Raw genomic sequence first — 451,688 nt, 5'->3', positions numbered from 1 at the left:
CCGCCATCGACAACCGCCCCCGCTTCCTCTCCGAGATCGGCATGAAGCTGGCCCCGGTGGTCACGGAGAACACCAAGTCGAACACGGAATTCTTCATCCCGTGGTCCGCTGAGAAGGCCAACGAACTCGCCTCCGATGTCTTCGTTACCTGGGTTCCGGAAGCTGCAACGGCCGACGCCATCAAGGCCGACCCGCTGCTGGGCCAGATCCCGGCCATCAAGAAGGGCGCCCTGGTTGCCGATTCGGACCAGACCCTGACGCTCTCCATCTCCGCTTCTTCGCCGCTGAGCCTGCCGTGGGCGCTGGACAAGTTCCTGCCGCAGCTGGGCCAGGCCGCTGACGTGGCGGGCAAGTAACCGCAATGAAACTGAGTACGACGACGGCGGCTACCGTGGGGCGGGTTGGTGGCACTTCGGTGCCGGGTAACCAGCGAGGCATCGCGCCCGGTAGCAGCGACGTGGCCGGACGGGGAACCCGGCCGCGCAGCGCAGCCAAGCGGACCGCCTGGCTGCTGGTCGCCGTCGTCGTACTCGCCGCGGTGAGTGCCGCCTCCTTGGCGATCGGCGCCCGCGGCCTTCCCCTGAATACCGTGTGGGAAGCCATCACGCACTTCAATCCCGCAGATGGCAACCACGCCGTGGTGGTGGCCCGCATTCCCCGGACTGTCCTGGGCCTGCTGGCCGGAGCCGCACTGGGCCTGGCCGGCGCCGCCATGCAGGGCGTGGCCCGCAACCCCCTTGCCGATCCCGGCATCCTGGGCCTGAACGCCGGGGCCGCGCTGGCCGTGGTCGTTGGAATTTACGTGTTCGGCATTGGTTCGCTGACCGGTTACATCTGGTTCGCTTTCATCGGCGCCGCAGCAGCCGCCGTCGTGGTTTATGCCATTGCCTCCCGAGGACGTGACGGTGCGACGCCGGTCAAGCTCGCCTTGGCGGGTGCGGCGCTCAGCGCGGGTTTGTTTTCGCTTATGAACGTCATCCTTGTTTCCAGCCAGGACACCCTGGACCGCTTCCGTTTCTGGCAGGTGGGAAGCATCGGCGGGCGCGACTGGTCCGTGCTGCTGCCCGCGCTGCCGTTCCTGGCCATTGGTGCGCTCATTGTGTTGGGCGCGGGACGTGTCCTGAACAGCCTGGCCCTGGGTGACGATATTGCCCGCGGCCTGGGCCAGAACGTCGGTTTGGCCCGTGGAATCACGGCCTTGGGCATCGTGCTCTTGTGTGGCTCCGCGACTGCGCTGGCCGGGCCCATCGGCTTCCTAGGCCTGGTGATCCCGCACGCCGTTCGCTTGCTGACAGGGCCGGATTACCGCTGGATCCTCCCGTTCTCCCTGGTCTCGGCCCCTATCCTGCTCATCACCGCCGACATCATTGGCAGGGTAGTCCTCCTCCCGGGCGAAGTCCCCGCCGGCATCATGACCGCGATCGTCGGCGCACCCGTGTTCGTCTGGCTCATCCGTCGCGGAAAGGGGGCTGGACTGTGAGTGCCCTCAAATCCGCGGGCGTGCTTGCAATTAATGACAATCGCAGGCCCGAACATCATCATCAAATGCCATCCCGGCGAGCAGTAAGCCCCACGTTCTTCCTGGGCCTCGCGCTGCTGGTGATGTTCGCCGTGTATGTGCTCCTCGGCAGCTACACCGTGACCATCCCGGACTTTTTCACGATCGTCATCAACCACCTGACCGGCGGGGAGAAGATTCCGGGCGCGAGCTTCATCGTCATGGAGCACAAACTTCCGCGCGCCGTGGTGGGAACCATGATCGGCATTGCCTTCGGGCTGGCCGGCGCGCTCTTCCAGACCATGCTGCGCAACCCGTTGGCCAGCCCGGACATCATCGGCATCAGCTATGGTGCCAGCGCGGCCGCCGTGACGGCCATTGTGGTTTTCGGTGCTTCCGGAGCCGTGGTGTCCGGGGCAGCCCTGGGCGGTGCGCTCGGGGTTGCCGCCATCATCTACGCGATTTCCCGCAGCACGGGTTCCGGCGCGGGGGGAGGCAGCCGCGGCAACGCTGCCGGCAACCGGCTCATCCTGGCGGGGGTCGGCATCGCCGCAGCACTGCACGCAGTGGTCAACTTCCTCATGACCCGGGCCGATATCCGGACCGCGGCCGACGCCCTCATCTGGCTCAACGGCTCATTGAACTCCGCGACGTGGGACCGGGCGGGCGTCCTGACGGTTTCCTTGCTCATCCTGATCCCCGCAGTGATTGCCCTCGCCGGCCCGTTGCGCATCCTCGAACTCGGCGACGACGCCGCTGCCGGACTGGGCATCAGGGTTAACGCGACCCGGCTGGGACTGGTGCTGACCGCCGTCGGACTTGCCGCCGTCGCAACCGCCGCTGCCGGTCCGGTCGCCTTCGTTGCCTTCCTCGCCGGCCCGATCGCCCGCCGCATCGTGCGCAAACCGAGCCTTCCGGCGTCGGCCCTGACGGGTGCGCTGATCGTGTTGGCCGCCGACTTCTTTGCCTCCAACATCGCGCCGCTCGTCCTGGACGGAACCGTCCTCCCGGTCGGCGTCATCACCGGCGCCCTCGGTGCCCCGTTCCTGCTCTGGCTCCTCCTCACGTCGAACCGAAAGGAAGCCTGACATGGCCCTCCTTCATGCCAAGGACCTGACGCTGCAATACGAGCAGCGCAAGGTTGTTGAGGGACTCTCCACGGAGATCCCCGAAGGTAAAGTCACCATGATCGTCGGTGCCAACGCCTGCGGAAAGTCCACGTTGCTGCGCGGCTTGTCCCGACTTTTGAAGCCAAGCGGCGGTGCAGTCACCCTGGATGGCAAGGACATCCACACCCGTCCGGCCCGCGAACTCGCCCGTACGCTGGGCCTGCTGCCGCAGCACCCCACCGCTCCGGACGGCATCACCGTACGCGACCTCGTTGGCCGTGGGCGGTACCCGCACCAGGGCTTCTTCCGGAGTTGGAGCGCCAACGACGACGCCGCGGTGCAGCGCGCGCTCGAGGCCACCGACACGCTGGGGCTCGCTGAGCGGAGCATCGATGAACTGTCCGGCGGGCAACGCCAGCGGGTGTGGATTGCCATGGCCTTGGCCCAGGAAACCGACGTCCTGCTGCTCGATGAGCCCACCACGTACCTGGACCTTGCCCACCAAGTGGAGGTCCTGGACCTTGTCACGGACCTCAACCGCAGCCGTGGCACCACCGTGGCCATCGTGCTCCACGACCTCAACCTGGCAGCACGCTACGCCGATCACGTCATCGCCATGAAGGGCGGCTGCATCGTCGCGGAGGGCCCCGCAACCGAGGTGGTCACCGAGGAACTGGTATTCAACGTTTTCGGCCTGGAATCCCGCGTGGTTCCGGACCCCATTTCAGGAACACCGCTGATCGTCCCGATTGGCCGGCACCACGCACAGCCCGCACGAACCAACGAACTGGAGATCGCATCATGAGTGCACAACCGACACAGGCCACCGCGAGTGCCGCCGTGGAGCCCATGACCCTGGCCTTCGATGTCACTGTGACGGCCGTGCAGGAGTTGAGCCCCAACTTCCGCCGCATCACGTTCGGTGGCTATTCGCTGCGCGGCTTCGGGGTTGCCGGCGACACTTTGGACCTTCGCGTGAAGCTGATGATCCCGTCCTTCGACGCCGACGGCAACGCCCTTCCATTGCCGCCCTTCAAAATGGAGGACGCCGGCTGGTACAAGGAATGGCTTGCCATGGATCCGTCTGTTCGCGGCGACATGCGCACCTACACGGTCCGGTCGGAACGCCTTGATGCCGTGTACCCGGAGATCGACATCGACTTCGTGATGCACTTCGATGAGCACGGCAACGGTGGTCCTGCCGCGAACTGGGCCGTTGCCGCGAAGCCCGGAGATGCCCTGACCATCATCGGTCCCAACAACCGCGCCGCGCAGTGCACCACCGCGGGTGCTTACGGCGGCATCGAGTGGCGTCCGGGGTTGGCCCAGCGTGTGTTGCTCGCGGGCGATGAAACTGCGGTCCCGGCCATCAGCGCCATCCTGGAGAGCCTGCCCGCGGACATGACCGGCCATGCTTTCCTTGAGGTGCCGTCGGCAGCTGATTTCCAGGACATCACCACCGCAGCCGATATCGAGATCACCTGGCTTGCCCGCGGCGCAGCCATCGGACGCTCCCGTCCGCATGGTGAACTCCTCAAGGAAGCTGTTGCCAAGGCTGTTCCCGTTCCGGGCTGGGTGGGCCTCAAGGGATCGGACAGTGCTGCCGGCCCGGAGCCCGAAGACGTCAACGTGGACCAGGACATCCTCTGGGAAACCCCGCAGCGCATGGACGCTGCAGCCATCGAGGCCACGAAGAACCCCACCCTTCCCGCCGGTGCGCTGCCGTTCTACGCCTGGATCGCAGGCGAAGCCTTCGTGATCAAGGAGATGCGGCGGTACCTGGTGCGCGACGTCGGCATCGACCGTAAGCAGGTCGCGTTCATGGGGTATTGGCGGCGCGGCAAGGCAGAGGGCTAACCCTCTCCCACATCCCTACCGCTTGAGCCCATCCCTCTCTCACATCCCAACTGTTTGCGGCCAACCCTCGCTCACGTGTTCACTCCGGGTTGGCTCGGGCTTAACCGAGGGCGGGTAGCTTCGGTTTGGTGCGGGGAGATTTCGGGGACGGGGAAAACGTTCGACGGCGGTACGTCGCCATCGGGGATTCCTTCACCGAGGGCGTGGGGGACCCGAGCAACGTCCTGCCCAACGGGGTCCGCGGCTGGGCCGACCGTGTGGCCGAGAAGTTGGCGAAGGCACAGTCCGGCTGGGAGTACGCCAACCTGGCCGTTCGCAGCAAGAGGCTACGGCACATCATCGATGAGCAACTGCAGCCGGCCCTCGACATGGAGCCGACGCTGATCACGCTGTATGCCGGCGGGAACGACATCCTGGATTTCGGTACCGACATGGAGGCGCTCCTGAATGACTACGAACTCCTCGTGGCGCGGCTGAGTGAAACGGGCGCAACCGTAGTCCTCTTCACTGGATTCGACGTCAAGGTCTCGGCTGTCCTTGAGCCTTTCAGGCGGCGCAACACCCTGTATAACGAACGAGTCCGCGGGATCGCCTCCAAGTATGGTGCCGTGCTGGTGGATTACTGGTGCTTCGATGCCTACAAGGATTCGCGGATGTGGGCCCCGGACCGGCTCCACATGTCCAAAGCCGGGCACAAATACCTGGCTGCCCAGGTCCTGGACCACCTCAACGTCTCCCATAAGATTTCGCCCAAGGAATGGGAACCGCCCTCGCGCTTGACCCTCCGTGAATGGGAACGCCGGCAACGCCGTTGGGTCAACGACTGGGTGGTGCCGTTGTTCGGCCGCAAACTGCGCGGAGTGACGCTGGGGGATTCGCTGCAGCCGCGCTGGCCCCAACCGGTCGCAGTCCCCCGCAAGGGTGGCCTGAAGAAGCTCGTGGAGGACAGGGAAGCAGCCCAATGACCACCGCACTGAGATTCGTCGCTCCAGCCATGCGTCTATAGGCCACTAGACAGGTATGTCTATAGGCCTATAGACTGAATTAATGATGATGAAGCGCCGGGATCTTCTGAGCAGGCTGAAACGCACTGCGAAAGATCTCGGCGTCGACTACAGCACTGAAGAAGGCGGGAGGCATACCCGCGTCACCATCGGCGGAAATACGACTTTCGTGCCTCGCCATAATGAAATTGGTGAGAAGTTGGCCAAGTAAATTATGAAGCAAGCCAAGGGAGAGGACACCAAGTGAAGCTCGAAGTAACAGCCAGCCGCGACGGCCGGCTTTGGTTCCTGGAATCAAAGCAGATCGAAGGTCTGACCACGCAGGCCCGAACCGTGTCCGAAATCCCGGAGATGGTGCGTGACTTGGCATCCCTGCTTACAGGCCGTCCCGAAACGGATTTCGACGTCCACATCACCTTTGACGCACCCGAAGTCACCGAGCACCTCAGGGCTGCTGCGGAGTTGGCTGCCAAGGCTGACGAGCTGAAGGCAGCGTCAGCGCGGGAACGTCACGAGGCCGCGATGGTGCTCAAGCGCCAAGGGGTTACTGTCCGCGATATCGGGGCCGTCCTGGGGGTCTCCCACCAGCGAGCCCAGCAACTCGTCAGCCACTAACACGCACCTTCAGGCTTATAACCGGCAACAGGCCGGAAAGCTCAGCTGTCCAGCAGGTTCTCGTAACCCTCGGCCACGCTGGTAGCGGTGAACTCGATGATCTCGAAGTCGGCAACTCCGTTGCTGTAGAACGGGTCCTGCCCCAAGGAAGCGTCCAGTGCTTCCCTGTCCACCTTCGACAGCAGCACGCCTCCCGTGGCTGGTACGCGACGTCCGGACGCAAGGAAGATGCCGTCGTCGAACGCTGCTTTAAGCCAGGCCATATGGCCCGGCCGGTGGAAGTCGACGATTTCGTCCGGAACTTTGTAGGTCAAGGAGACTACGAACATGCCGTCAGCCTATCGCCAGCGAAGTGTGCTGGAGCTACCAAGCCAGCGGATTCTCATAAGATGGACCCATGAATCAACCCCGCTGGCTGAACGCCGACGAACGCCGCGCCTGGCTGGCCCTCCTGAGCATCAATACGTTGCTCCCGTCGGCGTTGGATACCCAGCTTCAGTCCGCCGGCAAACTATCCTTGTTCGATTACAACGTGCTCGCGATGCTCTCCGAAACCGAGGGCCGCTACCTGCCCATGAGCGAGCTCGCTGCCCGGACAAGTGCCTCGTTGTCGCGGCTCTCGCACGTGGTCACCAAACTGCAGAAGCGCGGCTGGGTTGAACGTCAAGCGCACCCCGGAGATGCCCGGGTGACAGTGGCGCACCTGACTGACGCCGGCATGTCCACCATCGTTTCCCTGGCTCCTGCCCATGTGGAATCGGTGCGGACCCTGATGCTTGATTCGCTGACTCCCGATGACGTCGCCGACCTCGCGCGCATCGGCGAGAAAATAGTTGCCAGGCTCGATAACAACCACTGGATTCTCCGCGATTCCTAGCGGTTCCACCGGGCTTTGGGGCTGTGGGCGCTGAAGTGGCAAACTGGCGGCATGGATTTTTCTGCCCGCTACGTGGCCTTGGGAGACTCGTTCACAGAGGGCGTCGGCGACGACGATCCCACGCGCCCCAACGGGGTTCGAGGCTGGGCTGACGTCGTGGCCACGCAACTCGCCCTGGGTAATCCTGGGTTCGGCTACGCCAACCTTGCCATCCGCGGGCGCAAACTCCGCCAGATCATGGCAGAGCAAGTGGATGCCGCCGTCGCCATGAAGCCCACCTTGGTGAGCCTTTATGCAGGGGCGAACGACATCCTGCGCCCCAGGATCGATATCGACTCGCTTTTGGAGGAGTACGACGCCGGCATCGCCAGGTTGAGTGCCACCGGCGCCACCGTGCTGCTCTTCACGGGCTTTGACGCAAAAGGCTCGAAAGTCTTCAGCACCATGCGCGGCCGCACCGCGATCTACAACGAACTGGTGCGCGAGATCGCGGAGAACCATGGTGCTTTGCTGGTGGATTACTGGCGGTTCGATGAATACGACGACTGGCGTATGTGGGGCGAGGACAGGATGCACATGTCCACCGCAGGCCACCTCAACATGGCCAAGCGGGTGCTGGATGTCCTGGAACACGAACACGTGATGGACGTGCCCGAGCTTGCGCCTGTCCGGCTTTTGAACCGGGTGGAGACCCTGAAGGCCAACGCGCGCTGGATCCGGGAATCGGCTGCACCGTGGGTGTCCCGCCGTCTGCGCGGCGTATCTTCCGGCGATGGCCTCAGCCCGAAGTACGCCGAGTTGATCACGCCGCTTCCCTGAAACCGGGCGTAGCGAGCAACGATCCGTCGCGAAATACCGCGATCACCTCCACGCCCCACTTTTCAACAGCGTGGTCCATCGTTCCCGGTCCGCCGGCAACGATGGCCGTCGCGAGGACGTCGGCGGTGACGATGTCGGCCGCAGCCACGGAAACTTGCAGGAACTCAGGCGCCGCGCCGCCAACCGCCCAGATGTGGTGGCCCCTTTCGGCGGACCCTGACGTCGCCAGGGCACGTCGCGTGCCCAGCGGGTACGTGAGCAGCAAGGCCTGTCGATCAAGGGGATCCACCACGCCGGCGAGCCACGGCTCGTGCGTCTCCGGCGTTGGCGAGCCACTCACCAGCACGTCCCCGCCGGCGTTCAAGCACCAGTCCCGTAAACCGAGGGCCTCCAGCGACAACGCGGCTTCACGCGCCGCGTGCGCCTTCACGATCCCGGAGAGGTCCAACACCCCGTCGGGACGTTCGGCCGTGAAGGCGCCATCGGTAGACAACCGCCACTCAGCGGCTTCTGCATAGAGGTCCCGCATCACTTCCGACGCATAGGGCAGCGTTAGTTCCCCACGGGCCAGCCGGCTCGCTTCGGAGCCAGCCCGGTACAGGCTGAAGGTCAGGTCCAGTTGGGTGAACTTGTCCTCGACGACGGCGGCAGCTGACTCGAGCTCGTCGGCGGCGGTCTGCGCGGAGCGGATGCTGGCAAGGGTCAGGCTTACCACGGTGCCCATGCTGTGGAACGTCCGGGCCCGTAGTTGCGGGTTACTGGAAGTGGGCTGCATCGAGGGCCGCCTGCAGGGAGGTGAGGTAGGCGTCGCTGGTCACCGTGGCGCCGCTGACGGTTTGCACCTTGGCTGACTGTGCCTGCAGCACCTCGGAACGCAGGATCGGGGCAGCACGGCTGCTGATCTGGGCCGACTTACGTTCGGCATCAGTCAGCTTCAGCGCAGCGACTTCCGTGATCTTGCCGCCCTGGATTGTCACCCGGACCTGCACAGTACCGAAGCGGGTCTGGACCGACGCGCCGTCGAACGTTGCCGCCGTCGCCGTTCCAGTGCTGCCGCTGCTGCCGCGGGCGGCGCCACCGTTCGTGGTGCTGCTGCTCAGGCTGGTGGTGGTTGTTGAGCCGGTATCGGCGACGTGAGCGCCCGACTGCCAGCCGGCCAACAGGATGCCCGCCGATGCCAGCGCGGTTGCCATGGCTGCCCTAATTCTCACCAGTCGAACCTTTCGTAGTGGAGTTGTTCCGCGGGGACACCCGCGGCCCGGGCGTCCTGGATGACTGAGGCAGCCCATTGCGATGGGCCGCAAATGTACACGTCGGCGTCAGCGATGCCGGGAGCGTAGGAGTCGATGCTGAACCCGGCCGCCACCGCAGACTGGGGGAGCCATGGGTGGGCGCCGATCGAGCGTTGTCCCGTGAGATGGAAAAGGGTAGCGCCGCGTGCTTGGCACAGGTCCATGATTTCCTTGCCCAGGAAAAGCTCGGATTCGTCATGTCCCCTCAGCAGGACCGTGGCATGCCCGGGTTGGAACGGCGTGGACTCCAGGAGCGACCGCAACGGCGTGATGCCGATTCCGGCGCCGATCATCACCACGTTGTTCCGCGTGCGGGCCGCCGTGCTGAACATGCCGTAGGGTCCCTCGATGGCAACCTTGGTTCCGGGCCTGATCCCCGCGAGCCTGGCCGAGCCATCTCCGAGGTTCCGGACGGTGATGCGTATTTTGCCCGTCGAGCCCCCGACGCCGACCACCGGCTCGGCGGACAGGCTGAAAGGATGTGGCTGCCACCAATGCCCCGGAGCGAGGAACCTCCAGAAGAAAAAGCGCCCGCCGGCACCCGAGAGGCGCTCAAGCTGCAGGCCCGTCATCTCGATGCTGAAGACCTCCGGTGAAACCCGCAGCACCCGGCTCACTGTGAGCTGATGCCGGAACGTGGCCACCAGCGGTTGGCAGACCCTGTAGAGGAGAAGTGCTGCCCCGGTCGCGATGCAGAGTGCCAGCCAGTACCAGCGCTGCCAGGTTCCTTCGGCGAACAGCCCGCCCACACTGAACTGATGCGGAATGGCGGTGCCGACGGCAGCATAGGTCAGCAGATGGATCGCGTACCAGAATTCGTAGGGGAATCTCCTGCGTACGACCACCAGCGACGTCACTACCACGGCGATGAACAGGGCCAGGGAGACGAACGCGAGCCACATGTCAGGGACGTTGACCCACAACGACACCGATTCGCTGATCGGGTCCAGGCCCTCCGCAGCGCCGTAACCAATGGCGATCAGCAGTCCGTGGGCCAGCAGCAGGAAAAGCGCCGGTTTGCCGAGCTTCTTGTGGACCTCCAGGGCGCGGTCATGGCCGATCGCGTTGTCGACAAAGGGAATCCGGGCTGCGAGCAACAGCATCAGCAGCACCAGGTCCATGCCGATCAGTCCGGCGACAATACCCAAGGACGTCATGGTCGCCGCGAACGACGAGAAGCCGCTGGCACCGCCGTCGGCAAGCCACAGCGATACCGCCGCAACCGGCGACAACCACCCGACGAAACCCAGGACATCGGCGCGGGCCAGCCGCCGTCGTGCTTGCGGACGGAAGCATTCGACGGCGGCAGGTGCTGTCCGCGGGACCGTCGGGGCGGGGCTGTCCACGCTGTAATCTGTGGCTGGGAACGAGGTCATGTTCCAAGACTCGCCCGGCTTCCTTTCATTCTGCTGTGAAAGAGCTTTTGAGGGCGTATGATGCCGGATTGGTCTTAATTTGGCCTGGCCCGTAGAATAGTTAGGCGCTAGGTAGTGCGGATCGTGTGCAATTGCTCCGGTTGGTGGTGAAGTCAGTCTGACTGACATCCCGGTGGCCGGTAGTTAGGGGCTCAAGTTGCGTGCATTCCTGTATTCGCCCGGTATCCCAGGACCTGAGTTATAGCGGTCCTGTGGCCAGCCTTCTTCGCCGCACTTGATGCGGAAACTACCGAAATGGTGTGGACCGGATGCGGACACTGCCTGTCGCACGGCAACGCAGGAACATCTGCACGCCGTTACATTCAATCTTTGGAGGAGAGTCATGGCAGCACACTGCCAAGTGACCGGAGCCGAGCCGGGCTTTGGACACAGCATTTCGCACTCGCACCGTCGCAACAAGCGTCGGTTCGACCCGAACATTCAGAAGAAGCGCTACTGGGTTCCGTCCCTGCGCCGTAATGTCACGCTGACCCTGTCGGCCCGTGGCATCAAGACCATCGACGTACGTGGCATCGACGCAGTCGTAGCCGACATCCTGGCACGAGGAGTGAAGCTCTAATGGCAAAGGACAAGGACGTACGTCCGATCATCAAGCTGAAGTCCACCGCGGGCACCGGTTACACCTACGTAACCCGCAAGAACCGTCGTAACGACCCGGACCGTCTGGTCCTGAAGAAGTACGACCCCAAGATCCGCCAGCACGTCGAATTCCGAGAGGAGCGCTAAACACATGGCAAAGAAGTCCAAGATTGCTCGCAACGAGCAGCGCAAGGTCATTGTTGAGCGTTACGCTGCCAAGCGTCTCGAACTGAAGAAGACCCTGGTAGACCCCAACGCGACTGACGAAGCACGCGAAGCTGCACGCCTCGGCCTGCAGAAGCTGCCCCGCAACGCCTCCCCGATCCGTCTGCGTAACCGCGACCAGATCGACGGCCGTCCCCGCGGCACGCTCCAGAAGTTCGGTATCTCCCGTGTTCGCTTCCGCGACATGGCTCACCGTGGTGAGCTCCCGGGCATCACCAAGTCTTCCTGGTAATCACGAAGCTCTGAAAGGGCCGGCAACCGTTATGGTTGCCGGCCCTTTTTGTGTTTAACGCTCGCTCACGTTCCCGGGGGTTTGGTGGGGTCGCTCGCTCACGTTCCCGGGGTTTGGTGGGTTCGCTCGCTCACGTTCCCGGGGGTTTGGTGGGTTCGCTCGCTCGGTTGGGTGTTCGACGGCGGGTGGTTGGGGTGTGTGATGGGCTTCACTTGGGTGGTTTGTGGGTGTTTTGGGGGGTTTGGTTGGTTGTTTTGGCGGGTTTTCCTTGTGTTTGCGGGGTTTTTGGGTGGGGTTGGGGTGGATTTGGTGTGGGGGTGGGGCGCGTGTAAAGTTATTCGAGTCGCCGCCGCTGATGCGGGATGATGGCGACCGACTCCCTTCAAATTACCGGTTCCGGTGGTGCTTTTGTGTGCTTCTGGTTGGTGGGGGAGGCCCGGGGTTTGGTTTGCTTTGAGCGGCCGGTTCGGGTAAGTTTGAAAAGTTGCTTCGGAGCGATCCAGTGGCCCTGTGGGGTTGGTGGTGGTGCCGGTAGTGTCTGTTGTTTGAGAACTCAATAGTGTGCCAAGTTTGTTGATACCGATTGTTTTTTGATTGGTTGAAATTTATGCCAGTACTGTCGCGCACCCCCGTGTGTGGTGGTCTGGTTTTCAGCTGGTTTCGAATTTTGTGCAGCCGCGTTCTTGCCGTTATTTCCGGTGGGTGTGGTTGTGTCTGTTTGATTTGTTTTACTTCAACGGAGAGTTTGATCCTGGCTCAGGATGAACGCTGGCGGCGTGCTTAACACATGCAGTCGAACGATGATCCCAGCTTGCTGGGGGATTAGTGGCGAACGGGTGAGTAACACGTGAGTAACCTGCCCTTGACTCTGGGATAAGCCTGGGAAACTGGGTCTAATACCGGATATGACTCCTCATCGCATGGTGGGGGTGGAAAGCTTTTGTGGTTTTGGATGGACTCGCGGCCTATCAGCTTGTTGGTGGGGTAATGGCCTACCAAGGCGACGACGGGTAGCCGGCCTGAGAGGGTGACCGGCCACACTGGGACTGAGACACGGCCCAGACTCCTACGGGAGGCAGCAGTGGGGAATATTGCACAATGGGCGAAAGCCTGATGCAGCGACGCCGCGTGAGGGATGACGGCCTTCGGGTTGTAAACCTCTTTCAGTAGGGAAGAAGCGTAAGTGACGGTACCTGCAGAAGAAGCGCCGGCTAACTACGTGCCAGCAGCCGCGGTAATACGTAGGGCGCAAGCGTTATCCGGAATTATTGGGCGTAAAGAGCTCGTAGGCGGTTTGTCGCGTCTGCTGTGAAAGACCGGGGCTCAACTCCGGTTCTGCAGTGGGTACGGGCAGACTAGAGTGCAGTAGGGGAGACTGGAATTCCTGGTGTAGCGGTGAAATGCGCAGATATCAGGAGGAACACCGATGGCGAAGGCAGGTCTCTGGGCTGTAACTGACGCTGAGGAGCGAAAGCATGGGGAGCGAACAGGATTAGATACCCTGGTAGTCCATGCCGTAAACGTTGGGCACTAGGTGTGGGGGACATTCCACGTTTTCCGCGCCGTAGCTAACGCATTAAGTGCCCCGCCTGGGGAGTACGGCCGCAAGGCTAAAACTCAAAGGAATTGACGGGGGCCCGCACAAGCGGCGGAGCATGCGGATTAATTCGATGCAACGCGAAGAACCTTACCAAGGCTTGACATGAACCGGTAATACCTGGAAACAGGTGCCCCGCTTGCGGTCGGTTTACAGGTGGTGCATGGTTGTCGTCAGCTCGTGTCGTGAGATGTTGGGTTAAGTCCCGCAACGAGCGCAACCCTCGTTCTATGTTGCCAGCGGTTCGGCCGGGGACTCATAGGAGACTGCCGGGGTCAACTCGGAGGAAGGTGGGGACGACGTCAAATCATCATGCCCCTTATGTCTTGGGCTTCACGCATGCTACAATGGCCGGTACAAAGGGTTGCGATACTGTGAGGTGGAGCTAATCCCAAAAAGCCGGTCTCAGTTCGGATTGGGGTCTGCAACTCGACCCCATGAAGTCGGAGTCGCTAGTAATCGCAGATCAGCAACGCTGCGGTGAATACGTTCCCGGGCCTTGTACACACCGCCCGTCAAGTCACGAAAGTTGGTAACACCCGAAGCCGGTGGCCTAACCCTTGTGGGGGGAGCCGTCGAAGGTGGGACCGGCGATTGGGACTAAGTCGTAACAAGGTAGCCGTACCGGAAGGTGCGGCTGGATCACCTCCTTTCTAAGGAGCTGCTTACAATCTGTTGTCCCTGCCTGCATGGGTGGGGGTGTGGTTGTCAGTGTTGCCCATTGCGCAGGCGTTTGTTCTGCGGTGGGTGCTCATGGGTGGAATATCAACGAATCATTTTTTTGGCATGGCCTTTGCGGTGGTGTCCTGGTGCTAGTACGGCGGTCCTTCGGGGTTGTTGGGAACGTGTCCGGGGTGTTGGTTGTGGGGGTTGTGTTTGGCGCACTGTTGGGTCCTGAGGCAACAGGACCTTTTTGCAGCAATGCATTGGAGACTGGTGTTTCTTTTGTTCCTGCTTCCGGTACTGCCGTGTTCCCTTGTTGGGGGTGTGGTGGTCTGGTTGATGGGGTTGTTGTTTGAGAACTACATAGTGGACGCGAGCATCTGAGACACACGCACTTGTGTGTGTGTTTCTACAGCAATTTCTTTTTGATGAACCTGGCCTTTTGTGGTCGTGGTTCTCTCGAGTAGTTGATGCATCATGATCGGGCGTTTTGTTCGATGTGTGTGGTCAAGTTTTTAAGGGCACACGGTGGATGCCTTGGCATTAGGAGCCGAAGAAGGACGTAGGAATCTGCGATAAGCCTGGGGGAGTTGATAACCGAGCGTTGATCCCAGGATGTCCGAATGGGGAAACCCCGCACAACGCTGCAAGGTGATTGTGTGACCCGCATCTGAACACATAGGGTGCGTGGGGGGAACGCGGGGAAGTGAAACATCTCAGTACCCGCAGGAAGAGAAAACAAGAGTGATTCCGTTAGTAGTGGCGAGCGAACGCGGATCAGGCTAAACCGTTTCCATGTGTGATAGCCGGCGGGCGTTGCATGGGCGGGGTTGTGGGACTTTCCGTTCTGGTTCTGCCGGGCCAGTGAGGTGAGAGTGCGTGCATAGGTGAACGGTCTTGAAAGGCCGGCCAGAGAGGGTGTGAGCCCCGTAACCGTAATGTTGTGTGCCGCCTGGAGAGTATCCCAAGTAGCACGGGGCCCGAGAAATCCCGTGCGAATCTGTCAGGACCACCTGATAAGCCTAAATACTTCCTAATGACCGATAGCGGACCAGTACCGTGAGGGAAAGGTGAAAAGTACCCCGGGAGGGGAGTGAAACAGTACCTGAAACCGTGTGCTTACAATCCGTCGGAGCAGCCTTTGTAGTTGTGACGGCGTGCCTTTTGAAGAATGAGCCTGCGAGTTAGTGTTACGTCGCGAGGTTAACCCGTGTGGGGTAGCCGTAGCGAAAGCGAGTCTGAACAGGGCGAGTGTAGTGGCGTGATCTAGACCCGAAGCGGAGTGATCTACCCATGGCCAGGTTGAAGCGACGGTAAGACGTCGTGGAGGACCGAACCCACTTCAGTTGAAAATGGAGGGGATGAGCTGTGGGTAGGGGTGAAAGGCCAATCAAACTCCGTGATAGCTGGTTCTCCCCGAAATGCATTTAGGTGCAGCGTTGCGTGTTTCTTGCCGGAGGTAGAGCTACTGGATGGCCGATGGGCCCTACAAGGTTACTGACGTCAGCCAAACTCCGAATGCCGGTAAGTCAGAGCGCAGCAGTGAGACTGTGGGGGATAAGCTTCATAGTCGAGAGGGAAACAGCCCAGACCACCAACTAAGGCCCCTAAGCGTGTGCTAAGTGGGAAAGGATGTGGAGTTGCGAAGACAACCAGGAGGTTGGCTTAGAAGCAGCCATCCTTGAAAGAGTGCGTAATAGCTCACTGGTCAAGTGATTCCGCGCCGACAATGTAGCGGGGCTCAAGTACACCGCCGAAGTTGTGGATTTCACACAGTACCCTAGCCTTCGTGGTTCAGGGGTGTGGAGTGGTAGGGGAGCGTCGTGTGGGCAGTGAAGTCGCGGTGGAAACCAGCGGTGGAGCCTACACGAGTGAGAATGCAGGCATGAGTAGCGAAAGACGGGTGAGAAACCCGTCCGCCGAATGATCAAGGGTTCCAGGGTCAAGCTAATCTGCCCTGGGTAAGTCGGGACCTAAGGCGAGGCCGACAGGCGTAGTCGATGGACAACGGGTTGATATTCCCGTACCGGCGAAAAACCGCCCATGCCAAGCGGGGGATACTAACCGCCCGGAGCCTGCCCGCTCACCCTTGTGGTGTTGTGGGTTTTGGCCGAGCGCGGGACCTGATCCCGGGAGGTAAGCGTATTAACAGGTGTGACGCAGGAAGGTAGCCGGGCCGGGCGATGGTTGCCCCGGTCTAAGGATGTAGGGTCAGGGATAGGCAAATCCGTTCCTGTGTGTTTCGAGCACGATCCTGAGATCTGATGGGACCCCCGTTCGGGGGATCCGGTGATCCTATGCTGCCTAGAAAAGCATCGACGCGAGGTTTTAGCCGCCCGTACCCCAAACCGACACAGGTGATCAGGTAGAGAATACCAAGGCGATCGAGAGAATTATGGTTAAGGAACTCGGCAAAATGCCCCCGTAACTTCGGGAGAAGGGGGGCCTGCCCCGTGATGGAGACTTGCTCTCCGTGAGCGGGTGTGGGCCGCAGAGACCAGGGGGAAGCGACTGTTTACTAAAAACACAGGTCCGTGCGAAGTCGCAAGACGATGTATACGGACTGACTCCTGCCCGGTGCTGGAAGGTTAAGAGGACCGGTTAGCTCTTCGGAGCGAAGCTGAGAATTTAAGCCCCAGTAAACGGCGGTGGTAACTATAACCATCCTAAGGTAGCGAAATTCCTTGTCGGGTAAGTTCCGACCTGCACGAATGGAGTAACGACTTCCCCGCTGTCTCAACCATAAACTCGGCGAAATTGCAGTACGAGTAAAGATGCTCGTTACGCGCAGCAGGACGGAAAGACCCCGAGACCTTTACTATAGTTTGGTATTGGTGTTCGGAGTGGCTTGTGTAGGATAGGTGGGAGACGTTGAAGCCCGGACGCCAGTTCGGGTGGAGTCATCGTTGAAATACCACTCTGGTCACTTTGGACATCTAACTTCGGCCCGTGATCCGGGTCAGGGACAGTGCCTGATGGGTAGTTTAACTGGGGCGGTTGCCTCCTAAAAAGTAACGGAGGCGCCCAAAGGTTCCCTCAGCCTGGTTGGCAATCAGGTGTCGAGTGTAAGTGCACAAGGGAGCTTGACTGTGAGAGAGACATCTCGAGCAGGGACGAAAGTCGGGACTAGTGATCCGGCGGTACATTGTGGAATGGCCGTCGCTCAACGGATAAAAGGTACCTCGGGGATAACAGGCTGATCTTGCCCAAGAGTCCATATCGACGGCATGGTTTGGCACCTCGATGTCGGCTCGTCGCATCCTGGGGCTGGAGTAGGTCCCAAGGGTTGGGCTGTTCGCCCATTAAAGCGGTACGCGAGCTGGGTTTAGAACGTCGTGAGACAGTTCGGTCCCTATCCGCTGCGCGCGCAGGAAATTTGAGAAGGGCTGTCCTTAGTACGAGAGGACCGGGACGGACGAACCTCTGGTGTGTCAGTTGTACTGCCAAGTGCACCGCTGATTAGCTACGTTCGGATGGGATAACCGCTGAAAGCATCTAAGCGGGAAGCTCGCTTCAAGATGAGATTTCCATACACAATTTGTGTGAGAGGCCCCCAGCCAGACCACTGGGTTGATAGGCCGGATGTGGAAGCGAGGACTAACGACTCGTGAAGCTGACCGGTACTAATAGGCCAACAACTTACACCACACACAACACACTGCACGCGTCCACTATGTGGTTCCCAACCAACAACCCACCAGTTGAAACAGGAACCAACAACTAAATAACAACACCACAGTTGTAACCAACAGTCTTCCCACCCCCACCACACAAGAGCGGGGGAACGGGTAACAAGGTTACGGCGGTCATAGCGTGGGGGAAACGCCCGGTCCCATTCCGAACCCGGAAGCTAAGACCCACAGCGCCGATGGTACTGCACCCGGGAGGGTGTGGGAGAGTAGGACACCGCCGGACAACCATTAGGTCGAGACCCCCCAACCCACGGTTGGGGGGTCTCCCACATAAAAGACCACAAACACGCACAAGGCCCCCACCACACCGGTCAGGGGCCACGCGCATTTAACGACCAACCGCGGCTGTCGCACACAGGCGGGCAGGCCGCCGTCGAGCGTTAAACGTCTACCTGCAAGCGGCGTACAGTCGAATTCAGCGGTCCAGCTGCAGCCGCGACCAGCTCCAAAGCGTCAGCGCGCCGAAGAGAGTCGGAATCGCGAAGGTGAGGGCCAGAGCTGCCGGCGGCACCGTGCCAGGTGCTACCGCCCAGAGTGCCGGCGCGGCGACGGGAAACCATGGTCCGGCGCCCGCAAGAACCGCCACCTGCGTCCCGGCCATGACACCGACCGTAAGGCCGATTCCGCTAAGCAGGCCACGGCCGAGGGTTGCCGACCAGGCCGCGGGCGTGGCGATCAGCGCCGAAAGCACTGTGAGTGGGAGGAGCCGGGACAGCCCTTCGAATTCAGCAGCTTGGGCCATCCAAAGCCCAGGACAAGGCCGAGGCCAAGCAAGGTCATAGTCAACACGACTGCCATGACGATTGCCCAGCCTGCGTAAACCATGAGCTTGGCCAGGGCAATCGTGGTCCGCCGGACCGGCAGTGCGAATAGCCCGGAAATGGTGCCGTCCGTGAATTCCCTGCCGTGCCGGCGGCAGTAATTTGGTGGGCCGAGGAGGGGTAGCCGGCCCAGCATGACCGCCCGGGAAGATAGCGTCTTGCGTCCCCTGACGTCGAGTGCAGCGCTGAGTCCTTCGAATGGCTTTTTCATGCTGATATCTCCGGCTTCCGGGCTTCGTTGCGGGTGTCGTCGCTGTGGACGAGGGCAAAGAATTCCCGCACTATGTCTGTGGCCTTCGGACCGATGCTCCCGATGACGTTTGTCGGTCCACCCAGCACGATGAGCTGAGGGGCGAGTTGAAGGGCGCAAGCGAGTCCCAGCCGTTGGCGATTCCCCGGAGAGAGCGACACCGGATGGGGTCGTCGCAGATCCAGCTCGTCGAGCACCGTGTCCACGCTCGCCTTGATGTCAAAGGGTGGGACACCGCGTAGGCGTGCTCCGATCTCGAGATTGGTCCACCCTGCCAGCTCCCCATATGCAAGCGGGTACTCAATCAGCTGCCCCAGACGGCTCCATGTGTTCGATCCGGTGGCTTTCACTTTCTGCCCAGAGATGGCCACGTCGCCGGAGTCGGGGACCAGCAATCCCAGCACCAGCCTCATCAGCGTGGACTAGCCTGCGCCATTCAAACCGACGAGGCATGGATCTCACCCGCGGCTACGTCCCGGTAGAGCTTGTGTACCCCGTCTCCGGAGCCGAAAGAACGCGAAACGCAATGCGCCGCGAGCAGGGTTTCGGCCATGGTGTTCCTCCAGAACGTCCAGGGCATCAGCCATGACCGACTCCCTGCTGGCATCGCTCCTGGCAACTGCGCCCGCAATGGTGGTGTTCGACGGCAGTGTTGGGGTGGTGTTCGACGGCGGTGTGGTGGGGTTTTGGGGGTGGGTGTGTGGGTGTTGGGTGGTGGATTTGCGTTGGGGTTGTGGGGCGTGTATTGTTTTCTGAGTCGCCGGGTGCGAAACGGAAAGCCGGAAGGTGTGTACGGTTCGGTAGGCGGCCAAAAATAACTCTTCTTTTCCAATGGCCCTGTTGTGGTGCGCTGCTTTGTGTGGTGTTCCGGTCGGGGTGATGTTTTGGGGGGTCTGTTGTTTGAGAACTCAATAGTGTGCCAAGTTTGTTGATACCGATTGTTTTTTGATTGGTTGAAATTTATGCCAGTACTGTCGCGCACCCCCGTGTGTGGTGGTCTGGTTTTCAGCTGGTTTCGAATTTTGTGCAGCCATGTTCTTGCCGTTATTTCCGGTGGGTGTGGTTGTGTCTGTTTGATTTGTTTTACTTCAACGGAGAGTTTGATCCTGGCTCAGGATGAACGCTGGCGGCGTGCTTAACACATGCAAGTCGAACGATGATCCCAGCTTGCTGGGGGATTAGTGGCGAACGGGTGAGTAACACGTGAGTAACCTGCCCTTGACTCTGGGATAAGCCTGGGAAACTGGGTCTAATACCGGATATGACTCCTCATCGCATGGTGGGGGGTGGAAAGCTTTTGTGGTTTTGGATGGACTCGCGGCCTATCAGCTTGTTGGTGGGGTAATGGCCTACCAAGGCGACGACGGGTAGCCGGCCTGAGAGGGTGACCGGCCACACTGGGACTGAGACACGGCCCAGACTCCTACGGGAGGCAGCAGTGGGGAATATTGCACAATGGGCGAAAGCCTGATGCAGCGACGCCGCGTGAGGGATGACGGCCTTCGGGTTGTAAACCTCTTTCAGTAGGGAAGAAGCGTAAGTGACGGTACCTGCAGAAGAAGCGCCGGCTAACTACGTGCCAGCAGCCGCGGTAATACGTAGGGCGCAAGCGTTATCCGGAATTATTGGGCGTAAAGAGCTCGTAGGCGGTTTGTCGCGTCTGCTGTGAAAGACCGGGGCTCAACTCCGGTTCTGCAGTGGGTACGGGCAGACTAGAGTGCAGTAGGGGAGACTGGAATTCCTGGTGTAGCGGTGAAATGCGCAGATATCAGGAGGAACACCGATGGCGAAGGCAGGTCTCTGGGCTGTAACTGACGCTGAGGAGCGAAAGCATGGGGAGCGAACAGGATTAGATACCCTGGTAGTCCATGCCGTAAACGTTGGGCACTAGGTGTGGGGGACATTCCACGTTTTCCGCGCCGTAGCTAACGCATTAAGTGCCCCGCCTGGGGAGTACGGCCGCAAGGCTAAAACTCAAAGGAATTGACGGGGGCCCGCACAAGCGGCGGAGCATGCGGATTAATTCGATGCAACGCGAAGAACCTTACCAAGGCTTGACATGAACCGGTAATACCTGGAAACAGGTGCCCCGCTTGCGGTCGGTTTACAGGTGGTGCATGGTTGTCGTCAGCTCGTGTCGTGAGATGTTGGGTTAAGTCCCGCAACGAGCGCAACCCTCGTTCTATGTTGCCAGCGGTTCGGCCGGGGACTCATAGGAGACTGCCGGGGTCAACTCGGAGGAAGGTGGGGACGACGTCAAATCATCATGCCCCTTATGTCTTGGGCTTCACGCATGCTACAATGGCCGGTACAAAGGGTTGCGATACTGTGAGGTGGAGCTAATCCCAAAAAGCCGGTCTCAGTTCGGATTGGGGTCTGCAACTCGACCCCATGAAGTCGGAGTCGCTAGTAATCGCAGATCAGCAACGCTGCGGTGAATACGTTCCCGGGCCTTGTACACACCGCCCGTCAAGTCACGAAAGTTGGTAACACCCGAAGCCGGTGGCCTAACCCTTGTGGGGGGAGCCGTCGAAGGTGGGACCGGCGATTGGGACTAAGTCGTAACAAGGTAGCCGTACCGGAAGGTGCGGCTGGATCACCTCCTTTCTAAGGAGCTGCTTACAATCTGTTGTCCCTGCCTGCATGGGTGGGGGTGTGGTTGTCAGTGTTGCCCATTGCGCAGGCGTTTGTTCTGCGGTGGGTGCTCATGGGTGGAATATCAACGAATCATTTTTTTGGCATGGCCTTTGCGGTGGTGTCCTGGTGCTAGTACGGCGGTCCTTCGGGGTTGTTGGGAACGTGTCCGGGGTGTTGGTTGTGGGGGTTGTGTTTGGCGCACTGTTGGGTCCTGAGGCAACAGGACCTTTTTGCAGCAATGCATTGGAGACTGGTGTTTCTTTTGTTCCTGCTTCCGGTACTGCCGTGTTCCCTTGTTGGGGGTGTGGTGGTCTGGTTGATGGGGTTGTTGTTTGAGAACTACATAGTGGACGCGAGCATCTGAGACACACGCACTTGTGTGTGTGTTTCTACAGCAATTTCTTTTTGATGAACCTGGCCTTTTGTGGTCGTGGTTCTCTCGAGTAGTTGATGCATCATGATCGGGCGTTTTGTTCGATGTGTGTGGTCAAGTTTTTAAGGGCACACGGTGGATGCCTTGGCATTAGGAGCCGAAGAAGGACGTAGGAATCTGCGATAAGCCTGGGGGAGTTGATAACCGAGCGTTGATCCCAGGATGTCCGAATGGGGAAACCCCGCACAACGCTGCAAGGTGATTGTGTGACCCGCATCTGAACACATAGGGTGCGTGGGGGGAACGCGGGGAAGTGAAACATCTCAGTACCCGCAGGAAGAGAAAACAAGAGTGATTCCGTTAGTAGTGGCGAGCGAACGCGGATCAGGCTAAACCGTTTCCATGTGTGATAGCCGGCGGGCGTTGCATGGGCGGGGTTGTGGGACTTTCCGTTCTGGTTCTGCCGGGCCAGTGAGGTGAGAGTGCGTGCATAGGTGAACGGTCTTGAAAGGCCGGCCAGAGAGGGTGTGAGCCCCGTAACCGTAATGTTGTGTGCCGCCTGGAGAGTATCCCAAGTAGCACGGGGCCCGAGAAATCCCGTGCGAATCTGTCAGGACCACCTGATAAGCCTAAATACTTCCTAATGACCGATAGCGGACCAGTACCGTGAGGGAAAGGTGAAAAGTACCCCGGGAGGGGAGTGAAACAGTACCTGAAACCGTGTGCTTACAATCCGTCGGAGCAGCCTTTGTAGTTGTGACGGCGTGCCTTTTGAAGAATGAGCCTGCGAGTTAGTGTTACGTCGCGAGGTTAACCCGTGTGGGGTAGCCGTAGCGAAAGCGAGTCTGAACAGGGCGAGTGTAGTGGCGTGATCTAGACCCGAAGCGGAGTGATCTACCCATGGCCAGGTTGAAGCGACGGTAAGACGTCGTGGAGGACCGAACCCACTTCAGTTGAAAATGGAGGGGATGAGCTGTGGGTAGGGGTGAAAGGCCAATCAAACTCCGTGATAGCTGGTTCTCCCCGAAATGCATTTAGGTGCAGCGTTGCGTGTTTCTTGCCGGAGGTAGAGCTACTGGATGGCCGATGGGCCCTACAAGGTTACTGACGTCAGCCAAACTCCGAATGCCGGTAAGTCAGAGCGCAGCAGTGAGACTGTGGGGGATAAGCTTCATAGTCGAGAGGGAAACAGCCCAGACCACCAACTAAGGCCCCTAAGCGTGTGCTAAGTGGGAAAGGATGTGGAGTTGCGAAGACAACCAGGAGGTTGGCTTAGAAGCAGCCATCCTTGAAAGAGTGCGTAATAGCTCACTGGTCAAGTGATTCCGCGCCGACAATGTAGCGGGGCTCAAGTACACCGCCGAAGTTGTGGATTTCACACAGTACCCTAGCCTTCGTGGTTCAGGGGTGTGGAGTGGTAGGGGAGCGTCGTGTGGGCAGTGAAGTCGCGGTGGAAACCAGCGGTGGAGCCTACACGAGTGAGAATGCAGGCATGAGTAGCGAAAGACGGGTGAGAAACCCGTCCGCCGAATGATCAAGGGTTCCAGGGTCAAGCTAATCTGCCCTGGGTAAGTCGGGACCTAAGGCGAGGCCGACAGGCGTAGTCGATGGACAACGGGTTGATATTCCCGTACCGGCGAAAAACCGCCCATGCCAAGCGGGGGATACTAACCGCCCGGAGCCTGCCCGCTCACCCTTGTGGTGTTGTGGGTTTTGGCCGAGCGCGGGACCTGATCCCGGGAGGTAAGCGTATTAACAGGTGTGACGCAGGAAGGTAGCCGGGCCGGGCGATGGTTGCCCCGGTCTAAGGATGTAGGGTCAGGGATAGGCAAATCCGTTCCTGTGTGTTTCGAGCACGATCCTGAGATCTGATGGGACCCCCGTTCGGGGGGATCCGGTGATCCTATGCTGCCTAGAAAAGCATCGACGCGAGGTTTTAGCCGCCCGTACCCCAAACCGACACAGGTGATCAGGTAGAGAATACCAAGGCGATCGAGAGAATTATGGTTAAGGAACTCGGCAAAATGCCCCCGTAACTTCGGGAGAAGGGGGGCCTGCCCCGTGATGGAGACTTGCTCTCCGTGAGCGGGTGTGGGCCGCAGAGACCAGGGGGAAGCGACTGTTTACTAAAAACACAGGTCCGTGCGAAGTCGCAAGACGATGTATACGGACTGACTCCTGCCCGGTGCTGGAAGGTTAAGAGGACCGGTTAGCTCTTCGGAGCGAAGCTGAGAATTTAAGCCCCAGTAAACGGCGGCGGTGGTAACTATAACCATCCTAAGGTAGCGAAATTCCTTGTCGGGTAAGTTCCGACCTGCACGAATGGAGTAACGACTTCCCCGCTGTCTCAACCATAAACTCGGCGAAATTGCAGTACGAGTAAAGATGCTCGTTACGCGCAGCAGGACGGAAAGACCCCGAGACCTTTACTATAGTTTGGTATTGGTGTTCGGAGTGGCTTGTGTAGGATAGGTGGGAGACGTTGAAGCCCGGACGCCAGTTCGGGTGGAGTCATCGTTGAAATACCACTCTGGTCACTTTGGACATCTAACTTCGGCCCGTGATCCGGGTCAGGGACAGTGCCTGATGGGTAGTTTAACTGGGGCGGTTGCCTCCTAAAAAGTAACGGAGGCGCCCAAAGGTTCCCTCAGCCTGGTTGGCAATCAGGTGTCGAGTGTAAGTGCACAAGGGAGCTTGACTGTGAGAGAGACATCTCGAGCAGGGACGAAAGTCGGGACTAGTGATCCGGCGGTACATTGTGGAATGGCCGTCGCTCAACGGATAAAAGGTACCTCGGGGATAACAGGCTGATCTTGCCCAAGAGTCCATATCGACGGCATGGTTTGGCACCTCGATGTCGGCTCGTCGCATCCTGGGGCTGGAGTAGGTCCCAAGGGTTGGGCTGTTCGCCCATTAAAGCGGTACGCGAGCTGGGTTTAGAACGTCGTGAGACAGTTCGGTCCCTATCCGCTGCGCGCGCAGGAAATTTGAGAAGGGCTGTCCTTAGTACGAGAGGACCGGGACGGACGAACCTCTGGTGTGTCAGTTGTACTGCCAAGTGCACCGCTGATTAGCTACGTTCGGATGGGATAACCGCTGAAAGCATCTAAGCGGGAAGCTCGCTTCAAGATGAGATTTCCATACACAATTTGTGTGAGAGGCCCCCAGCCAGACCACTGGGTTGATAGGCCGGATGTGGAAGCGAGGACTAACGACTCGTGAAGCTGACCGGTACTAATAGGCCAACAACTTACACCACACACAACACACTGCACGCGTCCACTATGTGGTTCCCAACCAACAACCCACCAGTTGAAACAGGAACCAACAACTAAATAACAACACCACAGTTGTAACCAACAGTCTTCCCACCCCCACCACACAAGAGCGGGGGAACGGGTAACAAGGTTACGGCGGTCATAGCGTGGGGGAAACGCCCGGTCCCATTCCGAACCCGGAAGCTAAGACCCACAGCGCCGATGGTACTGCACCCGGGAGGGTGTGGGAGAGTAGGACACCGCCGGACAACCATTAGGTCGAGACCCCCCAACCCACGGTTGGGGGGTCTCCCACATAAAAGACCACAAACACGCACAAGGCCCCCCACCACACCGGTCAGGGGCCTTCAGCCGTTAAGGACTAACCCCAGAACCCACCCAGCTCATCGGCCAAGGACAGCCCTTGTTCGTAGCCGGTCCGCGCCGCAGCTGGGCGGAGCGACAGATCCATGGCGTTGACCCCGAACATGTGCTCGGAGTCGCTCTCCGGGACGATGGTGCGAACCCGGCTCCCGTTGCCCTGCAACGCGGACACCTGGGTCCGCAGATCCATTCCCCATTCGCCAGGCGTCCGTGTCCGGCCGCCGAACGGCGAGAGCACCAAAACCCTGGGATATCCGGCTGCGAGGTCCGCGTTCTCCGCATTGGTCCGGTATCCGCCGTCGATGTAATGCTTGGTGCCGATGCTGTAGGCGAAGCCGCTGGCGCAGCTGGCGGCCACGGCGTCCACCAGGTCGACTCCGCTGTGACGGTCGAAGACCACAGGCTCCCCGGTTTCAGCATCTACTGCTGTGAGAAGCACAGCCCGCTCGGGCCACTGTTGCTGGGGCAGTCGGCCCGATACGGTAGCCCTCCACCTTTTGCTGGCTCCATCCATGGCCGCTGCCAGGTCGAGGGCCGCGGCACCCATTCGGCGGCGCATGTCGGCCATGTCCCTTGAAGCGTCCAGGATCCTGCCTGTCCGCTCCATATGGTCAGTTACGGATCCGGCCCCTTTCTGGGCCGGCGCCCCCGAACCTGCCGGTCCCGCGCCAGATGACTGACGCGGAGGGAGAGGCACAGGACCAAGAGTGGCCTTCAACAGGTCGGCGGGCGCAGCGCCGGCCAGCTGGGCCGCTGCCGTGGACCCGGCCGAGGTCCCAACCGTGAGGTCTGCGCGGGTGACGTCCACACCGCCGTCGTAAAGTCCTGCGACGACGCCGATGAGCCACGCGTTGCCTGTGGATCCGCCGCCTCCAAGGACCAATGCGCGCTCACCCTGCGGGATGCGCGCAGAAGCGTCAAGGGTTGGCAGTACTTGCGCTGCCGCCGATGCTTCCGGGGCGGGAGGGGCAGGTAAGGGAGATGTATTCATGGGAGTTGCCTTTCGCGAAATGCGTACCAGGCGCTCCCGGGGGGGGGCGGCTTGCTCAGCCGCGGGATCGTGGACTGCTGGGAGCGCCCACTGTGGATACTGCCTTCATGGGTCTCACCTCCAGTCCCGAAGTTCATGATTGTTCAAAGATCACGATCACCGGAAAAGCTATCACCCGGCAGGGTGGGTGTGCAACGGAAATTCAGGATCAGGACCGCAGGCGCGCCGCAGGGACTGGTTCTCTGTCCATGTCCGATCGGCGTAGGGTACGCCAAGGGCTTAAAGGGGCCCTAAAAACCGCTGAAATCCGGTGATTTTGGTCAAAAAAGCGCGGAAACACGCGGAATTTGCTGGCCAAGGCAGCCCAAGCTGGTAAGTTTTCGAAGAGTGGCTTGCTCGCATTCCGCTTGAAAGCTCAAAAACGTATGAGTCCAGGAGGACGTAAATGGCTAAGAACCGTAGTGAACTCGTTGCAGAGGTAGCAGGCAAGGCTGGCACCAGCCAGGCAGCAGTCAACTCCGTGCTCGATGCACTGTTCGAAGTTTTCGAGACTTCTGTCGCTGCCGGCGAGAAGATCACCATCCCGGGCTGGCTCGCCGTTGAGCGCACCGACCGTGCAGCCCGCACCGGCCGCAACCCGCAGACCGGCGAAACCATCCAGATCGCAGCAGGCCACAGCGTCAAGCTGACCGCTGGCTCCAAGCTGAAGGCAGCTGTCGCCAAGAAGAAGTAACTTCTTCGGCACACGCCTTGAAAGGGCGGCAACCTGATGGTTGCCGCCCTTTCTGCTTGGAGTTAATGCACATAGCGCACCTTTCGATTCGCAGCCCGGCGACAGGTAGCGGACAATGGATAGGTGCCATCAGCAAGAAGTTCCGCAACTGCCCCTTCGTCTCCTCCCAAGCCGGGAGCGCGGGGAGGCTCTGCCGTCGCGGGGATTTCGCTCCCTTGGCAGTTGGCGGGATTGGCCGTTCTGTTCCTCGCTCTTGCCGCCGCGTTGATCTTCTCCGGCGCCTCGGCTGCCCGCCAGGTTTCGGACCCCGGTGCCTTGGTGAGGTGGGGCCTTCCGTTTGCCAAGGCCATCCACAACGTCTCGGTAGCCACCGTGATCGGCGGCCTGATCTTCGCGGTAGGCATCCTGCCCAAGAACCTCGGAGGATCCCGTTCGCGGGAGAAGGACGCCGACGCGCCTGAGCATCCGGCCTTTGCCAGGGCCCTCGCGGTGGCCGCCGCAGCAGGCGCGGCGTGGACGTTGTCCGCAGTGGCAGTCCTCGTCCTGACGTACGCGGACGTCGCAGGCCAGTCACTGTCCGGTGATGCCGAGTTCACCCGTTCGCTGGTCTACTTCATGACCGACATCGAAACGGGCAAAGCCTGGCTTGCCGTAACGATTATCGCTGCCGTGGTCACCACGGCCCTGTTCGGGGTCCGCTCCCTGACCGGTCTGGCGTTCACGCTCGTGCTCGCGTTGATCGGGCTGATCCCCACAGCACTCATCGGCCATTCCTCGAGTTCAAGCGACCACGAGGGCGCCATCAATTCCCTGGGCCTGCACTTGGTGGGCGTCTCCACTTGGGTTGGCGGCATCATCATGCTGGCGGTCCTGTCGGGCCTCCTTACCGGCTCACGCCAGGCGGGAACTGCGGACATTACAGAGCAGACCCTCCGTCGTTTCTCCTCCTTGGCAGGCTTCGCTTTTGTCCTGGTGTTCGCTTCGGGCGTCATCAATGCTGCCATCCGGGTCACCAACCCCGCAGACCTGTTCGGCTCGTCGTACGGCCAACTCATTGTTGCCAAGGCTCTGGCCACGCTGGTGCTGGGTGGCATCGGTTTCATGCACCGGCAATGGGTTATTCCGCAGCTCGGGAAGAACGGATCCATGTCTGCCCGCCGGGTGCTGTGGCAACTGGTTTTGGTTGAGCTGCTGGTGATGGGCGCGACGTCGGGACTTGCCGTTGCGCTCGGTCGCTCGGCTCCGCCGCAGCCCACCACCTACGCGCCCGATGCCTCGCCGTCGTTCATCCTGTCCGGGTACGAGCTGCCACCGGAGCTGACCCCTGCGCGTTGGCTGACCGAGTGGCGCTTTGACTGGCTGTGGGTGGGCGTTGCCTTGTTCGGCGCCGTCTCCTACATCATGGGCATCGTCAAGATCCGCCGGCGCGGAGACCGGTGGTCTGCCTTCCGCACCGTGAACTGGATGATCGGCCTGGTGGTCCTGACCTACATCACGTCCGGCCCGCCCGCCGTCTACGGCCGGGTTCTGTTCTCCGCGCATATGGTGGACCACATGGCCCTCACCATGGTGGCGCCCATCTTCCTGGTTCTCGGCACCCCCGTGACGCTGGCCCTGCGCGCGCTGCCAACCCGCGGCGAGGGTGCCCACGGCTCCCGCGGCCTGCGCGAGTGGCTGCTGCTCTTCGTGCACTCCCGGTTCTCGCAGGTGGTGACGCACCCCTTGTTCGCGGCTGCCAACTTCGCGGGCTCCATTGTCTTGTTCTACTACTCGGACCTCTTCGGCCTGGCCATGCGGGAGCACGTTGGCCACGAGCTCATGAACCTGCACTTCCTGCTGACCGGATACATCTTTGTCCTGAGTATGATCGGCAGCGACCCCCTGCCTCGCCGTGCGCCCTACCCAATGCGCCTGCTGCTCCTTCTGGCGACCATGGGATTCCACGCCTTCTTCGGGGTGTCCATCATGGGCGGCACCGGCCTGCTCGCGGCAGACTACTTCGGCGACCTGGGCCGTGCCTGGGGTCCCACGGCCTTGGGAGACCAGCAACTGGGCGGCGCAGTGGCCTGGGGCATTGGTGAAATTCCCACGCTGCTGGTGGCCATCGGCGTGGCGGTCATGTGGTCACGGTCCGATGAACGGGAGAAGCGCCGGGTGGACCGCGCGGCCGACAGGAATAACGACGCCGATCTCAGTGCTTACAACGATATGTTTGCCCGGCTGGCTGAGCGTGATGCCAAGCTGTCGGGCCGCACAGCCAGGGCCACAACCGCAGCCCCGGCTGTGCGCCCCACGAACGACAATTCCGGGCAGAGTGACCCGAACACCAAGCTGGAAGGACGCTGATGAGCGAATCCGTACGTACCCAACACCGGGTCCGGGCCTCCGAACTCGAGGGCCGCGGCTGGCTCAATACGGGTGGCAAGTCCCTGGGCCTCGAGTCCCTGCGCGGCAAGATTGTGCTGCTCGATTTCTGGACCTTCTGCTGCATCAACTGCCTGCACGTGCTCGATGAGTTGCGCCCCCTGGAAGAGAAGTACTCGGACGTCTTGGTGACCGTCGGCGTGCACTCGCCCAAGTTCGAGCATGAGGCAGACCCCGTCGCATTGGCATCGGCTGTTGAGCGCTACGAGATCCACCACCCGGTCCTGGACGACCCCGAGCTCGCCACCTGGAAGGCCTACACGGCCCGCGCATGGCCCACGCTGGTGGTCGTGGATCCAGAGGGTTACATCGTGGCCCATCTTTCCGGTGAGGGCCACGCAGACGGCCTCGCTGTCCTTCTCGAAGAACTCGTCGCCGAACACGAAGCGAAGGGGACCCTCCACCGCGGCAACGGCCCATACGTGGCCCCGGAGCCAACGTCGGGCACCCTGCGGTTCCCCGGCAAGGCAACCCAGCTCGCCAACGGCAACTACCTCGTAGTGGACTCCGGCCATCACCGTTTGGTGGAATTGCGTCCCGACCTGGAAACCGTCGAGCGCGTGATCGGCTCCGGTACCAAGGGCTACCTGGACGGGCAATCCGAAATTGCACAGTTCAACGAACCGCAGGGTGTCACTTTGCTGCCGTCCGAACTTGCCTGGAAGCTCGGCTACGACGCGGTTGTGGCGGACACCGTCAACCACCGCCTCCGTGGCGTGACACTAAGTTCGGGCTACGTGCAGACGATCGCCGGCAACGGCGTGCAAAGGCTGCTGGACACCGGCCCCGCCCGTGTCACCGATTCCGGTGCCGGTACCTGGTCCGAACATCACGACGACGGTCCGGCTGACTTTGCCGGGGACGCCGTGGATGTGGGAGCGCTGGGTCTTGGTACCGAGGTTTCGCTGTCCTCCCCTTGGGATGTCGTGTGGAGCGAAAAGCTTCAGAAGGTCGTCATCGCGATGGCCGGCACCCACCAGATCTTCGCTTACGACCCGCTGGCCAACGAGGTCTCAATCCTTGCCGGCTCAGGTCTGGAAGGCTTGCTTGACGGCAAGGCGGAGGAAGCCTGGTTCGCCCAGTCCTCGGGCTTGGCGATCGACGGCGAAGACAACATCTGGGTAGCCGACTCGGAGACCTCATCCCTGCGCCGTCTTGTCATCAACGATTCCGGTGTCACGGTGGAAACCGCTGTGGGCAAGGGTCTGTTCGATTTCGGCTTCCGTGATGGCGAGGCTTCCGAAGCCCGCCTGCAGCACCCCCTCGGAGTGACGGTGCTGCCGGATAACTCCGTGGCGATTGCCGACACGTACAACGGAGCTGTGCGCCGCTACGACCCCGCTACCAAGTCCGTCTCTACACTGGCGCGGGGCCTTGCCGAGCCGAGTGACGTCGTCGTGGTCCAAGTCGAAGGCAGCGACCCGCTGCTGGTGGTGGTTGAGTCGAACAAGCACCAGCTTGTCCTGGTGCCGATTCCCAAGGAAGCCCTCCAGGTGGACGAAGGTGCATCGCAAACGCAGCGTCCCAAGAGTCCGGTGACCCCCGGAACACTCGAGCTTGCGGTGCGCTTCAAGGCTCCCACCGGGCAGAAACTCGATGACCGCTGGGGCGATCCCACCCAAATGAAGATTTCCTCCACCCCGCCTGAGCTGTTGGTTTCCGGCGGGGGGACATCGGTGGGCCTTCTGCGGACGCTGGAACTCTCGGCGGATGTTCCCGAGGGCATCCTGCACATCACCGCCCGCGCTGCCGCATGCGATGGGCCCGAAACCGAAGACGGCGAGATCCCGGACCACGCCGCGTGCCACCTGTACCAGCAGGATTGGGGCATTCCCGTGGTCCTGCAGGCCGACGGCGAGTCCGAGCTGGTCCTCGACCTCCGCGGGATGGACTAAATCGGCGACCCATGCCAAAGATGAATGGCCCGGTTCCTCCCCTGTGCGGGGCAGGAGCCGGGCCATTGCGTGTATACGGTGTGTGAATGGAGCTTTGGCAGCGAGCGGGCTAGAAAGTCAGTAAGGGCGTCACCGTCACGGTGTCACCGTTGATGTCCAGCTGCGTGGTGAAACTGAAGTCGTGCTCCACGTTGAGGTCGTTCACGAGCCCTGTGAAGAGGTTGACTTCCCTGGCGGTCAAGGTGGCCTTGCCATTCAAGGGGGCGACCACCCATTTGCCGCTGAACGGCTCGATGGAGATCTTGGGATACTCCGTAATGGCCCACTTGATGGTTCCGTCCACTACCCGCGCGTTGCTGACGTGGTAGAACGGGCAGTCGGGCTGCAGGCGTTGTTGTTCTGTAGCCTGGGCGGCGCAAGTGTCCAGGAACTCGCGGACCTTGCCGGCTACGGCGTCATTCATGGCCTTGGTGGAACGGGTCTGCAGGTTCAGGGGAGCCTGCCCGCCGTCGCGTGTTGCCACCAGCGCCGATGTTGCGGGGGCTTCGAAGTAGGTCCCGTTCAAGCTGGCCTCGTATTTGCCCGGGAAGAACACCGCAAACGTGTTGCGGCCGTTGGGCATGTTGACCGGCACACCGTTGAGGGTGGCTTCGCTGGAGTTGACCACGGTGACGTCAATGGTGGGCAGGGTAGTAGGGACGAACGCCCACTTGGCAAAGAAAAGCCACTGTGTTCCGGTGCGTTCCATCAGGAACTCGGTGTGCAGGCGGCTGCCGTCCAGGGTGTAGTCCACCGGCACCGAGACCCGGTTGCTGCCACGGGGCTCAGGGTTTCCCACTTTGACGTCGGACAGCTTGGAGGCTGCGGTCTGAAGGGCGGTTCCGTCCAGCATGGCAGCGTTGGCGGTGGGCACTTTGGCGCGCAGCAGCCCAAGCGCTTCTTCGCCGTTGCCGTCCTGGAGCGCCTGCAAATACTCCTTGACCGGCTGCTGCGGACTGGCTACGGAGGAGCTCACCAGGTTGATGGAGACGATCGCTCCGGCGACAGCGAGCATCAGACCGAGCAGCCATCCGGCTGCGGTCTTGACGAACGCTTGACTCAACTGCACGCCCTTTACGTTACCTGCCGCAGCAGCTCCCGCCGTGCAGGAGGTACCGGTTGTGACGGCCGGAACTAGCGTCGACGGCGTGAAGATGTGCCGAAAACACCGCGCATGAGGTCACGGCCGAGCTGGGTACCCATGGACCGGACCATGCTCTTCAAACCGCCTCCCAATGCTCCGCCCAGAGCTCCTGCAATGTCACCGAACACGTTGTCCTGGGGGGCCTGCGGGGCCTGCTGCGGGACCGGTACGGGAGCGGGTGGCGCCGGGAAGGAATCGGGCGTTGACGATGCGGGGCGCGAACTCGGCCGGCCTAGGATTTCTTCCTCGATCCGGCGAGCCTCTGCATCGATGTCGGCTTGGGAAGTGCCGCCAGGCGAAGCCGGTGAGCCGGAGGACGGAACCGGCGGCTGGCCCGGCGCGGCATCCCCTGTGGGCGCTGCTGTCTTGCCGTTGAGTTTCTCGTAGGCCGAAAGGTTGTCCACCGCTGTCCCGTACTTGGCCAGGAGGGACGAGGCAGCAATGGTGCTCTTGATGAGCTCATCTTCGCTGGGACCCATAACGGATTCCGGCGCACGCAGCCGGGTCAGGGCCACGGGTGTTGGTGCGCCCTTCTCGTTCATGACGGTGATGACGGCTTCACCGATTCCGGCCGAGGTGAGGGTCTCTTCGAGGTCATAGTCGCTCACCGGGAAAGTGGACACGGTGGCCTTGAGGGCCTTGGCGTCTTCGGGCGTGAAGGCGCGGAGGGCGTGCTGCACGCGGTTGGCCAACTGCCCCAGGACGTCGGCCGGAACATCCTTGGGGGTCTGGGTGACGAAGAAGATGCCCACGCCCTTGGAACGGATCAGCCGGACGGTGGTGGTGATGGCTTCAAGGAAGGCCTTGGATGCGTCGTTGAAGAGCAAGTGGGCTTCGTCCAGGAAGAACACCAGCTTGGGTTTGTCGAGGTCTCCTGCTTCGGGGAGGTCCTCAAACAGATCGGCCAGGAGCCACATGAGGAAGGTGGAGAAGAGGAGAGGCTTGGTCTGCAGCGTAGGCAGTTCCAGACAGCTGACCACACCGCGGCCGTCCGGTGCCGTGCGGAGCAACTCGGCGGTATCGAATTCGGGTTCGCCGAAGAACTTCTCCATGCCCTGCGCTTCCAGGGCGATCAACTCGCGCAGGATCACACCCGCGGTGGCCTTGGAAAGGCCGCCGAGTTCAGCGAGTTCGGCTTTGCCTTCATCCGAGGTGAGGAACTGGATGACAGCACGAAGGTCCTTGAGGTCGATCAGTTCAAGGTTCTTCTGGTCCGCGAAGTGGAAGATCAGCTGGAGGCTGGACTCCTGGGTGTCGTTGAGGTCCATGATGCGCGAGAGCAGGATGGGCCCGAACGACGTAATGGTGGCGCGGACGGGGATGCCGTTGCCGTCTCCGCCCAAGGAAAGGAATTCCACTGGGAAATTCCTGGCCTGCCAGTCCTGTCCGAGCGCGGACGTACGCGCCGTCAGCTTCTCACTGCCAGTGGCCGGCGTCGCCAAACCGGAAAGATCACCCTTGATGTCCGCGAGGAAAACCGGGACGCCCGCCGTCGAAAGCTGTTCGGCGATCATGTGCAGCGTGACGGTCTTGCCGGTGCCCGTGGCGCCCGCCACCAGGCCGTGCCTGTTCATCATGGCCAGTGGCAGTCTGACCTGGGCCTCCTTATGGACTTCACCGTCCACAATTGCGGCGCCGAGTTCTATGGTGGCCCCTTCCAAGGTGTAACCCTCTTGGATGGTGGCGAGTTTTTCCGCAGTGGTTTTCTTGGCCATGCGCATAGCTTAGCTGGGCTTGGCAAGATCCTTGCTGAAGGCCAAATGCTTGATGTCCTCGGGGTCGGCGGCGAGGTCGAACAGGGCTTTGTACCCCGTGGCGAGGTAGAGGTTCTTGGCCTCGGGTTGCCTCGGTCCGGTGGTCAGGTAGAGCTTCCGGTAGCCGCGCCGGCGTGCCTCGTTTTCAAGCTCCGCCAGGACCAAACGGGCCAGCCCGCGCCTGCGGTGCGCCGAGTGCGTCCAGATCCGCTTGAGCTCAGCGGTGTGCTCATCGTAGCGACGGAAGGCGCCGCCGGCGACGGATTCGCCGTTCTCCTGGATGATGATCAGCGCGCCGTGGGGTGCGGCAAATTCTTCGGCGGGGTAGCGGTTCAGTTCCTCCGATGCGCCTTCGCTGCTGAACAGGTCCCCGTAGCGGGTGTTGTATTCAACGGCGAGCTCGTCCAGGAGCGGCTTCACGCGAGGGTCCCGCATGGGCAGGCTGAGGACGGTAAGGCCCGACGGCGGCCGGGTTGGGGTTGAGGTCATGGCTTGCCTTTCGTTCGTGGCACCCAAGTAGGGGACAGGTAACGCTCTACTGAGCGGCCAGAGCGACAGTATCTGTCCCCTAGTTGGGTTGGAGGGCTGGGACGGCGGTGGTCAGGGATTCCAGGATCCTGCGGGCCAGGGCGTCGTTCTCCCGGAAGGGGGCTGCGTTGGTGTTTGGACGTGCGAACGCTCCCGCGCCCCAGCCCGAGGTCCAGGGACCCACCGCGAACAAACCCTGCTGTGGGCTTCCAACCGGTGAGAGGACCTCGAAATTCCCGGAAACCAGGAGCTTGCCCGTCGAGTGTGTGCCCTCGGAGGTGAGCAGCCGCTGTTCGGTGCCCCAACCGGCGTCGTGCAGGTCCGCCAAGGCGGGGTTCGCCGAACGTTCCACGGAAGCTGAAGGCAACCGGGCCTCAATGTACGCGGACGCGTCCACCACCACCGGCGACTGGAACGAACCCGCCACGAAGCGGCCCAGGGACTCGTCCGCCCGAACCCACATGCCAGGCCCAAGGAATTTGAGGAGTCCGGCCCGGTGGAGGGCGAGCATTTCGCGAAGTCGGTGCGATGGCGGCCCCGAGTCCACGAAACTGAAGAAACCGTGCCACCAGCCATGGATGGACTGCTGGGACCGGGCATTCAACCGTTCCTGCGGGACCAGCCGGCCAAGGTCCATGTACACATACAGCAAGGCAGTGAACAGGGCCAGGGTTTCGGAATGGTCAGGTCCGGTGCGCAGGTCGAGGTCCCGCTGGATGTAGGCGGTAACTGCCCGCTGGACGGCGTCGTGGTCGGCGAAGGCGCAGCCAATGAGCGGGTGGTCAAGCTTTTCCAGGTCAAGGCGCAGGGCAGCATCCGGCACGGACACCGCCACGAGTTCCTCCCGGAGCTGGCTGTACCAGTCAAGGGCATCAAAGCGGGCTTCAAAGTCGGCCCAGGAGCCCAGGACCCGCTCCGGGTAGCCGGTGAAGAGCTCACGGTAGTAGGCGTAGCCCGCGTCCTTGGCGATCAGCGGCCACAAGTGCACCCGGAAATCCAGTTCCTGATGCTCGGCAAGCAAGGCGTCGATGGCTGCTGCGGTGAAATACCGCGGACGTTCCACCGGCGTGCGCAGTGTGGAGGAAATCTTGGAGTGGTACGGCACCCCGCGTCGTGACCCTGCCCAGAGCCGCGGCTCGGCGCCGGAGGGCAGGTAGTCGAGTCCGCCGTCGGGCCTTTCCTCGAAGCGGCCGCCCCGGCCCTCGAACAGCAGCACGAGAAGGTCAACGAACGCCAGGCCCATGCCGGAGACGATGACGTCCTGGCCAGCCTCAATCCCCGAATAGTCAACATCGGTGGTGTACGACGGCGGCGCATGGAACCCGCCGTGACGGGCGGCGAACTCGCTGTGCCGGCCAGACTCGGGGTCAACAACGGAGTCCGTGTGGCCCAGGGCGTACACCACGACGTCGGCGACCACCTCGGAGCCGGCGGCCAACCGCACGCGGTGGGAACCGTCGTCGTGCCCGCCTTCAGTGGCGGCCGAAACGGCGGAGGCGGTGTCCTGGTGGACCGTTACCGTCACCTCGGGGCCGAGGGCGCTGACTGCCCGGCCAAAGAACCATTCAAGGTACTTGCTCTGGAGCTGGCGTGTGGGAAACGACGCCGGGGTCAGTTCGCGCAGCTGGGCCAGCAGGTGCGGCTCCAACTTGGGAACGTCGCGGATGGTGCCGTCCAGGACGCCGGCGGCCCACGCGGAAAGGCCGGGACCCTGCACGGAGGGGCCATCGCAGGTGACGGAGTCATCGGTAAACATGGTGACGTCCGCGGCGGTGGAGTTCAGAAGCAGTCCCGGGCTCTGGTCAAAGCGCCAGATCCTCCCGGAACCGGGCTGGTGGGGTTCTATGACGTGGATGTCCAGGGGGCCGTTGAACAGGTCCGGCCGGTTGGCTGCGAGTCGTTCCAGGACACCGGCCGTGCGGGGACCGCCGCCAATGAAGGCGATGGCGGGAACTCGTGGCGGCATGGGATCTCCTGGAATGCAGTGGTTGGTGATGCCCAATCTAAGGACTCCCGGAGGTGCTGGTCGAGGAGCGGGTAACCGCCGTTCACCACGCGTCACGGGCCGTTAACCAACGCAAAACGGCGACTCATACGACGTTTCTTGACGAGGATTGTGACGCCCCAAGAACTCCGGCGAAGCCCCGAGAAGTCCAGTGAAGAAGTGCAAATACCCGCCTTGCTGGAGGCTTTGGCACGCCCATAGATTGGCAGCCATCCGATAGAGAACAACCAACGAAATGAGGTGGCGCATGAGTGCAATCGCACCGCCTGCCACGGCGGACACTGCACCGCCCACCCCGGATTACTCCGAGTACAAGCTGGTGCCCGCCCGGCATCCCTGGCGTTGGGTGGGGACGGTGGTGGTCGCCGCCGGTGTAGCCGCGATCGCCTGGTCCCTTGTCACCAATCCCCGCTGGGAGTGGGGCGTGGTGGCCCAGTGGTTCACGGCGCAGTCAGTGGTCACCGGCCTTGTCGAGACGCTCAAGCTCACCGCAATCTCCGGCGTCCTTGGCTTCGTGCTCGGCTTCATCCTGGCGCTCATGCGTCTGTCGGCTTCGCCATTGCTGGTCTCGGTGTCCTGGACGTTCTCCTGGATTTTCCGCTCGACCCCGCTGCTGGTCCAGCTCCTGCTCTGGTACAACCTCGGCTACCTGTACGAGAAGATCAGCCTGGGCATCCCCTTCACCGATGTCCGCTTCTTCGAGGCGCAGACCACCACGCTGATCAGCCAGTTTGCTGCAGCCGTCCTGGGCCTGACGTTGAACCAGGCTGCCTATTCCGCGGAGATCATCCGTGGCGGCATCCTCTCCGTGGACCAGGGCCAGCTCGAGGCAGCCTCGGCTTTGGGCATCCCGGCATGGAAGCGCAATACCAGGATCATCCTGCCCCAAGCCATGCGCGCCATCCTTCCCAATGCCTTCAACGAGATCATCGGCTTGGTCAAGGGCACCTCGATTGTGTATGTCTTGGCCTACTCAGAGCTGTTCTACACGGTCCAGGTCATCTACAACCGCACCCAGCAGGTGCTGCCGCTGCTCCTGGTGGCGACGCTCTGGTACGTGGTCATCACCTCGGTGCTGAGCATTTTCCAGTACTACATCGAACGCCACTTCTCCAAGGGCGCCGTCCGGAACCTGCCGCTCACCCCGCTGCAGAAAGCGCGGAAATTCTTTGCAAGCCATGCTCCCGCCTCGACCACGAAGGACGCCCGATGAGCATCATCGCCGCACGCAAGCAAGCAACGACGACGGCGGCACAGGCTGTTGCTGAAACCTCGGCCGCCGCATCGGCCGGGACAGCTTCAGCCGGGAAAGCTCCGGCCGCAACGGCTGTGCAGCCGGTACCCACGCGCGGGCAGGTCGACATCACCAACGTCCGCAAGTCCTTCGGCGCCACGGAGGTCCTCAAGGGAGTGTCCCTCTCGGTTCCCCCGGGTGGTGTTGCAGTGATCGTGGGCCCGTCCGGCTCCGGCAAGTCCACCCTGTTGCGGACCATCAACCACCTGGAAAAGGTCGACGGCGGCTACATCACCATCGACGGCGAACTGGTGGGCTACGAGGTCCGCGGCAACAAGCTCCACGAACTGCGCGAGAAGGACATCCTCAAGCAGCGCACGAACATCGGCATGGTGTTCCAGAACTTCAACCTGTTCCCGCACCTGACTGCGCTGGAGAACGTGGCTGAGGCGCCGGTAGTGGCGCAAGGCCGTTCCAAGGCCGAAGCACGTAAGCGCGGACTGGAACTCCTGGACCGCGTGGGCCTGAAGGACCGTGCAGACGCCTACCCCCGCCAGCTTTCCGGTGGGCAGCAGCAGCGCGTTGCCATTGCCCGGGCACTGGCCCTTGATCCGAAGATCCTGCTCTTCGACGAGCCCACGTCCGCCCTGGACCCGGAGCTGGTCAACGAGGTCCTCGATGTCATCCGGGAACTCGCCACGTCAGGAACCACCCTCATTGTGGTGACCCACGAGATGGGCTTTGCCCGGGACGTCGCAGACACTGTGGTGTTCATGGACGACGGTGTGATCGTCGAGTCCGGCTCGCCCCAGGACATATTTGCCAACCCCCGCGAAGAACGTACCCGCACATTCTTCTCCCGAGTCATCGAACCGGCTTTCAACATCTAGGACCCCTTCATGCTTCGCACCACCCGCTCCACCACCATCCGTTCCACACGCAAAACCAAGCTCCTGTCGCTCGCGGTGCTGCCCGCCGTCGTCCTTCCTGTACTGGCCGGTTGCGCCGATCCCGGGGCGTCGGCAGCCAAGCCGGAATCCGAAGCCGCCAAGAACGGCATCGTCTACAACACCTCTGTGGACCAGAACCGCATCCGCAGCGAAAAGGACACTGCCGCCGCGGCTGCCGTTCCCGCAGCCATCGCCAAGGACGGCAAGCTGACCGTGGCCACCACCGCGGGTTCGATCCCTCTGTCCTTCCACGCCACGGACGACAAGACCGCGATCGGCGTCGAGGTGGACATCGCCCAGCTGGTGGCCGACAAGCTCGGTCTTGACCTGGACCTGCAGGTGACATCCTGGGAGAACTGGCCGCTGAAGACACAGTCCGGTGACTTCGAGGCCGTGTTCTCCAACGTGGGCATCAACGCCGCACGCGTGAAGCTGTTCGACTTCTCCACCTACCGCGCGGCCTTCATGGGCTTCGAGGCGAAGAAGAACTCCAGCTACGACATCAAGGGCTCGGACGACATTTCGGGCCTCAAGATTTCCGTCGGTTCCGGCACCAACCAGGAAAAGATCCTGCTGGCCTGGAACAAGGAACTCGAGGCAAAGGGCAAGGCCCCGGCCACGCTGCAGTACTACTCCTCCGACGCCGACACCATCCTGGCGCTCTCCTCGGGCCGAACCGACCTGAACCTCGCTCCGTACCCGTCCGTGACCTACCGCGAGAACACCCGTGACGACCTCAAGGTGGTTGGCAAGGTCAACGCCGGCTGGCCGTCCGAGACCCTGGTGGCAGCCACTACGCTCAAGGGCAACGGCCTGGCCCCGGCCATCACCGACGCCTTGAACTCCACCATCAAGGACGGCACCTACGCCAAGGTCCTGGAACGCTGGGGCCTTTCCGAAGAAGCCGTCCCCGAATCCAAGACCGTCACCGAAGCAAACTTTGGAACGGGCAAATGAAATTCCAGGTCCTGGACATCATTCCCCACCTGAAGAATCCGGTGACCGGGGAGATCGTCTCCACCGCTGACCGGCTCAACCAGGTGGTGGAGACGGCCCGCCGCGCGGAGGAACTCGGTTTCGACAGCTTCTCCGTGGGGGAACGCCACGCCGGCGAGTTCGTCTCATCGTCCCCGACGACGGTCCTCGCCGCGATCGCTGCCGTTACCAGCCGCATCCGCCTCCAGACCGGGGTCACAGTGCTCTCCGTGCTGGATCCCGTGCGGGTCGCCGAGGACTACGCCACCATCGACCAGCTGAGCCGTGGCCGCCTTGAACTGGTGATCGGCAAGGGCAACGAGGTACTGCAGTACCCGTTGTTTGGATTGTCCTTGGACGATCAATGGGAGCTCCTGGCCGAGAAGTACGCCCTGTTGCGGACTCTGTGGCGCAAGGAAAGCGTCACCTGGACCGGCCGCTTCCGGCCCGCCCTCACCGAACCAACGACGACGACGCCGCGCCCTTTCGCGGGGTCGCCGCGGATTTGGCACGGCTCGGCTACAACCCTGACGTCCGCTGCGCTCGCGGCCAAGTGGGGCGACCCGCTGTTCACGGCCAACGCCATCCAGCCGCGGGAGAACTACAAGGTCCTGATCGACCACTACCGTGAAGAGTACGAACGCCACGGCCACGATCCGCGGCACCAGTACCTTGGCTCTGGCAGCGGGGCCGGCGGGGTATTCATCGCGGACACCACGCAGGAGGCCATCCGCCAGTACGGTCCCGTCTATGAGGGCCTGACCGCCGGGCGCAACGTCCCCGGCAACAACTCGCCCTTCCGGGACATCGAACACGCGGTTGCCGAGGGGCCCGCCCTGGTGGGAAGCCCGGAGCAGGTCATCGACAAGATCCTCAGCTACCACTCGCTGTACAACCACGATCTCCAGTCGATCTCCCTGCCCACCACCCTTCCCTTCGAGAAGCAGCTGGAAATCCTGGAGCGGTTTGCCCTGGAAGTCATCCCGGCCGTTCGTTCGGCCGCCCCCACCACTCTCTGGGAGTCCGGGGATCCGTTCGGTGGCCGTCCGGAGTTTGCCGGGGCCACCGAACCGGACGCAGCAGCAGCCGTCACCGCCGACCACGCCTTGAACAGGAGCGACACCGCACATGTCTACGCACACTGAAACCGCGCTCGAAGCCTTCGACGAGGAATGGCAGGAGTGGCACGCAGCCCACGAACGCCACCGCGCCCACCCGCACGGCTTCCTGGCCGTCACCCACCTTCACTGGCTGACCGCTGAGCCGACCCGGCTGGAAGGTGCGCCGGGAACCTGGAGCGCGGCAGACGACGTCGTACGTGTTGAACTTGAGGCGGGCGAAAGCCTGCTGCAGGACGGAGTTGGGCTCAGCGGCAGCGTTGGGCTCGGGCCGATCGCGGAACGCGGCGGCATCAACCTCGTATCCGGAGACACCGTGATCGAGGTGGCCAAGCGCGGCGGCGAGTACATCGTGCGCCCGAGGAACCCGGAGAACGCGTTGCTCCAGGAGTACCAGGGCACACCCGCGTACACCCCTAATGCGGCGTTTGCCGTGGCTGGGACCTTTGTCCCGTTCGAGGCGCCGCGTGAGACCACCGTGGGTGCGGCCGTCGAGGGCATCCAGCATGTCTATGAAGCCCCGGGGGAAATCCGTTTCAAACTTGCCGGGCAGGAGCTCGCACTGACCGCGTTCAACGGGTATGCACCGGGGTCCTTGTCCGTGCTGTTCACGGACCAGACTTCCGGAAAGACCACGTACGCCGCGAACCGGTCGCTGTCCGTGACACCCGCCGCTGATGGCACCGTGACGCTGGACTTCAACCGCGCGGTCAACCTGCCGTGCGCCTACACGGACCTCGCCACCTGCCCGCTGCCGCCTGCCGAAAACCGGCTGCCCGTGGCCATCGAAGCCGGCGAAAAGATTCCCTACGAACGTCAGGACCAGAAGTGAGCATCTCCCATACCCCAGGATTCCTGGCCATCGAACTGGATGGGGCCGGATACCAGGACCTCGCCGGGGCTGTCCTCGCCGCGGAATCCGCCGGCTTCCATGTAGCCACGTTCCAGGACGCACCCCGCGCCGGACGCGCCAATGCCCTCCAGCGCGCTGCGTTCGCCGGCCCGATCACCCGGACCATCGCCGTGGTGCCGGAAGTGGACACTGTCTATACGGAGCCCTTTCACATCTCCACGCAGCTCGCCAGCCTGGATTACGTCTCCGGAGGCCGTGCCGGGTGGATCGCGACCGCGGACGAGTCACCTGAGGCCGCTGCCGCCGTCGGACGCTCTTTTGTCTCAGGTGAGGCACTCGCGCAGGAAGCCGCGGCGTCCATCGAAGTGGGGCGGCGTCTGTGGGACTCCTGGGAGGACGATGCTGTGATCCGCGATGTCGCCACGGGCCGCTACCTGGACGTCGACAAGCTTCACTACGCGGACTTCGAAACCCCTGCCGATTTCGCCGCCGCGCCCTATTCGGTGAAGGGACCGTCCATCATTCCAAGGCCCCTGCAGGGACAGCTGCCCGTGCTGGCCGCCGCGTCCCTGGTGGGCGAAGGGCTGGTGCCGGTCGAGGCTGTTGACGCTGTTCTGGTGTCCGCGCCCACGCCCGGGCTGCTGACCGCCGAGATCCGCGATGTCCGTGCTCGGCTGGGCGGTTCGCTGGCCGTTGTTGCCGAGCTCGACGTCGTCCTGGACGCGCGCGGGCAGGCTGCGGAAGCGCGCGTGGCCTCTTTGCCGGAAAGCGGACGGGCACGTTATGCCGGACCGGCTGCGGGACTCGTCGAGCTGCTGGACGTTTTGCTGGGCGAAGCCGATGGCATCCGTCTGCACCCTGCTGCCGTGGACGTGGATCTTGAGGAACTTTCCCGTCTTGTCCTTCCCGGGCTGCGTCGCAGCGGTTCGTTGCTCGGACCCCTCCAGGATGGAACGTTCCGCGATCTGCTGGGCCTTGGACCGGCGCAGAACCGCTACGCAACCACCGCCTCCGGAACAGGAAACTAAGGACCACCATGACACGCGATATTTTCCAGCCGAGCGGCCAGATCCAGTTCGGCATCTTCTTCCAGGGCGTCAACTCAGGCACTGTCTGGAAGGCAGCGGAATCCGGTTCGCAGACAGACTTCGAATCCTTCCGCCGCATCGTTCAAACCGCTGAGCGCGGCAAGTTTGCTGCCTTCTTCCTGGGTGAAGGGCTGCGGCTTCGCGAACACCTGGGGCGTCCCCACGCACTGGATGTGGCCGGTCGGCCCGATGCCCAAACCATGCTCGCCGCCCTGGCGTCGGTGACGAAGAACATCGGCCTGGTGGCCACCCAGAACACCACCTACAACGATCCGGCGGACCTGGCACACCGTTTGTCCTCGCTGGACCTGATCTCCGGTGGCCGGGCGGCATGGAATGTGGTGACCACGGACAACGCCTGGACCGGAGCCAACTTCCGCCGCGGCGGCTATCTGGACCATGCCGACCGCTACAAGCATGCAGAAGCTTTTGTTGAGACAGCCAAGCGGATCTGGGACTCGTGGGAAACTGCCGAGGGTCCTGCCCGGCCTGTGCTCCACGAAGGCCAGCACTACACCGTTGACGTGACTCCCCGCCTGCCGCGCAGCGCCCAGTACCGTCCCGTGCTCTTCCAGGCCGGCGACTCACCCGAGGGCCGGGACTTCGCTGCCCGGCAGGCAGACGTCATCTTCTCGGCGCATCCCAAGTTCGATGACGCCGTCGAGTTCCGCCGCGACATTGTTGCCCGTTCGGTGGCAGCAGGCCGCGGTGCCAACGCCGTGCAGATCATGCCTGCCAGTGAATTCATCCTGGCGGCCACCCCGGAGGAGGCAGAGGAGAAGAAGGCCTGGGTCCGGAGCCTGCAGATCGGGCCCCAGCAGGCCATCGCGTACCTGGAGCAATTCTGGGGCCGTGAACTGTCCTCCTATGACCCCGATGGTCCGCTTCCGGAGATCGACCCCGTGGTGGAAGAAACATCAGAGACGCGCGGCAGTGGATTCCACGGTGCCAAGGCGCGCCAGCTGGCCGACCAATGGCGTGCCGAGGCCAAGGACAAGGGGCTCTCCATCCGCCAGTTCGTCACGTCCAAGACTGCGCGCATCGACTCCACGTTCACCGGCTCCTACTCGGCGGTGGCCGATCACCTCGCTGAGTACGCCCGCGTCGGTGCTGTGGACGGCTTCAACATCTCGCCGTGGCTCATCCCTACGGGCCTGGACGACATCGTGAACCACCTGGTCCCCGAGCTCCAGGAACGCGGTGTCTACCCCACGGAGTACCGAGGCACTACGCTGCGCGAAAACCTTGGCCTTGAAACCCCGGTGCGCTCCGAACACTCAGTGCAGGTCTGATGAAGAGGCTGGAAAATTCTGCTGGATCATTCCCCACGGACGGGAACGAAGCCCCGGAATCACGGGGGCTGTTTCCGCTGCTCCTGGCGATGATCCGGCAGAATTTCTCGGCTGGTCCGGTGGATGAGGACCACGGAACAGTCGCGTTGCAGCTCACGGTGTTGGGGCAGCCACTCTAGGGTGTCCTTCCGGTGAGGGCTACAGCAGTTCCCGGAACACGTTCCAGCCGTTGCCGACAGGCCCGTATGGCCCATACAACGCTGTGGTGGCCGCACCCGTGGAGTAGAGCACAAGATCGCCGTTCTGGTTAATGGCCACCAGGTTGTTGTACTTCTGATGGGCGAAGCTGCCCATGCCCGACACGTCCTGGAAAGTGTTCCAACCGCCGCCCATGAACGCCGGGACTCCCCATCCTCCTTGGCCGTCGGTGGGGTACAGATGAAGGCCGCCGTTGTGGTCCCGTCCGAAGATCTCAACCGTGCCGTCGCCGTTCATATCGCCGCTGGTGATGATCTTGTCCATGACCTGCCATCCCCAGCCCACCTTGGACGGTGCGAGCCAGCCTCCATTGCCATCGCCGGGGTAGAGGTAGAGATCGCCGCCGGGAGTCCTGGCCAGGACATCATTGCTGCCATCGCCGTTGAAGTCGCCCGGGCCCACAATCGAATCAAAAATGTTCCATCCCGAGCCGACCTGCCGGGTAGGGAGCCAGCCACCCTCGCCGTCGCCGGGGTAGAGGAACAACTGGCCCGCACCGTTTCTGGCGAGAAGATCATTGAACCCGTCGCCGTCGAAATCACCGGGCGAGAAAACGATGTTGAACATGTTCCAGCCCGCGCCTACTTGCCGGGGCTCGTCCCATGAACCCCAGTATGCGGGGCAAGGACCTTCGCAGGAGCCCTTGTAGTAGGTGTAGGTCCGCGGGTACAGGATGAGCCGGCCGTCATGTGTCCGTGCCAAGGGTTCGAAATTGCCCCGCCCCGTCCAGCCCATGGCGCGGGAAGAAGCCTTCATGGCAGTCGTCCCAGGGCTGAGCTGGGTGCCGGTGGGACAGCCGGGTTCACCGGGAGTCAAGGGATGGACCCGCACAGAGATGCGGCTGCCCAGGTCCTCGGGCAAGATCCGCAAGGTTTCGCCCTGCCGCTCCTGGGGAAGTGTTTCGCCGTCCCGCAGCCACTCCAAGGAGATGCCGTCGCCGGAGCCGTCAGGATTTTTGCAACCCCAGTAGTCGTAGTTGTACTGGCGGCGCATTTCGGAACCGACATACGGAACCCCGTCGATATAAGGCGTGGGCTGGTAGTCGGCCGTGGCTGGTCCGGCAGCCAGGAGGCCGGAGGCAAAGAGACCAACTGACAATGCGATGGTGCTTGCGTGCCTTGGAGTGCGCGCTCGAAAGATCCCCATTTTTCCCCCCGGAAAGTGTCGCGTCGAAGCCGCGTGGTGTGCTGAGGTTACCGCATTCCGGTGCAGCTGTGGTCAGCTGTTGCCCGGAGCCACCATGAAGACATCGATCGCGTCCTCGGATTCCAGCGTGAAGCCGTGCCGTTCGTACAAGCGACGGGCAGGGCTACCTTGCAGCACATCCAGCCGGAAGGGCCGCTCGTCCACCGATGCAGCCATGACGTGGCGCAATACGGCCCCGCCAAGTCCCTTGCCCTGATGGGCGGGTGCGATGAAGAAATGTTCTATCCACCGCGCGTCCGGTTCAGGCCGGACAGCGATCACCCCGGCGTCGACACCGTCTGAATGGATGATGTACGTGTGCTCCGGCTGGAAGGAGTTCAGGAAGCGCTCGCGGACACGGACGGGGTCGAAGCGCTCAAGCCGTTCCAGATCAGGACGCATCACCACGGCACGGAGTTCGGCAATCCAGGCGGCGTCGGTGTCTGCGGCCGGGCGCAGGACAAAGTCAGGCATGGTTCAAGCGTAGGTGCTCCGGCTCAGCTCTTTTCCTCGACGGGAGCCTGCGCGGCGTCACGTTGTGTAGCCACCCAACTGGCGAGCACCTTCAAAGCGTCTTCGGAGGGCGTTCCCGGTTCTGCCGTGTACACGTTGATACGCAGCCCAGGATCGGCCGCGAGCTCGAGCGCCTCGAAACTCAAGTCCAGGTCCCCAACGACCGGGTGATAAAGGTGCTTCCTGCCGGTCCGGTGGTACTTCACGTCGTGACGGGCCCATCGGATGCGGAATTCTTCGCTGCGGGTGGAGAGCTCCCCAATAAGGTCCGTAAGGTCCCGGTCATAGGGATTCTTCCCGGCAGTGGACCGGAGCACGGCAACGATGTCGTCCGCGCTGCGCTCCCAGTCAGCGAAGAACTGCCGGGCTTTCGGATTCAGGAAGGTGAACCGGGCGCTGTTCGGCGGCTTGGTCTCCTCGGCCATCAAGTCCATATACAGCGCTGCGCCCAGTTCATTGGAGGCCAAGACATCGCCGCGGTCGTTGCGGACCCAGGCCGGCGCCGTCGTGATTGCATCGACGACGCGCTGAACGCTTGGGCGGACCGTGCGGGGGCTTCGCTTGCGACGCACGCGTGGAGCGGCGCCTGCCGCGCGGGCGAGGTCGAAAAGGTGGGCTGTTTCGGCGTCGTCAAGCTGTAAAGCGCGGCCGAGCGCCTCCAGGACGCTGTCCGACGCGCCGGAAAGATTCCCCCGCTCCAGCCTGATGTAGTAATCGATGCTCATCCCGGCAAGCATCGCCACCTCCTCGCGGCGGAGCCCGGCAACGCGGCGGTTCCCGCCGTAGGCAGGCAGGCCGGCGGCCTCGGGCGTGATCCGCGCCCGGCGCGAGGTCAGGAACTTTCGCACGTCGTCACTGTGGGTCATGCCTGCAACGCTACGCTGCCCGGGTTCCGCGAGGGAGGGACTGCCGTTACTTGGGAACGCAGGGAGGTAATAGTGTGCACTCCCAGGCGTGCGTTGCCGTGAATAGCGTGGAGAGCATGAACAGTGAACTGACTCTCAACAATGGCGTGACCATGCCGGCGCTCGGCTTGGGCGTTTTCCAAAGCGCCCCGGAAGAAACGACGGCGGCAGTTCAGGCGGCGCTCGCGTCCGGCTACCGGCATATCGACACTGCGGCGGCCTACGGGAATGAACGGGAGGTCGGCGAAGGTATCCGCGCATCGGGACTGGACCGCCGGGATGTCTTCATCGAGACAAAGGTCTGGGTCAGCGACTACGGCTACGATCAGACGCTCCATGCCTGGGACAAAGCCGTGGGAAAGCTCGGTGTGGACTACCTGGACCTTTTCATCCTGCACCAGCCCGCTCCGGACCGTTTCGACCAGACAACCGCGGCCTACAAGGCATTGGAGAAGCTGCTGTCCGACGGCCGTGTCCGGGCGATCGGGGTCAGCAATTTCATGCCGCACCATCTCAAGGAATTGCTCGCTTCCACGGACGTTGTGCCGGCGGTGAACCAGATCGAGCTTCACCCCTACTTCACGCAGCCGGAGGTCCAGGCCGCCGACGCTGACAACGGAATCCTCACCCAGGCGTGGTCGCCGATCGGCGGGATCACCTTCTACCCGGGCTGGGGCGAAGAGCGGCAGAACGTAATGGCGGAGCCCGCGATCGCTGCCATCGCACAGGCCCACGGGAAGACGCCGGCGCAGGTCATGATCCGCTGGCACCTTCAGCAGGGCCGCTCGGCCATCCCAAAGTCCACCAACCCTGCAAGGATCGCGGAGAACTTCGACGTCTTTGATTTCGAACTCAGCAGCGGCGAACTGGAGGCCATCGACGGATTGGACCGGGGTATACGGAACGGGCCGGATCCGGACGTCGCCCGGCCTGAGCGCTTCGCCATGGTGATACCGGAAGCGTGACCGTAACTTACAGATGCAGGCCATGGGCCGGCAATGAAGGATTGGGCGTGCCCGGAAATCCCCGCCAACCATAGGATGAACCTGACGAAAGGTGCAGCCACGATGGTCACACGCGAAGAAGTAGAAGCCGCCTACACCCGGACGGCTGGCTGGGTTCGGCACACTCCCATGGCGGAGAGTGGAAACGGCGAGCCATACCATCTGTGGTTCAAATGCGAATACATGCAGCACACGGGATCCTTCAAGGCCCGCGGCGCCTTCAACCGGCTGCTCACTGCCAGGGAGAGCGGCGAGCTCGACCCTGCCGTGGGGATTGTGGTGGCCTCGGGAGGCAACGCTGGACTGGCCAACGCCTATGCTGCGGCCAAGCTCGGCGTCCCGGCAACTGTTTTCGTTCCGGAATCCGCTCCGGCGAACAAGGTCCACAAGCTCTATGCCATAGGGGCCACCGTGGTCCAAGGCGGTGCAGAGTACGCCGAGGCCTACGCGGCTGCCGTCACCTTCGCCCAGGAGAAGGGCGCCGTCTACTGCCACGCCTACGGCCAGCCTGAAATCGTGGCCGGCGCCGGTGGCGTTGGGCTTGAGCTTTTGGACGAACTGCCCGACGTCGATACCATCCTCGTCGCTGTCGGCGGCGGTGGGTTGATGGGCGGCATTGCGGCGGCAGCTGAAGGCCGGGCGCACGTTGTCGCTGTTGAGCCGGAAACGGTTCCCACCCTGCACACTGCTTTGGCGCAGGGGGAACCGGTGGATGTCGCGGTCTCCGGAATTGCCGCTGATTCCCTGGGTGCCCGCCGGGTGGGAGAGATCGGCTTTGGGGTGGCCCGCCGGACCGGGGTGGAGAGTGTGCTCGTGACGGACCAGGACATCGTGGATGCCCGGCGTGCCCTATGGGAGAAGCACCGGATCCTGGTGGAACACGGTGCTGCGGCAGCGTATGCCGCGCTGCTCTCGGGTGCGTACGCCCCGCGCGATGGTGAGACGGTCGCCGTCGTACTGTGTGGCGCGAACACGGACCCATCACAGCTCTGATTAACCCAACTGGGGGACAGCAAACGCTCCAATGAACGAGTGTCATGTCTCAGGACCTTGTAGACAGTTCATGTCTCAGGACTTCGTAGACAGTTGATGTCTCATGACTGTGTAGACAGTTCGTCCTGGTGTGTGGGGTTCCGGGGTTTGAGTTGTGGGTAGGTGGTTCTTTTCTTGCGGGCGCCTCGGGGGTCGGCGGCGACTCCCGAGGGTTTACCGTTGCCGACGTACCGGGTTCCTCGCGGTGGCCGGGGGTGAGTGATGATCTCGGTGCCTTGTGCTCCGAAGAACATGATGTCGGCGTCGTCGTAGAGGACGTGCACGATGGTGCCGATGTGTTCTTTGCCTAGCTTGAAATGGGTTCCGAGGATCGTCACGGATCCGCTTCGGTTCACTGTTCGTTGCGCGCTCTGCCGTTCCCGGCAGGGTGAAACGGGTGCAGGGGTGAGCGGTGGGGGTGTTTTGGGTGTGGCGTTCCATGCTTCGATTGGTGTCATTCCTGCTGGCAGGCCCTGATGTTCGCGTTCGTTGTTGTAATACAGGTCGAAGGCGTCCACTTGGGCCTGAAGTGCGGTCATGGTGGACGCCGGTGGCTGCCGGTGCAGGTATCGGTGCAAGGTCTGATGGAAGCGTTCGTTCTTGCCTTGGGTGGTGGGTTTGTAGGGTTTGCCCGTGATCGGTTCGACACCCAGGGCTTTGAGGAACTCCACCAGAGCCCCGGAGCGCCCGCGACGGGTGGGATTCAGTGCCGTGCCGTTGTCAGAGAGGAATCTCTGTGGCGTTCCGTGGCGGTCGATCGCCTGCGTGACGACGGCGATAGCGGCAGCACTGGTTTCCCCGGTCGCGACCAAGGACGCCAGGGCCAGACGCGAATGGTCATCTATGAGTTGGAAGATCGCCACTTTCTTACCGCCGGCGAGCTGCCACTCGGTCGAGTCGATCTGCCAGCACGCGTTCGGTTGCGGATAGACGAAGCGTTTGTACGCGCTCCGTGGCTTCTTCCGAGGCTCGGGCACGACCATTCCGGCCCGGACAAAGATCCTGGCCACGGTGGCTCGCGACGGCGGCTTCAGACCCATCCTGGAGAGCTTGGCGATGACGGAGAGCGGGCCGTGATCGAGGCCCCTGTCCTGGAGGTCTGCTCGAGTATCGAGCAGCAGCTCGATCATGGCCGGCTCCGTGACAGTGGGCATGGTCTTCGGGACCGTGGGTTTCTTCTCCAGCGCTTTCACTGGCCCGACCTCCGAAGCGGCCGCCCGGACCCGGTAAAACCAGGCCCGGGAGACATTGTGCTTCCTGCAGAACGCTGTAACCGCGCCCCTGGGCGAATCCTCGGACCACGTTGCCACAGCATGCCGGATCTTGATGTCGGGCTGGGATTTACTCATGGACAGCAGCAAACCCGCCCGACAAATGTCCACGATGTCCTGAGACAGAGTGTCTACGAAGTCATGAGACAGAACTGTCCATTAAGTCATGAGACTCCACAGCTCCAATGAACGAGTCATTAGGACGTTTGCTGTCCCCCAGTTGGGTGAGCTCCTTGGGTAGGGGCGCTACTTCTTGGGCAGGCCCGGCGGGTTCAGCTCTGATGCGGGGATGGCCTCGGACGACAGTCCCCAGCGGTCCAGGATCTTGCCGTAGTTGCCGTCCTTGATGAGGGTGTTGAGGGCGGCCTGGGCTGCGACAGCCAAGCCGTTGCCCTTCTGGGTAGTGAACGCGATTTCCGCCTTCAGCGGCCAGCCACCCTCAAGGGTGCCTACCTGCTTGGTCTTGCCGTCCTTCGCGGCCTTGTAGGCGGCGGAAGCGTTGGGCCCGAACGTCAGGTCCGCGCGTCCGGACTGCAGGGCGAGCTGGGAGGCGGAGTCGTCGTCGTAATACTGGAACTCGACCGGCTTCAAGCCGTTTTTCTTGTTCTCCTCGTCCCAGCGCACCAGGATGGCTTCCTGGTTGGTGCCCGAACCGACGATGATGCGCTTGCCGGCCACGTCCTTGGGTTCCTTCACCGTGGAGATGTCCGAATCGGCCCTGGCGTAGAAGCCCAGGAGGTCGTTGCGGTAGGTGGCGAAGTCGAACTTCTCCTTGCGTGCCTCAGTCACGGTGACGTTGGAGAGGACGGCTTCGTACTTGCCGGACTCTACGCCCAGCGGCCAGTCGGCCCAAGCAACCGGCAGTACTTCCACCTGCAGCCCCAGGCTCTCGCCGACGGCGTAGGCAATGTCCACTTCGCTGCCGATCAGGGTCTTGTTATCAGTGGCGAAAGTGCTCAGCGGGGGAGTTCCTCCCGTGGTCACCACGGTCAGTTTGCCGTCGGCCTTGATGGCGGCGGGAACCAGGGCGGCTGCCGCCGGGTCCACCGAGACCTTGATGCGGTCCTGCTGCGGGGTGAGGTTGAACTGCTTGGTTGCGCTGGTTGAAGCGTTCGACGCCGGGGCTGACGCGGCTGCCGTTGCTCCCGGATCCGAGCATGCCGCCAGCCCCAGCAGGGCGGCGGCGGCGAGCGCCGCAGTGACGCCGGAAGCGGCTGTAATTCGTGCCATTGGTTCTCCTTTGAAGGCTCTGATGCGAGGTCTTGGCTGCAACTATCCGGGTCGGCCGGGAGGGCGGTCAAAGCAGCCCGAAACGCTGGGATACAAGGGTTCACGGCACTTAACAAGGCGTCCAACAGGGTCACAAAGCGGCTCGGAACCACCACGCGACGCAACTCACAGAAATAAGCCGGGGGCCGCCGTCGTTGTCGCTTAAGTGCCCGGCAAGCAGAAGAGGGCACCGCGAAACGTACCGAAAGGCTTCCCCGTGACTGTTCCTCTTTCCATCCTCGACCTGGCAACCATCGGGAAGGGCCAGACGGTGGCGGAAAGCCTCGCGGGCAGTGTGGCTATGGCGCAGAAGGCTGAAGAACTGGGCTACCGCCGGGTTTGGTACGCCGAGCACCACAACATGTCCGCCATCGCGTCCTCGGCCACGAGCGTGCTGATCGCCCACGTGGCCGCGCATACCAAGACCATCCGCCTCGGTGCCGGCGGCGTCATGCTGCCCAACCATTCGCCGCTTACCATCGCGGAGCAGTTCGGCACCCTGGAAACGCTGCACCCGGGCCGGATCGACCTCGGTCTGGGACGTGCCCCGGGCAGTGACCAAAACACCATGCGTGCCCTGCGCCGCGACCACACGTCTTCGGACAGGTTCCCGCAGGACGTCCTGGAACTGCAGGGCTACCTCACGGGCCCCACCCGCATCCAGGGTGTTGAAGCGACGCCGGGCAAGGGCACCAACGTACCGCTCTACATTCTTGGGTCTTCGCTGTTCGGTGCGCAGTTGGCCGCCCAGTTGGGCCTGCCATATGCGTTCGCTTCACACTTTGCCCCTGCTGCGCTCCAGGACGCCGTGGCCATTTACCGCCGCGAGTTCAAGCCCTCGGAACAGCTGTCCGAACCGCACGTGATCGCAGGCGTAAACGTCACCGCGGCTGACAGCAACGCCGAGGCCCAGGCCATCCACTTGGCGGTCAAGCGCGCACGTGTCTCGCTGTTCTTCGGCGGCGGCCGCGAGTTCACCGACGACGAAGCAGACATGGTGCTCGATTCCCCGCAGGGCCAGCACATCGCCCAGATGATGAAGTTCTCCGCCGTCGGCACCAAGGACGTGGTCCGCGACTACCTTGATGAATTCGCCGCGTTCTCCGACGCCGACGAATTGATCGTGGCACACCAGAGCGTCGGCACGGAGGAGCGGTTGCGGTCCGTTGAGCTGCTGGCCGACGTCGCCGGACTCGTGCCGGCATAGGCCCGGATAAATCCAAGGAAAGACTTTACTCGTTTGCAATAAACGAGGTAGGCAAGCGAAACCCATCGGGCGGAAACTTTAGCTATCCGCTTCGGAAGGATTCGCTATGCCTGCGCCTTTAAACCAGACAGTCGCCGATTCAGCACTGCTGATGAAGTCACTCCCTCTTGGCCTGCTGAGAACGGTTCTTCAGTCCGACGCGGAGAATGGGATCACGCCGGAGTTGTTTGCGGAGCTCCGGATCCTGTCCCGGGTCCCCGGCCTTCTGGTCGCCTGCAATTACGGCGGAACGCTCTGCTCGGCCGAAGGAGTCTCCACCGAAACCCTGCCTCTGGACAGCGCGGCCGTTGCCCTCCGTGCACTTGCGGCCCTCCCCAACACGCACGCCGCCATCATTTCCGGCAGGTCCTTGCGCGACTTGGCGGCGGTATCCCGTCTGCCGGCCGAGGTTCATTTGGTGGGCTCACATGGTGTCGAGTTCGACATGGGCTACGCCTATACGCTCTCCCTCGCCACGGAGCAGCTGCTGCAGCAGGTGACTACTGCCCTCACGGAAGCTGTGGGTTTCGAAAAGGGCATCAGCGTTGTGCGGAAACCGGTAGGGGTGGGTGTCCACACGCGTCCCGCGACGCCGGAAGTCGTGGAAAGAGCAACGTTCGCCGCGCAGAAAATCGCCATCGAGTTCGGCCTCTACTTCATCGTGGACGGGTCCGTTCTGGATCTTACGGTGGAGGAGCCCGCCAAGGGCCAGGCACTGGAACAGTTGCGCGCGCGGTTGGGCGTCAGCGCCGCCCTCTACGCGGGCGATGCCGAAAGCGATGAGAAGGCACTCGCCACCCTGCGCGGCCCCGACCTTGGACTGCACGTGGGGCCAGGGAGCACGACGGCGGGACACACCATTCCGGACCCGGAAGCCTTTGCGCGCGTGCTGGCTTTGTTGTTCGAACTCCGGCGCGCATGGCTGTTCGGCGAGGACGCCGTGGGCCTGGAACGGCACTCGATGATCGGCAATGGATCATCCACCGCACTCCTCACCCCGGATGCCAAGGTCTGCTGGATGAGCCACCCCTTGCCTGATTCGGGTTCATTGTTCGCCCATATCCTGGGCGGTGACCCCGCCGGGCACTTCAGCGTCGAACCGGTGAAGCCGTCCCCGGTGCTGGCGCAGCGTTACGTGGACAACACCATGATCGTGGAGACCCGTTGGGCTGACGTCACCGTGACCGATTACCTTGAACCCGCTCCCGAGGGCATCACCAGCCTGGTCCGCGTCTTGTCCGGAACCGGTTCGGCCCGCGTGGTTTTTGCGCCCCGGCCCGACTACGCCAACGCCCCGTTCAGCATGGAGATCCGCGGCGAAGAAGTGCACATCCTCGGCACCTCGGACCCCATCATCCTGGCGGCCCCCGGGGTAGCCTTCACGATCACCAGCGATGGCCGCTACGCAACGGCCACCGCGGAAGTCGCCCTCGGCGACGGGCCCGTGGTCCTGAACATGCGCTGCGGTGATACCGAGCCGCCGCCCGCGGACCCGGGCGGCGAACCCCTCCGACGTGCCGCCGTCGGGCGTGAAATGCGCGAGTGGGTCAAGACGCTGCAGCTGCCCACCATGAAACCGTCGCTGGTCCGCCGGTCTGCCCTGGTGCTGAAGTCGCTGGTTCACGAGCCGACCGGCGCTGTCCTGGCCGCCCCAACGACGTCGTTGCCGGAGGGAATTGGCGGGACGCGCAACTGGGATTACCGCTACTGCTGGCTGCGCGACGGATCCATGACGGTCAACGCGTTGGTGTCGCTGGGATCCACCAACGAGGCCCACGGTTTCCTCGATTGGCTGGGCCGGATCCTGGAAAATGCGCCCGGGCCTGAATGGTTGCACCCGCTGTATTCGGTCACCGGTGCGCCGCTGTCCACGGAAGCAATCGTGGAGAGCCTGCCCGGTTATGCCGGCTCCCGTCCGGTGCGTATTGGAAACGCCGCTGATCATCAGGTCCAGCTGGATGTGTTCGGGCCTATCGCCGAGCTGATCGGCGACCTTGCCGAACGGCAGGACTTCCTGCCGGACGAGCACTGGTACCTGATGGAGCAGATGGCGCATGCCGTCATGGCGCGTTGGCATGAGCCTGACCACGGCATCTGGGAGGCCCGGCGCGCGCCGCGGCACCACGTCTACACCAAGACGATGTGTTGGGTGACGCTGGACCGGGCCTTGAAAACCGCGGCGAGGCACGGACGCGTCGCCCACGCTGACTGGGCGCCTGAGGCAGAGATCATCCGCGCCGAGGTTCTTCGCGATGGCTGGGACGACTCGGCGCGGTCCTACACCGTGGCGTACGACAGCCCTGACCTCGACGCCGCCGTCCTGCACATCGGGTTGTCCGGGCTTCTGGACGTCCAGGACCAGAGGTTCCTGGATACGGTCACCGCTGTGGAGCGGGAGTTGCGCGTGGGGCCCACCGTTTTCCGGTACAGGTACGACGACGGCCTGCCGGGTTTGGAGGGCGGCTTCCACATATGCACTACCTGGCTGATCGAGGCGTACCTTGCTGTGGGGCGGTTGGACGATGCGCTTGAATTGTTCAACCAGCTGGTGGCCTTGTTCGGTCCAACCGGTTTGCTGCCCGAAGAGTACGATCCCGCCACGGAAACCCACCTGGGCAACCACCCGCAGGCGTACTCACACCTTGGCTTCATCCGCTGCGCCCAACTCCTGGACCACTACCTGGCCTCCGCCGACGTCGAATAACCCGCCTTGGTTACCCAACTAGGGGACAGATAACGTTCTACCCAGGCCTGAGTGGAGCATTATCTGTCCCCTAGTTGGGTAATAGGGGGCGTCAGGTGAGCAGCAACGCCACGGCGATCATTGCCGGGACGGCCACGATCGTCGTGATCAGCACGGTGTCCTTGGCCACGGTGATTCCCGCTTGGTAGCGGTTGGCCGCGACGAACACGTTCTGGGCCGTGGGCAGGGCTGCGGTGACTACCGCGGCGAACAGTGCGTGCCCGTCCATTCCCAAGGCAAACCTGGCGAAAAGGTACGCGACCAACGGATGCACCACGAGTTTGAAGCCGCTGGCCAGCAGGGTGTCGAGCCGGCGTCCGGAGGACTTTTGCAAGGGCCGTGAACCGTTCAGGCTCATGCCGAACGCCATCAGCATCGCAGGAATCGCGGCCCCGCCAATGAGGTGGATCGGCTCCAGGATGAGCGTTGGCAACTGGAAACCGGTACCTGCGACCAAGAGCCCCAGGGCTGAGCCCACAATCATCGGGTTCTTGACGATCATCAGTACGAAGCGCAGGGGAGTGGTGCGGTGCGAACTGGTGCTGGCATCCAGGGCCATGAGGTACATCGGGGTAAAGAACGCCAACTGGAAGATCAGCAGCGGAGCAACGTAGCTGGCATCGCCGAGGACAAACACGGCAATCGGAATGCCGAGGTTGGCAGAGTTTGCCAGGGACGCACTCATGGAGGACATGAGGGCTTCGGGCATGGAGCGTTTGAGCCAGAACTTCACCAGCAGGAAGAAGAGGAGCCCTGTCATCACGGCGCCCACGGCTGTGACCAGGAGGGGTGCAGCGAAGACGTCGTGAAGCTTCGCTTTGCTCAGGGTCTCGAACAGCAACGCCGGGCTGGCCACGAAGAAGGTCAGGGAGCTCAGCACCGACCTGGCGTTGTCGCCCAGGATGCCGCGCCGGCCCACGAACATGCCCACAAGGATGATGGCCCACACCACGAAGAACCCGGACAGGACGCCGATCATGACAGCGTGCGGGCGGGTTTTCGTTGGTTCACGAACTACAGCCTAGCCAGAATCGCTGCCTGAGTAAGCGTTTTCAGGTCCACGTTCCGCCATGTGGACCCGGAGTTTTCGTACACCTGATGAGCCTAAGGGGCCCTTTTAGGGGCGTTAGCTGTACAAAAACTACGACGTCGGCACTCGGGTGAGTGCCGGCGTCGAGCGTTGTTGCTGAAAACTTAGCTGAGGTGCGCCGCATTGCTCAGCGCGTGCGGCGGGCGCATGAGCCCGGGGGTGTGGGCTTCGGCGGGGTCGTTGCCGAGCTGCACGATCTTGTTGTCCTTGCCAACGTGGACCACCTTGGGCTCGTAGGCCCGGGCCTCTTCCGTAGTCATCTCCGCGTACGTAATGAGAATGACCGTGTCGCCGACATGAACCATGTGGGCGGCCGCGCCGTTGATTCCGATCACGCCGGATCCGCGCTCGCCGGCGATGGTGTACGTCTCCAGCCGGGCACCGTTGGTGACATCCACGATGGAGACAAGCTCGCCGGGAAGGATGTCGGCCGCATCCAGGAGGTCCAGGTCGACAGTGACTGAGCCGACGTAGTGAAGATCGGCGTGGGTCACCGTTGCGCGGTGAATCTTGGACTTGAACATTGTGCGGATCATAGTGGCACCAGTTTAGCGCGGGAGCCTCATCGGGCGCTGTGACGTACCAGACGTTCCGGCCTTTGCGGTGGTGAAAACGGTTACTATCGCTAGGGTCGGGAACGGCCCTAACTGAAGGATAAGAAGCTTGGACGGAGTGCTGAAGGGCTTCTTTGTAGTCGGCGTGGTCCTGCTGGTGGGCTACATTCTGGGCAAGACAAATGCCCTGGGGCCGCAGGGGAGCAAAGTGCTTTCGACCCTGACCTTCATGGTGGGCCTGCCAAGCCTGATGTTCTCCACCATTGCGTCCCGTCACATCTCCGACATCCTGAGTCCAACCGGCCTGATCTCTGTGGTTACTGCTTCTGCCATGATGTTGGTCTTCGCCGTTTGCGGTGCCGTTTTTCGTTGGGGAGTCAGGCGGACCACCATCGGCGCTCTGGCCACCGGGATTGTGAATTCCACCAACTTGGGCGTTCCCTTGTCCCTCTACATCCTGGGCAGCACCACCTACGTTGTTCCCATCATGCTCTTCCAGCTGGCCTTGGTGACACCGATCGCGCTCACCATCCTGGACCTGACCAACCCCACCGCCACGAAAGTATCCGTGTGGCGGATCCTTGCCACGCCCTTCCGTAATCCTGTGACGGTTGCCGCCATCCTCGGCGTGCTGGTGAGCGCCCTCGGACTGGAATTGCCGGACTGGACCCTCGACCCCTTGAAGCTTGTGGCGCAACTCGCGGTGCCGCTCATGCTGATCATCTTCGGCATGTCACTGCATGGGCTGTCTGCCGGTCAGGGGACAGGGGACCGCGCCCCCACTACCCTGGCCGTCGTTCTGAAGTCCGTGATCCAACCAGCCCTGGCCTGGGTGCTGGCGGTGTTTGTGTTCCGGCTGGATTCCTTCAGTACGTTCGTGGTTACAGCCTGCGCGATCCTGCCTACCGGCCAGAATGTGGTGCTCTATGCGCTCAGGTACGGGGTGGGACAGAAAATCGCGCAGTCCACCGCCGTGGTCACGTCCATGTTGGCGGTGCCGCTGCTGCTTGGTGCGGCGTGGGTGATGGGGTGACGGTTTTGGGCGCGCCTTCACGACCCACTTTTGACGCCGGAAGGCCCTGAAACAACCTGAATCGGTTGGTTCTTGACCTTTTGGGAATCAAACTGGGTCGCGAAGGCTCGCCGGTTCGTACCGCACCAATTCCGTCCCTGCGCTGACGAGAGCCCGAAGCTCAGCCAAGCCGCCGCTCACCACGCCCGCCGCCCGCGCCTGCACCAGGACGTTGCCCTGCGCGGTCGCCTCAACGGGTCCCGCGATCACGGGCTTGCCGGTGGCATCCGCAGTGAGCTGGCACAGGAGCCGGTTCTGCGAGCCGCCGCCCACAATGTGCACCACCGACGTCGTGCGGCCGGTGAGTCGTTCGGCGTCGGCCACGGTCCGCGCGTAACCTGCCGCGAGGCTGTCCGTGATGCACCGAACGACGGCGGCAGGCCGGTCTGCGAGCACGTCACCGTTGCGCCGCGCGGCTGCGCGGATGCGTTCGGGCATGTTGTCCGGGGCTGTGAAAACAGGATCGTCGACGTTGATCTGCGGACCGCCTGGCGGGAGTGCTGCGGCGGCCTCAAGCAGGGCGGGCAGTGATTGGCTGAAACCTTGCCCGGTCCACGAACGTTGGCATTCGCTCAGGAGCCAGAGGCCGCCGACGTTTCGCAGGTACCGGGTTGTCCCGTCTACGCCGCGTTCGTTGGTGAAGTTGGCTGTGCGGCTGGCTTCGGTAAGTACAGGGCCATTCAATTCCACGCCCACCAGCGACCAGGTTCCCGAGGAGATGTAGGCAAAGTCCTGTGCAGACGCAGGAACAGCAGCGACGGCAGATGCTGTGTCGTGCGAACCGACGGCAACCACTTCGGTGTCCGCGGGAAGCCCTGTACGCTCCACGATCACAGACAGGAGCGCACCTACGGATTCCCCGGGCTGGATCAGTGGCGGGAAGACATCCCGTGGCAGGGCAAGTGCAGCCATGAATTCCGTGGCCCACTCACCGGTAACGGCGTCCAACAGTCCGGTAGTTGACGCGTTGGTGGCCTCGGTCCGGCGCTCGCCGGTCAGCAGGAAGGCGATCAAATCCGGAATGAGCAGAGCCTGTAGGCCTTCGAGAGAGCCCTCGGCAGCCAACTGGTAGATCGTGTTGAACTGCAGGAACTGCAATCCCGTGGTCGCGTAGAGTTTCTCCGGCGGGATGAGCGAATGCACGCGAGCCAAAGCCGAATGGCTGCGCTCGTCCCGGTAGCTGTACGGCACGGAGACGAGCTTGCCTGCGGAATCCACCAGCCCGTAGTCCACTGCCCACGTATCGATGCCAATGCTTGCGATCCGCTCCCCGCGGGCAGCGGCAACGGCACTTGCGGCCGCCAGGCCCTCGAGCACCTCAGCGAAGAGGGCGTCGAAGTCCCAGTGGAGTCCGCCGTCGAGCTCGATGACTCCGTTGGGAAAGCGGTGGATTGTCTCAAGGAAAACGCCGGTGGAGGGCGAGACGCGACCAAGCATGACCCGGCCGGAGGAAGCGCCGATGTCGACGGCGACAAAAACGCCGCCGTCGACATCACCCTTAGCCGTACTCACCGCAGGAACGCTGCCGCGACGCCGGCGTCCACGGGGATGTGCAGGCCGGTGGTGTGGGAGAGTTCGTTGCTGGTGAGCACGGCTGCGGCGTTGGCTACGTGTTCGGGGAGGACTTCGCGTTTGAGGAGCGTGCGCTGGGCGTAGTACTTGCCCAGTTCCTGCTCGTCCACGCCGTACACGGCTGCTCGCTTTGCGCCCCAGCCGCCGGCGAAGATGCCGGAGCCGCGGACGACGCCGTCGGGGTTGATGCCGTTCACGCGGATGCCATGATCGCCCAGTTCCGCCGCGAGCAGCCGGACCTGGTGGGCCTGGTCGGCTTTCGTGGCGGAGTAGGCGATGTTGTTCGGACCGGCGAACACGGAATTCTTGGAGGAGATGTAGATGATGTCTCCGCCCAGGCCCTGATCAATCATCACCTTCGCAGCTGCCTTGGACACCAGGAACGAGCCCTTGGCCATGACGTTGTGCTGCAGATCCCAGTCTTTCCCGGAGGTTTCCAGCAGCGGCTTGGAGATGGACAGACCGGCGTTGTTGACCACCAGGTCCAGGCCACCGAACGCGAGCACGGCCTCCTGGATCGCGGCGGCGATCTGGGCTTCGTCGGTCACGTCGGCCTGGACGCCGATGGCGACGTCGGAGCCGCCCAGTTCCGCGGCGACGGCTTGGGCGTTCTCAAGGTTCAGGTCGGCAATCACCACGCACGCGCCGTCGGACGCCAGCCGGGTGGCGATTGCCTTGCCGATGCCCGACGCCGCCCCGGTCACCAGCGCGATGCGGGTCGCGTGGGACTTGGGCTTGGGCATGCGGGCGAGCTTGGCCTCTTCCAGGGCCCAGTACTCGATGCGGAACTTCTCGGATTCCTCGATCGGGGCGTAGCTGGAGATCGCCTCGGCGCCGCGCATCACGTTGATCGCGTTGATGTAGAACTCCCCGGCCACCCGTGCGGTCTGCTTGTCCTTGCCGAAGGAGAACATGCCCACGCCGGGGACCAGCACGATGGCCGGGTCCGCGCCGCGCAGGGAAGGTGAATCTGCGTCCGCGTGGCGGTCGTAGTAGGCCTGGTATTCCTGCCGGTACTCGGCGTGGAGTTCCTTCAACCGGGCCACGGAGTCTTCAATCGACGCGTCCGCGGGCAGGTCGAGGATGAGGGGTTTGACCTTGGTACGCAGGAAGTGGTCCGGGCAGGACGTGCCCAGCGCACCGAGCCGCGGGTGCTCGGTCGCGGCCAGGAATTCAAGCACGACGGCGTCATCGCTGAAGTGCCCCAGCTGCGGTTTGTCCGTGGAGGCCAGGCCGCGGATCACCGGAGCGAGGGCGGCGGCTTTGGCGCGGCGCTCCGCCTCGGGGAGTGCGCCGTAGCCCGACAGGGCAGGGCCGAAGGGCTGTTCCTTCCCGTTCGCGGCGATGTACTTCTCGGCGGTGTCGATGATCCAGAGGGAGTTGGCCTCGGCCTCCTCGCTCGTGGCACCCCACGCCGTGATGCCGTGCCCGCCCAGGATGGTGCCGATGGCCTGCGGGTTGGCTTCCTTGATCGCGGCGATGTCCAAGCCGAGCTGGAAACCGGGACGACGCCACGGAACCCACACCACCTTGTCACCGAAAATCTTGGACGTGAGCGCTTCGCCGTCCACCGCCGTCGCGATCGCGATGCCCGAGTCCGGGTGCAGGTGGTCCACGTGCGCGGCGTCCACGAGTCCGTGCATGGCGGTGTCGATTGACGGCGCTGCGCCGCCCTTGCCGTGCAGGCAGTAATCGAACGCGGCCACCATTTCGTCTTCACGTTCGACGCCGGGGTAAACGGACTTGAGCGCCTGGAGCCGGTCGAGCCGGAGTACTGCGAGGTTTTCGGCCTTCAGGGTGCCGAGGTCGCCGCCGGATCCCTTGACCCAGAGGAGCTCGACGTCCTGGCCGGTGACCGGGTCTTTTTCGGTGCCCTTCGCGGAAGTGTTGCCGCCGGCGAAGTTGGTGTTCCGCTTGTCCGCGCCGAGGCGGTTGGAACGGGTAATCAGGTCTTCAACAGTCTTGTTGCTCATAGGATTAAGCGCCCCATCCGGCTTGCTGGCCGCCTGCGCGGTCCTCGTTGATCTTCTTCTGGTAGCCGCTGGCCTTATAGGCAGCGATCGGGTCGGCGGGCAGGCCGCGGGATTCACGCCATTGGGCCAGTACCGGGCGGACGTCGGTGTAGAAGGCATCGTTGAAAATGCCGTTCGCGGCCAGGACATCCCCGGCACGCTGGGCCTCGTTCAAGGCGGCGGTGTCCACCAGCAGGGCACGCGCGGTCATTTCCTGGACGTTGAGCACCGAACGGATCTGTCCCGGGATCTTCTCCTCCAGGTTGTGGCACTGGTCCAACATCAACGCGACACCGGAGTCCGTCCCGAAGCCGCCGCCGCGGATCACCTCGTGCATGATGCGGAAGAGTTGGAACGGGTCAGCCGCACCCACGATCAGGTCGTCATCGGCGTAGAAGCGGGAGTTGAAGTCGAACGACCCCAGCTTGCCCAGCCGCAGGAGTTGCATCACGATGAACTCGATGTTGGTGCCCGGGGCGTGGTGGCCGGTGTCCAGGCACACGAAGGCCTTCTCCCCCAAGGCAAGTGTCTGGGCGTAGGAGGTACCCCAGTCCGGAACATCGGTGTGGTAGAAAGCGGGCTCGAAGAACTTGTACTCCAACACCAGGCGCTGCTCGTCACCCAGGGCCGCGTATATTTCCTGCAGGCTTTCCGCGAGCCGGTCCTGCCGGCCGCGCATGTCGTCCTGGCCCGGGTAGTTGGTGCCGTCGGCCAACCAGATCTTCAGATCCCGGGACCCTGTGGCGTGCATGATCCTGATGCAGTCCAGGTGGTGCTCGATCGCGCGGCGGCGGACGGACTCGTTGGACGAAGTCAGGGAACCGAACTTGTACTCGTCATCCTGGAAGGTGTTGGAGTTGATGGTGCCCAAACCAACGCCGAGCCCCTCGGCATACGAACGCAGGGCGGAGTAGTCATCCACCTTGTCCCACGGGATATGCAGCGCAACGGTGGGCGCCAAACCGGTGAGTTCGTGGACTTTCGCGGCGTCGGCGATCTTTTCCTGGACGGTGCGCGGCGTACCCGGGGTGCCGAAGACCTTGAACCGGGTCCCCGAATTCCCGTAGGCCCAGGACGGCACTTCGATGGCCAATTCTCCCAAGCGGCCCAGGGCCGATTCTGTGGTGTTCATGCTTGTTCCTTCTGATGGGTGGAGTTGCTGGCCGAAGCCAGTTGGTCTTCCAGGTTGAAAACTTCCTCGACGATTTCGAAGCCCTCGTCCGGAGGGACATTGCTGTCGGCGAAGAGGCTGGCCATCTCGGCCTGCCAGCGTGCGTTGACGTCGGTGAGAGCCATGCGGGCACGTGCGGCCTCGTAGTCTTCGCACTCCAGGTAGCCGATGAGTTGGCCGTCCGGCGCCAGGAAAAGGGAGTAGTTGTTCCACCCCGAATCTTTCAGGGCGCGGAGCATCTCGGGCCATACGGCCGCGTGGCGTCGCTTGTACTCGTCCATCAACTCCGGCTGGACGGAGGAGCGGAAACATACCCTCATGCGGATCTCCGGGTCACTCGTCTTTGAATCGTTTCATTTGTTACGATTCAAATTACCCCCGGGCAAACGAGGGTGTCAAGACGTTACTGACCCTTTGACTTGAGTCGGTGACGAGCCAGGGAGAACGGAACGCATGTCCCAAACAGCCAGCATCAAGGACGTTGCCACACACGCCAACGTTGCCGTGGGCACAGTCTCGAACGTGCTGAATTATCCGGACAGGGTTTCCGCCAAGACCAAAGAGCGCGTCCTCAAATCGATCGCAGAGCTGGGCTTTGTCCGCAATGACGCAGCCCGCCAACTCCGCGCTGGCCACAGCCGCACCATCGGCCTGGTGGTCCTGGACATCGGGAACCCCTTCTTCTCCTCCGTGGCACGCGCAGCCGAGGACGCCGCCACCGCGCTGGGAAGCGTTGTATTGGTAGGGGACAGTGGACAGGACGCCTCCCGGGAGGCGCACTACATGGACCTCTTCCAGGAGCAGCGCGTGCAAGGGCTGCTCCTGTCGCCTGTGGGCGACGTCGCGGACCGCATCGACCACCTCCGCGAACGCGGTGTGCCCACCGTCCTGGTGGACCAGCTCGCCGACACGGAACGCTGCAGTTCAGTTTCAGTCGATGATGAGGAAGGCGGCTATCTGGCGGCCAAACACCTGCTGGACATCGGCCGCCGTCGTCTGGTTTTCGTCGGAAGTCCCGCAATCCGCCAGGTGGCGCATCGCCTCAAAGGCGCGCAGCGGGCGGCCACCGAGGTGGAGGGAGCGTCGATCGAGGTACTCGACTCTGACGGGCAGACGGTCCTGGCCGGACGTCAGGTCGGCAACGAGCTTGTGGAGCGGAAACCGGAGGAACGTCCGGATGCCGTCTTCTGCTCCAATGACCTGCTTGCGCTGGGAGTCATGCCGTCCCTGACCATGCTGCGCACCGTCCGCATTCCTGAGGATATTGCCCTGATCGGGTACGACGACATCGATTTCGCAACCTCCGCCGTCGTTCCGTTGTCCTCCATCCGCCAGCCGACCGAGGCGTTGGGCCGGACCGCCGTCGAGCTTCTTGCCGAAGAGCAGGAGAACCGCGGCACGAAGCACCGCGCCGTCGTATTCACCCCCGAACTCGTGGTGCGCCAAAGCACCGCCCCCGAACCCCAACTAGGGGACAGATAGCGTTCCACTGACGGCTCAGAGCGACGTTATCTGTCCCCTGGTTGGGCGGGATTACGACGCGCGGAGCCCGGCCAGGTACTCCACCGGTACCATCGCGTCGGGCTGCTTCGTCTGACGGAACAGGCCCGGAGTGGAGGCGGCCAGTCGGTCCGCCGAGCGACCAAGGCACTGGATGATGCTGGTTATGGAGATCCCCGCCTCCGTTTTCTGCCGCAATGCCGAGATGTGCCTGCGGGCCGTGCAACCGCGGATGCCGGTGGTCACGATCCCCTCCGTGAGAACGTGGTCCAGCGCGGGAACCAGGGCGACGCCGAGACCGGACTTGACCATGCTGCGGATGGCGTCGTAATTGTTGCTGCGAACGCTGATGCGGGGAGTGAAGCCGCCGCCGGCGCATAGGTGGCGCAGGCAGGCATCGCCGGAGGAATCCTCCTTGGTGGATACCCAGTTCTCTTCAGCCAGGTCCTGCACGACGATGGCTTCCGCCCCGGCCAAACGGTGGCCCTCCGGGAGCAGCAGGACCAGCTCCTCGGCCAGCAGCGGAACGGCCACCACATTGGCGGGCCACTTTTGCGGGACGAGATCGTAGTGGAACACCACGGCCACGTCCAGTGTCGAATCCCGGACCATGGCTGCAAGTTCCGCAGGTCCGCTCTCCTCCAGTTCCACTGAGGAGTTCGGGTGCCTGCGGAGGTAGGAGGCCAATCCTCCCGGCAGGAGCCTTTGGCTGGCCGTGCTGAAGCTGCCCAGCCGCATGAGGCCGTAGTCGCCCTTGCTGAAGCCCTTCATGTCGTCTTCGAGTGCACCCAGGGCATTGATGATGTCGTGGGCGCGTGCGGCCAGGAACTTGGCAGCCTCCGTGGGGCGGATGCTCTGGGCGTCGCGCTCAACCAGCGGCGCCTGCACGGCCCGCTCCAGCGCCGCCACCTGCTGCGAGACGGCCGAGCCGGTGTAGCCGATTTCGCGCGCGGCGTCGGCGAAAGAGCCCGTACGGAGGACCACGGAGAGTGTGCGCAAATGAACTGGATTTAGCATGGCCTTGCTACTTCTGCGTGGGTGGCGTGAGCAGTTGTTCGACATCAACGGCGCCGCCGGCGGCTTCAAAATCCAACTGCACCTGTTCCCGGAGCCGGGCGTCCGCGAGGTAGTCGGCAATCGTCAGGGCCAAACCGACGGCGCCGTCCACCACTGCGGCGTCGCCCACGGGACTGATGGAGTGCTGGCCGAACTCCTCCGTGTGCATCACGGCAGTTTCGCGGGAAATGCTCACTGTGGGATGGATCGACGGGATGCGCAGGCTGACGTTGCCCAGATCCGTGGACCAGCCACCGCCCACCAGCTCAGTCTCCAATGTGATCCTCCGGCCCCGCGCGGACATATGCACGTGGTACCGGGCTGCCAATGCGTGGTTGCTGCGGACGGGAAGATAGGCGGGGAATGGGTCCCAGGTGGTCTCGAGTCGGGTGCCTGTCATGAGCGCCGCCCCCTCCAGGATGTCCTGCACTTTCTGCGAGATGTCCACCAGTCCGGTGGGGTCCAGGGAGCGGATTTCGACGACGGCGCGCGCCACATGAGGGACGACGTTCACTGCCGTGCCGCCTTCCGTGATGAGGCAGTGCAGGCGGTCCGTCGCAGGGATGTGTTGGCGCAGGGCGGCGATCCCCTGGTACGCGGCCACCACGGCGTCGAGGGCGTTGCGCCCCATATGCGGTGCCGACGACGCGTGGGCGGCCACCCCGTGGAAGGTTACCTCCACGTCGCGGACGGCCAGTGATGCGAAGGACGCGACCTCATACTCCCCGGTGAAGGGGTGCAGCATCACGACGGCGTCGATGTCGGCAAAGGCGCCTGCCCTGGCCAGGAGTTCCTTGCCGTTTCCGTTCTCTTCTGCAGGCGTGCCGATCAGCACAACAGAGCCGCCAAGCTCTTCAACATGCGCGGCGACGCCGAGGAAGGCTCCTACGGCCGCGGCGCAGATGACGTTGTGCCCGCATCCGTGGCCCACCCCCGGAAGGGCATCGTATTCGGCAAGAACGGCCACCTTGGGTGAGCCCGAGCCTGCTTCGGCACGCAGCGAAGTGCGCAGGCCATACCTTCCCACCTGGACCGGATAGCCCCTGTAGCGAAGGAATTCGGCGGCGAAGGCTACGGAGAGCCGTTCCTCGAAGCCGACTTCCGCGATGCCGTGGATTCCGTGGCTGAGTTCCTGGAGGTCCGGGGTGAGGTCATCGATGGTGGCAGTGATGTTCCTGGCAAGTGAGTCCGGGGCACCGAGGATGCCGGTCAGGGCCAAGGGGGACGGGGGCGTATCCACGGGGTTCACGTGGCGTCCTTTCGGGGGAGGTAGGCCGGCCAAGCGGCGACGTCGTTGTCGCCAGGCTTGGCTCGTTGTTTTACTTAAGATACATCTACAAGTGCCTTAAGAACAGCTTATTGTGCAAGAATGATTCATGACCGAAAAGCCCCTCCCGGACGTCACCAGGCTGCGCCTCCTCAATGAGGTAGCGAAGCAAGGATCCCTGGCGGGCGCGGCCCGGGTTCTGGGCATCACGTCCTCAGCTGTTTCGCAGCAAATCAGCATCCTGGAACGGGAAACCGGCGTCCAGCTCCTGGACCGCTCATCGAGGGGCGTCGGGCTGACGGGTGCGGGGGAGATTCTCGTAGAGCACGCACGCGCGGTGGTCCGGCTCCTGGAGGCGACCCGCGCCGAGATGGACCAGCTCAGCGGCGAGCTTGCCGGCCGGGTCCGGATCGGATCCATTCCCTCCCTTGCCCGGAACGTACTGCTGCCGGTCGCCGAAAAGCTCGAGGTGAGTGTTCCCGACGTCGAACTGACAGTCAACGTTGTTGAGCCGGTGGACAGCATCGAGCAATTGCTGAACGGTGCTTTGGACATCGCGATTGTGGACCTTTACGACAATGTGCCCGTCGCCTTTCCCGACTACCTGGTGACCAGGGAAGTCATGAGCGAGCCATTGGCCTTGATCACTCCACCCGACTTCGTTGTGCCGCCGCGGCTGAAGTTGACCGACCTCAAGAACGCGGACTGGGTGTTGACCCCCGAGGTGGGTGCCTGCGGACAGGCGGTCCGTTTCGCCTGCCGGAACGAGGGATTCGAACCCAACAGCCGGTGGGTTGTGGACGATCTTCTGCTCTTGGTCGAAGCCATTTCGCGGGGAAGGGGCATCTCTTTGCTCCCGCCATTTTCCGTGGACAGTGCGGTGGCGCCGGTGGGAATCCATACTTTCGACAAGCCCCGGATCCAACGCCGGGTGCTCACGGTAACGCGCAGCAGCGACGCCCGGCGGCCAATCGTGAAAGCCGTCCTGGACGAAGTCCATGGGCTCCTGGGTGCCGCTGCCGCCTAAGCCGCCAGGGCCAGGCCCAAGAATCTCTTGCGGCAGCCCCAGCAGACCTCGCACTGTTGCCGGGTTAAAAGCCCTCTTTTCGTTCCATGCTTGAAGTGATCAGTGACGATCACCACAAAGGAGAACGAAAAATGACCACCCTCGAACGACGCTTCGCAGAGGTTCCCGGACACTGGCAGGTGCCAGGCCACTTCAAGATCAACCACAGCCACGGCATCCGCGTTGGGGACATGATTTATGTGGGTGGCCAGGAGGACCTCGACGCTGACGGCAACGTCAACAACCCAGGCGACATCGTGGCGCAGTGCAAGAACGTCATGGAATCCCTGAAACGGGTCATCGAAAGCCTCGGCGGAACCATGGGCGATGTCGTCCAGTTCAACACCTTCTACGCCGGCGAGCTCAGCTACGAAGAATGGCAGCGTACCTACGACATCCGCTTCAGCTACTTCCCGGCGCCCGGCCCCACGGCGACCGGCATCCTGATCGGTGAGGAGCTGAACCTGCCGGGCATCCGGGTGGAGGTCAACGCCGTCGCGATTGTCGGCAGTGCCGCCACCCGCGTAGAAGCGTTCGACGGCGGCAGCCAGGCAACGCTCGACATTCCCGTGGAGGTGGCCGGCAATGACTGAAGTCAAGCCCCAGCTTGGCGTCATTCTCTGCGACCTCGACTCGTATCCGGTGGACTACGTGGAATGCCTCACCCCGGATGCGCCCGGCATCAGTGACAATCCCGTGGGCTTCTTCGAGAATCCCGCCAGCTGGCAAGGCCTTCCCGTGGCCTACGCGGTGGCGCGGGGTGCCCGGGTGGAGCCTCTTGTGAACGGTGAGCCCGAAGCTGTGGAGGCCTTTTGGAAGGCGAGCAAGAAGCTGGCGCACTGCCCCTTGGTTATCACCGACTGCGGCTTCTTCTTTTACGCCCGCAAAGACAAGCGCCAGACGAGCAACGTCATCACCAGTGGGCTGGATCTGCTCCCCATCGCCTCGGTGCTGTCCAGCGGCTACATCGGTGTGTTGACCGTCTCGGAGTCACTCGCCACCAAGCTGTTGGCCGATCACCCCTTGTCGGCACAGATCGTCATCGCCGGCATGGAAGGCGAGCCCGGCTGGGCAACCATGCTGACCAACGATCACGCGCTGGGCAACGGCTGGGACCAGGCCTTGCTGAAGGAAGGCGTCGCCAGGGTGGTCAAGCGTGAGTTCGGGCCCGGTGGCCGCTTCGCCGACGTCGGTGTCCTGGTCCTTGAATGCACATTGTTGCCCGAATTCCGCCAAGAGATCCGCAAATACACCAACGTGCCGATCCTCGATATCGCCTCTTTTGCGTTGAACGCCCTGGGCAAGGGGTTCGACGCCGGTGCGGCACCGGCGCCTGTCAGCGCCGCCTTGAGCCAATGACACAGGTCAGGAACGAGTCAGTCATGCATGAAGACACCGAGCAGGGCAGGACCGCCATCTCGCTGGAATCAGTCGTCAAGCGGTACGGGGACCACACGGTCATCAATGACGTGTCCTTGTCGGTCCGGGAAGGCGAAGTCATCGCCATCATCGGACCCAGTGGCGCTGGAAAGAGCACGCTGCTCAGGTGCATCAACCTGCTGGAAGTCCCTGACAGCGGACGGATCACGGTTGAGGGAAACCAGGTAGTGGCAGGGACGGAGATCAGCCATAAGGACCTGGTCCGGCTGCGCCGCAACGTCGGCATGGTGTTCCAGTCCTTCAACCTCTTCCCGCACATGACAGTGCTGCGGAACATCTCCCTTCCCCAGGAACGCGTCCTTGGCAGGAGCCGGGCAGAAGCTGACGCACGGTCCATGAAGCTCCTGGAGCGTGTAGGGCTGGCAGACAAGGCCAGGCAATATCCGGGCCGCTGTTCCGGTGGCCAGCAGCAACGCATTGCAATCGCCCGGGCTCTTGCTCTGGACCCGCAGGTGATGCTGTTCGATGAGCCGACGTCGGCCCTGGACCCCGAAGTGGGCCTGGAGGTCCTGGCGGTCATGCGTGAGCTGGCCGCTGAAGGGATGACCATGGTGGTGGTCACCCACGAGATGCAGTTCGCCAGGGATGTCTCGGACCGCGTAGTGGTGATGGCCGAAGGTGCCATTCTCGAAGAAGGCGACCCCGCCGACGTCTTCACCGCTCCCGCCATGGACCGCACCCGCCGGTTCCTGCGTGCCGTATTGGAGCGCTGACATGGATCACCTCAGCGTGGTGGCGCAGGGCGTTTCCATGACGCTCGCGCTGACACTTTCCTCGCTTCTGGTTGGCGCCATCGGTGGCATCCCGTTGGCCCTGGGCCGCCGGTCCCGGCTGGCGGCAGTGCGCTTCATCGCGCGTTCCTTCATTGAACTGCTGCGCGGGATCCCGCCATTGGCGTGGTTGTTCATCATCTATTTCGGCGTAGGAACGGGTGTGATTGAGCTCAGTTCCTTCGCGGCTGCGGTGATAGGCTTCGGCCTCGTGTCCTCCGCCTACATGGCCGAAATCTACCGCGGCGGGCTGACAGCCATTCACGACGGCCAATGGGAAGCCAGCGACGCTCTGGGCCTTTCACGTGCGGCGACGTTGCTCAGCATCATTGGTCCCCAGGTTCTCCGCGTATCCATTCCGGCGGCAGCGACCTTCGCGATCGGTTTGCTGAAGGATTCCTCCGTGGCCTCGGTCATCGGTGTCCAGGACACCATCTATTGGGCCAGCCATGAATCCACGGTGACAGGGGATGCGATCGTGCCCTTCCTGTGGGCGGCCGGGCTGTATGTGGCCATGACCATTCCTTGTGCGTGGGCAACACGGTTGCTGGATGCCAAGCTCCGAAAGAGGGTTGCGCGATGACGTTCTTCAACGACTGGGTGGACTACTTCCCGGACCTGTTGGGCGGGCTCGGAGTGAGCCTGCAGCTGACGCTGGTGACGCTGCTGATGGGCCTGCCGGCCGGACTTGTCCTGGCCCTCGGGGCTGGTTCCGGCAACCGGCCGGTGCGGGTCCTGTCGATCGGTGTGATCGAGGTAGGTCGTGGAACCCCGGCACTGGTGGTCCTGCAATTGTTCTACTTTGGCCTTCCCTCGGCCGGAATGACGCTGACCTCCTTCGTCGCAGCATCGCTGGCGCTCGCCTTCACTACCGCGGCCTACACCAGCGAGATCATCCGGGGCGGCCTGCAGGCAGTCCCCGGCGGAGAAGTGGAAGCCGGCCATGCCCTCGGCATGAGCCGTGGAGACATCCTCCGATTTGTTGTGATTCCGCAAGGGATCAGAATCGCCATCCCGCCGCTCATGGGATTCGCGATCATGGTGTTCCAGGCGACCTCCCTGGCCTACACCATTGCCATGCCGGAACTGATGAGCCAGGCCTACTCCATCGGCTCCATCACGTTCCGCTACTTGAGCATCCTTACCCTCGCAGGCTTGATGTACGCCCTGATCACCATTCCTGCGAGTTCCCTGAGCAACTTCGTTGAGCATCGTTTGGCGCGTCACCGTTGACACGCCAATTAGGCAAAGGAACCACCATGAAATTACGAATGATCGCCTCGGCAGTGGCTGCCCTGACGCTGGCGGCGGCGCTCAGCGGCTGCGGCGGCAGTACGGAAGCAGCCGGGTCCAAAGTCTCCGCCGACTGTAAACCGGCATCCGACGTCGGAACCATCAAGAAGGGCAACCTGACGGTGGCTGTCTATGAGGCACCTCCCTACGTCACGTTCAAGGGCAATGAACTCGGAGGCGTTGACGGCGACATCCTCACGGGCTTCGCCCAGAAGCAATGCCTGTCCATCACCACTGTTTCCGCTGCTGCCGCGGCCGTCATCCCTACGGTTCAAGGTGGACGCGCCGACATTGCAACCGGTGGCTGGTGGCGGTCCAAGGCCAGGGCCGAAATCCTGGACCTGACCGACCCCATCTACACCGACCAGATGGTGTTGATCTCCAAGGACGGGCTCAACAAAGTCGCCGACCTCAAGGGCAAAAAGGTGGGGACGGTCAACGGCAATGTATGGGTTGACGACGCCAAGAGCTACCTCGGCGGGGACCTCCAGCTCTACAAAGCACCGGTAGACCTATTCCAGGACCTCAAGTCCGGGCGGCTGGACGTGGGTATCGATGGTTTTGGCGAGGCCCACAACAACAGCAACGGCCTCAAGGTAGAGGTTCTCGAGCCTGACGACGCCATCAAGGCCTCCCTCGAACCGCCGCAGACCTGCCTGCCGGTGACCAAGGGAAACACTGCTTTGCTCAAGGCTTTGAACGACTACGTGGACAGCCTCCGCAAGGATGGCAGCCTGGAGAAGATCGTGGTGAAGAACGGCTTCCCGGCATCCTCGATCAACACCGGCGACGCGCGGCTGATCGGCTAACCCAAGTAGGGGACAGCACCTGCTCCACTGAGTGCTCAGTAGGACGGGTGCTGTCCCCTAGTTGGGTCGCTACAGGGTGTAGATGCTCCAGGAGGCGGTGTGGGTTTCGCCGGGTTCGAGGCGGATCAGGTCCGTGCCGCTGTTGAACGCATCCGGGGGACACGTCATCGGTTCCACGGCCAGCCCAATACGACTCGGAATGGGTGCCGGCTTGTCTGCCGTATGGATCTGAAGCCACGGGCAGCTTCCGTCCCACGACATTCCGACGCCGGTGCCCGCCGGGTCGCCCAGCGAAAGCCGCGCCAGCCCGGCGTCGAACGTGATGTCCGTGAAGGCGTGGTCGATTTCGGTGCTACCGATCGGGCGGGCCGCACGGAAGTCGAACTCATGGCCTGCCACCGGCTTCAGCGAAACAGGCAGCAACCGGTCCGGGGTGACTTCCAGGAACGTCGAGGCGGGCGCTTCAAGGATCCACTCATCCAAAGGCGAAGAACCGGCCACCAAGTACGGGTGCGGGCACACGCCGTAGGGCGCGGCAACGTCCGCTGCGTTGTGGGCGGTCACGGACGTGTGGAGCCCGGTTTCGTCCAGGACATACTGCGTCGAGAGTTCCACCACGAAGGGATAGCCCGTCGTCGGCCCCACCGTGCACGTCAAGGTGACCGAACCGGCGTCGTGTTCCTTCACGGTCCAGTCGAGCGGGTAAGCGAGCCCGTGCAGCGCCGTGCCCCGCTCCGGTTCGCTGACCGCCAGCTGGTGGCTGACGCCGTCGAAGGTGTATTTCCCGTCCGCGACCCTGTTCGGCCACGGCGCGGCGATGATGCCGCGGTAATCCGGGATCGGGCCGCCTTCGGGGAACGGAACCACAAGGTCCCGGCCTTGGAACTGCAAGACGCGAAGCGCTGCGGCACGTTCCGTGACAACCGCCTCGTAGCCGCCGGCTTTCAGGCTGTATTCAGTGCTCACAGGCCGCCGGCCAGCTTGTAGTACGCCGCGTTCCAGGCGAGTTCCTTCTTGAATTGTTTGATGGTGGTGCCTTCGTCGATGGTGAGCAGTTCCGTGCGGGCTATCTCGGCGAAGTCCTCGAACACCTCAAGGCCCACTTGCGTGGAGAGTACCGTGTGGTGCGCGGCTCCGGCTGTGAGCCACGCGGCAGCTGAGGTGGCGAAGTCCGGCTTCGGTTCCCAGAGCGCGCGGGCGACGGGCAGGTTGGGAAGCGGCTGGTCGAGGTTGACGACGTCCACGGCGTTGGCGACCAGGCGGAAGCGGTCGCGCATATCGGACAGCGCGACAACGACGCCGGGGCCCGCGTCGGTGTCGAAGACCATGCGCACGGGATCTTCCTTGCCGCCGATGCCCAGCGGGTGGATCTCAACGCGCGGCTTCTTCGCAGTCAGCGACGGGCAAACTTCGAGCATGTGCGCGCCGAGGATCTTCTCCGAACCGGGTTCGAGGTGGTAGGTGTAGTCCTCCATGAGCGAAGCGCCGCCGGGAAGCCCGGAACCCATGACTTTGGCCGCGCGGACCAGGATGGCAGTCTTCCAGTCACCTTCGGCTCCGAAGCCGTAACCGTCGGCCATGAGCCGCTGCACAGCCATGCCGGGGAGTTGCCGGAGTTCGCCGAGGTCCTCGAAAGAGGTAGTGAAGGCCGCGGAACCGTTGGCTTCCAGGAAACTGCGCAGGCCCAGCTCGATCCGGGCGCTGTACCGCAGCGATTCGTGCCGGGCACCGCCGGCCTGCAACTCGTTAACCACGTCGTAAAGCCGCTCATATTCCGCAACCAGGGCGTCGACGTCGGACTCTGCGGCGCCGTGGACAGCGTCGGCGAGCTCGTTGACGGACCAGGTGTTGACCGAGACGCCGAAGCGCAGCTCGGCTTCTGTCTTGTCGCCTTCGGTGACCGCTACGTTGCGCATGTTGTCGCCAAAGCGGGTCAGCTTCAGGTTCCGGACCGCTGCCCAGCCGGCGGAGGCGCGCTGCCAGGCACCCACTTGACGGACGACCTCAGGGTTGGAGACGTGCCCGACGACGGTCTTCCGCGGCACGCCGAGACGGGCCTGGATGTACCCGAATTCGCGGTCTCCATGGGCTGCCTGGTTGAGGTTCATGAAGTCGAAGTCGATGTCTGCCCAGGGGAGGTCCCGGTTGGCCTGGGTGTGCAGGTGCAGCAGGGGCTTGCGCAGTGCGTCCAGTCCCTGGATCCACATCTTGGCCGGGCTGAACGTGTGCATCCACGCGGTCACGCCGATCACGGAATCATCGGCGTTGGCTTCAAGCGCGGTGCGGCGGATGGCATCGGAATCGGTGAGGACGGGTTTCCAGACGAGCTTCACCGGCACATCACCGGCAGTGTTCAGGACGTTGGCAATCTCCTGCGACTGCGCAGCGACCTGCTTGAGGACATCCTCACCGTAGAGGTGCTGGCTGCCGGTGAGGAACCAGACCTCGTACTGGTCGAGCGAGGTGTTGTTGGCGTTGGGCATTTGAAGGCTCCTGGGTATTTGCTGAAAAGCGGCGGGCTGGTTGGTTGGTCCGCCTCAGCGGCCGTAAACGTTCTGGTAGCGGTCGTAGAGCGACTCGATCTGGGCTTGGTCAATGGGAAGCGGCTCGCCGAGCTGGCGCGAGACGTGCACAGTCTTTGCCACTTCCTCGCACATCACGGCGGCTTTAACGGCCTCGCGGGCGGATTTGCCGATGGTGAACGGGCCGTGGTTCTGCATCAGGACAGCCGGAGAGTTGGAGTCCTTCAACGTCTCCACGATGCCTTGGCCGATGGAGTCATCTCCGATCAAGGCAAACGGACCGATGGGGATGGGCCCGCCGAATTCGTCGCCCATCATGGTCAGCACGCAGGGAATTTCCTCGCCCCGGGCCGCCCATGCGGTGGCGTAGGTGGAGTGGGTGTGCACCACCCCGCCGACCTCGGGCATGTGCCGGTACACGTAGGCGTGCGCAGCGGTATCCGAGGACGGCGAGAGGTCGGGGTTGCCCCAGTCGATGGTGCCGTTGCTGCCGGTATTCATGCCCCGGACCGGGGTGCCGTACAGGTCGGTGACCACCATGAGTTCGGGCGTGAGGTCGTCGTAGGAGACACCCGAGGGCTTGATGACCATGAGGTCATGACCTGGAATGCGGCCGGAAACGTTGCCTGCCGTCCAGACCACCAGCCCGTAGCGCGTCAGTTCCGAATGGAGTTCGCAGACGTCCTTGCGGACCTTGGCGATGGTGTCCAGGAGGTTGCTCATGCGGACACCCGCTCAGCCTGGTCGGTGGAGGAGTTCGACGCCGGTTCGGCCACCCCGCCGGCGCCCTGCGCCTGGCGCTGGATGGACTTGAGGCGGTGCATCACATTGTTGCTTCCACGGCCGAAGTAGTCATGAAGGGTGCGGTATTCCTGGAAAAGGGCCTCGTATGCGGCCACGTTCTCCGGGACCGGGGTATAAACCGCACCCGGCGCGGCCGCCATGGCAGCGGCGGCCTCGCGGATGTCTGCGTACTTCCCGGCAGCAACGGCGGCGTGGATGGCCGAACCCAGTGCGGGACCCTGTTCCGAGCCGATGGTGGAGAGCTGCAGGCCGGTGATGTCCGCGTAGACCTGCATCAGGAACTTGTTCTTCAGCAGGCCCCCGGCCACGATAAACTCCTTGACCGGTACGCCGGAATCGCGGAAGGCATCGACAATGGTCCGGGTTCCAAACGCCGTGGCCTCCAGCAGCGCCCGGTAGATGTCCTCGGGCTTGGTTGCCAGGGTCTGGCCCACCACAACGCCGGACAGTTCGTGATCCACTAGCACCGAGCGGTTGCCCGAGTGCCAGTCAAGGGCGATCAGCCCGTGCTCTCCGATGGCCTGCTTCTCCGCTAGTTCCGTGAGGTACTCGTGGATGCTTTGGTCCTGGGCTGCGGCGGCTTGGTGGTATTCGGGTGGCACGCCGTTTTTGGTGAACCAGCCAAAGATGTCGCCCACTCCGGACTGGCCTGCTTCGTAGCCCCACAGGCCGGCCACGATGCCGCCGTCGACCACGCCGCACATGCCGGGGACTTCGCGCAGGACGTCACCGTTCATGACATGGCACGTGGAGGTGCCCATGATTGCGACGAGTTGTCCGGGTTCCACGGCGTTCGCGGCAGGTGCGCTGACGTGGGCGTCAACGTTGCCTACCGCCACGGCGATGCCGGCCGGGAGTCCGGTCCAAGCGGCGGCTTCTTCGGTGAGGTAGCCTGCAGCATCTCCCAGGCGCCCGATGGTGTGTTCCAGTTTGCTGCTGACAAAGTCCTTGAAGTCAGGGTTCAGGGCTGCCAGGAAATCCTCCGAGGGGTATTTTCCGTCCTGGTAGATGCCCTTATAGCCGGCGGTGCAGGCGTTGCGGACGTAGCTTCCGCAGAGCTGCCAGACGATCCAGTCGGCCGCCTCCACCCAGTGTTCCATCGCCGCGTAGACCTCGGGGTCTTCCTCGAGAAGCTGCAGGCCCTTGGCGAATTCCCATTCGGAGGAGATCAGGCCGCCGTATCGGGGCAGCCAGGACTCGCCACGCTCTTCTGCCAGCTGGTTGATGCGGTCAGCCTGCGGCTGCGCAGCGTGGTGGCGCCACAGCTTCACGAACGCGTGCGGCCGGTCGGCGAAGCGTTCCAGTTCGTTCAGCGGTGTGCCGTCCGCCGTCGTCGGAACCATGGTGCAGGCGGTGAAGTCGGTAGCGATACCCACCACGTTCTCCGGGTTGATGCCGGCATCAGCGACGGCGGCCGGTACAGCATTGCGCAGGACGTCGCGGTAGTCGTTCGGGACCTGAAGGGCCCAGTCGGCGGGGAGGCGTTGCCCGCTCGTGGGGAGGCGGTCCGAAACAACTGCGTGGGGGTACTCGAACACGCCGCTGCCGATCTCGGCGCCATCCGAGACGCGCACCACGACGGCGCGCCCGGACAATGTGCCGTAGTCCACGCCGATGACGAACTGCTCGTCGAGCGGGAGGTTTTCTGAGGTATTCATGGGTGTCTCCATCCGGCTGGCCAAGGCCTCATTGCCGGGGGTCGGGGTGGAAAGTGAAGAACGTCTGATGCAATTGTTAGCGCTCACAACATTGATGTCAAGAGCCGCTCAGGGCGAAGCGGTGCTCAAGACGGAGGGTGGCCCCCAACACCCCCATGTAGGTCGCAGTTCATGTCGTATTGGGAACTCAATACGACATCTGCTGCTACTTAGTTGGGGGCGGGGCGGTGGTGGAACGGACCACGAGCCGCGGATTCACGGTAGCCGCCGTGCCGGTGCTGCCGCTTTCGATGCGGTCCAGCAACAATCCGATGCACCGTTGGCCGAGTTCTTCGAAGTCCTGGGCCACCGTGGTCAACGGCGGGATGAAGTACGCCGACTCGGGCTGGTCATCGAAACCCACCAGGCTGATGTCACCGGGAACCTGCACCCCGGCTTCATGGAAAGCGCGTAATACGCCCAGTGCCATCTGGTCGTTGGCCACGAACAGTGCGGTGACGGCCCGCTCAGCGGCAATTTTCAGGCCCTCCCGGTAGCCGCATTCGGCGCTCCAGTCCCCTTCGATCAAGGTTCCCGGCTCAATACCGGCCGCATCCAGGGCGTCACGCCAGCCGTCGATGCGGGCCGCGGCGTCGATCCAGTTGGAGGGGCCCGAAAGATGTCCGATCCGCCGGTGCCCAAGATCCAGCAAGTGCTCGACGGCGAGCCGGGCCCCCTGCCGCTGGTCAACGGTGGCACCGGCGAGTTCCTCATCGCCCACGGAGCCCACAGCGACCAGCGGAACCTGGGAAGTGACATCCTTGAGGACCTCGAATGTGCCCGGATGTGGAACCGTCACCACAATGCCGTCCACGCCCTGGTCCATGAAGTGTGCCAGCGCATCCTTGATGGTCTCGGGAGTGACCTCCCGAAGGCCGGCCACGCTGACGAAGTAGCCCGCATCCCGGGCTGCCTGCTGCACCCCGAGGAGGGTGTGTGATGGCCCGTATTGGGCAAGTTCGCTGCCCAGCACCCCGATGGTCTGGGACCGCCGGGTCACCAGGCTGCGGGCAGCTGTGTTGCGGCGGTAGCCCAACTCGGTGATGGCCTGCTCTACCCGTTCGCGGGTTTTGGAACTCACGTTGGGGTGGTTGTTCAGGACCCGGGAGACAGTCTGGTGGGAAACACCTGCCACACGGGCGACGTCCTCCATGACGGGAGGCCGGGCTGATGCAGATTGTTCTGAGCTCACCCTGTCACGATAGAGCACCGGGAGCCGCGATCAGCCGATGGCTGCCTTGGCGGCGTAATGGCGGTACCTCTCCAGGAAGGGCGACACCCCTTTCGGATCAGCGTGGTCCACGGTAAGGCCGTCCACAGGCCATTCGGGCAACTGGCCCGTGAGGACGCCGGCCGCTTGCCGTGCTGCGCCGTCAGCCACGTATTCTCCGGGCTTCGGAACAAAGACCGGCAGTCCGAACGCGGAGGCAGCCACTTGTTGAACAGCCTCGGATTGAGCGCCCCCACCAACCAGGATGATGCGCCGGGCGTCTACACCTTGGGCCTGGAGGGCTGCCAAGCCGTCAGCGAGTGAACACACAACTCCCTCTATCGCCGCCCGCGCCAGGTTGGCGGGAGTGTAGTTGGAGAGGGTCAGCCCATGAAGGGAGCCGGTGGCCCCGGGCAGATTGGGGGTCCGCTCGCCTTCAAAATAGGGGACCAGCGTCAAGCCCCCGGCGCCTTCCGGCGCAGACAGCGCCAAAGTACCCAGCTCGTTCAGGCTCACGTCGAGCAATGCAGCTGTGGCATCGAAGATCCGCGTGGCGTTGAGCGTGCAGGCCAGTGGGAGGTAGTTGCCTGTGGCGTCGGCAAAGCCCGCCACCAGTCCGCTTGGATCCTTGGCGGGAGTGTCGGAGACCGCGAATACAGTTCCGGACGTTCCTATGGAGATTACGACATCCCCGACGCCGGCACTCACGCCCAGACCTGCGGCTGCGTTGTCGCCCGCGCCGGGTCCGATCAATGCACCGGCAGGGGTTTTGCCTGCGGTCTCCAGCGGCCCAACGACTCCGGGCAGGAGTGGGACGTGCCTGAGGGTGCTCTCCAGTACATCCGGAAGATACTCGCCGGCGGTTGCCGAAAAGTAGCCAGTGCCCGAAGCATCCGAGCGATCCGTACGCAGGAGCTCCAAGGACGCCGGGCCTGTTCCCGGGCCATGACCGGCCAGCCGCCAGGACAGCCAATCATGGGGGAGACACACTGCGGCCGTCCTTTGCGCATTTTCGGGCTCGTTCCGGGCGAGCCAGCGCAGTTTGGTGGCCGTCAGGGACGCCACTGGAACTGTGCCCGTGCTGCCCGCCCAATACCCGGCTCCCGCTACGGGATCACCATGTCCGGCGTCGAGAATCAGCTCCTCAGCGTCCTGCGCGGAGCGGGTATCGTTCCACAGCAGGGCAGGGCGGACCACGTTGCCGGTTTCGTCGAGGCACACCATTCCGTGCTGCTGCCCGCCGACGGAGACGGCATCGACGTCGTCGAGCCCGCCCGCTGCTTCGATTGCTTCCTGCAAGGCGGTCCACCAGTGATCCGGGTGGATTTCGGTACCCTCCGGATGGGAGGCCCGGCCCTGGCGCACCAAGGCACCGGTGGCTGAATCCCGGATGACCACTTTGCAGGACTGGGTGGAGCTGTCGATCCCGGCTACGAGAGGCATGCGTTGTTCCTTTGGAGAACCGCGCCGGGCCTGCCTGGGATATCCAAGGGCAGGCCCGGCGGCGGGTTTGCGGTGTTGGGAGTGGGTCAGCGGGCGCCGAGGAGGTGCTCGATGGCCAGCTGGTTGAGGCGGATGAAGGCGAATGAGCGCTCAGCTGCCTTGTCGGCGTCGAACGTGTCGAAGGCGCTGGCGTCAGCCAGCAGGTCAGCGGTGGTTTCGCCGGCAGCCAGGGTGCTTTCGCCGAGTTCGAACACGCCCGAGGTTGCCAGGGCTTCCTGTACTTCGGGATCCGCGCGGAAGGCCAGGGCACGTTCCTTGAGCAGCAGGTACATGGACATGTTGGACTTGGCCGATTCCCAGACGCCGTCGTAGCCATCGGTGCGGGAGGGCTTGTAGTCGAAGTGGCGCGGGCCGGTGTACTTGGGACCACCGTTGGGGAAGCCGTTTTCCAGGAGGTCCACGGTGAAGAAGGCGCTGGTAAGGTCGCCGTGGCCGAAGACGAGGTCTTGGTCGTACTTGATGCCACGCTGGCCGTTGAGGTCGATGTGGAAGAGCTTGCCGGCCCACAGTGCCTGGGCGATGCCGTGGGTGAAGTTCAGTCCGGCCATCTGCTCGTGGCCCGTTTCCGGGTTGAGGCCAACGATGTCGCCGTGCTCCAGCTGGGCGATGAAGGCCAGGCCGTGTCCCACGGTGGGGAGGAAGATGTCGCCGCGCGGCTCGTTTGGCTTGGGTTCCAGGGCGATCCGCAGGCCGTAGCCCTTCTCCTTGATGTACCCCGCGGCGGTGTCAACGCCTTCCTTCATGCGGTCCAGTGCCGCTGCCAGGTCCTTGGATCCGTCGTACTCGCTGCCTTCACGGCCGCCCCACATGACGAAGGTCTCGGCACCAAGTTCAGCCGCGAGGTCGATGTTGCGCAGGATCTTGCTCAGTGCGAAGCGCCGGATGGAGCGGTCGTTGGAGGTGAACCCGCCGTCCTTGAAGACCGGGTGGCTGAAGAGGTTGGTGGTGACCATGGGCGTCTTCAGGCCGGTCTCAGCCAACGCCGCCTTGAAGTTCTTCAGGATGAGTTCGCGCTCGGAGGCGCTCGCATCGAAAGGAATGAGGTCGTTGTCGTGGAAGGTGATGCCGTATGCGCCGAGTTCGCTCAGTTTGTGGACTGCTTCAACAGGGTCCAAAGCCTGGCGGGTTGCCACGCCGAAGGGGTCGGCGCCGGTCCAACCGACCGTCCAGAGACCGAAAGTGAACTTGTCTGCAGGGGTGGGCTGCGGGGTCATGATTGCTCCTTTGCAAGGCAACGGGAAAGAGGTGAAAAACATCACTCCAATTAGTTTTCAATCTGAACTATATGGGCCATGATGGATCATGGTCAATGAAAGTCCGCAAGAAATTTTGAATCCGCGAGGAGGTCCCTGCTGATGAATGAGCCAACTGCGCCCGGACGCGTGGGTGACGTCCGCCGTCGAAATCTCTCGCTGGTGCTGGACTCGATCGCCAAAACAGTGGATGCCAAGCCCAGCCGCGCCCAGCTCGCCGCCGGCACCGGCCTGACCAAGGCTGCGGTTTCCAGTCTTGTGGCGGACCTGGTCGAATCGGGCCTGGTGTCCGAAGTTGGCCTGTATCGCGACGGAGAGCGCGGGCGGCCCGGCCAGGGCCTGGAGCTGAACTCCCGCCGGGGCGTAGTGGGCATGGAAATTAACGTGGACTATCTGGCCGTGGGCCTGGTGGACCTCGCGGGAAACCTTCGATTCCATTCTGCCGTTGAGTCGCGGAACCGTGGAGTGCCTCCCGCACAGGTCATGGACCAGCTGGCTGTTTTGGCCGCAGAAGCGAAGGCTGCGGCAGCCGCCGAGGACATTGCCATCCTGGGCGGGGGGCTGGCCGTTCCTGGGCTGGTGGACGAAAGGAATGACGTCGTGCTGTCCGCCCCCAACCTTTATTGGGAAAACGAGAAGTTGCATCCCCGGTCCCTGCTCGAGGGGGCACCGCTTGGCGTCAAGCTCTCCAACGAGGCCAACAGCGCAGCCCTCGGCGAGCTCTGGTATGGCGGAGGGCCAACTGACTTCCTGTACGTCTCGGGCGAGGTCGGTGTCGGTGGTGGCGTCATCATTGGCTCCGAGCTGTACACCGGACCAGGGGGATCGGCGGGCGAGCTGGGGCATATTGTGGTGCACCCCGAGGGCCCTGCATGCTCGTGCGGCGGAGCGGGTTGCCTTGAGACTTTTGCCGGCCAGGAAGCCATTTTCGAAGCGGCAGGGATTGCCGCGGGCGCACTGGGTGAGCGGACCGACATGTTGCTGGCGGCCTTGGCCGCCCATGAGCCCAGGGCCACCGCGGCAGTTCACGACGCCGGTCGCTACCTGGGCGTTGCGCTCACCTCGGCCGCGCGGTTGATGGATATTGAAGCCGTGGTCCTCGGCGGGCATTTCGCTGTTCTTGGCGAGTGGCTCAGGCCCTCCCTCCTGGCCAGCCTGGAACGGCATGCGCCCGGGCTCCTGGCTCCGGAAAACCTCACGGTGTCCGGGCTGGAGCATTCCGGCACGCTCCTGGGTGCCGCCGGCCAGGTGATCCGCTCTGTTATCGAGTCGCCTTTCGAGTTTCTGTTGGCGAGCAAATTGGCCTGAAGTACAGGGAATTTAGGCGGGCTTCTTCCGGAGTTTTCATCAGTATGCTTAGTATTGAGGAGTCAGCTGTTCGCGCAAACTACCCACGGACGAGTGCCTCATGACTACACAAGACTCAGCCCACAAAAGTACAACCAAAGCGCAGACCGCGCCTTCGCCGGAAGATTCCAGTAAGCCGGATAGTCCCAACGACCTCGTCAAGCCTACGTGGACCTACATCGCCAAGCGCACGCTCAGCGAGTTCAGCAAGGACCAGTGCCCCGATGCCGCCGCAGGTCTGACGTACTACGCTGTTTTGTCGCTCTTCCCGGCGCTCTTGGCCCTGGTGTCGGTCCTGGGACTCTTTGGCGATGCGGGCAAGACCACCTCAGCCATCCTCGATATCGTCCAGCAATTCGCGCCAGGACCTGGTGTGGAGGCCATGCGCCAACCAATCGAGGAGCTCACCCGATCCAACGCTGCGGGCTTCGCCTTGGTTTTCGGTGTCCTGGCGGCTCTCTGGTCCGCCTCGGGCTATGTCACCGCCTTCAGCCGGGCGATGAACCGGGTCTACGAAGTGGACGAAGGCCGCGGACTCGTGAAGCTGCGCGGAACGATGCTCGCCGTAACGGTCGTGGCCGTGGTGGGTGCTGCCCTGGTGGCGGCCATGCTGGTCCTCAGCGGGCCCGTAGCCGAGGCGATCGGCGGGGCCATCGGCCTCTCCGAAGCTTTCGTCACCGTGTGGAACATCGCCAAGTGGCCGGTCCTCATCGTGATCGTGGTGGCCATCATCGCCGTCCTTTACTACTTCACTCCCAACGTCAAGCAGCCCAAGTTCCGTTGGATGAGCATGGGCTCGCTGATCGCGCTCGTGATTTTCGCCCTGGCTTCCCTGGGCTTCGGCTTCTATGTGGCCAACTTCAGCAACTACAACAAGACCTATGGTGCGCTGGCCGGCGTCATCATCATGTTGCTGTGGCTGTGGATCCTGAACATGTCCCTGCTGTTCGGTGCCGAATTCGACGCCGAGATGGAACGCGGCCGGCAGCTCCAAGGCGGCATCAAGGCTGAGGAAAGCCTTCAGCTGCCTCCCCGGGACACCAAGCGCAGCGAGAAGCAGCAGAAGAAGGAAGAAGAGTTGGTCAGCCGTGGCGAGGAACTCCGCGAAACCCACGGCGAAGACTCCAAGAAAGACAAATAGATGCCGGCAAGCAAAGATACAAAGCTCAAGACGGTCAGGAACGGCGACCGGCTGCGGATCGGCGGTGAAGTCTTCCGGGTCAGCGCGGTCGAGCCGCAGTTGGATTCGCACAACATCCGGCTCGAACTGCAAGGGCACGACGGCGGACTGGTCACCTTGATCGGACTGCCGAAGACCCGGGTGGAGCTGGCAGCGAAAACTTGACAGGGTGTGCGGGGTTTGCGTTTTGCCCTTCACGCCGCGAGTCGACCATGTCATGGTGTTCAGCATGCAGACGTTGTACGAGGCGGCCGGGGGTACCAACTTTTTCCTGAGGCTGGCCGCGGCGTGGCATGCCAGGGTTGTGGCGGACGAAGTAGTGGGCCACGCGTTCCGCCACGGAGTACATCCTGAACATGTCCAGCGATTGGCCGCCTACTGGTGCGAGGCCCTGGGTGTCCCCGGCTCTATTCCGGGGTTTATGGAGATGAGTCGTCCGTAGTAAGGATGCACAGCGGGAACGGGCCCCACTCGGAGATGGATCGCCGGGCCATCGAGTGTTTTGATCAAGCGCTGGCGGACGTCGGACCTGTGGATGCCCGTCTCCGTAGCGTCCTACACGACTACTTTGCCTGGACTACCACCAACACCATGGCCCGCTACGAACACTCAGCCCAGGATGTTCCGGCCGGACTGCCAATTCCCACGTGGTCCTGGGACGGGCAGGTGATGCGCTGAGACTTGCATCGAAAGCAATGTCGAGCGTGCGGTCACCACCCCTTATGAAACTCAAAACCACGGGACACGCCCACAAGCCGGCGCGTCCGGTCAGCTCCGAAATCAAAGTAGGTGGTGGCCGCACGCCCTTCGGACGCAAAGCGGGCCCCTGCCGTGACCGTGGCAGGGGCCCGCTGGATTTTGGAGCGGTCCTCCCGCGGAGCTTAGGGCATCGGCGGGAGGACCACGCTTTTACGCGAACGGGAGGACGAGCTCCGCGTAGCGCTGCTTCATGGTTTCCAGGACGGAGTCGCCGTCCGCGTCCCAGATGTCCTGGTTGAAGATTTCAACCTCGATGTCGCCCGTGTATCCGGCGTCCCTGACCCAGGTGCCGATGGTCGCGAAGTCGATGACGCCGTCGCCCATCATGCCGCGCGAGAGCAACGCGTCGGCGGCGATCGGCAGGTTGAAATCGCACACCTGATAGGAGGCGATGCGGTCTTCGCGTCCGGCACGTTCGATCTGAGCCTTCAGCTCCGGATCCCACCAGACATGGAAAGTGTCGACGGCGACGCCGACGGCCTTCGCGTCGTACGGCGCGGCGAGATCCAAGGCCTGGCCAAGGGTGGAGATGAGCGCGCGGTCAGCGGCGTACATCGGGTGCAGCGGCTCAAGGACCAGGCGGACGCCGTTTTTCGTCGCAAACGGGACCAGTTCTTCCAACCGATCGGCCACGCGCTGGCGGGCGGCGACGACGTCCTTCTCTCCGGGAGCCAGCCCGCCGACCACCAGGAACAGTTCCTGCGTGTCCAGGGCCACCGCTTCACGGACGGCCTCGAAGTTGTCGGCCAGCGCGGCGGCCTGTCCCTCGGCGTCGGCCGCGGTCAGGAACCCGCCACGACACAAGGACGAGACACGGAGATCGGCGTCCTTGATGAGCTTGGCGGCCTTTTCCAAACCCGCTTCTGCCACGCGGTCCCGCCACGGTCCAATCGCCGGAATGCCTGCCTGTGCGCAACCATCCACGGCCTCGGCGAGGGTCCACTTCTTGGTGGTGGCGCTGTTGAGGGAGAGTCGCGAGAAGTCGCTCATGCGCCCACCCCGTTGATGCGCAGGTAGTCGGACATCCGGAAGGCTGCCAGGGAGGGGTCCTTCAGCAGGCCGGCTTGGTCCGCCAGCTCGAAGGTCTTCGCCAGGTGCAGCACTGAACGGCCCGAATGCAGGCCGCCCACCATCTGGAAGCCGGGCTGTTTGCCGTTAAGCCAGGACAGGAAAGCGATCCCGGTCTTGTAGTAGAAGGTCGGGGCGCTGAAGATGTGCTTTCCGAGCTCACGGGTGGAGTCCAGGATGGCGCGCGCCTCGGCGCCATGACCGGCGTCGTACTTTTGCAAGGCGACCGAAGCGGCAGGGTAGATGGCCGCGAAGATGCCCAACAATGCGTCCGAGTGGTGGGTTTGGTCGCCGTCGATCAGTTCCGGGTAGTTGAAGTCGTCGCCGGTGTACAGGCGGACGCCTTCCGGGAGGTTCGCGCGGAGGGCGACTTCGTGCGAGGCGTCCAGCAACGAAACCTTGACCCCGTCGACCTTGTCCGCGTGCTCGCGGATCAAGCTGAGGAAGGTCTCGGTAGCGACGGAAACGTCGTCCGAGCCCCAGTAGCCGGCCAGCGCGGGGTCGAACATGGTGCCGAGCCAGTGCAGGATGACGGGCTGGTCCACTTCCTGCAGGAGCGTGGAGTAGACGTGCAGGTAGTCGTCGGCGCCATGGGCCACCTTGGCCAGCGCACGGGACGCCATCAGGATCACCTTGGGGCCGGCTTCGCTGACGACGGCGATCTGCTCGCGGTAGGCATCAATCACCGCCTGGACGCCGGCTGCGCCGTCGGGAAGGGAAGTGATGTCCAGCTGGTCGGTGCCCGCGCCGCAGGACACAAGGTCGCGGACGGACTTGCCGGCAATTGCTGCGTTTCCTGCTGAAACAACCGAAGCGGCCTCCGCGCCGGTGCGCTTGATGAGCTGCTGGGTTGCTGCCCAGTCCAGGCCCATGCCGCGCTGGGCAGTGTCCATGGCGTCGGCGACGCCCAAGCCGTAGGACCAGAGCTCGTGGCGGTAGGCAAGCGTCGCGTCCCAGTCGAGCTGTGCCGGCGCGCCGGGGGTGTTGTCGGCAGCGACTTCGGGGATGACGTGGGCCGCGGCGTAGGCCCGGCGGGCGCTCAGTGGAGCGGTTGGTTTGGCCCACGTGGTGGCGGCCTGGAGGCGGTACTCGCGGGTGCCGCCGTCGTCGGTGGGAAGGATCAGTGACGTCATTAGAGGGTGATCTCCGGGATGTCGAGGGTGCGGCGCTCTGCCGAGGACTGCAGGCCCAGCTCGGCCAGCTGCACGCCGCGGGCGGCGGAGAGCAGGCCGAAGCGGTGCTCGCGGCCGGCGACGACGTCGCGCAGGAACTCTTCCCACTGCAGCTTGAAGCCGTTGTCCAGTTCAGCGTTGGCGGGGACTTCCTGCCACTGGCTGCGGAAGGACTCGGTGACGGGAAGGTCCGGGTTCCAGACCGGCTTGGGGGTGTGGGCGCGCTGCTGCGCAACGCACTTGTTCAGACCGGCGACGGCGGAACCGTGCGTGCCGTCGATCTGGAACTCCACCAGTTCGTCGCGGTAGACGCGGACGGCCCAGGAGGAGTTGATCTGGCCGATGACCTCGTCGCCGCCCGGGGTCTCGAGTTCAAAGATGCCGTAGGAGGCGTCGTCGGCAGTGGCCTTGTATTCCTTACCGGCTTCGTCCCAGCGGGTGGGGATGTGGGTTGCTGTCTTCGCGTTGACGCTCTTGACCTTTCCGATGATGCCCTCGAGGACGTAGTTCCAGTGGCAGAACATGTCCGTGGTCATTCCGCCGCCGTCTTCCTTGCGGTAGTTCCAGGACGGGCGCTGGGCGGCCTGAACGTCGCCTTCGAAGACCCAGTAGCCGAATTCGCCGCGGATGGAGAGGATGCGGCCGAAGAATCCTTCGTCCACCAGGCGGCGAAGCTTCACCAGTCCGGGCAGGTAGAGCTTGTCGTGGACGACGCCTGCGGTCACTCCGGCTTCCTTGCCGATCTGTGCCAGCTCGATGGCTTCTTCGAGGGTCTCTGCGGTGGGCTTCTCGGTGAAGATGTGCTTGCCGGCACGCATTGCCTTCTTGAGGGTGGCTGCGCGGAGGCTGGTCATGGAGGCGTCAAAGATGATGTCAACGGTGGGATCGGCGATGACTGAGTCCAGGTCCGTGGTCCATTCGGAAACCTTGTGGAGTTCGGCCAGCTCGCGGATCTTGGCCTCGTTGCGGCCTACCAGGATGGGCTCGACCTGGACTTTGGTGCCGTCCTCCAGGGTGAAGCCGCCTGCGTCACGGATGGGGAGGATGGAGCGCAGCAGGTGCTGGCGGTAGCCCATGCGTCCAGTGATGCCGTTCATGGCGATGCGGATCGTCTTTGTTTCGAAACCCATGTATTTCTCCAGTGCCTTGTGTGCCGGTCGCTGTGTGGAGGCCGGTGCTTGGTGTTCAGTGTGTTGGAAAGCGCATTCCCATTGGAATCGATGATGCACCATTCCCGGCTGGCTTGGCAAGCGCTTTCCCGAAATTGCCGAGTAGCTGCCATAATTTCCTTAGCGCCAGCCCCGGCGCGTGAAGAAGAGGAGTCTCCCGTGGCCGCCAGCACGCTGAGTGAAGTTGCCCGCCTGGCCGGGGTTTCCCTGGCCACGGCCTCCCGGGTCCTGAACGGCTCGTCCCGGAAGCCAGCCGAAGACATTGCGGAGCGCGTCCGGGAGGCCGCCGACAAGCTCGGCTACGTTCCCAACGCCCAAGCCCAGGCCCTCGCGAAATCCAGCTCGGGGCTCATTGGACTGGTGGTCCACGACATCGCCGACCCCTACTTCTCAGCCATCGCGCGCGGCGTCCAGGAGGCTGCCCGCCAGCAGAACCGCATGGTGCTGCTGGCCAGCACCTCCGGAGCTCCCGCAGATGAGAAGGAAGCCGTCGCTGCCTTCGCCGCACGCCGCGCCGACTCCATCGTGATCGCAGGCTCACGCTCGGCACGCGATGAAGACAAGCAGGGCAACGCCGAGCTGGCTGCCGAGTTGGACCGTTATTGCCGCAACGGGGGACAGGTGGGCGTTGTAGGCCACCCCGTGGTGGGAGCCACCGCGACGGAGGGCTATCACGTGGTGAAGGTGCCCAATGAGGAGCTGGCTGTGGGGCTGGCTGAACAACTCGCAGCCGCCCACGACGGCGGATTCGTGATTATTGCCGGTCCGGAGGGCCTGTTAACCTCCGATGACCGCGTTCGCGGCTTCCAGCGCGGCCTGTCCGACGCCGGTCGGCCGGCTGCCGAAGTCATCCGCACCGGCTTCAATCGTGCCGGAGGTTTCGAGGCCGGCCAGGCGCTGGCGGAACGCATCAAGGCCTCGAAAGAACGACTCTGCATCTTCGCTGTCAATGACGTCATGGCCATTGGGGTCACGGCAGCCCTGCGCCCGGAGGGTGTGTGGATTCCCCGCGACGCCACCGTGGCCGGTTTCGACGACATCGAAACCCTGCGTGACTTCCGCCCCGCCTTGTCCACGGTTCACCTGCCGCTGGAAGATATCGGGCGCCTGGCGGCGGGCGATCAGGATACGCCTCCGGTCAGCGGAGCTGTGCAGCTGCGCCGCAGTACGGAGTTTTAAGGCCTGCTTGTGCCGAAATCGCTGGAAACCTGCCATTTGGCCCGAAGCTTCCATACGAAACCGCAGCGTTGCAGCGAACTCGCTGCCCTGCCCCCGCCCTAGTCCTCGCCCAGGGTGAGCGCGTGCAGGAACGCGGCGTCGCTGAGCACGTTCTCCGGCAGGTTGTCCTGGACGAACTCCAACATGATGTCCAGGTCTTCCCCATGATTCCGCAGGACCTCAGCGACCCCCTGCCAGAGCCGGGCCCTGAGTTGCAATGGAAATCGCTCGCCCGCCGGTCCCCAGGAGAAGCAGTGGACGCCCACGACGTGCGGGAGAACCTCGTGCAGCGAGTCCAGTGCCTGCTGGTCTGAAAGCCCGACGGCGGGTTGCCAGTAGGTGCCGACGTTCGGGTGATCGATCCGGTCCAGCAGTTCGAGCGTCGTAGCGGGGGAGTCGGTGAGGGTGTTGCCGTGGTACTCGAAGGCGAGGGCGATTCTGCGGTCTGAGGCGAGGTCCGCGATCCGTTGGCCGTCCTTCACCACTGACTCCCAATGGTCCGGACTTGCCTCCGAGGAACCCAGTTCGCCGGCCCACACGCGGATCCTGGGTGCTCCCAATGCTGCGGCCAGCTCCAGGGCGCGTTCGAAATCCCCGAAAGCCCCACTCCTGTAATAGGAACCCAGTGAGAGGACCGCGAGCCCGGCGGCTTCCGTAGCCTCCCTGGCTTGGGCTGCGGACGCGGCGTCGCTGACGTGGACATCCGTGCCCCACTCAATTCCTGCCAGGCCTGCGTCAGCCGCAATCCGGACGACATCCTGAATTCCATGGGAGCGGAGGGTGACGGAGCAGATGCCAGGGGTCAACTCAGCAATCGGGGGGTGATCGGTCATGTGCCCCACCATATCGGGAATGCGCTTTCCTGCCTAGTCAAGGTGTCCGTTCGAACGCCTTCGAAGGCTAATTCGACTTGCTTAGCGTCCTACCCATGATGGCCTGGGTCAAGGCATCAATGACCTCCGCGTTGGCCAGCGGATTGCGGATCAGGGTGAAGTCGACGTCGCCCACCGGCGGCAGCCCGAACCGCTGGGTGATCACCTTCAGATCCTCCGGGACCAGTGAAGCGGGCATGACCGCAACTCCGATGCCGGCCCGGACCGCTGCCAGGACGCCGCTGATTTGCTTGGTGCTGCAGGTAATCCGCCAGGTGCGGCCCTCGGCTTCCAAAGCATCGATGGCGAGTTTCCGGCTAAGGCTCGGGGCGGGGTAGGCGATGAGCGGGACGGGTGCGCCGGGCTCCAGAACGGTCTGTTCCACACCCACCCACGCGAAGTTGTCGTGCCGGACCACTGTTCCCTCCTTGGCCCCGGCCACCCACTTCACGAACACCAGGTCCAGTTGCCCGGCGTTGAGCCGCTTGTACAGTTGGTCGCTTTGGCTGACGGTGAGTTCGAGGTTGATCTGCGGGTACAACTGCCGGAATTCGCGAAGGATCCGGGGCAGGCCCGTGATGGCGAGGTCGTCGGCAGTGCCGAAACGGAGGCGCCCGCGCATGGCCGATCCCGAAAAGTAGCGTGCAGCCGAATCGTGGGCTGCCAGGATGCTGCGGGCAAAACCGGCCATGGCGTCGCCGTTGTCGGTGAGCCTGACCTCGCGCGTATCGCGGGCAACGAGGACCCGCTTGGCGGCTGCTTCCAACTTCCGGACGTGCTGGCTCACTGTCGGCTGGGCAAGCCCAAGTCGCTCTGCGGCCTTGGTGAAACTCAGTGTTTCCGCAACGGCGAGGAAGGAGCGGAGCTGGACAGGTTCGAACACGGAACTCCTCAAAGCGCAGGTCAGCGCAGGGCACGGGTGCTGCGCAGGGGACGGGAGCCCATTGCATTCCGCAATGCTAGTTATAGGCGCAATACGCTTCCACAATTGCTGCTGGCAACCCTAGCGTTAAACGCATCCCACCGAAACTCCCATCCGAGGACTACTTTTGGCACCCCCACCGCCTTCAGCGGCACACGTCAGCCAGCCCGTCATCGATTCCCTGTCCGATGGTCCCCTGCCGGAGACAAAGCAGCCGGACACCGTCACCCAGCCACTCGCCGTCGTGAGTGAAAAGCTGCCCTGGCGGCACACCTTCATTTCCCTGAAGGTGCCCAACTTCAGGATCTTCGCGATCGGCCACTTCATCGCGGTAATCGCCATTTGGATGCAGCGCATCGCCCAGGACTGGATGGTGCTCCAACTCTCCGGTTCCGTCACCGCCGTCGGAATTACCGTAGCGCTGCAGTTCATGCCGTCCCTGTTCCTTGGCCCCTGGGGAGGCATGATTGCCGACCGCTTCGCCAAACGGAAGATCCTCATCATCTGCCAGTCGGCGGCAGCGGTGCTGGCGGCCGTCCTTGCGGTGCTGTCCCTCACCCACACCGTGCAGGTCTGGCATGTCTACGTCATCGCGTTGGTTCTGGGCTTCGTCACGGTCCTTGACCAGCCCGCCCGGCAGGTGTTCGTCAACGAACTCGTCGGACCCACGTACCTGCGCAACGCCATCAGCGTCAACTCCACCACGTTCCAGCTCGGCGGGCTCATCGGCCCCGCCCTCGCCGGCTGGTTGCTGACCGCCGTCGGTGCGGGCTGGGCTTTCGCCGGAAACGCCGTGGCCTGCTGCTCCACCGTGACCATGCTGATGCTGTTGCGCAAGGACCAGCTCCACCTCAGCCAGCCGACGCCGCGGAAGAAGGGCATGCTGCGTGAAGGCCTCAACTACGCGCTCAGCAAGCCCACCATCTACTGGCCGTGGCTTATGGCCGGATTCGTCGCCGTTTTCGCCATGAGCCTGCCGGTGCTGCTGGCCGCTTTCGCGGACCACGTGTACGACGCCGGCGCCGGAGGCTACGGACTGCTGAACGCCATGGTTGCGCTCGGTGCACTGGCAGGCGCCATCGCCTCCACCCGCCGCAGGCAGCTGCGGCTGCGCTCGGTGGTGCTCTCCGCCGGTCTGTACGGACTGATGCTCTGCCTGGCGTCGGTGATGCCGTCCATGGTGTTGTTCAGCGCGACCATGGTCCTCTCCGGTTTCTGGTGCCTGATGTTCCTCACCGCCGCCAACCAGATGGTCCAAACCAGTTCCAACATGAGCATCCGCGGCCGGGTCATGAGCCTTTACCTGGTGGTGCTCATTGGCGGGCAGGCCATCGGCGGCCCGATGATGGGCTGGCTTGCCGAGCACCTTGGTCCGCACGTTGCCATCCTTGTGGCAGGCGGGGTGCCGGCCATCGCTGCGGCGGTAGTCGCCGTCGTCCTTGCCCGGAAGTCCTCGCTGCATATCAAGGTGGACCTGCGGGACCGGCGCCGGGTCCTTCGGATCGTGCAAGAACCGCAGACGGCCTGACTACGGTGGCGGCGGGAGCCGCCCTCGGGTTCCAGTCATGCAAACAAAAGAACCCCGGATCCAATGGATCCGGGGTTCGCTGTGAGCGGGCGACGGGAATCGAACCCGCGTATCGAGCTTGGGAAGCTAGCGCTCTACCATTGAGCTACGCCCGCGCTGCCCGGCCGTAAATCAACCGGGCGAGTCCTAGCTTAGCGCAGTTGCGCGCGTGCCCATGACAAGCACTCCGGCTGGCTCACCGCACGTCGGAAGTGCCCTACTTGAACAGTTTCATGCCGTTCCAGCCGTTGCCTACCTGGCGTTGGGCGCCCCACACGCCATTGCCCAATCCGTAGTCCACCAGGTACCCGTCGACTGTTTGAGCGGTGATGCTGCGCGTTCCCGGGCCCGACAAACCGAAGCCTGGGACGAGGGCTTTCATGGTTCCCCACCCGGATCCGATGCTGCTGGGCAGTCCCCTGAAACCGCCGAGGCCGTTGCCCGGGTAGCTGAGCAAGACTCCGGAGGTGGTGGTGGCGAGGATGTCGTTGGCGCCGTCTGCGTCCCAATCGGCCATGGTGAGGCCCATGCCGGCCCAACCGGTTCCGATGTCGACCCGGTACGTCAGCGCCCTGCCGGAGGTGTTGGGGTAGTAGCGCAGACCGCCGTCAGGGAAGTAGCCCACCACGCCCGGATAACCCTGGTTGCTGGACCATTTGCCCACCGTGATGGTCATGGCGTCCCAGTCGCCGGTGCCCACAACGATTTGGGTGGAGAAAGCGCCGCCGGGCCAGCCCTTAAACAGACCCAGGGTCCCGTTGTCCCACTGGGCCAGGAGGTCGTAGACCCCGTCCGAATCCCAATCCACCACGAAAGCCTGCTTCAATCCGGTCCAGTTGGAACCTATCTGGACCGGAGCTCCGTAGCCTCCGCTGGCCAGCGCCGGGTAGCGGAGCAGACGTCCCGATGCGTCCGCCGCCACCAGGTCCGCGCCGGAAGTGATGCTCGAATACACGGCAGGGTTGCCGGCGAAGTACTGCTCCAAAGTGGAAAAGCCCCGGCGCTTCATATCGGTTGCCAGGTCGGCGCCGACGTAGCGAAGGTGCCAGGGCTCGTAGCTGTACCCCGTGATGTTCGTGTAGCCGTTGGGGTAGCGGATGATGAACCCGTATTTGTATGCGTTCGCCGCCACCCACATGCCCGCGGCTGTGTCGCCAAAGCAGGTGCTTAGCCCGCAGGAACCGTTGGCGTTGCCGACGTCCACCGCCAACCCTGTTTGGTGCTCGCTGTAGCCGGGCCGGGCCGAGATCAGGTCCGCCTGGGCTTGGCCATAGAGGTTCACATAGGACGCATAAACCTGCTGCTGTTGGGCGTAGGAACGGTAGCCGCTCACCACAGCCAGCCCACCCGTTCCGGCATCGGCGGCGCCTTGGAACAGCCCGTTCAGCCAGGCCGCCGCCTGGGCCCGCAGATATTGGCCCGAACCACGAACGTTCACCAGGTCACCCGGTGCGTAGGTCGCCGGGTTCAGTGGTCTGGACTTGTTCACGAGTACGGACAGATTGGCAGGATCGCCCACGGGGTCGAGCCCTGGCAAAGGATTCGCCGCTGACGGCACCAGCGCATTCACGACGGCGGTGGGTACTTCGGCTGTGGTGGCTGCGCCCGGGTGCCGGGTCGCCGCCGTCATGGGGGTGGCTGATGCGGGAGCCGCGGCAGCGAGGGTGCCGGCCAGAACGGTGGCGAGGAGGGCAGCGTGAGCCGCCAAACGGCGTCGGGCATTCTTCGGTGTCCCTGCTCGATCCTGAACCCGCATGTCGTCCCCCACTCGGTTTTTGGCCAGCGGCAGGACTCTACCCGGCAGGACGGCGCGTGTCAGTAGTGTGCAGCAAAAAAGTCATCAGGTAACCATTCGGTCAAGGCTCGGTGCCCGTGCGTCGCGCCCGGCGCTGCGCTGACTATTCTGAAGGTGTTAGCTGCAGCGTATGGGGAACCCGGCTACGACATTTGAACCGTAGGCCGAAAGTGGGTTTTCCGTGGCATTCGCAGCCAATGAAGTGGTGATCAGCCGCGACGCCATGACCGTTTACGGTTTCCTCATGGACGGGATGAACAACTCCCTCTGGCGCTCGGACGTGCGCAGCATCGCGTTGCGGTCCGGCATTCGCGGCCAGAAAGGCGCGTTGTACCAGCAGACGGTTGCCGGACCCGGCGGCCGTCCCATCGCAGCCGATTTCACCATCACCGAGGCCCGCCCCGGAGCGGAAGTCCGTTACGCCGTCGTCGCCGGACCCGCCCGGCCCACAGGGGGCTACTACCTCAGCACCGAGGGCGCCACCACCCGGCTCCGCTTCGCGCTGGAGTACCATCCCAAAGGGCTGCGGAAGCTCATGAACGGAATGATCCAGAAGGCCTTGGAAGACGAGGTCGGGCAGTTGGAACGGCTCAAGACCGCGATCGAAGCCAGCTCCTAACTGGCAAACCTCAGGCCACCCCAGCCATTGCCGATGGTCACGGGGGTGGTGAGTCGTCCCGTGCTCAGGTCCCAGTACTCCACCATGCCATTGCGGTCCAGGCCGGCCACGCCCACCGAGTCAGGCCCAGTGAGCCCGTTCAATGCCCTCAATCCGATGTAATCGGTCCAGGCGCTGCCCACCACGGGCCGGGATTCCTGCTTGGGCGTGCCCAAGCCGCTGCCGCGGTAGAGCCGAAGGGTCCCGTTCGGCTCCGTAGTAAGCAGGTCCTCGAAACCATTGGCGTTGTAGTCCACCATGGTCACCCGGACAGAGGGGTTGCCGGTCCCAATCGCTGCCTGACTGCGGATATAGCTCAACCCGGTGTTCTTATACAGATACAGGTTGCCGCCCTGGTCCATGGCGACGATCTGGGGCAGCCTGTTGTTGGCGCACCAGGTCCCCACGGAAATGTTCAGCGTTCCCCAGCCCTGGCCCAACAGCACCGGGTCCTTGAAGCCGCCGGTCTGCAGGCCTGGATAGACCATCAAGGCGCCGTCAAGGCGTTGATACAGAAGGTCGAAGACCCCATCGCGGTCCCAGTCCGTCACAAAGAGATCCTTGAGGCCCACGAATCCGGCCCCGATCCGCTTGCCCGGACCAAACCTGCCGTTGCCCCACGACGGATACGCGACCACGGAACCGTCACCTGCGATTGACACAAGATCGGCGGCGCTGCTGATCGAGGCCGCACCCAAGTCGACCGTTGGTGGCTGGTGCTTCGAGCCGGGTTCACAGACAGCCACGGGATCAGTCGGCGGTGTGACCGTTCCGCCGGGACTGTTGGTCGTCCCCGCCGGCAGCGTCGTATAGCCGAAGAAGTTGACCACGCCCCAGAGCGTGTAGCGGTTGGGGGTCGTCTGCCAATTGCCATCCGTGTACGTGATGCCAATGCCCATCACATTGAACCGGGGATCGCGCAACAAAGCATCGTGCCCCGGTGAGCCCTTCCACCACTCCACAAGCTGCGCGGCGTCGCGGTCCCAGCGCACAGCAATGACTTCGCCCGCCCCATTGTTCGGGTTCATCGCGCGGGGGTCGGTCCAGAAATTGGGGCGGTGCTGGATCACTTCGCGCGTTGCAATGTTGTTGGACCACTCCTGCGCCAGGCTTGCCACCGTCGCGTGGTACTTCACCGGGGCGAGGCCGAGCGATGCCCGGTAGCTGTTGATCGCGTTGAACACCGTCAGGATGGCCGCACTGTTGTTATCCGGAAGGAGCGCCATTGCCCCGTTTTCGAGCTGCGGATCGTGGTTCGGGGCCTTGCCGGGGAATGGTGTGGGGGCGTCGGTATTGGGAACGGGGGCCGGGGCCGTGGGGGCTGCCGGGCTTTCCGGCGCGGTGGCGCTTGGGGAAGTTATTGGCGACGGCGTTTGGCTGGGTGTCGGTGTTGCTGTGGGCGTCGGCTCGGCTGTTGGCGTCGGCTCGGCTGTTGGTGACGCGGTTTGCGTCTCTTCCGTGGGGGCCGGTCCGGCGGCCTCGGCTGTCGGCGTTGAGGTGGAGGGAACAGTGCCGGCGCCCGGTTGCCGGGTCGGTTGTGCCTGCGTGGGCTGGGTAGTGATGGGCGTTGTGGCAGGAGTGGGCTGCGAGGGATTGTCCGGCCCCCACGATGGCCCGATGTTCGGCACGGGAGGAGGCGTCTCGAACACCGGATCCACTGCCACCGGACCGCTTTCGCGCACCGCGGGTGTCTGCGCGGGCGACTCCGTTGTGGGCTCGATACTGGGAGACCCGCCCTCGGCAGGACCCGCCGCTGAAGGTGACGGAGCCGCCGTCGGGCTTTCTTCAGGGACCGACAGTCCGGAAGGGACGCTGGACGATGGGGTGGCGCTCGCGCCAGGTGCCGCCTCGGTCGCCGGCAGTATCTGGCTGGATGCGGCCATGCAAAGTGCCAGTGCGCCAGCCAGCACAAGAGCGGCAGGCGCTGCCAGTTTGTTCACAATTACCCCGCGGTTGCTCGTTGCCCCCAAGTACGGGCGCGGCTTTACATGTCCGGGAACTATAGTCCCATGGGGCAGCCGGAACAATGCATGGGGTATTTGGCCTATGGGGTATTTTTGATGACGTGCTGATCTCTGACCGCGACATACGTGCCGAAATCGACTCCCAACGGATTGTTCTTGAGCCGTACGATCCCGCGATGGTGCAGCCGTCTTCCGTGGATGTGCGTATCGACCGGTTCTTCCGGCTCTTCGACAACCACAAATACGCCCACATCGATCCGGCAGAGGAGCAGCCTGAGCTGACCCGCCTGGTGGAAGTGGAAGGCGACGAGCCTTTCATCCTGCACCCCGGGGAGTTCGTGCTCGGCTCCACCTACGAAACCGTGAGCCTGCCCGATGACATCGCCGCGCGGCTGGAAGGCAAGTCCTCCCTGGGCCGCTTGGGGCTGCTGACGCACTCGACCGCCGGCTTCATCGATCCCGGTTTCTCCGGACACGTCACGCTGGAGCTCTCCAATGTGGCTACGTTGCCCATCAAGCTGTGGCCGGGCATGAAGATTGGCCAGCTGTGCTTCTTCCGCCTGACCTCCGCTGCTGAGCACCCCTACGGTTCCGGCGAATACGGCAACCGCTACCAGGGCCAGCGCGGACCCACCGCAAGCCGCAGCCACCTGAACTTCCACCGGACGTCCATCTAGCTTTTCTCGACTTCGCGTGGGCTCTCGCCTTTTTGGTGGACTCTTTCGCTTGGGAGTTCGCCGATCGCCGGGCACGTGCGGAAGTATTACGCCGGAGCGCGGTCCGGGGTGCGTGGCGGGGCCTTGGGAGTCCTGCGGAGGGCCTTGACCACGGGCTCCACGAAACGCGCGGCCAACGGGCCAAGGATGGCCATGATGAGAACGTAGGCAGTGGCCAACGCCGCGAGCTCGTGGGGAACAGTTCCGGAAGCGACTGCCAAACCGGCGATGACGATGGAGAACTCCCCGCGGGCAATCAACGCGGCCCCGGCGCGGAACCGGCCGGGCTTGGCGATGCCCGCCCGCTTGGCGGCCCAGATTCCGGTAAGCATCTTGGTGGCTGCCGTGAGCAGGGCCAGCAGAAGGGCCCAGCCCAGGACAGGCGGGATCGAGGTGGGGTCGGTGTTGAGTCCGAAAGCCACGAAGAAGATAGCCGCGAACAAATCCCGCAGCGGTTCAAGGATCCGGGTGGCGGTGTGGGCGGTTGCGCCGGAAATGGCGATGCCCAACATGAACGCTCCCACAGCGGCGGAAACCTGCAGGGCCGAGGCAATTCCTGCCACCAGCAGTGCAAGGCCCAACACGTTGAGCAGGAAGACTTCGGAGTTCTCGCTGTGGATGGCTTGCGAGACCCGCTGCCCGTATTTGAGGGCAATGACCAGCACCACCGTGACCACGGCCAAGGCGATTCCCACCGTCTGCAGCCCGCCCAGGAACCCTACCCCCGCCAGGATGGCGGTGAGGATGGGCAGGTAGATGGCCATCGCCAGGTCTTCGAACACCAGGATGGACAGCACCACCGGTGTCTCACGGTTGCCGATCCGGCCAAGGTCTGTGATGACCTTGGCAGCGATGCCCGATGACGAGATGTAGGTAACGCCACCCATGACGATCGCGCCGACCAGCCCCCAACCCAGCAGGACGGCCAGCCCCGCGCCTGGCAGGAAGTTCAGGACAAAGTCCACGACGCCGGCCTGCCACGAGCGCCGAAGCCCCGTGACCAGTTCCGACGCCGTATATTCCAATCCGAGCATAAGCAGCAGCAGGATGACGCCGATTTCACCGGAAAGGTGCGAGAACTCGTGCATCCCGTCCAGCTTGACGAACCCGCCTGCACCGAAGGCCAAGCCACCCACAAGATAGAGGGGAATGGGTGACATGCCGATTCGGCCCGCTAACCGAGCCAGGAGGCCGAGGCAGAAGACGACGGCCCCCAGTTCAACGAGGGCTAATGCGAGCGGATCCATTCCGGTCAGCCGTTGCGGAGGATGTCGGCTGCCGAGTCAAGTCCTTCCTGGGTGCCGACCGCTACGAGCAGATCGCCAGTGTGAAGAACGACGTCGGGTGCCGGCGAGGGGACGACCTCACCTTCACGCATGATCGCCACGATGGAGACACCGCTGCGTGTTCGGATTTGGGCCTTCCCCATCGCCTGGTTCACGAACGGGGAATCTGCGGTAATGGAGAACTGGCGCGTGACGATGCCCGGGACCTCGCGGTGTGCTTCGGCCAGGCGCATGGCAATGTGCTGGCCGCCGAGAAGATTCCCGAGGGTCGATGCTTCGTCCGCTGTCAACGGAATGGAGGCCTGGCAGGTATCGGGGTCATCCCACGTTGAGACGAAAAGCTCCGTTTCGCCCTCACGCAGTTCCACTACGCCGATACGGCGGCCCGAGGCCGTCACGAAGTCCTTCCGGATGCCAAGGCCCGGAAGTTCGGTCTCATCCACGTTCATAGCTCCACCCTAAACTCTGTTGAACCGGTCCGGTACGTTGTCGACGTCCAACAGGTCCTATGTAGTTAACGCTCTGGTACTACGGCTATTTCCACTTTGGTCGGCGGCTTCACGGGAAGGATCACCAGCAGGCCCGCCAGGAGCACCACCATGATCCCCAGGATGCCCCAGCGCTGTGCTTCCCCGGCAGCGACGAGGGGAGAGGCGATGGTGATGCACAGCGTGAACAGGGTGGGTGCCAGGAAGCTGACCGCCCGCCCGGTGGTGGCGTAGAGACCGAACAACTCCCCGGATTCACCTGCCGGTGCGAGCCTGGCGAGGTAGGCCCTGGAGGAGGACTGTGCCGGTCCGACGAACAAGCACAGAAGAAGCCCGAAGACCCAGAAGGTTGAACTTCCCGGCCAGGCATTGCCGAAGAAGACGTAGTCTCCGTTGCCCAGGACCAGAATGAAGGTTCCCGCGGTCAGCAGACCGATCAAAGACAAGACAATGACGGCCTTGGGTCCGATCCTGTCGTCCAGGAAGCCGCCGATGATTGCGCCAACGGCGGCGACTACGTTGCCGAAGATGGCGAAGAAGATGACTTCCTTGAGCTCGAAGCCGAAGGTCCCTGCGGCAATCACGCCACCAAAGGTGAAGACCGCGGCGAGGCCATCCCGGAAGATGGCGCTGGACAGCAGGAAGTAGATGGTGTGCGGGCTGGTCCTGAAGATGGCCCCGATACGGCGGATCAGCAGCCTGTAGGAGTCGACAAATCCCAGGGCCGCAGTGTCCTTCTTCACGGAGACCTCAGGGACGGCAAACATCACCGGGAGGGCAAAGATAAAGAACCACAGGGCCGAGAAGACGGCGACCAGCCGTATATTGAGCGAATCCCGGGTGGAGGCACCGAACCAGTCGAAGGATGGCTGGACAAAAAGCTGCAGAACCAGCAGGAGTGCCACGATCCCGCCCAAGTAGCCCATTCCCCACCCGAAGCCGCTGATTTTGCCGATGTTCCGGGGGGTGGAGATCTGGGCCAGCATGGCGTTGTAGTTCACTCCGGCGAACTCGAAAAACACATTGCCGAGTGCGATCAGGCAGACTCCGAGGAGCAGGAACTCGGGCCGGGGAAAGACGAAGAAGCACAGACCGGTGAGCAGTGCCGTAGCGGCTGTGTTTACGCCGAGCCAAAGCTTCCGCCGGCCGCCGGCATCGGAGCGTTGGCCCGTGACCGGCGCCAGGAGGGCGATGGCCAGGCCCGCGATGGCAAGGGCGGCGCCCAAGGCGGCCGAGGCGGCGTCCTCTCCGCCGAAAGCATTGGACGTGAGGTACACAGTAAAGACGAACGTCGTCATGACGGCGTTGAAGGCTGCCGATCCCCAATCCCAGGATGCCCACGCAAGGATCTGTCCTTTTTTTGAGGTGACTGGACCGGAGGCAAGCTCGGAGGTCGGGTGTGAGGCTTCGGGAACTGCGGCCGCGTTCATAGTGTGAATGCTATCGGGGCGGCAAGGACTGCGTGTGGATGACAGACCGCTATGTGGACAACAGGAGTCGTCGGTCGGCCGCAACAGGGAAGTGGCCTAAAAGGGTCGTGCCCCCTTGATAAACTGTACGAACTGAACCCAACGTATGACCGCCTGCTCCAACTTTTGACAATTCTTTCCTGACTTTGCGGAGAAAACAGTGATCACAGTTCTCGCCATCACCTTTGCAGCGGCAACTGTGGCGCCCTTGATCTTCCGCTCGCTGCGGAGGAATGCTTTCTACGCGCTGGCCGCTGTTCCTGCGGCTGCCTTCATTTGGCTGGTCCTTCAGTACAACGCCGTATATTCCGGTGGGGGCATACAAGAAGTACTGCCCTGGATTCCCAGTTTGCATCTGGAACTCGCGTTCCGCATGGACCCCCTTGCTTGGGTCATGTCGCTGCTCATCCTGGGAGTGGGCTCCCTGGTACTCGTCTACTGCGCCAGGTACTTCAAGAACAAAGACTCCGGCCTGGGAGGCTTCGGCGCCCAGCTGCTGGCGTTCGCAGGTGCCATGTTCGGTTTGGTCACCTCCGATGACCTCCTGATGCTCTTCATCTTCTGGGAGCTCACCACGATCCTGTCGTACCTCCTGATCGGTTATGCCCGCACGCGTTTGGCAGCGCGACGGTCTGCGCTGCAAGCACTGATGGTCACCACGGCGGGTGGCTTGGCGATGCTCGTGGGCTTGATCATCCTGGGCCAGGCCGCTGGGACGTACCGCGTTTCTGCCATCCTCGACCAAGCCGGGGCCCTCATGACCGGACCCATGCAGGGTGCGGTGGATGCCGCCGTCGTGCTGGTCCTGGTAGGTGCGATCACCAAATCCGCGCTGGTCCCCTTCCACTTCTGGCTGCCGGGCGCCATGGCGGCGCCGACTCCAGTGAGCGCCTACCTGCACGCGGCCGCGATGGTGAAGGCGGGCATCTACATCGTGGCCCGCCTGGCGCCGGGCTTCGCGTCCTCGGAGTTCTGGCTGCCGTTGGTCCTCGGGCTTGGCCTGGCCACCATGATCATCGGTGGCTACCGTGCGCTGCGGCAGACGGATATCAAACTCATCCTCGCTTACGGCACCGTGAGCCAGCTCGGCTTCCTCACCATGGTGGTGGGACTGGGCCGGCCCGATGCCGCCTTGGCGGGCCTCGGTTTGCTGCTGGCCCACGGCTTGTTCAAGGCCACGCTGTTCCTGGTGGTGGGCATCATCGACCACCAGTCCGGTACGCGCGATATCCGTAAGCTCTCGGGCGTCTTCCGGTCGTCGCGGGCGCTGGGCGTGGTTGCGGCGATCGCTGCCGCTTCAATGGCCGGTGTGCCGCCCCTTGCGGGATTTGTTGCCAAGGAGTCGGTCTTTGAGGCCTTCGTCCACTACGGAACAGGCGACGAAGCCGCGCTGGGGATCTGGATCCTGATGGGCCTGGTCATTGGCTCCATCCTGACCTTCGCGTACAGTGCCCGCTTCATGTGGGGAGCGTTCGCCGTCAAGCCGGGCGTGGAGCCTACCCCGTTCAAACCCATCAAGCCCTCGTTCCTTGCTGCCCCTGCGATCCTCAGCCTGCTCAGCATCGTGTACGGAATCTGGCCCACGCCGGTGGACACCTGGATCCAGCCTTACGCTGCGCTGTTCGCCACCGGACCGGACGCCGTCGACGCCGGACACTTGGCTCTGTGGCACGGCCTGACGCCCGCTCTGGGCCTGACGGCGGTCACGTTCGTGCTGGGAGCGGCGATGTTCTTCGGCCGCAACGTCGTTGCCCGGGTCCAGGGCGTGGTTCCCGATTGGGTCGACGGGGACCGTGCGTACCAAAACACCATTGGTGCCTTGGACGATGTGGCCGTCTGGGTCACCGGCCGCACCCAGAGGGGTTCGCTGTACTTCTACCTGGCTGTGATCCTCACTGTCGCCTTCGCCGTTCCCCTGGCCGCACTGATCATGGCCAACAAGCCGCTGCCCGACGGGATCTACTTCATCGATCCGAACTCGCCGCTGCAGATGGTGCTGGGCGTGGGGATCGTGGTGGGAGCGCTGGCTGCCGTCCGGGCCAACAGGCGGTTCCTTGCCGTGCTGATGGTGTCTGTCACCGGGTACGGCATCGCCCTCATGTTCGCGCTCCAGGGTGCGCCGGACCTGGCCCTGACGCAGATGCTGGTGGAAACCATTGTGCTGGTGGCCTTTGTCCTGGCCATGCGCAGCCTGCCCGCCGAGCTTCGGGACAGGACCGGCGGCCGGCTCAGGGTCATCCGCGTCATTATCGGCGCCGCGTTCGGCATCACCATGATCTTCGTGGCGATCTACGCCATGGGCGCACGTGTGGCCACCCCGGTGTCGCTCGACTTCCCCCGTCTCGCCTACGAAGGCGGCGGAGGCCTGAACGTGGTTAACGTGACCCTGGTGGATATCCGCGCCTGGGATACTTTTGGCGAGATTTCCGTGCTGGCCATCGCCGCCACTGGCGTGGCGAGCCTGATCTTCGTTCGAAGCCGCGGCGACCGCATCAAAACCTCCGAAGCTGTGCCGGAAGGCAGCGTGGGCCGCCGCACCGGCGTCGAGCCTGACTCCCGGACGAGCGCGACGCTGGCCGTCGCCCGGAAGTTCACGGCAGTCACCCGTGACGCCTGGCTGGTGGCTGGCCGCACCTTGGCACCGGAGCGGCGTTCGATCATTTTCGAAGTCGTCACCCGGCTCATCTTCCACTCATTGATCGTCTTCTCCATCTATCTCCTCCTTGCGGGCCACAACCTGCCCGGTGGAGGCTTCGCGGGCGGCCTGACGGCCGGACTCGCCCTGACCATCCGGTACCTTGCCGGCGGGCGGTTTGAGTTGAGCGAGGCCGCGACGGTCAGCGCCGGAACACTGCTGGGAACAGGACTTGCGACGGCGGCAGCGTCCGGTTTCGTTCCGTTGTTCCTTGGCGGACAGGTGTTCCAGAGCGCCATAATCGAGTTCTGGCTGCCTGTCTTCGGAGACGTCAAATTCGTCACGTCCACTATTTTCGATATCGGCGTCTACATCGTGGTGGTGGGGCTGGCGCTGGACGTCCTCCGCAGTCTCGGTGCGGAAATCGATGAGCATTTTGAAGGTCAAAGCGCACCGCTTGTATCCGAAGAGGACGCCGAACAGGCCGAACGGGACGCGCAAGCTGAACCTGCCGGAGTGGCGGAAGCCGCTGCTGACTCTGCCGCCTCCGGGAAGGGCACCGCATGAGCATCAACCTGACCCTGCTGATCGTCATGGGCGTCCTGTACGCGTGCGGCATCTACCTCATCCTCGAACGCAGCCTCACACGCGTGCTGCTGGGGCTGATGTTGCTGGCCAACGCCACGAACATCCTTATTCTGAGCACAGGTGGGTACGCCGGGCTGGCTCCCTTCTTCGCCAAGGAAACCGATCCGCATTCCTACAATGACCCCCTGCCGCAGGCGCTGATCCTGACGTCAATCGTCATCTCCTTCGCGGTGACAGCTTTCATGCTCGGCATCATCTACCGCACCTGGGTCCTTGCCCGCCAGGATGAGATCCAGGACGACCTCGAAGACGTCCGCGTCGCAAAGACCCCCAGCTTCGACGCCGAGGACGACGCGATCGTGCCATTGGAAACCTCGGAGTTCGCGGTCACCCCGTCCAGTACCTCCGACCGATTCCACCCGGAAGCCACAGAAACCCCCAGCACGTCCACGACGCAGGAAGGAGGCAGCGCGTGAATCTCGCAAACCTGTCACCGCTGGCTGTCCTTCTTCCCATCCTGGGCGCCGCGCTGGCGTTCCTGCTGATCAGGCACCAGACCGCCCAGCGGGCAGTCAGCATCGGCATCCTCAGCAGCACCTTGCTGTTGGAATGCCTGCTGCTGTTCTCCGTCTGGAGCGGCGGTACCACCTCCGTCACCCTGGGTGGCTGGCTGCCGCCATGGGGCGTGGTGCTGGTCGTGGACCAGTTCTCCTCACTCATGCTGGTGGTTTCGTCCGTGGTGAGCCTGGCGGTTTTGATCTACGCGACGGGCCAGGGCATGGCCGACGGCGACCAGGAAGCGCCCGTTTCGATCTTCCACCCCACGTACCTCATCCTGGTGGCGGGCGTGTCCAATGCCTTCCTCACCGGTGACCTCTTCAACCTTTACGTCGGCTTCGAGATCCTGCTGACCGCGAGCTACGTGCTCATGACCCTGGGCGGCACCGGTCCGCGCATCCGGGCCGGCGTCACGTACGTGGTGGTCTCAGTGGTGTCGTCCGTCCTGTTCCTGATTGCCATTGCCATGATTTACGGGGCTACCGGAACCATCACCATGGCGGACCTGGCGGTCAAGCTGGCTGAACTGGACCCGGGCACGCAGAACCTTTTGCACGTGATGCTGTTGGTGGCGTTCGGCATCAAAGCGGCTGTCTTCCCCTTGTCGTTCTGGCTTCCTGACTCCTACCCCACGGCACCGGCGCCCGTTACCGCCGTGTTCGCCGGCCTGCTGACCAAAGTGGGCGTCTACGCAATGGTCCGGACTGAGACCCTGCTGTTCCCTGGAGACACCCTCAACGTCCCCTTGATGGTGGTGGCGCTGCTGACGATGGTGGTTGGCATATTGGGTGCCCTGGCCCAGAGTGACATCAAACGTCTCCTGTCCTTCACCCTGGTCAGCCATATCGGATACATGGTGTTCGGGCTGGCCATCAGCTCCGTGTCCGGCCTGGGGGCGGCTGTGTTCTACGTGGCCCACCACATCACCGTACAGACCAGCCTGTTCCTGGTGACGGGCCTGATCGAACGTCGTGGTGGCAGCTCCTCCATAGACCGGCTGGGTGGCCTGTCCAAGCTCTCGCCCTTGCTGGCGTTGCTGTTCTTCGTACCGGCGATGAACCTGGCAGGTATTCCACCGTTCTCCGGCTTCCTTGGAAAGCTCGGCCTCCTGCAGGCGGGCGTGGAGCTCGGAACCCCCTTGGCGATCGTGCTGGTGGTGGGCGGCGTGGTCACAAGCCTGCTGACACTGCTGGCCATCGCAAGGGTCTGGAACAGGGCCTTCTGGCGCAAACCCGAAGATGCCGAGTACCCGGACCCAGTGCTGCTGACCCCCGGTAACGTGGGAGTCCTGCCGCGGACCATGGTGGGTTCCACGGCGGCGCTGGTGGTGTTCGGTGTGGCATTGACGGTCTTCGCCGGCCCTCTCTTCCAGATTGCGGACGGTTCAGCGGAAATCATGCTGGATCGCTCGGCCTACATCCATTCGGTGCTGGGCGACGCCGTCGAGGTACCGCCCCTGCCTCAGAACGGTGGTGCGAAATGAGCCGCAAACCTACCTCGTTCCGCACAGAGCTGCCGCTGCTCATCTGGTTGGTCATCGTCTGGGGTGCGTTGTGGCGCGACTTCAGTCCCGGAAACCTGCTCTTCGGCGCCCTCATCGCCGTACTTGTCGCCAAGTTCTTCTACCTTCCGCCTGTTGAACTCAGCGGCAGGTTCAACATCCTGCGTGCCATTCCGTTCGCCGTGGTCTTCCTTGTGAAAGTGGTGGCAGCGAGCTTCCTGGTCCTGTACCTGGCGGTGGTCAAGGGCCCCAAGGTCCGCAGCGCCGTCGTCGCTGTTCCCCTGCGGAGCCATTCGGATCTCATGGTGACTGCCACGGGCCATGTCATATCGTTGATCCCCGGGTCCCTTGTGGTGGAGGTGGACCGTTCCACGTCCACCCTGTACCTGCACGCAATGAACATTTACGGGGAAGCGGACATCGCCAAGATACGCCAGGAAACACAGAACATTGAGGCCGGGCTGATCCGCATCATGGGCACGCGGGAAGAGGTCGAGGCACTCAAAGCGGAACCTCGTGCCGGCCTGGAAGGGGCAGCGCTGTGAAGGAATTTGTCTTGGTGGCGACGGCGGTGATCCTCAGCCTCGCAGCTGCGGGCGCGATCATCCGCATCGCGATCGGCCCGTCCTTGCTGGACCGCGTCCTTGCCTCCGACGTCCTGCTGGCCATCGTGGGCGCAGCCCTTGCCGTGGACATGGCAGTTAACCGGCACCTCAACAACCTGATGTTGCTGGTGGCCCTTGCGATCATCGGATTCATCGGTTCGGTGACGGTTGCCCGCTTTGTGGCCGAGAGGAGGGAACAGAGCAATGAATCCTGATGCCTCCGGAGTGGACCTCGTCATCGATGCCGTCACCGTGGTGTTCCTGATTGTCGGCACGTTGATGTCCCTTGGCGCGGCGATCGGCTTGCTGCGGTTTCCGGACCTGATGAGCCGCATGCACGCAGCCACCAAACCGCAGGTGCTTGGCCTGTTCCTGATGCTCTCAGCCATCGGCCTGCAAATGCGCACGTGGTGGGTGTGGCCGATCCTGGTGGTGGCGTGGATCTTCCAGCTGCTCACGGCACCGGTCTCGGCACACATGGTGGGCCGCTCCGCCTACCGGACCAAGCACGGACACCGCGAGAAGCTCACCAAGGACGAACTCGAAGCCGTGGTCCAGAGGGCTGCCGCCGGCCGGGAGCCCCTGGAACCTTAAAGCAACGCGGGGTCACTTATGGCCCATCCCAAGGGGGTTTAAGGGCCATAAGTGACCCCGCGTTGCTTCTGTAGGCGGGCTTAGACGATGTCGGCGCTCTTGGCGAAGCGGGCGATGGCCTGTTGCGTGCCCCGGCTGGCAAGGACCTGGATGACCGTGCTCACGAAGGCGGAAATAAGGGCGAAGGTCAGGGCCGAGCGGAGGCTCGTCTCCATGTCGTCGTTGCCTGTGGGTGGCTTGCTTCCCGTGGCCTTTTCCCAGCCTTTGTTGACGAGTTTGGTACCGACAAAGCCTGCGCCGAGGCTGATCCCGGCGCCCAACAGCTTGAAAAAGAGGTTCATGCCCCCAGCCTAGCTGTACGGCAGGCTACCTGCGGTTCTCCCGTTCCTTGAGAAACGCAGTCAAGGATCCCACCGGGGCCAGCACAGGCACCACCGGGTGTTCGGCCGACCAAACGGCGTCCACGGAGTCGAAGGCCGTGATTTCCTTGAGCAGGTAATACGTGGGCGGCATCAACTTGAGCCTGCCTTCGGCTTCGGCAGCCAGGATCCCGCTGACAGGCATCCACAATGATTGCCAAGCCTCCGTGGTTTGGTGCCGGGGCTGTGCCTCCGGTGCTGGCTTGGCGATGTAGAAGTAGGTATCAAAACGCTTGGGCATGTCGACGGGGGTGATCCAGTTGGCCCACGGGCGCAGGGCTGCGGCCTCGATGGCAAGACCCGCCTCTTCCTGGACTTCGCGGATGGCTGCCGCCAGGACAGCTCCCGCGGCCTTCTGTGCCTGGGCTGGATCCGAGGAAATCGAACTCTGCCCCCAAGCGGCAGCGTGGCTGTGGAGAAGTTCCGCCGGGTAATCCCATCCGGCTTGATCCGCGGCATCCACCCGGCCGCCCGGGAACACCACCATCCCCGCTGCGAAATCCATGGTGTTCACCCGGTGCTGGACGAACGCCTCAAGCCCGGAGGGGGCATCGCGGAGCAGGATCACGCTGGCTGCGAGGCGTGGCTCGGACACTGGCGTGGTGTCGGGAAGGCTGGAACCGGGAACATCCGTCATGAAGTCATTCTTGCAGGTGCGTTGCTGGGCCTGCTCTGCGTGCTACGAGCGAGGAATGGGGCGCAGAGCGGGCCTCGCAACGGCAAGGGCGGAATATGACCTGCCTACCCCGCCTGGCCCGGCCTCCCAAGCACGCCAAGGTGTAAACTGAACCAGCCCATCAGGGCAGATTTGATAACGACAGGGGAGCGCCGCCGTCGAATCCTGCACCACGCAGGAGACGCGAGGGCGCTGAGAGTGCGGACAGCCGCAGACCCTCGAACCTGATCCGGTTAGTACCGGCGCAAGGGAGTCGAGCTTCTCAGAGTGTCCGGGTCCGGACGGCGCACGCCGGCCGGAAGCCGGGGAGCACTTTCCCCTCCTGTAACCTCAGGAGGCAGAAAAATGACCACGGTAAACGTGAAGAAGACCAGTTATAACTGGCGTGTTGTAGATATCGTGGTGGCAGCCCTTATCGCCATCGCCGGCGGCGTGATCTTCTGGGCCTGGTCCCAGGGCGCCGCACTGGTATCCATCCCCATGAACGCGGCCTACCCACCGCTGACCGGCCTGATCGCCGGCGGCTGGATGATCCCCGCGGTCCTGGGCATGCTCATCATCCGCAAGCCCGGCGCAGCCCTGTTCTGCGAGGCTGTGGCCGCCACCGGCGAACTCATCATGGGTTCGCAGTACGGCACCACGGTGCTCATCTCCGGCATCCTGCAGGGCTTGGGAGCCGAACTCATCTTCGCTGCGTTCCGCTACAAGAAGTTCAACCTGCCCACCTCGCTCCTCGCAGGCGCAGGCGCGGGTCTCTTCTGCGGCCTCAACGACTCCTTCCTCCCGTGGGGCTGGAACATCGCCTATGAGGCCATCGACAAGCTCACCTACATCGCATTCTGCACGCTTTCCGGCGCCATCATCGCAGGGGCCCTTTCCTGGGTGGCCACCCGCGGTTTGGCCAAGACGGGCGTCCTGAGCTCCTTCGCCTCGCGCAAGGCCGCTTCGGAGCCAGTCTTCAGCTGATGCCCGCCACACACAGCGGTTCGATGATGCCTGCCGCCATTTCCGCCGCGGGGTGGGGATGGCGGCATGCCGGCCGTTCCACCCCCGCCATCCAGGGCCTGGACCTCCGGATTGAACCGGGGGAGCGGGTCCTGCTGCTGGGTCCTTCGGGGGCCGGCAAGTCCACGCTCCTGCACGCCCTGGCCGGGGTGCTGGGTGATGAGGAAGACGACTCGGACGAGACCGGCTCGCTGCTGATCGACGGCGTCGCGCCCCGCGAGTCCCGTGGCCGGGCGGGACTGATGCAGCAGGACCCCGAAACCCAGGTGATCCTCTCGCGCGTGGGCGACGACGTCGCCTTCGGTGCGGAGAACCTGGCCGTGCCCCGGGACGAGATTTGGTCCCGCGTGCATGAAGCGCTCGACGACGTCGGCTTGCGTACCGCTGCGGGCGGCGGTTTGGCGCTGGACCACCCGACGGCGGCACTTTCCGGAGGCCAGAAGCAGCGGCTTGCGCTGGCGGGCATTTTGGCGATGCGGCCCGGGCTGATCCTGCTTGACGAACCCACGGCCAACCTCGATCCCGCAGGTGTCCTGGAGGTCCGGGACGCAGTGCGGCGCTGCCTGGACAAGACGGGCGCCACGCTGGTGGTCGTGGAACACAGGGTGTCCGTATGGAAGGACCTGGTGGACCGGATCGTGGTCCTGCAGCCCGGTTCTGCCGGTGGTGGAACGCTGCTGGACGGACCACCGGACCAGGTTCTCGCCGAGGCACGGTCGATGCTGATGGCAGCCGGCGTGTGGGTCCCGGGTTACGTCCCTTCGACGCGGGCGCGGAGCCAGGCGGACGGCCCCAACCAGCTGCTCCTCGCAGCCCAGGACCTGGCCGTTTCACGGGAAAAGCCCAAGCGGAAGGGCTTCAGGACCATACCGCCCGTTCCCGCGCAGAAAGACATCACCGCCCAGGTCAGGGCAGGCCAGGCGTTGACCATTACTGGGCCGAACGGTGCCGGCAAATCGACCTTTGCGCTCACGTTGGCCGGCCTTCTGGTGCCGGTGGGCGGCACCGTGAGTGCCGCCGTCGAGCTTTCAGAGGGAGCGGGCATTGACCCGTACAAGTGGAAAGCCGATCAGCTGATCTCGCGAATCGGGACAGTTTTCCAGGAGCCGGAGCACCAATTCGTCACCGGCAAAGTCCTGGACGAGCTCATGTTCGGCCCCAAGCACCTCGGCCACGGGGAAGAGCGCGTTGACGAACTCGTGGAGCGGTTGAGGCTGGGCCATTTGGTGGACGCGAATCCCTACACCTTGTCCGGCGGGGAGAAGCGGAGGCTTTCGGTAGCTACCGTGCTGGCGGCCCACCCCAAGGTGCTGGTCCTGGATGAGCCCACGTTTGGCCAGGACGCCAATACCTGGGCTGAGCTGGCGTCGTTCCTTTCGGAGCTGCTCGATGCCGGGACGGCCGTCGTGTCGGTGACCCACGACCAGGAGTTCAGTGCGGTCCTGGGCGGCACGGAACTGCGGCTGGGGCCGGTAGCGCAGGGCGAAACCGCGCATCAGGAAGCGGGCGCCGCATGAGGGACGCATTGAACCTGCGCGGTAACCACGCACTCCTGACCCGCGCGAACCCCTTGGCCAAGTTCGTGGCGGTCTTCCTCATCTCGCTGGTCCTGGCGCTGTCCATCGACTGGGTTTCGGCATCCACAGCGCTGGTTGCGGAACTGGCGCTCTTCCCGTTGGCGGGTCTCACGCTGCGGCTGTTGTGGCTTCGCGCGTGGCCGTTGATCATCGCGGCGGTCATCGGCGGCTGGAGTACCCCCATTGTGGCCGCTGACAGCGGCGCTGTACTGCTCGACGTCGGACTCTGGTCCATCAGCGAAGGTTCCCTTCAGCTGGGGCTGGGTTTCATGCTGCGCGGTTTGGCGATCGCCCTCCCGGCGATCCTGTTGATGTCGTGCACAGACCCGACCGACCTTGCCGACGCCTTGGCCCAGAAAGCGAAGCTGCCGCACCGCTTTGTCCTTGGTTCCCTTGCTGCCATGCGGCTGGTGGGGCTCATGGCGGAGGAATGGCAGACCATCGGAATGGCCCGTCGCGCCCGCGGCGTCGGCTCGCAGGGCAGTCCGTTGCAGAGGCTCAAGGCGACGCTGGGGCAGAGTTTCGGTTTGCTGGTCCAGGCTGTCCGCCGTGCTTCGAGGTTGGCCGTGACCATGGAAGCGCGTGGCTTCGGCGGCGGCCAACGGACCTGGGCGCGCGAATCCACGTATTCACTCCTGGACGTGTGGGTGGTCCTTGGTGGCGTGCTGGTTGCCGCAGCCGCGGTGCTCACCGCCGTGGGCGCAGGGACGTGGAGTTTTGTCTGGCGCTAGCGGGCCGGCAGCTCCTGGATATCCTCAAAATCGGCCCGCGTGAGGAACCCCAGCTGGGCTTCCTTTTCCTCCAGCTGGATGATGGGGCCCAGCTCGAAACATGTCGCTTCCAGCCGGCGCAGGGCTTTTGCGTTGCGTGAGTCCGGCTCCACGATGATCCGGTCCTTGCCGGGGAGCGAGAACATGTACCTGATGAGGGCGGTTGCAAGGCGGGGTGTGAAGTGCGGAATGGGCCGGGTTGCCGGTGCCAGCAGCAGGTGCATTCCGATGTCCTCGGCCCGGGCCGGATAGGCCTCTCCCACAGGGTCGTGCAACGGCTCATAGGTCTGGAACAGTGCCAGAGGTTCGCCATCGAGGATCACCAGGAACGCGTGGTGGGTGTCCAAGGAGTCCAGGAATTCGTAGATCTCCAGTACTTCCTCGCGGGATTTCTCTGTCATTCCCCAGAACCTGGCCCTGGGCTGCGAGACCCATTCGTGGATGAGGCCGATGTCCTCGGCCGGTACGAGGGGAATGATCCTGAGCGAGCCCCAGCCGTCCAGGCGCTCGGAGTAGACAGTGGTGCGGGCAGCAAAATCCTGGGCAGTGGTGGTCATGGCTTCCTTCGGTTGGTGCGGCTGGTGCCGGTGTCAGTGGGTGTCTTTGGCCAGAACGGACCAGTCGGTGGTCACACGGACCACCCGGCCGTCGGTCCACAGCGGGAGCTGGTCTGCGAAGTGCCTGTCGCCGGGTGCTCCCGAGGCACCGAAGGGCACGATCCATCGGCTGCCGGCCCGATCGCCCAGGTCCCAGACATAGCGGGCCACAGGACCCCTGAAACTTCGGTCCTCCACTCCGGGGAGGCTTTCGGTGCTCAGCACGCAACCGGTATCTCCACCCAGGGCCACCGTGGGCACCGTTGCTGCAAGAGCCTCGGGCAGGACGTGGACGGGCAACAGCCTGTGTCGATCGCCCCACGAAGCTCCATCCCGCAAGGCCTCTTCCAGTGCTGTGTCCTCCAACGCCGTCACGGCTTCCGTCATCACGTCGATGCCCAGTTCCTGGGCCCGGGCCAGCAGCGTTTCCAGTGCAAAGCCGATGCGCGATGCCACAGACAACCAGGGCCCGAACAACGGGGAGTATCCGCTGGGCGTGTTCAACGGAGCCAGGGCCGCATGCCCGTGGAAGCGACGGACCAAAGAACCACGCCAGGCTGCGAAGAGCGCCGCTTCGTGGCTGTCCGCGTCCATCCGGCCATCCCAGGCCATCAGCTGTGATCTCGCGTCTTTTGCCTTCGGGGAGAGCGCGCCGGGGTGCAGCCCGCTGAGAATCTTCCGGAATACTGGCCAAGGGCCCAGCAGCGTGTCAGTGTGGATGGCCTGCATATCGTCCACTGTCAACGTCCCCGCGGGCGCGGACTCCAACAAGTGCCGGATGCGCCTGGCACGGTGGGCAGGCGCGAACTCCATCGCGGTGGCTTCCCCGCCGCCGGCTGCCCGGTCGTTCGCGCTCACGGCAAACCGCTGGACCTCGGTCCGGGGCAACGCTGCATAGTGCCCCTCCCACGCGTGGCGGCCCGATGGGGCGGGTGCAGGCAAGCGGCGGTTTGCAGGGTTGCGCTGAGGAACAAGCCCGGCCACGAAATGCCGTACCGCACCGGACGAATCGGCGGCAACCACGCTGTTGACGGGCTCCACCCAGGCATCGAAGGCAGCCTCGACATCGGCGACGCTCCGGCTCCGCAGCAGCGGCAGGAGCGCCTCGAAACCCAGCCGCCCCTCAACCCGCGCCGGGAAGCGCAAACTCAGGGCGCCGCCGTCGGGCGTTTCAGAGATGACTGGACCGCGGGCAGTCTCGATGATTTCGACCGTAACGGCGTCGCCGCCGCGTACCCTGACGGTTTCGGAACTGACGACGGCGGTTTCCCAGCCTTCCGGGCCGCGGGCCTCGACGTGTTCGCCGTCGGCGTCCCGGATCCTGCGGAGTTCCTCCACGTAGAGGTCCTGGTAATCGGCCATGGCGTTGGTGACGGCCCAAGCAGTGTGGCCGGTGTGGGCGAAGTGCGGCAAGCCCGGGACGCCGGGGAACGCGAAGCCCACGACGTCGAATTCCGGGCACGCTAGCCGCACCTGCTGGTACACGCCGGGCAGTTCCATGAGGCGGTGGGGATCTCCGGCGATCAACGGCTGCCCGCTCGCCGTCGTGGAACCGTGGGCGGCCCAGGCGTTGCTGCCGGACCAGACCGGGGCTTCGATGCTGAACAGGTCGACGACATTTTCACCGAGGGTCCGGGCGACGTGGGACCGAAACATCTTGTTGGGGAACGTCGAGAAGAGGATGTGGTGCACCAGGAAGACACCCAACGGGGTCCACGGTAGCCACGGCTCGGGGGCGCAGCGGGCTTCGTCGAACTCCCGGCCGCGGCGAAGCCCGTCGTCGAGGGCCTGGTTGATGCCGGCTACGTACTGGGCACACCAGCGCTGGGTCTGGTGGGGGAGGTTGTCGAAGCAGCGGCGTGCTGTGTCATTGAGCCGGGCCTGCCGGGCAAAGCGGTCCCAGACCACGGCGTCGGGGCCCAGCACTTCGGCGGTGCGGCCTTCTGATCGCCAGCGTTCCAGCTCGATCTGCCACGAGCGGTCCGTCGCCGCGTTCCGCCCCTGAAGGAAGGCGAGTTCATCCGCCGATTCAGCCCACAGATGCGGAATGCCCCAGTTGTCCCGGTAGCTTCCGGGACCACCTGCCGGGGCGGAGGGTGGCGTCATGTTCTCTGGCTGCTTTCGGGCTTAGGTTAGGCTTACTTAAGTTCAAGATAGGTGGCATCGGCCGCGCACACAAATTGTGGCCGTTCGTGAAGGGATGCTTTTTGAAGCGCAATTGGGAAGGCGTCGTCCTCAAGGTTATGGGTGCCAAGGACTTCACCTTGAAGGTGACCGGCCGGGAAGAGATCACGCCGGATTTCCTCCGCGTGCACGTTCGCGACGGCGGACTCTTGAAGGCCAGCGGCCTGCACCCCACCATGTGGATCCGGCTGTGGTTCGACGATTGCGGCAAGGCCCACCAACGCGCCTACACCTTGGTGGACGCGGATCCGGTGGCCGGAACGTTCAGCATGGACTTCGCGATGCATAGCGGGGTGGCGGCTGACTGGGCGCGCACTGCCCAAGCCGGCGACACCATCGATGCCACCGTCCAAGGCAGCTCGTTCAGCTTTCCGCAGCCCGCGCCGCGCCGCATCTGGGTAGTGGGTGACCCTGCGTCCATTCCCGCCATCAACTCACTGCTGGACGTGCGGGGAGAGGTCCCGGTCACCGCCTGGCTTGAATACCAGCACGACGCCGACCCCTCCCTTGAGGTGCGGGCGTCGGATTCCGATGTGGTCACCTGGATTCCGCGCAAACGCGACGGGGCGGCCCTGGTTGAGGAGGTGTGTGGTTCGCTGACGTCCGGTTCCGTGGCCGTGGCGGAAGACTTCTTCTGGATCGCGTGCGAAGCGTCAAGTACCCGGGCAATCGTCAAGCATCTGCGGAAGGTCTTGGGCGTGGACAAGCACCGGATTGATGCGTTGGGCTACTGGCGGGCCCAGGTCCTTACTCGCGCCAGTTCAGGAAGCCCTTTTTGCCTTCAGGAGGGGTGAGCACCACATCCCGGCCATACTTCTTCTTCGCGTCGGCTCCGAAAAACGCATCCGGGACTATGCGGACTGCCTTGGCCACTTTACCGCCCTTCAGGAACACGAACAGCGCCGGTGATGCGGTGTAGCGGTTCTCCTTGGTGAGGGGTTCGCCGAAGGCGTCCTCGATGTCCTTCGCCGGCGTTCCCGACAGGACAAACCCGGCCTGGTCCCACTCGAAGTCCGTGGCATCGGCCAACTTCAAGGACGTGCCACTGGTGGCGGAATCGAGCACTTTGCTGTTGAGTGACTCGTTCGATTCGGGCATAACGGTTCCTCCCAGGGAACAAGCGGCAAGAGTGAAGGCCAGGGCAAAGGTGAGCAGGCAGGCGAGAGTGGCGCGGCCTGCGGTAGTCCGCGTCCGCCGTCGGGCTTGTTGTTGGTGCGGGACGCTCACGAGGTTGTCCTCGACTCGTCGTTGAAGTCCGGGTCCTTGCCCGGGGCCGGTTCGGCGTTGTTCGCGTCGCCCGTTTGGTCCATGGGAACTTCGTTGGACGGGTGCGGCAAGAGGTCCGGCCCCACCACCACGGTATCGCCGTTGTTCACGGCTTTCTCAATCAAATCGGCAAGCTCCTCAGCGCTGGCGTCCGGGTGGGCAATAGCCACGTTGCGGCCTACTTCATTGTTGTACAGATCCATGGCTTCGCGGGGAGCCGGGTTTCCGGGCAGCTGTTCGTGTGCCGTGGCGTAGTCCTCAGCCCATTCAGCGCCGAACTCCTTGACCATCAGGGCGTTCCAGTACGCATGCCGGAAGGCGTCATTCTGGTCATCGTTCTGGTCGGCGCTGGGGAAGCGCTCATCCGCAACACTGAACGCGTCGTCGTGGATGCCCTTGAAAGCGTTCATCTCGAATGGCCCGAGGCCGTTCAGCAGTTCTGCTTACTTCTCGGTGACCACCCTTTGGTCAACCACAAAGCGCAGCGGGTCCCAGTCGCCGGGCCAATTGGTGGTCTTGGCGTCACTGACCTGGTACTGCTCCAGTATTTCCTGGGGCGACGGACGATGGTCATCCGTTGCAGCTACGGTTCCCGCCTTGACGGTCGGTAAAGTCCCAGGACCTTTGCCAGTGGAGCCGGGTGCGCCCTCCGTGGATGCGGCAGATTGCTCCTCTGCATTGGCCAGCACTGACCGGGAGGCCTCGTCCATCTGCCGCGAGGTCCTCTCCAGCAGTGGTCGAAGGCTCCCCTGCCATTCAGCCGCGAAGCGCTCTGAGTCGTTGCCGCGCCAATGACCATTTCGGGTGATGAGAGAGTCAAGCTCGCGGGCCCGCCCGGACAGCGCCAGGGCGCCGCTGGCCAGGGACTTTGAGAGTGCTTTGAGTTGGTCGACGTCGGCGCCGTAGAAAGGCATGTTTCCCCCTGTGGTTTCCAGTTCATGGTCAGCCATCTCTTCCCACGGAACAATGGGCAGCGGTGCCCATGTGGAAATCTCCATCTGGCGCTGCGCGCCGCCGTTTGCTGCGCGCCGCCGTCGTTCGTTATCGCATAAAACGGGTAGGGTGTGACTTTTGCCGCGCAAACCGCATTTCGGTAGCCAGTTCTAACTCATTTGTGATATTTCTTGGGTATGACTCAACCTACCGCAGAACACGTCGGCCTCCTGCTCCGCAATGCACGTGGAGAAAAAGGCTGGACGCAGGGGCAGTTGGCTACTGAGCTGGGAACCAGCCAAAGCGCAATCGCCCGGATGGAGCAAGGTAAACAGAACCTGAGCCTCCGGATGATCGAACGCCTCGAGGCGATCTTCGGCCGTTCCATCGTTAAAGTAGGCAAGCCGCAGATGACCCACCTGCGGGTGGAAGGCGGCCGGACGCTTTCGGGCGAAGTGGATGTCAACAGCAGCAAGAACGCCGGTGTGGCCCTGCTGTGCGCCAGCCTCATCAACCGCGGCACCACCACCCTGCGGCGTTTGGCACGGATCGAAGAGGTAAACCGGATTGTTGAAGTCCTGACATCCATCGGCGTGGAGTGCACCTGGCTCAATGGCAGCGATCTGCGCATTCGCCGGCCTGAGGTCCTGGATCTTGAATCGATGGATGTCGACGCCGCCCGCCGTACCCGCAGCGTCATCATGCTGCTGGGACCGCTCCTGGATGAGACCAGTGAATACCTGCTGCCGTACGCCGGTGGATGCGACCTCGGCACCCGAACCGTTGAACCCCACATGCAGGCGCTGCGCGAGTTCGGCCTGACCGTTGAAGCAAAATCCGGATTCTATTCGGTGGCAGCTCCTCCGGCCGACGGACACCACCGCTCCTTCGTCCTGACCGAACGCGGCGACACAGTCACGGAAAACGCCATCATGGCCGCTGCCCACCGTGAAGGCACCACGGTGATCCGCAACGCCAGCCCGAACTACATGGTCCAGGACCTCTGCTTCTACCTGGAGGGCTTGGGTGTTGATATCCAGGGCGTCGGCACCACCACGCTGAAGATCACCGGCCGGCCGGCAATCGACGTGGACATCGAGTACTTCCCGTCCGAGGACCCCATCGAGGCCATGAGCCTGATCACCGCCGGCATCGTGACCAACTCCGAGGTCACCATCCGCCGCGTCCCCATTGAATTCATGGAGATCGAACTGGCCACCCTGGAGCAGATGGGCCAGAAGCTGGAGGTCTCCGGCGAATACATGGCCCGCAACGGCCGCACCCGCTTGGTGGACGTCACCACCAAGCCTTCAGAGCTCCATGCCCCGCAGGACAAGATCCACCCGATGCCGTTCCCGGGCCTGAACATCGACAACCTGCCCTTCTTCGCCGTCATCGCCGGCAATGCCGAGGGCCAGACCATGATCCACGACTGGGTCTACGAGAACCGTGCCATCTACCTGACGGAGCTGAACAAGCTCGGCGCCCAGGTACAGCTGCTGGACCCGCACAGGATCTACGTCAACGGACCCACCAAGTGGCGCGCCGCCGAGGTCGGTTGCCCGCCCGCCCTGCGCCCCGCCGCCTGCCTGCTCCTGGCCATGCTGGCCGCCCGGGGTACCTCGGAGCTGCGCAACATTTACGTAATCGAGCGCGGCTACGAGGACTTGGCCGAGCGCCTGAACACCATTGGCGCGAAGGTCGAGTACTTCCAGGACTGATGGCCGGTAAATCTGCTGGATCATCCGTGTGAGAAGGAGGAGGCAATCCCGGAATGAAGGGGTTGCCTCTTCCTTCTCTCTGCAATGATCCAGCAGAAAACTCAAGGGCAGGGCCGGGTGTGCGGCCGTCCCCGTGCAAGAAACCCATGAATCTGCGCCATGACATCGTCCGGAGAACGCCAGATCTGCTCAGGAGCAAAGCTCAGGATGGTGAAACCCCGTTCCTGTGCCGCGTTCAGCCTGCCCATGTCCTTACGCCACGCGTCCCTTGAGCTGTGGAACTGATAGCCATTGACTTCCACAATCAGCCAACCATCAATCAGGGTGTCCACCCGGCCCACTCCGGGGATACGGACCTGGCGTCTGAATGAAAGACCCTCTGACTCGAAAAGCAGACGGGCACTGATCTCCGGAACGGACTCGGACAGACCATCGGCCATCCGAAGTCGTTTCCTCGCATTCCCGAAGTACTTGGCCCGCAACTCGCCCTCCAGGACGTCCCGCGAAACTCCACGGTTCTTCATCGCGGACTGCGCCACGGCAATAGCGTCGACCTCCGGCAGGCACGTGAGAGCGTGAACAACGGTGTCTTCCAAGGATGCAACCGGCATATGGGACTCCGGGCCCAGCCTTGAACCGCCGAGCCGGATAAACCCCCGGCCTCGGTTGTGCTTGGTTGCCAAATGAAGTCTTCCCGGTTTGTCCTTGAGCCAGAGGCCGTAGCGGACAGCAGCGCTGGCGCACGTAATAAGGCCGTTGTTCACTAGGGCGAAGACAAACTCAGCATCTGCCGATGGGAGAGCCCATATGCCGTGCCGCGGTTGATAGGCCCCCTTGAGCTTCTTCAGGTCCGCCGGCATGTGCCCGTGTGCCTTGAGGAAGCCCACCTTGGCTACTCCACCTACCGAGGACAAGAATTCGAATGCGTTCATGGGCTCAGTCAGCCACGGACTTGACGTTCTCCGGCACGGAATCTTCACGTATGTGGACAATCCTGCTGGATCATCGGCCTTGGCCGGCCTGCCTGACCTGACAATCCGGGGGGTCGGCTCCGCTGCCGGTGGCGATCATCCAGCAGAATCCGTTGCCGTAGCCCGCACCACACGCTCCACCCTGTGTTGGGCAACGCCACTCGTGACGCAAAATGGAGCATGCGGACTTTCGGGGTGGAGGAAGAACTGCTCATTGTGGATCCCGTGACGGGCGCGCCCTTGGCCCTCGCGGATGCGCTGCTGGCAGGCCATGACGAAGCTGCGACAGCCACTGGCCTGAGCCCGGAACTCAAGCTGGAGCAGATCGAAACCCAGACACGTCCGTGCCACAGCTACGCCGAGATCCTCCAGCAGATCCGCCGGGGCCGTGCAATGGCAGACCAAGCAGCCCGGCAGCACGGCGCAAGGGTTGCTGCGATCGCAACCTCTCCGCTGGCCTCGAACACCCACACCACCCCGGACCCGCGCTACGCCGCGATGCTGGACAACTTTGGAATCATCGCCACCGAGCAGCTGACCTGCGGGTTCCATGTGCACACCTCGGTTGAGTCACCCGAAGAAGGCGTGGTGGTGCTGGACCATATCCGGGACAAACTGGCCGTCCTCACCGCGCTCTCCGCCAATTCACCCTACTGGCGCGGACTGCCCACCGGCTTTGACAGTTACCGAACGCAAGCATGGAACCGGTGGCCAACGTCGGGACCGTCCTCCCTCTTCGGCTCGCTGACGGCCTACCGACGCGTCGTGCAGCGGCTGCTTGATACCGGGGTCATCCTGGATGAGGGCATGATCTACTTCGACGCCAGGATCTCCAAAAATCACCCAACGGTGGAAGTACGGGTGGCCGATGTCTGCCTCCGCGCGGAGGACGCGGCCCTCATCGCGGTGCTGGTGCGGGCACTGGTGGAGACGGCTTCTTTGGAAATGCTCGACGGCGTGGATCCCACCCCTGTGCCGACCGCACTGCTGCGGATGGCGGGGTGGCGGGCCAGTAATTCAGGGTTGCGCGGAGATCTCCTGGACTTCGGGGATTTCCGCCCCCAACCGGCTGAGGACGTGGTCTGGGCGCTGGTGGATTACCTGAGCCCTGTCCTGGATGACCAGGGCGAACTGACGCTCGTCAAAGCTGGTGTCACGGAGATCCTTGAGCGCGGCAACGGGGCCTTCGAGCAACGCGACGCGGCGGCGCGGTACAGCCAGAGGCGCCGCGACGGAGGCAACCCGCCCGGAAGTCCGCCCGACGATGAAACGCTCGCTGCCGTCGTCGCGCATGCTGCGAAGGTGACTGTGCGTGGCAGCGCGCCGACCGGGCCCAAGGACCCCTCACCCATGATGACCAGGGTGCGGCGGCCCTAGTCTGGTTGTTCAGCGTTGGCCGGGGGTTCAGCCCAGGCCACCAGGTACGCGCCCACGGCCCCTTCGGTGAGATAGAAGACGAAGGGCGGAATGTCTTTGGCCGTTGCAAGGACCGCTCCGGAAACAGTGGCCACCCCGGCTGCCGTGATGCCCACCCATCGTTTGGCGGGGGACTTCAGGAGGCTGCCTCCCAGTGCCGCCAGACCCGCCACGTGCAGCCAGGAGTAACCGAGGAACGGCGCGTTGGACCCCCGGAATGAAGCGAAGCGCTCAAGGTCCGACGCGCGGCGGCTCAGGCTGTAGATGAAAAGCGGAGCTCCTGCGAGCAATGCCGCAGCAGCCGTGGAAGCCCACGTTTTGGAGGCGCCGGGACGTTGCGCGCCGGCAAAGGCCGCGATGCCGAGCGGCACCGCGGCTGTTCCCGCAGCGGCCAAATGATGCCCGATGATCCAGCCCCGTTCACCATGGACGAGCAGCCGCAAACGCTCGGCCGGATCCAGCGTGGTGTACACGCGTGGCACCGGCGAAATCCCGGCCAGCCAAACGACCGAACCCGCAACGATGACAGCCCCCGCCCGGCGGTATGGATGCCTCATGCCAGCAAGGTTAGACCTGTTTGAGGGCCTTCTCCAGATCCAGGATGAGGTCGTCCACATCCTCGAGACCCACAGACAAACGGACCACGCCGTCGGACAATCCGATGGCCGCACGCCCCTCCGGACCCATGGCCCGGTGCGTGGTGGTGGCCGGGTGGGTGATGAGGGACTTGGAGTCGCCCAGGTTGTTGGAAATGTCGATGACGCCCAGGCCATCGAGCAGCGCGAAAGCAGCTTCCTTGGCGCTGCGCCCATCCGAGGGGGAGAGCTCGAACGTCAGCACGGTGCCGCCGGCCTTCATCTGCTTGGTGGCGAGCTCGTACTGCGGGTGCGACTTCAGCAGCGGGTATTTGACCCAGCTGATGGCCGGCTGCTGTTCGAGCCATTCGGCGATCTTCAGGGCCGACGCCGAGCTGTGGTTCACGCGCAGCCCGATGGTCTCAAGGCCCTTGGTGAGCACCCAGGCATTGAAGGAGGACAGCGAGGGGCCGGTGTGGCGCATGAGCTGCTTGACCGGGCCGTCGATGTATTCCTTGGTGCCCAGGATGGCACCACCCATGACGCGTCCCTGGCCATCGATGTGCTTGGTTCCCGAGTAGACAATCACGTCGGCGCCAAGGTCACCGCAACGCTGCAGCAGGGGAGTGGCAAAGACATTGTCGACGACGACGGTCGCCCCGGCGGCATGCGCCAGTTCGCTGACGGCCGCGATGTCGACGATCTCCTGCATCGGGTTGGACGGCGATTCGAAGAAGACGGCGGTGGTCGGCTCGGAGAGGGCCTCGCGCCACTGCTCCAGGTCCGGTCCGTCGACAAAGACGGTCTCCACGCCCCAGCGCGGCAGGATTTCGTTAAGGATCACGAAGCACGAACCAAAGAGGGAACGGGCGGCAACCACGCGGTCTCCGGCAGCCAGCAGGGCACCCAAGGCGGTGAACACAGCGGACATGCCGGACGCCGTCGCAAAGCACGCCTCGGTTCCTTCAAGCAGACGGAGCCGCTCCTGGAAGGTGGCCACGCTCGGGTTGCCGTAGCGGGAGTAGACGAAGCGTTCGTCCTCGCCGGTGAAAGCGCGTTCGGCGGCGGCAGCGGATTCGTACACGAAGCCGGAGTTGAGGAAAACGGGCTCGGCCGTTTCCTGGAAGTTGGTACGGTCAAGTCCACCGCGGACGGCCTGGGTGTCAGGGCTCCAGCCGGCGGCGTCAGGATTGAATGTCACTTTTAGTCGTTCCCCAAGTTGGTAGGCAGGCCGCGGTTCTTCCAGCCGTTTACAGTGCGTTCGCCGTAACGGTCCGGCTCACCCTCAAAGCCTTCCAGCACGTTGTAGGCGGTGAATCCGGCCTGCGTGGCGGCGATGGCGGCGGCGATTGAGCGCTGGCCCGACCGGCAGAGGAACACCAGCTCCACGCCGTCGGCTTCGGGAGCCTGCTGCTGCAGCTCCTCGATGAAACGGGAGTTCGGGATGCCACCGGCGAGGTTCCACTGGATGAACAGGGGATCGTTCTCGGTGGCCTTGGTGTCGGGGATGCCGATATGGGCCCATTCGCCCTCAGTGCGGACATCCACCAGGATGGCGCCTTGTTCAAGTTTGGCCCACGCGTCGTGCGGGGTCAGGTCACCTGCGTAGCTCATGCGTGGCCCTCGAATGATTCTTCGTAGTTTTCCAACTCGTCCACGGCGCTTGCTACTGCGGCGTCGGAACTGGCGACGGCGGCAGGCAGGATCACGGCCTGGGCGACGATCACGTCGGTGCCGTTGAAGGTTGCTGCGGGATTGCCGTGCAGGACGTAGCCCTCGGCCAGGGCATTGCTGATGCGTTCGCAGAATTCACGGGTGTCGGGACCGGTGATCAGGCGATACGCGAGTTTTTCTTCAGTGGGTTCAGGCATTCGTGGTGCTCCTCAGTCACGCTTGCAGTTCGAAGTGTCGAATAAGCCGAGTAGTCACCTGAGGCACCCCGCCGCGGGAGAGGGTTGCCGACCAGCAAGTCAGGGCTTAACGCTGGTGCTCATTACTCAAGAAGAACGTAACATCCAAGGCGCCTTCGCCGCATTCGGGGAGAGCGCCGCCGTCGTCATGTTGCGTAATCGGTCCCTGGGCGGGCCGCTGAAGACAGGCCCCAAATGTGACCTCCCGGGAGCATAATTGACGCAGTACGACCCCCTGTAACTTCGTGTGAAATCAGGTCGCGGTGAGCGGACAGAGCAGTTCTACACTCAAGCCCATGCTTCATTTTGGATGGTTCGTGGGCCACGGATTCGGGGTCCAAGGTTGGGGGACTCCCGGCTACAGCCTGGGCTATGACTGGAAGAAGCCCGCCCTCTACCAGGAGGCTGTCCGGGCCTTTGAGCGGTCCGGGCTGGACCTGTTCATCATCGAGGATTCCCTGACCGTCCCCGACACCTATGGTGGCACAGCCGAGGTTTCCCTGGCCCATGCCTCCTTTGCGCCCAAGCACGATCCCCTGGCGCTTGTCCCGTATCTGCTTTCCGCCACCGAACACCTCGGAATTGTGCCGACCGTCAGCGCCTCTTTCTACCCTCCCTTCACGGCGGCCCGGCTGCTGGCAACGTTGCAGCACTTCTCAGAGGGGCAGCTCGGGTGGAACGTGGTCACTTCGGGCAGCGACCTCGCAGCACAGAACTACGGCCTGGACCAGCAGATCGAACACGACCTCCGGTATGAGAAGGCGGAGGAATTCGTCGACGTCGTCAGGCGGCTTTGGCGGAGTTGGGAACCTGGCGCCGTGCTTGAGGATGTGGACGCCGGGAGGTTCGCCGACCACACCAAGGTCCACCCCATCAACCATCAAGGCGAGTTCTTCAAAGTCCGGGGTCCGTTGAACACAGCCCCTTTGCCCGAGGAACCTGTCCTGGTTCAGGCTGGGGCTTCGCCGCGAGGCAAGGCGTTCGCCGGCGGCCACGCGGATGTTGCCATTGCGTTGGCCCGCGGGGTTGAGGGTATGAAGTCATACCGCGATTCCATCCGCGCCGAGGCCGCGAAGGCCGGCAGGAACCCCGACGATGTGAAGGTACTTTTCGTGCTGAAGCCCACCGTGGTGGGCTCCACCGCGGAGGCAGAGGAACTGCGGGCCCAGCGTCGGGAGCTGACGCAGCGCGACATCGACAGCCAGCTCAACTCCATCTCCTACCTTTCCGTGATCGACTTCAAGCAGTTCGACCTGGATCAGCCCCTCCCCGAGCTCACCACCAACAGCAACCAAGGCACGCTGGAGCATTTCGCCAAGGCTGCCCCTCCCGGGTCCACGTTGCGCGAGATCCTCCAGGCACGTAGCGGCGGTGCGGGGGACTCGATCATCGGCACGGTCGGTGAAATCGCCGACTACCTGGAGGAAACCGGCTCGGCTGTGGGCGGCGACGGGTTCCTGTTCTCCGGTTTCGTGGATCCGGTTACAGTCCATGGAGTTCTGGACAAACTCACGCCTGAACTGCGGCGGCGCGGCCTGTTGAGGACAAGTTACGGCAACGGCGGTTTCCGGCAGAATCTCTTGGATTTCTAGTGGGGACCTTCAGCATCGGAACCGGGACAGTTTCCGCGCTGCTTGTGGCGGAGGCGGCTGCTGATCCGACGTTTCACGTGGAACTCAACCAAGATGCGTTGAATTTGCTCCGGCGATCCCGGGAAGTCGTGGAAGAGACTGCCGCGTCCGGCCAGCGGGTTTACGGCCTGAACACCTTGCTCGGATCCGGTCGGGACACCGACGTGGAGGAGAAGTCGCTGCTGGCTTATCAAGTACAGGTGGTCCGGTATCACAACAGTGGGGTTGGCCCGTACTTGGACCGGGCTGCCGCCCGCTCAGTGATCCTTGCCCGCCTCATAGGCTTCAGTCGGGGCGGCTCCGGCGTCCGTCCCGAAACCGCGGCCTTCTATGCTGAACTGCTCAACCGCGGCGTCTTTCCTGCCATCCCGGGCGAGGGCTCGGTGGGCTCGTCCGACCTGACCCAACTGGCCGCCGTCGCCGCTGTTGCCTTGGGGGAGGGCGAAGCCTTCGACGCCTCCGGCCTGCTGGTCCCGGGTGCCAAGGCCCTCGCCGACGCCGGGCTTCAACCGCTCCAGCCCGCTGCCGGTGAGGCACTGGCCTTAGTGAGCGCCAACGCCTACTCCGTTGGCGCAGGCGCCCTCGCCTTGGTGCGCCTGCGGCACCTGGCCCGCCTGGCCGACGTCGCACTTTCACTCTCGCTGGAGACCATTGCAAGGTACGACGGCGGCGGGAACCTCACTCCCTTTTCGCCGGCCATCCAGGCGGCCAAGGCAGTGGACGGGCAGGGCGATTCGGCTGCCGCTGTTCGCCGGCTGTTGAGCGGGGGATGGCTGGAGGATGTCCGGCCCGACGTGTCGGTGCAGGACGCGTTGTCGTTCCGTGCCGCGCCGCAGACCCACGGTGCCTTCCGGAACGTGGTGTCGCAGCTCCGTTCGGCCCTGGAGGTGGAACTGAACGGCCGGGGCGACAACCCATTGGTGGATGTGGGGTCCGGTGCGATGGTGTCCGGCGGGAACTTCCAACCGATGCAGCTGGCCTTGTCCTTTGAAGGGCTGCGGCTGGCCTTGGCGCATGTGGGGATTTCCAGCGAACGACGTATTGCCAAGCTGTATCCACCGCAACGGGCCATCAGGGCACGACACCTGGCAGCGGCATCCTCCGAACCAGGATCGGCGTCGGCTTTAATCCAGGAGGAACTGCCCGGGCTGCTCTGGTATTCCGCTGCGGGACTGTTGGCCGAGCTCAAATTCCTGGCAGCCCCGGCGACCCTTGGCGCCCCCACACTTTCGGCCGACGTCGAGGACCACTCCACCTTGGCGCCACTGGCCCTGCAGCAACTGGAGAAGTCCATTGATGCGGCGGAGAAGCTCCTCGCGATCGAGGCCCTGACGGCGTCGTACCTTTTGCTCGAAGCGGAAGCGGCGCAGCCTCTGGGAAACGGGACAGGGCTGGTGGTTGGCAGGCTGGCCGACGTGCTGGCAGACCGGCCGTCGGCGCCAGAGCTGGTGGAGCGGGCTCGGACAATCCTGCGGGAAGCCGTGGACCAACTATTTCCTGAAACTGAGGAGGAGACGCCATGAGTACGGCAACCCGCAAACATGGGCTGCAGACCATGCCCGCGGCTCTTGATGGGCTCGATGCGTCGGTTTTGGACAAGGTTGGCAACACTCCGCTGGTGAAGTTGGAGGCGCTCAGCCGCGGGCTGGGCAGTTCCATTCATATCAAGCTGGAGTCCGAGAACCCGGGCGGCTCCATCAAGGACCGGACGGCATTGAGTATGGTGCGGGCGGCTGAGCGTTCGGGGGAGCTGCAGCCCGGTGCCACGATCGTTGAGAGCACGTCCGGCAATACCGGTATTGGGCTGGCGCTGATCGGACACCTCACGGGCCATCCGGTTGTAGTGGTCACCGGCGACACCATCTCCCAGGAGAAACTCGCCGCCCTCCACAATTACGGCGCGCGGGTGATCCTGACGGATTGGAACGCGCCATCGGAGTCGCCGGAGAACGCCCGAGCCGTGGCTGCCCGAATTACGGCAGAGACCCCGGGGGCGTGGCGGCCCATGCAGTTCGACAACCCGGCCAACCCTTTGGCCCACTACGAGACCACCGGGCCGGAAATCTGGGAACAGACGGGTGGACTGGTGACGCACTTTGTGGCCGGGATCGGTACAGGCGGGACCATCAGCGGCAACGGGCGGTACCTGAAGGAACAGGTGGCGGCCGCGCGTCCGGGCGGCCATGTGGAAGTAGTGGGTGCCGATCCCTACGGTTCCGCCTACAGCGGCGGCCACCCCGGTGAGATCCTGGTCGATGGCGTGGGCAACTCCTGGCCGCAGGCTGAATGGCCGAAGATCTTCGACCGCTCCATAGTCGATCGCTTCCTCCGCATTCCCAACGACGAGGTCTATTCCACCGTCCACCGCCTCCTTGATGAGGAAGGACTGGCGCTGGGCCCCTCGTCCGGGCTCGCTGTGGCAGCGGCAGTGCGGGTAGCCCGGGCCGCGCCTCACGGTTCGCTTGTGGTGGCCATAGCGCCCGACGCCGGTACGAACTACATGAGCAAGGCCTTCAACCCCGTGTGGCTGGCTGAAAACGGCATCCGCCTCTCCGCCGACATCCCGGACGCCCGGGACTAGCAACGCTCGCTCACGTCCCGCGGGTTGGGGGCCGACGCTCGCTCACGTCCGCACCCTTTGGGGCGATCCCTCGCTCACTTCCCGCGGGTTGGGGGCCGGCGCTCGCTCACGTCCGCACCCTTTGGGGCCAACGCTCGCTCACTTCGTGGCCCCAGTGCAGGGTGGGTTAAGCTCCAGACATGCCCGAACAGGAAACGAAACCCCGGCTCGCTGGTTACCTCGATAAGCAGCAGCCCGACCTTTATGCAACGCTCAGTCATTATTCGCAGCAACTCGTTGACGAGGCCGACCGGCTCGGCATTTCACGCCAGACCCTGGAACTCATCAATTACCTGTGCTCGCAGATCAATGGCTGCGCGTTTTGCCTGGACCTGCACCATCGCCGGGCCCTGAAGTACGGGGAATCTGAACAGCGGTTGTCCTTGGTAGCCGTGTATAAGGAAGTGCAGCTCTTCGAGCCCGCCGAAGTCATAGCCATGCAGATTGCCGAGCAGATCACCCGGATGAGCAGCTCCCGGCCCAGCCCTGAGCTCTTCGCCAAAGCGCGCCAGCACTACAGCGACGAGCAGATCAGTGTCATCTGCATGGCTGCGATCGGCATCAACGCCTTCAATCGCCTGTCGATTCTGAGCGAGCACCCCGTCAGGGCTGGCAAGAAGTAGCCGGAGCCACCTTGCCCGCCTACCAAGCCGGGAGGATGCGGTGGGTGAGCCTGCGCTGGTGTGGTGAGGGCCGGCGTCGTGCTTTCAGCACAACGGCGAGCCCCAAGCGGGCCGCCACGACCCGCTTCCAGACCCAATCAGCCCTTGGTCAACCGGAATAGGTTGGCCAAGGGCTGATCTGTCTCCAAAGAGGGTCAGGAAGCCACGGAGCTAGGCGTCCAGGGCCCTCTTGAGTGAGCGTCGGCGTCCGTACTTGAAGTAGAAGAACGCGTAGCAGGCGCCCACAAATGGAACTCCGAACAGGAGGGCTGCTACTTGGTTGGGATCGAAGGCAATGCCGATAAGGGACACCACGCACAGGGCGAACGCGAGGATCGGCACCAGGGGGAAGAGCGGCGCCTTGTACGGCAGCGTGTTGACGTCGCCGCCGTTCCTGACGAAGGTCCGCCGGTAGATGAAGTGTGAGGCCACAATGGACATCCACACGCCAACCGTTGCGAAGCCGGCTACGGAGACCAGCACCAGGTAGACCGTAGCCGGCGCCACAACGCTGCTGATGAGGGAAGCCAGCCCACCGAGCATGCTCACGCAGAGGGCAACCAAGGGAATGCCGCGCTTAGTGAGCTTCTTGAAGACCTGCGGTGCGTGGCCTTCGTCGGCCAGCGAGAAGAGCATGCGGGCACAGGAGAACAGGCCGCAGTTGCCCGCAGAAAGCAGCGCGGTAATGATCACGAAGTTCATGATGTCCGCTGCGTAGGGGATGCCAAGCATGGAGAACACGGTCACGAAAGGGCTCTCGTCCACGCTGACTTTTTCATACGGTATAGTCGCCGCGATGACCGTGATGGCACCGACAAAGAAGATCATGAGGCGGATCACCGTGGTGCGCATGGCCTTGGGGATGGTGGCGCCGGGGTTGGCGGTTTCGCCGGCCGCAACGCCGATCAGTTCAGAGCCGGAGAAGGCGTAGAACACAGCCAGGCAGGTGACGAAAACCCCGGTGAAGCCATTGGGAAAGAGCCCGTCAGGGGTGCTGAAGTTCGATCCGAATGAGGGGTAGTCGCCCGCGGCAAGGGGGTGGAAGCCGGCCAGTGCGGCGCCGCCCAGGATGATGAGGCCGACGACGGCGGCGACCTTGATCAGCGCGAACCAGAACTCCGATTCACCAAAGACACGCGATGAAATGGCGTTCAGCGTAAACAGGACCGTGGCGAAGACGAAGCACCAGATCCAGACGTCGACGCCGGGAAACCACCGTTGCATCAGGAGGCCCGCTGCCGTGAATTCCGAGCCCAGGGCAACGGCCCAGCAGAGCCAGTAAAGCCAGGCGGTGGCAAAGCCCGTGGCCGGTCCAATGGTCCGGGCCGCATAGATGTGGAATGCGCCTGAGACGGGGAACGCAACAGCGAGTTCCCCGAGGCAAGCCATGACCAGATAAACCACGACGGCGCCAATAAGGAAGGCGAGTACCGCACCCAGGGGGCCGGCGGTGGCGATGGTGTAGCCGGAACTGACGAAAAGGCCTGAACCGATGACGCCGCCCATGGCGATCATGACCAGGTGCCGGGCCTCCATGGACCGGCGAAGTCCTGATGATGAAGCGGCAGTCGCGGACTGCGCTTCGGTTGCCGATGCATCGGCTTTTGTGGGGGAGCTGAGTCCCATATTCCCTCCGGGAAGTTAGCCAGCAAAGTCTGAAGGAAGTGCCAGTCGGACGTGATCCAACTAACACGAGAACAAGATTCATCACATGACGAATGACCATTTCAAGGAGGATAAGAAATGCGATTCAACGCACAACAAGGTCACGGCCGAGGCCAAGAGTTTCTTATCATTGAGTCATGCGAGCAATTACTCTACTTGTGACCTGCTAGGTTCCAAGCGGAGCATTTTCGGAAAATGCGCGATGCTGGACTCTATTCGATGCCCGCGAACAGTTCATTCAGTTCGGCCGTAAGCTGCTTTCGGATGGCGGGCGTGCCTACTTCCTTGCCGTTGATGTGGTTCACCGGTGCGATCAAGCGGATGCTTGAAATGAGCCAGACGGCGTCGGCATCGAACAGGTCCTGGGGCTCAAGCGGCCCGTAGCCCAGTTCCCAGCCCGCCGCCTTGGCCGCGGCGAACAGCGCTCCCTGCGAGGTGCCCGGGAGGATCCCGCTGTCGAGTTGCGGCGTGATGAGGCGACGGACAGTCCTGACAGAACCTTCGCCGTCGTCGACTGTCTCAAGGTGCGCCAGCAACACAGTCGACGTCGGCCCCTCCAGGACGCGGCCGTCGGTCGAGGTGAAGATCGCGTCGTCCGCGCCCTGCTTGTGCGCGTAGCGCAGCGCGGCCATGTTGACGGCGTAGGACAGCGTCTTGGCGCCAAGCAACAGCCACGGCGCGCGCTCGCCGGCTTCGGTGTCGAAGCCACGGTCCAAAAGCACGACGTCGATACCCGTCTCGCGTTGCCGGCGGCTGCCCGCGGGTGAGGGCGACGCCTGTACCCAGCACGTGGGGCTCGCTGCACCTTCGACGCCTCGGGTGACGATGAGCTTGACCACTACTTCGTCTTCCTCGGGCGTGGGCGCCGGGTGGACTTCGCGGAATTCCGTGATGGCCGTCTCGATTGCCTTTCGCCACGCGTCCTGTGACGGCAGGTTCAGGTCCAATGCTGCCGCGGAGCCGGCCAGGCGGTTGAGGTGTGCCTGGACCTTCCGGGCACGGCCCTGCACGGCCAGAAGCGACTCGAACACGCCATCGCCCCGGGTAGCTCCCAAGTCCGTGGCCATGAGCTGCGGTTGGCTGGAGTCGACAATGCGGCCGTTTTCGAAGGCGGGATCCAGGAAAACGAGGACGGTGGGAGCTACTGAAGTCATGGTCCCAGCTTAGTGCGGGCTACTGCCGGCGGCTTTGCCGGATAGGCTGTGGTCACTGTTGTTCATGAACCGTGGGGGTTTGTCACGTGCTCTTTCCTTTTCCGTTTGGCCAGGAGTGGACCTGGTTGTTGGGTGCGTGGGCCATCGCGGAAGTGGTCATGCGGATCGTCCTGCTGGGGATCATTCCCGGCAACCGACGTCCCACCACCGCCATGGCGTGGCTTTTGGCTGTGTTCCTCATTCCTTCCGTGGGCTTCGTCCTGTTCCTGCTTTTTGGCAACTTCAAACTCTCCAAGCGCAGGCGTGAGCAGCAGGAAGAGGTCAACCGCCGTGTCCGTGCAGTGACCTCGGATCTCGCCGATCCGGTGAGCCTCTACTCCGGCCCCGAATGGGTGAAGTCGGCCGGTGAGCTTAATCACCAGCTGGGCTCCTTGCCCATGGTTGACGGCAACAAGGTGGAACTGATCCCGGGGTACGAGGAATCCATCAAGGCCATGGCCGAGGCGGTCAGGGGTGCCAAGACCTACGTCAACGCCGAGTTCTACATCATGAGCAGTGACTTCGTAACGGACGAGCTTCTAACGGAGATGGAGAACGCCGCTGAACGCGGTGTCACCGTGAGGCTCCTCTTCGACCACATCGGAACGCTGCGGGTCAAGGGTTACCGCCGCCTGATCCGCAGGCTCAAGGCAGGCAAGATTCAATGGAAGCGGATGTTGCCGCTTCTGCCCATCCACGGCCAATGGCGGCGTCCGGACCTCAGGAATCACCGCAAGATCATGGTGATCGACGGGCAAGTTGCTTTCACGGGCTCACAGAACCTGATCGACCCTTCCTACAACAATCCCAAGCACCGAAAAGTTGGCCGCAAGTGGGTTGAGCTGATGTCCAGGCTTGAGGGACCGATTGTGCCCACCCTCAACGTGGTGTTCGCGACGGATTGGCTGAGTGAAACTGACGAATCCCTGGAGGACCAGCTGCGTCTTCCGCCGCTCCCGTCTCCTGGGCAGGTGACAGCACAGGTAGTGCCCAGTGGGCCCGGGTTTGCCACGGAAAACAACCTCCGCCTTTTCAACACGCTGATCTACTCGGCACAGCACAGGATCTCCATCTGCAGCCCGTACTTCGTCCCTGATGACTCCCTGCTTTATGCCATCACCACGGCTGCCCAAAGGGGCGTGGATGTGGAGCTGTTCGTCTCGGAGAAGGGCGACCAGTTCCTGGTCCACCACGCGCAGCGTTCCTACTACGAGGCCTTGTTGGATGCGGGCGTGCGGATCTACCTGTACCGGGCGCCGTACGTCCTCCACGCCAAGCACTTCACCATTGATGACGAGGTAGCCGTTCTTGGTTCCAGCAACATGGACATGCGCTCCTTCTCCCTGAACATGGAGGTTTCGGTGATGCTGTTGGGTGCCGAAACCGTGAACCTCATGCGGGCCGTGGAGTTCACGTATCGCGAGGTATCCCGCGAGCTTACGTTGGACGACTGGATGGACAGACCCCCTCTGGCCAAGTATGTGGATAACGTCGCCAGATTGACCGCGACGCTGCAGTAGTTTTTGTACAGCTAACGCGCTTAAGGAGCCTTTATAAGGGCATTAGCTGTACAAAAACTCAGTGGGGGAAGTCGGAGCCAAGGGTTGAGAGCACGCCGAACGCCTTGGTCCGGATCTCCTCGTATTCGTCATCCGCGACGGAATCCGCGGTAATGGCCCCGCCCACGCCCAGGGACAACGTCCGGCCGCCGTCAGCGTCGGGGTTCACCACCAGTGTGCGGATGACCACGGCGAGGTCTGTGGCGGCGTTCAGGGAAAAGTAGCCAATGGCGCCGGAGTAGATGCCTCGCGGCCCTGATTCGAGCTGGTCGAGGATGTCCATGGTGCTGATTTTTGGGGCGCCTGTCATGGACCCTGCGGGAAATGCCGCGGCGACTGCTTCAGCCCGGGGAGCGCCCGGCCGGAGGTGGGCATCGATAGTGCTCACCATCTGGTGGACGGTGGCGTAGCTTTCGATGGCGCAAAGCCTGCTCACCGTTACCGAGCCGGGGATTGCGAAGTGGCTGAGATCGTTACGCAGGAGGTCAACGATCATGATGTTTTCGGCGCGATCCTTCATTGATGTCTCAAGATCCTGCCGCAACGCAGCGTCCTCGGCCGGGTCAGCAGAACGGCCCCGGGTGCCCTTGATCGGCTCGGCGCGCATGCCGCCGTCGGACAGTATCCGCAGGAACCGCTCAGGCGACGTGCTGGCAATCTCCAGTCCGCCGAACCGGAGGTAACTGGCGAACGGCGCCGGGTTCCGGCGTCGCAAGGCAAGATAGCTGCTCCACGCGTCCAGCTCCCCGGCGGGAGCCTCGAGTGTGGTGGTCAGACAGATTTCGTAGGCGTTGCCTTCGCTGATCTGGTGTTGCGAGTCGGCGATTTTGCGCTTGTAGTCGGTGGCGGAATCGCGGCTGGCGAACTCGGGAACCGTTGCGCCAAGGGTGCTCGCGGCGCCGGAGCCGCCTAAAGCAGCGGCTGCACCGCCGTCGGAAGCCCTGACGACGGCGGTACGCGCCTCCCGCAGCCAGTCGCCGGCGTCGGGGGCTTCCAAGGCGAGCAGCCAGGCAGTGTGTTCGCGATGGTCCAGCACAACGGCCCGGCCGGCAAAGAGGAGTGCCGCGTCAGGGGTGTCGGAGTTGACGTCGTTGCCGCCGGTTTCACGTTTGAGTTCGTAGCCCAGGTATCCCAGCCAGCCGAGCGTGAACTGGGCGTCGTAGCCTCTGGGTGCGCGGACGGCCCGCCTGCCCCAGACTGAGTCCAGCCATCGGAAGAAGGGGCTGTATGTGGTCACAGTGGCGGACCCCGCAGTTACTTTGGTGGCCCCGGAGCGGTGCAGTACCGACTGGCCGAAAGTTCCGCCGTCGTCGGCCAGGATGCTGAAGCGGCTGCGGGCCGCGGCTTGGGAGCGGCCGGCAACCGCGGCGGCGTTCGAGGAATCGAGCCACACAGCGTTCGTTGAGCGGCCATAGAGGGTTTCGAAGAGCAGCGCTGCGTCCGGGGTTGCTTCCAGGCGCTCGGACCGCAACTGCAAGCCGCGGCGGGCGCTGAGCTCGGGGGAGAGGATGGCCGCCAGCGACGGCAGGTACATCAGGGCCTGCAGGACATCCTCCGGTGCGCTGCCGTCGGCCGGATTCCGGACATGGATGTCGGCGTCCTCGGTCACCGAATCCGTGGCAAGCCACTCCTCCTCCTGGGCGGCCCAGGAGTCCCAGTACGGTTCATAGGTGCTTCCGTCGCGCGTCAGGGCACGACGACGGCGATCCTCGCCTGGCGCTTCCACCCACACCACAGCGTCCAGCATGGAACGGGCCGCTTCGGCTCCAGCTCCGACACCCTCGACGATGACGATCTCGGCAGGCAGCGTGACGTTCAGGCCGCCGTCGTAATGCCGTTCCCAATCCCAGCTGACCCATTCGGCCGCCTTGCCCTCGCGAAGCGGCGCCAGGACGGTGCCCACGTAGCGTTCAATGCCCGTGCGCAGCCCGTTCCATCCGGGATAGATGTCCTCCAGATGGAAAAGCGATACTTTGTGGTGCTGCCGCAACCGGGCCGTCAGTTCCACGGCCAGAGTGGTTTTGCCTGCGCCGGACCTGCCGTCAACAGCGATGATCACGGGTGCAGGGGTCATGTCATAGAGGTTACCTGCTGGTGCTCGTGGCCTGCTTCGATGCCTGCGGAGGCGATGGCGGCTTTGACATGCTCCACGATTCCGGGGACGGCCGATTTGATGAGCGTCCAGGTGTTGTCGAAATCTGTGTGCCCGCCGTACCAAGGGTCTTCGATGCCGAGATCGAGGGTGTTTCGCCCTGCCACCTGCGGGTCGAAGCTCCTGAGCATGCGGACTTTTTCCAGCGATCCGCGGTCCGGAGCCCCTTCCTGGAGCCAGCCGAAGTGGTCCACATCGAGGGCGAGAATGAGGTCGCGGCCTGCGAACCATTCGTGCCTCCATTCGCGGGCCACGTGGTCCTCGGAGGCGATGTGCTGGGCGGTCAGGACCCGGGCCGCGCGGGGGTCTATGGGGTGGCCGACCTCGTATCCAGTGGTGCCTGCGGAGTCCACCACGACGAGTCCGCCGAGCCCTTCCGCGGCGAAGGCCTCGGTCAGCATGAGCGCGGCCATGGGCGAGCGGCAGATGTTTCCAGTGCAGACCGTGATGATGCGGTATGGGCTCGTCGTTGAGTACATTCAGCAAGCATGGTCGATGTCACCCCCTCTTGGCTAGGGGCAACTTCACAAGTGAGTCACTTTTGGTGTCAAAGCTGTCACAGCGTGGGCCCAGGGCGCCTGCGTCAGGCCGTGGCGGCTTCGGCCGCTTCGGCCGCCAGTGCTGCTGCCGCCAAGTGGACGGTACGGACGACGGCGGCCCGTCGCCTGTGGATGCGGCCGGGGTCATTGCCTGCCATGAGACCGTCCAACGCGGGCAGGACGGGAGCCGAATCGCAGAGGCTCACGATGGTAATGAGGAGATCTCCGGCATCTTCCCTGGAGATACCGGGCAGGGCTGCGATGGTGCTGTTGACCTTGGAAGCGCAGTTGGCCATGCGTTTGGGCAAGCCCACAACGTCGGTGCCGCGCTCCAAACCCTCCCAGAACAGGAGGCGGGGCGCCGTGGCATCTTTCTGGTGGTGGTCAAAGAGCCGCCCGGCGTAGTCGGCCATGGCTTCGGGGCCGTCACCTTCGATGGGTACCTCGTCCATGAGGGAGCTGAGGGCGGTGACGATAACCGCGTCGAACAGCGCATTCTTATTGCCGAAGTACTGGTAGATCCGCTCTTTGTTGACCCCGGCCTCGGACGCGATCCTGTCGATGCGGGCGCCCGCCAATCCGCGAGTGCAGAACTCGGTGGTGGCGGCCTCAAGCAGCAGGGCCTTGGTTCGTTCGGTGTCCCATGCCATGGGGTCATATTAGCAGTTTCCAACTAAGTAGTTGTAATTGGCTGCGCGCAGGGTTATGGTGATCTCACATCAATTACAACTATCTGGTTGGAGAATCTGATGACGACCCCCGTCGCCGCCGAAACAACTGCCCCGGAAGCCCCGGCCGTCGCGCCCAACTCAAGCGCCGCCGTCGTCCGTCCCCAGGGGCCTTCCGTCCACATGCGGGCGCTCATCACGTGGATCGCCATCTTCCCGCTGGTCTCCATCGGCATGCTGTTGCTCGGCCCCATCATGGAACCGTGGCACCCGGTCCTTCGTGCCCTGGTATTGACCGCGTTCGTGGTTCCCACCGCCGTGTATGTGGTTGTGCCCCGCCTCATGGCCGGACACGGTGCGCTGAGCCGCAGGGCGGTCGAGCGTTCAGCCCAGCGCGCAGCCCGCAAGTCCGCTTAACCCCATTGGGGGACAGCACATGCTCCACTGAGCACTCAGTGGAGCAGGAGCTGTCCCCCAGTTGGGTACACGGGGGTTAGGGGGTGCGCGCGGCTTCGACTTCCTCGAGGGTTGCGTAGGCGGCCTGGGTACCCTTCTTCGTCGCAGCCAACGCGGCGGCTACTGAAGCAAACGACGCCGCATCAACGAGCGAATCACCGGCAGCCAAGCGCGCGGCCACGGCACCGGTGAACGCATCGCCGGCACCCGTTGTGTCGACGGCGGAAACCCGCGTCGGAGCGATCCGGGTCAGCTGCTCCCCGCGAGCCAAAGAATCCAGCACCACGGACCCTTGCGAACCAAGGGTCACGAGCACCCGCTGCAAGCCGCGGTCGGCGAACTGGCTGCGGACGGGCTCCCACGCTTCGGCGTCCGCATCGGCAGAAGGGATGTCCGATTCCGAGCCAAGGAAGAGGGCGGCCTCGTGCGCGTTCACCAGCAGCACGTCGCTCAAGCCCGCCAACAACTCAGGCACCTCAGCGTATGGCGAGAGGTTCAACAGCACTGTAGCTCCGGCGTCGTGCCCCGCCTGCGCGGCGGCCACAACCGTATCGATGCCCACCTCCAGGCAGAGGCACACGACGGCGGCGCCCCGGAAAGCGGCGAAGTCGACGTCGGCGGGGGCCAGCGTGCCGTTGGCACCGGCGGAGATGATGATGCTGTTCTCACCGTTGGCGTCCACGGATATGACAGCTACTCCGGTTGCAACGTCCGAGCGTCGGACGCGGGAAACATCGACGCCGGCACCTGCAGTGGACTCAATGAGCATGGTCCCGTTGGGGTCCTCGCCCACAGCGCCGATCAGCGTCACGTTGCCGCCCAGCTTGCTGGCCGCAACCGCCTGATTGGCGCTCTTGCCGCCGGGATTCACGGCGAAACCGTTGCCGTGAACGGTCTCGCCGGGCTGGGGGAGTCGCTCGGTGTAGATGGTCAGGTCCGCATTCAGCGAGCCGACGACGACAATTCCGGACGTGCTCACGCGGCCACCTCTTCGTCTTCGTGGACCTCGGCATCGACGGGCTTGGGAATCAGCAGCGAGGCGGCAAAAGCGGCGAACGTGATGGCAAAACCAACGACGACGACGGTCAGGTAGGACGCTTTCGCGTCACCGAGCGCTGAGGTAGCCACCAGGACGGCGGGCAGGACCAGGAAGCTCAGTCCTGCACCGAGGTTGAAGGCACCGGCGTTCATGCCGGGGAGGAAGCCGGGGTTGCCCTTGGGCGAGAGCACCACGCCGAGTCCGTTGAGCATGATGTTGACGGTACCGGCGTACATGATGCCCAGCAAGGCCGTTCCCAAGATCATCATGGGCAGGTTGTTGAGGCCGAAAAGCGCAATGATGGCCAAGGCCACGAGGCTGCCGATGAGGCCGATGCGGAGCACCTTGGTGTAGCCCAGGACCGGGGCGAATCGGCCGCTGATGGGACCGAAGACCCAGCCGAGGAGGGCGTACGGGGTGAGGATCATGAGCGACATTTCGGTGGGTCCCACCCCGAAGCCCGGATCCGCGGCCTGGACGAATGCCGGGACGATGCCGTTGATCACCGCGAAGATACCGGTCATGGTGAGCGTCGTGGTCAGCAGGGGAGCCCACGTGGAGCGCTGGCGCAGGTGCACGGTTTCCACCATCGGCTGCTTGGCGCGCTTCTCCACAGTCCAGAAGGCGGCGAACGCCACCACGGCAACTACCGTGAGGCCGACGGCGAGGGCCAGCGTGCCGCCGTCGAATGCCGACGCGAGCTTGGAGCCTTCGTTCAGTGCGGTGAGCAGGGCACCGACAGCAATGACGATAAAGAACACGCCGAGCCAGTCCATGGTGGTTCCGGCGGCCGGCTTGCTCTCGCTGGCGAGGAAGGCGATCAAAACTGTGGCGACGACGGCCAGGGCGACCATGAGCCAGAAGATGCTGCGGAAGCCGAAGTTTTCGGCGAAGTAGCCGCCAACGAAGGAGTCGACGCCGGCCACGCCGCCATTGACGGCCGTAATGAGGCCCATGAGTGCGCCGTACTTGCGCGGGTTGCTCACGGCGGAACGGAGCATGATGAGGCAGAGCGGAACGGTCGGGCCGCTGACTCCCTGGATGATGCGGCCCACGAACAGCCACGTCACGTCCGGAGCCACGGCTGCGATGACCGAGCCTACGGCCATGAGGATCATCATGCCCACAAGGATCTTCTTGCGGCCGACGATGTCGCTCAGGCGCGGGAGGAACAGGGAGAACAGCGCTGCGGCGGTGAAGAACCAGGTCTGCGAGAGGCCGATAGTGGCTTGGTCCGTCTGCAGTTCGTTGCCCATGGTCACCAGGGCCGGACTGAGCATGGAAGCGTTGAGCTGGAACGCCACGCAGGCTGCCAGCAGGGCGACCATGAGGGCCGTGACGTTGTTCCGGGTGGATTTGGTTTCAGCGAGGGTGGACATTACTTCGCCTCTCCTGCCAGAACCGCTTCGGCGAGCTGCGCGCCAGAGGAAGCACCGCCGTCGTGCGTTGGCTCGCCGATCCGTTCGATCGCGTCGGTGACCAGATCCCAGAACTTCTTGTGGTCCAGCTCAACGGCGACCGAGGTGTGGCAGTCCTCAGGGGCGGGGGCGCGGAAATCGGCAACCGTCATACCGAGGGTGAGCTTCCCCTGCAGTTCGATATCCACGGGGACCTTGCGGGTGGTCATCACAGTGGGGTCGATGACGTAGGCGACGGCGCAGGGGTCGTGCACAGGCGGGAAGTCGAAACCCTGCGCGTCCTTGTAGGTTTTCTTGAAGAACTCCATGAGCTCCAGGACGAACTTTGCGGGCTTGGTGCCGATCTTGGCGATGCGCTCCACCACTTCATCCGTGGCCAACGCCTGGTGCGTCAGGTCCAGGCCCACCATCACCACGGGCCACTTCTCGTTGAAGACGATGTGCGCGGCTTCGGGGTCGATGATGATGTTGAACTCAGCCACGGCACTCCAGTTGCCCACATGGTAGCCGCCGCCCATCAGGACAACTTCCTTGACGCGCTCCACGATGCGCGGCTCCTTGCGGGCAGCCATGGCGATGTTGGTCAGGCCCGCGGTAGGAACCAGGGTGACTGTGCCCGGCTCATGCGCCATGACGGTTTCGATGATGAGGTCGACGGCGTGGCGCTGGTCGAGCTCGATGGCGGACTCGGGCTGCTCCGGCCCATCCATGCCGGAGTCGCCGTGGATGCTGGGGGCGGTTTCGATGGTCCGCACCAAGGGGCGGTCGCAACCGGCGGCGAAGGGGACGCCCGTGATGCCTGCGATGGTGGCTACGGAAAGCGCGTTGCGGGTGACCTTCTCGAGGGTCTGGTTGCCAACCACAGTGGTCACGGCCAGCAGCTCGATGTCCGGGTTTCCGTGCGCCAGCAGCAATGCCACTGCGTCGTCATGGCCAGGATCGCAATCAAGAATGATCTTTTTGCGGGGGTTGGTTTCCACGTTTCTCTCCACGTCATTGGGGCCTGCCACGAATATGCCCGGGGCAGGGCGATAAGCATTCAGGGTGATTTTGGCATTGCTTCGGCGGCTACGTCAAACGCTTAACGTCGAGAGCGTCAAGCGCTTGATGTCTTCTCGCAGCTCAGGACCGTATAACAACGCTACGATCGATACATGGAATCCCTGGAGCGGCGCAGTGGCCGCGCACATCGCTCGCCCCGGGTAACGGCTGCCATGGTGGCCGCGCGGGCGGGTGTTTCCACAGCCACGGTTTCCCTGGTCGCCAACGGCAAGACCCAGGGACGGGTGTCGGACGACAACATCTCCCGCGTCCGCTCCGCCATCGCCGAACTGGGCTACGTGGTGGACAGCATTGGGAGTTCCCTTGCCCGCGGCGTCAGCTCCATCGTCATCCTGGTGACGCCCGATGTGTCCAACCCGTTCTTCGCCAACGTGATCGCCGGGGTCAGGGAAGCCTTGGGCGCGGAGTATCAGCTGCTGCTCTCAGTGACAGACGCCGGCGAATCGCCCCAGGCTTCCGACGTGCGCAAACTGCTGGCCCTCCGCCCTGCCGGCCTGCTGGTGGGAGCTCCGAGCGCCGAATTCCTTGAAGATCTCTCCGCGGCCGGTCCACTGGTCCTGCTGGACGCCCCGGGGTTGGAAGCCTATGCACCCTCGGTGAACCTCGACGTTGCCCAAGGTGCGCGTGAGCTGGCCCGCCATTTGGCTTCCTCCGGGCACACCCGCGCTGCCTACGTCGACGGCGTCACCGGGACCACCACGTTCCAGCTGCGCCGCGACGCCTTCCTTGAGGAAGCAGCAGCCTGCGGCCTGGTGGTCGACGCCGGGCACGTCGTCAGTACAGCGATCGACGTCGGTGCTGCCGCTGCCGCGTTCGCCCAAGCCTGGCCCGGGTGGCAGCGCGAGGGGGTGACCGCCGTCGTCTGCGGTACTGACACGCACGCCTACGGCGTGCTGCAGGAAGCGCGCGTGGAGGGGGTGGCGATCCCCAAGGAGCTGGCGGTGGCAGGGTTCGACGATCTTCCCTACTCCGCCACCAGCAACCCCAGCCTCACCAGTGTGCACCTGCCCGCGACGCCTTTGGGGCGCAAAGCGGGGGAGCAGCTTCGAGGACTCATGGAAGGCACACCGCTGGCCGAGCCGCACGTGACGCTGGAGAGCTCGTTGGTGGTGCGGGGATCTACCTCTTAGCTATCGGGTCAGTGGGCGAAGTTTGTCTTCGCTGACGGGCAGGGAAACTGTGAAGTAGATCTGCGGAGCGGTCATGTCGCCCCAGTCGTCCTTCTTGACCCGGACTGCGGAGGGCGTTACTTCGGCGATCCGCACGCGGAGCCAGCCGCCGTCGTCGAGCCGTAGTTCGTGGGGGTCGGCCAGGTAGCGCAACCCGAGGTCATCGAGAACTTCCTCCGCGCTCAACCAGTCCACCACCTCGGTTCGCGGACGGCCCAAGAGGTCGACGGCAACAAAACCTTCGTCGACCGGCTTCATCCATCCGACGTGCTCGCCGTCGTCCGCGCGTCGGTGCTCAATCCAGTCCGGTTCCATGCCTCCGACCGTAGCATTCACGCGTTCCCGGAACTGGCTAGTGGATGACTGCCAGCAGGATGCCGACCAGTACGAACAGGCAGCCGAAGATCCGGTTGAGGATGGTCTGGCCCTTTTGGTCATGGGTGAACCGCTGGAACGAACGTGCCGCCAAGGCGAAGAAGAACCACATGACCATGATGTCGATGGCCAGAACTGTGGCGGTCAGCACGACATATTGCTGTACCAGGGGTTGGTCCGGGCGGATGAACTGCGGCATGAAGGCCAGGAAGAAAACGATCGCCTTCGGGTTCAGCAGGTTGACCCAGATGCCGCGCTGGAACATGGACAGGGCGGGCTCGTTCTTCTTGTTATCGACCTGCTCTTTGTCCAGGTCAGGCTTGTGCAGGAACTGACGAATGCCCAGGTACACCAGATACGCGGCACCGGCGTAGCGAATGACATTGAAGATAACGGGCGAGTTGGAGACCAGGACGCCCACACCGAGAGCGACGATCAAAATGTGAATGATCAGGGCCACCTGTTGGCCGAGGATGCCCCAGATGGAGCGTCGGAAACCCGAATTGAGCGAGTTGCTCATGGTGAAGATCGCGCCGGCGCCGGGAGTGAAACTGATGAGGGTGCCGGCGCCTACCAGGGCCAGCCAAAGTGAAAACTGCACCACCTCAGCTTATGCGGGGCCGGCCGGTGCCCGGGACGAGTGTCGCCCCGACCCTCTTTCACGCCGCAGGCCGCTGAATGCACCCGGACGGTGGCCGCCAGCCGGAACTGGCGGCCACCGCTCCCTGTTACGGGATGTTGTGCCAGAACCAGCGGGCAACATCAACGGCTAGCCGCATGAAGTTGACCACCAAGTTCCAGGCGCCCCATGATTCCTTCCATTTACGTTTGGAAGTCATGCCGGCACCTCCTCCATGGGAACAGGGTGCGGCCACACTACGAGGAGCTTCAGGAACGTTGCACCTATAGCGTGAGGGGCCATAGACTCAAGGGGTGATGTTTGAGGTCTATGGCCCTCCAACCGCACCAAATGAGCGCACCGCGCTGAACAGGGACCCGATTGCCGTCGGGTCCATTGTTCTTTAACGGCACCACAGGACTTCTTCCTGGTCCTCCAACCCTAAGCGAACGCAAGCTTCTTTCCCCCGAGGGGTTTGAAGCTGTGGATCGCTTCCCTGCCACTTTGTTGAGAAAGCTCCGTGCCTGCGGCGGGACGAGTGTCGCCCCGACCCTCTTTCACGCCGCAGGCCGCTGAATGCACCCGGAATCGGTTGATTTCAAGGGCAACCCAGCTGAAAGAGGGTCGTGACGCTACAGCCAAGCCCGCACCCAATGAGGCAGACTGATCCCGTGAGCGGAACTCCATGGGTGCTGCACGTTGACCTCGACCAGTTCATTGCGGCGGTCGAAGTACTGAGGCGCCCGGAGCTTGCAGGAAAGCCGATCATCGTTGGTGGCCGGGGGGACCCCACTGAGCGGGCTGTTGTGTCTACGGCGTCCTACGAAGCCCGGGCGTTCGGCGTCGGCTCCGGCATGCCGCTGCGCATAGCAGCCCGGAAGGTGCCGGACGCCATCATCCTGCCCGTCGACCAGGAGGCCTATCTGGCTGCTTCCGAAACCGTGATGACCACCCTTCGCGAACAGCCCGGCGCAACAGTCCAGGTACTCGGTTGGGATGAAGCATTTGTCGGCGTCCGCACCGAGGACCCGGTGGCGTACGCAAAGCAGATTCAGACCGCCGTCCTCGAGAACACCCAGCTGCACTGCAGCGTAGGCATCGGTGACACCCTGGTCCGAGCAAAGAACGCCACCGATTTCGGCAAACCGGCCGGCATCTTCCGCCTGACCAAGGACAACTGGCTGGATGTCATGGGGGAGAAGCCCACCATCGGGTTGTGGGGCGTAGGTCCCAAGATTTCCAAGCGATTGGCAACCCACGGAATCACCACGGTGAAGGAACTCGCCGCCGCCGATCCGCAGGACCTGGTCCCCGAGTTCGGCCCGAAAATGGGTCCGTGGTACGCGCAACTCGGCAGAGGCGAGGGCGCCGCGGAGGTGGATGACACGCCTTGGGTTGCCCGCGCCCACGGCCGTGAAACCACGTTCCAGCAGGATCTCACCGAGCCCGGCCAGATCGAAAACGCCCTCAAGGAACTGACCGCCCGCGTTTTGGAAGACGTCGCCGCCGAGGGCCGGCCCGTGGTCGGGCTAACCCTTAAGGTCCGTTACAAACCCTTCTTCACCAAGACCTACGCGAGGAAAATCCCCGAGACCTATGACCGCGACGAAGTCCTGGCCCAGGCGCTGGACCTTTCCGCCAAAATCGAACCCGAGCGCCCGATCCGCCTCCTCGGCTTAAGGGCGGAAATGTCGATGCCCGAGGAAGCAAGGAAGGGCCACACGCCGACACGCAGCGGTTGGTAAAGCCGAAAAATGCCCGACGCCGGCCTGCCGCCTACCAGCGCGGGTGGATCGCTTCGCGGAAGTAGCGGTCGTAGATGTCCCGCACACCGTCCGACAATCCTGCGCCGACTACCTGCATTTCTCCGGCTTCGGCGTTCGCCGCGGCTTGCTCGGCCGAGCGGGCTCCGGGAATCACCGAGGTGACGCCGTCCTGGGCCGCGACCCAGGCGAGGGCCGCTTGCGGGGTGGTGACGCCGTCGGGAACCAAAGCGCTGAACTCCTGCGCTGCCTTGACGCCGGTGGCGAAGTCCACGCCGGAGAAGGTCTCGCCGACGTCGAAGGAAGCACCGTCGCGGTTGTAGTTCCGGTGGTCATTCTCCGGGAACTCCGTCTCCGGAGTGTATTTGCCGGACAGCAGCCCGGAAGCCAGCGGCACACGCGCGATGATGCCCACGTTGGCTTCCTTGGCTGCGGGCAGGACCTCATCGAGCGGCTTCAAACGGAAGGCGTTCAGGATGATCTGGACTGAGGCCGTGTTGCCGCGTTTGATGGCTTCAAGGGCCTCGTCAGTCCGCTCCACGCTGACGCCGTAGTTGCGGATGGCTCCCTCGCTGACCAAGGTGTCCAAGGCGTCGTAGACCTCGGAGTTGCTGTACACGGAGGTGGGCGGGCAGTGCAGCTGGACGAGGTCCAGGGTGTCCTGCTGAAGGTTGCGACGGGAACGGTCGGTCCATTCCCGGAAGTTCCTGAGGGTGTAGTTTTCCGGGACTTGGTCTACGCGGCGCCCCATCTTTGTGGCAACCGTGACGTTGAGCTCCGGGTACTCACTGAGGAAACGGCCAATGAACTGTTCGCTGCGCCCGTCGCCGTACACATCGGCGGTGTCGAAGAACGTGACACCGTGCTCCACCGAAGCTTCCAGCACGGCAAAGGCGTCCGCTTCGGTGACGGAACCCCAGTCGGCTCCGAGTTGCCACGTTCCCAAGCCAACGGTTGAAACGGGACGGCCGGTCTTGCCAAGTATGCGCTGTTCCATGGTTTCGACTATAGGGGGTCAGGACCCGCCGTCGTCCAGCTTTGTGACCTTCCCCAGCAGGTAGCGACGCTCCTGGAGGCTCTGTGTTTTTTTTGGCTGCGGCAAGAAAAGCGGCACGGGCCTCCGGAATCGAGCCGGCCATCTCGTACAGATGCCCACGCACGGCGTCCAACCGGTGCGAGCGACCGAGCCCAGCATCCAGCCCTGCAAGCAGCTCAAGACCCGCCGCAGGCCCCTTCACCATGGCCAGGGCCACTGCGCGGTTCAGCGTCACCACCGGGCTCGGCGCCACAGCTTCCAACACCGTGTAGAGGGCAAGGATTTGCGGCCAATCGGTTTCCTCGTTGGAGGCCGCCTCCGCGTGAACGGCCGCGATCGCGGCCTGCAGTTGGTACGGTCCGGCAGCACCGCGTCCCAGCACTGATGACAACAGCGCAATGCCCTCGTCGATCTGGGCGCGGTTCCACAGATTTCGGTCCTGCTCAGCCAGCGGCACCGGGGTCCCATCGCGCAGAGTCCGCGCCGATCGCCGGGAGTCGGTGAGCAGCATCAGCGCCAGCAGTCCGGTCGCCTCCGGCTCGGCGGGGGCAGCGGCCACCAACAGGCGAGCCAGCCGGATTGCCTCCGTAGTAAGTTCTTCGCGCTGCAGCGACGCACCGGAGCTCGCAGCGTAACCTTCGTTGAAGATCAGGTACAGGACGTGAAGTACGACGCCGAGCCTCGCCTTCCGCTCGGAAGCCGGCGGCATGCTGAAGGTTGCCCCGGCCTTCTGGATCCCCTGTTTTGCCCGGCTGATGCGTTGTCCCATGGTCGCTTCGGGGACGAGGAAAGCAGAGGCGATTTCCGCCGTCGTGAGTCCTCCAACTGCCCTCAGCGTCAGGGCCAGTTGCGACGGTGCCGACAACGCGGGGTGGCAGCAGAGGAACATGAGGGTGAGGGTGTCGTCTGTTTCCGGGGCGGCGCAGTACTGGAAGTCCATGGCCGCGACCCGTTCCTCACGCGCGCGCCGGGCATTTTCGCTCCGATAGAAATCCACCAAGCGGCGTGATGCAACCGCCGTCAGCCATGCTTTCGGGTTGTCCGGCAGGGCAGAGGGCCATTGCATGGCGGCCTCCAACAGCGCTTCCTGGACGGCGTCCTCGCAGGCATCGAACTGGCCGTGCTTGCGTGCCAGCACGCCGAGGACCTGCGGCGCGAGGGTGCGCAGCAGGTCCTCTAATCGCGTGTCGCGGGCGGGTTGGGCCAAGGGCTAAACCTCCGGAGGGCCGTCCGCGAGGGCACGGAGCTCAACCACCTGGGAGTACTTCACAATGCTGGAACAGATTTCCACGGCTCGCTCCTCGCTGGCTACATCGACCACCCAGTAGCCGACGAGTGATTCCTTGGATTCGGCGTAGGGGCCATCGGTGGTGATGACGCCGTCCGGGGTCTGCTTGACGAGCTTGGCGGTGCTGCCGTCGGTCAGGCCGGCGTTGAAGACGAGTTCCCCGGATTCGGTCAGATCCTTGTCGATCTGGATCATGAATCCGATCATTTCCCGGATCCATTCGGGGTCGGCAGTCTCCATCATGCCTTCTGCGGACCCGAACATCATGATCATGTATTTCATGTCTAACTCCTTGTGGCGTGGCGCCCTGGGTGGGTGCTTCACTCATGGGTCGGAACTGGCGATGGCATTTTCTACATGCTTCCGGAAATTTTTTTTGCGATTTATGCGCGGGCGATGACTTCGCCGTTCGGAATGAGGAAATAGCCGTCCTCGGTGGCGCCCCAGCGGTGCCAGCCGGCGGCGATCCGGGCAAGGTCGGCCTCGTTGGCCAAGCCGTATTCCAAGGCCTGCTCGGCGAACGCGGAATGGAGTACCCGTTCGCTCCAGACCCGGGATTGCCAGGCACGCTGCTGGGCCGTGGCGTAGAGCCAGTTGCTGCTGGTGGGGGCCACCTGCGTGAAACCTGCCTGCTGCGCCCACGAGACCAAGCGCCGGCCGGCGTCGGGTTCTGCTCCGTTGCGCCGGGCGATCTTCTGGTACAGCTCCATCCAATCGTCGAGTTCCGGTACTTCCGGGTACCAGCTCATCCCGTGGAAATCGGCGTCGCGCACGGCCACGATGGCACCGGGTTTTGCTACGCGTCGCATCTCACGCAGGGCCGCGACCGGGTCGGTGAGGTGCTGCAGGACCTGGTGGGCGTGGACGAGGTCGAACGATTCGTCCTCGAAGTCGAGATCGTAGATATTGCCGGTTTGGAAGCTCACGTTGTCCACGCCGCGTTCCCTGGCCAGCTCGGTTGCCTGCGCCACGATATCGGCCGACCGGTCCAAACCGATCACTTGCCCCGGCGCAACCAGCCCCGCGAAATCGCACGTTATGCTCCCGGGTCCGCAACCGACGTCGAGAACCGACGTTCCGGGGGTGAGATGGGGGATCACGAACGCCGCCGAATTCTCGACAGTCCGTGAGGCATGGGCCCGGACAACCGACTCGTGGTGCCCGTGGGTATAGACATCTTCTGGCTGCTGCGCGTTCATAGGGAAACGCTACAGCCACCCCACCCCAATTGGGGGACAGGAAACGGTCCAATAGGGGCTCATTGGGCCGTTTGCTGTCCCCTAGTTGGGTTCCTGGTGGGTGGCTTGGTGCCGGGCTTCGATGGTCGCCTCCACCATGTCGGCCATGAAGCGGCTCAGGAGTTCCAGCTCCTCCGCGGTGTACGAGGCCATGGCCTTTCCCATGCGCATGGCGAGCGGCATGAAGATGGCACTGCCGTCCTGATACGCCTTGGGGGTCATCTGGAGCTGGACCTGGCGGCGGTCTGTGCCCAGGCGCTCGCGGACCACGTGGCCGCTCGCATGGAGGCGGTCGACCAGCGCGGTGGTGGCGGGGGAGCTGAGGCGCAGTTCGCTGCGTAGCACTCCCGGCGTCACCACGAGTCCGGCGGCCGAATGTCGCATGATCACCGCCAAGGCGTTGAGGTCGGTGCGGTGCATGTCGTTCGCTCCGCCGGCGGCGTCCACGTAGTGGTTGGCTTCCAGCGTGAAGTCCTGGAGCAGGCGGACCAGGTCCTGGGAGGGGCCCGACGGCGGGACGGCACCTTCCGGGGCTGCGTCCGACGGCGGGACGGCACCTTCCGGCGCGGCGGCAGGGTTGCCTGTCTGCTGCCCGTTCGTGTCCGCCATCTGCCCTCCTTGAGTCATTTCTGCCCTCCGGATATTACTCTCCGGCACGCCCCTTCAGCGCATCCGTCAAGGCAGGCCATTTGATTAGTTCCATGATGGAGATACTCTATAGTCTAATAAAACCACTCAAATGCTTCCCCAAGAAGAAGGACTAATGAATCCGCAGAAAGTACCGTTCTGGCTACGCTGGCTGGTGCCCGTGGTGCTCGTCATTACCTGGCTTGGAATTGCCGGGGTGGGCGGCCCCACCTTCGGGCGCCTGGATGAGGTCTCCTCCAACGACCAGGCATCCTTCCTGCCCGCCGGGGCCGAAGCCACCGAAGCCGGCGACTGGCAGGCCAAGTTCCGTGATTCCAAAGAGATCCCCGCTGTGGTCATCGTTGAAAATGACGCAGCATTCACCCCGGCACAGCTGGGCGAAGCAGCCAAGCTGAAAGCCGACATCGAGGCACTCAAGCTGGGGAGCGCCGTCGTCGGCCCTATTCCCTCGGAAGACGGTAAAGCCGTCCAGTACATCGTTCCGATCGCCGAATCCGATGAGATCCGCGACGTAGTGAAGGAGCTGCGCGACGTCGTGCAGCCCGGCGCCCCGGACGGGATGAAAGCGTTCGTGACAGGTCCTGCGGGACTTACTGCCGACCTCGTCAACGCGTTCGGCGGCATTGACGGGATCCTGCTGCTGGTTGCACTGGGTGCCGTATTCGTGATCCTGCTGCTTGTGTACCGCTCAGTTGTCCTTCCGCTGGCGGTGCTTTTCACCTCGGTCTTTGCCCTCTGCGCCGCGATCCTGCTGGTCTTCGGCATGGCCAAGATCGGCTGGATCCAGCTGAACGGCCAAAGCCAAGGCATCCTGTCCATCCTGGTGATCGGTGCCGCCACGGACTACGCGCTGTTGTTCGTGGCTCGATTCCGTGAGGCGCTGACCCACACCCGCAACCGCACGCATGCCGTGCTGACCGCCTGGAAGGCGTCCTTCGAGCCGATTCTTGCCTCCGGCGCCACGGTCATCATCGCCCTGCTCTGCCTGCTCTTCTCCGACCTGAATTCCAACAAGGCGCTGGGTCCCGTGGCTGCGGCGGGGATCCTGTGCGCACTGTTCGCTGCGCTGACGCTGCTGCCCGCGTTGATGGCGTTGCTGGGCCGCGCTGCCTTTTGGCCCTTCCGGCCCAAGCTGCTGCCCGACGACGAACGCGAACCTGAAATTGTCACTGGACTTGAGGGACAAAAGGGTCTGTGGCGCGCTACCGGCCGCCTGGTCTCCCGGCGCCCGCGCGTCGTCTGGGTTGCTTCGGTGTTGTTGCTCCTGGTGGCTGCAACGGGAGTCCTGCAGTTGAAAGCCAACGGTGTACCGCAGACGGACGTGATTTTGTCCAAGTCCGACGCCGTAGACGGCCAGGACGCGCTGGCGCGCCACTTCGACGCCGGCAGCGGCAGCCCCGCCGTCGTGGTCGCCTCCCAAGGGGCCGCGCAGCAGGTCCTGGACAAGGTCAAAGCAGCCGACGGCGTTGGCGACGCCTACCTGCTGGCCGACGGAAGCGTGCCCATTACCGGTGCGCCCGGGACGCCCTCTGAACCCGCTGTCCGGGACGGAAAAGTTCTCATCAATGCCACGTTGAACAACGCAGCGGATTCGATCGAGGCCGAAAATGCCGTGAAGGCGCTGCGTGTTGCCGTCAAGGAAGCAGACCCGGGAGCGTTGGTCGGTGGTGTCACTGCCACAGCACTGGACACCAACACCACTGCACAGCGTGACTTGGCAGTCATCATTCCGATCGTGCTGGTGGTCATCCTCTTCATCCTGATGCTGCTGCTGCGCTCGGTGGTGGCGCCTGTGCTGCTGGTGCTCTCGGTTGTTCTGTCCTATGGCGCAGCGATGGGTGTTTCCGCTTGGGTGTTCAACGGCGTCTTTGGATTCTCGGGAGCTGACGCCACTGTGCCGCTGTTTGGCTTCGTGTTCCTGGTTGCGCTGGGCGTTGACTACAACATCTTCCTGATGAGCAGGGTCCGCGAAGAGTCACTCAAGCACGGGACGCGTCCGGGTATCCTCCGGGGTCTTTCGGTCACTGGCGGTGTCATTACCTCGGCCGGCGTGGTCCTCGCCGCCACGTTCGCAGCGTTGGGCGTCATCCCCATCATGTTCCTGGTGCAGCTGGCGTTCATTGTGGCGTTTGGCGTGCTCCTGGACACCGTGCTGGTCAGGTCCTTGCTGGTCCCGGCCCTGGCCTACGACATCGGAAACAAGATCTGGTGGCCAAGCAAGCTCGGGCGCGGATCTTCGGCGGACCCAGTTGATCCGCGTGGGGAGCGTGAGGAAGAAGCGGCGTCCATGGGGCGGTAGATCGTGCCCGTCCCGTCAATCCATGGCGGGCGTGCGGCACTCAAGCAGCCGGGTGTCGCGCCATTGTCCGGCGGTGGGTCCGTTGACCGGAAGGCCAGCGGAACCTTCCGCCGGCAATGGCGAATATGAGGACCTCTATCCAGCCGTTGCCCGCCTGTGAAAATTGCCGGCAGACGAAGCCATCTTCAGCACATGGATGTATTCTTCGTGGCAGCGGGTGCGGACGACCCCGACCAGATCAATCCAGGAGAATCAATGGAACAGCTGATCATCATCGGGTCCGGTCCTGCGGGCTACACGGCAGCAATCTACGCAGCCCGGGCAGGCCTGAACCCCTTGGTCCTGGCTGGTTCCGTCACCGCTGGCGGAGCCCTCATGAACACCACGGAAGTGGAGAATTTTCCCGGCTTCCCTGAGGGTATACAAGGCCCTGAGCTGATGGACGGGCTTCAGGCCCAGGCGGAAAAGTTCGGCGCCCGGATAGTGTTCGACGACGTCACTGAAGTATCGCTTACAGGTCACGTCAAGACTGTGGTCACCGGAGCCGGGGAGACCCACGAAGCTACGGCAGTGATCCTGGCGACCGGTTCGGCCTATAAGGAACTGGGTTTGCCGGAGGAGAAGAAGCTCAGCGGGCATGGTGTGTCCTGGTGTGCCACCTGCGACGGTTTCTTCTTCCGCGAGCAGGACATCATTGTGGTCGGCGGTGGAGACTCAGCCATGGAGGAAGCGACGTTCCTGACGCGGTTCGGAAAGTCCGTGACCGTCGTCGTGCGCAAGGGTGAACTGCGTGCCTCCCGCATCATGGCACAGCGGGCCAAGGACAACCCGAAAATCAGTTTCGCGTGGAACTCAGCCATCACCAAGATCCATGGAGATACCAAGGTAACGGGGGTGACCCTCACTGACACCCGCACGGGCGAAACCCGGGAACAGGCAGCGTCCGGCATCTTTGTGGCAATCGGACACTTGCCGCGGACCGAGCTGGTGGCTGGACAGGTGGAGCTCGACGCGGAGGGCTACATCAAGGTGGATTCGCCCACCACGTGCACCAACCTGTCCGGTGTGTTCGCTTGCGGCGACGCCGTGGACCACCGCTACCGGCAGGCGATCACGGCCGCGGGAACCGGATGTTCGGCAGCGCTGGATGCTGAGCGCTACCTGGCAGCCCTGGAAGATGCCGACAGCATTGCCACGGCACTTGTGGAGGAGCCGACGCATTTTTAGCTTGGCCGAATCAGCGAGGCTTGTAGACGTCCGCGCGGTGCTGAATCCGGTGGACGTAAAGCACGTGCTCTTCAGCTTTCATCCTCAGGCCTTGACCGTGTTCCGCTCCCGATATGCATCCGCCGCATAGACGCCCAGGACGCGCACTTCGGTGGTGAAGAACTCCAGTTCCTCCAGCGCGCGGCGCAGACGGGCGTCCTCCGGGTGACCTTCGACGTCGGAAAGGAACATCGTGGCGGCGAACTCGTCGCCCACCATGTAGCTCTCAAGCCGGGTCATGTTCAGCCCGTTGGTAGCGAAGCCACCCAGCGCCTTGTACAGGGCAGAAGGAACGTTGCGGACGCGAAACACAAAACTGGTGATCGCCGGGCCGGGGAGTTCTTCCTTGGTGGGAAGTTCGCGTTCACGCGCCAGGACAACAAAGCGGGTGGTGTTGGTGGGGTTGTCCTCGACGCCGGAGGCAAGGACCTCGAGCCCGTACAACTGGGCAACCAGCGGCGGAGCGAGCGAGAGCTTGCGGGGATCGTTCCAGTCCCGGACTTCCCGTGCCGAACCGGCGGTGTCGCCAGCAATGACCGGCTTCAAGCCGGCCTCACGGATGATGCGGCGGCACTGGCCCAGGGCATGGATGTGGCTGTGCACCTCCGTGGCTGCCTCGATGGTGCTGCCGGGAATGCCCATCAGGTCGAAGTGGATCGGCAGGAAGTACTCCCCGACGATCTGCAGATTGGACTGGGGGAGCAGCACATGGATGTCGGCCACCCGCCCGGCGATGGAGTTCTCAATGGGGATCATGGCCAGGTCGACATCCCCGTTTGAGACAAGCTCAAACGCATCCTCAAAGCTTGCGCACGGCACGCTTTCGAGTTCGGGGAACATTTCCTTGCACGCGAGGTCCGAATTGGCTCCGGGCTCACCTTGGTACGCAATCTTCTGGGCCATGCTGCTCATGGTTTCATGCCGGGCATACGCCGGCGCAAAAGCGTCCACCGTATGGCCCGCGGGGACCGACTCAGCCGCCCGCGGCCCAAGTAGGGGACAGATAACGTCGCTGTGGAGGCTCAGTGCGACGTTATCTGTCCCCTACTTGGGCGGGGAAGGGGATCAGCCGTTGATGATCTGCGGCACTCCCAAGGCCTTGAGGCCTTCGGCGCCGAACTCAAGGCCATAGCCGGATTGCTTCGCGCCACCGAACGGGACGCGGGGGTCCACGGCGCCGTGTTTGTTGATCCACACGGTTCCGGCCTGGATGCTGGCGGCGACTTCGCGCGCGGCGGCGACGTCGGAGGACCAGACTGAGGCGCCGAGTCCGACGTCGAGCGCGTTCGCCTTGGCGACGGCCTCGTCAACGGTGCTGTACTTGATGATCGGCAGCGCAGGGCCGAACTGTTCTTCGGCGACGAGCGGGTTGTCGTTGTCGATATCCGCAACCAGCGTGGTGGGGTAGAAGTTGCCCGGCTGGTCCGGGTCAGGGTTGCCGCCCAGCAGGATGCGGGCACCGGACTCGCGGGCTGCGTCAACCAAACGGGCCACGATGTCGTACTGCTGGCGGTTCTGCAGGGGGCCGAGGACGTTGTTCTCATCGAGCCCAACACCCATCGGCATCGCCGCTGCAACTGCAGTGAGTTCCGAGCAGACGGCCTCGTACTGGGACTCGTGGACGTAGAGGCGCTTGAGGGCGGCGCAAGTCTGGCCCGTGTTGATGAACGCACCCCAGAACAAACCCTCGGCGATCGCTTTGGGATCCGAATCGGGCAGGACGATACCAGCGTCGTTGCCGCCGAGTTCCAGGGTGAGCCGTTTGACGGTGTCTGCGGAGGAGCGGATGATCGCCTTGCCCGTGGCAGTGGAGCCGGTGAACATGACCTTGCCGATCGCGTCATGCGAGGCAAGCGCTTCACCGACATCGCGGCCTCCGGACACCACTGTGAGCAGACCCTCGGGGAGTTCCTGGTTGATGATCGAGATCAGCGCCAGCACGGACAATGGCGTGTACTCCGATGGCTTGACCACCACGGCGTTACCCATGCGCAGGGCCGGCGCGATCTGCCAGACCGTGATCATCATGGGCCAGTTCCACGGACCGATTGCGCCGACGACGCCGATGGGCCGGTAGTGCAGCTCGGCGCGGGTTTCGCCGTCGTCAACCACCACTTCGGGTTCCAGCGGCGTTCCGGCGGTGGCGCGAAGCCACGCGGCGCAGGCGCCGACCTCAAAGCGGGCGTTCGGGCCGTTCAGCGGCTTGCCCTGCTCGCGGGAGAGCAGTTGGGCGAGTTCTTCGGCGGAGCGCTCGACGGCGTCGGCTGCTTTCAAGAGCGCAGCCGACCGGGCGTCGTGGCCCAAGGCCGCCCAAGTTGGCTGGGCGGCGGCGGCCGCATCGATTGCGCGCTGGAGGTCCTCGACGGTGTGGACCGGGGCCTCGCCGACTGCTTCGCCCGTGGCGGGATCGAAAATGGTGCGGCTGTTCTGGCCGGGGGCTGCGGTGATCGAGGCCAGCAGGGCGTCGTAAGTCTCCATTGGTACTCCGCTCAGGTAGTAAGTCTTGGCGGCCCGTAAGCCGCGGCGATGTTTCCAGTGTGGTTGGCGTCACGTGGAGCGGTCTTGTCATTGGACGAACAGGCTTTGACGGCAAGCGAACGCTTTCCCGGCTTTCGCTACCTGCCGGTATGCCTCACAATCACTCTTGTGACTCTCGCTTCCCTTGCTGCTTTTGCCGGTCTTTGCCTGGTTCTTTCCGTGACTCCCGGGCCGGACACCTTCCTGGTGCTTCGCATCGCACTGAACAGACCTTCGGCGGGAATTGCCGCGGCTGCCGGTTCGGCGGGCGCGGCGATTGTGTGGGCAGCGTTGGTTGGCGTTGGCCTGGCCGCGATCCTGGAGCAGTCCGCGGAGCTGTTCCGCTGGATCAAGATCGCCGGCGGGTTGTACTTGCTGTACTTGGGGATCTCTTCATTCATCAAGTCGCGTCGTGCTGCGAAGGCGGGCGCCGGTGCATCCGCTGAGGAGCCTTTGCCGTACAACCGGCTTTCGGCGCTTGGTGCCGGGGCCCTGTCAACGCTCCTCAACCCGAAGGTTGGCTTGTTCTACCTGGCGGTGGTCCCGCAGTTCATCCCGCACGGCGGCGACACGATGGGCACGTCGTTGATCCTTGGTGTGGTGGTGGCCGTGATCGCCTTCGCCTACATCTCCATGATCGCCGTCGTGGCCTTCAAGGCAATGAGGTGGCTCAAGAAGCCCAAGGTGAGCACCGTCGTCGAACGTACCTCCAGCGGGATTATCGCGGGGCTGGGCGTGGGTGTGGTGGCGTCGGGGGCGACGAGCTAGCTCAACGAGAGACGCAGACGTTCCACTCCCTCGGCACCTTCAGGCACCCGGTCGATAAGCCCCGGTTCATTGGCGAGGCGCCCCAACATATTTGCCAGGTGGTCCCGTTCAGCCGGCTTGTAAGTCACGCCGCGAAGGTCGGACGCCCGGACCACGGAGGCCAAGGTGAGGAAATCGTCGATGTGCCGCTGCCTGCGGGGGTCGTTGATGATGGTCAGCGCTGCGGCCTTACCGATGAGGCTGCCCAGGAGCGTGGGCCGGACCACGCTGCCGGTCGCTGATCCTGCCTGAACGGCAACGGTCTCCGAACGGTCGATCGCTTGCTGGCTGGCTGGTGCAGCAATTGTGGTCCCACCCGTAACGCCGCGTCGCTTCCCGGCGCGTTCACCGAGATGGCGGGGGATCAGGACATCAATCACGGCCTCTCCGCGTTTCCATCGATGCTGATAGCCCTCCGGCGATTCCCCTGCGGACTCGAATCCGAGCCGAACGAGGAGCTCGGTGAAGTCGTGGAGCATCCTCGGGAATGCCCGGATGTCCAGGGCCATATCCGCGTCCTTCGTAGCCCGCACACTCGGAGCTCCTCGCTCCACGGCGTGCAGGAAGACGGCCTGGCCGCCGACCAAGACCCAGCCGTCGGGCATGGAGCCATGGATTTCGAAGACCGCCTGCCATGCTTACTTTTGTTCGGGGAGCATCGCCGGGAGCTCAATGGGCATGAATGCTCCCAATGATTTCCCGCGCGGCTTGCTGTTCGCGGACGCCTGGCCACTCTGCAAGGTCTGCCGCCACAGCAAGTGGTGGCAGTTCATCCGGGATTTGATCGGCCGCCCTGAGAATGACATTGGGTCTCTTACCGGAGGCCGGTTCAACCAGGAACCAGTCTTTGACGATGCTCTTTAGCTGGTCGCGGTGGACGTAGGCCTCCAACTCTGAGTTCGCCAGCAGACCGGACCGGGGGTGTGAAACCCCGGAGGGGTGGACTCGTTTGTCTTCACGAAGCTCGGCTATATCTGCCGGGTCGGAGGAGAACGCAAACTTTTCCGCGCGATTGGCGAGCCATGCAGCGAGGAGTTCCTGGGGATCGGGAGAGTCCTGGAGCCGCCTGATCCGTTCGTTGAGGCGATGCCTTTCGATGGGTGAGAGCTCCAAGTAATCAAGGGAAGGGTGCGGGGCTTCGTCCCACAATGAGGACATGAGCAGCCACGCGCTTCGCTCGGAAAGCGGGCGGCCCGCAAGCCTGCCCAGGCGGTATTGCGCGGCATCGGCTTCCTCAACGATCCAGCGTCCACCGACCCGTTGCCCGCGTATGCGTCCGGAATTGACGAGGTGCCGTGCTCGGCTCTCGTTCACATGGAGGCGGCTGGCCAGCTCGGAGATGCTCAGCGTCATTTCATAATGGTAGCGGTATCGCTATGAATATGTAATGGCTCTCGGCGCCGCTTGGGGAAATTACACATTCATGGCGATACCGCTATGAATGTGCAATCTCGCGGGGGGCCGCCTCACGCCGCCAGCAGCGCCAGATAGTTGTCTAGCTGGCCCTCGAGGTCCTGCGAAAAATGCTCTGCAGGCGATAGCGCTGCAACGATCTGAGCGCCCAGCATCATGTTGAGCAGGTGGTCGGCGACGGCGGCATCCTCCAGTGGGGTGGTAATCTCGCCGGCCGCCCGGGCTGCCGCGGCATGGGCGGTGATGGTGGTGTGCCACTGGTTCATGGATTCGCTGTGCAGGGCGGCCATGTCGGCATCGTTGAGTGCCTTTTGCCAGAAGGGGATCACGATGCGCGCTTCGTTGACGCGTTCCTCGTCCAGCGGAAGGACCTCGGCGCAGAAGGCGCGCAGGGCCGCCAGTCCTGACAACCCTTCCGTCACGACTGTGATGCGCTGGTTGGTCCGGTTGAATACGTGCCCAAACGCGGACGTGAGCAGCAGGTCCTTGGTGGGGAAGTAGGGCTTGAGGGCGCCGTTTGCGAAGCCTGCCTCTTCGGCGATTTCCCGCATGGTGGCGCCTTCCATGCCAAGCCTCGCGATGATCCGCCAGGTGGCGTCCACCAGTTCGAGGCGTCGTTGATCGTGGTCCACAATCTTTGGCACGGGCGGGGCTCCTGGAAATTTCTTGCGGAAAGGTCTTGTGACCCATCTTACGTTTTGGTTATTCTCTACAACTATAGAAAATAAATCCTGACCGTCACAGGTCCCGGACCAGAGGCAGCCATGACGCCCACAGCAACTGAAAGTTCCACCCAGTACGGCCTTGCCACCGCCGAAGAAATCGTCACGGTCCAGGGCATCCTGCAGGCTGCGGGACACCTCCGCGACGTACACCGCATCGCCTACCTGGGCCTGGTGGATCCATCGCGCAGCGCCGAGGAACACGACCGGCGGTTCCGGGTGTTCATCCATGACATCTCCGGCGGCGCTCCCACCGATGTCCTCGTTTCCGCCACCCGCGGGCAGGTCCTGTCCGCCGTCGAACTTGAAACCAAAGTCTCCGGCGAACTGCCGGTCCTTGAAGAGGAGTTCGAGGTAGTCGAGACGCTACTAGCGACCGACGAGCGCTGGCTCGCCGCCCTGGCCGCCCGAGGCTTGGAGGTGGAAAAAGTCCGTGTGGCTCCCTTGTCCGCCGGCGTGTTCGAGTACGAGGAAGAGCGTGGCCGCCGCATCCTCCGTGGGCTGGCCTTCGTGCAGGACTTCCCTGAAGACAGCGCCTGGGCCCATCCCGTGGACGGACTTGTGGCCTATGTGGACGTAGTCAACAAGGAAGTCACACAGGTCATTGACCTTGAGGTCATGCCGATTCCTGAAGAACACGGAAACTACACCGACCCCCAGCTGACCGGACCGCTCCGCGACACCCAGAAGCCCATCAGCATCACCCAGCCCGAGGGGCCGAGCTTCACCGTCACCGGCGGCAACCACGTGGAGTGGGAGAAGTGGAGCGTGGATGTCGGCTTCGATGTCCGCGAAGGAGTCGTCCTCCACAACCTGGCGTTCCAAGATGGGGACCGCAAGCGGCCCATCATCAACCGGGCCTCCATCGCCGAAATGGTGGTTCCCTACGGCGACCCTTCGCCGATCCGGTCCTGGCAGAACTACTTCGATACCGGCGAATACCTCGTGGGCCAGTACGCCAACTCCCTGGAACTCGGGTGCGATTGCCTGGGGGACATCACCTACCTCAGTCCCGTCATCAGCGATGCGTTCGGCAACCCCCGGGAGATCCGCAACGGCATCTGCATGCACGAGGAAGACTGGGGCATCCTCTCCAAGCACTCGGACCTGTGGACGGGCATCAACTACACCCGCCGCAACCGCCGCCTGGTGATCTCCTTCTTCACCACCATCGGCAACTACGACTACGGCTTCTACTGGTACCTCTACCTGGACGGCACCATCGAGTTCGAAGCCAAGGCGACCGGCGTCGTGTTTACCTCCGCGTTCCCGGAAGGCGGCTCGGACAACATCTCCCAGCTCGCTCCCGGGCTCGGCGCGCCGTTCCACCAGCACCTCTTCAGCGCCCGCCTGGATATGGCGATAGACGGCTTCACCAACAGGGTCGAAGAAGAGGACGTGGTCCGCCAGCCCATGGGACCGGGTAACGAGCGGGGGAACGCGTTCTCCCGCAAGCGCACGGCGCTGACCAAGGAGTCGGAAGGTGTCCGCGAAGCCGACGCCCGCGTTGGACGGACCTGGATCATCTCCAACCCGGAGTCGAAGAACCGCCTGGGCGAACCCGTCGGTTACAAGCTCCACGCCGAGAACCAGCCCACGCTCCTGGCCGACCCTGGCTCCTCCATCGCGAAGCGTGCAGCCTTCGCCACCAAGGACGTGTGGGTCACCCGTTACGCGGACGGGGAACGCTACCCGACGGGCGACTTCGTGAACCAGCACTCCGGCGGCGCAGGCCTTCCCGCGTTTGTGGCACAGGACCGCGACATCGACGGGCAGGACATCGTCGTGTGGCACACCTTCGGCCTGACCCACTTCCCGCGCGTGGAGGACTGGCCGATCATGCCCGTGGACACGGTCGGCTTCAAGCTCCGTCCCGAGGGCTTCTTCGACCGCAGCCCGGTGCTGGACGTGCCCGCGAACACCTCAGGCTCCAGCTGTCACGCGGCTGCCCCTGAATCCGGGCACGGCGAAGCCTCCGGACACTGCCACTAGCCATGGCGATCATCGCAGGACGGGTCCGCCAAGCCGGGCCCGTCCTCCATCCCCGGATCTGCGCGGCCCTCACCGCCATTTCCTGCGCAGTACACCTCTGGCTGGCCGCCTCCGGACACCACGAAGCCTGGGTCGGCGTGCTCATGATCGCCCTCGCGGCCGTGTGCGTTCCGTGCACCATCCACATTTGGCGCCACAGCCGCGTCGGGGCCCTCCACCAGGTCACCGGCTCGGCGCTTGCCATGGTTGCCCTGCACGCTGCGCTGCTGCTCGGCGCGGGCGGTGCCGGACACGCGCACGGCGGCAGGTCGTCGTCGAACGCTGTTGATATAAGCGGAGCCGCGCAACTGCTGCTGGTGATCGGACTGGAAATCACGACGGCGTTGCTCGCCTCCACGCTGGTGGCCCGCCTCAGGCGCTCGCAGGCTCTGGCCGCCTAGATCAGGTGTCCCGGAAATTCGGCAGGATATTGCTCCTCGCAGGCAGTTTCCCTGCTTGTTGGAACCCCTCCGAACACTGTTCAGTGGAACGGTGAACAAAGCTGTCAAAGGTTCAGGTCTGGGTCTCTTCCGTGCAACGGGAATCTACGTGGGCGCAATTCTGGGTTCGGGAGTCTTGGTGTTGCCCGCCATCGCCGCACAAGTGGCCGGACCGGCGTCGATATTGGCGTGGGGCTTGCTCCTTGTGTTCTGCACTCCTGTGGCGTTCAGCTTCGCCGAAATGTCCAGGCAACAGCCCGACGCCGGGGGCATCGCAACGTTTGTGACGAGGGCCTTTGGCCAGCGGGCGTCAGTGGTGGCCGGCTACCTGTTCTACTTCGCCATTCCCTTCGGCGCGCCCGCGACCGCGGTGATCGGCGGGGAGTACATCGCGCACGCCATGGGAGGTGGCCGGGAGACGGCCCTGATTGCCGCGGGGCTTATCCTTGCGGCCGGTTTTCTGAGCAACGCGGTGGGAATCAGGGTCTCCAGCAAACTGCAGCTGCTCCTGATGGTCTTGTTGGTGGCGTTGCTTGCCTTCGCTGTTGCCGTGGCCGCACCCTATGCCCGGCCTGAGAACTTTGAGCCGTTCGCCCCGCATGGCTATTGGGCTGTGGGAGGTGCGGCCAGCTTGTTGTTCTTCTGCTTCGCCGGATGGGAAGCCGTCACGCACCTGGCCGGCGAGTTCCGCAACCCCGAGCGCGACCTGAAGCGGGCAACCTGGCTGACGCTCGTCGTCGTCGGTGTGGTGTACATCGGGCTCGTGGCTGCGTGCGTAGCTGTTTTGGGGCCTGCGCTGGCAGGCAGCAACGTGCCGGTTGCCGAGTTGCTGGCCAAAGGGCTCGGCCCCGCGGCAGCACCGGTGACCGCTGTCGCGGCGGCTGTCCTGACGTTCGGTCCGTTGAATACTTTCGTCGCCGGTGCCAGCAAGCTCGGTGCCAGGTTGGCGTCCGACGGCGTGCTGCCGCGGGCATTGGCGCGTGGCGCCGGGCCGGGGGAGGTCCCCTCGGTGAGTCTCGGCGTCCTGGGAGTGATGGCGTCAATTTCCTTTGTTCTGGCTGCGACCGGGCTGCTGAGCATGGAGTTCCAGATCGGCGCGGCCTCGGCGTGCTTCACCGCGGTGACGGCCTTTGGCTTGGCAGCCGGAGTGGTCCTGCTCCGCCGCGGAACTCCGGCGTGGTACGGCGTGATCGTGGCGGCTGTGGTGATGCTGGTGGTGCTCGTGTTCAGTGGATGGGCGCTGCTCGTCCCGGCAGGCCTGGGGGTGGCCGCCCTGGTTGCCGGGCGAGTTCGCGGGAAGCGTGCCACTTCGCAGGGAAGTTTCCCGGCGAACCCGCAGCCTTCCCGCGAACTCGTGGCTAGGAACGGGAGACCCTCGTAAGTTTGTCCGGATTGGACAGTTGCCGCAGCCCCCGGATACTTCCATCCGGGGCAGCGTCCACCTCGATGACGTCGGCGCGGCCGTTGTGCCTGAGCACCAAAGCCGCTCCACCGTTGATCTCCACAACCCAGGCCCGGATCGGCTCCACGGGATCGAAGGCCACCGCCTTGCCAAGGATGGCTGCAAAGAATCGCGCGATCCTCGAGGCCCCGAACAGCGGGTTCATCGCGCTCTTGACCTTGCCGCCGCCATCGGCCCACAGCACGGCGTCGCGGTGGAGCATCGAAACCACCGTGTTGATCTCACCCTGCTCGATGGCCTGGACGAGCTTGTCCAGCACGGCCCGGTCCTTGGCCCGGGGAGCGGGTGCATCGGGGTCGATGTCCAGGCGGCGTTCGGCCCGCGAAATCAGCTGGCGAACGGCGGCCGGCGTCTTATCCAGGATGTCCGCGATCTCCGGCGCGGTCATTCCGAAGGCGCGGTGGAGGACCAACGCCGCCCGCGCCTCCGGTGCCAGTTGCTCGGCCAGATGCAGCAGGGTCAAGGACAGCAGTTCGCGGTTGGCCACTGCTTCCTCGGGCAATTGCGCGGTGTCCACGGGCTCAGGCAGCCATGGTCCGGTGTAGTCTTCCCGGACCGCGGCGAGCTGGCGCACACGGTCGATGGAACGGCGCACGCACACGGTGGTCAGCCACGCCGGCCAGGAGACCACGCGGCCGCCGTCGATGTTCCGTTCCTGCCGTACGGCGTCGATCGCAACCTCGGAGACCACGTCCTCGGCATGGCCGAAGTCGCCCAGCATCCGGTAGGCAATCCCCAACAGGCGGTTCCGTTCGCTCTGCCACGCCACAGTGGCCGAGACTGCAAGAGTCATGCTGCCCACGTTACCGTTCAGACCAGCGGATTCTTCTCATCCACCTGCGGTTCCATCTGCGTGCTGATGGCGATCCTGTTCCAGACATTGATGGTGGAGATCGCCAGGACCAAGCCGCCCATCTGGCCGTCGTCGAAATGCGTCGCGGCAGCATTCCAGATCTCGTCGGTCACCGTGTCGGGTCCCAACTGGGTCAAGGCATCGGTGAGGGCAAGGACGGCCTGCTCGCGGGCGTCGAAGAACACTTTCGAGTGCTGCCAGGCGGCCACGGCATGCAGTTTGCGGGCCGGAATGCCACGCTTCCGGCCGTCTGTCGCGTGCATGTCCACGCAGAATCCGCAGCCGTTGAGGATCGAGGCACGGAGCTTGATCAGCTCGTACAGATCGGGATCCACAGCGGTGCGGGCGTAACCTTCCAGGCCAATGACGGCAGCGTAGCCGAGTTTGTTGCTGCGACCGATGTTGATGCGGGTCATGCTGACTTCCCTTCAGAGTTTTTGCGTTACATCAGTGATGTCGGAAGCAGCAGCGAAAGTGTGACAGTGCCGGCCGATTGTTAGAGTCAGTCCGTGCGTGCAGTTGTTTTTGATGAGGTCCGGACCCAGCCCGAGGTAAGGGAGGTCGTCAAGCCCGGCGCCCCTGTTGGGGGTGTGGTGGTGAAGGTGCTGGCCACGGGCATGTGCCGCAGCGACTGGCATGCCTGGGCCGGCCACGACGACATAGCCGTGCCCCACGTGCCTGGCCACGAACTCGCCGGCGTCATCGACGCCGTGGGCGAAGGCGTCCGGAACTGGAAGATCGGCGACCGCGTCACTGTGCCCTTCGTCTGCGGCTGCGGCACCTGCGAATGGTGCCTCGCCGGCGACGCGCAGGTCTGCCCGGAGCAGCAGCAACCAGGCTTCACCCACTGGGGATCGTTCGCCGAGTACGTTGCCCTGCACGCCGCCGACAGCAACCTTGTTGCCCTCCCGGACAACGTTGAATTTACGACGGCGGCAAGCCTCGGCTGCCGCTTCGCAACGGCCTACCGCGCTTTGGCTGCCCGGGCGCAGGTGAAGACCGGGGAATGGGTCACTGTGGTGGGGGCGGGTGGCGTCGGGCTGAGCGCAGTGATGATCGCCAAGGCCATGGGCGCCAGGGTCATCGCCGTGGACCGGAACCCGGAGGCGTTGGCTGTGGCTGCGCGTTTGGGTGCCGAACACACTGTGGTGGCTGACGGTACGGACATTCCGGAAGCGGTGTCCCAGCTGACTGATGGTGGCAGCCACGTGGCGATTGACGCCGTCGGAAGTGAACAGACCTGTGTCGACGCGATCCTCAGCCTTCGACGGCGGGGACGGCACGTCCAAATCGGCTTGTTGCCCTCGATCGACGGATACCCCCAGGTTCCCATGGCCCGGGTGATCGGCTGGGAGCTCGACGTGCTGGGCAGTCACGGCATGGCCGCCGTGGACTATCCGGGAATGATGGCGCTCATTGAGCAGGGGGCGCTCCAGCCGCAGCTGCTTATTGAACGCACCATTGGCTTGGAGGACGCCGCAGAGCTCCTGCCCGGCTTCGACAAGGCCAATCCGGCGGGCATGACCATGATTGACCCGGCGCTCTAGTTCCAGAGTGGGCTGGTCGCGTCAGGAGGCGGCGACTCCACCGAGGATGAGTTCAACCACGTCCCCGGCCAAGGCCCGGATGCCCTCCGCGTGCTGCTTCTCCTGCTCGCGGTACCAGACATCGACGGCGTTGAGGCTGCTCAGGAGAACACGGGTGGCCAGGGGTGGGTCGACCTTCCGGAGTGAGCCGTCGGTGACGCCTTCTTCCACCACGCGCCGGAACAGGAGCTCGTAGTCCTTCCTGAGCTGGTTGAGATTCACCAGGGCTTCACGTTGACCCACCGTTAGCGACTCCGAAGACTGGTCCCGCACCCCTTGATGCACCACGTGGTGGTAGTCCACGTCCTCCATCAGGTTGATCACGTGGGCAGTCGCCATGCGCTTGAGCCGCTCAAGCCCGGATCCGGGTGAATCAGCCAGGGGCTCCACGACTGCCTTCACCTTGTGCATCCCGAGCTCGTACGCGGCCAGGAAGATATCGAACTTTGATCTGAAGTGATAGTAGACCAGGCCCTTGGTGGCCCCCACGGCCAAGGCGATGTCGTCGATCGTCGTCTTCGCAAATCCCCTGCGCGCGAACGCCGCAGCGGCTGCATCCAGGACGCGCGCCCTGATGCCGGGGTCGGCGTCGGCAGTATTGGTCACTTGTCCTCCATCAGGCGTTGGTCCCAAAACATCATGCCATCGCTTCTCCCTGGTCCCTTGACGACGCTGTGATCTCCACAACATAATACTGAGTAGTATGTTGGCGAAACAAAGGAGACATCTGTGGGCATCGACTTCCGCGGGCAAGTAGCGATCATCACCGGAGCCGGCGCTGGACTGGGGCGGGCACACGCTTTGGCGCTGGCGGAGCGGGGGGTCAAGGTTGCCATTAACGACGTCGGCGGGCCGGCAGGCGACTCAGGCAACCAGTCCGCTGCCGCCGGGGTGGCGCGGGAGATCCAGGATGCCGGCGGCGAGGCCATGGTGGTGCTGTGCGACGTTTCGGACGAACAAGCTGTTGCCGCGATGGTTGCCCAGGTCATCGACACCTGGGGGCGCGTGGACATCCTCATCAACAACGCAGGCATCCTGCGGGACAAGTCCTTCGCGAAGTCGGACCTCCGGGCATTCCGCACAGTAGTTGATGTCCATCTGATGGGGTCGGTGAACTGCTCCCACGCGGTCTGGCCACACATGGTCGAGCAGGGGTACGGGCGGATCCTCATGACTACGTCGGCTTCCGGTATTTACGGCAACTTCGGCCAGGCCAACTACGGCGCGGCCAAATCGGCTGTTGTCGGGCTGATGAACGTGCTGGCAATCGAGGGCGAGCGAAAAGGCATCCGGGTCAACTCCCTGGCACCCACCGCAGCGACGCAAATGACCGAGGACCTCCTTGAACCCCGGGAGCTTGCATTGTTGGCGCCCGAGTCGGTGTCTCCTGGTGCAGTGTTCATGGTGTCGCCGGAGGCCCCCACCAAGACAATCCTGGCAGCGGGCGCGGGAGTGTTCGCCGTCGCCCGGATGGAAGAGTCGGCAGGCGTCTACCTTCCGGAGGATAAGCGAACGCCCGAGCAGCTTGCCCTCGAGTGGTCGCGGGTCAGTGACATGTCCGGTTCCGTGCTCACGAACAGCGCTTTCGACCAGACGCGCCGGTACATCGCCATCGCGCAACGTGACGACGTTGCCGAGGCCGCGCTGTGAGGGAGGCAGTTGTCGTTTCGACGGCGAGAACGCCCATTGGCCGTGCGTACAAGGGAACGCTGGGTGCCACTACCGGTCCCGGGCTGGCCGCCCACGCAATCGCGGCCGCCGTCGAACGGGCCGGCGTGCAGCCCGAAGAGATCGAAGACGTCGTGCTCGGCTGTGCCATGCAGGAAGGCACCACGGGATTCAACGTTGCCCGGCAATCCGTGCTCCGTGCCGGGCTCCCCGATTCCGTACCGGCCATGACCATTGACAGGCAGTGCGCCTCAGGGCTGATGGCCGTGGCAACAGCGGCCAAGCAGATCGTTGCGGACGGTATGTCGATTGCGGTTGGGGGCGGCGTTGAGTCCATTTCGCTGGTCCAGAACGAGCACCAGAACCGTTACTTGGCCCAGGATCCGTGGTTGCTGGAGCGCCGCCCGTCGATGTATCTGTCCATGCTTGAGACGGCGGAAATCGTCGCGGAGCGCTACGGGATCGGCCGGGATGCACAAGACAGGTTCGCGCTGCTGTCGCAGCAACGCACCGCCCAAGCGCAGGCGGCAGGACTTTTCGACGACGAGATCGTCCCGTTCATCGTGCCGGGAAACGGGCAGGAGAGTGACGCAGGGAATGAGACCACCTTGGCCCGCGACGAGGGCAACCGCCCCTCCACCACCAAGGAGGGATTGGCGTCCCTGCGACCGGTTCTTGCCGATGGCCAGGCATCCCGCTCGTCGACGGTCACGGCCGGAAACGCCTCCCAGCTTTCCGACGGCGCTTCAGCCCTGGTGCTCATGGAGGCCGATCTCGCGCACCGCCGGGGAATTGAACCCCTCGGCATCTACCGCGGCATGGCGGTGGCTGGTTGCGAGCCCGGCGAAATGGGCATCGGGCCAGTCTTCGCGGTTCCCAAACTGCTGCGGGAACACGGGCTGCGGGTGGAGGACATCGACCTGTGGGAACTCAATGAAGCGTTTGCCTCACAGACCCTGTATTGCCGCGACCGGCTGGGGATCGACCCGGACCGGATGAACGTCAATGGTGGGGACATCTCCATCGGCCACCCCTACGGAATGACCGGCGCCCGGATGGTGGGCCATGCCCTCCTGGAGGGCCGCCGCAGAGGCGCGCGCTACGCCGTCGTGACCATGTGCGTCGGCGGCGGAATGGGAGCCGCCGGTCTGTTCGAAGTCTGCTGACCTCCCACCCTTTCAAGGCACAATCCAAGACCACTCCGAGCGAGGATCAAGGCACCATGACCGAACCATCTCTGCGTACCGACGTCGTTCACGCAAGAGCTACCCGCAAAGCACTGTTGAAGTTGATTCCATTGCTCTGCGTTGTGTACTTCATGTCCTACGTGGACAGGACCAACGTTTCCCTCGCCAAAACCCACCTTGAGGCGGATATAGGACTCAGCGCCGCCGCCTACGGGCTGGGCGCCGGCATCTTCTTCATCAGCTACGCGTTCCTCGAAGTCCCGAGCAACCTGATCATGTACCGGGTTGGGCCGCGGGCCTGGATCACCAGGATCGCGTTGACCTGGGGTGCAATTTCCGCCCTCATGATGTTTGTGCAGGGAGAAGCATCGTTCTACATCCTGCGGTTCATTCTGGGTGCCGCGGAGGCCGGGCTGTTTCCCGCGTTGGCCTACATGGTGACTGTGTGGTTCGCACAGAATCAGCGTGCCAGCGTCATGGGATTCATTTACCTCGCACCGACAATCGCCCTCATCATCGGCGGCCCCGCGGGCGGAGCCCTGATGGAGCTGGACTCCCTGTTCGGCCTGCACGGTTGGCAATGGATGTTCATGATCGAGGGCCTGCTCACGATGGTGGTCGGCGTGGTTGTGTGGTTCAACTTGCCGTCGACACCCCAGCAAGCCCGCTGGCTGACCGCGGACGAAGCCGACAGCCTGTCCCGTCATGCCGGTAAGCCGGACGAGCACGACCACCGCATCCGGGGGAACCTGCGCAGGGCCTTTGGCCGTCCTTTCATTGTGATCATTGCCCTTGTCTACTTCCTGAACCAGGTAAGCAGCGTTGGATTGGTGTTCAACATTCCGGCGATCATTGAATCCATGCACGTGAAGAGCCCGTTCATGATCGGGTTGATCTCCGGAAGCGTCGGGATCGGCGCGACGATCGGCGTCCTGCTCATCCCAAGGCTGTTCCGACGTTCGAACAAAGAGGCTGCCTGGGTCGGCTTCATGGCGCTGGGTACCCTCGCCACAGCTGTTGCCTACGTCCTCGTTGAGCCCCCGGTGGCCAGAGTGGTGCTCATCGCGCTCGGAGCCGTCTTCATCTTCGGTACATTGCCGGTGTTTTGGTCCATCGCGATGGCCCGTATGTCCGGGATTGTGGCCGCTGCCGGCCTGGCGTTCATCAATACGATCGGACTGATTGGAGGATTCGTCGGTCCCTATCTCTTCGGAGTGGCCGAGACGGCGACAGGGGATCCGGCGACCGGTTTCTTCATCATCATTGCCGCATCCGGGATCTCCGTAGCCCTTACCCCGGTTCTCACGTGGGCGCTGAAGCGCGAGGACCGTGGCTCGGCGATCACGGTCGATCCGGACGGGGAGCGTGGCGCGCTGTCATCCCACGGGCTCATGGATTCACGGCAGGAAGGCTGACACGATGCACGGACTTATGCAGGACCATCCCCTTGCCACGCCCATGCTGGTGGACCGACTCGAAGGAGCATTCGCCAACAAGACGGCGGTCACGGCCGGGTTCGATGACCGGCGGTCTGCGAACTACGGCGAAGTGGCGCAGCGGATCAGGAAGCTGGCCGGTGCCCTGGACACATTGGGCGTGCCGGCATCGGCCCGGGTTGCCACCCTCGGATGGAACACCCAGCGCCATTTTGAGTTGTACCTGGCGGTGCCCAGTTCGGGAAGGGTGCTGCATACGATCAACCATCGACTGGCGCCCGCCGACATTCAGTACATCATCAACGATGCCGCGGACGACGTCCTCTTCGTGGACCGCTCCTTGCTCGATGTCCTCTGGCCGATCGCGGACAAGCTGCCCACGCTTCGGCACATCGTGGTCATGGATGACTGTGACAAGCCGTCTGTGCCCGGCGACCCTCGCATCCTGGACTACGAATCGATCCTTGAGCAGGCGCGTGGCGTAAAGGCTTTTGATGTCCCGGACGAACGAACAGCCGCCGCACTCTGCTACACGTCAGGAACAACAGGCCGCCCCAAGGGGGTGCTGTACGACCACCGCTCCATCATCCTGCATGCAATGTCCCTGCTGTTCGCTGATGTCTTTGCCCTCGGCGAGGGCGATGTCGTGATGCCGATCGTTCCCATGTTCCACGCGAACGCGTGGGGCCTTCCCTATGCCGCTGCCTTGTGCGGGGCATCCCTGGTCCTGCCGGGCCGGGCCACGGCGCCGGAAAAGCTGGCCGGACTTATGGAACAGGAGCAGGTTACGGTGTCGGCCGCCGTGACCACGGTCTGGAAGAGCCTGCTGCCGCATCTGCAGGGGCGGGACCTGTCCAAGCTGCGGCGCCTGGCCAACGGTGGAAGTCCGCTGCCCGTCGAGTTGGCCCGCCAGTATCTTGAGGAACTGAATGTGCCGTTGGTGGGAACCTGGGGGATGACGGAGGCAAGCCCTCTGCTTACCTCTTCGCGGACACCAGCCAAAGGGGAGTGGCCCGCCGGGGACGAAACGGGAGACAAGGCACTTGCCCTGATGTGCGCTCCGGGCTATCCCAGTCCCTTGGTCAAGCTCCGCGTCGAGCGGCCGGACGGAACCTTTGCCCCACACGACGGCAAGGAAACGGGGGAGCTGCAAGTGTGCGGAGCCACGGTCGCCGGAGGATACTTCGGTGCATCGGACGGCTCGGAGGCTTTTACTTCCGATGGATGGCTGAAGACCGGCGATGTGGGGACCATCGATCCGGACGGCTGCGTCCATGTGGTGGACCGCCTCAAGGACCTGATCAAGTCCGGCGGAGAATGGATCGGCTCAACGGAGTTGGAGAACGCCATACTCAGCCACCCCGAGGTGTGGGAGGCCGCCGTCGTCGCTGTTCCTGACGAGAAGTGGGGCGAGCGGCCGGTGGCCTACATTGCTCCCCGGCAGAACGCCGTCCTCACCGCAGAATCCGTGCAGTCGCATCTCGAGGGCAAGGTAGCCAAGTGGTGGATCCCGGAACGGGTGGTCATCATTGCCGAGATCCCCAAGACATCAACCGGGAAGATCGCCAAGAAGGCGCTGCGGGAGTCGGCCGCTGATACAGGGGGACTGTAGGCCTTGTGAGTCAGTCCTCCGTCGGGCGGTTCCGGTACGCGGCGAGGAAGTGCGAGATCCGGCGTACGGCTTCCTCGATGTCCCCAACTGCAGGGAGGATCACGAAACGGAAGTGGTCCGGAGTGGGCCAGTTGAAGGCCGTTCCGTGGGACACCAGGATTTTCTGTTCCTGCAAGAGCTGGAGGACGAATTTCTCATCCGATGCGATGGGGTAGATCTCCGGATCAAGGCGCGGGAAAAGGTACATCGCCCCGGCTGCCGGTACGCAGGACACGCCAGGAATCGCGGTGAGCAGCTTCCATGCGAGATCACGCTGCTCCCGCAACCGGCCGCCCGGGGCGATGAGGGCCTCAATGCTCTGGTAACCGCCCAGGCAGGTTTGGATCGCGTGCTGCGCGGGCACATTGGCGCACAACCGTAGCGAGGCCAGCAGTTCCAAGGACTCACGGTAGGCGGCAGTGGCAGCCAATGGACCCGTCACCGCAACCCAGCCCGCGCGGTAACCGGGCATCCGGTAGGCCTTGGACAAGCCGCTGAACGTGAGCACGCAGACGTCGTCCGCGACGGAGGCCGTGTGGATGTGCGGGGCATCGACGTAGCGGATCTTCTCGTAGATCTCGTCGGAGAAGAGCACCAGATCGTACTTCCGGGCGAGGGCCGCGAACTGTTCCACAATGTGCCGGGGATAAACGGCGCCAGTGGGGTTGTTGGGATTGATGATCACGATTCCGCGGGTGCGGGGGGTGATTTTGGCTTCGACGTCGGCCATGTCCGGCCACCAGTTTTCGTCCTCGTCACAGAGATAGTGCACGGGCTTGCCGCCCGTGAGGGTCACAGCGGCGGTCCACAAGGGGTAGTCCGGCGCAGGGATAAGGATCTCGTCTCCGTTTTCCATGAATGCCTGCAGGGTCATGGAAATCAGCTCGCTGACACCGTTGCCGATGAAGATGTCCTCGACGCCGATGTTCATCAGTCCGCGGGTCTGGTAGTACTGCGAGATCGCCGTGCGTGCGGAGAAGATTCCCTTGGAATCGCTGTACCCCTGCGCCCCCCGGATGTGGTGGATCATGTCCACCACCACAGACTCAGGCGCCTCCAGCCCGAACGGTGCCGTGTCCCCAAGGTTCATCTTCAAAATGCGGTGGCCTTCGGCTTCCATGGCCTTGGCTGCCTGAAGGATGGGGCCGCGGAGTTCGTACCGGACGTTCTGTAGTTTGCTGGAGTGCTGCATGGGACGCATGGTTGATCTTTTCATGGCATGGGCACCGGCGGGCAAACCATTCCGGAAAGTGATCCCCTAAACCCAACGGATAATGACTGGGAGGCTGCGGGTGGTCGCCGATACTTCCCGTTCCGTGCCGCCCACTGCCACGGCAAAATGCTGAAGGTCGTCAGCAGAGGCCAGCACTTCGAAGTGCCCGGTGGCATCGCTCACGACGGCGACGGCCGAGGAATGCGCATGGATGTAGGCGTCCGGGATCCCCTTGTTGTGCGCGTCGACCAATCGCCCGCGGATCCTACGGCCGGCATTGGCGTTCCCGGCAACCGGCTCACGGAAGGGAGGATCCGAGGGTTCCTCAAAGGGGAGTGCCACCGGAACGCGGACCATGAACCCCAGTCCCTGTTGGATGGCATTGGAGTACTCTTCAAGCCGGAACTCCCCATTGGACACCACTGAGTAGTGCGTGTGGAGCTCAACCGCCAGGAGGAGCTGCTCCATGTTGTCCAGCTGCTCCGGTCCATGGCATTCCACGGCCACCCTCAATTCGAGGTCCAGGACAGGTCCATCCCGCCGGGACCTTCCCACCCGGGTAAGGGCGACGGCGCGGACCGTAACAGGAGCGTCAGGTGGCGGAACAACGGCAGTGGGGGACCCGTCGTCGTACCTTACGTGCTGGGGAGCGACGGCGTCGGAAAGTACCCCCAGAAGGTCGGACAGCGACGCATGCACATGGCCCACGGCAGAACCCCAGCCGGACAAAAATCCACAACTACAACTGGAACAAGGCTACTCCCGCAATTCCGTGTAGTCACTGGGATCCAGGGGTAGGGATGAACCCATAAACCCATCGAGGCGACATCAGCCAGGGGCTAAGCCGTTGCCTGGTCCGCTTGCCGGGCGGCCTGCCGCCACCATGCCACGGTAACTGCGGCTGCCTGCGGAAGTGGAGTCGGTTCGAGTCCCAGGAGTCGCTGGCTTTCGGCGGAATCCATGATGAACGGCTTCTCGAACTGGTACAGCAGTTCGGCCAGTTCCCGCATGTCCGTGGAAAACACCCCGGCTGTCCGCAGCACCCAGCCAGGCACGGCGCCCACCTTCGGCGCAGCAACGCCGGCGGCTGAGGCGTACGCTGCTGCCATATCGCGCTGGGTGATGGCAGGACCTGTGGGCGCGTGCAGCACGGTATTCCAAAGTTCGGGCTTCCCGGCTGCAGCGATCATGGCGGCGGCCAGATCGGGGACATAGGTAAACGAATGCGGCTGGCGCGAGCTCCCGATGACCTGCACGGCCTTACCGGCCAGGAGTGGCGTGACCATGCGCTCGCCGGCGTGGGCCATCTTCACGAGCGGGCCGTAGAAGTCCCCTGCCACTACGCTCACGGTGTTCGCCGCGTGTGCCTGGCGCGCGTTCAACAGGGCGGTCCGGATGCCGCGTTTACCGCCGCTGGCAGCCCGCGGCCCGGCCTCCGTCATGACCCGGTCCGGCTCGCTGTACGAATACAGGCTTTCAGGAAAGACGACGACGGCGCCCGCGGCTGCCGCTGCATCCATCACCACTTGCTCGGCCTGGGGGAGTTCGGCGGCCCACGCTGCGGCGCGGTAGGCCGATCCGTGGATGCAGTGGAATACTGCCGATGCTCCTGCCACGGCTTCGTTGAGCTGCGCGGGATTTGAGGCGTCCACCCGCTTCCTTTCCACGAGGGGATGTTCCGGGCCGTTGCCTGAGCGGGTCAGCACCCGGACCTGGTGGCCTTGCTCCGCGAGTTGTTCAGCAATGGTGTATCCGACAGGTCCTGCTCCGGTGACAACGTACATGGTGGCCTTTTTCGTGGTTGGGATTCTTTGGCTGAAAGCAATGAGAGAGCACTGCTCTCTCATTCAGAATGGCGACTATCCATCTGAATGTCAAGAGCACTGCTCTCGAATGTTGACAGCGCTCTCTCTTGTGGCAAGCTGTAGCCATGTCTGCCGCAAAAGCCTCCAATGCCAAAGCTGCCACTCCGCGCGAACGTGCCCGCGCCCAAACGCTGGTGGATATCGTCAGGATTGGTCGGGAGCACTTGGCTGTCCATGGAGCTGCTGCCCTGTCCTTGCGGGCCGTGGCGAGGGATCTAGGCGTCGTATCTTCTGCGGTCTACCGCTATGTCCAGAACCGCGACGAACTCCTCACGCTCTTGCTGATCGACGGCTACAACGAGCTCGGCGACCAGGTGGACGCAGCCGTGGCAGCCGTCCCGGAGGCGGACTTCCCCGGGCAATTCAGGGCTCTGGGCCGTGCCGTCCGGCAGTGGGCGATCCGGGAGCCTGCCAGCTACGCCCTCCTCTTCGGCAGTCCCGTGCCCGGATACCAGGCTCCCGGGGAGCGCACCACCGTCCCTGGAACCCGGGTGATTTTCCGATTGGTGGGCATCTTCGACGCAGCCCAGCGGGCCGGGGCGCTCAACGCGGAGGTGGGTCCCGGCGTCGTGATTCCTCCGGCGCTGGCCGCGGACCTGGACGCCATCCGCTCCGAACTGAACCTTGAGGTCCCGGAATCGTCCCTCGCACGCGGCGTGCTCGCGTGGACCTCCATTTTTGGCGCGATCAGCTTCGAAGTTTTCGGCCAGTACGGTCCGGACACCTTCAAGGCCCGCGACGAGTTGTTTGAGCATCAGCTGGCAGTGCTCGAGGGTGTGGCCGGGCTCTAAGGCGGGAGCGCTAGAGTATTCGGATGGTTCGGGGATTGGCGGATATTGGTGCGGAGGGCGTCCTGCTGGCAGGTGCGGGACGCGCGATTCTCCTGCAAATCGCCAACCCCCGCGTGGGGCACGGCGTGGCGGAGCACAGCAATTTCGCCGAGCGTCCCATGGACAGGCTCCGCGCCACCATGACCTACGTCTATGCGGTGGTTTACGGCTCCGAGGAACAAGTGAAGGCCGTCCGCCGAGCCGTCAACCGTGCCCACGCGCCGGTTCGCCGGGGAGCCGATGAATCGTCCGCAGGCTACAGCGCGTTCGACGCCGAATCCCAGCTGTGGGTGGTCGCCACCTTGTACGAGACCGCCGTCACCGTTTACGAGCAGGTCCATGGGACGCTCGACGACGACGCCGCCGACCGCATCTATCGCGAGTACGCGCGGATCGGGACTGCCCTGCAGCTTCCGGCCAGCTTGTGGCCGCCGGATCGGCCCGCCTTCGCTGAATATTGGGATGCTCAAGTCGCCGCGCTGCAGCCGGACGCCAAGGCGTTGGGCGTTGCGCGGGACTTGCTCCACCCCTCAGGTGGCCCGCAGCTGCTGCGACTGGCCATGCCGCTGGCACGATTCCTGACGGCCGGCCTGCTGCCCGATCATGTGCGGGACGCCTACGGCCTTGAGTGGAGCGCCGGGCATGAGCGCCGCTTCAACAGGATCATGAGGACCGTGGGGCGTGTCTACCCGCGGCTGCCGCAGCGCGTGCGGCACTGGCCCCGGGACTACTACTTGAGGCAGCTTGCTGTGGACAGGGGGGCGCCACATGCGTAATTCCACATCGGTGGAGCAGGCTATCGACCAGGCTGCGCACCGCTACCTGGACCGCTCCGGGGGAAAGCTCCGAGGGCAGCTCACCGAGTTTGTGGTTTTCGGCCTGAAACAGGCGTGGGCGTGCGTATTCGGTGCTTTGCTGCTGGTGGTGATCATCGGAGTCCGGCTCTGGTATCCCGCTGACGCTGGTTTGGCCAGCAACGATTTCCTGACCATCGCCGCCGTCGTCATCCAGGTCCTGATGATCTGCTTCAAACTCGAGACCCTGCGCGAGCTCCGGGTGATCCTGCTCTTCCATGTGGTGGGGACCGTGATGGAGCTGTTCAAGACGGACGTCGGCTCCTGGGCCTACGACGCTGAAGGGGTGCTCCGGATCGGCGCCGTGCCGCTGTTCAGTGGATTCATGTACGCCGCCGTGGGTTCGTATATGGTCCGGGTGTTCAGGCTGTTCGATCTCCGCTTTGACCGCTACCCTCGACGCTGGATCACTGCCCTTGTTGCCGGTGCGATCTACGTCAACTTCTTCTCGCACCACTACATCCTTGACCTTCGCTGGGTGCTGCTGGCCGCCGTCGTGCTTGTCTACGGCCGGTGCGTGATGCACTTCAGGGTGTTCCGGAAGCGGTTCCGCATGCCGATCCTGGTGTCGTTCCTGCTGGTGGCGCTGTTCATCTGGTTTGCGGAGAACATCGGCACGTGGTCGCGTGCGTGGCTGTATCCGAACCAGCTGGCGGGCTGGCAGGCGGTGTCCATTGACAAGCTCCTGGCATGGTTCCTGCTGATGATTATCTCCGTGGTACTGGTGGCATGGGTGTACAAACCGGAGCCCTTGGAACAGTTCACCGTGAGCGAAAAGGGTGATGAAATCCCTGCAAACACAGGGAAGTAGTCGGTCTGGTGGACAAGGTTGAGCGCACTCGACTCAACTTTGGATTGACATCTTTCCGAGGCTGAGTACAGTTGAGTGCAGAACGCTCAACTAGCCGATTGTTGAGCAGGCTCCCGAACCAGCAAGACCGCACCAGCGGACCCTTGCGGGCCGGATGCAATCATCAACATCGGTCATTGAAAGGAAGCAAGATATGTCACGTGCAGTAGGTATCGACCTCGGAACCACCAACTCCGTGGTCTCTGTTCTTGAAGGTGGCGAGCCCACCGTCATCGCCAACGCCGAAGGCGGCCGCACCACGCCGTCCGTCGTCGCGTTCTCCAAGTCCGGCGAGGTTCTGGTTGGCGAGATCGCCAAGCGCCAGGCCGTCAACAACATCGATCGCACCATCGCCTCGGTCAAGCGCCACATGGGCACCGACTGGACCGTCGCCATCGATGACAAGAAGTACACGCCGCAGGAAATTTCCGCGCGTATCCTTATGAAGCTTAAGAACGACGCCGAGAGCTACTTGGGCGAAAAGGTCACCGACGCTGTGATCACCGTTCCGGCTTACTTCAACGACGCCGAGCGCCAGTCCACTAAGGAAGCCGGCGAAATCGCAGGCCTCAACGTCCTGCGCATCGTCAACGAGCCCACCGCGGCCGCACTGGCCTACGGTCTGGACAAGGGCAAGGAAGACGAACTCATCCTGGTCTTCGATCTCGGTGGCGGTACCTTCGACGTCTCCCTCCTCGAGGTTGGCAAGGACGAAGACAACTTCTCCACCATCCAGGTCCGCGCAACCGCCGGTGACAACCGCCTCGGTGGCGACGACTGGGACAACCGCATCGTTGAATGGCTCCTGAGCCAGCTCAAGGTCAAGGGCATCGACCTCTCCAAGGACAAGATCGCCCTCCAGCGTCTCCGCGAGGCTGCTGAGCAGGCCAAGAAGGAACTCTCCTCCTCGACCAGCACCAACATCTCCCTCCAGTACCTCTCCGTCACCCCCGACGGCCCGGTCCACCTGGATGAGCAGCTGACCCGTGCCAAGTTCCAGGACCTCACCAAGGACCTGCTGGACCGCACCAAGAAGCCGTTCCACGACGTCATTGCTGAAGCCGGCATCAAGGTTTCCGACATCGACCACATCGTCCTCGTCGGTGGCTCCACCCGTATGCCTGCTGTCTCCGAGCTCGTCAAGGAACTCGCTGGCGGCAAGGAACCCAACAAGGGCGTCAACCCGGATGAAGTTGTGGCCGTTGGTGCTGCACTGCAGGCCGGTGTCCTGAAGGGTGAGCGCAAGGACGTTCTCCTCATCGACGTCACGCCGCTGTCCCTCGGTATCGAAACCAAGGGTGGTGTCATGACGCACCTCATCGAGCGCAACACGGCCATCCCGACCAAGCGTTCCGAGACCTTCACGACCGCCGACGACAACCAGCCGTCCGTGGCCATCCAGGTCTTCCAGGGCGAGCGCGAATTCACCCGCGACAACAAGCCGCTGGGCACGTTCGAACTGACGGGCATCGCTCCGGCACCTCGTGGTGTTCCGCAGGTTGAGGTCACGTTCGACATCGACGCCAACGGTATCGTCCACGTGTCCGCCAAGGACAAGGGCACCGGCAAGGAACAGTCCATGACCATCACCGGTGGCACGGCACTGTCCAAGGACGACATCGACCGCATGGTCCGCGAAGCCGAAGAGCACGCTGCAGAGGACAAGGCCCGCCGCGAAGCTACGGACACCCGTAACTCCGCTGAACAGCTCGCCTATTCGGTAGAGAAGCTGATCGCCGACAACGACGACAAGCTGCCTGAAGAGGTCAAGACTGAGGTCAAGGCCGACGTCGACGCCCTCAAGTCCGCGCTGGAAGGCACCGACGACGCAGCCGTGAAGACGGCGTTCGAGAAGCTCCAGGCTTCCCAGACCAAGCTCGGCGAGGCCATCTACTCGCAGGCCTCCGCAGCTGACGCTCCGGGTGCCGGTGCTGAAGGCGCTCCCGCCGGTGACAAGGCTGCCAACGACGAAGACATCGTTGACGCCGAAATCATCGACGAAGACGAAGCGAAGAAGTAGCCATGCCTCATCACGGCAACGAAGCAGAGCACTCTGACGAACGCGGCGCCAACGAGGGATCAGGCCAGCAGAAGCCGGTTATCCGGGACAACCGCAAGGTTGACCCGGAGACCGGGGCCGCCCGCCACCCCCACGGCGAAGCGGGCGCCGAAGGCAACGCTGCTCCGACAGACGGCGACGCCCTCTCCCAGGCTGAGGAAATCCTCAACGGGGTAGAGGTGCCGGCTGAAGAGTCGGTAGCCTCAGGTGCGGCAGCCGAAGCCCAGGCAGCGGAGCTCCGCAATGACCTCCTTCGCCTCCAGGCTGAGTACGTCAACTACCGCAAGCGCGTCGAGCGCGACCGCGCCGTAGCAGGGGAGATGGCCGTCATCGGCGTCCTGAACTCCCTGCTCCCGGTACTGGACGACGTCGATGCCGCTCGCCAGCACGGTGACCTCGAAGACGGCCCCTTCGCCGCCATCGCCACCAAGCTGGAGAACGCGCTCAAGACGTACGGACTGGAACGCATCGCGGACACGGGAGTCGAATTCGACCCCACCATCCACGAAGCACTCATCCAGCAGCCCGGTGAAGACATCCAGGTTGACACTGTCAGCCAGGTGCTGCGCTCCGGATACCGCTCAGGCGAGCGTGTCCTCCGTGCAGCCCAGGTGATTGTGGCTGTACCCGCGTAACAACTCATCGAGATGGCAGTTCGTGACAGTGTTTGAAGAGAACATTGGGACGAACTGCCATCTCGTTACCAACGAAAGGAAACGCTCTTGGCCAGCCAGGACTGGGTTGAAAAGGATTTTTACGCGATCCTTGGTGTTGCCAAGGACGCGTCCGACGCTGACATCAAGAAGGCTTACCGCAAGCTTGCCCGGCAGTACCACCCCGATACCAACGCCGGGGATGCTGCTGCGGAGAAGCGGTTCAAGGATATTTCCGAGGCTTACTCGGTGTTGTCGAGTCCCGAGGACCGGCAACAGTATGACGCCATCCGGGCCATGGGTGGCGGTGCGCGGTTCGCTCCGGGCGCCGGACGTGGCGGTGCCGGGGCCAACGGCGGGTTTGAGGACCTGTTCGGTGGCTTGTTCGGCGGCGGCGCAGGCGCACGTCAGCCACAGGGCGGAGGTATTCCGCCGGAGTTTGCTGACCTGTTTGGGGGCGGATTCGGTGGCGGCCCCACCGGCTTCCAACGCGCACCACAGAAGGGTTCGGACCGCACCGCGTCCACCACGATCTCGTTTGCGGGTTCCATCAAAGGCACCACGGTGAGCCTCCGCGAGAGCAACGGGAACGTCATCGACGTCAAGATTCCCGCGGGAATCAAGGACGGGCAGAAGGTACGCCAGCGCGGCAAGGGCAACGTTGGCCCGGCCGGAAACGGCGACCTCATCATCACGGTCAACGTGAAACCCCACGATTTCTTCCAGCGCGACGGCGACAACATCCGCATCCACGTGCCCGTCACGTTCGCGGAAGCGGCGCTCGGCGCCACCATTGAGGTTCCAACGCTCGACGGCGACACCGTCAAGTTGCGTGTCCCGGCGGGCACACCCGCTGGCCGCACTTTGCGGGTGAAGGGCCGCGGCGTGAAGACATCGAAGGGGACCGGCGACCTGCTGGTGACCATCGACGTCGCCGTTCCTCAAAACCTGAACAAGGAAGCTGAAGAAGCTGTGAAGGCGTTCGCTGCAGCCACCTCCGACGCCAATCCGCGTCACGACCTGGCCGCGAAGGCCCGGTTGTAAGGAGAGGGTCATGGCAATCGACGTCAATCAGCCGATCTTCGTCATCTCCGTAGCTGCGGAGCTTGCCGACATGCATCCGCAGACGTTGCGCCAGTACGACCGGCTGGGCATCGTCTCGCCCAGCCGTGCGCCGGGCAAATCCCGGCGATATTCGCAAAACGATGTCAACAAGCTGCGTGAGGTCCAGCGCCTCTCACAGTCCGGCGTGTCCCTTGAGGGCATCAAACGCATCCTGGACCTCGAAAACCAGGTAGCCGCGCTGCAATACCGCGTAGCTGAGCTGACCGAGGAACTGTCGCGGCGCCGGACGCCTGTGGACACCAGGATCTTCGCGGCCGGAGCCGCCGGAGACGTGGTGAGCCTCGCCCGGGGCCAGCGCCCGCGCGGAAGGTCCCAGGCCGTCGTCGTATGGCGTCCGCGGTCGGGGGAAGAACTTTAGGAACGGGAGCTAGTCCCGGGTCCGGTCCCAACTGACCACCACCCGGGCGGCTCCCGATTCCGTGCGCTCCACGTTGGTGACAATCTGCGACTCCCTGGCGCCCATCTCCCGGATCCGGTGCCGATAGTCCTCAACGTGCGCCTGAAGGGACTCTTCGGTCCACTCGCCCGGGCGCATCCTCGTCGAGATTTCTACAGGTTCTTCCCTGGGGAGCGTCTCACTGGGCTGGGGTTCAAGGTCCCGAACCGGTTCAGGTTCGCCGGGCGGCACCAGCATCCTGACTGCGAAGACGCCGCCTGCGATGCCGGCGACAAGTCCTGCGGCGATGAGCCAGAGCGTGCGCCCGCGTGAACGCTTCCTGGGAACGCGGACGGTTTTTACGGGACTGGAAGTGACTGTGGATTTTTTGGCCATGGGAAGACGCAACCTTCCGATCAGTGGTTCGTTGTCCGATTACAGGGAAGAACTCCCACTCAGTCTGCCACTGTATCGCCGTGTCTGTGCGCTACCTTCCACTCGCCGTTCTCGCGGCGGTACACCTGGGTTGCCCTGAGCGTGTAGGTCCGTGGGGTTCCATTCAGCGTGGCTGAGGTGTGCTCCAACCCTGCCGTGTAGGCCATGTCCCCGATGACGTCGTAGGCCTGGAGCTCGAATTCATACGACGTGCAGTCGGAAAAGCTGGCCCCCAGTGCCTCGAAGAGTTCATTCAGTTCCTGCTGCCCGTAGGCATTCTTGAAGGCACCCAGCACGCTGACCGGTTCATTTCGGGACCACAGGGCCCGGCGCGGTGCCGCATCGCCATTATGGAGGGCCAACTCTGCTTTGTACAAAGCCGTCCGGAGCCATGCCAAAAAGTCATCCTTGTCGCTCATGGACCCAGTATGCGCGTGGCGTGGCAGCAGGTGAAGGACAGTCGCGGCAGCGGCTGGAAGGGCAGTGGCTGTGAGGCAGGATCAGGAAGATAATGAAGGCAAGGCACGGCAAGCAGCGTCCGCGCCGATATCTGAGCAGCAGTGCCACAACAACCATGCTGCTCGCGTGGTGAGGAAGATTCCGGTGTCCTTGTCGGATGAAGAGCGCAGGAGCTTGGAGGAGCTGGAGCGGGATCTGGCGGCAACGGATCCGGACCTTGCCCTTGAACTGAAGTCGGGCCGCCTTCGAGGTGCAATGGCCCGGACTACAGGTGGCGTCCTTGCCCTGGTGGGTGGCTTCGTGATGGTGATCGTGGGAATCACCACGCAGCTGGTGATACTGGGCGTGGTCGGATTTCTCTTGGCCAGCACAGGAGCGTATCTGCTTCTGGCCGGATCTTCCTTGCGGCGGCGCATTGGCAGGCGCGGCAGGGATTCTTCGGGCTAGCCAGCAGGCGCTCGCGTTTCAGGGGACGGGTGGCACGGGAGGTTGCACAGGCCCGTCCGCCTTTTTCACGGGATCAGGATCGGCGGAGGGCATCATGGTCCGCCACGCAAGGACGGCGCCGGCGCCGATAAGGGCGGCGAGGAGGGCGATCAGCAAGCCCCGCGGACGGTTTGTCGGTTTCCGGGTCTGGCGGGACAAAGTGCGCGTTGCCCGGCTTACGGCCTTGGCAGCGGTGCGCCGGGCTTCCTTGGCAGTCTTCTTGTTGCCGGTGAGGGTGAGCATCACGCCATGAACCACCGACGGTACATCCGCATGGTTAATCCTGGCCAAGGCCCACCGCACCACGGCATCGGTCTGTGAGCTGGTTCCCTCTGCTGCGTGGTTTACCCATTCCCGGGCAAGATCCTGGGTCGCTGCAAAGATGTTCTGCGGTTTGTACATTGTGCACCCCTATCGGAGTAGATGGCCCCGTGAGCCAGCCTACGCCGTGCTTCCTACAGGCAACAGGCCCGCAGGAGGGCCCCGGAACCTAGTTCCGGATCACGGAGGCCAGCTCCACCGGCTTGTCCAGGCCAGCCCACTGTCCGTTGAGGACAAGCTCGTGGTGAAGTTCCTGTGCCTCGGCCGTGGCAGCTGATGCATCCGCCGCAGCGTCCAGTACACGGATCACCTTCAACCGGAGATCACCGGCATCAATGATTGTCACGCCGCTGCCCGATACCGGCGCCGACGCACTCACGGTGGGCAAACCGCCGTCGAGCGTTCCACTGCCCTTGACGGTAACGCCGCTGGGGCGGGGTTCGGACTCGCCGTCGACCAGCAAGGCTGCCTCTTCCTGGCCGGTGAGGATGGCTGTGGCGAGGGCTTTGACGTAGACCGGGTCGGCGCAGGCGTCGTACACCCAGCGCTTGCCGAGGACCGAGTGTTCCATGGTGCCGATCAGCCATTCGTTGGCGCCGCCCAGCTCGTGGCCCCGGTAGCTAAGGGGAACCTGGTAGATCCGCTCGCCCGCTGCGACAACATGGGTCTCGAGGCCGACCTCGCCTGCGGGATCGTCAAAGCGGTAGGCACCGACGAGTTCAGGGGCGCCGTCCTGGATGAACCACGGCTGCGTGGGCAGGTAGTCAGCGATGAGTTCGAGCTTGGAAGGGGACAGGGTTGCTTTGTGAATGATCGCCATGTCCCCCAGCCTAGGGCAGCCCGCATCCTGTCCCTAAGCAAGCCCGATGCGTGGGCTTGGCCCTGCTCTGTTTACAATCAAAGGGACGTCGACCACTGAGGGAATCATGAAGAAACTCACCACTGTCCTGATTGCTGCCGGGCTGCTTGTCTCAGCCTCCGCCTGTTCAGCACCGCAGCTGACCACCGCACAGACCTGTGACAGGATGGCCGCCGCCGCCGCAGGTTTGACCCAGGAAAACAACAAGACGGCCACGACTCGCGTAGCCAACGCCATCCGCCCCATTGAAGGCGTAGCTTCCGACGAAATGAAGCCGGTGGTGACCTCCATCCTCGATTTCTTCGACGAGCAGGCCAAGGAGAACCCGGACGAGAAGAAGCTGGGTGAACTTACCACCGCATACCAGGAAGCAGGCAGCAAGTACGGCCAGCTCTGCCGCGGCGGCCAGTAACCGCTTACCGTTTCAACGCTCCCCCATCAGCACTCTTCCGGAGTTGCGGGTGGGGGAGCGTTGTCGTGTGCAGTAGGCTCTCCACAATGAGCCACGCTGATGCGAAGAAACGTCTTCTCGCCGCCTATGACCAGCAGCTTCGTACTGATGCGGAGACGTCGGATGCGCTGACAGTTACGTCGCTTGGGCCGCTGCGTTTGGCCACCTTCTTCGGTGGCCGCGGCTTCATCACCTACCGGGACCTGGGTGGGGCGGACGAGGAAGGTATCCGTGGCCTGGTTGCTGACAGTGTTGCGTTCTTCAAGAGCCGGCCTGAAATCACCAGGGCCGAGTGGAAGACCCGCGGGCACGACGACGCCCCTGGCCTCCACGAAGCTCTCCTCGCCAACGGCTTCGCCGCTGGGGAGCCCGAATCGATCATGATCGGGGAGGCGCAGGCGCTCAGTGCGGACGTGCCGCTTCCCGACGGCGTGACGTTGCGTCGCGTCGTCGACGAGCCGGATGTGCGGGCCATGACGGCGATGCAGGACGAGGTGTTCGGTGATCCTGTGTCGGACGAGATGGCCGATGGCCTGCTGCACAGGTTGACGTTGGACGACGGCATGGAGCTGTGGGTCGCTGAAGCGGAGGGTCGTGTTGTCAGCGCTGGACGCCTGGATCCCGTGGCCGGGACCGATTTTGCCGGGATTTGGGGAGGGGCAACCCGCCCGGAATGGCGAGGCCGTGGAATTTACCGTGCACTCACTGCGCGCCGCGCCCAGTCGGCGCTCGCGAAGGGCAAATCCTTCATCCAGAGCGACTCAACCGAATACTCGCGCCCGATCCTGGAGCGCTCCGGTTTACTCAAGGTCTCGACGACGACGCCGTACCACTGGGCGCGGAGCTAAAGAGCGCGGCCGGCTAGGCGTTTGTTGAGCCTGTCGACCTCATCGAGCACTTCCGTAGCTGCCCACGCGCGGTTCCGCTTTGACTGGGTAATCAGTGAGAGCACTCCAGCCTCAGTCAGCCTGTCCAGGACTCTGTAGATGGAACGTTCATCAACGCCCGCAACATAGGCGGCGCTGTGGGCTTCGAAAACCGGCCGTTCCAACAGCCAAGGGAGGATCTTTTCATCGGATGAGCCCTTGCGTGGACGCACAACCTCAACCCACGCCGAAGGCAGAGAATCCAAGGCAGTCACAGACTCACTTGCAGCTTCCGCTGCACGCAGAGAGGACCTGGCCAGATAGAGCACGAAAGGATCCAGGTCTCCCGTGCGGTAGATGTTCAGCAGCGAGAAGTAAGTATCGATATCTGCGACCATCGCCGAGGCAATAGGAGTGACAGTGTTTCTGGTGAGGCCCCGTCGTCGCGAAATGGCGCCTATCAAGGCCCGTCCGATGCGGCCATTTCCATCGGTGAAGGGGTGAATGGACTCGAATTGAGCGTGGGCAATGGCTGCTTGCGCCATGATAGGGACGTCTCTTCGCGCGCAGAACGACAAGAGGTCATCCATGAGACCGGGAACCAGCGCGGGAGGAGGCGGAACATGCACTGCGCCTCTTGGTGAATAGTCGCTTCCCCCAATCCAGTTCTGGACATTCCGGAACAAACCGGCGTTGTGCCCGTCGACCGGGTCGTCCTTCATGAGCTTCCTGTGAGCTGCCAGGAGGGCTTGCAGTCGAACCTCGCCAGCTTCACCCGCGTCCTGAATCATGCTCTGAACGGCCTCTGCCGCAGCCACCATGGACTTGGCTTGATCGGAGGCCTTGAGTCCAACAATTGCTCTGGCATAGTCATTGCGGTTCGCGTCCACATGCTCGATCTTTGACGATGAAACCGCTTCGCTCCGCAGCAAGAAGCCGCTGATGGCCGCCATCCGTGAACCCGCCCTCACGTCGAGGGAGGCCACGGCGATGGCGGCTTCTTCGAGGGTCACGATCGTTTCCCGTCCAGGCTCGTACCAAAGTTCTCTAATCTCCGGCGGGAGCGAGACTTCCACCTCGGTGAACATTCGGTCTTCCCGAGGGGGACGGCCGGAGCTCTTCCAAGGCATTACCTCACTGCCGTGAATCGGCCATGTCCCCATCAACCCTCCAGAAGAGTGAACAACCCAAGCGTTATTCGCATTTTATGCCAGAAATGCGAATAGTGGAGCTGTTGTTTGCTCTTCGCATGAGGCGAGGGTGAAGGAAAGGCAGCTCAGGGTTCGCAATCATTTATTTACAAGGGACCCTATCGCCTCGGACTGACAATCATGCGGCGCAGCAGAGTGTATATATGTATACAAGTACACCTTCTCTACATGGCGGCAGAATTGACAGACCCACAAGCCCGGAACACCGGCGCCCACCTCGTCTACAGCGAACTCAAGCGGCGAATCCTCAGCCTGGAACTCAAACCTGGTGAGCGCATCTACGAACCCGCCATGGCGAATGAGCTGCAGGTCAGCCGGACGCCCCTGCGGGAAGCCATCCGCCGGCTGATCTCTGAAAGCCTCCTGGAGCAGCAACCCACCGGCGGAGTACTGGTTCCGGTGCTCGACGAAAAAGCCATTTCAGAGATGTACGACGTCCGTGCTGCCTTGGAGTCCTTGATGGCCCGGGAAGCGTGCGCCAAAGCCACCGCGGTAGACCTCGAAGAGCTTCGGGGGATCGTGGCCCGCAACGCGGCGCTGGTGGACTTCGCGGATGAAGCCATGAAATACGGGGTCGCCCTGCACGCGACGATTGCCAGGATCGCAGGCAACTCCTGGGCCCAACGCTTTCACGGGCAGATCTCCAGCCACGTTGAGCGCTACAGATACTTCACCAACAACGCTCCCCACCGACGCGACGAAGCACTTGCCAATCATCGGCTGCTGGTGGATGCCATTGCGTCCAAGGATGCGGAAAAAGCCGCCCGGATCGCATTCGAGCACGTCATCGGTGCCCGGGATGAGACTTTGCGGGTCATTTCCCAGCACGGTCTCGACGTCTCATGATCGGCGAACTCGGGCGCCGCTCGTCTACAGCGCTTCTCATCCACTCTGCGCTGATACAGGCCGTGACTTTCCTGGTCCGGCCCGCTGCGACTTACAGGGCCCTGGAACTTGATGTCCCTGCCTTCGCCCTCGGCGTGCTGGCCGCCAGTTACGCCGTCTTCCCTCTGCTGCTGGCACTGCCGATCGGCGGCCTCGTGGACCGTTTGGGAGAGCGTCGCCTCATGGCGACCGGGTCCGCCGTCGTCCTTGGCTGTTCCGCGTTCCTGCTCTTCTGGGGGACGTCGGTGGCAGCCTTGGTGGCCGGAACGGCCCTCCTTGGTGCTGGCCAGTTGGCGTGCGTGGTGGGCCAGCAGGCGGTGGTGGCGAACAATGCTGCGTCATCCCGACTGGACTCGGCGTTCGGCTACCTGACGTTCGCGGCGTCGCTGGGGCAAGCCCTTGGCCCGCTGGCGATCTCCGTAGTGGGCGGGGCTTCCGTGCACCCCAACACGCAGGCGATTTTCATCTTGTCCGTTGGCATGAGCCTGGTGTTGTTCCTGACCACGTTCGTCATCTCACGCGGTGTCAGTGGCCGCACCGGCAGAACAAGGGCCAGGAATGGCCCCAAGGGTGGCGCGATCGCGCTACTGAAGACGCCCGGCGTCGTACGGGCCCTCGCGACGAGCGCCACCGTGCTGGCCGTCGTCGACCTGACTGTTGTCTACCTGCCCGCGCTTGGTGCCGAGCGCGGGCTGTCCGCCGCGACGGTGGGTCTCATGCTGACCGTCCGCGCCCTGTTCTCCATGGTGTCCCGGATCGGCCTGGGCAGCATGTCCCGCAAGCTCGGCCGGATGCGGCTGCTGGTCCTGAGCTTGGCCATCTCCACGATCGCCCTTGCCGTAGCGGCGATTCCGATGCCCGGGTGGCTATTGTTCGTGGTCATGGCACTCCTGGGGCTCGGGTTGGGAATCGGTCAGCCGCTCACGATGTCGTGGCTTTCCGCGCAGGCGCCGGCCGGTCAACGCGGGCGCGCGCTGGCTCTTCGTTTGGCTGGCAACCGCGTGGGCCAAGTGGTACTGCCCAGTGCCATCGGTGTAGTCGCGGTGGGTCTGGGGGCGGCAGGGGTGTTCCTTGCATCGGCGGTTGCCGTGGGCGGGACGATGCTGCTGCTGCGGGGTGTGCGACTGGACGACTGATCCACCCGTCACGTTCTGGCCCCTCGCCTCACTGCTAGTTAAGCGGGAAAGTGAGGGGGACGGTTCCCAGTGGAAGAAAGCACTGTGTTCGTGATGTCGGATCCGGAGAATTTGCCGGTGCGTTACTACAAGGCATGGGAGTACTTCGTGCCGGGTGACGAAGTCGAGGTCAAGCAACCAGGTGCTGCCCTTGATGCGGGCGTGGTTGTGAATGTCATGCCGGATGGCAGTGGCGTCTGGGTCTACGTCAACGGCGTCGGGCAACGTCTTTTCAGCGTCGAGGATGATGTCGCGATCACGATTAGGAACGCCACGGAGCGCACGGATATCACGCTGACCGGAAGTCAGAAGAGGAACCCTTGAAGTCACGACTTTTAGCATTTGCAGGAGCGTTGGCAGTTGGCGGTCTCTTTGGCTACGTATCCGGCCCTGTGGTTGGTGTAACAGTTGGCCTCTCCGTTCTCGGAGGCGCGCTGCATGACAGGAAGAGACGGCGCAACAAGCTGTCATCGGCATCCGAAGCAAAGGAGTAACTCCATGGAGAAACCGCTGTCCCCCATCTTTGACGACAATGGCATGGAAGTCAGTCGTGATGCCTTTTGGGGCCAGAAAGAGTTAGGGGCCGAATTACGTACAACCCCGCAATACGTTGGTACGTTGTTGCGCTTGGTGGGCCTTCTGCAGGATGGATCCAAAGATCCCAGCGGTGAAGCGCTCAGAACCGGTGCAGCAATCTACGTTACGGTTGCGACGGCGGATGGGCCTCATCGTTATCCGAGATGGAGGAAAGAGCTGGTCCTGGGTGTTCTTTCTCGAGCATTACGGGATCATCCAAAGCCATTGACGGCGACCGATAAGGGAAACCTGAGGAATGCACGTTCCTTCCATCCTCAGCCCCAACCGTTTGAAGAAAGGCTTTCGAATTTGGAGCGCCGGGTCGAGCAGCTGGAGAGGCAGACAAACCCAGGCTTCCGCTCCAGCTGAGTCTCGCCCGTGCCCCACCCCTACTCCGCGAACAGCGCCGCCAGGTCCTCCGCCGTCAACGAACCGCCGGCCAGTGCATCGCCCTCCATCACATCCGCGAACAGCTGCGACTTCTTGGCCTTCAACGCCATGACCTTCTCCTCGATGGTGTCCTTCGCCACCAACCGGTAGACCATGACGTTCCGAGCCTGCCCGATGCGGTGGGTGCGGTCCACGGCCTGGGCTTCGGAGGCAGGGTTCCACCACGGATCCAACAGGAACACGTAGTCCGCCTCGGTCAGGTTCAAACCGAAACCACCGGCCTTGAGGGAGATCAGGAACACCGGCGCAGTGCCGTTCTTGAACTCACTCACCACGTCTCCACGGTTCCGGGTACTGCCGTCGAGGTAGCAGTACTCGATCCCCTCCGCGTCCATGCGCTCGCGGACCTTGCCCAGGAATCCGGTGAACTGGCTGAAGATCAACGTCCGGTGTCCCTCGGAGATGATGTCCTCGAGTTGCTCGAACAGCACATCCAGCTTGGACGAGCGCACGGCAGCAAGCGAGGAATCCACCAGCGACGCATCCAGGCTCAGCTGCCGCAGCAGGGTCAATGACTGGAAGATCGTGAATCGGTTCTTGTTGACGTCGTCGATCAGCCCCAGGATCTTCTGACGCTCACGCTGCAGGTGTGTTTGGTAGACCTTTTGGTGCCGCGGGTTGAGCACCACTTCGAGGATCTGCTCCTGCTTCGGCGGCAGATCCTTGATGACCTGCTCTTTGGTGCGGCGCATCATCAGTGGACGGACACGACGCCGGAGCTTGTCCAGCTGCGCCGAGTCACCGTTCTTTTCCACCGGCTTTTGGTAGTTTTCGGCGAACCTCTTGGGGCTCGGGAACAGACCGGGCGCCACGATGGACGTCAGCGCCCAGAACTCCATGAGGTTGTTCTCAAGAGGAGTACCGGTGATCGCGAGCTTGAACCGGGCAGGGAGCTTCCGCGCGCACTGGTACGCCTTGGATTGGTGGTTCTTCACAAATTGGGCCTCGTCCAGCATCAGCCCGGCCCACTGGAAATAGGCGTAGGCCTCGTAATCGATCCGGAACAAGGCATAGGAGGTAATGACGACGTCGGCCCCCGCCATGGCTTCCGACGGCAACAGGCCGCTCTTGGCGAAGGTCTCCGAAACCGTGCGCACCACAAGGCCTGGAGCGAACCGCTGCGCTTCCAACGCCCAGTTGCTGACGACGCTGGTGGGAGCCACAACAAGGAACGGCGCCCTGTCATTGCCATCGGAGACGGCGAGCTCCTTGGCCGCGCACATAAGCGCGATCGCCTGCACGGTCTTGCCCAGGCCCATGTCGTCCGCCAGCACGCCGCCGAGGCTGTGCTTGTACAGGAAGCTGAGCCAGTTGAAACCCTCCAGCTGATACGGACGCAGCTCAGCGTTAAGGCCGGCCGGCAGCGGCAGCCCGGTCACGCCGTCGTCGAGCAGTCCGCCAACAGCCTCGCGCCAGGCAGCGGCCTGTTCGTCCACGATTCCGAGCTGCGCGAGCTCATCCCAGAGCCCCACCTGGAAGCGGCTGATCTGCAGGGTGCCGTCCTTGTTGTCGGGGTTGTCCTGAAGTGAGCGGGCTTCGTCGATCAGGGCGCGGAGCTGATGCAGTTCGGGCAGGTCCAGGGAGAAGTGCGCGCCGCTGGGAAGGAGCATACGGGTTTGGCCGGCGGCGAGCGCGGAGAAAACAGCCGCGAAGGAAACCGGTTCGCCTTCGAGCGTGATCACAATTCCGAGGTCGAACCAGTCACCGCTGGCGGTTTCCTTGGTGGAGATGGACACTACCGGTGCTTCTTCAGCCTCCCGGTAGTCGGCGATGTCGCCGGAAGTTTCCACGACGACGTCGGGCAGTTCCTTGAGCGCGGGCAGCACCTCTTCGGTGAAGGCCAGGGTGTCCAGGCCGCCCAGTTCCGCGGTAGCGGCCAGGCGCGGGGCACCCCACCCTCCCGTTGCCGACTCCGCGAGCGCGGGGACCGCGTCCCACGGCCGGCCGAGCGATTCAAGAATGCGTGCCTCGGCAGCATCATCCCGGTAGCCGCGGTCGTCCGGGTGCCGCCACAGGGGCTGCGCGGTGACGAGCGTTCCGGAGGTGTAGTGCCATTCCCAGTGCAGCCGGACTTTGTGGTCGTTGCCGTAGTTGGCCAGGAGCGAGAGCGTCGGCACGGCAAGGGTGGGCAGCTCCACGGACTTGTCGGCGGCCTGGACGGGCGTGGATTGCCGCAGCTTCGGGTAGAACGAGGTCAGGAAGCGGCTCTCGTCCTCAGCGGGTATCTGGAGCGTCTGCCCCTCGGTGACGAATTCGAGCAGCTCGTCGCTGATGGCACCCTCGATCGGGGCCAGTGTGATCAGGTTCTTCTGTTGCGGAACTCCGGGCAGCGTTTCGCCGGAATGGGTAAAGAAGATGCCGGTGGCCGGCTTACCCAGGAAACCCAGGGTCCCGGGGTCTACGGCATCCCCGCCGACGGTGACGGACGGCGCAAGTTCCAGGCCGCCGTCGTGCGTTGCGCTTTCGGTTCCGTTCGCGTCCAGTCTCGCCAGACTGAGTCCGACGACGGCGGGTTGGGCCTCGACGCGGACAGGCTCGCTCCCAGCGGAGTGGATGAGCGGGAGGCCGGCCTTTTTCGCCTCATCGAGCAGGGTCCACAAGTTCTTGGCGGCGAAGTCGTTCAGGCTCAGCCACATCGCACCGGAGGGCTGTTGCCGTCCGTTGCTGGAACCGTGGGCGGCCAGGAAAGTCTGAAGCCACTCGACGTGGACCTCGTTGAATTCGCGCCGGAAACTGACGTAGCTCAGGTTGTTCCAGGACACGTCGCCGCGGATCCATTTGCCTTTGGCGCCCATCATGACGGGGCGGGCCTTGAGCTGGCGGACGCTGCGCATGGGGTCGCGCCGGCCTGTGTAGGAGAAGTGCGCGGCCGGTTCCTCCACTTCGAACTGGAGGGCCAGGGGGATTCCCGCGGCGGAGGGCGCAGTGCCGGGCTTGGCGATCAGCCTGTTGAGGGCTTGTTCCCAAGCGGGACGCGCTGCGCCGATCTCCGACGGCCTGGCTGTCTGGATGCCTGGCGCTTGCGACAAAAGTTGGGCGCGGATGGTGGGGTGGTCTTCGGCGGTGAAAAGCAGGGCCGCCACGTGCTTGCAGTCCTTGCGGACCGGGCAGCTGCAGATCCCCACAGTGCAGCTCCAGCCGGCGGGCTTGCGGACCAGTTTGGCCGACGTCGAATACGGTTGCGGGCCGCTGCCGCGGACCTTGCCCAGGAGAAGCCCGGTAGCCGGATCGAAGGAAATGCCGCTCACCCGGCTGCCCATGGCATACGCCAGTCCGGCCGCCAAGGAGCGGTCGTTGATGGCTGGAGTCTGAATGGCCAGTTCCCAGGATTCGTCGGTGGGGGACGGCATGCGTCGGGCTACTTTCGGCAGGAGGTTATCTGCTCAATCTTAGTCAGCCCCCAGCGGCCCCCAAACTTCGCCCACCGTTCACCTCCACCTCGATTGCGGCGCCACTGCCACGCGTACGTTGTAGGTGTCCGGAGCACCATCAGCTTTCAGCAGTGAGGATTTCCCATGACTACCAACGAATACCCCGTCGTCCTGAACAAGAGCGCTTTCGCAGCCGGCAACGGGGATGTAGTGGATTCCAACGTCACGGTCGTGAACCATATGTACGCCGAACTCCTCAACAGCGACGAGATCTCACCCGCCGCGCTCAACAGCTACTTTGTGGACTTCTACCTGACCCAGGCGCTCTCGGGTGGGTTCGCGCAGTACGTGTTCACCGCTCCTGAGCGTGAAGAGGTTGATGCCTACGTCCGTGCGGGCCTTGAAGCCATGGGCGCTACCCGGCACCTGGATCTCTTCGACCGCACTGCTTCGGCGTTTGATGCGTTGACGGAGGACGAAGCCGAAGCCTATCTTGACGGCGAGCTGGATGAGGCCGAGTCGCCCGTTCCTGCCGTTGAGGCGCTGGACGAGTTGGACGGTGAGTTTGAAGCCTTGCTTGAAGAGGAGGACATTATCGACCTCAACGCCGTGTACCTCCGCGACCAGTCCGAGCTGCTGGTTCTTTCCGACGAAGAAATCGAGGCACACATCGCAGTTCGTGTGGCCCTCATCCCGGATTTGGCCGAGCGCCAGGCCGAAGCTGAGGAGGAAGCACTCGCCAACGCTCCCGAGTTCGAGGTCATCATCCGGGAACTGTGCAATGTGGCCGGCTTTGCGCTGGAGAAGATCACCATGGGCGATCCGAACTACGAGCACGACGGCGTGAAGACCCTCGCCTGGCACTTCTCCACCGACCACGGGGACTACCTCATGATCGAGGACGACGAGGAGGCCTTCATGATCCACCCAGAGACCAAGGAAATCATTGCGGCTGTGGAGTTCGAGGAGTCCGACGAGTTCGTGGGGGCCTAGGCCGTTCGCGCCTCGCCGGGCGCCTCGCTGAGATCGCTGGAACGCTGCGGGATCGCCGGAGTTTTCCAGCGATCCCGGCAGCTTCCGGCGACTTGGACTGGGTCGAGGCGCTAGCCGGTTCTGGCCCTACGCAGCTTGACGAAGCCCCAGAGGATTGCCGCCTGCCAGCAGACAAGCAGGCTAATCCAGATCCAGCCCGGCCCATGTTTTACGAAGTCGAGCGTCATCGCCACCAAACCCAGTATCCACGCCACCTCCTGGAGAACCAGGAATGACAGGTTTGCGCGGTTCTTCGTGGTGCCCTTCTGTGTCATGTTCTCTCCCCCCCGGAGTGTTGCAGTCCTGCCTCGGTGAGCTGCCCGGCAACTCGTGGTCGACGTCGTCCGCTGTTTCAACCGTACGCTGCGTCTGCTCCCGCCGCTTCGTGGGAAGCGTGCGCAGTCGCCGCAAGGTTGCGGGCGGCTTCGCAGCGTTTCCACTATTTCGGCCCGGGCTTTCCACATAGCGAGGGCCGGCCCTTCTGCGACAGGATCGGGCCCGGTGATGCTGGGCCGATGGAATCAACGTCAGCAACTCCGGTCATCCCCGTCTTGCCGTTACCCTCACGCGGCCATATGTGGAGGACCGATGAACTGCTCCGCTTCGGGCTAAATGCCAGAAAAATCAGGGCGCTGGTAGACGCCGGGGAATTGCAGCGGTTGAGGTACGGCTGCTACATCAGGTCCAGCAAGTGGAACGCCCTGGGTCCAAGGCGGAAGGCGATGGCGCGCATCGTGGCGCACGCCCATGGCACGCTGACAACGTCGTCGGGCGGTCTCGTTTACAGCCACCTCTCCGCGGCGCGACTCCACGGATTGTTCGTGTGGGGTGTTGATGACAAGGTCCACGTGCTTTCTCCAGTCAGGCCTTCTCCGGACCGCTGGGGCAAGGATGTCACGGGACATACAGAGAGCTTCACTGAAGACGATGTCGTGATGGTTCGGGGCCTGCGGGCGACCTCGCTTGAGCGCACCATGTTCGACTGCGCGAGAATGCTCAGCTATCCAAAGGCTCTGGTGATCATGGACCATGGGCTGCGATTGGGCGGGGACATCCAAACGCTTAACCGGATGCTGGCGGCCTCCAGCGGCAAACGGGGTGTGCGAACGCTGCGCAAGGCACTGGAGAACGCAGATCCGCGCTCCGAGTCTGCTGGGGAGACGCTCACCCGTGACCTGATGCAGAGATTGCGCATCAAGCCCCCTCAGCCGCAATTTGAGGTTCAAACCCGGATTGGCCGCCATCGCATGGACTTCGCTTGGGAAGACGTGAAGCTGGCTTTGGAGTTTGACGGGCGAACCAAGTACTTCGACTACAAGCCAACGGAAGAGGTCATCTTCCAGGAACGCCGGCGTGAGAAGGCACTTATGGAAGATGGCTGGCGCTTCATTCGGATCGAGTGGAAGGACTTGTTCCAGGAACGGGCCTTCAAGGAACGTATTCTCCGGGCCCTTGGATGACGGGTGGCTTTGCCCAGTTCGCGGGAAGCCTGCGAGCCCGCCGCAAGTTTGCAGGGGTATTGGCAGGCTTCCCGCGAATTCGATGCGGGGGCGGTCGGCTTCCCGCGAACTCGGCGTCGGCGGGGCCGGGGAACAGAACAGCCCTCAGTAACCCGTAGCCGCGGCCCCCTTGACCATCTCTCCGCTCGGGCTCACGAGGTACCAGACACCGCCAACGCCTTGGCCCGTGACATCCCCGGCGGCCTTGTCCTTGGCGTAGTAGTACAGGGGCATGCCGTTGAGGGTGACCTGCTTCTTTCCGTCAGGGGTCGCGATGGTTCCCACTGTGCCGGTGACGCCATCAACGCTCGGGGTGGCCGACGTCGTCGTAAATACCGGCCAGGCCGTGAGGCAGGCGCCGGTGCAGGCGCTTGTTCCCGAGTCCTTCACGTCCTTGGTGAAGAAGTACAGGCTCATGCCCTTGCTGTCCACCACGATCTGGCCGGCGCTGGAGGACGCGGTTTTCATCTCGGCCGCGGCGGCAGGGCTGGAGGCTGCAGAGGATGTGGCTGCAGTTGACGAGGCCGCAGGCGGCGCCGAAGATGACGTCGATGTTCCGGAGCTACCACCACAGCCTGCCAACGCGGCGGCCAGGACCAGAGCCCCGATTCCCATGCTGAGTTGCTTTTTCATCCCTAGCTCCTTCGACGAGCCGGCCGGACGGGTCGGCGCTAACCCGTACGACGCCGGTCGGGCGAGAATGGTTCAAGTGAACCTTTTCGCGACGTAAGTCGTCGTATCGGGTGACACAGCGAAGGAGGTGGCTATGCCGTTGGATGAGGACGTGGTGGCAGCGATCTACCGCGACCACGGCGTAGCGCTGAAGCGCTTCGTGCTCAGCTGCACGCCCGACGCCAATCTGGCCGACGACGTGGTGCAGGAAACCATCCTCAAAGTGTGGCAGCACGCCCCGCAGATCACTGGAAGCCTGCGCAGTTACCTGTTCAGGACCGCGAGGAACGTGATCATCGACAATTACCGGAAGGCCCAACGCCGCCCCACCGAAACGGGCGAGCATGACCTGCCGGACCATGCAGCCACCGAACGCGTGGACGAACTCCTCAACCGCGTGCTCATGGAGGAAGCGCTGCTGCGGCTTAGCGTCGAACACCGCGAGGTCCTGGTAGCCCTCCACTATCAGCGGTTCACTGTCGTGGAGGCTGCGCTCCAGCTGAACATTCCTGCGGGAACTGTGAAATCCCGGGCTTTCTACGCTGTGAAGGCCCTCCGAACGATCCTTGATGAAATGGGGGTGGAACGATGAACGGCGAGTCCGTCCACCAATTGCTGGGCGCCTATCTGCTGGGTGGCCTTGAGCCGGAAGAAGCCCGTGCCTTCGAAGACCACCTCGCCCGGTGTGCCGAGTGCCGCGGTGAACTGGAAGAGCTGGAGAGCCTTCCCGCGCTCCTGGACGCAGTCCCCGCTGCCGACGCCGTCGCGCTCACCTCAAGTGGCAACGCAACGCCGGCGCCATTGGGAACGGAAGCGGAGCAGCTTCCGGAAAAGGTTCTGGTTGATCTTGCGGTCCGCAGGCGGAAATCACGACGCCGGTGGGCAGCTGTTGTTGGTGCGGTCGCCGCTGCGTGCCTGGCGCTTGGGTTTTTTGGTGGCCCTTTGCTGAACCAACCTCCGAAGCCGGATGCGAGCTATTCAGTGCAGTCGGACGGTGGGCTTCAGCTGACCGTGGATATGGTCAAGAAGACCTGGGGCACAGAGCTGGATGTCGAAGGACGCAGCATGCCACTCCAAGGGACGCTCTACCTCTGGGTGAAGGGCCGTGACGGGGCCGAGGAACGTACGTGCGGGTGGACGGCCACGCCGAGTGGGCGCATCAAGATCACGGGCGCCACCCCGGTGCAGTTGGCAGGCATCGCCGGAGTGGAGCTCAGGGACGAATCCGACAAAACGGTGGCGTCGATCTCTGTGCCGTGAGGGTCGGTGCCGTGATGAGTCACTGCCGCGACTGGGCTTTCAACTCGGCCACCAGCGCCGGATCCTCGCAGGCCCGGGCGAAGGCTTCGATCCGTCGTTCGATTTCCCGGCCCAGCAGCCAACTGCCGATTCTCTCAGCCACTGGTCTGATGAGAGCCGGGCGGCACGAAAAGGTGTACTTCCAGACGGCCCGGGTGCCGCCGTCGTCGGGGGTGAACCGCCAGCCGCCGCCGAAGTTCTCAAAGAACCACGGACCGGACACCATGGTCATGCCCACGTTGCGTGGGGGAGTGTAGGAGACGTATTCGCTGACCATCTTCAGGCCCATGCGCGAAACCGTCCGGGTCCGCACACCTTTGCCCGCAGCTCGGGCGCCATCCATGAAGGACTGGGCGGAAATGAAGGGGTCCCACTTGAGCCTGAACGCGCCCGTGGTCTGGGAGAGGGCGAACGCTGTTTCAGGGTCGAGGCGAATGAATCGTTCGGCGCGGACTTGGGGCATCAGAATCCCTGCCCGGAGCCGAGCACCAGGAACACGATGAAGACCACGCCGAAGATGTTGATCGCCATGATCGAGAGTCCAACGATCCCGGTGACCCGGCCGACGTTCATTCGTCCGGCGCGGAAGACCGCAAGCAGCCCGCTGACCACGGAGACGACGGCTAACAGCACTGCCGTCCCGGCCAGGACCAGGGCGCCGATCCACCACGCGTCGTTGCCCTGGTTGTAGCGGCTCATGGCCGAGGCAACGGCTGCGATGCCCAGCGGAATGCTCACCGCGGCGGCGATGGGCGAAAGGACCGCCGAGATGATGCTCGTGATACCGGCGCCCAGACCCGGCGTGCCGAAGCGCTGTGGTTGCCGGTACTGGTCCACCGGCGGCTGGTAGCTCATGGTTCCCCCCAAAATCCGTTGGCTAAAGCTTGCGGTACGTCAGGTCGAAGATCATCCGGCCGGCCTCGTGTGCCTTGTTCTCGAAGCTGGTTCGAATGCGGCCCTCGAAACGCGGCGCCCAGCCGCCCTCCTGGTCCACACCCTCGTTTGGGCCGGTGTGCTCCGTGCTGACGGGGGCCCGGCCTTCACGTACAGGCGCGCCGCCCACAACGGATTCGACGCCGGATTGCCAGACTTGCGTCAACGGGCTCTCCTCGCCGCTGCGCTCGCCTTCGTGCATGTTCTCAAACTCCGTGGAGCCCGCCAGGACTTCCCGGACGTGGACTGCGTAGTTGGACCAGTCGGTGGCGATCCTCCAGTAGCCGCCCTTTTGCAGGGCCTTGGCGGCAACAGAGGCGAAGGCCGGCTGGATGAGGCGGCGCTTGTGGTGGCGGGCCTTGTGCCAGGGGTCGGGGAAGAAGACCCAGAGCTCGCTGACGGAGCCTGCGGGAAGCATGGATTCGAGGACCTCGGGGGCGTTGGCTTCCACCACCCTCACATTGGTCAGTCCGCGGCTGTTGATCTTGATGATGGTGTTGGCAAGGCCCGGAGTGTAGACCTCGACGGCAAGGAAGTCCTTGTCCGGGTTCTGCTCGGCGGCGTGAACAACCGCGTCACCCAGTCCCGAACCGATCTCCACGATCAACGGAGCTTTGCGGCCAAAAACGGCCTCGGCGTCGAAGGTGTAATCCGGGTGCACGGACGTGTTGGCCACGTGACGGGGAACCTGGACAGCCCAGCGCTCGGCGTGCTCTTCCCACGCCGCCTGCCTGCGTCCCTGGAGGCGGGTGCCGCGGCGCACGAAACTGACCGGACGGCCACCATAGGTTCCGAAGGAAGCCTGGCTGCCGGGAGTTATGGGGCGTGGGGTATCTGGGGTTTCACTCATGTCCATTCAAGAATACTTTGCGCGCGCAGGGATCCTCCCAAGTGCCCGGCGGCATTTGCCAAGACCCTAGATGAGCAGATCCAGGTACTGCCGTCGAGCCTTCATGGCGTGAATCAGAAGCTCATTGCCGCTGTCGAACCTGAGTACCACGAGTTCGAGTAGGCGGCCAGTGGGGTCGAAGCCAAGCCTCAACTGCCGTGCCGGGCTGTCCTCATCGAGGTCCGCGATGTAGATGGCCTGCTCAGCCGCGTGAATGGCGTCCTCAGCACGGATGCCGTGCTTAAGCGCAGATGCATGCGCCTGCACTACGCCGCGCTAATCCACGCCCGGACGGCTGCGCGGATCGCTTCTGAGCGGCTCAGGTGATCATGCTCGGCGCGGGCAGAGAGCTGCCGAAGCAGCTCCGCGTCCATGCGTACGGGCACCACTTCGCCGGGGCCCTCGCCAACCGGGCGGCGGCCACGCTTGCGAAGTTGCTCAGTTGGGTATCCGCGCTCGGCCTCGTCAGCCCAGGCTTGGATCATCTCAGGGGTGACTGGTGCACCATTGATCCGCTCAGCACTCATGTCTAAATCGTATTACGAAATTGAGGGTCGGGAAAGGGCGTGCGACGGCCTGACAGAATAGGACGTGTGACCTCCTCCCAGAAGCCCGCCGCAACAGAGAAATCCGTCCTGCCCGGGATCGCCGTGGACGCGGAGATCGATGACGAACCCCCGGCGCACCCCACGCAACTCCGTGGCAAGAGGGGCCTGGTCTACCTCGGCATCTGCCTTGTCCTTATCGGCCTGAACCTGCGAACGGTCTTCTCGAGCTTCTCAGCGGTCCTTCCCGAAATAACGTCCGACGCCGGTCTGCCGGGCTGGTCGCTGGTGGTCCTCACCACGGTGCCGGTCACCTTGTTGGGCGTGTTCGCGCCGCTTGCCCCAATCCTGGCCCGGAGGTTTGGTGCAGAAAGAGTGCTGCTCGGGGCCATGGCAGTCCTCACGGCGGGCCTTCTGCTCAGGCCGCTGGATATCCCAGGGGCCGGGCATCTCCCCGCACTTCTGGCCGGAACCGCCGCGTGCGGTGCCGCGATCGCGCTGTGCAACGTCCTTCTCCCCGGGGTGGTGAAGAGGGACTTCCCGCACCGCCTTGGCCTGATGGGCGGCCTCTATACGACGGCAATCTGCGCGTCAGCCGCGCTCGGTGCCGGATTCACGTACCCGGTCTTTACGGCAACCGGCCACTGGACGTCGGCGCTGTGGTTCTGGGTGGTGCCGGCCGCCGTCGTACTTTTGCTGTTCCTGCCGTTGGCAATCCGCCAGCCGTCCGTAAAGCACCAAGCCATCCACGGAGGCGTGAACGTGTGGCGCTCGGCGGTGGCTTGGCAGGTGACCCTGTTCATGGTGCTGCAGGCGATGATGTCCTTCAGCGTGTTCGCGTGGATGGCACCCATCCTGCGCGACCGGGGGATTGACGGCGCAACGGCCGGGCTCATTGTGTCGGTGTCGATCGTGCTGCAGATGCTCGGTTCACTGTTTGCCCCTGCGCTGGCTACCCGTTTCAAGGACCAGCGGATCATCAACATGGTGGTGGCCCTGATGACGGGAGGCGGCTTCGCGCTCACCATATTCGGACCCACGGAACTCATCTGGGTGTGGACCGGGCTGAATGGGCTTGGACAGGGGTCGCTGACGGCGGTCGCCCTGACGATGATCATGGTCCGCACCCGGGATGCCCATACTGCCGCGCACCTTTCCGGGATGATGCAGGGGGTTGGCTATGGGCTGGGCTCCACAGGGACGCTGATGGTGGGTCAGTTGCATCAGGCAACGGGAGGCTTCGCGGCGGCGGGGATCCTGTTCCTGGTGGTCGGTTTGCTGGCGGCGTTCTTCGGTTATCGGGCCGGCCGTGACCGCTTCGTTTAACCCAAGTAGGGGACAGCTAACGGCCCAGCGAGCGCTCAGTGGGCCGTTAGCTGTCCCCTAGTTGGGGGAGGGGGGTTAGACGGTCAGGTCCTTGCCCTTGGTTTCGGGGATCGTGAACACGAACGCGATGCTGATCACCAGCAGGACCACGGCATAGACGTTGAACAGGTAACCGTGACCGATCGTGCCCAGCCACGTCTGCAGGTACGGCGCCGTTCCACCGAAGGCCGCGACGCAGATGGAGTACGGAACGCCGACGCCGACGGTACGGATGTGCGTCGGGAAGAGCTCCGCGTACACGGCCGGAACGATCGCGGCGCTGCCTGCGATGAAGAACAGCATCACGGACATGGACACCGTGAGCTGCCACGGGGAATCCTTCAGCAGCCACGTCATCGGGAAGTGGAGCAGCGCAGCACCCGCGGAGGACATGATCAGGACGGGCTTGCGGCCGATACGGTCCGAAAGCTTGCCCCAGAACGGCAAGGCAGCGATGAACACCACGTTGGCAATGACGCCTGCCCAGAGCGCCGCTCCCCGGTCCATCTTCAGGGCGGTTGCCGCGTAGCTTGGGGCCACGACGCCCCAAATGTAATAGACCACCGTGAGGCCAACAGTCAGCCCGATGACCTGCAGCGCCTGCTTGCGGTACTTGACGATCTGAGGCCACATCGGGGCACGCTTTTCCTTGGGCGCCTCGGCTTCGAACGCCTCGGTTTCCTTCATCTTGGAGCGCATGATCAAGGCGTAGATGCCCAGCGCGCCACCGATAAGGAACGGGATGCGCCAGCCCCAAGCGCTCATGTCGTCCTTGCTCAGGACGGCGGTCAGGATCGCGCCCAGCAGCGTGCCGGCCAGGATGCCGGCGGTGCCGGAGGTGTAGATGAGGGTCGCCCAGAAGCCGCGCTTCTCCTTGGGCGCCATCTCGGAAAGGTACGTTTGCGACGACGGCAACTCGCCACCGTGCGCCAGGCCCTGGATGAGCCGGGCCACCAGAAGCATCGCGGATGCGAAGGCTCCGACCGCCGCAAAGGTGGGAGCGATACCGATCAACAGGCTGCCCACGGCACCCAGCGCAACGGCGATGGTCATCGAGGTCTTGCGGCCGATCCGGTCACCGATCCAGCCGAAGAGGAACCCGCCGAACGGTCGCGCTACGAATCCGACGGCGAAGATCGCCAAGGTGGACAGCACGGCTGACGTGGGATCGGCCTGGCTGAACAGCGCGCCCGCGATGAAAGGCGAGAACGTGGCGTAGATGGCCCAGTCGTACCATTCAACGGCGTTGCCGATGCCGGTGCCGACCAGTGTGCGGACGTGCGACTTGTGGACCTTGGCGTCGGGGGACGTTCCAACGGTGGTGGTCATGGGGTTCTCCAGGGGGTTTAGTTGCCGGCGAGGGTGGCGATGCGGGATACGGCGAGTTCGGCATAGAGCGCCGCGCCGTCGGTGAGGACGCCGTCGTCGAACGTTGCGTACGGCGAGTGGTTGAAGGGCGACGTCGTGTGGTCGGCTCCCGGAGCGACGGCACTGAGTCCGACGAACGTTCCGGGGACCTCGGCGAGGACCCGGGAGAAGTCTTCCGAGCCGCTCAGGGGAGTGGCGATCCTGGTGTGCCTGGACTCACCGAACATCCCGGCGATGACGTTCTCTGCAGTGGTGGTCTCGTCGTCGTTGTTGATGGTGAGGGGGTATTCCTCCTGGTAATGCACATCGGCCTCCAGGCCATGGGCTGCTGCGATGCCGTGGAGCAGCCGGGGTACTGTCTCCATCATCTTCCGGCGTGACTCTTCTGAGAAGGTCCGGATGGTTGCTTCGATGCGGGCGGTCTCGGGGATGACGTTGCGCTTGGTTCCGGCATGGAGGACGCCCACGGTCAGGACTACGGGATCGAACATGTTGAACTGCCGGGTGACCATGACCTGGAGCGCGGTGACCATCTCAGCGGCGGCTGTTACGGGGTCCTTGGCCGAATGCGGGGCTGAGCCGTGGCCGCCGGCGCCCAGGACGGTTACGACCAGTCCGTCCGAGGAGCTGAGCATGACGCCGGGCTTGGTGACGAACCGGCCGTGCGGTTCCAGGGAGGAGAAGACGTGCATGCCGTAGGCGGTATCGGCGCGGCGGCCGGCGGCATCCAGGACGCCTTCCTTAATCATGTAGCTGGCGCCGTCGAATCCTTCTTCGCCCGGCTGGAACATGAGGATGACGTCGCCGGCCAACTGGTGCTGCCGCTCGGCAAGGAGCGTGGCGGCCCCGGCGAGCATGGACGTGTGGAGGTCGTGGCCGCAGGCATGCATGGCACCATCCACACGGGAGGTGTAGTCGACGCCTGTTGTTTCCTGCACGGGCAATCCGTCCATGTCCGCCCGCAACAGCACCACGGGCTTCTCAGCCGAGGCGTGCGCCGCACTGCCGCGCAGGACTGCGGTGACCGACGTCGTCTCCTTGCCCAAGGTGATTTCGTACGGGAGTCCGTCCAGCGCCTTGAGCACCTTCTCCTGGGTGCGGGGGAGTTGCAGGCCGATCTCCGGTTCGCGGTGGAGGTCGTGGCGGAGGCGGACGATGTCCTCCCGCAGTTCCTTGGCGTCAGCGACGATGGTCATGATTCTCCTGGATCTATCCGGTGATGCTTTACTCATGCCATTGTGGGGTGACCTGCTTCACACGCACGGAAAGAGCTGTAAATATGCATTGATATGCCCCGATAGGCAGGATTCATGCGTCACTTTGGGATAATCAACTCATGGAGCTCAGCGAAGAAGATTTGCGCTTGGTCAACGCCTTGCAGATATCGCCCCGGATCAGTTGGTCCGACGCCGGCAGCGTCCTGGGCGTCCACGCCACCACTCTTGCCTCGCGCTGGGACCGTCTTCGGGCCGCGGGCGCTGCCTGGACGACGGCGCACCTCATGGGCGATCCAAAGGACATGTGCCTTGCGATGGTGGACATCGACTGCGAAATGCACTTGCGGCCGGACGTCACTGCCGCTGTGGCGCAGCTTCCCGAGGTCATCACCGTGGAAGAGGCCGCCAGTAACCGCGACCTGACGCTCACGGTGATTACCCAGGACCTGGAACAGTTCAGCACCCAGGTGTTGCCGCGGCTCAAGGAAATCCGCGGACTCACCAAGTACCACACGGCCTTGTGCACGCGGATCCACACCAGCGGCTACGCCTGGCGGCTGAATGTGCTCAGCAAAGCCGAACAACAGGCCTTGCGGGCACTCGCGGGCCCTGAAGCCGTCAACCCTTCAGCCCCGGATACGGTGGTGGCGCCCCTGCCGGAAACGCACCTGGCGCTCATCCCGTTCCTTGCCCGGGACGGCCGTGCCACAGCCGCAGAGATCGCCCGGGCGCTGGGCCGCAACCCGGCCACGGTCCAGCGCCAACTGGGGCGCGTGCTGGCCAGCCGGATGCTGTCCTTCCGTTGCGAGATCGCCCAGCAGTTCTCCGGATTCCCCATCACAGTCCAATGGTTTGCGAACGTCCCGGCAGGTCAGCATGAGGCCGCCGCCACGGAACTCAGGGCCATCCGCAACGTCCGCTTCTCCGCGTCCACCACGGGCCGGACCAACTTCACCATGATCATGTGGTTGCGCTCGTTGGCGGATGTCATGGAAATGGAGCTCACCATCCAGCAGCGGATCCCGGGCATCGAACTGGTGGAGAGTGTGGTGATGCTCAACACCGCCAAGCGCGTGGGGTGGATGCTGAACCCGGACTCGACCGCAACAGGAACAGTGGTGCCTCCCTATGGCGAGTTGCTGCCGGAGGGCGTCTAAGCGTGTTTCGTGGCCCTCAAGACGGTGTCAAGAGTGGTCCCGGATTCGCCGCTGGGACCTGAAACAGTCCGTTTCCTGTCCGTCAGGACGTTCACGAACCACGGCTCACGATCCAGCCGCAGGGCTCCCGCAAGCTGCTCCGGAGTGAAGAACAGGCCGGCCTCGTGGTGGTGCTGGCTCCAGGATGGAAGGCCATGAGGGTGGTGCCCGACCACCAGCAACGTACCGCCGGGGGCCACCGCGGCTGCCGCTGAAGTGACGGAATCACGCCATGGCAAAAGAGGCGAGTGCAGGAACTGCGCCGAGACAAGATCGAACTCCGGCTGCGGTTCCCACTCGGTGAGGTCCTGCTGCTGCCAGGTGATCCGGTCAGCGACGCCCGCCTCTTCGGCGTGGGCAGCTGCCCGTTCAAGCGCGACGGCGGACACGTCCAGGGCGGTGACCGTCCAGCCCTGCTTCGCGAGCCAGATGGCGTCGCCGCCCTCCCCGCAGCCCAGGTCGAGGGCCTTGCCGGGATTCAGGTCCTTGGCTTCGGCAACCAGCTGCGGGTTCGGATTGCCGCTCCAGATCTTGGCCCGCTCCCGGTACATGCCATCCCACATGTCCACTGCGTTGTCCGCGTCCTTGTGGAGGTTCAGCCCACCCTGCTGGGCACCTTCGTGGCGGGCGCCTTCGTGCTGGACGCCGTGTTGGTGAGTGCCGGCGTCGTGCGTGTGTTCAGTCATGACCCAAGCGTGCCAAGAGGCTCCAGCGCAAGGCAATGCCTGTTGCCGTTTCGGCAAGGTTTGCTATTTCAGGCCGGGCTCCTGTGCTGACAAAGTCCAGCGCTGCGCCCCGGCCCCGGAGGCGCCGAGCTCGTCCGACGGGTTCTGCAGCGTGCAGGATTTCAGGCTCAGGCAGCCGCAGCCGATGCACCCATCGAGGTCGTCGCGCAGGTGCTGCAGCGCGGCGATCCGCTCATCCAGTTCCTCCCGCCAGCGCAAGGACAACTTGCTCCAGTCCCGCTTGGTGGGCGTGCGGCCTTCGGGCAAGGAATCCAGGGCGTCCCGGATGTCCTTCAGCGGCAAGCCCACCCGCTGCGAGGTCTTGATGAACGCCACCCGCCTCAAGGTGTCGCGACGATACCTCCGCTGGTTCCCCGCCGTCCGCTCGGCTTCGATGAGCCCGTTGCGTTCGTAGAAATGAAGGGCCGACGGCGATACTCCGCTGCGCTCGGAGAGCTCACCAATGGTCAACGGCCGGTGGGCGGGGGCGGAGGACATGGGACTGCTTCCGGTAGGGCGTGCTGGATTGACCTCAACATTAGTTGAGGTTTTAGGCTGGCGTCCATGACCTCTGACACCTCAACGGCTGGAATTCTGGGCCGCCCCTACCTCCTTGCCACCGTTGGGGCCTGCGCGCTGGTCTTCCTGAGCGCGTTCGAATCCCTCGCGGTGACAACCATCATGCCGCTCGTGAGCCGCGACCTGGATGGAGCCGGCCTCTACGCGCTGGCTTTCGCCGGACCGCTGGCTACCGGCGTGATGGGGATGGTGGCGGCGGGCAACTGGTCCGACCGGCGGGGTCCCGCAGCGCCCCTTTACTCCTCGGTTGCGCTGTTCGTGCTGGGCCTGCTCATCGCGGGAATGGCGGGAAGCATGGAGGTCCTGGTGCTGGGGCGCCTGGTCCAGGGCCTGGGAGGCGGCGCGATGACCGTGGCCCTCTACGTTTTGGTGGCCCGCGTCTACCCGCCCGGGCTGCACCCCAAGATCTTCGCCGCCTTCGCCGCGTCCTGGGTGGTTCCTTCCCTGGTGGGTCCCTTCGCCGCCGGGGTTGTGGCGCAGCTGAGCAGTTGGCATTGGGTGTTCCTGGGCGTCGTGGGCCTGGTTGTTCCGGCTTTGCTGATGGTGGTGCCTGCCGTGCGGGCGATGGATTCCGAACCCGCTGCCGAATCCGTTCCCTGGGCCTTTGGGCGCATGGGATGGGCGGCGCTCGCGGCCCTTGCCGTGCTGGGACTGAACCTGTCCGCAGAGGTTCCGGGCGTTGGCGGGGTGATTGCCGCCGTCGCACTTGTCCTTGCAGTGGTGGCCCTGCGGCCGCTGGTACCGCGCGGGACGCTGACCGCAAAGCGGGGTCTGCCCAGCGTCATCCTCACCCGCGGGTTGGCGTCTGCGGCGTTCTTCGGGGCCGAGGTTTACCTGCCGTACCTGCTGACTGAGCGCTACGCCTTTACCCCGACATTTGCCGGGCTGACCCTGACCGGGGCGGCACTGGCGTGGGCTGGCGCATCGGCAATCCAGGGGCGGCTGGGCGCCCGGCTGGCCGATGATCGCGCGATCAAAACCGGTGCCGCCCTGGTGCTGGTGGCCATTGTCCTAACGCTTGCGACCGTAACCTTTGCGCTGCCTCCGGCGGTTGCCATCGGTGGCTGGATCCTGGCCGGCGGCGGCATGGGGCTCATGTACCCGCGGCTGTCCGTCATGACGCTGGCGCTGTCCAGCGAGGAAAACCAGGGCTTCAACAGTGCGGCCATGTCGATCTCCGACTCACTCGGCGGCGCGTTGTCTCTCGCCGCCACGGGATTGGTTTTCGCGGCATTCACGACGACGAACCCGTTTGCGGGGGTCTTCGCGATGACGGCGGTGATCGCCGTCGTCGGGGTCGTCATTGCGCCGAGGGTCGCCGCCCGCGCCGCCACATCCGCGCCCCGGACCGACGCCGAGGCCCACCTCTCACTGACGCAACCCAATTAGGGGACAGCACATGTCGCAATGAGCGCTCATTGCGACATGTGCTGTCCCCCAGTTGGGCGGGGGTAAGCGGGCGCAACGCTGCCCGATGCAAGGCTCCTCCCCGAACACTGCTAGAATAAGAACACTTGATGTGCGGTGACGCCCTGAAGCAGGTGGCCTGAACGGCTGCGCGGCGGGGCATTTTTCATGTGAGAGGCACATCCTGCGTCGATGAACGCGTTCCATTTGGTCCCGGCCACCGCTGTTGCAGCGAATCGGTAGACCACCTGACTTTTCCTCGGCGAACCCCTGGCCCAACCGGCGTCGGGGGCCGATGTCCGCAACTGGACACCGCCCGAAAGACATGAAGTTTATGACTACTTTTGCTGCCCTTGGCACGCCCAAGGCCATTGCTGAATCCCTCGCCGCAGACGGCATCGAAGAGGCATTCCCCATCCAGGTGAAGACCCTCCCGGACACCCTCGCAGGCCGTGACGTCCTGGGCCGTGGCCGCACCGGCTCCGGCAAGACCATCGCTTTCGCCATCCCGCTCGTGGCCCGCCTGGCCGAGCGTGAAGCCAAGCACTTCCGCAAGCCCGGCCGCCCCATGGGCCTGGTCCTTGCACCGACCCGCGAGCTTGCGACCCAGATCAACGCCACCATCGAGCCGTTGGCCAAGGCCATGGGCCTGAACACCACGGTGATCTACGGCGGCATCTCCCAAGCACGCCAGGAAAAGGCGCTGCGTGCCGGCGTGGACATCGTCATCGCCTGCCCGGGCCGCCTCGAAGACCTGATCCGCCAGCGCATTCTGACCCTCGAAGCCGTTGAGGTCACCGTGCTTGACGAGGCCGACCACATGGCCGACCTCGGCTTCCTCCCGGTGGTCAAGAAGCTCATGGACATGACCCCCAAGCAGGGCCAGCGCCTGCTCTTCTCCGCGACGTTGGACAACGGTGTTGACAAGCTGGTCAGCCGTTACCTGTCCAACCCGCTGACGCACTCCGTGGACGATCCCCAGGCCGCTGTCACCACCATGGAACACCATGTCCTGGTGGTCAACGACCAGACGGTCAAGAAGCAGCTCATCGTTGAACTGGCCTCCGGCGCCGGTCGCCGCGTCCTCTTCATGCGGACAAAGCACCACGCCCGCAAGCTTGCCAAGACCCTCACGGACGCCGGCATCCCCGCCGTCGACCTGCACGGAAACCTGTCGCAGAACGCCCGCGACCGCAACCTTGCCGAGTTCTCCAACGGTGACGTCCGCGTCCTGGTGGCCACCGACGTCGCAGCCCGCGGTGTGCACGTTGACGACGTCGAACTCGTCATCCACGTTGACCCGCCCACGGAGCACAAGGCCTACCTGCACCGTTCCGGCCGTACGGCCCGCGCCGGTTCCGATGGCACCGTGGTCACGCTGACGCTCCCTGAGCAGCAGAGCGACGTCAAGAAGCTCATGAAGGCTGCCGGCGTTGACGTTTCGTTCGAGCGCGTCACTGCCAACTCCCCGTTGGTGGCCGACCTCGTTGGCGAGATTGCCGACAAGGTTGATCCCCGCACCCGCGCCGCGTTGCTCGCGGCGAAGGCTCCGCAGCAAGGTGGCGGCACCTCCACCGGTGCCAACGCCCAGCGCAAGCGCGCCCGCCGTTCCGGCCAGGCTGCTCCCACCGCTGGTGGCCGCGGCGGTCGCGGCGGACGTGGCAAGGTTTCGGCCGAGCCGGTCCGCACCGACGTCAACCGCGCCGAGCGTCGCGCAGCAATGAACGACGACGTCGCCCGCAACTCACGTGGTCGCGGCAAGTCGGGTGCCACGCACCGCAACGACGTTCCAGGTTCGCAGGGGCAGGGCGGCCGCAGTGGCCGTCCGGCTACGGGTCAGCGCTCGGCGTCGGCTCCGCGTTCGGCCTCGGCCACCACAACCCGCGGCACCGGTAACAAGGCTGTTTGGTCTTCGAACACCGGTGGAACTTCTGGCGGATCCTTCGGTTCGGGCTCCGGCAACTCCGGTCGCGGTGGTTCCGGCTCGGGTCGTCCGGCCCGCAGCGGCCCCCGTCGTGCGTCGGCTCCGGCCTCGAACGAGCGCCGCGGCCGCTAGGTAAGTTCCAGTTGTGAGGCCCGCTCTGCGTCCTATTCCTTGGGTTTAGGGCGCAGAGCAGGCCTCGCAACGCGTGCACTACCAGCCCCGGGCGCGCCACTCTTCCAGATGGGGCCGCTCGGCTCCGAGGGTAGTGGGCAGACCATGGCCGGGGTGCACCACGGTGTCATCCGGGTAGGCGTCGAACAGCCGTTCCGTCACGTCGTTCAACAGTGACGTGAAGCGTGCGGGATCGTTCTGTGTGTTGCCGACGCCGCCCGGAAACAACGAGTCGCCACTGAAAATGTGGGCCGGCCCGTCCGGATCCTGGTAAACGAACGCGATCGAGCCCGGGGTGTGTCCGCGCAAGTGGACTGCCGTGAGCTTGAAGCCGTCGAACCGCTCAACGTCGCCGTGACCAAGCCGGATGTCCACCGGAACCGGCAGCGCATCGGCGTCGTCCGATCCTGCTGAGGTGATGGCCCCGGTCGCTTCCACCAGCTCTGCCAACGCACGGACGTGGTCCCAGTGCTGGTGGGTGGTGGCGATCCTGGCCAGTTTGGTTGGCTGGGCGGAGTCGGCAGCGGAGTCCGCCAGGAGTTGCTGGATGGCCGGGAGGTCGTCTGCAGCGTCGATCAACACCTGTTCGCCTGTGGACTTGGAGGTCACCAGGTAGACGTTGTTGTTCATTTCGCTGACGGAGATGCTGCGGATAGTGACGTCGCGCAGTGAGTGAATAAGCGAATCCATGATGTCAGCCTACGTGGTCGGCTTCACGGCCTTGCGAGACCCAGTTGGGGTCGGCGGATCGTGAACCGACGACGGCGGCTGCAGCTTGGTCGAGCACCTCAAGCTGCGCTGTTCCCAGTTGCACGGACAGCGCGCCAAGGTTCTCGTCGATCCGGTGCGCCTTGCGCGTGCCGGGGATGGGAACGACGGAAATCCCAAGGCGCTTACCCTGGGCGAACAGCCAAGCCAGGGCTACCTGGGCCGGAGTTGTATCCAGCCCGCTGGCTACCTCGCGGACTGCGGCCACCACAGCCTGGTTCGCATCAAGTGCCTGCTCGCCAAAGCGCGGGATCTTGTGCCGGAAGTCATTCTCGCCAAGGTCACCCGCGCTGACGGTTCCCGTAAGGAACCCGCGGCCCAGCGGCGAATACGGCACGAACCCAACGCCAAGCTCCTTGGCTGCAGGCACGACATTGAGCTCGACATCCCTGCTCCAGATGGACCATTCACTCTGGACCGCGGCAATGGGATGGACGGCGTTGGCCTGCCTGAGCTCCTCGGCTGTCACTTCCGACAAACCGAGGTGCCTGACTTTGCCCTCACGGACCAGCTCCGCCATGGCCTCCACGGTTTCCACAATCGGAACGCGGAGGTCACGGCGGTGCATGTAGTAGAGGTCAATGACATCAGTGTCCAGCCGGCGGAGGCTCGCTTCCGCCGCTTGCCTGACGTAGGCGGCATCCCCGCGGACGCCTGAGTAGCCGTCCGCGGGGTTGCCCTCAATCCCGAACTTGGTGGCGAGTTGGATCTCGTCACGGCGTTCCTTGAGGAGCCGGCCCACGAGTTCCTCGTTGCTGCCTGCGCCATACACATCCGCCGTGTCGATGAAGGTGATGCCCGCATCCACGGCGTGCCTGAGCGTTTGCAGGCCTTCTTCGGGGTCGATCCCGCCATAAACGGGGGTAAGGGCCATGCCTCCGAATCCGAGGGGGCTGACAGTGAGGCCATCTCCGAGCTGAACTGCAGTCATGAACGTCTCCAATGCGCGTTTGGGTGCTTGAAGGCGTGAACCCCAGGGTGGCTGAGGCTATTCCCTGCCTTGGTTCGCCTTGGCCGGGGTTTTTCCGGAGGTGCCGGAGGGCAACGCCTTCAAACCTGCGGCACAGCCCACGATGCCCGCGATGAACAGCAGCTTCAGCGGGCTCGCCGCTTCCACGACGGTGATCATTGCCCAGCCAACGGTCAGTGCAGCACCGATACCCACCCATACGGCGTACGCGGTTCCAAGCGGGATGCGTTTTACGGCCACACCCAATCCGAGCATGCTCAGGACGGCGGTGACGGCGAAGACGACTGTCGGCAGGAGCTGCGTGAAGCCGTTGGAGAGACCCAAGGCGGTGGCCCACACGGCTTCCAGCAGTGCTGATGCCAGGAGGATGACCCAGAAGATTCCGGTGTTCTGTGCTTTGTTTGCCTGTGCAGTCATGGCTACGCCACCACCTTCAGGCCGACCACGCACGCGCCGATGCCGGCAAGCAGGAGCAGCCGGGCCGTCGTCGTGGGTTCAACTTTGGTGACCATCGCGTAAGCGGCGGTCAGCACGACGCCGACGCCAACCCAGACTGCGTAGGCCGTGCCGGTGGGGATGGATTGCATGGCGATGGCCAGGCCGCCCATGCTCGCGACGACTGCCACAAGGAAGACAACTGTGGGAACAGGCTTGCGGAAGCCCTTGGAACGGTGCAGGGCTGCGGCCCAGACGGCCTCAAGCGCACCGGAGAGAATGAGAATTAACCACGACATGACATTTCCTTTGGCCAGTCTTGTCGCGTGCCGGGTACTGAACCGTCGTCCGGAGGTTCCAGAGCGGAACCTTCATTTCAGGCTAGCAACTCCCGCGCGGGGTGGCCACTTGTGGTGGCGAAGGTCACCCGACGTGGTCGATCGAGATTACAGCCACAAAGCCCCGTCCGGAGATCTCGGGACTGCGGGTATCGGAGCCAACTACGGTGTCGTAGCGGGACAACTCCACGGGTTCGGCCGCGCCGGTGGCCGCCTCGCCGCCGTCGGACTCTTCCTCAACAGGTGCGCGGGGCGCAACGGTAGCTTTGCCCTCCAAGAGGACCGCCAGCTGCCCCTCGAATACCGGGTGCGGGCGCTTCTTCGAGATCTCCACAATGGACGTGTAGCCCTTGAAAGCGCCCTCGCGTGCGATGACGTTCAGGTCCCGGATATCGCCGGTCGGCAGGGTGGCCGAGGATGCTGCCTCACCCGGGAAACGGAACGGGCGGTACTTCTCCAACGGGTGCTCGGAGCCGTCGACGGTCAGGAGCAGCAGCTCGCCGTCGATGATGGTGATGACCCGCTCCATGCCCGGGAAAACGGAAAAATCGCCCGCTGTGGAGACGTCCGCGATGCTGACCCGCCAATCCCAGGCGCCATCCTGAGCGGAGGCTGCTTGTGGATGGCTCGCGATCTCACGCGTCACACCGCCCCCATTGCGCCACGGTTCGGGACGGACATCGGCAAAACGGATAATCTCCATCCGACCAGCCTAGTGGTGGACGCCGTTTCTCCGGTGGCAACGCGGCTTGCTAACGTCATATGTGGAAAACGTTGCGGGATTGGCTGGAGGCGCTGGATGTTCGTCAAAGTGTGCGGCTTGAGCACGCCCGAATCCGTGCGCGAAGCCGTCGACGCCGGTGCTGACGCTGTCGGTTTCGTCCTCACCGCCAGCCCGCGTGAAGTCGGCCCGGACCAGGTCCGCATCCTGCATCCGTTGGTGCCTGCTTCCGTGAAGGCTGTAGGGGTTTTCCGCCACGAGTCCGCTGCCGATGCCGTAGCTACTGCTCGGGCGGCCGGGCTGGAATGGGTTCAACTGCACGGTCGCCGCACCGCCGACGACGTCAAAACAGTGCACGACGCCGGTATGCGGCTCATCCGGGCCGTCACCATGGGTGCCTCCCCGGACGAGTTCGCTGACCTGGGCGAGGACCTGTTCCTGATTGACGCCGCCGTGCCTGGGTCGGGGGAGTCCTGGGACTACGCCTCTGTGCGGGAGAAGGGGCTCGACGGCCGCGAATGGCTGCTTGCCGGCGGGCTTGAGCCAGGCAACGTGGCCTTCGCCGCCGCGGCTGCAGGGGCCTGGGGCGTGGATGTTTCTTCGGGCGTTGAATCGTCGCGGGGTGTGAAGGACCTGGCCAAGATCCGCGCGTTCGTCCAAGCCGCCAAAGCCTGACCCTCTCTCACATCCCCTTGGGTTGAGCCGAACCCTCACTCACGTCCCCTTGGGTTGAGCCGAACCCTCTCTCACGTCCCCTTGGGTTGAGCCGAACCCTCACTCACGTCCCCTTGGTGGTGATGGAGGGTTGGGGTGAAGTGGCGGGGATGTGATGGAGGGTTGGGGAAAAGTCAGGGGAATTTCAGGGCAGACCCCGAGCCCTTTTGTCGGGGCCACAGGGCAGAATGAAGAGTATGAAAACGCTGCTCAACATCATCTGGCTTGTCTTCGGTGGCTTCTGGTTGGCCTTGGGTTATTTCGCGGCTGGAATCATTTGCTGCGTCCTCATCGTGACCATCCCATGGGGCATCGCATCGTTCCGGATCGGCGCATACTGCCTGTGGCCTTTCGGGCAGATGGTGGTGGAGAAGCCGGGCGGATCCGGGGTCTTCGCGCTCCTGGGCAACGTCATTTGGCTGTTGGTGGCGGGCATCTGGATTGCCATCGGACACGTTGTCACGGCGTTCGCCATGGCCATCACCATCGTGGGAATCCCGTTGGCCATCGCCAACCTGAAGCTGATCCCGGTATCGCTCATGCCGCTCGGAAAGCAGATCGTGCCCACCAATCAGCCCTTCGTCCCCAGCTACCGCTAAGAAACCCCAACTGATCCCGTCCGCAGATCAAACTGGAACGTGCGCTCCCGACGCACCGCCCCGCCGTCGGCCTCCACGGCGAAGCAAAGTTCCAAAGCGCCCCGATCGATATCCAAAGAGCTGATGGCGTACGTCGGCGTGAAGTAGAGCGCGTGTTCACCGGGCTGCAGGTCCGCCGACGGGAAGTCGGCCGGGTTGCGGTGCTGCCCTTGAAGTTCGACGCCGGTCATCGCCTCCGCGGAGCAGTTGCGGGCGCGTCCGGTGAAGGCAAGGATGTCCCCGGCTTTGTAGCCCGGGATGATGGGGCCGTAATTGAGGTCTTGGGCCTCCCGGGTGCCCAGAATCTGCTCGCCGGTGTAGCCCTGCCCGATCTCCTTCCACGTTTGGACGTCCCATTGATCTCCGCCCGAGGAAGGGATCACGTGGAATTCACCGGCGTTCTGCCATATGGCGGGCCTGCCTGGGGTTAGGGAGCGCAGCTCCATGTCGAAGACCAAACCATCCAGAGGGGCTGGCGCTGGCGCGGAAAGTTGCTCCGTGAGCTGCTCAGCGGGGATGGAAGCGAACACGATCTCCCGGTACCCCTGCCGCTCGTACAACACGCCGATGTTCCCATCCGGCAGCCGAGTCACAGTGGAGTACGCGGAGCTGCCCGGGCACACTACAAGCTTTGCCGGCCACGAGGCGCCGTTATCCGTGGAGAGGCTCAGGACAGTGTTCCGACGCAGATGGGGGTCGTGGTTGTTGCTGGCGAGAAGCCAGGATGACGTCTCCGGAGCCGCGAAATTTACGCTGGGGAGTCCGTCGAAACGGGCCAAGGAGCCGTTGTCGCTGGGATCCGGGAGCGCCGGTACAGGTTGCAGGGGACTCCAGGTCTGCCCGCCATCCTCGGACACAGCAGACATCCGGCACGGAGTGGCCCGGGAATGCAGGAGCAGCCGGCCATCGTCCAGGCATACAACCTTGTTCTCATTCGGCCCTGTCCCTGCCTGGCCCGGACCGATGAGATCGCCCAGCTTCCATGTCTCTCCGTGGTCGTCACTGAACGCAGAGGCGGCCATGATGGATCCGTCCACCAAGAGCACGTACTGCTGAACCAGCCTGCCCGCAAAAGGGCCGGTGTGCAGCTGGATGCCTTGCCCGGCGGCGGCAAAAAGCCCGGCAACCCCGCGGTTCTTGAGCTGTGCGGTGAGCCGACGGTGGTGCCAGGTCCCGCCGTCGTCGTCTGAGTAGCTGACGTCAGCGTGCTGCACGTCGTCCTCCGGCTCCAAGCCGGTGGCCGATTCAAAGAAGCCCGCGTGGGTACCGGCAGCGTGGAACATGAAGATGCGCCCGGTCTGTGTGTCTACCAGGAGGCTCGGATCGCCGAAGCCCTGCAGCCCTGTGCCCGTGCGGACCACCTGCTGCTGCTCCCACGTAGCCCCGTTGTCATGGCTTCGCCGAAGAAGGAGATCGATGGGGTTCGGGAGATCATCCAGGTTGGGCCGGCCGTCGTAGGCAGCGAGCACGGTGCCGCGCGTACTGACCGCCAGGGCCGGGATACGGTACTGGCGATAGCCGAAGGTTCCACGAACCGCCAGGACGTGCTCGGCTGTTGGAATGGCAGTAGGGGAGTCGTCGGAGGCGGGGAGGTAGGAGGTCACACCTCTTACTCTAACTCCAGGGAATGCCCCGAAAACAACCGCCCTCCAACACTGCCACCACTGAACTGGCGTCCAACTCGGCCGCGATCGCAACATCCTCCGCGTACCCGGCGTCGACCAGCTCGCGACCACTCGAACAACCCCGTAAAACAGCGTCCAAATGGGGTTCTGCTGCGTCGAAGGCTGCCCCCGCAGCTGCGGCCTCCGGGGAGAAATTGTGCCGCCCTGCTGCTGCCAGTCCGGCGAGAAAGGCGCCCGCTCCGAGTTCGTCCTCCAGCGCCGGGCGCAACGCGCCATGACGCCACGCTTCACCCGCCGCAATTACGGCGATTACGGCATCAGCGGGCAACGCGGAGTGCACCCAGTCGGCAGTTGCAGCGGCATTCCGCAACGAAACAGCAACCACCTTCCGTGCGGAGCCGGCGAGTTCGCGGCTGATGGTGGAGCCGTTCGGGGAGGGCAGAACCACCCGGTCCAAGGTGTGCGCCGCGCGGAGACTCCGGGGCGACAAGCTCAACCCCTCGGAGCCTCTCGGACCCGCCAGTGAAGCACCGTGATGCGCCGCGAATTCGCTGGCCCCGGCATCGCGTATGGGATAGGGGAAGACCTGCGCCCCGCGGTCGACCGCAACGCTGACGCACGTGGTGAACGACAAAACGTCAACCACCACCGCGAGGTCGGCTCCCGGCACCACCGCACGTGCGCCGTCGAGCCCCCATTCGAACCGCACCGAGTACGGAAGTTGCCGCTGCGCCTCCCCTGGTTCGCTGAGCACGGTGCTCACGCCAATTCGGCGGCGAGGTTCCGGCGCGCGGCGTCTAGCCAGAGGCCTTGTGCGCGTTCGCTATGGAACAGCGGGTCCAGGTCCAGGAGGTGGCGTACGACGGCGGCCCGCCCCCTGGCGAAGTCGTCGTCACTGACGTGGCCGTAGTCTTCGCGGACGGCGGCCAGATACCGTGCGTATGACTGTTCGTCCCCTCCCAGGACGGAGAGGTCCGCATCGCAAAGCAGGGCCCCGGCGTGGTCACCGGGTTCGGGTTGGTGGCTGGACGTGAGCCGGACGAGCCGGGCGACCTCGGCTACATCAGCGGGAGCCAGTCCGGCCGAGGTCAGGCGGTTTTCGGCCAGGAGTGCCGACTCTTCCTCGTCCTGCCCGGCGACTCCTTCGTAAACGGCATCGTGGAACCAGGCCGCGAGCGATACTGTGCGGGCGGGCAAGGCAGGTTCCGTCAGGGTGTCCAGGGCTTCAAGGACGGCCAGCAGGTGGGTCCGGCTGTGGTATTTCCGGCCGTTCTCGCCCCACCGTTCCAGCAATTCGAGGCCAAGTTCTTCGTGGCCCGGATACGTGGTATTCCAGCGTTCCAACAGGGGAACGGTCAGCGCCTTGCTGCGTTCGCGGGCGGGGATGCGCAGCCCGCTGGCAATAAGTTTGCGGACCAGTATGCGGGCCTCCACGGGGATGGCCCCTGCCTGCAGCAGGTCCTCGTAGCGGCGTTCCGGGACGTCGTAGTGGTCGCCGTCGAAGGCCCGCCCGGGTACGCCCGCGGCCGCTGCGAAGGCGTGCAGCTCATCCAACGACGTGTCCGACACCAAGTGCGAAAACACCGTACCGTGGGCCGGCCACAGAGGCGGATCGACGTAGATAGCCATGGCCAAAGTGTAATCCCGGCGATCCTTCCCAGTTGCCGCCCGTCGGGACGTCTACCGCCGTACTTGCCGTCCCGGAGACAGGGGCGCCAGTGCTCTTGCCGTTCGTGGCAACTGGGAAGGAGTGGGGAGACCTCAGCGTTCCGCCGGCAGGATGTTCTGGTTGCCGCGGAATACATTGTCGGGATCGAATTGGCCCTTCACCAGGGAAAGCCGACGGTAGTTCTGTTCACCGTAGGCCGCCATGATCCGGTCCTGGCCCTCGTCGCCGATGAAGTTCAGCCAGACGCCGCCCGTGGTGTGGGGTGCGATGTCATGCCGGAACTGCTTGACCCAGGCCTTTGCTTCCTGCCCGCCTTCCCGGGTTTCCGCGAGCCCGAACGGGTGGCTGACCCACGCTGCGCCCCTGTTCTGCAAGGGAGTGTTGGCCGCGGCGGGTCCGGATACGGCACCACCCCAGCGCGCTACCAACTGCTGCGAATGTGGGCCTGGGAGCCGCTGGGCGGAATCGACCAAAAGGTCCAAGGCGACGTCGTCGAGTTCGTCGTGGTAATCGGCGCTCCAGTAGTTGTAGTGGTCCGGGGGATCGTCGATCATGCACTGGAAGTCCGCGTAGCCCATGGGCGAGACAAGATCCACTGCAGGGCCAAGCTCGCGGAACGGCTTTGCGTGTTCTTCGCCTGCTTCCACGGAGCCCGCGTAGAGGTAGGCCATGCCCACCGCCAGCTTGCCCACCAAGTCCTCCGGGACGAACTCTTCCGGGGGAGCGGTGAGATAGACCAAAGCGGTCCCGACGGCGTCGGGTGCTTCCAGCGCGATGCTGCGGAACGCCAGGGAGAGATCAAGGGCGTCTTGCCCCGGGAACAACATGAGCCCGGCCATCACGGTGGGACCGAGGTCATGCAGCGCGAAGGTCAGGGACGTTGCTACGCCGAAGTTGCCGCCCCCGCCGTGGAGCGCCCAGAACAACTCCGGGTTCTCATCCTTGTTGGCGGTCACGTGCTCCCCCGAAGCAGTGACGAGGTCAACGGATACCAGGTTGTCGCACGCGAATCCGTAGCATCGCTCCAACCAGCCTGAGCCTCCACCCAGGGTGAAGCCGGAGACACCTGTGGTGGACGCCCGTCCCCCTGTGACCGCCAGCCCGTGCTGCTGGGTAGCACGGTCGAACTCTCCCCAGGTAACGCCGCCGCCTACCGTCACAGTTTTGGCTTCGGGGTCAACACTGATGGACTTCATGGGGCGGACGTCAACCACCAGGCCGCCGTCGTTGGTGGACATGCCCGCCACTGAGTGACCGCCTGACCGCACGGCTACGTCCAGATTGTGGTTGTGGGCGTATCGGAGCGCCTCGGCTACTTCGCCGGGATCCGCGCATTTGGCAATGACAGCCGGCTTTCGGTCGATCATCGCATTGAAGAGTTTCCGGGCCTCGTCATAGTTCGGGTTGTCCGGTCGAATCCATTCCATGGGACGCTCCTTCGCGCCTGAGACTCTCTCCCTCGAACAGGGTACTGCGGCGGCATCCGGGGAGCCATGGCTAAAGCTTACTGAATGGTTTCGGGGGCCGGATTAGCCCAGCAGAACCTTCGCCTTGGCCGAGGCGTCGGCGCGGATCTGCTTGACAGCCTCCACCTCGGGCTCCAGCTCTTTCATCCGCGTTGTCAGGTATTTATCCAGCACTGCGGTGATCTTCTCATCGAACCCTGTGCTCTGGCGGCAAGTGGCATCCGTGACGGCGATTTTCAGTTCCTTCTGGCCTCCTGCCTCGAGACCGGCAGAGACTGCTTCGCCGGGGTGGCTGTAGGGGAACGCTGTGGTGGACATGCATTCTTTCCAGGAGTTCACAGCCGCCTGGATCTCCGGATCCTGGCCGGCAGCGTTGGTGGCGACCATCAGGGAGTTGAAAGCCAACCCGGTGGCCCTCATGTAGTTGTCGGCATTCCCATAGATCGCGGTGACCCCCTCCGCCGTGCACCCTCCCCAGAGCATCCCTGTCCCGGCCGAGGACTGGACCACATTCTGTTCGGGGTTCCCGCCTCCGTGCAGGGCCTGCTGAAAGCCGGGATCGGCCATGAGCTTTCCCAGAGTGGAGTCCGGGGCAGGCTCACCTGGCCCCTTGGGCTTGGACGAGGCGTAGCCGGAAATCCGTGCAGCCTCAACCGTGAGCGTATCGAATCCCACGTAGTTCTTGAGATCCACGGACTGCTGCCCTGCGGATACGGGCGTGTAGTCGTAACCGGCCTTGGCCATGCACCGCCGGACGGCTTCTGCCACTCCCTTTTCGGCCACCGGGTCCGCCGAGGCAAACTGCTCCGCGGCGAGGGTGGTCCCGGATACAGGATGGTCCGCGGGCTTGGTCAGCATGGAGGAAACTCCCGGAGTGGCAGCGGCCGCCAATGTTGCAGCTGCGCCAGCGGCAAGGATCAGTGCCCCAATAGTCTTCTTTTTCACTGTTTCTCCTTCATGACGAATTATCGTCGGTTTTTGGCAATGCGGTGGCTGACCCTGGTGCTTCCAGGGCCTGGTTGGAGCTGGGAAATTCAGGCGATCAGCTTGTTCTGGTAAGCGAACGCGACCAATTGGATACGGTTTTTGAGGTTGAGCTTGGACAAAATGTTCCCGATGTGGGACTTCACAGTGGCATCACTGAGCACCAGGGACGCGGCGATCTCCCCATTGGCCAGACCCTGCGCTGCGAGCATGAACACGTCCTGCTCACGGGCTGACAATGGCGCCAGGACAGCAGTGTTCGACTCCGCGGGAGTGGTGTAGTCCCTGAGCAGTTCATTGGTGGCCGAAGGCGCCATGACCGCATGGCCCGAGTGAACGGTGCGGATGGTGGCCAGCAGGAACTCCGGTGTCGCATCCTTGGTGAGGAAACCACCGGCACCTGCCTGGATGGCGCGGACAACGGCTTCGTCGTGCTGGATCGTGGTAAGCACGATGACCTTGGTCCCTGCCTTGCCTTCGGTGATGCGCCGGGTGGCCGTGATCCCGTCCATGACCGGCATCCGAATGTCCATCAGCATGACGTCGGGCTCCACGGCTCCCGCAAGTTCAACGGCCTGCTCACCGTCGGTGGCCTCACCCACGAGGTCTAGATCCGGCTGGCTGCGCAAGATCATCTTCAGGCCGGCGCTGAACAGGGGCTGGTCGTCCACCAAAGCAACGCGGATAGGTGTTTCGTTCATGGCAGGATTGCCTCCACTTCGAAGAGCTGACCGTTAGTGGCCGTCGTGAGTTGCCCGCCTGCCGCCGTCGCGCGTTCCCGCATCCCCGGGATGCCGCGTCCGGTTCCCGACGGCGGCACTTCCGCGCCGCCGTCGGCCAGCCTTGACCGGACCTTCAGGCGCAGGCCGCTGCCGTCGCGGGCGACGGTCACCACTGCGCCGGCGGTCCGGTCGCCGTGCTTGAACGCGTTCGTGAGGCTTTCCTGCACAATTCTGTACACGGTGAGATCCTCTTACCGGCGACAACCCTTCCAGCCCGCTCGTCTGCAGCTCAACGGGCATACCGCTGCTCTGCAAGTGGTGGACCAATACGGGTAGCTCAGCGGCTCCAGGGGCAGGGCCTTCCAGCTCGGAACCGAAGCTTTGAACGAGCCGCCGGGTTTCCTGAAGGGCACTCCTTGCCGAGGACGCGATGACCTGCGCCGCTTCCTCCACGAGTTCCGGCTCGCTCCTGTGGACGTAGCGGATACCCTCGGCCTGCGCTGTGATGACGGCGAGGGAGTGTGCCAGGACGTCGTGCAGCTCGCGGGCGATCCTGTTGCGCTCCTGTTCGATCACCAAGGCACTGGCAGTAGATTCGAGCTGTGTTTCAGCCTGTTCCTTGGCCAGCCGGTTGGCAGCGGCCTGGCGGATCGACGCAGCGGCAGCCCAACCTGCGAGGTTGAGGGCAGAGAATGCCGCGAATACCAGGAAGGCGTAGACAGCAATCCTCAGTGTCCCGGCTTCGGCGAGCTGCTTTCCGAATACGAAGTTGATCCAAGTGACGTCGGCAAACCAGTTCAAGGTGACCAGCCCGGCGGCGGTCACCGTAGCAACGGGCAGGGGCCAACGTTGAGGTTCGTCCCAGCCGAGAGCCGCGAAAAAGAAGAGCACAGGCAGGCAAACATAGGGGGTGGCGCCGGACAACATGAGATCCGGAAAGATGCCAAAGGCCTGGAAACCCAAGGCAGCGAAGGCGAAGATCACGGCCGGGACAGGGATCAGTTCAGCGGCAGCAACAGCGGCAGCCAGCGCCACCAGCAGGGCGCTCGCCGAATCGAAGTTGCGCTCCTCGAGAATCATGAGTGCCACGAGCATGCCAAGGCCCGCCAACGGTGCGGCTGCGGGGCGGAGCGCCCGGATTCGTGGGGTCATGCTTCAACCCTAGGGTGGGCTGCCCGGGCTTTCGCGTTGTTTGGCCCAGGTTCATCCGGGTGGGGGAGCAAGTTCGTCCGAGGTGCGGAGGCGTTGGCGAGGAAACGACGACGCCGGGCCGCAGCTTCGGCCCCGGCCCGCACCCTTTTCCGCCCTGCGCGCCAGAGCTTACGGGTGCATTCCGCGGCAAGGGGTGCGCCCCATGCGCGGAAAGGGTGCGTCAGGCGTCCCCAGGTGCGCCAGCGCAACCCGACGCCACGACTCCGGCCAGAGCCGACGTCCACTCACCAACCGAAAGTCACATTGCGTTTGCGGGCGCAGGTGCTTCTTTCATGCGCAAATTCGGAACTAGAATCAATCCATGCCGCAAATACGAATTTCCGAGGCCGCCCGCTTCCTGGGTGTCAGTGACGACACCGTGAGGCGTTGGACGGAGAACGGGACGCTCACGCCGCAGAAAGATCCGGCAGGGCGCCTCGCAGTGGATGGACTGGAACTTGCCACGCTTGCCCGCGACCAATCACACCTCCCGGACGACCCCTCGCGCCCGGGCAGTTCAGCCCGGAACCGCTTCATCGGCTTGGTTACGGGGATCACGGCCGACAAGGTCATGGCGCAGGTGGAGCTCCAGTGTGGTCCGTTCCGCGTGGTGTCCCTCATGAGCAGCGAGGCCGTGCGGGAACTCGGGCTTGAGCTTGGATCAGTGGCCACCGCCGTGGTCAAGGCCACCACCGTCATCATCGAAACACCCCAGGCAAAGAGCATCATATGAACCTCAAACCCCTTACTGCAGTGCTGCTGGCCGGGGCATTGGCATCGAGCGTGGCGGGATGCGCCCCAGGGGCGAGCCCAACGTCGCAACAAAGCACCTCACCTTCAGGCGAAATCACCGTCTTCGCTGCTGCGTCCCTCAAAGGAACCTTCACGCAGCTGGCCAAGGACTTCGAGGCAGCCAACCCGGGCACAAAAGTGAAGCTGAGCTTCGCTGGCTCCTCCGACCTGGTCACGCAGATCACCCAGGGCGCCCCGGCGGATGTGTTCGCCTCCGCCGACACCAAGAACATGTCCAAACTGGCTGATGCGAACCTCGTGGAGGGCGCTGCCACCAACTTCGCCACCAACGTCCTGGAGATCGCTGTCCCACCCGGCAATCCGGCGTCGATCGCTTCTTTCGCGGACCTGGCAAAGCCGGGCGTCAAAGTGGTCACCTGCGCAAGCCAGGTGCCGTGCGGCGCCGCAACCGACGCCGTCGAGAAAGCCTCCGGAACCACGCTGAGCCCGGTCAGCGAGGAGTCGTCCGTCACGGATGTCCTGGGGAAGGTCAGCTCCGGTGAAGCGGACGCGGGCTTGGTGTACATCACCGATGTGAAGGGAGCCGGGGACAAGGTGAAGGGCATCCCGTTCGTCGAATCGGACAAGGCGGTCAACACCTATCCGATTGCCACGGTAGGCTCCAGCAAGAACAAGGCGCTGGCGGCGGCCTTCATTGCCACGGTTACCGGGGACAAGGGCAAGCAGGTCCTGGGCGACGCTGGTTTCGGCACACCGTAGGGAGAATATGAAGACCACCACCACCGGCTATCACGGCATTCCGCGATGGATCCATGCCGTGGCAGCAGTGGGTGGCCTTCTGGTGATCCTTCCGCTGGCGGCGATGCTGCTGCGCGTGAATTGGCCCCAGTTCATCCCCCTGATCACGTCCGAGTCGTCCCTCGCAGCCCTGGCCCTGAGCCTGCGGACTTCTGCCGCCAGCACGGCTCTCTGCATTGTGCTGGGTGTCCCGCTGGCCCTCGTGCTTGCACGGGGTGAGTTCCCTGGCCAGAAACTCCTCAGGTCCTTTGTGCTCCTCCCACTGGTGCTGCCGCCGGTGGTTGGCGGGATTGCGCTGCTGTATACCTTCGGGCGGCAGGGCCTTTTGGGGAAGTCGCTGGAGCTGGCCGGTCTGCAGATCGCGTTTACGACCACCGCGGTGGTCCTGGCCCAAACGTTTGTCGCCCTGCCGTTCCTGGTGGTCAGTTTGGAGGGCGCCTTGAGGTCGGCGGGAAGCAGGTATGAAGCCGTGGCTGCGACGCTCGGGGCCAAGCCCACCACGGTGCTTCGCCGCGTCACCCTTCCCTTGGTCCTGCCGGGGTTGGCGTCCGGGGCGGTGTTGTCATTCGCGCGCAGTCTGGGTGAGTTCGGCGCGACGCTGACGTTCGCGGGCAGCCTGGAAGGCGTCACCCGTACGCTGCCGTTGGAGATCTACCTGCAGCGCGAGACCGACGCCGATGCCGCCGTTGCGCTGTCCCTGGTCCTGGTTGCCGTGGCAGTCGCGGTGGTGGGCCTCAGTTATGGCGGCCGGCGACGTGCACCAGAGGCGGTCCAGCCGTGAGCTTCGAGATGCGTGCCAGCCTGAAGGCCAGGAATTTCGAGATGTCCCTCAGTATCGGAGACGGCGAAACCGTGGCAATTCTCGGTCCCAACGGTGCCGGCAAGTCGACGTTGCTGGGGGTGATCGCCGGACTGTTGCGGCCAGACTCCGGCTCCGCCTCGATTGACCGGCGCCAGCTGTTCAAGCTCGACGCCGGTACCCGCCAATGGGACCCGCCACACCTTCGCGGCATCGCCCTTTTGGCCCAGGAGGCACTGCTGTTTCCGCACCTGAGTGCGTTGGACAACGTCGCGTTCGGCCCCCGCAGTGCAGGTGGCTCCAGGGTCGTTGCCCGGGAAGCTGCCCGGCATTGGCTGGCCGAAGTTGACGCGTTGACGCTGGCAGGCAGGAAGCCGGCCCAGCTTTCCGGAGGCCAGGCCCAACGCGTGGCCGTAGCTCGAGCCCTGGCGGCCGAGCCGGAATTGCTCCTCCTCGACGAACCAATGTCTGCCCTGGACATCCATGCAGCGCCCATGCTCCGCCGGGTCCTGAAACGCGTGCTCGAAGGCAGGAAGGCCATCATCGTCACGCACGACGTCCTGGACGCCTACATGCTGGCACACCGCGTGATAGTGGTGGAAGACGGGCGCATCGTGGAGGAAGGCCCCACCCGCCAAGTCCTGGAACGGCCCAGAAGCCACTTCGCGGCCGGACTCGCCGGCCTGAATCTCGTCACCGGGTCCCTCAGCCGGGAGGGAATTACGACGCCGGATGGCCGGGTTTTCGCCGGGCAGCACGATCCCGACTGGTCACCTGTGCCAGGTCAGGCAGGCGTGGCGGCGTTCCCGCCGTCGAGCGTTTCCGTCTTCCTCGGCGATGTCCACGGAAGCCCGCGCAATTCCTTCCCGGTGACCATCACGGACCTCGAACCGCACGGCGACCAGATCCGGGTCCGGGCCAGTCCGGGGGAGGGCAGCGCGCTGTCCGCCGACGTCACGCCAGCGGCCTCGGCGGACCTCGGCCTGGCTCCCGGCATGGAGGTGCGGTTCGTGGTGAAGTCCGCGCTGGTGTCGGTGTACCCGGCGTAGGGCCATAAACTCAAAGTGTGGCGTTTGAGGTTCTATGGCCCTCTTACCGCACCAATGAGCGAACCGCTCAGAACAAAGACCCGATGCCAGTCGGGTCTTTCGTTCGTTAACGGCACAGCAGGCTGTTGCCTGATGGTGCAAGCCTAGGGCAGGTTCCCCGCTACTCCCGGTACATCCGCTCCGCATAGGACGGCCCGTAGTAGGTCTCGAGATCTTCCAGCGGCGTCTCCGGCTGGGTGTACGCCTGGGCGAGCACAGCGATGCTCGGAAGGTCTTCGGGTTCCCACGTTTCCGGCTGCCACAGGCCGCTGCGCATGAAGGCCTTGCCGCAGTGCGTGAAGACTTCCTCCACCGAAACCACGACGGCGGCACGGGGCCGGTGTCCCTTGACCACCATCTGATCGAAGAAGTCGGCGTCACGCACAATTCGAGCTGTGCCGTTGATTCGCAGGGTGTCGGTGCGGCCCGGGACTACGGAGAGGATCCCTACGTTCGGGTTCTCCAGGATGTTGTGGAAACCGAAGGCTAGCTTGTTGCCGGGGCGTTCCGGGATGGCGATGGTGTGCTCGTCAATGACGTGGATGAAGCCGGCCGGATCACCCTTGGGGGAGGCATCCACGCGGCCCTGCGCATCCGTCGTCGAGAGGACGCAGAAAGGGCTGGCGGCGAGCCATTGCCGGTCGAAGTCGCTAAGCGAGGTCCGCACCTTCTTGCGCGTCCGTTCAAGGGGCAATCCGATCAGGTCTTCGAGTTCAGCGGCGGAGGAAATCGTGTCCATGGCCCCAGCCTAACCGCGCAGCTATGGACATGGGTTTCGCCGTGGGCAAACATGGAACAAGTGACCACCAAATCAAACTTGAGCGTAGTAGACTCAACTTTGAAAGTATTGGTCACTCTCCAGAAAGGGAGCTCTCTTTGGACGTCAAATTCACTACCAAAAGCCAGGAGGCCCTTTCTGCGGCCGCCATGAACGCATCAACCGCGGGAAATCCCCAAGTGGAACCCGCCCATCTGCTGAAGGCCCTCATGGACCAGCGGGAGGGCGTCGCTGTTGCCCTGTTGCGTGCCACGGGAGCCGATCCCGATGCCGTGAGTGTCCAGGCGAGCTCGGCCATCAAGGCCCTTCCGTCATCGTCTGGTGCCTCGGTGCAGCAGGCGCAGTTGTCGCGGCAGTCACTGCAGGCCATCCAGGCCGCCCAGAACGAGGCCGACAAACTCGGCGACTCCTTCGTCTCCACCGAGCACCTACTGCTGGGGCTCTCGGCCGGAAGTGACGCCGTCGGGAAGTTAATGCGCGACGCCGGTGCCTCCCATGAGGCGCTTCTCGCCGCCTTGCCGGGTGTCCGCGGTGACAGGAACGTCAATTCCCCGGATCCGGAAAACACCTTCCAGGCCTTGGAGAAGTTCGGCACGGACCTGACTGCGGTGGCCCGCTCCGGCAAGCTGGACCCCGTGATCGGGCGTGACAGCGAGATCCGCCGCGTCGTCCAGGTTCTGAGCCGCCGTACCAAGAACAACCCGGTGTTGATCGGTGAGCCCGGCGTTGGCAAGACCGCCGTCGTCGAGGGCCTCGCGCAGCGGATGGTGGCCGGCGACGTCCCGGAGAGCCTGCGCGGCAAGACGCTCATCGCCTTGGATCTCGCCTCCATGGTGGCTGGCGCAAAGTACCGAGGCGAATTCGAGGAGCGCCTGAAGGCCGTCCTGGAGGAAATCAAGAACTCCAACGGGCAGATTGTCACGTTCATTGACGAGATCCACACCGTTGTTGGCGCTGGCGCCACGGGCGAGAGCGCCATGGACGCCGGAAACATGCTCAAGCCCATGCTGGCCCGCGGGGAACTCCGCCTGATCGGTGCCACCACCTTGGATGAGTACCGCGAGAACATCGAGAAGGACCCTGCCCTGGAGCGCCGCTTCCAGCAGGTCTACGTGGGAGAGCCGAGCGTTGAAGACACCATCGGCATCCTCCGAGGCCTCAAGGAGCGCTACGAGGCGCACCACAAGGTAGCCATCGCCGACTCGGCGCTGGTGGCTGCAGCCACGCTGTCCAACCGCTACATCTCGGGGCGCCAGCTGCCTGACAAGGCCATCGACCTGGTGGATGAGGCCGCGTCCAGGCTCCGCATGGAGATCGATTCGGCGCCTGAAGAGATCGACCAGCTCCGCCGCGCCGTCGACCGTTTGACCATGGAAGAACTGGCCCTCCAGAACGAAACCGATCCCGCTTCAGTTGAGCGGCTTGCCGCGCTCCGCGCCGACATGGCGGACAAGAAGGAAGAGCTCAACGCCCTCAACGCGCGCTGGGAGGCCGAGAAGGCCGGACTGAACCGTGTGGGTGACCTGAAGGCCAGGATCGATGAACTGCGCTCGGCTGCGGACAAGCACCAACGCGAAGGCGACCTCGAATCGGCGTCGCGGATTTTGTACGGCGAGCTGCCCGCCTTGGAACGGGAGTTGAGCGCCGCTGCCGAGGAGGAGTCAGCTCGCGGCGAATCGAAGCCGGACCTGATGGTGGCAGAGGAAGTCACTGCCGACGACATCGCCGAGGTCATTTCTGCCTGGACGGGTATCCCGGCCGGCCGCATGCTCCAGGGTGAGTCCCAGAAGCTGCTGCATATGGAAGAAGAGCTCGGCAAGCGCCTGATTGGACAGAGCAAGGCGGTACAGGCCGTGTCCGACGCCGTCCGCCGTGCCCGTGCGGGGATCAGCGACCCCAACCGGCCCACTGGTTCGTTCCTGTTCCTGGGCCCCACCGGCGTTGGTAAGACAGAGCTGGCGAAGGCCTTGGCTGACTTCCTGTTTGACGACGAACGAGCCATGATCCGGATCGATATGTCCGAATACAGCGAGAAGCACGCTGTGGCCCGCCTGGTGGGTGCCCCTCCGGGATATGTGGGCTACGAAGAGGGTGGCCAGCTCACCGAGGCTGTCCGACGCCGGCCGTACTCCGTGGTGCTGCTGGACGAGGTTGAGAAGGCCCACCCTGAGGTGTTCGACATCCTCCTGCAGGTTCTCGACGACGGCCGCCTCACCGATGGGCAAGGCCGCACCGTGGACTTCCGGAACACCATCCTTGTGCTGACGTCCAACTCGGGCAGCCAGTTCCTGGTGGATCCGTCGCTGGATGCCAAAGCAAAGCGGGAAGCCGTCATGGCCGTGGTCCAGGCGTCGTTCAAGCCGGAGTTCCTGAACCGCTTGGACGAGATCGTGCTCTTCGAACCGCTGTCCGTTGAGGAACTGGCGCGGATCGTGGAGCTGCATGTCGACGAGCTCAGCAGGCGGCTCCGGGACCGGCGGCTCACGCTCGAAGTCACTGATGGTGCCCGTGCGTGGCTGGCCATGTCCGGCTACGATCCCGCGTACGGTGCCCGGCCTCTGCGTCGACTGGTCCAGCGCGAGATCGGCGACCGCCTGGCCAAGGAAATCCTGGCCGGCGAAATCAGCGACGGCGATACCGTGCTGGTCGATACTGCGGCCGACCTGGACGAACTCACCATCGACGGTTTGGAAGCGTTGTCAAACGCCGACGGCGGCGCTCCCGCAGGTACGGGCCTCACCGTCCGCCGGAAGTAGGACGGTCCGGCACTACTTCTCGAGGAGGTCTTCCTTGATGGTATTGCCGGAGTCCACCACGATGAAGCAATCGACGCGGCGGTCGCCACGGTCCCAGCTGGAACTGCTGGGGTACACGTTCTGCTGGAGCAGCACGTAGTTGGCGGCCGCATCGTTGAGCTTCACGGTCTTGCACACTTCCCGGCCCTTGTCCCGCAGGGCATTGGCGCCCGGGAAGGACTCGTCAGCGCCATAGCTGAACACTGCGCCGAGCTGGGCTGAATGTTCAGTGTCGCAGGCAACCGCCCTGGCCTCGCTGGCTTTGGGGTCGAAGCTGGCGAAGCAATCGCCTATCTGGAAGTCCTTCGCGTTCGTGTCGCGGGGGAGCGGGCCAAGCGTTGCCGAGGCACTGGGGCTCGCCACACTGGCTTCCGGCCGGTTGCCAAGCAGGTTGAGGAGAACCCAAATCACCACGCCAATGAGAACCAAGACACCGACAACGATTCCGCCAATGACCAAGCGCTGACGCTTGACGTGGTCACCGTGCGGCTCCGCTTGCCAGTCCTGGACCGTTTGCTGGCCTTGATAGGGCTGGCCCGTGTAAGGCTGTCCTGCATCCTGTCCCGGGTACGGTTGGCCCGTATAGGGCTGGCCCGGCCGCGGCTGGTTCGTATAAGGCAGCTGCCACGGGTAGTTCGGCTCACCGCCGGGCGCTGGGTCTGTGTTTGCCGCATGGGTTTCCGGGGGCAGCGCCGGATCAGGTTGCTCCGCCGGGTTCGGGACGAAGTCGGGATCGAGCTCCGGTGCGGGGTCCGGCTGGAGGCCCGACGGCGGCGTAGACGGCGCTGCTTCAGCTTGTTCGCCATGTGCCGGGCGAGGTGCTCCGGGCGCAGGGGACGCACCCGCCTTGCCCTGATCGTGTGGTGAACCATCACGCGGTGAGGTGTTGTCCTGGCTCATATTCCCGGGTGTGCCTTCCTGCTGTGGAGCCGCATTGAGCCCGACTCTACCCAATTTTCCGTTAGCTTGGAGGTGCGTATGGCCGGTTTTGGCGGCATGGGGCCCTGACTTGGGGTCGATATGGCGCACAGGCACCCCTGAAAGCATGTAATCTAGACATACGACAAATTGACCAAACATTCCGGGGCCTCACCGATAGCCAAGGTGACCACCTCCGGTCCAAGTACAAAAGGGGGTCACGCCATGGGGCGCGGCCGTCAAAAGGCAAAAGCTACCAAGCAGGCTCGGGACATCAAGTACTACTCCCCGAACACTGACTATTCGGCACTTGAGCGTGAGCTCACGGGTCCATCCAGTCGTGTCAAGAGCCACTTCCCCGACGATCCCCCGGAGCCGGACTATTCGGCCTACGAGGACAAGTACGCGGAAGATGATGACGACGAGGTAGACACCCGCCGTATCGGATAGCTGTCGTAACCAACAGGTGCCGCTGGCACTGAGTTGCGTACCGCCGTCGTACATAAGGTCATCGCGCATCCCCGGATGCCGTACATCTTTTGAAAAGGGCCCCCAGGGCACGCCGTTCATTGGCGTACCCTGGGGGTTCTTTTTGCATGTTGCTTTCATCAACGTGACAGGATGGATGGCATGACTGCGAGAAAGCACTACGCCAGCGGTGAGCCCTGCTGGGCGGACCTGCAGACCAGGGATGTCGCGGCTGCCAAGGATTTCTACCAGAAGTTGTTTGGGTGGTCGTACAAGGACCTGCCCACTCCGGACGGACGCAGTTATGCGCAGGCGTTCGTGAAGGACAAGTTGGTGGCAGTGATCGCCCCGCAGAACCCCCTGCAGGAATCGGCCGGGACGCACGGACAGTGGAATATCTACCTGGCTGCGACGGACACCGAAGAGGTGGCCGAGGACGCCGCCCAAGCCGGCGGCAAGCTCCAGTTCGGTCCGGAGGCTGTCGCCGATACGGGAGTGCTGGCGTTCATCGAGGCGGCCGGCGGAGGAGCCACGGGGATCTGGCAGGCAGGAACGCATATTGGCAGCCACCTGTACAACGAGCACGGTGCGTTGGCATGGGCCGAACTTCTCACTCCTGAGCCCCAGTCCGCCGTCGCGTTTCTCCAGCAGCTTTTCGGATACGAGGTCACCGAATACCCCCAGGACGACGGCGGCAGCTACAGCACGCTGCTGGTTTCCGGCAATGAGGTGGCCGGCATTGTCCCTGCCGAGGAGGGCGACGACGCCGCGTGGCAGGTGTACTTTGGAGTGGCTGATGTCCGGAAGGCCGCCGACGCAGCCGTTGCGGCCGGGGGAGAGCTTCTGGTGGAACCCGAGGACCAACCCGAAGCCGGGTCATTGGCCACGATCATGGATCCGCAAGGTGGGGTCCTGAGCCTGATCCAGGTCTAATACCCAACTAGGGGACAGCACATGCCCTAATGGGCCCCCATAAGAACATGTGCTGTCCCCTAGATGGGGAGTTAGTGGAGAGCTTGGGGAGTTAGTGACAAAGCGGCCCGGCAGTTGATCCCAACTGCCGGGCCGCTTCGTTTAGGCAAGGTGACGCTTAGGCGTAGGCGTTCACCAAACGGACCGCACCGCCGTCGACACCCTTGGCGCCCTGGACGTAATCCGGGCCGGTCTTGTCGATCGAGTCCGAGTTCTCCGAAACCGTACCCATGACCCAGGACGGCAGGCCGCGCTCGTTGAGGCGGGCAACGGCGGCGTCGGCAGCTTCCGGGGAAACGATCGCAACCATGCCCACGCCGAGGTTCAGCGTGCGCTCCAGGTCGGCCAACGGGACGTTGCCCAGCTCGGAAACCAGCTTGAAGATCGCGGGGAGCTCCCACGTGGCGCGGTCAACCGTGGCAACCAGGCCCTGCGGGAGGACGCGTGCCAGGTTGGCGGCCAGGCCACCACCGGTGACGTGGCTGAAGCCGTGAACAGCTGCTCCGGCGGAAACCGGGAACGTGCGGGCCAGGTCCAGGCAGTCGGCGGCGTAGACGCGGGTGGGCTCCAGAAGTTCCTCACCCAGCGTGCGGCCAAGCTCGGAAACCTGGCGGTCCAGTGCCCAACCAGCGTGGTTGATGACGCGGCGGACCAGGGAGTAACCGTTGGAGTGCAGGCCGGAGGACGCCATGCCGATCACGACGTCGCCCGCGCGGACGCGGTCCGGGCCGAGCAGTGCGTCAGCTTCCACAACACCGGTGGCTGCACCTGCGACGTCGTATTCGTGCTCACCCAGGAGGCCCGGGTGCTCAGCGGTTTCGCCACCCACCAGGGCGGTACCGGCCACGGAGCAAGCCGAAGCGATGCCGCGGACAATGTCAGCGATACGCTCCGGAACAACCTTGCCGCACGCGATGTAGTCCGTCATGTAGAGAGGCTCGGCGCCAACTACGACGATGTCGTCCACCACCATGCCCACCAGGTCGAAACCGATGGTGTCGTGGATGTCCATGGCCTGCGCAATGGCCACCTTGGTACCAACACCGTCGGTGGAGGTCGCCAGGAGCGGCTTCTTGTAGGTGAGGAGCTTGGAGACGTCGTACAGGCCAGCGAAACCGCCGACGCCGCCAATCACCGATGAGTTATGGGTCGCCTTGACGGCGCCCTTCATGAGTTCGACTGCGCGGTCTCCCGCTTCGACGTCGACACCTGCCGAAGCGTAGGTGATGCCGGCGTTGTTGTCAGCGGCGGGGGTTGCGGAGGTCATACAGACTCTTTCTTGTCGGCGTCGGTCAAACGATCAGCGTCGGTCAGGAGGTTCTCGAATTCGGCGTCAGGCCCGGGATCGCAGCCCGTGGCACCGGGCTTCTCGGCCGGATCCTCGGTTTCTTCAACGGAGTCTTCAGCAGGGGTGAGGCCACCCAGGTCGGTGCGCTCCAAGAGGTTCTTGCCCAGCTTGTCCGCGTGCGGCAGCTCGATCGGGTACTTGCCCGTGAAGCAGGCGGTACACAGGCGTTCGCGCGGCTGCTGGGTGGCACCGATCATGCCGTCTTCGGAGATGTAGGCCAGCGAGTCGGCGCCGATGGCCTGGGAGATCTCGTCGATGGTGGCACCGTTGGCGATCAGCTCCGCGCGGGAGGCGAAGTCGATGCCGTAGAAGCAAGGCCACTGGACCGGGGGAGAGGAGATCTTGACGTGGACCTCTTTGGCTCCGGCTTCGCGGAGCATCCGAACGATGGCGCGCTGGGTGTTGCCGCGGACGATCGAGTCATCCACCACCACAATGCGCTTGCCGCGGATCACCGATTCCAAGGCGTTGAGCTTAAGCCGGATTCCGAGCTGGCGCAGCGTCTGTGAGGGCTGGATGAAGGTACGGCCAACGTAGGCGTTCTTGACGAAGCCGTGTGCGAACGGAATCCCGGACTGTTCGGCATAGCCAACAGCGGCGGGAGTGCCGGACTCGGGCACCGGAATGACAAGGTCAGCCTCGTGGGTGTTTTCGCGGGCCAACTGGCGGCCCATCTCCACGCGGGACTCGTAGACCGAGCGGCCGGCAATGGCGGCGTCGGGACGTGCAAGGTAAACGTACTCGAACACGCAGCCGGCCGGCGTCGGCTCTGCGAAGCGCTGCGAACGGACGCCGTCCTCGTCGATGGCGATGAACTCGCCGGGCTCGATCTCGCGGATGAAGCTGGCGCCGACAGTGGCCAGGCCGGCCTGCTCGGAGGCGACAACCCAGCCGCGCTCCAGGCGGCCGAGGCACAGCGGGCGGATGCCGTAGGTGTCACGGGCTGCGTAGAGGGTTCCCTCATCCATGAAGACAAAGCAGAAGCCACCCTTGATCTTGGGCAGCAGTTCCAGCGCCGTCTGCTCCAGGGTCTTGCCCTCTTCACCTTCAAGTAGGGCCGTCACCAGGGCGGTGTCGGAGGTGTTGCCCTGCTTCATCTCGCCGGTCAGCTGGCCGTCGTTGCGCTCAAGGATCATTTCCCTGAGCTCAGCGGTGTTGGTCAGGTTGCCGTTGTGGGCCAGGGCAACCGTGCCGGTTGCTGTCGCACCGAGGGTCGGCTGCGCGTTGGCCCAGTGGCTCGCACCGGTGGTGGAGTACCGGCAGTGGCCAACGGCCAGATGCCCGGTAAGGGTGTTCAGGGTTGTCTCGTCGAACACCTGGGACACAAGGCCCATGTCCTTATAGACGTTGATGCGCTTGCCGTCACTGGTAGCAATACCAGCCGATTCTTGTCCGCGGTGCTGCAGCGCATACAGCCCGTAATAGGTGAGTTTTGCTACTTCTTCACCGGGAGCCCAAACCCCGAAGACGCCACAAGCGTCCTGGGGGCCTTTTTCGCCGGGGAGAAGATCATGAGAAAGTTTTCCGTCGCCACGTGCCACTGGTCGATTGTCTCATGTCGCGGGCGTGGTACGTTCCCCCGCAGCCTATGTGACCCCGTGTAGCGGCGTGGAACAGGCGTGTCGGGCCGAAAATGCGGTGTGTCTCACATTGGCTCCCCCGCAAAAGGGCGGGGTGGGCGCGTGACTTAGCGGACGCCGTCGTTCTCTGGTCCCTCGTCCGGAACCGAATCCGGAACGGCCTCCACCACCGCACGCTCGGAGCGCTTAACGCTCATGCGGTCCAGGACCAGGGCCAGGATGGAGAAGACGATGACGCCGCCGCCGGCGCACACGGTGAGGAAGAATCCGAAGACTGTGCTGGCGTCGAAGGCGGGATCTGCCGGGCGGCCGTAAGCGATGATTGCGGCCACGATTGCCCCCACCACCGCGCCCAAAATCATGAAGGGAACGAACTTGGGCGCCCGGCGAACCGTGATTTCGCGGCGGGCGGTGTTGGGGTTGGTGTCCTCTGAAGCCATACCTTCAAGCGTACCTTTCCGCGTTTGGGTACAGATAATGCCCCTAAGAAGACACCTTAAGGGCATTACCTGTACAAAACCTTGGCGGGTTAGCTGCCGCGGTACGTCGAGAAGGCGAACGGGCTCAACAGGAGCGGCACGTGGTAGTGCTCGCCGGCGTCGGAAACTGTGAAGTTGAGGTCGACTTCCGGGAAGAAGGTCTCGGTGCCGAGGCCTTCGTAGTACGCGCCGGTGGCGAAGTTCAGGCGGTAGGCGCCGCCCGGGATGCGTTCCGGGCCAAGGGTCTTGATGCGGCCGTCGGCATCAGTTTCGCCCTTGGCCACCAGGGTCCATTCGTCGCCTTCGCGGACGTAAAGCACGACGGCGACCCCCGCTGCCGGGCGGCCGGAACCGGTGTCCAGGATGTGCGTGGTTACTTGTGAAACGCTCATGCGTTGACTCCTTCGCTGACCAGGCCGGAGAGACGCAACAGCGCGATCTCCCGCAGCTGTCCGGCCACAATTGTGTCTTCTTCTTCGGGGGTGTGGTTGAGGCGCTCCTGCAGCGTGCTGAGGATTTCCTGGGCGCTGCGACCGGCGGCGCGGATCAGGAAGACGCGGCCGAACTTCTCTTCGTACGCCCGGTTGCCTTCTGCCAGCGCGGTTGTCGTCTGGTTGTCCCCGGGGTCGACGCCGGCTTGTTCCGAACGCGACATGGCCGCCTCGGTGGTTTGTGCCTTGGGGCGTTCACCGATGCGGGGGTGGTGGGCCATGGCTGATTCCACCTCGGCCGCGGTGAAGGGCTCCGCGGCGCGGTGGGCCTGTGCCAGGAGTTCATCGACGCTGGCGTAGGGGCGCGCGTCGACGATGGTTTCCACCCAGCGGCTGATATCCAGGCAAGGGGTGAGGATCCTGATGGCCTCGTCCCGGTCGACGCTGTTGAATACTGCAAGCTCCATGCTTGTCATCCTCGTGCAAAATGCTGGCATCCATGGTGTGGGCTATGCGGAACTCCTGTTGGTTCAGGAGGAAGCATGTGCTTTCTTGCTTCCGCATCATGGAACTGTTATTTCAGCATACGTAATTCAGTTAAGCCGAGTGGCCCGGCTGGTGTCAAGAGACTACCTCGTGGTGACGCCGCGTGCGCACAGTCAGATAGAGGCGGTGAGCCGTGATGACCAAGGCCAGCCAGGCAATGCCAATGGCCCACGCGGCGAGTACATCCGTCAGCCAATGGTGGCCGAGGTAGACGCGGCTGAGGCCCATGGTCACAGCGAAGACGGCCGCAATGACCACCGTGATGACGCGGGCCCGGGTGGTTTTGAGCCTCAGGATAATCAAGTAGGCCACGATTCCAGCGATCACGATCGAGTTCAGGGAGTGGCCGCTGGGGAATGAAGCCGAATGTTCGTAGGGCGGGATCGCGTCTGCAAGGTCCGGGCGGGTTCGGCCAAAGAGCGGCTTTCCCAGCACCGTGATCAGGAGCGAACCCAAGCCTGCTGCGAGCATCAGAATGACCGGAGTCCAGGAGCGCCTGCGGGTTGCCAGGAAAATCATGATGCCCACGGCGATGAGCGGCATGCCAACGGTGCCGCCGACATTTGTATAGGCGGTGACGGCTGAGTCCACAGCGGGGGAGCGGACGGACTTGGCAGCTTCCAGGACGGGGTGGTCCAGGTTTGCGACGCCGTTGGCTTCCGTGACGGACTCATAGACCTCCCCGAAGGCCAAAGCCAGCGCCAACGTGACACCAAGTCCCACCAGGAGTGTGATGATGAGGGCTGCGTAAGGGCCCAGGAACTTGGTGACCCGCTCCGCGCCCTTTGCCAAGGTCTGGCCCGCCGGGGACTTCCACCGCGTCAGGTCCTGGCCGGCGACGAAGCGGTCCTGGTTTACTTCACCCCGTACGCCCTGTTCTGCGGGGCTGTTTCCTTCAGTCGTCACTCTCGTCCCCTATCGTGGCGGCTTCGATATTAGTGAGTAACCTTAGCATTTTTGGGTTTTCGGGCACTTCTTCGGCGATGTAAAGGGCTTAACTACGCGGAGAGGAAGGGAGTGCCTTGGTTCCCAGGTTCCGCAAGGAGCCCTTCAGCACATTGCTGCCCTTGATCTGTACAAGGCAGCTCACGCCGCCGTCTGCGTCTCGTGAAAGCAGTTCGAGTTTCGCCTCATAGCGGCTGAAGGCATCTGCTGTGTAAGCATCGGCCTGCGAATGACAGTTCCCCGCCTCGGCGCCAGGGCCCGTATACACCACTTCAGCTGTATGCGGTTGGTCGCAGCTGACATCGCGGTCCGCAAAACGGTCCCAGCACTGCCTGAGCGCGGCGTGCTCCTGACCGGATAGGCCATTCTGGATGGTGGCGGTAAGACCTGGGGGGACAGCCACCACGCACCCCACGCTGTCCTGCACTGTGGGAACAAGGTCATGCCGCAAGGTGTCGGCCGGGACATTTCCTCCCGCGAACTGGGTCAGCGCCTGAAGATCGCAAGGACCAGCGTCCGAAACCAGCTCGGCCGCATGCGTCCGGTCGCAGGACGCGGACGCCCACGACCCATCCAGGCAGTGTCCCTCAACAGCAGTCGGGCCAGGATCCGCGGATTTCGAGGTTTCGGTTCGAACGCTTGCCTGGCTCGATGCGGCTGTGCTTTGCGCAGGTACACTCGCTGCCCCCAGACCTGAGGATGGTCCGAAGAACTGCAGCACAAATGTGGCAACCGCCACTATCAGAGCAGCAATTGTTGCGAGGGCGGCCATTGTCCCCAGATTCAGCCACGATTTCTTGGCGGGAGGACGCTCAGGTGGGGCTGGGATGTTCATAGGCGTCAGTCGACAACGACGTCAGAGACCACAGCCAGAATGGACTTGGAATCACTCGATTGGGTGTTATCCAAGGACAATTCAATTTTTAGTGCGTTAACACCCTTGGCCGGCACAGAGATTTCCTGAATGGTGTTGAAAGGAACCTTGCGCACATCGAGTTGCTTGCCGTTGCCGACAACCCGGACCAGAAGAATCTTGTCCGAAGACTTGGAATCGTTTGCCTGGCCTACGTTGAATGTCAAGCTGTTGAAGTTATTTGCCAAGCGCAGTTCAAGGGTTTCCGGGCTTCCGTAGCTGCTGATGGTCGTGGCGATTCCGCTGACCCCGGATTTGTCGGCGACGTCATAACGGTTCTCAGTCCAGCTGCTCTCAGGTTCGAAGAAGTTGGACAACGACAATGACGAGCCTGCTTTTTCAGTGGCAAGGGCCCCTGAGGAAGCGCCCGCACTGGATGAGTTCGTGGCAGTTGGACGCGTCGACGACTGGCTCTTGGAAGGCGAAGGACTGGAGCTCGCAGAAGCAGAAGCTGACTGACTGGTTGCGCTTTGACTGGGCGTAGTGGACTCCGGTTGCTCGGAGGTTGTCGGCGCCGGTGCGGCCGGGGCAGCGCAGGATGAAGTTGCCACAGCCGCGGCAACGATAAGGACAGCTTTGAGGCCCGCGATACGTTGTTTCAAAAGATCCCCTTTTCTCCAAGCGGGCAGCACAGTCTCGGCTTTCCACACCCCTGGTTCATACCGGCATTGTGGTATTCCCCAAACTAAGGCCATGATGCCATCTGCTTGAGAAATCCATCGCTATTCTGCGGATTATGTCGCCGGTAAATTCACCTCTGGTGGTTCGCTTCGCAAGCCAGGCTCGGGCAGAATGACCTCAACTGAAGGAGTTCGCATGCACGACATTCTGACATCCAGGTTCTTGTTCGGTCCCGGTCCGAGCAATTGCTACCCCGAAGCCATGGCCGCTCTGGCCTACCCGGTGCTGGGCCACCTTGATCCGGTGTTCATCGAGCGCCTCGACCACACCTGCGAGGGGCTACGGACAGTGTGGGGCACGGCCAACGCGCGGACCCTTCCGTTGAGCGCCACCGGTTCCGGCGGTATGGAAGCGGCGTTCGTGAACACCGTGTCCGACGGCGACGTGGCAGTCATCGCCGTCAACGGACTTTTCGGGGCGCGCATGTGTGAGGTCGCCCGGCGCTGCGGGGCGACGGTCATCCGGGTGGACCACGAGTGGGGCCAGCCGGTGGATGCCGACCGTGTCCTCTCCGCGCACCCGAACCCGAAGGTTATCGCCGCCGTCCATGCCGAGACGTCGGTCGGCGTGCTCTCGGACATTGCGGCCCTCGGAGCAGGGAAGGGCGACGCTCTGCTGATCACAGACGCCGTCACGTCCATCGGCGGGTTGGAACTTCGGGCAGACGACTGGGGTATCGACGTCGGATACGCCGGCACCCAGAAGTGCCTGGGTGTCCCGCCGGGACTCTCGCCCTTTACCGTGTCAGACCGCGCGTTCGAGCGCCGCGTCAAGGATCCCCGCTCCTGGTACCTCGACATTGGGCTGCTCGGTGGGTATGTCGGGGCTGCTTCAGGCGCGCGTACGTACCACCACACCGCTCCCGTCACCATGATCGCCGGGCTCGAGGCCGCCCTGGACCGGATTCTCGCGGAGGGGCTGGAGAACGTGCAGGCCCGGCACCGCGCCGCGGGCGCTGCTTTGCAAGGCGGACTGCAGGAGATGGGACTGGAACTCTTCGCCGCCGAGGGCTCACGCCTGCCGAGCCTCACCACCGTGAAAGTGCCCGACGGCGTCAACTCGGCGGCCGTCCGCGCTTACCTTTTGGAGCACTTCAGTATCGAGATTGGCTCGGGTGTAGGGGAGTTCGCGGACACGGTGTGGCGTATCGGCATGATGGGCCCGAATGCCAACAGTGCTTCGGTGACTTTGGTCCTGGGTGCGCTGAAAGAGGCCATCGCGAACGCCAGAGCCAAACGCTAGCTCACATTCCTCCCGCTTGAACCCAACGCTCGTTCACGTCCCTCCCGGATTTCCGGTTTCCTCTCTCACATCCCAAGGTGCGTTATCCGGCGTCGGTGGGGAGTTCCGAGGAGTCGCAAGCGGCTGAAGTTACCGGGACCGTGATTCGCAGGTATGCCGGGCTTTTGGACTCGATGCTTACGGTGGCTCCCACCGCATCCGTGCTGCGTGCCACCACCCAGCCTCCAGGGACATCATCCGTGCCCCCGAATTCCGGAAAGCCATGCTTGCCAAGGACAGGGTTGCCGGCCGCGAAGACATCCTCGAACTTCCGGGACGGCTCCACGATGTCCGCACTGCTCTTCACGCTCGCCGGCTGCAGGATGCAGAGGCCGTCGCCCGCCTTTGACATGGACGCCGGCTTGTCCTCACTCCAGGTGATCCCGGGCAGCTCTTGTTCCAAGGCGGCAATTAATTCGGTGCGAAGGGCGTCGTACTTGGCGAAGCTCTCGGCTACCGGGGCTGGAGTGAGGGTTGGGGAGTCACTTGTTTCCCGGGTCGGCCCGCCCGGCGCCTGGCTGCAGGCGGCCAGCGTGAGGGCGCAGGCCAAGACAACGGCCCATCTGCCCAGCTTGATGGTGTTTGGCATTCTTCCCCCGGTTTCCGTTGCGCTTGCCTGCGCGTTGATGCACGACGGCGGCAGTCACCACATGCTTTTACACTTGCCTTGCGTCCGGCCATGGGGAGAACGCCCCTGTGGATGGTGGTGAGCGAGGGTGCGGTTCAAGCGGGTGGGATGTGAGCGAGGGTCAGGTTTCGCGGGTGAGGATCCAGGTGTTGGTGCCGTCCTGGCGCTCGAACGTCACAGTTGTCACCAAAGCCTCGATCAGCGCCAGCCCACGCCCGGACTCAGCATCGGAATCCGGCATCGATGCCTGCATGTCGTCGGCGAACGGTTCCCGGGCATTGTGTGCGCTGACCCGGGCCACCAAGCGGGCAGGGCGCACGCTGATGTCGACGTCGATCTCCACCGGCTTCTCTGCCGCAGGGAGCGCGTGCTGCACGATGTTCGCCGCTGCTTCAATGACCGCAGTAGCGAACGTCATCCGGTCCATGTCCGGCACAAAAGAGGCGTCATCCCACAGGGCGTCCAGCTCGTTGTGGATGGACTCGATGGCTTCGTCGTTGGAGGGCCCGTGGAATCCCCGGCGGGCGACTACATCAGTCATTGCCGAAAGCGTCTTCGGCCGTGGGGTACGCGGTGAGGACCCGGTCCATGTTGGTCAGTTCCAGGACCATCTTGACCTGCGGCTGGACGGCGGCAATGCGCAGGTCGCCACCGGCCTGACGGGCAGCCTTGAGGCAACCGATGAGCGCCCCAAGCCCCGAGGAATCCATGAAGTCCGTCTCGGCCAGGTTGACCACCACGCGGCTCGAACCACCGGCTACTACCTCGGCCACCACTTCGCGAAGCTTGGGCGCGGCCACCATGTTCAGCCGGCCCACGCTCTTGACCTCCGCGTAGGAGTCCTTGACCTCATAGCTAAACTGCATCTGCATTCCTTTCTTCTTGGTGCTCAGGCCCACTTTGAGGCTCAAAACCCTTGTACAAAACTGCTTTGACCAGCACGCTCAGGACCACGAGGTCGAACGCCACCCACGCTACGTTCACCAAGGTGCCCAAGGGCTCCGACATTCCAGCGAGCAGCCGGATCAGGCCAACGATCAACGCCACTGTCAGCAGCACCGCCACGATGATTTGAGGCCGGATCAAGCTCCAACTGGGTCCGCCGCTCTGCCGGGCTTTGGGGGTGACCGCAAACCCAAGGGGACGGCCGAACCAAACGTTCCGTGCCGCCGTCGTGCACGCTTTGATCCAGGTGGGGAACAGCGCGAGGCTGTACTGCTGCCCGCGCCAGGTGGGGATACCGTGCCCGGCCACCAGGAACAGCAACTGGTTCACCACCATGAACGGGATGAAGCGGATGAAGAAGTCGTAGCTGAGGCTGCTCACCGGGAGGATGCCGAGCGTCAGGTAAATGATCGGCGCGGCGAAATACACGACGGCGGCAAAACCGCTGAGGTAGCTCCACATCGTCGAGAAATACATGAGCCGCTGTCCCCACGTGAGCCGGCGCTGGACCAGTGGATTCTCGCGCAGGAGGACCTGGATGGTGCCCTGGGCCCAACGAAGGCGCTGGGTGAGCATGGTCTTGAGGTCCTCGGGCGCGAGGCCGTTGGCCAGGATCTCGTGGTGGTAGACGCTCTTCCAGCCCAGCCCGTGCAGGCGCATCGCGGTGGCCATGTCCTCGGTGACCGAGATGGTGGCCAGCGGCATGATCGGCTGGGCTTCGTCCGTGCGCTCGACAGAGATGGCGTCCAGGACCGCGTGGACGGATTCGAGGGCACCCAACGGCGACCAGTCACGACCGGACATACGGTCGACGGCATCACTGGCCAAAGTGGTGACGCCCGACTCCCCGACGTGGGCAAGTTCCATCGCGGCGATCTCTTCGAGGTCCGATTGCAGCGCGGAGAAGTCCGCGGCCACAAGGGTGCGAACGGCGTCGTCCACTTTGCGGCGTACCCGGAACGTGATCTCACTCAGGGACGCGCCGGCGTCGAGTTCCTTCTGGGCTGATTCGGTGGCGGCTTCCACCTCGTTCAGCATCTGCTCCACCAACGGGTTCTCGGCTTCGGGGGAGCGGCGTGCCTTCTTGATGGCGGTGCGCGAGGCGGCGAGGGCCCGGCGGATGCTCTTCTCCGTGGCCTTCACATAGCCCACCAGGCCCAGCTGCATGAGGGCTTCCCGGCGGAGGATGGCGTTGGAGCCGCAGAAGAACGCAGCGTTCCAGCCGTCCTTGCCCTGCTGGATAGGGCCGTAGAAGAGGGGTGCCTGGCTGCCCAGGGGATCGTCGGCGGGGACGTTGATGAAGTACTGCGGGGTCTGGACCAACGCAACGCGGTCGTCGTTGAAGTAGCCCAGCGTCTTGTCCAGGATGTCCGGCTCGGGGATCTGGTCGGCGTCGAGAATCAACAGGTATTCGCCCGAGGTGAGCATCAGCGCGTTGTTCAGGTTGCCCGCCTTGGCGTGCCGCGGCATGTTGGGCGTCCAGTCCGCCGTGCGTGTCACATAGCCAATCCCGTGGGCTTCGGCGAGTTCACGCATCTCGGGCCGGTTGCCGTCGTCGAGAATCCAGGTGCTGTGCGGCCAGGTGATCTTCTTTGCAGCCAGGGCCGTGGTCAGGACGAGATCCAGTGGCTCGTTGTAGGTGGTGATGAAGACGTCCACCGTTGCATCCGATGGTGCCGGGGCTGGTGGTTTGCGGAACTTGATGTTCCACACCGTCAGGCCGAACAGCATCACGTCGATGAGGCTGTACGTCTCGGCCATCACCAGCGGGACCGCGATCCACCAGGCATCCCAGTTCAGCGACGCCATCCAACGCCAGGCCACATAGTTGACGCCCAGAATTACTGTCAGGACTACGATCAACCGGGTCCAGAAACGTGTCACAATCCCCCCTTTGTGGCTTTAGTGCGTTGCGTCAGGTTTACGGCGAACGACGACGGCGGTCACGTCGTCTTCGGCTGTTGCGGCTGGTGCCAGCTCCAGCAGGGCAGCGCAGACGTCGTCCGAGGTAGGGCCGGTGCGCGCCGCCTTCTCGACGTTCCGCACGAAGTCTTCCAACGACTCATGGGCGTCCAGCACCCCATCGCTGACGATCACCAGGGAATCGCCGGGCTCAAGTTCCAGTTCCGAGGCCGGCCAGTGCTGGCCATCGAGGATGCCGACGGGTGGGCCGGCCGAGATGAGCCTTTGTGCGGTCCCCTCTGCCGGGATGTGCAGCGCGAGCCCGTGTCCGGCGTCGATGTAGCTGAGCTTCCCGGAGGCGCTGTCCAGGCGTGCGTGGAACATGGTGGCGAAGGAGCCGGACTGGTCCAGGTCGGAGGCGATGGTGAGGCTGGCCGAGGCGAAGGCATCAGCGATGGCCGGGGTGTCGGCCACGGAGCGCATCACGGCCCGGACGGTGGCGGCGATCAGCGCGGCGCCCATTCCTTTGCCCATCGCGTCGGCGAAGGTCAGGTGCATGCCGTCGCGGGTCTGGTACCAGTCGTAGAAGTCCCCGCCAACGCTGCGCGTCGGACGGAAGGCGCCAGCGACGTCGTATCCTTCCAGGCGGACTGTCTCGCGCGGGAGGAGGCTTTGCTGCACGACGGCCGCCCGCTCAAGTTCGTCGACCTGGCGCGGGTCCTCCGCAGGGGCGGCGGGCGTCCGGGCCCGACGGAACAGTGCACGGATGCGGGCCTGGAGCTCCCTTGGGCTGAAGGGTTTGTTGATGTAGTCGTCCGCGCCGGTATCCAGGCCGTTGAGGCGGTCGATCTCGTCGGCGCGGGCCGTGAGCATCAAGATGTACGCGTCCGAAAATTCGCGGAGGCGGCGGCAGACTTCCATGCCGTCGATGTCCGGGAGGTTGATGTCCAGGGTCACCAGTTCGGCGTTCGTCCGGCGGACGGCCTCGACGCCGGAAAGACCGTCGGGCGCTTCTGTCACCACAAAGTCGAGCTGCTCAAGGACCAGGACGAGGAGGCCGCGAATGTCGGCGTCGTCTTCGACAACGACGGCATGGCGCGGGGGCGAGGTTGAGACCATGGCTCCATTAACTAATGCTGCTGGGTATTTGTCACGTTTAGTCACGTCAAATGAAACGCCCGCTCACTTTTGGTGAGCGGGCGTTACAAGATTTGTGCAGTTATGTGAGCGAGCGATCGGCTCAAGCACGTGGGACGTGCAGGAGCGATCGGCTCAAGCACGTGGGACGTGCAGGAGCGTCCGGCTCAAGCGCGGGGGATGTGAGCGAGGGTTAGACGCCCAGCAGCTCTTCCTTCAGCGCCTGGACGTGGCCCTGCGCGGAGACCTGGTACTGGGTCAGACGGACAAGTCCTTCGCCGTCCACGACGACAGTGGAGCGCACCAGGCCTTCAACGATCTCGCCGTCGACCAGCTTTTCGCCCCATGCGCCGTAAGCCAATGCCACGGCGTGGTCTTCGTCGGAGAGCAGCGGGAAGGTCAGGGCGAAGTCACCGGTGAACTTGGCGAGGGCTTCGGGGCCGTCGGGGGAGATCCCGAGGACTTCGTAGCCGGAGCCCTGCAGGCTGGCGAGGTTGTCGCGGAAGTCGCAAGCCTCGGTGGTGCAGCCGGGGGTGGCTGCCTTCGGGTAGAAGTACACAATGACGTTGCGTCCGCGGTAATCGGACAGCGAGACCTTGTTGCCGTCGGCGTCGAGCAGCGTGAAGTCAGGTGCTTGCGTTCCGACGATGAGTTTCTGGGTCATGGCGATCCTTTACATTCAACCGGTGTGCACCGGCGTTTGGTCATTCAAAATAAAGCGGATTCGAGATGTAGAACAGCGAACCTAGATGCTGTATTCCGCGGGTCCGCGCACTGTGGCATAGGGGCCTGGCACGAACTGGTAGCCACCACCACGGACGGTGGCGACGGTGTGGCGCGCGGAGCCGAGCTTCCGCCGCACCCTTCCAACATAAACGTCGATCGAGCGAAAAGCCGCGCCGGGAAGGTCAAATGACTCCAGGAAACGTTGCAATTCTTCACGACTGATGGCCCGCGAGCAGTTCACCACCAGGTAGCGCAGCAGCTTGTATTCCATGCCAGTAAAGGAAACCGGCTCGCCGTCAAGCAGGACTACTTCAGCAGCGAGGTCCACCGCAAGTTGGCTGCGACGGCTCGCCAACGTTACGGGCTCGACGGCGGTGCTGCCGCCCACTTCGGTGCGGTTGCCGACGTCGGGCGCGGTTTTGGACCGGGCCTCAGCGAGGGCATCGGCGAGGGTGAGCGAGCCGTTGGTACCGGCGTCGGCGGCTTCCTGCGGAGTGCCGCCCCAGGAAGTGTCGCCGACGCCGGAGTGCTGTGCCCCGATGGCGGGCCAGATGCGGACTTCCGCCTCCGGGGCAAGTTTCATGGCGCGGGCCAGCACAAGTCGTGCTGCCCGCTCCCAAATTTCAGGATCCACGGGGTCGCCCTCGGCCGGGTTGACCCAGAGCGCGAGACCGTGTGCTGTCAGGCCTTGCTGCCGCGCGGCCCCCGGCGCTCCGTTGCTGGAGCGCCTGGGAAACCGTGCGGGCGGCGGCCCATAGGCATTGACTGCCATGGTGGTTGGCCTAAACGTTGCCGCGGCGGAGCAGCTTGCCGCCGGGGTTCTGGCCGTCGATCGGGGTGCCGCGCAGGTAGGTCTTGCGGACCACGCCGGCCAGCGGACGGCCGTCGTACGGCGTGATCGGGTTCTTGTGCTTGAGCTTGGTGACGTCCACAACGAAGGCTTCGTCCGGGGCGAAGATGGAGAAGTCGGCGTCGTAGCCCAGTGCGAGCTGGCCCTTGTTGTGCAGGCGGGCCAGGGCCGCGGGCTTCTCAGCCATCCACGAGACGACCTGTTCCAGCGGGATGCCGCGGTGGCGCGCTTCGGTCCAGATCAGGGACAGGCCCAGCTGGAGGGAGGAAACGCCGCCCCAGGCCACTGCGAAGTCACCGTTCTCCAGGTCCTTCAGGTCCAGTGTGGAGGGGGAGTGGTCCGAGACGATGCAGTCGATGGTGCCGTCCTGCAGGCCCTTCCAGAGGAGCTCGCGGTTGGAGGCCTCACGGATGGGCGGGCAGCACTTGTAGGCCGTGGCGCCGTCGGGGATTTCTTCGGCCATGAGCGTCAGGTAGTGCGGGCAGGTCTCAACGGTGAGGTTGACGCCGTCGCGCTTTGCCGACGCGATCATGGGGAGCGCGTCTGAGGAGGAGAGGTGGAGGATGTGGGCGCGGGCGCCGGTCCAGCGGGCTCGTTCGATGACCTCGGCGATGGCCTTGTTCTCAGCACCGCGGGGGCGGGAGGCGAGGAAGGTTTCGTAGTGGTCGCCGCCGGGGTGCGGGGCGCGGTCGATCGCGTGGGAGTCCTCGGCGTGGACGATCATGAGGGAGTCGAAGGACTTCAGTTCCTTCATGTCCTCTTCCATCTCGTCCGCGTCCAGGTGCGGGAATTCGTCCACGCCGGAGTGCAGGAGGAAGCACTTGAAGCCGAAGACGCCTTCGTCGTGCAGCGGGCGGAGGTCGGCCTTGTTGCCCGGGATGGCACCGCCCCAGAATCCGACGTCCACGAATGCCTGGTCCTTGGCGACCACGCGCTTTTGCTCCAGGCCGTCGACGGTGGTGGTGGGCGGGATGCTGTTCAGCGGCATGTCGATGATGGTGGTCACGCCACCGGCAGCAGCGGCACGGGTGGCGGAGGCGAAGCCTTCCCACTCGGTGCGGCCGGGCTCGTTGACGTGGACGTGGGTGTCGACCAGGCCGGGGATGAGGGTTTCGTCGTCTGCGAGTTCGATGACCTCATTGCCCGTCAGGCCGTTGCCCAGGGGTTCGATGGCGACGATTACGCCATCGCGGATGCCAACTTCGCGTGCAGCGAGGCCGGCAGTGGTCAGGATGCGCTGTCCCCGGATAACGAGGTCATAGGCGCCGATTGCTTCAGACATTGAGGTACTCCTTGTTTTCGGTCCGTTCCGCCAGGTACACGCCTATGTGCTTACCTAATTGTTCAAGCAACGGACCTGCTTCAGCGATACATTTTTGGACGTCTTTTTCCAGGTCGGTCAGGGCGTGGACCGTGTGGAAACCGGCGTCGTTCAGTTGTTCCCGGCTCAGCGTACTCCGGCCGCAGACTGCGATCACGGGAACGCCCTGCCGCGTTGCTGCCCTGGAGACACCCATGGGGGTCTTGCCGAGCAGGCTTTGTTCGTCCAGGCTGCCTTCACCGGTGATCACCAGATCGGCGCCCTTCAGCTTGTTCTCCAGCTCAGTGAATTCAAGCACGACGTCGATACCCGGCCGCCGCTCTGCCTTCAGTGCCGCGATGGCAATGTAGCCAACGCCACCAGCCGCTCCAGCGCCTTCTGCTTTGGCCGCAAACTTGGCGTGTTGCCCGGTTGCTGCGGCGAGGACGTCGACGAAGTGGCTTGCGGCGGCATCCAGTTCGGCGACGTCGTCCGGCGTCGCGCCCTTTTGCGGACCGAAGATGGCTGGGGCTCCGCTGGCCCCCAAAAGGGGATTGTCGACGTCGGACGCCAGCACGAACTCTGTTGCTTCGATCCGTACGTCGAAGTTGGCGAAGTCGATGCTGTCGAGCTGGGCGAGGGCGGCGCCGCCGCCGGGGAGCTCGTTGCCGTTCTTGTCCAGGAAGACGGCCCCGAGGCCCTGCAGGACTCCGGCTCCGGCGTCGGTGTTGGCGCTGCCGCCGACGCCGAGGATGATCTTCCGGCAGCCGAGGTCCAATGCGGCGCGGATCAGTTCGCCCGTGCCGATGCTGTTGGCGGTCTTGGCTGTTTTCGACGTGGGGCCCTCGGGGAGGAGGGCCAGGCCGGAAGCTGCCGCCATTTCGATGACAGCTTCCTCGCCGCGGATGGCGAAGTCGGCCTTGACCGGTTCGCCGAGGGGGCCGGTGACGGTGGTGGTCCGGCGGCTGAAGCCGGAACCGATGGCGGCGTCGATGGTTCCTTCGCCGCCGTCGGCCACCGGAATGCGTGTTGCTTGTATGCCCTGGCCGAAGCCCACCAGCAGGCCTGTTGCCAGGTGCTCGGCGACCTCGGGCGCGGACAGCGAGCCCTTGAATTTGTCCGGGGCGATGACAACACGCATTCCGGTGCCTCCTTACTGTTTCTCTTTAGGCCTTGGTCAGGATCGCGGTGGGTGCGTCCGCAGCGGTCTCGGCCAGCTCTTCGAACTCGTTCACGCCGTTGATCTCAACGCCCATGGAGATGTTGGTGATCTTTTCCAGGATTACTTCAACAACCACGGGAACCTTGAATTCGCCGGCCAGTGCCTTGGCCTTGTCGAAGGCGGCGGGCAGGTCGTTCGGGTTCTCAACACGGATGGCCTTGCAGCCCAAGCCTTCGGCAACCTTGATGTGGTCCACGCCGTAGCCGTTGGTCTCCGGGGAGTTGATGTTCTCGAAGGCCAGGGAAACGTTCTGCTCCATGTTGAAACCGCGCTGGCTCTGACGGATCAGGCCCAGGTAGCTGTTGTTCACCACAACGTGGATGTACGGCAGGTTGAACTGTGCGCCCACAGCCAGTTCTTCGATCATGAACTGGAAGTCGTAGTCACCGGACAGGGCAACAACGGTGGCGTCCGGGGTGCCGCGTACAACACCCAGGGCTGCCGGAGCGGTCCAACCCAGCGGACCGGCCTGGCCTGCGTTGATCCACTTGCGGGCACCAAACACGTGCAGCATCTGGGCACCGGCGATCTGCGACAGACCGATGGTGGACACGTAGGTGGTGTCCTTGCCGAAGGCCTTGTTCATCTCCTGGTACACGCGCTGCGGCTTGATGGGCACGTTGTCGAAGTTGGTCTTGCGGTGCAGGGAACCCTTGCGCTCCTGGCACTCGGCAACCCAGCCCGAGTAGTCCGGCAGGGTCTTGGCTGCCTGGCGCTCGCGTGCCAGCTCCAACAGACCGTCCAGCGCCGCACCGGCGTCGGACGCAATGCCCAAGTCGGGGGAGAAAACGCGACCGATCTGGGTCGGCTCGATGTCGATGTGCACGAACTTACGGCCTGCCGTGTAGGTGTCCAGGCCGCCGGTGTGGCGGTTGGCCCAACGGTTGCCGATGCCGATCACGAAGTCGCTCTGCAGGAAGGTCTCGTTGCCGTAGCGGTGCGAGGTCTGCAGGCCAACCATGCCGGCCATCAGCTGGTGGTCGTCCGGGATGGCGCCCCAGCCCATCAGGGTGGGGATGACAGGAACGTTCAGGATCTCGGCCAATTCAACCAGCTGGGCCGAAGCGCCGGCGTTGATGATGCCGCCACCGGCAACGATCAGCGGGTGCTTGGCTGCGGTCAGCAGGTCCAGTGCCTTTTCCAGCTGCTTGCGGGAAGCCTTGGGCTTCTCCACGGGCAGGGGCTCGTAGGCGTCGATGTCGAACTCGATCTCGGCCATCTGCACGTCGATGGGCAGGTCCAGCAGAACCGGACCCGGACGACCCGAACGCATTACCTGGAAGGCCTTCTGGAAAGCTCCGGGAACCTGGCCCGGCTCCAGGATGGTCATGGCGAACTTGGTGACCGGCTTGGCGATGGACTCGATGTCCACGGCCTGGAAGTCTTCCTTGTGCAGCTTGGCAACGGGTGCCTGGCCGGTGATGCAGAGCATCGGGATGGAGTCGGCCTGGGCTGCGTAGAGGCCCGTGATCATGTCGGTGCCGGCGGGGCCCGAGGTGCCGATGCAGACGCCGATGTTGCCATCAGCTGCGCGGCTGTAGCCGTCGGCCATGTGGCTGGCGCCTTCAACGTGGCGGGCCAGCGTGTGGCGGATGCCGCCGTGGGCACGCATTGCCGAGTAGAAGGGGTTGATTGCTGCGCCTGGCAGGCCGAACGCCTCGGTGGCGCCTTCCTTTTCCAGGATGGCTACGGCCGCATCAACGGTACGCATCTTTGCCATGGTGTGCTCCTTGAAATCTTGGGTTCGCCCCGGGTTGGGGGCGGAAAAAGGGTGTGGTGAGGGAGCCGCCGTCGTTATTTACGACGGCGGGTTCCCTTGGTTTGGTGCTTAGTGCCTTACTTGCGGCCGCTGAGCTGGAGGACCTGCTTGAAGAGGCCCGAGTGGTCGAGTCCGCCGTCGCCTTGGTTGACGGTTGCGGCGACGAGCTGCGCGACGACGGCGCCGAGCGGGACGGCGACGTTGGCTTCGCGGGCTGCGGAGGTGACGATGCCCAGGTCCTTGTGGTGGAGGGCGAGGCGGAAGCCGGGGTCGAAGTTGCGGTCGAGCATCTTCTGGCCCTTCTGGTCCAGGACCTTGGAGCCGGCCAAGCCGCCGCCGAGGACCTTGAGAGCTGCGTCGGTGTCTACGCCGTAAGCCTCGAGGAAGGCGATGGCCTCGCCGAGAACCTGGATGTTGACGGCGACAATGAGCTGGTTGGCTGCCTTGACGGTCTGGCCGGAGCCGGACGGGCCGACGTGGACGATGGTCTTGCCCACTGCGTTGAGGACATCCTGTGCTGCCTCGAAATCTGCTGCGTCGCCGCCGACCATGATGGAGAGAACGGCGTCGATGGCGCCCTGTTCGCCGCCGGATACCGGGGCGTCAAGGGGGCGGATGCCTGCTTCTACTGCTTCTTCCGAGAGGCGCTTGGCGACGTCCGGGCGGATGCTGGAGGCGTCGATCCACAAGGTGCCCTTCTTGGCGTTGGCGAAGACGCCGTCCTTGCCGCTGACTACACCCTCAACATCGGGGGAGTCCGGCACCATGGTGATGACGACGTCGGCGTCCTTGACTGCGTCCGCGATGGAGCTGGCGCCCTGGCCGCCTTCGGAGACGAGCTTGTCGATCTTGTCCTGGCTGCGGTTGAAACCGGTGACCGTGTGGCCTGCCTTGACGAGGTTGATGGCCATGGGGAGGCCCATGATTCCGAGGCCGATGACTGCAACGTTGCTCATTGTGGTTCTCTTTCTAAAGTCTTTTTAGCTCAGGTGTGCTTGTTGAGCTGGGTGCTTAGTTGGCTGCGGCGCGCTGGCGGATGGCCCAGCTGAATGCCGTCTCCTGCGGTTCCTTGTATTCCAAACCGATGTAGCCCTCGTAGCCGAGTTCGCGGCTGCGGGCGATCCACTCGCCGAGGGGGAGGTTGCCGGTGCCGGGGGCGCCGCGGCCGGGGTTGTCGGCGATCTGGATGTGGCCGAAGTCCTTGGCGTGGTTCTCGATGACGGATTCGACGTCGTCGCCGTTGACTGCCAGGTGGTAGAAGTCGGCGAGGAGCTTGATGTTCTGTGCACCGGATTCTGCCTTGACGCGGGCGATGACCTTGAGTGCGTCTTCGGCGGTGAGGAGCGGGTACTTGGGTGTGCCGCTCACCGGCTCGAGGAGCACAGTTCCGCCGATACGTGCGACGCCGGCAGCTGCTGCGGCGAGGTTCTTGGCGGCGAGTTCGTCCTGCTCTTCAGGGGTGAACTCGTCCTGGCGGTTGCCGTAGAGGGCGTTGAAGGCCTTGCAACCCAGGCGCTCACCGATGCCGGCGACGACGTCGATATTGTCCTTGAATTCGGAGCAACGTCCCTTCCAGGAAACGAGGCCGCGGTCGCCGCCGGGCATGTTGCCGGCGTTGAAGTTCAGGCCCGTGAGCTGAACGCCGGCGTCCTTGATGGCGTTCTCGAACTCGGTTACTTGGGCGTCTGTGGGGACGGAGGTCTCGAAGGGCCACCAGAACTCGACGGCGTCAAAACCGGCTGCCTTCGCGGCGGCGGGGCGCTCGAGCAAGGGCAGCTCCGTCAGGAGGATGGAGCAGTTCACTGTGTACGTCATCGTAGGTCCTTCCGAGGAGGGGCTTTGATCTATCTTCCTGTGTGCTTCTTGTTGGCCGTGGTGTTTGGCTTCGTTTCCGCTTTGTGGAATTTAGATTCTGCTTTATGAAAAGTTTAGGGAAGGTGGGGGTGCGAGTCAAGGGGGTGGTTGGGGAGGCGGGGGTTTGGGATACCAAGGGTGGGCACTTGAGGTGTCTTGCTGTCCTGTGGCGCGTCTTCATTTCAGCCGTGCAAGGTACCTTCGCTGGCTTTGGGCGGACGCTCCAGGGAGGTGGGCGTTGACTTCGCTCACTTCCTGCGTGTCGGGTGCACCGTAGGATTGCCATTGCGCCAGATACAACTGCAGCCCGCTCGCCGGTAATTCACGAATAGCTACACCAGCGGTCAGGGACGGGTTATCCGCTGGCCCCGGCAACGCGCTTGGGGCAGGGGCGAGCATGATTGGAAGGAACCGGGGAACTTGAAATGACCGCGCGGAAGTGGATCAAGCCGTCGCCTACCACGTGACCATTCAAAGCGCTGTGTAGGGTCGACGCAACAGGTCTCTTGGTGACATGACGAGCAGCCAAAGTGACCTCCAATTCACGACTTTGGGTCACTGCCCGCCAGCGGGTTTCGACAGGCTTACGGTGGTCCGGTATACCCGCCGCATCCTCAGACTCTTTCATCGTCCAGGGATCCTTCCAGTCCGTATGCTCCGATGTCCGACAATTTGTCGATGACATCGAGGCAGCGGTCCCGGATCTCGGCGTTCCCTTGTTTGTATAGGCGTAGGACGATTGCTATGAGGTGGGTGCTGATGAGCGCCCCCTCCAGTCTTATGTCCCCCAAATCAGGACCCTTGACGTCCACCGCCCGTTCGCAGGCCTCGATCGTGGATAACGGCAGGAGGACCCTGCTGCGGTCCAGCGAGGCAAACAGGTTCTCCATGTGTTCTGGGAAAGCGGGGCTTTGGACGAATTCGTGCACGAGCAATTCTGCTGAATCAGTGGTCACTTCGTGGGTATTACGCACGGCACGTGCGGCACTTTTGCGAACGTTGCTATCCTCGTCGTTCAAAAGTTGAATCAGTACGTCCAGGGCAGCTCCCGGGGAGTGGAAGAGGCTCTTTGCTACCCCGGAACGGGCGGCCGCACTAAGGCCGGAAAGTTCTTTCGGGGCCGGGGTCTCCAAGGCGCCGTTTACATAGGCGACAATCCAAGGGTATCCCGCCCTTTTAGCAGTGGATTCATTGGCCAAAAGGGCCCGGCAGAGGTGGCGTGCGAAAGTCTTTGGGCGCCTCAGGCACGCATGCTTCAGGAGTTCGGTCGTTTCGCGTGCGTCGAAAAGTTCCGCCGGCGAGTCGTCAAACATTGATTCGGCGATGTCCAGCGCTTCATCGGGGATTGTGTTGAACAGTGCGAGAATGGCTTCTGCGGTGCGAACCTTTACGGCCAGAATCGGATCCCTGGCCAGTTTTCGCACGGTCTCCAGTAGCAGTGCGGAGTAGCGGGGTTGGGTGAAGAGAACACGCGCCAGACAACCGGCGGCGGCACCCCGGGTGCAGTTCAGACCGGCCATCGACAGGTCTCCGTTATAGGCCCCTGCAGTCTCACGCGCTGGGTCGTCATCTGAGGAGCAGGAGATGATCAACTCGATAAGGTCGTCTGTTGCTTCGGGAGCAACGTCGCGGATGCCGGCGCAGATGTCTCGGCCCAGGTTCTGTCCGGCTAGTTGGCGTCCGTGCACGCACAACCTTGAGAACAGCTCGATGGGAATTTTCCCGGCAGCGGAGCGGATTACTGACCCCACGTGCGCCGCATGTCTGGGATTATCTAGGCTCAGAGCCAGGTTTGCGAAGCGGGTTGGCTCGTCTGCTGTCTGCTGACCCAGCAACGCCGATAACTCTCGAATGCCCCCGCGGGGTCCGCCATGGTGGGACCAGTCGACAGTATCGCTTTCATGGGTGTGGATTGCTTCGATCCACTGAGCATCGGTTAGAAGATAGCGCGCCGACTCTGGCACGGGAGCTCCTACAACTTCTGCGGTCACTGGAAGTGGTGCGGCCGGTGACCGGTTCTCGAATTTGCGTTCCAGTTCCTGTAGACGGCGATTGACCGAGGTACTTCGGCGGTTGCGGTCGATGCCGCTTAACAGCTCGTACTGGGCGAACCCGAACGAACGACGCCCAAGGGGGCTCCTCTCGTAGTCTGTGTAGTAGCTGAGGAGAAGGTCACTAAGCTGTTTCAGGAGGCCTGAATCGCACGTCTTCGTTGCGGATTCAATTAGCTCACGTGACGCCCACCTAGAACTGTTCATGTATCCAAGATCTAGGTTTCGCGTGTCCGAGGATAGCCACTGAATGGATTCGTCCGCCATGGAAGAGGTGGCTAGTGCGCGGCAGGATAGAAACCGCAACTCCTCCAACTCGCTGGTCATTAGTGGGCGGAGTAGTTGCAGCAGTCCCGGCTCTCGCTGAGCAGCGAGGGTTCGCAGGGCAGTCTCCAAGCCGAAGAACAGTGCATCATCGATTCCCAAGGGTTCGCCGGGGAATCGGTAATGCCAACGGGTTCCGTGCAGTAAACCGCCATCCTCGCTGACTGCGCTTGCGTCCGCCAACACGCGTGTGACGAAGGGAAGTACCTCGGCGACGTAGTACTCCGGCGCGCCTGACGCGACTTTCAGTATTATGTCTTCGCCGCCCGACGAGGAGCTATTAGGCAAGTGGCCACTGTCGAAGGGGTCGGTAACGCCATCCCGGAGTGACAGAGCCGTCGCACGGCGCAGGTAGGCGCCAACGACACGAGCGGCGGCCGGGGGAGCTTCTTCGGCCAGTGAGTAGAGGATGGACCAAAAATCGCTGTTGACCGCTATCGGACCCCGGACGCCGTCAACGTGGCCTCCCTCCAGTAATTCGACCGTCAAAGGTGCGAGACCGGGAGACAAGGACCATGTCACGAGCCCGACACAGATGGACTTCCACAGGTCCGATTGGCCGACGTGCGGCTTTACCAACTGGGCTACTCGCTCTGGCCTAACCCGTGCGGCGGAAATGAGTTGGTTGGGGATCAGAGCAAGTTTTTCCTCGTCGGCCAACATCGCTTCCCAGTCGCCGGCCGTATCAGCGGCATCAAACCAAGCTGGAGATGACAGGAGTCCTAGCAATTGCCGTGAACGTCGGGTGGGTCCAAATGCAAGGGGTCTGACGGCTTGCCAATCCTCTGCGGTCGCATCCCATTGGCGCAGGAGCACTAGGGGGATATCCAGCAGGTGGGACCGGATCGATTGGCTGGAGAGCACGCTTACCACGCTAGAAAGGAACCCCTGCCGGTTCGTCTTGGCTAGGTATTCAAGGATCTGCCTGGTCTGGGCGCGCCGGAACAGGGCTTGGCCGGACTCCACAAGAAATTCCTCTAGGTCTCCGCCGTCGGCAACGAAAGCCTCCGCGAACAGATAGTCAAAGTAAGTTTCATGGAAGAAGGAGAGTGTTGAGCTTTCCTTGAAGAGCACACCGGACGAAATCAGCGCGTCCACTTCGGCCGGATCTGCCGAACGCAGTATGGCCGCAGGAGCCCGCAGCACTTCGTTCTGGCTCATGTGTGTGACCAGCCGTCCGGTAATGGCGTGCCAGTCAAGAGAACCCACCCGGGCTCGTACCTCGCGGGTTGTTTGTACCGTGAACCGTTCGTAGAGATCAGGGAGGGTCGAAAAGGACCCGGATCTTTCCGACGCGTCCAATCGGCTGAAGATCGCATAGTGGAGGGGCACTTCAAGCAGTTTCAAGGTCGGGGCATCAACACTTTTGGGATCAACGCCGGATCGGTCCAGCGCTTCGGCTACCTGGGCCGGGGTAAACCGGTCGATCCTCAGTTCCGAGACCCGTTCTTTGTCCGCCCGCAACCGCCCAAGTCTGGGATCCTCCTCCAGATCAACTGTGCGGACAACGAGAACCAACCTGAGGTTTGGATTGGCCGCAGCTTCTGCGAGCACCTCGTCGACAGCATCATAGTTGTCCTGCATCCGGCCGCTGTAGGTAGCAACCGCATCAAGCTGGTCGATGAACAGCGCGGCTGGCGAGCTGTCTGACACACCCGACAGTAGGACCGCCGGTGAAGCTGACAGCGCAGCTGCTTCGCCGAGTGCCGCCGAGGTATAAATGCCGGGTGACGTTCGGTCCATGCTGAGCACCCCGCAGAACCAGCCCATGACGGAGAGCCGCTCGAGGACGGAATCGACGAGGGTTGATTTGCCTGACCCTGCGTCCCCGTGAAGGAGCAGGATCTGTTGCCCGGCTGTTTCTGTCGCAACCAGCCAATTGATGACGCCGTCGATCCGAGCGTTATCCAGCAGGGGCGTGAAAGGTCTGAGCTGTGAAGTCCTTCTGTGATGCCGTTCGATTGTGGCCATCAGGGACTCAAGTGTCCTAGGATCCCCTACGAGATGCCGGCGTATGAACCCCTGCTGCTGCAAATGCGCCCAGGCTTCCGGTCCCGTCACAGTCCGGTGGAGTCGAGAAAGCAGCCAACCGGTGAGTTCATTCATGACGACTTCAGGGGTGCTGCTAAAGAGCAATTCGTACTTGGCCCGTACTAGCGATTCCAAGTCATGCTCAGTGTGCTGCTCAACATGAATATTGCGGAGGTGTCTCCATGCAGCGTCGTCGGGGATACCCCAGTGGGCCGCGATGGCTTCCAGATGCGATTCGGAGGATCCGGCCGCGATTTGTCGAAACTCTGGGAGGGTGGCCGAATCTCGGGCACGTGACGTAAGATCCGCTAGATCGGGTGAAGGAGTCGACAGGACCAAACGGATTTTGTGGCCGTCCTCCAGATGCCCCAGGACACGGGAAAGGACCTTCCGTTCCTTTAGTGCGCCGACTGTCCAGTTCCTTGTCGACGGAACGTGCTTCACTTGCTCGCACCATCGTACGCCGTGTTCCTCGATCCAGAACTCTATTCCTTCCCCTTCATCTCCGGGAGGCTCAATCCGCATGGTTGAGGCCTCACTTCGAAGCAGGGCTGACACGCGGTTGAGTGTCCACCAGGACTCGAACTGGTTACCGAGCTTGTCCGCGGCGCCACCAGGCAGGGCACTCACGCCGTCGTCCCGTTGATGCAGTAAAGCGTCTGTTCTCGAGTCTGTGCGCCTTCATGCCTCTGCAATTTCCGAAGCGCAAGCTTGCGCACGGTGCCGTACGCAAGCTTGAGCAGCGTGGCCATATCTGAAGTGGTGTGCTGTCTTCCCCGGCTTTTAGAGGGTTTGGATGGCTTGGCGCCAAGCCAGCATACGGTCTTAGAGATTAGCGTGCCTTGACGCATGCAGGCGCGAACGTGGTCGGTCTCGAACTCGACGAACAAGGGCAGGATGTTCAAGAGCTGCCGCCGGTAAGTGTCGGACGGAGACTCATAACCTCGGCCACTAAGGTAACCATGATCCAACCTTACGGTCTCGTAGGATTGCGGAGTGTGACGCACTCACCCTATGCCTCCAAGTTGGCCTTCAGGGGCGTGTTCGCTTGGAGAGGTCCTCCTCAGCAAGGGGCAGGGATCGAAACCACACGTCTGGGGCTGGGGAGTGGGAGGAGTGAGACATGCCGCTTTGACACCTACCTAGTGTCCACATGTTTACTTGCTTTGTAAGTGAAAGCAAATCAAATCGACTGTCTCATTCAACCACTAGGCTGTAACTCTTACGTAAGTCCTGTCTTCTCAAGGTCGTCAGAACTGCCCTCGGTCCTTAACTGGCACGGCATGATCGGTTCCACCGGGACCCCGGCTAACCTTCCAAATGATCGGAGTGTCCCCGCCTGGAGGCACGAAGACTAAATACCACGGATGGTTGCCCTTACCTTCCGCACGGAAAGCACCTCTCAGTGTGCCGAGGGTCCAACGTCCCGTTAATCCTTCCTCGTCCCATTTCTTCACCAGTGCTCCGATCACAGCGAGAGGGACATTTTCCGCGGTATACACCCGCCGCCTTTTTCCGGAAGGACTGCTTAGGTAGACAGAGCTCTCGTCGCTCTCGGGTGTGAAAGCTGCCCAAAGATCGTCAGCTCCCGTAGTCTGCTCGGCATCAGCATCCGAAATACTGTCGCTTGCGCGTCGTAATGCTAGGTTCGTAACCTTTTCGTCGACCCCGGTCAGTAGCTTCTGAAGATCCTTGAGCACCAGACGCTGGTAGCGATCAATACTCTTGCCCTCCCTAGATTGCCTCCTAAAAATGAGGTAAGCGAGGAGCACGCCGACCAGTGAGATAGCCACACCGACGTACCCGATTACGTTCAGGAGATTCTGCTCAAACCAGCTGCCACCACCTGTTTTCCACAGAAATGCGCAAACAAAGGCGACCAAGGCGACGGTAACAACGGAAACCCCTACATCAAGGGCAATTGCAGCCTTGTGACTTCTTCTCTTGTCGCAATCCTCGGACCCTTTAGGTTCATCCATATGAGGGAGCATAGCTAAAAGCCATAGGCAATCTCGCCGTAAGTCGTAGGGCAAATGGGTGTGAGCCTATGGGGGTATGGGCATGCGCGACGTCCCAATGCAGGATCTGGGAATCCCAATCTTCAGTTATCTGCGTCAACCTGTGCCCAGGCTTTCTGGACAGTGCTGAGTCTGTTTTGTTCAGGTGCCATATATGTAGAGCTCGCCGAACCATTGAATAGATTGAAAGCTGAGTGCGACGCACTCGGAATTGAGCTGTAGCTCATGCTTTGCGCCTCCACATACGGGAGGGGTAATCATTCAGCTTGGAGCAGGAAGACCCTGCCTTCGGGCGGGAGCACCGCATATCCCACGTTCAAAAGAGGGAGAACTGAACCTGACTCGTCCCGAGCGCCCGAAGGAATGGTCGCATCACCCCACCTGTCTACGGTCCTCGTCTCGACCTCGACAGTCGAGTCAATGACCCCTACACGCGCACGTAAAACCGACTCTGGCAACGTTTGGCTACCGGGTGGTCTCAGCCAGATGATGCGCAGAATCGGAGTCTTACTCATGAACATCACGGTACGACGTTTCCGAGCGGTCGTCGAGCGCACGGAACTGCCGCGAGTCTGTGTTCCGTGCTCCATGGACGAGTGCTATTGCCGAATAATGGCGCGGTTCTCACGTCTAGCTCAACTGTCGAGTCAACGTCGTAGCCCGCGTAACGCCAAGCTGACAGCATGAAGACGTCTAGCAGCACGCGTTAAACCAAAACAGCTGCCCCCAGCACTGCATAGCTCACACACTCCACACAAGCAGCGAACGGGCAATAGGGTCCAGATTTCGACCGAATCGCAAGACGCAGCTCAATCTACGATCCTGAATACCAGAATTCGTGATTCTCGCGGTAACCTCTGTAGGTCACAGTCGGCAAGGCGGGGGGAAACGTGGAGCTACAGGCGTCCTTTGCCGATGGGCAAGCGCTGACGACATGCTTGGCGATAGAGGGGTTCCTGCTTGCCACGGTTAGCCTCGCTAGCACGTTGGGCTCCGCAGGGAGGCGCAGAATGGCCAAGCTGCCGGTACCTGCTGCAGCCATTGCCCTGAGTGCTTCCATTCTTTGCTGTCTTCTGGGGACAGCCGCCCTCGCCTCGTGGATTGGTCTGTACGGGAGTGGGAGTATCTTGCCTTTCAGGCAGCTTTGGATCGCAGTGATGCTGCTCCTGGCTGTAGTTGCGCAGCCGATTCTCGCGGTCCTCTTGGCCCTTGGGGCCAGGTCGGAGGACTAGCGTGGCAAGGATCAAGATCCCCGCAGATGTGCGCGACAAAGCCAAGGAAATTGCCGCCAAGAAGTGGTTCAAAAGCAAGGCTCCACAACGAAAAGCCTGGTTCTCGGCCATCGATGATTGCATCAACCACCTAGAGGGCTTTTCAGGTGGCGAGAAGGCCGAGAATAAGAGCATTGCCGCTATGCTGGCCGTGGCGGTGCACACCGAGTATTCACTGGCCGACCACGTCGTGGACAAAGTCGGCGCTTCAGTGTCAGACCATGATGCTTGGATGAAGATGTGCACGGCAGCTGCATGGGTGATCGTGCAAGAGTATAGGAACGATGTGGAGAAGGGAGCTTGGCCGGTATGAGTACTGAACACCACATACATAAGGCTCTCCTGGAAGACGACCTCCAAGCCCATGTCACCCAGCTGTATAAGCTTGCCACGGACCTAGGCGCGGCCCTGCGGGAAGAATCGGTCGAACCCCTCAGTTCCGTTCTGGTCCCAGACATCTCGGACAAGCTCGAAGCTGCAATACGTGAGAGTCTCGAAGATGAGATTGTCCCCATTACCGAGATCCAGAATGGTGGCATCGACGACAGTGAAGTTGATCGTGAAGTAATTAAGAAGGCCCTGGTCAGTCTTAAGCTTGCCACTCTGCGGAAAATTGCAAAAGCTGAGGGTACAGCTTCAAGTGGTAGTCAAGAGGACGTGGCTACCCGGATCGCCCAGCGTTATAGCTGGGACAGGGTTGCGGTAGCTCGGTTGATCCTTGCAAATGAGGACGAGCCGTCCATTGAACGCGGTCACATCAGCAGAGTCTTCCCACTGGTGGAGGATATTGACGTCAATGCGGCGCGTAAACGGCTATCCTCGGTGATCGGTCGTTACATCCGGATTGGTGTTGCTCGGTGGTTCCTTTTCGATAATTGCCGAAATTTAAATGAAAGCCTCGAAGTTCAAGGGACGTATAAGACGTACCAGGCATCTGTTGAAGAACGCTCTGATGCGGCCAGTCTCTCTGCAACGCCTCATGAATCAAGCGTTCGCATGCTGTTGGGGAAAAGTGCTTCATTGCGCATTGAAGGCGCCTCTGCTGTTCCTGCCAAGGCTGCGGTCAATGCTTTCGAAGTCATCACGGGTCAGAATGCAAAGGGTTATCTTCCCCTGGCGGATAAGAAATCTCAGGGTATCCCGGGAACCCTCCACCCGACCTCAGAATACTTGTTGGACCTACTCGAGAACCGACTCATCAGTTCGGAACTTCACGACATAAATCTGACGGTAGCCCGGTTCAACGTGCGACCTGGAAGTGACGTCCATAGCACCCGAACTGTCGACGAAAGGCGCCCCGAGCTTAGAGCCGTCCGGTTCGAAGGTCAGCATCTGTTGGATTCTGTTGCTGCCTGCCGATTACTGACATTGGAGAGCCGCCCACTTGTGGAAATTGCTCTTCACGCTTCCATTGGTGGCGAAGAAGGAACGGTCGGACGTTTTCCGGTTCGGATTACTGCAGAGGCGGACCACGTCGCCATCCAAACAGGCCTCGGGGACAGTCAGCATGAACTTTCCTTGCGTGTCCATCGGTTGGTTGTCGAGGCTTGTTCGGACGCTCTCACTGTGAAAAGTCTCGACACCAAGCGCCTGAACTTGCTGGTCAGTCGTATGAAAGAGCGTGCTGAGTCGAAGGAGGCGCCAGAAATTGCGGATATCTTCTCGGTGAAGTCAGAAGCTACGACGAACGTACCTACCGAGGAGTAACGCAAAGTCCGTCGCTCATCGGGATAGGGGCCGGCAAAGTCTGTTCTCTTTTTGTCTTTGCTTCTGACAGCGCTTTACCTATTACTAGAGGGTGCTGGCTAGAATCGGCGCGACCAGATCAGTCGACGTTGTTGCTCCAAGACTCTGGGGCAGCAGTCATGATCGTTTTTCGATGGTTACCGATCGTGCTTTTGGAGCCAGCTCAGCTGAGGAACGAAGGGGCATCGGCCAAAGCCATAAGGGCTGCTCGCGGAAGGACAATCGAATGGCTCGGCCGACAGTTCAGGACGTCGCCAGGACCGCGGGTGTGTCCGTTGGGACGGTGTCGCGCGTCTTGAACGGGAGCTCATCTGTCAGTGCGGCGGCAAAGGAAAAGGTCAATGCCGCCATCAAGGAGCTCAGCTACCGCCCGTTAGCGTCAGCAAGGGACCTAAGAAGAGACCGCACCATGCGAGTCCTGGCCTTGGCAAAGAACCTGGACTCCCTCGTGATCAGCGAAGTCTTCCGAGGTGTAGGAGACGCAGCCGCGGACAACGGCTACGTCAGCCTCATCGCGGCCACAGATGGAGACCGCGACCGTGAACAGCAGCTTGTAGACATGCTGCGCAACGGGTCGGTGGACGGCCTGGTCATCTTCTCGCCAACCATGCCCGACGAGGACGTCAACGCGGTCGCCGAGCAATTGAGCGTCATCCAGGTCTGCGAAATCGTCGATGCCGAGGCCGCCTTCGGGGTGTCCATAGATGACCGCCAAGCAGGCTACGACATCACCAGACACCTCATCGACACGGGTGCCAAGAAGCTCGCCATGCTCGCCCATAGGGGTGCCCGCTCCGGCCGGCTCAGGGAAGAAGGCTTCCGCCAGGCACTTAACGAGGCAAACCTGGCACCCGACCGCGTCCTCCTAGGTGAAGGCAACTTCGGCTTCCACGCCGGCCGCAATCTCACAAAGAAGCTCCTGGAAGCCAAGGACCTCCCGGACGCCGTCTTCTGCGGAACGGACGTCGTCGCCGCCGGCTGCGTCCGGGAGCTCACCGACGCTGGCCTCAGAGTCCCGCAAGACGTCGCAGTCGCAGGTTTTGATGACTCCGCCCAGGCAGAAATGTGCGTCCCCGAGCTGACCACGGTAAGGCAGCCGGCGTACGAGATGGGGCGAGCGGCCTTCGCCGAGCTCCTGCAGCGGATGACTGTCGAGGGCGCGCACCGTAAGGGACGGACCTTCTTCCCTCACCAACTCGTCATCCGGGACTCCACTAAATAAAAGGGTTGACAGCCACGAGCAACCACTGCAAAACTACTTTGGAATCGATTCCACGGGCCGCAAGGCCTTTTTTCAAAGCATCATTTGGAATCGATTCCACCACTCAGCACAGCACCCGGCAACGAAGCCAAACTCAGGACTGCGCAACAGCCAAAGCGCCGCACTGAACATCCCCACAGTCACCAAAGGAGCCACTTGTGGACTTGAACCGACCTGCTCTCCCGCTCCAGAACAAAGCCACCAAACGCACAGCCCTCGCCGCCACAGCCATAGCCGCAGCCCTCCTCCTCAGCGCGTGCGGCGGGGGAGCAGCTCCCCAAGGTGCGGAGCAAGCGGCAGCCGCCGATCCGTCGTCGGGCGCTAATGCCAGCGGCGACGTGAACGTCTGCGGCGTCAAGGACGCGAGCGGCATCTACAAGGGCACGGCGGAAGCGTTCACCAAGGCAAACGGCAAGGTCACGGCCAAGTACACCGAGATCGGCGCCACCACGGACGAAGCCCGCACGCAGATCGTGCAGCGGCTCGAAGGCAAGTCCACCGAGTGCGACATCTTCATTTCGGACGTCATCTGGACCTCCGAGTTCGCATCGCAGGGCTGGCTGCTGGACCAGACCAAGCTGGTGGAAGCCAACAAGGACCGCCTCATTCCCTCCACTGTGGAAACCACCAAGTACCAGGACAAGTACTGGGCCTCGCCGTTCTTCACCAACGCCGGCCTGATCTACTACCAGAAGGACAAAGTAGCTAAGCCGGAGACCTGGCAGCAGCTCTACGCCGAGGCCGCCAAGGCACCGGGCAACGGGTTCGTCTACCAGGGCAAGCAGTACGAGGGCCTGACGGTGAACTTCCTCGAAATGCTCTACAGCGCCGGCGGCGAAGTCCTCGATGACCAGGGCAACGTCAAGATCGACTCCCAGGAAACCCGCGACGTCCTCAACTTCATGACCGACGGCCTCAAGAACGGTTCAGCCGACCGCGCCGTCCTCACCTACAACGAGGACCCGGCCCGCCTCGCCTACGAGTCCGGCAACTTCGGATACCAGCGCAACTGGCCGCACGTCTACCGCCTGCTGAACGCGACGCCGCTCGCGTCCAGCTTCGCCGTCGCGCCGCTGCCGGCATGGGAAGGCGGCAAGGCCTCGGGCGTGCTCGGCGGTTGGAACCTGGCGATCTCGGCCAACTCCACCAACCAGGCCGGGGCGGTTGCCTTCATCGACTTCGCCACGACGCCGGACTGGCAGAAGCACGTCGCCATGGACTACTCGCAGGCCCCGGTCAATGAGGCTGCCTACTCCGACGCCGCGGTGCTCCAGAAGATGCCGTTCGCTACCGAACTCCTCGCCTCGGTCAAGGGTGCAAAGCCGCGCCCGATCTCCCCGGTCTACCCGCAGATTTCGCAGGCGATCTACAAGAACGTCTACGCCGTCCTGTCCGGCACCACCTCCACCGAGGACGCCGTGAAGAAGATGGCCGACGAAGTCGCTGCGGCCAAGTCGAGCTTCTAATCATGGCCATCAAGACCCTCCAACCCGGTCGCGGGGCGCCAAAGCGCGGCGCCCGCGGAACGAACGACGGCGGCGCCCCCGCCCGCGTGTCAGGCCGCGACCGCGCCGAACGCCGTCTCGCCTTACGTATGACGGCGCCGTCGCTGATCCTCATGGCCCTGGTGGCGGCGGTCCCGATCGGCTACGCAATCTGGCTCTCGCTGAACCAGTACAGCGTCCGCACGGCCGGGCTCTCGCGGTTCGTGGGGCTGGAGAATTACATCAACGCCCTGGCCAGCCACGAATGGTGGGCCGCATTCGGCCAGACGTTCCTCTTCGCAGGCCTCTCGGTCAGCTTGGAGCTGATCCTCGGCACGGCGATGGCGTTGCTGCTCAACCTCGCGTTCAAGGGCCGCGCCCTGCTCCGCACGGTGGTCCTGTTGCCGTACGCGATCGTCACCGTGGTCAGCGCCATCACCTGGCAAACGATGTTCCAGCCCAACCTCGGACTGGTCACCAACGTCCTCTCGGCGCTTGGGCTGCCGGGTGGCGACGTCGTGTGGCTCGGTGAGCACGGCTACGCCATGGCGGTGATCGTCCTCGCCGACGTCTGGAAGACGACGCCGTTCGCGGCACTCATCATCCTGGCCGGCCTGCAGGTCATCTCCGCCGAAACCTACGAAGCCGCGGAGCTCGACGGCGCCAGCAAGTGGCAGACCTTTGTCCACATCACCCTGCCGCTCCTGCGTCCGGCGATCGTCCTCGCCGCGATCTTCCGCACCATGGATGCCCTCCGCGTCTTCGACCTGCCGTTTGTCCTCACCCGCGGCGCCAACGGCACCGAATCCATGTCCATGCTCGCCTACACCCAACTGCGCGAGAACCGCCTGGTGGGCGAAGGCTCGGCGCTCTCCATCCTGACCTTCCTCACCGTCATGGTTGTCTCGGTCATCTACGTCCGCTTCGCCGGCGGCAACATCCGCGACGTCGCGAAGGAGGAGCAATGAGCACGCTGACGGAAGAACGCACGACGCCGGCACCCGACACCGGGCGCAAGTCGCCTAAGCGCCGCTTGCGTGGGGAGGCGAAACTGCATCCCTTGGTGTGGGTATTCGTCGTCGCGGTCATGGGCTTCTCGCTCATCCCCTTCTACTGGCTGGTCAACACCTCCCTTAAGAAGGGAGCGAGCCTGTCCAAGGGCGAGCTCTTCCCGAGCCAGCCAACCCTGGAGAACTACCTCGTCGTCTTCCAGAACCCCGAATTCCTCCTGGCCTTGCGCAATTCGGTGATCATCGCCGTCGTGACTACAACGGTGGCGCTGGTGTTCGCATCCTTCGCCGCGTATGCGCTGGCGAGGCTCAAGATGCGCCGCAAGGCGATGATCCTGACGCTGATCCTCTCGGTGACGACGTTCCCGGCCATCGCCATCGCAGCCCCGATGTTCTCCATCTGGCGCGAAATCGGGCTGTACGACACCCTGTTGGGCCTCATCATCCCGAAGCTGACGTTCGCGCTGCCCTTGGCGATCTACACGCTGACGTCGTTCTTCAAGGAGATCCCGCGGGAACTCGAGGAATCGGCGTATATGGATGGCGCTACGCCGTTCACCGCGTTTCGCAAGGTCATCCTTCCGCTTGCGGTGCCTGGCTTGGCGACCACCGCGATCCTGGTGTTCATCTCGGTCTGGAACGAATTCCTCTTGGCCGTCACGCTGACCACCTCGCCGGAAGCCCGTCCGGTACCGGTCGCGATCGCGTTCTTCAGCGGAACCAGCGAGTTCGACCAGCCCCTCGGCACCATCAGCGCGGCATCGGTGATCATCACCGTCCCGCTCGTGATCCTGGTGCTCCTTTGCCAGAAGCGCATCGTGTCCGGCATGACCGCGGGTGCGGTCAAGGGCTAACAGCTTTTCAAAACCATCAAGAAACCCAGAAAGAACAGGAATAACGTGAGTATTCAGCAGCAGGCCACCACCGCAACCCTCAAGGTGGGAGTTGTGGGCATCGGTTGGGCCGGCCAGCAGCACCTCAAGGCGTACAGCAACATCGACGGCGTCGAAATTGTCGCCGTCGCGGGTATGGAACCAGAGCTCCTGGCCCAGCTGAAGGAGGAGTACAACATTCCGAACGCGTTCGCGCGCTGGGAGGACATGATCGAACTCCAGGACCTCGACGCCGTCAGCGTCGCCGTGCCGACGTTCCTCCACGCGCCGATCGCGATTGCTTCGCTTGAGCGGGGCCTGCACGTGCTGAGCGAGAAGCCCCTGGCGCGCAACGCCGTCGAGGGTCAAGCAATGGTTGACGCCGCCCGGAAGGCGGGCCGCGTCCTCGACGTCGCGTTCAACCACCGCCGCCGCGGCGACATTCAGGCGCTCAAGAACGTGATCGACGAAGGGACCCTCGGCCGCCCGTACTACGCCAAGGCTTCCTGGCTTCGCCGCCAGGGCATTCCGATGCTCGGCAGCTGGTTCACCAACCCGGCGCTCGCCGGCGGTGGCCCGTTGGCCGACATCGGGGTGCACGTCCTGGACTACTCGCTGCACCTGCTGGGTGAGCCGAAGGTCTTGGCCGTTTCGGCGTCGACCCATTCCGAACTGGGTCCCCGCGGCCTCGGCGGCAACGCGAGGTATACGGCGTCGAACTCCAGCCATAAGTTTGAAGTGGAGGACTTCGCCTCAGCGTTCATCCGGCTGGAAGGCGGCGGAACCTTGATCCTCGAAGCGGGCTGGGCCACCTACCGTGACGAGCGGGACCTGATGGACTTCACGGTTTACGGGACCGACGGCGGTGCGGACTTGCGCTCGGTCGGCGCCTCCGAGAACCCCGTCGCAGACGTGCACATTTTCACCGAGAAGGACGGCCAGAATGCCGACTTCGAGGTGGTAGCCGAACCCGGAAAGGCGCACCAGGCCGTCGTCGACGATTTTGTTGCTGCCGTCCGCGGCGGCGAGACCGTCTGGGGCAGCCACGACGGATCGCTCGCCCTCAGCCGGGCGCTGGTGCTCGACGCCTGCTACAAATCCGCCGTGGAACAACGCGAAGTAAGGCTCTGACATGTCTGATACGAAACTGAAGATCGTCGTCTGGAACGAGGGCGTCCACGAGGCCCGCAACGAGCCCGCCACCATCGGGGACATGTACCCCGAGGGCATCCACGGCGCCATCGCCGCTGGCCTGCGCGGCTTCTACCCGGACTCCGAAATCACCACGGCTACCTTGGCTGATCGGGAGCACGGGTTGTCCGAGGAAGTCCTGGCGCAGACTGACGTGCTGCTCTGGTGGGGGCATATTGCGCATCAGGAAGTGAGCGACGAGGTGGTGGAGCGCGTGCAGCGGCATGTGCTCGGCGGCATGGGACTGGTGGTGCTCCACTCCGGGCACTTCGCCAAGATCTTCACCCGCTTGCTGGGGACCACGTGCTCGCTGAAGTGGCGCAATGAGGGCGAACGGGAGCTGGTGTGGACGGTCAAGCCTTCGCACCCGATCGCGGCCGGGATTGAAAGCCCGATCGTGATTCCGCAGCAGGAAATGTACGGGGAACTGTTCGACATCCCGGAACCCGACGACCTGATCTTCATCAGCTCGTTCACCGGGGGAGAGGTATTCCGCTCCGGCGTGACCTTCTCGCGCGGCAAGGGACGGATCTTCTACTTCAGCCCCGGCGACCAGGAATACCCGGTGTACCACCAGCCGCAGATCCAGAAGGTCATCGCCAACGGCGTGGGCTGGGTTGCGCAGCCGGGTGTCTTCCGCGAGGCGCCCGAGGTTTCCAACCCGTCGCGGGACTGGTTCGCCTAGGCCTGTCTATCCAAGGAGATTGAGCATGATCACTTCCCTTCCCGCTGGCCGTCCGTTGGGCGTGGCCGCTATCGGTTACGCCTTCATGGGAAAGGCCCACTCCAACGCGTGGCGGAACGTGGCCAGCTTCTTCGACGTCCCGCCCTTCGAGCAGCGCGTGCTCGTCGGCCGGGACGCCTTGGCGGTTGCCGAGGCCGCCGGCAAGTACGGCTGGGCGGAATCAGCGACCGACTGGCGTTCCGTAATTGCGCGGGACGACATCGACATCGTGGACATCTGCGCCCCGGGTTGGATGCACGCGGAGATCGCTATCGCCGCCCTGGAAGCCGGGAAGCACGTGCTCGTGGAGAAGCCGCTGGCCAACACGCTGGAGGAGGCTGAGCTGATGGTTTCCGCCGCAGCGTCGGCCCGGGAGCAGGGCGTGCAGTCGATGGTCGGGTTCAATTACCGGCGCGTTCCAGCGCTCGCATTGGCCCGCGAGCTGATCGCCGAAGGCCGTCTTGGAACCGTTCGGCACGTCCGTGCCGCCTACCTGCAGGACTGGCTATCCGACGTCGAAACCCCCATGAGCTGGCGGCTCCGGAAGGAGACCGCTGGCTCCGGGGCCCTTGGCGACATCGCTTCGCACGCCATTGACCAGGTTCAGTACCTTACCGGGCAGACGGTCACCGAGGTGACCGGGACGCTGCGGACTTTTGTGGCCGAACGGCCAGGTCCGTCGGGCCTTGAGAAAGTGACAGTCGACGACGCCGCGTGGACCACTTTGGGGCTGACCGGCGGCGTGAGTGCCTCCGTGGAAGCGTCACGCGTGGCTACCGGACAGAAGAACTCTTTGAAGATAGAGATCTACGGGTCGTTGGGTTCGCTGACGTTCGACCTGGAGAACCTGAACGAACTCGGCTTCCTGGACGCCACGCTGCCTGTGCGGGAGCAAGGGTTCCGGCGGATCCTGGTCAATGAGTCGGAGCATCCGTACGTTGAGGCGTGGTGGCCGCAGGGGCACATCATCGGCTGGGAACACACGTTCACGCACCAGATCCGGGACTTCCTGTGCGCTATCCGCGATGGTGAGGCGCCGTCGCCGTCGTTCGACGACGGGCTGCAGGTCCAGCGGGTGCTGGCCGCCGTCGAAGAGTCGGCGCGGAACCGGAGTGTGGTGACGGGGGTTGCCGCTGCCAAACCCGACCGGATCCAGGGCGAGCGGGCGCTGGCCTAAAGCACTTCGGGTTCGTAGTCGAAAAACGCCGCCCGCGGTAGCAGTTGCTTTTCGGAGAGTTTCTGTTTGTCTGCGGAGCTTAGCCGGGCCACCTCAGCAGCCGCGTCCCAGTTGTCGCGGATGCTGGACACGAGTTGGTCGATGATGTCACGGCCCTCAGCCGCGCTGAGTCCGTATGTCTCGGATTCACGAACCAATGCCGCAAAGTTCGAGATCTTTGTTCCGCGGTCGCCTCGCCCATACGGCATCGCTTGCTCGAACGTGTCCCCAGAGCGTTGTCCGGGAGCAAGATCATAGGCCGGAGTTAGCTCCAAATGTGTCCCGTCCCAGAACGCGGCGTGGTTGCGGGCGTGGTCATCGTTGTTGCTGATGGCGATATTCATCGCAATGCGGCGGAACAGCTCTGGTCCCGGCTGCGTCGCATCCTTGCCGAATTCGCGAAGAACGTCGAGAATCTGCGGATAGGACACGTACCGTGCGTACATCTCGTCGGTTTGAGCCATCGTTAGGCCGGAGACCACGTGGCGTCGTCCGCCAACTCCATCTCGGTCGAAACGCCGGACAAGGAGAACTTCCTTTCCGAGGGATGGGACTACTTTGCTCTCGGGGACGTTCATGCCAGCCCTACGGGCCAGTTCAAGCATCGCTGCTTCTGCGTTCACAACGGAGAAAATGCGATCGTCCGATGACGAAAATTTCGCCAGCCACTCGCCGCCGTTCTCATCGGTCAGTGTCGCTTTTGGACGGGCGCCTCCAAGGCTCGTACCGTGCATCAGGGCAGCGTCCAGACCCGGAGATAGCTCTCCGCCTTCGTCGAGAATGATCGCTGCCTTATGTAGCTCGTCGAGGACAACGGACTCGTCCCGCGGCTCGTAGACTTCACGATCGAGCTGGAAGTCCAGGGCCCCGAAACGATTCGAGCCGGAGCTCAGCATGTAGTCGAGCTCGGTAAGGGAGTTGGGCGCAGCGCCTTGGCGCCTTTCGATGACACCCCGGCCCCACCGGTCGGGGCTTCCGTCCCTCAGCACACCTGCAATATTCAGCCCATCGGCAGGTTCTTGGACACCGGCTTGCAGCGGAAGCTCCGGGGCGAACAGACTAATTGCATCTGGCCGGGAACGGTAACTGAGACCATAGACAAAAGTGACGAGGGGGCCGGACTGCTCCATTCTCCCGGCTACGACGGGCTCAGTCTCGCCTGGCAGCCACGTCCAGACGTATAGCTCATTAGAAGTCGTCATCTGCACTTCCGCTCTTGGCTCTACGCACTCGGCTGGGGAGTAGGGCGAGCATCTCCTCGCCTCGCTTTCGGCGTATGGCGAGTTCGGCACGGTCCTCAAGTCCGAATATTGGGATTCCGACGAGGTCGGAGAGGTCTATTACTGTGCCTACGGCCGCGCCCCGGCTACCGGCTTCGGCTGCAAGAACCGTCTGCTCAGAGACGTTGGCGCGAGCCGCGAGCTCTTTGGCTGTCCACTTACGGTCGATTCGACCTTGCTTGATGAGCTGCCCCCAAATGGTAAGCGCGTCCTGGACGTGCGGGCGCAATGGTACATTCCGCTTAGCCATCATAACCCTCTTAAAATAGGTTTATACATGCTCTAGACATGTTTAATCATAGCTTGTGTTGTGTTCGAGGAATCGGGTTCGCGGCGGATGATTGCCGGCGGCTGGCGGGCATAGTGCGGGAGGCGCGTGCCGGCGTCGTGGTTTAACAGCTTAGATCTGGAGCGACGCGAAAGCCTGTTTTGGAACAAACGAAAGGGCCGCGACCCCCTGAGGGTCGCGGCCCTGAGCCTGCGGTACTGCTACTTAACCAGGGCTGCGGCCTGCTGCATGAGGTCGTTGGCCGTGGCAACGCCGTTGGCTTCAGCGCCCTTGCCGGACGCCGTTGCAGAAATCAGCACCCCATCCTTGATGGCGTAAGCCATGTAGGTGGTTTGTGCCGAACCGCTGGCCGTCGACATCTCGGTCTTGTAGGCCACGGTTCCTGGAACTGCATTGATGCCGTCGAACTTTTCAGTGGAGACGTTCATCGACTGACCGGACATGGAGAGTGTCATCTTCGAGCACTTCTCAACCTCGGCGCCGCTCTTGTCGATGCTGTCCTGGAGCTTCTGCTTCTCGAGTCCGGACGTTAGGGTCACCATTGTCATGACCCCTGATGCAGCGTCCAGATCTGCACCGGCGGCTGTTGTCGAACCGGCGAGGGTTTCAGTTCCGCCCAGCGTTGCAAGGTCCTTGCACTCCGCCGGTTCAATGGTGAACATGCTCATGAGCGCCTTGATGGGGTTCTCCTGGGCGAGTTCCTCGCTGGAAGCCACGGTCAATTCCTTGCCCGACTTCGGCTTGATCTGCTTGACGAGTTCAACGAGCTCGTCGTTGGTGTACTGCTTGGCGGCGGTGGGCGTGGGTGACGCCGTAGCCTCAGGCGAAGCGCTATTCGTGGAGCCCGTTGACCCACCACATCCGGTCAGTGCCATCACTACCAACGCCGATATTCCGACGCTCTGCAGCGCAAATTTCTTCACTCTATTTCCCCCATTGGGTCTGCATTTACTGCCGGGGATTCCCAGCTGAGATAAGACTATCGGTCGCCAGGGTGTGGGCCCGTTTGCGTCGCGCGTATCCGGACCGCCATGCCTACTATTGGAAGAGAACGTAGAAGACGATCACCAGTGCGGGGAAAAGCGCTTGGCCAATGGCGCTGGCAAGGAGACGCTTCTCCGTCACCCAAAGCCAAAAGCCGAGGAATACGTGGCACGCGCAGCAGAAGATGATTATTGCCGACCCGCCGTTGGGGTTCCCTGAGAAGTTCAGATTAGGCTCGATGCCCGAAGCCCCTTAAGAGAAGTCGGCGTGCATCATCTAGAAGGCACTCACAACGAACTCTTCGATCGTTTCGAAGATCTTGGATTGCGCCGTCTGGGAAGCACGCCAATCATTGTGAATCTGTAGGGAATGATCGGCCCCCGGCACTTCAATAAACGTGCCGTTGGTCTCCGATAGGCGTCCTCCATCCCAGAGTTTGTCCTCTGATCCACCGATGAACAGGTCAGACTTGGGGCTGGCCGCGATCGTGCTTCTCACTGAGGCATCGGTGAGGAGTGGTGTCAGCCAGATTCCCGGAGTCAATGTCTCTTCGGCCCAGGGGATGCACAGAGTGCTGAATGACTTGGCCACGATAAGCCGCTTATGCGCTTCGGGTGATTCCGCGAAGGCTTGCTGGGCGGCCATGGCAGCGAATTCGTGAGGATCAGCACCGGGAGAATCTTCGGGCGTCCATTTGACAGCCTGTACCTGCCATCCCAAGGCGCCGAGCATCTCGCCTATCCAAAAGAGAACGGGCACTTCCACCGGGTAGCCGGAGCCAGGCAGCATTACAGCTACTTTGTTGGTTTCCGGACTATCCGTTGCGGCTCTTGCCCAAGTGAAGGACTTCATAGTGCATGCTACTGCTCGGACTGACGGGCAAATTTCACTCCCGGGTTATCGGTCACCGAGCTTCATCCCTTCTTGATTACGGGAAATGCGCCCTGCAGGCATGTGGAAATGGCCATACCGGCGCAGGCAGAGATACATTCCCGCGAAGCTGGCCGCACCAAGGACAGGACCCGCCCAGCCGACAACCGGGGAGTCGCGCAGGAGTAGGGCAATTGCTGAGAAGGCCGTGGCCGCTATGGTGATCACCGGGCTTTCACGGACCTTATCGCGGCGGGCACGGGAGCCTATCTGGCCATAAAAGAAGCCCACGATCAGCGGAAAGGCAATGAAAACGCAAGCCACAATCAGAAGCCAAGGCATAGCTATCGTCGTAGCAGCGCCGATTGTCAGTCCGTAGCAGGCGGCCAACGTCAACCAGTAGCTGTTTGCACTTCTTTGCGTGCTGTACATGAGCTCGAGTTTCCCGTCGTCGTGAACTTCAGCCTATGGGGGTTTTGTGCCGGCTGCTGCTTATTGGCCTGGTTATCCACAACGGACTGCCGGAGTACACGCGCCGTCCTATGGCCAGGACGAGAATGCTGACTGCCAACAGCCAGGCGCAACTGCAGATGAATTCGATCGTCTGGATGTTTCCAAAAGCATTCCTGAAGAACAAAGTGCTTGGAGCGGTCGGTGGAAAGAAGGTAAGGATTCGCACGACGGCTGAGTCAGGTTCCTCGGAAAGCAGCCCCAACGTATAGCCCGGGGCGAACATCATGATGACAAAAAGTGTGGCAAACGCAGAACCTTCCCGTGCACTTCTGATTCGGGCGCCTATCGCTGCATGGCTTGCAACCATGAAAAGCACGCCCAGCAAGAGAACCACCAGCCCTGCCGACATCTTCGAGGCATCGAGGACCCAGAGTTTGAACGCGGGCAGGGGAAGGCCAAGATCGCGGCCGGCCAGCAGGTAGAAGAGCAATAGCGGCAGTGACATCGCTGCCAACTGAACCAGGCCGAGGATGGCGGTCGTCAGGATTCTCGTAAGGAAAACGCTCGACGGCGATGCGTCCAGAAAGAGGACTTCACGAATTTTCTGCTCCCGCTCTTCAGCGAAACTCGACATGATCTGGTTTCCAAGGAAGATAGTAACCGCGAAATACAAGAGCAAAAAGACCAGCGGAGGAGCAACGGACCACAACCCCGGGTCAACGCTGCCGTTCCTGTAGCCCACCCGGTTGACCTCGATTGTCCCGGTCAGAGGCTTGGTAAGTTCGGGGGATTTGAGACCCCTCACCAAAGAGGTCTGCAGCAGCTGACGGGCCAATGCAGTGGACTGTTGGTCACCAACCAAACCTTTGTTGTTTTCATAGATGTCTATCCGGCCGCTGCTGAGGTCGCCGGGGAACACAATCAATGTCTGCAGCCCACCGGCGGTGACCTCCTTTATGGCAGCCGGGGCATCGACATCCTTGGTGCCGCCGGCCTCTTCAGCCAGCTTTGCGTCAATGAAACCGCCGGGATCCACGTAGTGGAACTTCATGACGCCAACTGTTCCGTTTGCGCCGTTCTTTACAGTGGCTGCGGCTCCCAATTGTGCCAAGGTTGCCAGAACGATGACCGCCAGAGGGACCAGCACGATCGGTACCCAGTAGCTCTTTTTCTTGAAGTGCCGTTTGAGTTCGAAGGCGAGGAGGACCCGGTTTGGAGCGTCCATCAGTTCAGGCTTCCGAACTGACCTGACTCGCCGTAAACCGACACGAAGATCTCGTCGAGACTCGACAACCTCGTGCTGAAGTCGGTTACCTTCGCCCCATCACTGACCAGCTGTCCGAGCAGTTCCTTGGCTGATCCCACTTCATGGGGAGAGTCCATCACGGCTGTTCCCGTAGCCTGTACATTCAGGTCCCATTTCCTGGCACTCGCAGGAAGTTCGCCGGTATACGTCAACACTGTGCGGCGGCCACCAAGTTTCTGCTTTGCGTCTTTCACTTCCCCCGCAAAGTGTTGGTCACCGTTACGCAGGAAGAGGACGTAGTCAGTCAGTTCTTCTACTTCATGCATTTGGTTTGTCACGAGGATCAGAGTGGTCCCTTCATGCAGTTGCCTCTGCAAATGTGTTTTGAAGATTGCCTGGTTGATTGGATCGAATCCGCGGGTCGGTTCGTCCAGGACCAGGAGATCGGGGCTGCCAATAAACGTGAGTCCCAGATGAATCTTCTGCTGCTGGCCATTGGACAGAGTTTGGATAGGGGACCGGGCATGAGCGGTCAAAGCCACGTCGTCGAGATAGTCATAGGCTTGGGAAGTGGCCTCGCTATAGCTGAGGCCACGCAGCCTTCCGAAAAGGCGGATCACATCCAATGGGGTGTCGCGTTGAAAGTTGCCACGTTCCTCGGGAAGGTAGCCCACGCGGGTTGGATGGCCGGAGTCGTAGGGGAGCCCGGCTATGTCTGCCCTTCCGGAGTCCGGTGCCACAAGGCCCAACAGGCACCGGACGAGGGTGGTTTTTCCTGAACCGTTAGGACCGATGATGGCCATTGATCTCCCCTCTGCCACCGAGAAGTTGATGTCATTCAACGCCCGGAATTGCCCGAAGTCCTTGGAGAGATGCTCAACGTTGATGAAATTCATGCGTCCTCAATTGGAGTCCCTTCGCATTGGAGAGCCGCGCCCGGCCTGACCAAGCGTCGAGCGCGGCTCAATGATGAACGACTACTTGCTCTGCCTCTTGTAGACGACCCACGTCGCAACCATTGCTAGGGATGCCGTGAGGGAGAGTGCTGCCATCGTGGGATTACTGAAAAACGCGATGACAGCCGTAATGAAGAACATGGCAGCTGCCGTGAGCGTCAGTAACTTCATTTCTTGCTAACTGCAGCCGAGCATCGTCGCGAGTGCACTCACCGAATACGCGATGCCGCCGATAACGAGTGTTGCACCGCCGGTGAAGGCCGCTGCGATCAGAGAGCCCGTAGCTATGACGTGCGATAGGAACCCAGCCAAACAGCTCAATTGCTGCCAGTTCATTTCTTCTCCTTGTCAGTGGGAATAGCTTTCCTGGTAACGGGATTCCCCCATGGGCTAGATCGGGAATCGCGTCGGAATAAGCCTGCAAGGCAGAAATGGCACTAGGTGCTCGAGAGGGCTGAAATGAGTGGTCATGGGGCCGAAATTAGGTGCTCAATCGGCCGGAAATGAGTGTCTTCAGCCACCGGTCTAGGTGGTGAAGTGAACGCATCTGACTCGATGCGGGCTTTGGTGGATCTTGACGCCCGGATTGGCCACTACACCTAGAAGTCGGCCCTCCACCACCTAGACGACGCGAAAATGCACCTAAATTCGCCCAATCCACCACCTAGTTTTCCCATTCCGCACCGGGTCGACGTAAACCGCCCGTAGTGTCGGTTCCAAGAACAAACACCAACGCCACGCTTGGGGAGTGCCGTAGATGACAACAGTGCCAGAGCGAACCGTCGACCCTATCCTGCAAACTCTGAGAACTATGGGCGGCGGGAAGGGAAGACGGGATCTCTCAGGAACCCGCCTTTACGACCACATCATCGCCAACAGCCTCATTGAGATTCCGGAGATCCTGGCAGCTGCAGCGGAGACCACGGGTGCGGTCCTTGAGTTGGCGCGGGGTTCCGGTCGGCTCACTAAGAGGGCCGAGCCAACTGGCCGGGAAACGGTGGCCCGGCACCCCTCAGACCCTCAGCCTGAGCATGCCTTTGGTTGTGTCATCCTCGGTGCCAGCTACGCCACTCTTCTCGACCCGGGCAGCAGACGAACGCTGTTCCGCAAGGTGAATCAGTGCTTGGCGCCGGGCGGCCGCTTTCTCATGACCGTGCTGAATCCGGACCACCGCCATGCGTCAATGACCACCAACAACGGCGCCACGATTTCACAGCTGGGGGAGGACTCCTTCCTCATCACCGTTGAAAGCCGGGATGCCCTCAATGGTGCACGGCAGGTGAGCACGAGCCACGTCAGCTTCAATGAGCACGGAACCTACAGGTCCTCGGCCTACTCCTGTGAAGTCGCTTTCGTCAGCACCCTACTCATTGAAGAAGACCTCGCCGCTGAGGGTTTCACGGTTCTGGACCGCCGTCCCATCAGGGCGGACAGCCAGGAGGAGGGCATTGACGAACTCGAGCTCTGGGTGTGTGCCGCAAGACAACAAGCCACCGCGAAAGCAGAGGAACGGCCATGAGCAACAGATCATTGAGCTGGCTGATCCTGGCCATGGTCCTGGGCTTCTACTCCCTCTATGTATTCATCTCGGGAGGCAGCGACTCTGTCTGGACACTCGTCACGGGTGTCATCTGCGCCCTCGCTGCCTGCACGGCCTACTGGCGTTCCAGGGTGGAAAGCAGGGCGGACCGCGGCTGAGAATGCCGCGGCCCGCGTCGATGCTCGGAGGTAGAGAGTTACTTGGGCTTCGGACCCTTGCCAGGGCCTCGGCCATCGTCGGAGACCACCATCGCCGAACCCCCTCCGCGACGGGTCGGCTCGGCAACCGCGGTGAGTTTCCCGCCGTCGCCGAACTCAATGGCGGTTGCCGCGCCTATCTCAGCAGCGGACGTGAACGCATCACCGGCCGGCATCAGGACGTGCCCCTTCGCCTTCAACGCCGGGCCGTAGGCATCGATGAACGCCGGTTCCGAGCTGACGGATGCACCGTTCCTGGGTGCTGCCCGGGGAGCTGCGAGGGCCTCGGAGACAGTCATGCCCAGGTCAACCCGGTTGATAATGGTTTGCAGGACGGTAGTGATGATGGTGGAACCACCCGGGGAACCGAGGGCCAGGAACGGATCCCCGTCCTTCAGGATGATGGTCGGCGACATGGACGACCGGGGCCGCTTCCCTGGCTGAATACGGTTCGGATCATCGGCGTTATAAACGGTGCTGAAGTCGGTCAGCTCGTTGTTCAGCAGGAAGCCTCGGCCGGGAACAACGATTCCGGAGCCACCCGTCTGCTCGATCGTGAGCGTGTACTCCACCACGTTGCCCCACTTGTCCGCAACGGTCAGGTTGGTTGTGGAAATGTTCTCGGTATCGGACTCCTTGGCGTGCGGTGCCGCCGAAGCCGGGCACACGCCGTCGTAATCCTTGACGTTGCCCGGAGCGACCGGCTTGAGTGCCGCCTTCGCCGGATCGATCAGGCAGGAGCGTTCCTTGCCGAAGGCAGTGTCCAGGAGGGCGTTGGTGGGAACCTGCACAAACGCGGGATCGCCGACATACGCGCCACGATCCGCGAAGGCAAGGGAACTGGCCTCGAAATAGTGGTGCAACGCGTCCGTCGGCGTCATCTCGGAGAGGTTGAACGGTTCCAGGATGTTCAGGGCTTCGCCAACCGTGGTTCCGCCGCTGCTGGACGGAGCCATGCCATAGACGTCATAGCCCCGGTAGTTCATGTGCGTGGGGTCCTGATCCACCACTTTGTAATCCGCCAGGTCCTGGGCGGTCATGAAACCAACGGGAGTGGGCAGGGTCGGTTTGGCGACCTTTGGCGGCGCCTGCACCGTGTTGGCGATCTCGGCAGCAAGCGGTCCGCCGTAGAAGGCGTCCGTGCCTTCCTCGGCCAGCAGCCGATAGGTCGCCGCGAGATCGTGGTTCTGGAAGACGCTTCCGACGGCGGGAGCGTCACCACCGGGAAGGAAGAGGTCCTTGGTGGAGGTGAAATTGCTGAACCGGGCCTGGTTGTCCTTGGTCTGGTTCCGGAAGGTTTCGTCCACCACGAAGCCACGGGTTGCCACCTTGATGGCGGGCTTCAGCGCTTCACCCAGCTTCAGGGTTCCCCAGCGTTCCAAGGCGCGTTCCCACGTAGCCGGAGTGCCGGGGACGCCCACGGATACCCCGCTTGTGGGCAGCGCCGGGTTTTGCGTAGTAAAGGGGTACGGCTTGCCGGTGCTCGGGTCGATGAAGGCATCATTCGGCATCGCTGCCGGAGCGGTTTCGCGGCCGTCGATGGTTCCGACCTGGCCGGTCTTGGCGTCGTAGAAAACGAAGTAGCCGCCACCGCCAATGCCCGCGCTGTAAGGTTCTGTGACACCGAGGGTTGCAGCCGCAGCAACGGCGGCATCGGCTGCGTTGCCGCCCTTCTTCAGAACTTCGATGGCGGCCGCGGAGGCTTCCGGATCAACGGTGCTCACAGCTCCGCCATAGCCGGTGGCCGTAGCTGTTTTCTCCGTTTGACGGGGATCAGCGGAAGCCGGACCGGCGATGCCCAGGCTTGTAGCGCCCAGTGCGAAGGCTGCTGTGACAGCAGCCAGCTGACGTCTCACATGAGTCATGGTTTCTCCCAGAATTTTCCCAGACGATGATGTGGCGAACGGTTTGGCCACCCTACCCCGTGGGCTCTGCGAGGGACAAAGGTTGATTCTCGAACCAACGACTGCGGCTCAGGCCCGCTCTTGGTTCCTTCGGCCGGCGAACGCCCGAATGCCTGCACCAGCCAGCCCGATGCCCACGGCGAGCAACAGCGTTTGCCAAGCACCGCCGTCGGGCCCTAAAGCGGCGATTAGGATCTGCAGGCCCATGGACAGCATCTCGGGAATGTCACCGGCGATTGCGCGGGTGGCCAACACCGACTGGACCGCGGTGAAGACGGCGGGGACAGCCCAAAGGAACGCGAGGTCCAGGACCCAGACTGTGATGCGGGCGGCGGGTTTCAGACCGCACCAAGCCAGCGCGCAACCTACCAGGACAGCGGGAACCCAATGGGCAATGGTCGGCACCTCGAGGGGCATATTGCTGCGCCCAGCGAAGCCGATAACCCATTGGACGGCCCAGGACGTGACGGGTACGGCGACGAATCCCGCCCCCAGTGCTGTGGCAGCGCGGGACTTCGCACCGATCAGCAACTGTGCCACGACGCTGGCGAGAATCGAGAGGATGACGCAGGCAAGTAGGCCGAAGTAGTATAAGCCGGCCAGCTTGCCGCCGGCGAGACCGTCGTTGAGCACTGTAAAGGACTGTGCTGTTGCCACCACCTGGACCATTAAGACGCCGCCAACCGCGCACCACATCGCAATGGTCCGGTGATCCGGATTCCAGAGCCGTGACGCCAGCCCGGCAAGCGCACCGCCGGTTGTCAGCAACGCGATCAGGGTAAGGACCTCGTATTGGCTCAGAGGCAGGAGCGCCAAGGGCATTTGTTCCGGCATGACCGGGTCGGCCCAGAGGTTCTGCAGCGGCAGCTTCGCGCCGGTGACCCACCAGGGGAGAAGGCCAAGCGCGCCGGCAAAAGCTCCGATCAGCAAGGCGACTGCGGCTTGGACGGCACTGCCTTGAGGATGTTCCGACGCCGGCACCTGCTCAGTTGCGTGGTGGGCATGGCTCACGGAAGCTCCTTGGTATCGGGGATTGCGCGGCGGGGATGTTCATTGGCCAGTCGCCAACTCTACACTGAATGGATTAATTCTTTTCGACGAGGGCGGGAGGCGAGGATTGCCTCCCGCCTGCGAGGTTAGAGGTAGCTCTTCACGCTGGCCCGCAACGCCTCCGTGTGCTCGTAGATCTCTTCCAACGAGCTGATCGGGACCCGGGTCTCTTCTTTGCTTTCATTGAAGAGTCCTATGTACTTTTGCGTTCGGTTGAAGTGCAGCCGTGCAATCGGCTTCCGATTGTTATCGTCGAGGAGCACTGCGAAGTATGACTTCGCGTCTCGTTGAACGACGCGCGCAGGTTTCACTTCACTGCAGACGATTGCGCGAACGATCTGGTAACCCTCGATTTCCTCAAGCGTCGTTTCAATGGCATCAGCTTCTGCCAGATCCGCTTCGGCTACAGGCCTGCTTGAGACGGCTGCTGTTGACACTTCATCGACGGGTGTAAATGCCTGAGCGCCAAGGGCCTTCTTGAGCCTCTCGTTGACTTGGTCGTTGAGGAACTGTTTTGTCGCTTTCGATACCAGCGACGTAAATTGCTCGCGCACGCGCTGCGTATATGGACCCGTATAAACGCGGGATGTCAGGAACTTTACCCACTCGTCTTCTGGCTCGCGGAACTGTGCTGCCAACGTCCTTTTGAGTTCACCGATGTATTTCAGTTCGCCGGCTGAGCTGATGATGGAGTCCAGATCGAAGACGTCCTTCGAGAGCTTCTGGAGTTCCGGCAGCAGGGTTTCGTCGATATCGTTCAGATCCAGCACAAGGAAGGGCTTCGCGTCCATGCGGTTAGGGGCATCGAGGTCCGTGAAGAACTGATAAATTTCACCGTTGGTGAGAATGGCGATTCGGGCGTTGGTCACGGCGAAATAGCGGAAGAGCTGGGAGGCGTGCTCGATCTTCACCGGCTCGACCGACTTCTTGCACTCGATGAGGATCTGGATTTCACCATCCTTCACAATGGCGTAATCAATCTTTTCGCCCTTCTTGATCCCAACGTCCGCTGTGAATTCAGGAACAACCTCAAGCGGATTGAACACGTCATAGCCGAGAATGGACGAGATGAACGGCATGACGAACGCATTCTTCGTCGCCTCTTCTGTCTCAATTACGCCGCGCTGCTGGCGGACTTTGGCGGCCAGCGCGGCCAACCGTTCTGCAAATTCCATGTGACCCCCATTGGTCTTAATTTGGACAGGTGTGCCCACCATAACGGAGCTTTGTGTCCCTGCGCAGTAAGGCGCTTGTGCCTATTCGCCCAATTTTCGAGGCGTGCCCAAAACCTAAACAACCCGCACCAGCGGCCTCAGTCCCAGCTGCACAGTGATCTCCTGCCCCCACGAAGCCGTCAGCCGGTCCTCCCCCGTGCGATCGCCGAACACCACCAGCTGGTCCGATGCCACGGTGATCCGCAGCGTTTCGCCTGCTTCCAGCACACCTTCGGTCAGTGCAGCGCCCGTGACCGGTGACGGCCATGCCGCTCGTGGAAGAGATCATCCACTGCGCTCCTTAAATACCGCAGGTCCGGCTCGTCATACCATCCGGAAGACTGCCAGACCCACTTCGCAGGGCTACTGCCCGTTGCACTTGTGATGCTACCTCATTTGCCGGATGTGTGTATTGCTGGCCGCACAAAGATCCGCGCCAACATGGCCTATCAAACAACCAACCGAAGCGGCCGCTGCCCCAGCTGCACCGTGATCTCCTGCCCCCACGAAGCCGTCAGCCGGTCCTCCTCCATGCCATCGCCGAACACCACCAGCTGGTCCGATGCCACGGTGATCCGCAGGGTTTCGCCTGCTTCCAGCGCACCTTCGGTCAGCGCAGCGCCCGTGACCGGTGACGGCCATGCCTCGCGGACAAACCATGCCAGCCGGGGATCGGTGGGTGCGGGCAGCGTCCGCCCGCCGCGTTCGAGGGCAATGGAAGCGCACCACCCGGTGGCGCCCGTCCCCGTGGAAACGATAAGGCCCGACGACGACTGCCGCTCGGTCTGTCCGCCGGCTTGGGTGAAACTCGGTGCGGTCAGGGTGTACTTGGCCGACTGGTGCGAGGCGTGCCCGACGAAAACCTCGTTCAGCGCCGAAAGCTGTTGACCGTCGTCGAGCGTTGCTGTCACGGTGGTGAGGTCTTGGCAGCGCAGCCGTCCAGCGTCGGCGGAAGCCAGAAGGGCTGCAGCCGCGGCGGGGGTGTGACGCACCAGCACGCCGGGGTTCGCTCCGGGCTCCGGATCGATGCCGATCACAGGCTGGCCCTTCAGATACTTGGCGACGTTCGCCACCAACCCGTCCTGGCCAACGACTGCGATGATGTCTTCGTCCGTCAGCAGGAAGCGGCTGAGGTCCGCGCGTTCCACTTCGGCCTGTCGCCAGTCAGCAGGGACTGACGACCGCACTGCCGCGAGAGCGTCAGTGAGGCGATCGTGGCGGTCCTGCACGTCCTGGATGCTTCGGCCGCGGGTGCGGAGGAAGAACTCCGCCTGGCCCCGGGTGGCGTGCCGGTCCAACAGTTCCTGGAGCTCGGTGCGCCGGTGGACGATGACGATGCGCGGTGTTGCCATGGTGCGACCTTACTTGGTGGTTTCGGCGGTGGCGGTTTCCTTGAACAGCCCGGCGAGTGCTCCGCTGAGCAGGTCCGGGGTGATGGTCAGGTTCCCGATGTTCGGCAGGCTTCCGGCTGCGTCCTTGAGGGCCAAGGCGAGGAGGGTGGTTTGGTCCATGCCGCGGTAGACCTCCATGGTGGCGGCTTCGCGGGCGGCTGCCGCTTCGCCCACCAGGCGGATCTTGTTGGCTTCCGCGGCGGCGCCGATTCCCTGCCGTTCAGCGGATCCTTGCGCTTCGATCAGCCCGGCAGCTGCCTTCTCCTCGGCAGCGCGGCGGGCGTTAGCGCCTTCCTGCGCCACCAGGTTCTCACGGCGGACGGCCAGTTCGATCTGGCTCGCCATTTCGTTCTCGGAGATGGTCCGTTCACGTTCGACGGCGACTGCCCGCCGTTCGTACACGGCCCGGTCCGCTTCGGCCTGGAGCTGCTCGCGGACGGGGGTTTGCAGGGCACGTTCCACATCGGCTTCCGGTCGCACGGCGAGGACCTGTACGCCGAGGATCTCGATGCCGGTGGACTGAAGCCTTGCGTCAGCGCGGAGTGCATCGGTCAGGACCAGGCGCAGCTGGCTGACTCCGCGTTCCAGGGCCTCGGCGAGGGTGGTGGTGGCGATCTGGTCGATCGCGTGGCTCTGGCACAGCTGGCCGATGATGGTGGACACCTGCTCGCGTCCGGTCGCGGGGGCCTTGCCTGAAGTCTGAAGTCCGAAGTCGAGGCGGGTGGAGACCGCAACGGGGTCGATGAAGCGGTAGGTCACGTTGGCCTGGACGCTGACGTCCTGGTGGTCCCGGGTGATGGCGTGGAAGAGGGTGGGCAGTTCCTGGTCGTCCACTGGAACTTCGCTGAGCACGGAGTTCGCGGGGCGGAAGAAGAATGCCTGGCCGACTCCCTGGTGCTTGACGGCACCCTTCTGCAGGTGCACGACGTAGCCGGTGGGGCTGCCGAGGAAGTGGTTGATCCAGGGATAGCGCTTGATGGTTGCCATGATGCTTTGCCTCTCTCATCGAGTTGTCGTCAATTTGACGATAACAAAACTGTAAGCAGCTAGGAGCTTTATTGTCAACATGACGATAATTCCCCTACGATTGCTTCATGCCAGAAACCCATCCGGCTCCCGAGCGCTTTCCGGTGACTGTCGACGTCGTCGCCCTTACCGTGCGCGAAGGCGAGCTGAACGTCCTGCTCATCACGCGCCTCATTGAGCCGTTCCGCGGCAAGCTCGCACTGCCCGGCGGCTTCGTCCTCGCGGGCGAGGACCTGCTGGAGGCGGCTGGCCGGGAACTTGCGGAGGAGACCGGCGTCGAGCGCTTGCCCGGGCACCTCGAGCAGCTGGGGAGCTATGGGCCCAAGGGGCGTGACCCCCGTGGTGATGTGCTCACTGTCGCTCACCTGCTGCTGGCGCCCGACTTCCCGGTGCTGGCCGCCGGCAGCGACGCTGAGCAGGCGGCCTGGTATCCGGTCCGGGAGGTTCTCGACGGGGAGTTGGAGCTCGCCTTTGACCACGCGAAAATCCTCGACGACGCGCTGGAGCGGGCAAAGTCGAAGCTCGAATACTCGCCCTTGGGGGCGGCGTTCTGCGGCGAGGAATTCACCATCGCCCAGCTCCGCGCCGTGTACGAAGCCGTCTGGGGCACCCGCCTGGATCCGCGCAATTTCCACAGAAAAGCGACCGGGACGCCCGGCTTCCTGGAGGACACCGGCCGCATGACAACGGGCGACGCCGGACGCCCCGCCACGCTGTTCAGGCTCGCCCCCGAATCGCGTCCGACGGCGGGCCACCCCACCCGCGCGGTGCTGAACCCGCCGCTGATGCGCCCCCGCGCCTAACGCGCCGGAGTTTTTGTACAGATAACGCCCTTAAGAGCCGCTCTTAGGGGCGTTATCTGTACGAAAACTCGAAGAGGGGGTGCGCGACACGCGAAGCGAGTCGAACCGCAGCCCTGCGGGAACACGCCGGGAAGCGGGTGCTGGACAGGTTCCGCGAAACGGTAGTAAGTTTCCTGACGAACTACTACGCCAAAGGAGGATGCACGCCTATCATGATGCTATGTACGGACCGCTCGCGGGAAAGATTCGTTTGGATCCTTTTCCACAGGGGTACGTAAGAAATATGGAGATGAATTTCTCCAACCGGTGCCCGTTGGCATGGGTGGCGCTCCACATGGTGTGGGGTACCAGCGGACGCCTTCCTGAATAGACAAACAGTTATTGAAAGGGATGCGTAGCTCAATGAACACACTCCTCATAATCGCAGGCGTAATCGCGATCATCTTGCTTCTTGTTGGCGGTCTGAACCAGGCCCTTAGTTTCCTGCTCTGGGTAGGAATTATCCTGCTCGTGCTGGCACTTATTGGTTGGGTCGTCGGCAGGGGCCGGTCTCGCGTATGACAACTGATCCAAGCGAAGTTGCCGGATTTTCCCAGGTTCGCGATGGAACCACCACCCCTGGACATCCCATTCCCAGGGACCCGGGGGTGCCAGAAACCAGCGGTCCGGGGGATGCCGGTGACGCATCGTCGGGCAGTCAGGATGACGCCGTCGATGCTGGTCCCAGCGAATCTGCCAATCCACCCGGACCGGCAGAAGAAAAGGATGAAAAGACCGCGGACGACCGTGGTCTGACAACCGAAACCAATCCAACGGATTGATCGGATCAGCGGGCGGCGGGCGGGAGAAATCCGGTCCGCCGCCGTGCTTCTTCAGGAAACTTTGTTTCCAATTGCTGAACGTCGTCACATAGCGTTAGGGGTAGAAATGAGAATCGGCTCAATCCTCGGGCTATTCGTCGTTGTTTGGCTCATTATCGGGGCAGTAGCCGCCGGCCAAAGGGGATACTACAGCGCCCCGCCCGCCCAATGCTCGCAGGTGGCCACGATTGCCTTGAATATTGTTGCCGGCCCACTGAATTACACCGGATTGAATCCCCAGGGCGGATGCGAGATTCCGAAGCCGTCATGAGAAACGCCCGGCAGTTCCGCGCGGTGGCCCTGACGTTCCTCCTGATCCTCGCCGCGCTGCTGGCTGGCTGCTGACAGCAGCCCTCCGCCGACTCCCTGGAAGGACCTGCCAAAGAGGTCTCCTCCGCCGTGCGCGCGGCCAGCCTTGCGCTGGACCTCAGGATTGAAAACAGTACGACGGCGGCCGCCGCGTCCACCACTGCCGACGACATGCTCGGCGACGTCGAATCCGCCACGGACCACGTGCACCGGCTTTCGTCCCAAACGCAGGAAGAAAGCATGCTCCGCAATGACGCCCTGGCGGCGTTTTCCACCGTTTCCCGTGCGCTCCTGCACGCCCGGGATGCGCTCTCCCCGACGTCCGGCGTCTCCGATGATGCGCAAGGTCGCGCGGAACTTTCCGTTGTGCAGGGGGAACTCCGCGTTGCAACTGACCAACTCGACAACCTCATGACCAGGGCCGGCATCCAGTGAAACGGCTCCTCGGTGTTGCGCTCGGCATCCTGACTGCGATCGGGGGCTTTGTCGACATCGGGGACCTGGTGACCAACGCCGTCGTGGGCTCGCGGTTCGGCATGGCGTTGTCGTGGGTGGTGCTGGTGGGTGTCGTGGGTATCTGCCTCTTCGCCAATATGTCCGGAAGGGTGGCCGCCGTCTCCGGCCGGGCCACCTTCGAGGTCATCAGGGAGCGCCTGGGTGCCAGGGCCGGATTGGCCAACCTGGGGGCGTCGTTCCTTATCAATGTCATGACCGTCACCGCGGAAATCGGTGGCATAGCCCTGGCGCTCCAACTGGCCAGTGGAGTGGCCTACATTCTCTGGGTTCCTTTTGCCCTGCTGGCCGTGTGGCTGGTGGTTTGGCGGGTCAAGTTCAAAATCATGGAAAACGTCACGGGGCTCGTGGGTTTGTCCTTGGTGGTCTTCGCGGTGGCTCTGTTCCTGTTGAAGCCGGACTGGGGTTCGCTGCTCGGACAAGCTTTGCCCCCGGCGGTACCGGAAAGCGAGAGCGCCGGGACCTACTGGTACTACGCCATTGCATTGTTCGGTGCCGCAATGACGCCCTACGAGGTGTTTTTCTTCTCCTCAGGTGCCGTGGAGGAACGCTGGAAGATCAAGGACCTGGCGACGTCGCGACTCAACGTGCTCCTGGGTTTCCCGCTGGGAGGGTTCCTGTCCATAGCGATCGCCGGTTGCGCCGCCGTCGTTCTTCTACCGGCAGGCATCAGCGTCACGTCGTTGTCGCAGGTGGCGCTTCCGGTTGCCCAGGCGGGCGGCCAGCTTGCCCTGGCGGTGCTGATTCTGGGCATTGTGGCGGCAACGTTCGGGGCGGCCTTGGAGACGACGCTTTCCAGCGGATATACCCTGGCGCAGTACTTCGGCTGGTCCTGGGGCAAGTTCCGTAGTCCCGCCCAGGCCGCCCGTTTCCACGTGTCCATGATCGTGGTGCTGTTGGCCGGCGTCGCGGTGCTGGCGACGGGCGTCGACCCCATCCTGGTCACCGAATACTCAGTCGTCTTTTCGGCAATAGCCCTTCCATTGACCTACCTGCCGATACTCATCGTGGCCAACGATCCGCAGTACATGGGCAAGCACGTCAACAGCCGGGCGGTGAACATCGCAGGGGTGATCTACCTGTTCATCATCCTGCTGGCATCCTTGGCCGCCATTCCATTGATGATTGTCACAGGAGCCGGAGCATGAGCAAGAACAAGCGCGTCCAGCCGCAGGAAATACACGCCGCGCCCCAGCTGGCGGGGCTGGTGCTCGATGCCCAGCTGCACTTGCTGGACAGGCAGGTGCTGGATGTCGACGGCGTCCCCGTCACCACTGTTGACGACATCGAGTTGAGTGGCCTGGAACCTGGCGAAGCAATCCCCGAGGGAACGTCGGCGCCGCAGATCTCGGCCCTGCTCACGGGGCCGGTGCTGGGGACGCGCATCTTTGGCGGCAGGCCGCCGTCGAGCCGTCTGATCCGGGTCCCTTGGAGTGTAGTGGCCGACGTGGACACGGTGCTGACGCTGGGCGTGCGCGCGGATTCGATGGATGCTTCGTGGGTGGAACGTTGGCTGCGGACGCATGTGATCGCCCGGATTCCTGGAGGCCGGCATGAACCTTAATGATCTGCTGGCCACTGACGTTGTGGATGCGGCTGGGGAGCGTCTGGGTGAAGTTTCGGACTTCCGGTTCGTGCTGGATACTGCAGGCGGCCAGCTCTTGAGTCCTGCCAGGCTCGCGGGCATTGTGGTGAGCCCGCGAACGGCGGCATCCTTCCTTGGCTACGAGCGGCAGGGCCTCACCCAGCCATGGCCGTTGGCTCAGCTGTTCCGGTGGTGGCACAGGGGTTCGTTCCTGGTGCTGTGGGAGGACATCGCCGTGATGGGGCCGCAGGAGGTGGGGCTGCGGCCGGACTTCACTGCCTACGACGCGCGGCTGGCACCATAAACCAAATGGTGACCAAATGCTAAGTTTACTGATAATTTCGTCAAAGGCATGGACATGCCACTAAGCATCCTTATAGGTTCGAAGTGTTCCATTAACACGTTCGCCGCATCGGAAAGGACACTCCACATGGACGAGCAGGGCGCCACACCGGAAGAGGAAGTAGGGGGCTACGGCACTCCTACCGCAGAGCAGGAATCAGGCGGAGGCCAGGCCCAGCCGCGCGTCGAGGAAGACATCGATGAAGCCGCGCTGGGAGAGGGAACCGGCGCGCCGAACCTCAGCCACTTGGATCCCGAAGACTCGGACAGCTCAGGAGAGCCAGGCGCGGGCCGCTTTGGCGGGATCGATGAACAGTCCCACGCGGAGCAGTCGTCGCAGCCGGCAGACGCTGATGAACTGCCGGACGGCAGTGGTAACGACCTCCCGCAGGAAGAGTCGCCCAACGACGATGACGAAGAAAACTTTGACGCCGGCTAAATAGCTTTGGCTGGCGCGCTTAGACTGGCGCGCCACTGGTTAAGCAGCCAGCCGGCTGGTGCGCCGCCGGAAATCCCGAATCTGGAAACAGAGACTAGATCGAAGGAGCAAAACCCATGGCAACGGTTAACAAGTCAATTGACGTAGACGTGCCCGTATCTGTGGCCTACAACCAATGGACGCAGTTCGAATCCTTCCCCCACTTCATGAATGGCGTGGAGGCTGTGGAGCAGATCGACGACACGGCACTGCATTTTTCCACCAACGTGGGAGGTGTGAAACGGGAGTACAACGCCCAGATCATTGAACAGGTCCCCGACGCGTTGGTGAGCTGGGCCAGTGTTGACGGGCCGCGCAACTCCGGAACGGTGAGCTTCGTGCCACTGGAGGACGAGCGGACCCGCGTTAACGTGGCCATCGACTGGGAGCCGGAAGGCCTTGCCGAAAAGGCGGGATCGGCTCTCGGCGTGGACGAGCTACGGGTGGGTGCCGACCTGGACAAGTTCAAGAAATTCATTGAAGCCCAAGGACATGAAACCGGCGCCTGGCGCGGAACGGTGTCCGGCGGCGATGTGGATGACACAGGCGGAGCGCGTCTGTAAGTTTCAGCCCCAAGCGAGGGTCGGCCATTTCAACGGGCCGGCCCTCGCGGCATACTTGGAGCAAGTCGCAACGAGGGAGTTATGAGGGCAATGCCAACGTCCAGCAGCGTGGAAGCAGAGCAGAAATTCGACGCCGTGGAGTCCACTCCGCTTCCGACGCTGGAGACCATCGACGGCGTGGGAAAAGTCGGCGAACCGGTCAGGCATGCTCTGGAAGCCACCTACTTCGACACGAGGCAGCTCGCCCTTGCCAAGCACGGGATCACCCTGCGGCGCCGTACTGGAGGGCATGATGCCGGCTGGCACCTGAAACTTCCGCTTGGCCCGGGCAAACGGACGGAAATCCATGCTCCGTTAGGCAGCGAGGACATCGTGCCTGCGGAGCTCATGGACCGGGTGCTCGCGTATACGAGGGCCCACGCGGTCTCGGTCGTGGCAACCCTGCGCACAGAGCGCACGAGCTACGCCTTGTACGGAGGTCACGGAGAACGTGTGGCTGACTTCGTGGATGACCATGTCCGCGCCAACGTCACCGTGGGGGAGGCCCGCGAGCTGCAGTGGCGGGAGTGGGAGGTGGAACTGGCGGCCTCCGACGGCACAGGTGATTCTCTGCTGGCCGACTTGACCCGGCAACTTTCCGAGGCCGGCGCGACTCCCAGCAAGCGGTCGTCCAAGCTGGCCACGGCTCTGGGTGGGCAATGGCCTGTGACCGGGAAGGTCGAGGAGGAGAAGGACAAGAAGGCCGCCAAGACCGAGGCATCCGTTCCAGTGCTGAGCTATCTGCGTGCGCAGCTGGCCGGCCTGCTCCTCCAGGATGCCCACGTCAGATTGCACCGGGACGATTCCGTTCATCAAATGCGGGCCTACACGCGCAGGATCCGCTCCGTGCTGCACAGTTACCGGGAGCTGTTTGAGCCCGAGCCCGTTGCTGAACTTGAGCAGGGGTTGAAGTCCCTGGCGGAAACCCTGGGCCGCTACCGTGACACGGAAGTATTGCACCAACACCTCCGCACCTCCCTTGATGATCTCCCTGAGGATCTTGTCCTGGGCCCACTCCATGATGAGCTCGATGAACGCATGAAGGTCAGGGCTTACACTGCGAAGGCCGCCATCCAGGCACGCCTGACCAGCCCCCATTACTTCCGCCTCCTGGACGACCTCGAAGCCTTAATCGAGGCGCCACCCCTCACGGAAAAGGCAAGAAAGCCCGCAGGGAAAGCCACCGCGAAGCTCGTCAACAAAGCAGCTGGACGACTCCGCAAACGCCACGACGCGGCGGTGGCGGCCGCCGTCGGGCATTCACGCGACGAAGCCTTCCACAGCGTTCGGAAATCCGCCAAAAAGCTGCGTTTCGCCGCTGCTGCCGCGGAAAGCGTCCACGGCAAACGCGCTGCGAAGCTTGGCAAGGCTGCGCACAGCGTGCAGTCGATCCTTGGGACCCGCCAGGACAGCGTGATGGCGCGCCGCGAGTTGCTGGATCTTGGCTCGGCAGCCGCTGCGGGGAACGCGGCGTTCACCTACGGGGTGCTTTATGCCGTGGAAGGCACAGTTTCGGATGCTGCGCAGCGCAAGTACCTGAAGAAGAGCGCCAAAGTGTTGAAGCTGCGGCTCAAGAAGTAGGTTGCCAGCCGGCGTGGTTCCCGGCGCGCTGCAGACCCCGCTGACAGGCGAGATCAGGCTGTGTCCACATAGCCCTGATTCCCTCTAGTTGCCCACAGCAACCAGACGTAAACTGGCCTTCGGTTCACATCGAGGCTCGGAGACAGCATGCTCTGGAAGGTACTGGTTCGCTTCCTGCGGCCGCATCAGCGGCTGCTGGTCGCCGTCGTCGTTTTTCAACTGGCGCAGTCGATCGCATCCCTGTACCTGCCAACCCTGAACGCCGACATCATTGATAACGGCGTTGCCGCTGGCGACACGGATTACATCCTGCGGATGGGCGGCTTGATGCTGCTGATCACGCTTCTGCAGATTTCCTGTGCCGTGGTTGCGGTGTACTTCGGCGCGAAGGCTGCCATGGGAATGGGGCGCGACGTCCGTGACGCGATCTTTAGCAGGGTGGGCGAATTCTCGGAACAGGAAATCACCAGATTCGGCGCGCCGTCGCTGATTACGCGCTCCACCAACGATGTCCAGCAGGTCCAGCAGCTGGTGCTGATGTCGTGCACGCTGATGGTCACGGCGCCGATGCTCAGTATCGGCGGCGTGATCATGGCGGTGCGCCAGGACGGCCAGTTGTCGTGGCTGATCGCTGTGTGCGTGCCGGTGCTGCTGGTTGCGGTGGGCCTGATCGTCTCGCGTATGGTGCCGCTGTTCCGCAAAATGCAGGTCCGGATCGACGCCGTCAACCGCGTCCTGCGCGAGCAGCTCACCGGCATCCGGGTGGTGCGGGCGTTCGTGCGCGAGGACATGGAAGTCTCCCGCTTTGGCAGGGCAAACGACGACGTCACTGACGTTGCGCTGCGGGCCGGCCGGTTGATGGCGCTCATGTTCCCTGTGGTCATGTTGGTGATGAACGTATCCAGTGTGGCGGTGATCTGGTTCGGCTCGTTCCGGATCGAGGACGGATCCATGCAAGTAGGAACCCTGATTGCGTTCCTGAGCTACCTCATGCAGATCCTCATGTCTGTCATGATGGCAACCTTTATGGCAGTCATGATCCCGCGCGCCTCCGTCTCGGCCGACCGCATCGGCGAGGTGCTGGAGACCGACTCCAGTGTCCGGCCGCCGTCGAACCCTGTTTCCCTCACGGGCCGCCGCCGCGGGGAGCTTGAAATGCGCGACGTCGGATTCGCCTACCCGGGTGCCGAACGGCCCGTGCTGAGCGGAGTCTCGTTCACGGCGTCGGCCGGCCAAACCACGGCGATCATCGGCAGCACGGGTGCCGGCAAAACCACGCTGGTCAATCTCATGCCACGGCTGTTCGACGCCACCACGGGCTCGGTCCGAATGGACGGAGTGGATGTCCGTGACCTCCACCCGGATTTGTTGTGGGGGCATATTGGCCTCGTGCCGCAACGGCCGTATTTGTTCTCCGGCACTATCCGCACCAACCTTCAATACGGCAAACCGGACGCCACAGAAGAGGAACTGTGGCAGGCGCTGCGTGTGGCCCAGGCGGATGATTTTGTCCGCGGGATGGAGGGCGGGCTGGATGCGGCCATCTCGCAAGGCGGCACCAACGTCTCGGGTGGGCAGCGGCAGCGGCTCGCGATAGCCCGGGCGCTGGTGAAGCAGCCTGAGCTCTACATCTTCGACGATTCCTTCTCCTCGCTGGACACCGCCACCGATGCCCGGCTGCGGCAAGCGCTCAAACGGCACACGAACGGCGCCACCTTGGTGATCATCGCCCAGCGCGTGTCCAGCATCGCCGACGCGGACCGGATCCTGGTGCTCGACGACGGCAGGATCGTTGGGCAGGGAACGCACGAAGAGTTGCTGGAGACATCCGAAACGTACAGGGAAATCGTGTCGTCCCAGCTGGCAGCGGAGGAGGCAGCATGAGCGCTGTATCAGCCGGACCGCGTGGTCCCCAGCGCCCGGCAATGGGTCCGGGCAGGGGAGGGCCGTTCGCCGGGATGAACATTCCTGCCGAGAAAGCCTCCAACTTCAAGGGCTCTGCCCGTCGGCTCCTGGGAACCTTGCAGCCGGAACGACTCTGGTTGACCCTGGTTCTGGTGTTGGCCGTGGCAAGCGTTGCGCTGTCCGTGATCGGTCCGCGGCTCCTCGGCGAGGGGACCAACCTCATCTTTGCCGGCATCGTGTCCAAGCAGCTGCCTGCAGGGGTCTCCAAAGAACAGATCGTTGCCGGGCTTCGCGCGTCAGGGGAGAACAGCAAAGCGGACATGCTGGGCGCCATGACACTGACACCCGGCGTCGGAATCGACTTTGGTGCGCTGTCTTCCATACTGCTGTGGGCGCTGGCATTGTATGTCCTGGCCTCAGCGTTCGGTTGGATGCAGGCCTACGTGCTTAACGGCGTCGTGCAGCGGACCGTGTACCGCCTCCGCCAGCGCATCGAAGCGAAAATCCACCGCTTGCCGCTGCGCTACTTCGATTCCATCCAGCGCGGTGAGCTGCTCAGCCGGGTAACCAACGACGTCGACAACATCTCGCAAAGCCTCCAACAATCCATCAGCCAGGTGGTGTCATCCCTGCTGACGGTGCTGGGCGTGCTGGTGATGATGTTCATCCTCTCGCCGCTGTTGGCGCTGATCGCCCTGGTCACCATCCCGCTGACGCTGGGTATCACCATGCTGATCGCCAAGCGTTCGCAGAAGCTCTTCGTGGCGCAGTGGAAGAACACAGGAGAGCTCAACGGGCAGATCGAGGAAACCTACACCGGGCACGCCTTGGTGAAGGTCTTCGGACGGCAGAACGAGGTGCAGGAGAAGTTCCGGGCCAAGAACGCCGAGCTCTACCAGGCTAGTTTCGGTGCGCAGTTCGTCAGCGGTCTGATCATGCCGGCCATGACGTTCATCGGGAACCTCGTCTACGTGGGGATTGCCGTGGTTGGCGGCCTGCAGGTGGCTTCCGGGGCCATGCAGCTGGGCGATGTGCAGGCCTTCATCCAGTACTCCCGGCAGTTCACCATGCCCCTGGCGCAGCTCGGATCCATGGCGAACATGCTGCAATCCGGTGTCGCCTCGGCCGAGCGTGTGTTCGATCTGCTCGATGAGGAGGAAGAGTCGGCTGAACCTCCTGCCTCTGACACGGGGCCTGGTCGAGGCCGTCTCGTGTTCGAGAACGTCTCCTTCAGCTACTCCCCGGACAAGCCGCTGATTACGGATCTCAGTTTGGTGGCCGAGCCCGGGCAGAGCATCGCCATTGTTGGGCCCACCGGTGCGGGCAAGACGACGCTGGTGAACCTCATGATGCGGTTCTACGAGCTCGACGGCGGCCGGATCACCTTGGACGGCGTGGACATCGCCACCATGTCCCGGCAGGAACTGCGCTCGCGGATGGGCATGGTCCTCCAGGACACGTGGCTGTTCGGTGGGACCATCCGCGACAACATCGCCTATGGCCGGCCTGATGCTCCCGAATCTGCCATCGTGGAGGCGGCCCAAGCGACTTACGTGGACCGCTTCGTCCGTTCGCTTCCGGAGGGCTACGATACCGTCCTCGACGACGAGGGCAGCAACGTGTCGGCCGGCGAAAAGCAGCTGCTGACCATTGCCCGGGCATTCCTGTCCCGGCCATCGGTGTTGATCCTGGATGAGGCCACAAGCTCCGTCGATACCCGGACCGAGGTGTTGGTGCAGAAGGCCATGAACGCCCTGCGCTCGGACCGGACCAGCTTTGTGATTGCCCACAGGCTCTCCACCATCCGCGACGCCGACCTCATCCTGGTGATGGAGGCCGGGCAGATCGTGGAGCAGGGGACCCATTCGGAGCTGCTTGCAGCCGGCGGGGCCTACTCGCGGTTGTACGAAGCCCAGTTCGCGGCACCGGTGGCGGAGGTCTGAGGCGGGATTTACTCTCGACGCCGGGCGGTTGCGTAGGAAGGTTCCCGCAGCCGCCTGGTCCAGTCGTAGGTCCCGGCCGTGGGCAGCGGATTCAGGACCGGGTCGAACCGTTCAACGGTGTCTTCGGCGTGATCGGCGACCCTGAGCGTCAAGGTTCCAAACCTTGTCCACGCCCCAAGCGGGCTTGCGTGATGGAGTTCCAGCGTCCATGGCTTTTCTCTCAGGAGTGAGTTGAAGGCGCCCGGGTCCATGGGCAGCTTCTGCGGTCCTCCAATGGTCCTGGCGGCGATGAGGACTGGGCCCTTATTCGACTTGTAGGGCATCATGCTGGAGAAGACAGCGCCCGCAGCATCCCGCCGGAGCCTCAGGATGAAACGGCCCAGCCCGGTGGTGGCCAGCAACATGTCCGAACGTTTGCCCTGCTCCGTGAAGCGCACTGCGAGGCCAATGATGTCCGGGAGGGCGTCCGGTAACCCGATGGACCGGGAGATCCGGGCATCAACTTGCGTGCTTCCTGAGGCATCCAGCCAGGGAATGCCTGAAGGTTGTCGTGCGCCCTCGTCCCGGGCAAGGGTGCCAACCAGCCGGATGCCCTTGGGATGGATTGGCCGGTGCGGGCGTACCACTTTGATCGCTTTGAAAATTCCAGCAAACGCCCTGCCGGCCAGGGCTTGTAGCCTGCTGCATATTGACTTCCTGCTGCCCAGTGTTTTCCTGCTGCTTACTGTCTTCCTGCGTCTCGCGGTCTCCACCCGATCACCCTATGCGGTCCACGCGGCGAATGACAGGAGCCTGATTAATACTGGGCCGTGCCTTCACGACCTTCTTTCGGACCAAGCCGCTCCAAAACCAACCTTTTCTAGTTGTTTTTGGACTTCCAGGGCATCAAAGTGGGTCGTGGCGGCACGCGGCCCGGAGCTAGGGCAACCGCGATGGCCGCAGCACGTTCGCCTCGCCGGCCCTGGCGGGATCCAGAGGCACCGGGCTGAGCAGAACGGCTGGCCCACGGTGCAGCCATCCGCCGGAAATGACCTGGCAGCGGACACCACCCCGCCCGCGCATCGCTTTGTGGGCGCCGGGAGCCAGCATCTGGTCCATCCAGGCGCAGGGGTGGGCTGGGCGCCCGGCCTTCAAGCGCACCACATCTCCACCGGACTCAAGGGCGAACTCGTGGCCCAGCAGGGGAGCGAGCTCCACACCGCGCAGCACAACATTCCGGCGGGTCAGCAGGGGGTCCAAGGGTCCGGTTCCGAGTTCGGCGGCGATGGCTTCGAGTGCCTCCACGGCGAAGACGGTCACCGCTGCATCCATGTGGGCGGCCTTGCCGAAGAACCTGTCCCCGACAATGCCTTTGCCGGCAACCAACTCAGCCTGCTCGGCGTCGGTGATCGGAACGTCAGCCGCCCCTTCGCGGGCGCGGCCAAAGTAGGCGTGCCCCGGTGAGACCAAAAGGTGCAGCACGTCGACGTCGTACCTGTACTCAGCTGTCATCCCTCAACGCTAGCCCCAGTTGGCGCGCAGCGCAGGACCCATTGTCCAGTCATGTAAAGCGTGCTTTACTTTGATTATGAGTAAAGCTTCCTTTACATCACGTAGGGCACCGGCCCGACACTACGTCCTGGCCGTCGTGCTGGGGGCAGTGCTGACGGCCGCTGTCGCCGGAGTGGTCGGAGCTACCAACCCGGGAGACCTCTGGCCCGCCGCTGGGATTGGTGCGTTGTGTTCCGCGTACCCGGCACTCTCACTTGGGGTGCGGATCTTCGTCTCCAATAACACCATCACCCGGGATGCGCACGGGGAGCAAAGCGTCGAGCTGCAATGGATGCGCGAGGCAGGCGCGGGGACATTCCTGGACGTTCTGGTGGCCACGATCATTGCTGTGCTGGTCTTGGCCATCGGCCGTTTCCAGATCGACGCGCTCCCGGTACTTGCAGGACTTGTTGCCCTAAGCGTCGTGGATGCCGGCCTCCGGTACGTGGCCATCCGCCGTCGAGCACTGAAGTGAAGAACAACCTCGCCGAGCGTCGGGCCGGCCGCAACTGGACCCAAGCGGACCTGGCCGCCGCGCTCGGAGTGTCCCGCCAGACCGTCATCTCCATCGAGCGGGAGAAATTCGACCCCTCCCTGCCTTTGGCGTTCCTCATCGCACGGACCTTCGGGTGCGCCATCGAGGACATCTTCACTGCAGAGTGATCCGCCTGCCCGGATACAGTGGCACGGTGAACTTTGCTGAAGCGGCCGACGGCGCGCAGCTCGCCTGGACGGCCGAAGGCCAGGGCGAGCCGATGCTGCTCATCGCCGGACAGGCGACAGCCATGGACGGTTGGGGCCCGACGGCGGAACTTCTGTCCCGCTCTTACCGCGTCATCCGCTTTGATCACCGGGGGATTGGCCTGAGTGGGAAGGGCGAAGCTGAGCGCTACAGGACGCGCCTTCTGGCACAGGATGCCGTGACCGTCCTGAACGCAGCCGACGCGGATTCAGCACATGTGTACGGGCATTCGATGGGTGGGCGCATCGGGCAGTGGCTGGCGATCGATGAACCCCGGAAAGTGCGGACCCTCATTCTGGCTGCAACCAGCGGCGGGAAGTGGCCCGACGCCGGGACCATGCCCGATAAGGCTGCGCTGGAGGCCCTGGTGAGCGGCGACGCGACCCGTCTTGAACCCCTCTTCTTCGAAGCAGGCTGGGCCCGGAGCAAGCCCGAAGCGATCCACACCTTCTTCAATTCCCGGGCTTCGGCGTGGGCCAAAGCGCGTCACTTCAAGGCCAGCCGCGAGCACGATGCGTGGAGCGAACTGGGCGCCATCCGCTCTCCTACGCTGATCCTGCACGGCACCGAGGACAGGCTGACTCCTTTGCTTAACGCCCAGCTTCTCCGCGAGCACATCCCCGGCTCCGTGCTGGTCAGGGTTCCCGGCGCGGGGCACGGGCTCCACCTGGACCATCCGGAGACTGTCGAGTGGATCCGGCAGTTCATTGAACGCAGGAGCCGCTAGCCCGCCCCGGTGAGGCGCTGGACCAAGGCATCCACGATCGGCAGTTGCCCTTTGACGAGCTTGGTCCTGGCCACGGCTTCTCCAAACCATTTGGCATCGTCGATCTCCGGGAATTCCTTGATGGCGCCGGAGCCTTTGGGCCATTCCATGGGAAAGGTGTTGCTGACAATCTCCTCGGGCTGAAAATCATTGGCTTCAGCCGCGAACGCAGTGATGAGTTTGCCGGAGGGCTGCCGGAATGTACCGAGCAAAACGTACTCAGCCGGTGGGGGAGGAGTGCCGATTTCTTCGGTGAATTCGCGGCGTGCGGCAGCCAGCGCGTCTTCGTCGTCGGAAAATTCACCTTTGGGAATTGACCAGGCATGCTGGTCCTTCCGGGCCCAAAAAGGCCCTCCCATATGGGCTATCCAGAGCTCCAATTCTTCGGCGCTGTTTCGCCGGTAAAGGATGATGCCTGCGCTGCGGATACTGATGGTGCCTCCCGGGCCAAATGCTGCTTGCACATTTCACAAGAACACCTCAAGGCTACGCCGCCGCACGCCGTCGTTATCCAATCGATGTTAATTCCGGGATTCCCGGTGCCAATTTCACTTCCGACAGGGCTGCGGCTCCTTGATAATCGAGGAGTTGTACCTTCTTCGGGGGTGGAAGGTATTGCGGCCGGCGGGACCAGCCGCCGGCATTTCCGGGCGCATCAGCAGGAGGAAACAGCTATGGCAAGATCAGTGAGGCTCCTTCCACGTGGGGGAAGAAAAATGATGGGGGTCGCCGTGGTTGCTGCGGTTACCTTGTCGATGTTTGCGGGAATTGGTCCATCCAACGCGGCGGACACAACGCCCATGGCCGATGATCCTGGCCCTTTGGGCAGTTTTGCGTGGAAGGGATTCAATTGGCAGAAGCGTTTCTGGGGCGGAGCGCCCATGTACAACGCAAGCTGGGATGCCAACAATGTCAGCAATCCGGACGCAAATGGCTATGTGAAACTGTCCATCAGCAATCCCAGCGGGTCGGCTCCGGTGGGCGCGGAATTCCAATCCACGCGTGAAGGTTTCGGCTACGGCACGTACAGCACCACTGTGGAAAAGGACGTCAGTGCGCTTCAAAAAGAGGTGGTGTGGGGCTGCCTGTTCACCTACGATCCCAACGCCACGCCCGGATACACCGAGATCGACCTGTGTGAGGCCTCGGCGTGGGGCGGCGGTGCCGCATACGGCGAAAGCTGGCCGGTCACCCAGGGACACGGGTACTGGTTCGACGCCACCTTGCCTCCCGGGCAGGGCAACAACACCGTCAATTTCGACGTCACCAATGCGCCGATCCTGACCCACCGGATGGTCTGGGAGCCAGGCAGGATCACCTTCGAGACGTTTGCAGGGGAAGGCTACAACGGACCTCTTCTGAAGAGGACCGTCCTGGAGGGCTCCACCGTTCCCACGCCCGCCAAGGAGCAGATCCACTTCAACCTGTGGGTTACCGGCGGTGGAGGCGGAGATGCGGCACATGTTGCGCCGGAATCAGTCACCATCAGGGACTTTTCCTTCGTACCGGCCAACCAACTCACCGGGCCGGTTCCCAACATCACGGGCACAGCCGCGGTGGGATCGACGCTGACGGCTGTGCCGGGTGCATGGCCAGCCGGGACCACTCTGGCGTATCAGTGGTTCAAGAACGGCACTGCGATTGCCGGGGCCACGGGTCCCACCCGTGTCCTGGCCGCCGCCGACCAAGGTGCCAGCCTGACCGTTCGTGTGACCGGAAGCCTGACCGGCTATGCCTCGGCGACGAAGGAGTCCGCCCCGACGGCGGCGGTGGTGGCAGGAACCTTGGTGGCCCCCACCCCCACCATCACCGGCACGCTCACCGTGGGTTCGACGTTGACCGCCAACCCGGGAACGTGGACTTCCGGGACCTCGTTGGCGTACCAGTGGTACCGCTCCGGCGCCCCTATTGCCGGGGCAACGTCCAAGAATTACAAGCTCGTGGCTGCTGACCAAGCGGACACCATGAGCGTCCGGGTCACGGGAACCAAAGCCGGCTACACCACGGCGTCCAAGTTCTCGGCCAGCACTGCGGTGGTCCCTTAGGAGGCGGAAGGCAGGCTCTTCTCTGCCCGGACGGGAACGATCCTCTTGATCGCCAAGCCCAGTGCCAGCATGGCAAAAGCGGCCAAAGCGAGCCAGAACAGATCGCCGGCTCCTGTCATTGCCAGGGTGCCGGATCCCATCCCGCCCGCAGCTGCTCCGGCAATGGGGTTTACAGGGTTGTTGTACATCGGGGACCTACCAAACTTTCTTACGGTTGAATGCTGCATCCAGGTACGCCTTGGCATGGACAGCCTGGAGGAAGACATCGATAACGGTTTCGTACATGGTTGCGGCCAGCAGCATGTACCTCCAGCCCCGGAACCGCACGGTGACGACGCGTTCGAGGATGAAGATGCCGGTGACTGCAATCCAGAAGGGCTGAAGGTTCAGGCCCATTCCTGAAATAAGCGCGAAGAGGATGGAACCAAAGTAGGCCAGCGTCACTACGACGCCGATCATGGAAAGGAACTGGCGGCCCCAGTAGGGCCTGGTCACTTTGGTCCACCCGTATTGCACGCAGTTCTCCACCGCGCCCCGCTTCCACCGGAGCCGTTGTGCCCACAATTCGCGCCACGTGGGCATGACCTCCGTGACCAAAGTGCAGTTGGCCGGAGAAGCTATGCGGTAGCCCAGTGTCAGCAGGGCGAAGGAGAGTTCGTTGTCCTCGGTAAGGACGGACGTGTCGTAGATGCCGCCGTTGCCGTTACCGGGTGGGAGGGTGCCTTTGAGGCGGGCGGCGGCGACGTCGCGAAGGGTCTTGACGCGGAATAGCGCAGCCGTGCCGGTCACCACCAGGCACTTGCCGTGCAAGCGCTTCACATCGCGGGCGTAGCGGGCGTATTCATTGCGCTGGAGATGGCCGACGAAACCGCCACCGGGACCTCCCCGGAAGACCCCGCCCACTGCGCCGAGCAGCTCGTCCCTCAGGAGGTTTGCAGTGGCGTTCTCAATGAAATCCAAGGCCAGCTGTGAGTCGGCATCCTGGACCAGGATCAGGTCTTCGGGATCGGCATCGGGTAGGAGCCGGCTGAGGGCGAAGTTCAGTGCCCCGGCCTTCTTGTCCTTGTTCCCCACGGTGCGGATGACCTCTGCGCCCTGCGCCAAAGCGAGTTCTTCGGTGTCGTCCGTGCAGTTGTCGGCCACCACGATCACGCGGTCAGGCCTATGGGTCTGGTTGTTCAGGGAAACGAGGGTTTCGGTGATGCCGGCGGACTCGTTGTGGGCCGGGACCAGCACGGTGACTACCCCGCCGGCGGCTCGGTGGGATCCGCGCGGTGCCACGGCCGGGTCCGGCGCATCCGTGTGGACTTTGTTGTCGGTGAGCATGGGGACCCCTCCGTTCCTGCGTTGATTGCGTTGTCTCATTTAGAGTTCCAACGCGAACGCAAGAAAGGGGCAGGCAAACCGTCAAGGAAAACTCAAGGTTTCCTCAGGACTTATCGGCACTCGAGTTCGTGGGAGCGGTGCGGGAACGGGGGTAACTTGCAGGTGGTTTCGCTCGCTTCCCGCGAACTCGCGCTTAAACGCAAGAGGACGACGTCGGGAGGTCCCGGCGTCGTCCTCTTGCGTTTGTTTCGAGCTGCTTAGCGGCTCAGGGCAACCGTGAAGGTTTTCGGTCCGCTGAGGGTCACGGCGATTCCGCAGTTTTCAGCGGCAGCGCGGTGGGAGAGGGACTGGATGGCGGCATCGATGGTGTGGTCGATGGCCGACTTGTCCCAGATTTTCAGCGTGATGGAGTCAGTATGTGTCGTCATTGTCAGTACTTTCACTCAGGCTGTTGACAGCCCCAAGCCTCTTCGCCCGGGGCCGCATCCTCGTCGGTGAGGATTGCTGATTCAGCTTGTATGGGAACGGATTCCCTCATTCATGGTTCATGCTGCCCACCCCGAAAAACAAGCCAAACGGCACAAGTGTGACCGATTACACGTTCCTCATTACTCCGTGTAACCGGTGGCGGCACTGCGCTCGCGCCACCGCTCAACCTCGGCCCGCATGGCTTCCTCCACGGCGTTGTAGGCATAAACGGCGTCGGCTCCGAGCAGCAGGAATCCCGGTGTTTCGTCAGCCTCGACGGCACTGATGATCACTTGTGCGGCCTTGTCCGGGTCGCCGGGTTGGGTGCCGTGTACGGTGTCGTTTTCCTTGCGGCGCTTGCCCGCGGTTTCGGCGTAGTCGTCGATGGCTGCGGCGGACTGCGTCAGGGAACGGCCTGCGAAGTCGGTCCGGAAACCACCGGGTTCCACGGCGGTCACGGTGATCCCCAGGGGTGCCAGTTCCTTCTGGAGGGAGCCCGAAATGCCTTCCAGCGCAGCCTTTGTGGCCGAGTAGTAGCCCGAACCGGGAGGGCAAATCCGGGCCCCGATGGAGGAGATGTTCACGATCGCACCGGAACGGCGGGAACGCATGCCGGGCAGGACGGCCTTGATCATGGCGACGGGACCGAAAACGTTGGTGTCGAACAGGGCGCGGACATCGGCGTCGTCGCCCTCTTCAACGGCAGCGCGGTAACCGTAGCCGGCGTTGTTGACCAGGACGTCGACGCCGCCGAAACGTTCCTCCGCCTGCTTCACAGCCGCGTCCACCTGGGACTGGTTGGTGACATCGAGCGCTACGGCGAGTGCCGTCGTCGGGAATTCCGTGGCGAGGTCCTGCAGGGAATCGGTGTTGCGGGCGGTGACGACGGCGTTATCGCCTTTCGCGAGGACCGCTTGGGCCAGTGCGCGGCCAAGTCCCGTGGAGCAGCCAGTGATGAGCCAGGTAGTCATGTGGTTCCTTTCATGGTTGACCTATCAAACTGAACGCTACTCCCCACGGCTGAGGGAGTGCCTGAGTTAACAGGTACTGACAGGGCCACTGTGAAGATCAACCCACATGGACCCACGGCCGCCGGCTCACGTCCGGTTCTGCTTCCCGCAGGACTTCACGGGTGACAGGGGCGATCTCGCCCTCGCCCAGGAACAGGAAACGCAGCAGGTTGGTGATCGGGTTGCCTTCGGTCCAGCGGAAATAGATGTGGGGCATCAGGCCTGTGACATCGCGGATATGGAGCAGCACGGAGGCAATGGTGTTCGCCACCACGGGACCGTGGACCTCCAGGATCCGGTAGCCGTGGCGTTCGATGCCCTTGACGTAGAGCTCTGTCTCGAAATCGGACGTGTCGTCCAGCACCACTTCCAGGAACATGCCGTGATAGTTGAGGGGGAGGTGGCTGACCTCGATGGCCGAGACCAGCTTCTCCCGGTACGCCTCGACCGTGAGCCTGCGGGGTTCATGGGCGATGAGTCGGATGGGACCGGAGTCGTCGTCGAGGATGAACTCGAGGGCGTTGCGGTCCATGTGGACATGCGTGGCGTGCAACTCAAAGGACCTCCGCACCCGGGACAGCAGGGAAATGCCGATGATTCCCGCGATGAAGACTGCCGCGATCCGGATGCCTTCCGGGCGCTCGACGACGTTCGCCACTGTGGTGTAAACGAAGACCGTCGCTATCGCACCGAACGCGATAGTGCGCTTGCGTTGACGACGACGGCGGCTGGACAGCGTGACGGCCACGGCAGCTGACGTCATGAGCACCAGGACGCCGGTGGCGTACGCACCGCCCTGGGCGTCGACGTCGGCGTTGAAGACCACGGTGATGAAGAACCCAACCAGCGTGAAAACGAGAACCAGTGGCCTGACTGCCTTGGCCCAGTCGGGGGCCATGCCGTAGCGGGGGAGGTAGCGCGGGACGAGGTTGAGCAGGCCGGCCATGGCGGAGGCCCCGGCGAACCACAGGATGGCGATTGTGCTGACGTCGTACACGGTCCCGAAGCCGAGGCCCAAGTACTCGTGGGCCAGGTAGGCCAGGGCGCGGCCGTTTGCCTGGCCACCCGTTTCGAACTCGTGTTCGGGGATCAGGACCACCGTGGTGAAGCTGGACGTGATGAGGAAGGAACTCATGATCAAGGCCGCTGTGGTCAGCATCCGCCGCGTACCCCGGATGCGGCCCGTGGGCTTGGCCTCGGTGTCTTCCGGATCGCCTTGGACCTGCGGCATCACGGCAACGCCGGTTTCGAAGCCGGACAGGCCCAGCGCGAGCTTGGGGAAAACTATGCACGCGATCGCTATGGCCATGATCGGGTTGCCGTGAGAGGTCCACAGCAGCTGCCACCAATTCCCCACCGCGGTGGGATGGGTGAGCACTTCCACCACCGTGGTGGCGACGACCACCACGTTCAGCCCGAGGTAGAGGACCACCAGGACAACGGCGACACCGATCGCTTCCTTGAACCCGCGCAGGAACACCGCCGCCAGGAGAGCCAAGAGGAACAAGGTCACCAGCACGTTCTGGCCTTGCAACCAGCCGGGCATGACCGGGTTTTGGATGAGGTGGGCTGTGGCGTCGGCAGCGGACAGGGTCATGGTGATCATGAAATCCGTGGCTGCGAAGCCCAGGAGCACCAGGACCAGGAGCTTGCCGCCCCAGCGGGGGAGCAGCCGCTCCAGCATGGCAATGGAACCCTCGCCCCGGGGGCTCTCGCCGGCTACCCTCCGGTACACAGGCAGTGCACCGAGCAGGGTCACGGCAACAAGGACGATGGTGGCCAACGGCGAGATCACCCCGGCAGCAAGCGCGGCTATGGCCGGCTGGTAACCCAATGTGGAGAAGTAGTCCACGCCCGTCAGGCACATGACCTGCCACCAGTGGTGCTTCTTTTCATGGGCCGCGCTGACGCCGCCTGGCCCGGGGTGTCGCCCTTTGTTGTCCTGCAGGCCGAACAGGAGCCAGATCCGGAACGATGTCCAGCCCTTGGGCCCCTGCGCTGACGGGTCTGCCGGGGGCCTGCTTAACGTGGTCATGGGTTTCCTCCCAGCCCTACGCTCATTCGATCTGAGCTGAACATAGCACCGCTAAGGATGCTTGGTACCGGACCGGGAGGATTCTTGATGAGTCCTTAACGCGGCAGGGAAACTGGAGGTCCGTCGACCCTCTCTCACATAACACCCGCTTCCGGCCGACCCTCTCTCACGTGGTGATAGAGGGTCGACGGGAAAGGGCTGGAACGTGAGAGAGCGCTGGAGGGCTGCCACATGAAAAAGGCCGCCCGGGACAGCGCGTCCCGGGCGGCCCTTGTTGTCAGTGCTGGCCTGGGCTTGTCAGTGCTGGCCGAGCGAACCACCCAGCGGTGGTATGGCACCCGGCCCGCGCCGGCCGTCCGGTCCGGTGGCGTCCTCCGACGTGTCTCCTTGGAAGACTCCGGCACCTGACTCGTCCTCGTCCGAGCGCTCGGCCTCGCTACGGGTGTCGCTCTCGGCCGTGCCGTCCGAATCGCCCTCAAGGTCGTCGGCCAAACCATTGGTCTGGTCGAAGGGGTGGGTGATCGGATTCAAGGTGTCCTCGCTTGCGGTGGTGCGTTCCGTATCTTTCTCGGTCACGGTGTCCTCCTCGCTGCATCCAATTGATCAGCATCCTTACAATATCGGGATTTGGAGCCGCGGGCCAGAGGCCGGGCGTGCCTTCCCGACCCTCTTTCGGGCGACGCTGCGGGAAAATCAACCCATACCGGCTGCTTATCGCTTCAAGGCGCGGCAAAGAGGGTCGGGAAGGCACGGGACTTACGACGCCGGGACGGCCGCGCTGCTGCGGGCGTATCGTTAAAGCCCCGGCCGCCTCTCGAAACGGACCAGTGTCATGGCGCGAATCATCATCATGGGCCCTCCGGGTTCCGGCAAAGGCACCCAGGCGGTCCACATCGCCAAGCATTTCGGCGTCCCGGCCATCTCAACGGGGGACCTGTTCCGCGCCCACGCCCGGGAGAGGACCGGACTCGGTTTGGAAGCGGGCGCCTACATGGACCGCGGGGAGTTCGTGCCGGACCACGTCACCACCAACATGCTCAAACAGCGGCTCGAGGAAGTCGACGCGGCCAATGGCTTCCTGCTGGATGGCTATCCCCGGACGGTGATGCAGATCGGGGCCTTGGACGAGTTGCTGGCCATGAGGGGACAGGCTCTGGGAGTCGTCCTTGCGCTCACAGTTCCGGATGAAGAATTGGTTGCCCGTATGCTGCTGCGTGCCAAGGAACAGGGCCGCCGCGATGACACGGGAGATGTCATCCAACGGCGCTTGGAACTGTATCGGGATGAGACACAGGCAGTGCTGTCGGCTTACGCGCAGCGGGGGATTTTGCTCACGATTGAGGGATCGGGCGAGCGTGAAAACATCACGGCTGCCGCCATTGCCGCCGTCGAAAAGGCGTTGGCGTCCTAGCCAGTCGCCGCCGGGAGTTCGCTCCCGAGCCCGCGAAGGTAGGCCGCGAAGCCCTCAGGGGCGCGGGCGTGAGTGCGGCCGGATGTCAGGACCCGCAAAGTGTCGGTGGCAACCACCCGGAATCCTCGGCCGCGAAGACGCTCCACCAGCACGCGGTCCTCGTGGGTCCGCAGTTTGGGAAAGCCGCCGACGGCCAGGTACGTGGAGCCCCGGACACCCAGGTTCGCGCCGTAAATGTGCTGGTGGTCCTCGCGGAACGGGTGCAGTTGCAACCATCGCCCCAACACTGACGGGTCCAGGTCGTTGGGGTCAGGTTCCACGGAACCCAGGATGGCATCGGCGCCGTCGTTGGCGAGCTCCACCTGGCGGGTCAACCAGTTCGCTGGGACTGTGGAGTCGGCGTCGGTATTCGCGAGCCAAAGTGCCTGCAGCGAATCTGGCTGCGACGGCAGTGTGGCCAGCGACTCCAGCGCTGCGCGGATACCCAGACGCCGACTGGCCCCTGTACTGCGCAGCGCAACGTTCATTGCACTGAATCGGGGATCGCCGGCCACGTAGGCAGCGGTGATGTCTGCCGAGTGGTCAGTGCAGCTGTCCAGGACAACGGTGATGCTGACCTGAATCTCCGGTAGCGCCTGCTGCAGGGCATCCGCAGCCGTTCCAAGTGCTGCCAGCGCGTTGCCGATGTGCTGGTCCTCGTTGTGGGCGGGCACGACGACCGCCAACTGCCGGATGCCCTGCGATTCCGGGTTTGTCATGTCGCGGTGTCCGGGGCGAGGAGAACCTCCAGGATGAAGTCTTTCTCCCGGTAAATCCCATGTGTTGGCCACTGAAGCGTGGTCCGGGCCATCGCATGCACCGCTTCCGCGTCGAGCCGCCAGCCGGAGATCGGGTGCCGCCAATGGCACAGAAGCAGCGTGCCTCCGGGACGGGTGGAGGCTTGGATCCGTGCAAGGAGTTCGTTGAGTTCTTCCGGTGAGAGGTAGTAGCCGGTCTCGGACAACACCACCAGGTCGAAGGTACCTTCAGGCCATTCGCGAGGCACAGTGAGATGGCGAAACGCGGCCGAAGAGTGTCCGGAGAATTGTTTCCGGGCTTCCTCCAAGGCCTTGCTGCTGGCATCCACGCCGAGGAATGACTCGCAGCGCTCAGCGAGCTCCTGGCTCAGCGTGCCGATGGAACAGCCCAGTTCCAAGCCTGATTCATAGGATTCCCGAGGCAGCGCGGCCAGGGTCAGTGCCCGTTTCCGGCGTTCGTACCAGCTGGTGGTGTAGCTCCAGGGGTCCTCCTCCCTCGAATGGACTTCATCGAAGATCCGTTCCGCGTCCTTGGCGCTGTTGGTGCCCACCGTCGATGGCTGCCAGGCAAAGGTCTCCCACGGCCTGCCGAAGTGTTCCAGGAAGGTGCTTGAAAGCAGGGTCTCATCGCCGGGCTCTGCGGACAGGGGCTCCGTTTGGGAGGCGTGGGTGCTCATGGCCTTGGCCTTCGCGTCCCGTTCCGCAGCCGAGAGGGGTACCCGGACCCAGTTCCGCCACGTTCCATCGTCCGGTCCCGCCCACAGCCAGTACCAGATGGGGTACTCGAGCAGGCCGTAGCCTCCGGTGCTGGCAACCTCCGCAGCTGTCGAGCCAAGGGTGTCGTGGTCGGTGTGGCCGTCGGAGCGGTAAGGGGCCACTATCGTCACGTTTTCCGCCGGCCGCAATGAGAGCTCGATGACCTCCCGCAACACGGCCGAGATCCGGTCCGCATTGGCTGCCAGTTGTCCGTCCGGCAGTTCCAAAAACCGCCAATCCGCGCTGGGAGCCAGCCCGGACACAGCCGTGCCGAACTCTGTGAGCCTGACAGCGGCAAGCTGCTCCGCCGTCGTCGTGGGCGATTCCGGGTGGGACGCCTCTCCGGCAGTGCAAAGCAGGAACCTGATGTCCGCGCCCGCCGCGTGCAGTTTGGCGACGAGGCCGCCGGCGCCGAGGGTTTCGTCGTCCGGATGCGCGGCGAGCACAACGAACGTCATGCCCGCGAGTTCATCCTGGTCCAGGGGGAGTTCAGGAAGGGCGGCGACGCCGCTGCGAGCCCAATCGGCCTCGGACGTGCCGGCATCGGCGTGCGTGAAGGTCACCAACTGCGGTCCCCTCTCAGCGTCAAGGCGCCCAGCTGGGCATCGTCGCGCATGGCGTGATGCTGCCGGATGTACAGGGACAGGTCCGCCATGCGCTTTCCGTATGCCTCGTCGAACGCCAGCGGGCCGGGGCCGAGGTTCTGCGTCACCAGGGTTTGGACGCGCTCGACGGCGGCGGCTACAGTTCCGCGGACACGCAGGGCGTCGCTCCAGGGGCTCGGGTTGTCCCGGGTGGCGTCGTCGGGATCGGCTTCGGCGTCGAGCTCGACGGCGTACGCCTCGCCGGCGTCGATGCGTTCGGCTGTCTGGGCGAGGTAGCCGATGACTCCGCTGATGGTGCGGTCGATGTCTCCCAAAGCGGCCAACGCAATCTGGTCCGGTTCGCGGCCGTTGGCTGCGGCTTTCGTGAGTGCCGCGGCGAAGTCCCGTGCTACTGCGACAGCCCCGCCGAGCCAGCAGGCGGCCACTCCCATGCCGCCGCACGCGAATCCGGGGCGCTTGAAGTACCAGTCATCGCCGCCGACGGGGGTGGCGGGGACGTTGTCGAAGTTAACTGTGCCGCTGGGGATTTCCTGCAGGCCGCGGCTTGTCCAGGCCGGCGTCTCAGCCGCTACGCCAGGGTTCTTCAGGTTCACCGCGAACGCGGCCCGCCCGCCGTTGTCCGGAAGGTGCGCGGTGATCACGGCGCCGTCCAAGTACTGGGCCAGCGAGCACCACGGTTTGGAGCCGCTGAGAACGAAGCTGCCGTTTGCGGTCCGCTTGGCTTCGAGTTTCATCCCCGGACCCTCGGCCGCGAAAACCCCCCAAGCACCCGCGGTGTCGGTTTCGGCGCCGGACTGGGACAGGATCGCGAGGGCATCCAAGTGGGGCTCAAGGACCCGCCCCGCGGCCACATCCACCGCCGTCACTGAGGAGAGGAGTTCCCACAGCTTGGCCGTGTTGCCTTCACCGGGCATGGGAGCTGTTTGCCCAATGTCCTTTGCGATGCTGAGCAACGCCGGAACATTGCCCACGGCATCGCGCACTTGCTGGAGCAGCGGCTCCAGGGCTTGGAGCTGTACAGGGACCGAGCTGATGCGTACGGGCTGGGGGTCGGGTGCGCTCATGGACCCAGCCTATTCTAAGGACCCTTAGTTTAGCTGCGGGCGAAAAGAAACGACGGCGGGAGGTTCCCGCCGTCGTTCGAAGGCCAACCGCCCCCAACGAGCCCACCCCCTGCAAAAGTTCCCCTTTGTCGCCACATGACACCGCATCTTCACAACTTTTGTCATGCCCGTCACATCAACTTGTCACTAGTCATGACAGATTCCGTAGCTTGGAAGGGTCAGCCGATTCCGAGCCAGGAGAACCCAATGCCTCAATCCAACGAATCCGCCACCATCCCCGCCGACTCCCACAGCCCGCCGGGCCAAGGAACCGGCCGGCCCAGCCCCAAGAAGCCCAGCACCGGAAAGCCCAGCTTCCTCAGCAACCTCGGCGCCGACCTCCCCGCATCGTTGGTGGTCTTCCTCGTAGCCCTCCCGCTCTCCCTGGGTATCGCCGCCGCCTCCGGAGCGCCCATCATGGCCGGCCTTATCGCCGCGGCCGTGGGCGGAATTGTCGCCGGCAGCCTTGGCGGCTCCCCACTGCAGGTGAGCGGCCCAGCCGCGGGTCTGACCGTCGTCGTTGCCGGTCTGGTTGCCGAGTTCGGCTGGCAGGTGACGTGCGCCATCACGGTCGGTGCCGGCGTCGTACAGTTGCTCATGGGTGTCAGCCGTATCGGCCGGGCCGCGCTGGCAGTGTCGCCGGTGGTGGTCAAGGCCATGCTCGCGGGCATCGGAATCACCATCATTTTGCAGCAACTCCATGTGCTGCTCGGCGGGCAAGCCGCAGGGTCCGCCGTCGAAAACCTCACCGCGCTTCCCGCCGCCGTCACCAACGTCGAGCTGCACTCGGCGCTGCTGGGGCTGGCCGTCGTCGCGATCCTGCTGTCCTGGAAGTTCCTTCCCGCCACGGTGCGAAAAGTGCCAGGGCCGCTTGCCGCCGTCGTTGCCGTCACGGCGCTGTCCGTTGCGGTGGCGCCAGGCGTGGAGCGGATCAGCTTCAACGGTTCGATTTTCGACGCCGTCGCCCTCCCCAGCCTGCCCGACGGCAACTGGCGCGCCGCCGCCATGGCCGTCATCACCGTGGCGCTGATTGCCAGCATCGAGTCCCTGCTCTCCGCCGTCGCCGTCGACAAGATGCATGGCGGGATCCGGACAAACCTCAACCGCGAACTCGTCGGCCAAGGCTCGGCGAACATGGTCTCCGGCATGCTCGGGGGCCTGCCGGTGACCGGTGTGATTGTCCGCAGCGCCACCAACGTCGAGGCCGGTGCAAAGAGCCGGACGTCCGCCATCTTGCACGGCGTGTGGGTGCTGGTGTTTTCCGCGTTGTTCGCCGGGCTTATCCAGCTGATTCCGCTGTCCGTGCTGGCCGGTTTGCTGTTGGTGATCGGCGCGAAGCTCATCAAGGTGGCGGATATCCGCACCAGTCTTCGCACCGGTGATCTGCTGGTCTATGCCGTCACCGTGGTCTGCGTCGTGGTCCTGAATCTGCTGGAGGGGGTCATTATTGGCTTGGCCCTGGCCGCGCTGTGCGTGCTGTGGCGGGTACTCCGTGCGCAGATCCAGGCGCACGCCCCAGCCGGGACTGGCCTGCCGTGGCGGGTGACCATCGCCGGCTCGTGCAGCTTCTTCGCGCTGCCCCGGCTCAACCGTGTCCTGCACTCGGTGCCCGAAGGCCAGGACGCCGTAGTGGAACTCAACGCCGATTACCTCGACCACGCTTTCCGCGAATCCTTGGTGGCATGGGAGAAGCAGCAGGCGAACAGCGGCGCCACCGTGGTGGTGGAAGAGCACGGCACCACCGCCTTCAGCGATGCCGAGGACAACACACCGCAGCGCCAGGAACCGCGCGAGTTTCCGCTTCCGCCGCGCACGTCGTGGCAGGTTGCCGACGCCGCAGACCAGAGGAACGACGACGGCGATCCTCACCCGCCGCTGCGGTCCATCCTCCTGGGCATCGACAAGTACCATCGCCGCCACGCAGACAAGGTCCGGCCCCTGGTACAGGACCTCACCGAGGGGCAGAATCCTGACACCTTGTTCGTGGCCTGCGTTGATTCGCGGGTTAATCCAAACCTGATTACCAGCAGTGGCCCCGGCGATCTCCTGACGCTCCGCAATATTGGCAACGTGGTGTGCAGCGACGACCACGACGCCTCGATCGACTCCACGCTGTCCTTTGCGGTCAAGGCCTTGTCCGTGGACTCGATCGTTGTGTGTGGCCACTCCAACTGCGGTGCCATGAAAGCCGTCATCGCTGATGCCGAAGGCTCGGATGCTGGATTGGGACGCGGCTTTGACACCTGGCTCGAACATGCAAGGCCCAGCTACCAGGCACTCCTGGCGGGCCATCCCGTGGCGCGCGCCGCCGAAGCCGAGGGATTCAGCCGCCTGGATCAGCTGAGCATGGTGAACGTGGCCATCCAGCTGGGCAAGTTGTCCGAGCATCCCGTCACTGGACCCGCATTGGCTTCAGGGCAGGTGCAGGCAACGGGGCTGTTCTACGACATCTGCACGGCCCGGGTGGTCCTGGTAACGCCCGAGGGAATCGAGCAGTTGGACCCGAGCATGGCCGTCCGCTAAGTCAGTCGCGGCCGAGCCCCGGCCCGCCACCACCCACTTTGGGCCGCGAAGCAGCCCCGGCACCCCGTAGCCACGGTGTGTCGGGGCTGTTGCAGCTTCAAAGCCGGTGCTGGCGGCACACGCTACGCCCAGTGGTTTCGATGACGCTTCCGTGGGTACGGGATTAACCATTGAAAGGTGCGGAATACTGGACGTAGAACCACGAATTCCGGCAGACGAGGGCTGCCGTTCGAGGAGGTGGCCCACAGAGTGAATGACGGGAACAACGCTTTCAGGCGGAGGCTCGAACGCGGGGCGGAACTTCGTGCCGTTCGTGGCTGGGGCGGCAACGCGCAGGAAGACGCCGAGCTCGAAGCCGCGGAGTCCGAGGAACGCGAGAAACGCCGGAAGGTCGATGACGCTGCCCGCGTTGAATACCTGATCCGCGACGCCATGAACCAAGGGAAGTTCGACAACCTGAAATACGCGGGCAAACCGATTCCAGGGCTCGGCGAGCACTACGATCCCGACTGGTGGGTCAAGGGCCTGATCCAACGCGAACGCCTGAGCGGGATCGGCCCTCCCGCCATTTTGCTGAGGATCGAAGACGCCGAACTCGACGAAAAACTGGACCAGCAATACACCGAGAAACAGGTCCGGGATATCCTGGAAGACTTCAACAAGAGGGTCATCGAAGCCAGACGGCAGTTGCAGGGCGGCCCTCCGGTGATCACAAAGCTCCGGGAGGTGGACTCCGAGGTCCAGCGGTGGAGGGAGCGCAGAGCCGCCTCAGCACCAGCGGAACCGGAACCCGTGACGGAAACCAAACGCACGTGGTGGCAGCGCCTCTGGAACGGCTCCGGCTGACCCAACTGGGGCGCGCACAACAGCAGTCGACGGCGGAACCCGAGTCCCGCCGTCGGCTGCTGTTTGGGTCGTGGTGCCGTCAGGCCAGGCTGTCTTCCTTGGCTGCGACGGGCTCGGAAGCGGCAGGCTTCCGCGTGATCAACGCCGACAGGTGTGCCTGCTGCTGGCGGAAGTGGCCGTGCGCGGTGAGGCCGAACTCGTAGGCGGACTCGGCGTGCTGGGTGAGATCCACGCCGGTGATTTCGTGCTCGTGCGGAACGCGGAAGCCGATGGTCTTGTTGATGATCCGGCCGATCACCAGGGTGCCCAGGCCGGACAGTGCGATCGTGATCACCACGGCTACGGTTTGCGCGATGAGCTGCTGCAGGCCCCCGCCGTAGAAGAGGCCGCCGCCAACCCCGTCAACAGGGGTAGCGATGAAGCCGAGGGAAAGGGTGCCGATAACGCCCGCGCCGAAGTGCACGCCCACCACGTCCAGGGAGTCATCGAAGCCGAACTTGTACTTCAGGTCAACGAACACTGCGCAAGCCGCTCCGGCTACAAGGCCCAGGCCAACTGCGGCCAGCGGGGTGATGTTGGCGCAGGAGGGTGTGATGGCCACGAGGCCGGCAACCACGCCGGATGCCGCACCCAGGGAGGTCGGGTGGCCATGCCGGATCTTCTCGACGACGAGCCAGCTGAGCATCGCCGCGGCCGGGGTCACCAGCGTGTTGACCCAGATCAGGCCGGCCTGTTCGGCGGTGGTCGCGGCGCCGCCGTTGAAACCGAACCAGCCGAACCAGAGGATTGCTGCGCCGATCATGATGAACGGGACGTTGTGCGGGCGGTGGTTGGGGTCCTTGGCGAATCCGTGGCGCTTTCCCACGATCAATGCGAGGACGAAAGCGGCTGTTCCCGAGCTGACCTCAACTACTGCACCACCGGCGAAATCGATCACTTGGCCGAAGACTTCGGTGACGGCGCCGCCGGCGCTCATCAGGCCTCCGCCCCACACCATGTAGGCCAAGGGGCAGTAGACAACGGTGATCCAGATCGGAACGAACAACGCCCAGGCGCCGAACTTGGCCCGGTCGGCGATGGCTCCGCTGATGAGTGCCACAGTGATGATGGCGAAGGTCGCAGCGAAGGTGGCCTTGATGAGGTCGGGGGTGCCTACGAGATCCTGCAGGCCGAAGTGCGCGAAGGGATTGCCGAAGAGCCCCAGGAAGCCGTCGCCGGTGGTCATCGAGTAGCCCCAAAGGACCCACACGACGCCCACGATGCCGGCCGAGATGAAGCTCATCATGATCATGTTCAGTGCTGCCTTGGCGCGGGTCATGCCGCCGTAGAACAGGCCGAGGCCCGGGGTCATGAAGAGCACCATTGCCGCCGACAACATCATCCAGACGTTCTGCGCAGAGATCTCCACCTGCGTTCCCTTCTTATCAAGCCTGTCCGAAACGGGCTGGACGTATCCGGCCCTCGCTAGCCCCCCCGATCAATATTCGGTGAGCTATGTTTCCGACTCAGAAGAGCAAAGTTGCAGGTAAGTTACAGAAATCTCCGGTTCGTGAAGATCAGGTCACTGGCATGTTTCAAGGATGTTAACGGCGCTTCTCCCGCGGCCCCGCAGGATAGCCGCCGCGGCGGCTGGCGATGATGATCGCCAGCGCTATCGCCGTCGGAACCGCAGCTGCCAGCGGAACCAGTTGGGCGCCGAGGCTCGTCAAGGCGAACGCGCCGTACACAGCGCCGACAGCGATGCCCAGTTGGATGGTCACAACCGTGAGACCGTTGGCAGCGTCCTTGTGCTCTCCGCCCGCGCGCAGGATCGCCGCCTGGTTGTAGATGCCCACCGCGCCGAACGCGATGCCCCACAACGTCATCAGGCCGAACGCGCCCACCCAGGTGCCACCCAGCGCCGGCAGCAGGGCGAAAGACAGCGTCAAAAGTACGACGGCGGCAATCACCGAACGCCGCGGGTGCGAGTCAGCGGTCATGCCGGCAATCCAGATGCCCACCAGGCTGGCCACTCCCACCACGGAGAGGGACAGGCTTGTGGCGGATTCAGGAAGACCTGATGCGAGCAGGAACGGCGCAACGTAGGTGAAGAGCGTGAAATGGGCCAGTAACAGCAGGGGCCAGGCGATGGCGATGGCGACCACACCCGGCAGTTTCATTGCAGCCCGCAGCGACGGAGCATTCCGGCTGCCCTGATCGTGTGCTCCCGGAAGAAGCCAGAACGCCAACACCGCCAGGAGAACACCCACACCCGCCAGAACCAGGAAGGAAGCCCGCCACGTCATCAGCGATCCCATGAGCGTGCCGATCGGAGCACCCACGGCGAGCGCAATGCTGTTGCCGCTGAACACTACCGCCATCGACTTGCCCACCGAGTGGGCAGGAACGATCCGTGCCACGTAGGGCGCCATGCTGGACCACAGCATGCCGTGTGCGATGCCGCCAAGGAGCCTGGCGCCGATGGCCCAACCCAGGGCGGGGCTCAACGCCAGCAGGACATTGCTCAGGGCAAACGCCAGGACGGTGGCTATCAGCAGGGTTTTCCGGGGCACCCTTCCGGCCAGGAACCGCGAGAGGGGCAGGGCCGTGAACACGATAATGGCCGCGTATACCGCCGTCAGTGAACCTACGGCTGATTCCTCCACGCCCAGGTCCCGGCTGATCTGGGGCAGCAACCCGGAGGGCAGGAGTTCCGTTGTCACCGCCGTGAAGCCGGCAGCTGCAAGCACCAACAGGCCACCCCAAGGGATCTTGGCTGGCCGGTGGCTTGCTGACTGGTCCCGGGATGTCGCCTCCTCCGGCTTGGGCGCTTGCTGGGTGTCTGCCGCGGCAGGGTCCTGCGTCAAAGACGTCTCCTTTGGTGTGGGTCGCGTTTCGGGGCGTTAGCGCGAACAATCACAACGCTACGCAACGTTGGCCCGCGGAGGGAGTGTCTGTCAGACTTACCCACGCACTTGGAATCTGCGGGCGACCTCCCGCACACTGGGCCTGTGAAGCCGTTTCTCCTGCTGGCCACCCGGGCCGAAGACGCCGCAGCCGATGACGAGTACCAGGCGTACCTGCGTTATTGCGGACTGGATGCGTCCCAGCTTGTCCGTGTCCGCCTGGAATCCAATCCCATGCCGCCTATCGACCTGGCGGACTATTCCGGCGTCATCGTCGGTGGAAGCCCCTACACTTCCAGCGACCCTGTGGAGGACAAGAGTCCTGACCAGATTCGTGTCGAAGCTGAGCTCTCCGCCCTGCTGGACCGGATCGTGGCTGAGGACTTCCCGTTCCTGGGTGCCTGCTACGGCGTCGGGACGTTGGGAGTTCACCAAGGGGCACTCATCGACCGCCGCTTCGGTGAACCGGTGGGCGCCACGGAGATCAGTCTGACCCTTGAAGGGGAGCGGGACCCCCTGCTGCAGGGTGTCCCATCGACCTTCGATGCATTCGTGGGGCACAAAGAGGCCTGCAGCAAACTCCCGGGCCACGCGGTGTTGCTGGCGAGCTCAGCGGCGTGCCCGGTTCACATGTTCCGGATCAAGAACAACCTCTACGCCACTCAATTCCATCCCGAGCTGGATGCCGATGGCCTCATAACCCGAATCAATATCTACAAGAACGCAGGGTACTTTCCGCCCCACGAAGCCGATGCGCTCATTGCAGCTGCCCGGGAATCGTCCGTGATGGAACCCATGCGGGTGCTCCGGAACTTCACACAGCGGTACGCACGCTGGTTGTGAGGCCTGCTGTGCGTGCTTGGGAGACACCTTGGGGCGCAGAGCAGGCCCCGCAACGCAGGGGCTCCCGGCTTACCGTGCGGTAGTCGGGCCGGTACCGGGCTGTGGCGCGGGCGGGGGAGCTGGTGCCGGGAAGGGCCCGCTCGGGTAGAGGGCGGTGGCTTCCATCATGTAGTTGGCCCACTGCGGGCCGGCGATCATGTAGCCGTCCAAGGACTTGTAGAACTTTCCGTTGATGGTGACGTTCTGACCCGCCCGCTGTTGTCCCGCCGTCGTGTCTCCAAAGAACGACGCCGTGGCGAGCGTCGTGGTGTAACCGGCCACCCACGTGGCCCCATTGTTGTTGGACGTCCCAGTCTTGGCCGCTACCGGAACCCTGCTTTGGACCTTCGGTTCGATATAGACGCCGGAACCAAGCTTGAGCACATCCTGCAGGACGGCGTTGACGCCCCGCGCTACGGCGGGTTTGACGGCGTCGCGGCAGTCGGGCGTTTGGGCTTCATATTCCCTGCCCTGGGCGTCGCTGATTTCCGTGATGGCGATGGGCTTGCAGTAGGTGCCGTCGTTGGCGAAGGTCGCGTAGGCGCTCGCCAGGACGACAGGCGCGACGCCGATGGAACCCAGGAGGTTGCCGATCTGGTGCATGTTGATCGGTGCGTTATCCAATCCGCTGTGGAGGCCAACAGTGTCCACCATGCGCTGGATTCCGCAGAAGTCCAGCTGCGCTGCCGTCGCGAAGGTTGCTGTGTTTATGGAGTTGTAAAGGCCGTAGTTGATGGGCATGGGGCGGTAGTATCCGGGGTCGTTGTTCTGGAGATCGTCATCGGCGCCGAGGTTCTGCGCCTTTTGGGCTGTGCTGTAGCCTCCCAGGACCTTGCCACAGCTGGAACGCCAGGGGAAGCCGACGGGGTAGACCCTCCGGGAGGCATCCACCACAGCAGTGGGGTTCTTGCCTTCGTTGAGCCACTCCGCATAAATGAACGGCTTCATGGTGGATCCGGGCTGGAAACCGCCGGCGCCGTTGAGGTCGTAGCCGTTCTCATCCTTGGCGTCGACGTTGAAGTTCAGCTGGGTATCGAACTTTCCGTCCTGGGGAACGAAGACGGTGTTTTGTGCCATTGCCAGGATCTTGCCCGTGCCGGGCTGCACCGTGGTCATGGCAGCGCCCCACTTGTCCGGATTATCACCGGCGGAGGCGTCCACCTGTTGCTGTGCGACTGCCTGCAGCCTGCTGTCCAAGGTGGTGGTGATGGTGAGTCCGCCTCGGTACAGCAGCCGCTCACGGTCCTGGACCGTATCACCGTAGGCCTCGTCGTTGAGGATGAGGTGCGATACGTAATCACAGAAATAGGTGGCGATCGCGGCTCCGGCGCAGCCTTGCAAGGAGGGCGTAATGTTCAACACCACGGGAGTGGCCACCGCCACGCCATGGTCAACCGCTGTGATCTTTCCCTGTTCCAGCATGCGGTCGAGCACCAGGTTCCGGCGGGCCAACGCCGCGGCGGGGTCGACGGTGGGGTCGTAGATGCTGGGTCCGTTGACCAGTCCGGCCAGCAATGCCGCCTGGGGCAGCGTCAGGTCCGCGGCGGAGGTGCTGAAGAAGTACCGTGACGCCGCTTCGATGCCATAGGCATTCCGGTTGAAGAACACGATGTTCAGGTAACCCTCGAGGATCTGGTCCTTGGTGAAGCGCTTCTCCAGCTCCAAGGCAAGCTTGATCTCGCGCAGCTTGTCACCCACCGTTTTCTCGCCGCTGAGTACTACGTCCTCGGGGCGCCCTTGCGACAACCGTGATTCGTTCAGCACATTGGTCACGTACTGCTGCGTCAGCGTGGATGCACCTTGTTTGGTTCCCTTGGTGAGGTTTGAGGTCAGGGCCCGCATGATGCCGTGCGCATCAACACCAGCGTGCTCGTAGAAGCGGCTGTCTTCGACGGCCACAATCGCTTCGCGGATGAAGGGTGACATGTCCTCGAGCGGGACCTTGACCCGGTTCTCCGCGTAGAACGTGGCGATGAGTTGGCCGTCTGCGGTGACCACCTTGCTGGAAAGGGAGGGCGATTCCACATCCAGTTCGCTGGGCAGGCTTTCGTAGAAGCCAATGGATCCACCCACAGTGGTACTGGTGAAGGCGACCACGGGGACCACGAAGCCGGAGATCAACACCCCGCAGAGCAGGCTCACGACGAAAAACGCCAGGACTCTGAACAGGACCTTGCCCAGACCCAGTGGTCCTTTGTTGTTCCGCGCCATTTTCGTGCCAATCCGTAGGGATGCCAGGCTGAAAAGTAGCTACAGAATACGTCCGGATCGTTAGTTGTTCCATGGGGCAGGTACCCGTTAAAGGTCCCAAATCGGACTCAATCCAGCGGCAGCGTCACCCGCACGCTGGTGCCCCGCCCAACGCTGGAGTCGATGTCGACTGTCCCGCCGGCGTCGTGAACTGCGATGGACATCAGCAGCAGCCCGAAACCGTGCCGGCGACCACTCGGTGCCGCGTGGATCTCGAAGCCGTCGCCATCGTCAGTGATGGTGAGTTGGATCCCGTGGTAGACGGCGTTGAGGCGGACGGTCAGCTCGGTGGCGTTGGCATAGTTCAACGTGTTGCTGAAGGCTTCCTGCGCCACGTGGTAGAGCAGGGCCGCAGCGGAGGACGAGATCTCGATGCCGTGGTGGGGAGTCTGCCAGTGGACGGTGACCCCGGCGCGGCGGAGCGGTGCGGCGAGCCGGTCGATGCATCCCGCAACCCCCAAAGCGTAGAAGTCCACGGGGTTCTGGTCCTGGATGATGCCCTTCACGGCTACTACGTCGTCCAAGGCTGCTGACTGTTCCATTGGGTCCCCCACATCGTTGTGTTCCATACCGGAAATTCGTTGTCGGAGGGCCTCTGGTTTGGTCTTCCGTTTGATTCCAGCGTGGCGCCGCTACATCAAGGAACCTTTTCGATTCGCTCAATTTCGCATCAAGTTTGCGTGGCGGCGGGCAGGGGAGTTTGAGGGTTCGCTAAGGCCGTCCGTCTGCTTCCAGGGCAGCTTCTTCAATGCGCTGACGGTGGGCGGCCAGTTCGTTTGCCGTTCGTTCAGGGATGTTGGGGTCATTTGGCCTTTGCCCGGCCTGGCCGTCAATGAGTTCGCGGATGATGTCTGCGTGGCCTGCATGGCGGGCCGTCTCAACGCACATGTGGACCAGGATCTGGTGCAGGGTGACATTCTTCTTTTCCTCGGACCACCACGGGACCACGCCCGGGGCGTCCAGGGGGAGTGCCTCGATGGTTTCGTCGCTGCGTTTGGCGGAGAAGTGGTGGAGGTCGATGATGTCCTGCATGCTCTCGTCTGCCGGGACCCACATGTCGGCGTCCGGCTCGGCGTTGTCGTCGTACCAGGGGAGATCGCGTCCGTTGGGGCGTCCGAACGTCTCCCCAAAGTAGCCGAGCTCCACGCTGGCCACATGTTTCACCAAGCCCAGCAGATTGGTTCCCGTGGGCGTCATGGGCCGACGGGCATCGTATTCGCTGAGGCCCTCGACTTTGCCGAGAAGGTCCTGGCGGCGGGTTCGGAGATAGTTGAGCAACGTTGCTTTGTCATCCATGCGTGCACTCTACCGAATTGTCTTGCCCGCGGTTCTCGCAGTGTTCCCGCGAACTCGGCCATGCTGCCCGCGAATTCGCTGGAAAGCCACGAAATCGCTGGAACCTTCCCTGCGAAGTCGCAGCGTTCCCGCGATCGCGGCGCGGCGCGCCGGGTTAGGCTTGCACGCATGGGGGACAACAACACACTTGGGGAACACAACTCACCGCAGCCTGCCAGCAAAGCGACCGCCGTCGTCGTGCCTTTGTTGGCGCTGATCGCGGTGATTGTCGGGCTGATCGTGGCGTGGAACAACCAGACTACGGACTTTGGATTCGTTGCCTATGCGCCGTTGAGCGACGTGCTCTTCCTGGGTAACGGGGTAACCATGGTCAGCCAGGGGACGCAGATCGGCCTCACCGTGACCGTGCTGGGCCTGTTGGTCCTCGCCTTCCGGGCCGGGCTCGCCGTTGGTCGTCGCCGGAGCTGACAACCGCCGCTGCCGAAATCGCCGGAAAACGACGAAATCGCCGGAAAACTCCAGACGAACTGGCAGCGTTCCGGCGATTTCGGCGTCAGACCAAAGGTTAGGTGAGCTTCACCTGGCGGTTCATGTCCTTGTACAGCAGGTACCGGAACTCGCCCGGGCCGCCCGCATAGCAAGCCTGCGGGCAGAACGCGCGCAGCCACATGAAGTCGCCGGCCTCCACCTCGACCCAGTCGTTGTTGAGCAAGTACATGGCCTTGCCCTCCAGGACGTACAGGCCGTGTTCCATGACGTGGGTCTCCGGGAAGGGGATCACGCCGCCGGGCTGGAAGGTGACGATGTTGACCTGCATGTCGTGCGCGAGGTCGCTGGAATCCGTGAAGCGAGTGGTCTTCCAAACGTCGTTGGTGTCCGGCATGGACGTGGGCTCGATGTCCTTCTCGTTGGTGACGAAGGACTTGGCTTCGTAGCCCTCGAGCCGCTCGTAGGCCTTGCGGATCCAGTGGTAGGAGACGATGTCGTCGGAGACGTTCTCCACGCCCCACTCCGCACCTGCCGCAAGGTAGGCGTAGCCGCCTTCTTCGAGGTGGTGCAGTTCGCCGTCGAGGGTCAGGTTGAGCTGGCCCTTGGTGACGAAAACAACGCCTTCGACGCCGGGCTCAAACTCAGCCTTGGGAGCGCCGCCGCCCGGAGCGATCTCCACGATCAGCTGCGAGAACGTGGTGGCGAAGCCGGAGATCGGCCGTGCGATGATCCAGGACCGCGTGTTGGTGAAGCCCGGAAGGTTGCTGGTCACGATGTCCGTGAGCACGCCCTTGGGGATCACGGTGTAGGCCTCGGTGACGATGGCCCGCTCGGTCGTGAGGTGGGTCTGCGGCGGCAAGCCACCGGTCGGGTAGTAATAGTTGCCCATCAAGGTGCTCCTAATCAGTGGGAAGTCGGTTGTGCCAGCCGCGGGTGCGCCAGTGCGGTCAGCTGCGGAAGTTCGACGCCGGCAAGCGCCTTTACCTCGTCGGTCCCCACTGCGCCGCACTGGACGCCGCGGAGGACGAAGCCGGCCAGGGCACGGGCGGTGGCGGGCTCGTCCATGACGCCGCCTTCGGTCCGCTCGACGTAGTTGCGCAGGCGCAGCGCCGCGGCCGGCAGGCCTTCACGGTAGAAAGCGTACGACGCCGAGAAACGGCTGGGGAGCTGGGCGGCGTGGAGATCCCAACCCTGGTAGTAGCCGTTTTCCAGGGAGCGACGGACCAAACGGCCGTGCAGCTTCCAGGCGTCTTCCACTGCGTCACCCACGGGGATGATGTTGGTGGATCCGTCGGAGAGTCGGATGCCTGTGCCGGCTACGGCGAGCTGCATGACTTCCTTGGCGAAGTCGGCCACGGGATGTTCCATGGACTGGTATTCCGCGGAGATGCCCAGTGAGGCGCTGTAGTCGTAGGTTCCGTAGTGCAGGGCGCTGATGCGGCCGGGGACCACGTGCGGGAGCTGTGCCACGGGGGAGGTTCCGTCGGCGCCGAGGATGAGCTGCGGGGTTTCCACCTGCACCTCGAAGCGGAGCCGTCCGGCGGGGAGCCCGAGGACTTCCTCGAGGCGGGAGACCGCGTAGTCCATGGCCTGGACCTGGGCCACCGTGGTGACCTTGGGCAGGGTGAGGATCAGCCCTTCGGGGAGCTCTCCGGCCTCAGCCAGAGTGGTAACGAACAAGTCCAGCGTGCGCAGGCCACGTGCCCGGGTGGGTGCCTCGAAGCACTTGAAGCGGATGCCGATGAAGGGCGGAGCCGTTCCGGCCGCAACCGCAGCAGCAACGGCCTTGGCGGCAGCAACGACGTCGGCGTCTTCTGCCTCATCGCCACGGTCGCCGTAACCGTCCTCGAAGTCCAAACGCAGGTCCTCGATGGGCTCGGAAGCGAGCTTGGAAGCAACCCGGGCCGCGACAGCGGCAGCCAGGTCGGGCTCCTGGCCCAGCAGCTGTCCCAGCTTTTCGAGGCCGCCGTGTGCCTCCGCCGTCGCCAGTGCCTGGGCGCCCCAATCAGCCACAAAGGTGGGTGTAAAGCGGTCGGCCGGCACGTAGACGGTGTGGATGGGCTGGCGGGAACCGTCGTCGCCGGGGTAGTTGCGGTCGAGCAACTGGTCCGTGGCGGCGAGCTGGTCCTCGATGTGGGCCAGATCGGAAGAGGAAAGTGAACTCATCAGCCCACCAGCTCATACGCGGGCGTGGTCAGGAAGTCCGTGTACTCGTCGGAGAGGCAGATATCCTCGATCAGCTTGGACGCGGGCTCGTAGTACTTGGTGAAGTTCTCGTCGCCGAATTCGATGCGCAGGCGCTCGGTCTCTTCGCCGAGGATCCTGGTCACCAGTTCGCGCGTGACCGTGTTGCCCGTGTCCGCGAGGATGGACTTGTTGCGCAGCTGCTGCCACACCTGGGAGCGGGAGATTTCCGCCGTCGCGGCGTCTTCCATCAGGTTGTGGATGGCCACCGCACCGCTGCCGGAGATCCATACGCCGGTATAGGCGACGGCGACATAGAGGTTCAGGCGCAGGCCGGCTTCGGTGACGGTACCGCCGGCGGAGGCGACGTCGATCAGCTGCTCGGCAGTGACGTTCACCTCGGGGCGCTGCTTGTCGAGCTGGTTCGGGCGGTCGCCAAGGACGGAGTCGAACACCTCGCGACAGGTGGAGACCAGGTCCGGGTGCGCAACCCACGAGCCGTCGAAGCCATCGTTTGCTTCCCGGGTCTTGTCTGCGCGGACCTTCTCGAAGGCCGCGGCGGTGACGTCAGGCTGCTTGCGGTTGGGGATGACGGCGGCCATGCCACCCATGGCGAAGGCTCCGCGCTTGTGGCAGGTCTTGACCAGGAGCTCGGTGTAGGCGCGCATGAACGGGGCTGTCATGGCGACGGTGGCGCGGTCCGGGAGGACGAATTCTTCGCCGGCATCGCGGAAGTACTTGATGATGCTGAAGAGGTAGTCCCAGCGGCCGGCGTTCAGGCCCGAGGCGTGGTCGCGAAGTTCGTAGAGGATCTCGTCCATCTCGAAGGCGGCAGGAATGGTCTCGATGAGGACCGTGGCGCGGATGCTGCCCTGGGGGATGCCGAGGAAGTCCTGGGCGAAAACGAAGACGTCGTTCCACAGGCGTGCTTCGAGGTGGCTCTCCATCTTGGGCAGGTAGTAGTACGGGCCGTGGCCGTTCAGGAGCAGCTGCTTGGCGATGTGGAAGAAGTGCAAACCGAAGTCCACCAGCGCGCCGACAGCCGGTTCGCCGTCGATCAGCAAGTGGCTCTCCTCCATGTGCCAGCCACGCGGGCGGGCCACAACAACGGCCAGGGGAGCGTCCGTGCGGAGGCGGTATTCCTTGCCTTCGGGGGAGGTGTAGCTCAGGGTTCCCTGGGCGGCGTCACGCAGGTTGAGGATCGCGTCGATGACGTTGGGCCACGTGGGGGTGGACGCGTCTTCGAGGTCGGCGAGCCACACCTTGGCACCGGAGTTGAGGGCGTTGATGGCCATCTTGGCGGGGGTCGCCGGGCCGGTCATCTCAACGCGGCGATCCTGCAAAGCTGCCGGTGCCTCGGCAACCTTCCAGTCGCCGTCGCGGATTTCCCGGGTCTCCGGGAGGAAGTCCAAGCGGCTGGTCTCGGCAACCTGCTGACGCTTCGCCTTACGGGCCTGGAGCAGTTCGTTGCGGGTCCCTGCGAAGTTCTTGTGGAGTTCCTCGATAAAGGCCAGGGCCTTGGGGGTGAGGATTTCCTCGGCGCGATCGATCGGCCGGGGATCGGTGACTGTGATAGCCATGTGAGCGGATTCCTTTTTCTTGTATGCGCCGGTACTAGAGAGCGCTGGCGGCGTTGGCGTGCGCAGCGTTGGCTACGGCGGTCGCTACATCGGCGGCAACATGCGGATCGAAGACGCTGGGGATAATGTAACTCGCGTTCAGCTCCTCGTCAGCTACCCGGTTGGCGATGGCTTCTGCGGCTGCGACCAGCATGTCCGGCGTGATGTCCGAAGCCCCGGCGTCCAGCAGGCCACGGAAGAACCCGGGGAATGCCAGCACGTTGTTGATCTGGTTCGGGAAGTCGCTGCGACCCGTGGCAACCACGGCAGCGTGCTTGGAAGCGATCACGGGGTCGATTTCCGGCGTCGGGTTGGCCATGGCGAACACGATCGCGTCCTCGGCCATGGATGCGACCTGCTCTTCGCCGATCACGTGCGGCGCGCTGACGCCGATGAACACGTCCGCACCCTTGAGGGCGTCGTGGAGGGTTCCTGAGAAGCCCTCTTCGTTGGTGTTCGCGGCGATCCAGCTGCGGTGTTCGTCGTCGTACTTTTCGCCCGAGTGGATGGCGCCCGAGCGGCCGGCGGCGATGATGTGCTGCGCGCCCTGGGCCTTGAGGAGCTGGATGATGGCCGAGCCGGCAGCGCCGACGCCCGAAACCACGATCTTGACCTCGGACAGCTTCTTGTCCACGACGCGCAACGCGTTGACCAGGGCTGCGAGAGTGACGATTGCGGTGCCGTGCTGGTCGTCGTGGAAGACGGGGATGTCCAGTTCCTCGCGGAGGCGGTTCTCGATCTCGAAGCAGCGCGGCGCGGCGATGTCCTCGAGGTTGATGCCGCCGTAGACGGGGGCCATGGCCTTGGCGATCTTGATGATCTCTTCGGTGTCCTGCGTGTCCAGGCAGACGGGCCAGGCGTCGACGTTCGCGAACTGCTTGAACAGTGCGGCCTTGCCTTCCATGACCGGAAGCGCGGCGGCGGGGCCGATGTTGCCAAGGCCCAGCACGGCCGATCCGTCGGTGAGGACGGCGATGGTGTTGCGCTTGACCGTCAGGTTGCGGGCAGCGGCCGGGTCTTCAGCGATCGCCATGCAGACACGCGCGACGCCGGGGGTGTAGGCGCGCGAAAGATCGTCGCGGTTGCGCAGGGCTACTTTGGGGACGACCTCGAGCTTGCCGCCAAGGTGCATGAGGAAGGTGCGGTCCGAGACGTGCTGGACGGTGACGCCGTCGAGGGCGTTCAGGGCATCCTTGACGCGGGCTGCGTGGTCGTCGTCGGTGGTGTTGCAGGTGACATCAACAACGATCGTCTCGTGGTGGGATTCCGTGACGTCCAGCGCGGTGATTGCGGCACCGGCTGCGCCGACGGCTGCTGCCAGTTCGCTGGTAGCGGTGAAGCTCGACGGTGCGGCGACGCGCAGGGTGATCGAGTTTCCGGGGCTCGGATTCGCCATTGAAATTCCTCCTGTAAGGCCCGTTCCCGGGCCGCCGTTCCAAACTGAATGTTTTCGTATTATGGATATTATTATCTACAAAGTGGAAACACAACCCCTTGCTTGGTCATGTTCGGTGTCATCGCGGAGGTGCGCCCCGTGCTGTATCTTGGGTGTTCTAAGCAATTCTTTTCACGATGCGGATAAGAGTTGTCGGAATCTGAGTCATTGGAGACAAGGGAATGGCTGAAAAGGCCTCCGGAGGCGTGCAGTCCGTTGAGCGCGTCTTTGAACTGTTGGAACTGATCACGGACGCGGGCGGCGATGTCACCCTGAGCGAACTTTCGTCGTCCACTGACCTGCCCCTGCCCACCATCCACCGGTTGCTGCGCACGCTGGTGTCGCTGGGCTACATCCGGCAGCTGCCCAACCGCCGCTACGCCCTGGGCCCGAGGCTCATCCGCCTGGGCGAAGGTGCCAGCAAGCAGCTCGGCGCCGTGGCCCGTCCGCAGCTGAAGACCCTCGTGGAGCGGCTCGGCGAAACCTCCAACATGGCCGTCCTTGATTCCGACATGGTCATCTACGTGGCCCAGGTTCCTTCCATGCACTCCATGCGCATGTTCACCGAGGTCGGCCGCCGCGCCCACACGCATGACACCGGCGTGGGCAAAGCCATCCTGGCCCAGCTGGACGACGACCAGGTCCGCGGCATCGTTGCCCGCACCGGCATGCCCACCCCCACGGCGAAGAGCATCGGGGACATTGACTCCCTGCTGGCTGACCTGAAACTCATCCGCGAACGTGGCTACTCCATTGACGAGGAAGAGCAGGAACTCGGCGTGCGATGCTTCGCCATGGCCGTGCCGAATGCTCCGACTCCTACGGCCATCTCCGTTTCCGGCCCGATCACCCGTGTGGACCAGAGCTTCGCCGACCGGGCCGTGCCCATGCTGCGCGAGGCTGCCAAGGCGATCTCCGCGGAGCTCAACCAAAACTAACGTTCCCCTCCCGGCCCTGCGCCGGGTTGGCAAAAGATGGCAATGTTTCCCTGAAACATTGCCATCTTTTGTCATTTCGGCGGTTTCCTTGGGCTTGTGTGCCGCTTCAGCATCGAGTTCACGACCATCGGATGCAGCGGACGTACGACGCCAAAGTACAGCCTTCCCTGCCACCCTTTGAGTTCGACGGCGGTAGTCACCCTGATGATCCGGCTCACCGAATCCACACCCACCCCAACGGCGAAGTCCAGGTGCTTGTCCTGAAAGTAGATCAGCGCCTCGTCGCCTTGCTGGTCGGTCACTGCGAAGGTGTTCCCTGGTGCCCGGGGAACACCGATCAGCGGCACCAGGACCTGCCGAAGCATCAGCGCCGCGGCAACCCACCTGGGCATGGATCCGAGGGAGAACAGCCGGTTCGCCCAGAGCGTTGGATCCGTGTCCGAACCTTCGGGAAGCGTGGCCAGGCAAACGTCGGCGAAATCCGGCTTCGGGATTTCGCGAAGGGCAAGTGAGCGGAAGCAGGGTAGCTCGGTCATGGGCCGAGCCTAACCGCAGTGGGCCCCGGTGGCGCGCGCCGCCGTCGTGCGTTTTACGCATGCTTCTTAAGCCGGCGAAAGGCGGCAGTGTCCCCCAAGGAAACACTGCCGCCTTGCTTGTTCGCCCGCGAGCTAGTGCTCGGACGCCGAGGTGCTCTTGAGCGGGACTTCATTTCCGTCCGCGTCAATCAGCTTGCCGTTTTCGAAGCGGTCGCCGTGCTCAAGGCACTTGATGTCCTCGGGCGTGACCACCCGCTCCGTGCCCGCAACGAACACCGACTGGTTGTCCGAGTTGCCGGCCTTGAAGTGGTTGAACAGGATGTTCAGGATGATCGCCATGACTGCTGCCGAGCTGATGCCGGAGTGGAAGATCGTGGAGAACCAGGACGGGAACTGGTCGTAGAACTTCGGGGCGGCGATCGGGATCATGCCGAAGCCGATCGAGGCAGCCACGATGATCAGGTTCATGTTGTTCTTGTATTCGACCTTGGCGAGGGTGCGGATACCGCTGGCGGCAACCGTACCGAAGAGTACGACGCCGGCACCGCCCAGGACGGGCGTCGGAACCGCTGCGACAACCCGGCCAAGAATCGGCAGGAGGCCCAGGACAACCAGGATCAGGCCGCCGGCGCTGACAACGAAGCGGCTCTTGATGCCCGTGATGGCCACGAGGCCCAAGTTCTGGGCGAAGGCGCTCTGGGTGAAGGAGTTGAACAGCGGGGAGATGGCGCTGGAGAGCATGTCTGCGCGGAGACCGTCGCCGATGCGGCGGGAGTCCACCTTGGTGTCAACGATTTCGCCGACTGCGATGATGTCCGCGGAGGTTTCCGTCAGGGTCACCAGGATGACGATCAGCATGGAGATGATCGCAGCGATCTCAAAGGTCGGGGCGCCGAAAGCGAAGGGGGTCGGGAAAGCGACGATGTCGCCCTGGCCAACCTTGGAGAAATCTGCCATGCCGGCGATCAACGCGATGATGGTGCCGATGATCATGGCCAGCAGGATCGAGAGCCTGGAGATGGCGGCGTTGCCCACCTTGCTCAGGAGAAGAACCACGCCCATGGTGGCTGCTGCGAGTCCGATGTTGGCAATGCTGCCGTAGTTGTCAGCCTTGGCGTTGCCGCCCATGGCCCAGTTGGCGGCGACCGGCATCAGTGTCAGGCCGATGGTGGTGATCACCGTGCCGGTAACCACCGGCGGGAAGAACTTGATGATCTTGGAGAACAGGGGAGTGATGGCCAGGCCGATCAGTGATGCCACGATCACCGAACCGAACACCGCCTGGATCCCGCCGCCGCCCTGGACGATCGCCACCATGGTGGAAACGCCGGCGAAGGAAACGCCCTGGACCAGCGGGAGCTGCGAGCCGAACCACGGGATGCCTACCGTCTGGAGGATGGTGGCCAAGCCGCCGACAAACAAGCAGGCAGCGATCAGGAGGCCGATATCCTGCGAGGACATGCCGGCGGCTGCACCGATGATCAGCGGCGGGGCGATGATTCCGCCGTACATGGTCAGCACGTGCTGGAAACCGTAGGCGAAGGTGCTTCCGATGGAGAGGCGCTTGTCCTCGGGCCGCTGTGGCTCGTTGGACGAGGTGGTATTCGCGGGGCGGGACTTCTTCTTGATGTTCATGGCAGACTTTCTGGGTTCATGGCAGACGTCTTCGTCTGGCTAACTGTGTCTGGCTAACAAAATCTTTGGTTGTGGGGTTTTTGAGGTCGGGTTTTTGTACAGGTAATGCCTCTAAAAGGGGCGCTTAAGGGCATTACCTGTACAGAAACTCCGAAGGGTGGTGCGGTTTAGCAGAAGCCGGCGATGCCGCTCCAGGCAACGGGTGCAGCCTCGATGTTTTCGCGCTGGACGGTTGCTTCGATGAGGCCGTACGGGCGGTCCGCGGCGAAGAAGACCTCGTTGGGGTTGTCCAGGCCGAACGGGCTCAGGTCAACCAGGAAGTGGTGCTTGTTGGGCATGGAGAACTTGATCTCGGCAACCTCGCTGTGTGCTTCCAGGACCTTCTTGCCCATGTCGAACAGCGTCTGCTGCAGGGCGTGGGAGTAGTTCTCGGTGAAGCCTTCGAGCAGGAGCGCCTTGATGTCGTCGTAGCTCTTGTTGAAGTCAGTGCTTGAGACGTCCAGGTTGGTGTTGTAGCGCCAGCGGGCGGATACGTCGGTGGCCAGGATGCGGTCCGTGGTCTCCGGCAGGGTGGTGTACTTGTCGCGCGGGTAGCCGACAAAGCCGGACTGCGTGGTCTTGAGGACGGTCAGGTCCTTGAGGCCGGAAATTACGTGGGTGGTTGCGCCATCACGGACGACGACGGCGGTACGCACCTCTTGTCCGTTGCGGACGAAGCTGTGGTCGTGACCCTCGCCGTGGGCCTGGATGCGGTCCCATGCGTAGGATTCGGCTTCCCAGCGGCCGCCGGTGACCCAGTCGAAGCCGCCGGTGAAGTGGTCTGCGAGGCGCAAGAGGAAGGACTCGGGGGAGCCGATGCCTTCACGGGCGAACGCGTAGACGGTGTTCTTCTGCGTGTCGGTGGCAACGACGTGGCTGTTGTCGCCCTCAAGGTGTGCGGCCTGGAAATCGCCGCGCAGCTGCGAGGTGACGTTCAGGTCTTCGATGTGGTGGCGATCTGTATCCCGAGTGACCTTGACGACGCGGACTTCTGCCTTGCCGTACTGGTTTTCGCCGAGGACGATGTTGTTGCTCATGGTCATATCCCAACTTCTGTGAGGTGGAACCCAGGTTCCATCAATGAAATTAAGCGCGTGTTTCCACTGCGTTTCTGGTGGCGCCGACCCAACAAAAAAGAGCCGGCATCCATGGATGCCAGCTCATTACGACCCTGCCTGCTGCTCTCAGGTTACGTGACCTACGCCACGAACTGATTCGAGAGTAGCGCATGGTTTCGGCTTGTGTATATGGGTGCCGGGAGATCGTTATGAACAAGCCAAATGTGACCGGGGCAACTTCTTGTGGGCGGTTCGGGGGTCTTGACGGCTCGATTCCCCACTGCTTAGACTTTCCACATAACAATAAAAGATTTCCGAAGAGCGGAAACTGTGCACGAGAAAGAGGAGGAACAGATGGACTCGAAGGATACGAACAGCGTCGTGGAATTCCCGGCACCGGGTCAGGAACTGTACCTGCCCTTCGGTGCGACAGATCCGGACTTCTACATTCCGGCCGACTGCGACCGCAAAACCGGCGGGTTCTCCCGTTGGCTCCGCGCGCTCCCGGTGTTCGGCCGGCAGCGCCCCTGATTTTTCCTGCATCACGGGCGCGGACTCTGCGCAACAGAGCCAACGAGGCGGGCGGCACCTGGGGAGGTGCCGCCCGCTTTGTTGTTGCTTCGTCTTGTCATGCCCGCCCTCCCGCCCGCCCGCCCCGTCCGCCCGCCCTCGAAATCGCCGGAAGCATGCCAAACCGCCGGAAGCTTCCCTGCGAACTGGGCAGGTTCCGGCGATTTCGTGGGGCCTCGGGGCGCCGGACTGGCCAGAATAGGCCCGCGTCACATTTCGACGACGTGTGGCGTGGATCACGTAAGCTTGGCTGACGGCCGCCCTCCGGGTTCTTAAAAGGGCCGTTGCGACCCCATTGCGGGCCGCACTTGCTGGCTCGATGGCGCCGGACCCACGTCCGCACGTGTCGTATTGCAGCAGGTCGGGCAAAGACTGACGCTCGTCATCGAGCTGTGCCGGGATATGGATCCCGGCCGATAAACCCTGCCCTGCAGGAGACAAAGAGAGCCGGGAGTGGGGATCCGGCAACGCAGCAGCTTCGTTTGCGGCTGCTACCCAAAGGAAATCAATGTCATGAAACCCACTATTTTCACGCTCGGGGCGGTGCTCGCGTTGGCACTCGCCGGGTGTACGGACCCCGGAACGCCCCCGCCCACCGAAAGCCCCACGGCAACGTCGACGGCGACGGCGGAGCCCACCTCGACGGCGACCGGCTCTCCGACGGCGGAGCCCACCTCGACGGCGACCGGCTCTCCGACGGCGGAGCCCACCTCGACGGCGACCGGCTCTCCGACGGCGGAGCCCACGTCAACACCGACGGTCACGCCCACCCCGACGGCGGAGCCCACCGTTACGCCAACGGCCACGCCGACCTCGGAGCCCACGTCAACACCGACTCCCACCCCAACCCCGACGGCGGAGCCCACCGTTACGCCAACGGCCACGCCGACCTCGGAGCCCACGTCAACTCCAACCCCCACCGCCACCCCAGCCCCCGGCAACCTCGATGCCCTGGCCCGGATTCCCTGGGATGGCGGTCCCAGCTACTGGAAGAAGTTCCCGAAAGCTGACGCAGCAGGCTGGGACGATCCAACCTTCCTGCCGATCGTGGTCTGGTACGGCTCCCCGGGTAGCGACGCCCAGCTGAAGTATGACAAAGCGCTCGGGATCAACACCTACGCACAGGGCAACCCCGCAACCCCTTCTGCGGGCATCACGGCCAACGGCATGTTTACCCTGTTCTCGCCCACTGACGCTCCAGCGGGGTGGGCCAGCCAAGTGGGGACGCTCCTGGATGATGAGGTGGACGGCCGATTTGACACTGCATCGGGCCTGGCGCATATGCGTTCGCTGGCGGCGCAGTCTGATCCCGCCACAACGGGCCGCTTCACCTACTCAAACTGGACGTCCGGAATCCTCACCTACGACCGGTCCATGCAGTTCAGCGTGGACTACTACAACACAGCCAACGTGAACTCGGTGGATCAGTACTTTTACGCCGTACCGCAGTGCGACTGGGGTGATAACCAGCTTCGGTGGCGTACGCCCGCCGGCCAGAACCCGATCGTGACGGCGAACTGCCGGACGGCGTCGAGCTACGGCAAGATCATCTCGCTGCAAAACGAGGTCAATGCGGCCCGCGGTGTGCAGGCTCCCATCTGGGCTCTCCCGACAGTCGTGTCCACGGGCGGGTCCACAGGAGGCTACCGGCAACTCACACCGGAGCAGACAAAGGCCCAGGTGTGGGCGAGCACCATCCATGAGGCCCGTGGAATTGTCTGGTTCAGCCAGTCGCCGGACCAGCAAAACATCAACGACTGCATCAGTGGGGACGCCTTCGCCGATGCCCGGCTCAAAGGGACCGCGTGCCTCAAGGACCAGGTGGCAGCAGCAGGGGTGGTCAACAACCAGCTCAAGGCCCTTGCCCCCGTGATCAACACACAGTCGTATGTCTGGAACTTTGGAAACGGCATCGACTCCATGTTGAAGGTCAAGGACGGCTCCGCGTATGTCTTCGCCATGGGCAAGGACGGCACTACCGGGTCCAAGACCTTCACCCTGCCGGCAGGAATCACAGGCACGCACGTGGAAGTTGTGGACGAGAACCGGAGCATCCCCGTCCAGGGCGGCACGTTCACGGATACCTTCGCAAACGAGTACACCCACCACATTTACAAGATCACCATTTAGCCGGGCCGCGTCGACGCTGGAGATCGACGCGACCCCCCAACGCGAGATCGCTGGAAAGCTGCGAAAACGCCGGAACGTTCCCTGCGAAGTGGAAGCGTTCCGGCGTTTTCGCGCGAAAGGCTACCCGGCCACCAGCTTTCGTGCAGCCGCAGAGTGCTCCGCGATGAGCCCAGCGACGTCGAGGTCGGGGATTTCGCCGTCGACAACGCGCCAAGAACCGCCAACCATCACCCGGTCGGCCCGGTCGGCGCCGCAGAGCAACAGGGCGGCAACGGGATCGTGGCTTCCGGAGAAGCGCAGGGAATCGAGCTTGAACAGGGCCAAGTCAGCCTGCAGGCCGGGGGCCAACTGCCCGATGTCCGAACGCCCAAGCACTGCGGCAGAACCTCGCGTAGCCCAGCCAAGTGCACGCGAGACCGGAACCGATGCACCGTAGCGAAGTCTTTGCAGGTACAGGGCCTGCCGCGCCTCGAGGATCATGTTTGAGGCATCGTTCGACGCCGATCCATCAACACCCAGCCCCACCGGGACACCCGCTGCCTCAAGTTCCAGGACGCGCGCTGTTCCGCTTGCCAGCCTCATGTTGGAGGTTGGGCAATGCGCGACGGCGGTGCCCGCGGCTCCCAGCCTGGCGATCTCCTCGTCGTTGAAATGGATGCCGTGGCCCAGCCAGGTCCGGGAGCCAAGCCAGCCGACCGATTCGAGGTAGTCCACGGTCCGCAGGCCGAACATGGACCGGCAGAAGTCTTCCTCGTCGATGGTTTCGGCCAGGTGGGTGTGCAGCCGGACGTCGAACCGTTCGGCCATGACCGCGGATTCGGCCATGATTTCCTTGGTCACGGAGAATGGCGAACACGGGGCCAGCGCGATCTGGACGGAAGCGCCGGGACCCGTCTCGTGGTAGGTACGAATCAGCCGTTCGCTGTCGGCAAGGATCGCCTCAGGTGACTGGACCGTGGTCCGGGGCGGCAGCCCGCCGTCGTCCTCTCCCAAGGTCATGGAACCGCGCGTCAGGGTGGCCCGCATCCGCATGGAGCGGACGGCGGCGACCTCGATGTCGATTGCGTCTTCCATGCCATCCGGGAAGAGGTAGTGGTGGTCCGCGGCCGTGGTGCAGCCGGACAGCAACAGTTCCGCCAAAGCGACCTGCACCGCGAGCTCGAGGCTGCGGGGAGTGAGCCGCGCCCACACCGGGTAGAGGTTCTGCAGCCAGGGGAAGAGCGGTACGTCGGCCACCGGTCCCCAGGCGCGGGTGAGCGTTTGGTAGAAGTGGTGGTGCGTGTTGATGAGCCCGGGCAGGACCACGTGCGCGGAGGCATCGAACTCGGTGCAGGGAACCGTTGGGCGAGCGCCCGATGGTACGAGTTCCAGAATCGTACCGTCGTCCGAGACCACCAGTCCGTTGCCGGCATCGAGGTCGTTTGCCGTGAAGACTCCCAGTGGGTTCTTGATCCAAAGCATGTGCAGGTTCCTTGTCTGGTCGGCATGTATGCGTTCCAGCTCAGTTAGGCCCTGTCTGCTGATCCAGGCACCGGTCGCCAGAGAGGCGCCGGTCCAGAAAGAGTAGGATGCTCGACGGCGGCAGTCAACGCCCGCGGCCGGTCACATTTGGCCACCACACAGGTGGGTTAACTAATTTCGTATGACGAAATAAAGTTTTCAAAAAACTATGGCGCGGCTCACAAGCGTGGTGCTACGCTCTAACTGCCAAAGGCGGGCACCCGGACTTCGGGAAGCTATCTACCAGGCGCAACTTAACCTTCAACGCACATGCTGAAGCCTGGTAACCAAGCTAACTGGAGCTCTATTTGCAGCGCCCCCAACAGGTTCACCCGGCTTCCACAGCACTAAGGAAGTCGCAACATGAGTACAACCGTCACGGCCGAGCAATTCCTGGCCACCTCCATTGAGCTGGCAACAGCCAATGTCCTGAACAGTGGTGGCCCTTTCGGCGCCGTCATTGTTACCGCGGACGGACGAGCCTTCGAAGGCGTCAACCGCGTCACCGCCTCGAACGATCCCACAGCACACGCAGAAGTCACGGCCATCCGTAACGCCTGCCGCGAACTGGGAACCTTCGACCTCAGCGGAGCAACCCTCTACACCAGCTGCGAGCCATGCCCCATGTGCCTGGCTTCCGCGCTGTGGGCACGCGTGGACCGCGTGTTCTTTGCCGCAGACCGTCACGACGCCGCATCCGTTGGCTTCGATGACGCCGTCTTCTACGAGTACTTCGAGAACGACAACCGGGACGCGCTGATGCCGGTAGCCAAGCTGGAACTGGGCGACCCCCAGGCTCCGGAGGCCCTCCAGCCGTTCAATACATGGAACACGCTTGATTCCAGGATTGACTACTAGGGCCCGGTGGCTGACATGACAATCCTGGATCCCGCAGAAATGCAGACAGCAGCTGAAAAGCAGGCTGCGCTCCTCCCCAACGGGAACAAGAGCGCAGAGCCCACAGCGGCACAAGCAAAGCACACGGCAACCGGCCCCGCCAACGGCAACGGCCAGAAGCCCCCACACTTCCTGGACAAGTTCTTCCAGATCACCAAGCGCGGCTCGACTCTGGCCCGGGAATTCCGAGGCGGCCTGGTCACCTTCTTTACCATGGCCTACATCGTTATCCTCAACCCACTGATCCTGGGCGGCTTCTCCGCGGAGAACGCTCCCACGGATGTGGCCGGCGGCTGGTTGTCGGCCGCACAGGTTGGCGCAGTCACCGGCCTGACCGCCGGCGTCATGACCATTGTTTTCGGTCTCATCGCCAACCTGCCGTTCGGCCTCGCGGCCGGCCTGGGCATCAACTCCTTCCTTGCCGTCGCGGTCATCCAGGAAGTCACGTGGCCAGAAGCCATGGGCCTGGTGGTCATCAACGGCATCCTGATCGTCCTCTTCGGTGCCACCGGTGCCCGGACGGCGATCTTCAAGGCTGTGCCCAAGGAACTCAAGGCCGCCATCACGGTTGGTATTGGCCTCTTCATTGCCTTCATCGGCTTTGTCGATTCCGGCTTTGTCCGTCCTACCGCGGGCGGCCCGCCGGTCCAGTTGGGCAACGACGGCTCCATCACGTCCATCCCCACCCTCGTCTTCATTGTTGGCTTGCTCGCCATGGGTATCCTCGTGGCACGCAAAATCCAGGGCGGCTTGCTGATCGGCATCGTCGCCACCACGGTCCTTGCCGCTGTTGTCGAGGCCATCTTCAAGATCGGTCCCGGCAGTGCCACCAACCCCGGCGGCTGGCACCTGAACACCCCTGTGCTCTCCGGCCAGCTGGTATCCGTCCCGGACCTCAGCCTGGTGGGCCAGTTCGACCTCTTCGGCTCGTTCGCCCGGATCGGCGGGCTCGCTGCCACGATGTTGGTCTTCACCCTGGTGTTCACCAACTTCTTCGACGCCATGGGCACCATGACCGGCCTGGCCAAGAGTGCAGGCGTGGCCCACAAGGACGGCACGTTCCCCAAGCTGAAGTCGGCCTTCATTGTCGAAGGCATGGGTGCAGTGGTGGGCGGGGCAACGTCGGGTTCGTCCAACACCGTCTACATTGACTCCGCGGCGGGCATCGGCGAAGGAGCCCGGACCGGCCTGGCCTCCGTGGTCACCGGCCTGCTGTTCCTGGGCTCGATGTTCTTCACGCCGCTGACCTCAGTGGTGCCGCTTGAAGTAGCTGCGGCGGCACTGGTTGTGGTGGGTGCGATGATGATGGCGCAGATCCGCGAGATCAAGTTCACCAAGTTCTCCATCGCACTCCCTGCATTCCTCACCATCGTGACCATGCCCCTGACGTACTCCATTGCCAACGGCATCGGCGTCGGTTTCATCTCCTTCGCCGTCATCAGCGCGGCGTCGGGGAAGGCCAAGAAGGTCCATCCGCTCATGTGGGTGGTCACGGTTGGCTTCATCATCTACTTCGCCCGCGGCCCCATCAACGCCCTGATGGGCGTCTGACCGGGACCGCACCCCGCGCCGGCGGGTTCCTTTCCGGCACTCTGATCGACGGTCCGCCGGTACCCACCGCACGAATAGGCGTCCGCCGTCGTCGTCCCTGATGAACAGGCACGACGGCGGGCGGCGGCCGGGTGCCGACGCTCCGTCAGGGAACGGGGGCAGGGAGATGAAGCCCTTGCCCCCGTTCCTATGGAATGTCATGAACTCTTATCGAAATGCCGCGACTACCCCTCAACACCCTCTGCGAATGAGAACATGGGGCAAGATCGCGCACTGCTCCGGCCGGGCCATCCCTGCCGGGACACCTGGAAAAAGGACGTGTTGCCATGCTGGATCTGATGCCTTCACTGGGCGGCTGGCGGCCTGCGGTCTCGGGCCAACGCTTGGCGGTGGCCACGATCGTGGGCAGCGGCGGCTCCGTGCCGCGGCCCCTGGGGACCTCAATGATGGTCTCCGAAAACGGCGATATCCTGGGCAGCTTGTCCGGTGGTTGCGTCGAGGGCGCCGTCGTGGAAGCTGCCTTGGAAGCCATGCGCGACGGCGGTCCGCGCCTTGAGTCCTACGGCTACAGTGCCGAGGACGCGTTCGCCGTCGGACTTACCTGCGGGGGCGAGCTGGAAGTCCACATCCAGCCTTTCGGTGCCGGAGCGCCTGAACTTACCGCGTTCGCCGGGGAGCGACGCCCCGCAGCCTTGATCCGCCGGCTCGATGCCGGGGGAGGGGTCATGGTGGTCGAGGATCCTGTGCGGTTCCGGGCCATGGAATCCGAGGAACTGGCCGTGCTGGTGGGCGACCATCCCTCCACACTCTTTGCCGCCGCCGCCCAGGTCGAGCCCTTGCTCCAAGGCGGCCGTGCCGGCTTGGTCCGCCTGGCTCCGCCCGAGGGCTGCATTGATGGCTGGGTCACCACGGAAAGATTGGCGGCCCCGCCCCGGGAAGAGGAAGAGCCGCAACCCATCACGCTGTTCGTGGAAAGCCGTTTGCCGGCAGCGCGCATGCTGGTTTTCGGTGCGAATGACTTCGGCGCGGCGTTGCTCCCGGCCGGGCAACTCCTGGGCTACAACGTCACCCTCTGCGATGCGCGGCCCGCGTTCGCTTCCCAGACCCGTTTCGCCGGCGCTGACCAGGTGGTCACCGACTGGCCGCATCGCTATCTCGAAGCCGAAGCCGCCGCCGGTCGGCTCGATTCCCGGGCAGTGGTGTGCGTCCTCACCCACGACCCCAAATTCGACATCCCCTTGCTCAAGGCCGCCCTCCGGCTGAACTTGTCCTACGTCGGGGCCATGGGTTCACGCCGCAGCCACCGGCAACGGGTGGACGCCCTCGTCGAGGCAGGAACTCCCGCCGAGTGTTTGGAACGGCTGCATTCGCCCATCGGACTGGACCTTGGCGCGGTAACTCCCGCCGAAGTAGCGGTCTCCATCACGGCCGAGATCATCGCGGGTCGGGGCGCAGGCGCCAAGACCAGCGGCTTTCCGTCCCTGCGGGACAGCACCGGCCCAATCCACCCAGCACCCCAACACCTCACCCAGGAGGACCCATGGACATGAACACCATCGAGGCCGTGGTCCCCACCACGGACCCGGCTCAATGGCGCGACGGCGATGCCTGGCTCGCCGGCGGAACGGTCCTTTTCTCCTATGGAAGCACCGTCCTCAAACGGCTGCTGGACCTTGGAAACGCAGGCTGGCCCGCCATCACCATCACCGACGAAGGCATCGAACTTGCCGCAACCTGCACGGTAGCGGAGCTCTACGCCCTGCCTGACTCCGCGGAAGTGGCCCACCGCGAGTGGCCCGGACTGGCCTTGATCCGTCCCAGCTGCGACTCCTTCGTGGCCTCCTTCAAGGTCTGGAACATGTCCACGGTGGGCGGGAACATTTGCACGTCACTTCCTGCAGGACCCATGACCTCACTGTGCGCCGGTTTGGACGGTGTCGCCACGATTCTCAGCCCTGATGGCAGCAGCCGCACCGTCCCGGTCGCGGACTTCGTGACCGGGGACATGGAGAACGTCCTGGCTCCGGGAGAGTTGCTTCGTAGCATCCACCTTCCTGCCGAGGCACTGTCCGCCCGGGTGGCCTTCCGTCGGCTGTCCCTGAGCAACCTCGGACGCTCCGGTGTGCTCCTGATAGGCCGGCTGGATCCCGTTTTCGGCTTGGTCCTCACCGTCACCGCGTCCACCAAACGTCCGGTGCAGCTGAGGTTCGCCGCGGACGAGGTTCCTGACGCCGCGGCGTTGGCTGCCGCCGTCGAGCATTCCATCCCGCAGGAGCTGTACCACGATGACATCCACGGCCTTCCGGCGTGGCGTCGGGACATGACCGTGAAGCTTGCCGAGGAGATCCGGGCGGAGCTGCTGGATGAGTCGATGACCGTGTCCGGCGATTTCTGGCCGCCGCACGCCACCTCGCCCCAGCCGTCCACGCAACCCGAAACTCCAGGCACCCAGAAGGAGGCCTCCCATGGCAATTGAGATCAACGGCGCTGCCTCGCAGGCCACACCCCGACCCGGCCAGTGCCTGCGTACTTTCCTCCGCGAGCAGGGCAACTTCGGCGTCAAGAAGGGCTGCGACGGCGGTGACTGCGGTGCGTGCACCGTGCACGTCGACGGCACGCCGGTCCACAGCTGCATCTACCCGGCTGTTCGCGCCGAGGGCAAAGCCGTCACCACCATCGAAGGCCTCGCGACCGCTGACGGCCTGCATCCAGTGCAGGAGCAGTTCCTGGAGGCCCAGGGTTTCCAGTGCGGATTCTGCACCGCCGGGATGATGATGACCGCTGCCACGTTCGACGACGAACAACGCGCCAACCTGCCGCGCAACCTCAAGGGAAACCTGTGCCGCTGCACGGGTTACCGCTCAATTGCCGATGCCGTGTGCGGGCATGGTGGCGAGCACCAACATGGTGCGGATCAAGGCGTGGGCCAGCTCGGGGATAACGTCCCCGCCCCCGCCGGCCTGGCCGTGGTCACCGGCACCGCCCGCTACTCACTGGATGTGCCGGCTGAGCAGCTCCCGGGCCTGCTGCACATGAAGCTCCTGCGTTCGCCGCACCCGCACGCACGCATTGTGTCCATCGACAAGGCTCCCGCGTTGGCTGTTCCCGGCGTGGTGGCTGTGTTCACCCACGAGGACGCTCCGCAGCAGCTCTTCTCCACGGCCCAGCACGAGAACTACACGGACGATCCCGATGACACCCGCGTCTTGGACAACGTGGTTCGCTTTATTGGGCAGCGCGTTGCCGCCGTAGTGGCCGAATCCGTGGGAGCAGCCGAAGCAGGGGCCCGGGCGCTGGAGGTCCAGTACGAACTCCTGGAACCCGTGTTCACTCCGCAGGAAGCCATCCTTCCCGGAGCGCCTGCAATCCACGGCGAGAAGGACGGCGTGTTCTCCCGCATTTCGCGGCCGCTGCGGAACGTCGTGGCAGAGGTCCATGCCGAACTTGGCAGCGTGGAGGACGGATTCGCAGCTTCCGATTTCATCCATGAGCACACGTACCAGACGCAGCGCGTGCAGCACGTGGCCATGGAAACGCATGCCTCAATTGCCTGGGTGGATGAGGAGGGCCGACTGATGGTCCGTTCGTCCACGCAGGTGCCGTTCCTGGTGAAGCGTACGCTGAGCCGCTTGTTCAACCTGGCTCCTGAGACCATCCGGGTAGTAGCCGGACGTGTGGGCGGCGGTTTTGGCGGCAAGCAGGAAGTGCTGACCGAGGACCTGGCGGCGTTGGCTGCATTGGCCCTTCGCAGGCCGGTGCAGCTGGAGTTCACCCGGACCGAGCAATTCACCGCTACCACAACCCGGCACCCGTTCACCATCCACCTCAAGGCGGGGGCCACCAGGGACGGCTACCTCACTGCCCTGCAACTGAACGTCCTTACGAACACCGGGGCCTACGGAAACCACGCTCCCGGCGTGATGTTCCACGGTTGTGGTGAATCGTTGGCCGTCTACAAGTGCGTGAACAAGAAGGTGGACGCCCACGCCGTGTACACCAACACGGTTCCCGCCGGGGCTTTCCGCGGGTATGGCTTGAGCCAGATGATCTTCGCCATCGAGTCGGCCATTGATGAGCTGGCCATCGGGATCGGCATGGATCCCCTGGAGTTCCGGCTCAAGAACATGGTCCGGCCCGGCGACCACATGCTCTCCACCACTCCCGAGCCCGAAGAAGACGTGCACTACGGAAGCTACGGCCTGGACCAGTGCGTGGCGCTGGTGCGGGACGCTTTGGACCGCGGCAAGGAACGCTACCGTGCCGCTGGCCTGGAGGACCTCGGCCCGGAGTGGGTGGTGGGGGAGGGCTCAGCCCTGTCCATGATCGACACCGTCCCGCCCCGCGGCCACTTCGCCCACACCCGGGTGAGCCTGGAAGCGGACGGAAAGTTCGCCGTCGACGTCGGTACTGCGGAATTCGGGAACGGCACCACAACCGTGCACGCGCAGCTGGCCGCCACTGCGTTGGGGACCACTGCCTACGAGATCCTGGTGCGGCAATCGGACACCGACCTGGTGGAGCACGATACCGGCGCTTTCGGCTCGGCCGGGACCGTGGTTGCGGGCAAGGCGACGCTCGGTGCGGCGCTGGAGCTGGCTACCCGCATCCAAACCGTCGCCGCTTCGCTGACCGGCGTTCCTCTGACGGAATGCCGTCTGGTGGACGGGGCGGTTGAGTGCGGGGACCGTTCGGTTCCGCTGAAGGAAATCGTCGACGCCGCCAGGCTCCAAGGCGTCCGGCTCGCCACCGACGGCAACTGGGGAGGCACCCCGCGTTCGGTTGCCTTCAACGTGCACGGTTTCCGCGTTGCTGTTAACAAGGGCACGGGCGAGCTGCGGATCCTGCAGAGCGTGCAGGCGGCCGACGCTGGAGTGGTGGTGAACCCGCGGCAATGCCGGGGCCAGATCGAGGGCGGCATTGCACAGGCCCTTGGCGCCACACTCTATGAGGAAGTGAAGGTGGACGACGCCGGCCGGGTCACCACGGACATCCTGCGGCAGTACCACATCCCGTCGTTCGCCGACGTACCCCGGAGCGAGGTGTATTTCGCCAAGACCAACGATTCCACTGGTCCCCTGGGTGCCAAGTCCATGAGTGAGAGCCCCTTCAACCCGGTGGCTCCCGCACTGGCCAACGCGATCCGCAACGCCACGGGGATCCGCTTCGGTGAGCTGCCGATCGCCAGGGACAAGATCTACCTGGCCCTCCGCGACCGCACCCTCATCCCCAACTGACCCAACTAGGGGACAGCAAACGTCGCAATGGACGCCCGTAGCGACGTTATCTGTCCCCTACTTGGGTTGAAGGGGGAGCTCCATGAACACGCTGTTCGGATCCAGGGTGTAGTCGGCGAAAGGAGCGCACTCCGTGAAACCGTGCTTGGCGTACAAACGCCGGGCCGGAGCGAAGTAGTCCTCGGTTCCCGTTTCCAGCGCCAACCGTTCAAAGCCCCGGTTCCTGGCTTCAGCCACAATGTGCTTCAACAAGAGTGTTGCCACACCCCGCCCACGTGCCTCCGCGGCAGTGCGCATCGATTTCAGCTCCGCCTCGCCCGGCGCGCCGAGAACCTTCAACGCACCGCAGCCCAGCAGGATGCCGTTCTCCCGGGCCGTCCAGAACGTGATCGACTCATGGGACAACGCCGAGTGGTCCAAGGCATGCACGCTCTCCGCGGGCGATGTCGCGAACATGTCAGCCAAATGCTCGCTGAGGAGGGCGTGGACGTCGGGACGTGCGGGATCGTCGGTCTCAATGCGGATCATGAACCCGAATTTACCCGGTTCACATTTCCAGCAAATGAAGCTGGTCTTTGGTATCCAGGTCCTCGCCCGAGCACAGATCGCTGCAGTCCACCAGATCCACCAACCCCGGATGCGCCTTGAGGAACGAGCGCGCGCCGGTATCGCCATGGGCCGCTGCCGCCGCTTGGGAGCGGAGTTCGACGTCGAAAATCACCGGGTGCCTCCGCTTCAGGCGGCCTGACTCATCTGGATACGCGGCTGCGGTGACCCGTCCCGGACGGTGGCTGCCCAGCAACCTGCTCACCGCCGTCGGGGTTAATCCGGGCTGGTCCACCAAAGCGACCATGATGCTGTTGCCCGCCGCTGCGGCGTCGATGCCCGCGCGGAAGGAGCCTGCCATGCCCTTGCCCCAGTCCGGGTTCTCCACCACCTTGTAGGCACCCAGGTCCGTGCTGCTGCGGACACGGTCGGCCTCCGCGCCGAGTACCACCACAACTTCGCTGCAGCCGCCGTCGAACAGCGTGTCTGCCAGGACTTCCACCAGAGTTCGGGCGCGGTAGGGCAACAACGCCTTGGGCCCACGGCCCAAACGTGTGCCGGCGCCCGCAGCGAGCAGGACGCCCGTGGTGGGCGCCGTGCCGGATTGAGTCATATGCTCACCATACGCGCGGGGGTCCATAGGGTCTCTAGCTCCTTGCTGGCTTTCCATTTGATCTACCGATATCGGTTTCAAACTACTCCTGAGTAGGGGTTTTGACCCCGTGAAATGGCCGTTATGGTCGATGAGGAGTTATGAAGTCAGCTCGAGAACGCAACGACGCGTGAAAGAACAGGGGACATGGCGGGCAGTTTCGAAATTCTCAAGGCGGGAACCAATTCATTCCGTTTCCGGCTCACAGCAGACGATGGCACGGTGGTGGCAGTGTCGCCGCAATTTCCGAACCTGAAGGCAGTGGTGGCTGGAATCAACGCAGTGCGCGAAAATGCGGCGACTGGCTTCGTGGTTGATCGGCGGAACCTGGGCACCTGATGCTCCGCGTGCCAAACGACAAGTGGCGGCAGTGTTCATGGAGAACACTGCCGCCACTGGCGTTAAGGGGACTAGGCGTCGCCGCCTGCGCCTCCCGTGGTGCCGGCGTTTACGTCCAGCAGTTTGTAGCGGTCAATGGCGTACGACGCCGCGCCCTCCTCGACCTCGCCCCTCGCCGCCAGCATCTGGAGGGTTTTGGTGACGATGGAGTGGGTGTCGTTTTTGAAGTAGCGGCGGGCGGCTTGGCGGGTATCGGAGAAGCCGAAGCCGTCTGCTCCGAGGGAGGCGAAGTCGTTGGGGATGTATTGGCGGATTTGGTCGGGGACGGCTTTCATGTAGTCGGAGACGGCGATGACGGGTCCGTGGTGGCCGGTGAGTTGTTCGGTGATGAACGGGGTTCGTGGGGGTTGGCCGGGGTTGAGGAAGGCGTGGTCGTCGGCGTCGAGTCCGTCGCGTCGGAGTTCGTTCCAGGAGGTCACGGACCAGACTGTCGCGGCGACGCCCCAGTCTTCGTTGAGGATGCGTGCGGCGTCCAGGGCCCAGGGCACGGACACGCCGGAGGCGAGGATTTGTGCGGTGGGCCGGTTGGTGTCTCCTTGGGGGGCGTCAGCGAGTTTGTAGATGCCTTTGAGGAGTCCGTTGGTGTCGAGGTTTTCGGGTTCGGCGGGTTGGGTGATGGGTTCGTTGTAGACGGTGAGGTAGAACATCACGTTCTTATCCTCGGAGTCTTCGCCGTACATGGTTTCGAGGCCGTGGCGGATGATGTGGCCGATTTCGTAGCCGTAGGCGGGGTCGTAGGTGCGGACGGCGGGGTTGGTGGAGGCCGGGATGGGGGAGTGTCCGTCGGCGTGTTGGAGTCCTTCGCCGGTGAGGGTGGTCCGTCCTGCGGTGGCGCCGATGATGAATCCGCGGGTCATTTGGTCTGCTGCGGCCCAGAACGAGTCTCCGGTGCGTTGGAAGCCGAACATGGAGTAGAAGACGTAGATCGGGACCAGGGGTTCGCCGTGGGTGGCGTAGGAGGTGCCGGCGGCGGTGAAGGCTGCGACGGCGCCGGCTTCGTTGATGCCGGGGTGGATCAGTTGTCCGGCGGGGGATTCTTTGTAGGCCAGGACGAGGTCGCGGTCCACGGAGAGGTAGTTCTGGCCTTTGGGGTTGTAGATTTTCGCGGTCGGGAAGAACGCGTCCATGCCGAAGGTGCGTGATTCGTCCGGGACGACCGGGACGAGGCGGTGGCCGAAGTTTTTGTCCCGCATGAGGTCTTTGAGGAGCCGGACGAAGGCCATGGTGGTCGCGGCTTGTTGTTTGCCGGAGCCGCGTTTGGCGACGTCGTAGGATTTGGCCTCGGGCAGGGTCACGGGGGTGTGGGTGCGGCGGCGTTCGGGCACGAACCCGCCGAGCTCTGCCCGGCGGTCCATGAGGTACCGGATTTCGGGGGCGTCCATGCCGGGGTGGTAGTACGGGGGCCGGTAGAGGTCCGCGTCGAGTTGCTCGTCGGTGATGGGGATGCGGAGGTGGTCACGGAAGGCTTTGAGGTCTTCCATGGTCAGTTTCTTCATCTGGTGGGTCGCGTTGCGGCCCTCGAAGTGCGGGCCCAGGCCGTAGCCCTTGACCGTTTTGGCCAGGATCACGGTGGGTTTGCCCTTGAACTCGGTCGCTGCCTTGTACGCGGCGTAGACCTTGCGGTAGTCGTGGCCGCCACGCTTGAGGCCCCAGATCTGCTCATCGGTCAGGTCCGCGACCATGTCCTTGGTCTGCGGGGACTTGCCGAAGAAGTGTTCGCGGACGAACCCGCCGGATTCGGCCTTGTAGGTCTGGTAGTCACCATCGGGGGTTTCGTTCATGATTTTCACCAACGCCCCGTCCTGGTCCGCTTCGAGCAGGGAGTCCCACTCACGGCCCCAGACGACCTTGATCACGTTCCAGCCCGCGCCGCGGAAGAACGCCTCGAGCTCCTGCATGATCTTGCCGTTGCCGCGCACCGGCCCGTCAAGGCGCTGGAGGTTGCAGTTGATCACGAAGTTCAGGTTGTCCAGGTTCTCGTTCGCGGCGAGCTGGAGCAGGCCACGGGATTCGGGCTCGTCCATTTCACCGTCACCAAGGAACGCCCAGACCTGCTGGTCCGAGGTGTCCTTGATGCCACGGTTGTGCAGGTACCGGTTGGACTGGGCCTGGTAGATCGCGTTCATCGGGCCGATACCCATCGACACGGTCGGGAACTCCCAGAACCCCGGCATCAGGCGCGGGTGCGGGTACGAGGACAGGGCGTGGCCTTCCTTGGACTTCTCCTGACGGAACCCGTCCAGGTCCTCCTCGGACAACCGGCCTTCCATGAACGCCCGGGCGTACATCCCCGGGGACGCGTGGCCCTGGAAAAACACCTGGTCCCCGCCCGAGGGGTGGTCCTTGCCCCGGAAGAAATGATTGAACCCAACCTCGTACAACGTCGCGGCACCGGCATAAGTGGAAATATGCCCACCGACACCAATATCGGAGCGCTGCGCACGATGGACCATCACCGCGGCGTTCCAGCGCATATACGCCCGGTACCGGCGCTCGAACTCCTCATTCCCCGGGAACGGCGCTTCCTGGTCCACCGGGATCGTGTTCACATAATCAGTGGTCGTCACCATCGGCACACCCACGCTCCGGGCACCAGCACGCTGCAACAACGAACGCATAATGTACTGCGCCCGCTCGGTACCCTGCTCAGCGATCAACGCATCAAGGGACTCAATCCACTCCGCGGTCTCTTCCGGATCACGATCAGGCAGCTGGGCAGTCAACCCGCTGAGGATGTGTGAGGTCTCTTCTCCTGCAGCCACGTCCAACCTCTCTTCATTGAATGTATGGGCGCTTGCTCTGTGGGGGCGCTCAAGGAATTTCGTATTGTGAGAATAAAATTCTGCAATTCGAGATTACGTGCGCTGGTGGGCAGCGTCAACACGGATTGGGTATCCGGCTCAGTCAATCGGGAAACCCCGCGGCAAACAACCGAATGTGACCCGGCGTACAGTCTCAACCTTGACTGGAGGTGACCTGCGTCATAGAGTTCTTTCACTATTCAATAACTTGATTCCATAATGTGGAATCAAAACGAAGTGGAGATCCACGATGCAGACGACTTCATCAGTCGGCGTCAACGAGACTCCGGAAGACGCAGAAAAGGGTGCCCCCAACCACCCGGTCGTGGGAAACACGGATCTTTGCGCGATTGCTTCCGAAGCCGCAGGCCAAACCATCAGTCCAAGTCTTTACAACATCGACCTCGCCCCCACCAAGGCCAAAGGCCGCAAGTGGACCAGCTACAGCATCTTTACCCTCTGGGCCAACGACGTCCACAGCCTGGGTAACTATGCCTTTGCCATCGGTCTGTTCTCGCTTGGCCTGGGTGGCTGGCAAATCCTGGTAGCCCTGGGAATCGGTGCCGTGCTTCTTTTCGCCCTCCTGAACTTCTCGGGTTTCATGGGCCAGAAGACAGGCGTGCCTTTCCCGGTTATGAGCCGCATCAGCTTTGGCATCAGGGGAGCCCAGATCGCAAGCCTTGTCCGTGGCGCCGTCGCTGTCGCTTGGTTCGGCATCCAGACCTACCTGGCGTCCGTCGTCCTGCGCGTCATGCTCGTGGCGATGGCTCCTGGGCTGAAGGACCTGGACAGCAACTCCATCCTGGGCTTGTCCACGCTGGGCTGGTTCTCCTTTGTTGCCCTCTGGATCGTGCAGCTGGTCATCGTCAGCTTCGGCATGGAGATGATCCGTAAATACGAAGCCTTCGCCGGCCCCATCATCCTCATCACCATGGCCGCGATCGCCGTCTGGGTCTTCATCGAAGCCGGCGGAGCCATCCAGTGGACCGGTATCAAGGGCCTCGAAGGCACCGAGATGTGGCTGACCATCTTCGCCGGTGGTGCACTCTGGGTGTCCATCTACGGAACCTTCGTGCTGAACTTCTGCGACTTCACTCGCTCCTCCACCTCCAGGAAATCCATCGTCAAGGGCAACTTCTGGGGCATCCCCATCAACATGCTCGTGTTCGGCGCGATCGTCGTCGTCATGGCCGGCGGCCAGTACAAGATCAACGGCACGGTCATCCAAAGCCCGTCGGACATCGTCCAGAGCATTCCCAATACGCTCCTGCTGGTCCTGGCTTGCCTGGCGCTGCTGATCCTGACCATCGCCGTGAACCTGATGGCCAACTTCGTGGCCCCCGTCTACGCGCTGACCAACCTGTTCCCGCGGCACCTGAACTTCCGCAAGGCGGCCTGGGTCAGCGGAACCATTGGCCTGATCATCCTGCCGTGGAACCTCTACAACAACCCGATTGTGATCGTGTACTTCCTGGGCGGCCTCGGTGCTTTGCTTGGCCCGCTGTTCGGTGTTGTCATGGCTGACTATTGGCTGGTCCGCCGCGGCAAGGTCAATGTCCCCGAGCTCTACACGGAGGACCCCAAAGGCGCCTACTTCTACAAGCGGGGCGTCAACCCGAAGGCCATCATTGCGATGCTTCCGGCCGCTGCCTTGGCGATCGCCATCGCGTTCATCCCTGGGCTGGCCGCCGCGGCACCGTTCGCCTGGTTCATCGGGGCCGGCGTCGCGGCACTCACCTACTTCGCCGTTGCGGACAAGAAGCAGGTCCACCAGGACGTCTCCGGTGAGCCGATCGCCGTCGCAAGCACCCACTGACATGTGACAAAAGGCGCCGCCCGCCCTTCCGGTCAACCGGCCGCAGGGCGGGCGCTGCCGTTGAGAGGAAATACCATGCGCATTCTTGTCGCAAACGTGAACACCACGCAGTCCATGACGGACTCCATCGCAGCCCAGGCCCGCGCTGCCGCAGCTCCCGGAACCGAGATCATCGGCATCACTCCGCGTTTTGGCGCCGACTCCTGTGAGGGCAACTTCGAAAGCTACCTGGCCGCGATCGCGGTCATGGATGCCGTGGTCAACTATCCGGAACCGTTCGACGCCGTCATCCAGGCCGGTTACGGCGAGCACGGCAGGGAGGGCCTGCAGGAACTGCTGGAGGTTCCGGTCGTGGACATCACGGAGGCCGCTGCCAGCACAGCGATGTTCCTGGGTCACAAGTACTCTGTCGTCACCACCTTGGACCGCGCTGTGCCGCTGATTGAGGACCGTCTCAAGCTGGCCGGCCTGGATGCCCGCTGCGCTTCCGTGCGAGCCAGCGGGATGGCTGTACTGGAGCTGGAGGAGTACCCGGAACGTGCTGTCGAGGCGATCGTTGGCCAGGCTGAAGAGGCTGTCAGCAAGGACCACGCGGAAGTGATTGTCCTGGGCTGCGGCGGAATGGCAGGGCTTGATGAGCAGATCCGCCAGCGCACTGGAGTCCCGGTGGTTGATGGTGTGGCCTCGGCCGTCACCATTGCAGAATCCCTCGTCCGGCTTGGCCTCTCCACGTCCAAGGTCCGAACCTACGCGACGCCGCGCCCGAAGACTGTCATAGGCTGGCCGATAACGTCCGTCGCCCAGTCCAGTGCGCTCTAAAAACCACCTGAAAGGCAACCACATGACTGACTCCAGCCTGCCCGCGGACCCAAAGGTCGCCGTCGTAACCGGTGCGGGGTCCGGAATCGGGCGGGCGGTGGCCAGGCTCATGCTCGACGACGGCTACCGGGTGGCGCTTGCTGGGCGGCGGGAAGCGCAGCTGCTGGAGACGGCGGACGGTCACCCGGATGCCCTGGCGGTGCCGTGCGATGTGACGGTGCCCGACGACGTCGCGCGCCTTTTTGAGAAAGTCCGCCAACGCTGGGGCCGGGTGGATGTCCTGTTCAATAATGCGGGCATCTTTGGGCCATCCGGCGACGTGGGCAATCTTGACGTCGCGGAGTGGGAAGCCACGCTGCGGGTGAACGTCACAGGGTCCATGCTCTGTGCCTCCGAGGCCGTCCGGACCATGAAAACCCAGCAGCCGCAGGGTGGCCGGATCATCAACAACGGCTCCATCTCCGCGCACTCGCCCAGGCCCCGGTCGGTGGCGTACACGGTGACCAAGCACGCCATGACCGGGCTGACCAAGAGTATTGAGCTCGACGGGCGGGAATTCGGGATCACGTGCGGGCAGATCGACATCGGCAATACCCGCACCGAAATCATGGACACCATCGGCGTTGGCTCGGGGGCGCTGCAAGCCGACGGGTCACGCAAGGTGGAGCCCATGTTCCCCGTGGATGACGCCGCCCGTGCTGTGCTGCTGATGGCCAATATGCCCGCGTCGGCCAGTGTCGGTTCGCTGGTGGTGACGGCGGCAGGCATGCCCTTCGTAGGCCGCGGCTAAACTCCCGGCTGCCCCGGCGCGCCCCCGTGCCGCCACGACCAACATTGAGGCCGCCAAGCCCCCAAAACGCCGAATTTTCCGGCGTTCTGGGGGCTTTCCCCTGCCATGTTGGTCGTAGTGGCACGAAAAGTGGCATACCAAACGCATTGTGACTTCCGCAATATGGAAATCGAATCTCCCCTTGCGGAATGATGTGACCCGGCTTACATTGAAGACATCCCCCCAAAACGAGGGGCTGTTCCCAAACTGATTGGTTCAGATCAATGAAGATCCCAGACCCCGCGGCGCTGAAGGCGAGTTCGGCCCCGCAGAAGAAAAAGCGGCTGTACCAGTCGCTCTTTTTTCAAATCCTGATCGCCGTCGTCGCAGGTGTGCTCATCGGTCATTTCTGGCCGAACATCGGGTCCGCCCTCCGGCCACTGGGTGATGGATTCATTCAACTCATCAAGATGATCATCGCCCCGCTGATTTTCCTCGTGATCGTCACGGGCATCTCGGCAGTGGGCGACGTCAAGGCGGTCGGACGGGTCGGGGTCAAAGCACTCCTGTACTTCACCGGCGCCACTCTCTTCGCCCTGGTTTTCGGCCTGGTAGTCGCAAACATTGTCCAGCCTGGTGCTGGCCTCAACATCGATCCCGCTACCCTTTCCCAGGAAGCGCTCGACGCTAAAACCGGCCACGCAGTCCCCAAGGACGCAGCGGCCTTCATCCTGGATGTCATTCCGTCCAGCGTGATCGGCGCTTTCGCCAGCAACAGCCTGCTTCAGGTGCTCTTCTTCTCCGTCTTCTTCGGTGCGGCAATCGTGGTCATCGGCCGCGAAAGGTGCTTGCCGGTCATCAGCCTCATGGAAACCGTGCTGGAACTGATCTTCAAGATCATGTCCTGGATCATGAGAGTGGCCCCCATCGGTGCTTTCGGCGCGATGGCGTTCATCATCGGCCAGTACGGGGTGGGCACACTGGGAACCTATGCCCTGCTGATTGCCTCCTGCTACGGCGCGGCAATCGTCTTCATCGGCCTGCTGTTCCTGGTGGCCTGGGGCTTCGCCCGTGTTCCGCTGTGGCAGTTCCTGAAGTACACCCGCGAGGAATTCCTGCTGGCTCTCGGTACGGCCTCCACTGAAGCGGTCATGCCGCGCATCATGACCAAGCTGACCAACGCCGGCTGTTCAAGGGCCACCACGGGCTTGGTAGTGCCGACCGGCTACTCCTTCAACCTGGATGGCGCCGCGATCTACCTCTCCATCTCGCTGCTCTTCCTGGCGCAGGCTTTCGGCCACAACCTGGATCTCGGCCAGCAGTTGGCTGCACTCGGCGTCCTGCTCCTGACCTCAAAGGGCATGGCAGGCGTTCCGGGGTCGTCCTTCCTGGCCCTCTCAGCCACTGCCGCCGCGCTGGGCATCTTCCCGGTGGCCGGCGTCGCGCTTCTCCTTGGCGCCGACCGCCTCATGGACTCGATGCGTGTAGTGGTCAACCTGCTCGGCAACTGCGTAGCAACGTTCGTGGTGGCCAAGTGGGAAGGCCAGTTCGACCGCAGCGTTATGGTCCGCGCCTTCAACGGCGAAATCACCAACGAGGACACAGCCATCATGCTCGGCAAGGAAGACGTCTACGCCCAGCAGGAGCTCAAGCGCCTCAGCGACGGCCAGGAACCCTCCCCGAAATTCCGTGGCGGCCCGGCAGCGGATGAGATTCCGCAGTTCGAGATGAGCAAGCCCGGCCAGCCGACAACACCGGTCTGCCCCGACTAACCTGCGCGGGTTTTTTGTACAGCTAATGCCCCTAAGACGCCGTCTTAGGGGCATTAGCTGTACAAAAACTCGTTTAGAGGGGGAGGAGCGCAGAGAGGTCGGCCCGCAAACCTGAGGCGGTCACTTTGTGGGACTGCACGGCCTCACCCCACGTAATCCGCCCGGTCGCCAGCCTCAGCCAGGTATCGGCGTCGGTCTCGATGACGTTCGGGGGAGTGCCGCGCGTGTGCCGCGGACCCTCCACGCACTGCGTCACACCGAACGGTGGGACGCGGACCTCCACCGAATTGCCGGGCGCGCGTGCGGTGACTTCCTCCAGGGAGTAGCGCACCGCCGTCGCAATCAAAGCGCGCGACGGCGTAGTCCCGGCAGCGGCGGCAGGTCCGCCTGCGGTGTCGGTGCCGGAAGGTTCGACGGCAGCCCGCCAGGCTGCCAGCGCGGCTTTGCCCTCGGAGATGTCGACGCGGCGACGTGCAACGGCCATGGGTGTTTCCTTCTTAACTACTAATCGAGCAGGGCGGAGACGGCGTGGCCCAGGCGGATCCTGCCCACTTCGTGGCCTCCACCCAATACGGGTTCCACGACTCTTTCCAGGACGCTGGAGACTGCCGGGATGTCCACGGCCCCGCTCACGGCAAGCAGGGTCAGTCCCACCAGCGAGGTGGCGCGGAGGTTGCCGTCCAGCACCTTCACTGCCACGGTGGCTCCGGTGGGGGTGGCCAAGACGAGGACACCCTCGGCGCCGATCTTGGCCAGGACATCCAACTCTTCCATCACTACGGTGTTCGATTCGCCCTTGCCCTGGACGGCCCACGGGTAATCGAGCATGGACGTGGCAATCGTGGCCGCTCGGGCGTTGGACGAGCTGTCGCCCGGCGACTTGGCCAAGCGGGAGTAGGCGCGGGCCAGTCCGGTCAGGGAGAGCGCAGCCACGGGAGCACCACAGCCGTCAATGCCCAGATGGGAAATGTGCTCGCCGCTGTATTCCTCAATGACCGAACGCACGCGCTGCTGGAGCGGGTGGTTGGGTTCGAGGTAGCTCCGGAGGTCCCAGCCGTTCTCCGTGCAAGCCCAGAGGAACGCCGCGTGCTTGCCGGAACAGTTGAAGGCGAGTTTCGACTTTCCCCGCTCAGAGCGAACCATCCAGTTGCGGGCGGTCTCGTCCTCGGGCCAAGCCGTGGGGCATTGGAGGTGTTCTTCCCGCACCCCGGCTGCCTTGAGCATGCCTTCAACAACGTCCATGTGGTCCAGGGAACCGGTGTGGCTTCCGCACGCAACAGCCACTTGGGCGCCGCGCAACGGAACGCCGGACTGCATGGAAGCGAGGGCCTGGAAGGGCTTGAGGGTGGAGCGGGCGAAGACGGGAGCGTCGATGTCGCCGAGTCGTGTGACTACCGAACCGTCACCGGCGAGGACCACGGCCGCACCAACGTGCCGGGACTCAATAAAGCCACTGCGTTCGATCACTGCCAGTTCGACGGCGGACTCAACGTTGAACGTTTCATGCGAACTCATGGGCATGTAGCAAGTCTAGGCGTGGTGGCGCGTTTCTCCGGTCATGCCCGGCTGCGCGCGCGTGCCAGGGTGCGCGGTGCGTGCCAGGGTGCGTACCCGGTCCGCTGCGTGACACAGCTTAGGCCGAGCGCGCTGCACAAAGTACCCTTTAAGCCGTGAAGGTACTCGTCATTGGCCCAGGCGGCCGCGAACACGCCATTGTCCGCTCTCTGCTTGAAGACCCCAACGTCTCGGAGGTCCACGCGGCCCCGGGCAACGCGGGCATCAGCAAACTCGTTCCCACCCACGCGATTGACGGGAACAACCCGGAAGCCGTGTCCGCCCTCGCCACCAAGCTGGGCGTGGACCTGGTTGTCGTCGGCCCGGAAGCACCGCTGGCCGCGGGTGTATCCGACGCCGTCCGGGAAGCCGGTATCCCTGTGTTCGGCCCCAGCAAGGAAGCCGCGCAGCTGGAGGCTTCCAAGGCCTTCGCCAAGCAGATCATGGCTGAAGCGGGCGTCCCCACGGCCATGGCGCGCGTAGCCGAAAACGCCGAAGAAGCCGCAGACGCGCTGGATGCCTTCGGCGCACCCTATGTCGTGAAGGATGACGGACTCGCTGCCGGCAAGGGCGTCGTGGTCACCAAGGATCGCGACGAAGCCCTGGCACACGCCCAGACCTGCTTCGACGCGGGTGGAACCGTGGTGATCGAGGAATTCCTGGACGGCCCCGAGGTTTCCCTGTTCGTCCTCTGCGACGGCCACACCACCGTTCCGCTGTCCCCGGCGCAGGACTTCAAGCGCATCTTCGACAACGACGAAGGCCCCAACACCGGCGGCATGGGGGCTTACACCCCGCTGGAGTGGGCACCCGAAGGCCTGGTCCAGGAAGTCATCGACCGCGTAGCCCAGCCGACCGTCGATGAGATGGCCCGCCGCGGCACACCCTTCATTGGCGTCCTCTACTGCGGCCTGGCCCTCACCTCCCGCGGCACGCGCGTCATCGAATTCAACGTCCGCTTCGGCGATCCCGAGACCCAGGCTGTCCTGGCCCGGCTCAAGACGCCGCTCGGTGCGCTGCTGCTGGCAGCTGCCAAGGGCGAACTGGACACGGCAGAAGAGCTGCGCTGGTCCAAGGACACGGCAGTCGCCGTCGTCGTTGCCGCCGAAAACTACCCGGACGCGCCCCGCACGGGCGACCGCATCCGCGGCCTGAAGAGGGTCGACGAGCTGGACGGCGTCCACGTTGTCCACGCCGGCACCAAGCTGGACGACGAAGGCAAGGTGGTCTCCGCCGGTGGCCGCGTCCTCGCGGTGGTGGCGCTTGGTTCCGATCTGGTTGAGGCGCGCGAAAAGGCGTACGACGGCGTGGAGCTGGTTCAGCTTGAAGGTTCGCAGTTCCGTACGGATATCGCAGGCAAGGCCGCCCGCGGCGAAATCCGGGTGCCGTACGCGGCTACCGGCACCATCCCGAAAGTGCAGGCCTGAGCATGACTGACTTCCTTCCCACCGGAGGCTTTGAGACCGAGACCCTGGACCTTCCGGGCTGGACGCACGTCTACTCGGGCAAGGTCCGCGACCTCTATGTCCCCGCCGATGAAGCCATCACGGACAAGTTCGGCCAGGACTGCGTGCTGGTGGTCGCCAGTGACCGTATCAGCGCCTACGACCACGTCTTGAGCAGCGAGATTCCGGACAAGGGCCGCGTTCTGACGCAGCTCAGCCTGTGGTGGTTCGAGCAGCTGGAGGTTGAGCACCACGTGCTGGCCTCAACGGTTGAGGGCGGTGTCCCGGCCGAAGTTGAGGGCCGCGCGATGATCTGCAAGAAGCTGGAGATGTTCCCGGTGGAATGCATCGCCCGTGGTTACCTGACGGGTTCGGGCCTGGCGGAGTACAAGCAATCCGGTACTGTCTGTGAGATTCCGCTGCCTGAGGGCCTGGTGGACGGTTCCCGTTTGGACCACGCCATCTTCACGCCGTCGGCCAAGGCCGAAGTTGGCGAGCACGACGTCAACATCACCTACGACGACGTCGTGGCAATGGTTGGCGACGACATCGCAGCCCGCCTGAGCGAGCTCACGCTGAAGATCTACACCCGCGCCGAGGAGATCGCCCGTGAACGCGGCATCATCCTCGCCGACACCAAGGTGGAGTTCGGCAGCGATACCGCAACCGGTGTGATCACGCTGGGCGATGAGGTCCTCACCCCGGACTCTTCACGGTTCTGGGACGCGTCCACGTATGAGCCGGGCAAGTCGCAGCCGTCCTACGACAAGCAGTACGTCCGCGACTGGCTGACCTCCGCGGAGTCCGGCTGGGACAAGTCCTCGGATGCTCCGCCGCCGGCTCTTCCCGCCGACGTCGTGGAGCGCACCCGTGCCCGCTATGTCGAGGCGTACGAGAAGCTCACGGGCCGCACCTTCGCGTAGCCCGCACCCAACTGGGGGACAGCACATGTTCTACTGAGCGCTCAGTGGAACAAGTGCTGTCCCCCAGTTTGGTTAATCAGGCTTCGGAGTGTTCCTTCGCGGCCCGACGCTCGGCCAGGCGGATCTCCAGTACGGCGTCCATGGCCTGTTGAACGCGGTCCGAGGCGCCTGCAGCGCTGAAGTCGTGTTGTGCTTCTTCCAGGAAGGTCAGAGCTTCTGCAGCTTCACCGGCGGCCTTCAAGGACTTGCCGAGCAGCAACGACACCTCACCAGCCGTGTGGCGGGCCAGAACCTTGCGGTCGGCATGGATTTCGCGCAGCTTCTCGACGGCGGCCGGAATGTCTCCGGTCAGGTACAGCCACCGGGCGCGGATGAAGGCGACTTCCAGCTGGTCCGTCTTGTTTCCGCCCACAATGGACAGCGCGAGCTCGGCGCGTTCAATGGCGGACAGAGTTTCCGGTTCCACAATTCCTGAGGACAGCCGGACTGCCGCGGAGGCCTTGTTGAAGCGGGCCCACAGTTCAATGTCATTGGCGGGCGAAAGCAGCTTGGCGGCGCGTTCGTGGTGCTTGATGCCCTCTGTGTAGTCGTGGCGCATGAACGCTACGTTGCCAACCACCCATGCAACCTCGCCTGCCAGTTGCGACATCGAGTGTTCGTCCATATGCTCGATCATCGCCAGGCAGTACTCCCAGGCCTCGTCGAGCTTGCCGCTCTCAGCCAGCGCGCCGATCAGCGCGCGGTGCGCGCCAATGATGAGCGTGGAGCCCTTGGGCAGTTGCTCGCTGAGCTTGACGGCTTGTTTTGCATGCTCGACGGCGGTGGCCAGCTGCCCTTGTCCGTGACACACAGCGGCAAGCATCTGCCAGGCGCGCACTCCCAGGCCGGCGGACTCGGTGGCCATGGGATGTTCCAACAGGTGCTCAACAATCTGCTGGCATTCCTTCAGCTGGCCCTGCTTCATGACGCATTCGGCCTGCATGTACGTCATGTTCCACCAGGCGCTGTTGTTCTTGGCCTCAAGGGCAATCTGCGCGGCAGTGGCGGCGTGGCTGGCAGCGAGCTGGTAATCGCGCAAGTCCCATGCTTGGCGGGCGTACAAGCCGGCAAGGACGTATTCAGCGTCGCTTACGGTAACGGGTTGGCTCCACGCTTCCAGGGCCTTCGGCGCGAGTTCCAAGCGACGGGCAAGTTCCTCGATGACCTCGGCCGTCGGCTCGCGACGGCCCGTTTCAAGCAGGGAGATGTAGCTGGGTGAGTACAGGTTTTTGCCGAGCTCGGCCTGCGTTAACCCGCGTTCGAGCCGTTCGGCACGTAGCTTCTCGCCGAATCCGTTTCCCACGGGTTCCTCCTACAGGTGTCTTTTGACCAAAACCTTGACAGTCTCTGTGGAAAACATTTTACAATGTATGTCAACAGGGACCGCGCAATTTCCGTAACGAATCCGACTCGCATTGGGGTACAACATGTTCAAGAAAATCGCCGCGTCAGTGGCCTTGGCAGGCGCACTGACTTTGTCGGTTGCGGCTCCCGCAGTCGTCTCTGCAGCGTCAGCTGTAGATTCCAACTCATCGGTCAGTGCCATTGGCAACTGGCCTGATCCTATGCGCGTTTCGGCGCCGACCAAGACAACGGACACCACCGCCACGCCGATGTCCATCGGCAACTGGCCGGATCCGATGTAAGCAAGACATCCGAAGATACCCCGGGGCGTGACGAGCGATGCCCCGGGGTTTTCTTTTGCCCCCTGCCGCTGGAAAACTCATGGCGCACCAGGAGTCGACGCCGGTTGGCGGCTTTCCGCCCGAAGCGCACTCTTGGAGGCGACGACGGCTCCGATAACCAGGAACAGCACTGCACTTCCTCCACCTGCCAGCGAAACCGTCACAGGATTCGCCGTGGGCACCAACGTGGTCACCGCTGCGGCGGCTCCAGCCGACGCGCCGCCGAGGATGAGGAAGGGGCCGGCACTCCTGTGTCCAGCCCTCCATGCGACATCGGACATCATGACCGATGGGATGCGGATTCCAATCACCGGGTTCATCGGCAGCCAGCCGCCGAGGCCAAGAACGCCGCCTGCCAGCAGCACCGCGCCGAGCACGCCCAATCCTGTGACAAGGCCAATCTGATCGCTGGACATCTGGCAACCGCCCCCAAAATACGTTGCTTCGACTGCATTCAGTCATCAGGCGCGAGCCTAGAGGCCAGGGGAGCCGCCGTGCAACGGCCGGCCACGCGCCTGTGGATAACCTCCGCCGGTTGATATTCTTTGGGCTTGGGCGTTAAACGAAAAAGGCGCCGATTTCTCGACGCCATTTTCGTTATTGGTCGAGGTCCTAGGATGTTACTCGTACCGGGCCAGCTTCAAAATAGACAAGCTCAACATCATCCGCGATGCCCTCGATCAGATCGATGCCGCTGAGCTCCGCCGTCCGCCGGCCAAGCGCCCTCGCCCCGCGCAGCGCTACCGTCTGGCGGATCGCTTCACACCAGAAGAACTTGACCAACTCATTACTCGCTATAAAGCGGGCGAAACGAGCACAGCACTGGCTCGTGAGAGCGGTATCGCTAAGTCAACCTTCCTGCGCCTCCTGGCTGAGCGTGGCGTTGGCACCAGACCGCGCGGCCTTACCCCAGGGAAGGAGGAAGAGATCCTTCGGCTCCGCAAGCAGGGGATGGTCATTCGTGAGATTGCGAAGCGGGTTGGCTGTAGTTATGACACCGCCCGACTGTTTCTCTTGGGTAGTGCCTCGGACTAGTGTTTTGGCTTCTCGTCTTCGTCTTGCCCTTCGCGGGCCATTTGGATCAGGGCTTTGAATAGCTTGTTCAGATCTAGCTTCGGCCGGACGACGCCATAGGCAACGATCGTGCCGCCGCGTCGAGTTGACACCCTATGTCGTGCTTGCCTCTCTAGTCTTGCTGGTCATTGTCCGTCCTGAGTGACGGCATGTTCGACTCGTCGATACAGCTTGCCGCTGATGTGGCAAAGCTGCGGATGCTGATACCGGACGGCTCGTAGGTGATCGCGGAATTGCTTGAGTGTCATCACTTCGCTTGGCCGGTAGAAGCTGTAGAGCTTCCACTGTTCGTTGGCTGATAGGTCTGCGAAATAGGCCTGTTTACTTGGGTCAGTCCAGACTGTTCGTAAGAAAAGATGACGTTTGTATTGGTCTCGTTGGGCGACTCGTGGTATGGTGCCTCACTTTCTGTCCATTTGTGCGGACAGAAAAGACGGCAGATGCATGAGTATCTGCGAGACTACCCTAAAGGCACGCTGGGGTAACGAACGGAAGCAAGACGTTGTTTGTGCGACTAGTGCCACTAAGGGGTCTTACGTATACGGCGAGCTCATCTTTTCGGCAATCGGTCGCTGATGCTTCTGCTTCATTTGAGTCAATCCAGTAGGGTCGTCCCCACGGATCTACAACCCCGCGAACATTCATATTTGAGGCAATACTCAGCTTGTCGAGAGCGGCATCATACTTCACCCAGCAGGCATCGCTCCGTGGCAGGGCTGAGAGATCCGTGCCGGCAGGCTTCGTCTGGCAACTACTATTGATGTTAGAATCAAGCACAACATCTTTCATTGGTCCGTTTGTTTGTACCTGGGCGGCTGCAATGGCTTTGGATAGCATGTTGAAATCGGCATTAATCTTCGATGTTTGCGCGCGGCTCTGAATGCCGTTATACGCTATAGTGGTGATGGCCGCCAAGATAGCGATCACTACAATGACGATCAAAAGCTCTACGATCGTGAAGCCGCTAGGATCTTTTGCTGTGTTAGTTCGTGTATTTTTGCTAGCCCACATTACTAGTAGAGATTATGAAGCATAAGCTATACCCGGTCAACTTAGTGAGCACCGGTCGCTAACTAATTGCCGCCGCTACAAATGCTGTTATAACTAGTCCAGTTTGCACCAGTGCCTGTGTATGTCGAAGCGCAGTACTTCGGCTTTGGGCCAACTTCGTAGGCATTGCTGTAGTACCCACCGTCGCCTTGGCCGCCAGCGCCCTCTAGGTAGACCATCATCCCATAAGTCTGGTAATTATCGGTTGCCTGGCTTGTGTAGTGGTAATAGTTACTGCCCTGGGTTGCATCTGAGAGTGAGGTTGGGTCGATGGTCGTGTACGGAGCTAGCATATCTGCCAATGTTTTGTTCCGATCGCAGTGGCCCCAGTTTTCGGTTTGTGAGCCACAAGTAGACTCACGTCCGTTGCCGTCTAGAATTGGTGGATACCGGCCATTGTCTACCTTGTACAGCTCGATTGCTTTCGCTATGCCTTGGATCTTTGCAATTCGCCCGTTGTCACGTGCACGTCCCTGGATCCCGTTATAGGCAACGACGGTAATTGACGCCAAAATAGCAATTACTACAATTACAATGAGCAGCTCCACAATGGTAAAGCCTAAGTGCCTATTCTTGAAAGAAATGTCTGAGTTGAGATGTTTACGTATCATAGTTGTTAGCAATTAGTCTTTATCATTATGCCAATATCATCAGCTGTATTGAGAAGGCTATCCGGGCCGACACTTTTGACGGGTGAGTTGCCAGAGCTGCCAAAGGAGCAGTCGTTATTGTCGTACCAGTAGTACTGACCCCACGGGTCCTTGTCGAGGCCTGATGTTTGAATAAACTTCTCGTTCTTGAGTCCCGCGATAATTTCTGTCGACCAGCGAGATGTTGGTGGCATTGCCGTGCCGCTATACCAATCGGCTGAGAGCGGTAGTGTGCCGTGGTCGGCCCGGTACATCAGCATAGCCTTTTGGATGGCCGCTAGATCAGAATTGACGGTTGTTGTGCGGGCACGCTCCTGGATGCCGTTATATGCCACGACGGTGATCGATGCCAAGATTGCGATCACCACAATCACGATAAGCAGCTCCACGATCGTGAAGCCCTGGCGGCGCGGCTCACTGGTAGCTAGTATGGCCATTACGCCGTTCCTCCGACCCAGATTCGCCATGCATTACCGCCGTATCCGGCAATGAATGACCGCGTCGTGCCGGCTTCAATGTCCGAGCAGCTACTGGTAGTTTGCATCCCGTCATTAGTAGAGGCTGAAGGGTATGATTTTACGCTTCCTACTTTTGAACTGAAGTAGAACTTGTTACCAGACTTACTCAGTGCGGAGATCGCATAGTAGCTGGAATCGGCAGCAATACAATAAGGAAGATTATAGGTCTGTGTTGTGCCGTAGGCGGAGAAGCTGGCTTTGATACCTAATGTGTTTAGCTCGGCTGTTGTGTTGGGGTAGCGTCCATTATCGATGTGGAATAGAGATATTTTTTTAGCCATCGCCGTGAGGTCAGATTGAACCGCCGAATCGTTTGCGCGGTTTTGGATTCCGTTGTAAGCGACGATCGTGATCGCTGCTAAGATTGCAATCACGACAATCACAATGAGTAGCTCGACAACGGTAAACCCAAGAGGTCTTCTAGGTTGTCTGCATGATCTATGTGGCATCGCTAATTGACCCATGACGACCAACTTCCTGAAGTGCCGTTCCAGACATGTCCCATCTGCGAGCCGCTTGCTTTACCGACAATTGGGCAGGTCGTGGCGTCAGCGACGTTTGTGCTTGCCTGCAGCCCATTGACAGATGACATGAAATAGCCGGCGCCAGCATTAGTGAGGGCTACACCCAACGCATACTGTGTCCGATCAGTGCTGACACAGTAGTACCAGTTATTGCGTGTGACTGCGTAGACACTTTTACTGCCCCGGATATCCATCGAGCTGGTGAGTGATGCGGGATACAGTCCATCACTGGCATCTACTTTAACAACCTCAATCTTCTTGGCAAAGTTCGCGAGGTCACTTTGTGCGGTCGAGTTTTTAGCCCTATCTTGAATCCCGTTATACGCCACAATCGTAATCGCGGCCAAGATTGCGATCACCACGATTACGATCAAAAGTTCTACAATGGTGAAACCATTGGCCTGTTTGGGAATAGTAGTATGTTTATTTTTGCTAGCCCACATTGCTGGATAAAAGTATGAACCATAAGGGCAATAGGGTCAACCGATGCCATTGCTCGACTACTGTTAGTGAGCTGAGAAAACGTAGAGATGCATACAACACCTGCGGTACATCTGAAAATGGAATAACAGAGGTAGCGCTGTCGTAGCTGTTGTAATGAAAACCGTACCGGAGGACACCTTAGGCATGGTATTCAAACCCCTCCACTGGGGTAGTAGAACTTCATGACAGCAAGCTTGGATGCCATAAAACCGTACCGTAACTACAAAAAAGGTCGCCGAATTGCTTCAGCGACCCCTGTTTGTCAATAGGTCTTATTGAGAATCATTCTAAAATTGGTCGAGATCCTAGGATGTTACTCGAACCGCGCCAGCTTCAAAATCGACCAGATGACGACCATCGCAGCTGCGCTCAAGCGCATCGATGGGGGCCAGATCAAGCCGCGCCCGGTGCGGCCGCCACGTAAGACTCAGCGCTACCGCCTGTCGGATCGCTTCACGCCTGAGGAGCTGGCCCAGCTTGTCGCTCGCTATCAAGCCGGCGAGATGAGTACGGCACTCGCTCGTGAGAAGGGGGTTGCAAAGTCAACCTTCCTGCGATTGCTCGCCGAGCATGGTGTCGCCTCGCGGCCTCGCGGCTTGACGCCAGCCAAGGAGAAGGAGATCTTGCGGCTGCGCAAACAGGGAATGATCATTCGCGAGATTGCCAAGCGGGTCGGCTGCAGCTACGACACGGCACGCATCTTTCTATTAGGTGTCAACACCTAAGTGCTCTTCTCGAATGTCCAAGTCGATCACTACCATGCCCACGACACACCGGCACGGTGGATTCGGACTACGAAGGGGGTGCTTTTGGCAACAACGCGGTCACCTACGACGGCGAAAGCTTCCACGACATGAGACCCCGTGTATGCGGTGGACTCCCAGTGGGTGAGTGGATCTGCTGATGGCTTCTTCCGAAGATCTTGCGCGCGCTGGAATTCTCCGCGCAGCCCATCTAGGTCACGGGCATGCTTGCCGGTATTGGTGACCCGCCACCACACGTTGGCCTGTGTGGGTCCTGCTAGCGTGGCTCGAAACCGAAGCTTTTTCCCTGCAAAGAGTAACCTCGAGTCACTCGGATAGTGCGACATCTTTTTGGTGTTGCGGCCTTCAAAACAGGTGACGGCAAGTTCAAAGCGAGGGTCAGGAAGTTCATACCATCCTCTCGCATTGATGGACTGGGCATGCGATACGTCGGCGACGGTCATCGCACTTAGGCCCTTGGCGACATACTCCGGGAACGCGTCCCCGAGTAGAGTCCGCCAGGACTCACATGCTTCGGTTTTGTCTTCGGCGTCGACAGCTGCTCGGGATACTTCCACGGCTGCCGCAAGTGCCTTCTTGAAGTCGTCGAAGGACTCTTGATCCCACCTGGCTGTTAGATTCTCATCGATGAGAACAGGGTTGCTGACTACGGGCGGTGCGGTGAACCCGCTTAAGTAAGTGTGCAGCGCTTCAAAGGTGTCGCGCAGCCTTTCTGCATCGTTGTCGGCGGTAGCCAAGTGTTGCGCGACAAGGACTTGAAGAACGATGGATTTGATCCCATGACGAACGTCTTGCTGCTCATCTCGCCACCTTTTCAGCATGCGGACGGTGCGGCGGAACTCGTCACCTTGGTCGGCGCACCATGTTGTGTATTCATCCGGCGCCGTTGGGTGCCATCCTTTGCCACGCCGAGGGGCGTCGAGTGGGGCGTCAGAGTCTGTGCTTTCACGTACTGGTACTAGGTCAACGTGGAAGCCCCCGATGTAGTCATCGGCGTACTCAACGCGGACGCAGGGCGTCTTTTCCTTGATCTTGCCTTTGTAAGTTCCATGCTGCAGCAGCACCTCGGCGAGGTCTTCCAGGGCGTCATCGGCGGTGTCACCTGAGTCTGCCGACCGGACGATGATATCGACGTCGTATTCGCCACCGGCTACAGGCTTCACGGCTGTCCCGTTTGCGTAGGAGCCTTGCAGCGTGATGTCTCCCGACTTTAGATGGTCCACGTTGTTCAGCAGGTATGTCTCAAGAGCTGACCGTGCAGACTCGATGCGATCAACTTGGGTTTGGGTCAGACATATAGCCGCACGGAACTTCTCGAACTCGTTTGATACATCAGTGCCCATCAATTCTTCTCCCTTTGGGACCACAGCAGCGCAACGCGTCGCCATGGTTGCCACGATAAGTGCCTGCGTACTGCCTTGAGGAATGCGTCATCCGCTGCACGATTGACTGTGGTCGGTTGTGGTTCCAGAGCCTCAGTCGATTTCGTAGCATCTGCCTTCCACGCCTTCTGAATGTCTTCGCGGGTTTCGTCGCGAACTGCTGTTTGGAGCGTGCGAAAGGCGCGTCTCATGGCTTCTGATTCGCTGCCGATCCAGCCTTCGTGAAAGGCAATGCGCTCATGCAGGTCGTGGAACTTCTGGGCGAGGTCAGCGTCGCCGTCACCATTTGTTTTACGACGCCGAACACGGTGTAGCATTTCCCGCCACTCGACAGCTGTTTTGTATGCCTCGCCGTACTGTTCGCGGCGTCTGTCGCGAACCGCAAGCGTCCGTCCAACAAAGGCCGAAAGTAGCGCAACGACAAGCGTGCCGAGTATGCCTACGACAGCAATGGCCAGCTTGGTGGAGAAGTCCTCCGGGCCAGTGGCAGAGGCCGATGGCGAGGGCGTGGCAGCTATGTAATGAATCATCAGCTTCATTCCGCACCCCAATGTTCATTACGAAGCGGAGCTTGATTGAGGTCCTCGCGTCGCGCTCGCCAGTCAGGCAAGAACTCGTCCATCAACTCAGTGAAGCGATCGGTGTGATTCCGCTCTAAAAGATGGGTCATTTCGTGGACGACAATGTATTCCAAACAGTGGGGGTGCTTCTTGGCTAGTTCCAGATTGAACCAGACATGTGCTGACTGGCGGTTGCAGCTGCCCCATTTTGTCTTCATGCGGCGTACTGTCCATTTAGCAACATCCCGTCCGATGATGGGCTGCCATTTTGCTATTAGTTCGGGTATCTCACGCTTTAGGGCAGCGCGATACCATTCCTCGAGCGCCTCACGACGAGCGGCCGGAGTGCTTTCGGCGGGTGCGTGTACGGTCAGTCGCTTTCCTGCGACGTCGAATCTGATTCGGCCGTGCTCGTTGATTACTTTAAGCCGGTATCGCTGTCCCCAAACGTAGTGGGATTCACCGGTGACCATTTCGCGCTCCGACTGGCGTGCAGCACTACGAAGCTGCTCCCGCTGTCTCTTTATCCAAGGCAATCGCTGGACAACGGCGAGCCTAACAGCGTCATCGTCCAGCCGCTGGGGAGCCGCAACTCGGACACGACCCAGGGGAGGGTACACGGCGATATGTAAGTTCTTGATGTTCTTGTAGATGACATCGACATCGATGCCAGAGACTTTGAGGTAGGCGCTAGCGGTACTCATTGCGGGCCTTTATCAGGTCGAACAGCTCGTCGAAGCGATCGAAGCCCGCTGGCAGAACGCGACGAATCGCTCGGGCGACTTCCTTTTCCTTGAACGTGTTTCCAACCCAGCCGTGAGGTTTGCTCGTCATGATCGCAGTGTCGACCTGAATCGGCGTCGCAGGATCTGACCATCCGAAGTCGACAATGGCCCGCTGCGCGCCGTTAACAGCCCACGTGGGGTAAACGGTATCCGATTCCTTCGAGCCAACCTTTTTGGCATGGGCAATCAGCTGCTCCAGGTACTGCTTGTAATCGAGAGCGCCCTGTCGGCGTTGCTCGATGATCGCATCAAGCAGGCTGGACATGTTCTCGTAGTACTTGGGGTTCATCGCATTTTCATCGATGATGACTTTGCGGATGTTATTGGCGATGGTCTCAGCTACGGCTTCCGGGTTTTTCTTGATACCGCTAGGTAGCTTGTCGATGGCTGCGGCCCCTTGTTCAACGATGAGCTGAACTAGTCCCACATCCTGGAAGTCGGCAACTACTTCCGAAGCATCAGCCCGGATGTATGTGTCGAGCAAGAATCGCATGCCGGCTTCGTACTGCTTGAAATCGACGTTCTCACCGGCACCCAGCTTTACCTCGTCACGGACAGCTACGTAATGGGCGACGTCCTTTGCGATCGCCGCAGCTTCGCCCTGACTGTACCCGGCTTCGATCATGTCATTCGCGACCGCGCCATACGTACGCACTAGCCCAGCAACGGACTTATAGAGCTCGACACGCTTAGCTTCGTTGCTTTTGATTTGCTGCGCATTGCCTTGTTCCTGGGCGCAGAAATAGTGCTGATACTGCAGCGTTCCGCGGGGCGGTTCGACAGCTTCGCAGAGGGCACGAACCCGTTCCAGCGCTTCATCTAAGTCTTCGCGAGCTTGCTGTACTCGGTCCTTGAGCAGCCCTTCGATGTCAGTTTTTTCGTACCCATCCAAGGCGCCGGAAGTGTAGTCCGTGATGGCATCTTCAAGGGAGTTGAACAAGTCCTGGTAGTCGACGATATAGCCGTAATCTTTATCGTCGCCGTCGAGACGGTTGACGCGGCAAATGGCTTGGAAAAGACCGTGGTCGCGCATCTTCTTATCGATGTATAGATACGTCGCCGATGGCGCATCAAAGCCGGTCAGGAGCTTGTCAACGACGATAAGTAGGCGCATCTGACCAGGTTCGTTAATGAACCGGTCTTTGACTTCCTTCTCGAACTGCTCAATCTTGGTGACGGCTTGGTCGGCTGGTTCATCGAAATGGTCCGCCAGCATTTGCCGATAGATGTCGTACTGGCGCAGTTTCTCCGTCGCGCCATGTCCCGAGTCCTCCTTGGAGATATCGCTGGCCTGCGGGACATAGCTTGTGACGATGGCGCACTTACCCTTGAATCCTGCTTGGCAGAACATTTCGTAGAACTTGCAAGCTTGATAGATACTGGAGCCAACGAGCATAGCATTGCCCTGGTTGTCCATGAGGCGCGGCTTCGTTTCCATATCGAGCAAAATGTCGTTGACGATCTGCTTCGAACGCGGCTCGGAGCTGACGACCTTCTGCATGGTGCCCCAGCGCTTCTTCAGTTCAGCCTTGGAGAGATCGGTCATGCCCTTAGTTTTTGCATCGAACCACTGGTCGATTTTGGCAGGCGAGATGAGGTCTTGGTCGATATTGCGGGCTTCGTACCGCAGGTCGAGCACAACACCGTCTTCGACGGCTTCATTGAACTTGTATGTGTGGATGAAACTGCCGAACGTTTCAATACTGGTGGCTTTGTCGGCCTTCAATAGCGGTGTACCAGTGAAGCCGATGAACATGGCTTCGGGTAGCAATTGCTTCATCGCTTTGTGCATCTTGCCGGACTGCGTGCGGTGAGCCTCGTCGACGAAAACAAAGATGTTGCCCTTGGCGCTAAAGCCGGCAGGAATTTTCGAGTTGAGTTCGGCAATGAAGTCTCCACTGGCTTCGTTCTGTGCCTGCTCGTCATCGCCGCCACGGAACTTATGAACAAGCGAGCACATCAGCCAAGGATCGTTGCTATTGAGTGAGCCGATAAGGTCAGCGCCGCTCTTCGTGCGGTAGATGTCTTCGTTGACACCGTTGAATACTCGCTTGATTTGATCATCGAGCTCGGTGCGGTCGGTGATGATGAGGACGCGCGCCTGATTCTCTCCATGTGTCTGGTGCTCCCGAATCCACTTGGCCAGCCACACCATGGTGAGGGACTTCCCGGAGCCCTGAGTATGCCAGATGATGCCGCCCTCGCGTTTGGCAATCCGATCCTGCGCGGCCTTCACACCGAAGAACTGATTGTGTCGACAGGTCTTTTTTACCCCACCGTCGAAGACCATGAAGTCGTGCACGATCTCCAGGAGGCGATCCTTGGAGCACATCTGCAACAGGCCTCGGTCCAGGGGTTCGTCAATATCAGATGGCTCTTTCCACTCCAGCCAGTACTTCTCGGGTGTATCGATAACGGCGTAACGCAATCCCTCAACGTCGTTGCCAGCCATAACGAGCTGAACGGTGGTAAAGAACGGACGGATGAAGTCCTTCTTCTGGTTTCCGATGTTCTGCCGGATGCCTTCAGAAACGGCAACTTTCGAACGCTTCAACTCGATGACCCCAAGCGCGATACCGTTGACGTAAAGTACTACATCCGGTCGCTTGTTGTGCTCGCCCTTAATTGAAACCTCTTCGGCAACGACGAAGTGGTTGGACTGAGGATTATCCCAGTTAATCAACCAGACTGTCTCGGTATTCTCACCGATGCCTGGCTTTACCTTTACCCCGTAGCGGAGCAGGTTGTAGACCTCGTGGTTGGCTTCGTAGAGGTTGCGGCCACCGCCCAGGGATGCGGCTTTTTTGAACTGCTCAATGGCTCTGTTGACAAGATTCGCGTCATAGCCACGAGCTCGCAGATTTTGCTCAAGTAAACCAACTTCGATATGGGAGTTATTGTCGCGATACTCCCAGTTGCCCAAGTATTCGTACCCAAGCTCATGCTGGAAGAGGTTCACAACGCGTTCTTGTGTCTTGCGCTCAATCTGTCCAACTGTAGTCACGATGTTTCCCCCAATTTCCAATTATCTGATGATGCTTGTTTCCGATTTCGATGCAATTGCCTTGCGTGTGGAGCATTCACGATTGATGCTCCTTCTGGCGATCAGGAGATCCATCTTGGTTCGCAAGACGCGTACGTCCGGAGAGTAGTTCCTGCGTCATACCTCGTTTGAGAGACTTAGTCTTTGAGAGTTGTAAACGCAACGCGCGGATTTCCGAGTCCGCGTCTCCGAGAGCGCTCGCTATGGCGGCCTGCTCTTCTAAAGTAGCGGGGGCGTTAATAACTAGACCTACAAGGTCACGCTGGTACAGGTGCGAAATTGTTGATCCGGCCGTGAGCCGTGAAAGGAACTCTTCAAAAGCGCGAGAGCGCAGTACGTAGTACAGGAAGCGTGAGTCGTAAGCATTGCGAGTTGGACGTATTACAAAAACACCGCTGTTTAGTGTCGCGGGACCAGGAAGATGATCTACGTAGGCCGTCTTTCCGATTGTTCCATCCTTGGTTAGCAGGACATCACCTTCACGTACCTGGATGCCCGCATCTTGCTCATAACGCCACTGATCTACAAATGGCGTTCGTCCCCAGTCGACCGATCCGTCAAAGAACTCCGTTCCTCCCACTAATCGAAAGTGTCCGGTCGTCTTGTATTCGCTGGTGGTCAGGCCCTGCCAGCCAATACGTGCTCGCAGAGTCGATTTTGATGCGACATGGAGCGATAGCCACTCGCCGGAGAAGCCCTCTAGGCGAGTTTTTCCAGTGAGGAGTTGTTGCATCATGCCGTCTCTGATTGCTTCCTTCTTCACAATCAGCCGCTCGAGGGCGGTGACCAAGGAGTCGACTTGCGTTAAGGCATTCGCTATTGCATATTGCTCTTCAACCGGTGGAACAGGAACTAATAACGGTTTCACCTGAGGTGCAGTGAGTTGGGGTACTCCGGTTGATTCGAGTGCGAACGACACCTTGCTGTTTATGTATTCAGCGTAGAACTTTGCAGAGCTATTCCTGGGGACGAGTGCCAGGAGTCGGACGATAGGGACGAAAGGACGTGGACGATATACAGCTTTTCCAACATCTCCGCGCCCTGTAATTGTCAGAGACTCGCCGGGGATTTTCCAATATTTACAGTACCCTTGAACTCCGTCGTTCCTCAGAGCATTAGCATATATGGGATACCTGTAAGGCCCTTGCTCATAACGGGACGAATTCATTCTGTCCCAGTCGCCACCAGCGGTCACTTCAAACAGCTCGCTAATTGGTTTAACGTCCCAGTCAGAAGGAATCGTGCCAATCTCCGTTGACTTGTCTTTCAGAAGTGTGGCGTCGTGACTCATCTGATCCCCATCTCCATAAGGTGCTGTGACACTTTGAGTTGGAGTTGTTTGAGATCTGCGTCGAGGTCTCCTACAGTTTGGTCGTATCGGCCACCCAGTTCTTTGATTCGGGCAACGAGGTTGTGAGTCAACTGCGTGATCTCTCCAGAAATGGCAGCGGCGATTGAAGCGTGCCACTTATCCTCGAGTACCAAGGTTTTGACGTCGTTCTCAGTGAGCTTTCCATATTGACTGAGCGTCAAGCTGTCCAGTGTGGCGATCTCATCCTTGACCAACCTCTTGGCTGAAGCTTCCCGGTTATAGAGTTCGATGAGGGTTTTTAGTGCTTCAATTTCTTCGGGGTCTCCCTGCTCACGATTAGCATCACGTAGTCGGCTTGTAGCCAGAGCCTTGCTTATCTTGCCGTCGTCAAGTGCTGCCGATAGCAATCCTTCTTCGGTTGCGTGCAGGTCCGTAAACTCCTCGATCTGACGCGCCGCGTCTTCGGCGAGGGTAACCAGAGTGTCCAAGTGTTCTTGTTCGGCTGCAAAGTATCTAGCAACAATAAGCGTGGGCGGAATTAGGTCCATCTTGTACTTTACGGCGGCGCGACCCGATCCAATTACCAGGTCGGGCACCTCGGTAATTTTCCGATCCTTGTCTTCTATAGCCTTCCGAGGTTTGGCGGCGGTAAGCCAGCCTTCGTGCATGATCAAAAAAACGTCATCATGCATGACCGCGTGCCAGTAACTCATGAGTTGCTCGTACACGTCATACTCATCCAACAGGGCTGTACTCTTGAAGCGTTCAAGTAGGTCGTCGGCCATCGATGCGATTAAGTCGTTGGGACTCGTGCTGGGGCTAATGCTCTCCATCGAAGGTCGATGCGCGGCATACCAGTCAATGACCTGGCTCTGGGCCGCTGTGGAAAAATCGGCGAATTCCTGAGAGTCCAAAATCGACTGCTGTACCTCATCGATATCAATTTTGAGCTGGCTGTAGCCTGACAAGTCGGTTTCCTGAAAAAGGACCTTCCGAAGCTGGGGGAAAGCATCCCAACTGGCGCTGAGTGCATCGATGTCGCGGTTAGGGATGCCGCCGTGCAGATGGGCATGCAGATCCTGAATATCCTCAGGCTCTGAAGAGTCAATGTAGCGGGGTATGTTGAGGTTGTAGTCGTTTGTAGTGCTACCAATCTCATCAAGGGGGACCATGCGCGAGTAGCGGTCGACCTCTTGTTGGTTGGTGAAGACATCAACAATTTTGTGCATGTCCTGTGACCGCAGACGGTTCTTGTTACCGTCTTTCAAGTACCCCTTCGAGGCGTCGATCATGAATACTCCGGATCTCGCCTGGGCATTTTGTTTGTCAAGAACAATGACACACGCTGGGATGCCTGTGCCGTAGAACAGGTTAGCGGGCAAGCCGATAATGCCCTTAATGAGGCCGCGCTTTAGAAGCTGCTTACGTATGTTGCCTTCGGCGCCGCCTCTGAATAGAACGCCGTGAGGAAGAATCACGGCTGCTTTACCCGTGCTCTTCATGGACTTCAAAATGTGGAGCAAGAAGGCATAGTCCCCATTCTTCTCCGGCGGCATGCCGTACTCGAATCGGCCGAAATCATTTTCTAGGCCGTTGCTCCAAGACTTAATAGAGAATGGCGGGTTTGCAACAATAAAATCGAAGGTGTCGAGTGAATCGTTGCTGGTGAACTGGGGGCTAGTTATCGTATCACCCTTACGGATGTCGGCAATTTCGTTACCATGCAGGATCATGTTCATCTTTGATAGTGCCCAGGTCGCATTGTCCTTCTCCTGCCCATATATAGTGAGGCCGAGACGGGATTCTGCAGCAACCTTAAGTAGTAACGACCCGGACCCGCAGGTGGGGTCATACACGGTGGCTGATCGTGGAGTTTGTGGAGTAACGCCGATCAACTTGGCTAGCACTCGGGACACTTCGGCGGGAGTATAAAATTGCCCTTTTGACTTGCCCGATTCGGTGGCGAAGTGCCGCATCAGATACTCGTATGCATCGCCGAGAAGGTCGTCTCCTTCAGCACGAGAGCCTCGGAAGTCTAGTTCTTGAAAAATGGTGACAAGCTTTGAAAGCCGGTCTTGCATCTCTTTGCCCTTGCCGAGCTTTTCTTCATCATTGAAGTCGGCTAGATCGATGACTTTCTGTAGGTCGTTTGCTTCGGCGAGTTTAGCTATGATCTTGTTGACTTTGTCGCCGATCTCCTTATCGCCCTTGACCGCGACCATGTCGTCGAAGGATCCGCCAATAGGTACATCGATCAGGGAGCTCTGATCTGATTTGGACTTGTCCGACACGTACTTCACGAACAGCATGGTCAGGATGTAGTCCTTGTACTGACTTGCATCCATGCCGCCACGTAGCTCGTCACAGCTCTTCCAGAGCGAGCTGTAAAGGTCCGATTTTTTGAGCGCCACGGCCCGTACCCCTTGTGTTGATCCTGAGTCAGTTGAACTTGTCATGTGGCAATCTCCAGCCACACGACGGTAGCTACTTAGTGTTGATCTCAATCTACCGGGGAGTGGGGGCCAACCAGATGAGGCCCGACCGTACAGGTAGGTTTGCGGGTGGGAGGAGTCTCAACCAGCCCCGCTAACTGGCCTATAGTATACCACAAGGGGCATATATCTTATAGATCCTGGGACCACCCTGCAAGGCGCAGCAACGCTGCCGCGTTGAACTCCGCGTCGCCGTGCTCTATACGTTGGCCGTAAGTCTGTATGTAGCGCTGGATGAGGATTTTCACTACCTGAACCTCTCGGTTCCGTGCGGCCACGGCCTGTTGGAGCTTTTCTTCACTTGTCGCTGGCTCAGAGGGGTCAAATGGCCAGACTTTCAACCGCTCTACCCGGAGAATGTTCGCGCGGAGAGCATACACATGAGCCCATAACCGTGAGATTTGCTCCTGATGCTCTGATGCGTCCTTGCTGGATACGTCTCCCCACCTAAGTGTCGGCGTATCACCACTGTTCTCCAGCGGCGGAGGTGTTGCCCTGGATCGGGGGATGTAGTTTTGCGAATCCTGATGTAGTTGCCACGCGACCTGTTGAAGAAGTTGCGGCTCGACGCGCTTTCGAAAATGCTCTGATTCGTAGCCGGCTTCGTCCGCGGCCTGTTGGCGACGAGCAGTGAGGTTTTTGCCGCGAGTGCCCGGCGTGAGGCCGAATAGAGTTCGCGCCGACTCGCCTAGCTGGTCATTGGGGAAGTGCAGAAGAAGACGGGCTAATAGATCTTGAAGGGCCTTTACGCGGTTGAGTCGATCGTCCGGATCTATGCTGCGGGCAACCACCCCACGCAAGGCTAGGAGTGTTTCGTCGCTGAAATTGGGGCGAACTGGGAGGCCCGCCGCGACGATGGGGCGCAGTGCCTTGGTGATGTCCTCCAGAGACGGAGGTACAAGCTGCGTCTCCATTAGCGGCCTTTCTCTCGCATCCAAATGTACCCACTCGTTGCCCATCATCTGTCCTATCGGACGCCCGCTCCCGCCGCTGAAGCTGGTACAAGATCAGCACTTGCTGATCGCACAAATCAGTAAATGAAAGGCAGGGACATGAGTAACCTCATTCCGAGTTCGCAGCAGGGGCGATCATTAGCAGCACCGGAATCGTTCTCACGAAGTGAAGCCAAGGGGCTGGCACGGCGTCAGAATGCCGAGGTGGCCAACGGGCTCGTCACGGCGGCGCGCGTTCAGGCTGCCGGCTTTGTCGCCGCTACGGGTATGCACCTGACCAGCATGCTCAGCCGTGAATCCGAGTTTCAGGCGAATGGCGACCCGCGGGCGGCCGAGCGACTGAACTACATTGCGGATTCCTTCGCCGAGTATGCGGCGTGGGAAGTGCGCCGGTTCCAGCGGTAGGGGTGCGACGTGAAGCACGAATTTGTAAGCCTGCTGAAGCCGATTGGGGGCGAAGAGCCGCAGGTTCTCCAGCATGAAGCCGCTGTCCGGCTGTTCATAGGACGGGTCGCGGCCCTAGTCGACGAACTGGACGGCGCGGCGAGAGGGGCGGCCGCATACGCACCAGCAACAGCGCGGCATTTGCGGCTGGTGTCGCAGCAGATGTCCGCTCTGGCGCTGACCGCGCTTGAGACATGGCCGAAGCAGCCACAACGGCCATGACTGCGATTTTTTGGATTGCCATCCTGATCACCTGCGCCGCCTCAATTGGCGTCGCCTATCTCGTCGCAGCTGACTTCTGGCGCGACCAGTCCCCATCCTCGCGGGAGCGCGCCGCCAGCATCGCCAGGGATGCCCACGATGCCGCTGAGCGACTTACGGCGCTGTATCACCAAGCGCTCAGGGACATACGCCGCCGCTAGAGCGGGCGGCTCGTCCTAGTCTCAGTCACTTTGAATATGCCTCGAGAAAGGGGTTATTTGTCATGCCCGAAACCTTTACGCCGTCTGAACTCGTGGACGCCCAGCGCCGCCTGAGCGACTACGTTCTTGATCAGGCCGACCAGATTGAGCAGCGCCTATTTTTCGGGTGGGAGCCGGCTGCTGACGCTCCCGAGAAGTACAGGGAACTCCGTGAGGCGTTCGCCGTTTCGCATAGGGAAGGACGTCCGCTGCCCGTTTCCAACGAGAACAGCAGCAGCGTCGTTTTAGGATTACCGGACGTTAACATGGCGTACCGCTACGTCCATGACGTCGCCCATGTTGAGCAGGAGCTGAGCTTCTCATCGCCGGATGAGTTCACGCTGGCTCGCTGGCTGATGCGGCGCTTTGCGCGCGCCGGGTTTAGTCGTGACGATCTGGAATGGCACCTTTTTGAGGCAGATGCGGTCGGCCAGGTTGTGTTCTACGCCGTCACCAAGCAGTACGTGGGGGACCAGCTGCAGTTCGCGCTGGACTGTGTGCGCCATGGTCTGAACACCGGCATTTACCTAGAAATGGAGCGTCAGCAGTGAGCGTCGATCCGACCCCTCGGTCCTGGTTTGACCGGGCGATAGGAGCCTGCATGTCCGTGCTGTTGGCGGTGATTGCCCTGTACTGCGCCACGCAGGTGCTGCAGTCGATTCTGCCGTTTCTGGTTGTCTGCGTGGGTGTGGCATCGATCATTTGGGCGGTCTGGGCAGTCGTTCAGTACCGGCGCAATCGGTATTAATTCCGTCGCCACTAATCTCTATCAGAGCTCTTCCAATCGGTGTTGTGGTTTGCGCTAAAACCGTTGAACGTTCAACTTATTGAACGCATACTAAACCTCAGACATCGTTCAATTTGTTGAACGCTGGCGGCAAACCACAACACCGCAGGAAGGAGGGAAACAACTATGTCCATGAAACGAAAGCCAAGCCGGAGGCGCACTACTACGTCACATCGTGACGGCAAGATCATTGTTCGAGGCGTGCAACGTGATCGTCCTGATCTTCGGAAACTGAGCCGCGCTGTTATTGCCATGACTCAGGCCGAAGCCGAGCGGGAAGCGCAGATCCAACACGAGCAGAAAAGCGCCGAGCGTCGCCCGGAGGACGCTGCTGATGAGTAGTCCTGAATCCGTCCTTCGGCAGCTGGTGTGGCAGGAGATCCACTGGCCGCGTCCGCTTGAGGATGAGCAAGCTATCAACCTGCTGCGTCTATGGAGCGCGCAAAGCCACGCACCGCAAATTATCTTGGAAGCCCGGGCTACCCGCCTTGGCATCCGTTACCTTGTTGGTTCTCAGCGTCGGCATGCCTCGCCTATCCGCCGCGACATCGAACGCCTTGTCGCTGGAACCATCGTGGTTGCTGATGATGGCGAACGGCTACCGGCGCAAGCTGTTCGTCGAGTGCGCGTCAACACGCCTGTCCAATCACTAGAGCCTCGATCTGCGGAGGGCTCGACACGCTCTCTCCTAGCGAGTCTGGCGGCCGTCCAAGGCGACGAGAGATTGGTGATCCAGATTGTCCTCGGGCCGAGGTTTGCGCCGCAGCTGACGCCCCGGACCATACCGCAGGTCGACCAGGGCATCGCTTCCATGGTGCTTCGGGGCATCCAGCCGGAGCAGCGTCGTGGCGTTTCCCGTGGCGTTGAAAACAAGCAAGGTGAGCATGGCTTTGCGAGCTATGTCCGCATAGGCGTCAGGGCCAGAGAGGAGGACCGTCGCCGAACGCTTATTGGTGGCGTCGTCAGCGCGTTTCGCTCCATGGTGGCGCCAGGACTTCGTTTTCAAGTGGATTTTGACCATACCCAGAAGCTCAATCACCCGAGTTCTGAGTGGCCGCGCTTCGCCTTTGGGCAGCGCCTATCTGCCATTGAAGTCGGCATGCTTAGCGCATGGCCAATTGGTGAGGGACCTGTGGCTTACCCTGGCCAGTCACCAGCTCATCCGAGGCAGATCCGACCCTCATTCGCGGCGTCATCCACGGATCGCATCATCGCCTCGGCGACGGCGCCGGGATCCACAGGTGTCCGGCTAGGTTTATCGCCCGCCGATAGCTGCCACCATGTTTGGGCTATGGGGCCGACTGGGGTGGGTAAGAGCTCCATGCTCTTATCGCTGATCATCGATGACATGGCCGCAGGGCGGAGCTGCGTTGTGATCGAACCAAAGGATCTCATTCGCGACGTCCTCAAGCATGTACCTGCCGACCGTCAAGACGACGTTGTTGTGCTCGACCCACTCGACAGTGAACCGGTCGGCATCAACCCGCTTGACGGCCACGGCCGCAGCCCCGCGCTTGTCGCGGATCAACTGTTCGGCACCTTCCACGCGCTCTACGGTGATCAGCTCGGTCCGCGCAGCTCTGACATCCTGCGGCACTCACTGCTGGTGCTGGCTCAGCGCAAGGATGCGAGCTTGGCTATGCTGCCGATTTTGCTCAACAACAAAAAGTTCCGGCAGTCAGTTACGCAGCACATCGCTGGCGGCGACCCGTTCTCGGCAGGGCCATTTTGGCACTGGTATGAGCAGCTGTCGCCTGAGGCAAGTGGCCAGGTCACCGCTCCGCTCATGAACAAGCTGCGCCCGCTCTTAGACCCGCATCTGCGCCATGTCCTTGCACAGCCGACGCCCCGCTTTAACGTCCGTCAGGTACTGACCGAGCGGAAGATTCTGCTCGTGCCGCTTCAGAAGGGAGTGTTAGGGCCCGAAGCTGCCCAGATACTTGGAGCTATGGTGGTTGCTGAACTCTGGCAGGCCATACAGGAACGTGCCAGCCTTCCGACGAGCAATCGCCATCCGATCATGGTCTACCTCGACGAGGTCCAGGAGTACCTTCGTCTGCCGACTGACATCGGTGATGCACTGGCGACCTCCCGGGGTCTGGGCGCTGCCTTTCACGTGGCGCATCAGTATTTAGATCAGCTGCCCTCAAGCATGCGCACCGCATTTGAAGCCAATTGCCGCTCTCGCGTTTTCTTCCAACTTGCCGCACGTGACGCCAAGGCTGCCGCTGCAATGGCTCCCGGACTTGAACCGGAAGACTTCATGGCGTTGCCGGCACGTCACATTTACGCGCAGCTTGTCCGTAGTGGTGCGGTCACTGACTGGGCATCAGGAGCCACGCTCACCGTGCCGAAGCCAACGTCGTCTCCTGGCACGATCCGGACGCGCAGTCGTAAACAATTCGGTCAGTCCACGGAGGCTATCGAGCAGGGGCTTCGGAGTGTCCTTCGCCCATCAGCAGAGGACGAGGCGACCAGTGGGCGACGCAGAAGGAGCCAGCCATGACGTCAAAAGATGCACTACCGGTCGGCTACCCGTTCGCGTCGGATCCAGAAGGGGCATCGTCGCAGCTCGACGGCGAATCCCTGCCATTAGTGGCGCCGAATAATGGTGCTTCCGCTAGCATCAAGTCGCATGCAGCCCCGCGTGCCACCCAGCGTCGTCTGCGTGCCGTCGAAGCTCGACTCAGTGACCGCGACCTTGCCGTTCTGGCGTCTGTCGAGCGCTTCCGGTTCCTGACTGCCGAACACATAGAGGCGCTGCACTTCAACGACCATGCCTCGGCAGAATCAGGTGGGCGAACGTGTCGCCGTGTTCTGGTCCGATTGCGCCGGGAGCGTGTTTTGGGTGTCCTCACTCGTCGAGTGGGTGGCGTTCGGGCTGGCTCCCAGGGGCTGGTGTACTTCGTCGACACGGCCGGGCAACGTCTGCAGCAGCAAGGGGGTTCCAGCCGTCGGGGCCGACGCTTCCCGGAACCATCGGCGCGCTTCTTGGATCACACGCTGGCAATTGCTTACGTGGCAGTCGGCATCAAAGCTGCGGCAGGTGCCTTAGGTGCAGAGGTGGTACAGGTGGCGCCGGAGAAGGAGGCTCGCCGCCCATTTATCGACCGTCTCGGCGGCACTCAGGTGCTGCGCCCTGACCTGTACGTTGAGCTCGCTGCCCGCCCCGGAGATGAGGATGTCAAAGCTTTCTTCGTGGAAATCGACCTTGGCCACGAAAGCCTACCGACGGTGTTGCGGAAGTGTCAGCAGTACGAGGCGTACTACCAAACCGGTATCGAGCAGCGTGATTTCGGCGGCTTTCCCCGCGTGGTCTGGGTGATGGGCGCCTATCGTCCCGACATCGCCGAGCGACGTCGGCAAACCTTGCAGGCCTCACTGACGCGAGGCGTCAGGCTCACGCCGGAGCTTTACCGCGTGACGGCAGCTGAGGAGGTGGCGGCGCAGCTGGTCCAGGAGGTTCGTCATGGGTGAGCCGGTCAATGTTCTGTATGTCGGCGATGCCCTGGATGAACTGCGCAAGCTTCCGTCGGACTCGGTTGATATGTGTCTGACGAGTCCGCCGTACTTCCGGCTGCGTGATTACGGCGCGAACGGACAACTTGGACTGGAGGCGAACGTCGATTCCTGGGCCGAGGCCATCCGGGTGATGGCTGGCGAGGTTCGCCGTGTGCTGGTGCCGACGGGTACGTTCTGGCTCAACCTCGGTGATACCTACGCCAACCACCCTCGCCAAGGTGCGCCGTCGAAAAGTTTGCTACTGGCTCCCGAGCGCGTCGCCCAGCTGTTGCAGGAGGACGGCTGGATAGTGCGGAATAAGATCATCTGGGCCAAGCCCAACCCGATGCCGAGCAGTGTGGGAGACCGACTGACTGCCACTCATGAGGTCATCTACTTGTTTGCAAAGCAAGGCCGCTACCACTTCGATCTGGACGCCATTCGGAGGCCGCACCGTTCACGTTCCGGTAAGCCACCCCGCCCTGGAACTCGTCGCCCGGCTAAGGAGCGGTGGCGCGGGCCGAACGCTGACTCGACAACCGGCCTCGCAGCTATGAAAGCGCTGGGCAGCGTCGGGCATCCGCTAGGTAAGAATCCCGGCGACGTGTGGACGATCGCCACGTCTGCAGGCAAGGGAAGCCATCACGCTACGTTCCCAGAGCCTCTCGTTAGGCAGTGCATCCAAGCCGGCACTCCTGAGGCTCGCTGCGCAATCTGCCGTGCCCCTTGGCGGCGTCCGGTTCGCCGGCTTGGCGCAACAGCCACGCGCCTAGCTCTTCAGGCAACATGTGGGCATGCTGGCGATTCTGAGCCAGGTATCGTCCTTGACCCCTTCATGGGGAGTGGCTCGACAGCGGTCGTCGCCGAAGCCCTGGGGCGGCACTGGGTGGGGATCGAGCTCAATCCAACGTTTGCCGAAGAAGCTCGGGCCCGCATTGCCGCAGCGCGCCCGCGATCGCCGCCTGGCGTGTAGTTCGGTCGAAGCCTCATCGGTGCACCGCGGCTGGTGACGAAGACTCCACCGGGGAGTCTCGCCGGTCGCACACACCGAGGAGTTGTCATGACGACACCCATCACTGGCGGCGATCGCCAGAATCCGGCAGGAATCAAAACTCTTGCCATCCGGCTCGAACCGGACGTCCACACCCAACTGACGCTGATTGCTCAGCTGCGGAACAGCACGATCACCGACGAGATCAGAAAGGCCCTGATGGCACACATTGACGGCATCAAGGGCAGCACGGATCTCGCCTCGCAGGCAGAATCCGCCATGGCGGAGATCGAGCGCGAAGCTGCTGCTCGCCGTGAGGCGATCGCGCAGTTGTTCGGTGGCGATTCGGAAGCGACTAAAACTCGCCCCGCTCGCGGACGGTAGTTCGAGACCATCGGCAGGGACAGCGTGAGCCGCACTCGTCAGAGCGCCTCCGCTGTCCTTGCCGGACACCCTTATTGACCCCTTGGAACGGTTAAGGAAGTCCTTCCTTTCTTGACGGAATTTCTGTTGTGGAATTCGCTTAAATCGTTGAATGGATTGAACGGGCGATTCATAATACAAACAGAAATTGGAGACAGAAGAAATGCAGGAAAAAGATATACAAGGCTTGGCTGAAACCATCAGAACTCAGCGTCAGAAGCTTGGCCTTTCAGCCAGTGAGGTTGCCCGACAGGCAGGCGTGGCCAAAGGCACCATTACGCGGCTGGAGTTGGGGCAAATCGCCAATCCTCGCATGGATAACCTGCGTGCCATCGCTGACGTTCTCCAGCTTCCGCTCACCGACATCCTGGCGGAGTCGAGTCTGCTGCGCGGCTCCGACCTCCCGACACTCAGTCCGTATCTCCGGACGAAGTTCAAAGATATGCCCGACAGCGCAGTCCGTGAAATTGAAGACCATTTCCGTGATGTCGCCGCCCGGCATGGCATCGATATAAATACCGGTCCAGCCCCAGGCGAGGACGAATAACGCAACGACTTCTCAGAAAGGAGAAAGCCATGACCAACGAACATATTTCTACATATATCGAACGGAGCGTCCTGGCTACTCTCCGAGGCCTTATTCCTAACAGGGAAGTTCGTTCCCAGGAAGAGGCCAAGCGTGTCGCCGAACACCAAGCCACCCGACTGCTGGAGCTCCATCGGATCGAGACTGGTCCAGTGCCGGTTGAATTCATCGCCGATCTGCCAAAGATTGAAATCGAGATCGTAGACGCTCCGGTCTCAGGCGCCAGCTTCTGGAACGGCACTAACTGGATCATTCAGCTCAACAAGCACGAACCCTACTGCCGCCAGCGGTTCACCTTGGCCCACGAGTACAAGCACATCATCGACCACAACCGCGCCGACGCTCTATACATCGGCAGCCGTGATGCCACCCCAGCCGAACAGGCTGAGCAGGCTGCCGATTACTTCGCCGGCTGCCTGCTGGTTCCCAAAAAGCTACTGAAGCGCGCGTACTACGGCGGTATGCAGCGTACGGCTGATCTCGCCGACTACTTCCAGGTTTCCGAAACCGCGATGACCGTACGCCTGCGCCAGACGGGCATCGTCGAACCTGCGCCGCGATGCACGCCGCAAAGCACCCCATTCTCCCGTTCATGGCAGTACCGCATGAATCGCCGCACCCAAATACAAGGAGTTTGACGATGACGATTGAAGAAGTCGAAGCACTGAGACCGCGTAAGGCAGTTCTGTACCTGCGCGTCTCAAGTAAGAAGCAAACGCAAACTGCCAGTGATATCGATAAGGATGGCAATTCCATCGCCACGCAGCGTGACATCTGCGAGCAGAAGGCGGAAGCCGTCAACGCGGACATCATTGAGGAATTTGTTGAGCCGGGCGTCTCCGCTCAGACCATCGAGAAGCGCCCGGTATTTCAATCCCTTCTCAGGTTCCTGCAAAACAACCGAGACGTTGACTACGTGATCGTCTACGCCCGCTCGCGTGCCTTCCGTAATTTCACGGACGCAGCGATTACGCGGCGTCATCTCGATAAGCTCGGCGTGCGCCTATTGTCTGCTCGTGAGGACTTTGGTGAAGGGACCTACGCCGTCGCGATGGAAGCTGTCACCGACATCATGAACCAGGTACAGAACCAGCTGAGCGGTGAAGATATCAGCATCAAGATGCGCAACAAAGCAATCAATGGCGGCACGTTGGGTAAGGCTCGGCTCGGATACCTCAACATACGCAAGGACATCGACGGGCGCATGATCAACAGCGTTGGGCTCGACGATGTCAGGGCACCGCTCGTCCTCAAGGCCTTCGAGCTGTACGCCACTAACCTCTATTCAATTGAACAGCTGGAAGCGACGATGGCGGATCTCGGCCTAACCAATCGCCAGACCGCACGGTTCCCTGAAGGGCCCGTCTCAGCCAGCAAGCTGCATCAGATGCTGAAGGACCCGTATTACGTCGGGTATGTCGTCTACAAGGGCGACGCCTATCCCGGACGGCATGAGCCAATCATTGGCCAAGACTTGTTCGATCAAGTGCAAGATATTTTGAACTCCCGGAGTGGTGCCGGCTCGCGTGACCGCATCCACAACCACTTCCTCAAAGGCATGCTCTACTGCGGCAAGTGCTTCAAGCTCGGCCGACAGAGCCGTGTCATCTATACGAAAGTAAAGGGGAGAGGGGGCACCCCTCACGAATACTTCTTTTGCAGAGCTCGCCAGGAGGGCAAGTGCGACCTTCCGTATCTGCCCGCTTATCTGGTCGAGGACAGTGTGGCCGACTCTTACGGCCGACTCGTTCTCGACGAGGATTTCAAACAGGATGTGCGCAGGCGACTGGAAGAGGCCCTTCTCGGTGAGCAGAAGGACATCAAGGAGATGTATGCGCGCTACACCAATCAACTGAAGGAGGTCGAAGCCAAGGAGAGTCGCCTCGTCGACGTTGCTGCTGACGGCATCCTGCCTGTATCGAAGGTTCGCGAGAAGATGCACGAGCTGCGTGTGCAACGTTCCCGTATTGAAGACAGTCTCGCCAATATCGGCGAAGAGATTGCCGTTGGTGGCCAGCTGCTGACCAATGCGCTCGATCAGCTTGCAGACCCGAAGGCGTACTACGAGAAGGCGACAGACAAGGTTCGGCGGCTCCTCAACGAATCCTTCTTCTTGCGATTCTTTGTCCATCACGACGGCGCGGTGGGAGCGGATCTCAACGAACCCTTTGACGACATCTTCGCCGCTCAGATCGCCTTTCGCGCGTCCAAAACGCCACAGGCGGTATCTGGTCCAGGATCGTCCCGATCGTCCCAAATAGGGCCGTTTTTGGACGATTCAGGCGTACTTGCCGCACAATTCCGGGGAACCAAAAATGGCGCCGATTTCTCGACGCCATCTCTGTTGTTCAAACTAAAGTCGGTCTATTCAAACCATGGTTCGAATAAAGCGACTCTGGTCGGGATGACAGGATTTGAACCTGCGACCTCTTCGTCCCGAACGAAGCGCGCTACCAAGCTGCGCTACATCCCGATCCGCTGCGAAAGCAACTGTTCAAGGATAGCTGAATCGCTGCGGGATGCGAAATCGGGGAGTGGGTGTTCCTCGCCACACTCGCCCCAGACGCCACGACTACACCAACGAATCCCGCCAGGCCCCGTGTAGCCGGGCAAACCGGCCACCCCCGCTGATCAGCTCGGCCGGCGAGCCATCTTCAACAATGCGTCCGTCGTGGACCACCAGCACCCTGTCCGCCGTCTCAACGGTTGAGAGCCGGTGGGCGATGATGATGGCAGTGCGGGCATCGTTCCCGCCGGCGACACCCTCCAGCAGCTGGGCCAGTCCCTGCTGGACCATGCGCTCGGAAGGAATGTCCAGGGACGACGTCGCCTCATCCAGGATCAATACCGCAGGCGCGGCGAGGAATGCCCGTGCGAAGCCGATGAGCTGCCGCTGCCCGGAGGACACCCGGCCACCGCGCTTGTTGACGTCGGTGTCGTAGCCTTCGGGAAGGCTCATGATGAAGTCGTGGGCACCCACTGCCGCAGCAGCCGCCTCAATCTCGGCGCGTGAAGCTTCCGGGCGACCCAGGGCGATGTTGTCGGCAACCGAACCGCTGAAGAGGAAGGCCTCCTGGGTCACCATCACCACGGCGCGGCGCAGGTCCGTGGTAGCCAAGTCGCGCAGATCTACCCCGTCCAGGGTGATGGAGCCGGACGTGACGTCGTAGAAGCGGGCGATGAGTTTCGCCAGTGTGGATTTGCCGGCACCTGTCTGTCCCACCAGGGCCACGGTTTGCCCTGCGGGGATGTGCAGGTCCAGGGCAGGAACAACCAGTTGGCCGTCGCTGTAGCCGAACTCCACGCCCTTGAAGTCGATCTCACCCCGTGAACTCTTCAGCGGCACCGGGTTCTTCGGCGGACGCACCGTGGGCACTTCCTCAAGCAGCCCCGAGACCTTCTCCAATGCGGCCTGGGCACTCTGGAACGAGTTGTAGAACATCGCCATCTGGTCAACGGGCTGGAAGAAGCGCTTGGTGGAGAGGATAAGTGCCAGCAGGACACCCACCGCGAGCTCGCCGCTGAGCACCCGGAAGCCTCCGAACAGCAGGACCACGGCTACGCAGACGTTGCCGATCAACACCAACCCTGGCTGGAAGATGCCGTTCAGGTTGATCGAGCGGACAGTGTTCTTGCGGTAGTCCTCGGCCAACTCGCCATAGCGGGCTGCGTTCTCGGGCTCCTTGCGGAAGGCCTTCACTGCACGGATGCCGGTCATGGTCTCCACGAAGTGCACGATCAGTCGCGCCGAGACTACGCGGGACTCCCGGAACGCGATCTGCGAGTGCTTCTGGTACCAGCGGGCCAGGAAGAACATCGGGACGCCGGCCGCAAGCATGATCAAGCCACTGCGCCAATCCAACGCGAACACCGTGAAAGCGGTGAACACCATGAACAGCATGCCCGAAGCCAAGGAACTGACGCCGGAATCCAGAAGCTCCCGCAGCGCTTCCAGGTCAGAAGTCTGCCGGGCAATAATGCGTCCCGAGGTGTATTTCTCGTGGAATTCCAGGCTCAGGCGCTGCGTGTGCCGGAAAACGCGGAGCCGGAGGTCCAGGAGCATCGCCTGGCTCAGCCGGGCCGTGGAGGTCACGTAGAGCGCGGTCATTCCGGCTGTCGCAACTGCGGCGGCCAAGTAGAGCGAGCCAGCCAACACCAACGGACCGTTGTCGCCGGACTGAAGTGCCGGGAGTGCGTGGTCGATGCCGAACGCGATCAGCGCCGGCCCCGCAACCCGGGTGAGCTGTGAAACCACCACCATCACGATCGTCAGCCAGAAACGCAACCGCACCGGTCGGATGAGCGAGGCAAGCAAGGCGAGCGACCGGCGTCGTACGGCTTTGCTGTCTGCTTTGCTGAGGAGGGTGTTGTCCTCATTGGCGGTACCAAAGGTGGTGGCGCTCACCGGCGGGCCTCCTCAGCTTCTTCGAGCTCGTCCAGTTCGGTATCGAGGTCTTTCGGGCCCGCGTCCAGGCTGGCGATGACGTAGCGGTAGTGGTCGTTTTCGGCCAACAGTTCCGTATGGGTTCCGACGGCGGTGATGGTCCCGTTTTGGAGCAACGCCACCCGGTCCGCCAATGCCACAGTGGAAGGACGGTGCGCGACGATTAACGTGGTGGTCTCACGGAGGACCTCGCGCAAGCGGGCTTCCACGCGTTCCTCGGTGTTTACGTCCAGGGCGGACAGGGGATCATCGAGGACCAGGACTTTCGGCGCTGCGGCGATGGCGCGGGCCAGGGCAATGCGTTGCCGCTGGCCGCCGGACAAACTCAGGCCTTCCTCGCCGATCAGCGTGTCAACGCCCTCGGGCAGGGAGTACGCAAACTGGGCCTGCGCGACGTCCAACGCCTCGTCCAGGGCAGCATCGCTGGGATCCGGCGCGCCCAGGAGCACGTTGTCCCGGACCGAACTGGAGAAGAGCGTGGTGTCCTCGAAGGCTACGGCCACGATCCTGCGCAGTTCCGCGATGTCGTAATTGCGGACGTCCACGCCGTCGATGGTCACTGCGCCGGCCGTCACGTCGTAGAGGCGGGGGACCAGTTGAAGCAGCGCGCTCTTTCCGCTTCCCGTGATGCCCACGAGGGCCATGGTTTCGCCGGGACGGATGTCCAGGGTGATGTCGTGCAGGAGGGTGCCGCCGTCGTCGAACCCGAAACTTGCGTGCTCAAAACGCAAGGCGCCTTTGACGGTTACCGGGACCACCGGCACGTCCGGAGACGTGATGGTGTTTTCGGTGTCCATGACCTCGAAGTGGCGGTCCAGAGCGGTCTTTGCCGTCAGTGCCATCGCCAGAAGCATGCCGGAAAATTCAACGGGGGTAGCCACAACCGCCGCGGTAGCGAAGAAGGCAACGAGCGCGCCGATGCTGAGCTGACCGCTGGCGGCCAGCATGATGCCCACCACCAGTCCGACGCCCAGCGCGAGCTCAGGCAGCAGGGTGACCACCAGCGTGAAACCGGCCTGCTGTTTGGCTTTGGCGATCTCGGTCTGGCGCAGCTCCTCGGCCTGGCCATTGAAGTTTTCCAGCGCCTCACGGCTCCGTCCGAACGCCTTCAGGACGCGGATGCCGTGGACCGATTCTTCGACGGTGGTGGCGAGGTCGCCGGCCTGGTCCTGGCTGAGTCGAGTGACAAGGCTGAAGCGGCGGCGGAACCGGAAGGAATTGATCATGATCGGCACGGCCGCGGCCAGGAAGATGAGCGCCAGCTGCCAGCTCATGGAAAACATGACGCCGACGCCGATGATCACCGTCAGCGTCGTCACCACCAGCATGATCGCGCCGAACGCCATCCACCGGCGCAGGAAGCTAAGATCCGTCATGGCCCGCGAGAGCAACTGGCCCGAGCCCCAGCGGTCGTGGAACGCCACCGAGAGCTGCTGCAGGTGCCCGTAAAGGGTCACACGCATCCGGGTCTCAACCGTGGTGGCCGGATTGATCACGAACTGGCGGCGCAAGGCCACCAGTCCGGCTTCGGCCACGCCGAGGCCAAGAATCACGACGGCGGCAATCCAGACTGCTTCCGGGGAACCGCCGGGTTGTAACGAGTTGTTGACCAGGACCCGCAGAACCTGCGGGATGGTGAGTGCGACGATGCTGGCGAGCAGGGCGCAAATGAGGCCCATGACAAGGCGGGGGAGGATGGGCCGCACATGGGGATACAGGCGGCCGACGGAGGTGAAAAATGACGTTTGCTTGGACATGCCCGCTTCTCAACAGCTGGATCTTCAGATGGTGCGGAGGTGGTTTCCCGTAGCAACTACCCTATGCCATGGCGTGATTCGTTTCACAGGACCACGCAGCTCCGGTGAAATGTTTGACCCAGTTATTGAGGTTCGTAATGCTGCCCCGGGTTTAGTTGCGGGCTGGTTTAGTTGCGCGGCGTCAGCGTCAGCAGTACAGCCTCCGGGCGGCAGGCGATGCGGACCGGGGCGAAGCGGGAGGTGCCGATCCCGCCCGAGACGTTCACCGGCGTCGTGAATCCGTTGCTTTCCCAATCGTGGAGGCCCTTGGCGCGCCACGTGGGGAGGTCGCAATTGGAGACCAAGGCGCCGAAGCCGGGGACGCAGATCTGGCCACCGTGGGTGTGACCGGCGATGATCAGGTCGGCGCCCGCCTCGGTGAAGTGGTCCAACACGCGTTGGTACGGAGCGTGGATCACGGCGACTTTGAGGTGCGGCCGGGCATCCTGGTTCACGGTGCCGCGGGGCCAGCCGGCGTAGCGTTCGCGCCCCAAGTGGGGATCGTCTACGCCGGAGAAATCGAACCGCAGACCGTTGAACACCACCGACTGGGCGCGGTTGGTGAGGTCGATCCAGCCACTCATGCCGAAGGCGGAGCGGAGCTTGGGCCAGTCGAGCTGGAGGGGTTCCTTCTTGGGTTTCGACGGACCACGGAAGTAGCCCGCCGGGTTCTTGATCCGCGGCGCGTAGTAGTCGTTCGAGCCGGGAACGAAGACGCCGGGGAACTCCATCAGGGGCTTCAAGGCCTGGATGAGGGGGTCGATGGCCTTGGTGTGGCTCAAGTTGTCGCCCGTGTTCACCACGAGATCCGGCTTGAGGTCTGCCAGGGACTGCAACCACTGGGTCTTCTTGGCCTGTCCCGGGACAAAGTGAATGTCGCTCAGGTGCAGGACACGAAGGGGTGCCGAGCCCTCGGGGAGAATCGGCAACGTTTCGTGGCGGACCTCGAACTGGTCCTTCTCCCACCAGCCGTAGGCGGCAGCCGCAGTGCCTGCCGTTGCGCCCACGGCAGCAGTGACGGCAAAACCGCGCCCGAATGAACGGACGCGGTCTGCCAGCGAATCCCGGAACGTCACCCGTTAGTCCTTGCCCGGGGCGTCGCCGCTGTTTCCATTGCCGTTACCGTTGTTGCCGGTTCCGGTGGACGGCGCCGGGTTCGGCGCCTGCTTCGGCGTAGACGGCGTCGTGTTCGACGGCGTGTTGTTGCGTTGCGGTGTCGGTGCGCCCGTGAGGTTGGACGGCGGCTGCTGGAACGGGTTTGTGCCGTAGGCGGGAGCGACAGCCAACATGTAATTGGTGAACTGCGGGCCGGCGATCATGTAACCGTCAACGAAATCGTAGAACTTGCCGTTGACCGTGAGATTGCGTCCGTAGCGCGACTGGTTACCCAACGGGTCTCCGAACCAGGACGCTGTGGCGAGACCAGTGGTGTAGCCGACAACCCACGTGGAGCCGTTGGTGTCGTTGGTGCCGGTCTTGGCGGCAACAGGGAAGTTCTTGGAGTTCAAGGCAGGGCGGATCAGCGAGCCGGAACCTTGATCCAGCACCTTGCCCATGGCGTAGGCCACGCCCCGGGCTACCTCAGGTTTCACGGCGTCCTTGCAACTGGACGACTGGGCCGGAAGATCAGCGCCCGATTGGTCCTTCACCGAAGTAATGGCAATCGGTGCACAGTACTTCCCATCTGCTGCGAAGGTTGCAAAAGCCGCGGCCATGGTCAGGGGGGCGGTCTGGGTTGCACCGATCAGGTTAGACAGTCGAGTCATAGGCACCTGTGGGTTTGGATCCGTGACCTTGCCGGTGCCGTCTCGGGTCGGAAGCCCTCCGTGAATGCCGGTGGCGTCTACGATCCCTTGAATGCCACAGAGATCAACCTGTGACGCAGAGGCGAACGTTGCAGTGTTGATCGAGTTCATGAGGCCGTACAGCACCGTCATGTTCCTGTAGTAACCCTCGTCAGAGTTCTGAAGGTCGAAACTGCCAGGCACGTTTCTGTCGTAGAAGCCGTCGACTGGCGTCGGACAGGTGTTCTTCCACGGGAAGTTCTGCGGATAGTTTCGTCTGGAAGCATTGATGGTGGTTTCCATCGACTTGCCCTCGTTCAGCCACTGGGCGAACGTGAAGGGTTTCATCGTGGAACCGGGCTGGAACCCGCCAATGCCGTTGAGGTCGTTGCCGTTGGCGTCGAGCACATCAACGTTGAAGTTCTGTGTCTGATCGAACTTGCCCTCTTGAGGCAGCCAAACGGTGTTCTGGGCCATGCTGACGATCTGGCCCGTGCCCGGCTGGACAGAGACGATCGAGGCACCCCACTTGTCCGGGTTGGCACCTGCCGTGGCGTCGACCTGCTGCTGCGCCACGTTCTGGGCGGTCGGGTCAAGGGTGGTCTGAATGGTCAGGCCGCCGCGCATGACGCGCTTTTCGCGGTCTTCCTGCGTGTCACCGTAAGCCGGGTTGTTCAGCAGGAGGTGGAGAACGTAGTCGCAGAAGTACGGAGCCATCGAGGCGTAGGCACAACCCTGGCGGGCCGGGGTCACCTTGGTGGTGACCGGCGTGGCCACGGCTTCATCGTGCTGGGCCTGCGTGATCTTCTTCTGGGCCAACATGGCGTTGAGGACCAGGTCGCGGCGCACCTTTGAATTGTCCGGGTTGGTGATCGGATCAAAGGCCGACGGGCTGTTCACCAGGCCAGCCAGCAGGGCGGCTTGGGGAAGAGTCAGGTCTTTGGCGGTGGTGCTGAAGAAGAACTTCGATGCCGCTTCAATGCCGTAGGCGTCGCGGTTGAAGAAGACGATGTTGAGGTAGCCCTCAAGGATCTGCTCCTTGGAGAACTTCTTCTCCAGGGCGATCGCGAGCTTCATTTCGCGGAGCTTGTCACCCACGCCCTTGTTGACACCGTTGAGCAGGACGTCGTCGCCCTTGCCGGAGGCCACCAATGACTCGTTGATGACGTTGTTCACGTACTGCTGGGTGATGGTGGACGCACCCTGCTTGTTGCCTCGGGCGGTGCTCACCAGTGCTCGCATGATGCCCGTAGTGTCGATGCCGCCGTGCTCATAAAAACGGCTGTCCTCAATGGAGATGACAGCGTCCTTGATAAACGGGCTCATCGCGTCCAGCGGAACCTTGGTCCGGTTCTCCGCGTAGATCGAGGCGATCGGCGTACCGTCCTTCGCCAGGATCGTGGTGTTCTGGCTGGGCGGATCCACCTGCAGCTCCGCCGGCAGAGTGTCAAAGAACTGGATGGAACCACTTGCGGCACTGCCCGAGACGGCTGCGGCCGGGACAAGAAGTCCAGCCACCAGGACGCCACAGATCGCACTCACGCCAAGGAAACCTAATATCTTTCCGAGGGTGGTGGCAGTGTCGAATATGGGGTTCTTGCGAGTCACCATGTTTTCCAGTTTACCGGCACGGGCTAGGCTTTCTGTCATGACCAAATGGGAGTACGCCACGATTCCGCTTATTATTCACGCCACCAAGCAGATCCTGGACCAGTGGGGCGAAGACGGCTGGGAGCTTGTCCAGGTTGTCGGCGGCCCCGATGGCAAAGGCCTTGTCGCATACCTGAAGAGGGAGAAGCAGTAACCATGACCACCCCCGCAGAAACCACCTCTCCCGCGGAATCCGGCGCCCCGACGTCGGCCGTCGAGCAGCGTCTGGCCGAGCTCGGACTGACCCTTCCCGAGGTCGCTGCCCCCGTGGCTGCCTACGTGCCCGCCGTCGTCTCCGGCAACTACGTTTACACCTCCGGACAGCTGCCCTTTATTAACGGCAAACTCGAAGCTACGGGCAAGGTCTCGCTGGGCGAGTTGGGCGCGTCGGACGAAGCAACCGTCGATCCCGAGGAAGCCAAGCGCTACGCCGCCGTATGCGCAATTAACGCCCTGGCCGCCGTCAAGAGTGTCATCGGCGACCTCGACCGCGTCACCCGCATCGTCAAGGTGGTCGGCTTCGTTGCCTCCGAGCCCACCTTCACCGGCCAGCCCGGCGTCATCAACGGTGCTTCCGAACTTCTGGGACAGGTATTCGGCGACGCCGGCATTCACGCCCGTTCCGCCGTCGGCGTTTCTGTCCTGCCCCTCGACTCTCCCGTAGAGGTCGAGCTCATCGCTGAATTCAGCTAAGGAACCGGTTCACCGAAGTGCCGCAGCTTGCCCGTCGCCTGTTTGTACTGCCCCCCGCACTCGAAGGGGCAGCACAAAACTGGCTTGAGCTCGGCGAGCGGACCCCCAGGGCCGCCCGCTATGCCTCATCTGTTGTCCTTTTGCGCGATTCACCCTCCGGCTTGGAGACCTGGCTTGGATACCGGCCTGGTTCCTCGCCGTTGGGAGTCGTGGCGTTTCCCGGCGGGTCCCTGGACCCGTCCGACGACGACCCCATCGCTTGGGTGGGTCCCTCACCCCAGCAGTGGGCTGAGCAGATGGGGACGGACGACGTCGGGCTCGCCCGCCGTCACGTGGTAGGCGCCATCCGTGAGCTCTTCGAAGAGACCGGTGTCCTGCTGGCAGGTCCGGATGCCTCCTCCACTGTGGAGGCCAACTCCACCGTGGAGTGGATGCGGGCCCGCGAAGCCGTAGCCGCCCAGGAGAAGTCCTTCACGGAGGTGCTCACCAAGCGTGGGCTTGCCCTGCGGACCGATCTGCTGAAACCGCTGGTCAACTGGCTCAGCCCGGACTTCGCCCACACGCGGTTCAACACCCGGTACTTCGCGGCCACGGTTCCGGTGAACCAGCAGCCCAGCATCCTTGGCAGCAAGGGTGTGTGGGGCCGTTGGGTGTCGGCGTCCGAGGCCATTGCCCTGCGCGATACTCCCGCCTTGGGCGATGAGATCGGCCAGCCAAACACCGTCGGCCTGAACTTGGGCCAGCTTTTGGTGCCGGGCTCGGAGATCATGCTCGAGAAGATGGCCCACGCCAATGGATGCATCGCGTACCTGAGCTACAAGCGCAAAGCGCACGTGTATCAGCCCAAGCTGGTGGACGAAGGCGGGCAGCTCATGCTCGAAGTCGAAGCCGCACGCACCGTCGCCGGCGAGCCCCAGCGCGAACGCTGACCCTCGCTCACATCCCACCGGCTTGAGCCGAACGCTCGCTCACATCCCACCGGCTTGAGCCGAACGCTCGCTCACCAAGACACCAAAAAAGCCGCCCCGGCGTCGAACCGGGGCGGCTTTTTCGTGAAGCTCTTTAGCGCGAACGCTGGCGGAGTCGCTGCATGTCCAGGATGACGACGGCGCGGGCTTCCAACCGCAGCCAGCCGCGCTGAACGAACTCGGCCAGTGCCTTGTTGACGGTTTCGCGGGAAGCGCCCACCAGCTGGGCCAGTTCTTCCTGGGTGAGCTCGTGGGCGACCAAGACGCCGTCGGTGGCCGGACGGCCGAAGCGGTCGGCGAGGTCCAGGAGCGCCTTGGCAACGCGGCCCGGCACGTCGGAGAAGACGAGGTCGGACAAGGAATCGTTGGTCCGGCGCAGGCGGCGGGCCAGTGCCTGCAGCAGCTGGGCGGAAACCTCGGGACGCGTGCGGAGCAGGGCGTTGAGGCTCTCGTTCTTCAGGCCCGCAAGGCGCGTTTCGGAAACGGCGGTGGCCGTGGCGGTACGCGGGCTGGGGTCGAACAACGCCATTTCGCCGAAGAGTTCGCCCGGGCCGAGGATGGCCAGCAGGGACTCACGGCCGTCGGGGGAGGTACGGCCGAGCTTCACCTTGCCGGAAACGATGAAGTAGAGCTGGTCACCCTGGTCGCCTTCGCGGAACACGGAAGCTCCACGTGAAAGGTCCACCTCGGTGAGTTCGTCCGTCAGCAGGCGGAATGCGTCGTCGTCAAGGGTGGCGAAGAGGGGTGCGCGGCGCAATACCTCGATGTCCATGAAATCTCCTGAATATAAGTTTCGGTCGTGGCGCTCCAGCCATTGTTTCAGAATTTTTGAGCTTCTGTGACGTACTTGGCACGTGAAACGCTGAAATGGCGCGGGTTGGCGGCGTTCAAGGCCCGAAGGACCGCCTTAAAACAACCTTTGACCGTGACCCCATGGTGATGTGACTAACGGTTGGCTGTCAGGGTCCACAACTACAATTGGCGCTACCCGGCTATGAGGAGCATTGGTGTTTGGCTTGACGATATTGGATTTGGCATTGATTTTGATGCTCCTGTCCTACTTGATCTATGGCCTGCGCAACGGCTTCATGGTCACATTGGGCGGTATTGCCGGATTCATCGTCGGCGCCATCGCCGCATTCGTGGCAGTGCCGCTCGTCAGCAACTGGGTGACCGACAGCGGCTGGAGGCTGGCCGCCACGGTGGGCGCCGCCGTCGTACTCATCGCTTTGGGGCATGGGCTTGGGACCATGATTGGCCGCAAAGTCCGCCACGCCGTGCGGATCAAGCCGTTGCATGCGGCGGACCGCCTGATCGGTGGCGTGGTGAGCGTGGTGGTGGCCGCGCTGGTGATGTCCATGCTGGCGTTCAGCATCAGTTCCCTTGGCGTGCCGTTTGTGTCGCAGCAATTGGCCGAGTCCCGGGTGATCCGCTACATCGACAACATGACTCCCACGCCCGTCAAGAGCACCATGGCGCAGCTGCGGTCCACGGTGATCGGCGACGGCATTCCTAAGCTGATTGAGGGCATCGGGCCAGGGACGCCGGTGCCGGTTCCCAACGAGTCCACCGATACTCCGGCCTTGAACCGGGCCGCCGAATCCGTGCTGAAGATCGCCGGAACGGCCTTCGAGTGCGGTCAGAACCAGACCGGTTCCGGATTCGTCGTTTCGCCCGGGCGCGTCGTCACCAACGCGCACGTCGTGGCGGGCGTGTCGCAGCCCGTTGTGGAAATTCCCGACGGCGGTGCGTTGCCAGGTCGCGTGGTCTACTTCGACCCACAGCGGGACATCGCAGTGCTGGCCGTGGATGGCCTGAAGTCCAGTCCGTTGCCGCTGAGCGCGGACCTGCCGGGTGGAAGCCCGGCAGCGTTTGCCGGCTACCCGCATGGCGGTCCCTTCCAGTCGAAGCCCGCTACAGTGCAGGGGATTTCACCGATCCTGGTTCCGGATATTTATGGCAACAATCCTTCGCCGGAGCTGGTGTACAAGCTGGCCGGGGATGTCCAGCCCGGAAACTCGGGCGGACCCCTGTTGACGATGGACGGCCAGGTAGCCGGCCTGATCTTCGCCAAGACCACCACGGATGCGGCCTTGGGCTTCGCCTTGACCATGACCGACGTGGAGCCCGTGGCGGCGCAGGCCCCAGGCCTCAGTGAGCAGGTCTCCGCCGGGCAGTGCACCCGCAAGTAACCAGCCCTCTCTCACATCACCCGGGCATTTGGGCGGCCCTCTCTCACATAGTGACTGTTTTTAGGGCACGCTCTCTCACCTAATGAGCGCAATTCCCGGACGCTCTCTCGCGGCGATAGATTGGGAGCCATGACTGAAGCCACCCCCGCCACCGAAGCCGGTCGCGGCACCATCCTTGTGATCAATGGACCCAACCTCAACCTTCTGGGCACACGCGAGCCCGAGAAGTACGGAACCTCCACGTTGGCCGACGTCGAGCACCTCGCCATGACGGCGGCCACCACGCATGGCTTCACGGTGGATTGTGTGCAGTCCAACCACGAAGGTGACCTGGTGGACGCCATCCATGCAGCCCGCGGTACCGCCGTCGGCATCGTCATCAACGCGGGTGCTTACACGCACACGTCCGTGGCACTACGGGATGCCATCGCGGCCGTGCAGTTGCCCGCCGTCGAGGTCCACATCACCAACGTCCACCAGCGCGAAGAGTTCCGGCACCACTCGTACCTCTCCGGAGTTTGCAACGCGATCGTCGTTGGCGCAGGCGTGCTCGGGTACAAGCTGGCGATCGATTACCTGGCTGACGCCGTCTAGCGCTCCGGCGCCGGTGAGTGAGGGGTCCCGGGAAGCCTGTGGGATGTGAGTGAGGGTTCCCGGGAACCTGTTGGTATGTGAGCGAGGGTTCCCGGGAACCTGTTGGTATGTGAGCGAGGGTTCCCGGGAAGCCTGTGGGATGTGATGGAGCGTTACAGGGCGGTGAGCCGCAGCACGATGGCGTGCTCCGGGTTCAGCACGGGCATCGGGAGCCCGACTTCGTCCAGGAAACGCCCGCTGGCCTCCGCCCCTGAGGCCAACCAAGGAGCTGGCTTGGCCTCGGTAAACGTGTGCCCGCAGTCCGCGTCGGCGGGGGTCGGGAAGAGGAGCTCCACGCGGTAGGAACGCAGCGGATCGAGCCCCGGAATCGCCACCCGGCCCGGGAGTTCGCTCAAGCCCGTCCGGGTCTTGACCACGGCGAACAGGGCCGCTGTGGCACCTGCGGGAGTGCCGCCGTCGTGCTCTGAAGCAACCACGCCATGCACCATCAGCGACTCGTCAGGGACATCCGCGCGGACCATCCGTCCACTGTGGATGAGAGCCCGGTGCTCCTTGTACAACGCGATGAAGCGCTTGAGTTCCTCGCGCTCGGCGCCCGCAGCGGACCGGACGTCCCACTCCATGCCGAAGTGCCCGAACAAGGCCGTGATGGCGCGGAAGGAGAGGTCGTGCGTGCGGCCGGTGGTGTGGGAGGTGGTGGGGCCGACGTGCCCGCCGACCAGTTCGGGCGGAACCACGACGCCGGTCCAGCGCTGGATGGTCTGCCGCTCCAGTGCATCGTTGCAGTCCGAAGCCCAGATCCGGTCCGTCCGTTCCAGGATCCCCAGGTCCACGCGGGCGCCACCGGAGGAGCAGCTCTCAATCTCCACACCCGGGTGGGACGCCCGCAAGGCATCGAACAGCCGGTAGGCGGCCAATGTTTGCTCGTGCACTGACGCCCTGCCTGCGTGACCGTGTTCCAACAGGTCCCGGTTCTGGTCCCACTTGAGGTAGCTGATGTTGTTCTCCCTCAGCAGGGCATCGATGCGGTCAAAGATGTACTGCCACGCTTCCGGGTTCACGAGGTCAACCACGTGCTGCTGCCGCCACTCCAAGGGGAGCCGCCCGCCTTCCTTGTGGGACACGGCAGCAGGGCCAACGATCCACTCCGGATGCTCCCGGGCAACGTCCGAATCCAAGTTGACCATTTCCGGCTCCACCCACAGCCCGAACTCCATGCCGCGGGAGGTCACGGCGTCGATCAGGGGAGTGAGGCCCGAAGGCCAGAGAGTCTCGTCCACGTACCAATCGCCCAGCCCGGCGTGGTCGTCGCGGCGCCCGCGGAACCACCCGTCGTCGAGCACGAAACGCTCAACGCCAAGGTCGGCAGCCGACTCCGCCAGCGCGATCAAGGTGTCCAAATTGTGGTCGAAGTACACCGCTTCCCAGGTGTTGAGGACTACTGGGCGTGGCTTGTCCACATGGTGGGGACGTGAGCGGAACCAGCTGTAAAACGCCTCGCTGATGCCGTCGAGTCCACGGTCTGAGTACGCGGCGAACAGTGCCGGAGTCGTATAGCTGTCACCTGGTTGCAGCACCACTTCAGCCGCGCCCAGGAGCTCCGAACCGCCCACCATGGTGCGGCCATCGGCCACGCTGTCCGCGAATTGCTCATGGTTGCCGCTCCATGCCAGATGCGTGGCCCACACCTTGCCATGGCGGTTTCCAAAACCGGCGGTCCCGGCGGCCAGCAGCACCGACGAATCATGCCCGGTGCGGCCGTGGCGGCCGGTGCGCACCCACGTACCTTGCTGGATTGCCCGTCGCTGCGGGTGCCGCTCACGGCACCAGCGCCCGGTCAGGTCCAAAAGCTCGACGGCGTCCGGCGCCACCGGAAGCATGGTGGCCAGCTCATCCACCTGGAAAGGCGAAGAGCCGTCGTTGGTCACGGTGTGCTTCAGTTCCAGAAGCCCGCCCGGATGCAAGGTGACATTGCTGGTCACCGTGATACCGGCGTCGGGATCCGACTGAAGCACGACGGCGGTACTGCCGTCCATCGTCGCACTCACCACGCGCAGGCGCACCGAGAAGTCGAAGCCGGGTACGCCGTCTGCGATGCGGTGACCACGCAGCCCAGGCCGGCCCTGCCACGACGACGAGGCCTGGGGGAGGAGCCCGGCAGGAACGTTGGCGTCGATCGAGGACGGCGGGATGGGCTCGTTGAGGATGGCGAGGTCGGGCAGGGAATCGCCCAGGTCTGCTCCCCAGTGGGTTATCTCAGCCTCTCCTCGGTGGGTGCTGATCACCAGGCTGGTACCTGCGGAACGGAGATGGAGCGGTTGCATGTATGAGTCGCTTTCAGGAGCTGGAGTTGGGTGTTGCGGGGCCTGCTCTGCGTGCTTTGCGGGGGTAATGGGACGCAGAGCAGGCCTCACAACGGGAGGGTTCTACTTGAAGAGTGCGTTGACTTGCTCGTTGGCGGCTGTCAGCGAACTGGCAGGGGACTTACCCGAGACAACCGCGTCCATGGCCGGCTTCATGATTCCGGAAACCTTGGCGGCGTTGTCCGTGATCGGGAGCATGAAGGTGGTTTTGTCCTTCACATGCTGGGTAAAGGCGCTGACGTCCACGTTCTTGGCTTTGAAGGCATCTGCGGCCTTCTCGGAGGAGGTGGTGATGGCCGGGAACACGACGGCCTTTGAAGCTACGACGTCCTGGCAGGCGGCGGAACCGAGGTACTCCACCCACTTGATGGCTGCGTCCTTCTTCTTGGTGCCGGCCCACACGGAATCGGCCAGGCCGTTGAACATGGAGGCACGTTTGCCTTCGGGACCCTTCGGCGTGGGAGCGATGCCGACGTCGATGCCCTTGTAGCCGGTGTACTGGCCGATCATCCAGGAGCCGTTGCTGTTGATGGCGGCCTTGCCTGCGCCGAAGTTGTCGGCGGCATTGGCACCGACGGTGGTTTCAAGCTTGGGCATGTAGCCCTTCTCGGTCAGCGAGGCCCACCAGGCGATGGTGTCCTGGACCTTCTTGTCGTCGTAGTTGAAGTGGGTGCCCCAAGGGTTCTTGTCCGTGGTGGTCCAGCCAGTGGTGGCAGAGAGGTAGCTCCACTGCGTCTGGCCGGCGTTCTCGGCGTCGGAGCCCGGCAGGCCCAATCCGTAGACGGCAACGTTGTTCTTGTCGAAGCCGGCTTCGTCGCCGCGCTTTCCGTTCTTATCGACTGTGAGCCGGGCAATGGCCTTTTCGTAGGTGCCGCCGTCCTGCGCATTCCAGGTCAGGGAGCCCATCTGTTCCGGGGTGATGCCGGCGTCGGCGGCCATCTTCTGGTTGTAGAAGAGCGCGATCGTGTCCCAGTCTTTGGGCAGGCCGTAGCGCTTGCCATCCTGGCCCACCCAGAGGTCGGCAAGGCCCTCGTTGTACTGGGAGAGGTCTACCTTGTCCTGCGCAAGGGCGTCATCAAGGGCCACCAACTGTTTGGTCTTGATGAAGTCCGGATACTTGGAAAGGTGGTCCGTGAAGACGTCCGGCGCAGTGCCGGAGGCCATGCCGTTGGTGAGCTTGGACCAGTAGTCGTCCCAGCCGGTTTGGGTGATCTTGACGGTGATGTCCGGGTTGGCTTTGCTGAAGTCAGTGGCGCACTGCTGGTATGCCGGGAGCTGGTTGGCGTCCCAGAGCCAGTAGTTGATCTCGCCCTTGGCGGAGTCACCGCCGGAGCTGCCTCCGGAGTTTCCGCCCGAGCAGGCGGACAGTGCGAGGACGGCGGCTGCGGCGACGACGCCGATTGCCTTCTTTTTTATCATGGTTGGTCCTTTCAGGACGGGATGGGTGCGTGCCGGCGCAGGCCGGTTTCCGCGTGTGGGAGGTGGATCGGGCTATTTGGTGCCGTTGAAGCCGATGGAGTTGACGATCCGTTTGCCGAATATGGCGAAGAGGATCAGCACCGGCGTGGCGGACACGAGTGTTGCGGCCATGAGCCCTGACCAGTCCGGAGCACCTTGCGGGGACTGGGATTTGAAGACCCCGAGTCCCACGGTGAGCACCCGGGACTCTTCGGAGGTGCCTACCAACAGAGGCCAGAAGTATTCGTTCCACTGGCCCATGAACGTCAGCAGGGCCAAGGTCGCGATCGGAGCAGCGGCGTTGGGCATGATGATCTGGAAGAAGATCCGCCAGTGCTTGGCGCCGTCCAGCATTGCGGCCTCTTCAACTTCCCGGGACATATTCAGGAAGAACTGGCGCATGAAGAAGATGGCGAACGGGGTCATGAACAGGTACGGCAGCACGAGTCCGAGCATGGAATTGAGCAGGCCCAGGTTCTTGATGAGCAGGAAGTTGGGCAGGGCGGTGAAGATCGGCGGGACAAGCATGGTGGCAAGGAACAGGGAGAAGACCGCGTCGCGCCCCTTCCACCGCAGCCGGGAGAAAGCATAGGCAGCCATTGAGCTGAAGAACACAGCGCAGGCTGTTGTGATGCCCGAGAAGAGCAGCGAGTTCCAGAGGTACTGCCAGAAATTGATCGACGCGCCCGAGCCGCCTTCTGCGATGGCTTCGGAGGCACTCTGGAGGCCGAAGACCCGCTTGAACGCGCCCAGGTTGAAGTCGGCCGGCAGCAGGTTGGCGGAGTTCGCGGCGAGCGAGCCGTTGGTGGACAGGGCTGTGCGCAGCACCCAGTAGAAGGGCAGGATGCTCACGGCGATGGCCAGGCCGAGGAGGGTCAGGGCGATGGCGCGGCGCCAGCTGAAGGGGCGGCTAAACGGGCGGCGACGGCCGGCGCTTGTGCGTGAGGTAAAAGTGGTCATGGCGTGTCCTTAGTCCAGGTCCGACTGGTTGCCGCGGAGAAACTTCATCTGGATGAAAGCGACGATGGCAAGGATGAGGAAGAGGATGACAGCCAAAGCAGATCCGTAGCCGAAGTCCTGTTCGTTGAAGGCGCGCTGGTAGATGTAGAACTGCAGCACGCGGGTCGCATTGACAGGACCGCCGGCCGTGGTGACTGCAACGGTGTCAAAGACCTGGAAGGAACCGATGACAGTCACGACGAGGACCAGCACAAGGACCGGTCGCAGCAGTGGCAGGGTGATCCGCCAGAAAGTGGTCATGGCCTTGGAACCGTCGATGCTGGCGGCCTCATAGACACTGCTCGGGATGGCTTGGAGCCCGGCGAAGATCAGGAGCGCCGTGTAGCCCATATGCCGCCACGTGTTGATGAGCGCTTGTGTGGGGATGGCCCATTGCTCGCTGCCGAAGAACGCTACCCGGGGCAACCCGGTCCATTCGATGATCTGGTTGATGATGCCGATCTGGTAATCAAGCATCCAGAACCACAGCAGAGCCGCGATGACGTTCGCCATCAGGTAGGGCATCAGGAGCGCGCCGCGAATGAGTGTGGACCTGGCAACACGGTGCATCAGGATTGCAAGGCCCAGGGCCAACGCCGTCTGCAGGACGATGTTGATCACCACGTATTCCCCCGTGACGCCCAGGGCGTTCCAGAACAGCGGATCCTTGGCTATGCGTTCGTAGTTCTTTGTCTCAATCCATTCCGGATCGCCCAGGATGCTGTACTCGGTAAAGCTGAGGTAGATGCCCCGGATTGTCGGGACGAGGTAGAAGAGGATCAGTCCGACCATCGCCGGGGCGATGAAGAAGAGCGCGATCTTCAAGTCTCCGATACCGCGGAATCTGTCGGATGGTCTTCCCGGCTTGCGCGACTTCCGCGGCGCCTTGGCGGAGAGCCCAGGATCCGCTTGCTTGGTTAGCGTGGTCATCGTTGACCCTTTCTCGGGAGTGATGCGGGTAACAGCTGGAGGCGAATCTACACGAGTAGATTTTGCCTTGGCAAGACGAGTCGCGAAGTTTTGATGAAAAATGTTCGGAAATGTTGTTTCTGTTGACTCGTGTAGATAGCGGGTGCGACACTCGAGCGTACGCAAGACACGACGGACAAACGGCTGCTGTGCGCGGCCGCAGGAAAGGCAAACAATGACGTTTTCGATTGGTGTTGTTGGCGTGGGGCAGTTCGGCAGCCAGTTCGCCCACCTCTTCAAGCTCCACCCCGGTGTCCGCCGGGTCTACGCGGTGGACGAGCTGCCCGAGCGCGCCGTCGCAGCGCAGGAGCGTTGGGGTTTGGACGGCACCGTGGCCTCCTTCGAGGAGCTGCTGGAGTCCGACATCGATGCTGTCGCCATCTTCACGCAGCGGTGGACCCACGGCCCCTTGGTGGAGCGGGCCCTGCGGGCCGGAAAGCATGTGTACTCGGCGGTGCCGATGGCAATTTCCGAAGAGGAAATCGAGCGGATCATCAAAGCCGTGCGGGAAACAAAGCTGGTCTACGCGATGGGGGAGACCAGCTACTACAACCCCGCCACGGTTTTCGCCCGGAAGCAGCACGCCGAGGGTAAGTTCGGCCGGATCTTCTACACGGAGGGCGACTACGTCCACGACATGGACCTGGGCTTCTACGAGGCCTACCAATACAGCGGCGGTGAACGCTGGAAGGAAACCGCGAGTTACCCGCCCATGTTGTACCCCACCCACGCCATCGGCGGTGTCCTCGGCGCAGTACCGGGCCACGCCGTCAGTGTGAGCTGCATCGGAGTCAAAGACGAGCGGGGCGACGGCGTCTTCGACAAAGACGTCAGCATGTTCGCCAACGACTTCTCCAACGCCACCGCACTGTTCGAAATGAACGACGGCGGTGCGATGCGCACCAATGAGATGCGCCGCGTGGGGTATCCGTCGCACATCCGCGAATCCCGCTTCCGTTTCTTCGGAACGGACGCCAGCTTTGAGCAGCTCGCCACCACCACTGTGTGGCAGGACAAGTCATCTGTGCAGGACGTGTCCGAGCAGGTGGAAACCAAGCCCACCATGTCTGCCGACGATCCTTCACTGGCAGAGGTGGCACCTGAGCTCCGTGACGCGTTCATCTCAGGACTGGCTCCAGTGCACGATCAGTCCCGGCTCCCCGAGGAATTCCTCGGAGCGCCCAACGGACACGAGGGCAGCCACCAGTTCCTGGTGGACGACTTTGTGACTGCCGTGAACAACCGCAGCCTTCCCCCGGTCAACGCCTGGGTGGCCGCCCGGTTCACCCTTCCAGGCATCGTGGCCCACGAGTCTGCCCTCCGCGGTGGCGAACGGCTTCCCATTCGCGACTTCGGTGATGCCCCCGTGGAGTAGCTAGCATTTACCCCATGACAACAGCAGCAGTACAAACCCCGCGCGGACCGGTTACACGCAAAGACGTGGCCCGGTACGCCGGGGTGAGTACCGCCGTCGTGAGTTATGTAGTGAACGGTGGGCCCAAGAACGTGGCCCCGGCAACCGAAGCCAAGGTCCGCGACGCCATCCGCGTCCTTGGGTACCGACCCAACGCGGCGGCCCGGGCGCTGAAGCTGGGCTCCAGCGAAACCATCGGCGTTGTTGTACCGGATAACACCAACCCTTTCTTTACCCAGCTGGCCCACGCGGTCGAAGACGCGGCGGCTGAACTGGGATTCGGCATGGTGCTCACCAACTCCGATGGAAGCCTGACGCGGGAACGGAAGAACATCCGGACCCTGGCCGCCCGGCAGGTGGATGGAGTGTTCCTTGCAAGCTGTGTGTTCGACCCCGACGTCACGGAGCTCGAAGCCTCGGAAATCCCGGCTGTCCTGCTGAACAACGCCGGCTCACCGCCGGGGTTCAGCAGTGTGGGCGTGGACCTGGAAGCGGGTGCCCGGGCAGCCGTGGAGCACTTGATCGGCCATGGACACACGAACATAGGCCTCGCGATTGGGACCAATACCGGCAACCAGTTGGACGGACGCGAAGTCGGTTGGCTTGCCGCACTCCGTGAAGCCGGATTGGCCGAAGGCCCCATGCTGCATGGCCCGTTCAGCCGTCCCGGGGGCTATGAGGTCGGCAAGCGTTTCCTCGCCATGGCCAACCGGCCCACCGCTGTCTTCGCCAGCAATGACATGCAGGCCATCGGCATCCTCAGGGCGCTCCACGAGGCGGGCGTGCGCGTTCCCGATGAGCTGGCGCTGGTTTCCTTCGACGGCTCCCTGGACTCCGAATACAGCTGGCCGGCGCTCACCACCGTCGCGCAGCCCGTCAAAGCGATGGCCCAGGCAGCCGTTCGGGCCTTGGTAGGCAAGGGGCGCGGCGAAGAGCTGCAACACCAGGTCCTGCCCACGGAGTTGATCATCCGGCAATCCTGCGGCTGCGCCTAGGGCGCATCCGAAGTGGCACTTAATGACAATGTTTGGTCCCAACATTGTCATCAAATGCCAACTCGGCGGGGCTTGCTACGAGTCCACGCTCGCGTAGCGCTCCGGACGGGCCAGCACCTGGGCGATCTGAGCTGTCCCGGCGGCAACAGCAAGCCGAACCAGAAGGAACCCGGCCGCGAACACTCCCGCGATGGTCAGCAGCACCACGGGCTGGGTCAGCAGCACCGCACCCGTCAACGGCAGGACCAAGACGGCGGCAGCGGCTGCGGATATCCCCGCCACCAGGAACAGCGGAGACATCACGGCCTTGACTCGCGCGGCCACCATGAGTTTCCGCGGCATCCCCACCCGGTCGAGGGCCACCAGCGTTGACGCCCGATCCAGTACTGCGGCGGCCTGGTTCACGCCGGCCGAACACGCCACCATCAAAAACGAACCCAGCAGCGTAATCATCACTCCGGTATTGATGTCCCGAACGAGCAATGCAGCTTCGGTGTCGCCGGCGGTGCCCATGGCGTCCGCTATGGCCATGCCCACGCCCACGAAGACTCCCACAAAACTGGTCATCGCGACGCCCCCAACTTGCCGCCACGATTCTTTGGGACTCTCCAGTACAGTGCGTGCCGCGAGTAACTGCTCCGGCCTTTTCGCCCGCTTGAGCTGCGACGATGCCCGCAGGCGCAGGACCCACGGGCCCATGAGGTTCAGCGCCAACAACGCCAGGCCAAAGCAGCCACCCATGACGGCGATGATCACGATGAAGGCCCCAAAGCTGCTGAGCATTCCCATCGCCACCACTCCGATCACCACAACAACAGCCGCAATCAGCCCGCGAACCCAATGCGCGCCGTCGGCCGTTTGCCGGGTCCTGACGCCCAAGGGCGTCACCACAACTTTCCGCAGCCCAAGCGCGGCGCTCGCCGCCGCAAGCACGCAGACCGCCAGGATGCAGCCCAGGATGGAGGGCACGGACAACCACGCGTGTCCGCCGATCGCCTGGCCACGGAACTGGATCAACCCCAGGAACGGAGCCGCACACGCGTACAGTCCCGCGCCTGCCACCGCACCCACTGCTGCGAGGACGGTCGATTCGATCACGGTCATCCAGACCACGGTCGCGCTGTTGGCACCCAACAGGCGCAGGGACGCCAGTCGGTCATCACGACGGCGGGCGGCCAGCCGGGCGGCTGAGGCACCGAGCGTCAACAGCGGGATGATGAGCAAGACCATTGCGACGACGGCCAGCGCTTGGTAAGTGCCTGCGATGTCGTCGGTCCAGGACCAGAAAACTTGGGAGCCGCCCGCGACGGTGAGCAGGAGCGCGGTCACTGTGCCGAAGGCAACGATGGGCAGCCCGGCATCACGGAGTCCCGTTTCGCGGAAACTGTTCCCGCTGTTGCGCGCAAGATAGGGACCGAGCCGGAGGGCCATGGTGAGGCTAGACATTGAAGGCACCTTTGAAACTGGTGGTTGCGGGGGCAGGGCTGGCAGCGGCAGGCGCGATTCCGGCGTTGTCCACTAATCCCGCGCTGTCCGCCACGATCCTGCCGTCCCGGAGCTCCACGACACGTTGGCAGCGTGCGGCTACGTTGGGGTCGTGGGTGACCACCAGGAGCGTGCGCCCATTGGCAGCCACGGAGTGAAGAAGCACGTCGAGGACTTCGGTGGAGGTCGCGGAGTCCAGGGCCCCGGTGGGTTCATCGGCAAACACCATCCGTGCACCGGTGACCTGCGCCCGGGCGATGGCCACACGTTGGACCTGGCCGCCGGACAATTCACCCAGCCTGCGATGTTCCATGCCCGCCAGACCCAAAGCCGCGAGCCACTCCGCGGCACGGGACTCGGAGGTGGCCCGGTCGGTGCCGTTGAGCATGAGCGCCAAGGCGACGTTTTCGACGGCGGTCAGCTCGGGCAGGAGCATGCCCTGCTGGAAGACGAAGCCGAATTCCTCACGGCGCAGGCGGGACAACGCTGCGTCCCCCAAAGTGTCCAGGCGCAGCGGTGCCGAAGGTGTGCTCAAGGTGATGGTGCCGGCGTCGGGCCTTAATATCCCGGCGAGGCAGTGCAGGAGGGTCGTCTTGCCTGAACCCGAAGGGCCGATGATTGCAATGGATTCACCGGCGTTCGCGGTGAAGTCGACGTGGTCCAGCGCAATGCTGCCGGGGTAATGCTTGGTGAGTTGTTGAGCGTGGAGGATGGCGTTCATATAACCAGCATCCCCAACCGCCCTATCCGACCGCGTCAGTCCACTGGTTGAACTCCGCGACCCGGCCTCCACCCGCGGTATGAGACCCAACTGGGGGACAGCAAACGCTCCAATGGGCCGTCATTGGAGCGTTATCTGTCCCCTAGTTGGGTGCGGTGGCGGCGATCCTGAGCCTGGCCACGTTCTCCTCCAGCACCCGGCGCGCGTCATCGCCCAGCAAGGAATCCGTGATGAGCTCGTCAGCCTCTTCCAGCGCAGCGATCGAGGCAATGCCCACCACACCCCACTTGCTGTGGTCGGCAAGGACCACGGTGCTGCGTGCCGAGGACATGAAGGCGCGGTCTGTCTCGGCTTCGAGCAGGTTCGGGGTGCTGAAGCCGGCCTGCGCGTCCATGCCATGCACCCCCAGGAAAAGGACATCGAGGTGCAGTTGTTTCAACGAAGCCGTAGCGATCGGCCCCACCAAGGCATCGGAGGGGGTGCGCTCGCCGCCAATCAGGATGACGGTGGAACCGAACCGCCCCGGACCGGAGGACGCGCCGTGGTGGAACAGGTCCGCGATCCGCACCGAGTTGGTCACCACGGTGATCCGGGGACCGTTGACGAGTTCCTTGGCCAGGGCCCAGGTGGTGGTTCCTGCGCCCAAGCCAATGGCCATGCCCTCCTGCACCATGGACGCAGCTTCCACCGCGATCGCATGTTTTTCCGCCGTGAGCTGGGTGGATTTCAGCTCGAATCCGGGTTCATGCGTCCTGGCGTCACCAGGGAGCTTGGCTCCGCCGTGGATGCGTTCCACCCTGCCGGTTTCCTCCAGGGCCTCGATGTCGCGCCGCACGGTCATGGGGGAGACGCCCAGCAAGTGGGCGAGGTCGGAGACCCGTACCACGCGCTCGCGCTGGACGGCTTCGATGATGGCGGAGTGGCGTGCTGCCTGAAGCATCAGGGCCTTTCTGGGAACCTCGTCAAACATGGGGCTGGGTCTGGCACCAGTCTAGGACGCGGCCACTGGTTAAACGCGTATAACGCACGACGACGCCGCCCACCCCGGGAGGCGAGCGGCGTCGTCGTGCGTTTGGATCCGGTGTCGCTACTTGCGCAGCGATTCCGCGATCTGGGTCATGATGCCAGGGTCTGCCAGAGTGGTGGCGTCGCCGGTGTCGCGGCCTTCTGCGATGTCCTTCAGGAGGCGGCGGACGATCTTGCCCGAGCGTGTCTTGGGCAGTTCCGGAACGATCAGCAGCTGCTTGGGCTTGGCGATCGGGCCGATTTCCTTGCCCACATGATTGCGCAGTTCCAGTACGGTTTCGTCACCGTTGTTGACGGCGTCGCCGCGGAGGATGACGAACGCGACGACGGCCTGCCCGGTGGTCTCGTCGGCGGCACCAACCACGGCTGCTTCAGCGACGGACGGGTGGCTGACGAGCGCGGATTCGATCTCGGTGGTCGAGAGCCGGTGGCCGGAGACGTTCATGACGTCGTCCACCCGGCCCAGGAGCCAGACGTCGCCGTCCTCGTCCTTCTTGGCGCCGTCGCCAGCGAAGTACATGGCCTCGAACCGGGACCAGTAGGTGTCCTTGAAGCGCTCCGGGTCGCCCCAGATGCCACGGAGCATGGACGGCCACGGCTCGCGGACCACCAGGTAGCCGCCTTCGCCGTTGGCCACCGAAGCGCCGTTCTCGTCCACGACGTCCACAGCGATCCCGGGAAGCGGAACCTGGGCGGAGCCGGGCTTGGTGGCGGTGACGCCGGGAAGCGGAGCGATCATCTGGGCGCCGGTTTCGGTCTGCCACCACGTGTCCACGATCGGCGCGGGGTGTTCCTTCTTCTGACCGTTCTTGCCGGCGTTTCCGCCAATGACGTCCCGGTACCACATCCAGGCCTCGGGGTTGATGGATTCGCCCACGGAGCCCAGCACGCGGATGGAGGAGAGGTCGTACTTGTCCGGGATGTCCCGGCCCCACTTCATGAACGTGCGGATGGCGGTGGGAGCCGTGTAGAGGATTGAGACCTTGTACTTCTCCACGATTTCCCACCAACGGCCTTGGTGCGGAGAGTCGGGAGTGCCTTCGTACATTACCTGGGTAGCGCCGTTGATGAGCGGCGCGTAGGTGACGTACGAGTGGCCGGTGACCCATCCGACGTCGGCGGTGCACCAGTACACGTCCGTTTCCGGGTGGAGGTCGAACACGGACTTGTGTGTGTAGGCGCCCTGGGTGAGGTAGCCGCCGGTGGTGTGCAGGATGCCCTTGGGCTTTCCGGTGGTGCCCGACGTGTAGAGGATGAACAGCGGGTGCTCGGAGTCATGTCCGACGGCGGCGTGCTCGGTTCCAGCGACGCCTACGGTGTCGTCCCACCACAGGTCGCGGCCCTCAACCCAGTTGACGTCCTCACCGTTGCGCTTGACCACCACCACGTTCTGGACGGTGTGGCCTTCCTTGGACAGGGCTTCGTCCACGGCCGGCTTCAGGGGGGAGGGCTTGCCGCGGCGGTAGGTGCCATCTGCGGTGACCACGAGCTTGGCTTCGGCGTCCTCGACGCGGGAGCGCAGAGCGTCGGCCGAGAAACCACCAAAGACCACCGAGTGCACTGCGCCGATCCGGGCGCAGGCAAGGAGCGTGATAACGGCCTCGGGAATCATGGGCAGGTACACGGCCACGCGGTCGCCCTTGGCCACGCCCAGGGCTTCGAAGGCATTGGCAGCCTTCTTGACCTCTTCGGTCAGCTCCGCGTAGGTGTAGCTGCGGGTGTCGCCGGGTTCACCCTCAAAGTAGATGGCAACGCGGTCGCCCAGGCCGTTTTCGACGTGGCGGTCCAGGGCGTTGTAGGCGGCGTTGATTTCTCCGCCCACAAACCACTTGGCGAAGGGCGGGTTGGACCAATCCAGGGTTTCGGTGAAGTCCTTGCTCCACGTCAGCAGCTCACGGGCCTGCTTCGCCCAGAACGAGGGACGGTCGGCTTCAGCCTCTTTGTAGGCGTCAGCTGTTGCCACGGCGTTCGCGGCGAACTCGGCCGAAGGCGCAAACTTGCGGTTCTCATGAAGGAGGTTTTCAAGGGCCTCTACGTGGGGGGCCTGACCGTTCTGAGCCGATGTAGCTGCAGCGGTGGCCGTGGATCCGGTGGTGTCCTGGGACATGGTGAACCTCATCATTCATCGATCTTTGCTGCGCGGAGCCCGCCGTTAGGTCCGCAGAGTACTGTCCGCCTTCCACACTATCGCCTCGGGACGTCCTACGTGTGCGTGGTCACAAACGCGGCAGCGAGCGGCACATTTTTAGCGCCGAATGGCACCTTGGGCGGCTGGGAAACGCTTACATGACGTACGACGCCGGTCCGCGCCCAGCGCCCTCAGCAGCCGAAACCGGGGCTACTTTCTGTAAGCAACCTTGGAGTTCGCTGTGGGCGATGCCGTATGACCGTTTTCGGCTAGAAGGCTGTCAGGGGGGTGGCATAGGCTGAAGAGGTCTTGGGACGCACCCTCAGGCGTGTCCGGCGATCCTGCGGAATCCCGTGGAAATCGCTGGACCGGACTGCCCAAGACGCCGCCGTACAAAGGAGAAATACATGAACCAGCTGAGCCCAGGACCGCACGACTCACAGCCGACGGGACCGGACACCACGGCTGGAACGGCCACTGGACCAGATGGCAAAGCTGCTGCCAGCCCTGCGCAGTCAACGCCTGCATCATCAGGAAAAAGCGATGCCACAACCGGTGGCGCCACTAAGTTCGATGCCGTAGCCGGCCCCTTCACCATCCGGGACCTCACCGTCTTTGGCTCCACGCTCCTGATGTTTGTCGCGTCCCTTTTGCCCATGTTCGGCTCCCGCTATAACCTCTGGAACCTCGGCAACCTGTTCTTCCTGCTGCTGGGCATCATCCTGCCGCTGGTAGTGGTGGCGCTCTTCGTCGCCCGCCGCTTACAGCCGGGAACCATCGTCCGCGTGGGTTCGCTGTCCGTTGACCAGTTCGCCTCCGTCACGGCCTCCTTTGCTTTCCCTTTGTTCTTCCTGACCATCGCCAATTCGTTTAATGGCAGCGTCCTTTTGGGCTTGGTTGGCTCCGTGGGCCTGCTTGCTGCGACCGTCCTTGCCCCGCACCTTCCCTTCCTCTCTGCCGATTTCAAGGGACGTGCTGAGACTCCGGCCCATGTGGTTGCCCGCGTAGCAGCTGTGCCCAGCCGCAAGCCTGCTGCTCCCAAAGCGCCGAAGGCACCTAAAGCGCCCAAGCCGAACACGTCGACCTCCACGTCAGGTGCCACCTTCGGTGCTTCCGGCGGTGGATCCTTCAACGCCAGCGCCTCGGGTGCGGGCGCGGGCTTCCCCGGAGCCTCTGCTGCTTACCCGGCCGCCGGCACTGCAGCCGGTGCAACCGCAGCTGCCCCTTCCCCCGCTGCCCCGGGCGCAACCGCAGCCGGCGCAACCGCCCCCGGCACAGCTGCTGCCAGTGCCACCAGCGTGGGCGCTCCCAGCCCCTTCGCTCCGCCAGCCAGCTACGGAAGCGAGCCGTCGCAGGCAACGGAAGCTCCCGCCGTCGTGCATTCTGCGGACAGCAAGCTCCCCGGTGAGCCAGCCGGTCAGGAACCTGTCGCAGGGAGCTCGGGTGCGGGCGCCTCGGCTGCGGTACCGGCAGCTGAACGGGAAAGCTCTGCCAAGGAGGCGCAGCCCGCTGAAGCTCCTGCAGCAGCACCGTCGGCTGCTGCAGAGCCGGCCACCACGCAGCATGCCCAGCAGCCCGCTGCCCAGCAGCCATGGGCAGCCACCATGGCAACCCCGATCGTCTCCGGCGACACCCGCAGGGTCAGCGACACCATCGGTGCCACGGTCGATCCCGCGAGCCGCCCCGAGGAGTCCGATGCGCCGCAGTATGAGGCGTTCTGGTTCGCGGTAGCCCAGCCGCGCACTGCCTACGACGAACGCACGGGCGCCCCGTCCTTCACCATCGAACCCGGTGGCTGGGTGCTCGCACTCGAAGACCGGGGCCATGAGTTCCTGGTCCAGGACACCGACGGCAAGCTGGGGGTTCTTCGGGAGCTCAGCAACATCGAACGCGGCTAGGACGGGACGACGTGGCCATCGCCGAAGCTGGTTCGCTGCTCGCACTCAAGCGTCGGGCACGCAAGATCAACAGGGTCCTCGCGGAAAAGTATCCGTACGCGCACGCTGAGCTGGACTTCACGAATCCCTTCGAACTGGTGGTGGCCACGGTCCTGTCCGCCCAAACCACGGACGTGATGGTCAACCAGGTCACCAAGATCCTGTTTGCCCGCTACCCCGATGCCCGGGCCATGGCCGAGGCCGATCCCGCTGAGCTGGAGGTGATTCTTCAGCCCACCGGCTTTTTCAGGGCCAAGGCCCGGAACGTCCTGGCGCTCAGCACGCGGCTGGTGGATGAATACGACGGCGAGGTCCCCGGCAGGCTCGAGGATCTGGTGACGCTTCCCGGCGTCGGACGCAAAACGGCGAATGTTGTGCTGGGCAACGCCTTCGGAGTTCCCGGCATCACGGTGGACACTCACTTTGGACGCTTGGCCCGAAGGTTCGGCTGGACTACTTCGGACGACCCCGTGAAGATCGAGTTCGACGTGGCCGAACTGTTTGAACCGCGGGACTGGACCATGTTGTCGCACCGGGTGGTGTTCCATGGGCGCCGGGTGTGCCATTCTCGGAAGCCGGCCTGTGGCGCATGCCCGGTGGCCAGCCTGTGCCCGAGCTACGGTGAAGGCGAAACGGATCCCGTCAAAGCCGCCAAACTGCTCAAATACGAGCTCGCCCCGGGCAACGAGGAACTGCTGGAAAAGCTGCTGGCCGAGACACACCGCGCCGCCGAGATCCGGATGGAATCGCAAAGGAGGCCCGGGTGACCGCGCTGGAGGAACTGACCGCCTTGGTGACGAGGTTCCAGGCCGGTCAGCAGGAGCACTCCGCCCTCTGGGACATGCTCCCCGTCACGGCCGAGACCAACCGTGCAGCTGCGGTGCTCATGCTCTTTGGCGTTCTTGACGACGTCCCCGCGGAGTCGGGCCGCCCCATCGCTCCGGCCGACCTTGACGTCCTGCTCCTGGAACGCGCCCACACCTTGGACGACCACCCGGGGCAAGTGGCCTTTCCGGGCGGCAGCGTGGACCCCGAGGACGAGTCCGTGGTGGCCGCTGCCTTGCGTGAAGCGGTGGAAGAAACAGGGCTGGATGCCAATGGTGTGCGCGTCCTGGGAGTTATCCCCGAGCTTGGACTCATCCGCAGCAGCTTCCGCGTGACCCCGGTATTGGCGTGGTGGGATGCTCCGTCCCCGGTCCGAGTGGTGGACTACGCCGAATCCGCGCAGGTTTTCCGGGTTCCTGTCCGCGACCTCCTGGACCCTGCCAACCGGGTCACGGCCACGATTTCCCGCTTCGGGCGCACCTATACGAGCCCGGGGTTCACCATCAACGGCGTGGTGGTGTGGGGCTTCACGGGAATGGTCCTCAGCGGCCTTTTCGACGAGCTGGGCTGGACCGTTCCCTGGGATCGGGCCAAACTCCACGACATCGACCTCTGACGACGCCGCCGGTGTGGCCGTTACGCGGCCTTGCGTGCCGGCGTCGAACGATCCACGATCAGCCCCGTTGCGGCATTCTCCCGGACGGCTTCAATGCCGGCCACCACCCCGTCGAGGTGTGGGAAGGTCGGTGACTCCGCCACCACAGTCCCATCGGCCGCCGTGAGGCGGAACCGGTACCCCTGACCGTTGTCAGCGAGAATTTCAAACCTGCCTGCCATGCTTCCCCCTTGTAATGCTTCCTTGCATGCACCGTGGACTCCCAAGGCCACTTACCCAGTGAAAATATCGGGAAGCGGCGGGGAACCAAAGTCGCCCGTCATGCCCAGGTCACGGCACCTCATCTGGCGAGATGTGACTGGAAAGTCCGCACGCTTGCCGCTAATGTGCGGCTACTTCGCCTTGTCGTAAGAGTCGACGACGGCGACACTCACCGGAAATTGCACGGGAATCGGCCCGAACATCAGTTCCTTGGCTGCAACGGCGGACTCTTCGATGGCCCTGATGCACGCGTCCACGGCGTCATCGGGGGCGTGGACCATGACTTCATCGTGCAGGAAGAAGACGAGTTCCCCTGACGGTGAGCCTTCGGCACGCAAAGCCCGCAACCGGCGTCGTAATTCCGCGAGCCAGCACGCTGCCCACTCAGCTGCCGAGCCCTGGACCACGAAGTTCCGGGTGAAGCGCCCCCGCGACCGGGCCAGGTTGTCGGCCCGGCGTTGTTCCTCCGCGGTGGTTGATTGCTGGCTCCGCAGCCAACCGGCCGACGGCGGCGGACTGCTTCGGCCGAGCCGCGTAGTCACCGTCCTGCCGGCTTCGCCTTCCCGGGCAGCCTGTTCCACGTACCCCACAGCGCGTGGATACGTGCGGGCCAGCTGTGGCATGAGCCTGCCGGATTCGCCTGTGGTGGCGCCGTAGATAGCGCCCAGCAGCGCGACTTTCGCTTTGGCCCTGTCGCCACCGAAACCTTGGGCGGCAATTCCGGCGTAGAGGTCCTTGTCGCGGGCTGCCTCAGCCATTTTGGTGTCCTGGGCCAAGGCCACCAGCACCCGCGGTTCGAGCTGCGACGCGTCAGCGACGATCAGCTTGTGGTCCGGGTCCGCGTGCACCGCCGCACGGATATTGCGGGGAATTTGCAGGGCGCCGCCCCCGCGCGAGGCCCAACGGCCCGACACCACGCCACCCACCACATATTCCGGGTGGAAACGCCCGTCCCGCACCCACGCGTCCAGCCACGCCCAACCGTTGGCGGTGTGGAGGCGGGAGAGTTTCTTGTATGCGAGCAGGGGCTGGATGGCGGGATGCTTCGACTCCTGGAGCTCCCACTGCCGCGTACTTTTGACTTCGATGCCGTTGCGATGGAGCGCACGCATGAGGTCCTGCGGCGAGTCAGGGTTGAGGCTGGGGGAGTTGAGGATGGTCCGAAGCTCAGTGCAGAGCGCTTCCAAAGCCGGGGGTCGGTTGCCGGGGGCAGGGCGGGGGCCAAGGACATCGGCCAGGATTTGCTGGTGCAATTCTTCCCGCCAGGGAACGCCGGCGTGCTGCATTTCGACGGCGATGATGGCGCACGCCGATTCGGCAGCAAGCAGCAACTGTAGCCGTTGTCTTCGCTGTTGCCCGGTGTCGACCTGCGCCACCGCTTCTTGCTGGGCCGCGAACTCTGCTTTCAGTTCGGCCAGGCCTGCTTTGGGATCCGACGGCGTGAGGTCCTCAAAGAGTGCGCCTTGATCCGCGGACGTCGGTGGTGGCTGGAGGATGCGGGGTGGGCTGTCGTCGTCCTGGGTGAGGTGAACCGTGTTCCGGGCGTAGTCCGTGTGGGCTGTGAATTCCGAGTGGGCCAGTATCGCCCCGCAGAGCACCAGGTCATGGCACCGCTCCAGCTCAATGCCGTGGCCCAGCAGTTCCGGATACCAGTCCTGGGCGCGGTGCCATACCCAGCGCGGCCGTTGGGTTTCGAGCTCACGGACGACGCCGGGCAACTCAGCACGGGTGACGAAACGGGCGTCTGCGGTGGCTTTTCCCGCAGGAGAAATCCTCTGTACGGCTGCGCCGTCCGGATGGGCGGCGAGCAGCAAATACATGCGTTCCATTCTGCCCTGTTGGTCGGCTGCTGCTGTGCAGCACTGGGACTCCTCCTCCACAAGCGGCTTCAGGTACGGAAATGGGCGGGGTTTATGCACATACGGTCTTTGGAGGCTTATCCGGAGTGAGGGGGTCGGCGAGGGTGTTGTCATGAGCAAGCGTATTCGTCGGCACAGGCAACCCATCGGCCAGCCAGAGGAAGGGGATCCGGGCGGCTACTGGGTGCCGCAGGAGGCATCAGGGGTGCTCCTGGTTTCGGCAGATCCCTACCTCCAGGAGGAAGCACAACGGATAGTGGCCGCGGCGGGTGGCATTCTTCGAACAGCGGTGAGCGTCACGGAGGCGGTCCATGGTTGGGACAGTGCAGATGTCGTCTTGGTGGGCAGTGACATACGTGAACTGCCGCCACGGCGGAGGGCACCCTCAGTATTGCTGGGCAAGGGCAGCGACGGAGACGCATTGTGGCGTATGGCCGCCGCACTTGGGGCCGAGCGCGTGGCGGTCCTTCCCGAGGCCGCTGCGTGGCTTGCTGAACACTTGACCATGTCGGGTTCGCCCGAACCCGGTGGGACGGTGACCGGGATCGTGGGTGGCTGCGGCGGCGCGGGCGCATCGACTGCCGCCATCTGGCTTGCCCAGGCCGCGGCCTCCCAAGGAGTCAGGACGTTGCTCATCGACGGCGATCCCTGGGGAGGCGGACTGGAACTTGTCATCACGGACGAGCCGGTTCCGGGCCTCCGATGGCCGGACTTCCAGGAAAGCAGGGGAAGCATGGATCCCGTCCAATTCAGGGACTCCCTGCCGGTGGCCGGTGGTTTCACGTACTTGTCCTGGCCGGGCACGCGTGAGCCGGTGCAAAGTCCGGATGCGGGAGCCATTGCTGCCATCATGGATGCTGCACGCCGGGCGTTTGAGCTCACCATCGTGGACCTCGGACGGAGCAGCGAGGGCGTGGGAAGGCTTTCCTGGGACTGCGACAATCTCTTGCTGCTAACAACGGCATATTTGAGGTCAGCTGTAGCTTCTGCCCGGATCCTGGACGAGCTCCCACCTGCGGGTACCGGCCTCCTGGTGCGCGGCAGCAGCGCTTCGCAGGTTCAGCCGAATTTCCTCGCAGAATCTCTCGGGATCCCGCTGATCGGGGTGATCCCTGAGGTTCGCGGCGTGGGCGCCGCGACGGAACTGGGCAGGCTGCTGGAACTGGGCCGCCGAAAGGACGTCGGACGCTTCACGGGGAGCGTGCTGGAACTCAATGGAGCCCTCCGATGAGCAGGTTCAGTGAAGGACCGCGCCGCCAGCAGGCTCCCAAGCTGGACACGGTGCTTCTTGAGACAGTCCGTGAGTCGGTACTTGCGGGCCGGGGACCGGTTACGCCGTCCACCGTAGCGGCGGCGATCCAGGCGAGTGGCAGGCTGCTGGGGACCGCCGGCGCCCTGGAAGCCGCAGAGTCCATTAACGCCGAATTGAGTGGGCTGGGCCCATTGCAGCAACTGGCCCAAGACCCCTCGGTCACTGACATTTTCGTCAACGCACCGGACTCGGTGTGGTTCGACCGTGGGCGGGGCCTGGAACACAGCAGGGTACGGTTCGACGCCGAGCCTCACGTCAGGTCCCTTGCATCGCGGCTGGTAGCCGCAGGAGGACGCCGGCTGGACGATGGTTCGCCGTGCGTCGACGTCCGGCTCAAAGGCGGTTATCGCGTCCATGCCGTGCTCGCCCCCATCTCCACTGCAGGGACCCTCTTGTCCATCCGCATACGCCGTGAAGAGGTGTTCACGATGTCCGAGCTGAGGACGGGCGGGATGTTTTCCCCAAGAGTTGAGGAAGTTCTTCGTGCCATTGTCGAGCGGAGGCTGAGCTTCCTGATCAGTGGCGCAACGGGCTCCGGAAAAACCACGCTCCTGTCCACCATGCTGGGCCTCAGCCACCCGGACGAAAGACTGGTTCTGATCGAGGACGCCGCTGAACTCAACCCGGTCCACCCACACGTGGTCTGCCTTGAATCGCGCCACGGGAATCTGGAAGGCGAAGGCAGCCTGGACCTCGGTGAGCTGGTCCGGCAGGCACTGCGCATGAGACCCGACCGGCTGATCGTTGGAGAATGCCGGGGCGCCGAAGTACGGGAATTGCTGACGGCGCTGAACACGGGGCACACCGGTGGCGGGGGCACCATCCACGCCAACACAGCCGAAGCGGTTCCCGCGCGGCTCGTGGCCCTCGGCGCGCTCGCGGGATTGAATGCAGAGGCCGTTCAGCTACAGGTCTCTACAGCCCTGGACGCCGTGATCCACGTGGCCAGAACCCGGATGGGGCGGCAAGTGACTTCCATCGGGATGATGGTCCAGACTCCCAATGGTCCCGAAGTAGTTGCTGCGTTGACTTTGGGTCCGTCCGGGATAGCGGAAGGTCCGGCCTGGTTGGAGATGTGCCGCAGGCTTTCCCTGGAGCCGCACAGATGATGAGCATCATGGTTCTCGTCCTGGCCTACGCGGCGTGGCTGCACTTCCGGGGCGACGAGGCAAGCCGTCGTCGCAGGACACGAAGCCTGGGCAGGCAGGATGACAACAGTGCCCCTCCAGTGCAGGGAGTCCCGGTCCGGCACTGGCTGCGGCGCCGTTCACCCGACGCGCCCAACCTGGTGATCCTGGTCCAGCAGTTGGCGGCACTCCTGCGCGGGGGCCGCGGAACATCGGCGCTATGGGAAGAACTGTGGCTGGTCCATGATCCGCAGTCCAAGGAGGAACCTGCTGCGCAGACCGGAAGCGGTCGTGGAGAGCATTCCCCGTCCCGTGGGTCAGTCCTTTCCCTTGAGTCCTTGAAGGTGCTGGGAGCAGCGCGGGCCGCTTCCGCACTGGGAAATTCACCCGCTGACGCCATCCGCCGGACGGCCGCGCAAACGTACCCCATGCGCGGAAGTTCAGAGCGGCGGGAGTGGATGGAGCTGGCGGCCTGCATGGATGTAGCCGAAGCCAGCGGGTGTCCGCTGGCAGATCTCCTGACCCGGTTCGCGGCACAGCTCGAGGCCGAAGAAGATGCCGAGGCCGCACGCCAGACCGCGCTCGCAGGTCCGAAGGCCACCGTTCGCCTGCTGTCATGGCTTCCATTGTTCGGGCTGGTTCTCGGCATGGTGCTGGGCGTGGACCCCCTGGGTATCCTGCTGGGAAACCCTTGGGGCGTTGCCACGTTCGCTGCCGGACTGTTGCTCACAGTTGCCGGACGTATCTGGTCCTCCAAGTTGGTCACCGCCGCAGCGGGAGGCAGCTGATGCCCGGCCCTGGGGTCCTGTTGATAGTGGGATTCCTGGCCCTCGCAGCGTTCGCTTCTTTTGCTGTCCCCACCCGTGCCGGCCTGCTGATTGCTGCCCTCCCAGGTTCGTCGCCGCCCAGCGGTGCTAGCGATAACGCGGGGTCTTCCCTAGACGGCCTTCGCGATACAGCGATGATGCTGGAGCTGCTGGCTTCCATGCTCGACGCCGGAGCGGGCATCGGGAGGGCCCTGGAACTCCTCGCCGGTGCTGCTTCGCCTCCGATCAGCCAGTCATTGCGACCGGTTGTCGGAGCGTTGGCCATCGGCGCCGACTGGGAGACCGCGTGGCGCACGCCTGCACAACACGCCCCGGAGGTCTTGCGGCTGAAGGAGGCGCTTGCCTTCGCTGCCCTCACCGGAGCGCCATCGGCGTCGATCCTTTACGCCCAGGCAGCCCGGGAACGGCGTGAAAGCTTCAGGGCCGCTGAGAAACGGGCAGCTGCCTTGGGCGTAAAACTCGTGGTGCCGTTGGGGCTTTGCTCGTTGCCGGCCTTTATTTGCCTGGGCATCGTTCCAGTACTGATTGCCATGCTTCCTTCGGCGTGAACTCTGGCTCACAGCTGACTCGCCAACCGCACTCTTCCTCCACAACCGCCCTTTTGGAGGGGTTTTCCACTTGCAGGCATCACATACTTTCGGCCCATCCCGGGCCACGGAAGAGTCGAACCAGCCAGACACCGCTGGCACTCTTGAAAGGAAATCAAACGTGATAACAACATTTAGTCCGCCTGCTGCCGGGCCGGTTGCCCCGGCACGCCCCATTTCCGGAGCCGAATCACGCCAAGACATGGTGGCGGTCCGGGACCCCGAGCGCGGGGATGACCCCGTCCGGAGAGGGAGGCGGCCCCGGAAGGGACTCCGAAGCCGGCTCAAGGGTTCAGAGTCGGGCATGGCCACCGCGGAGTATGCGATCACTACCTTGGCTGCTGTTGGCTTGGCCGGCTTGCTGGTGGTCATCCTCCGCAGCGAAGAAGTCCGGGGCTTCCTGCTCAACGTAATCCGTACGGCTCTGTCCTTGCCATGACAGAGGTGCTGCTTGTCCGCAGGAGGGCCGCACTGGCAGGTGGGGAGCGCGGAGCCGTGACTGCCGAGTTCGCTGTCGCGTTGCCGGCTGTGGTGCTGCTGCTGCTGGCTTTCCTGCTGGCAGGCGGCGCTGCCGGCATCACGCAGCTGCGGCTGGAGGAGGCGGCCAGGGCCGGTGCCCGGGCTTCCGCGCGGGGTGAAAGCGCTGCCGTTGTGCAAGGTACGGTTACCCGGCTTGCCGGGGAGGGTGCCGGCGCATCGCTGACAAACGACGGCGGCTGGCTGACAGTCACTGCTTCCTCACCCGTTGGTGGAGCCATGGGCTCGCTGATCCCGTGGCGACTGACGGCGTCAGCGTCCGCCCGGGCAGAGGCAGGAGCTCCGTGATCCGGCGATCCGTCAGTTTCGGCAGCGAGCGCGGCTCCGGATCAGTGCTTGCTTTGGCGCTGGGAGCCGTCGTGACGGCACTCCTGCTCGGCGTGCTGTTGCTGGCCCAGGCCGGAGTGATGGGCTCACGTGCCGCGTCCGCTGCTGATCTTGCCGCCCTCGCTGCGGCGGATGCCGCCCGGGGCCTCACCACGGGAGAGCCGTGTGCCGTGGCGTCAGAGGTGGTCGGACATCACAACGCGACTCTCAGCTCCTGCTTGGTGACAGGCGGCGAGGTGGTGGAGGTCGTCACGGAAGTGGCGTATCCCCTCAGCTGGGGCGTTGCTACGGGACATGCCAAGGCGGGGCCACCGCCGTGAGCGCCGGGTGCTTAGACAGCATCCTTGAGCAGGACGCCAAGGAGGGTGATGGCGGCTGCCTTGTCCAGAGGATTGTTCTTGTTGCCGCATTTGGGCGACTGGACACAGGACGGGCAGCCGGCTTCACACTCACAGGCTTTGATGGCGTCCCGGGTGGCGGTCAACCAGGTTTTCGCTTTCTCGAAGCCCCGCTCCGCGAAGCCGGCGCCACCGGGATGTCCGTCGTAGACAAAAATCGTCGGAACGCCTGTATCAGCATGCAGGGCTGTGGAGACACCTCCGATGTCCCACCGGTCGCTTGATGCCACCAGTGGCAGGAGCCCGATGGCCGCGTGCTCTGCCGCATGGAGGGCTCCGGGAAACTCGGCCTCCACCAGGCCGGCTCCATGCAGTGATCTGTTGTCCACCACGAACCAGACGGCCTTGGTGAACAGATCACGGGCACCCAGATCCAAGGGCTCTTCGCCGAGGATCTCATTGGAAATCAACGCCTTGCGCTGAAAGGAAACAACTTGGGTAGTTACTTTGACATCGCCAAAGTGAACTGTGATGTCCCCCCATTGAACCGAACGCGTGGTCTCAAGAACCTCGATCTGGGTTACATCTCGCGCGGTGGTGTAGAAGTCGGGGTTCACCCGCCGCACCATGACGCAATGGTCGGTCTCGTTGAGGTCTTCCACCAGGTAGCTGTCGCCCTGATGGACATAAATCGCGCCGGTATGGGCTTGGTAGTGCGTTTGCGGAGAGTCCATCGTTCCCAGGAGGGATCCGGTCTCCGCGTCCACGATGCTGACGGGTCCGCCGCCGTCGGCCCGCAGGTTTACCATCCCTGCGGCACTTTCCGGGTGGGTCCAGAACCATCCGGCGGGCCGTTTGCGCAGGTACCCCTGGGTTACCAAGCGATCAAGCAAACCCTCGGCCGTTGGGCCGAACAGATCGAGTTCGGCCGGGCCGATGGGCAATTCGGCGGCCGCTGCACACAGGTGCGGTCCCAGGACGTACGGGTTGCCGGGATCGAAGACGGTGGCTTCCACGGACACGTCAAAGATGGCCTCCGGGTGGTTCACCAAGTAGGTGTCCAAAGGATCGTCGCTGGCCACAAAGGCGGCAATTGCATCCTGCCCGGCCCGTCCTGCCCGGCCAATCTGTTGGAACAGGGAAGCACGGGTACCGGGCCACCCTGCCACCAGCACAGCGTCCAGCCCGGAGATATCGATTCCGAGTTCCAGGGCAGAGGTACTCGACACTCCAAGCAGCTGGCCGGACCTGAGCGCCTGCTCCAGGGCACGCCGCTCTTCGGGCAGATAGCCGGATCTGTAGGCTGCCACCCGTCCAGGAAGGCTGGGATCAACTTCGTCCAGGAGTCTCTTGGTGATCGATGCGATGGACTCCGCCCCGCGCCGGGACTTGATGAAGGCGATGGTACGGATCCGCGAAGACACCAGGTTGGCCAGGATGTCGGCCGTTTCAGCGACTGCTGTCCGCCGTTGCTTGGCACCGTTCTCACCCTTGACATCGGTCAGCGCCGGCTCCCAGAACGCCACCGTAGTGGACGCGTGCGGGGAGCAGTCCTCCGACACTTCACGGACGGGCGCACCGATGAGGCGCCCAAAGGAAACCGCGGGATCGGATGCGGTGGCCGAGGCCGCGATGAACACCGGCTCGGGGAAGGAAGTTCCTGCCCCGTAGTAGGCGCAGATCCGGCGCAGCCGTCGCATGAGGTTTGCCACGTGCGATCCAAAGACCCCACGGTAACTGTGTGCTTCGTCGACGATCACGTAGCGCAACCTGCGGAAGAACCTTGCCCACCACGTGTGGTTCGGAAGGATCCCAAAGTGCAGCATGTCCGGATTCGCCAGGATGAAATTGGCATGGTCCCGGATCCACCGGCGGGAGGCGGGGTCGGTGTCGCCGTCGTATGTTTCAGCACGGACGGTGGGCAGCTTCAGCGCCCTGATCGCCGCGAGCTGGTCAGCAGCCAGCGCTTTGGTGGGGGACAGATAGAGAGTGACCGCGCCGTCGTCGTGGATTTTTCCGGGGTCGCTCAGGACCCGCAGCTCGGAACGATGGATCGCATCCAATGCCGGCAACTGATAGGCCAGGGATTTTCCGGAAGCTGTCCCGGTGGCAATGACAACGTGCTGGCCGTCATGGGCGATATCAGCGGCCTGGATCTGGTGCCGGTACGGTTCGTGGATGCCCAAGGTGCCGTAGCTGGCCACGACATCAGGGTGTACCCACGCCGGCCAGGGCTCGTTGACCGCTTTGCGCGCCGGGATGGTGTGGACATGGCGCAGTTGCTCAGGATCCGGGGTCCGGCCCAGCAAGGAGATCAACGAATGAGGTGCAGCCACCAAATCATTCTGTCACCCTGCAGGGACGCCCGACGGCGGCACCCCGGGGAACCGCCCTCGGCCAGTGCCGCAACGCGGCAAGCCTTACTTCCCGGAAAGGTCCGAACCTTCCGCTCCGCTGACCGACATCATGAGCACGTGGCACACAACGTCCCAGCCCAGGTGCGAATACAGCTTTTGGCCGTCAAGGGATGCAAGAAGGAGGCCGTTTTCGACGTCGTGCGAGAAAGCCTGGGCAGCCAGGGCCTTCATGATGAAGGTGCCCAGACCGCGACGCTGGAACCCGGGCTCGGTGACGATCTTGTCAAAGACAGCGGTCCCGTTCACCACGTAGACCCTGCCGCTGGCGGCCACTTGCTCGCCGGCGTGGACCACGGCGTGATGGACGCCATTGGATTCGGAGGTGGCAAGTTCGAGGTCGTCGTCGGGGAGCCATGGGTCCTCGGCGTCCTGGGTTTCCATGTCCACGATCATCATGGTCTGGGAAGCGGAGGTCACCGTCAGCCCGTGTTGGCCGGCGAGGTATTTGTACCGTTGGACGTCGTTGGTGAGGATGGTCAGGATCCGGCTGGAGGATTCTGCGGTCTTGCCGGCCAAGGCAGCGAACTCGTCGTCGGAGGGATCATGGGCGAAATACTCCCAGTCACCGGTTTTGTCGGCGCGAAAAGCGGCAGGGAAGCGGCCCTCCTGGCGTGACTCGTAGCCCCGGCAGCCGGACCAGCCGGCCACCCAGACTTCCAAGAGGTGCGCAATGTCTTCAACCAAGGCGTCTGGACTCATGTAGAGAGACTATGCCAGCGCTCCCTGAAGGAACAGAGCGATGTCAGCGGAAGAATCGTTGCTTATGGAATTGTGACGTGGGCTATCCATCACACCTGCGTTTTACTGCACCAAGTACCCTTTAACAGTGGCTTTGAACCGGAATGTGTTCATTAACCTCACATCCCAGTGATGGCGCGGGTTGTGGGTGCTGCAAAAGCACTTACGGGACGCTTACGGGACTAATTGAAACTAGCGCACGGGGATATCTTGGGCACCCACCAAACGACAAAGAGCCCCACCCTCTAATGAGGATGGGGCTCTGTTTCGAGGGGAAGGCGACTGGTCTTACGCCCCCTCTTATGGGCATCGAATATGATGCAGGGTATGTGGGGAGAAAAACTGAAACTGGGCGCACTCATGGCTGCCGGGCTGGCGTTCATTGCGTTGGCGACCCTCTATCATCAGGTTCTCCTGATTTTTCCGGCTGCCTTGTTCATCTACGCGATGACCAAATCGTGGTTCAGGCTGCTGTTCTTCGTGGTTGGCGCGTTTTTGGTGTTCCAGACTGGCGACGGTCTGACTCTCACCAAGCTGGGCTATCTCGGCGGCGCAGTGATAGCTGCCGCGGCTGCCACACACAGCATCGTCAAGAGCCCGGACAAGGAATGGATCGCTAGGGTCAAGCCGGCTCTAATCGGGGCTGGGCTGCTTGCAGGGTGGATAGCAATCCCAACGCTGATCCAATCCGTGATGATCAACGGCACGCCCCTTGAAATGTGGGCACGCGATGCATTGACTTACCTCCTGATCAGCGCAGGTGCCGTCATTGGGATTGACTCTTCACGCTCCGTCTCCCTGCCCTGGGCACGTCGCATCACAGTGGCTGTAGGTATTCTGGCGGCGTACGGATTCGCGTCTGTCTGGATCCAACGCCGAGGAATTGTAGAAGCAGTGGGAGATGCGCAGACTAGTGGCGCACTGTTGGGCTCCATGGTTGCGCTCACCTTGCCTCTGGCGCTATGCCTTACGCTGGGGCTTGCCCAGCGCCGCATCAGCTTGAAGTGGCTCATCATCGCCCCCGTGTTCCTTCTTGCCGTCCTGGTCACGGGTACGCGAACCGGCTTCGTTCTCACCGTTGTGTTGATTGGTGTGCTCGGCTTCGCTGCGAAGAGGCGCGTCACGTTCGGCAGGGCCATCGTGGGAGCACTTCTGGGCGTTGCTTCGTTGGCGGTGGCTCTCCCCGCGGCGGGGGCCGCTTTCTCGAACGAGTACTTCGTCCAGCAGCGCATCGACATGATGGTCCGGACTGTTCAGAACGGGTTCGGATCAGACGCGTCCGGTGTTATCCGCCAGAGGGCCACCAACTACTCCACCGACATCTTCCGGGAGAGCCCCCTCATGGGACAAGGCCTGGGCAAATACTTCCCCAACCCGAATCCTGGCGGCGTGGCGGAGAACTTCACTCTCGACACCTGGGCTGTCTACCCCGCCAAGTTCGGATTGTTCGGCACGACCGTAGTTGTTGTCTCTCTGATCCTCATTTGGCGCGGACTGACTCGCAAGGCCGGCGGTCCTTGGCTCCTTGAAAACACGGCAGTCCGGGGTGCGTCCTTGGCCATCGTCGCCCTCCTGCCTTTCGGAGCTCCAACCGAGGACAAGGGTTTTGCTGTGGTGGCTGCCCTAGCGGCCTTGCTTGTTTGCTCAGCCGCTAGGGCTACCCAGCTAGATCCCCGAGGCGTTCAGAACATTGCGGGCGATGTCCGCGTTACCAGCAGGGGACGGGTGAACGGTGTCGCCCATCATTCCCCTCGCGTTGGCAGTCGTGTAGCTGCCCCACCGGTCTTGGAGGTCGATCAGCGGTAGATCGTTGGTGTCCGCCAAGTCGTAAAGCGCCTTCGTGTATGCCGTGAAGTCGCCCGTCTGCACAGGGTTTGCCGCAATCAGGATCAGTGATGCGCCGTTTACCCTCAGGTTGGTGATGGCCGTTTGCATCTGCGTCTTGTAAGTAGCGGGGTCAACCACCGAGCCGCCACCACCGGTCATATCGTTGATTTCGCAGCACAAGAAGATGGCATCGGCGGTGAACTGAGAAGCAGCTCCACCGGCCACTGTCTGCGCCACGGAATCCCATGTGGCGTTGGCCAGCGAAGCGACCTTTGCGCCAGCGATACCTGCGTTGTAGATGCGGACACCTGTTGTAGTCTTGCGGATTTCCACGCCGAAGATTTCCACTGTCCCGCTCGTGCGGACAACGGAAATTGTGTGAGTGGTGTCCGCAAGACCAGTCGCAGTCAGCACCCCCATGCTTGATGCGCCGGTTGGCGTGACTGTGACCGGCGCACCGCCATCCACCGAGACGGTGAAAGGGCCGCCTGCATTGGAGTAGTAGACATGCGTCTGCGTTCCAGTCTCGACCGATGCGAAGGTGAGCGCGTTAGTGGTTGTGGAGTTCGCCACCTTGTTGCTGTTGCCGTTCGCGCCGCCCCAGCCAGATCCATACGTCCATCGGGGGTCAGACGCAGATGCCGCCCGGTATGCAGCGACGAATCCACTGCCCGCGGACGGGTAGCCAAGTCCCGGCAGCATATTGCGGAACAGGACTGGCCATGCTGTGGTGGCTGGCGTGTTCCCACCGTTAGTTCCAGCCACCGTACTGTCGCCAACGAATGCAATGTTACCAAGAGCGACACCAGCAGCAGCCTTTGCCAATGCCGTGCGGAGCCGGAAGACCTGCGCAGGCTTGAAGTTGTAAACGTTCAGCCGCTTATCGTAAGTCCCAAACTTTCCTGCCACCGTGTCCGTGTTGGCTCCGATGGTGACCCTGTTGTCAGCGTCTGTGGTGGAGTGAGGTAGGCCATTGATTATCACCGATTCGCCGGAGGCAATGGCGGCGCCTGACACGGTCCCGGTCAGGGTTGTAGCGCCGGCGAGCGCTGGTGAGGTGAGAACGAGTGTCCCGCCGCCACTGAAGGTCATAGACTGCCCTGTTGTAAGGTTCAAGCCGAGTGACTTGATCGCAAGGCTTTGGCCAGCCCCCACCGCTGCCGCCCCAGCAGATACGACGACCAGACGGCCCCCGATTTCCATTGGGTAGACGCAGTCAATGGCGGTGTTGCTGCTGATGGTCACCGGTTTAGAGGTGCCCTGGCCCTGCCCTACAAGCGTTGGGTGCACACACTCGACCATGACGTTACTGGCGATCGACCCCCCGCCTGGATTAACTACGGCGAGCCCGTAGTTGCAGTGCTGGACCGTGTTGCCGGTCACAGCCAAGCCCTTGCCGCCTGTAGAAACTGTGCCAGTCCGGCGATTCAATGCCGACTCAAAGCCTCGAATCGTATTTCCCAGCACGGCTATGCCATAGCCGTCCCACAGTTCCAGCCCATAGCCCCCGTTGCCACCACCAAAGACCCCCGCAGTTACAGACCCGGCTCCCTGGATCGTGTTTTTTGCAACGATGCCACCTGTGTTGGCGGAAAGGTAGACCCCGTGACATCCGCCAGCCTGGATCTGGTTCGCGATCACGTCCACCCTGAACGGGTCGATCATTGTCCTGCCACCAGGAGTGAGGCCTGTGCCCCCCGCTACGGATTGAATGACCGGAATGAAGTTGGTGTTTGTGGTTGCGTCAAAGTCATTGTTCACGATCTTGACGTAGCGGGCGCCTGAAATGATCCGAATGTAGGCAGCGAAGAGCAAGCCGCATCGCTTGAAGCTGTTCCCGTCAACAAGGACGTCAGTCGAGTAGTCCTCGATGTGAACTGCTTCGTTGTTGTAGCCGTCGAAGGTGTTGTTGATCAGTTTGGCGCCGGTGACGTGAGCCAGCCCAACTCCAAACCCTGCACCCACGGACGTAGCTTGGTTGTTCTTGAAGGTGCTGTCTTTGACGATGATGTTGTAGTTGTCAGAGGCAGGAGCGTTAAACTCAAGGTCTGTTGCGAAGTTGCTATCGAAGGTGCACCGGTAGAATTGCAGTTCCCGAGCGATTCCGGTGGACGCGTTGGTTTGGAACAGCACGTACGAGCATTTGGTGAAGGTCGAATCGCGGACGTTCAGGCCCGTGAAGGTGCCGCCATTCTGCACCCCAAGCTGCATGACGTGGCAGTAGTTGGTTGGGAAGATGTCGCGGTTTCCGTTGACCTTGAAGTCTCGAAGCTTTATGGCGGCAAAGTTCTGAATAGGGAACAAGACAGTAGGGAAGTCTGAACCGCGCTCAATCGTGAGGCCAGAGATCGTTACGTCATCTCCAGTATTTCGTGCGAACTCCCGATAGACGCCCGCTGACGAAGTGTCAAAGAGGATCTTGGTTGAACCGGACGAAAAGCCCTCAAGCAGTGTCCCCCCTGGCAGGGAAAGTGCCCCCGTGGCTTTGTAGTAGTAGGTTCCTGCCGGGAAGAAGATTCGCTTGCCCCCGGCAGCAGCGACTGCCGCCCGAATCGCGGGGCCGTCATCGGTAATGCCGTCACCTTTGGCCCCAAAGCGAGGATCAGTGACGTTGACGCCTTGGGCATAGGTGGCGTTCAGTGCCCCTTCGGAAAGGCGGGCGGGGAGTCCTGCATCGGGGACGTTGGGCATGTCCATGATTCCCATGGGCTACTCCTAAGTGATCGTGATGGCCGGGCGGGTGGTGATGCGCCCGGCGTCGTTGCGGGTGACCATGGGCTGCGTGAAGGTCTTGACCGGGACGCCGGTCTTGGTGATGGTGTAGGAGTCGATCAGCATGGGCCATTCATCCGAGGCGGTCCCTGCATAGACCCCCGTAGACCCGTCAGGCCAGACCACGCTGGCTGACACAGGAGCCCCGTCAGCATTGCTTGTCACCGACCCGCTGAACAACGACTCCGGGGTCCGGGCGAGCTGCACCAAGGCAGCCTCCAGGTCGTCCTCCAGTGAGTTCAACCTTTCAGCGCTTAGCGGGGTGTTCCCGATGACGCCGTTATTCCAGTTCCGTCGAGCCATCAAACGTCCCATCCGTGTGCCCGCGCAGCGGCGGTAAGTTTGTCGTTCTGTTCTTGCAAGGCCTGCACAACAGGCAGGAGCGCCACGCCCAACAGGTCGTACCGGACGCCGTCAATGACGCCGTTATAGTGGGTGACGATTTCGGGGAGGGTCTGTGCGACTTCCTCAGCGATAAGTCCGAACTCGTTCTTGGCACCCTCGAACCGTTGCGCTGGGCCGATGAGACGGTTGCCTTGCGCGTCTGTGGGGTACCGGTATGTGGGCTTGCGGTCGTACCGGACAGGGCGGAGAGCCAAGACCCCGGCAGGGTCCACAATGTGGGAGACAATGTTTTCCTTGTACCGCTCCGACGAGACGTTCCGACCGAAGTGGAACCCACCATCGTTCCCTACCCAGAGTGCATAGAAACTGGACCCGGCAACGTTATTCGTCCACCCATACTCCGACCCGTCAGCCTGCGCAGCGTGCGTCGCCTCCGTAGCGTTCACAGCGTTCGTCGCATTAGCCACCGGGCTCGTAACCAACGGCGCGAAATCAGTCGGCTTACCAGACACCCCAGCCCACGTCGTGGTCTGGTTCCCCAACCGAACCCACGTCGAACCAACCAGCACCTCGACCCCGTACTCGGTCGGCGCCGTTTCGATCAGCGACCCGAACCGGGCAACAGGCGTAGAACCCGTAGCGTCATACGCAACGAACGTACCCGTAGTGGGATCCACAGACACACCAACAGTCCCGTCAGGGCGTTTGAACTGCATAAGCCCGTTCACCAACACCCCATCAGGGATGACATTGATGCCAGCCGTGGCGAGGATGTTCGCCGGCCCGTACTCACGCAGCATCCGCTCAAAGTCCGCGAGCTTACGGATGATCCAGTCGTCACCGCCGAACTGGGAACCTAGCTGTCCAGGCTGTGGCATCAGATACCCCCAATGGAAGTCACGTCAATAAGCGGTTGGATGATGTCGGCGTCCATCCGCCACCCGACACAGCGCCCCACACCATAGATGCCGTCAGGCCATGCGGGAGAAACAAGGTCAAAGCCGATGTCGTCACCGATCGACCAGTCACGCCCAAGCTTCGGCGCCTCAGCCCGGTTCGCGGTGAGCTCCAAACCAAGCCCGCCGTCTTTCATCGCCGCGAGGGCACGGTCAGCGTGCGCGTCAAGAGTGGACGTGTCCGTGATCGAGGTGGACGGCGACCACCGGTACTCAAACGAGGGGCGCAGGTCTGTCGTGTTGGACTTCTGCGACGACTGAGGGCGGGCATCATCCACCCCCGATGACACGGCGATGACACGGTTCGCGCCAAGCTGCGACGTGTACGACTCTTTCACCTTCGCGGACGACGCCGGCCCAGGCAGGTAGAACCGCGCCGCTGGTTGCAGCCCGACCGGCGCCGGCACACCGATGCGGTTACCCACGTAGAACACGGGGGTGATGAGGTTGTTGACGTTCTCCCAACCAACAGTCCATTCGGGTCCGCCGATGACACCGGCGAGGTCGCCGAGGACCGAGTACACGGTCTTGTCCTCAACGGCCTTGTAGGACCGGTCGCGGGGGGTGCCGTTGCTGCCCACGATCTGCACGCGCATAGCGATACCCGCCATGGCCGCGGTCTTGACGTAGGAGTCGATGAGGTCTTTCGCGATAAGGTTTTGCGCTGTCCCGGTGTAGGTTTTGTCGCCGACGTAACGCCGGTCGAAGTACGCTTCCGGGGTTGCGAGGACGATCTGCACCAGCCCCTCGTGGTCGGTTTCCCGGTCGATGACCATGCCACCCCACAGCGGGGAGAGCCCGTCATCGTCAAGGCAAACAATCCATACCGCGCCGGGGCGGGTAGCTTGCCGCCAGTTCGGCGGGGCTGACAGTGCGGGGAAGGACGCGGCCTGCGTTTCGTAGCGCATCATCGTGCACCCGAACGTTCCACGCACGTCAAGTTCGGGGAGGTCCGCGATCATTTGGCCGTTGTTGACGTTCACGGCAACCCAAGACAAAGTCACGCGGACCCCTCCCGATTCAGTTGTTTACGCTTCGTGCTTGCCCTTGGACGTGGGCGTTGTTTCCGCGTTCGTCGCGGACGGGTTACCGTCACGCGCGCCGGAAACAATGGACGTGAGGACCGAAGCAAGCGCCGCGGTCGCAGCGACCGACAGCATTTCGTTCCATGGCAGGCTGGTGATACCGATGGCGCCCGTGGTCATGAACCCGAGCAACACCTGAGCGAACGTCTTGAATGCACGCTCACCGGCAGCAAGCCAAAAGGTAGTGGTCAACATCATTTGCCACCTTGGAGACGCTTGCCCAGTTCGTCAGCGACCTGCGCCGCAAGGTCAGCCGGGATCGACTCAGCGATAGAAGCCGCCAAAGCGGCAGGGTCAACAGTCACGGCTGGTGCCTCAGCAACCTTGCCGAGAATGTCCGACAAGGACTTCCCTCCTGGCATGGAAGCGCCACCAGCAAAGATGGCATCCCAAATCGAACCAAGCATGTTGTTCAGAGACTTGTTCTTATGGGTGGACTGGCCTCCCTTGAAAATTGCATCACTCACCGCCGTCAGCACGGCCCGGTCATTGTCTGTAAACATGTCGTCTTCTTCCGTGGGTGTTGGAATGGTGGTTACTTCGCCAGCCGGCCCCATGGCAGCATTGGCGGAAATGAAAGCAGCCGGGTTTACGCGCCCGTACATGCCGTTGTTGAAGTCCCACCCGTCAGGCAGAACCTCGAAGTGCAGGTGAGGGCCAGTCGAGCCGCCCGTGTTACCGGACAGGCCGATAACTTCGCCCTCAGTAACAAAGTCGCCCTTGTTTACCGATGTGGATGACATGTGCCCGTAGATGCCGATGAATGAGCCGTGGTCAATGACAACGCAAATGCCAGCGAAGGCGGGGGCGATCCACCACGGGTTATCGGCATACGTGCCGCCCATCCAACCCTCATGCAACACGGTCCCGGAACCAGCCGCCGCGACGGGCGTGCCAATAGGGACGGAGAAGTCAACGCCTGTGTGACCGTTCGGCTGGTAGTTGCCGAACTGCTGGATGATCCAGTAGTCAGGGCTGCCCGGACGGATGCCGTTTGTAGGGTTAGAACCAAACGCCTGGGAAACAGGCGCGTCAACGGGCCATCTCATGGGGTACCTCCGGGAGGGTTGACGTTGATGGTTGTGGTGGGCGTGGGCGGGCACTGCGCAAGGTGGTCCTCAAGCTGCTTGTGCTGCTTGTCAACCGCATCCCTCAAAGACTTCCCACTGTTCGGGAACAGCTCATGCCGGATGGTTTCTAGGAGCTCGTCCTGCCGGTCCATGCGCTCGAACAATCCGGGGATTTCCTTCTGCCCGGATTTCTTGTCCTCGGGGACTCCAATGAATCGGTCAATGAACCGTCCGCACTTGCGCAGGAACGGCCCAACCTTCCACAGAAAAAGCCCAACGATCAGGAGCGCTACCAGCCAAGGGGCAACGGGGATCAGGTCAGTTATCCACTGGGGGATCATGGCTGAGACCTCCACACCACGTTGAACTCCACAAAGAACGAGTTGCTGGTTGAAGTGCCGGAACTGTTCACAGAGAACTGAATGTCACCATTCGCCTCGATGTACCCGAGGGGCTGGGAGTCATGCGCTGAGTCCACAGCCACGCCGGCGCCGATACGGGCAACAGGCGCGATAGCCGCAGGAACGGCCCCAACTTTGTACTTCACAAAGGGAACTGTGGTCACGCTGGTGTTGGCGTTCTTGAAAATCGCCGTCAACATCACCATGCCATCAGGAGACTCAAACCATCGGGCCGAGTCATACCCTGCACCGAAGCTTGAATAGTCGCCAAAGTTAGCGATCGTGCCTGTGCCACCAACCCAGCGGGTGCCGTTGTACACAGCATCAAAGCCGAGGTCCATGCGGCGGATACGCATACCCTTATACGGGGTCAACCCGTCCTGCTCCGCCTGATCAGCGATCGGCTGGATACCACCAGCAGCAACAAACACTGCCGGGTTCTTCACCACCGTAGGAGAACCACCACCCACCTGCGGAACCGTGATCGTCCCAACAAGGAACGACCGCGGCGGCAACGTCGGTGCGACAGGGGTAGCAGACGGCGTCCCCGCGAGGTACAGGACAGGGGCCGTGAGCGCTCCTGAACCGTCACCGCTGGACGAGTCATTCACCTGGATGTAGACGATGTCTTTGCGGGCGTACGTCGCATCAGCGGCAGCAATCGCCCCGGTGCTGTTCGCGTCCGAGGACCACCGGTAAGAACCCTGCGCCGTCGCGGCGCCGGGGGTGATGATCGCCGCGCCAGGGGTCAGCGTCCACGTGGTTGACGTGACAGACAGGATGTTCCCAGCGCCGGGTCGGAACCCTGACCGGGCGCCCAACGCCAGACCAGAACCGCCACCATACAAGGCCGCGTCCGCTTGTCGTTCGTTCGAAGCCGAGTATGTGGGGAGTCCGCCGCTGGCGTCCATCGGCTGGCAAGTAATAGTCATCTAAGCTCCTAGGACCACGCTGGTTTGGTGGTCACGGTCAGTTGCGCCGTTGCGCTGTAATTCGCAGCGCTGAAAGCAATGTCATTCACGCCAGGGTCAAGGCTGAACCAGCCGCGGGAAGTCACGTATCCGGCGCGGGCGGCTTGCCCTTGTGCCAGGACTTCGCGGCGGTCCATGTCCACGGTGATGAACTCGCCCGAGGTCAGCGCGAGGGACGTGGCAAACGTGAGCGTCTGCCTCTTACCCACGTGCGTGACCGTCCACCCACCCGCGGGGACAGGCCCGTCAACACGGAGCCACACCGGGGCTTGGGTGTTGCCGGTATTGGTTAGCCGGACGACGCCGGTTTCGGTGGACCCCGTGTAAGTGATCGGGTAAGTAGCCGGGTAGGTTCGCCCGCCCGACGATGACGGCAAAGGCGTCGAAACGGTGATCAGGTCGCCGAACTTCCGGGGATCCTTCGCGACAACCTGGATGCTGAACCGTGCCTGCCGGTTATTGAACCGGCTCACAAGAACCTCACCCTGCCGTTGCGCGAGGACGTGACGGACATACCCAGTCTCGGAAACGATCATCGTGAACTGTTCCAACGTCACGGACGCGTTCAACAAGTCAAGCGCCGCCGACAGGAGCTCCGGGGCTTCGGTCAGGATGAGCCCTTCGATGACCATGACCCGGTCCCGGTAGAACGCCTCGGAAGCTGTGGAGCCGTGGCCCCGCGCCCGCTGCGTGAATACCGCACTGGACGCGGGGCTACCCCAACCATCGAACTTCTGAACAACCCACCGGGTGCCGTTGTCATCGGTCGCGTTGAGCAGCAAGTCGCCGATAGCGATCGGGGACAGGCTGAACTCACGTTCCGTGGTCCCTGGGTACAGGAGCCGGGACGGGTACGTTATTGGGCTTGGGTAAGGCACCCGTCCTCCTTAGACAGCACGTGCGGCGAGGACACGCGAGGTTTCGTATGCCGTTGCGGTGGGGTTCCCGGACGTGTCGTAAATGTTGATGGTGGTTCCGCCCTCGGGCAGCTTCCCTGTCTCGTTCGCGTGCAGGAGCTTCCCAGCACCGATCGAATCCACAGACGATTTCTTGATCACGATTTCGCCGGGGGTCAGCATCGCCGGCACCGTGTCAGTGCCAACAGGTTTGAACTGCGGGAACCCGCCAGTAGCGAGGTAGTTCACCATGCCGCCACCGGCCCGGTAGATCATCCCGCCATTGGCTCGGTACGCGTTTCCCGTTGCGTACTGGTTCGCGGTGTTCATCGCGTTGGCCGTGGCAGTGTCCCCGCCATCTCGGACTTGCTGGATGTGTTCCACCGAGTAGATGTGCACCGTTTTGCCAGTCAATGAGTTGATGGCATTCTGGAAGCCTTGCAGTTTCAGCTCTGCTTCGGCTTTGTCAACATCCACTTTCGTCGGGGGGACGCTCGCCGGGATCTTCAAGATTGAATCGATGTAACGAGTGACGGCGTCGCGGTTCTGCCCGTTCGCCACGGCGTTATCGATGATTACTTGCCGCTGATCGATAAGTTTCTTACGGGCGTCCTCAGCGGAGCCTGTCATTGTCCCGTAAGCCTCGGCAGACTGCTGCGCGGAAGTCACAAGGTTCAGCAAGCTGCCGCGGTTCGTTACCGCTGCCTCACTGTTACCCTCAATCGCCCCGCCGTTTGTCTTGATTGCTTGCGTGGAGTTGATAAGTTGCCGCTCGAATGAGTTCTGAGCCTGCTCGAACGAGATGGACTTACCGGCCAGCAAATCCAACTGCATTTTAAGCAGCCCACCGGCGTCGTTCTGCATTTGCATCTGCAACGTCGTCAGCGCAAGCTGATCCTCAGTCTTCTTTTCGGCATCCTGGGCGCCCGTCAGAGCCGTAACGTTTGTCCCGTACATTCCCGCAAGGACTGACAGCTTCCCAGACTGTGCATCAGCCGTCTCCCCCGTGCGGCCCATGGCTTCGTTGAACCGCTTTTCGTAATTAACGGCTTCGTTCAGTGCACTGTTCTGGTTGCCAAGTTCGTCACGGACGGTTTTGATGGAAGCTTGGAGCGCGGCGTTTCGCTTCATCTGGTCAACGTTGATGCCACCCATTTCCAACTGGGTGCGCTTGCTGTCCTTGCTGACAGCTTCCAGACGGTCGAGTTCACCATTGACAAGCTTCTGCGCGTTCGCGTTACCCATCGCCGCTTCGGTGAGCAGGCCAAGGGACAGCCCCAACTTCTGCCCAGCTTCAGCGGCTTTGGACTTGGCGATTTCCTCAGCGGTGTGGGCGCGGACGTTCTCCGCGATGATGCCGTTGTCCCGCTGCAACGCAGCCGTGTAACCCATGGTCGCTGCGGTGGCGTCCTTCGTGGAAGCAGTAGACCCGACCATCACACCGATCAGGGCACCAACGCCGGCGACCACAAGGCCGATGGGGCCGAGTGAGGTATTCAGCATGATCCCGAAGGACTGGATGATGGGGATGAGCGCGGACCATGTCGCGAACGCGGCGTATGCGCCCAGCGCACCGGACACCAGCAAGGTGAGCACGTCCGTGGGGATCCCCGCAAGGATGTCACCGATGACCTTGAGGGTTGTCATACCCAGCCCGCCAAGAGGCGCGAGGGCAGCGAGCAGGTTACTCACGCCTCGGACCAATGATTCGATGGTCGCCATGACCTGGGGCATGACAGCGAGGGCGTAGTCCCCAAAAGCGCGGAGCCCGTTGCTCTGCCCGATGGTCGAGAACCGTTGGGACAGTTCCCCGAGGTAGCCGGCGAATCCGCGCATGACCGGGTCGAGGGTGGTGAACATGCCCAGCAGCCCGCTTAGCCCGTTGGCTGCGACGTTGCCGGTAACGCGGGAGAAGTCGCCCATCTGCCGGTTCAGGGACGGCATGTAAATGTTCAGGGTGTTCGCGGAGCGGTTGAACCCGTCAAGGGTTCCTGTGGCGCTGGTCGCTGCGAGGGCGTTGAACTGGTCTTTGATCTGCTTGACGCCCGTGGCGTACCGGTCGCCTACTGGTCCGCCCTGTTCCATGGCATTCTTCACACCAACTATGGCGAGGACACCAGCGACGCCCAAAGCGCCGAGGGCCGCGGCACCAGCGGCGGCGGCGCCAGCGATAGGCACGGCTGCCGGGGCTAGCAGCGCAAGGGCGGAATACAGGAGGTGGATGGACCCGCCAGCCTGCTTCGCGGTGTTGTCTACCTTGCGGTTCGAGTCAGCGTTCTTTTCTTTGGCGCCCGTGTCGCTTTTCGTGGCTTCGGTGGAACGCTGCGTCCACTCAGTGAAGTCCATCTTCGGTTTGATGGACTCCTTCTCAGCCAACGCCTGCCCGATAATGACAGCACGCGCCTGCTCCCGCATACGGGCCAGAGCCGCAGACGACGCGGTGATCTTCCGCTCAGCCACCTCAACAGCGCCGAGCTCCGCAACAGCCTGCTGGGTGCCTGTAGTCTCGACACGGACCCGAGGGTTAGCCCGCCCAAGGGATCGGGCTTTCGTTTCGGCTTGCGCGAGTTCCCGGTTCCAGTCAGACGAATCGATCTTGAGCTTGCCAACAATCGTGCCGACATTCGTGGACTCAGACACCGGGCGCCTCTTCCTGGGTGGGTTGTTGGTAGACGCGACAAATCAGGGTCGTGTCATCGGTTAGTAGCCCGGACAGTCGCCGCACGAACCAGCCCCAAGACCGGGACGACATGACCTCGTGAAGGTCAATGCCGAGATACCGGTTGAAGGAGTAATCAACCAGATCCCACTTATCGAGGACCGCGTCCCATGTGGGGGCGTTGGTGTCTACTTCTTCCGGGATTTCGTAGTATTCGTAGGCGCCAGTGAGGGGGTCTTTGATGCCTCTGCCGTAGCTTTCGAGGTCAAAGCCTCGGCTACTTCCACCGCTGCCTGTAGCGCTTTTGGGTCGATGCCCTGCTCCCAGATGAGTTCCGCGGCGGGGCGACCGGATTGCCAGTCGGCGAGGGCGACGAACGCGGCGCGGGCGATGACTTCGGGGCTGACCGCGTCGGCGGTCATCTCATCGAACGCGTCGCCGAGCAAGAACGCGTAGAACTCCGGGTCAGTCATGGACACGTCAGTGTCGGGGTTCATGACCTTGTGAAGGTGGATGCCCTGCTCAATGGTCAGGGTCGGGAGTGTGTACCGTTTGCCCTTGACCGGGAGGACGATGGGGCCAACGATGTCAGTGAAGTCGCGGAAAGACAAAGGGGTGCTCCTGCTCATGAAAGGTTTGGGGGTGCTCATGGGTGCGGCCCCACCCGGTTGATATGCACAGGTGGGGCCGCGATCAAAGGGCGGCTACTAGCTGCCGCGGGTGTATGGCAGGGCGGCGGACGTGCCGGTGCCGTTGGTGACGGTGATGTTCGCCGCGCCGGCAGTACCAGCGGGGACGGTCGCGACAATGACCGCGTCGGACACGATGCTGTAGTTGGTCGCGTTGGTCGCACCGAACTTCACACCGGTCGCGCCAGTGACGCCCGTGAAGTACGCGCCCGTGATCGTCACAAGAGCGTTCTGCGCAGCACCGGACGGGGAAGCGGACACAAGCTGCGGCACAGGCGTGGTCACCGCAACATCAGCGACAGCCGCGAGTGCACCGTCACCCTTGAACTCGACAGTGACCTCATCAAGGTCAGCGACGCCGGTCTTGGAACGGTTATAGGACACGATCGCGCGGCCCTGCTGCGCTTCCTTGCCCGTGTCACGCAAGTACCAGCGCACGTAGAGGCGCTGAGCGTCACCGAACACAAGCTGCGTGGCCTTGCACAGGGCGAGGCCCGCGTCGAGGACGCCAGCGGTACGACGAACGAGGGCTTTGACCGTGGCAGTCCAAGACTTCATGGTCGTCTCGGAAATAGACCAGCCATCCGTGTCATACGCGGAAGCGTCCTGGTCGTTATTCGCGACGTTCGGGTTGAAGTCATTGACGCCGTTGATCTGCACCCATGTGATGCCGTCAGTGGATACGTCTACCCGGTATTTCCGGGCGAGGTCGTTGGACAATTGGTGCTCCTATGGGGCTGGTCGGTTCGTGGTGGGTGGCAGGTCAACGTCGGCGTAGAAGTTGATGGACACTTCCCACCGTTTGGAGTCGTCTTTGCCGTTCGGGATGGTGCTTTGGTGCAGGATTTGGTTTGCGTGGCAGGTGCCGTAGGTGCGGTGTTCCTGCCCGTGGAGCAGGTTGTAAACCTGGTCGCGGATCCCGTCAGGGTCGAGGGGCTGGCCGGGGTTCCCCCGGACCCTGACTTGCAGGGCGATGAGGGACACGGGAACGTGTGGGTTGTCATCCGCGCCGGGGGAGTAGGTGTTGAGGACGATTGCCCGGTTAGGGGCGGTGGGCATGTCCTTGAACACAACCCCGGTTTCCCCCGCAAGGTACGGGGTGTCAGGCCGGTACGTGCCTATGCCCGCGTCGTGCAACTGTTGTGCGACGCCGGTGAGGAAGTCGGTTGTGAAGCTCACAGGGCTTTCCTCACTTCATGGGCGATGATGTCCATGACGACGGGTTTCTCTGTGTGCATGGGCTGTTCGAGGTACTTGGCTTGGCCCTTTTCGTGCCGCCACGTGAGTTCTTCGTGTTGCCGGCGCGCATATGGGCCAGCAAACGTCACCGTGGCTTCGTCGCCGTCAACTGTTACAGTCGCGGAGCCCGCAAGGTCACCGGACTCATATGGGGTCAATGCGACAGCGACGCCTCGGATGTGTTCCATGCCCTTAGCTGCGCCTAGTGGGGCGGCGACCTTTGCGGCTTCGGCGACCTTGTCCAAGTTCAAGTTGAATGACCAGTCGATCGACACGCGGCCCCCTAGGTCAGATCGATTTCGAGGTGGTCCGGGAGGTCAAGCGCCCCCGAGGTGTAGTTCGCGACACCGATCACGAACGCTGTGCGCCCGTCGATAGTGACCTTCGAATCAGGGGTAAACTTGGGCAGGTGCGCGTTGTCGCAGGCGAACATGGAGGATGAGACGACCTCTTGCCCGTTCTTGTCCCTGACGATGCGGCGCTTGTCTTCCAACCACCCAGGAACGGTCGCGGGATCCGCGAACACGTCACCCATCGCGCCCGTACCGGTGAGGGTCTGGACGGTGAGGGTATGCACGTAGAAGTCGTCAAGGTCACCCACGTTGCACCCCTGAGGGTGTGACGCCTGCTTGGTGGAGGACCATGAACGCCTCAGCGCAGAGAGTGGCAGCGGCGGCACGCTTAGCTTGGAAAGCGGTTACCGAGCCGGATACCGCCGTGTCATACTCCACCGAACCCGACCCCAGCCGCTTACCCCTGACAGGGGCAGCCGTGCTGATACCACCACCTGTCGGGTCAACGCCCGCAGTCACCCAGTAGGCGACCTGCGCGCACGTGGCGTCCTTGAACGCCTGCAACACCTTCGCCTCGGACGGCAACCCGGCATCGTCCACGCCGTAAACTGACGCGACCGTAGCGGACGTGATCAGCATCGACGCGGAGCGTAGCAACTGGGTGGCGTTCGCCGGGGGAGGCCCACCAGTCCAGGTCGTCAGGTCGCTCGTGGCTGCGTAGACCAGAACCATGTGTGCCGCCTTTCCAACGGGTAGAGGGGCAGCAACCATGAGTTACTGCCCCTCCAAGTGGGTGCTAGACCTTGAGGCCCTTGAGCAGGCCGTGGGACCGCTCGGAGCCGTATTCGAGGCCGATTTCGCCGTAGATCTGCACATCATCAGATGCGCCGGTCTTAGCGAGTGCTTCCTCGAAGAACACGCCCTTGCCGGGGGTGTTCAGGAACACCGGGCGGAGCTGGCCCATGGTCACAGCCGCGATGGCGTCCTGCGGCATGTTGCGTTCCAGCATCAGACCGAAGTCACCGAAGTCGGTGACGATCCGGTCAACCGCGACACCAGCGATACGCTCGCCGGCGTTGATCAGGCCGTGAGCCTGACCGTAAGCGGAAGCGTAGGCCTTCGTGATGGCGAGCTTCTGGGAAGAGTTCACCAGCAGGACCGGCATGCCGTTGAGGCCACCGTTGTCGTAGATGCCCTGCACGAACGTGTTGACATCATCCACAGCCAGGGCCGTGGTGGACGGGCGGTGGAGGGCGATGTTGGAAGCGGTGCCGAGGGTGATCGGGGTACCGCCAGCGGTCAGGGCGACCTTGAACGAAACGGTGGTGGAGACGTTCACCACAAAGTAGACGCGGCCCGCGACGATGCCCGTGGCGACGTCGGTGTTATCGAACACGACCTTGTCACCGTTGGACAGTGCGTGGGTCACGGTGATGGTGTCCGTAGCGGACGTGGCGCCCGTGTAGGACACACCGGACTTGTCCGTCTTGTTCGTCACGATCGCCTCAAGGATGCCGCGGGTCTGACGCGGGGTGGCGTTCGTGGTCGGGTTGGAGTACTTGCCGTTGATGAACGACCAGTTCACATCCAGGGCGATGGACTTGATGGCCTGCTGAACCTGCCAGTCAAGTTCGTTGCTGATCGGGTTGGACCCGTCAACGCCTCGGTAGGGTGCGGAGCTCGGGGTGGAGACCTGACCGGACGTGGCCTGCTTCGTGTACGAAACAGAGACCTTTTCCTGGTGGATCTGCGCGACGTTGCGGACGTTCGAGCGGACGCGGCCCTCAGCGCCGGGTGCGGTGGCACCTTCAACGCGGACGCGGGTCTGCTGGTTCGGGTCGCGCAGGTCGTATGTCTGCCATTCGAACTCAACGGACGAGGTCTGACCGCCGCCCGTCAGGCCACCGATGGCGGACAGGAACGGGGTTTCGTCGGGGGTCAGGGCGAACAGTTCGCCGTGGTAGTTGGGGAGGTTGAATGTGGTACCGATACCGGTGATGCCGGACATGCGGGCTCCTTCTTAGGGGCTTAGTTGGTGTATGCCTTTTGGCGTTTCAGCTTGATTGCCAGTGCGTGGTCGCCTGCTTTTTCGGCGGCGGCGATCCTCGCGTCAATGCCGACTGTTTCCCCGGTTCCACCGGCAAAATCGGCCCCACCAGCGCCGGGAGCCGGTGCGGCTGCCTTGAGCTTGGGGTTGTTCTTGGCGGCGTTCGTTGCCGCTTCCTTGACGGCTTCCCCGAATTTCGGGTCGGCGGGGTCGAGGTCTTTGATGGCGCGTTCGAACGCGCGGGAGTCCGTGACGGCTGCGGGGTCTACGCCGAGTTCGGCGGCGTTGCGCCAGACGATGAGTTCGGCGGACGTGTCACGGGCGGCGGCGCGTGCGTTGTCGCGTTCCTGGGCGTTGGTCGCTGCTGCGTCCTGCGCTGCCTTGAGGGGATCCTCAGTTTCGTCGCTGATGCCCAAGGCTTTGAGCGCGGCTTTGATCTTCGCGTCGGCGGCGGCTTCGGCCTTCTGCTTTTCAGTGCGGAGGCTTTCCACGAACGCTTCGTCGTAGGTCTTCACCTCGGGAGCGGGCGCCGGCTCGGGGGCCGCGGGCGCGGGCGTGCCCTCAGGTGCCGGGCCTGCTGCGGCGGGTGTCACGGGCTCGGGTGTTGCTGCGGGAGTAGCGGGGTTGTCGCTCATTACGGGAGCCTCCTGGGCTGTCGTTAGTTGGTACTGCGGGTATCGGGTACTCGTTCACGTGCGGGGCGGCGCAACAGGCCAGTCTCAGCAGTGAACTCGCGGATACGTGCCTGTATCTCGCGTGCGCGGCGCCTAGCCGCTGCCCTGTCCATGTCAGTCAAAGCCGCCTGCTCAGCGGTGCGCGCTGCACGGACAAGCCGTTCAAGATGACGGAGTTTCTGGGTTTCCTTGAACCGCTCCGTAGCCTCAGCGATTTCCTCCGGCGTGCGCGTCACAAGCTTCGTGACACCGGGGAAGTACGCGATGAGGGTGTGTTTGCAGTTCGGGTGCTGCAACCCGGCAAGGCGGGCTTCCTCGACCGTCCCTGCGACCTGGAACGCGACACGTCCCTTGCCCCTCGCGTCGTCCTCGGTGTACCTGCCGGCGCCCTTACGGGAAAGGATGCGTCCCTCCCATGGGAGGCAGAGTTTGCAGGGGAACCCGGTAGGTGCGACGGTCCAGTACTGGATGCCTAGGGAGGTCATACGGTCTTGGTGGGATTCGTTGTACGCGCGGATCGCTGCGGTGCGGGTTGCCATTTCCACGTAGGTGGAGAGCGTCCAGTCGCGGCCAACACTGTCACGGAAACCGGTCACGCCCCCGTCCGTGAGTTCCCGCCACGCTTCCCGTTGCGCTTCCTGCGGGGTGCCACCAACGACCATGCCGATGGAGGCCTTTGCGGTGGCTGCTTGGTACGCGTCAGCACTGAACCGGGTGATGCGCTGGTTGGCCGCGGTGAGCCGGTCTGTCAGGTCACGTGCGATGTGCTGGGCTGCGTTGAGCCCGTGCGGGGTTACCTGCGTGCCTGTGGCGCGGGTGTAGCGTTCCCGCAGAGCGGGGTGGTCCGTGAGTGCTTCACGGACTTCGCGGAGCGCTGCGGTGCTGCCCCGGCGTGCCGCTTCAACAGCGACACCCTGGGACAGCGCACCAACCTCTAACCCGAGCCGGGTAGCGATGGACCGTGCAAGGTTTTGCAGCGCGGCGTACATGGACCGCTGGGCCTGCGGTGAATCATCGCCTAAGTGCTGGGCGATGATCGCCGCGGACCCGGCGATGAGTTCCTGTTCAGCTTGGTTGTACTTACTGACCAGCGCCGCTGTTGCTACCTCGATCGTTACCGGTAGGCTGTCCACCGGTTCCGGCTGGGGTTGCGCCATCGTTTACCACCGTTCCGAACGTTGCCGGGTCGGGAAACATGGACGTTTCCTTCTGGATCTTGCCGGCCTCGATGCTGATCTGCGTCTCGTCCCAGTCCGGGTGCAGGATCAGCAACCGGGTTTCGATCGACGCGGACTCAGCCTGCTTGAGCAGGTTCACCGTCGCCGCCAACGCCTCAAGCGGGGTCTGAACCGCGTCAGCGAACGCGACCGTCACCGGGGCGGCAGTAAGGTTCGTGCCGAACAGTTTGGCGTCCATGTCGAGGGCTTTGAACAGGATGCGTTCCAGTGCCGGGGTGGCGGCGCGGATCTTCCGGTCACGGGTCAGGTACGAGCGGCGTTCCTTCGCGGTCACCTCAGTCGCGGTCTTATCCCCGCCACTAGCGTCCTTCTCACCGAACGTCTGCGAACTGTACCCAGCGGTACGGATGATGACTGCGAGCAGAGCTGCGGCCATTTCCAGGTGCTCTGACACGCGGATGTCGAACTGGACTTTCTCGATTGCAAGCTTCGAGTCAGTCGAAGCGCCGGGGGACGCGAGGACTTCGGAGATGATCGCCCGGTCATTATCGAACGCGGCACCCTTACCGGGGCCAAGGTCGTTCATCATGTAGGACGGGACGACGAGGCGGGCTTTGCCGAGCTCAAGTTCCCGCATCAACGACGAGTAGACGCGGTCCAGGGCGTCGAGGAATGATTCGATGCCGTCAAGGTCGCTGCGTCCGAGGTAGGCGCCGTGCGGGTCGGTGCGCCATTTCCGGGTTGGGGTCATGTTGGGGACGTACTCGACGGCGAGGCCGGGGGTTTGGGTGCTGATGATCGAGTTGGCGTCCACAACTGTGGCGAGGTGCTTCGTCGCGTCAGCTTCATCCAAGGGGACTCGGACGCCGATGTCAGTGGCGGAGCCCCGGTAAAGAGCTTGCTCGATGACGCCGATACCGAAGCTATCTACGCTGTGGTGTTCGAGGTGGCGGGTGAACACCGTCCCCTCAACGTCCACGACACGCCAGAACGTGACCTCAACCAACCTGCCGTACCGGAACACTGGCAGCGCCCCGTCAGCATCAACCTTCGTGAGGAACACATGCTTGTACAGGCTGTCATCCCAGGTTGCGCGGAGGTACGAACCACCAAGCGCGGCGGCTACCTCGGCTGAGGCGATGAGGGTCTGGTCGAACCCTGCCCCGGTTATCAGGTCAAGACGTTCCTGCACGGCCTTGTTCTTGCCCTTGCTGTCCTCCACGGTGAACGTGGGCGGCTCGGAGTAGAGCAGGTCAGCGGACACTTGGCACAGGTCCGACGCAAGCGGCACATGCAGTTTCGTGACGCCGGCTTCACCGTCGCTGCCCTTGGGGGTCCAGAACCAGTCAGCGACCCGGTTGAGCAGGCCGCGGCGTGCACCGGCTGGGCCGGGGGTTCCGTTGGCGGAGTAGGCCGTGCGGAGCATGTTGACGTCGTTGGCGTACCACGCGGACCAGATTGAGTAGTCTTCGTGGATGTGTGCGACGTTGCGTGGGGGCCACTCGGCGCCGTTGACGGGCAAAGCCATTTAGGCCCTCCTTGGTACGATTGGGGGATGAGGAAACTTGTGGGGGTGGTCACGGTGCTTGTGCTCGTGTCTGGGTGTTCCGCGAGCACGGGCGAGGCGGGGTTCGTTGACCGTGTCAAGGGGTCCGTGCGTGCGCCTGATGGTGGCGATTACAAGGGCCTTGTGGATATTGGGCGTGATGTGTGCGCGTCGAAGGACACAGCAGTGGGCACCACTCAGCGGTGGGCTGATGCCGGGTTCCGTGAGGACGAGGCGAAGGCTCTTGTCACCGCAGCCGTTGAGACGCTATGCCCCGACCGTAAACCGTGGCTTGACGGGCACTAGCCCGCTGGGTGGTTGAGGTAGGGGCGCCAGTTCGTTTCCGTGGACGTGACCACGTAACGGAGCGCATCCACCGAGTGGTCATTGACCTTGAGTGGCTTGTCCTCGCCCTTCTCGGTTGCCTTCGCGTCCCAACTGTATTCTGACATTTCGCCGATGAGGCCCGTGCACTTGTCCGACACCCGCAACCTGCCGCTGTCAAGGACTGATGCGACGGTTTGGATGCCGTACAGCACTTCGTTGTTCGCGGGGAACATGTTCACAATGCCCTGCGCCGCCATCTCCACCCGCAACGAGGCCGCGGACGGGTCGTGGATCAGCCATTCCGGCATGGGCCGTGTCCCGTCTGGGAGCGTGAGCCCGTCGAGCCATTTGGTGATGCCCTCGACTATGGCGCCGTTAGTGAGGTTGACTTTGTCCGCACGCGAGTCATGCCGCCACTCGGCGATGGCATACAGTTTGTAGTCAACGCCGAGGCCAAGCAGGATAGCGGAGGTGGCGTTCGTCGTTCCGTAGTCAATCCCGACGCCTAGTATGCGTTGCATGGAGGGCAGTTGGCCATACGGGATGATGTGCGACTCAGCCGACCACATGTCAAAGATCGCGCCCTCAGCGTTCGTCCACAACCCTTTGATCATGCGGTCGTAGAACACGCCAGCGTAGGACGCTTTCATGTCTTGTATGTACTTCGGGCCAGGGTTGCCGCCCTCGAAATACTGCGGGTTGTCATCCATGGTGAAGTGGAAGACTTGCATGTTCTTTTGGCGGGCTTGCAAGATCCACTCGGTACGCAGCCAGTGGCGCGTACTGCCTGGGTTAGTCGTCGCGAACATCCGGGCGCCAGCCACACGTAAACGGGACACCAGCATTTCCCAGAACCCCGTGGTGTTATCAGCCCCGCGCGGCAACAGTGTCGCCTCATCAACGTAGGCGAGTTCAACCGTGGAACCGCGGATCTTTTCCTCAGAGCGGGCGTCGTTCGCCCCCACAAGGTGCACGGTCTTCCCAAGGATGATCGCGACACCGGAACCCTTGGTGTGCTTGACCGCGCCAGCCGCTAGACCATAGATCCGGTAATCCATCAGCGGGTCAAGGATGTTCCGCTCGATCGTCTGCAAGGTCTTGCCAACAATTACTATGAGGCCAGCGCCCTTGGTTTGTTTGATGGCAATAAGAAACGCAAACAAGCTGGCGATAGTCTTGCCAGCGCTCACGGCCCCCACCCACAGGCTAATTTTCACTTCGGGCACTTCATCAACAAGCGACGTGGCCCGCACAATGGAGTTGATCTGCTTTTGAGAGAGCGGGACCGTCACTCTTGTTCACCCTCGTTGTTGAATGCTTTCTGGAGCCCGTTGATGAGCTTGTCCATGACGGAATCAACCTCGGCGGTCTGGTTGCCGTCTTCCTTGGGTGCGAGGCGGGCGATGGTGCCCGCGTGGGACGCCAGGGATGAGGCGTTGGAGCGTTTGTCGTTGGGTGGGATGAAGTCGAGTTCCCGGACTTCTTCCGCGCCCGCCATGGCCCGTAGGACGGTCTTCCATTTCTGTTCGCCGCGTTGCACTTTGCGTATCTCAGCGGCATCATGCTCGGCGATGCCGATCACATCCAAACGGAGAGCGCTGATGCGTTCCTGCGCGGTCAGGACGTTCTTCTCGATCGCGGCTTTCTGGTCCGTGGAGTCGTACCTCATGCCGTTTCGGGTCATCCATTGCCCAACAGTGGACTTAGCCTTGTTCAGGTGGGCTGCGATGTCGCGGTGTGAGTCGCCGCGTTCGTAGGCTTCTTTGATGTAGGCCTTGTCCGTTTCGGATAGTGCCGGTGGTCGTCGGGTCGCCAACTGGCACCTCCTGGATGCGCTCGGCGGTGGTTATGTGGTGTGGTTCCACCCTTTGGTTTCGTAGAACAGTGCCCAGTCTTTGGGTGTGGGTAGCCATGGGCGTGGGGCTTGGAGGCCTGCGGCGGTGATGGCTGTTTGGGCTAGGGCGGAGCAGGTTGTTGGTCCCCGGTTCGCAAGCCAACTCTGGATGCGCGGGGGCGTGTCTGTGCGGGTGATGGCCGCTAGGGCGTGGGCTGCGCAGGCGAGGTAGTCGTAGCGGACGCCGATGGAATATTCGGCGATGCCGGCGATCAAGTGGGCTTGCCGGTCAGTCAGCACGTATTGGGACCACGTGACGTTTGGGTAGTCGCTGATGAGCCGGCGCCTTGTGCCTCCGGGTTCGGCGCTGATGCATTGGACCTCGCTGGTGGCGATGATGACGTGTGAGGTGTCGGAGCGGGTGACCCATTCGATGATGCGGGAGATGGGGTGCCGTGATTTGCGGACCAAACCAACCTGACCTGTGATCATGTCGCCTCCGCTAGAACGGGTAGAGCCTGTACGGTGGCGGTTCTTCGCCGTTGTGGAGCGCGGCACGGACCTTGAACCGGACACGGCGGTTCCGCTGCTTGGTCAGCCGGTGAGAGCTTGGCCATGAGCAGCATGGCATCCACCAGGGCTTGCCTTCAGCGTGCTTGAGCTTGCACGGTCGGGTCTTGTCGGTCTTGCTCATGACGCCCTCTTGCATCTGTGACACCGTGTGCGGGTTGTGGGCGGGAACACGCCGAGTTCGCAGAGGGTGTAGACCTTGAATGTGGTGACGCTGGGTGACGCGCAGGTGGGGCACCAGACGCCGTGTGCGGTTACTTCGGCGTGGAGGGTGAGCAGGATCGCCATGCGGTTACCTCCATGTGCGGAGCCAGCGGCGGGGCCGGTACAACACCAACCAACGGCGCCTCACTTGGTCTCTTCCCAGAAGACGATCACGTAGTCATCATCAGACTCGACCTTGACCACGTCGTCGTAGTTGACCGACAGGCCAGCAGCCTTGCGAGCTTCGGAGGCTAGGTGCATAGCGAGCTGCACGTCTGTCCAGCAGGCAGGTGACGGGATGATGTACTCATGCCGCACGGTGGTACGTGTGCGCTCTGAAACTGCACTCATCGTGCGCTCCTGGTTTGAGTGGCGTCCTGTAGCTTCTTCGTACCGCGAACCCAGTGACCACACGGGCACTGATACATGCGGTAACGCTGCACATTCGCGTACGACGTGCCCGCACGGAACTTGGAGAGGTCTTTGTTGCCGCACACGGGGCAACCCCATTCCTCGCCGGTGAACATGCTGAGGTGAGGGTGGTTCGGGATCCAAGCCCGCAAACGGTCGTAGAGCTTCTCGGTGAGTACCACGTCTTGCATGTTGTACTTCCGCATGGTGTCCCATGCTTTGTCGTCACCGGCCATGCATTTGACCCAGAGTTCGTGACCTATGTGGCTGGTCTTCTTGCCGAGGCCGAGCTGTTGGGCGACGTGGTCGAGTTTCCCTGATGAGAACTTGAACTGCTTACGGACGGTGAGTAGGAGGTCCACGTTCTTGTACGGTGCGGGCGGGTTCAGGCCGGCGAGGATGAATTCGCGGTTGAGGTGTTTCATGTCGAACCCGGCGCTGTTGTAACCGACGATGAGGTCAGCTTCTGACACGAGCGCGTGGATCTTGTGGATCATGTCTTTGTGGCCGTTGTGGTGGTCGCTGTAGAACAGGACTTCTTTGTCCCCGTACCACTTCGCGGCGACGCTGATGACTTTGGCTGTGTCCTGTAGCTGGGACAGGGACACGTTCTGGTTGAACAGTGACCAGACGTGCGCGAGGTTTGGGGAGTTCTCAATGTCGAGGGTGAGGATGCGGACCTGTTGGACGGCTGCGGGGGCTATCTTCGGGGCAAGGCGTTTGGCGAGGTCACCCATTTAGAGCCACCCGCATGAGCAGTCTGATTTGCGGTGGCGGCGTACGGCGTGTTCGGACATGGGGTGTCCGGCTTCGGTGAAGTCGCGTGCGATGTCGGTGTTGCTTTTGGTGGAGTTGAGCAGGTTGTGGATGGCTTCCTGGTCTTGTGGGTCGCCTTCGTTGATGATGCGGCTGAACATGCAGCCTTTGTTTCTGCTCATGGTTTCTCCCGTGCTCATTGGGTTATAGAACTGCCCGGTCCTTCCATGCGGAAGTGGCCGGGCAGCCATAGTGATGGACAGGTACTAGCTCGTCCCCGCTGTGTCAGTTGTTGGCCGGGGGTGTTCGCTGTCCTCGTGGGCTGCCAGCGCTTGAAGCTGGTGGGCGCCCGTGTCTGCGCCCAGCCCGTGCCATTTACCACGCGTCCGTGGCTCCGGTGATGGCTCACCGCCGTTCGGTATAACCGTTTCCGGTTCAGGGACCTACTGGGACTTCTTACGCCTTACCCCAGCCCTTTGTGGGGCTGGGAGGCGATAGCTGGCACCCCGAGTTCCAGGACGCCGCGCCCTGCCGCCGAAGCGAACAGGGGTTGAGTGGACCGGGCTGGAGTTGAACCAACCAAACCTGCCCATGTTCCCTACGTCTAGGGTGGGTTGCTCTGCCTTTGAGCTACGGTCCTCCCGCGCTCATGTTCGCGGGCTATTCAGTTGTTGCTGGTGCAGGTCACTACGCCGCCATCGCGCCGAAGCCCTGCCCGGAGGCTTTCTAGGTCGCTTCCATTCCCTAGCCAGCTACTAGGTGAGTCCGATATGCACTTGCTTGTCTTCCCTCGGGATTCACGTAGGAAGTTTGGTCCTGTGGTGTGGCAGCGCAAGGCATGCGCCACGTCTCAGATGAGCGGCTGAGGGAAGGCGTTCACCACACCACAGGGGCTTGTTAGTCGGTCCAGAACTTGCCTGTCCGGTACTTCGGTTCGGGTTCAATCAGTGACCGCAGGGCACGCCGCACACGCCGTCTTGTTTCGCGATGGGGTAACTGCTCTGAGCCGTAGAAGACACGCCACTTGCTCATTTCTTGAGGTTGGTTAGCTCTGTGGCCTCGGGTGGTTGGATGTGCTCGGTGAGGAACCTTGTCTCATCCAGGAGGTGGAGGACGTTGCAGCGTACCTTGATGACGGGCATGTGCTCACGGGCGTGGTGTGCGCAGAACAGGAGTTCGCCGCTGTCGGGGTAGCCGGCGTCGTTGAGCCCGGTTTCGATGATGACGTGCACGTACGCGCGTGACCCGCAACTGTCGCAGCGGTGGAGGGCGTTTAGCGTGGGTTTGTGCATGTCAGCGGCCATCGCAGCGCCCCGTCCGGCAAAAGGAAAACCCCCGCACAGGCGAGGGTTTCCTGGGTATGAGTATTTCAGGCTAAAACGATAGTAGGACAAAACACTGCAACTTGTCAACACTTCTTGCACTAAGTTGCGGAACCGGCCTTGAATCGGTCATCAAAGCCAGGCTGTTCCTCCATGAACGTCAGCAGCGCGAGGGCGTGGAACGCGACAGCAGCCATGTGCGGCGACCCGGTTTCCTCGTCAATGTCTTCACCTGACCAGAACGCCTGCGTGTGGCGTTGCAGGGCCGCGTAGGACTTCGACCACTCATAACCCCGGCGCCAGTTGTGGGCCGCGTACTTGCGCGCTCCTACGCCGTAATGGCGGGCGACGGTGGCGAGGGCTTCGACGGGGATGAGGTCATAGCGCTCATCTTTGGTGCCTTTCTCCCCGCCCGTGCTGGACACGGATCGCACCTCGGTCATGCTGCCACCTCCGCAACAGTGTTGCCTTCCGCCTTATTGACCCACTCGCGGTAGAGCATGACCGGGATACCAAGCGCCGTAGCAAGCGCGTGCTCGACAGCCGCGCCCTTCGAGGTCTCCCACCCATGCAGGAGCGCGATGCCCTCGGCGTGGTCGCATATCCAGGACAGGTCTTGCTTGAGCGCTTCCCGCAACGAGTAGCCGTGGTCTTCCAGCTTCTCCGTGCCGAGCATCTTGCCAACGTCGAATCCGTTCTCGATGTCGTTCTCTGCGGGGTTGAACACCTCGTACCCCACCAAGCGGAGCCGGAATGTGGCGTCTGCGAAGGCGGGGGCGTTGAAGTATTTGATGCCCGTCATGGGGCCGGCGAGGTAGAGCTTCATGCGGCTTTTCCTTCGAGTTCGATGATGCGGTCAATGGCGATGCGGGCTGTCTTCACCATGCCTTTGTAGATCACTTGGGAATGTGGGTCGCCCTCAGCTTCGCCGGCTATCTCGCGGGCCAGTTCATCACGGCGCTTGTCGAGTGCCTGCTTCGCTTCGCGGGCGGCGTCTTCCTTCGCGGCGATATGCTGCCAAACGGCGATGTCTGCCATAACCCATTTGCGGGCGTTTTCTTCGGACGTGAACACGACGTTGTCAGTGCCGACGTAGTAGCTGTTTGGGTCGTGGGCTGATTCCCGTACTTCGGGAAGCTCTGCGCGTCGGATGAACAGGTATTCGGCTTCGATCGCTAAGGCTGCGGCTTTGTCTTGGCGTCGTGGTTGCCCGTCCGGTCGTGTGCCTAGTTCCTTGTCAGCGGCGGTCGCGATGAGCTGGGCGAGACGGTTGGTTTGGTTATCCATTACGGCTACCTGTCTGCGTCGTTGTGAGTGAAAAGTTCTCTGCGTTTGGCAAGCACTGCGGCCTCAGCCTCAGCGATGGTCGCGAAGTGTCCGAGGCGTATGCGCTTGCCTTCATGCCCTACCGTTGCACCCCACTTCCGCATGTCGCTTCGCCATGAAACGCCGCGAACGCCTGATGTGGTGTTCTTATTCGGGCCTGCGCGATGTTCGGCATTCTGCTTTGCTTCACGGTCCCGGTCAGGACGGCGGTTTAGCCCAGGACTTGCGTAGTCGCTCATGCTGTCCTGCCTTCCAAGGGTGTGCGGCGTGCGTTGTGGTAGAGGTCGAGTACGTCGTTGAGCCTGTATGCGGGTGGGATTGGGTCGCCGGTTTCGTTGGTGGCTGGGTTTGCGCGTTCGAGTTTGTCCCGTCGAGCCCATTTACGGATCCGGTCGGCGGTCACCTCAATCCCGTACTCCGGCGTGGACAACTTCCGGCTGAGGTCGGTGGGTGTGCCGATGTGCTGCCCGAACAAACCCTTAGCGAACTCCCGCCACGCCAACACCTCATACGTCGTACCGCACGTGCCACACCTTGCTTCGGGCTGTCCCTTGACCGCGTACAGGTCGGTGTCGCATTCCGCGCATCTGCCGGCGAACACCTTGGGTTCGCGCCTCGTGCGGGCGTTGTCCAACCCGTTGGTGTGCTCCACAACAGCCTTGTAGAAGTCGAGACCCCAGAGTTGTGCGACGATCCAGGGTGCACGTGCGTAGAGGTAGTTGGTGAGGCTGTGCACGTCACGGCCTGTCAAACCTTCGCCGGTTTCCATGGCGATCCTGAGAGCCCGATCCATCAAGAACCGGTGCGCTGCTATCTTGCGGTCGATGAGGTCAACGTCTACGGGTAACGGCGCGTGCTCCTGGCTGCCGGTCGAGGTGCGGTGCCCGTAGGTGGCGGTCATGGAACCGCGGCCGATGTTCACAGCGGCGACGACCTGATCCAGGGTTGTGAGCGCCTTCTCAAGCTGCTCTGCCGTGACCGTCACGCGTCACCCTTGGTCGTGCAGATGATCGCGCCAGACAGGTCAATGACTGGCTTGCGGTAGGGGTTGTCAGTGTCAGGGCGTTCGCTGTCAGGACGGTTACCGATAGCCCAAGCGGCTAGCTCCTGACCGCGCAGGAAGCCCGCTTCCCAACCCGTGGCGAGCAGTTCCCGGCGTCCCTCATCCAGCTTGTCGCCCATGTTCTTGAGCATCTCGGCAAGCTTCCGGTTTGATGCCCTGAGCTGTTCGTTCTCCGCCTTCAGTTCCTGGCTCATCCGTTGTCCTTGTCTTGTTCGTGTTCGCAGTGTTGGGGGTTGAGGTGGTGGAGTAGTTCGGGGATGTCGTACCTGCCGGTGCCGCGCATTTGGTCGAGCAAGTAGCGGGCCTTCGCGAGCTGACGGGCAGCCTCACACATCACTTCCACCACCTAGCAGGTTTCGCCCATACGATCGACAGGCTGTGATGTGTCGTCCTTCCCGCGCTCGTCTCTCCGTCAGGCAAACGCAGGGCAATGCCGATGATTTGCCGTGGGTAGCGGTTCCAGTTGATCAGGCGTGGCGCTCGGTGGGCGTTCCAGGTGGTGACGGCATAGGGCTTGCGCAGTTTGCCGAGCGGTGGAACGAAACGGCGCCGCTGATCCTCAGGGTTCATGCTTCGCCCCTGAGCGCGGCCTCAACAGCGGAACGGAACAGGTTGGCGTAGTGGCGGTCACCATCAGCTAGCCGGTCGAGATGCTGTGCCGTACGCTCCACGGCTTTCACGGCGGCGAGTAGGCGGGCGGTGTCCGTGCCTGCGTGGGCGATGGCCATCGAGTCAGGCCCGATGTGCTCGGAGGCGGTCCCGGCGTGCTCCAGCGCTTCTTGGATCTCTTCGGGCGCGTACCACTGGTCAAGGTCACCAACGGCTGCCCAGCGTTCCTGGATGGGTTCGAGCAGGGCAGGGATACCGGGGGTGGTCATGCTGCGCCCCCTTCGTGCAGGACAGTTGCGGGGAGTGCGATCTCAGTTGCAGGCCCCCTGTATACCTCGCCACCTATTGATATGGCCGTGATGCAGAACCAGTGCCCGCGACGGTAACTCCAGATGTCCGGTGTTGTTCGTCCGTTGAATTCAATGTCTGCTGATTGGACGACGGAACCATCCGGTAGCGCGTCGAGTTCTTCGGTGGCGGTGATCGTGCGGGGCTTCACAAGTTCGGCTACAGCTTCGGTGGCCTTGTCCAGACGTTCCAGCCATGCGTCGTGCCTCTTGCCATCGTCATCAGATCGGCCCTTCTCGGCATCCAGGCGCAGCCAGCCGATGACAGGTGAGATGTGGTGGCTGATTTCGCCCCTGATGCGTTCAGTCAGGTTGCTCATGGTTTCTCTTTCGTGGGGAATAGTTCGGCGTACAGGTGGGGTGGGAGGTTCCGCAGCTTCGACGCCAACACGGGCGGGAGGGTAGCGAGCGGGTCAGGCCGGGTAGTCATTAGTAGGCCTCATACAGCACTGTTGCAGGCAATTCAATGTCTGCTGAGCATCGCCATATCGGCCCACCTTGGCTGTTTTCCAAGAGACTCGCCCACTGGTCAAGGCTGTCGCCATCATTGACCCAGACTGTTCCTCGGCTATCCAATACAGCAGCGCCGAAGCCAATAGCTTCGAGTTCTTCAATGGTGCTTACCTTGCGGTGTAACACGTACCCCTTGATGCGGATAGTGTCGAGCGCATGCTCGGCGCCTTCGCTGTAGCCAAGTAGGGCGACTGATGGGCGCTGACCATAGTCAGGGTGCTTGCTGGCATCGGCGACCAGGGCCTTGTGTAGCTTGTCGAACTCGTCTGGGTAGTTGCTCATGCCTGTTGCCTCGATGTCTTTTGCGATGGTGTGTGAGGTCATGCTGCCCAGACGTTCCGGCGTACCCAGCCTTCGTAGCAGCCGGCCATTTCCTCACGTGCCGTGCACGCGTACCGGTAGCACCACGTGGAGCCGTTCATGGCGACGTAGCAGGACGTGTAGGACGCGGCTTCCGCGGGCGCCGCTGTGGTTGGGAGTGCCGCGACGCCGAGGGCGAGGACGGCGGCTGCGGTGAGTGTGGAGAGGGTTTTACGGATCATGACTGGCCTTCCAGGTCTTTGGCTGCGGTGCGGAGTTGGATGAGCATTTCGTCTAGGCCTCGGTAGTTCTCGCGGTCCCTTGGGATTCCCTCAGCGAGGCGGATAGCGCTCAACAGGTTTTGTAGTGGGGTTTGGCTGCTCATGGCCGGCTTCTTCGACTCGGGGGCGGGCCGCTCATAACCCGCCTGATACGCACCAGTTTACACTAAAACCCGCAAGAAAGTGCAAGACTTTACGAACTTTTGCCCGGACGTTTCCCCGACAGCAAAGCCACCAAATCATCCACCGTCATAAACACAACCTGCCGGCCAGGATCAGTCGTCCCACGACGCTTCGCCACCACCACACCAGCAACAGCACCCGGCAGATTCAGGCGTTGAATCTCCACCTCCGTCAGCCAAGTGCCAACCAGGAATCTGCCGCCATAGTCCTTGCACTGGACCGCAACGGGCTCGTCGTTGAACGTCTCGACATTGCCGATGTCGCCGCGGTCGTTGGCGCCGTATTTGGGCTGCCGATCAATAAACCGGGACACATGCGCCCGCAAATAATCCGCCACCGAACGCTCATGCCGGGAACCCGCAGCCTTCGCACTAGACCGTGACCTAGGCATCCTCACCAAACCTTGCAGCCTTGACCTCATCGGACATCTTCGGCCCGTGATGCCAGAACCCGCGCTCATCAGCCCAATGCTTCTCACTCAGCTCACAACCACGGTCCACGCCATGATCCCCAACACGATGCGCCTCAAACGAGGTCAAGCCGATAAACGTCTCGCAGCAAGCCGAGCAATGACCAGCGGAAGAACCGCCAGGGTAAGACTTCCCGCATTTCGGGTGAGAGGGGTTAGACATTAGTTGCCTTCTTTCGGGTTACAGGTCTGCATGAAATCGCTTCGCGTGCGCGCGGTGGATCGTTGGACGCCCCCGCGTATTTGAGGCTCTTAGCAAGCGCTTTCCAAGTGTTTTTCATGTTGTTCGTTCTTTCAGGGTTGTTTCACGTTGTTGTTTGCCGTGGTCGATGAGGGCTTGCCAGCGTTGTGGGTCGCGCTGCCTGAGTGGGATTTGGTCGGAGGGTTTGGCTGGTGCCGCGGTGAGTGCGCGTTGTGCCGCTGCCTCGGATGCTTTCAACTGGCGTGCCCTGGTGGCGATTTCGGATGGTTGCGGCGCGGTTGCGTAGAGCCTGCGGTGTTCGAGTACAGCGGTTTTCGCGAACGCGGCTTCGGCGTTCCGCATGGCGTAAGCCCAAACGGTCACGTTGGGTTCGTTGAGCTGCACCCTGCCATCGAAGGAGTTGATCCAGGTGAGCATTTTGATGACATCGGGGGTTTCCATCAGACCTCCAATTCGCGGATCGGTTCGTACTGGTGTTGCTGGGCTTCCCAGCCTTGGAGTAGTTCGCGGCCTTTGGCGAGGGCTCGTTGCCCATGGTCGGGCTGCGCACCACCGCGGGCCGGTAGCGGGTCGTCGTCCCAGCACCCGCCGTTCAGCCATGTCGCAGGGTGCTTCGTGAACTCCGGTACCCGGTTCGGATCCGAGGCGTAAGCCCTGACGCCGGCTAGCAGCGTCTCGGCGCTGACTCGTTCCCTGGCTTTCGCGTAGGCTCTCTCGGCTGCTGCCCTGCCTGTTTTGCGGGGATATTCGAGGTACCAATCCAGGAATTCATCCGGGTGCGGACGCGCTTGCGCGTCTTTTGATTTAGCTACGTTAGTAGCTAAGTCTTTGTCTATGTCTTTGTCTGCTACAGGGTTGCTACCGTTTTGCTTAGCATTTGCTTTAGCACTTGCTAGACGGTTTGCTTTGGTTTTGCCACCCAACCTGCCAGCCTCAGACCGTTTCTTACGGAGCTCCGCTATCTCCTGCGCGGACTGCTGATGCTCCAAATAGTCGTGCATTTCGACGTGGGTTTCGTGCATGATCGCGTAATCGACCAGCAGTTCTTTCCGGACCTTTGGGGGTAGCCGGTTGAACAGGGCAAGGGGGATTTTCCCGTCTGTTTCCTGACGGTGCGAGTAGCACCAGAACTCGACTACTGCGCGGAAGGCTTTGTCTGAGAGGCCGATTGTTTTGGGGTGTTCGGGGAATCCGTCGTGGACTTTGATGAAGTACCGGTCGTCAGCCACTCCGCCTCCTTTGTGCTTGTTGTTCCCGTTGTTCCCGCATGGTTTGTTTGCGTGCCGTGTCCGCTTGTTTCCGCTGCTGCCGGCGCTCACGGTCAGACGCGTCGGTCATGCTGCACTCAGGGCGCCGCGAAGGTCCACTCGGGCACCAGC

The 451,688-nt window shown here is 62.9% G+C and carries 441 protein-coding genes, 2 tRNA genes, 6 rRNA genes, 4 pseudogenes and 3 riboswitches (2 of these 456 running past the window's edge); of the genes and pseudogenes, 196 read left to right on the top strand and 257 right to left on the bottom strand.

From position 1 onward, the window contains the following. The 8 genes from N5P29_RS18950 to N5P29_RS18915 form a co-directional block, all read left to right on the top strand. Positions 1–356 carry the end of an iron-siderophore ABC transporter substrate-binding protein gene (locus N5P29_RS18950; protein ID WP_262276327.1) on the top strand. Its footprint begins 715 nt before the window's first position, so only the last 356 of its 1,071 coding nucleotides appear in the window; the start codon falls outside the window, past its left edge; its stop codon occupies positions 354–356. 5 nt (positions 357–361) lie between these two features. Continuing rightward, on the top strand, positions 362–1,480 hold the full coding sequence (locus N5P29_RS18945; protein ID WP_262276326.1) for a FecCD family ABC transporter permease: 1,119 nt from the start codon (positions 362–364) through the stop codon (positions 1,478–1,480). A gap of 65 nt (positions 1,481–1,545) precedes the next feature. Further along, positions 1,546–2,586, top strand: coding sequence for a FecCD family ABC transporter permease (locus N5P29_RS18940; RefSeq protein ID WP_262276325.1), 1,041 nt, complete (start codon positions 1,546–1,548; stop codon positions 2,584–2,586). Between the two features lies 1 nt (position 2,587). Beyond that, positions 2,588–3,412: an ABC transporter ATP-binding protein gene (locus tag N5P29_RS18935; protein WP_262276324.1), complete on the top strand. Its 825-nt coding sequence runs from the start codon at positions 2,588–2,590 to the stop codon at positions 3,410–3,412. Then, on the top strand, positions 3,409–4,464 hold the full coding sequence (locus N5P29_RS18930) for a siderophore-interacting protein (protein WP_262276323.1): 1,056 nt from the start codon (positions 3,409–3,411) through the stop codon (positions 4,462–4,464). The genes N5P29_RS18935 and N5P29_RS18930 overlap by 4 nt, the downstream gene beginning before the upstream one ends. Before the next feature lie 128 nt (positions 4,465–4,592). Next, the gene (locus N5P29_RS18925) at positions 4,593–5,429 is read left to right on the top strand and encodes an SGNH/GDSL hydrolase family protein (protein WP_262276322.1); all 837 of its coding nucleotides are present in this window, start codon (positions 4,593–4,595) and stop codon (positions 5,427–5,429) included. An 82-nt stretch (positions 5,430–5,511) separates the two neighbouring features. Then, the gene (locus N5P29_RS18920; protein ID WP_262276321.1) at positions 5,512–5,679 is read left to right on the top strand and encodes a hypothetical protein; all 168 of its coding nucleotides are present in this window, start codon (positions 5,512–5,514) and stop codon (positions 5,677–5,679) included. Between the two features lie 32 nt (positions 5,680–5,711). Then, positions 5,712–6,083 (top strand): hypothetical protein, encoded by a 372-nt coding sequence (locus tag N5P29_RS18915; protein WP_262276320.1) that lies wholly within the window; start codon positions 5,712–5,714, stop codon positions 6,081–6,083. A 41-nt stretch (positions 6,084–6,124) separates the two neighbouring features. On the opposite strand, the gene N5P29_RS18910 is transcribed toward N5P29_RS18915, so the two are convergent. Then, complete coding sequence (locus N5P29_RS18910) at positions 6,125–6,412, bottom strand: YciI family protein (protein ID WP_262276319.1); 288 nt, start codon at positions 6,410–6,412, stop codon at positions 6,125–6,127. A gap of 68 nt (positions 6,413–6,480) precedes the next feature. On the opposite strand from N5P29_RS18910, the gene N5P29_RS18905 reads away from it, so the two are divergent. Next, positions 6,481–6,960, top strand: coding sequence for a MarR family winged helix-turn-helix transcriptional regulator (locus N5P29_RS18905; protein WP_262276318.1), 480 nt, complete (start codon positions 6,481–6,483; stop codon positions 6,958–6,960). Between the two features lie 51 nt (positions 6,961–7,011). Beyond that, entirely contained in the window at positions 7,012–7,779 is a 768-nt protein-coding gene (locus N5P29_RS18900) for an SGNH/GDSL hydrolase family protein (protein ID WP_262276317.1), read from the top strand. Here N5P29_RS18900 and N5P29_RS18895 read toward each other — a convergent pair. Genes N5P29_RS18895 through N5P29_RS18885 form a run of 3 tightly spaced genes read right to left on the bottom strand, consistent with a single transcriptional unit; the run spans position 7,763 to position 10,447 of the window. Further along, entirely contained in the window at positions 7,763–8,503 is a 741-nt protein-coding gene (locus tag N5P29_RS18895) for an FAD:protein FMN transferase (RefSeq protein ID WP_262276316.1), read from the bottom strand. The genes N5P29_RS18900 and N5P29_RS18895 overlap by 17 nt on opposite strands. Positions 8,504–8,534: 31 nt before the next feature. Next, positions 8,535–8,990, bottom strand: a complete 456-nt coding sequence (locus tag N5P29_RS18890; RefSeq protein WP_262276315.1) for an FMN-binding protein — start codon at positions 8,988–8,990, stop codon at positions 8,535–8,537. After that, positions 8,987–10,447, bottom strand: a complete 1,461-nt coding sequence (locus tag N5P29_RS18885; protein WP_262276314.1) for a ferredoxin reductase family protein — start codon at positions 10,445–10,447, stop codon at positions 8,987–8,989. The genes N5P29_RS18890 and N5P29_RS18885 overlap by 4 nt, the downstream gene beginning before the upstream one ends. A gap of 382 nt (positions 10,448–10,829) precedes the next feature. Here N5P29_RS18885 and rpmB point away from each other — a divergent pair, with 382 nt between their 5' ends. The 6 genes from rpmB (at position 10,830) to rrf (N5P29_RS18855) (ending at position 17,718) form a co-directional block, all read left to right on the top strand. Then, positions 10,830–11,066, top strand: coding sequence for a 50S ribosomal protein L28 (gene rpmB / locus N5P29_RS18880; protein ID WP_144662315.1), 237 nt, complete (start codon positions 10,830–10,832; stop codon positions 11,064–11,066). Continuing rightward, positions 11,066–11,233, top strand: a complete 168-nt coding sequence (gene rpmG / locus N5P29_RS18875; RefSeq protein WP_003798558.1) for a 50S ribosomal protein L33 — start codon at positions 11,066–11,068, stop codon at positions 11,231–11,233. Before rpmB ends, rpmG begins: the two co-directional genes overlap by 1 nt. Before the next feature lie 4 nt (positions 11,234–11,237). Continuing rightward, positions 11,238–11,543, top strand: a complete 306-nt coding sequence (gene rpsN, locus N5P29_RS18870) for a 30S ribosomal protein S14 (protein ID WP_011776360.1) — start codon at positions 11,238–11,240, stop codon at positions 11,541–11,543. A gap of 733 nt (positions 11,544–12,276) precedes the next feature. Next, positions 12,277–13,793, top strand: a 16S ribosomal RNA gene (locus N5P29_RS18865). 515 nt (positions 13,794–14,308) lie between these two features. Further along, a 23S ribosomal RNA gene (locus N5P29_RS18860) occupies positions 14,309–17,451 on the top strand. A 150-nt stretch (positions 17,452–17,601) separates the two neighbouring features. Further along, positions 17,602–17,718 (top strand): 5S ribosomal RNA (rrf, locus tag N5P29_RS18855). 192 nt (positions 17,719–17,910) lie between these two features. Here rrf (N5P29_RS18855) and N5P29_RS18850 read toward each other — a convergent pair. Genes N5P29_RS18850 through N5P29_RS18840 form a run of 3 tightly spaced genes read right to left on the bottom strand, consistent with a single transcriptional unit; the run spans position 17,911 to position 18,979 of the window. Beyond that, a complete protein-coding gene (locus tag N5P29_RS18850) occupies positions 17,911–18,186 on the bottom strand; it encodes a hypothetical protein (RefSeq protein ID WP_262276313.1) in 276 nt (91 codons plus the stop codon). Next, positions 18,171–18,527 (bottom strand): ABC transporter permease, encoded by a 357-nt coding sequence (locus N5P29_RS18845; RefSeq protein WP_262276312.1) that lies wholly within the window; start codon positions 18,525–18,527, stop codon positions 18,171–18,173. The genes N5P29_RS18850 and N5P29_RS18845 overlap by 16 nt, the downstream gene beginning before the upstream one ends. Next, entirely contained in the window at positions 18,524–18,979 is a 456-nt protein-coding gene (locus tag N5P29_RS18840; protein WP_262276311.1) for an ATP-binding cassette domain-containing protein, read from the bottom strand. Before N5P29_RS18840 ends, N5P29_RS18845 begins: the two co-directional genes overlap by 4 nt. A gap of 675 nt (positions 18,980–19,654) precedes the next feature. Here N5P29_RS18840 and N5P29_RS18835 point away from each other — a divergent pair. The 3 genes from N5P29_RS18835 (at position 19,655) to rrf (N5P29_RS18825) (ending at position 25,102) form a co-directional block, all read left to right on the top strand. After that, a 16S ribosomal RNA gene (locus N5P29_RS18835) occupies positions 19,655–21,173 on the top strand. A gap of 515 nt (positions 21,174–21,688) precedes the next feature. Next, positions 21,689–24,835, top strand: a 23S ribosomal RNA gene (locus N5P29_RS18830). Positions 24,836–24,985: 150 nt separating this feature from the next. Then, positions 24,986–25,102, top strand: a 5S ribosomal RNA gene (gene rrf, locus N5P29_RS18825). The 16S, 23S and 5S rRNA genes sit together here, the layout of an rRNA operon. A 113-nt stretch (positions 25,103–25,215) precedes the next feature. Here the strand turns inward: rrf (N5P29_RS18825) and N5P29_RS18820 are convergent. Further along, positions 25,216–26,208, bottom strand: coding sequence for a patatin-like phospholipase family protein (locus N5P29_RS18820; protein WP_262276310.1), 993 nt, complete (start codon positions 26,206–26,208; stop codon positions 25,216–25,218). A 445-nt stretch (positions 26,209–26,653) separates the two neighbouring features. Between N5P29_RS18820 and N5P29_RS18815 the strand changes: the two genes are divergently transcribed. The 3 genes from N5P29_RS18815 to N5P29_RS18805 all read left to right on the top strand — a co-directional run bounded on the left by N5P29_RS18815 (position 26,654) and on the right by N5P29_RS18805 (position 31,260). Then, positions 26,654–26,941 carry an HU family DNA-binding protein gene (locus N5P29_RS18815; protein WP_011776355.1) on the top strand — a complete coding sequence of 96 codons (288 nt, stop codon included), beginning with the start codon at positions 26,654–26,656 and terminating at the stop codon, positions 26,939–26,941. Positions 26,942–27,064: 123 nt separating this feature from the next. Beyond that, the gene (locus N5P29_RS18810; protein ID WP_262276309.1) at positions 27,065–29,287 is read left to right on the top strand and encodes a bifunctional copper resistance protein CopD/cytochrome c oxidase assembly protein; all 2,223 of its coding nucleotides are present in this window, start codon (positions 27,065–27,067) and stop codon (positions 29,285–29,287) included. Then, complete coding sequence (locus tag N5P29_RS18805; protein ID WP_262276308.1) at positions 29,287–31,260, top strand: NHL domain-containing thioredoxin family protein; 1,974 nt, start codon at positions 29,287–29,289, stop codon at positions 31,258–31,260. The genes N5P29_RS18810 and N5P29_RS18805 overlap by 1 nt, the downstream gene beginning before the upstream one ends. Before the next feature lie 109 nt (positions 31,261–31,369). On the opposite strand, the gene N5P29_RS18800 is transcribed toward N5P29_RS18805, so the two are convergent. The 4 genes from N5P29_RS18800 to N5P29_RS18785 form a co-directional block, all read right to left on the bottom strand. Beyond that, positions 31,370–32,362: a hypothetical protein gene (locus tag N5P29_RS18800; protein WP_262278617.1), complete on the bottom strand. Its 993-nt coding sequence runs from the start codon at positions 32,360–32,362 to the stop codon at positions 31,370–31,372. 71 nt (positions 32,363–32,433) lie between these two features. Continuing rightward, positions 32,434–34,158, bottom strand: a complete 1,725-nt coding sequence (locus N5P29_RS18795) for a helicase HerA-like domain-containing protein (protein WP_262276307.1) — start codon at positions 34,156–34,158, stop codon at positions 32,434–32,436. A 9-nt stretch (positions 34,159–34,167) separates the two neighbouring features. Beyond that, the gene (locus tag N5P29_RS18790; protein ID WP_262276306.1) at positions 34,168–34,686 is read right to left on the bottom strand and encodes a GNAT family N-acetyltransferase; all 519 of its coding nucleotides are present in this window, start codon (positions 34,684–34,686) and stop codon (positions 34,168–34,170) included. A 79-nt stretch (positions 34,687–34,765) separates the two neighbouring features. Beyond that, on the bottom strand, positions 34,766–36,691 hold the full coding sequence (locus N5P29_RS18785; RefSeq protein ID WP_262276305.1) for an FAD/NAD(P)-binding protein: 1,926 nt from the start codon (positions 36,689–36,691) through the stop codon (positions 34,766–34,768). Between the two features lie 286 nt (positions 36,692–36,977). On the opposite strand from N5P29_RS18785, the gene N5P29_RS18780 reads away from it, so the two are divergent. The 7 genes from N5P29_RS18780 to N5P29_RS18750 are packed head-to-tail and all read left to right on the top strand — an operon-like array spanning position 36,978 to position 44,240. Beyond that, on the top strand, positions 36,978–37,943 hold the full coding sequence (locus N5P29_RS18780) for an amino acid ABC transporter permease (protein WP_262276304.1): 966 nt from the start codon (positions 36,978–36,980) through the stop codon (positions 37,941–37,943). Further along, entirely contained in the window at positions 37,940–38,854 is a 915-nt protein-coding gene (locus N5P29_RS18775) for an amino acid ABC transporter ATP-binding protein (protein ID WP_262276303.1), read from the top strand. Before N5P29_RS18780 ends, N5P29_RS18775 begins: the two co-directional genes overlap by 4 nt. Before the next feature lie 9 nt (positions 38,855–38,863). Next, a complete protein-coding gene (locus N5P29_RS18770) occupies positions 38,864–39,871 on the top strand; it encodes an ABC transporter substrate-binding protein (protein WP_262276302.1) in 1,008 nt (335 codons plus the stop codon). Next, positions 39,868–41,034 (top strand): LLM class flavin-dependent oxidoreductase, encoded by a 1,167-nt coding sequence (locus tag N5P29_RS18765; RefSeq protein WP_262276301.1) that lies wholly within the window; start codon positions 39,868–39,870, stop codon positions 41,032–41,034. The genes N5P29_RS18770 and N5P29_RS18765 overlap by 4 nt, the downstream gene beginning before the upstream one ends. After that, positions 41,018–41,839, top strand: coding sequence for a DUF1684 domain-containing protein (locus tag N5P29_RS18760; protein ID WP_262276300.1), 822 nt, complete (start codon positions 41,018–41,020; stop codon positions 41,837–41,839). The genes N5P29_RS18765 and N5P29_RS18760 overlap by 17 nt, the downstream gene beginning before the upstream one ends. Next, complete coding sequence (locus N5P29_RS18755) at positions 41,836–42,888, top strand: LLM class flavin-dependent oxidoreductase (RefSeq protein WP_262276299.1); 1,053 nt, start codon at positions 41,836–41,838, stop codon at positions 42,886–42,888. The genes N5P29_RS18760 and N5P29_RS18755 overlap by 4 nt, the downstream gene beginning before the upstream one ends. A gap of 8 nt (positions 42,889–42,896) precedes the next feature. Then, positions 42,897–44,240, top strand: a complete 1,344-nt coding sequence (locus tag N5P29_RS18750) for an NtaA/DmoA family FMN-dependent monooxygenase (RefSeq protein WP_262276298.1) — start codon at positions 42,897–42,899, stop codon at positions 44,238–44,240. Positions 44,241–44,438: 198 nt separating this feature from the next. Here N5P29_RS18750 and N5P29_RS18745 read toward each other — a convergent pair whose 3' ends face one another. The 3 genes from N5P29_RS18745 to N5P29_RS18735 all read right to left on the bottom strand — a co-directional run bounded on the left by N5P29_RS18745 (position 44,439) and on the right by N5P29_RS18735 (position 47,062). After that, positions 44,439–45,644 (bottom strand): FG-GAP repeat domain-containing protein, encoded by a 1,206-nt coding sequence (locus N5P29_RS18745; RefSeq protein WP_262276297.1) that lies wholly within the window; start codon positions 45,642–45,644, stop codon positions 44,439–44,441. 72 nt (positions 45,645–45,716) lie between these two features. Further along, a complete protein-coding gene (locus N5P29_RS18740; protein WP_262276296.1) occupies positions 45,717–46,157 on the bottom strand; it encodes a GNAT family N-acetyltransferase in 441 nt (146 codons plus the stop codon). Positions 46,158–46,180: 23 nt separating this feature from the next. After that, complete coding sequence (locus tag N5P29_RS18735; RefSeq protein WP_262276295.1) at positions 46,181–47,062, bottom strand: helix-turn-helix transcriptional regulator; 882 nt, start codon at positions 47,060–47,062, stop codon at positions 46,181–46,183. Positions 47,063–47,178: 116 nt separating this feature from the next. Between N5P29_RS18735 and N5P29_RS18730 the strand changes: the two genes are divergently transcribed. Together N5P29_RS18730 and N5P29_RS18725 are read left to right on the top strand one after the other, a co-directional pair. Next, positions 47,179–48,066 carry an aldo/keto reductase gene (locus tag N5P29_RS18730; RefSeq protein WP_262276294.1) on the top strand — a complete coding sequence of 296 codons (888 nt, stop codon included), beginning with the start codon at positions 47,179–47,181 and terminating at the stop codon, positions 48,064–48,066. 102 nt (positions 48,067–48,168) lie between these two features. After that, positions 48,169–49,098 (top strand): threonine/serine dehydratase, encoded by a 930-nt coding sequence (locus tag N5P29_RS18725; protein ID WP_262276293.1) that lies wholly within the window; start codon positions 48,169–48,171, stop codon positions 49,096–49,098. 101 nt (positions 49,099–49,199) lie between these two features. Here the strand turns inward: N5P29_RS18725 and N5P29_RS18720 are convergent, their stop codons facing one another. Then, complete coding sequence (locus N5P29_RS18720) at positions 49,200–50,486, bottom strand: DDE-type integrase/transposase/recombinase (RefSeq protein WP_262276292.1); 1,287 nt, start codon at positions 50,484–50,486, stop codon at positions 49,200–49,202. A 168-nt stretch (positions 50,487–50,654) separates the two neighbouring features. Beyond that, positions 50,655–51,638: an ABC transporter substrate-binding protein gene (locus tag N5P29_RS18715; protein WP_262276291.1), complete on the bottom strand. Its 984-nt coding sequence runs from the start codon at positions 51,636–51,638 to the stop codon at positions 50,655–50,657. 256 nt (positions 51,639–51,894) lie between these two features. Here N5P29_RS18715 and N5P29_RS18710 point away from each other — a divergent pair, with 256 nt between their 5' ends. After that, the gene (locus N5P29_RS18710) at positions 51,895–52,884 is read left to right on the top strand and encodes an LLM class flavin-dependent oxidoreductase (RefSeq protein WP_262276290.1); all 990 of its coding nucleotides are present in this window, start codon (positions 51,895–51,897) and stop codon (positions 52,882–52,884) included. Positions 52,885–52,990: 106 nt separating this feature from the next. Beyond that, positions 52,991–55,627 (top strand): trehalase-like domain-containing protein, encoded by a 2,637-nt coding sequence (locus N5P29_RS18705; RefSeq protein ID WP_262276289.1) that lies wholly within the window; start codon positions 52,991–52,993, stop codon positions 55,625–55,627. A gap of 91 nt (positions 55,628–55,718) precedes the next feature. Here N5P29_RS18705 and N5P29_RS18700 read toward each other — a convergent pair whose 3' ends face one another. Both N5P29_RS18700 and panD read right to left on the bottom strand, forming a co-directional pair. Further along, on the bottom strand, positions 55,719–56,645 hold the full coding sequence (locus N5P29_RS18700; RefSeq protein WP_262276288.1) for an AEC family transporter: 927 nt from the start codon (positions 56,643–56,645) through the stop codon (positions 55,719–55,721). Between the two features lie 215 nt (positions 56,646–56,860). Next, on the bottom strand, positions 56,861–57,292 hold the full coding sequence (panD, locus tag N5P29_RS18695; protein WP_186313571.1) for an aspartate 1-decarboxylase: 432 nt from the start codon (positions 57,290–57,292) through the stop codon (positions 56,861–56,863). Between the two features lie 136 nt (positions 57,293–57,428). On the opposite strand from panD, the gene N5P29_RS18690 reads away from it, so the two are divergent. After that, positions 57,429–58,343 carry an AEC family transporter gene (locus N5P29_RS18690; protein ID WP_262278616.1) on the top strand — a complete coding sequence of 305 codons (915 nt, stop codon included), beginning with the start codon at positions 57,429–57,431 and terminating at the stop codon, positions 58,341–58,343. Between the two features lie 87 nt (positions 58,344–58,430). On the opposite strand, the gene N5P29_RS18685 is transcribed toward N5P29_RS18690, so the two are convergent. The 4 genes from N5P29_RS18685 to N5P29_RS18670 form a co-directional block, all read right to left on the bottom strand. Then, positions 58,431–59,819 carry a rhamnulokinase gene (locus N5P29_RS18685; RefSeq protein ID WP_410007931.1) on the bottom strand — a complete coding sequence of 463 codons (1,389 nt, stop codon included), beginning with the start codon at positions 59,817–59,819 and terminating at the stop codon, positions 58,431–58,433. Positions 59,820–59,890: 71 nt separating this feature from the next. Further along, complete coding sequence (locus tag N5P29_RS18680) at positions 59,891–61,927, bottom strand: bifunctional aldolase/short-chain dehydrogenase (protein ID WP_262276286.1); 2,037 nt, start codon at positions 61,925–61,927, stop codon at positions 59,891–59,893. A gap of 4 nt (positions 61,928–61,931) precedes the next feature. Further along, positions 61,932–63,098, bottom strand: a complete 1,167-nt coding sequence (rhaI, locus tag N5P29_RS18675) for an L-rhamnose isomerase (protein WP_262276285.1) — start codon at positions 63,096–63,098, stop codon at positions 61,932–61,934. Then, positions 63,095–63,457, bottom strand: coding sequence for an L-rhamnose mutarotase (locus tag N5P29_RS18670; protein WP_262276284.1), 363 nt, complete (start codon positions 63,455–63,457; stop codon positions 63,095–63,097). Before N5P29_RS18670 ends, rhaI begins: the two co-directional genes overlap by 4 nt. A gap of 133 nt (positions 63,458–63,590) precedes the next feature. On the opposite strand from N5P29_RS18670, the gene N5P29_RS18665 reads away from it, so the two are divergent. After that, on the top strand, positions 63,591–64,619 hold the full coding sequence (locus N5P29_RS18665; protein ID WP_262276283.1) for a LacI family DNA-binding transcriptional regulator: 1,029 nt from the start codon (positions 63,591–63,593) through the stop codon (positions 64,617–64,619). A gap of 51 nt (positions 64,620–64,670) precedes the next feature. Here N5P29_RS18665 and N5P29_RS18660 read toward each other — a convergent pair whose 3' ends face one another. Both N5P29_RS18660 and N5P29_RS18655 read right to left on the bottom strand, forming a co-directional pair. After that, a complete protein-coding gene (locus N5P29_RS18660; protein WP_262276282.1) occupies positions 64,671–65,654 on the bottom strand; it encodes a LysR family transcriptional regulator in 984 nt (327 codons plus the stop codon). 7 nt (positions 65,655–65,661) lie between these two features. Next, positions 65,662–66,942 (bottom strand): amidohydrolase, encoded by a 1,281-nt coding sequence (locus N5P29_RS18655; protein ID WP_262276281.1) that lies wholly within the window; start codon positions 66,940–66,942, stop codon positions 65,662–65,664. 127 nt (positions 66,943–67,069) lie between these two features. Between N5P29_RS18655 and N5P29_RS18650 the strand changes: the two genes are divergently transcribed. From N5P29_RS18650 to N5P29_RS18620, 7 genes are all read left to right on the top strand, one after another. Continuing rightward, positions 67,070–67,987: a LysR family transcriptional regulator gene (locus tag N5P29_RS18650; RefSeq protein WP_262276280.1), complete on the top strand. Its 918-nt coding sequence runs from the start codon at positions 67,070–67,072 to the stop codon at positions 67,985–67,987. Between the two features lie 131 nt (positions 67,988–68,118). Then, on the top strand, positions 68,119–68,619 hold the full coding sequence (locus N5P29_RS18645; RefSeq protein WP_262276279.1) for a RidA family protein: 501 nt from the start codon (positions 68,119–68,121) through the stop codon (positions 68,617–68,619). Beyond that, complete coding sequence (locus N5P29_RS18640) at positions 68,612–69,385, top strand: aspartate/glutamate racemase family protein (protein ID WP_262276278.1); 774 nt, start codon at positions 68,612–68,614, stop codon at positions 69,383–69,385. Before N5P29_RS18645 ends, N5P29_RS18640 begins: the two co-directional genes overlap by 8 nt. Before the next feature lie 23 nt (positions 69,386–69,408). After that, positions 69,409–70,179 (top strand): amino acid ABC transporter ATP-binding protein, encoded by a 771-nt coding sequence (locus N5P29_RS18635; protein WP_262276277.1) that lies wholly within the window; start codon positions 69,409–69,411, stop codon positions 70,177–70,179. A 1-nt stretch (position 70,180) separates the two neighbouring features. Beyond that, positions 70,181–70,819: an amino acid ABC transporter permease gene (locus tag N5P29_RS18630; protein WP_262276276.1), complete on the top strand. Its 639-nt coding sequence runs from the start codon at positions 70,181–70,183 to the stop codon at positions 70,817–70,819. Beyond that, on the top strand, positions 70,816–71,469 hold the full coding sequence (locus tag N5P29_RS18625) for an amino acid ABC transporter permease (RefSeq protein WP_262276275.1): 654 nt from the start codon (positions 70,816–70,818) through the stop codon (positions 71,467–71,469). The genes N5P29_RS18630 and N5P29_RS18625 overlap by 4 nt, the downstream gene beginning before the upstream one ends. A 26-nt stretch (positions 71,470–71,495) precedes the next feature. Continuing rightward, positions 71,496–72,338, top strand: a complete 843-nt coding sequence (locus N5P29_RS18620; RefSeq protein ID WP_262276274.1) for a substrate-binding periplasmic protein — start codon at positions 71,496–71,498, stop codon at positions 72,336–72,338. Between the two features lie 69 nt (positions 72,339–72,407). Here the strand turns inward: N5P29_RS18620 and N5P29_RS18615 are convergent, their stop codons facing one another. The 7 genes from N5P29_RS18615 to xylA form a co-directional block, all read right to left on the bottom strand. Then, positions 72,408–73,304, bottom strand: coding sequence for an aldose 1-epimerase family protein (locus N5P29_RS18615; protein WP_262276273.1), 897 nt, complete (start codon positions 73,302–73,304; stop codon positions 72,408–72,410). Next, a complete protein-coding gene (gene araA, locus N5P29_RS18610; RefSeq protein ID WP_262276272.1) occupies positions 73,301–74,821 on the bottom strand; it encodes an L-arabinose isomerase in 1,521 nt (506 codons plus the stop codon). The genes N5P29_RS18615 and araA overlap by 4 nt, the downstream gene beginning before the upstream one ends. A gap of 54 nt (positions 74,822–74,875) precedes the next feature. Next, complete coding sequence (locus N5P29_RS18605) at positions 74,876–75,583, bottom strand: L-ribulose-5-phosphate 4-epimerase (protein WP_262276271.1); 708 nt, start codon at positions 75,581–75,583, stop codon at positions 74,876–74,878. Further along, a complete protein-coding gene (araB, locus tag N5P29_RS18600; RefSeq protein WP_262276270.1) occupies positions 75,580–77,322 on the bottom strand; it encodes a ribulokinase in 1,743 nt (580 codons plus the stop codon). Before araB ends, N5P29_RS18605 begins: the two co-directional genes overlap by 4 nt. A gap of 205 nt (positions 77,323–77,527) precedes the next feature. Next, positions 77,528–78,514, bottom strand: coding sequence for a LacI family DNA-binding transcriptional regulator (locus tag N5P29_RS18595; RefSeq protein ID WP_262278615.1), 987 nt, complete (start codon positions 78,512–78,514; stop codon positions 77,528–77,530). Between the two features lie 69 nt (positions 78,515–78,583). Further along, positions 78,584–80,014, bottom strand: a complete 1,431-nt coding sequence (locus N5P29_RS18590; protein WP_262276269.1) for a xylulokinase — start codon at positions 80,012–80,014, stop codon at positions 78,584–78,586. A gap of 86 nt (positions 80,015–80,100) precedes the next feature. Continuing rightward, positions 80,101–81,288 carry a xylose isomerase gene (xylA, locus tag N5P29_RS18585; protein WP_262276268.1) on the bottom strand — a complete coding sequence of 396 codons (1,188 nt, stop codon included), beginning with the start codon at positions 81,286–81,288 and terminating at the stop codon, positions 80,101–80,103. Positions 81,289–81,429: 141 nt separating this feature from the next. On the opposite strand from xylA, the gene N5P29_RS18580 reads away from it, so the two are divergent. From N5P29_RS18580 to N5P29_RS18560, 5 genes are all read left to right on the top strand, one after another. Then, positions 81,430–82,635: an ROK family transcriptional regulator gene (locus tag N5P29_RS18580; protein WP_262276267.1), complete on the top strand. Its 1,206-nt coding sequence runs from the start codon at positions 81,430–81,432 to the stop codon at positions 82,633–82,635. Between the two features lie 100 nt (positions 82,636–82,735). Beyond that, the gene (locus N5P29_RS18575) at positions 82,736–83,815 is read left to right on the top strand and encodes a YihY/virulence factor BrkB family protein (RefSeq protein ID WP_144660897.1); all 1,080 of its coding nucleotides are present in this window, start codon (positions 82,736–82,738) and stop codon (positions 83,813–83,815) included. After that, positions 83,816–84,019 (top strand): hypothetical protein, encoded by a 204-nt coding sequence (locus tag N5P29_RS18570; RefSeq protein WP_262276266.1) that lies wholly within the window; start codon positions 83,816–83,818, stop codon positions 84,017–84,019. 64 nt (positions 84,020–84,083) lie between these two features. Then, positions 84,084–84,296, top strand: coding sequence for a globin family protein (locus N5P29_RS18565; RefSeq protein ID WP_262276265.1), 213 nt, complete (start codon positions 84,084–84,086; stop codon positions 84,294–84,296). A 5-nt stretch (positions 84,297–84,301) separates the two neighbouring features. After that, entirely contained in the window at positions 84,302–84,532 is a 231-nt protein-coding gene (locus tag N5P29_RS18560) for a globin family protein (RefSeq protein WP_262276264.1), read from the top strand. A gap of 231 nt (positions 84,533–84,763) precedes the next feature. Here N5P29_RS18560 and N5P29_RS18555 read toward each other — a convergent pair whose 3' ends face one another. From N5P29_RS18555 to N5P29_RS18545, 3 genes are read right to left on the bottom strand one after another with little or no spacing between them, the layout of a single operon-like run. After that, on the bottom strand, positions 84,764–85,603 hold the full coding sequence (locus N5P29_RS18555; RefSeq protein WP_262276263.1) for a sugar phosphate isomerase/epimerase family protein: 840 nt from the start codon (positions 85,601–85,603) through the stop codon (positions 84,764–84,766). After that, a complete protein-coding gene (locus N5P29_RS18550; RefSeq protein ID WP_262276262.1) occupies positions 85,600–86,814 on the bottom strand; it encodes a dihydrodipicolinate synthase family protein in 1,215 nt (404 codons plus the stop codon). The genes N5P29_RS18555 and N5P29_RS18550 overlap by 4 nt, the downstream gene beginning before the upstream one ends. After that, a complete protein-coding gene (locus tag N5P29_RS18545; protein WP_262276261.1) occupies positions 86,814–87,983 on the bottom strand; it encodes a Gfo/Idh/MocA family protein in 1,170 nt (389 codons plus the stop codon). The genes N5P29_RS18550 and N5P29_RS18545 overlap by 1 nt, the downstream gene beginning before the upstream one ends. A gap of 198 nt (positions 87,984–88,181) precedes the next feature. On the opposite strand from N5P29_RS18545, the gene N5P29_RS18540 reads away from it, so the two are divergent. Next, complete coding sequence (locus N5P29_RS18540) at positions 88,182–89,201, top strand: LacI family DNA-binding transcriptional regulator (RefSeq protein ID WP_262276260.1); 1,020 nt, start codon at positions 88,182–88,184, stop codon at positions 89,199–89,201. Between the two features lie 98 nt (positions 89,202–89,299). Here N5P29_RS18540 and N5P29_RS18535 read toward each other — a convergent pair whose 3' ends face one another. Then, a complete protein-coding gene (locus N5P29_RS18535; protein ID WP_262276259.1) occupies positions 89,300–90,073 on the bottom strand; it encodes a sugar phosphate isomerase/epimerase family protein in 774 nt (257 codons plus the stop codon). A gap of 67 nt (positions 90,074–90,140) precedes the next feature. Then, complete coding sequence (locus N5P29_RS18530) at positions 90,141–90,995, bottom strand: LysR substrate-binding domain-containing protein (RefSeq protein ID WP_024818365.1); 855 nt, start codon at positions 90,993–90,995, stop codon at positions 90,141–90,143. Between the two features lie 166 nt (positions 90,996–91,161). Here N5P29_RS18530 and N5P29_RS18525 point away from each other — a divergent pair, with 166 nt between their 5' ends. Continuing rightward, positions 91,162–92,562, top strand: a complete 1,401-nt coding sequence (locus N5P29_RS18525; RefSeq protein ID WP_262276258.1) for an MFS transporter — start codon at positions 91,162–91,164, stop codon at positions 92,560–92,562. 84 nt (positions 92,563–92,646) lie between these two features. Here N5P29_RS18525 and N5P29_RS18520 read toward each other — a convergent pair. Together N5P29_RS18520 and N5P29_RS18515 are read right to left on the bottom strand one after the other, a co-directional pair. Further along, a tRNA-Gly gene (locus N5P29_RS18520) sits at positions 92,647–92,717 on the bottom strand. Positions 92,718–92,818: 101 nt separating this feature from the next. After that, a complete protein-coding gene (locus N5P29_RS18515) occupies positions 92,819–94,357 on the bottom strand; it encodes a M15 family metallopeptidase (RefSeq protein ID WP_262276257.1) in 1,539 nt (512 codons plus the stop codon). A gap of 220 nt (positions 94,358–94,577) precedes the next feature. Between N5P29_RS18515 and N5P29_RS18510 the strand changes: the two genes are divergently transcribed. Beyond that, a complete protein-coding gene (locus tag N5P29_RS18510) occupies positions 94,578–95,015 on the top strand; it encodes an SRPBCC family protein (protein WP_262276256.1) in 438 nt (145 codons plus the stop codon). Here the strand turns inward: N5P29_RS18510 and N5P29_RS18505 are convergent. Then, positions 95,012–96,937, bottom strand: a complete 1,926-nt coding sequence (locus N5P29_RS18505; RefSeq protein WP_262276255.1) for a CAP domain-containing protein — start codon at positions 96,935–96,937, stop codon at positions 95,012–95,014. The two genes, N5P29_RS18510 and N5P29_RS18505, sit on opposite strands and share 4 nt — an antisense overlap. Before the next feature lie 182 nt (positions 96,938–97,119). Here N5P29_RS18505 and dcd point away from each other — a divergent pair, with 182 nt between their 5' ends. Further along, positions 97,120–97,695 (top strand): dCTP deaminase, encoded by a 576-nt coding sequence (gene dcd, locus N5P29_RS18500; RefSeq protein ID WP_021474048.1) that lies wholly within the window; start codon positions 97,120–97,122, stop codon positions 97,693–97,695. Between the two features lie 86 nt (positions 97,696–97,781). On the opposite strand, the gene N5P29_RS18495 is transcribed toward dcd, so the two are convergent. The 3 genes from N5P29_RS18495 to N5P29_RS18485 all read right to left on the bottom strand — a co-directional run bounded on the left by N5P29_RS18495 (position 97,782) and on the right by N5P29_RS18485 (position 100,938). Then, on the bottom strand, positions 97,782–98,981 hold the full coding sequence (locus tag N5P29_RS18495) for a cation:proton antiporter (RefSeq protein WP_262276254.1): 1,200 nt from the start codon (positions 98,979–98,981) through the stop codon (positions 97,782–97,784). A gap of 5 nt (positions 98,982–98,986) precedes the next feature. Further along, positions 98,987–99,469 carry a cation:proton antiporter regulatory subunit gene (locus N5P29_RS18490; RefSeq protein WP_018778177.1) on the bottom strand — a complete coding sequence of 161 codons (483 nt, stop codon included), beginning with the start codon at positions 99,467–99,469 and terminating at the stop codon, positions 98,987–98,989. 65 nt (positions 99,470–99,534) lie between these two features. After that, on the bottom strand, positions 99,535–100,938 hold the full coding sequence (locus tag N5P29_RS18485; RefSeq protein ID WP_262276253.1) for an MFS transporter: 1,404 nt from the start codon (positions 100,936–100,938) through the stop codon (positions 99,535–99,537). A 199-nt stretch (positions 100,939–101,137) separates the two neighbouring features. On the opposite strand from N5P29_RS18485, the gene N5P29_RS18480 reads away from it, so the two are divergent. Genes N5P29_RS18480 through mnhG form a run of 6 tightly spaced genes read left to right on the top strand, consistent with a single transcriptional unit; the run spans position 101,138 to position 107,458 of the window. Next, positions 101,138–104,179, top strand: a complete 3,042-nt coding sequence (locus tag N5P29_RS18480; protein WP_262276252.1) for a Na+/H+ antiporter subunit A — start codon at positions 101,138–101,140, stop codon at positions 104,177–104,179. Continuing rightward, on the top strand, positions 104,176–104,676 hold the full coding sequence (locus N5P29_RS18475) for a Na(+)/H(+) antiporter subunit C (protein ID WP_262276251.1): 501 nt from the start codon (positions 104,176–104,178) through the stop codon (positions 104,674–104,676). The genes N5P29_RS18480 and N5P29_RS18475 overlap by 4 nt, the downstream gene beginning before the upstream one ends. Then, positions 104,673–106,241, top strand: coding sequence for a Na+/H+ antiporter subunit D (locus N5P29_RS18470; RefSeq protein ID WP_262276250.1), 1,569 nt, complete (start codon positions 104,673–104,675; stop codon positions 106,239–106,241). The genes N5P29_RS18475 and N5P29_RS18470 overlap by 4 nt, the downstream gene beginning before the upstream one ends. Beyond that, positions 106,238–106,804 (top strand): Na+/H+ antiporter subunit E, encoded by a 567-nt coding sequence (locus N5P29_RS18465; protein WP_262276249.1) that lies wholly within the window; start codon positions 106,238–106,240, stop codon positions 106,802–106,804. The genes N5P29_RS18470 and N5P29_RS18465 overlap by 4 nt, the downstream gene beginning before the upstream one ends. Next, positions 106,801–107,079, top strand: coding sequence for an MrpF/PhaF family protein (locus tag N5P29_RS18460; protein WP_262276248.1), 279 nt, complete (start codon positions 106,801–106,803; stop codon positions 107,077–107,079). Before N5P29_RS18465 ends, N5P29_RS18460 begins: the two co-directional genes overlap by 4 nt. Further along, entirely contained in the window at positions 107,069–107,458 is a 390-nt protein-coding gene (mnhG, locus tag N5P29_RS18455; RefSeq protein WP_262276247.1) for a monovalent cation/H(+) antiporter subunit G, read from the top strand. Before N5P29_RS18460 ends, mnhG begins: the two co-directional genes overlap by 11 nt. Before the next feature lie 80 nt (positions 107,459–107,538). Here the strand turns inward: mnhG and N5P29_RS18450 are convergent, their stop codons facing one another. Together N5P29_RS18450 and N5P29_RS18445 are read right to left on the bottom strand one after the other, a co-directional pair. Next, positions 107,539–107,799, bottom strand: coding sequence for a DUF4235 domain-containing protein (locus N5P29_RS18450; protein ID WP_262276246.1), 261 nt, complete (start codon positions 107,797–107,799; stop codon positions 107,539–107,541). Positions 107,800–107,824: 25 nt separating this feature from the next. Beyond that, positions 107,825–108,514 carry an NUDIX hydrolase gene (locus N5P29_RS18445; protein WP_262276245.1) on the bottom strand — a complete coding sequence of 230 codons (690 nt, stop codon included), beginning with the start codon at positions 108,512–108,514 and terminating at the stop codon, positions 107,825–107,827. A 172-nt stretch (positions 108,515–108,686) separates the two neighbouring features. After that, positions 108,687–108,822, top strand: a riboswitch (TPP riboswitch). 76 nt (positions 108,823–108,898) lie between these two features. Here N5P29_RS18445 and N5P29_RS18440 point away from each other — a divergent pair. The 3 genes from N5P29_RS18440 to N5P29_RS18430 are packed head-to-tail and all read left to right on the top strand — an operon-like array spanning position 108,899 to position 111,866. After that, a complete protein-coding gene (locus tag N5P29_RS18440) occupies positions 108,899–109,519 on the top strand; it encodes an ECF transporter S component (RefSeq protein WP_262276244.1) in 621 nt (206 codons plus the stop codon). Beyond that, positions 109,519–111,075, top strand: coding sequence for an ABC transporter ATP-binding protein (locus tag N5P29_RS18435; protein ID WP_262276243.1), 1,557 nt, complete (start codon positions 109,519–109,521; stop codon positions 111,073–111,075). The genes N5P29_RS18440 and N5P29_RS18435 overlap by 1 nt, the downstream gene beginning before the upstream one ends. Beyond that, positions 111,072–111,866, top strand: coding sequence for an energy-coupling factor transporter transmembrane component T family protein (locus N5P29_RS18430; protein WP_262276242.1), 795 nt, complete (start codon positions 111,072–111,074; stop codon positions 111,864–111,866). The genes N5P29_RS18435 and N5P29_RS18430 overlap by 4 nt, the downstream gene beginning before the upstream one ends. Here N5P29_RS18430 and N5P29_RS18425 read toward each other — a convergent pair. Both N5P29_RS18425 and N5P29_RS18420 read right to left on the bottom strand, forming a co-directional pair. Continuing rightward, positions 111,863–112,462, bottom strand: a complete 600-nt coding sequence (locus N5P29_RS18425) for a GNAT family N-acetyltransferase (RefSeq protein WP_262276241.1) — start codon at positions 112,460–112,462, stop codon at positions 111,863–111,865. The genes N5P29_RS18430 and N5P29_RS18425 overlap by 4 nt on opposite strands. A 33-nt stretch (positions 112,463–112,495) precedes the next feature. After that, positions 112,496–114,607 (bottom strand): penicillin acylase family protein, encoded by a 2,112-nt coding sequence (locus tag N5P29_RS18420; RefSeq protein ID WP_262276240.1) that lies wholly within the window; start codon positions 114,605–114,607, stop codon positions 112,496–112,498. 101 nt (positions 114,608–114,708) lie between these two features. Here N5P29_RS18420 and N5P29_RS18415 point away from each other — a divergent pair, with 101 nt between their 5' ends. Next, positions 114,709–115,479 carry a siderophore-interacting protein gene (locus N5P29_RS18415; protein WP_262276239.1) on the top strand — a complete coding sequence of 257 codons (771 nt, stop codon included), beginning with the start codon at positions 114,709–114,711 and terminating at the stop codon, positions 115,477–115,479. Here N5P29_RS18415 and N5P29_RS18410 read toward each other — a convergent pair. Genes N5P29_RS18410 through N5P29_RS18400 form a run of 3 tightly spaced genes read right to left on the bottom strand, consistent with a single transcriptional unit; the run spans position 115,433 to position 116,949 of the window. Further along, positions 115,433–115,912: a hypothetical protein gene (locus N5P29_RS18410; protein WP_262276238.1), complete on the bottom strand. Its 480-nt coding sequence runs from the start codon at positions 115,910–115,912 to the stop codon at positions 115,433–115,435. The two genes, N5P29_RS18415 and N5P29_RS18410, sit on opposite strands and share 47 nt — an antisense overlap. Next, positions 115,909–116,361, bottom strand: a complete 453-nt coding sequence (locus N5P29_RS18405) for a DUF6973 domain-containing protein (RefSeq protein WP_262276237.1) — start codon at positions 116,359–116,361, stop codon at positions 115,909–115,911. The genes N5P29_RS18410 and N5P29_RS18405 overlap by 4 nt, the downstream gene beginning before the upstream one ends. Before the next feature lie 33 nt (positions 116,362–116,394). Further along, the gene (locus N5P29_RS18400; protein ID WP_262276236.1) at positions 116,395–116,949 is read right to left on the bottom strand and encodes a WXG100 family type VII secretion target; all 555 of its coding nucleotides are present in this window, start codon (positions 116,947–116,949) and stop codon (positions 116,395–116,397) included. Positions 116,950–117,081: 132 nt separating this feature from the next. Here N5P29_RS18400 and N5P29_RS18395 point away from each other — a divergent pair, with 132 nt between their 5' ends. Next, positions 117,082–118,605 (top strand): UDP-N-acetylglucosamine 1-carboxyvinyltransferase, encoded by a 1,524-nt coding sequence (locus tag N5P29_RS18395; protein WP_144660991.1) that lies wholly within the window; start codon positions 117,082–117,084, stop codon positions 118,603–118,605. A 101-nt stretch (positions 118,606–118,706) separates the two neighbouring features. Here N5P29_RS18395 and N5P29_RS18390 read toward each other — a convergent pair whose 3' ends face one another. Continuing rightward, on the bottom strand, positions 118,707–119,537 hold the full coding sequence (locus tag N5P29_RS18390) for an endonuclease domain-containing protein (RefSeq protein WP_262276235.1): 831 nt from the start codon (positions 119,535–119,537) through the stop codon (positions 118,707–118,709). A 219-nt stretch (positions 119,538–119,756) separates the two neighbouring features. On the opposite strand from N5P29_RS18390, the gene N5P29_RS18385 reads away from it, so the two are divergent. Further along, positions 119,757–120,953 carry a glutamate--cysteine ligase 2 gene (locus N5P29_RS18385; protein ID WP_262276234.1) on the top strand — a complete coding sequence of 399 codons (1,197 nt, stop codon included), beginning with the start codon at positions 119,757–119,759 and terminating at the stop codon, positions 120,951–120,953. Here the strand turns inward: N5P29_RS18385 and N5P29_RS18380 are convergent. Genes N5P29_RS18380 through N5P29_RS18365 form a run of 4 tightly spaced genes read right to left on the bottom strand, consistent with a single transcriptional unit; the run spans position 120,950 to position 123,438 of the window. After that, complete coding sequence (locus tag N5P29_RS18380) at positions 120,950–121,549, bottom strand: hypothetical protein (protein ID WP_262276233.1); 600 nt, start codon at positions 121,547–121,549, stop codon at positions 120,950–120,952. The genes N5P29_RS18385 and N5P29_RS18380 overlap by 4 nt on opposite strands. A 10-nt stretch (positions 121,550–121,559) precedes the next feature. Next, positions 121,560–122,768 carry an O-succinylhomoserine sulfhydrylase gene (locus N5P29_RS18375; protein ID WP_262276232.1) on the bottom strand — a complete coding sequence of 403 codons (1,209 nt, stop codon included), beginning with the start codon at positions 122,766–122,768 and terminating at the stop codon, positions 121,560–121,562. 2 nt (positions 122,769–122,770) lie between these two features. Then, the gene (locus tag N5P29_RS18370; protein ID WP_262276231.1) at positions 122,771–123,181 is read right to left on the bottom strand and encodes a rhodanese-like domain-containing protein; all 411 of its coding nucleotides are present in this window, start codon (positions 123,179–123,181) and stop codon (positions 122,771–122,773) included. Then, on the bottom strand, positions 123,178–123,438 hold the full coding sequence (locus tag N5P29_RS18365) for a DUF1737 domain-containing protein (protein WP_262276230.1): 261 nt from the start codon (positions 123,436–123,438) through the stop codon (positions 123,178–123,180). The genes N5P29_RS18370 and N5P29_RS18365 overlap by 4 nt, the downstream gene beginning before the upstream one ends. Positions 123,439–123,451: 13 nt before the next feature. Next, a riboswitch (SAM riboswitch) is annotated at positions 123,452–123,565 on the bottom strand. A 175-nt stretch (positions 123,566–123,740) separates the two neighbouring features. Between N5P29_RS18365 and N5P29_RS18360 the strand changes: the two genes are divergently transcribed. The 4 genes from N5P29_RS18360 to N5P29_RS18345 all read left to right on the top strand — a co-directional run bounded on the left by N5P29_RS18360 (position 123,741) and on the right by N5P29_RS18345 (position 128,351). Next, positions 123,741–125,069: an NtaA/DmoA family FMN-dependent monooxygenase gene (locus tag N5P29_RS18360; RefSeq protein ID WP_315973364.1), complete on the top strand. Its 1,329-nt coding sequence runs from the start codon at positions 123,741–123,743 to the stop codon at positions 125,067–125,069. Beyond that, positions 125,069–126,631: an aromatic amino acid ammonia-lyase gene (locus N5P29_RS18355; protein WP_262276228.1), complete on the top strand. Its 1,563-nt coding sequence runs from the start codon at positions 125,069–125,071 to the stop codon at positions 126,629–126,631. Before N5P29_RS18360 ends, N5P29_RS18355 begins: the two co-directional genes overlap by 1 nt. Beyond that, positions 126,628–127,689, top strand: a complete 1,062-nt coding sequence (locus tag N5P29_RS18350; protein WP_262276227.1) for a PLP-dependent cysteine synthase family protein — start codon at positions 126,628–126,630, stop codon at positions 127,687–127,689. Before N5P29_RS18355 ends, N5P29_RS18350 begins: the two co-directional genes overlap by 4 nt. 179 nt (positions 127,690–127,868) lie before the next feature. Then, entirely contained in the window at positions 127,869–128,351 is a 483-nt protein-coding gene (locus N5P29_RS18345; RefSeq protein ID WP_262276226.1) for a carboxymuconolactone decarboxylase family protein, read from the top strand. Between the two features lie 210 nt (positions 128,352–128,561). Here N5P29_RS18345 and N5P29_RS18340 read toward each other — a convergent pair whose 3' ends face one another. Together N5P29_RS18340 and N5P29_RS18335 are read right to left on the bottom strand one after the other, a co-directional pair. Continuing rightward, the gene (locus N5P29_RS18340; RefSeq protein WP_262276225.1) at positions 128,562–130,016 is read right to left on the bottom strand and encodes an amino acid permease; all 1,455 of its coding nucleotides are present in this window, start codon (positions 130,014–130,016) and stop codon (positions 128,562–128,564) included. Between the two features lie 251 nt (positions 130,017–130,267). Next, positions 130,268–131,209 (bottom strand): aminodeoxychorismate lyase, encoded by a 942-nt coding sequence (locus N5P29_RS18335; RefSeq protein WP_262276224.1) that lies wholly within the window; start codon positions 131,207–131,209, stop codon positions 130,268–130,270. 86 nt (positions 131,210–131,295) lie between these two features. Between N5P29_RS18335 and cls the strand changes: the two genes are divergently transcribed. Next, positions 131,296–132,768 (top strand): cardiolipin synthase, encoded by a 1,473-nt coding sequence (gene cls / locus N5P29_RS18330; RefSeq protein ID WP_262276223.1) that lies wholly within the window; start codon positions 131,296–131,298, stop codon positions 132,766–132,768. Between the two features lie 58 nt (positions 132,769–132,826). Here the strand turns inward: cls and pabB are convergent, their stop codons facing one another. The 3 genes from pabB to N5P29_RS18315 form a co-directional block, all read right to left on the bottom strand. Further along, on the bottom strand, positions 132,827–134,881 hold the full coding sequence (gene pabB / locus N5P29_RS18325) for an aminodeoxychorismate synthase component I (protein WP_262276222.1): 2,055 nt from the start codon (positions 134,879–134,881) through the stop codon (positions 132,827–132,829). Further along, a complete protein-coding gene (locus N5P29_RS18320; RefSeq protein ID WP_262276221.1) occupies positions 134,878–135,438 on the bottom strand; it encodes a low molecular weight protein-tyrosine-phosphatase in 561 nt (186 codons plus the stop codon). The genes pabB and N5P29_RS18320 overlap by 4 nt, the downstream gene beginning before the upstream one ends. Before the next feature lie 104 nt (positions 135,439–135,542). Further along, the gene (locus tag N5P29_RS18315; RefSeq protein ID WP_262276220.1) at positions 135,543–136,148 is read right to left on the bottom strand and encodes a TetR/AcrR family transcriptional regulator; all 606 of its coding nucleotides are present in this window, start codon (positions 136,146–136,148) and stop codon (positions 135,543–135,545) included. Between the two features lie 99 nt (positions 136,149–136,247). Here N5P29_RS18315 and N5P29_RS18310 point away from each other — a divergent pair, with 99 nt between their 5' ends. Then, on the top strand, positions 136,248–136,583 hold the full coding sequence (locus N5P29_RS18310; RefSeq protein ID WP_262276219.1) for a putative antibiotic biosynthesis monooxygenase: 336 nt from the start codon (positions 136,248–136,250) through the stop codon (positions 136,581–136,583). Positions 136,584–136,659: 76 nt separating this feature from the next. Here the strand turns inward: N5P29_RS18310 and N5P29_RS18305 are convergent, their stop codons facing one another. Genes N5P29_RS18305 through N5P29_RS18295 form a run of 3 tightly spaced genes read right to left on the bottom strand, consistent with a single transcriptional unit; the run spans position 136,660 to position 140,059 of the window. Next, complete coding sequence (locus tag N5P29_RS18305) at positions 136,660–137,601, bottom strand: ribokinase (protein ID WP_262276218.1); 942 nt, start codon at positions 137,599–137,601, stop codon at positions 136,660–136,662. Further along, the gene (locus N5P29_RS18300) at positions 137,598–139,040 is read right to left on the bottom strand and encodes a uridine transporter UriT (RefSeq protein WP_262276217.1); all 1,443 of its coding nucleotides are present in this window, start codon (positions 139,038–139,040) and stop codon (positions 137,598–137,600) included. The genes N5P29_RS18305 and N5P29_RS18300 overlap by 4 nt, the downstream gene beginning before the upstream one ends. Further along, complete coding sequence (locus N5P29_RS18295; protein WP_262276216.1) at positions 139,040–140,059, bottom strand: uridine-preferring nucleoside hydrolase UriH; 1,020 nt, start codon at positions 140,057–140,059, stop codon at positions 139,040–139,042. Before N5P29_RS18295 ends, N5P29_RS18300 begins: the two co-directional genes overlap by 1 nt. A gap of 174 nt (positions 140,060–140,233) precedes the next feature. Here N5P29_RS18295 and N5P29_RS18290 point away from each other — a divergent pair, with 174 nt between their 5' ends. Beyond that, on the top strand, positions 140,234–141,271 hold the full coding sequence (locus N5P29_RS18290) for a LacI family DNA-binding transcriptional regulator (RefSeq protein WP_262276215.1): 1,038 nt from the start codon (positions 140,234–140,236) through the stop codon (positions 141,269–141,271). On the opposite strand, the gene N5P29_RS18285 is transcribed toward N5P29_RS18290, so the two are convergent. Next, a complete protein-coding gene (locus N5P29_RS18285) occupies positions 141,272–141,625 on the bottom strand; it encodes a hypothetical protein (RefSeq protein ID WP_262276214.1) in 354 nt (117 codons plus the stop codon). A gap of 37 nt (positions 141,626–141,662) precedes the next feature. Further along, the gene (locus N5P29_RS18280; RefSeq protein ID WP_186313577.1) at positions 141,663–142,286 is read right to left on the bottom strand and encodes a LysE family transporter; all 624 of its coding nucleotides are present in this window, start codon (positions 142,284–142,286) and stop codon (positions 141,663–141,665) included. 671 nt (positions 142,287–142,957) lie between these two features. On the opposite strand from N5P29_RS18280, the gene N5P29_RS18275 reads away from it, so the two are divergent. After that, a complete protein-coding gene (locus N5P29_RS18275; protein ID WP_262276213.1) occupies positions 142,958–144,049 on the top strand; it encodes a DNA polymerase IV in 1,092 nt (363 codons plus the stop codon). 31 nt (positions 144,050–144,080) lie between these two features. Here N5P29_RS18275 and N5P29_RS18270 read toward each other — a convergent pair whose 3' ends face one another. The 5 genes and pseudogenes from N5P29_RS18270 to N5P29_RS18250 all read right to left on the bottom strand — a co-directional run bounded on the left by N5P29_RS18270 (position 144,081) and on the right by N5P29_RS18250 (position 148,238). Beyond that, a complete protein-coding gene (locus tag N5P29_RS18270; protein ID WP_262276212.1) occupies positions 144,081–145,064 on the bottom strand; it encodes an aldo/keto reductase in 984 nt (327 codons plus the stop codon). A gap of 481 nt (positions 145,065–145,545) precedes the next feature. Further along, positions 145,546–146,241 (bottom strand): annotated as a pseudogene (locus N5P29_RS21040) (RNA polymerase sigma factor); the annotation flags it as partial. Positions 146,242–146,313: 72 nt separating this feature from the next. Beyond that, positions 146,314–146,673 carry a YciI family protein gene (locus N5P29_RS18260; RefSeq protein ID WP_144661061.1) on the bottom strand — a complete coding sequence of 120 codons (360 nt, stop codon included), beginning with the start codon at positions 146,671–146,673 and terminating at the stop codon, positions 146,314–146,316. A gap of 101 nt (positions 146,674–146,774) precedes the next feature. Beyond that, positions 146,775–147,590 carry a methyltransferase domain-containing protein gene (locus N5P29_RS18255; protein ID WP_262276211.1) on the bottom strand — a complete coding sequence of 272 codons (816 nt, stop codon included), beginning with the start codon at positions 147,588–147,590 and terminating at the stop codon, positions 146,775–146,777. A gap of 81 nt (positions 147,591–147,671) precedes the next feature. Next, on the bottom strand, positions 147,672–148,238 hold the full coding sequence (locus N5P29_RS18250; RefSeq protein ID WP_262276210.1) for a MarR family winged helix-turn-helix transcriptional regulator: 567 nt from the start codon (positions 148,236–148,238) through the stop codon (positions 147,672–147,674). Between the two features lie 154 nt (positions 148,239–148,392). Here N5P29_RS18250 and N5P29_RS18245 point away from each other — a divergent pair, with 154 nt between their 5' ends. Next, entirely contained in the window at positions 148,393–150,576 is a 2,184-nt protein-coding gene (locus tag N5P29_RS18245) for an MMPL family transporter (protein ID WP_262276209.1), read from the top strand. A gap of 255 nt (positions 150,577–150,831) precedes the next feature. Then, a complete protein-coding gene (gene trxB / locus N5P29_RS18240) occupies positions 150,832–151,803 on the top strand; it encodes a thioredoxin-disulfide reductase (RefSeq protein ID WP_262278614.1) in 972 nt (323 codons plus the stop codon). Positions 151,804–151,887: 84 nt separating this feature from the next. Here the strand turns inward: trxB and N5P29_RS18235 are convergent, their stop codons facing one another. Together N5P29_RS18235 and N5P29_RS18230 are read right to left on the bottom strand one after the other, a co-directional pair. Then, positions 151,888–152,745: a prephenate dehydratase gene (locus tag N5P29_RS18235; protein ID WP_262276208.1), complete on the bottom strand. Its 858-nt coding sequence runs from the start codon at positions 152,743–152,745 to the stop codon at positions 151,888–151,890. A gap of 162 nt (positions 152,746–152,907) precedes the next feature. Beyond that, a complete protein-coding gene (locus tag N5P29_RS18230; protein ID WP_262276207.1) occupies positions 152,908–154,320 on the bottom strand; it encodes an aldehyde dehydrogenase family protein in 1,413 nt (470 codons plus the stop codon). 168 nt (positions 154,321–154,488) lie between these two features. Here N5P29_RS18230 and N5P29_RS18225 point away from each other — a divergent pair, with 168 nt between their 5' ends. After that, positions 154,489–155,127 carry a LysE family translocator gene (locus N5P29_RS18225; RefSeq protein ID WP_262276206.1) on the top strand — a complete coding sequence of 213 codons (639 nt, stop codon included), beginning with the start codon at positions 154,489–154,491 and terminating at the stop codon, positions 155,125–155,127. Here N5P29_RS18225 and N5P29_RS18220 read toward each other — a convergent pair. The 3 genes from N5P29_RS18220 to N5P29_RS18210 all read right to left on the bottom strand — a co-directional run bounded on the left by N5P29_RS18220 (position 155,124) and on the right by N5P29_RS18210 (position 157,223). After that, complete coding sequence (locus tag N5P29_RS18220) at positions 155,124–155,771, bottom strand: hypothetical protein (RefSeq protein ID WP_262276205.1); 648 nt, start codon at positions 155,769–155,771, stop codon at positions 155,124–155,126. The two genes, N5P29_RS18225 and N5P29_RS18220, sit on opposite strands and share 4 nt — an antisense overlap. Before the next feature lie 64 nt (positions 155,772–155,835). Further along, on the bottom strand, positions 155,836–156,519 hold the full coding sequence (locus N5P29_RS18215) for a helix-turn-helix domain-containing protein (RefSeq protein ID WP_262276204.1): 684 nt from the start codon (positions 156,517–156,519) through the stop codon (positions 155,836–155,838). 113 nt (positions 156,520–156,632) lie between these two features. Then, a complete protein-coding gene (locus N5P29_RS18210) occupies positions 156,633–157,223 on the bottom strand; it encodes a TetR/AcrR family transcriptional regulator (RefSeq protein WP_262276203.1) in 591 nt (196 codons plus the stop codon). Between the two features lie 120 nt (positions 157,224–157,343). Between N5P29_RS18210 and N5P29_RS18205 the strand changes: the two genes are divergently transcribed. The 3 genes from N5P29_RS18205 (at position 157,344) to N5P29_RS18195 (ending at position 161,153) form a co-directional block, all read left to right on the top strand. Then, a complete protein-coding gene (locus N5P29_RS18205; protein WP_262276202.1) occupies positions 157,344–159,293 on the top strand; it encodes a primary-amine oxidase in 1,950 nt (649 codons plus the stop codon). Between the two features lie 2 nt (positions 159,294–159,295). Further along, positions 159,296–159,733, top strand: coding sequence for a hypothetical protein (locus tag N5P29_RS18200; RefSeq protein ID WP_262276201.1), 438 nt, complete (start codon positions 159,296–159,298; stop codon positions 159,731–159,733). A gap of 91 nt (positions 159,734–159,824) precedes the next feature. Next, complete coding sequence (locus N5P29_RS18195) at positions 159,825–161,153, top strand: APC family permease (RefSeq protein WP_262276200.1); 1,329 nt, start codon at positions 159,825–159,827, stop codon at positions 161,151–161,153. Here the strand turns inward: N5P29_RS18195 and N5P29_RS18190 are convergent. Next, entirely contained in the window at positions 161,131–162,027 is an 897-nt protein-coding gene (locus N5P29_RS18190) for a sigma-70 family RNA polymerase sigma factor (RefSeq protein WP_262276199.1), read from the bottom strand. The two genes, N5P29_RS18195 and N5P29_RS18190, sit on opposite strands and share 23 nt — an antisense overlap. Before the next feature lie 17 nt (positions 162,028–162,044). Further along, positions 162,045–162,503 (bottom strand): carboxymuconolactone decarboxylase family protein, encoded by a 459-nt coding sequence (locus tag N5P29_RS18185; RefSeq protein WP_262276198.1) that lies wholly within the window; start codon positions 162,501–162,503, stop codon positions 162,045–162,047. A 93-nt stretch (positions 162,504–162,596) separates the two neighbouring features. Here N5P29_RS18185 and N5P29_RS18180 point away from each other — a divergent pair, with 93 nt between their 5' ends. Beyond that, the gene (locus tag N5P29_RS18180) at positions 162,597–163,634 is read left to right on the top strand and encodes a zinc-dependent alcohol dehydrogenase family protein (protein ID WP_262276197.1); all 1,038 of its coding nucleotides are present in this window, start codon (positions 162,597–162,599) and stop codon (positions 163,632–163,634) included. Between the two features lie 21 nt (positions 163,635–163,655). On the opposite strand, the gene N5P29_RS18175 is transcribed toward N5P29_RS18180, so the two are convergent. After that, the gene (locus tag N5P29_RS18175) at positions 163,656–164,279 is read right to left on the bottom strand and encodes a TetR/AcrR family transcriptional regulator (RefSeq protein ID WP_262276196.1); all 624 of its coding nucleotides are present in this window, start codon (positions 164,277–164,279) and stop codon (positions 163,656–163,658) included. Between the two features lie 123 nt (positions 164,280–164,402). Here N5P29_RS18175 and N5P29_RS18170 point away from each other — a divergent pair, with 123 nt between their 5' ends. From N5P29_RS18170 to N5P29_RS18155, 4 genes are read left to right on the top strand one after another with little or no spacing between them, the layout of a single operon-like run. Continuing rightward, positions 164,403–165,323 carry an SDR family NAD(P)-dependent oxidoreductase gene (locus N5P29_RS18170; RefSeq protein WP_262276195.1) on the top strand — a complete coding sequence of 307 codons (921 nt, stop codon included), beginning with the start codon at positions 164,403–164,405 and terminating at the stop codon, positions 165,321–165,323. Further along, complete coding sequence (locus tag N5P29_RS18165) at positions 165,320–166,507, top strand: acetyl-CoA C-acyltransferase (protein WP_262276194.1); 1,188 nt, start codon at positions 165,320–165,322, stop codon at positions 166,505–166,507. The genes N5P29_RS18170 and N5P29_RS18165 overlap by 4 nt, the downstream gene beginning before the upstream one ends. A gap of 56 nt (positions 166,508–166,563) precedes the next feature. Next, positions 166,564–167,943, top strand: a complete 1,380-nt coding sequence (locus tag N5P29_RS18160; protein ID WP_262276193.1) for an MFS transporter — start codon at positions 166,564–166,566, stop codon at positions 167,941–167,943. A gap of 4 nt (positions 167,944–167,947) precedes the next feature. Beyond that, positions 167,948–169,576 carry a long-chain fatty acid--CoA ligase gene (locus tag N5P29_RS18155; RefSeq protein ID WP_262276192.1) on the top strand — a complete coding sequence of 543 codons (1,629 nt, stop codon included), beginning with the start codon at positions 167,948–167,950 and terminating at the stop codon, positions 169,574–169,576. 10 nt (positions 169,577–169,586) lie between these two features. Here the strand turns inward: N5P29_RS18155 and N5P29_RS18150 are convergent, their stop codons facing one another. The 3 genes from N5P29_RS18150 to N5P29_RS18140 form a co-directional block, all read right to left on the bottom strand. Then, positions 169,587–170,816: a pyridoxal phosphate-dependent aminotransferase gene (locus tag N5P29_RS18150; protein WP_262276191.1), complete on the bottom strand. Its 1,230-nt coding sequence runs from the start codon at positions 170,814–170,816 to the stop codon at positions 169,587–169,589. 57 nt (positions 170,817–170,873) lie between these two features. Continuing rightward, on the bottom strand, positions 170,874–171,536 hold the full coding sequence (locus N5P29_RS18145) for a hypothetical protein (protein WP_262276190.1): 663 nt from the start codon (positions 171,534–171,536) through the stop codon (positions 170,874–170,876). Positions 171,537–171,667: 131 nt separating this feature from the next. Continuing rightward, the gene (locus tag N5P29_RS18140; protein ID WP_262276189.1) at positions 171,668–172,612 is read right to left on the bottom strand and encodes an NAD-dependent epimerase/dehydratase family protein; all 945 of its coding nucleotides are present in this window, start codon (positions 172,610–172,612) and stop codon (positions 171,668–171,670) included. Positions 172,613–172,758: 146 nt separating this feature from the next. Between N5P29_RS18140 and N5P29_RS18135 the strand changes: the two genes are divergently transcribed. The 7 genes from N5P29_RS18135 (at position 172,759) to N5P29_RS18105 (ending at position 179,422) form a co-directional block, all read left to right on the top strand. Continuing rightward, positions 172,759–173,484, top strand: a complete 726-nt coding sequence (locus N5P29_RS18135; protein WP_262276188.1) for a TetR/AcrR family transcriptional regulator — start codon at positions 172,759–172,761, stop codon at positions 173,482–173,484. Positions 173,485–173,507: 23 nt separating this feature from the next. Beyond that, positions 173,508–174,299: an oxygenase MpaB family protein gene (locus N5P29_RS18130; RefSeq protein ID WP_262276187.1), complete on the top strand. Its 792-nt coding sequence runs from the start codon at positions 173,508–173,510 to the stop codon at positions 174,297–174,299. Then, positions 174,292–175,188: a DUF817 domain-containing protein gene (locus tag N5P29_RS18125; protein ID WP_262276186.1), complete on the top strand. Its 897-nt coding sequence runs from the start codon at positions 174,292–174,294 to the stop codon at positions 175,186–175,188. The genes N5P29_RS18130 and N5P29_RS18125 overlap by 8 nt, the downstream gene beginning before the upstream one ends. A 193-nt stretch (positions 175,189–175,381) precedes the next feature. After that, positions 175,382–177,247, top strand: a complete 1,866-nt coding sequence (dnaK, locus tag N5P29_RS18120) for a molecular chaperone DnaK (protein ID WP_262276185.1) — start codon at positions 175,382–175,384, stop codon at positions 177,245–177,247. A 2-nt stretch (positions 177,248–177,249) separates the two neighbouring features. Next, positions 177,250–177,921, top strand: a complete 672-nt coding sequence (locus tag N5P29_RS18115; protein ID WP_262276184.1) for a nucleotide exchange factor GrpE — start codon at positions 177,250–177,252, stop codon at positions 177,919–177,921. An 87-nt stretch (positions 177,922–178,008) separates the two neighbouring features. Continuing rightward, positions 178,009–178,983 (top strand): DnaJ C-terminal domain-containing protein, encoded by a 975-nt coding sequence (locus tag N5P29_RS18110; RefSeq protein WP_144661144.1) that lies wholly within the window; start codon positions 178,009–178,011, stop codon positions 178,981–178,983. A gap of 10 nt (positions 178,984–178,993) precedes the next feature. Beyond that, positions 178,994–179,422: a heat shock protein transcriptional repressor HspR gene (locus N5P29_RS18105; RefSeq protein ID WP_262276183.1), complete on the top strand. Its 429-nt coding sequence runs from the start codon at positions 178,994–178,996 to the stop codon at positions 179,420–179,422. 9 nt (positions 179,423–179,431) lie between these two features. On the opposite strand, the gene N5P29_RS18100 is transcribed toward N5P29_RS18105, so the two are convergent. Beyond that, positions 179,432–179,836 (bottom strand): hypothetical protein, encoded by a 405-nt coding sequence (locus N5P29_RS18100; RefSeq protein WP_262276182.1) that lies wholly within the window; start codon positions 179,834–179,836, stop codon positions 179,432–179,434. Between the two features lie 59 nt (positions 179,837–179,895). Next, a complete protein-coding gene (locus N5P29_RS18095) occupies positions 179,896–180,294 on the bottom strand; it encodes a nuclear transport factor 2 family protein (RefSeq protein ID WP_262276181.1) in 399 nt (132 codons plus the stop codon). 166 nt (positions 180,295–180,460) lie between these two features. Between N5P29_RS18095 and N5P29_RS18090 the strand changes: the two genes are divergently transcribed. Next, the gene (locus N5P29_RS18090; RefSeq protein WP_262276180.1) at positions 180,461–180,781 is read left to right on the top strand and encodes a DUF3040 domain-containing protein; all 321 of its coding nucleotides are present in this window, start codon (positions 180,461–180,463) and stop codon (positions 180,779–180,781) included. A gap of 18 nt (positions 180,782–180,799) precedes the next feature. On the opposite strand, the gene N5P29_RS18085 is transcribed toward N5P29_RS18090, so the two are convergent. Together N5P29_RS18085 and N5P29_RS18080 are read right to left on the bottom strand one after the other, a co-directional pair. Beyond that, positions 180,800–181,222: a hypothetical protein gene (locus N5P29_RS18085; RefSeq protein ID WP_262276179.1), complete on the bottom strand. Its 423-nt coding sequence runs from the start codon at positions 181,220–181,222 to the stop codon at positions 180,800–180,802. Between the two features lie 88 nt (positions 181,223–181,310). Further along, positions 181,311–181,961, bottom strand: a complete 651-nt coding sequence (locus N5P29_RS18080) for a CG0192-related protein (RefSeq protein WP_262276178.1) — start codon at positions 181,959–181,961, stop codon at positions 181,311–181,313. A 106-nt stretch (positions 181,962–182,067) separates the two neighbouring features. Here N5P29_RS18080 and N5P29_RS18075 point away from each other — a divergent pair, with 106 nt between their 5' ends. Then, the gene (locus N5P29_RS18075; protein ID WP_144661163.1) at positions 182,068–182,412 is read left to right on the top strand and encodes a hypothetical protein; all 345 of its coding nucleotides are present in this window, start codon (positions 182,068–182,070) and stop codon (positions 182,410–182,412) included. A gap of 86 nt (positions 182,413–182,498) precedes the next feature. Further along, positions 182,499–183,299, top strand: coding sequence for a GNAT family N-acetyltransferase (locus tag N5P29_RS18070; RefSeq protein WP_262276177.1), 801 nt, complete (start codon positions 182,499–182,501; stop codon positions 183,297–183,299). Here N5P29_RS18070 and N5P29_RS18065 read toward each other — a convergent pair. Continuing rightward, complete coding sequence (locus N5P29_RS18065) at positions 183,296–184,405, bottom strand: Fic family protein (RefSeq protein ID WP_262276176.1); 1,110 nt, start codon at positions 184,403–184,405, stop codon at positions 183,296–183,298. The two genes, N5P29_RS18070 and N5P29_RS18065, sit on opposite strands and share 4 nt — an antisense overlap. A gap of 303 nt (positions 184,406–184,708) precedes the next feature. Between N5P29_RS18065 and N5P29_RS18060 the strand changes: the two genes are divergently transcribed. The 4 genes from N5P29_RS18060 to N5P29_RS18045 all read left to right on the top strand — a co-directional run bounded on the left by N5P29_RS18060 (position 184,709) and on the right by N5P29_RS18045 (position 187,533). After that, complete coding sequence (locus tag N5P29_RS18060; protein WP_262278613.1) at positions 184,709–185,374, top strand: GntR family transcriptional regulator; 666 nt, start codon at positions 184,709–184,711, stop codon at positions 185,372–185,374. Beyond that, the gene (locus tag N5P29_RS18055) at positions 185,371–186,549 is read left to right on the top strand and encodes an MFS transporter (RefSeq protein ID WP_262276175.1); all 1,179 of its coding nucleotides are present in this window, start codon (positions 185,371–185,373) and stop codon (positions 186,547–186,549) included. Before N5P29_RS18060 ends, N5P29_RS18055 begins: the two co-directional genes overlap by 4 nt. A 69-nt stretch (positions 186,550–186,618) precedes the next feature. After that, entirely contained in the window at positions 186,619–186,912 is a 294-nt protein-coding gene (locus tag N5P29_RS18050; protein WP_262276174.1) for a hypothetical protein, read from the top strand. Between the two features lie 174 nt (positions 186,913–187,086). Next, complete coding sequence (locus tag N5P29_RS18045) at positions 187,087–187,533, top strand: hypothetical protein (protein ID WP_262276173.1); 447 nt, start codon at positions 187,087–187,089, stop codon at positions 187,531–187,533. A 20-nt stretch (positions 187,534–187,553) separates the two neighbouring features. Here the strand turns inward: N5P29_RS18045 and N5P29_RS18040 are convergent, their stop codons facing one another. Further along, positions 187,554–190,964 (bottom strand): DEAD/DEAH box helicase, encoded by a 3,411-nt coding sequence (locus tag N5P29_RS18040; RefSeq protein ID WP_262276172.1) that lies wholly within the window; start codon positions 190,962–190,964, stop codon positions 187,554–187,556. A gap of 165 nt (positions 190,965–191,129) precedes the next feature. Between N5P29_RS18040 and N5P29_RS18035 the strand changes: the two genes are divergently transcribed. Then, a complete protein-coding gene (locus N5P29_RS18035) occupies positions 191,130–191,978 on the top strand; it encodes a DMP19 family protein (protein WP_262276171.1) in 849 nt (282 codons plus the stop codon). A gap of 110 nt (positions 191,979–192,088) precedes the next feature. On the opposite strand, the gene N5P29_RS18030 is transcribed toward N5P29_RS18035, so the two are convergent. Beyond that, on the bottom strand, positions 192,089–192,292 hold the full coding sequence (locus N5P29_RS18030; protein WP_262276170.1) for a hypothetical protein: 204 nt from the start codon (positions 192,290–192,292) through the stop codon (positions 192,089–192,091). Positions 192,293–192,532: 240 nt separating this feature from the next. Between N5P29_RS18030 and N5P29_RS18025 the strand changes: the two genes are divergently transcribed. Continuing rightward, complete coding sequence (locus N5P29_RS18025; RefSeq protein WP_262276169.1) at positions 192,533–193,477, top strand: hypothetical protein; 945 nt, start codon at positions 192,533–192,535, stop codon at positions 193,475–193,477. Positions 193,478–193,621: 144 nt separating this feature from the next. Here the strand turns inward: N5P29_RS18025 and N5P29_RS18020 are convergent, their stop codons facing one another. After that, on the bottom strand, positions 193,622–194,149 hold the full coding sequence (locus N5P29_RS18020) for a COG4315 family predicted lipoprotein (RefSeq protein ID WP_262276168.1): 528 nt from the start codon (positions 194,147–194,149) through the stop codon (positions 193,622–193,624). Positions 194,150–194,282: 133 nt separating this feature from the next. On the opposite strand from N5P29_RS18020, the gene N5P29_RS18015 reads away from it, so the two are divergent. Further along, positions 194,283–194,780 (top strand): sigma-70 family RNA polymerase sigma factor, encoded by a 498-nt coding sequence (locus N5P29_RS18015; RefSeq protein ID WP_262276167.1) that lies wholly within the window; start codon positions 194,283–194,285, stop codon positions 194,778–194,780. Next, positions 194,777–195,448 carry an anti-sigma factor family protein gene (locus N5P29_RS18010; protein WP_262276166.1) on the top strand — a complete coding sequence of 224 codons (672 nt, stop codon included), beginning with the start codon at positions 194,777–194,779 and terminating at the stop codon, positions 195,446–195,448. The genes N5P29_RS18015 and N5P29_RS18010 overlap by 4 nt, the downstream gene beginning before the upstream one ends. Positions 195,449–195,467: 19 nt before the next feature. Here the strand turns inward: N5P29_RS18010 and N5P29_RS18005 are convergent, their stop codons facing one another. The 5 genes from N5P29_RS18005 to N5P29_RS17985 form a co-directional block, all read right to left on the bottom strand. Beyond that, the gene (locus N5P29_RS18005; RefSeq protein WP_262276165.1) at positions 195,468–195,950 is read right to left on the bottom strand and encodes a type II toxin-antitoxin system RatA family toxin; all 483 of its coding nucleotides are present in this window, start codon (positions 195,948–195,950) and stop codon (positions 195,468–195,470) included. Next, positions 195,950–196,342: a hypothetical protein gene (locus tag N5P29_RS18000; protein WP_262276164.1), complete on the bottom strand. Its 393-nt coding sequence runs from the start codon at positions 196,340–196,342 to the stop codon at positions 195,950–195,952. Before N5P29_RS18000 ends, N5P29_RS18005 begins: the two co-directional genes overlap by 1 nt. Positions 196,343–196,364: 22 nt before the next feature. Then, a complete protein-coding gene (trmB, locus tag N5P29_RS17995) occupies positions 196,365–197,270 on the bottom strand; it encodes a tRNA (guanosine(46)-N7)-methyltransferase TrmB (RefSeq protein ID WP_262276163.1) in 906 nt (301 codons plus the stop codon). A 66-nt stretch (positions 197,271–197,336) separates the two neighbouring features. Then, positions 197,337–197,576 (bottom strand): toxin, encoded by a 240-nt coding sequence (locus tag N5P29_RS17990; RefSeq protein ID WP_262276162.1) that lies wholly within the window; start codon positions 197,574–197,576, stop codon positions 197,337–197,339. Further along, positions 197,576–197,836 carry a ribbon-helix-helix domain-containing protein gene (locus N5P29_RS17985; RefSeq protein ID WP_144661213.1) on the bottom strand — a complete coding sequence of 87 codons (261 nt, stop codon included), beginning with the start codon at positions 197,834–197,836 and terminating at the stop codon, positions 197,576–197,578. The genes N5P29_RS17990 and N5P29_RS17985 overlap by 1 nt, the downstream gene beginning before the upstream one ends. Positions 197,837–197,902: 66 nt before the next feature. Between N5P29_RS17985 and N5P29_RS17980 the strand changes: the two genes are divergently transcribed. Continuing rightward, positions 197,903–199,180, top strand: a complete 1,278-nt coding sequence (locus tag N5P29_RS17980) for a CynX/NimT family MFS transporter (RefSeq protein ID WP_262276161.1) — start codon at positions 197,903–197,905, stop codon at positions 199,178–199,180. A 75-nt stretch (positions 199,181–199,255) separates the two neighbouring features. Here the strand turns inward: N5P29_RS17980 and N5P29_RS17975 are convergent, their stop codons facing one another. Next, a complete protein-coding gene (locus N5P29_RS17975; RefSeq protein WP_262276160.1) occupies positions 199,256–200,548 on the bottom strand; it encodes an MFS transporter in 1,293 nt (430 codons plus the stop codon). Positions 200,549–200,565: 17 nt separating this feature from the next. Next, positions 200,566–201,783, bottom strand: a complete 1,218-nt coding sequence (locus N5P29_RS17970) for a M20 metallopeptidase family protein (protein WP_262276159.1) — start codon at positions 201,781–201,783, stop codon at positions 200,566–200,568. A 140-nt stretch (positions 201,784–201,923) separates the two neighbouring features. Here N5P29_RS17970 and N5P29_RS17965 point away from each other — a divergent pair, with 140 nt between their 5' ends. After that, positions 201,924–202,961: an Lrp/AsnC family transcriptional regulator gene (locus tag N5P29_RS17965; protein WP_262276158.1), complete on the top strand. Its 1,038-nt coding sequence runs from the start codon at positions 201,924–201,926 to the stop codon at positions 202,959–202,961. Here the strand turns inward: N5P29_RS17965 and N5P29_RS17960 are convergent. Further along, positions 202,958–203,686: an SAM-dependent methyltransferase gene (locus N5P29_RS17960; protein WP_262276157.1), complete on the bottom strand. Its 729-nt coding sequence runs from the start codon at positions 203,684–203,686 to the stop codon at positions 202,958–202,960. The two genes, N5P29_RS17965 and N5P29_RS17960, sit on opposite strands and share 4 nt — an antisense overlap. A gap of 63 nt (positions 203,687–203,749) precedes the next feature. Continuing rightward, on the bottom strand, positions 203,750–204,223 hold the full coding sequence (soxR, locus tag N5P29_RS17955) for a redox-sensitive transcriptional activator SoxR (protein WP_262276156.1): 474 nt from the start codon (positions 204,221–204,223) through the stop codon (positions 203,750–203,752). Between the two features lie 66 nt (positions 204,224–204,289). Between soxR and N5P29_RS17950 the strand changes: the two genes are divergently transcribed. Both N5P29_RS17950 and N5P29_RS17945 read left to right on the top strand, forming a co-directional pair. Beyond that, entirely contained in the window at positions 204,290–205,693 is a 1,404-nt protein-coding gene (locus N5P29_RS17950) for an MFS transporter (protein ID WP_262276155.1), read from the top strand. Positions 205,694–206,045: 352 nt separating this feature from the next. Continuing rightward, complete coding sequence (locus tag N5P29_RS17945) at positions 206,046–207,767, top strand: DEAD/DEAH box helicase (protein ID WP_262276154.1); 1,722 nt, start codon at positions 206,046–206,048, stop codon at positions 207,765–207,767. Between the two features lie 78 nt (positions 207,768–207,845). On the opposite strand, the gene N5P29_RS17940 is transcribed toward N5P29_RS17945, so the two are convergent. The 5 genes from N5P29_RS17940 to N5P29_RS17920 all read right to left on the bottom strand — a co-directional run bounded on the left by N5P29_RS17940 (position 207,846) and on the right by N5P29_RS17920 (position 211,020). Beyond that, positions 207,846–208,496 carry an MBL fold metallo-hydrolase gene (locus tag N5P29_RS17940; protein ID WP_262276153.1) on the bottom strand — a complete coding sequence of 217 codons (651 nt, stop codon included), beginning with the start codon at positions 208,494–208,496 and terminating at the stop codon, positions 207,846–207,848. A 4-nt stretch (positions 208,497–208,500) separates the two neighbouring features. Further along, entirely contained in the window at positions 208,501–209,505 is a 1,005-nt protein-coding gene (locus tag N5P29_RS17935) for an aldo/keto reductase (protein ID WP_262276152.1), read from the bottom strand. Positions 209,506–209,562: 57 nt separating this feature from the next. After that, a complete protein-coding gene (locus N5P29_RS17930) occupies positions 209,563–209,961 on the bottom strand; it encodes a DMT family transporter (protein ID WP_262276151.1) in 399 nt (132 codons plus the stop codon). A gap of 2 nt (positions 209,962–209,963) precedes the next feature. Further along, positions 209,964–210,278 carry a DMT family transporter gene (locus tag N5P29_RS17925; protein ID WP_262276150.1) on the bottom strand — a complete coding sequence of 105 codons (315 nt, stop codon included), beginning with the start codon at positions 210,276–210,278 and terminating at the stop codon, positions 209,964–209,966. Positions 210,279–210,287: 9 nt separating this feature from the next. Then, positions 210,288–210,353, bottom strand: a riboswitch (guanidine-III (ykkC-III) riboswitch). 49 nt (positions 210,354–210,402) lie between these two features. Continuing rightward, complete coding sequence (locus N5P29_RS17920; protein ID WP_262276149.1) at positions 210,403–211,020, bottom strand: HutD/Ves family protein; 618 nt, start codon at positions 211,018–211,020, stop codon at positions 210,403–210,405. Positions 211,021–211,116: 96 nt separating this feature from the next. On the opposite strand from N5P29_RS17920, the gene N5P29_RS17915 reads away from it, so the two are divergent. After that, the gene (locus N5P29_RS17915; protein WP_262276148.1) at positions 211,117–211,713 is read left to right on the top strand and encodes a phosphoribosylanthranilate isomerase; all 597 of its coding nucleotides are present in this window, start codon (positions 211,117–211,119) and stop codon (positions 211,711–211,713) included. 236 nt (positions 211,714–211,949) lie between these two features. Beyond that, on the top strand, positions 211,950–212,351 hold the full coding sequence (locus N5P29_RS17910) for a YccF domain-containing protein (RefSeq protein WP_262276147.1): 402 nt from the start codon (positions 211,950–211,952) through the stop codon (positions 212,349–212,351). On the opposite strand, the gene N5P29_RS17905 is transcribed toward N5P29_RS17910, so the two are convergent. The 7 genes from N5P29_RS17905 to N5P29_RS17875 all read right to left on the bottom strand — a co-directional run bounded on the left by N5P29_RS17905 (position 212,348) and on the right by N5P29_RS17875 (position 220,008). Continuing rightward, entirely contained in the window at positions 212,348–213,994 is a 1,647-nt protein-coding gene (locus N5P29_RS17905) for a sialidase family protein (protein ID WP_262276146.1), read from the bottom strand. The genes N5P29_RS17910 and N5P29_RS17905 overlap by 4 nt on opposite strands. Positions 213,995–214,004: 10 nt before the next feature. Beyond that, positions 214,005–214,778, bottom strand: coding sequence for a 2-phosphosulfolactate phosphatase (locus tag N5P29_RS17900; protein WP_262276145.1), 774 nt, complete (start codon positions 214,776–214,778; stop codon positions 214,005–214,007). Beyond that, entirely contained in the window at positions 214,775–215,644 is an 870-nt protein-coding gene (locus tag N5P29_RS17895; RefSeq protein ID WP_262276144.1) for a DUF4031 domain-containing protein, read from the bottom strand. Before N5P29_RS17895 ends, N5P29_RS17900 begins: the two co-directional genes overlap by 4 nt. Positions 215,645–215,776: 132 nt before the next feature. Next, complete coding sequence (locus N5P29_RS17890; protein WP_262276143.1) at positions 215,777–217,111, bottom strand: FAD-binding oxidoreductase; 1,335 nt, start codon at positions 217,109–217,111, stop codon at positions 215,777–215,779. 102 nt (positions 217,112–217,213) lie between these two features. Continuing rightward, the gene (locus N5P29_RS17885; RefSeq protein ID WP_262276142.1) at positions 217,214–218,095 is read right to left on the bottom strand and encodes a hypothetical protein; all 882 of its coding nucleotides are present in this window, start codon (positions 218,093–218,095) and stop codon (positions 217,214–217,216) included. A gap of 89 nt (positions 218,096–218,184) precedes the next feature. Then, the gene (locus N5P29_RS17880) at positions 218,185–218,835 is read right to left on the bottom strand and encodes a response regulator (RefSeq protein WP_262276141.1); all 651 of its coding nucleotides are present in this window, start codon (positions 218,833–218,835) and stop codon (positions 218,185–218,187) included. 33 nt (positions 218,836–218,868) lie between these two features. Continuing rightward, on the bottom strand, positions 218,869–220,008 hold the full coding sequence (locus N5P29_RS17875; protein WP_262276140.1) for a sensor histidine kinase: 1,140 nt from the start codon (positions 220,006–220,008) through the stop codon (positions 218,869–218,871). Positions 220,009–220,369: 361 nt separating this feature from the next. Here N5P29_RS17875 and N5P29_RS17870 point away from each other — a divergent pair, with 361 nt between their 5' ends. Genes N5P29_RS17870 through N5P29_RS17855 form a run of 4 tightly spaced genes read left to right on the top strand, consistent with a single transcriptional unit; the run spans position 220,370 to position 223,446 of the window. After that, entirely contained in the window at positions 220,370–220,780 is a 411-nt protein-coding gene (locus tag N5P29_RS17870; protein ID WP_262276139.1) for a TOBE domain-containing protein, read from the top strand. Next, complete coding sequence (gene modA / locus N5P29_RS17865; RefSeq protein WP_262276138.1) at positions 220,777–221,559, top strand: molybdate ABC transporter substrate-binding protein; 783 nt, start codon at positions 220,777–220,779, stop codon at positions 221,557–221,559. The genes N5P29_RS17870 and modA overlap by 4 nt, the downstream gene beginning before the upstream one ends. Before the next feature lie 7 nt (positions 221,560–221,566). Further along, entirely contained in the window at positions 221,567–222,379 is an 813-nt protein-coding gene (locus tag N5P29_RS17860) for an ABC transporter permease (RefSeq protein ID WP_262276137.1), read from the top strand. Then, positions 222,376–223,446, top strand: coding sequence for a sulfate/molybdate ABC transporter ATP-binding protein (locus tag N5P29_RS17855; RefSeq protein WP_262276136.1), 1,071 nt, complete (start codon positions 222,376–222,378; stop codon positions 223,444–223,446). Before N5P29_RS17860 ends, N5P29_RS17855 begins: the two co-directional genes overlap by 4 nt. A gap of 160 nt (positions 223,447–223,606) precedes the next feature. Here the strand turns inward: N5P29_RS17855 and N5P29_RS17850 are convergent, their stop codons facing one another. Then, the gene (locus N5P29_RS17850; RefSeq protein ID WP_262276135.1) at positions 223,607–224,224 is read right to left on the bottom strand and encodes an MSMEG_1061 family FMN-dependent PPOX-type flavoprotein; all 618 of its coding nucleotides are present in this window, start codon (positions 224,222–224,224) and stop codon (positions 223,607–223,609) included. A 137-nt stretch (positions 224,225–224,361) separates the two neighbouring features. Between N5P29_RS17850 and clpB the strand changes: the two genes are divergently transcribed. Beyond that, positions 224,362–227,019, top strand: coding sequence for an ATP-dependent chaperone ClpB (gene clpB / locus N5P29_RS17845; RefSeq protein WP_262276134.1), 2,658 nt, complete (start codon positions 224,362–224,364; stop codon positions 227,017–227,019). 12 nt (positions 227,020–227,031) lie between these two features. Here the strand turns inward: clpB and N5P29_RS17840 are convergent, their stop codons facing one another. Next, a complete protein-coding gene (locus tag N5P29_RS17840) occupies positions 227,032–227,958 on the bottom strand; it encodes a septum formation family protein (protein WP_262276133.1) in 927 nt (308 codons plus the stop codon). A 243-nt stretch (positions 227,959–228,201) separates the two neighbouring features. Here N5P29_RS17840 and N5P29_RS17835 point away from each other — a divergent pair, with 243 nt between their 5' ends. Together N5P29_RS17835 and N5P29_RS17830 are read left to right on the top strand one after the other, a co-directional pair. Beyond that, positions 228,202–228,426: a DUF3073 domain-containing protein gene (locus tag N5P29_RS17835; protein WP_011776148.1), complete on the top strand. Its 225-nt coding sequence runs from the start codon at positions 228,202–228,204 to the stop codon at positions 228,424–228,426. Between the two features lie 180 nt (positions 228,427–228,606). Beyond that, the gene (locus N5P29_RS17830) at positions 228,607–229,377 is read left to right on the top strand and encodes a VOC family protein (protein WP_262276132.1); all 771 of its coding nucleotides are present in this window, start codon (positions 228,607–228,609) and stop codon (positions 229,375–229,377) included. Between the two features lie 157 nt (positions 229,378–229,534). On the opposite strand, the gene purM is transcribed toward N5P29_RS17830, so the two are convergent. The 8 genes from purM to N5P29_RS17790 form a co-directional block, all read right to left on the bottom strand. After that, positions 229,535–230,683, bottom strand: a complete 1,149-nt coding sequence (gene purM / locus N5P29_RS17825; RefSeq protein WP_262276131.1) for a phosphoribosylformylglycinamidine cyclo-ligase — start codon at positions 230,681–230,683, stop codon at positions 229,535–229,537. Next, on the bottom strand, positions 230,680–232,305 hold the full coding sequence (gene purF / locus N5P29_RS17820) for an amidophosphoribosyltransferase (RefSeq protein ID WP_262276130.1): 1,626 nt from the start codon (positions 232,303–232,305) through the stop codon (positions 230,680–230,682). The genes purM and purF overlap by 4 nt, the downstream gene beginning before the upstream one ends. Positions 232,306–232,451: 146 nt before the next feature. Beyond that, positions 232,452–232,784, bottom strand: coding sequence for a hypothetical protein (locus N5P29_RS17815; protein ID WP_262276129.1), 333 nt, complete (start codon positions 232,782–232,784; stop codon positions 232,452–232,454). 89 nt (positions 232,785–232,873) lie between these two features. Further along, on the bottom strand, positions 232,874–233,215 hold the full coding sequence (uraH, locus tag N5P29_RS17810) for a hydroxyisourate hydrolase (RefSeq protein ID WP_262276128.1): 342 nt from the start codon (positions 233,213–233,215) through the stop codon (positions 232,874–232,876). Further along, a complete protein-coding gene (gene uraD / locus N5P29_RS17805) occupies positions 233,212–233,721 on the bottom strand; it encodes a 2-oxo-4-hydroxy-4-carboxy-5-ureidoimidazoline decarboxylase (RefSeq protein ID WP_262276127.1) in 510 nt (169 codons plus the stop codon). The genes uraH and uraD overlap by 4 nt, the downstream gene beginning before the upstream one ends. Before the next feature lie 154 nt (positions 233,722–233,875). Then, positions 233,876–234,706: a phosphatase PAP2 family protein gene (locus N5P29_RS17800; protein ID WP_262276126.1), complete on the bottom strand. Its 831-nt coding sequence runs from the start codon at positions 234,704–234,706 to the stop codon at positions 233,876–233,878. A gap of 88 nt (positions 234,707–234,794) precedes the next feature. Beyond that, positions 234,795–235,580, bottom strand: a complete 786-nt coding sequence (locus N5P29_RS17795; protein WP_262276125.1) for a hypothetical protein — start codon at positions 235,578–235,580, stop codon at positions 234,795–234,797. Between the two features lie 5 nt (positions 235,581–235,585). Continuing rightward, a complete protein-coding gene (locus tag N5P29_RS17790; protein ID WP_262276124.1) occupies positions 235,586–235,981 on the bottom strand; it encodes a hypothetical protein in 396 nt (131 codons plus the stop codon). Positions 235,982–236,474: 493 nt separating this feature from the next. On the opposite strand from N5P29_RS17790, the gene N5P29_RS17785 reads away from it, so the two are divergent. Continuing rightward, positions 236,475–237,581, top strand: coding sequence for a pyridoxal-phosphate-dependent aminotransferase family protein (locus N5P29_RS17785; RefSeq protein ID WP_262276123.1), 1,107 nt, complete (start codon positions 236,475–236,477; stop codon positions 237,579–237,581). Between the two features lie 82 nt (positions 237,582–237,663). Here the strand turns inward: N5P29_RS17785 and N5P29_RS17780 are convergent, their stop codons facing one another. The 14 genes from N5P29_RS17780 to N5P29_RS17715 form a co-directional block, all read right to left on the bottom strand. After that, a complete protein-coding gene (locus N5P29_RS17780) occupies positions 237,664–238,209 on the bottom strand; it encodes a hypothetical protein (RefSeq protein WP_262276122.1) in 546 nt (181 codons plus the stop codon). Between the two features lie 160 nt (positions 238,210–238,369). Next, entirely contained in the window at positions 238,370–238,789 is a 420-nt protein-coding gene (locus N5P29_RS17775; RefSeq protein WP_262276121.1) for an ATP-binding protein, read from the bottom strand. After that, complete coding sequence (locus N5P29_RS17770; RefSeq protein WP_262276120.1) at positions 238,782–239,114, bottom strand: STAS domain-containing protein; 333 nt, start codon at positions 239,112–239,114, stop codon at positions 238,782–238,784. The genes N5P29_RS17775 and N5P29_RS17770 overlap by 8 nt, the downstream gene beginning before the upstream one ends. Beyond that, positions 239,104–241,077: a glycosyltransferase family 2 protein gene (locus N5P29_RS17765; RefSeq protein WP_262276119.1), complete on the bottom strand. Its 1,974-nt coding sequence runs from the start codon at positions 241,075–241,077 to the stop codon at positions 239,104–239,106. Before N5P29_RS17765 ends, N5P29_RS17770 begins: the two co-directional genes overlap by 11 nt. An 18-nt stretch (positions 241,078–241,095) precedes the next feature. Next, positions 241,096–242,214: a PP2C family protein-serine/threonine phosphatase gene (locus N5P29_RS17760; protein ID WP_262276118.1), complete on the bottom strand. Its 1,119-nt coding sequence runs from the start codon at positions 242,212–242,214 to the stop codon at positions 241,096–241,098. Between the two features lie 211 nt (positions 242,215–242,425). After that, complete coding sequence (gene bcp, locus N5P29_RS17755; RefSeq protein ID WP_144661287.1) at positions 242,426–242,896, bottom strand: thioredoxin-dependent thiol peroxidase; 471 nt, start codon at positions 242,894–242,896, stop codon at positions 242,426–242,428. An 81-nt stretch (positions 242,897–242,977) separates the two neighbouring features. Further along, positions 242,978–243,730: a winged helix-turn-helix domain-containing protein gene (locus N5P29_RS17750; RefSeq protein ID WP_262276117.1), complete on the bottom strand. Its 753-nt coding sequence runs from the start codon at positions 243,728–243,730 to the stop codon at positions 242,978–242,980. A 10-nt stretch (positions 243,731–243,740) separates the two neighbouring features. Next, positions 243,741–245,090 carry an allantoinase AllB gene (gene allB / locus N5P29_RS17745; protein ID WP_018778733.1) on the bottom strand — a complete coding sequence of 450 codons (1,350 nt, stop codon included), beginning with the start codon at positions 245,088–245,090 and terminating at the stop codon, positions 243,741–243,743. After that, positions 245,083–246,249 carry a glycerate kinase gene (locus N5P29_RS17740; RefSeq protein ID WP_262276116.1) on the bottom strand — a complete coding sequence of 389 codons (1,167 nt, stop codon included), beginning with the start codon at positions 246,247–246,249 and terminating at the stop codon, positions 245,083–245,085. Before N5P29_RS17740 ends, allB begins: the two co-directional genes overlap by 8 nt. 25 nt (positions 246,250–246,274) lie before the next feature. Beyond that, the gene (gene gcl, locus N5P29_RS17735; protein ID WP_262276115.1) at positions 246,275–248,050 is read right to left on the bottom strand and encodes a glyoxylate carboligase; all 1,776 of its coding nucleotides are present in this window, start codon (positions 248,048–248,050) and stop codon (positions 246,275–246,277) included. A gap of 116 nt (positions 248,051–248,166) precedes the next feature. Further along, positions 248,167–249,045 (bottom strand): 2-hydroxy-3-oxopropionate reductase, encoded by an 879-nt coding sequence (locus tag N5P29_RS17730; protein WP_262276114.1) that lies wholly within the window; start codon positions 249,043–249,045, stop codon positions 248,167–248,169. Positions 249,046–249,100: 55 nt separating this feature from the next. Beyond that, positions 249,101–249,904: a hydroxypyruvate isomerase family protein gene (locus N5P29_RS17725; RefSeq protein ID WP_262276113.1), complete on the bottom strand. Its 804-nt coding sequence runs from the start codon at positions 249,902–249,904 to the stop codon at positions 249,101–249,103. Positions 249,905–250,557: 653 nt separating this feature from the next. Next, positions 250,558–254,289, bottom strand: a complete 3,732-nt coding sequence (locus N5P29_RS17720; RefSeq protein ID WP_262276112.1) for an NACHT domain-containing protein — start codon at positions 254,287–254,289, stop codon at positions 250,558–250,560. 1,310 nt (positions 254,290–255,599) lie between these two features. Then, complete coding sequence (locus N5P29_RS17715) at positions 255,600–256,328, bottom strand: hypothetical protein (RefSeq protein ID WP_262276111.1); 729 nt, start codon at positions 256,326–256,328, stop codon at positions 255,600–255,602. A 1,272-nt stretch (positions 256,329–257,600) separates the two neighbouring features. Here N5P29_RS17715 and N5P29_RS17710 point away from each other — a divergent pair. The 9 genes from N5P29_RS17710 (at position 257,601) to N5P29_RS17670 (ending at position 267,103) form a co-directional block, all read left to right on the top strand. After that, positions 257,601–257,951: a hypothetical protein gene (locus N5P29_RS17710; RefSeq protein ID WP_262276110.1), complete on the top strand. Its 351-nt coding sequence runs from the start codon at positions 257,601–257,603 to the stop codon at positions 257,949–257,951. Further along, the gene (locus N5P29_RS17705; RefSeq protein ID WP_262276109.1) at positions 257,948–259,345 is read left to right on the top strand and encodes a hypothetical protein; all 1,398 of its coding nucleotides are present in this window, start codon (positions 257,948–257,950) and stop codon (positions 259,343–259,345) included. The genes N5P29_RS17710 and N5P29_RS17705 overlap by 4 nt, the downstream gene beginning before the upstream one ends. Positions 259,346–259,610: 265 nt before the next feature. After that, a complete protein-coding gene (locus N5P29_RS17700; protein WP_262276108.1) occupies positions 259,611–260,606 on the top strand; it encodes a LacI family DNA-binding transcriptional regulator in 996 nt (331 codons plus the stop codon). A gap of 197 nt (positions 260,607–260,803) precedes the next feature. After that, positions 260,804–262,111: an ABC transporter substrate-binding protein gene (locus N5P29_RS17695; protein ID WP_262276107.1), complete on the top strand. Its 1,308-nt coding sequence runs from the start codon at positions 260,804–260,806 to the stop codon at positions 262,109–262,111. A 2-nt stretch (positions 262,112–262,113) separates the two neighbouring features. Beyond that, entirely contained in the window at positions 262,114–263,097 is a 984-nt protein-coding gene (locus N5P29_RS17690; RefSeq protein WP_262276106.1) for a carbohydrate ABC transporter permease, read from the top strand. After that, positions 263,094–263,993 carry a carbohydrate ABC transporter permease gene (locus N5P29_RS17685; RefSeq protein ID WP_262276105.1) on the top strand — a complete coding sequence of 300 codons (900 nt, stop codon included), beginning with the start codon at positions 263,094–263,096 and terminating at the stop codon, positions 263,991–263,993. The genes N5P29_RS17690 and N5P29_RS17685 overlap by 4 nt, the downstream gene beginning before the upstream one ends. A gap of 45 nt (positions 263,994–264,038) precedes the next feature. Beyond that, entirely contained in the window at positions 264,039–265,142 is a 1,104-nt protein-coding gene (locus N5P29_RS17680; RefSeq protein ID WP_262276104.1) for a Gfo/Idh/MocA family protein, read from the top strand. Between the two features lies 1 nt (position 265,143). Further along, on the top strand, positions 265,144–265,887 hold the full coding sequence (locus N5P29_RS17675) for a ThuA domain-containing protein (RefSeq protein ID WP_262276103.1): 744 nt from the start codon (positions 265,144–265,146) through the stop codon (positions 265,885–265,887). A 25-nt stretch (positions 265,888–265,912) separates the two neighbouring features. After that, entirely contained in the window at positions 265,913–267,103 is a 1,191-nt protein-coding gene (locus N5P29_RS17670) for a Gfo/Idh/MocA family protein (RefSeq protein WP_262276102.1), read from the top strand. On the opposite strand, the gene N5P29_RS17665 is transcribed toward N5P29_RS17670, so the two are convergent. From N5P29_RS17665 to N5P29_RS17635, 8 genes are all read right to left on the bottom strand, one after another. Next, the gene (locus N5P29_RS17665; protein ID WP_262276101.1) at positions 267,100–268,344 is read right to left on the bottom strand and encodes a type II toxin-antitoxin system HipA family toxin; all 1,245 of its coding nucleotides are present in this window, start codon (positions 268,342–268,344) and stop codon (positions 267,100–267,102) included. The two genes, N5P29_RS17670 and N5P29_RS17665, sit on opposite strands and share 4 nt — an antisense overlap. Next, the gene (locus N5P29_RS21120) at positions 268,331–268,672 is read right to left on the bottom strand and encodes a helix-turn-helix transcriptional regulator (RefSeq protein ID WP_410007930.1); all 342 of its coding nucleotides are present in this window, start codon (positions 268,670–268,672) and stop codon (positions 268,331–268,333) included. Before N5P29_RS21120 ends, N5P29_RS17665 begins: the two co-directional genes overlap by 14 nt. A gap of 239 nt (positions 268,673–268,911) precedes the next feature. Then, positions 268,912–269,634, bottom strand: a complete 723-nt coding sequence (locus N5P29_RS17660) for a hypothetical protein (protein ID WP_262276100.1) — start codon at positions 269,632–269,634, stop codon at positions 268,912–268,914. 337 nt (positions 269,635–269,971) lie between these two features. Then, complete coding sequence (locus N5P29_RS17655) at positions 269,972–270,547, bottom strand: hypothetical protein (RefSeq protein ID WP_262276099.1); 576 nt, start codon at positions 270,545–270,547, stop codon at positions 269,972–269,974. 45 nt (positions 270,548–270,592) lie between these two features. Continuing rightward, a complete protein-coding gene (locus tag N5P29_RS17650) occupies positions 270,593–270,997 on the bottom strand; it encodes a hypothetical protein (protein WP_262276098.1) in 405 nt (134 codons plus the stop codon). A 28-nt stretch (positions 270,998–271,025) separates the two neighbouring features. Next, on the bottom strand, positions 271,026–272,243 hold the full coding sequence (locus N5P29_RS17645; RefSeq protein ID WP_262276097.1) for an ABC transporter permease: 1,218 nt from the start codon (positions 272,241–272,243) through the stop codon (positions 271,026–271,028). Next, the gene (locus N5P29_RS17640; protein ID WP_262276096.1) at positions 272,243–273,160 is read right to left on the bottom strand and encodes an ABC transporter ATP-binding protein; all 918 of its coding nucleotides are present in this window, start codon (positions 273,158–273,160) and stop codon (positions 272,243–272,245) included. The genes N5P29_RS17645 and N5P29_RS17640 overlap by 1 nt, the downstream gene beginning before the upstream one ends. Before the next feature lie 81 nt (positions 273,161–273,241). After that, positions 273,242–273,391 carry a hypothetical protein gene (locus tag N5P29_RS17635; RefSeq protein ID WP_186313583.1) on the bottom strand — a complete coding sequence of 50 codons (150 nt, stop codon included), beginning with the start codon at positions 273,389–273,391 and terminating at the stop codon, positions 273,242–273,244. A gap of 640 nt (positions 273,392–274,031) precedes the next feature. Between N5P29_RS17635 and N5P29_RS17630 the strand changes: the two genes are divergently transcribed. Together N5P29_RS17630 and N5P29_RS17625 are read left to right on the top strand one after the other, a co-directional pair. Further along, positions 274,032–274,739 (top strand): class I SAM-dependent methyltransferase, encoded by a 708-nt coding sequence (locus N5P29_RS17630; RefSeq protein ID WP_262276095.1) that lies wholly within the window; start codon positions 274,032–274,034, stop codon positions 274,737–274,739. After that, entirely contained in the window at positions 274,736–274,918 is a 183-nt protein-coding gene (locus N5P29_RS17625; RefSeq protein WP_262276094.1) for a hypothetical protein, read from the top strand. The genes N5P29_RS17630 and N5P29_RS17625 overlap by 4 nt, the downstream gene beginning before the upstream one ends. A gap of 38 nt (positions 274,919–274,956) precedes the next feature. Here the strand turns inward: N5P29_RS17625 and ggt are convergent, their stop codons facing one another. The 6 genes from ggt to N5P29_RS17595 all read right to left on the bottom strand — a co-directional run bounded on the left by ggt (position 274,957) and on the right by N5P29_RS17595 (position 281,503). Then, entirely contained in the window at positions 274,957–276,822 is a 1,866-nt protein-coding gene (gene ggt / locus N5P29_RS17620) for a gamma-glutamyltransferase (protein ID WP_262276093.1), read from the bottom strand. 108 nt (positions 276,823–276,930) lie between these two features. After that, positions 276,931–277,872: a hypothetical protein gene (locus N5P29_RS17615; protein ID WP_262276092.1), complete on the bottom strand. Its 942-nt coding sequence runs from the start codon at positions 277,870–277,872 to the stop codon at positions 276,931–276,933. A 125-nt stretch (positions 277,873–277,997) separates the two neighbouring features. Then, the gene (locus tag N5P29_RS17610) at positions 277,998–279,086 is read right to left on the bottom strand and encodes a type I restriction endonuclease (RefSeq protein WP_262276091.1); all 1,089 of its coding nucleotides are present in this window, start codon (positions 279,084–279,086) and stop codon (positions 277,998–278,000) included. 114 nt (positions 279,087–279,200) lie between these two features. Next, on the bottom strand, positions 279,201–279,353 hold the full coding sequence (locus N5P29_RS17605; RefSeq protein WP_262276090.1) for a hypothetical protein: 153 nt from the start codon (positions 279,351–279,353) through the stop codon (positions 279,201–279,203). Between the two features lie 221 nt (positions 279,354–279,574). After that, on the bottom strand, positions 279,575–280,477 hold the full coding sequence (locus tag N5P29_RS17600) for a diacylglycerol kinase catalytic domain-containing protein (protein WP_262276089.1): 903 nt from the start codon (positions 280,475–280,477) through the stop codon (positions 279,575–279,577). 9 nt (positions 280,478–280,486) lie between these two features. Then, on the bottom strand, positions 280,487–281,503 hold the full coding sequence (locus N5P29_RS17595; RefSeq protein ID WP_262276088.1) for an SPFH domain-containing protein: 1,017 nt from the start codon (positions 281,501–281,503) through the stop codon (positions 280,487–280,489). A 107-nt stretch (positions 281,504–281,610) separates the two neighbouring features. Between N5P29_RS17595 and N5P29_RS17590 the strand changes: the two genes are divergently transcribed. The 11 genes from N5P29_RS17590 to N5P29_RS17540 all read left to right on the top strand — a co-directional run bounded on the left by N5P29_RS17590 (position 281,611) and on the right by N5P29_RS17540 (position 292,463). Beyond that, complete coding sequence (locus N5P29_RS17590; RefSeq protein ID WP_262276087.1) at positions 281,611–282,345, top strand: NUDIX hydrolase; 735 nt, start codon at positions 281,611–281,613, stop codon at positions 282,343–282,345. 647 nt (positions 282,346–282,992) lie between these two features. Further along, the gene (locus N5P29_RS17585; protein WP_262276086.1) at positions 282,993–283,166 is read left to right on the top strand and encodes a hypothetical protein; all 174 of its coding nucleotides are present in this window, start codon (positions 282,993–282,995) and stop codon (positions 283,164–283,166) included. A 438-nt stretch (positions 283,167–283,604) separates the two neighbouring features. Continuing rightward, positions 283,605–283,949: a hypothetical protein gene (locus tag N5P29_RS17580; protein ID WP_262276085.1), complete on the top strand. Its 345-nt coding sequence runs from the start codon at positions 283,605–283,607 to the stop codon at positions 283,947–283,949. Continuing rightward, complete coding sequence (locus tag N5P29_RS17575) at positions 283,946–285,175, top strand: NRAMP family divalent metal transporter (RefSeq protein WP_262276084.1); 1,230 nt, start codon at positions 283,946–283,948, stop codon at positions 285,173–285,175. Before N5P29_RS17580 ends, N5P29_RS17575 begins: the two co-directional genes overlap by 4 nt. Continuing rightward, on the top strand, positions 285,172–285,591 hold the full coding sequence (locus N5P29_RS17570; protein ID WP_262276083.1) for a hypothetical protein: 420 nt from the start codon (positions 285,172–285,174) through the stop codon (positions 285,589–285,591). The genes N5P29_RS17575 and N5P29_RS17570 overlap by 4 nt, the downstream gene beginning before the upstream one ends. After that, positions 285,581–285,916 carry a PRC-barrel domain-containing protein gene (locus N5P29_RS17565; protein WP_262276082.1) on the top strand — a complete coding sequence of 112 codons (336 nt, stop codon included), beginning with the start codon at positions 285,581–285,583 and terminating at the stop codon, positions 285,914–285,916. Before N5P29_RS17570 ends, N5P29_RS17565 begins: the two co-directional genes overlap by 11 nt. Positions 285,917–286,042: 126 nt before the next feature. Then, complete coding sequence (locus tag N5P29_RS17560) at positions 286,043–286,393, top strand: hypothetical protein (RefSeq protein WP_262276081.1); 351 nt, start codon at positions 286,043–286,045, stop codon at positions 286,391–286,393. 116 nt (positions 286,394–286,509) lie between these two features. Next, complete coding sequence (locus tag N5P29_RS17555; protein WP_262276080.1) at positions 286,510–286,995, top strand: SRPBCC family protein; 486 nt, start codon at positions 286,510–286,512, stop codon at positions 286,993–286,995. A 90-nt stretch (positions 286,996–287,085) separates the two neighbouring features. After that, positions 287,086–288,615, top strand: a complete 1,530-nt coding sequence (locus tag N5P29_RS17550) for a CYTH and CHAD domain-containing protein (RefSeq protein ID WP_262276079.1) — start codon at positions 287,086–287,088, stop codon at positions 288,613–288,615. Between the two features lie 147 nt (positions 288,616–288,762). Beyond that, positions 288,763–290,499, top strand: coding sequence for an ABC transporter ATP-binding protein (locus N5P29_RS17545; RefSeq protein WP_262276078.1), 1,737 nt, complete (start codon positions 288,763–288,765; stop codon positions 290,497–290,499). Beyond that, on the top strand, positions 290,496–292,463 hold the full coding sequence (locus N5P29_RS17540; protein ID WP_315973363.1) for an ABC transporter ATP-binding protein: 1,968 nt from the start codon (positions 290,496–290,498) through the stop codon (positions 292,461–292,463). The genes N5P29_RS17545 and N5P29_RS17540 overlap by 4 nt, the downstream gene beginning before the upstream one ends. Positions 292,464–292,471: 8 nt before the next feature. Here N5P29_RS17540 and N5P29_RS17535 read toward each other — a convergent pair whose 3' ends face one another. Together N5P29_RS17535 and N5P29_RS17530 are read right to left on the bottom strand one after the other, a co-directional pair. Further along, a complete protein-coding gene (locus N5P29_RS17535; RefSeq protein WP_262276077.1) occupies positions 292,472–293,089 on the bottom strand; it encodes a hypothetical protein in 618 nt (205 codons plus the stop codon). Between the two features lie 292 nt (positions 293,090–293,381). Further along, on the bottom strand, positions 293,382–293,954 hold the full coding sequence (locus N5P29_RS17530; protein WP_262276076.1) for an MOSC domain-containing protein: 573 nt from the start codon (positions 293,952–293,954) through the stop codon (positions 293,382–293,384). Between the two features lie 76 nt (positions 293,955–294,030). On the opposite strand from N5P29_RS17530, the gene N5P29_RS17525 reads away from it, so the two are divergent. The 3 genes from N5P29_RS17525 to N5P29_RS17515 are packed head-to-tail and all read left to right on the top strand — an operon-like array spanning position 294,031 to position 295,462. After that, entirely contained in the window at positions 294,031–294,468 is a 438-nt protein-coding gene (locus tag N5P29_RS17525) for a hypothetical protein (RefSeq protein ID WP_262276075.1), read from the top strand. Continuing rightward, positions 294,465–294,656 (top strand): helix-turn-helix transcriptional regulator, encoded by a 192-nt coding sequence (locus tag N5P29_RS17520; RefSeq protein WP_262276074.1) that lies wholly within the window; start codon positions 294,465–294,467, stop codon positions 294,654–294,656. The genes N5P29_RS17525 and N5P29_RS17520 overlap by 4 nt, the downstream gene beginning before the upstream one ends. A gap of 26 nt (positions 294,657–294,682) precedes the next feature. Further along, complete coding sequence (locus N5P29_RS17515; protein ID WP_262276073.1) at positions 294,683–295,462, top strand: alpha/beta fold hydrolase; 780 nt, start codon at positions 294,683–294,685, stop codon at positions 295,460–295,462. Here the strand turns inward: N5P29_RS17515 and N5P29_RS17510 are convergent. Further along, the gene (locus N5P29_RS17510; protein ID WP_262278611.1) at positions 295,459–295,935 is read right to left on the bottom strand and encodes an NUDIX hydrolase; all 477 of its coding nucleotides are present in this window, start codon (positions 295,933–295,935) and stop codon (positions 295,459–295,461) included. The two genes, N5P29_RS17515 and N5P29_RS17510, sit on opposite strands and share 4 nt — an antisense overlap. Before the next feature lie 282 nt (positions 295,936–296,217). On the opposite strand from N5P29_RS17510, the gene N5P29_RS17505 reads away from it, so the two are divergent. Next, positions 296,218–297,546, top strand: coding sequence for a hypothetical protein (locus N5P29_RS17505; protein ID WP_262276072.1), 1,329 nt, complete (start codon positions 296,218–296,220; stop codon positions 297,544–297,546). On the opposite strand, the gene N5P29_RS17500 is transcribed toward N5P29_RS17505, so the two are convergent. The 6 genes from N5P29_RS17500 to N5P29_RS17475 form a co-directional block, all read right to left on the bottom strand. After that, positions 297,543–297,734, bottom strand: a complete 192-nt coding sequence (locus N5P29_RS17500) for a hypothetical protein (RefSeq protein WP_262276071.1) — start codon at positions 297,732–297,734, stop codon at positions 297,543–297,545. The two genes, N5P29_RS17505 and N5P29_RS17500, sit on opposite strands and share 4 nt — an antisense overlap. A gap of 7 nt (positions 297,735–297,741) precedes the next feature. After that, positions 297,742–298,872 carry a glycosyltransferase family 2 protein gene (locus N5P29_RS17495; protein ID WP_262276070.1) on the bottom strand — a complete coding sequence of 377 codons (1,131 nt, stop codon included), beginning with the start codon at positions 298,870–298,872 and terminating at the stop codon, positions 297,742–297,744. A gap of 257 nt (positions 298,873–299,129) precedes the next feature. After that, positions 299,130–299,300: a hypothetical protein gene (locus tag N5P29_RS17490; protein WP_186313584.1), complete on the bottom strand. Its 171-nt coding sequence runs from the start codon at positions 299,298–299,300 to the stop codon at positions 299,130–299,132. Between the two features lie 180 nt (positions 299,301–299,480). Continuing rightward, positions 299,481–300,311, bottom strand: coding sequence for an oxidoreductase (locus tag N5P29_RS17485; RefSeq protein WP_262276069.1), 831 nt, complete (start codon positions 300,309–300,311; stop codon positions 299,481–299,483). Between the two features lie 97 nt (positions 300,312–300,408). Beyond that, positions 300,409–302,385 (bottom strand): APC family permease, encoded by a 1,977-nt coding sequence (locus tag N5P29_RS17480; protein ID WP_262276068.1) that lies wholly within the window; start codon positions 302,383–302,385, stop codon positions 300,409–300,411. Positions 302,386–302,682: 297 nt separating this feature from the next. After that, positions 302,683–302,961 (bottom strand): hypothetical protein, encoded by a 279-nt coding sequence (locus N5P29_RS17475; protein WP_262276067.1) that lies wholly within the window; start codon positions 302,959–302,961, stop codon positions 302,683–302,685. A 256-nt stretch (positions 302,962–303,217) separates the two neighbouring features. Here N5P29_RS17475 and N5P29_RS17470 point away from each other — a divergent pair, with 256 nt between their 5' ends. Then, the gene (locus N5P29_RS17470) at positions 303,218–303,796 is read left to right on the top strand and encodes an adenylate kinase (protein WP_262276066.1); all 579 of its coding nucleotides are present in this window, start codon (positions 303,218–303,220) and stop codon (positions 303,794–303,796) included. Here the strand turns inward: N5P29_RS17470 and N5P29_RS17465 are convergent. The 3 genes from N5P29_RS17465 to N5P29_RS17455 are packed head-to-tail and all read right to left on the bottom strand — an operon-like array spanning position 303,793 to position 307,018. Further along, positions 303,793–304,554, bottom strand: coding sequence for a glycosyltransferase family 2 protein (locus N5P29_RS17465; protein ID WP_262276065.1), 762 nt, complete (start codon positions 304,552–304,554; stop codon positions 303,793–303,795). The two genes, N5P29_RS17470 and N5P29_RS17465, sit on opposite strands and share 4 nt — an antisense overlap. Further along, positions 304,551–305,915: a bifunctional PIG-L family deacetylase/class I SAM-dependent methyltransferase gene (locus N5P29_RS17460; protein WP_262276064.1), complete on the bottom strand. Its 1,365-nt coding sequence runs from the start codon at positions 305,913–305,915 to the stop codon at positions 304,551–304,553. The genes N5P29_RS17465 and N5P29_RS17460 overlap by 4 nt, the downstream gene beginning before the upstream one ends. Beyond that, a complete protein-coding gene (locus N5P29_RS17455) occupies positions 305,909–307,018 on the bottom strand; it encodes an acyl-CoA dehydrogenase family protein (RefSeq protein WP_262276063.1) in 1,110 nt (369 codons plus the stop codon). The genes N5P29_RS17460 and N5P29_RS17455 overlap by 7 nt, the downstream gene beginning before the upstream one ends. A 246-nt stretch (positions 307,019–307,264) precedes the next feature. Here N5P29_RS17455 and N5P29_RS17450 point away from each other — a divergent pair, with 246 nt between their 5' ends. Further along, a complete protein-coding gene (locus tag N5P29_RS17450) occupies positions 307,265–309,580 on the top strand; it encodes a SulP family inorganic anion transporter (protein WP_262276062.1) in 2,316 nt (771 codons plus the stop codon). A 249-nt stretch (positions 309,581–309,829) separates the two neighbouring features. Further along, a complete protein-coding gene (locus tag N5P29_RS17445) occupies positions 309,830–310,426 on the top strand; it encodes a DnaJ family domain-containing protein (protein WP_262276061.1) in 597 nt (198 codons plus the stop codon). Between the two features lie 79 nt (positions 310,427–310,505). Here N5P29_RS17445 and N5P29_RS17440 read toward each other — a convergent pair whose 3' ends face one another. Both N5P29_RS17440 and N5P29_RS17435 read right to left on the bottom strand, forming a co-directional pair. Beyond that, a complete protein-coding gene (locus N5P29_RS17440; RefSeq protein ID WP_262276060.1) occupies positions 310,506–311,834 on the bottom strand; it encodes an ammonium transporter in 1,329 nt (442 codons plus the stop codon). Between the two features lie 175 nt (positions 311,835–312,009). Beyond that, on the bottom strand, positions 312,010–313,176 hold the full coding sequence (locus N5P29_RS17435) for an MFS transporter (protein WP_262278610.1): 1,167 nt from the start codon (positions 313,174–313,176) through the stop codon (positions 312,010–312,012). Positions 313,177–313,416: 240 nt separating this feature from the next. Between N5P29_RS17435 and N5P29_RS17430 the strand changes: the two genes are divergently transcribed. After that, entirely contained in the window at positions 313,417–314,154 is a 738-nt protein-coding gene (locus tag N5P29_RS17430; RefSeq protein ID WP_262276059.1) for a glutamine amidotransferase, read from the top strand. 69 nt (positions 314,155–314,223) lie between these two features. Here N5P29_RS17430 and N5P29_RS17425 read toward each other — a convergent pair whose 3' ends face one another. From N5P29_RS17425 to N5P29_RS17415, 3 genes are all read right to left on the bottom strand, one after another. Further along, the gene (locus N5P29_RS17425; protein ID WP_262276058.1) at positions 314,224–316,404 is read right to left on the bottom strand and encodes a transglycosylase domain-containing protein; all 2,181 of its coding nucleotides are present in this window, start codon (positions 316,402–316,404) and stop codon (positions 314,224–314,226) included. 107 nt (positions 316,405–316,511) lie between these two features. Beyond that, complete coding sequence (locus N5P29_RS17420; protein WP_262276057.1) at positions 316,512–316,985, bottom strand: sensor histidine kinase; 474 nt, start codon at positions 316,983–316,985, stop codon at positions 316,512–316,514. 169 nt (positions 316,986–317,154) lie between these two features. Further along, complete coding sequence (locus tag N5P29_RS17415; RefSeq protein ID WP_262276056.1) at positions 317,155–317,739, bottom strand: DinB family protein; 585 nt, start codon at positions 317,737–317,739, stop codon at positions 317,155–317,157. Positions 317,740–317,907: 168 nt separating this feature from the next. On the opposite strand from N5P29_RS17415, the gene N5P29_RS17410 reads away from it, so the two are divergent. Then, positions 317,908–318,207 (top strand): hypothetical protein, encoded by a 300-nt coding sequence (locus N5P29_RS17410; RefSeq protein WP_262276055.1) that lies wholly within the window; start codon positions 317,908–317,910, stop codon positions 318,205–318,207. A 97-nt stretch (positions 318,208–318,304) separates the two neighbouring features. Here the strand turns inward: N5P29_RS17410 and N5P29_RS17405 are convergent, their stop codons facing one another. The 4 genes from N5P29_RS17405 to N5P29_RS17390 are packed head-to-tail and all read right to left on the bottom strand — an operon-like array spanning position 318,305 to position 323,427. Continuing rightward, positions 318,305–319,117: a bifunctional allantoicase/(S)-ureidoglycine aminohydrolase gene (locus N5P29_RS17405; RefSeq protein ID WP_144661365.1), complete on the bottom strand. Its 813-nt coding sequence runs from the start codon at positions 319,115–319,117 to the stop codon at positions 318,305–318,307. Between the two features lie 14 nt (positions 319,118–319,131). Further along, positions 319,132–320,394 carry a DUF6986 family protein gene (locus N5P29_RS17400; RefSeq protein WP_262276054.1) on the bottom strand — a complete coding sequence of 421 codons (1,263 nt, stop codon included), beginning with the start codon at positions 320,392–320,394 and terminating at the stop codon, positions 319,132–319,134. Then, positions 320,394–321,992 carry a malate synthase A gene (gene aceB, locus N5P29_RS17395; RefSeq protein WP_262276053.1) on the bottom strand — a complete coding sequence of 533 codons (1,599 nt, stop codon included), beginning with the start codon at positions 321,990–321,992 and terminating at the stop codon, positions 320,394–320,396. Before aceB ends, N5P29_RS17400 begins: the two co-directional genes overlap by 1 nt. A gap of 34 nt (positions 321,993–322,026) precedes the next feature. Next, complete coding sequence (locus N5P29_RS17390; RefSeq protein WP_262276052.1) at positions 322,027–323,427, bottom strand: NAD-dependent malic enzyme; 1,401 nt, start codon at positions 323,425–323,427, stop codon at positions 322,027–322,029. 221 nt (positions 323,428–323,648) lie between these two features. On the opposite strand from N5P29_RS17390, the gene N5P29_RS17385 reads away from it, so the two are divergent. Further along, a complete protein-coding gene (locus tag N5P29_RS17385; RefSeq protein WP_262276051.1) occupies positions 323,649–324,404 on the top strand; it encodes an IclR family transcriptional regulator in 756 nt (251 codons plus the stop codon). A 71-nt stretch (positions 324,405–324,475) separates the two neighbouring features. Here N5P29_RS17385 and N5P29_RS17380 read toward each other — a convergent pair whose 3' ends face one another. The 3 genes from N5P29_RS17380 to pucL all read right to left on the bottom strand — a co-directional run bounded on the left by N5P29_RS17380 (position 324,476) and on the right by pucL (position 327,657). Continuing rightward, on the bottom strand, positions 324,476–324,940 hold the full coding sequence (locus N5P29_RS17380) for a DUF2867 domain-containing protein (RefSeq protein WP_262276050.1): 465 nt from the start codon (positions 324,938–324,940) through the stop codon (positions 324,476–324,478). Between the two features lie 132 nt (positions 324,941–325,072). Beyond that, positions 325,073–326,575, bottom strand: coding sequence for a nucleobase:cation symporter-2 family protein (locus N5P29_RS17375; protein WP_262276049.1), 1,503 nt, complete (start codon positions 326,573–326,575; stop codon positions 325,073–325,075). Positions 326,576–326,742: 167 nt separating this feature from the next. Further along, positions 326,743–327,657 (bottom strand): factor-independent urate hydroxylase, encoded by a 915-nt coding sequence (gene pucL / locus N5P29_RS17370; RefSeq protein WP_262276048.1) that lies wholly within the window; start codon positions 327,655–327,657, stop codon positions 326,743–326,745. A gap of 369 nt (positions 327,658–328,026) precedes the next feature. Here pucL and N5P29_RS17365 point away from each other — a divergent pair, with 369 nt between their 5' ends. From N5P29_RS17365 to N5P29_RS17355, 3 genes are all read left to right on the top strand, one after another. Then, positions 328,027–328,203 carry a hypothetical protein gene (locus tag N5P29_RS17365; protein ID WP_262276047.1) on the top strand — a complete coding sequence of 59 codons (177 nt, stop codon included), beginning with the start codon at positions 328,027–328,029 and terminating at the stop codon, positions 328,201–328,203. A 605-nt stretch (positions 328,204–328,808) separates the two neighbouring features. Beyond that, positions 328,809–329,252 carry an MSCRAMM family adhesin SdrC gene (locus N5P29_RS17360; RefSeq protein WP_262276046.1) on the top strand — a complete coding sequence of 148 codons (444 nt, stop codon included), beginning with the start codon at positions 328,809–328,811 and terminating at the stop codon, positions 329,250–329,252. 37 nt (positions 329,253–329,289) lie between these two features. Continuing rightward, entirely contained in the window at positions 329,290–330,372 is a 1,083-nt protein-coding gene (locus tag N5P29_RS17355) for a hypothetical protein (RefSeq protein WP_262276045.1), read from the top strand. Positions 330,373–330,492: 120 nt separating this feature from the next. Here the strand turns inward: N5P29_RS17355 and N5P29_RS17350 are convergent, their stop codons facing one another. Beyond that, a complete protein-coding gene (locus tag N5P29_RS17350; RefSeq protein ID WP_262276044.1) occupies positions 330,493–331,833 on the bottom strand; it encodes an 8-oxoguanine deaminase in 1,341 nt (446 codons plus the stop codon). 402 nt (positions 331,834–332,235) lie between these two features. Between N5P29_RS17350 and N5P29_RS17345 the strand changes: the two genes are divergently transcribed. The 5 genes from N5P29_RS17345 to N5P29_RS17325 all read left to right on the top strand — a co-directional run bounded on the left by N5P29_RS17345 (position 332,236) and on the right by N5P29_RS17325 (position 339,554). After that, positions 332,236–332,730 (top strand): nucleoside deaminase, encoded by a 495-nt coding sequence (locus N5P29_RS17345; protein ID WP_018778860.1) that lies wholly within the window; start codon positions 332,236–332,238, stop codon positions 332,728–332,730. Positions 332,731–332,736: 6 nt separating this feature from the next. Next, positions 332,737–334,320: an NCS2 family permease gene (locus N5P29_RS17340; protein WP_262276043.1), complete on the top strand. Its 1,584-nt coding sequence runs from the start codon at positions 332,737–332,739 to the stop codon at positions 334,318–334,320. A gap of 326 nt (positions 334,321–334,646) precedes the next feature. After that, positions 334,647–335,870, top strand: coding sequence for an XdhC family protein (locus tag N5P29_RS17335; protein WP_262276042.1), 1,224 nt, complete (start codon positions 334,647–334,649; stop codon positions 335,868–335,870). After that, the gene (locus N5P29_RS17330; RefSeq protein ID WP_262276041.1) at positions 335,861–336,796 is read left to right on the top strand and encodes an FAD binding domain-containing protein; all 936 of its coding nucleotides are present in this window, start codon (positions 335,861–335,863) and stop codon (positions 336,794–336,796) included. The genes N5P29_RS17335 and N5P29_RS17330 overlap by 10 nt, the downstream gene beginning before the upstream one ends. After that, entirely contained in the window at positions 336,786–339,554 is a 2,769-nt protein-coding gene (locus N5P29_RS17325) for a molybdopterin-dependent oxidoreductase (protein WP_262276040.1), read from the top strand. The genes N5P29_RS17330 and N5P29_RS17325 overlap by 11 nt, the downstream gene beginning before the upstream one ends. A 57-nt stretch (positions 339,555–339,611) precedes the next feature. On the opposite strand, the gene N5P29_RS17320 is transcribed toward N5P29_RS17325, so the two are convergent. Both N5P29_RS17320 and nboR read right to left on the bottom strand, forming a co-directional pair. Then, positions 339,612–340,082, bottom strand: a complete 471-nt coding sequence (locus tag N5P29_RS17320; protein ID WP_262276039.1) for a GNAT family N-acetyltransferase — start codon at positions 340,080–340,082, stop codon at positions 339,612–339,614. A gap of 19 nt (positions 340,083–340,101) precedes the next feature. Continuing rightward, positions 340,102–340,740 (bottom strand): nicotine blue oxidoreductase, encoded by a 639-nt coding sequence (gene nboR / locus N5P29_RS17315; RefSeq protein WP_262276038.1) that lies wholly within the window; start codon positions 340,738–340,740, stop codon positions 340,102–340,104. A 159-nt stretch (positions 340,741–340,899) separates the two neighbouring features. Here nboR and N5P29_RS17310 point away from each other — a divergent pair, with 159 nt between their 5' ends. After that, on the top strand, positions 340,900–341,091 hold the full coding sequence (locus N5P29_RS17310) for a YegP family protein (protein ID WP_189020707.1): 192 nt from the start codon (positions 340,900–340,902) through the stop codon (positions 341,089–341,091). 71 nt (positions 341,092–341,162) lie between these two features. On the opposite strand, the gene aceE is transcribed toward N5P29_RS17310, so the two are convergent. After that, positions 341,163–343,913: a pyruvate dehydrogenase (acetyl-transferring), homodimeric type gene (aceE, locus tag N5P29_RS17305; RefSeq protein ID WP_262276037.1), complete on the bottom strand. Its 2,751-nt coding sequence runs from the start codon at positions 343,911–343,913 to the stop codon at positions 341,163–341,165. A gap of 289 nt (positions 343,914–344,202) precedes the next feature. Between aceE and N5P29_RS17300 the strand changes: the two genes are divergently transcribed. The 4 genes from N5P29_RS17300 (at position 344,203) to N5P29_RS17285 (ending at position 349,128) form a co-directional block, all read left to right on the top strand. Beyond that, positions 344,203–345,768 carry an NCS1 family nucleobase:cation symporter-1 gene (locus N5P29_RS17300; protein ID WP_262276036.1) on the top strand — a complete coding sequence of 522 codons (1,566 nt, stop codon included), beginning with the start codon at positions 344,203–344,205 and terminating at the stop codon, positions 345,766–345,768. A gap of 75 nt (positions 345,769–345,843) precedes the next feature. Continuing rightward, on the top strand, positions 345,844–346,587 hold the full coding sequence (locus N5P29_RS17295) for an aspartate/glutamate racemase family protein (RefSeq protein WP_262276035.1): 744 nt from the start codon (positions 345,844–345,846) through the stop codon (positions 346,585–346,587). Between the two features lie 22 nt (positions 346,588–346,609). After that, positions 346,610–347,377, top strand: coding sequence for an SDR family oxidoreductase (locus tag N5P29_RS17290; protein WP_262276034.1), 768 nt, complete (start codon positions 346,610–346,612; stop codon positions 347,375–347,377). A 263-nt stretch (positions 347,378–347,640) separates the two neighbouring features. Next, positions 347,641–349,128, top strand: a complete 1,488-nt coding sequence (locus N5P29_RS17285; RefSeq protein ID WP_262276033.1) for a cation:dicarboxylate symporter family transporter — start codon at positions 347,641–347,643, stop codon at positions 349,126–349,128. A gap of 73 nt (positions 349,129–349,201) precedes the next feature. On the opposite strand, the gene N5P29_RS17280 is transcribed toward N5P29_RS17285, so the two are convergent. Together N5P29_RS17280 and N5P29_RS17275 are read right to left on the bottom strand one after the other, a co-directional pair. Further along, on the bottom strand, positions 349,202–349,612 hold the full coding sequence (locus tag N5P29_RS17280; RefSeq protein ID WP_262276032.1) for a sterol carrier family protein: 411 nt from the start codon (positions 349,610–349,612) through the stop codon (positions 349,202–349,204). Positions 349,613–349,632: 20 nt separating this feature from the next. Further along, entirely contained in the window at positions 349,633–350,649 is a 1,017-nt protein-coding gene (locus tag N5P29_RS17275) for an asparaginase (protein WP_262276031.1), read from the bottom strand. A 149-nt stretch (positions 350,650–350,798) separates the two neighbouring features. Here N5P29_RS17275 and purD point away from each other — a divergent pair, with 149 nt between their 5' ends. Both purD and N5P29_RS17265 read left to right on the top strand, forming a co-directional pair. Continuing rightward, a complete protein-coding gene (gene purD / locus N5P29_RS17270) occupies positions 350,799–352,109 on the top strand; it encodes a phosphoribosylamine--glycine ligase (RefSeq protein WP_262276030.1) in 1,311 nt (436 codons plus the stop codon). 2 nt (positions 352,110–352,111) lie between these two features. Beyond that, entirely contained in the window at positions 352,112–353,050 is a 939-nt protein-coding gene (locus tag N5P29_RS17265) for a phosphoribosylaminoimidazolesuccinocarboxamide synthase (protein ID WP_262276029.1), read from the top strand. Between the two features lie 76 nt (positions 353,051–353,126). On the opposite strand, the gene N5P29_RS17260 is transcribed toward N5P29_RS17265, so the two are convergent. Beyond that, positions 353,127–354,392, bottom strand: a complete 1,266-nt coding sequence (locus N5P29_RS17260) for a helix-turn-helix domain-containing protein (RefSeq protein ID WP_144663373.1) — start codon at positions 354,390–354,392, stop codon at positions 353,127–353,129. Between the two features lie 124 nt (positions 354,393–354,516). Between N5P29_RS17260 and N5P29_RS17255 the strand changes: the two genes are divergently transcribed. Continuing rightward, positions 354,517–354,735: a hypothetical protein gene (locus tag N5P29_RS17255; RefSeq protein ID WP_262276028.1), complete on the top strand. Its 219-nt coding sequence runs from the start codon at positions 354,517–354,519 to the stop codon at positions 354,733–354,735. 77 nt (positions 354,736–354,812) lie between these two features. Here the strand turns inward: N5P29_RS17255 and N5P29_RS17250 are convergent, their stop codons facing one another. Next, positions 354,813–355,190: an SdpI family protein gene (locus tag N5P29_RS17250; RefSeq protein ID WP_262276027.1), complete on the bottom strand. Its 378-nt coding sequence runs from the start codon at positions 355,188–355,190 to the stop codon at positions 354,813–354,815. 184 nt (positions 355,191–355,374) lie between these two features. Here N5P29_RS17250 and N5P29_RS21115 point away from each other — a divergent pair, with 184 nt between their 5' ends. After that, entirely contained in the window at positions 355,375–355,809 is a 435-nt protein-coding gene (locus N5P29_RS21115) for a helix-turn-helix domain-containing protein (protein WP_410007882.1), read from the top strand. A 504-nt stretch (positions 355,810–356,313) separates the two neighbouring features. On the opposite strand, the gene N5P29_RS17245 is transcribed toward N5P29_RS21115, so the two are convergent. The 6 genes and pseudogenes from N5P29_RS17245 to N5P29_RS17220 all read right to left on the bottom strand — a co-directional run bounded on the left by N5P29_RS17245 (position 356,314) and on the right by N5P29_RS17220 (position 359,033). After that, the gene (locus N5P29_RS17245) at positions 356,314–356,790 is read right to left on the bottom strand and encodes a type II secretion system protein (RefSeq protein ID WP_262276026.1); all 477 of its coding nucleotides are present in this window, start codon (positions 356,788–356,790) and stop codon (positions 356,314–356,316) included. 131 nt (positions 356,791–356,921) lie between these two features. Next, entirely contained in the window at positions 356,922–357,446 is a 525-nt protein-coding gene (locus N5P29_RS17240; RefSeq protein WP_262276025.1) for a type II secretion system protein, read from the bottom strand. A 68-nt stretch (positions 357,447–357,514) separates the two neighbouring features. Next, entirely contained in the window at positions 357,515–357,985 is a 471-nt protein-coding gene (locus N5P29_RS17235; protein WP_262276024.1) for a type II secretion system protein GspG, read from the bottom strand. Then, complete coding sequence (locus tag N5P29_RS17230; RefSeq protein ID WP_262278609.1) at positions 357,985–358,440, bottom strand: type IV pilin protein; 456 nt, start codon at positions 358,438–358,440, stop codon at positions 357,985–357,987. The genes N5P29_RS17235 and N5P29_RS17230 overlap by 1 nt, the downstream gene beginning before the upstream one ends. Further along, positions 358,441–358,515: pseudogene (locus N5P29_RS17225) on the bottom strand (type II secretion system protein); the annotation flags it as partial. 2 nt (positions 358,516–358,517) lie between these two features. After that, complete coding sequence (locus tag N5P29_RS17220) at positions 358,518–359,033, bottom strand: type II secretion system protein (RefSeq protein ID WP_262276023.1); 516 nt, start codon at positions 359,031–359,033, stop codon at positions 358,518–358,520. A gap of 387 nt (positions 359,034–359,420) precedes the next feature. Here N5P29_RS17220 and N5P29_RS17215 point away from each other — a divergent pair, with 387 nt between their 5' ends. Continuing rightward, positions 359,421–359,798: a helix-turn-helix domain-containing protein gene (locus tag N5P29_RS17215; RefSeq protein WP_262276022.1), complete on the top strand. Its 378-nt coding sequence runs from the start codon at positions 359,421–359,423 to the stop codon at positions 359,796–359,798. 29 nt (positions 359,799–359,827) lie between these two features. Here N5P29_RS17215 and N5P29_RS17210 read toward each other — a convergent pair whose 3' ends face one another. From N5P29_RS17210 to N5P29_RS17180, 7 genes are all read right to left on the bottom strand, one after another. Continuing rightward, a complete protein-coding gene (locus tag N5P29_RS17210; protein WP_262276021.1) occupies positions 359,828–361,180 on the bottom strand; it encodes a nucleotide-binding domain-containing protein in 1,353 nt (450 codons plus the stop codon). Beyond that, on the bottom strand, positions 361,180–361,758 hold the full coding sequence (locus tag N5P29_RS17205) for a hypothetical protein (protein ID WP_262276020.1): 579 nt from the start codon (positions 361,756–361,758) through the stop codon (positions 361,180–361,182). The genes N5P29_RS17210 and N5P29_RS17205 overlap by 1 nt, the downstream gene beginning before the upstream one ends. Then, a complete protein-coding gene (locus N5P29_RS17200) occupies positions 361,755–362,483 on the bottom strand; it encodes a M48 family metallopeptidase (protein ID WP_262276019.1) in 729 nt (242 codons plus the stop codon). Before N5P29_RS17200 ends, N5P29_RS17205 begins: the two co-directional genes overlap by 4 nt. Then, positions 362,470–365,568, bottom strand: coding sequence for a type I restriction endonuclease subunit R (locus tag N5P29_RS17195; RefSeq protein WP_262276018.1), 3,099 nt, complete (start codon positions 365,566–365,568; stop codon positions 362,470–362,472). The genes N5P29_RS17200 and N5P29_RS17195 overlap by 14 nt, the downstream gene beginning before the upstream one ends. A 76-nt stretch (positions 365,569–365,644) precedes the next feature. After that, positions 365,645–366,898: a restriction endonuclease subunit S gene (locus N5P29_RS17190; protein ID WP_262276017.1), complete on the bottom strand. Its 1,254-nt coding sequence runs from the start codon at positions 366,896–366,898 to the stop codon at positions 365,645–365,647. Beyond that, entirely contained in the window at positions 366,895–369,330 is a 2,436-nt protein-coding gene (locus N5P29_RS17185; protein ID WP_262276016.1) for a type I restriction-modification system subunit M, read from the bottom strand. Before N5P29_RS17185 ends, N5P29_RS17190 begins: the two co-directional genes overlap by 4 nt. 212 nt (positions 369,331–369,542) lie before the next feature. Next, a complete protein-coding gene (locus N5P29_RS17180; RefSeq protein ID WP_262276015.1) occupies positions 369,543–370,325 on the bottom strand; it encodes a hypothetical protein in 783 nt (260 codons plus the stop codon). Between the two features lie 138 nt (positions 370,326–370,463). Here N5P29_RS17180 and N5P29_RS17175 point away from each other — a divergent pair, with 138 nt between their 5' ends. The 13 genes and pseudogenes from N5P29_RS17175 to N5P29_RS21110 all read left to right on the top strand — a co-directional run. Continuing rightward, positions 370,464–370,769, top strand: coding sequence for a hypothetical protein (locus N5P29_RS17175; RefSeq protein ID WP_262276014.1), 306 nt, complete (start codon positions 370,464–370,466; stop codon positions 370,767–370,769). Positions 370,770–370,778: 9 nt separating this feature from the next. Then, positions 370,779–371,030 carry a hypothetical protein gene (locus N5P29_RS17170; RefSeq protein ID WP_262276013.1) on the top strand — a complete coding sequence of 84 codons (252 nt, stop codon included), beginning with the start codon at positions 370,779–370,781 and terminating at the stop codon, positions 371,028–371,030. Then, positions 371,027–371,230, top strand: a complete 204-nt coding sequence (locus tag N5P29_RS17165; RefSeq protein WP_262276012.1) for a hypothetical protein — start codon at positions 371,027–371,029, stop codon at positions 371,228–371,230. The genes N5P29_RS17170 and N5P29_RS17165 overlap by 4 nt, the downstream gene beginning before the upstream one ends. A gap of 62 nt (positions 371,231–371,292) precedes the next feature. Beyond that, positions 371,293–371,820 (top strand): hypothetical protein, encoded by a 528-nt coding sequence (locus N5P29_RS17160; protein ID WP_262276011.1) that lies wholly within the window; start codon positions 371,293–371,295, stop codon positions 371,818–371,820. 50 nt (positions 371,821–371,870) lie between these two features. Beyond that, positions 371,871–372,017, top strand: a complete 147-nt coding sequence (locus tag N5P29_RS17155; protein ID WP_262276010.1) for a hypothetical protein — start codon at positions 371,871–371,873, stop codon at positions 372,015–372,017. A 165-nt stretch (positions 372,018–372,182) separates the two neighbouring features. Continuing rightward, positions 372,183–372,398, top strand: coding sequence for a hypothetical protein (locus N5P29_RS17150; protein WP_262276009.1), 216 nt, complete (start codon positions 372,183–372,185; stop codon positions 372,396–372,398). Continuing rightward, positions 372,391–374,562 carry a type IV secretory system conjugative DNA transfer family protein gene (locus N5P29_RS17145; protein ID WP_262276008.1) on the top strand — a complete coding sequence of 724 codons (2,172 nt, stop codon included), beginning with the start codon at positions 372,391–372,393 and terminating at the stop codon, positions 374,560–374,562. The genes N5P29_RS17150 and N5P29_RS17145 overlap by 8 nt, the downstream gene beginning before the upstream one ends. Beyond that, positions 374,559–375,533: a replication-relaxation family protein gene (locus tag N5P29_RS17140; RefSeq protein WP_262276007.1), complete on the top strand. Its 975-nt coding sequence runs from the start codon at positions 374,559–374,561 to the stop codon at positions 375,531–375,533. The genes N5P29_RS17145 and N5P29_RS17140 overlap by 4 nt, the downstream gene beginning before the upstream one ends. Then, entirely contained in the window at positions 375,526–376,530 is a 1,005-nt protein-coding gene (locus tag N5P29_RS17135) for a DNA-methyltransferase (RefSeq protein ID WP_262276006.1), read from the top strand. Before N5P29_RS17140 ends, N5P29_RS17135 begins: the two co-directional genes overlap by 8 nt. An 87-nt stretch (positions 376,531–376,617) precedes the next feature. Continuing rightward, a complete protein-coding gene (locus N5P29_RS17130) occupies positions 376,618–376,932 on the top strand; it encodes a YlcI/YnfO family protein (RefSeq protein WP_262276005.1) in 315 nt (104 codons plus the stop codon). A 187-nt stretch (positions 376,933–377,119) separates the two neighbouring features. Beyond that, a complete protein-coding gene (locus N5P29_RS17125) occupies positions 377,120–377,518 on the top strand; it encodes a helix-turn-helix domain-containing protein (protein ID WP_262276004.1) in 399 nt (132 codons plus the stop codon). A gap of 29 nt (positions 377,519–377,547) precedes the next feature. Continuing rightward, positions 377,548–378,195 carry an ImmA/IrrE family metallo-endopeptidase gene (locus N5P29_RS17120; protein ID WP_262276003.1) on the top strand — a complete coding sequence of 216 codons (648 nt, stop codon included), beginning with the start codon at positions 377,548–377,550 and terminating at the stop codon, positions 378,193–378,195. Continuing rightward, positions 378,117–379,007 (top strand): annotated as a pseudogene (locus tag N5P29_RS21110) (recombinase family protein); the annotation flags it as partial. The gene N5P29_RS17120 and the pseudogene N5P29_RS21110, both read left to right, overlap by 79 nt. Here N5P29_RS21110 and N5P29_RS17110 read toward each other — a convergent pair. The 6 genes from N5P29_RS17110 to N5P29_RS17085 all read right to left on the bottom strand — a co-directional run bounded on the left by N5P29_RS17110 (position 378,924) and on the right by N5P29_RS17085 (position 387,231). Further along, entirely contained in the window at positions 378,924–379,691 is a 768-nt protein-coding gene (locus tag N5P29_RS17110; protein WP_262276001.1) for a hypothetical protein, read from the bottom strand. The pseudogene N5P29_RS21110 and the gene N5P29_RS17110 sit on opposite strands and share 84 nt — an antisense overlap. 262 nt (positions 379,692–379,953) lie before the next feature. Beyond that, positions 379,954–380,030: transfer RNA gene (locus tag N5P29_RS17105), tRNA-Pro, on the bottom strand. 99 nt (positions 380,031–380,129) lie between these two features. Then, positions 380,130–381,962 (bottom strand): ABC transporter ATP-binding protein, encoded by a 1,833-nt coding sequence (locus N5P29_RS17100; RefSeq protein WP_262276000.1) that lies wholly within the window; start codon positions 381,960–381,962, stop codon positions 380,130–380,132. Next, the gene (locus tag N5P29_RS17095) at positions 381,959–383,758 is read right to left on the bottom strand and encodes an ABC transporter ATP-binding protein (protein ID WP_262275999.1); all 1,800 of its coding nucleotides are present in this window, start codon (positions 383,756–383,758) and stop codon (positions 381,959–381,961) included. The genes N5P29_RS17100 and N5P29_RS17095 overlap by 4 nt, the downstream gene beginning before the upstream one ends. Before the next feature lie 167 nt (positions 383,759–383,925). Further along, a complete protein-coding gene (locus N5P29_RS17090; protein WP_262275998.1) occupies positions 383,926–384,873 on the bottom strand; it encodes a metallophosphoesterase in 948 nt (315 codons plus the stop codon). 3 nt (positions 384,874–384,876) lie between these two features. Beyond that, the gene (locus N5P29_RS17085; RefSeq protein WP_262275997.1) at positions 384,877–387,231 is read right to left on the bottom strand and encodes a transglycosylase domain-containing protein; all 2,355 of its coding nucleotides are present in this window, start codon (positions 387,229–387,231) and stop codon (positions 384,877–384,879) included. Here N5P29_RS17085 and N5P29_RS17080 point away from each other — a divergent pair. Genes N5P29_RS17080 through N5P29_RS17070 form a run of 3 tightly spaced genes read left to right on the top strand, consistent with a single transcriptional unit; the run spans position 387,230 to position 388,853 of the window. After that, positions 387,230–387,385 carry a Sp36 family protein gene (locus N5P29_RS17080; RefSeq protein WP_011775990.1) on the top strand — a complete coding sequence of 52 codons (156 nt, stop codon included), beginning with the start codon at positions 387,230–387,232 and terminating at the stop codon, positions 387,383–387,385. The two genes, N5P29_RS17085 and N5P29_RS17080, sit on opposite strands and share 2 nt — an antisense overlap. A 2-nt stretch (positions 387,386–387,387) precedes the next feature. Continuing rightward, positions 387,388–387,924 carry a RidA family protein gene (locus N5P29_RS17075; protein ID WP_144663380.1) on the top strand — a complete coding sequence of 179 codons (537 nt, stop codon included), beginning with the start codon at positions 387,388–387,390 and terminating at the stop codon, positions 387,922–387,924. A 17-nt stretch (positions 387,925–387,941) separates the two neighbouring features. Further along, on the top strand, positions 387,942–388,853 hold the full coding sequence (locus N5P29_RS17070) for an NUDIX hydrolase (RefSeq protein WP_262275996.1): 912 nt from the start codon (positions 387,942–387,944) through the stop codon (positions 388,851–388,853). A gap of 133 nt (positions 388,854–388,986) precedes the next feature. On the opposite strand, the gene N5P29_RS17065 is transcribed toward N5P29_RS17070, so the two are convergent. Continuing rightward, the gene (locus N5P29_RS17065; RefSeq protein WP_011775987.1) at positions 388,987–389,664 is read right to left on the bottom strand and encodes a Crp/Fnr family transcriptional regulator; all 678 of its coding nucleotides are present in this window, start codon (positions 389,662–389,664) and stop codon (positions 388,987–388,989) included. Positions 389,665–389,899: 235 nt separating this feature from the next. On the opposite strand from N5P29_RS17065, the gene N5P29_RS17060 reads away from it, so the two are divergent. Further along, positions 389,900–391,084, top strand: a complete 1,185-nt coding sequence (locus N5P29_RS17060; protein WP_262275995.1) for a MarP family serine protease — start codon at positions 389,900–389,902, stop codon at positions 391,082–391,084. A 129-nt stretch (positions 391,085–391,213) separates the two neighbouring features. After that, complete coding sequence (gene aroQ / locus N5P29_RS17055; RefSeq protein WP_262275994.1) at positions 391,214–391,678, top strand: type II 3-dehydroquinate dehydratase; 465 nt, start codon at positions 391,214–391,216, stop codon at positions 391,676–391,678. A gap of 152 nt (positions 391,679–391,830) precedes the next feature. Here aroQ and N5P29_RS17050 read toward each other — a convergent pair whose 3' ends face one another. The 4 genes from N5P29_RS17050 to N5P29_RS17035 form a co-directional block, all read right to left on the bottom strand. Then, positions 391,831–394,002 carry an alpha-galactosidase gene (locus N5P29_RS17050; protein ID WP_262275993.1) on the bottom strand — a complete coding sequence of 724 codons (2,172 nt, stop codon included), beginning with the start codon at positions 394,000–394,002 and terminating at the stop codon, positions 391,831–391,833. Positions 394,003–394,104: 102 nt separating this feature from the next. After that, complete coding sequence (locus N5P29_RS17045) at positions 394,105–395,460, bottom strand: ABC transporter substrate-binding protein (RefSeq protein ID WP_262275992.1); 1,356 nt, start codon at positions 395,458–395,460, stop codon at positions 394,105–394,107. Positions 395,461–395,532: 72 nt separating this feature from the next. Next, positions 395,533–396,459 carry a carbohydrate ABC transporter permease gene (locus N5P29_RS17040; RefSeq protein WP_262275991.1) on the bottom strand — a complete coding sequence of 309 codons (927 nt, stop codon included), beginning with the start codon at positions 396,457–396,459 and terminating at the stop codon, positions 395,533–395,535. Positions 396,460–396,468: 9 nt separating this feature from the next. Then, entirely contained in the window at positions 396,469–397,428 is a 960-nt protein-coding gene (locus N5P29_RS17035) for a carbohydrate ABC transporter permease (protein ID WP_262275990.1), read from the bottom strand. A 214-nt stretch (positions 397,429–397,642) separates the two neighbouring features. Between N5P29_RS17035 and N5P29_RS17030 the strand changes: the two genes are divergently transcribed. Together N5P29_RS17030 and N5P29_RS17025 are read left to right on the top strand one after the other, a co-directional pair. Further along, a complete protein-coding gene (locus tag N5P29_RS17030) occupies positions 397,643–398,842 on the top strand; it encodes a Gfo/Idh/MocA family protein (RefSeq protein WP_262275989.1) in 1,200 nt (399 codons plus the stop codon). A 14-nt stretch (positions 398,843–398,856) separates the two neighbouring features. Next, on the top strand, positions 398,857–399,876 hold the full coding sequence (locus N5P29_RS17025) for a LacI family DNA-binding transcriptional regulator (RefSeq protein ID WP_262275988.1): 1,020 nt from the start codon (positions 398,857–398,859) through the stop codon (positions 399,874–399,876). Between the two features lie 75 nt (positions 399,877–399,951). On the opposite strand, the gene N5P29_RS17020 is transcribed toward N5P29_RS17025, so the two are convergent. The 4 genes from N5P29_RS17020 to acs all read right to left on the bottom strand — a co-directional run bounded on the left by N5P29_RS17020 (position 399,952) and on the right by acs (position 405,215). After that, on the bottom strand, positions 399,952–401,307 hold the full coding sequence (locus N5P29_RS17020; RefSeq protein WP_410007929.1) for an FtsX-like permease family protein: 1,356 nt from the start codon (positions 401,305–401,307) through the stop codon (positions 399,952–399,954). 7 nt (positions 401,308–401,314) lie between these two features. Then, entirely contained in the window at positions 401,315–402,082 is a 768-nt protein-coding gene (locus N5P29_RS17015; protein ID WP_262275986.1) for an ABC transporter ATP-binding protein, read from the bottom strand. A 142-nt stretch (positions 402,083–402,224) separates the two neighbouring features. Continuing rightward, on the bottom strand, positions 402,225–403,022 hold the full coding sequence (locus N5P29_RS17010; protein ID WP_262275985.1) for a DeoR/GlpR family DNA-binding transcription regulator: 798 nt from the start codon (positions 403,020–403,022) through the stop codon (positions 402,225–402,227). 147 nt (positions 403,023–403,169) lie between these two features. Next, positions 403,170–405,215 carry an acetate--CoA ligase gene (gene acs / locus N5P29_RS17005; RefSeq protein WP_262278608.1) on the bottom strand — a complete coding sequence of 682 codons (2,046 nt, stop codon included), beginning with the start codon at positions 405,213–405,215 and terminating at the stop codon, positions 403,170–403,172. 428 nt (positions 405,216–405,643) lie between these two features. On the opposite strand from acs, the gene N5P29_RS17000 reads away from it, so the two are divergent. The 3 genes from N5P29_RS17000 to N5P29_RS16990 are packed head-to-tail and all read left to right on the top strand — an operon-like array spanning position 405,644 to position 408,614. Continuing rightward, positions 405,644–407,134, top strand: a complete 1,491-nt coding sequence (locus tag N5P29_RS17000; protein ID WP_262275984.1) for a hypothetical protein — start codon at positions 405,644–405,646, stop codon at positions 407,132–407,134. Between the two features lie 11 nt (positions 407,135–407,145). After that, positions 407,146–407,940 (top strand): endonuclease III, encoded by a 795-nt coding sequence (nth, locus tag N5P29_RS16995; RefSeq protein ID WP_144659112.1) that lies wholly within the window; start codon positions 407,146–407,148, stop codon positions 407,938–407,940. Then, complete coding sequence (locus tag N5P29_RS16990) at positions 407,937–408,614, top strand: NUDIX hydrolase (protein ID WP_262275983.1); 678 nt, start codon at positions 407,937–407,939, stop codon at positions 408,612–408,614. Before nth ends, N5P29_RS16990 begins: the two co-directional genes overlap by 4 nt. 20 nt (positions 408,615–408,634) lie before the next feature. Here N5P29_RS16990 and N5P29_RS16985 read toward each other — a convergent pair whose 3' ends face one another. Then, the gene (locus tag N5P29_RS16985) at positions 408,635–408,835 is read right to left on the bottom strand and encodes a YegP family protein (RefSeq protein WP_262275982.1); all 201 of its coding nucleotides are present in this window, start codon (positions 408,833–408,835) and stop codon (positions 408,635–408,637) included. A 171-nt stretch (positions 408,836–409,006) separates the two neighbouring features. Beyond that, on the bottom strand, positions 409,007–410,695 hold the full coding sequence (locus N5P29_RS16980) for a bifunctional 3'-5' exonuclease/DNA polymerase (RefSeq protein ID WP_262275981.1): 1,689 nt from the start codon (positions 410,693–410,695) through the stop codon (positions 409,007–409,009). Positions 410,696–410,846: 151 nt separating this feature from the next. On the opposite strand from N5P29_RS16980, the gene ssd reads away from it, so the two are divergent. From ssd to N5P29_RS16945, 7 genes are all read left to right on the top strand, one after another. Then, positions 410,847–411,965 (top strand): septum site-determining protein Ssd, encoded by a 1,119-nt coding sequence (gene ssd, locus N5P29_RS16975; protein ID WP_262275980.1) that lies wholly within the window; start codon positions 410,847–410,849, stop codon positions 411,963–411,965. Next, a complete protein-coding gene (locus N5P29_RS16970) occupies positions 411,962–413,155 on the top strand; it encodes a TadA family conjugal transfer-associated ATPase (RefSeq protein WP_262275979.1) in 1,194 nt (397 codons plus the stop codon). Before ssd ends, N5P29_RS16970 begins: the two co-directional genes overlap by 4 nt. After that, complete coding sequence (locus N5P29_RS16965) at positions 413,152–413,961, top strand: type II secretion system F family protein (protein ID WP_262275978.1); 810 nt, start codon at positions 413,152–413,154, stop codon at positions 413,959–413,961. Before N5P29_RS16970 ends, N5P29_RS16965 begins: the two co-directional genes overlap by 4 nt. After that, positions 413,961–414,548 carry a type II secretion system F family protein gene (locus N5P29_RS16960; RefSeq protein WP_262275977.1) on the top strand — a complete coding sequence of 196 codons (588 nt, stop codon included), beginning with the start codon at positions 413,961–413,963 and terminating at the stop codon, positions 414,546–414,548. Before N5P29_RS16965 ends, N5P29_RS16960 begins: the two co-directional genes overlap by 1 nt. A 160-nt stretch (positions 414,549–414,708) precedes the next feature. Further along, positions 414,709–415,026: a DUF4244 domain-containing protein gene (locus tag N5P29_RS16955; RefSeq protein WP_262275976.1), complete on the top strand. Its 318-nt coding sequence runs from the start codon at positions 414,709–414,711 to the stop codon at positions 415,024–415,026. Then, positions 415,023–415,412 carry a TadE family type IV pilus minor pilin gene (locus N5P29_RS16950; protein WP_262275975.1) on the top strand — a complete coding sequence of 130 codons (390 nt, stop codon included), beginning with the start codon at positions 415,023–415,025 and terminating at the stop codon, positions 415,410–415,412. Before N5P29_RS16955 ends, N5P29_RS16950 begins: the two co-directional genes overlap by 4 nt. After that, the gene (locus tag N5P29_RS16945; RefSeq protein WP_262275974.1) at positions 415,409–415,771 is read left to right on the top strand and encodes an Rv3654c family TadE-like protein; all 363 of its coding nucleotides are present in this window, start codon (positions 415,409–415,411) and stop codon (positions 415,769–415,771) included. The genes N5P29_RS16950 and N5P29_RS16945 overlap by 4 nt, the downstream gene beginning before the upstream one ends. 11 nt (positions 415,772–415,782) lie before the next feature. Here the strand turns inward: N5P29_RS16945 and N5P29_RS16940 are convergent, their stop codons facing one another. Continuing rightward, on the bottom strand, positions 415,783–418,125 hold the full coding sequence (locus tag N5P29_RS16940; protein ID WP_262275973.1) for a DNA 3'-5' helicase SftH: 2,343 nt from the start codon (positions 418,123–418,125) through the stop codon (positions 415,783–415,785). Positions 418,126–418,209: 84 nt separating this feature from the next. Beyond that, positions 418,210–418,905, bottom strand: coding sequence for a GNAT family N-acetyltransferase (locus N5P29_RS16935; RefSeq protein ID WP_262275972.1), 696 nt, complete (start codon positions 418,903–418,905; stop codon positions 418,210–418,212). Between the two features lie 354 nt (positions 418,906–419,259). Here N5P29_RS16935 and N5P29_RS21035 point away from each other — a divergent pair. Continuing rightward, positions 419,260–420,255, top strand: a pseudogene (locus tag N5P29_RS21035) (hypothetical protein); the annotation flags it as partial. 354 nt (positions 420,256–420,609) lie between these two features. Here the strand turns inward: N5P29_RS21035 and N5P29_RS16925 are convergent. The 20 genes from N5P29_RS16925 to N5P29_RS16830 all read right to left on the bottom strand — a co-directional run bounded on the left by N5P29_RS16925 (position 420,610) and on the right by N5P29_RS16830 (position 439,574). After that, complete coding sequence (locus tag N5P29_RS16925; RefSeq protein ID WP_262275971.1) at positions 420,610–423,477, bottom strand: right-handed parallel beta-helix repeat-containing protein; 2,868 nt, start codon at positions 423,475–423,477, stop codon at positions 420,610–420,612. A 9-nt stretch (positions 423,478–423,486) separates the two neighbouring features. Continuing rightward, positions 423,487–423,846, bottom strand: coding sequence for a hypothetical protein (locus N5P29_RS16920; protein WP_262275970.1), 360 nt, complete (start codon positions 423,844–423,846; stop codon positions 423,487–423,489). Next, complete coding sequence (locus N5P29_RS16915; RefSeq protein WP_262275969.1) at positions 423,846–424,766, bottom strand: tail fiber domain-containing protein; 921 nt, start codon at positions 424,764–424,766, stop codon at positions 423,846–423,848. The genes N5P29_RS16920 and N5P29_RS16915 overlap by 1 nt, the downstream gene beginning before the upstream one ends. Next, positions 424,766–425,848 carry a hypothetical protein gene (locus N5P29_RS16910; RefSeq protein ID WP_262275968.1) on the bottom strand — a complete coding sequence of 361 codons (1,083 nt, stop codon included), beginning with the start codon at positions 425,846–425,848 and terminating at the stop codon, positions 424,766–424,768. The genes N5P29_RS16915 and N5P29_RS16910 overlap by 1 nt, the downstream gene beginning before the upstream one ends. A 24-nt stretch (positions 425,849–425,872) precedes the next feature. Continuing rightward, positions 425,873–426,127: a holin gene (locus N5P29_RS16905; protein WP_262275967.1), complete on the bottom strand. Its 255-nt coding sequence runs from the start codon at positions 426,125–426,127 to the stop codon at positions 425,873–425,875. Continuing rightward, positions 426,124–426,978 carry a M23 family metallopeptidase gene (locus tag N5P29_RS16900; RefSeq protein WP_262275966.1) on the bottom strand — a complete coding sequence of 285 codons (855 nt, stop codon included), beginning with the start codon at positions 426,976–426,978 and terminating at the stop codon, positions 426,124–426,126. Before N5P29_RS16900 ends, N5P29_RS16905 begins: the two co-directional genes overlap by 4 nt. Next, positions 426,975–427,340, bottom strand: coding sequence for a hypothetical protein (locus tag N5P29_RS16895; RefSeq protein WP_262275965.1), 366 nt, complete (start codon positions 427,338–427,340; stop codon positions 426,975–426,977). The genes N5P29_RS16900 and N5P29_RS16895 overlap by 4 nt, the downstream gene beginning before the upstream one ends. After that, on the bottom strand, positions 427,337–428,332 hold the full coding sequence (locus N5P29_RS16890) for a hypothetical protein (RefSeq protein ID WP_262275964.1): 996 nt from the start codon (positions 428,330–428,332) through the stop codon (positions 427,337–427,339). The genes N5P29_RS16895 and N5P29_RS16890 overlap by 4 nt, the downstream gene beginning before the upstream one ends. A gap of 8 nt (positions 428,333–428,340) precedes the next feature. Continuing rightward, on the bottom strand, positions 428,341–429,249 hold the full coding sequence (locus N5P29_RS16885; protein WP_262275963.1) for a phage distal tail protein: 909 nt from the start codon (positions 429,247–429,249) through the stop codon (positions 428,341–428,343). Between the two features lie 9 nt (positions 429,250–429,258). After that, positions 429,259–431,907 carry a hypothetical protein gene (locus N5P29_RS16880; RefSeq protein ID WP_262275962.1) on the bottom strand — a complete coding sequence of 883 codons (2,649 nt, stop codon included), beginning with the start codon at positions 431,905–431,907 and terminating at the stop codon, positions 429,259–429,261. Positions 431,908–432,114: 207 nt separating this feature from the next. Further along, a complete protein-coding gene (locus N5P29_RS16875; RefSeq protein ID WP_262275961.1) occupies positions 432,115–432,555 on the bottom strand; it encodes a DUF7426 family protein in 441 nt (146 codons plus the stop codon). 78 nt (positions 432,556–432,633) lie between these two features. Beyond that, positions 432,634–433,335 (bottom strand): phage tail tube protein, encoded by a 702-nt coding sequence (locus N5P29_RS16870; protein ID WP_262275960.1) that lies wholly within the window; start codon positions 433,333–433,335, stop codon positions 432,634–432,636. A 9-nt stretch (positions 433,336–433,344) separates the two neighbouring features. Next, on the bottom strand, positions 433,345–433,794 hold the full coding sequence (locus N5P29_RS16865) for a minor capsid protein (protein WP_262275959.1): 450 nt from the start codon (positions 433,792–433,794) through the stop codon (positions 433,345–433,347). Next, positions 433,791–434,129: a minor capsid protein gene (locus N5P29_RS16860; RefSeq protein WP_262275958.1), complete on the bottom strand. Its 339-nt coding sequence runs from the start codon at positions 434,127–434,129 to the stop codon at positions 433,791–433,793. The genes N5P29_RS16865 and N5P29_RS16860 overlap by 4 nt, the downstream gene beginning before the upstream one ends. An 8-nt stretch (positions 434,130–434,137) precedes the next feature. Beyond that, a complete protein-coding gene (locus N5P29_RS16855; protein WP_262275957.1) occupies positions 434,138–434,455 on the bottom strand; it encodes a hypothetical protein in 318 nt (105 codons plus the stop codon). Beyond that, a complete protein-coding gene (locus N5P29_RS16850) occupies positions 434,448–434,879 on the bottom strand; it encodes a hypothetical protein (protein WP_262275956.1) in 432 nt (143 codons plus the stop codon). The genes N5P29_RS16855 and N5P29_RS16850 overlap by 8 nt, the downstream gene beginning before the upstream one ends. A gap of 64 nt (positions 434,880–434,943) precedes the next feature. Beyond that, on the bottom strand, positions 434,944–436,155 hold the full coding sequence (locus N5P29_RS16845; RefSeq protein WP_262275955.1) for an SU10 major capsid protein: 1,212 nt from the start codon (positions 436,153–436,155) through the stop codon (positions 434,944–434,946). Between the two features lie 20 nt (positions 436,156–436,175). Next, the gene (locus tag N5P29_RS16840; RefSeq protein ID WP_262275954.1) at positions 436,176–436,829 is read right to left on the bottom strand and encodes a hypothetical protein; all 654 of its coding nucleotides are present in this window, start codon (positions 436,827–436,829) and stop codon (positions 436,176–436,178) included. Between the two features lie 23 nt (positions 436,830–436,852). Then, positions 436,853–438,025 (bottom strand): phage minor capsid protein, encoded by a 1,173-nt coding sequence (locus N5P29_RS16835; RefSeq protein WP_262275953.1) that lies wholly within the window; start codon positions 438,023–438,025, stop codon positions 436,853–436,855. Then, positions 437,949–439,574 carry a phage portal protein gene (locus tag N5P29_RS16830; protein WP_262275952.1) on the bottom strand — a complete coding sequence of 542 codons (1,626 nt, stop codon included), beginning with the start codon at positions 439,572–439,574 and terminating at the stop codon, positions 437,949–437,951. Before N5P29_RS16830 ends, N5P29_RS16835 begins: the two co-directional genes overlap by 77 nt. A gap of 27 nt (positions 439,575–439,601) precedes the next feature. Here N5P29_RS16830 and N5P29_RS16825 point away from each other — a divergent pair, with 27 nt between their 5' ends. Continuing rightward, on the top strand, positions 439,602–439,898 hold the full coding sequence (locus N5P29_RS16825) for a DUF732 domain-containing protein (protein WP_262275951.1): 297 nt from the start codon (positions 439,602–439,604) through the stop codon (positions 439,896–439,898). Here the strand turns inward: N5P29_RS16825 and N5P29_RS16820 are convergent. From N5P29_RS16820 to N5P29_RS16700, 25 genes are all read right to left on the bottom strand, one after another. After that, positions 439,895–441,211 carry a PBSX family phage terminase large subunit gene (locus N5P29_RS16820; RefSeq protein WP_262275950.1) on the bottom strand — a complete coding sequence of 439 codons (1,317 nt, stop codon included), beginning with the start codon at positions 441,209–441,211 and terminating at the stop codon, positions 439,895–439,897. The genes N5P29_RS16825 and N5P29_RS16820 overlap by 4 nt on opposite strands. After that, positions 441,208–441,735, bottom strand: a complete 528-nt coding sequence (locus N5P29_RS16815; protein WP_262275949.1) for a helix-turn-helix domain-containing protein — start codon at positions 441,733–441,735, stop codon at positions 441,208–441,210. Before N5P29_RS16815 ends, N5P29_RS16820 begins: the two co-directional genes overlap by 4 nt. A gap of 30 nt (positions 441,736–441,765) precedes the next feature. Beyond that, positions 441,766–442,245 (bottom strand): hypothetical protein, encoded by a 480-nt coding sequence (locus N5P29_RS16810; protein ID WP_262275948.1) that lies wholly within the window; start codon positions 442,243–442,245, stop codon positions 441,766–441,768. A 10-nt stretch (positions 442,246–442,255) separates the two neighbouring features. Continuing rightward, the gene (locus tag N5P29_RS16805) at positions 442,256–442,447 is read right to left on the bottom strand and encodes a hypothetical protein (RefSeq protein WP_262275947.1); all 192 of its coding nucleotides are present in this window, start codon (positions 442,445–442,447) and stop codon (positions 442,256–442,258) included. Positions 442,448–442,671: 224 nt separating this feature from the next. Continuing rightward, complete coding sequence (locus tag N5P29_RS16800; RefSeq protein WP_262275946.1) at positions 442,672–442,878, bottom strand: hypothetical protein; 207 nt, start codon at positions 442,876–442,878, stop codon at positions 442,672–442,674. Further along, positions 442,875–443,675, bottom strand: a complete 801-nt coding sequence (locus N5P29_RS16795; protein WP_262275945.1) for a ribonuclease H-like domain-containing protein — start codon at positions 443,673–443,675, stop codon at positions 442,875–442,877. The genes N5P29_RS16800 and N5P29_RS16795 overlap by 4 nt, the downstream gene beginning before the upstream one ends. Beyond that, the gene (locus N5P29_RS16790) at positions 443,676–443,876 is read right to left on the bottom strand and encodes a hypothetical protein (RefSeq protein ID WP_262275944.1); all 201 of its coding nucleotides are present in this window, start codon (positions 443,874–443,876) and stop codon (positions 443,676–443,678) included. It abuts the gene before it with no gap. 846 nt (positions 443,877–444,722) lie between these two features. Continuing rightward, positions 444,723–444,986 (bottom strand): DUF7455 domain-containing protein, encoded by a 264-nt coding sequence (locus N5P29_RS16785; protein WP_262275943.1) that lies wholly within the window; start codon positions 444,984–444,986, stop codon positions 444,723–444,725. A gap of 131 nt (positions 444,987–445,117) precedes the next feature. Then, positions 445,118–445,459 (bottom strand): dATP/dGTP diphosphohydrolase domain-containing protein, encoded by a 342-nt coding sequence (locus N5P29_RS16780; RefSeq protein ID WP_262275942.1) that lies wholly within the window; start codon positions 445,457–445,459, stop codon positions 445,118–445,120. Continuing rightward, a complete protein-coding gene (locus N5P29_RS16775) occupies positions 445,456–445,842 on the bottom strand; it encodes a DUF4406 domain-containing protein (protein WP_262275941.1) in 387 nt (128 codons plus the stop codon). The genes N5P29_RS16780 and N5P29_RS16775 overlap by 4 nt, the downstream gene beginning before the upstream one ends. Next, positions 445,839–446,303, bottom strand: a complete 465-nt coding sequence (locus N5P29_RS16770) for a hypothetical protein (protein WP_262275940.1) — start codon at positions 446,301–446,303, stop codon at positions 445,839–445,841. The genes N5P29_RS16775 and N5P29_RS16770 overlap by 4 nt, the downstream gene beginning before the upstream one ends. Before the next feature lie 5 nt (positions 446,304–446,308). Continuing rightward, positions 446,309–446,581 carry an AP2 domain-containing protein gene (locus N5P29_RS16765; protein ID WP_262275939.1) on the bottom strand — a complete coding sequence of 91 codons (273 nt, stop codon included), beginning with the start codon at positions 446,579–446,581 and terminating at the stop codon, positions 446,309–446,311. Beyond that, positions 446,578–447,327, bottom strand: coding sequence for a hypothetical protein (locus N5P29_RS16760; protein WP_262275938.1), 750 nt, complete (start codon positions 447,325–447,327; stop codon positions 446,578–446,580). Before N5P29_RS16760 ends, N5P29_RS16765 begins: the two co-directional genes overlap by 4 nt. Then, complete coding sequence (locus N5P29_RS16755) at positions 447,324–447,599, bottom strand: hypothetical protein (protein ID WP_262275937.1); 276 nt, start codon at positions 447,597–447,599, stop codon at positions 447,324–447,326. The genes N5P29_RS16760 and N5P29_RS16755 overlap by 4 nt, the downstream gene beginning before the upstream one ends. Beyond that, complete coding sequence (locus N5P29_RS16750; protein ID WP_262275936.1) at positions 447,596–447,742, bottom strand: hypothetical protein; 147 nt, start codon at positions 447,740–447,742, stop codon at positions 447,596–447,598. Before N5P29_RS16750 ends, N5P29_RS16755 begins: the two co-directional genes overlap by 4 nt. Beyond that, the gene (locus N5P29_RS16745) at positions 447,739–447,975 is read right to left on the bottom strand and encodes a hypothetical protein (RefSeq protein WP_262275935.1); all 237 of its coding nucleotides are present in this window, start codon (positions 447,973–447,975) and stop codon (positions 447,739–447,741) included. The genes N5P29_RS16750 and N5P29_RS16745 overlap by 4 nt, the downstream gene beginning before the upstream one ends. Next, positions 447,972–448,283, bottom strand: a complete 312-nt coding sequence (locus N5P29_RS16740) for a hypothetical protein (RefSeq protein WP_262275934.1) — start codon at positions 448,281–448,283, stop codon at positions 447,972–447,974. The genes N5P29_RS16745 and N5P29_RS16740 overlap by 4 nt, the downstream gene beginning before the upstream one ends. Beyond that, a complete protein-coding gene (locus N5P29_RS16735) occupies positions 448,280–448,681 on the bottom strand; it encodes a hypothetical protein (RefSeq protein ID WP_262275933.1) in 402 nt (133 codons plus the stop codon). The genes N5P29_RS16740 and N5P29_RS16735 overlap by 4 nt, the downstream gene beginning before the upstream one ends. Before the next feature lie 109 nt (positions 448,682–448,790). After that, on the bottom strand, positions 448,791–449,198 hold the full coding sequence (locus N5P29_RS16730; RefSeq protein ID WP_262275932.1) for a hypothetical protein: 408 nt from the start codon (positions 449,196–449,198) through the stop codon (positions 448,791–448,793). Further along, positions 449,195–449,416: a hypothetical protein gene (locus N5P29_RS16725; protein WP_262275931.1), complete on the bottom strand. Its 222-nt coding sequence runs from the start codon at positions 449,414–449,416 to the stop codon at positions 449,195–449,197. The genes N5P29_RS16730 and N5P29_RS16725 overlap by 4 nt, the downstream gene beginning before the upstream one ends. Continuing rightward, on the bottom strand, positions 449,413–449,559 hold the full coding sequence (locus N5P29_RS16720) for a hypothetical protein (protein WP_262275930.1): 147 nt from the start codon (positions 449,557–449,559) through the stop codon (positions 449,413–449,415). Before N5P29_RS16720 ends, N5P29_RS16725 begins: the two co-directional genes overlap by 4 nt. An 89-nt stretch (positions 449,560–449,648) precedes the next feature. Next, entirely contained in the window at positions 449,649–449,975 is a 327-nt protein-coding gene (locus N5P29_RS16715) for a hypothetical protein (protein WP_262275929.1), read from the bottom strand. A 409-nt stretch (positions 449,976–450,384) separates the two neighbouring features. After that, positions 450,385–450,750 carry a hypothetical protein gene (locus N5P29_RS16710; RefSeq protein WP_262275928.1) on the bottom strand — a complete coding sequence of 122 codons (366 nt, stop codon included), beginning with the start codon at positions 450,748–450,750 and terminating at the stop codon, positions 450,385–450,387. After that, a complete protein-coding gene (locus N5P29_RS16705) occupies positions 450,750–451,538 on the bottom strand; it encodes an LvrA C-terminal domain-related protein (protein ID WP_262275927.1) in 789 nt (262 codons plus the stop codon). The genes N5P29_RS16710 and N5P29_RS16705 overlap by 1 nt, the downstream gene beginning before the upstream one ends. A gap of 105 nt (positions 451,539–451,643) precedes the next feature. Beyond that, on the bottom strand, positions 451,644–451,688 hold the final stretch of the coding sequence (locus tag N5P29_RS16700; RefSeq protein ID WP_262275926.1) for a DNA N-6-adenine-methyltransferase. The gene runs 429 nt beyond the window's last position; only the last 45 of its 474 coding nucleotides appear in the window; its start codon lies off the right edge, out of view; its stop codon occupies positions 451,644–451,646.

Source organism: Paenarthrobacter sp. JL.01a (assembly GCF_025452095.1).
GTDB lineage: Bacteria > Actinomycetota > Actinomycetes > Actinomycetales > Micrococcaceae > Arthrobacter.
The sequence above is the reverse complement of the archived record's forward strand: the minus strand, read 5'-3'. Positions and strand labels throughout refer to the sequence as shown.

Bases quoted from the DNA above. Each gene is read 5' to 3' on its own strand.
- N5P29_RS18945 (WP_262276326.1), top strand. From the start codon at position 362: ATGAAACTGAGTACGACGACGGCGGCTACCGTGGGGCGGGTTGGTGGC.
- N5P29_RS18940 (WP_262276325.1), top strand. From the start codon at position 1,546: ATGCCATCCCGGCGAGCAGTAAGCCCCACGTTCTTCCTGGGCCTCGCG.
- N5P29_RS18935 (WP_262276324.1), top strand. From the start codon at position 2,588: ATGGCCCTCCTTCATGCCAAGGACCTGACGCTGCAATACGAGCAGCGC.
- N5P29_RS18930 (WP_262276323.1), top strand. From the start codon at position 3,409: ATGAGTGCACAACCGACACAGGCCACCGCGAGTGCCGCCGTGGAGCCC.
- N5P29_RS18920 (WP_262276321.1), top strand. From the start codon at position 5,512: ATGATGATGAAGCGCCGGGATCTTCTGAGCAGGCTGAAACGCACTGCG.
- N5P29_RS18910 (WP_262276319.1), bottom strand. From the start codon at position 6,412: ATGTTCGTAGTCTCCTTGACCTACAAAGTTCCGGACGAAATCGTCGAC.
- N5P29_RS18905 (WP_262276318.1), top strand. From the start codon at position 6,481: ATGAATCAACCCCGCTGGCTGAACGCCGACGAACGCCGCGCCTGGCTG.
- N5P29_RS18900 (WP_262276317.1), top strand. From the start codon at position 7,012: ATGGATTTTTCTGCCCGCTACGTGGCCTTGGGAGACTCGTTCACAGAG.
- N5P29_RS18895 (WP_262276316.1), bottom strand. From the start codon at position 8,503: ATGGGCACCGTGGTAAGCCTGACCCTTGCCAGCATCCGCTCCGCGCAG.
- N5P29_RS18885 (WP_262276314.1), bottom strand. From the start codon at position 10,447: ATGACCTCGTTCCCAGCCACAGATTACAGCGTGGACAGCCCCGCCCCG.
- rpmB (WP_144662315.1), top strand. From the start codon at position 10,830: ATGGCAGCACACTGCCAAGTGACCGGAGCCGAGCCGGGCTTTGGACAC.
- rpmG (WP_003798558.1), top strand. From the start codon at position 11,066: ATGGCAAAGGACAAGGACGTACGTCCGATCATCAAGCTGAAGTCCACC.
- rpsN (WP_011776360.1), top strand. From the start codon at position 11,238: ATGGCAAAGAAGTCCAAGATTGCTCGCAACGAGCAGCGCAAGGTCATT.
- N5P29_RS18845 (WP_262276312.1), bottom strand. From the start codon at position 18,527: ATGAAAAAGCCATTCGAAGGACTCAGCGCTGCACTCGACGTCAGGGGA.
- N5P29_RS18840 (WP_262276311.1), bottom strand. From the start codon at position 18,979: ATGAGGCTGGTGCTGGGATTGCTGGTCCCCGACTCCGGCGACGTGGCC.
- N5P29_RS18820 (WP_262276310.1), bottom strand. From the start codon at position 26,208: ATGAATACATCTCCCTTACCTGCCCCTCCCGCCCCGGAAGCATCGGCG.
- N5P29_RS18815 (WP_011776355.1), top strand. From the start codon at position 26,654: ATGGCTAAGAACCGTAGTGAACTCGTTGCAGAGGTAGCAGGCAAGGCT.
- N5P29_RS18805 (WP_262276308.1), top strand. From the start codon at position 29,287: ATGAGCGAATCCGTACGTACCCAACACCGGGTCCGGGCCTCCGAACTC.
- N5P29_RS18795 (WP_262276307.1), bottom strand. From the start codon at position 34,158: ATGGCCAAGAAAACCACTGCGGAAAAACTCGCCACCATCCAAGAGGGT.
- N5P29_RS18790 (WP_262276306.1), bottom strand. From the start codon at position 34,686: ATGACCTCAACCCCAACCCGGCCGCCGTCGGGCCTTACCGTCCTCAGC.
- N5P29_RS18785 (WP_262276305.1), bottom strand. From the start codon at position 36,691: ATGCCGCCACGAGTTCCCGCCATCGCCTTCATTGGCGGCGGTCCCCGC.
- N5P29_RS18780 (WP_262276304.1), top strand. From the start codon at position 36,978: ATGAGTGCAATCGCACCGCCTGCCACGGCGGACACTGCACCGCCCACC.
- N5P29_RS18775 (WP_262276303.1), top strand. From the start codon at position 37,940: ATGAGCATCATCGCCGCACGCAAGCAAGCAACGACGACGGCGGCACAG.
- N5P29_RS18770 (WP_262276302.1), top strand. From the start codon at position 38,864: ATGCTTCGCACCACCCGCTCCACCACCATCCGTTCCACACGCAAAACC.
- N5P29_RS18765 (WP_262276301.1), top strand. From the start codon at position 39,868: ATGAAATTCCAGGTCCTGGACATCATTCCCCACCTGAAGAATCCGGTG.
- N5P29_RS18760 (WP_262276300.1), top strand. From the start codon at position 41,018: ATGTCTACGCACACTGAAACCGCGCTCGAAGCCTTCGACGAGGAATGG.
- N5P29_RS18750 (WP_262276298.1), top strand. From the start codon at position 42,897: ATGACACGCGATATTTTCCAGCCGAGCGGCCAGATCCAGTTCGGCATC.
- N5P29_RS18745 (WP_262276297.1), bottom strand. From the start codon at position 45,644: ATGGGGATCTTTCGAGCGCGCACTCCAAGGCACGCAAGCACCATCGCA.
- N5P29_RS18740 (WP_262276296.1), bottom strand. From the start codon at position 46,157: ATGCCTGACTTTGTCCTGCGCCCGGCCGCAGACACCGACGCCGCCTGG.
- N5P29_RS18735 (WP_262276295.1), bottom strand. From the start codon at position 47,062: ATGACCCACAGTGACGACGTGCGAAAGTTCCTGACCTCGCGCCGGGCG.
- N5P29_RS18730 (WP_262276294.1), top strand. From the start codon at position 47,179: ATGAACAGTGAACTGACTCTCAACAATGGCGTGACCATGCCGGCGCTC.
- N5P29_RS18725 (WP_262276293.1), top strand. From the start codon at position 48,169: ATGGTCACACGCGAAGAAGTAGAAGCCGCCTACACCCGGACGGCTGGC.
- N5P29_RS18720 (WP_262276292.1), bottom strand. From the start codon at position 50,486: ATGAGTAAATCCCAGCCCGACATCAAGATCCGGCATGCTGTGGCAACG.
- N5P29_RS18715 (WP_262276291.1), bottom strand. From the start codon at position 51,638: ATGGCACGAATTACAGCCGCTTCCGGCGTCACTGCGGCGCTCGCCGCC.
- N5P29_RS18705 (WP_262276289.1), top strand. From the start codon at position 52,991: ATGCCTGCGCCTTTAAACCAGACAGTCGCCGATTCAGCACTGCTGATG.
- N5P29_RS18700 (WP_262276288.1), bottom strand. From the start codon at position 56,645: ATGATCGGCGTCCTGTCCGGGTTCTTCGTGGTGTGGGCCATCATCCTT.
- panD (WP_186313571.1), bottom strand. From the start codon at position 57,292: ATGATCCGCACAATGTTCAAGTCCAAGATTCACCGCGCAACGGTGACC.
- N5P29_RS18685 (WP_410007931.1), bottom strand. From the start codon at position 59,819: ATGCTTGGTCGCGTCTCGCCCTCCACCGGCGTTTTCCTTGAGACAATC.
- N5P29_RS18680 (WP_262276286.1), bottom strand. From the start codon at position 61,927: ATGAGCAACAAGACTGTTGAAGACCTGATTACCCGTTCCAACCGCCTC.
- rhaI (WP_262276285.1), bottom strand. From the start codon at position 63,098: ATGAACACCACAGAATCGGCCCTGGGCCGCTTGGGAGAATTGGCCATC.
- N5P29_RS18670 (WP_262276284.1), bottom strand. From the start codon at position 63,457: ATGAGGGTATGTTTCCGCTCCTCCGTCCAGCCGGAGTTGATGGACGAG.
- N5P29_RS18665 (WP_262276283.1), top strand. From the start codon at position 63,591: ATGTCCCAAACAGCCAGCATCAAGGACGTTGCCACACACGCCAACGTT.
- N5P29_RS18660 (WP_262276282.1), bottom strand. From the start codon at position 65,654: ATGCTAAATCCAGTTCATTTGCGCACACTCTCCGTGGTCCTCCGTACG.
- N5P29_RS18650 (WP_262276280.1), top strand. From the start codon at position 67,070: ATGACCGAAAAGCCCCTCCCGGACGTCACCAGGCTGCGCCTCCTCAAT.
- N5P29_RS18645 (WP_262276279.1), top strand. From the start codon at position 68,119: ATGACCACCCTCGAACGACGCTTCGCAGAGGTTCCCGGACACTGGCAG.
- N5P29_RS18640 (WP_262276278.1), top strand. From the start codon at position 68,612: ATGACTGAAGTCAAGCCCCAGCTTGGCGTCATTCTCTGCGACCTCGAC.
- N5P29_RS18635 (WP_262276277.1), top strand. From the start codon at position 69,409: ATGCATGAAGACACCGAGCAGGGCAGGACCGCCATCTCGCTGGAATCA.
- N5P29_RS18630 (WP_262276276.1), top strand. From the start codon at position 70,181: ATGGATCACCTCAGCGTGGTGGCGCAGGGCGTTTCCATGACGCTCGCG.
- N5P29_RS18625 (WP_262276275.1), top strand. From the start codon at position 70,816: ATGACGTTCTTCAACGACTGGGTGGACTACTTCCCGGACCTGTTGGGC.
- N5P29_RS18620 (WP_262276274.1), top strand. From the start codon at position 71,496: ATGAAATTACGAATGATCGCCTCGGCAGTGGCTGCCCTGACGCTGGCG.
- araA (WP_262276272.1), bottom strand. From the start codon at position 74,821: ATGCCCAACGCCAACAACACCTCGCTCGACCAGTACGAGGTCTGGTTC.
- N5P29_RS18605 (WP_262276271.1), bottom strand. From the start codon at position 75,583: ATGAGCAACCTCCTGGACACCATCGCCAAGGTCCGCAAGGACGTCTGC.
- araB (WP_262276270.1), bottom strand. From the start codon at position 77,322: ATGAATACCTCAGAAAACCTCCCGCTCGACGAGCAGTTCGTCATCGGC.
- N5P29_RS18595 (WP_262278615.1), bottom strand. From the start codon at position 78,514: ATGGAGGACGTCGCCCGTGTGGCAGGTGTTTCCCACCAGACTGTCTCC.
- N5P29_RS18590 (WP_262276269.1), bottom strand. From the start codon at position 80,014: ATGCCTCTCGTAGCCGGGATCGACAGCTCCACCCAGTCCTGCAAAGTG.
- xylA (WP_262276268.1), bottom strand. From the start codon at position 81,288: ATGACCCCGCAGCCCACCCCTGCAGACAAGTTCACTTTCGGTCTCTGG.
- N5P29_RS18580 (WP_262276267.1), top strand. From the start codon at position 81,430: ATGAATGAGCCAACTGCGCCCGGACGCGTGGGTGACGTCCGCCGTCGA.
- N5P29_RS18575 (WP_144660897.1), top strand. From the start codon at position 82,736: ATGACTACACAAGACTCAGCCCACAAAAGTACAACCAAAGCGCAGACC.
- N5P29_RS18570 (WP_262276266.1), top strand. From the start codon at position 83,816: ATGCCGGCAAGCAAAGATACAAAGCTCAAGACGGTCAGGAACGGCGAC.
- N5P29_RS18565 (WP_262276265.1), top strand. From the start codon at position 84,084: ATGCAGACGTTGTACGAGGCGGCCGGGGGTACCAACTTTTTCCTGAGG.
- N5P29_RS18560 (WP_262276264.1), top strand. From the start codon at position 84,302: ATGCACAGCGGGAACGGGCCCCACTCGGAGATGGATCGCCGGGCCATC.
- N5P29_RS18555 (WP_262276263.1), bottom strand. From the start codon at position 85,603: ATGAGCGACTTCTCGCGACTCTCCCTCAACAGCGCCACCACCAAGAAG.
- N5P29_RS18550 (WP_262276262.1), bottom strand. From the start codon at position 86,814: ATGACGTCACTGATCCTTCCCACCGACGACGGCGGCACCCGCGAGTAC.
- N5P29_RS18545 (WP_262276261.1), bottom strand. From the start codon at position 87,983: ATGGGTTTCGAAACAAAGACGATCCGCATCGCCATGAACGGCATCACT.
- N5P29_RS18535 (WP_262276259.1), bottom strand. From the start codon at position 90,073: ATGACCGATCACCCCCCGATTGCTGAGTTGACCCCTGGCATCTGCTCC.
- N5P29_RS18515 (WP_262276257.1), bottom strand. From the start codon at position 94,357: ATGCGGGTTCAGGATCGAGCAGGGACACCGAAGAATGCCCGACGCCGT.
- N5P29_RS18505 (WP_262276255.1), bottom strand. From the start codon at position 96,937: ATGGCCGCATCCAGCCAGATACTGCCGGCGACCGAGGCGGCACCTGGC.
- N5P29_RS18495 (WP_262276254.1), bottom strand. From the start codon at position 98,981: ATGGATCCGCTCGCATTAGCCCTCGTTGAACTGGGGGCCGTCGTCTTC.
- N5P29_RS18490 (WP_018778177.1), bottom strand. From the start codon at position 99,469: ATGAACGTGGATGAGACCGAACTTCCGGGCCTTGGCATCCGGAAGGAC.
- N5P29_RS18485 (WP_262276253.1), bottom strand. From the start codon at position 100,938: ATGAACGCGGCCGCAGTTCCCGAAGCCTCACACCCGACCTCCGAGCTT.
- N5P29_RS18475 (WP_262276251.1), top strand. From the start codon at position 104,176: ATGAGCATCAACCTGACCCTGCTGATCGTCATGGGCGTCCTGTACGCG.
- N5P29_RS18465 (WP_262276249.1), top strand. From the start codon at position 106,238: ATGAGCCGCAAACCTACCTCGTTCCGCACAGAGCTGCCGCTGCTCATC.
- mnhG (WP_262276247.1), top strand. From the start codon at position 107,069: ATGAATCCTGATGCCTCCGGAGTGGACCTCGTCATCGATGCCGTCACC.
- N5P29_RS18450 (WP_262276246.1), bottom strand. From the start codon at position 107,799: ATGAACCTCTTTTTCAAGCTGTTGGGCGCCGGGATCAGCCTCGGCGCA.
- N5P29_RS18445 (WP_262276245.1), bottom strand. From the start codon at position 108,514: ATGACGGATGTTCCCGGTTCCAGCCTTCCCGACACCACGCCAGTGTCC.
- N5P29_RS18440 (WP_262276244.1), top strand. From the start codon at position 108,899: ATGACCACGGTAAACGTGAAGAAGACCAGTTATAACTGGCGTGTTGTA.
- N5P29_RS18435 (WP_262276243.1), top strand. From the start codon at position 109,519: ATGCCCGCCACACACAGCGGTTCGATGATGCCTGCCGCCATTTCCGCC.
- N5P29_RS18430 (WP_262276242.1), top strand. From the start codon at position 111,072: ATGAGGGACGCATTGAACCTGCGCGGTAACCACGCACTCCTGACCCGC.
- N5P29_RS18425 (WP_262276241.1), bottom strand. From the start codon at position 112,462: ATGACCACCACTGCCCAGGATTTTGCTGCCCGCACCACTGTCTACTCC.
- N5P29_RS18420 (WP_262276240.1), bottom strand. From the start codon at position 114,607: ATGACGCCACCCTCCGCCCCGGCAGGTGGTCCCGGAAGCTACCGGGAC.
- N5P29_RS18405 (WP_262276237.1), bottom strand. From the start codon at position 116,361: ATGAACGCTTTCAAGGGCATCCACGACGACGCGTTCAGTGTTGCGGAT.
- N5P29_RS18400 (WP_262276236.1), bottom strand. From the start codon at position 116,949: ATGGAGATTTCCACATGGGCACCGCTGCCCATTGTTCCGTGGGAAGAG.
- N5P29_RS18395 (WP_144660991.1), top strand. From the start codon at position 117,082: ATGACTCAACCTACCGCAGAACACGTCGGCCTCCTGCTCCGCAATGCA.
- N5P29_RS18390 (WP_262276235.1), bottom strand. From the start codon at position 119,537: ATGAACGCATTCGAATTCTTGTCCTCGGTAGGTGGAGTAGCCAAGGTG.
- N5P29_RS18385 (WP_262276234.1), top strand. From the start codon at position 119,757: ATGCGGACTTTCGGGGTGGAGGAAGAACTGCTCATTGTGGATCCCGTG.
- N5P29_RS18380 (WP_262276233.1), bottom strand. From the start codon at position 121,549: ATGAGGCATCCATACCGCCGGGCGGGGGCTGTCATCGTTGCGGGTTCG.
- N5P29_RS18370 (WP_262276231.1), bottom strand. From the start codon at position 123,181: ATGAGCTACGCAGGTGACCTGACCCCGCACGACGCGTGGGCCAAACTT.
- N5P29_RS18365 (WP_262276230.1), bottom strand. From the start codon at position 123,438: ATGCCTGAACCCACTGAAGAAAAACTCGCGTATCGCCTGATCACCGGT.
- N5P29_RS18350 (WP_262276227.1), top strand. From the start codon at position 126,628: ATGAGTACGGCAACCCGCAAACATGGGCTGCAGACCATGCCCGCGGCT.
- N5P29_RS18345 (WP_262276226.1), top strand. From the start codon at position 127,869: ATGCCCGAACAGGAAACGAAACCCCGGCTCGCTGGTTACCTCGATAAG.
- N5P29_RS18340 (WP_262276225.1), bottom strand. From the start codon at position 130,016: ATGGGACTCAGCTCCCCCACAAAAGCCGATGCATCGGCAACCGAAGCG.
- N5P29_RS18335 (WP_262276224.1), bottom strand. From the start codon at position 131,209: ATGACTTCAGTAGCTCCCACCGTCCTCGTTTTCCTGGATCCCGCCTTC.
- pabB (WP_262276222.1), bottom strand. From the start codon at position 134,881: ATGACCCCTGCACCCGTGATCATCGCTGTTGACGGCAGGTCCGGCGCA.
- N5P29_RS18320 (WP_262276221.1), bottom strand. From the start codon at position 135,438: ATGTACTCAACGACGAGCCCATACCGCATCATCACGGTCTGCACTGGA.
- N5P29_RS18315 (WP_262276220.1), bottom strand. From the start codon at position 136,148: ATGGCATGGGACACCGAACGAACCAAGGCCCTGCTGCTTGAGGCCGCC.
- N5P29_RS18310 (WP_262276219.1), top strand. From the start codon at position 136,248: ATGACGACCCCCGTCGCCGCCGAAACAACTGCCCCGGAAGCCCCGGCC.
- N5P29_RS18300 (WP_262276217.1), bottom strand. From the start codon at position 139,040: ATGTCCACCCTCGCTGAAACCAAATCCACCCGGAACAACGTCACGGCC.
- N5P29_RS18290 (WP_262276215.1), top strand. From the start codon at position 140,234: ATGGAATCCCTGGAGCGGCGCAGTGGCCGCGCACATCGCTCGCCCCGG.
- N5P29_RS18285 (WP_262276214.1), bottom strand. From the start codon at position 141,625: ATGGAACCGGACTGGATTGAGCACCGACGCGCGGACGACGGCGAGCAC.
- N5P29_RS18275 (WP_262276213.1), top strand. From the start codon at position 142,958: ATGAGGCAGACTGATCCCGTGAGCGGAACTCCATGGGTGCTGCACGTT.
- N5P29_RS18270 (WP_262276212.1), bottom strand. From the start codon at position 145,064: ATGGAACAGCGCATACTTGGCAAGACCGGCCGTCCCGTTTCAACCGTT.
- N5P29_RS18260 (WP_144661061.1), bottom strand. From the start codon at position 146,673: ATGAAATACATGATCATGATGTTCGGGTCCGCAGAAGGCATGATGGAG.
- N5P29_RS18255 (WP_262276211.1), bottom strand. From the start codon at position 147,590: ATGAACGCGCAGCAGCCAGAAGATGTCTATACCCACGGGCACCACGAG.
- N5P29_RS18250 (WP_262276210.1), bottom strand. From the start codon at position 148,238: ATGGCGGACACGAACGGGCAGCAGACAGGCAACCCTGCCGCCGCGCCG.
- N5P29_RS18245 (WP_262276209.1), top strand. From the start codon at position 148,393: ATGAATCCGCAGAAAGTACCGTTCTGGCTACGCTGGCTGGTGCCCGTG.
- trxB (WP_262278614.1), top strand. From the start codon at position 150,832: ATGGAACAGCTGATCATCATCGGGTCCGGTCCTGCGGGCTACACGGCA.
- N5P29_RS18235 (WP_262276208.1), bottom strand. From the start codon at position 152,745: ATGGCCCAGAAGATTGCGTACCAAGGTGAGCCCGGAGCCAATTCGGAC.
- N5P29_RS18230 (WP_262276207.1), bottom strand. From the start codon at position 154,320: ATGGAGACTTACGACGCCCTGCTGGCCTCGATCACCGCAGCCCCCGGC.
- N5P29_RS18220 (WP_262276205.1), bottom strand. From the start codon at position 155,771: ATGCCCGACGGCTGGGTCTTGGTCGGCGGCCAGGCCGTCTTCCTGCAC.
- N5P29_RS18215 (WP_262276204.1), bottom strand. From the start codon at position 156,519: ATGACGCTGAGCATCTCCGAGCTGGCCAGCCGCCTCCATGTGAACGAG.
- N5P29_RS18205 (WP_262276202.1), top strand. From the start codon at position 157,344: ATGACGCCCACAGCAACTGAAAGTTCCACCCAGTACGGCCTTGCCACC.
- N5P29_RS18200 (WP_262276201.1), top strand. From the start codon at position 159,296: ATGGCGATCATCGCAGGACGGGTCCGCCAAGCCGGGCCCGTCCTCCAT.
- N5P29_RS18190 (WP_262276199.1), bottom strand. From the start codon at position 162,027: ATGACTCTTGCAGTCTCGGCCACTGTGGCGTGGCAGAGCGAACGGAAC.
- N5P29_RS18185 (WP_262276198.1), bottom strand. From the start codon at position 162,503: ATGACCCGCATCAACATCGGTCGCAGCAACAAACTCGGCTACGCTGCC.
- N5P29_RS18160 (WP_262276193.1), top strand. From the start codon at position 166,564: ATGACCGAACCATCTCTGCGTACCGACGTCGTTCACGCAAGAGCTACC.
- N5P29_RS18155 (WP_262276192.1), top strand. From the start codon at position 167,948: ATGCACGGACTTATGCAGGACCATCCCCTTGCCACGCCCATGCTGGTG.
- N5P29_RS18150 (WP_262276191.1), bottom strand. From the start codon at position 170,816: ATGCGTCCCATGCAGCACTCCAGCAAACTACAGAACGTCCGGTACGAA.
- N5P29_RS18140 (WP_262276189.1), bottom strand. From the start codon at position 172,612: ATGTACGTTGTCACCGGAGCAGGACCTGTCGGATACACCATTGCTGAA.
- N5P29_RS18135 (WP_262276188.1), top strand. From the start codon at position 172,759: ATGTCTGCCGCAAAAGCCTCCAATGCCAAAGCTGCCACTCCGCGCGAA.
- N5P29_RS18130 (WP_262276187.1), top strand. From the start codon at position 173,508: ATGGTTCGGGGATTGGCGGATATTGGTGCGGAGGGCGTCCTGCTGGCA.
- N5P29_RS18125 (WP_262276186.1), top strand. From the start codon at position 174,292: ATGCGTAATTCCACATCGGTGGAGCAGGCTATCGACCAGGCTGCGCAC.
- dnaK (WP_262276185.1), top strand. From the start codon at position 175,382: ATGTCACGTGCAGTAGGTATCGACCTCGGAACCACCAACTCCGTGGTC.
- N5P29_RS18115 (WP_262276184.1), top strand. From the start codon at position 177,250: ATGCCTCATCACGGCAACGAAGCAGAGCACTCTGACGAACGCGGCGCC.
- N5P29_RS18105 (WP_262276183.1), top strand. From the start codon at position 178,994: ATGGCAATCGACGTCAATCAGCCGATCTTCGTCATCTCCGTAGCTGCG.
- N5P29_RS18100 (WP_262276182.1), bottom strand. From the start codon at position 179,836: ATGGCCAAAAAATCCACAGTCACTTCCAGTCCCGTAAAAACCGTCCGC.
- N5P29_RS18095 (WP_262276181.1), bottom strand. From the start codon at position 180,294: ATGAGCGACAAGGATGACTTTTTGGCATGGCTCCGGACGGCTTTGTAC.
- N5P29_RS18085 (WP_262276179.1), bottom strand. From the start codon at position 181,222: ATGTACAAACCGCAGAACATCTTTGCAGCGACCCAGGATCTTGCCCGG.
- N5P29_RS18080 (WP_262276178.1), bottom strand. From the start codon at position 181,961: ATGGCGATCATTCACAAAGCAACCCTGTCCCCTTCCAAGCTCGAACTC.
- N5P29_RS18075 (WP_144661163.1), top strand. From the start codon at position 182,068: ATGAAGAAACTCACCACTGTCCTGATTGCTGCCGGGCTGCTTGTCTCA.
- N5P29_RS18070 (WP_262276177.1), top strand. From the start codon at position 182,499: ATGAGCCACGCTGATGCGAAGAAACGTCTTCTCGCCGCCTATGACCAG.
- N5P29_RS18065 (WP_262276176.1), bottom strand. From the start codon at position 184,405: ATGTTCACCGAGGTGGAAGTCTCGCTCCCGCCGGAGATTAGAGAACTT.
- N5P29_RS18055 (WP_262276175.1), top strand. From the start codon at position 185,371: ATGATCGGCGAACTCGGGCGCCGCTCGTCTACAGCGCTTCTCATCCAC.
- N5P29_RS18045 (WP_262276173.1), top strand. From the start codon at position 187,087: ATGGAGAAACCGCTGTCCCCCATCTTTGACGACAATGGCATGGAAGTC.
- N5P29_RS18040 (WP_262276172.1), bottom strand. From the start codon at position 190,964: ATGCCGTCCCCCACCGACGAATCCTGGGAACTGGCCATTCAGACTCCA.
- N5P29_RS18035 (WP_262276171.1), top strand. From the start codon at position 191,130: ATGACTACCAACGAATACCCCGTCGTCCTGAACAAGAGCGCTTTCGCA.
- N5P29_RS18030 (WP_262276170.1), bottom strand. From the start codon at position 192,292: ATGACACAGAAGGGCACCACGAAGAACCGCGCAAACCTGTCATTCCTG.
- N5P29_RS18025 (WP_262276169.1), top strand. From the start codon at position 192,533: ATGGAATCAACGTCAGCAACTCCGGTCATCCCCGTCTTGCCGTTACCC.
- N5P29_RS18020 (WP_262276168.1), bottom strand. From the start codon at position 194,149: ATGAAAAAGCAACTCAGCATGGGAATCGGGGCTCTGGTCCTGGCCGCC.
- N5P29_RS18015 (WP_262276167.1), top strand. From the start codon at position 194,283: ATGCCGTTGGATGAGGACGTGGTGGCAGCGATCTACCGCGACCACGGC.
- N5P29_RS18010 (WP_262276166.1), top strand. From the start codon at position 194,777: ATGAACGGCGAGTCCGTCCACCAATTGCTGGGCGCCTATCTGCTGGGT.
- N5P29_RS18005 (WP_262276165.1), bottom strand. From the start codon at position 195,950: ATGCCCCAAGTCCGCGCCGAACGATTCATTCGCCTCGACCCTGAAACA.
- N5P29_RS18000 (WP_262276164.1), bottom strand. From the start codon at position 196,342: ATGAGCTACCAGCCGCCGGTGGACCAGTACCGGCAACCACAGCGCTTC.
- trmB (WP_262276163.1), bottom strand. From the start codon at position 197,270: ATGAGTGAAACCCCAGATACCCCACGCCCCATAACTCCCGGCAGCCAG.
- N5P29_RS17985 (WP_144661213.1), bottom strand. From the start codon at position 197,836: ATGAGTGCTGAGCGGATCAATGGTGCACCAGTCACCCCTGAGATGATC.
- N5P29_RS17975 (WP_262276160.1), bottom strand. From the start codon at position 200,548: ATGACCACCACCGTTGGAACGTCCCCCGACGCCAAGGTCCACAAGTCG.
- N5P29_RS17970 (WP_262276159.1), bottom strand. From the start codon at position 201,783: ATGACCATCGTCGCTGACGCCAAGGAACTGCGGGAGGACATCGTCCGC.
- N5P29_RS17965 (WP_262276158.1), top strand. From the start codon at position 201,924: ATGGAGCTCAGCGAAGAAGATTTGCGCTTGGTCAACGCCTTGCAGATA.
- N5P29_RS17960 (WP_262276157.1), bottom strand. From the start codon at position 203,686: ATGACTGAACACACGCACGACGCCGGCACTCACCAACACGGCGTCCAG.
- soxR (WP_262276156.1), bottom strand. From the start codon at position 204,223: ATGTCCTCCGCCCCCGCCCACCGGCCGTTGACCATTGGTGAGCTCTCC.
- N5P29_RS17950 (WP_262276155.1), top strand. From the start codon at position 204,290: ATGACCTCTGACACCTCAACGGCTGGAATTCTGGGCCGCCCCTACCTC.
- N5P29_RS17945 (WP_262276154.1), top strand. From the start codon at position 206,046: ATGACTACTTTTGCTGCCCTTGGCACGCCCAAGGCCATTGCTGAATCC.
- N5P29_RS17940 (WP_262276153.1), bottom strand. From the start codon at position 208,496: ATGGATTCGCTTATTCACTCACTGCGCGACGTCACTATCCGCAGCATC.
- N5P29_RS17935 (WP_262276152.1), bottom strand. From the start codon at position 209,505: ATGACTGCAGTTCAGCTCGGAGATGGCCTCACTGTCAGCCCCCTCGGA.
- N5P29_RS17930 (WP_262276151.1), bottom strand. From the start codon at position 209,961: ATGACTGCACAGGCAAACAAAGCACAGAACACCGGAATCTTCTGGGTC.
- N5P29_RS17925 (WP_262276150.1), bottom strand. From the start codon at position 210,278: ATGTCGTGGTTAATTCTCATTCTCTCCGGTGCGCTTGAGGCCGTCTGG.
- N5P29_RS17920 (WP_262276149.1), bottom strand. From the start codon at position 211,020: ATGGAGATTATCCGTTTTGCCGATGTCCGTCCCGAACCGTGGCGCAAT.
- N5P29_RS17915 (WP_262276148.1), top strand. From the start codon at position 211,117: ATGTTCGTCAAAGTGTGCGGCTTGAGCACGCCCGAATCCGTGCGCGAA.
- N5P29_RS17910 (WP_262276147.1), top strand. From the start codon at position 211,950: ATGAAAACGCTGCTCAACATCATCTGGCTTGTCTTCGGTGGCTTCTGG.
- N5P29_RS17895 (WP_262276144.1), bottom strand. From the start codon at position 215,644: ATGGCTATCTACGTCGATCCGCCTCTGTGGCCGGCCCACGGTACGGTG.
- N5P29_RS17890 (WP_262276143.1), bottom strand. From the start codon at position 217,111: ATGGAATGGATTCGACCGGACAACCCGAACTATGACGAGGCCCGGAAA.
- N5P29_RS17880 (WP_262276141.1), bottom strand. From the start codon at position 218,835: ATGAACGAAACACCTATCCGCGTTGCTTTGGTGGACGACCAGCCCCTG.
- N5P29_RS17875 (WP_262276140.1), bottom strand. From the start codon at position 220,008: ATGACCCCACGAATCCGGGCGCTCCGCCCCGCAGCCGCACCGTTGGCG.
- N5P29_RS17870 (WP_262276139.1), top strand. From the start codon at position 220,370: ATGCCGCAAATACGAATTTCCGAGGCCGCCCGCTTCCTGGGTGTCAGT.
- modA (WP_262276138.1), top strand. From the start codon at position 220,777: ATGAACCTCAAACCCCTTACTGCAGTGCTGCTGGCCGGGGCATTGGCA.
- N5P29_RS17860 (WP_262276137.1), top strand. From the start codon at position 221,567: ATGAAGACCACCACCACCGGCTATCACGGCATTCCGCGATGGATCCAT.
- N5P29_RS17850 (WP_262276135.1), bottom strand. From the start codon at position 224,224: ATGGACACGATTTCCTCCGCCGCTGAACTCGAAGACCTGATCGGATTG.
- N5P29_RS17840 (WP_262276133.1), bottom strand. From the start codon at position 227,958: ATGAGCCAGGACAACACCTCACCGCGTGATGGTTCACCACACGATCAG.
- N5P29_RS17835 (WP_011776148.1), top strand. From the start codon at position 228,202: ATGGGGCGCGGCCGTCAAAAGGCAAAAGCTACCAAGCAGGCTCGGGAC.
- N5P29_RS17830 (WP_262276132.1), top strand. From the start codon at position 228,607: ATGACTGCGAGAAAGCACTACGCCAGCGGTGAGCCCTGCTGGGCGGAC.
- purM (WP_262276131.1), bottom strand. From the start codon at position 230,683: ATGACCTCCGCAACCCCCGCCGCTGACAACAACGCCGGCATCACCTAC.
- N5P29_RS17815 (WP_262276129.1), bottom strand. From the start codon at position 232,784: ATGGCTTCAGAGGACACCAACCCCAACACCGCCCGCCGCGAAATCACG.
- uraH (WP_262276128.1), bottom strand. From the start codon at position 233,215: ATGAGCGTTTCACAAGTAACCACGCACATCCTGGACACCGGTTCCGGC.
- uraD (WP_262276127.1), bottom strand. From the start codon at position 233,721: ATGGAGCTTGCAGTATTCAACAGCGTCGACCGGGACGAGGCCATCAGG.
- N5P29_RS17795 (WP_262276125.1), bottom strand. From the start codon at position 235,580: ATGAACATCCCAGCCCCACCTGAGCGTCCTCCCGCCAAGAAATCGTGG.
- N5P29_RS17785 (WP_262276123.1), top strand. From the start codon at position 236,475: ATGCACGACATTCTGACATCCAGGTTCTTGTTCGGTCCCGGTCCGAGC.
- N5P29_RS17780 (WP_262276122.1), bottom strand. From the start codon at position 238,209: ATGCCAAACACCATCAAGCTGGGCAGATGGGCCGTTGTCTTGGCCTGC.
- N5P29_RS17775 (WP_262276121.1), bottom strand. From the start codon at position 238,789: ATGACTGATGTAGTCGCCCGCCGGGGATTCCACGGGCCCTCCAACGAC.
- N5P29_RS17770 (WP_262276120.1), bottom strand. From the start codon at position 239,114: ATGCAGTTTAGCTATGAGGTCAAGGACTCCTACGCGGAGGTCAAGAGC.
- N5P29_RS17760 (WP_262276118.1), bottom strand. From the start codon at position 242,214: ATGGTCTCAACCTCGCCCCCGCGCCATGCCGTCGTTGTCGAAGACGAC.
- bcp (WP_144661287.1), bottom strand. From the start codon at position 242,896: ATGACCCAGAAACTCATCGTCGGAACGCAAGCACCTGACTTCACGCTG.
- N5P29_RS17750 (WP_262276117.1), bottom strand. From the start codon at position 243,730: ATGGCAGTCAATGCCTATGGGCCGCCGCCCGCACGGTTTCCCAGGCGC.
- allB (WP_018778733.1), bottom strand. From the start codon at position 245,090: ATGTCTGAAGCAATCGGCGCCTATGACCTCGTTATCCGGGGACAGCGC.
- N5P29_RS17740 (WP_262276116.1), bottom strand. From the start codon at position 246,249: ATGCGTGTTGTCATCGCCCCGGACAAATTCAAGGGCTCGCTGTCCGCG.
- gcl (WP_262276115.1), bottom strand. From the start codon at position 248,050: ATGGCAAAGATGCGTACCGTTGATGCGGCCGTAGCCATCCTGGAAAAG.
- N5P29_RS17730 (WP_262276114.1), bottom strand. From the start codon at position 249,045: ATGAGCAACGTTGCAGTCATCGGCCTCGGAATCATGGGCCTCCCCATG.
- N5P29_RS17725 (WP_262276113.1), bottom strand. From the start codon at position 249,904: ATGACGTACACAGTGAACTGCTCCATCCTCCTGACGGAGCTGCCCTTG.
- N5P29_RS17720 (WP_262276112.1), bottom strand. From the start codon at position 254,289: ATGGCCACAATCGAACGGCATCACAGAAGGACTTCACAGCTCAGACCT.
- N5P29_RS17715 (WP_262276111.1), bottom strand. From the start codon at position 256,328: ATGGATGAACCTAAAGGGTCCGAGGATTGCGACAAGAGAAGAAGTCAC.
- N5P29_RS17705 (WP_262276109.1), top strand. From the start codon at position 257,948: ATGAGTACTGAACACCACATACATAAGGCTCTCCTGGAAGACGACCTC.
- N5P29_RS17700 (WP_262276108.1), top strand. From the start codon at position 259,611: ATGGCTCGGCCGACAGTTCAGGACGTCGCCAGGACCGCGGGTGTGTCC.
- N5P29_RS17690 (WP_262276106.1), top strand. From the start codon at position 262,114: ATGGCCATCAAGACCCTCCAACCCGGTCGCGGGGCGCCAAAGCGCGGC.
- N5P29_RS17685 (WP_262276105.1), top strand. From the start codon at position 263,094: ATGAGCACGCTGACGGAAGAACGCACGACGCCGGCACCCGACACCGGG.
- N5P29_RS17675 (WP_262276103.1), top strand. From the start codon at position 265,144: ATGTCTGATACGAAACTGAAGATCGTCGTCTGGAACGAGGGCGTCCAC.
- N5P29_RS17670 (WP_262276102.1), top strand. From the start codon at position 265,913: ATGATCACTTCCCTTCCCGCTGGCCGTCCGTTGGGCGTGGCCGCTATC.
- N5P29_RS17665 (WP_262276101.1), bottom strand. From the start codon at position 268,344: ATGACGACTTCTAATGAGCTATACGTCTGGACGTGGCTGCCAGGCGAG.
- N5P29_RS21120 (WP_410007930.1), bottom strand. From the start codon at position 268,672: ATGGCTAAGCGGAATGTACCATTGCGCCCGCACGTCCAGGACGCGCTT.
- N5P29_RS17655 (WP_262276099.1), bottom strand. From the start codon at position 270,547: ATGAAGTCCTTCACTTGGGCAAGAGCCGCAACGGATAGTCCGGAAACC.
- N5P29_RS17650 (WP_262276098.1), bottom strand. From the start codon at position 270,997: ATGTACAGCACGCAAAGAAGTGCAAACAGCTACTGGTTGACGTTGGCC.
- N5P29_RS17645 (WP_262276097.1), bottom strand. From the start codon at position 272,243: ATGGACGCTCCAAACCGGGTCCTCCTCGCCTTCGAACTCAAACGGCAC.
- N5P29_RS17640 (WP_262276096.1), bottom strand. From the start codon at position 273,160: ATGAATTTCATCAACGTTGAGCATCTCTCCAAGGACTTCGGGCAATTC.
- N5P29_RS17635 (WP_186313583.1), bottom strand. From the start codon at position 273,391: ATGAAGTTACTGACGCTCACGGCAGCTGCCATGTTCTTCATTACGGCT.
- N5P29_RS17630 (WP_262276095.1), top strand. From the start codon at position 274,032: ATGGGCGGCGGGAAGGGAAGACGGGATCTCTCAGGAACCCGCCTTTAC.
- N5P29_RS17625 (WP_262276094.1), top strand. From the start codon at position 274,736: ATGAGCAACAGATCATTGAGCTGGCTGATCCTGGCCATGGTCCTGGGC.
- ggt (WP_262276093.1), bottom strand. From the start codon at position 276,822: ATGACTCATGTGAGACGTCAGCTGGCTGCTGTCACAGCAGCCTTCGCA.
- N5P29_RS17610 (WP_262276091.1), bottom strand. From the start codon at position 279,086: ATGGAATTTGCAGAACGGTTGGCCGCGCTGGCCGCCAAAGTCCGCCAG.
- N5P29_RS17600 (WP_262276089.1), bottom strand. From the start codon at position 280,477: ATGGCAACACCGCGCATCGTCATCGTCCACCGGCGCACCGAGCTCCAG.
- N5P29_RS17595 (WP_262276088.1), bottom strand. From the start codon at position 281,503: ATGGCAACCATCAAGCGCTATCCCTGGATCAACCACTTCCTCGGCAGC.
- N5P29_RS17590 (WP_262276087.1), top strand. From the start codon at position 281,611: ATGCCAGAAACCCATCCGGCTCCCGAGCGCTTTCCGGTGACTGTCGAC.
- N5P29_RS17570 (WP_262276083.1), top strand. From the start codon at position 285,172: ATGAGCAAGAACAAGCGCGTCCAGCCGCAGGAAATACACGCCGCGCCC.
- N5P29_RS17565 (WP_262276082.1), top strand. From the start codon at position 285,581: ATGAACCTTAATGATCTGCTGGCCACTGACGTTGTGGATGCGGCTGGG.
- N5P29_RS17560 (WP_262276081.1), top strand. From the start codon at position 286,043: ATGGACGAGCAGGGCGCCACACCGGAAGAGGAAGTAGGGGGCTACGGC.
- N5P29_RS17555 (WP_262276080.1), top strand. From the start codon at position 286,510: ATGGCAACGGTTAACAAGTCAATTGACGTAGACGTGCCCGTATCTGTG.
- N5P29_RS17550 (WP_262276079.1), top strand. From the start codon at position 287,086: ATGCCAACGTCCAGCAGCGTGGAAGCAGAGCAGAAATTCGACGCCGTG.
- N5P29_RS17545 (WP_262276078.1), top strand. From the start codon at position 288,763: ATGCTCTGGAAGGTACTGGTTCGCTTCCTGCGGCCGCATCAGCGGCTG.
- N5P29_RS17540 (WP_315973363.1), top strand. From the start codon at position 290,496: ATGAGCGCTGTATCAGCCGGACCGCGTGGTCCCCAGCGCCCGGCAATG.
- N5P29_RS17530 (WP_262276076.1), bottom strand. From the start codon at position 293,954: ATGACAGCTGAGTACAGGTACGACGTCGACGTGCTGCACCTTTTGGTC.
- N5P29_RS17525 (WP_262276075.1), top strand. From the start codon at position 294,031: ATGAGTAAAGCTTCCTTTACATCACGTAGGGCACCGGCCCGACACTAC.
- N5P29_RS17505 (WP_262276072.1), top strand. From the start codon at position 296,218: ATGATGGGGGTCGCCGTGGTTGCTGCGGTTACCTTGTCGATGTTTGCG.
- N5P29_RS17500 (WP_262276071.1), bottom strand. From the start codon at position 297,734: ATGTACAACAACCCTGTAAACCCCATTGCCGGAGCAGCTGCGGGCGGG.
- N5P29_RS17495 (WP_262276070.1), bottom strand. From the start codon at position 298,872: ATGCTCACCGACAACAAAGTCCACACGGATGCGCCGGACCCGGCCGTG.
- N5P29_RS17490 (WP_186313584.1), bottom strand. From the start codon at position 299,300: ATGACGACACATACTGACTCCATCACGCTGAAAATCTGGGACAAGTCG.
- N5P29_RS17485 (WP_262276069.1), bottom strand. From the start codon at position 300,311: ATGACTACCTGGCTCATCACTGGCTGCTCCACGGGACTTGGCCGCGCA.
- N5P29_RS17480 (WP_262276068.1), bottom strand. From the start codon at position 302,385: ATGACCACGTTAAGCAGGCCCCCGGCAGACCCGTCAGCGCAGGGGCCC.
- N5P29_RS17470 (WP_262276066.1), top strand. From the start codon at position 303,218: ATGGCGCGAATCATCATCATGGGCCCTCCGGGTTCCGGCAAAGGCACC.
- N5P29_RS17465 (WP_262276065.1), bottom strand. From the start codon at position 304,554: ATGACAAACCCGGAATCGCAGGGCATCCGGCAGTTGGCGGTCGTCGTG.
- N5P29_RS17455 (WP_262276063.1), bottom strand. From the start codon at position 307,018: ATGAGCGCACCCGACCCCCAGCCCGTACGCATCAGCTCGGTCCCTGTA.
- N5P29_RS17450 (WP_262276062.1), top strand. From the start codon at position 307,265: ATGCCTCAATCCAACGAATCCGCCACCATCCCCGCCGACTCCCACAGC.
- N5P29_RS17425 (WP_262276058.1), bottom strand. From the start codon at position 316,404: ATGGCGCGGAACAACAAAGGACCACTGGGTCTGGGCAAGGTCCTGTTC.
- N5P29_RS17420 (WP_262276057.1), bottom strand. From the start codon at position 316,985: ATGGAACAGTCAGCAGCCTTGGACGACGTAGTAGCCGTGAAGGGCATC.
- N5P29_RS17415 (WP_262276056.1), bottom strand. From the start codon at position 317,739: ATGGATGACAAAGCAACGTTGCTCAACTATCTCCGAACCCGCCGCCAG.
- N5P29_RS17410 (WP_262276055.1), top strand. From the start codon at position 317,908: ATGGGGGACAACAACACACTTGGGGAACACAACTCACCGCAGCCTGCC.
- N5P29_RS17405 (WP_144661365.1), bottom strand. From the start codon at position 319,117: ATGGGCAACTATTACTACCCGACCGGTGGCTTGCCGCCGCAGACCCAC.
- N5P29_RS17400 (WP_262276054.1), bottom strand. From the start codon at position 320,394: ATGAGTTCACTTTCCTCTTCCGATCTGGCCCACATCGAGGACCAGCTC.
- aceB (WP_262276053.1), bottom strand. From the start codon at position 321,992: ATGGCTATCACAGTCACCGATCCCCGGCCGATCGATCGCGCCGAGGAA.
- N5P29_RS17390 (WP_262276052.1), bottom strand. From the start codon at position 323,427: ATGGCGAATCCGAGCCCCGGAAACTCGATCACCCTGCGCGTCGCCGCA.
- N5P29_RS17385 (WP_262276051.1), top strand. From the start codon at position 323,649: ATGGCTGAAAAGGCCTCCGGAGGCGTGCAGTCCGTTGAGCGCGTCTTT.
- N5P29_RS17380 (WP_262276050.1), bottom strand. From the start codon at position 324,940: ATGACCGAGCTACCCTGCTTCCGCTCACTTGCCCTTCGCGAAATCCCG.
- N5P29_RS17375 (WP_262276049.1), bottom strand. From the start codon at position 326,575: ATGAACATCAAGAAGAAGTCCCGCCCCGCGAATACCACCTCGTCCAAC.
- pucL (WP_262276048.1), bottom strand. From the start codon at position 327,657: ATGACCATGAGCAACAACATCGTCCTCGGCGAAAACCAGTACGGCAAG.
- N5P29_RS17365 (WP_262276047.1), top strand. From the start codon at position 328,027: ATGGACTCGAAGGATACGAACAGCGTCGTGGAATTCCCGGCACCGGGT.
- N5P29_RS17350 (WP_262276044.1), bottom strand. From the start codon at position 331,833: ATGCTTTGGATCAAGAACCCACTGGGAGTCTTCACGGCAAACGACCTC.
- N5P29_RS17345 (WP_018778860.1), top strand. From the start codon at position 332,236: ATGAGTACAACCGTCACGGCCGAGCAATTCCTGGCCACCTCCATTGAG.
- N5P29_RS17335 (WP_262276042.1), top strand. From the start codon at position 334,647: ATGCTGGATCTGATGCCTTCACTGGGCGGCTGGCGGCCTGCGGTCTCG.
- N5P29_RS17330 (WP_262276041.1), top strand. From the start codon at position 335,861: ATGGACATGAACACCATCGAGGCCGTGGTCCCCACCACGGACCCGGCT.
- N5P29_RS17325 (WP_262276040.1), top strand. From the start codon at position 336,786: ATGGCAATTGAGATCAACGGCGCTGCCTCGCAGGCCACACCCCGACCC.
- N5P29_RS17320 (WP_262276039.1), bottom strand. From the start codon at position 340,082: ATGATCCGCATTGAGACCGACGATCCCGCACGTCCCGACGTCCACGCC.
- nboR (WP_262276038.1), bottom strand. From the start codon at position 340,740: ATGGACCCCCGCGCGTATGGTGAGCATATGACTCAATCCGGCACGGCG.
- N5P29_RS17310 (WP_189020707.1), top strand. From the start codon at position 340,900: ATGGCGGGCAGTTTCGAAATTCTCAAGGCGGGAACCAATTCATTCCGT.
- N5P29_RS17300 (WP_262276036.1), top strand. From the start codon at position 344,203: ATGCAGACGACTTCATCAGTCGGCGTCAACGAGACTCCGGAAGACGCA.
- N5P29_RS17295 (WP_262276035.1), top strand. From the start codon at position 345,844: ATGCGCATTCTTGTCGCAAACGTGAACACCACGCAGTCCATGACGGAC.
- N5P29_RS17290 (WP_262276034.1), top strand. From the start codon at position 346,610: ATGACTGACTCCAGCCTGCCCGCGGACCCAAAGGTCGCCGTCGTAACC.
- N5P29_RS17285 (WP_262276033.1), top strand. From the start codon at position 347,641: ATGAAGATCCCAGACCCCGCGGCGCTGAAGGCGAGTTCGGCCCCGCAG.
- N5P29_RS17280 (WP_262276032.1), bottom strand. From the start codon at position 349,612: ATGGCCGTTGCACGTCGCCGCGTCGACATCTCCGAGGGCAAAGCCGCG.
- N5P29_RS17275 (WP_262276031.1), bottom strand. From the start codon at position 350,649: ATGCCCATGAGTTCGCATGAAACGTTCAACGTTGAGTCCGCCGTCGAA.
- N5P29_RS17265 (WP_262276029.1), top strand. From the start codon at position 352,112: ATGACTGACTTCCTTCCCACCGGAGGCTTTGAGACCGAGACCCTGGAC.
- N5P29_RS17255 (WP_262276028.1), top strand. From the start codon at position 354,517: ATGTTCAAGAAAATCGCCGCGTCAGTGGCCTTGGCAGGCGCACTGACT.
- N5P29_RS17250 (WP_262276027.1), bottom strand. From the start codon at position 355,190: ATGTCCAGCGATCAGATTGGCCTTGTCACAGGATTGGGCGTGCTCGGC.
- N5P29_RS17235 (WP_262276024.1), bottom strand. From the start codon at position 357,985: ATGGCCATACTAGCTACCAGTGAGCCGCGCCGCCAGGGCTTCACGATC.
- N5P29_RS17220 (WP_262276023.1), bottom strand. From the start codon at position 359,033: ATGTGGGCTAGCAAAAATAAACATACTACTATTCCCAAACAGGCCAAT.
- N5P29_RS17215 (WP_262276022.1), top strand. From the start codon at position 359,421: ATGACGACCATCGCAGCTGCGCTCAAGCGCATCGATGGGGGCCAGATC.
- N5P29_RS17210 (WP_262276021.1), bottom strand. From the start codon at position 361,180: ATGGGCACTGATGTATCAAACGAGTTCGAGAAGTTCCGTGCGGCTATA.
- N5P29_RS17205 (WP_262276020.1), bottom strand. From the start codon at position 361,758: ATGAAGCTGATGATTCATTACATAGCTGCCACGCCCTCGCCATCGGCC.
- N5P29_RS17200 (WP_262276019.1), bottom strand. From the start codon at position 362,483: ATGAGTACCGCTAGCGCCTACCTCAAAGTCTCTGGCATCGATGTCGAT.
- N5P29_RS17190 (WP_262276017.1), bottom strand. From the start codon at position 366,898: ATGAGTCACGACGCCACACTTCTGAAAGACAAGTCAACGGAGATTGGC.
- N5P29_RS17180 (WP_262276015.1), bottom strand. From the start codon at position 370,325: ATGGAGACGCAGCTTGTACCTCCGTCTCTGGAGGACATCACCAAGGCA.
- N5P29_RS17175 (WP_262276014.1), top strand. From the start codon at position 370,464: ATGAGTAACCTCATTCCGAGTTCGCAGCAGGGGCGATCATTAGCAGCA.
- N5P29_RS17165 (WP_262276012.1), top strand. From the start codon at position 371,027: ATGACTGCGATTTTTTGGATTGCCATCCTGATCACCTGCGCCGCCTCA.
- N5P29_RS17160 (WP_262276011.1), top strand. From the start codon at position 371,293: ATGCCCGAAACCTTTACGCCGTCTGAACTCGTGGACGCCCAGCGCCGC.
- N5P29_RS17155 (WP_262276010.1), top strand. From the start codon at position 371,871: ATGTCCGTGCTGTTGGCGGTGATTGCCCTGTACTGCGCCACGCAGGTG.
- N5P29_RS17150 (WP_262276009.1), top strand. From the start codon at position 372,183: ATGTCCATGAAACGAAAGCCAAGCCGGAGGCGCACTACTACGTCACAT.
- N5P29_RS17145 (WP_262276008.1), top strand. From the start codon at position 372,391: ATGAGTAGTCCTGAATCCGTCCTTCGGCAGCTGGTGTGGCAGGAGATC.
- N5P29_RS17140 (WP_262276007.1), top strand. From the start codon at position 374,559: ATGACGTCAAAAGATGCACTACCGGTCGGCTACCCGTTCGCGTCGGAT.
- N5P29_RS17135 (WP_262276006.1), top strand. From the start codon at position 375,526: ATGGGTGAGCCGGTCAATGTTCTGTATGTCGGCGATGCCCTGGATGAA.
- N5P29_RS17130 (WP_262276005.1), top strand. From the start codon at position 376,618: ATGACGACACCCATCACTGGCGGCGATCGCCAGAATCCGGCAGGAATC.
- N5P29_RS17120 (WP_262276003.1), top strand. From the start codon at position 377,548: ATGACCAACGAACATATTTCTACATATATCGAACGGAGCGTCCTGGCT.
- N5P29_RS17095 (WP_262275999.1), bottom strand. From the start codon at position 383,758: ATGTCCAAGCAAACGTCATTTTTCACCTCCGTCGGCCGCCTGTATCCC.
- N5P29_RS17080 (WP_011775990.1), top strand. From the start codon at position 387,230: ATGACCAAATGGGAGTACGCCACGATTCCGCTTATTATTCACGCCACC.
- N5P29_RS17085 (WP_262275997.1), bottom strand. From the start codon at position 387,231: ATGACAGAAAGCCTAGCCCGTGCCGGTAAACTGGAAAACATGGTGACT.
- N5P29_RS17075 (WP_144663380.1), top strand. From the start codon at position 387,388: ATGACCACCCCCGCAGAAACCACCTCTCCCGCGGAATCCGGCGCCCCG.
- N5P29_RS17065 (WP_011775987.1), bottom strand. From the start codon at position 389,664: ATGGACATCGAGGTATTGCGCCGCGCACCCCTCTTCGCCACCCTTGAC.
- aroQ (WP_262275994.1), top strand. From the start codon at position 391,214: ATGACTGAAGCCACCCCCGCCACCGAAGCCGGTCGCGGCACCATCCTT.
- N5P29_RS17050 (WP_262275993.1), bottom strand. From the start codon at position 394,002: ATGCAACCGCTCCATCTCCGTTCCGCAGGTACCAGCCTGGTGATCAGC.
- N5P29_RS17045 (WP_262275992.1), bottom strand. From the start codon at position 395,460: ATGATAAAAAAGAAGGCAATCGGCGTCGTCGCCGCAGCCGCCGTCCTC.
- N5P29_RS17040 (WP_262275991.1), bottom strand. From the start codon at position 396,459: ATGACCACTTTTACCTCACGCACAAGCGCCGGCCGTCGCCGCCCGTTT.
- N5P29_RS17035 (WP_262275990.1), bottom strand. From the start codon at position 397,428: ATGACCACGCTAACCAAGCAAGCGGATCCTGGGCTCTCCGCCAAGGCG.
- N5P29_RS17030 (WP_262275989.1), top strand. From the start codon at position 397,643: ATGACGTTTTCGATTGGTGTTGTTGGCGTGGGGCAGTTCGGCAGCCAG.
- N5P29_RS17025 (WP_262275988.1), top strand. From the start codon at position 398,857: ATGACAACAGCAGCAGTACAAACCCCGCGCGGACCGGTTACACGCAAA.
- N5P29_RS17020 (WP_410007929.1), bottom strand. From the start codon at position 401,307: ATGGCCCTCCGGCTCGGTCCCTATCTTGCGCGCAACAGCGGGAACAGT.
- N5P29_RS17015 (WP_262275986.1), bottom strand. From the start codon at position 402,082: ATGAACGCCATCCTCCACGCTCAACAACTCACCAAGCATTACCCCGGC.
- N5P29_RS17010 (WP_262275985.1), bottom strand. From the start codon at position 403,022: ATGCTTCAGGCAGCACGCCACTCCGCCATCATCGAAGCCGTCCAGCGC.
- acs (WP_262278608.1), bottom strand. From the start codon at position 405,215: ATGTCCCAGGACACCACCGGATCCACGGCCACCGCTGCAGCTACATCG.
- N5P29_RS17000 (WP_262275984.1), top strand. From the start codon at position 405,644: ATGAACCAGCTGAGCCCAGGACCGCACGACTCACAGCCGACGGGACCG.
- N5P29_RS16985 (WP_262275982.1), bottom strand. From the start codon at position 408,835: ATGGCAGGCAGGTTTGAAATTCTCGCTGACAACGGTCAGGGGTACCGG.
- N5P29_RS16980 (WP_262275981.1), bottom strand. From the start codon at position 410,695: ATGTATTTGCTGCTCGCCGCCCATCCGGACGGCGCAGCCGTACAGAGG.
- ssd (WP_262275980.1), top strand. From the start codon at position 410,847: ATGAGCAAGCGTATTCGTCGGCACAGGCAACCCATCGGCCAGCCAGAG.
- N5P29_RS16970 (WP_262275979.1), top strand. From the start codon at position 411,962: ATGAGCAGGTTCAGTGAAGGACCGCGCCGCCAGCAGGCTCCCAAGCTG.
- N5P29_RS16965 (WP_262275978.1), top strand. From the start codon at position 413,152: ATGATGAGCATCATGGTTCTCGTCCTGGCCTACGCGGCGTGGCTGCAC.
- N5P29_RS16960 (WP_262275977.1), top strand. From the start codon at position 413,961: ATGCCCGGCCCTGGGGTCCTGTTGATAGTGGGATTCCTGGCCCTCGCA.
- N5P29_RS16950 (WP_262275975.1), top strand. From the start codon at position 415,023: ATGACAGAGGTGCTGCTTGTCCGCAGGAGGGCCGCACTGGCAGGTGGG.
- N5P29_RS16935 (WP_262275972.1), bottom strand. From the start codon at position 418,905: ATGAGTCCAGACGCCTTGGTTGAAGACATTGCGCACCTCTTGGAAGTC.
- N5P29_RS16925 (WP_262275971.1), bottom strand. From the start codon at position 423,477: ATGGGAATCATGGACATGCCCAACGTCCCCGATGCAGGACTCCCCGCC.
- N5P29_RS16920 (WP_262275970.1), bottom strand. From the start codon at position 423,846: ATGGCTCGACGGAACTGGAATAACGGCGTCATCGGGAACACCCCGCTA.
- N5P29_RS16915 (WP_262275969.1), bottom strand. From the start codon at position 424,766: ATGCCACAGCCTGGACAGCTAGGTTCCCAGTTCGGCGGTGACGACTGG.
- N5P29_RS16905 (WP_262275967.1), bottom strand. From the start codon at position 426,127: ATGATGTTGACCACTACCTTTTGGCTTGCTGCCGGTGAGCGTGCATTC.
- N5P29_RS16900 (WP_262275966.1), bottom strand. From the start codon at position 426,978: ATGAGATGGCCCGTTGACGCGCCTGTTTCCCAGGCGTTTGGTTCTAAC.
- N5P29_RS16895 (WP_262275965.1), bottom strand. From the start codon at position 427,340: ATGATCCCCCAGTGGATAACTGACCTGATCCCCGTTGCCCCTTGGCTG.
- N5P29_RS16890 (WP_262275964.1), bottom strand. From the start codon at position 428,332: ATGACTATTACTTGCCAGCCGATGGACGCCAGCGGCGGACTCCCCACA.
- N5P29_RS16875 (WP_262275961.1), bottom strand. From the start codon at position 432,555: ATGAGCAGGAGCACCCCTTTGTCTTTCCGCGACTTCACTGACATCGTT.
- N5P29_RS16850 (WP_262275956.1), bottom strand. From the start codon at position 434,879: ATGGTTCTGGTCTACGCAGCCACGAGCGACCTGACGACCTGGACTGGT.
- N5P29_RS16845 (WP_262275955.1), bottom strand. From the start codon at position 436,155: ATGTCCGGCATCACCGGTATCGGTACCACATTCAACCTCCCCAACTAC.
- N5P29_RS16840 (WP_262275954.1), bottom strand. From the start codon at position 436,829: ATGAGCGACAACCCCGCTACTCCCGCAGCAACACCCGAGCCCGTGACA.
- N5P29_RS16835 (WP_262275953.1), bottom strand. From the start codon at position 438,025: ATGGCGCAACCCCAGCCGGAACCGGTGGACAGCCTACCGGTAACGATC.
- N5P29_RS16830 (WP_262275952.1), bottom strand. From the start codon at position 439,574: ATGGCTTTGCCCGTCAACGGCGCCGAGTGGCCCCCACGCAACGTCGCA.
- N5P29_RS16825 (WP_262275951.1), top strand. From the start codon at position 439,602: ATGAGGAAACTTGTGGGGGTGGTCACGGTGCTTGTGCTCGTGTCTGGG.
- N5P29_RS16810 (WP_262275948.1), bottom strand. From the start codon at position 442,245: ATGATCACAGGTCAGGTTGGTTTGGTCCGCAAATCACGGCACCCCATC.
- N5P29_RS16805 (WP_262275947.1), bottom strand. From the start codon at position 442,447: ATGAGCAAGACCGACAAGACCCGACCGTGCAAGCTCAAGCACGCTGAA.
- N5P29_RS16800 (WP_262275946.1), bottom strand. From the start codon at position 442,878: ATGAGTGCAGTTTCAGAGCGCACACGTACCACCGTGCGGCATGAGTAC.
- N5P29_RS16795 (WP_262275945.1), bottom strand. From the start codon at position 443,675: ATGGGTGACCTCGCCAAACGCCTTGCCCCGAAGATAGCCCCCGCAGCC.
- N5P29_RS16790 (WP_262275944.1), bottom strand. From the start codon at position 443,876: ATGAGCAGAAACAAAGGCTGCATGTTCAGCCGCATCATCAACGAAGGC.
- N5P29_RS16785 (WP_262275943.1), bottom strand. From the start codon at position 444,986: ATGCACAAACCCACGCTAAACGCCCTCCACCGCTGCGACAGTTGCGGG.
- N5P29_RS16780 (WP_262275942.1), bottom strand. From the start codon at position 445,459: ATGACCGAGGTGCGATCCGTGTCCAGCACGGGCGGGGAGAAAGGCACC.
- N5P29_RS16775 (WP_262275941.1), bottom strand. From the start codon at position 445,842: ATGAAGCTCTACCTCGCCGGCCCCATGACGGGCATCAAATACTTCAAC.
- N5P29_RS16770 (WP_262275940.1), bottom strand. From the start codon at position 446,303: ATGGATAACCAAACCAACCGTCTCGCCCAGCTCATCGCGACCGCCGCT.
- N5P29_RS16765 (WP_262275939.1), bottom strand. From the start codon at position 446,581: ATGAGCGACTACGCAAGTCCTGGGCTAAACCGCCGTCCTGACCGGGAC.
- N5P29_RS16755 (WP_262275937.1), bottom strand. From the start codon at position 447,599: ATGAGCCAGGAACTGAAGGCGGAGAACGAACAGCTCAGGGCATCAAAC.
- N5P29_RS16745 (WP_262275935.1), bottom strand. From the start codon at position 447,975: ATGAACCCTGAGGATCAGCGGCGCCGTTTCGTTCCACCGCTCGGCAAA.
- N5P29_RS16740 (WP_262275934.1), bottom strand. From the start codon at position 448,283: ATGACCACCCCCGGTATCCCTGCCCTGCTCGAACCCATCCAGGAACGC.
- N5P29_RS16735 (WP_262275933.1), bottom strand. From the start codon at position 448,681: ATGAGCAACCTGACTGAACGCATCAGGGGCGAAATCAGCCACCACATC.
- N5P29_RS16730 (WP_262275932.1), bottom strand. From the start codon at position 449,198: ATGACCTCACACACCATCGCAAAAGACATCGAGGCAACAGGCATGAGC.
- N5P29_RS16725 (WP_262275931.1), bottom strand. From the start codon at position 449,416: ATGATCCGTAAAACCCTCTCCACACTCACCGCAGCCGCCGTCCTCGCC.
- N5P29_RS16720 (WP_262275930.1), bottom strand. From the start codon at position 449,559: ATGAGCAGCCAAACCCCACTACAAAACCTGTTGAGCGCTATCCGCCTC.
- N5P29_RS16710 (WP_262275928.1), bottom strand. From the start codon at position 450,750: ATGGAAACCCCCGATGTCATCAAAATGCTCACCTGGATCAACTCCTTC.